General features: G+C 66.5%; 436 protein-coding genes, 9 tRNA genes, 1 other RNA gene, 8 pseudogenes and 1 riboswitch (2 of these 455 cut by a window edge). Of the genes and pseudogenes, 245 read left to right on the top strand and 209 right to left on the bottom strand.

From position 1 onward, the window contains the following. The 4 genes in view from yidC to rpmH are tightly spaced (at most 32 nt apart) and all read right to left on the bottom strand, a layout consistent with a single transcriptional unit that may run on beyond the window. Positions 1–353: the 5' portion of a membrane protein insertase YidC gene (gene yidC / locus G6N36_RS21125; RefSeq protein ID WP_163688798.1), read on the bottom strand. The gene continues 760 nt to the left of window position 1, outside the view; the window shows 353 of its 1113 coding nt (coding positions 1–353); it begins with the start codon at positions 351–353; its stop codon lies off the left edge, out of view. Next, a complete protein-coding gene (yidD, locus tag G6N36_RS21120) occupies positions 346–687 on the bottom strand; it encodes a membrane protein insertion efficiency factor YidD (protein ID WP_163688797.1) in 342 nt (113 codons plus the stop codon). Before yidD ends, yidC begins: the two co-directional genes overlap by 8 nt. After that, on the bottom strand, positions 684–1040 hold the full coding sequence (rnpA, locus tag G6N36_RS21115; protein WP_163690792.1) for a ribonuclease P protein component: 357 nt from the start codon (positions 1038–1040) through the stop codon (positions 684–686). The genes yidD and rnpA overlap by 4 nt, the downstream gene beginning before the upstream one ends. Before the next feature lie 32 nt (positions 1041–1072). Next, positions 1073–1216, bottom strand: a complete 144-nt coding sequence (rpmH, locus tag G6N36_RS21110; RefSeq protein ID WP_083129102.1) for a 50S ribosomal protein L34 — start codon at positions 1214–1216, stop codon at positions 1073–1075. A gap of 567 nt (positions 1217–1783) precedes the next feature. On the opposite strand from rpmH, the gene dnaA reads away from it, so the two are divergent. The 10 genes from dnaA (at position 1784) to G6N36_RS21060 (ending at position 14400) form a co-directional block, all read left to right on the top strand. Next, on the top strand, positions 1784–3280 hold the full coding sequence (gene dnaA, locus G6N36_RS21105; protein ID WP_163688796.1) for a chromosomal replication initiator protein DnaA: 1497 nt from the start codon (positions 1784–1786) through the stop codon (positions 3278–3280). Positions 3281–3843: 563 nt separating this feature from the next. Continuing rightward, the gene (dnaN, locus tag G6N36_RS21100; RefSeq protein ID WP_179964828.1) at positions 3844–5037 is read left to right on the top strand and encodes a DNA polymerase III subunit beta; all 1194 of its coding nucleotides are present in this window, start codon (positions 3844–3846) and stop codon (positions 5035–5037) included. A gap of 28 nt (positions 5038–5065) precedes the next feature. Continuing rightward, positions 5066–5959, top strand: coding sequence for a phosphogluconate dehydrogenase (NAD(+)-dependent, decarboxylating) (gnd, locus tag G6N36_RS21095; protein WP_163688794.1), 894 nt, complete (start codon positions 5066–5068; stop codon positions 5957–5959). Beyond that, positions 5960–7141 (top strand): DNA replication/repair protein RecF, encoded by a 1182-nt coding sequence (gene recF / locus G6N36_RS21090; protein ID WP_163688793.1) that lies wholly within the window; start codon positions 5960–5962, stop codon positions 7139–7141. After that, on the top strand, positions 7138–7686 hold the full coding sequence (locus G6N36_RS21085; protein ID WP_163688792.1) for a DUF721 family protein: 549 nt from the start codon (positions 7138–7140) through the stop codon (positions 7684–7686). The genes recF and G6N36_RS21085 overlap by 4 nt, the downstream gene beginning before the upstream one ends. A gap of 219 nt (positions 7687–7905) precedes the next feature. Then, the gene (gene gyrB / locus G6N36_RS21080) at positions 7906–9933 is read left to right on the top strand and encodes a DNA topoisomerase (ATP-hydrolyzing) subunit B (RefSeq protein ID WP_163688791.1); all 2028 of its coding nucleotides are present in this window, start codon (positions 7906–7908) and stop codon (positions 9931–9933) included. A 34-nt stretch (positions 9934–9967) separates the two neighbouring features. Beyond that, positions 9968–12970: an intein-containing DNA gyrase subunit A gene (gene gyrA / locus G6N36_RS21075; RefSeq protein ID WP_163688790.1), complete on the top strand. Its 3003-nt coding sequence runs from the start codon at positions 9968–9970 to the stop codon at positions 12968–12970. A gap of 41 nt (positions 12971–13011) precedes the next feature. Beyond that, positions 13012–14034: a DUF3566 domain-containing protein gene (locus G6N36_RS21070; protein WP_163688789.1), complete on the top strand. Its 1023-nt coding sequence runs from the start codon at positions 13012–13014 to the stop codon at positions 14032–14034. A gap of 77 nt (positions 14035–14111) precedes the next feature. After that, positions 14112–14185, top strand: a tRNA-Ile gene (locus G6N36_RS21065). Between the two features lie 142 nt (positions 14186–14327). Beyond that, positions 14328–14400, top strand: a tRNA-Ala gene (locus G6N36_RS21060). Positions 14401–14433: 33 nt separating this feature from the next. Here G6N36_RS21060 and cwsA read toward each other — a convergent pair. Then, the gene (cwsA, locus tag G6N36_RS21055) at positions 14434–14865 is read right to left on the bottom strand and encodes a cell wall synthesis protein CwsA (protein ID WP_163688788.1); all 432 of its coding nucleotides are present in this window, start codon (positions 14863–14865) and stop codon (positions 14434–14436) included. 107 nt (positions 14866–14972) lie between these two features. Between cwsA and G6N36_RS21050 the strand changes: the two genes are divergently transcribed. After that, positions 14973–15500 (top strand): peptidylprolyl isomerase, encoded by a 528-nt coding sequence (locus G6N36_RS21050; protein ID WP_163688787.1) that lies wholly within the window; start codon positions 14973–14975, stop codon positions 15498–15500. A 3-nt stretch (positions 15501–15503) separates the two neighbouring features. Here G6N36_RS21050 and G6N36_RS21045 read toward each other — a convergent pair whose 3' ends face one another. After that, positions 15504–15920: a PH domain-containing protein gene (locus G6N36_RS21045; RefSeq protein WP_163688786.1), complete on the bottom strand. Its 417-nt coding sequence runs from the start codon at positions 15918–15920 to the stop codon at positions 15504–15506. A 155-nt stretch (positions 15921–16075) separates the two neighbouring features. Then, positions 16076–16339, bottom strand: coding sequence for a cell division protein CrgA (gene crgA, locus G6N36_RS21040; protein WP_163688785.1), 264 nt, complete (start codon positions 16337–16339; stop codon positions 16076–16078). Positions 16340–16421: 82 nt separating this feature from the next. Here crgA and G6N36_RS21035 point away from each other — a divergent pair, with 82 nt between their 5' ends. Both G6N36_RS21035 and G6N36_RS21030 read left to right on the top strand, forming a co-directional pair. Next, positions 16422–17171 carry a DUF881 domain-containing protein gene (locus tag G6N36_RS21035; protein ID WP_163688784.1) on the top strand — a complete coding sequence of 250 codons (750 nt, stop codon included), beginning with the start codon at positions 16422–16424 and terminating at the stop codon, positions 17169–17171. 71 nt (positions 17172–17242) lie between these two features. Then, the gene (locus tag G6N36_RS21030; protein WP_163688783.1) at positions 17243–17917 is read left to right on the top strand and encodes an aminodeoxychorismate/anthranilate synthase component II; all 675 of its coding nucleotides are present in this window, start codon (positions 17243–17245) and stop codon (positions 17915–17917) included. Here G6N36_RS21030 and pknB read toward each other — a convergent pair. From pknB to G6N36_RS20995, 7 genes are all read right to left on the bottom strand, one after another. Then, positions 17895–19769, bottom strand: a complete 1875-nt coding sequence (pknB, locus tag G6N36_RS21025) for a Stk1 family PASTA domain-containing Ser/Thr kinase (RefSeq protein ID WP_163688782.1) — start codon at positions 19767–19769, stop codon at positions 17895–17897. The two genes, G6N36_RS21030 and pknB, sit on opposite strands and share 23 nt — an antisense overlap. Next, positions 19766–21115: a serine/threonine-protein kinase gene (locus G6N36_RS21020; protein WP_163688781.1), complete on the bottom strand. Its 1350-nt coding sequence runs from the start codon at positions 21113–21115 to the stop codon at positions 19766–19768. The genes pknB and G6N36_RS21020 overlap by 4 nt, the downstream gene beginning before the upstream one ends. Beyond that, positions 21112–22587 carry a D,D-transpeptidase PbpA gene (gene pbpA, locus G6N36_RS21015; protein ID WP_163688780.1) on the bottom strand — a complete coding sequence of 492 codons (1476 nt, stop codon included), beginning with the start codon at positions 22585–22587 and terminating at the stop codon, positions 21112–21114. Before pbpA ends, G6N36_RS21020 begins: the two co-directional genes overlap by 4 nt. Next, positions 22584–23996, bottom strand: a complete 1413-nt coding sequence (locus G6N36_RS21010; protein WP_163688779.1) for a peptidoglycan glycosyltransferase RodA — start codon at positions 23994–23996, stop codon at positions 22584–22586. The genes pbpA and G6N36_RS21010 overlap by 4 nt, the downstream gene beginning before the upstream one ends. Next, a complete protein-coding gene (locus tag G6N36_RS21005; RefSeq protein ID WP_163688778.1) occupies positions 23993–25576 on the bottom strand; it encodes a PP2C family protein-serine/threonine phosphatase in 1584 nt (527 codons plus the stop codon). The genes G6N36_RS21010 and G6N36_RS21005 overlap by 4 nt, the downstream gene beginning before the upstream one ends. Beyond that, the gene (locus tag G6N36_RS21000) at positions 25573–26040 is read right to left on the bottom strand and encodes an FHA domain-containing protein FhaB/FipA (RefSeq protein ID WP_083129340.1); all 468 of its coding nucleotides are present in this window, start codon (positions 26038–26040) and stop codon (positions 25573–25575) included. Before G6N36_RS21000 ends, G6N36_RS21005 begins: the two co-directional genes overlap by 4 nt. A gap of 154 nt (positions 26041–26194) precedes the next feature. Beyond that, entirely contained in the window at positions 26195–27631 is a 1437-nt protein-coding gene (locus G6N36_RS20995; protein WP_163688777.1) for an FHA domain-containing protein, read from the bottom strand. Positions 27632–27890: 259 nt separating this feature from the next. Between G6N36_RS20995 and G6N36_RS20990 the strand changes: the two genes are divergently transcribed. After that, a tRNA-Leu gene (locus G6N36_RS20990) sits at positions 27891–27973 on the top strand. Between the two features lie 16 nt (positions 27974–27989). Here the strand turns inward: G6N36_RS20990 and G6N36_RS20985 are convergent. After that, positions 27990–28580: a TetR/AcrR family transcriptional regulator gene (locus G6N36_RS20985; RefSeq protein ID WP_163690791.1), complete on the bottom strand. Its 591-nt coding sequence runs from the start codon at positions 28578–28580 to the stop codon at positions 27990–27992. A gap of 150 nt (positions 28581–28730) precedes the next feature. Here G6N36_RS20985 and G6N36_RS20980 point away from each other — a divergent pair, with 150 nt between their 5' ends. From G6N36_RS20980 to G6N36_RS20960, 5 genes and pseudogenes are all read left to right on the top strand, one after another. Continuing rightward, on the top strand, positions 28731–30983 hold the full coding sequence (locus G6N36_RS20980) for a molybdopterin-dependent oxidoreductase (protein WP_163688776.1): 2253 nt from the start codon (positions 28731–28733) through the stop codon (positions 30981–30983). Between the two features lie 12 nt (positions 30984–30995). Continuing rightward, positions 30996–31490 (top strand): annotated as a pseudogene (locus G6N36_RS20975) (pyridoxamine 5'-phosphate oxidase family protein); the annotation flags it as partial. A gap of 10 nt (positions 31491–31500) precedes the next feature. After that, the gene (locus tag G6N36_RS20970) at positions 31501–31986 is read left to right on the top strand and encodes a nitroreductase family deazaflavin-dependent oxidoreductase (RefSeq protein WP_163688775.1); all 486 of its coding nucleotides are present in this window, start codon (positions 31501–31503) and stop codon (positions 31984–31986) included. A 111-nt stretch (positions 31987–32097) separates the two neighbouring features. Further along, entirely contained in the window at positions 32098–33072 is a 975-nt protein-coding gene (locus G6N36_RS20965) for a ferritin-like domain-containing protein (RefSeq protein WP_163688774.1), read from the top strand. Between the two features lie 106 nt (positions 33073–33178). Continuing rightward, positions 33179–34987, top strand: a complete 1809-nt coding sequence (locus tag G6N36_RS20960) for a serine/threonine-protein kinase PknH/PknJ (protein WP_163688773.1) — start codon at positions 33179–33181, stop codon at positions 34985–34987. A 3-nt stretch (positions 34988–34990) separates the two neighbouring features. Here G6N36_RS20960 and G6N36_RS20955 read toward each other — a convergent pair whose 3' ends face one another. Continuing rightward, positions 34991–35842: an acyl-CoA thioesterase domain-containing protein gene (locus G6N36_RS20955; RefSeq protein ID WP_163688772.1), complete on the bottom strand. Its 852-nt coding sequence runs from the start codon at positions 35840–35842 to the stop codon at positions 34991–34993. A 28-nt stretch (positions 35843–35870) separates the two neighbouring features. After that, a complete protein-coding gene (locus G6N36_RS20950; protein WP_163688771.1) occupies positions 35871–36167 on the bottom strand; it encodes a GNAT family N-acetyltransferase in 297 nt (98 codons plus the stop codon). 35 nt (positions 36168–36202) lie between these two features. Here G6N36_RS20950 and G6N36_RS20945 point away from each other — a divergent pair, with 35 nt between their 5' ends. Continuing rightward, entirely contained in the window at positions 36203–37258 is a 1056-nt protein-coding gene (locus G6N36_RS20945) for an MBL fold metallo-hydrolase (protein ID WP_163688770.1), read from the top strand. Here G6N36_RS20945 and G6N36_RS20940 read toward each other — a convergent pair. The 4 genes from G6N36_RS20940 to G6N36_RS20925 form a co-directional block, all read right to left on the bottom strand. Further along, positions 37255–38238 (bottom strand): pirin family protein, encoded by a 984-nt coding sequence (locus G6N36_RS20940; protein ID WP_163688769.1) that lies wholly within the window; start codon positions 38236–38238, stop codon positions 37255–37257. The two genes, G6N36_RS20945 and G6N36_RS20940, sit on opposite strands and share 4 nt — an antisense overlap. Before the next feature lie 351 nt (positions 38239–38589). Continuing rightward, complete coding sequence (locus tag G6N36_RS20935; RefSeq protein ID WP_163688768.1) at positions 38590–39018, bottom strand: EVE domain-containing protein; 429 nt, start codon at positions 39016–39018, stop codon at positions 38590–38592. A gap of 126 nt (positions 39019–39144) precedes the next feature. Further along, a complete protein-coding gene (locus tag G6N36_RS20930; RefSeq protein WP_163688767.1) occupies positions 39145–39555 on the bottom strand; it encodes a DUF5313 domain-containing protein in 411 nt (136 codons plus the stop codon). Beyond that, positions 39552–40049, bottom strand: coding sequence for a MarR family winged helix-turn-helix transcriptional regulator (locus G6N36_RS20925; protein WP_163688766.1), 498 nt, complete (start codon positions 40047–40049; stop codon positions 39552–39554). The genes G6N36_RS20930 and G6N36_RS20925 overlap by 4 nt, the downstream gene beginning before the upstream one ends. 78 nt (positions 40050–40127) lie before the next feature. Here G6N36_RS20925 and G6N36_RS20920 point away from each other — a divergent pair, with 78 nt between their 5' ends. Further along, on the top strand, positions 40128–41696 hold the full coding sequence (locus G6N36_RS20920) for an acyl-CoA carboxylase subunit beta (protein ID WP_163688765.1): 1569 nt from the start codon (positions 40128–40130) through the stop codon (positions 41694–41696). 43 nt (positions 41697–41739) lie between these two features. Here the strand turns inward: G6N36_RS20920 and G6N36_RS20915 are convergent, their stop codons facing one another. Beyond that, positions 41740–42033: a WhiB family transcriptional regulator gene (locus G6N36_RS20915; protein WP_083127783.1), complete on the bottom strand. Its 294-nt coding sequence runs from the start codon at positions 42031–42033 to the stop codon at positions 41740–41742. A 358-nt stretch (positions 42034–42391) separates the two neighbouring features. On the opposite strand from G6N36_RS20915, the gene G6N36_RS20910 reads away from it, so the two are divergent. Then, the gene (locus G6N36_RS20910) at positions 42392–43111 is read left to right on the top strand and encodes a transcriptional regulator (protein WP_163688764.1); all 720 of its coding nucleotides are present in this window, start codon (positions 42392–42394) and stop codon (positions 43109–43111) included. A 7-nt stretch (positions 43112–43118) separates the two neighbouring features. On the opposite strand, the gene G6N36_RS20905 is transcribed toward G6N36_RS20910, so the two are convergent. Continuing rightward, positions 43119–44594: a MinD/ParA family ATP-binding protein gene (locus tag G6N36_RS20905; RefSeq protein WP_163688763.1), complete on the bottom strand. Its 1476-nt coding sequence runs from the start codon at positions 44592–44594 to the stop codon at positions 43119–43121. A gap of 476 nt (positions 44595–45070) precedes the next feature. On the opposite strand from G6N36_RS20905, the gene G6N36_RS20900 reads away from it, so the two are divergent. The 15 genes from G6N36_RS20900 (at position 45071) to G6N36_RS20830 (ending at position 60289) form a co-directional block, all read left to right on the top strand. Next, positions 45071–45694, top strand: a complete 624-nt coding sequence (locus G6N36_RS20900) for an EspA/EspE family type VII secretion system effector (protein ID WP_163688762.1) — start codon at positions 45071–45073, stop codon at positions 45692–45694. Beyond that, entirely contained in the window at positions 45681–46001 is a 321-nt protein-coding gene (locus tag G6N36_RS20895; protein ID WP_163688761.1) for a type VII secretion target, read from the top strand. Before G6N36_RS20900 ends, G6N36_RS20895 begins: the two co-directional genes overlap by 14 nt. Then, positions 45998–46858 carry an ESX secretion-associated protein EspG gene (locus G6N36_RS20890; protein ID WP_163688760.1) on the top strand — a complete coding sequence of 287 codons (861 nt, stop codon included), beginning with the start codon at positions 45998–46000 and terminating at the stop codon, positions 46856–46858. Before G6N36_RS20895 ends, G6N36_RS20890 begins: the two co-directional genes overlap by 4 nt. Before the next feature lie 12 nt (positions 46859–46870). After that, complete coding sequence (locus tag G6N36_RS20885) at positions 46871–47302, top strand: YbaB/EbfC family DNA-binding protein (RefSeq protein ID WP_163688759.1); 432 nt, start codon at positions 46871–46873, stop codon at positions 47300–47302. Then, a complete protein-coding gene (eccA, locus tag G6N36_RS20880; RefSeq protein WP_163688758.1) occupies positions 47295–49016 on the top strand; it encodes a type VII secretion AAA-ATPase EccA in 1722 nt (573 codons plus the stop codon). The genes G6N36_RS20885 and eccA overlap by 8 nt, the downstream gene beginning before the upstream one ends. A 2-nt stretch (positions 49017–49018) precedes the next feature. After that, positions 49019–50500 (top strand): type VII secretion protein EccB, encoded by a 1482-nt coding sequence (gene eccB / locus G6N36_RS20875; protein WP_163688757.1) that lies wholly within the window; start codon positions 49019–49021, stop codon positions 50498–50500. Beyond that, entirely contained in the window at positions 50497–52728 is a 2232-nt protein-coding gene (gene eccCa / locus G6N36_RS20870; protein ID WP_163688756.1) for a type VII secretion protein EccCa, read from the top strand. The genes eccB and eccCa overlap by 4 nt, the downstream gene beginning before the upstream one ends. Next, entirely contained in the window at positions 52725–54485 is a 1761-nt protein-coding gene (gene eccCb, locus G6N36_RS20865) for a type VII secretion protein EccCb (RefSeq protein WP_163688755.1), read from the top strand. Before eccCa ends, eccCb begins: the two co-directional genes overlap by 4 nt. Positions 54486–54651: 166 nt before the next feature. After that, positions 54652–54945 carry a PE family protein gene (locus tag G6N36_RS20860; protein WP_163688754.1) on the top strand — a complete coding sequence of 98 codons (294 nt, stop codon included), beginning with the start codon at positions 54652–54654 and terminating at the stop codon, positions 54943–54945. A 35-nt stretch (positions 54946–54980) separates the two neighbouring features. Further along, on the top strand, positions 54981–56252 hold the full coding sequence (locus G6N36_RS20855; protein ID WP_163688753.1) for a PPE family protein: 1272 nt from the start codon (positions 54981–54983) through the stop codon (positions 56250–56252). Between the two features lie 79 nt (positions 56253–56331). Continuing rightward, a complete protein-coding gene (locus G6N36_RS20850; RefSeq protein WP_163688752.1) occupies positions 56332–56643 on the top strand; it encodes a WXG100 family type VII secretion target in 312 nt (103 codons plus the stop codon). A gap of 30 nt (positions 56644–56673) precedes the next feature. Next, positions 56674–56970, top strand: coding sequence for a WXG100 family type VII secretion target (locus G6N36_RS20845; protein WP_163688751.1), 297 nt, complete (start codon positions 56674–56676; stop codon positions 56968–56970). An 89-nt stretch (positions 56971–57059) separates the two neighbouring features. After that, on the top strand, positions 57060–58442 hold the full coding sequence (locus tag G6N36_RS20840; RefSeq protein ID WP_163688750.1) for a MinD/ParA family ATP-binding protein: 1383 nt from the start codon (positions 57060–57062) through the stop codon (positions 58440–58442). Further along, positions 58439–59962: a type VII secretion integral membrane protein EccD gene (gene eccD / locus G6N36_RS20835; RefSeq protein WP_163688749.1), complete on the top strand. Its 1524-nt coding sequence runs from the start codon at positions 58439–58441 to the stop codon at positions 59960–59962. The genes G6N36_RS20840 and eccD overlap by 4 nt, the downstream gene beginning before the upstream one ends. Positions 59963–59980: 18 nt before the next feature. Beyond that, positions 59981–60289, top strand: coding sequence for a type VII secretion target (locus G6N36_RS20830; protein WP_163688748.1), 309 nt, complete (start codon positions 59981–59983; stop codon positions 60287–60289). A 1-nt stretch (position 60290) separates the two neighbouring features. Here the strand turns inward: G6N36_RS20830 and G6N36_RS20825 are convergent, their stop codons facing one another. Together G6N36_RS20825 and G6N36_RS20820 are read right to left on the bottom strand one after the other, a co-directional pair. Further along, positions 60291–61178: a hypothetical protein gene (locus G6N36_RS20825; protein ID WP_220096928.1), complete on the bottom strand. Its 888-nt coding sequence runs from the start codon at positions 61176–61178 to the stop codon at positions 60291–60293. A gap of 38 nt (positions 61179–61216) precedes the next feature. Next, the gene (locus G6N36_RS20820) at positions 61217–61702 is read right to left on the bottom strand and encodes a WXG100 family type VII secretion target (RefSeq protein ID WP_163688746.1); all 486 of its coding nucleotides are present in this window, start codon (positions 61700–61702) and stop codon (positions 61217–61219) included. Between the two features lie 101 nt (positions 61703–61803). On the opposite strand from G6N36_RS20820, the gene G6N36_RS20815 reads away from it, so the two are divergent. Further along, entirely contained in the window at positions 61804–62037 is a 234-nt protein-coding gene (locus tag G6N36_RS20815; RefSeq protein ID WP_163688745.1) for a hypothetical protein, read from the top strand. Here the strand turns inward: G6N36_RS20815 and G6N36_RS20810 are convergent. Next, complete coding sequence (locus G6N36_RS20810; protein ID WP_170311135.1) at positions 62034–62855, bottom strand: EspK C-terminal domain-containing protein; 822 nt, start codon at positions 62853–62855, stop codon at positions 62034–62036. The two genes, G6N36_RS20815 and G6N36_RS20810, sit on opposite strands and share 4 nt — an antisense overlap. A gap of 59 nt (positions 62856–62914) precedes the next feature. On the opposite strand from G6N36_RS20810, the gene G6N36_RS20805 reads away from it, so the two are divergent. Together G6N36_RS20805 and G6N36_RS20800 are read left to right on the top strand one after the other, a co-directional pair. Continuing rightward, positions 62915–63124, top strand: coding sequence for a hypothetical protein (locus tag G6N36_RS20805; protein WP_163688744.1), 210 nt, complete (start codon positions 62915–62917; stop codon positions 63122–63124). A gap of 123 nt (positions 63125–63247) precedes the next feature. Continuing rightward, a complete protein-coding gene (locus G6N36_RS20800) occupies positions 63248–63472 on the top strand; it encodes a hypothetical protein (RefSeq protein ID WP_163688743.1) in 225 nt (74 codons plus the stop codon). A gap of 460 nt (positions 63473–63932) precedes the next feature. Here G6N36_RS20800 and G6N36_RS30450 read toward each other — a convergent pair. The 3 genes and pseudogenes from G6N36_RS30450 to G6N36_RS20790 all read right to left on the bottom strand — a co-directional run. Further along, positions 63933–64223 (bottom strand): annotated as a pseudogene (locus G6N36_RS30450) (WXG100-like domain-containing protein); the annotation flags it as partial. A gap of 36 nt (positions 64224–64259) precedes the next feature. After that, the gene (locus G6N36_RS20795; RefSeq protein ID WP_235690126.1) at positions 64260–65207 is read right to left on the bottom strand and encodes an ESX-1 system-associated protein; all 948 of its coding nucleotides are present in this window, start codon (positions 65205–65207) and stop codon (positions 64260–64262) included. Positions 65208–65389: 182 nt separating this feature from the next. Beyond that, positions 65390–66160, bottom strand: a complete 771-nt coding sequence (locus G6N36_RS20790) for a PE domain-containing protein (protein ID WP_163688742.1) — start codon at positions 66158–66160, stop codon at positions 65390–65392. 421 nt (positions 66161–66581) lie between these two features. On the opposite strand from G6N36_RS20790, the gene treS reads away from it, so the two are divergent. From treS to G6N36_RS20760, 6 genes are all read left to right on the top strand, one after another. After that, on the top strand, positions 66582–68360 hold the full coding sequence (treS, locus tag G6N36_RS20785; protein ID WP_179964827.1) for a maltose alpha-D-glucosyltransferase: 1779 nt from the start codon (positions 66582–66584) through the stop codon (positions 68358–68360). Further along, positions 68357–69700: a maltokinase N-terminal cap-like domain-containing protein gene (locus G6N36_RS20780; protein WP_163688740.1), complete on the top strand. Its 1344-nt coding sequence runs from the start codon at positions 68357–68359 to the stop codon at positions 69698–69700. The genes treS and G6N36_RS20780 overlap by 4 nt, the downstream gene beginning before the upstream one ends. A gap of 52 nt (positions 69701–69752) precedes the next feature. Further along, on the top strand, positions 69753–70133 hold the full coding sequence (locus G6N36_RS20775; RefSeq protein WP_163688739.1) for a hypothetical protein: 381 nt from the start codon (positions 69753–69755) through the stop codon (positions 70131–70133). Between the two features lie 274 nt (positions 70134–70407). Then, a complete protein-coding gene (locus G6N36_RS20770) occupies positions 70408–71136 on the top strand; it encodes a sensor domain-containing protein (protein WP_163688738.1) in 729 nt (242 codons plus the stop codon). Further along, the gene (locus G6N36_RS20765; protein ID WP_456264910.1) at positions 71072–72454 is read left to right on the top strand and encodes a DUF7373 family lipoprotein; all 1383 of its coding nucleotides are present in this window, start codon (positions 71072–71074) and stop codon (positions 72452–72454) included. The genes G6N36_RS20770 and G6N36_RS20765 overlap by 65 nt, the downstream gene beginning before the upstream one ends. Before the next feature lie 94 nt (positions 72455–72548). Next, on the top strand, positions 72549–74540 hold the full coding sequence (locus G6N36_RS20760; protein WP_163688736.1) for a serine/threonine-protein kinase: 1992 nt from the start codon (positions 72549–72551) through the stop codon (positions 74538–74540). 5 nt (positions 74541–74545) lie between these two features. On the opposite strand, the gene G6N36_RS20755 is transcribed toward G6N36_RS20760, so the two are convergent. Then, positions 74546–75487: a sensor domain-containing protein gene (locus tag G6N36_RS20755; RefSeq protein WP_235690125.1), complete on the bottom strand. Its 942-nt coding sequence runs from the start codon at positions 75485–75487 to the stop codon at positions 74546–74548. Positions 75488–75684: 197 nt separating this feature from the next. On the opposite strand from G6N36_RS20755, the gene G6N36_RS20750 reads away from it, so the two are divergent. Next, positions 75685–76032, top strand: coding sequence for a hypothetical protein (locus G6N36_RS20750; RefSeq protein WP_179964958.1), 348 nt, complete (start codon positions 75685–75687; stop codon positions 76030–76032). Here G6N36_RS20750 and glgX read toward each other — a convergent pair whose 3' ends face one another. Next, positions 76033–78192, bottom strand: a complete 2160-nt coding sequence (gene glgX, locus G6N36_RS20745; protein ID WP_163688734.1) for a glycogen debranching protein GlgX — start codon at positions 78190–78192, stop codon at positions 76033–76035. A gap of 49 nt (positions 78193–78241) precedes the next feature. On the opposite strand from glgX, the gene G6N36_RS20740 reads away from it, so the two are divergent. Next, complete coding sequence (locus tag G6N36_RS20740; protein WP_163688733.1) at positions 78242–79075, top strand: enoyl-CoA hydratase/isomerase family protein; 834 nt, start codon at positions 78242–78244, stop codon at positions 79073–79075. On the opposite strand, the gene G6N36_RS20735 is transcribed toward G6N36_RS20740, so the two are convergent. From G6N36_RS20735 to G6N36_RS20700, 8 genes are all read right to left on the bottom strand, one after another. After that, a complete protein-coding gene (locus tag G6N36_RS20735; protein ID WP_163688732.1) occupies positions 79068–79619 on the bottom strand; it encodes a nicotinamidase in 552 nt (183 codons plus the stop codon). The two genes, G6N36_RS20740 and G6N36_RS20735, sit on opposite strands and share 8 nt — an antisense overlap. 9 nt (positions 79620–79628) lie before the next feature. Continuing rightward, positions 79629–80921 carry a hypothetical protein gene (locus G6N36_RS20730; RefSeq protein ID WP_163688731.1) on the bottom strand — a complete coding sequence of 431 codons (1293 nt, stop codon included), beginning with the start codon at positions 80919–80921 and terminating at the stop codon, positions 79629–79631. Beyond that, complete coding sequence (locus G6N36_RS20725) at positions 80918–81334, bottom strand: hypothetical protein (RefSeq protein ID WP_163688730.1); 417 nt, start codon at positions 81332–81334, stop codon at positions 80918–80920. Before G6N36_RS20725 ends, G6N36_RS20730 begins: the two co-directional genes overlap by 4 nt. Beyond that, on the bottom strand, positions 81331–81510 hold the full coding sequence (locus tag G6N36_RS20720) for a hypothetical protein (protein ID WP_163688729.1): 180 nt from the start codon (positions 81508–81510) through the stop codon (positions 81331–81333). The genes G6N36_RS20725 and G6N36_RS20720 overlap by 4 nt, the downstream gene beginning before the upstream one ends. Continuing rightward, complete coding sequence (locus G6N36_RS20715; RefSeq protein ID WP_163688728.1) at positions 81507–83354, bottom strand: hypothetical protein; 1848 nt, start codon at positions 83352–83354, stop codon at positions 81507–81509. Before G6N36_RS20715 ends, G6N36_RS20720 begins: the two co-directional genes overlap by 4 nt. 105 nt (positions 83355–83459) lie before the next feature. Next, positions 83460–84638: a zinc-dependent alcohol dehydrogenase gene (locus G6N36_RS20710; RefSeq protein ID WP_163688727.1), complete on the bottom strand. Its 1179-nt coding sequence runs from the start codon at positions 84636–84638 to the stop codon at positions 83460–83462. 60 nt (positions 84639–84698) lie between these two features. Further along, positions 84699–86093 (bottom strand): acyl-CoA dehydrogenase family protein, encoded by a 1395-nt coding sequence (locus G6N36_RS20705; RefSeq protein WP_163688726.1) that lies wholly within the window; start codon positions 86091–86093, stop codon positions 84699–84701. 121 nt (positions 86094–86214) lie between these two features. Next, positions 86215–86514: a hypothetical protein gene (locus tag G6N36_RS20700; RefSeq protein ID WP_163688725.1), complete on the bottom strand. Its 300-nt coding sequence runs from the start codon at positions 86512–86514 to the stop codon at positions 86215–86217. Between the two features lie 220 nt (positions 86515–86734). Here G6N36_RS20700 and G6N36_RS20695 point away from each other — a divergent pair, with 220 nt between their 5' ends. Then, positions 86735–87265 carry a hypothetical protein gene (locus tag G6N36_RS20695; RefSeq protein WP_163688724.1) on the top strand — a complete coding sequence of 177 codons (531 nt, stop codon included), beginning with the start codon at positions 86735–86737 and terminating at the stop codon, positions 87263–87265. Between the two features lie 7 nt (positions 87266–87272). Continuing rightward, positions 87273–87581, top strand: a complete 309-nt coding sequence (locus G6N36_RS20690; RefSeq protein ID WP_083127788.1) for a hypothetical protein — start codon at positions 87273–87275, stop codon at positions 87579–87581. A gap of 112 nt (positions 87582–87693) precedes the next feature. Here G6N36_RS20690 and G6N36_RS20685 read toward each other — a convergent pair whose 3' ends face one another. Both G6N36_RS20685 and G6N36_RS20680 read right to left on the bottom strand, forming a co-directional pair. Continuing rightward, a complete protein-coding gene (locus G6N36_RS20685) occupies positions 87694–87903 on the bottom strand; it encodes a hypothetical protein (RefSeq protein WP_163688723.1) in 210 nt (69 codons plus the stop codon). Between the two features lie 53 nt (positions 87904–87956). After that, complete coding sequence (locus G6N36_RS20680; RefSeq protein WP_163688722.1) at positions 87957–88439, bottom strand: flavin reductase family protein; 483 nt, start codon at positions 88437–88439, stop codon at positions 87957–87959. Between the two features lie 26 nt (positions 88440–88465). Between G6N36_RS20680 and G6N36_RS20675 the strand changes: the two genes are divergently transcribed. Beyond that, a complete protein-coding gene (locus G6N36_RS20675; protein ID WP_163688721.1) occupies positions 88466–88930 on the top strand; it encodes a PPOX class F420-dependent oxidoreductase in 465 nt (154 codons plus the stop codon). Positions 88931–88933: 3 nt separating this feature from the next. Here the strand turns inward: G6N36_RS20675 and G6N36_RS30140 are convergent, their stop codons facing one another. Then, a complete protein-coding gene (locus G6N36_RS30140; RefSeq protein ID WP_264001492.1) occupies positions 88934–89065 on the bottom strand; it encodes a hypothetical protein in 132 nt (43 codons plus the stop codon). Between the two features lie 223 nt (positions 89066–89288). Between G6N36_RS30140 and G6N36_RS20665 the strand changes: the two genes are divergently transcribed. The 4 genes from G6N36_RS20665 (at position 89289) to G6N36_RS20650 (ending at position 93608) form a co-directional block, all read left to right on the top strand. Further along, positions 89289–90524, top strand: a complete 1236-nt coding sequence (locus tag G6N36_RS20665) for an MMP alpha-(1->4)-mannosyltransferase (protein WP_163688720.1) — start codon at positions 89289–89291, stop codon at positions 90522–90524. Further along, complete coding sequence (locus G6N36_RS20660) at positions 90518–91234, top strand: class I SAM-dependent methyltransferase (RefSeq protein ID WP_163688719.1); 717 nt, start codon at positions 90518–90520, stop codon at positions 91232–91234. The genes G6N36_RS20665 and G6N36_RS20660 overlap by 7 nt, the downstream gene beginning before the upstream one ends. A 2-nt stretch (positions 91235–91236) precedes the next feature. After that, positions 91237–92304 carry an MMP endo-(1,4)-3-O-methyl-alpha-D-mannosidase gene (locus tag G6N36_RS20655; protein ID WP_163688718.1) on the top strand — a complete coding sequence of 356 codons (1068 nt, stop codon included), beginning with the start codon at positions 91237–91239 and terminating at the stop codon, positions 92302–92304. Positions 92305–92441: 137 nt separating this feature from the next. Then, entirely contained in the window at positions 92442–93608 is a 1167-nt protein-coding gene (locus G6N36_RS20650; protein WP_163688717.1) for an NAD(P)/FAD-dependent oxidoreductase, read from the top strand. Here G6N36_RS20650 and G6N36_RS20645 read toward each other — a convergent pair. Beyond that, positions 93605–94300 (bottom strand): class I SAM-dependent methyltransferase, encoded by a 696-nt coding sequence (locus G6N36_RS20645; protein WP_163688716.1) that lies wholly within the window; start codon positions 94298–94300, stop codon positions 93605–93607. The two genes, G6N36_RS20650 and G6N36_RS20645, sit on opposite strands and share 4 nt — an antisense overlap. 53 nt (positions 94301–94353) lie before the next feature. Here G6N36_RS20645 and G6N36_RS20640 point away from each other — a divergent pair, with 53 nt between their 5' ends. Further along, positions 94354–94923, top strand: coding sequence for a TetR/AcrR family transcriptional regulator (locus tag G6N36_RS20640; protein ID WP_163688715.1), 570 nt, complete (start codon positions 94354–94356; stop codon positions 94921–94923). Here the strand turns inward: G6N36_RS20640 and G6N36_RS20635 are convergent. After that, entirely contained in the window at positions 94920–95534 is a 615-nt protein-coding gene (locus G6N36_RS20635; protein WP_372512292.1) for a TetR/AcrR family transcriptional regulator, read from the bottom strand. The genes G6N36_RS20640 and G6N36_RS20635 overlap by 4 nt on opposite strands. A 197-nt stretch (positions 95535–95731) precedes the next feature. On the opposite strand from G6N36_RS20635, the gene G6N36_RS20630 reads away from it, so the two are divergent. From G6N36_RS20630 to G6N36_RS20620, 3 genes are read left to right on the top strand one after another with little or no spacing between them, the layout of a single operon-like run. After that, complete coding sequence (locus G6N36_RS20630; RefSeq protein ID WP_372512298.1) at positions 95732–97027, top strand: cytochrome P450; 1296 nt, start codon at positions 95732–95734, stop codon at positions 97025–97027. A gap of 9 nt (positions 97028–97036) precedes the next feature. Then, entirely contained in the window at positions 97037–98395 is a 1359-nt protein-coding gene (locus G6N36_RS20625; protein WP_163688712.1) for a cytochrome P450, read from the top strand. Positions 98396–98418: 23 nt separating this feature from the next. Next, positions 98419–98865: a YiiD C-terminal domain-containing protein gene (locus G6N36_RS20620; RefSeq protein ID WP_163688711.1), complete on the top strand. Its 447-nt coding sequence runs from the start codon at positions 98419–98421 to the stop codon at positions 98863–98865. Positions 98866–98874: 9 nt separating this feature from the next. Here the strand turns inward: G6N36_RS20620 and msrA are convergent, their stop codons facing one another. After that, positions 98875–99384 (bottom strand): peptide-methionine (S)-S-oxide reductase MsrA, encoded by a 510-nt coding sequence (msrA, locus tag G6N36_RS20615; protein WP_163688710.1) that lies wholly within the window; start codon positions 99382–99384, stop codon positions 98875–98877. Then, positions 99381–99842 (bottom strand): peptide-methionine (R)-S-oxide reductase MsrB, encoded by a 462-nt coding sequence (gene msrB / locus G6N36_RS20610; RefSeq protein ID WP_163688709.1) that lies wholly within the window; start codon positions 99840–99842, stop codon positions 99381–99383. Before msrB ends, msrA begins: the two co-directional genes overlap by 4 nt. Positions 99843–99892: 50 nt before the next feature. On the opposite strand from msrB, the gene G6N36_RS20605 reads away from it, so the two are divergent. From G6N36_RS20605 to G6N36_RS20580, 6 genes are all read left to right on the top strand, one after another. Then, entirely contained in the window at positions 99893–100291 is a 399-nt protein-coding gene (locus tag G6N36_RS20605) for a hypothetical protein (RefSeq protein ID WP_163688708.1), read from the top strand. Between the two features lie 40 nt (positions 100292–100331). Next, a complete protein-coding gene (locus G6N36_RS20600; RefSeq protein WP_163688707.1) occupies positions 100332–100850 on the top strand; it encodes a nuclear transport factor 2 family protein in 519 nt (172 codons plus the stop codon). Beyond that, positions 100847–101869 (top strand): NAD-dependent epimerase/dehydratase family protein, encoded by a 1023-nt coding sequence (locus tag G6N36_RS20595; protein WP_179964826.1) that lies wholly within the window; start codon positions 100847–100849, stop codon positions 101867–101869. Before G6N36_RS20600 ends, G6N36_RS20595 begins: the two co-directional genes overlap by 4 nt. A gap of 37 nt (positions 101870–101906) precedes the next feature. Then, positions 101907–104684 (top strand): AAA family ATPase, encoded by a 2778-nt coding sequence (locus G6N36_RS20590; protein ID WP_163688705.1) that lies wholly within the window; start codon positions 101907–101909, stop codon positions 104682–104684. A gap of 67 nt (positions 104685–104751) precedes the next feature. Further along, on the top strand, positions 104752–105474 hold the full coding sequence (locus G6N36_RS20585) for an SDR family NAD(P)-dependent oxidoreductase (protein WP_163688704.1): 723 nt from the start codon (positions 104752–104754) through the stop codon (positions 105472–105474). Between the two features lie 28 nt (positions 105475–105502). Then, complete coding sequence (locus G6N36_RS20580; protein WP_235690124.1) at positions 105503–106120, top strand: sigma-70 family RNA polymerase sigma factor; 618 nt, start codon at positions 105503–105505, stop codon at positions 106118–106120. Here the strand turns inward: G6N36_RS20580 and G6N36_RS20575 are convergent. Next, on the bottom strand, positions 106117–107055 hold the full coding sequence (locus G6N36_RS20575; protein ID WP_163688702.1) for an amidohydrolase family protein: 939 nt from the start codon (positions 107053–107055) through the stop codon (positions 106117–106119). The two genes, G6N36_RS20580 and G6N36_RS20575, sit on opposite strands and share 4 nt — an antisense overlap. Before the next feature lie 131 nt (positions 107056–107186). Here G6N36_RS20575 and G6N36_RS20570 point away from each other — a divergent pair, with 131 nt between their 5' ends. Further along, positions 107187–107960 (top strand): class I SAM-dependent methyltransferase, encoded by a 774-nt coding sequence (locus G6N36_RS20570; RefSeq protein WP_235690312.1) that lies wholly within the window; start codon positions 107187–107189, stop codon positions 107958–107960. Positions 107961–107966: 6 nt separating this feature from the next. On the opposite strand, the gene G6N36_RS20565 is transcribed toward G6N36_RS20570, so the two are convergent. Continuing rightward, positions 107967–108179, bottom strand: coding sequence for a hypothetical protein (locus tag G6N36_RS20565; protein WP_163688700.1), 213 nt, complete (start codon positions 108177–108179; stop codon positions 107967–107969). 118 nt (positions 108180–108297) lie between these two features. Beyond that, positions 108298–108954 carry an enoyl-CoA hydratase-related protein gene (locus tag G6N36_RS20560; protein ID WP_163688699.1) on the bottom strand — a complete coding sequence of 219 codons (657 nt, stop codon included), beginning with the start codon at positions 108952–108954 and terminating at the stop codon, positions 108298–108300. 74 nt (positions 108955–109028) lie between these two features. On the opposite strand from G6N36_RS20560, the gene G6N36_RS20555 reads away from it, so the two are divergent. The 4 genes from G6N36_RS20555 to G6N36_RS20540 all read left to right on the top strand — a co-directional run bounded on the left by G6N36_RS20555 (position 109029) and on the right by G6N36_RS20540 (position 113762). Further along, complete coding sequence (locus tag G6N36_RS20555; protein WP_163688698.1) at positions 109029–110159, top strand: FHA domain-containing protein; 1131 nt, start codon at positions 109029–109031, stop codon at positions 110157–110159. Between the two features lie 145 nt (positions 110160–110304). Further along, positions 110305–112032: a serine/threonine-protein kinase PknH/PknJ gene (locus G6N36_RS20550; protein ID WP_170311174.1), complete on the top strand. Its 1728-nt coding sequence runs from the start codon at positions 110305–110307 to the stop codon at positions 112030–112032. A 48-nt stretch (positions 112033–112080) separates the two neighbouring features. Next, positions 112081–112551 carry an Rv0361 family membrane protein gene (locus G6N36_RS20545; protein ID WP_163688696.1) on the top strand — a complete coding sequence of 157 codons (471 nt, stop codon included), beginning with the start codon at positions 112081–112083 and terminating at the stop codon, positions 112549–112551. After that, positions 112551–113762 (top strand): DUF7373 family lipoprotein, encoded by a 1212-nt coding sequence (locus tag G6N36_RS20540; RefSeq protein WP_163688695.1) that lies wholly within the window; start codon positions 112551–112553, stop codon positions 113760–113762. Before G6N36_RS20545 ends, G6N36_RS20540 begins: the two co-directional genes overlap by 1 nt. 7 nt (positions 113763–113769) lie before the next feature. On the opposite strand, the gene G6N36_RS20535 is transcribed toward G6N36_RS20540, so the two are convergent. Beyond that, positions 113770–114552, bottom strand: a complete 783-nt coding sequence (locus G6N36_RS20535; protein ID WP_163688694.1) for a sensor domain-containing protein — start codon at positions 114550–114552, stop codon at positions 113770–113772. 122 nt (positions 114553–114674) lie between these two features. On the opposite strand from G6N36_RS20535, the gene G6N36_RS20530 reads away from it, so the two are divergent. Beyond that, positions 114675–116048, top strand: coding sequence for an NAD(P)/FAD-dependent oxidoreductase (locus G6N36_RS20530; RefSeq protein WP_163688693.1), 1374 nt, complete (start codon positions 114675–114677; stop codon positions 116046–116048). Between the two features lie 25 nt (positions 116049–116073). Here the strand turns inward: G6N36_RS20530 and G6N36_RS20525 are convergent, their stop codons facing one another. Further along, positions 116074–116544, bottom strand: coding sequence for an SRPBCC family protein (locus G6N36_RS20525; RefSeq protein ID WP_163688692.1), 471 nt, complete (start codon positions 116542–116544; stop codon positions 116074–116076). Between the two features lie 60 nt (positions 116545–116604). Here G6N36_RS20525 and G6N36_RS20520 point away from each other — a divergent pair, with 60 nt between their 5' ends. The 3 genes from G6N36_RS20520 (at position 116605) to G6N36_RS20510 (ending at position 118539) form a co-directional block, all read left to right on the top strand. Beyond that, complete coding sequence (locus G6N36_RS20520; RefSeq protein WP_163688691.1) at positions 116605–116979, top strand: DUF427 domain-containing protein; 375 nt, start codon at positions 116605–116607, stop codon at positions 116977–116979. 9 nt (positions 116980–116988) lie between these two features. After that, a complete protein-coding gene (locus G6N36_RS20515; RefSeq protein WP_163688690.1) occupies positions 116989–117903 on the top strand; it encodes a DNA-3-methyladenine glycosylase family protein in 915 nt (304 codons plus the stop codon). 78 nt (positions 117904–117981) lie between these two features. Further along, positions 117982–118539, top strand: a complete 558-nt coding sequence (locus tag G6N36_RS20510) for a Dps family protein (protein ID WP_163688689.1) — start codon at positions 117982–117984, stop codon at positions 118537–118539. 41 nt (positions 118540–118580) lie between these two features. On the opposite strand, the gene G6N36_RS20505 is transcribed toward G6N36_RS20510, so the two are convergent. The 4 genes from G6N36_RS20505 to G6N36_RS20490 form a co-directional block, all read right to left on the bottom strand. Continuing rightward, positions 118581–119195 (bottom strand): CDP-alcohol phosphatidyltransferase family protein, encoded by a 615-nt coding sequence (locus tag G6N36_RS20505; protein WP_163688688.1) that lies wholly within the window; start codon positions 119193–119195, stop codon positions 118581–118583. Between the two features lie 2 nt (positions 119196–119197). Continuing rightward, positions 119198–120088, bottom strand: a complete 891-nt coding sequence (locus G6N36_RS20500; protein WP_235690123.1) for a lysophospholipid acyltransferase family protein — start codon at positions 120086–120088, stop codon at positions 119198–119200. 141 nt (positions 120089–120229) lie between these two features. Then, positions 120230–121279 carry a cupin domain-containing protein gene (locus G6N36_RS20495; protein WP_163688687.1) on the bottom strand — a complete coding sequence of 350 codons (1050 nt, stop codon included), beginning with the start codon at positions 121277–121279 and terminating at the stop codon, positions 120230–120232. Between the two features lie 76 nt (positions 121280–121355). Beyond that, on the bottom strand, positions 121356–122171 hold the full coding sequence (locus G6N36_RS20490) for a PaaI family thioesterase (protein ID WP_163688686.1): 816 nt from the start codon (positions 122169–122171) through the stop codon (positions 121356–121358). 63 nt (positions 122172–122234) lie between these two features. On the opposite strand from G6N36_RS20490, the gene G6N36_RS20485 reads away from it, so the two are divergent. The 3 genes from G6N36_RS20485 to G6N36_RS20475 all read left to right on the top strand — a co-directional run bounded on the left by G6N36_RS20485 (position 122235) and on the right by G6N36_RS20475 (position 130780). After that, complete coding sequence (locus G6N36_RS20485; protein ID WP_163688685.1) at positions 122235–124310, top strand: heavy metal translocating P-type ATPase; 2076 nt, start codon at positions 122235–122237, stop codon at positions 124308–124310. Positions 124311–124725: 415 nt separating this feature from the next. After that, positions 124726–129321 (top strand): glutamate synthase large subunit, encoded by a 4596-nt coding sequence (gltB, locus tag G6N36_RS20480; protein WP_163688684.1) that lies wholly within the window; start codon positions 124726–124728, stop codon positions 129319–129321. Beyond that, positions 129314–130780 (top strand): glutamate synthase subunit beta, encoded by a 1467-nt coding sequence (locus tag G6N36_RS20475; RefSeq protein ID WP_163688683.1) that lies wholly within the window; start codon positions 129314–129316, stop codon positions 130778–130780. Before gltB ends, G6N36_RS20475 begins: the two co-directional genes overlap by 8 nt. A 398-nt stretch (positions 130781–131178) precedes the next feature. On the opposite strand, the gene G6N36_RS20470 is transcribed toward G6N36_RS20475, so the two are convergent. Both G6N36_RS20470 and G6N36_RS20465 read right to left on the bottom strand, forming a co-directional pair. Continuing rightward, entirely contained in the window at positions 131179–132036 is an 858-nt protein-coding gene (locus tag G6N36_RS20470; RefSeq protein WP_163688682.1) for an LLM class F420-dependent oxidoreductase, read from the bottom strand. Positions 132037–132101: 65 nt separating this feature from the next. Next, the gene (locus tag G6N36_RS20465; protein WP_163688681.1) at positions 132102–133598 is read right to left on the bottom strand and encodes a potassium/proton antiporter; all 1497 of its coding nucleotides are present in this window, start codon (positions 133596–133598) and stop codon (positions 132102–132104) included. A gap of 155 nt (positions 133599–133753) precedes the next feature. Between G6N36_RS20465 and G6N36_RS20460 the strand changes: the two genes are divergently transcribed. Then, positions 133754–134431, top strand: a complete 678-nt coding sequence (locus tag G6N36_RS20460; protein ID WP_163690786.1) for a potassium channel family protein — start codon at positions 133754–133756, stop codon at positions 134429–134431. Positions 134432–134461: 30 nt separating this feature from the next. Beyond that, positions 134462–135034 carry a TIGR03086 family metal-binding protein gene (locus G6N36_RS20455; protein ID WP_163688680.1) on the top strand — a complete coding sequence of 191 codons (573 nt, stop codon included), beginning with the start codon at positions 134462–134464 and terminating at the stop codon, positions 135032–135034. 12 nt (positions 135035–135046) lie between these two features. On the opposite strand, the gene G6N36_RS20450 is transcribed toward G6N36_RS20455, so the two are convergent. Together G6N36_RS20450 and G6N36_RS20445 are read right to left on the bottom strand one after the other, a co-directional pair. Beyond that, the gene (locus G6N36_RS20450; RefSeq protein ID WP_372512293.1) at positions 135047–136690 is read right to left on the bottom strand and encodes a SulP family inorganic anion transporter; all 1644 of its coding nucleotides are present in this window, start codon (positions 136688–136690) and stop codon (positions 135047–135049) included. Beyond that, positions 136687–137064 (bottom strand): ArsR/SmtB family transcription factor, encoded by a 378-nt coding sequence (locus G6N36_RS20445; protein ID WP_163688679.1) that lies wholly within the window; start codon positions 137062–137064, stop codon positions 136687–136689. The genes G6N36_RS20450 and G6N36_RS20445 overlap by 4 nt, the downstream gene beginning before the upstream one ends. Positions 137065–137179: 115 nt before the next feature. Between G6N36_RS20445 and G6N36_RS20440 the strand changes: the two genes are divergently transcribed. Further along, positions 137180–138184, top strand: coding sequence for a PHP domain-containing protein (locus G6N36_RS20440; protein WP_163688678.1), 1005 nt, complete (start codon positions 137180–137182; stop codon positions 138182–138184). Positions 138185–138469: 285 nt separating this feature from the next. After that, the gene (locus tag G6N36_RS20435; RefSeq protein WP_163688677.1) at positions 138470–140986 is read left to right on the top strand and encodes an Ig-like domain-containing protein; all 2517 of its coding nucleotides are present in this window, start codon (positions 138470–138472) and stop codon (positions 140984–140986) included. A gap of 12 nt (positions 140987–140998) precedes the next feature. Here G6N36_RS20435 and G6N36_RS20430 read toward each other — a convergent pair whose 3' ends face one another. Genes G6N36_RS20430 through G6N36_RS20420 form a run of 3 tightly spaced genes read right to left on the bottom strand, consistent with a single transcriptional unit; the run spans position 140999 to position 143240 of the window. Further along, a complete protein-coding gene (locus G6N36_RS20430; RefSeq protein WP_163688676.1) occupies positions 140999–141289 on the bottom strand; it encodes a YiaA/YiaB family inner membrane protein in 291 nt (96 codons plus the stop codon). 56 nt (positions 141290–141345) lie between these two features. Further along, positions 141346–142575 (bottom strand): DNA polymerase IV, encoded by a 1230-nt coding sequence (dinB, locus tag G6N36_RS20425; protein WP_163688675.1) that lies wholly within the window; start codon positions 142573–142575, stop codon positions 141346–141348. Between the two features lie 20 nt (positions 142576–142595). Continuing rightward, positions 142596–143240: a TetR/AcrR family transcriptional regulator gene (locus tag G6N36_RS20420; RefSeq protein WP_163688674.1), complete on the bottom strand. Its 645-nt coding sequence runs from the start codon at positions 143238–143240 to the stop codon at positions 142596–142598. Between the two features lie 79 nt (positions 143241–143319). Between G6N36_RS20420 and G6N36_RS20415 the strand changes: the two genes are divergently transcribed. Then, entirely contained in the window at positions 143320–144795 is a 1476-nt protein-coding gene (locus tag G6N36_RS20415; RefSeq protein WP_163688673.1) for a flavin-containing monooxygenase, read from the top strand. Between the two features lie 4 nt (positions 144796–144799). Here G6N36_RS20415 and rraA read toward each other — a convergent pair whose 3' ends face one another. The 6 genes from rraA to G6N36_RS20385 form a co-directional block, all read right to left on the bottom strand. Beyond that, the gene (gene rraA / locus G6N36_RS20410; protein WP_163688672.1) at positions 144800–145282 is read right to left on the bottom strand and encodes a ribonuclease E activity regulator RraA; all 483 of its coding nucleotides are present in this window, start codon (positions 145280–145282) and stop codon (positions 144800–144802) included. Then, a complete protein-coding gene (locus G6N36_RS20405) occupies positions 145279–146034 on the bottom strand; it encodes a MerR family transcriptional regulator (protein WP_163688671.1) in 756 nt (251 codons plus the stop codon). Before G6N36_RS20405 ends, rraA begins: the two co-directional genes overlap by 4 nt. Before the next feature lie 48 nt (positions 146035–146082). Then, a complete protein-coding gene (locus G6N36_RS29440; RefSeq protein WP_170311133.1) occupies positions 146083–146544 on the bottom strand; it encodes a hypothetical protein in 462 nt (153 codons plus the stop codon). 91 nt (positions 146545–146635) lie between these two features. Then, positions 146636–147580 (bottom strand): CopD family protein, encoded by a 945-nt coding sequence (locus tag G6N36_RS20395; protein ID WP_163688670.1) that lies wholly within the window; start codon positions 147578–147580, stop codon positions 146636–146638. Then, positions 147556–148098, bottom strand: coding sequence for a copper resistance CopC family protein (locus G6N36_RS20390; RefSeq protein ID WP_163688669.1), 543 nt, complete (start codon positions 148096–148098; stop codon positions 147556–147558). Before G6N36_RS20390 ends, G6N36_RS20395 begins: the two co-directional genes overlap by 25 nt. 15 nt (positions 148099–148113) lie before the next feature. Then, a complete protein-coding gene (locus tag G6N36_RS20385) occupies positions 148114–148767 on the bottom strand; it encodes a DUF6474 family protein (protein ID WP_163688668.1) in 654 nt (217 codons plus the stop codon). A gap of 54 nt (positions 148768–148821) precedes the next feature. Between G6N36_RS20385 and G6N36_RS20380 the strand changes: the two genes are divergently transcribed. The 3 genes from G6N36_RS20380 (at position 148822) to G6N36_RS20370 (ending at position 151626) form a co-directional block, all read left to right on the top strand. Further along, positions 148822–149898, top strand: a complete 1077-nt coding sequence (locus tag G6N36_RS20380; protein ID WP_220096927.1) for a hypothetical protein — start codon at positions 148822–148824, stop codon at positions 149896–149898. Between the two features lie 67 nt (positions 149899–149965). Continuing rightward, a complete protein-coding gene (locus tag G6N36_RS20375; RefSeq protein WP_163688666.1) occupies positions 149966–150457 on the top strand; it encodes an ImmA/IrrE family metallo-endopeptidase in 492 nt (163 codons plus the stop codon). Next, the gene (locus tag G6N36_RS20370) at positions 150454–151626 is read left to right on the top strand and encodes a hypothetical protein (protein ID WP_163688665.1); all 1173 of its coding nucleotides are present in this window, start codon (positions 150454–150456) and stop codon (positions 151624–151626) included. The genes G6N36_RS20375 and G6N36_RS20370 overlap by 4 nt, the downstream gene beginning before the upstream one ends. Before the next feature lie 37 nt (positions 151627–151663). On the opposite strand, the gene G6N36_RS20365 is transcribed toward G6N36_RS20370, so the two are convergent. The 4 genes from G6N36_RS20365 to G6N36_RS20350 all read right to left on the bottom strand — a co-directional run bounded on the left by G6N36_RS20365 (position 151664) and on the right by G6N36_RS20350 (position 154337). Further along, complete coding sequence (locus tag G6N36_RS20365) at positions 151664–152062, bottom strand: transcriptional regulator (protein WP_083127744.1); 399 nt, start codon at positions 152060–152062, stop codon at positions 151664–151666. A 379-nt stretch (positions 152063–152441) separates the two neighbouring features. Beyond that, complete coding sequence (locus tag G6N36_RS20360; protein ID WP_163688664.1) at positions 152442–153149, bottom strand: TMEM165/GDT1 family protein; 708 nt, start codon at positions 153147–153149, stop codon at positions 152442–152444. A 239-nt stretch (positions 153150–153388) separates the two neighbouring features. Beyond that, the gene (locus G6N36_RS20355) at positions 153389–153922 is read right to left on the bottom strand and encodes a peptidase (protein ID WP_163688663.1); all 534 of its coding nucleotides are present in this window, start codon (positions 153920–153922) and stop codon (positions 153389–153391) included. A gap of 100 nt (positions 153923–154022) precedes the next feature. Then, positions 154023–154337, bottom strand: coding sequence for a S24/S26 family peptidase (locus G6N36_RS20350; RefSeq protein ID WP_163688662.1), 315 nt, complete (start codon positions 154335–154337; stop codon positions 154023–154025). 55 nt (positions 154338–154392) lie between these two features. Between G6N36_RS20350 and sodN the strand changes: the two genes are divergently transcribed. After that, positions 154393–154815: a superoxide dismutase, Ni gene (sodN, locus tag G6N36_RS20345; RefSeq protein WP_083127747.1), complete on the top strand. Its 423-nt coding sequence runs from the start codon at positions 154393–154395 to the stop codon at positions 154813–154815. An 80-nt stretch (positions 154816–154895) separates the two neighbouring features. On the opposite strand, the gene G6N36_RS20340 is transcribed toward sodN, so the two are convergent. Beyond that, positions 154896–155108 (bottom strand): hypothetical protein, encoded by a 213-nt coding sequence (locus G6N36_RS20340; protein WP_163683906.1) that lies wholly within the window; start codon positions 155106–155108, stop codon positions 154896–154898. A gap of 341 nt (positions 155109–155449) precedes the next feature. On the opposite strand from G6N36_RS20340, the gene G6N36_RS20335 reads away from it, so the two are divergent. Genes G6N36_RS20335 through G6N36_RS20325 form a run of 3 tightly spaced genes read left to right on the top strand, consistent with a single transcriptional unit; the run spans position 155450 to position 157670 of the window. Beyond that, a complete protein-coding gene (locus G6N36_RS20335; RefSeq protein ID WP_163688661.1) occupies positions 155450–155791 on the top strand; it encodes a rhodanese-like domain-containing protein in 342 nt (113 codons plus the stop codon). A 34-nt stretch (positions 155792–155825) separates the two neighbouring features. Then, positions 155826–156839, top strand: coding sequence for a DUF4328 domain-containing protein (locus tag G6N36_RS20330; RefSeq protein WP_163688660.1), 1014 nt, complete (start codon positions 155826–155828; stop codon positions 156837–156839). A 6-nt stretch (positions 156840–156845) separates the two neighbouring features. Continuing rightward, positions 156846–157670, top strand: a complete 825-nt coding sequence (locus tag G6N36_RS20325; protein WP_163688659.1) for a glycerophosphodiester phosphodiesterase — start codon at positions 156846–156848, stop codon at positions 157668–157670. A gap of 86 nt (positions 157671–157756) precedes the next feature. Here G6N36_RS20325 and G6N36_RS20320 read toward each other — a convergent pair whose 3' ends face one another. From G6N36_RS20320 to G6N36_RS20310, 3 genes are read right to left on the bottom strand one after another with little or no spacing between them, the layout of a single operon-like run. Continuing rightward, entirely contained in the window at positions 157757–158974 is a 1218-nt protein-coding gene (locus tag G6N36_RS20320) for an LCP family protein (protein WP_235690121.1), read from the bottom strand. 25 nt (positions 158975–158999) lie between these two features. Then, on the bottom strand, positions 159000–159767 hold the full coding sequence (locus tag G6N36_RS20315) for a CPBP family intramembrane glutamic endopeptidase (RefSeq protein ID WP_163688658.1): 768 nt from the start codon (positions 159765–159767) through the stop codon (positions 159000–159002). Positions 159768–159795: 28 nt separating this feature from the next. Next, a complete protein-coding gene (locus tag G6N36_RS20310) occupies positions 159796–160593 on the bottom strand; it encodes a DUF2470 domain-containing protein (RefSeq protein ID WP_163688657.1) in 798 nt (265 codons plus the stop codon). Between the two features lie 111 nt (positions 160594–160704). Between G6N36_RS20310 and pheA the strand changes: the two genes are divergently transcribed. Further along, positions 160705–161589, top strand: a complete 885-nt coding sequence (pheA, locus tag G6N36_RS20305) for a prephenate dehydratase (protein ID WP_163688656.1) — start codon at positions 160705–160707, stop codon at positions 161587–161589. Then, positions 161586–162272 carry a histidine phosphatase family protein gene (locus tag G6N36_RS20300; protein ID WP_163688655.1) on the top strand — a complete coding sequence of 229 codons (687 nt, stop codon included), beginning with the start codon at positions 161586–161588 and terminating at the stop codon, positions 162270–162272. Before pheA ends, G6N36_RS20300 begins: the two co-directional genes overlap by 4 nt. Here the strand turns inward: G6N36_RS20300 and G6N36_RS29935 are convergent. The 3 genes from G6N36_RS29935 to G6N36_RS20285 are packed head-to-tail and all read right to left on the bottom strand — an operon-like array spanning position 162236 to position 164272. Continuing rightward, positions 162236–162445, bottom strand: a complete 210-nt coding sequence (locus G6N36_RS29935) for a hypothetical protein (protein WP_163688654.1) — start codon at positions 162443–162445, stop codon at positions 162236–162238. The genes G6N36_RS20300 and G6N36_RS29935 overlap by 37 nt on opposite strands. 59 nt (positions 162446–162504) lie before the next feature. After that, positions 162505–162846 carry a metallopeptidase family protein gene (locus G6N36_RS20290; protein WP_179964956.1) on the bottom strand — a complete coding sequence of 114 codons (342 nt, stop codon included), beginning with the start codon at positions 162844–162846 and terminating at the stop codon, positions 162505–162507. Between the two features lie 16 nt (positions 162847–162862). Further along, a complete protein-coding gene (locus G6N36_RS20285) occupies positions 162863–164272 on the bottom strand; it encodes a septum formation family protein (protein WP_163688652.1) in 1410 nt (469 codons plus the stop codon). A 115-nt stretch (positions 164273–164387) separates the two neighbouring features. Between G6N36_RS20285 and serS the strand changes: the two genes are divergently transcribed. Continuing rightward, entirely contained in the window at positions 164388–165647 is a 1260-nt protein-coding gene (serS, locus tag G6N36_RS20280) for a serine--tRNA ligase (RefSeq protein WP_163688651.1), read from the top strand. Between the two features lie 4 nt (positions 165648–165651). Here the strand turns inward: serS and G6N36_RS20275 are convergent, their stop codons facing one another. From G6N36_RS20275 to G6N36_RS20265, 3 genes are read right to left on the bottom strand one after another with little or no spacing between them, the layout of a single operon-like run. Continuing rightward, on the bottom strand, positions 165652–166284 hold the full coding sequence (locus G6N36_RS20275) for a TetR/AcrR family transcriptional regulator (RefSeq protein ID WP_163688650.1): 633 nt from the start codon (positions 166282–166284) through the stop codon (positions 165652–165654). 9 nt (positions 166285–166293) lie between these two features. Then, positions 166294–167367: an NAD(P)H-dependent amine dehydrogenase family protein gene (locus G6N36_RS20270; RefSeq protein WP_163688649.1), complete on the bottom strand. Its 1074-nt coding sequence runs from the start codon at positions 167365–167367 to the stop codon at positions 166294–166296. A gap of 19 nt (positions 167368–167386) precedes the next feature. After that, entirely contained in the window at positions 167387–168250 is an 864-nt protein-coding gene (locus G6N36_RS20265; protein ID WP_163688648.1) for an SDR family NAD(P)-dependent oxidoreductase, read from the bottom strand. Positions 168251–168334: 84 nt separating this feature from the next. On the opposite strand from G6N36_RS20265, the gene G6N36_RS20260 reads away from it, so the two are divergent. Next, a complete protein-coding gene (locus G6N36_RS20260; RefSeq protein WP_163688647.1) occupies positions 168335–169456 on the top strand; it encodes an NAD(P)H-dependent amine dehydrogenase family protein in 1122 nt (373 codons plus the stop codon). Here the strand turns inward: G6N36_RS20260 and G6N36_RS20255 are convergent. Together G6N36_RS20255 and G6N36_RS20250 are read right to left on the bottom strand one after the other, a co-directional pair. Next, positions 169453–169788 carry a hypothetical protein gene (locus tag G6N36_RS20255; RefSeq protein ID WP_163688646.1) on the bottom strand — a complete coding sequence of 112 codons (336 nt, stop codon included), beginning with the start codon at positions 169786–169788 and terminating at the stop codon, positions 169453–169455. The genes G6N36_RS20260 and G6N36_RS20255 overlap by 4 nt on opposite strands. After that, entirely contained in the window at positions 169785–171359 is a 1575-nt protein-coding gene (locus G6N36_RS20250) for an MBL fold metallo-hydrolase (protein ID WP_163688645.1), read from the bottom strand. Before G6N36_RS20250 ends, G6N36_RS20255 begins: the two co-directional genes overlap by 4 nt. 110 nt (positions 171360–171469) lie before the next feature. Here G6N36_RS20250 and G6N36_RS20245 point away from each other — a divergent pair, with 110 nt between their 5' ends. From G6N36_RS20245 to G6N36_RS20235, 3 genes are read left to right on the top strand one after another with little or no spacing between them, the layout of a single operon-like run. Then, positions 171470–172255, top strand: coding sequence for a lysophospholipid acyltransferase family protein (locus G6N36_RS20245; protein ID WP_163688644.1), 786 nt, complete (start codon positions 171470–171472; stop codon positions 172253–172255). A 4-nt stretch (positions 172256–172259) separates the two neighbouring features. After that, positions 172260–173012, top strand: coding sequence for a lysophospholipid acyltransferase family protein (locus tag G6N36_RS20240; protein ID WP_163688643.1), 753 nt, complete (start codon positions 172260–172262; stop codon positions 173010–173012). Further along, positions 173009–173833 carry an HAD family hydrolase gene (locus G6N36_RS20235; RefSeq protein ID WP_163688642.1) on the top strand — a complete coding sequence of 275 codons (825 nt, stop codon included), beginning with the start codon at positions 173009–173011 and terminating at the stop codon, positions 173831–173833. Before G6N36_RS20240 ends, G6N36_RS20235 begins: the two co-directional genes overlap by 4 nt. 1 nt (position 173834) lies before the next feature. On the opposite strand, the gene G6N36_RS20230 is transcribed toward G6N36_RS20235, so the two are convergent. Further along, the gene (locus G6N36_RS20230; RefSeq protein ID WP_276067656.1) at positions 173835–175436 is read right to left on the bottom strand and encodes an N-acetylmuramoyl-L-alanine amidase; all 1602 of its coding nucleotides are present in this window, start codon (positions 175434–175436) and stop codon (positions 173835–173837) included. Positions 175437–175601: 165 nt separating this feature from the next. Continuing rightward, positions 175602–176543: a hypothetical protein gene (locus tag G6N36_RS20225; RefSeq protein ID WP_163688640.1), complete on the bottom strand. Its 942-nt coding sequence runs from the start codon at positions 176541–176543 to the stop codon at positions 175602–175604. Between the two features lie 170 nt (positions 176544–176713). On the opposite strand from G6N36_RS20225, the gene glf reads away from it, so the two are divergent. From glf to G6N36_RS20150, 15 genes are all read left to right on the top strand, one after another. Further along, positions 176714–177961, top strand: coding sequence for a UDP-galactopyranose mutase (gene glf / locus G6N36_RS20220; RefSeq protein WP_163688639.1), 1248 nt, complete (start codon positions 176714–176716; stop codon positions 177959–177961). Further along, complete coding sequence (locus G6N36_RS20215) at positions 177958–179919, top strand: glycosyltransferase (RefSeq protein ID WP_163688638.1); 1962 nt, start codon at positions 177958–177960, stop codon at positions 179917–179919. The genes glf and G6N36_RS20215 overlap by 4 nt, the downstream gene beginning before the upstream one ends. Further along, the gene (locus tag G6N36_RS20210) at positions 179912–180433 is read left to right on the top strand and encodes a phosphatase PAP2 family protein (RefSeq protein ID WP_163688637.1); all 522 of its coding nucleotides are present in this window, start codon (positions 179912–179914) and stop codon (positions 180431–180433) included. The genes G6N36_RS20215 and G6N36_RS20210 overlap by 8 nt, the downstream gene beginning before the upstream one ends. Further along, on the top strand, positions 180433–181395 hold the full coding sequence (locus G6N36_RS20205; RefSeq protein WP_235690120.1) for a decaprenyl-phosphate phosphoribosyltransferase: 963 nt from the start codon (positions 180433–180435) through the stop codon (positions 181393–181395). Before G6N36_RS20210 ends, G6N36_RS20205 begins: the two co-directional genes overlap by 1 nt. Continuing rightward, positions 181373–183469, top strand: a complete 2097-nt coding sequence (zomB, locus tag G6N36_RS20200; protein ID WP_372512294.1) for a terminal beta-(1->2)-arabinofuranosyltransferase — start codon at positions 181373–181375, stop codon at positions 183467–183469. The genes G6N36_RS20205 and zomB overlap by 23 nt, the downstream gene beginning before the upstream one ends. Positions 183470–183539: 70 nt before the next feature. Next, positions 183540–184535, top strand: coding sequence for an alpha/beta hydrolase (locus G6N36_RS20195; protein ID WP_170311132.1), 996 nt, complete (start codon positions 183540–183542; stop codon positions 184533–184535). A gap of 129 nt (positions 184536–184664) precedes the next feature. Beyond that, positions 184665–185750, top strand: coding sequence for an esterase family protein (locus tag G6N36_RS20190; protein WP_163688636.1), 1086 nt, complete (start codon positions 184665–184667; stop codon positions 185748–185750). Positions 185751–185895: 145 nt separating this feature from the next. Further along, complete coding sequence (locus G6N36_RS20185) at positions 185896–186780, top strand: alpha/beta hydrolase-fold protein (protein ID WP_083127802.1); 885 nt, start codon at positions 185896–185898, stop codon at positions 186778–186780. A gap of 82 nt (positions 186781–186862) precedes the next feature. After that, positions 186863–187354 (top strand): DUF732 domain-containing protein, encoded by a 492-nt coding sequence (locus G6N36_RS20180; RefSeq protein WP_163688635.1) that lies wholly within the window; start codon positions 186863–186865, stop codon positions 187352–187354. A 54-nt stretch (positions 187355–187408) separates the two neighbouring features. Then, the gene (culp6, locus tag G6N36_RS20175; protein WP_163688634.1) at positions 187409–188419 is read left to right on the top strand and encodes a carboxylesterase Culp6; all 1011 of its coding nucleotides are present in this window, start codon (positions 187409–187411) and stop codon (positions 188417–188419) included. A gap of 174 nt (positions 188420–188593) precedes the next feature. After that, entirely contained in the window at positions 188594–190483 is a 1890-nt protein-coding gene (gene fadD32 / locus G6N36_RS20170; RefSeq protein ID WP_163688633.1) for a long-chain-fatty-acid--AMP ligase FadD32, read from the top strand. Between the two features lie 17 nt (positions 190484–190500). After that, positions 190501–195894 carry a polyketide synthase Pks13 gene (pks13, locus tag G6N36_RS20165; RefSeq protein WP_163688632.1) on the top strand — a complete coding sequence of 1798 codons (5394 nt, stop codon included), beginning with the start codon at positions 190501–190503 and terminating at the stop codon, positions 195892–195894. A gap of 4 nt (positions 195895–195898) precedes the next feature. Beyond that, positions 195899–197449: an acyl-CoA carboxylase subunit beta gene (locus tag G6N36_RS20160; protein ID WP_163688631.1), complete on the top strand. Its 1551-nt coding sequence runs from the start codon at positions 195899–195901 to the stop codon at positions 197447–197449. 16 nt (positions 197450–197465) lie between these two features. Beyond that, positions 197466–198476, top strand: a complete 1011-nt coding sequence (locus tag G6N36_RS20155; RefSeq protein ID WP_163688630.1) for a DUF4331 family protein — start codon at positions 197466–197468, stop codon at positions 198474–198476. Positions 198477–198504: 28 nt separating this feature from the next. Continuing rightward, a complete protein-coding gene (locus G6N36_RS20150; RefSeq protein ID WP_163688629.1) occupies positions 198505–199941 on the top strand; it encodes a serine/threonine-protein kinase in 1437 nt (478 codons plus the stop codon). 6 nt (positions 199942–199947) lie between these two features. On the opposite strand, the gene G6N36_RS20145 is transcribed toward G6N36_RS20150, so the two are convergent. The 10 genes from G6N36_RS20145 to pdxR (G6N36_RS20100) form a co-directional block, all read right to left on the bottom strand. After that, positions 199948–201237, bottom strand: coding sequence for an HNH endonuclease signature motif containing protein (locus tag G6N36_RS20145; protein WP_163688628.1), 1290 nt, complete (start codon positions 201235–201237; stop codon positions 199948–199950). Positions 201238–201289: 52 nt separating this feature from the next. After that, positions 201290–202201 (bottom strand): MBL fold metallo-hydrolase, encoded by a 912-nt coding sequence (locus G6N36_RS20140; RefSeq protein WP_163688627.1) that lies wholly within the window; start codon positions 202199–202201, stop codon positions 201290–201292. Then, the gene (locus tag G6N36_RS20135) at positions 202198–205395 is read right to left on the bottom strand and encodes an arabinosyltransferase domain-containing protein (protein ID WP_163688626.1); all 3198 of its coding nucleotides are present in this window, start codon (positions 205393–205395) and stop codon (positions 202198–202200) included. The genes G6N36_RS20140 and G6N36_RS20135 overlap by 4 nt, the downstream gene beginning before the upstream one ends. A gap of 8 nt (positions 205396–205403) precedes the next feature. After that, the gene (locus tag G6N36_RS20130) at positions 205404–208679 is read right to left on the bottom strand and encodes an arabinosyltransferase domain-containing protein (RefSeq protein WP_163688625.1); all 3276 of its coding nucleotides are present in this window, start codon (positions 208677–208679) and stop codon (positions 205404–205406) included. A gap of 88 nt (positions 208680–208767) precedes the next feature. Then, entirely contained in the window at positions 208768–211986 is a 3219-nt protein-coding gene (locus tag G6N36_RS20125) for an arabinosyltransferase domain-containing protein (RefSeq protein WP_163688624.1), read from the bottom strand. Between the two features lie 11 nt (positions 211987–211997). Further along, entirely contained in the window at positions 211998–213854 is a 1857-nt protein-coding gene (locus G6N36_RS20120; RefSeq protein ID WP_163688623.1) for a galactan 5-O-arabinofuranosyltransferase, read from the bottom strand. 2 nt (positions 213855–213856) lie between these two features. Next, on the bottom strand, positions 213857–214639 hold the full coding sequence (locus tag G6N36_RS20115) for a decaprenylphospho-beta-D-erythro-pentofuranosid-2-ulose 2-reductase (protein ID WP_163688622.1): 783 nt from the start codon (positions 214637–214639) through the stop codon (positions 213857–213859). Further along, positions 214640–216040, bottom strand: a complete 1401-nt coding sequence (locus G6N36_RS20110) for a decaprenylphosphoryl-beta-D-ribose oxidase (protein ID WP_163688621.1) — start codon at positions 216038–216040, stop codon at positions 214640–214642. 47 nt (positions 216041–216087) lie between these two features. Continuing rightward, on the bottom strand, positions 216088–216486 hold the full coding sequence (locus G6N36_RS20105) for a GtrA family protein (RefSeq protein WP_163690780.1): 399 nt from the start codon (positions 216484–216486) through the stop codon (positions 216088–216090). A 24-nt stretch (positions 216487–216510) separates the two neighbouring features. Next, entirely contained in the window at positions 216511–217929 is a 1419-nt protein-coding gene (pdxR, locus tag G6N36_RS20100; protein ID WP_163688620.1) for a MocR-like pyridoxine biosynthesis transcription factor PdxR, read from the bottom strand. A gap of 49 nt (positions 217930–217978) precedes the next feature. On the opposite strand from pdxR (G6N36_RS20100), the gene G6N36_RS20095 reads away from it, so the two are divergent. Continuing rightward, positions 217979–218449 (top strand): carboxymuconolactone decarboxylase family protein, encoded by a 471-nt coding sequence (locus G6N36_RS20095; RefSeq protein WP_163688619.1) that lies wholly within the window; start codon positions 217979–217981, stop codon positions 218447–218449. Positions 218450–218461: 12 nt separating this feature from the next. After that, positions 218462–219220: a phosphotransferase family protein gene (locus tag G6N36_RS20090; RefSeq protein WP_163688618.1), complete on the top strand. Its 759-nt coding sequence runs from the start codon at positions 218462–218464 to the stop codon at positions 219218–219220. Here the strand turns inward: G6N36_RS20090 and G6N36_RS20085 are convergent. The 6 genes from G6N36_RS20085 to G6N36_RS20060 all read right to left on the bottom strand — a co-directional run bounded on the left by G6N36_RS20085 (position 219217) and on the right by G6N36_RS20060 (position 224446). Further along, entirely contained in the window at positions 219217–219567 is a 351-nt protein-coding gene (locus G6N36_RS20085) for a TFIIB-type zinc ribbon-containing protein (protein ID WP_083129332.1), read from the bottom strand. The two genes, G6N36_RS20090 and G6N36_RS20085, sit on opposite strands and share 4 nt — an antisense overlap. Before the next feature lie 97 nt (positions 219568–219664). After that, complete coding sequence (locus tag G6N36_RS20080; RefSeq protein ID WP_163688617.1) at positions 219665–221287, bottom strand: HNH endonuclease signature motif containing protein; 1623 nt, start codon at positions 221285–221287, stop codon at positions 219665–219667. Between the two features lie 109 nt (positions 221288–221396). Beyond that, positions 221397–222227, bottom strand: a complete 831-nt coding sequence (gene wzm / locus G6N36_RS20075; RefSeq protein WP_163688616.1) for a galactan export ABC transporter permease subunit Wzm/RfbD — start codon at positions 222225–222227, stop codon at positions 221397–221399. Beyond that, complete coding sequence (glfT1, locus tag G6N36_RS20070; protein WP_163688615.1) at positions 222224–223126, bottom strand: galactofuranosyltransferase GlfT1; 903 nt, start codon at positions 223124–223126, stop codon at positions 222224–222226. Before glfT1 ends, wzm begins: the two co-directional genes overlap by 4 nt. Continuing rightward, positions 223119–223934, bottom strand: a complete 816-nt coding sequence (wzt, locus tag G6N36_RS20065; RefSeq protein ID WP_163688614.1) for a galactan export ABC transporter ATP-binding subunit Wzt/RfbE — start codon at positions 223932–223934, stop codon at positions 223119–223121. Before wzt ends, glfT1 begins: the two co-directional genes overlap by 8 nt. Positions 223935–223945: 11 nt before the next feature. Beyond that, positions 223946–224446 carry a bacterial proteasome activator family protein gene (locus G6N36_RS20060; RefSeq protein WP_163688613.1) on the bottom strand — a complete coding sequence of 167 codons (501 nt, stop codon included), beginning with the start codon at positions 224444–224446 and terminating at the stop codon, positions 223946–223948. Positions 224447–224760: 314 nt separating this feature from the next. Between G6N36_RS20060 and G6N36_RS20055 the strand changes: the two genes are divergently transcribed. Further along, positions 224761–225957: a cysteine desulfurase-like protein gene (locus G6N36_RS20055; protein ID WP_163688612.1), complete on the top strand. Its 1197-nt coding sequence runs from the start codon at positions 224761–224763 to the stop codon at positions 225955–225957. Between the two features lie 12 nt (positions 225958–225969). Here G6N36_RS20055 and G6N36_RS20050 read toward each other — a convergent pair whose 3' ends face one another. Next, entirely contained in the window at positions 225970–226953 is a 984-nt protein-coding gene (locus G6N36_RS20050; RefSeq protein WP_163688611.1) for an NAD(P)H-quinone oxidoreductase, read from the bottom strand. A gap of 79 nt (positions 226954–227032) precedes the next feature. Here G6N36_RS20050 and G6N36_RS20045 point away from each other — a divergent pair, with 79 nt between their 5' ends. The 4 genes from G6N36_RS20045 (at position 227033) to G6N36_RS20030 (ending at position 228649) form a co-directional block, all read left to right on the top strand. Next, entirely contained in the window at positions 227033–227545 is a 513-nt protein-coding gene (locus tag G6N36_RS20045) for a MarR family winged helix-turn-helix transcriptional regulator (RefSeq protein ID WP_083126391.1), read from the top strand. A gap of 31 nt (positions 227546–227576) precedes the next feature. Continuing rightward, positions 227577–227666, top strand: a tRNA-Ser gene (locus tag G6N36_RS20040). Between the two features lie 44 nt (positions 227667–227710). Continuing rightward, positions 227711–228259, top strand: coding sequence for a dihydrofolate reductase family protein (locus G6N36_RS20035; protein ID WP_163690779.1), 549 nt, complete (start codon positions 227711–227713; stop codon positions 228257–228259). A 57-nt stretch (positions 228260–228316) separates the two neighbouring features. Further along, a complete protein-coding gene (locus tag G6N36_RS20030) occupies positions 228317–228649 on the top strand; it encodes a hypothetical protein (RefSeq protein ID WP_163683904.1) in 333 nt (110 codons plus the stop codon). On the opposite strand, the gene pdxR (G6N36_RS20025) is transcribed toward G6N36_RS20030, so the two are convergent. Further along, on the bottom strand, positions 228646–230028 hold the full coding sequence (gene pdxR, locus G6N36_RS20025; RefSeq protein WP_163688610.1) for a MocR-like pyridoxine biosynthesis transcription factor PdxR: 1383 nt from the start codon (positions 230026–230028) through the stop codon (positions 228646–228648). The genes G6N36_RS20030 and pdxR (G6N36_RS20025) overlap by 4 nt on opposite strands. Before the next feature lie 46 nt (positions 230029–230074). On the opposite strand from pdxR (G6N36_RS20025), the gene G6N36_RS20020 reads away from it, so the two are divergent. Further along, positions 230075–230488 carry a hypothetical protein gene (locus tag G6N36_RS20020; RefSeq protein WP_163688609.1) on the top strand — a complete coding sequence of 138 codons (414 nt, stop codon included), beginning with the start codon at positions 230075–230077 and terminating at the stop codon, positions 230486–230488. Then, positions 230488–231396: an NAD-dependent epimerase/dehydratase family protein gene (locus G6N36_RS20015; protein ID WP_163688608.1), complete on the top strand. Its 909-nt coding sequence runs from the start codon at positions 230488–230490 to the stop codon at positions 231394–231396. The genes G6N36_RS20020 and G6N36_RS20015 overlap by 1 nt, the downstream gene beginning before the upstream one ends. Here the strand turns inward: G6N36_RS20015 and G6N36_RS20010 are convergent. After that, positions 231383–232207 (bottom strand): crotonase/enoyl-CoA hydratase family protein, encoded by an 825-nt coding sequence (locus G6N36_RS20010; RefSeq protein ID WP_163688607.1) that lies wholly within the window; start codon positions 232205–232207, stop codon positions 231383–231385. The genes G6N36_RS20015 and G6N36_RS20010 overlap by 14 nt on opposite strands. Positions 232208–232227: 20 nt before the next feature. Further along, positions 232228–232662 carry a hypothetical protein gene (locus G6N36_RS20005; RefSeq protein WP_163688606.1) on the bottom strand — a complete coding sequence of 145 codons (435 nt, stop codon included), beginning with the start codon at positions 232660–232662 and terminating at the stop codon, positions 232228–232230. Between the two features lie 41 nt (positions 232663–232703). On the opposite strand from G6N36_RS20005, the gene G6N36_RS20000 reads away from it, so the two are divergent. Next, complete coding sequence (locus G6N36_RS20000; protein ID WP_163688605.1) at positions 232704–233285, top strand: TIGR03086 family metal-binding protein; 582 nt, start codon at positions 232704–232706, stop codon at positions 233283–233285. Here the strand turns inward: G6N36_RS20000 and G6N36_RS19995 are convergent. Genes G6N36_RS19995 through hisC form a run of 3 tightly spaced genes read right to left on the bottom strand, consistent with a single transcriptional unit; the run spans position 233282 to position 235258 of the window. Continuing rightward, on the bottom strand, positions 233282–233782 hold the full coding sequence (locus tag G6N36_RS19995; RefSeq protein WP_163688604.1) for a DUF4334 domain-containing protein: 501 nt from the start codon (positions 233780–233782) through the stop codon (positions 233282–233284). The genes G6N36_RS20000 and G6N36_RS19995 overlap by 4 nt on opposite strands. After that, positions 233742–234206 (bottom strand): DUF4334 domain-containing protein, encoded by a 465-nt coding sequence (locus G6N36_RS19990; RefSeq protein WP_163688603.1) that lies wholly within the window; start codon positions 234204–234206, stop codon positions 233742–233744. Before G6N36_RS19990 ends, G6N36_RS19995 begins: the two co-directional genes overlap by 41 nt. Next, complete coding sequence (gene hisC / locus G6N36_RS19985; RefSeq protein ID WP_163688602.1) at positions 234203–235258, bottom strand: histidinol-phosphate transaminase; 1056 nt, start codon at positions 235256–235258, stop codon at positions 234203–234205. Before hisC ends, G6N36_RS19990 begins: the two co-directional genes overlap by 4 nt. A 94-nt stretch (positions 235259–235352) precedes the next feature. Between hisC and G6N36_RS19980 the strand changes: the two genes are divergently transcribed. From G6N36_RS19980 to G6N36_RS19965, 4 genes are all read left to right on the top strand, one after another. Beyond that, a tRNA-Ser gene (locus tag G6N36_RS19980) sits at positions 235353–235444 on the top strand. A 16-nt stretch (positions 235445–235460) separates the two neighbouring features. Beyond that, positions 235461–235533: transfer RNA gene (locus G6N36_RS19975), tRNA-Arg, on the top strand. Between the two features lie 93 nt (positions 235534–235626). Next, on the top strand, positions 235627–236715 hold the full coding sequence (gene tnpB, locus G6N36_RS30380) for an IS607 family element RNA-guided endonuclease TnpB (protein ID WP_372512397.1): 1089 nt from the start codon (positions 235627–235629) through the stop codon (positions 236713–236715). Between the two features lie 61 nt (positions 236716–236776). Next, positions 236777–237915 (top strand): IS3 family transposase gene (locus tag G6N36_RS19965; RefSeq protein WP_163688600.1). Its coding sequence is split into 2 segments (ribosomal slippage): positions 236777–237047 and positions 237047–237915, totalling 1140 coding nucleotides; the frame shifts between segments, so codons are not numbered across the junction. Positions 237916–237964: 49 nt separating this feature from the next. Here G6N36_RS19965 and G6N36_RS29930 read toward each other — a convergent pair. Then, positions 237965–238075: pseudogene (locus G6N36_RS29930) on the bottom strand (recombinase family protein); the annotation flags it as partial. Positions 238076–238414: 339 nt separating this feature from the next. Then, positions 238415–238834 carry a YHS domain-containing (seleno)protein gene (locus tag G6N36_RS19960; protein WP_163688599.1) on the bottom strand — a complete coding sequence of 140 codons (420 nt, stop codon included), beginning with the start codon at positions 238832–238834 and terminating at the stop codon, positions 238415–238417. A gap of 391 nt (positions 238835–239225) precedes the next feature. Between G6N36_RS19960 and G6N36_RS19955 the strand changes: the two genes are divergently transcribed. Further along, positions 239226–240164 (top strand): class I SAM-dependent DNA methyltransferase, encoded by a 939-nt coding sequence (locus tag G6N36_RS19955; RefSeq protein ID WP_163688598.1) that lies wholly within the window; start codon positions 239226–239228, stop codon positions 240162–240164. 305 nt (positions 240165–240469) lie between these two features. Here the strand turns inward: G6N36_RS19955 and G6N36_RS19950 are convergent, their stop codons facing one another. The 3 genes from G6N36_RS19950 to G6N36_RS19940 all read right to left on the bottom strand — a co-directional run bounded on the left by G6N36_RS19950 (position 240470) and on the right by G6N36_RS19940 (position 241915). Then, positions 240470–240883: a DUF4383 domain-containing protein gene (locus tag G6N36_RS19950; protein ID WP_163688597.1), complete on the bottom strand. Its 414-nt coding sequence runs from the start codon at positions 240881–240883 to the stop codon at positions 240470–240472. A gap of 83 nt (positions 240884–240966) precedes the next feature. Next, on the bottom strand, positions 240967–241239 hold the full coding sequence (locus tag G6N36_RS19945) for an anti-sigma factor family protein (protein WP_163688596.1): 273 nt from the start codon (positions 241237–241239) through the stop codon (positions 240967–240969). After that, entirely contained in the window at positions 241232–241915 is a 684-nt protein-coding gene (locus G6N36_RS19940) for an RNA polymerase sigma factor (RefSeq protein ID WP_235690118.1), read from the bottom strand. Before G6N36_RS19940 ends, G6N36_RS19945 begins: the two co-directional genes overlap by 8 nt. Before the next feature lie 112 nt (positions 241916–242027). On the opposite strand from G6N36_RS19940, the gene G6N36_RS19935 reads away from it, so the two are divergent. From G6N36_RS19935 to G6N36_RS19915, 5 genes are all read left to right on the top strand, one after another. Next, the gene (locus tag G6N36_RS19935) at positions 242028–242564 is read left to right on the top strand and encodes a carboxymuconolactone decarboxylase family protein (RefSeq protein WP_163688594.1); all 537 of its coding nucleotides are present in this window, start codon (positions 242028–242030) and stop codon (positions 242562–242564) included. 491 nt (positions 242565–243055) lie between these two features. After that, complete coding sequence (locus G6N36_RS19930) at positions 243056–243451, top strand: zinc ribbon domain-containing protein (RefSeq protein ID WP_163688593.1); 396 nt, start codon at positions 243056–243058, stop codon at positions 243449–243451. A 102-nt stretch (positions 243452–243553) separates the two neighbouring features. Further along, complete coding sequence (locus G6N36_RS19925) at positions 243554–244114, top strand: mycothiol transferase (protein ID WP_163688592.1); 561 nt, start codon at positions 243554–243556, stop codon at positions 244112–244114. A 9-nt stretch (positions 244115–244123) separates the two neighbouring features. Next, entirely contained in the window at positions 244124–244627 is a 504-nt protein-coding gene (locus G6N36_RS19920; RefSeq protein WP_163688591.1) for a metallophosphoesterase family protein, read from the top strand. Continuing rightward, positions 244620–245033, top strand: coding sequence for an MmcQ/YjbR family DNA-binding protein (locus tag G6N36_RS19915; RefSeq protein WP_163688590.1), 414 nt, complete (start codon positions 244620–244622; stop codon positions 245031–245033). Before G6N36_RS19920 ends, G6N36_RS19915 begins: the two co-directional genes overlap by 8 nt. Position 245034: 1 nt before the next feature. On the opposite strand, the gene G6N36_RS19910 is transcribed toward G6N36_RS19915, so the two are convergent. After that, positions 245035–245373: a winged helix-turn-helix transcriptional regulator gene (locus tag G6N36_RS19910; protein WP_083126376.1), complete on the bottom strand. Its 339-nt coding sequence runs from the start codon at positions 245371–245373 to the stop codon at positions 245035–245037. Between the two features lie 89 nt (positions 245374–245462). Here G6N36_RS19910 and G6N36_RS19905 point away from each other — a divergent pair, with 89 nt between their 5' ends. From G6N36_RS19905 to G6N36_RS19890, 4 genes are read left to right on the top strand one after another with little or no spacing between them, the layout of a single operon-like run. Then, positions 245463–246329: an NAD(P)-dependent oxidoreductase gene (locus G6N36_RS19905; RefSeq protein WP_163688589.1), complete on the top strand. Its 867-nt coding sequence runs from the start codon at positions 245463–245465 to the stop codon at positions 246327–246329. After that, positions 246326–247183 (top strand): NAD(P)-dependent oxidoreductase, encoded by an 858-nt coding sequence (locus G6N36_RS19900; RefSeq protein WP_163688588.1) that lies wholly within the window; start codon positions 246326–246328, stop codon positions 247181–247183. Before G6N36_RS19905 ends, G6N36_RS19900 begins: the two co-directional genes overlap by 4 nt. A gap of 37 nt (positions 247184–247220) precedes the next feature. Further along, positions 247221–248054 (top strand): SDR family oxidoreductase, encoded by an 834-nt coding sequence (locus G6N36_RS19895; protein ID WP_163688587.1) that lies wholly within the window; start codon positions 247221–247223, stop codon positions 248052–248054. Positions 248055–248074: 20 nt separating this feature from the next. Continuing rightward, a complete protein-coding gene (locus G6N36_RS19890) occupies positions 248075–249952 on the top strand; it encodes an alkyl/aryl-sulfatase (RefSeq protein WP_163688586.1) in 1878 nt (625 codons plus the stop codon). A gap of 25 nt (positions 249953–249977) precedes the next feature. Here G6N36_RS19890 and G6N36_RS19885 read toward each other — a convergent pair whose 3' ends face one another. Further along, positions 249978–250751 carry an SDR family NAD(P)-dependent oxidoreductase gene (locus G6N36_RS19885; RefSeq protein WP_163688585.1) on the bottom strand — a complete coding sequence of 258 codons (774 nt, stop codon included), beginning with the start codon at positions 250749–250751 and terminating at the stop codon, positions 249978–249980. 17 nt (positions 250752–250768) lie between these two features. On the opposite strand from G6N36_RS19885, the gene G6N36_RS19880 reads away from it, so the two are divergent. Beyond that, positions 250769–251371 (top strand): histidine phosphatase family protein, encoded by a 603-nt coding sequence (locus tag G6N36_RS19880; RefSeq protein WP_163688584.1) that lies wholly within the window; start codon positions 250769–250771, stop codon positions 251369–251371. A 9-nt stretch (positions 251372–251380) separates the two neighbouring features. Beyond that, positions 251381–252409, top strand: coding sequence for a phosphotransferase family protein (locus G6N36_RS19875; RefSeq protein WP_163688583.1), 1029 nt, complete (start codon positions 251381–251383; stop codon positions 252407–252409). A gap of 1 nt (position 252410) precedes the next feature. Here G6N36_RS19875 and G6N36_RS19870 read toward each other — a convergent pair whose 3' ends face one another. After that, complete coding sequence (locus tag G6N36_RS19870; protein WP_163688582.1) at positions 252411–252788, bottom strand: LapA family protein; 378 nt, start codon at positions 252786–252788, stop codon at positions 252411–252413. 100 nt (positions 252789–252888) lie between these two features. Here G6N36_RS19870 and G6N36_RS19865 point away from each other — a divergent pair, with 100 nt between their 5' ends. Genes G6N36_RS19865 through G6N36_RS19845 form a run of 5 tightly spaced genes read left to right on the top strand, consistent with a single transcriptional unit; the run spans position 252889 to position 257031 of the window. Beyond that, the gene (locus tag G6N36_RS19865) at positions 252889–253881 is read left to right on the top strand and encodes an ABC transporter substrate-binding protein (protein WP_235690117.1); all 993 of its coding nucleotides are present in this window, start codon (positions 252889–252891) and stop codon (positions 253879–253881) included. After that, positions 253878–254984, top strand: a complete 1107-nt coding sequence (locus G6N36_RS19860) for an ABC transporter ATP-binding protein (RefSeq protein WP_163688581.1) — start codon at positions 253878–253880, stop codon at positions 254982–254984. The genes G6N36_RS19865 and G6N36_RS19860 overlap by 4 nt, the downstream gene beginning before the upstream one ends. Then, entirely contained in the window at positions 254985–255650 is a 666-nt protein-coding gene (locus tag G6N36_RS19855; protein WP_163688580.1) for an ABC transporter permease, read from the top strand. Positions 255651–255655: 5 nt separating this feature from the next. Continuing rightward, positions 255656–256408, top strand: coding sequence for an ABC transporter permease (locus G6N36_RS19850; protein WP_163690777.1), 753 nt, complete (start codon positions 255656–255658; stop codon positions 256406–256408). A gap of 23 nt (positions 256409–256431) precedes the next feature. Beyond that, on the top strand, positions 256432–257031 hold the full coding sequence (locus tag G6N36_RS19845; protein ID WP_163688579.1) for a putative glycolipid-binding domain-containing protein: 600 nt from the start codon (positions 256432–256434) through the stop codon (positions 257029–257031). Here G6N36_RS19845 and G6N36_RS19840 read toward each other — a convergent pair. Further along, positions 256994–257953: a prephenate dehydrogenase gene (locus tag G6N36_RS19840; protein ID WP_163688578.1), complete on the bottom strand. Its 960-nt coding sequence runs from the start codon at positions 257951–257953 to the stop codon at positions 256994–256996. The genes G6N36_RS19845 and G6N36_RS19840 overlap by 38 nt on opposite strands. A gap of 93 nt (positions 257954–258046) precedes the next feature. Between G6N36_RS19840 and G6N36_RS19835 the strand changes: the two genes are divergently transcribed. Both G6N36_RS19835 and G6N36_RS19830 read left to right on the top strand, forming a co-directional pair. Continuing rightward, positions 258047–258568: a tRNA adenosine deaminase-associated protein gene (locus G6N36_RS19835; protein WP_163688577.1), complete on the top strand. Its 522-nt coding sequence runs from the start codon at positions 258047–258049 to the stop codon at positions 258566–258568. 48 nt (positions 258569–258616) lie between these two features. After that, the gene (locus tag G6N36_RS19830) at positions 258617–259066 is read left to right on the top strand and encodes a nucleoside deaminase (RefSeq protein ID WP_163688576.1); all 450 of its coding nucleotides are present in this window, start codon (positions 258617–258619) and stop codon (positions 259064–259066) included. 1 nt (position 259067) lies between these two features. On the opposite strand, the gene G6N36_RS29925 is transcribed toward G6N36_RS19830, so the two are convergent. Continuing rightward, entirely contained in the window at positions 259068–259232 is a 165-nt protein-coding gene (locus G6N36_RS29925) for a DUF732 domain-containing protein (RefSeq protein ID WP_235690116.1), read from the bottom strand. A 261-nt stretch (positions 259233–259493) separates the two neighbouring features. Between G6N36_RS29925 and G6N36_RS19820 the strand changes: the two genes are divergently transcribed. After that, positions 259494–259584 (top strand) — tRNA-Ser (locus G6N36_RS19820). A 99-nt stretch (positions 259585–259683) separates the two neighbouring features. Here G6N36_RS19820 and G6N36_RS19815 read toward each other — a convergent pair. Further along, positions 259684–259932, bottom strand: a complete 249-nt coding sequence (locus G6N36_RS19815) for a DUF732 domain-containing protein (RefSeq protein ID WP_163688575.1) — start codon at positions 259930–259932, stop codon at positions 259684–259686. 274 nt (positions 259933–260206) lie between these two features. On the opposite strand from G6N36_RS19815, the gene G6N36_RS19810 reads away from it, so the two are divergent. The 6 genes from G6N36_RS19810 to G6N36_RS19785 all read left to right on the top strand — a co-directional run bounded on the left by G6N36_RS19810 (position 260207) and on the right by G6N36_RS19785 (position 269627). Beyond that, on the top strand, positions 260207–262828 hold the full coding sequence (locus G6N36_RS19810; RefSeq protein WP_163688574.1) for a hypothetical protein: 2622 nt from the start codon (positions 260207–260209) through the stop codon (positions 262826–262828). A gap of 147 nt (positions 262829–262975) precedes the next feature. Further along, positions 262976–265240 carry a SpoIIE family protein phosphatase gene (locus tag G6N36_RS19805; protein ID WP_163688573.1) on the top strand — a complete coding sequence of 755 codons (2265 nt, stop codon included), beginning with the start codon at positions 262976–262978 and terminating at the stop codon, positions 265238–265240. Positions 265241–265257: 17 nt separating this feature from the next. Continuing rightward, entirely contained in the window at positions 265258–266334 is a 1077-nt protein-coding gene (locus G6N36_RS19800; RefSeq protein ID WP_163688572.1) for an NAD(P)H-dependent amine dehydrogenase family protein, read from the top strand. Between the two features lie 100 nt (positions 266335–266434). Continuing rightward, on the top strand, positions 266435–267622 hold the full coding sequence (locus tag G6N36_RS19795; protein WP_170311131.1) for a PP2C family protein-serine/threonine phosphatase: 1188 nt from the start codon (positions 266435–266437) through the stop codon (positions 267620–267622). Beyond that, the gene (locus G6N36_RS19790; RefSeq protein WP_163688571.1) at positions 267619–269190 is read left to right on the top strand and encodes a sensor histidine kinase; all 1572 of its coding nucleotides are present in this window, start codon (positions 267619–267621) and stop codon (positions 269188–269190) included. The genes G6N36_RS19795 and G6N36_RS19790 overlap by 4 nt, the downstream gene beginning before the upstream one ends. After that, positions 269187–269627 (top strand): response regulator, encoded by a 441-nt coding sequence (locus tag G6N36_RS19785; protein ID WP_163688570.1) that lies wholly within the window; start codon positions 269187–269189, stop codon positions 269625–269627. Before G6N36_RS19790 ends, G6N36_RS19785 begins: the two co-directional genes overlap by 4 nt. A 6-nt stretch (positions 269628–269633) precedes the next feature. Here the strand turns inward: G6N36_RS19785 and G6N36_RS19780 are convergent, their stop codons facing one another. Together G6N36_RS19780 and G6N36_RS19775 are read right to left on the bottom strand one after the other, a co-directional pair. Then, positions 269634–270044: an ATP-binding protein gene (locus G6N36_RS19780; protein WP_235690115.1), complete on the bottom strand. Its 411-nt coding sequence runs from the start codon at positions 270042–270044 to the stop codon at positions 269634–269636. A 69-nt stretch (positions 270045–270113) separates the two neighbouring features. Continuing rightward, on the bottom strand, positions 270114–270485 hold the full coding sequence (locus tag G6N36_RS19775; RefSeq protein ID WP_179964823.1) for a hypothetical protein: 372 nt from the start codon (positions 270483–270485) through the stop codon (positions 270114–270116). A gap of 48 nt (positions 270486–270533) precedes the next feature. Here G6N36_RS19775 and G6N36_RS19770 point away from each other — a divergent pair, with 48 nt between their 5' ends. Continuing rightward, the gene (locus tag G6N36_RS19770; RefSeq protein WP_163688569.1) at positions 270534–270884 is read left to right on the top strand and encodes a DUF732 domain-containing protein; all 351 of its coding nucleotides are present in this window, start codon (positions 270534–270536) and stop codon (positions 270882–270884) included. Positions 270885–270953: 69 nt separating this feature from the next. On the opposite strand, the gene G6N36_RS19765 is transcribed toward G6N36_RS19770, so the two are convergent. Both G6N36_RS19765 and G6N36_RS19760 read right to left on the bottom strand, forming a co-directional pair. Next, positions 270954–271418, bottom strand: a complete 465-nt coding sequence (locus tag G6N36_RS19765) for a lipoprotein LpqH (RefSeq protein ID WP_163688568.1) — start codon at positions 271416–271418, stop codon at positions 270954–270956. 121 nt (positions 271419–271539) lie between these two features. Then, entirely contained in the window at positions 271540–271977 is a 438-nt protein-coding gene (locus G6N36_RS19760) for a lipoprotein LpqH (protein ID WP_163688567.1), read from the bottom strand. Between the two features lie 17 nt (positions 271978–271994). Here G6N36_RS19760 and tgt point away from each other — a divergent pair, with 17 nt between their 5' ends. Continuing rightward, entirely contained in the window at positions 271995–273248 is a 1254-nt protein-coding gene (gene tgt / locus G6N36_RS19755; RefSeq protein WP_163688566.1) for a tRNA guanosine(34) transglycosylase Tgt, read from the top strand. Positions 273249–273304: 56 nt separating this feature from the next. Here tgt and G6N36_RS19750 read toward each other — a convergent pair whose 3' ends face one another. Next, on the bottom strand, positions 273305–274675 hold the full coding sequence (locus tag G6N36_RS19750) for a flavin monoamine oxidase family protein (RefSeq protein WP_163688565.1): 1371 nt from the start codon (positions 274673–274675) through the stop codon (positions 273305–273307). Between the two features lie 318 nt (positions 274676–274993). Between G6N36_RS19750 and G6N36_RS19745 the strand changes: the two genes are divergently transcribed. Continuing rightward, entirely contained in the window at positions 274994–275173 is a 180-nt protein-coding gene (locus tag G6N36_RS19745) for a hypothetical protein (protein WP_163683902.1), read from the top strand. Here the strand turns inward: G6N36_RS19745 and G6N36_RS19740 are convergent. Then, entirely contained in the window at positions 275170–275925 is a 756-nt protein-coding gene (locus tag G6N36_RS19740) for an amino acid ABC transporter ATP-binding protein (protein WP_163688564.1), read from the bottom strand. The two genes, G6N36_RS19745 and G6N36_RS19740, sit on opposite strands and share 4 nt — an antisense overlap. Then, entirely contained in the window at positions 275922–277376 is a 1455-nt protein-coding gene (locus tag G6N36_RS19735) for an ABC transporter permease subunit (protein ID WP_163688563.1), read from the bottom strand. Before G6N36_RS19735 ends, G6N36_RS19740 begins: the two co-directional genes overlap by 4 nt. Before the next feature lie 76 nt (positions 277377–277452). Between G6N36_RS19735 and G6N36_RS19730 the strand changes: the two genes are divergently transcribed. Next, the gene (locus tag G6N36_RS19730) at positions 277453–278775 is read left to right on the top strand and encodes an acetyl-CoA hydrolase/transferase family protein (RefSeq protein ID WP_163688562.1); all 1323 of its coding nucleotides are present in this window, start codon (positions 277453–277455) and stop codon (positions 278773–278775) included. Between the two features lie 33 nt (positions 278776–278808). Here the strand turns inward: G6N36_RS19730 and gluQRS are convergent, their stop codons facing one another. From gluQRS to G6N36_RS19715, 3 genes are read right to left on the bottom strand one after another with little or no spacing between them, the layout of a single operon-like run. Further along, the gene (gene gluQRS, locus G6N36_RS19725) at positions 278809–279678 is read right to left on the bottom strand and encodes a tRNA glutamyl-Q(34) synthetase GluQRS (protein WP_163688561.1); all 870 of its coding nucleotides are present in this window, start codon (positions 279676–279678) and stop codon (positions 278809–278811) included. 13 nt (positions 279679–279691) lie between these two features. Then, entirely contained in the window at positions 279692–280060 is a 369-nt protein-coding gene (locus G6N36_RS19720) for a hypothetical protein (RefSeq protein ID WP_163688560.1), read from the bottom strand. Further along, the gene (locus tag G6N36_RS19715; RefSeq protein ID WP_163688559.1) at positions 280051–281226 is read right to left on the bottom strand and encodes an MFS transporter; all 1176 of its coding nucleotides are present in this window, start codon (positions 281224–281226) and stop codon (positions 280051–280053) included. Before G6N36_RS19715 ends, G6N36_RS19720 begins: the two co-directional genes overlap by 10 nt. An 80-nt stretch (positions 281227–281306) precedes the next feature. Here G6N36_RS19715 and G6N36_RS19710 point away from each other — a divergent pair, with 80 nt between their 5' ends. Continuing rightward, the gene (locus G6N36_RS19710) at positions 281307–282032 is read left to right on the top strand and encodes a DUF899 family protein (RefSeq protein WP_163688558.1); all 726 of its coding nucleotides are present in this window, start codon (positions 281307–281309) and stop codon (positions 282030–282032) included. Here G6N36_RS19710 and G6N36_RS19705 read toward each other — a convergent pair. From G6N36_RS19705 to G6N36_RS19685, 5 genes are read right to left on the bottom strand one after another with little or no spacing between them, the layout of a single operon-like run. Further along, positions 282013–282423: a hypothetical protein gene (locus tag G6N36_RS19705; protein ID WP_235690114.1), complete on the bottom strand. Its 411-nt coding sequence runs from the start codon at positions 282421–282423 to the stop codon at positions 282013–282015. The genes G6N36_RS19710 and G6N36_RS19705 overlap by 20 nt on opposite strands. Positions 282424–282467: 44 nt before the next feature. Next, positions 282468–283682, bottom strand: a complete 1215-nt coding sequence (locus tag G6N36_RS19700) for an FAD-dependent monooxygenase (protein ID WP_163688557.1) — start codon at positions 283680–283682, stop codon at positions 282468–282470. A gap of 12 nt (positions 283683–283694) precedes the next feature. Next, on the bottom strand, positions 283695–284759 hold the full coding sequence (locus G6N36_RS19695) for an ATP-dependent DNA ligase (RefSeq protein WP_163688556.1): 1065 nt from the start codon (positions 284757–284759) through the stop codon (positions 283695–283697). A 27-nt stretch (positions 284760–284786) separates the two neighbouring features. Then, positions 284787–286901, bottom strand: a complete 2115-nt coding sequence (locus tag G6N36_RS19690; RefSeq protein ID WP_163688555.1) for a beta-glucosidase — start codon at positions 286899–286901, stop codon at positions 284787–284789. Beyond that, complete coding sequence (locus tag G6N36_RS19685) at positions 286898–287965, bottom strand: threonine aldolase family protein (protein ID WP_163688554.1); 1068 nt, start codon at positions 287963–287965, stop codon at positions 286898–286900. Before G6N36_RS19685 ends, G6N36_RS19690 begins: the two co-directional genes overlap by 4 nt. 52 nt (positions 287966–288017) lie before the next feature. On the opposite strand from G6N36_RS19685, the gene G6N36_RS19680 reads away from it, so the two are divergent. Both G6N36_RS19680 and G6N36_RS29920 read left to right on the top strand, forming a co-directional pair. Continuing rightward, a complete protein-coding gene (locus G6N36_RS19680) occupies positions 288018–288770 on the top strand; it encodes a DUF899 domain-containing protein (RefSeq protein WP_235690113.1) in 753 nt (250 codons plus the stop codon). A gap of 30 nt (positions 288771–288800) precedes the next feature. Beyond that, positions 288801–288917: pseudogene (locus G6N36_RS29920) on the top strand (ATP-dependent DNA ligase); the annotation flags it as partial. 66 nt (positions 288918–288983) lie between these two features. Here G6N36_RS29920 and G6N36_RS19670 read toward each other — a convergent pair. The 8 genes from G6N36_RS19670 to G6N36_RS19635 form a co-directional block, all read right to left on the bottom strand. Then, positions 288984–289580, bottom strand: coding sequence for a hypothetical protein (locus G6N36_RS19670; RefSeq protein ID WP_014210455.1), 597 nt, complete (start codon positions 289578–289580; stop codon positions 288984–288986). Positions 289581–289753: 173 nt separating this feature from the next. Then, complete coding sequence (locus tag G6N36_RS19665) at positions 289754–290137, bottom strand: hypothetical protein (protein WP_014210456.1); 384 nt, start codon at positions 290135–290137, stop codon at positions 289754–289756. A 63-nt stretch (positions 290138–290200) separates the two neighbouring features. Further along, positions 290201–290482 carry an SHOCT domain-containing protein gene (locus G6N36_RS19660; RefSeq protein ID WP_014210457.1) on the bottom strand — a complete coding sequence of 94 codons (282 nt, stop codon included), beginning with the start codon at positions 290480–290482 and terminating at the stop codon, positions 290201–290203. Positions 290483–290907: 425 nt separating this feature from the next. After that, positions 290908–292866: a heavy metal translocating P-type ATPase gene (locus tag G6N36_RS19655; RefSeq protein ID WP_014210458.1), complete on the bottom strand. Its 1959-nt coding sequence runs from the start codon at positions 292864–292866 to the stop codon at positions 290908–290910. Continuing rightward, positions 292863–293246, bottom strand: a complete 384-nt coding sequence (locus G6N36_RS19650) for an ArsR/SmtB family transcription factor (protein ID WP_014210459.1) — start codon at positions 293244–293246, stop codon at positions 292863–292865. The genes G6N36_RS19655 and G6N36_RS19650 overlap by 4 nt, the downstream gene beginning before the upstream one ends. A 111-nt stretch (positions 293247–293357) precedes the next feature. Beyond that, positions 293358–294431, bottom strand: coding sequence for an ATP-dependent DNA ligase (locus G6N36_RS19645; protein WP_014210460.1), 1074 nt, complete (start codon positions 294429–294431; stop codon positions 293358–293360). A gap of 4 nt (positions 294432–294435) precedes the next feature. Next, entirely contained in the window at positions 294436–296949 is a 2514-nt protein-coding gene (locus G6N36_RS19640) for a tyrosine-type recombinase/integrase (protein WP_235690112.1), read from the bottom strand. Further along, positions 296946–298112: a tyrosine-type recombinase/integrase gene (locus G6N36_RS19635; protein ID WP_014210462.1), complete on the bottom strand. Its 1167-nt coding sequence runs from the start codon at positions 298110–298112 to the stop codon at positions 296946–296948. The genes G6N36_RS19640 and G6N36_RS19635 overlap by 4 nt, the downstream gene beginning before the upstream one ends. Here G6N36_RS19635 and G6N36_RS19630 point away from each other — a divergent pair. The 3 genes and pseudogenes from G6N36_RS19630 to G6N36_RS19620 all read left to right on the top strand — a co-directional run bounded on the left by G6N36_RS19630 (position 298057) and on the right by G6N36_RS19620 (position 300981). Continuing rightward, positions 298057–299108, top strand: a pseudogene (locus G6N36_RS19630) (ATP-dependent DNA ligase). The gene G6N36_RS19635 and the pseudogene G6N36_RS19630 overlap by 56 nt on opposite strands. Continuing rightward, positions 299108–300166: a non-homologous end-joining DNA ligase gene (gene ligD, locus G6N36_RS19625; RefSeq protein ID WP_163688553.1), complete on the top strand. Its 1059-nt coding sequence runs from the start codon at positions 299108–299110 to the stop codon at positions 300164–300166. The pseudogene G6N36_RS19630 and the gene ligD overlap by 1 nt, the downstream one beginning before the upstream one ends. 86 nt (positions 300167–300252) lie before the next feature. Continuing rightward, positions 300253–300981, top strand: a complete 729-nt coding sequence (locus G6N36_RS19620) for a cutinase family protein (protein WP_163688552.1) — start codon at positions 300253–300255, stop codon at positions 300979–300981. Here the strand turns inward: G6N36_RS19620 and G6N36_RS19615 are convergent. Further along, entirely contained in the window at positions 300978–303194 is a 2217-nt protein-coding gene (locus G6N36_RS19615; RefSeq protein WP_163688551.1) for a serine/threonine-protein kinase, read from the bottom strand. The two genes, G6N36_RS19620 and G6N36_RS19615, sit on opposite strands and share 4 nt — an antisense overlap. A 527-nt stretch (positions 303195–303721) precedes the next feature. Between G6N36_RS19615 and G6N36_RS29915 the strand changes: the two genes are divergently transcribed. Genes G6N36_RS29915 through lipL form a run of 3 tightly spaced genes read left to right on the top strand, consistent with a single transcriptional unit; the run spans position 303722 to position 307457 of the window. Then, positions 303722–305611 (top strand): hypothetical protein, encoded by a 1890-nt coding sequence (locus tag G6N36_RS29915; RefSeq protein WP_235690111.1) that lies wholly within the window; start codon positions 303722–303724, stop codon positions 305609–305611. Positions 305612–305669: 58 nt separating this feature from the next. Then, positions 305670–306125: a hypothetical protein gene (locus tag G6N36_RS19605; protein ID WP_163688550.1), complete on the top strand. Its 456-nt coding sequence runs from the start codon at positions 305670–305672 to the stop codon at positions 306123–306125. Positions 306126–306176: 51 nt separating this feature from the next. Beyond that, a complete protein-coding gene (gene lipL / locus G6N36_RS19600; RefSeq protein ID WP_163688549.1) occupies positions 306177–307457 on the top strand; it encodes an esterase/beta-lactamase LipL in 1281 nt (426 codons plus the stop codon). Here lipL and G6N36_RS19595 read toward each other — a convergent pair. Beyond that, on the bottom strand, positions 307454–308521 hold the full coding sequence (locus G6N36_RS19595) for an NAD(P)H-dependent amine dehydrogenase family protein (protein ID WP_163688548.1): 1068 nt from the start codon (positions 308519–308521) through the stop codon (positions 307454–307456). The two genes, lipL and G6N36_RS19595, sit on opposite strands and share 4 nt — an antisense overlap. 78 nt (positions 308522–308599) lie before the next feature. Between G6N36_RS19595 and G6N36_RS19590 the strand changes: the two genes are divergently transcribed. Beyond that, a complete protein-coding gene (locus G6N36_RS19590; RefSeq protein WP_163688547.1) occupies positions 308600–309268 on the top strand; it encodes a TetR/AcrR family transcriptional regulator in 669 nt (222 codons plus the stop codon). A gap of 9 nt (positions 309269–309277) precedes the next feature. On the opposite strand, the gene G6N36_RS19585 is transcribed toward G6N36_RS19590, so the two are convergent. The 3 genes from G6N36_RS19585 to G6N36_RS19575 form a co-directional block, all read right to left on the bottom strand. Further along, on the bottom strand, positions 309278–310303 hold the full coding sequence (locus tag G6N36_RS19585) for a S1C family serine protease (RefSeq protein ID WP_163688546.1): 1026 nt from the start codon (positions 310301–310303) through the stop codon (positions 309278–309280). Between the two features lie 28 nt (positions 310304–310331). Beyond that, entirely contained in the window at positions 310332–311126 is a 795-nt protein-coding gene (locus tag G6N36_RS19580) for a lipid uptake coordinator LucA (protein WP_163688545.1), read from the bottom strand. A gap of 73 nt (positions 311127–311199) precedes the next feature. Continuing rightward, positions 311200–311285, bottom strand: a tRNA-Ser gene (locus tag G6N36_RS19575). Between the two features lie 68 nt (positions 311286–311353). Between G6N36_RS19575 and ffs the strand changes: the two genes are divergently transcribed. The 3 genes from ffs to G6N36_RS19560 all read left to right on the top strand — a co-directional run bounded on the left by ffs (position 311354) and on the right by G6N36_RS19560 (position 314724). Further along, positions 311354–311450, top strand: an RNA gene (gene ffs, locus G6N36_RS19570) — signal recognition particle sRNA small type. A gap of 37 nt (positions 311451–311487) precedes the next feature. Beyond that, positions 311488–312765, top strand: a complete 1278-nt coding sequence (locus G6N36_RS19565) for an aspartate aminotransferase type Ic (protein ID WP_163688544.1) — start codon at positions 311488–311490, stop codon at positions 312763–312765. A gap of 51 nt (positions 312766–312816) precedes the next feature. Further along, positions 312817–314724: a DNA polymerase III subunits gamma/tau gene (locus G6N36_RS19560; protein WP_163688543.1), complete on the top strand. Its 1908-nt coding sequence runs from the start codon at positions 312817–312819 to the stop codon at positions 314722–314724. 3 nt (positions 314725–314727) lie between these two features. Here G6N36_RS19560 and G6N36_RS19555 read toward each other — a convergent pair whose 3' ends face one another. Together G6N36_RS19555 and G6N36_RS19550 are read right to left on the bottom strand one after the other, a co-directional pair. After that, positions 314728–316041, bottom strand: a complete 1314-nt coding sequence (locus tag G6N36_RS19555) for a class I SAM-dependent methyltransferase (RefSeq protein ID WP_163688542.1) — start codon at positions 316039–316041, stop codon at positions 314728–314730. Continuing rightward, positions 316038–317429 (bottom strand): FAD-binding oxidoreductase, encoded by a 1392-nt coding sequence (locus tag G6N36_RS19550; protein WP_163688541.1) that lies wholly within the window; start codon positions 317427–317429, stop codon positions 316038–316040. Before G6N36_RS19550 ends, G6N36_RS19555 begins: the two co-directional genes overlap by 4 nt. A gap of 75 nt (positions 317430–317504) precedes the next feature. On the opposite strand from G6N36_RS19550, the gene G6N36_RS19545 reads away from it, so the two are divergent. Continuing rightward, on the top strand, positions 317505–317942 hold the full coding sequence (locus G6N36_RS19545) for an SRPBCC family protein (RefSeq protein ID WP_163688540.1): 438 nt from the start codon (positions 317505–317507) through the stop codon (positions 317940–317942). Positions 317943–317947: 5 nt separating this feature from the next. On the opposite strand, the gene G6N36_RS19540 is transcribed toward G6N36_RS19545, so the two are convergent. After that, complete coding sequence (locus G6N36_RS19540; protein WP_179964822.1) at positions 317948–318712, bottom strand: Rv3717 family N-acetylmuramoyl-L-alanine amidase; 765 nt, start codon at positions 318710–318712, stop codon at positions 317948–317950. A gap of 88 nt (positions 318713–318800) precedes the next feature. Here G6N36_RS19540 and G6N36_RS19535 point away from each other — a divergent pair, with 88 nt between their 5' ends. The 3 genes from G6N36_RS19535 to G6N36_RS19525 all read left to right on the top strand — a co-directional run bounded on the left by G6N36_RS19535 (position 318801) and on the right by G6N36_RS19525 (position 320731). Next, positions 318801–319139: a YbaB/EbfC family nucleoid-associated protein gene (locus tag G6N36_RS19535; protein WP_083126326.1), complete on the top strand. Its 339-nt coding sequence runs from the start codon at positions 318801–318803 to the stop codon at positions 319137–319139. Between the two features lies 1 nt (position 319140). Continuing rightward, a complete protein-coding gene (gene recR, locus G6N36_RS19530; RefSeq protein WP_163688539.1) occupies positions 319141–319752 on the top strand; it encodes a recombination mediator RecR in 612 nt (203 codons plus the stop codon). A gap of 112 nt (positions 319753–319864) precedes the next feature. Beyond that, complete coding sequence (locus G6N36_RS19525) at positions 319865–320731, top strand: type IV toxin-antitoxin system AbiEi family antitoxin (protein ID WP_163688538.1); 867 nt, start codon at positions 319865–319867, stop codon at positions 320729–320731. Here G6N36_RS19525 and G6N36_RS19520 read toward each other — a convergent pair. Together G6N36_RS19520 and G6N36_RS19515 are read right to left on the bottom strand one after the other, a co-directional pair. Further along, positions 320728–321444, bottom strand: a complete 717-nt coding sequence (locus tag G6N36_RS19520) for a type 1 glutamine amidotransferase (protein ID WP_163688537.1) — start codon at positions 321442–321444, stop codon at positions 320728–320730. The two genes, G6N36_RS19525 and G6N36_RS19520, sit on opposite strands and share 4 nt — an antisense overlap. Beyond that, positions 321437–322666 carry a Mur ligase family protein gene (locus tag G6N36_RS19515; protein ID WP_163688536.1) on the bottom strand — a complete coding sequence of 410 codons (1230 nt, stop codon included), beginning with the start codon at positions 322664–322666 and terminating at the stop codon, positions 321437–321439. Before G6N36_RS19515 ends, G6N36_RS19520 begins: the two co-directional genes overlap by 8 nt. Positions 322667–322710: 44 nt before the next feature. Here G6N36_RS19515 and G6N36_RS19510 point away from each other — a divergent pair, with 44 nt between their 5' ends. Then, positions 322711–323730 carry a DEDDh family exonuclease gene (locus G6N36_RS19510; protein WP_163690770.1) on the top strand — a complete coding sequence of 340 codons (1020 nt, stop codon included), beginning with the start codon at positions 322711–322713 and terminating at the stop codon, positions 323728–323730. Positions 323731–323733: 3 nt separating this feature from the next. Here the strand turns inward: G6N36_RS19510 and leuA are convergent, their stop codons facing one another. The 8 genes from leuA to G6N36_RS19470 all read right to left on the bottom strand — a co-directional run bounded on the left by leuA (position 323734) and on the right by G6N36_RS19470 (position 333143). Further along, positions 323734–325575 (bottom strand): 2-isopropylmalate synthase, encoded by a 1842-nt coding sequence (gene leuA / locus G6N36_RS19505; RefSeq protein WP_163688535.1) that lies wholly within the window; start codon positions 325573–325575, stop codon positions 323734–323736. 169 nt (positions 325576–325744) lie between these two features. Continuing rightward, positions 325745–326392, bottom strand: a complete 648-nt coding sequence (locus tag G6N36_RS19500; RefSeq protein ID WP_083126319.1) for a helix-turn-helix domain-containing protein — start codon at positions 326390–326392, stop codon at positions 325745–325747. A 14-nt stretch (positions 326393–326406) separates the two neighbouring features. Beyond that, positions 326407–327591 carry an NAD(P)/FAD-dependent oxidoreductase gene (locus G6N36_RS19495; RefSeq protein WP_163688534.1) on the bottom strand — a complete coding sequence of 395 codons (1185 nt, stop codon included), beginning with the start codon at positions 327589–327591 and terminating at the stop codon, positions 326407–326409. Then, positions 327588–328916: an FMN-binding glutamate synthase family protein gene (locus tag G6N36_RS19490; RefSeq protein ID WP_163688533.1), complete on the bottom strand. Its 1329-nt coding sequence runs from the start codon at positions 328914–328916 to the stop codon at positions 327588–327590. Before G6N36_RS19490 ends, G6N36_RS19495 begins: the two co-directional genes overlap by 4 nt. Then, the gene (locus G6N36_RS19485; protein ID WP_163688532.1) at positions 328916–329599 is read right to left on the bottom strand and encodes a GltB/FmdC/FwdC-like GXGXG domain-containing protein; all 684 of its coding nucleotides are present in this window, start codon (positions 329597–329599) and stop codon (positions 328916–328918) included. The genes G6N36_RS19490 and G6N36_RS19485 overlap by 1 nt, the downstream gene beginning before the upstream one ends. Next, positions 329587–330465, bottom strand: a complete 879-nt coding sequence (locus G6N36_RS19480; protein ID WP_163688531.1) for a class II glutamine amidotransferase domain-containing protein — start codon at positions 330463–330465, stop codon at positions 329587–329589. Before G6N36_RS19480 ends, G6N36_RS19485 begins: the two co-directional genes overlap by 13 nt. A gap of 15 nt (positions 330466–330480) precedes the next feature. Beyond that, positions 330481–331794 (bottom strand): type III glutamate--ammonia ligase, encoded by a 1314-nt coding sequence (glnT, locus tag G6N36_RS19475; protein ID WP_163688530.1) that lies wholly within the window; start codon positions 331792–331794, stop codon positions 330481–330483. Between the two features lie 89 nt (positions 331795–331883). Continuing rightward, the gene (locus G6N36_RS19470) at positions 331884–333143 is read right to left on the bottom strand and encodes an ammonium transporter (RefSeq protein ID WP_163688529.1); all 1260 of its coding nucleotides are present in this window, start codon (positions 333141–333143) and stop codon (positions 331884–331886) included. A 128-nt stretch (positions 333144–333271) separates the two neighbouring features. On the opposite strand from G6N36_RS19470, the gene G6N36_RS19465 reads away from it, so the two are divergent. The 4 genes from G6N36_RS19465 (at position 333272) to G6N36_RS19450 (ending at position 337256) form a co-directional block, all read left to right on the top strand. After that, positions 333272–333727 carry a hypothetical protein gene (locus tag G6N36_RS19465; protein WP_163688528.1) on the top strand — a complete coding sequence of 152 codons (456 nt, stop codon included), beginning with the start codon at positions 333272–333274 and terminating at the stop codon, positions 333725–333727. 74 nt (positions 333728–333801) lie between these two features. Next, positions 333802–335067: an aspartate kinase gene (locus G6N36_RS19460; protein ID WP_163688527.1), complete on the top strand. Its 1266-nt coding sequence runs from the start codon at positions 333802–333804 to the stop codon at positions 335065–335067. Next, entirely contained in the window at positions 335068–336126 is a 1059-nt protein-coding gene (locus tag G6N36_RS19455; protein WP_163688526.1) for an aspartate-semialdehyde dehydrogenase, read from the top strand. Positions 336127–336143: 17 nt separating this feature from the next. Then, positions 336144–337256, top strand: coding sequence for a DUF4185 domain-containing protein (locus G6N36_RS19450; RefSeq protein ID WP_179964955.1), 1113 nt, complete (start codon positions 336144–336146; stop codon positions 337254–337256). Here the strand turns inward: G6N36_RS19450 and G6N36_RS19445 are convergent. Continuing rightward, entirely contained in the window at positions 337253–337954 is a 702-nt protein-coding gene (locus tag G6N36_RS19445; protein ID WP_163688525.1) for a GAF and ANTAR domain-containing protein, read from the bottom strand. The two genes, G6N36_RS19450 and G6N36_RS19445, sit on opposite strands and share 4 nt — an antisense overlap. Positions 337955–338019: 65 nt before the next feature. Continuing rightward, positions 338020–339528, bottom strand: a complete 1509-nt coding sequence (locus tag G6N36_RS19440; RefSeq protein ID WP_163688524.1) for an FAD-dependent oxidoreductase — start codon at positions 339526–339528, stop codon at positions 338020–338022. Positions 339529–339707: 179 nt separating this feature from the next. On the opposite strand from G6N36_RS19440, the gene G6N36_RS19435 reads away from it, so the two are divergent. The 10 genes from G6N36_RS19435 (at position 339708) to egtE (ending at position 348810) form a co-directional block, all read left to right on the top strand. Continuing rightward, positions 339708–340088 (top strand): hypothetical protein, encoded by a 381-nt coding sequence (locus tag G6N36_RS19435; protein ID WP_163688523.1) that lies wholly within the window; start codon positions 339708–339710, stop codon positions 340086–340088. A 124-nt stretch (positions 340089–340212) separates the two neighbouring features. Further along, the gene (locus G6N36_RS19430) at positions 340213–340611 is read left to right on the top strand and encodes a hypothetical protein (protein ID WP_235690110.1); all 399 of its coding nucleotides are present in this window, start codon (positions 340213–340215) and stop codon (positions 340609–340611) included. Between the two features lie 99 nt (positions 340612–340710). Then, positions 340711–342171 carry a catalase gene (locus G6N36_RS19425; RefSeq protein WP_163688521.1) on the top strand — a complete coding sequence of 487 codons (1461 nt, stop codon included), beginning with the start codon at positions 340711–340713 and terminating at the stop codon, positions 342169–342171. Between the two features lie 51 nt (positions 342172–342222). Beyond that, the gene (locus G6N36_RS19420) at positions 342223–342651 is read left to right on the top strand and encodes an organic hydroperoxide resistance protein (protein ID WP_235690109.1); all 429 of its coding nucleotides are present in this window, start codon (positions 342223–342225) and stop codon (positions 342649–342651) included. Between the two features lie 6 nt (positions 342652–342657). After that, complete coding sequence (locus tag G6N36_RS19415; RefSeq protein WP_163690768.1) at positions 342658–343314, top strand: sensor domain-containing protein; 657 nt, start codon at positions 342658–342660, stop codon at positions 343312–343314. 124 nt (positions 343315–343438) lie between these two features. Beyond that, positions 343439–344725, top strand: coding sequence for an ergothioneine biosynthesis glutamate--cysteine ligase EgtA (gene egtA / locus G6N36_RS19410; protein ID WP_163688519.1), 1287 nt, complete (start codon positions 343439–343441; stop codon positions 344723–344725). Further along, positions 344722–346035: an ergothioneine biosynthesis protein EgtB gene (egtB, locus tag G6N36_RS19405; RefSeq protein WP_163688518.1), complete on the top strand. Its 1314-nt coding sequence runs from the start codon at positions 344722–344724 to the stop codon at positions 346033–346035. Before egtA ends, egtB begins: the two co-directional genes overlap by 4 nt. Then, entirely contained in the window at positions 346035–346724 is a 690-nt protein-coding gene (egtC, locus tag G6N36_RS19400) for an ergothioneine biosynthesis protein EgtC (RefSeq protein WP_163688517.1), read from the top strand. The genes egtB and egtC overlap by 1 nt, the downstream gene beginning before the upstream one ends. Then, positions 346724–347689 carry an L-histidine N(alpha)-methyltransferase gene (egtD, locus tag G6N36_RS19395; protein WP_163688516.1) on the top strand — a complete coding sequence of 322 codons (966 nt, stop codon included), beginning with the start codon at positions 346724–346726 and terminating at the stop codon, positions 347687–347689. The genes egtC and egtD overlap by 1 nt, the downstream gene beginning before the upstream one ends. Continuing rightward, complete coding sequence (gene egtE, locus G6N36_RS19390; protein ID WP_163690767.1) at positions 347689–348810, top strand: ergothioneine biosynthesis PLP-dependent enzyme EgtE; 1122 nt, start codon at positions 347689–347691, stop codon at positions 348808–348810. Before egtD ends, egtE begins: the two co-directional genes overlap by 1 nt. Here the strand turns inward: egtE and G6N36_RS19385 are convergent. From G6N36_RS19385 to G6N36_RS19375, 3 genes and pseudogenes are all read right to left on the bottom strand, one after another. Then, positions 348807–349492: pseudogene (locus G6N36_RS19385) on the bottom strand (class I SAM-dependent methyltransferase). The gene egtE and the pseudogene G6N36_RS19385 overlap by 4 nt on opposite strands. Before the next feature lie 59 nt (positions 349493–349551). Beyond that, positions 349552–351027 carry a glutamate-cysteine ligase family protein gene (locus tag G6N36_RS19380; protein ID WP_163688515.1) on the bottom strand — a complete coding sequence of 492 codons (1476 nt, stop codon included), beginning with the start codon at positions 351025–351027 and terminating at the stop codon, positions 349552–349554. Between the two features lie 9 nt (positions 351028–351036). Further along, positions 351037–351798: a class I SAM-dependent methyltransferase gene (locus G6N36_RS19375; RefSeq protein WP_179964821.1), complete on the bottom strand. Its 762-nt coding sequence runs from the start codon at positions 351796–351798 to the stop codon at positions 351037–351039. A gap of 39 nt (positions 351799–351837) precedes the next feature. Here G6N36_RS19375 and glpK point away from each other — a divergent pair, with 39 nt between their 5' ends. Further along, positions 351838–353355: a glycerol kinase GlpK gene (gene glpK, locus G6N36_RS19370; protein WP_163688514.1), complete on the top strand. Its 1518-nt coding sequence runs from the start codon at positions 351838–351840 to the stop codon at positions 353353–353355. Positions 353356–353409: 54 nt separating this feature from the next. Here the strand turns inward: glpK and G6N36_RS19365 are convergent, their stop codons facing one another. The 4 genes from G6N36_RS19365 to G6N36_RS19350 form a co-directional block, all read right to left on the bottom strand. Continuing rightward, a complete protein-coding gene (locus tag G6N36_RS19365) occupies positions 353410–354282 on the bottom strand; it encodes an oxidoreductase (RefSeq protein ID WP_163688513.1) in 873 nt (290 codons plus the stop codon). A gap of 70 nt (positions 354283–354352) precedes the next feature. Beyond that, positions 354353–355063 carry a PadR family transcriptional regulator gene (locus tag G6N36_RS19360; RefSeq protein WP_163688512.1) on the bottom strand — a complete coding sequence of 237 codons (711 nt, stop codon included), beginning with the start codon at positions 355061–355063 and terminating at the stop codon, positions 354353–354355. A gap of 92 nt (positions 355064–355155) precedes the next feature. Then, complete coding sequence (locus tag G6N36_RS19355; RefSeq protein ID WP_163688511.1) at positions 355156–355374, bottom strand: Rv2628 protein family; 219 nt, start codon at positions 355372–355374, stop codon at positions 355156–355158. Positions 355375–355447: 73 nt separating this feature from the next. After that, positions 355448–356083: a TetR/AcrR family transcriptional regulator gene (locus G6N36_RS19350; RefSeq protein WP_163688510.1), complete on the bottom strand. Its 636-nt coding sequence runs from the start codon at positions 356081–356083 to the stop codon at positions 355448–355450. Between the two features lie 85 nt (positions 356084–356168). Between G6N36_RS19350 and G6N36_RS19345 the strand changes: the two genes are divergently transcribed. Then, positions 356169–356828, top strand: coding sequence for a DUF998 domain-containing protein (locus G6N36_RS19345; protein WP_163688509.1), 660 nt, complete (start codon positions 356169–356171; stop codon positions 356826–356828). A gap of 124 nt (positions 356829–356952) precedes the next feature. On the opposite strand, the gene G6N36_RS19340 is transcribed toward G6N36_RS19345, so the two are convergent. After that, a complete protein-coding gene (locus G6N36_RS19340) occupies positions 356953–357840 on the bottom strand; it encodes an RDD family protein (RefSeq protein WP_163688508.1) in 888 nt (295 codons plus the stop codon). Positions 357841–357867: 27 nt separating this feature from the next. Here G6N36_RS19340 and G6N36_RS19335 point away from each other — a divergent pair, with 27 nt between their 5' ends. After that, positions 357868–358860 carry a stage II sporulation protein M gene (locus G6N36_RS19335; protein WP_163688507.1) on the top strand — a complete coding sequence of 331 codons (993 nt, stop codon included), beginning with the start codon at positions 357868–357870 and terminating at the stop codon, positions 358858–358860. Here G6N36_RS19335 and G6N36_RS19330 read toward each other — a convergent pair. The 5 genes from G6N36_RS19330 to G6N36_RS19310 are packed head-to-tail and all read right to left on the bottom strand — an operon-like array spanning position 358857 to position 364107. Continuing rightward, positions 358857–360179 (bottom strand): DUF58 domain-containing protein, encoded by a 1323-nt coding sequence (locus G6N36_RS19330; protein WP_163688506.1) that lies wholly within the window; start codon positions 360177–360179, stop codon positions 358857–358859. The two genes, G6N36_RS19335 and G6N36_RS19330, sit on opposite strands and share 4 nt — an antisense overlap. Then, positions 360179–361165 (bottom strand): AAA family ATPase, encoded by a 987-nt coding sequence (locus G6N36_RS19325; RefSeq protein ID WP_163690765.1) that lies wholly within the window; start codon positions 361163–361165, stop codon positions 360179–360181. Before G6N36_RS19325 ends, G6N36_RS19330 begins: the two co-directional genes overlap by 1 nt. Further along, complete coding sequence (locus G6N36_RS19320) at positions 361159–362298, bottom strand: DUF4350 domain-containing protein (RefSeq protein ID WP_163688505.1); 1140 nt, start codon at positions 362296–362298, stop codon at positions 361159–361161. The genes G6N36_RS19325 and G6N36_RS19320 overlap by 7 nt, the downstream gene beginning before the upstream one ends. Continuing rightward, positions 362295–362948, bottom strand: coding sequence for a DUF4129 domain-containing protein (locus G6N36_RS19315; protein WP_163688504.1), 654 nt, complete (start codon positions 362946–362948; stop codon positions 362295–362297). Before G6N36_RS19315 ends, G6N36_RS19320 begins: the two co-directional genes overlap by 4 nt. 1 nt (position 362949) lies before the next feature. Next, on the bottom strand, positions 362950–364107 hold the full coding sequence (locus G6N36_RS19310; protein WP_179964819.1) for a DUF7847 domain-containing protein: 1158 nt from the start codon (positions 364105–364107) through the stop codon (positions 362950–362952). Between the two features lie 60 nt (positions 364108–364167). Between G6N36_RS19310 and G6N36_RS19305 the strand changes: the two genes are divergently transcribed. The 3 genes from G6N36_RS19305 to G6N36_RS29430 are packed head-to-tail and all read left to right on the top strand — an operon-like array spanning position 364168 to position 365823. Continuing rightward, positions 364168–364632: a GatB/YqeY domain-containing protein gene (locus G6N36_RS19305; RefSeq protein WP_163688502.1), complete on the top strand. Its 465-nt coding sequence runs from the start codon at positions 364168–364170 to the stop codon at positions 364630–364632. A 36-nt stretch (positions 364633–364668) separates the two neighbouring features. Further along, entirely contained in the window at positions 364669–365655 is a 987-nt protein-coding gene (locus G6N36_RS19300) for an LLM class F420-dependent oxidoreductase (RefSeq protein WP_163688501.1), read from the top strand. Positions 365656–365664: 9 nt separating this feature from the next. Next, complete coding sequence (locus tag G6N36_RS29430; protein WP_170311130.1) at positions 365665–365823, top strand: hypothetical protein; 159 nt, start codon at positions 365665–365667, stop codon at positions 365821–365823. Positions 365824–365826: 3 nt separating this feature from the next. On the opposite strand, the gene G6N36_RS19295 is transcribed toward G6N36_RS29430, so the two are convergent. Then, a complete protein-coding gene (locus tag G6N36_RS19295; RefSeq protein ID WP_163688500.1) occupies positions 365827–366498 on the bottom strand; it encodes a phosphodiesterase in 672 nt (223 codons plus the stop codon). A gap of 126 nt (positions 366499–366624) precedes the next feature. Here G6N36_RS19295 and G6N36_RS19290 point away from each other — a divergent pair, with 126 nt between their 5' ends. Together G6N36_RS19290 and G6N36_RS19285 are read left to right on the top strand one after the other, a co-directional pair. Then, positions 366625–367320, top strand: coding sequence for a HemK2/MTQ2 family protein methyltransferase (locus G6N36_RS19290; protein WP_163688499.1), 696 nt, complete (start codon positions 366625–366627; stop codon positions 367318–367320). Beyond that, positions 367317–367532: a CDGSH iron-sulfur domain-containing protein gene (locus G6N36_RS19285; protein ID WP_179964818.1), complete on the top strand. Its 216-nt coding sequence runs from the start codon at positions 367317–367319 to the stop codon at positions 367530–367532. Before G6N36_RS19290 ends, G6N36_RS19285 begins: the two co-directional genes overlap by 4 nt. On the opposite strand, the gene G6N36_RS19280 is transcribed toward G6N36_RS19285, so the two are convergent. Then, on the bottom strand, positions 367512–368531 hold the full coding sequence (locus G6N36_RS19280; RefSeq protein ID WP_179964817.1) for an iron-containing redox enzyme family protein: 1020 nt from the start codon (positions 368529–368531) through the stop codon (positions 367512–367514). The two genes, G6N36_RS19285 and G6N36_RS19280, sit on opposite strands and share 21 nt — an antisense overlap. A 124-nt stretch (positions 368532–368655) precedes the next feature. Between G6N36_RS19280 and G6N36_RS19275 the strand changes: the two genes are divergently transcribed. After that, the gene (locus G6N36_RS19275; RefSeq protein WP_163688498.1) at positions 368656–369042 is read left to right on the top strand and encodes a nitroreductase family deazaflavin-dependent oxidoreductase; all 387 of its coding nucleotides are present in this window, start codon (positions 368656–368658) and stop codon (positions 369040–369042) included. A 58-nt stretch (positions 369043–369100) separates the two neighbouring features. Here the strand turns inward: G6N36_RS19275 and G6N36_RS19270 are convergent. From G6N36_RS19270 to ponA2, 4 genes are all read right to left on the bottom strand, one after another. Next, positions 369101–369174 (bottom strand) — tRNA-Pro (locus G6N36_RS19270). A 255-nt stretch (positions 369175–369429) separates the two neighbouring features. Continuing rightward, positions 369430–370533: an L-cysteine desulfhydrase Cds1 gene (cds1, locus tag G6N36_RS19260; protein WP_163688496.1), complete on the bottom strand. Its 1104-nt coding sequence runs from the start codon at positions 370531–370533 to the stop codon at positions 369430–369432. A 5-nt stretch (positions 370534–370538) separates the two neighbouring features. Then, positions 370539–371495 carry a metallophosphoesterase gene (locus tag G6N36_RS19255; RefSeq protein ID WP_163688495.1) on the bottom strand — a complete coding sequence of 319 codons (957 nt, stop codon included), beginning with the start codon at positions 371493–371495 and terminating at the stop codon, positions 370539–370541. Positions 371496–371569: 74 nt separating this feature from the next. Further along, positions 371570–374044 (bottom strand): transglycosylase/D,D-transpeptidase PonA2, encoded by a 2475-nt coding sequence (ponA2, locus tag G6N36_RS19250; protein WP_163688494.1) that lies wholly within the window; start codon positions 374042–374044, stop codon positions 371570–371572. A gap of 298 nt (positions 374045–374342) precedes the next feature. On the opposite strand from ponA2, the gene G6N36_RS19245 reads away from it, so the two are divergent. After that, on the top strand, positions 374343–374699 hold the full coding sequence (locus tag G6N36_RS19245; RefSeq protein WP_163688493.1) for a WhiB family transcriptional regulator: 357 nt from the start codon (positions 374343–374345) through the stop codon (positions 374697–374699). Here G6N36_RS19245 and G6N36_RS19240 read toward each other — a convergent pair. Continuing rightward, entirely contained in the window at positions 374696–375826 is a 1131-nt protein-coding gene (locus G6N36_RS19240; RefSeq protein ID WP_163688492.1) for an ArsA family ATPase, read from the bottom strand. The genes G6N36_RS19245 and G6N36_RS19240 overlap by 4 nt on opposite strands. Next, a complete protein-coding gene (locus tag G6N36_RS19235; protein ID WP_163688491.1) occupies positions 375823–376842 on the bottom strand; it encodes an ATPase BagA in 1020 nt (339 codons plus the stop codon). Before G6N36_RS19235 ends, G6N36_RS19240 begins: the two co-directional genes overlap by 4 nt. Positions 376843–376890: 48 nt before the next feature. On the opposite strand from G6N36_RS19235, the gene G6N36_RS19230 reads away from it, so the two are divergent. From G6N36_RS19230 to G6N36_RS19220, 3 genes are read left to right on the top strand one after another with little or no spacing between them, the layout of a single operon-like run. After that, a complete protein-coding gene (locus G6N36_RS19230; protein ID WP_006243873.1) occupies positions 376891–377052 on the top strand; it encodes a Sp36 family protein in 162 nt (53 codons plus the stop codon). Then, positions 377049–377504 carry a RidA family protein gene (locus G6N36_RS19225; protein ID WP_163688490.1) on the top strand — a complete coding sequence of 152 codons (456 nt, stop codon included), beginning with the start codon at positions 377049–377051 and terminating at the stop codon, positions 377502–377504. Before G6N36_RS19230 ends, G6N36_RS19225 begins: the two co-directional genes overlap by 4 nt. A 4-nt stretch (positions 377505–377508) precedes the next feature. Continuing rightward, complete coding sequence (locus G6N36_RS19220; RefSeq protein WP_163688489.1) at positions 377509–378285, top strand: MBL fold metallo-hydrolase; 777 nt, start codon at positions 377509–377511, stop codon at positions 378283–378285. Between the two features lie 57 nt (positions 378286–378342). Here the strand turns inward: G6N36_RS19220 and crp are convergent, their stop codons facing one another. Further along, a complete protein-coding gene (gene crp, locus G6N36_RS19215; RefSeq protein ID WP_014210546.1) occupies positions 378343–379017 on the bottom strand; it encodes a cAMP-activated global transcriptional regulator CRP in 675 nt (224 codons plus the stop codon). 125 nt (positions 379018–379142) lie between these two features. Continuing rightward, positions 379143–379436: a hypothetical protein gene (locus G6N36_RS19210; protein ID WP_235690310.1), complete on the bottom strand. Its 294-nt coding sequence runs from the start codon at positions 379434–379436 to the stop codon at positions 379143–379145. Positions 379437–379580: 144 nt separating this feature from the next. On the opposite strand from G6N36_RS19210, the gene nth reads away from it, so the two are divergent. The 4 genes from nth to marP are packed head-to-tail and all read left to right on the top strand — an operon-like array spanning position 379581 to position 382963. After that, positions 379581–380333: an endonuclease III gene (gene nth / locus G6N36_RS19205; RefSeq protein WP_083126262.1), complete on the top strand. Its 753-nt coding sequence runs from the start codon at positions 379581–379583 to the stop codon at positions 380331–380333. Positions 380334–380352: 19 nt separating this feature from the next. After that, complete coding sequence (locus tag G6N36_RS19200; protein ID WP_163688487.1) at positions 380353–381000, top strand: TlpA disulfide reductase family protein; 648 nt, start codon at positions 380353–380355, stop codon at positions 380998–381000. After that, positions 380997–381779, top strand: coding sequence for an NUDIX hydrolase (locus tag G6N36_RS19195; protein ID WP_163688486.1), 783 nt, complete (start codon positions 380997–380999; stop codon positions 381777–381779). The genes G6N36_RS19200 and G6N36_RS19195 overlap by 4 nt, the downstream gene beginning before the upstream one ends. Further along, complete coding sequence (gene marP, locus G6N36_RS19190) at positions 381776–382963, top strand: acid resistance serine protease MarP (protein WP_163688485.1); 1188 nt, start codon at positions 381776–381778, stop codon at positions 382961–382963. The genes G6N36_RS19195 and marP overlap by 4 nt, the downstream gene beginning before the upstream one ends. Here the strand turns inward: marP and G6N36_RS19185 are convergent, their stop codons facing one another. Together G6N36_RS19185 and G6N36_RS19180 are read right to left on the bottom strand one after the other, a co-directional pair. Then, a complete protein-coding gene (locus tag G6N36_RS19185) occupies positions 382964–383914 on the bottom strand; it encodes an alpha/beta fold hydrolase (RefSeq protein ID WP_163688484.1) in 951 nt (316 codons plus the stop codon). Beyond that, positions 383914–384441 (bottom strand): phage holin family protein, encoded by a 528-nt coding sequence (locus tag G6N36_RS19180; protein WP_163688483.1) that lies wholly within the window; start codon positions 384439–384441, stop codon positions 383914–383916. Before G6N36_RS19180 ends, G6N36_RS19185 begins: the two co-directional genes overlap by 1 nt. A gap of 94 nt (positions 384442–384535) precedes the next feature. On the opposite strand from G6N36_RS19180, the gene G6N36_RS19175 reads away from it, so the two are divergent. After that, positions 384536–385288, top strand: coding sequence for a S1 family peptidase (locus G6N36_RS19175; protein ID WP_235690108.1), 753 nt, complete (start codon positions 384536–384538; stop codon positions 385286–385288). 22 nt (positions 385289–385310) lie between these two features. Here G6N36_RS19175 and adhP read toward each other — a convergent pair whose 3' ends face one another. The 4 genes from adhP to acs all read right to left on the bottom strand — a co-directional run bounded on the left by adhP (position 385311) and on the right by acs (position 391381). Then, positions 385311–386375 (bottom strand): alcohol dehydrogenase AdhP, encoded by a 1065-nt coding sequence (gene adhP, locus G6N36_RS19170; protein WP_235690107.1) that lies wholly within the window; start codon positions 386373–386375, stop codon positions 385311–385313. Between the two features lie 48 nt (positions 386376–386423). Beyond that, positions 386424–387947 carry an aldehyde dehydrogenase gene (gene adh / locus G6N36_RS19165; protein ID WP_163688482.1) on the bottom strand — a complete coding sequence of 508 codons (1524 nt, stop codon included), beginning with the start codon at positions 387945–387947 and terminating at the stop codon, positions 386424–386426. 115 nt (positions 387948–388062) lie between these two features. Further along, the gene (locus G6N36_RS19160; RefSeq protein ID WP_179964815.1) at positions 388063–389373 is read right to left on the bottom strand and encodes a helix-turn-helix domain-containing protein; all 1311 of its coding nucleotides are present in this window, start codon (positions 389371–389373) and stop codon (positions 388063–388065) included. Between the two features lie 19 nt (positions 389374–389392). Beyond that, complete coding sequence (gene acs / locus G6N36_RS19155) at positions 389393–391381, bottom strand: acetate--CoA ligase (RefSeq protein WP_163688481.1); 1989 nt, start codon at positions 391379–391381, stop codon at positions 389393–389395. A gap of 126 nt (positions 391382–391507) precedes the next feature. On the opposite strand from acs, the gene G6N36_RS19150 reads away from it, so the two are divergent. Further along, positions 391508–392290 carry a Fic family protein gene (locus tag G6N36_RS19150; RefSeq protein WP_163688480.1) on the top strand — a complete coding sequence of 261 codons (783 nt, stop codon included), beginning with the start codon at positions 391508–391510 and terminating at the stop codon, positions 392288–392290. Positions 392291–392670: 380 nt separating this feature from the next. On the opposite strand, the gene G6N36_RS19145 is transcribed toward G6N36_RS19150, so the two are convergent. After that, the gene (locus G6N36_RS19145) at positions 392671–393480 is read right to left on the bottom strand and encodes an HAD-IB family hydrolase (protein WP_163690760.1); all 810 of its coding nucleotides are present in this window, start codon (positions 393478–393480) and stop codon (positions 392671–392673) included. 520 nt (positions 393481–394000) lie between these two features. Between G6N36_RS19145 and ssd the strand changes: the two genes are divergently transcribed. From ssd to G6N36_RS29905, 7 genes are all read left to right on the top strand, one after another. After that, positions 394001–395074, top strand: a complete 1074-nt coding sequence (gene ssd / locus G6N36_RS19140; protein WP_163688479.1) for a septum site-determining protein Ssd — start codon at positions 394001–394003, stop codon at positions 395072–395074. Further along, positions 395071–396237, top strand: coding sequence for a TadA family conjugal transfer-associated ATPase (locus G6N36_RS19135; RefSeq protein ID WP_163688478.1), 1167 nt, complete (start codon positions 395071–395073; stop codon positions 396235–396237). The genes ssd and G6N36_RS19135 overlap by 4 nt, the downstream gene beginning before the upstream one ends. Then, positions 396234–397028, top strand: a complete 795-nt coding sequence (locus G6N36_RS19130; protein ID WP_163688477.1) for a type II secretion system F family protein — start codon at positions 396234–396236, stop codon at positions 397026–397028. Before G6N36_RS19135 ends, G6N36_RS19130 begins: the two co-directional genes overlap by 4 nt. Further along, a complete protein-coding gene (locus G6N36_RS19125) occupies positions 397025–397600 on the top strand; it encodes a type II secretion system F family protein (protein WP_163688476.1) in 576 nt (191 codons plus the stop codon). The genes G6N36_RS19130 and G6N36_RS19125 overlap by 4 nt, the downstream gene beginning before the upstream one ends. A gap of 65 nt (positions 397601–397665) precedes the next feature. Beyond that, positions 397666–397833, top strand: a complete 168-nt coding sequence (locus G6N36_RS19120; RefSeq protein ID WP_163688475.1) for a DUF4244 domain-containing protein — start codon at positions 397666–397668, stop codon at positions 397831–397833. 59 nt (positions 397834–397892) lie between these two features. Further along, positions 397893–398156, top strand: a complete 264-nt coding sequence (locus tag G6N36_RS29910) for a TadE family type IV pilus minor pilin (protein WP_308205920.1) — start codon at positions 397893–397895, stop codon at positions 398154–398156. Positions 398157–398187: 31 nt separating this feature from the next. After that, positions 398188–398502 (top strand): Rv3654c family TadE-like protein, encoded by a 315-nt coding sequence (locus G6N36_RS29905; RefSeq protein ID WP_235690308.1) that lies wholly within the window; start codon positions 398188–398190, stop codon positions 398500–398502. Here the strand turns inward: G6N36_RS29905 and G6N36_RS19110 are convergent. Beyond that, positions 398488–399471, bottom strand: coding sequence for a PAS domain-containing protein (locus tag G6N36_RS19110; protein ID WP_163688473.1), 984 nt, complete (start codon positions 399469–399471; stop codon positions 398488–398490). The two genes, G6N36_RS29905 and G6N36_RS19110, sit on opposite strands and share 15 nt — an antisense overlap. 307 nt (positions 399472–399778) lie before the next feature. Continuing rightward, positions 399779–402109 (bottom strand): DNA 3'-5' helicase SftH, encoded by a 2331-nt coding sequence (locus G6N36_RS19105; RefSeq protein WP_163688472.1) that lies wholly within the window; start codon positions 402107–402109, stop codon positions 399779–399781. A 273-nt stretch (positions 402110–402382) separates the two neighbouring features. On the opposite strand from G6N36_RS19105, the gene G6N36_RS19100 reads away from it, so the two are divergent. From G6N36_RS19100 to topA, 3 genes are all read left to right on the top strand, one after another. After that, complete coding sequence (locus tag G6N36_RS19100) at positions 402383–402586, top strand: cold-shock protein (protein WP_006243848.1); 204 nt, start codon at positions 402383–402385, stop codon at positions 402584–402586. A gap of 124 nt (positions 402587–402710) precedes the next feature. Continuing rightward, a complete protein-coding gene (locus G6N36_RS19095; RefSeq protein WP_163688471.1) occupies positions 402711–403289 on the top strand; it encodes a hypothetical protein in 579 nt (192 codons plus the stop codon). 135 nt (positions 403290–403424) lie between these two features. Continuing rightward, on the top strand, positions 403425–406232 hold the full coding sequence (gene topA, locus G6N36_RS19090) for a type I DNA topoisomerase (RefSeq protein ID WP_163688470.1): 2808 nt from the start codon (positions 403425–403427) through the stop codon (positions 406230–406232). On the opposite strand, the gene G6N36_RS19085 is transcribed toward topA, so the two are convergent. After that, positions 406229–407842: an adenylate/guanylate cyclase domain-containing protein gene (locus tag G6N36_RS19085; RefSeq protein ID WP_163688469.1), complete on the bottom strand. Its 1614-nt coding sequence runs from the start codon at positions 407840–407842 to the stop codon at positions 406229–406231. The genes topA and G6N36_RS19085 overlap by 4 nt on opposite strands. A 92-nt stretch (positions 407843–407934) precedes the next feature. Here G6N36_RS19085 and G6N36_RS19080 point away from each other — a divergent pair. Next, a pseudogene (locus tag G6N36_RS19080) lies at positions 407935–408726 on the top strand (DNA polymerase III subunit delta'); the annotation flags it as partial. A 541-nt stretch (positions 408727–409267) separates the two neighbouring features. On the opposite strand, the pseudogene G6N36_RS19075 reads toward G6N36_RS19080, so the two are convergent. Next, positions 409268–410760: pseudogene (locus tag G6N36_RS19075) on the bottom strand (hypothetical protein); the annotation flags it as partial. Continuing rightward, positions 410757–411734 carry a UDP-glucose 4-epimerase GalE gene (gene galE / locus G6N36_RS19070; protein WP_163688468.1) on the bottom strand — a complete coding sequence of 326 codons (978 nt, stop codon included), beginning with the start codon at positions 411732–411734 and terminating at the stop codon, positions 410757–410759. The pseudogene G6N36_RS19075 and the gene galE, both read right to left, overlap by 4 nt. Before the next feature lie 66 nt (positions 411735–411800). On the opposite strand from galE, the gene G6N36_RS19065 reads away from it, so the two are divergent. Beyond that, on the top strand, positions 411801–413582 hold the full coding sequence (locus tag G6N36_RS19065; RefSeq protein ID WP_163688467.1) for an N-acyl-D-amino-acid deacylase family protein: 1782 nt from the start codon (positions 411801–411803) through the stop codon (positions 413580–413582). A 1-nt stretch (position 413583) separates the two neighbouring features. Continuing rightward, positions 413584–414180: a TetR/AcrR family transcriptional regulator gene (locus G6N36_RS19060; protein WP_163688466.1), complete on the top strand. Its 597-nt coding sequence runs from the start codon at positions 413584–413586 to the stop codon at positions 414178–414180. Here the strand turns inward: G6N36_RS19060 and G6N36_RS19055 are convergent. Genes G6N36_RS19055 through G6N36_RS19045 form a run of 3 tightly spaced genes read right to left on the bottom strand, consistent with a single transcriptional unit; the run spans position 414166 to position 420673 of the window. Next, positions 414166–415416, bottom strand: coding sequence for a polysaccharide biosynthesis protein (locus G6N36_RS19055; RefSeq protein ID WP_163688465.1), 1251 nt, complete (start codon positions 415414–415416; stop codon positions 414166–414168). The two genes, G6N36_RS19060 and G6N36_RS19055, sit on opposite strands and share 15 nt — an antisense overlap. Next, positions 415413–416750, bottom strand: coding sequence for a M1 family metallopeptidase (locus G6N36_RS19050; protein WP_163688464.1), 1338 nt, complete (start codon positions 416748–416750; stop codon positions 415413–415415). Before G6N36_RS19050 ends, G6N36_RS19055 begins: the two co-directional genes overlap by 4 nt. Next, on the bottom strand, positions 416747–420673 hold the full coding sequence (locus G6N36_RS19045; protein ID WP_163688463.1) for a Pls/PosA family non-ribosomal peptide synthetase: 3927 nt from the start codon (positions 420671–420673) through the stop codon (positions 416747–416749). Before G6N36_RS19045 ends, G6N36_RS19050 begins: the two co-directional genes overlap by 4 nt. 254 nt (positions 420674–420927) lie before the next feature. On the opposite strand from G6N36_RS19045, the gene G6N36_RS19040 reads away from it, so the two are divergent. Next, the gene (locus G6N36_RS19040; RefSeq protein WP_163690759.1) at positions 420928–421980 is read left to right on the top strand and encodes a TerC family protein; all 1053 of its coding nucleotides are present in this window, start codon (positions 420928–420930) and stop codon (positions 421978–421980) included. 31 nt (positions 421981–422011) lie between these two features. On the opposite strand, the gene G6N36_RS19035 is transcribed toward G6N36_RS19040, so the two are convergent. Further along, complete coding sequence (locus tag G6N36_RS19035) at positions 422012–423163, bottom strand: serine hydrolase domain-containing protein (RefSeq protein WP_163688462.1); 1152 nt, start codon at positions 423161–423163, stop codon at positions 422012–422014. Between the two features lie 111 nt (positions 423164–423274). Here G6N36_RS19035 and G6N36_RS19030 point away from each other — a divergent pair, with 111 nt between their 5' ends. Beyond that, on the top strand, positions 423275–423514 hold the full coding sequence (locus G6N36_RS19030) for a hypothetical protein (RefSeq protein WP_163688461.1): 240 nt from the start codon (positions 423275–423277) through the stop codon (positions 423512–423514). After that, positions 423508–424047: a hypothetical protein gene (locus G6N36_RS19025; RefSeq protein WP_235690106.1), complete on the top strand. Its 540-nt coding sequence runs from the start codon at positions 423508–423510 to the stop codon at positions 424045–424047. The genes G6N36_RS19030 and G6N36_RS19025 overlap by 7 nt, the downstream gene beginning before the upstream one ends. 52 nt (positions 424048–424099) lie before the next feature. Here the strand turns inward: G6N36_RS19025 and G6N36_RS19020 are convergent, their stop codons facing one another. Together G6N36_RS19020 and G6N36_RS19015 are read right to left on the bottom strand one after the other, a co-directional pair. Then, a complete protein-coding gene (locus tag G6N36_RS19020) occupies positions 424100–424615 on the bottom strand; it encodes a 2-oxo-4-hydroxy-4-carboxy-5-ureidoimidazoline decarboxylase (protein ID WP_163688459.1) in 516 nt (171 codons plus the stop codon). 68 nt (positions 424616–424683) lie between these two features. Next, positions 424684–425172, bottom strand: coding sequence for an inorganic diphosphatase (locus G6N36_RS19015; RefSeq protein ID WP_163688458.1), 489 nt, complete (start codon positions 425170–425172; stop codon positions 424684–424686). A 145-nt stretch (positions 425173–425317) separates the two neighbouring features. Between G6N36_RS19015 and dacB the strand changes: the two genes are divergently transcribed. Genes dacB through G6N36_RS18990 form a run of 5 tightly spaced genes read left to right on the top strand, consistent with a single transcriptional unit; the run spans position 425318 to position 431530 of the window. Beyond that, positions 425318–426697 (top strand): D-alanyl-D-alanine carboxypeptidase/D-alanyl-D-alanine endopeptidase, encoded by a 1380-nt coding sequence (dacB, locus tag G6N36_RS19010; protein ID WP_163688457.1) that lies wholly within the window; start codon positions 425318–425320, stop codon positions 426695–426697. Further along, positions 426694–427749 carry an Rv3626c family coenzyme F420 biosynthesis-associated protein gene (locus G6N36_RS19005; protein ID WP_163688456.1) on the top strand — a complete coding sequence of 352 codons (1056 nt, stop codon included), beginning with the start codon at positions 426694–426696 and terminating at the stop codon, positions 427747–427749. The genes dacB and G6N36_RS19005 overlap by 4 nt, the downstream gene beginning before the upstream one ends. Further along, complete coding sequence (tilS, locus tag G6N36_RS19000) at positions 427728–428690, top strand: tRNA lysidine(34) synthetase TilS (protein WP_163688455.1); 963 nt, start codon at positions 427728–427730, stop codon at positions 428688–428690. The genes G6N36_RS19005 and tilS overlap by 22 nt, the downstream gene beginning before the upstream one ends. Positions 428691–428703: 13 nt before the next feature. Beyond that, the gene (hpt, locus tag G6N36_RS18995) at positions 428704–429291 is read left to right on the top strand and encodes a hypoxanthine phosphoribosyltransferase (RefSeq protein ID WP_163688454.1); all 588 of its coding nucleotides are present in this window, start codon (positions 428704–428706) and stop codon (positions 429289–429291) included. 19 nt (positions 429292–429310) lie between these two features. Continuing rightward, the gene (locus G6N36_RS18990; protein ID WP_163688453.1) at positions 429311–431530 is read left to right on the top strand and encodes a molybdopterin-dependent oxidoreductase; all 2220 of its coding nucleotides are present in this window, start codon (positions 429311–429313) and stop codon (positions 431528–431530) included. Here the strand turns inward: G6N36_RS18990 and G6N36_RS18985 are convergent. Together G6N36_RS18985 and G6N36_RS18980 are read right to left on the bottom strand one after the other, a co-directional pair. Further along, positions 431527–432276 (bottom strand): SIMPL domain-containing protein, encoded by a 750-nt coding sequence (locus tag G6N36_RS18985; protein ID WP_163688452.1) that lies wholly within the window; start codon positions 432274–432276, stop codon positions 431527–431529. The genes G6N36_RS18990 and G6N36_RS18985 overlap by 4 nt on opposite strands. Before the next feature lie 31 nt (positions 432277–432307). Next, positions 432308–433207, bottom strand: coding sequence for an alpha/beta fold hydrolase (locus tag G6N36_RS18980; protein ID WP_170311129.1), 900 nt, complete (start codon positions 433205–433207; stop codon positions 432308–432310). Positions 433208–433398: 191 nt separating this feature from the next. Between G6N36_RS18980 and ftsH the strand changes: the two genes are divergently transcribed. From ftsH to G6N36_RS18925, 11 genes are all read left to right on the top strand, one after another. Further along, positions 433399–435714: an ATP-dependent zinc metalloprotease FtsH gene (gene ftsH / locus G6N36_RS18975; protein ID WP_163688451.1), complete on the top strand. Its 2316-nt coding sequence runs from the start codon at positions 433399–433401 to the stop codon at positions 435712–435714. A gap of 34 nt (positions 435715–435748) precedes the next feature. Further along, positions 435749–436357 carry a GTP cyclohydrolase I FolE gene (folE, locus tag G6N36_RS18970; protein WP_163688450.1) on the top strand — a complete coding sequence of 203 codons (609 nt, stop codon included), beginning with the start codon at positions 435749–435751 and terminating at the stop codon, positions 436355–436357. A 17-nt stretch (positions 436358–436374) separates the two neighbouring features. Further along, positions 436375–437169 carry a dihydropteroate synthase gene (folP, locus tag G6N36_RS18965; RefSeq protein WP_163690757.1) on the top strand — a complete coding sequence of 265 codons (795 nt, stop codon included), beginning with the start codon at positions 436375–436377 and terminating at the stop codon, positions 437167–437169. Continuing rightward, positions 437162–437542: a dihydroneopterin aldolase gene (folB, locus tag G6N36_RS18960; RefSeq protein WP_163688449.1), complete on the top strand. Its 381-nt coding sequence runs from the start codon at positions 437162–437164 to the stop codon at positions 437540–437542. Before folP ends, folB begins: the two co-directional genes overlap by 8 nt. Next, the gene (folK, locus tag G6N36_RS18955) at positions 437539–438051 is read left to right on the top strand and encodes a 2-amino-4-hydroxy-6-hydroxymethyldihydropteridine diphosphokinase (protein ID WP_163688448.1); all 513 of its coding nucleotides are present in this window, start codon (positions 437539–437541) and stop codon (positions 438049–438051) included. The genes folB and folK overlap by 4 nt, the downstream gene beginning before the upstream one ends. Next, positions 438051–438527 (top strand): DUF3180 domain-containing protein, encoded by a 477-nt coding sequence (locus G6N36_RS18950; RefSeq protein WP_163688447.1) that lies wholly within the window; start codon positions 438051–438053, stop codon positions 438525–438527. The genes folK and G6N36_RS18950 overlap by 1 nt, the downstream gene beginning before the upstream one ends. 75 nt (positions 438528–438602) lie before the next feature. After that, a complete protein-coding gene (locus tag G6N36_RS18945; protein WP_163688446.1) occupies positions 438603–439889 on the top strand; it encodes a DUF6779 domain-containing protein in 1287 nt (428 codons plus the stop codon). 88 nt (positions 439890–439977) lie between these two features. After that, positions 439978–440898: a Rossmann-like and DUF2520 domain-containing protein gene (locus G6N36_RS18940; RefSeq protein WP_163690756.1), complete on the top strand. Its 921-nt coding sequence runs from the start codon at positions 439978–439980 to the stop codon at positions 440896–440898. After that, positions 440895–441827: a pantoate--beta-alanine ligase gene (gene panC / locus G6N36_RS18935; RefSeq protein WP_163688445.1), complete on the top strand. Its 933-nt coding sequence runs from the start codon at positions 440895–440897 to the stop codon at positions 441825–441827. The genes G6N36_RS18940 and panC overlap by 4 nt, the downstream gene beginning before the upstream one ends. Continuing rightward, the gene (gene panD / locus G6N36_RS18930) at positions 441827–442234 is read left to right on the top strand and encodes an aspartate 1-decarboxylase (protein WP_163690755.1); all 408 of its coding nucleotides are present in this window, start codon (positions 441827–441829) and stop codon (positions 442232–442234) included. The genes panC and panD overlap by 1 nt, the downstream gene beginning before the upstream one ends. Before the next feature lie 3 nt (positions 442235–442237). Beyond that, a complete protein-coding gene (locus tag G6N36_RS18925; protein ID WP_163688444.1) occupies positions 442238–443053 on the top strand; it encodes a type III pantothenate kinase in 816 nt (271 codons plus the stop codon). Positions 443054–443062: 9 nt separating this feature from the next. On the opposite strand, the gene G6N36_RS18920 is transcribed toward G6N36_RS18925, so the two are convergent. Then, on the bottom strand, positions 443063–444298 hold the full coding sequence (locus G6N36_RS18920; protein ID WP_163688443.1) for an alanine racemase: 1236 nt from the start codon (positions 444296–444298) through the stop codon (positions 443063–443065). A 23-nt stretch (positions 444299–444321) separates the two neighbouring features. Between G6N36_RS18920 and lysS the strand changes: the two genes are divergently transcribed. The 6 genes from lysS (at position 444322) to G6N36_RS18890 (ending at position 451004) form a co-directional block, all read left to right on the top strand. Next, a complete protein-coding gene (gene lysS, locus G6N36_RS18915; protein WP_163688442.1) occupies positions 444322–445830 on the top strand; it encodes a lysine--tRNA ligase in 1509 nt (502 codons plus the stop codon). A 124-nt stretch (positions 445831–445954) separates the two neighbouring features. Further along, positions 445955–446296 (top strand): histone-like nucleoid-structuring protein Lsr2, encoded by a 342-nt coding sequence (gene lsr2 / locus G6N36_RS18910; RefSeq protein ID WP_083126208.1) that lies wholly within the window; start codon positions 445955–445957, stop codon positions 446294–446296. A 269-nt stretch (positions 446297–446565) separates the two neighbouring features. After that, positions 446566–449106: an ATP-dependent protease ATP-binding subunit ClpC gene (gene clpC1, locus G6N36_RS18905; protein ID WP_083126207.1), complete on the top strand. Its 2541-nt coding sequence runs from the start codon at positions 446566–446568 to the stop codon at positions 449104–449106. A 96-nt stretch (positions 449107–449202) separates the two neighbouring features. Further along, positions 449203–449326, top strand: a riboswitch (adenosylcobalamin (AdoCbl) riboswitch). Positions 449327–449331: 5 nt separating this feature from the next. Then, positions 449332–449547: a CbtB domain-containing protein gene (locus tag G6N36_RS18900; RefSeq protein WP_083126206.1), complete on the top strand. Its 216-nt coding sequence runs from the start codon at positions 449332–449334 to the stop codon at positions 449545–449547. A 25-nt stretch (positions 449548–449572) separates the two neighbouring features. Beyond that, entirely contained in the window at positions 449573–450379 is an 807-nt protein-coding gene (locus G6N36_RS18895) for a CbtA family protein (RefSeq protein ID WP_163688441.1), read from the top strand. A gap of 73 nt (positions 450380–450452) precedes the next feature. After that, a complete protein-coding gene (locus G6N36_RS18890) occupies positions 450453–451004 on the top strand; it encodes a histidine phosphatase family protein (RefSeq protein WP_163688440.1) in 552 nt (183 codons plus the stop codon). Between the two features lie 144 nt (positions 451005–451148). Here the strand turns inward: G6N36_RS18890 and G6N36_RS18885 are convergent, their stop codons facing one another. Together G6N36_RS18885 and mhuD are read right to left on the bottom strand one after the other, a co-directional pair. Further along, positions 451149–452498: a serine hydrolase gene (locus tag G6N36_RS18885; protein WP_235690105.1), complete on the bottom strand. Its 1350-nt coding sequence runs from the start codon at positions 452496–452498 to the stop codon at positions 451149–451151. Further along, a complete protein-coding gene (gene mhuD, locus G6N36_RS18880; protein WP_083126508.1) occupies positions 452482–452802 on the bottom strand; it encodes a mycobilin-forming heme oxygenase MhuD in 321 nt (106 codons plus the stop codon). The genes G6N36_RS18885 and mhuD overlap by 17 nt, the downstream gene beginning before the upstream one ends. Positions 452803–452827: 25 nt before the next feature. Between mhuD and G6N36_RS18875 the strand changes: the two genes are divergently transcribed. After that, positions 452828–452850, top strand: partial view of an alpha/beta fold hydrolase gene (locus G6N36_RS18875; protein WP_163688438.1) — the 5' end (the start) only. 748 nt of this gene lie beyond the right edge of the window; only the first 23 of its 771 coding nucleotides appear in the window; it begins with the start codon at positions 452828–452830; its stop codon lies off the right edge, out of view.

Here is a 452850-nt window from a genome sequence, read left to right as displayed (position 1 = left end):
CCAATGAACACCGGGATCTGCGCCAACATCGGCAGGCAACCCAGTATCGGGTTGAATCCGTGTTCCTTCTGCAGCTTCTGCATCTCCAGGGCCATCCGCTGACGGTCCTTGCCGTACTTCTTCTGCAGCGCCTTGATCTGCGGCTGCAGTTCCTGCATCTGCCGCGTGGTCCGGATTTGCTTGACGAAAGGCTTGTAGAGGATCACCCGCAGGGTGAACACCAGGAACATCACCGACAGTCCCCAGGCGAAGAAATTCTCCGGGCCGAGGATGAAGGCGAATGCCTTGTACCAAACCCACATGATCGCCGACACCGGGTAGTAGATGATGTCGAGGCTGAACCAGTTAAACACGCGTCTCGCTCTCTGCTCGCGATGTCTGGGTTCCCCCCACATCGTCGGCTGCGTCCGGATCCATCCGGAGCTCGTCTGCGCCGTCGCACGAGTCATGCGCGTCGCCGCCACGTTCCGGTATCGGGTCCCATCCTCCCTTATGCCACGGCCCGCATTTCAGCAACCGCACCACCGCCAGCCATCCGCCCTTGACGACGCCGTACTCCGTGAGCGCGTCGACGGCGTACTGACTACAGGTGGGCAAGAAGCGGCAGGATGCCGGTCGCAGCGGAGACACCATGTGCCGATACAGCTGGATCACGTAGATGAGAGCCCGCGCAATCGATCGCATCATCGCGGCGCTCCGCTCTTCGGGAGCGCGCGACCCAGCGCGGTCCGCAATTCCTGTTCGAGTCGTGCCGAGACGGCCGACCGGCTGCCGGGTAGTGCCCGGATCACCACCCGGTCGGTCGGCTGAAGGTCGTCGATCACGGTGCGAGCCACGTGACGTAGCCGTCGAGCCACTCGGTGCCGTTCCACGGCGTTGCCCACCGATTTGGAGACGACGAGTCCGATGCGGGGCCCGTCATCGTCGCCGTCGTGGCGCATGGTGTGCACGACAAGGTCGGGCTGCACCGCCCGCACCCCTTGATTGACCGTGGCACCGAACTCGGACGACCGCGTCATCCGGTACCGCGCCGGAAGCACAGCGCTAGACCCCACCCGGAACCACTAGAGCGTCACGCAGTCAGCTTGCGGCGACCCTTGGAACGCCGGCCCGACACGATGGCCCGGCCTGCCCGGGTACGCATCCGCAGGCGGAATCCGTGCACACGTGCCCGGCGCCGGTTGTTCGGCTGAAAAGTCCGCTTGCCCTTGGCCACGGCTGTCTCTCCTCGTTTCCGTCGGCATCAACGCCCACACCGATACTCAGGTCATGCCGGTGGAACGCGGTTGCCCGTTGGTAAGCTCGTCCGTCTCGCTTTAGCCGGCGCGGTCCCCACAACATCTGGGTCGCAGCCGTGCCGCCACGTGCGGGCGACTGTTCGAGGGTACTGACGAGATTTCCCTAGGTCAAACCACCCTATCCCCCGCCATGACCGGTCCGAAAATCTTTACAAACGCCTCAGCCGTCACGGCGCCGCAGCGCCGCGAAAGTAACCCACACGCAATGTGGCAGAACGGTTGGCACCCGCGAAGAAAACTGTTAGCTTCTGCCAGTGTCGTTTCGATAACGAAGCGACGACAGACAACGAAGCGGGGATGCCCACCAAGTCGCGAGCCCACAGACCGCACCACTGCTGTGACGAGCCCCGGCCAGCGGCGTTCCAGCCCGTAGACAACAGAACGAAGACGACTATCCTGTTTCCACAACCTGTGGATAACCATGTGGACAGTTCGTCATCGTTCCTTTGGCCTTCCCTGAAACGGCCGCGAGGGGGTACGCGTCATTGACTGCTGACCCCGATCCCCCATTCGTGGCGGTATGGAACACCGTCGTTGCCGAGCTCAACGGCGACATCGAAGCGGTCGGAGTGGCGAACGGTGATGCGGGCCCGGTCCTGACCCCCCAGCAAAGGGCGTGGCTGAAGCTGGTCAAGCCGCTTGTCATCACCGAGGGATTTGCCCTCCTGTCGGTTCCGACACCTTTCGTTCAGAACGAGATCGAACGTCATCTCCGCGAGCCGATCATCACCGCGCTGAGCCGACAGCTCGGTCAACGAGTGGAACTCGGTGTCCGCATCGCCGCTCCGGAAAGCGACGATCCCGACGAGTCCCACAACGGCCTGGCCGCCGCGGTCGTCGACCTCGACGAGGACATCGACGAAGACGAAGAGGCACTGGCGAGCGCCGAGGAAAGCTGGCCCAGCTATTTCTCCAGCCGAGTGCAGAATTCCGCGGACGACGATGCCACCGCAGTCAACCTGAACCGCCGCTACACCTTCGACACCTTCGTCATCGGTGCCTCCAACCGGTTTGCTCACGCCGCCTCGCTTGCCATCGCCGAGGCACCGGCCCGCGCCTATAACCCGCTCTTCATCTGGGGTGAGTCCGGCCTCGGCAAGACCCATCTCCTGCACGCCGCGGGAAACTACGCCCAGCGGCTCTTCCCCGGGATGCGAGTCAAGTACGTCTCGACCGAGGAATTCACCAACGACTTCATCAACTCGTTGCGCGACGATCGCAAGGCTTCGTTCAAGCGCAGTTACCGCGACATAGACGTGCTGCTGGTGGATGACATCCAGTTCATCGAGGGCAAGGAAGGTATCCAGGAGGAGTTCTTCCACACCTTCAACACCCTGCACAACGCGAACAAGCAGATCGTCATCTCCTCGGACCGGCCGCCCAAACAGCTGGCCACCCTCGAAGACCGTCTGCGCACCCGCTTCGAGTGGGGGCTGATCACCGACGTACAGCCTCCTGAACTCGAAACCCGCATCGCGATTCTGCGCAAGAAGGCACAGATGGATCGCCTCGATGTTCCCGGTGATGTCCTCGAGCTGATCGCCAGCAGCATCGAACGCAATATCCGCGAGCTCGAGGGTGCGCTCATTCGGGTCACCGCGTTCGCGTCGCTGAACAAGACCACCATCGACAAGTCGCTGGCCGAGATCGTGTTGCGCGATCTGATCTCCGACGCGAGCACGATGCAGATCAGCACCGCCGCGATCATGGCTGCGACCGCCGAGTACTTCGAGACCACCGTCGAGGAACTCCGTGGTCCCGGTAAGACGCGTGCGCTCGCGCAGTCCCGACAGATCGCGATGTATTTGTGTCGCGAGCTCACCGACCTGTCTCTGCCGAAGATCGGCCAGGCGTTCGGACGTGACCACACGACCGTGATGTACGCCGAGAAGAAGATCCGCGGCGAGATGGCCGAACGGCGCGAGGTCTTCGATCACGTCAAAGAACTCACGACCCGGATTCGTCAACGCTCCAAGCGCTGAATCCGCCTCGACTCCCCCTCACGCGCCACCAACCCGGTTGATTCCGACGAATCACCCATGCGCGCCCAACATTTCTCCAAAAAACTTCCGCACCGTCGGCATCACTTGTCACAGGCCGACACTGTGCACACCGATGTGGACAACTTGGGATCAACCGTCGAATGACCGGCCGCTTGTTTCACAACCGCGGCCGTTTCCACAGCTGCCGAACATTCACCTGACAACGATCCACAGGTACCCCACAGCGGTCCACCGCCGGCACGCAGCACCGACGCCCGTTCATCCCCAACGTGCACAGGCCCTAATACTGTTGCTTGTATATCTACCTAGAAAGTTCTCAGAAGAAGCCTGCTGGGGAACACCTGAAATCCAGTTCTCCGAGCCGGTTCACCGAAGCCCATGTCGGCGCGATCGATTAGCTTTCAAGTTGGGGCCGAAAGCTCTACGGTGGTTCAGCGACAGCCGTTACGGTCGTCCCTACCCGTCGTTTCGAGGCGTGTTGAGACACCAGGAAATCGCTGCTTAGCGCTTGTTGTGTTTTTGATCGAAGGGACTGTATGGACGTGGCGACAACAACCGTTGGTGTCACCGATTTGAAGTTCCGTCTGGTGCGTGAAGACTTCGCCGACGCCGTGGCTTGGGTAGCCCGTAATCTGCCGAACCGGCCGACGGTCCCGGTCCTGGCGGGTGTGCTGCTCACCGGTTCTGAAGACGGTTTGACGATCTCGGGATTCGACTACGAGGTATCGGCAGAAGTACAGGTGGCGGCTGAAATCGCTTCGCCTGGAAGCGTTTTGGTGTCGGGGCGGCTGTTGTCTGACATCACCCGGGCGTTGCCGGCTAAGCCGGTGGATGTCAGCGTGGAGGGCACTCGGGTGTCATTGACCTGCGGAAGCGCGCGGTTCTCGCTGCCGACGATGGCGGTCGAGGATTACCCCACGCTGCCGACCCTGCCGGACGAGACCGGTGTCGTTTCGGCCGACCTGTTCGCCGAGGCGATCGGTCAGGTGGCTGTGGCGGCAGGACGTGACGACACCTTGCCGATGCTCACCGGCATTCGCGTCGAGATTTCGGGCGAGAACGTCATTTTGGCGGCGACCGACCGGTTCCGGCTCGCGGTTCGGGAGCTGACGTGGTCGACGGCATCGGCCGACATGGAGGCCGCGGTGTTGGTTCCGGCCAAAACGTTGGCCGAAGCGGCCAAGGCCGGGGCCGACGGCTCGGATGTGCACCTGTCGTTGGGTTCGGGTGCCGAGGTCGGCAAGGAAGGCTTGTTGGGTATCCGCAGCAACGGCAAGCGCAGCACCACGCGCCTGCTCGACGCGGAGTTCCCGAAGTTCCGTCAGCTGCTCCCGACGGAGCACACCGCGATCGCGACCATCGCTGTCGCCGAGCTCACCGAAGCCATCAAACGTGTGGCCCTGGTCGCCGATCGCGGTGCGCAGGTGCGGATGGAATTCGCCGACGACGTGCTGCGGTTGTCCGCCGGCGCCGACGACGTCGGGCGCGCGGAAGAGGATCTGCCCGTCACCTTCGCGGGTGAGCCATTGACCATCGCGTTCAACCCGACGTATCTCACCGACGGGTTGAGTTCGTTGCATTCCGAACGCGTGACATTTGGTTTCACGACACCCAGCCGCCCCGCAGTGTTGCGTCCGGCAGGTGAAGATGACGGCAGCGTCGGCGACACGGGGCCGTTCCCCGCGGCGCAGACCGATTATGTCTACCTTCTGATGCCGGTTCGGCTTCCTGGCTGACCGGCCCGACGCCACGACGGGGGCGCACATGCAATTGGGTCTGGTCGGCCTGGGCAAAATGGGCTTCAACATGCGCGAACGCCTGCGCGAGGGCGGGCACGTGGTCATCGGTTTCGATCCGCGTCCGGAGGTCACCGACGTGCCGACGTTGGCGGCGCTCGCGGAAGCCCTCGATGCGCCGCGTGTGGTCTGGGTGATGGTGCCGTCGGGGCACATCACCGACGAGACCATCGTGTCGCTCGCCGACGTGTTGAGCCCCGGCGATCTGGTGATCGACGGCGGCAACTCCCGCTACACCGAAGACGGACCGCATGCGAAGCTGTTGGACGACAAGGGAATTGCGTTCATCGACGCCGGCGTGTCCGGCGGCATCTGGGGTTTGACCGAGGGCTACGGCCTCATGGTGGGCGGCAGCAAGGAAGACGTCGAGCGGGCTATGCCGATCTTCGAGACTCTGCGTCCGCCCGGAGAACGGGCCGACGGATTCGTCCACGCCGGGCCCGTCGGTGCAGGTCACTACGCCAAGATGGTCCACAACGGCATCGAATACGGGCTGATGATGGCCTACGCCGAAGGCTACGAACTGTTGGCCGCCGAGGAGCTGATCGAAGACACCCAGGCGGTGATTCAGGCCTGGACCAACGGCACGGTGGTGCGGTCATGGCTGCAGCAGTTGCTGGCCAAGGCGCTGAAAGAAGATCCGAAATTCACGGATATCACCGGATACACCGAGGACTCCGGCGAAGGTCGCTGGACGGTGGAGGAAGCGATCAGCCACCGAGTGCCGATGCCGGTGATCGCGGCGTCGCTGTTCGCCAGGTTCGCTTCGCGGCAAGAGGACTCCCCCACCATGAAGGCAGTGTCGGCGCTGCGCAACCAGTTCGGCGGCCATGCCGTGCAGAGGATCAGCGAGTCTGGATAGTTGTACGTCAGAAACCTTGCGCTTACCGATTTCCGGTCCTGGGCACGGATCGAGATCGACCTCGATCCCGGCCGAACCGTCTTCGTGGGGTCCAACGGTTTTGGCAAAACGAATCTGATTGAGGCGCTGTGGTATTCGTCGACCCTGGGTTCACATCGGGTGGGTACCGACGCGCCGCTGATCCGGGCGGGCGCCCAACGCGCGGTGGTCTCGACGATCGTGGTGAACGATGGGCGCGAACTCGCAGTCGACCTGGAGATCAACCCTGGCCGCGCGAACAAGGCACGGCTGAACCGTTCCCCCGTCCGTAGCGCACGCGAAATTCTGGGTGCCCTGCGGGCGGTGTTGTTCGCTCCGGAGGACCTTGCGTTGGTGCGCGGCGATCCGGGAGAACGGCGGAGGTACCTCGACGAGCTGGCTACCACCCGGCGTCCCCGAGTCGCCGGGATCCGTGCCGATTACGACAAGGTGCTCAAACAGCGGACGGCGCTGTTGAAATCGGCGGCCGGGGCGAGGTACCGGGGAGATCGCAGCATGCTCGACACCCTGGACGTGTGGGACGGACACCTCGCCGCCCACGGTGCGCAACTCATCGCGGCGCGGGTCGATCTGGTGAACCAACTGGCGCCCGAGGTGGAGAAGGCCTATCAACTGTTGGCGCCCGCGTCGCGGCCGGCGGCCATCCGGTACCGCAGCGGCGTGGAGGTCATCCAAAGCGAAGCCGACGCCGGAACCGGAGGCGCCGAATTGTTCGAGGCCGCCCTGCTCGACGAGCTGGCCCGGCGCCGCGACGCCGAACTGGAACGCGGCGTTTGCCTCGTGGGTCCGCACCGCGACGATCTGGAGTTGCGCCTCGGTGACCAACTCGCGAAAGGCTTTGCAAGCCATGGCGAATCGTGGTCAATGGCGTTGGCGCTGCGGCTGGCGGCGTACGAACTGTTGCGTGCGGAAGGCAGCGACCCGGTCTTGCTCCTCGATGACGTCTTCGCCGAACTCGACACCGCGCGCAGGCAGGCGCTCGCCAACGTCGCGGCTTCCGCGGAACAGGTGTTGGTCACCGCGGCCGTCCACGAGGACATCCCGCAGGACTGGGATGCGACCAGGATCGAAATCGTCATGACCGACGACGACGCCGGCCGGATTTCAGAAGTACGTGACAGAACTGGTGGGGACGGGAAATGACCGACGGCGTGGAACCGCCTGCGCACCTGGCACATCTAAAAGGTATGGATCTGGTCAGGCGGACCCTGGAGGAAGCTCGCGGCGCCGCCCGCAGTCAAGGGAAAGATGTCGGCCGCGGCCGCAGCACGCAGCCGCGCAAGAAGGTCGCGGGCACCAGTCGGAGACGGTGGTCGGGCCCTGGCCCGGATTCTCGCGACCCGCAGTTGCTCGGATCCCTCACGCGTGACCTCGCCCGCAACCGCGGTTGGTCGGATCGGGTGGCCGAAGGTGCGGTGTTCGGTCGTTGGTCGGCGGTCGTCGGTGAGCAGATCGCGGCCCACGCGACGCCAACGTCTCTACAGGAGGGTGTGCTCACGGTTTCGGCGGAGTCGACGGCATGGGCCACCCAGCTGAGAATGGTGCAGGCGCAACTTCTCGCGAAGATCGCGGCAGCGGTCGGCGACGGCGTGGTGAAATCGATGAAAATCGTCGGTCCGGTCGCTCCCTCCTGGCGCAAGGGGCGATATCACATCGCCGGCCGTGGACCCCGCGACACGTACGGATAGAAGCGAGATTTCTGTTGCCTGAGAGCCGCCAGAACACAGAAAGCGACGTTCTCAAGCGTCATGAGGCACCTCGGCGCGAGAAATTCAGCAGACGGCGCAAATAGGTATGTGAAAACGCCGCCTCAGAGTCGGTCCCGACGGTAGTTGACGGTAGACTGATCGAGGATCCGCGAGAGTCGTCATCTCTCGCTATGCAAACCCCAAGGAGACGCGTCCAACGTGGCTGCCCAGAAGAAGAGTGCACCGAAAGAATACGGTGCCGATTCGATCAAGGTTCTCGAAGGCTTGGAGGCGGTCCGCAAACGCCCCGGCATGTACATCGGTTCCACGGGTGAGCGCGGTTTGCACCACCTGGTCTGGGAGGTGGTGGACAACGCCGTCGACGAGGCGATGGCCGGCTTCGCGACCAAGGTCGATGTGCGGCTCCTCGAGAACGGCGGTGTTCAGGTCACCGACGACGGTCGAGGCATCCCCGTCGCCATGCACTCGACGGGCATCCCCACCGTCGACGTCGTCATGACGGTTCTGCACGCGGGCGGAAAGTTCGAAGAGGGCGCCTACCAGGTCTCGGGCGGTCTGCACGGGGTGGGCGTCTCGGTGGTGAACGCGCTGTCCACCCGGCTCGAGGCCGACATCTCGAAGGACGGCTACGAGTGGTCCCAGACCTACGACCGTTCGGTTCCGGGCAGCCTCAAGCAGGGTGAGAAGACGAAGAAAACGGGTACGACCATCCGGTTCTGGGCCGACCCCGACATTTTCGAAACCACCAGCTATGACTTCGAGACGATCGCGCGGCGGCTGCAGGAAATGGCATTCCTGAATAAGGGACTGACCATCGAGTTGACCGATGAGCGGGTGACGGCCGAGGAGGTCGTCGACGAGGTCGTCAGCGACCAGGCCGAAGCGCCGAAGTCGGCGGAGGAAAAGGCCGCCGAGGCCGCCGCTCCCCACAAGGTCAAGCACCGCACCTTCCACTACCCCGGCGGTCTGGTCGATTTCGTCAAGCACATCAACCGGACGAAGTCCCCGATCCAGCAGAGCGTGATCGACTTCGAGGGCAAGGGTGTCGGCCACGAGGTCGAAATCGCGATGCAGTGGAACGCCGGCTACTCCGAGTCGGTTCACACCTTCGCCAACACCATCAACACCCACGAGGGCGGCACCCACGAAGAGGGTTTCCGTGCCGCGCTGACCTCCGTGGTCAACAAGTACGCCAAAGACAAGAAGCTGCTCAAGGACAAGGACCCCAACCTGACCGGCGATGACATCCGCGAAGGTCTCGCGGCGGTCATTTCGGTGAAGGTCGGCCAGCCGCAGTTCGAGGGTCAGACGAAGACCAAGCTCGGCAACACCGAAGTGAAGTCGTTCGTACAGAAAATCTGCAATGAGGAACTGCAGCATTGGTTCGACGCCAACCCGGCCGAAGCGAAAACCGTCGTGAACAAGGCGGTCTCATCGGCACAGGCACGGATTGCCGCGCGTAAAGCGCGTGAGTTGGTTCGCCGCAAGAGCGCCACCGACATCGGCGGGCTGCCGGGCAAGCTGGCCGACTGCCGGTCCACCGACCCAAAGAAGTCGGAACTGTATGTGGTGGAGGGTGATTCGGCTGGCGGTTCGGCCAAGAGCGGCCGCGACTCGATGTTCCAGGCGATCCTTCCGTTGCGCGGCAAGATCATCAACGTCGAGAAGGCGCGCATCGACCGCGTGCTGAAGAACACCGAAGTCCAGGCCATCATCACCGCGCTGGGCACCGGTATCCACGACGAGTTCGACATCGCCAAACTGCGGTATCACAAGATCGTGTTGATGGCCGACGCCGATGTCGACGGCCAGCACATCTCCACGTTGCTGCTGACGCTGCTGTTCCGGTTCATGAAGCCGCTGGTCGAAAACGGCCACATCTTCCTGGCGCAGCCCCCGCTGTACAAGCTGAAATGGCAACGCAGCGAGCCCGAATTCGCGTACTCCGACCGTGAGCGCGACGGACTGCTCGACGCCGGCAAGAAGGCGGGCAAGAAGATCAACGTCGATGACGGTATCCAGCGTTACAAGGGTCTGGGCGAGATGGACGCCAAGGAGCTGTGGGAAACCACCATGGATCCGTCGGTGCGGGTGCTGCGTCAGGTGACGCTGGACGACGCGGCCGCCGCCGACGAACTGTTCTCGATTCTGATGGGCGAAGACGTCGAAGCCCGCCGCAGCTTCATCACGCGCAACGCCAAAGACGTCCGCTTCCTTGATGTTTAGCGAAGTCAAAACCACGGTTTAGGGCTGAAAACACATGACTGATACCACCTTGCCACCAAGCGGCGGAGCAGGCGACCGCATCGAGCCGGTTGACATCCAGCACGAGATGCAGCGCAGCTACATCGACTACGCCATGAGCGTCATCGTCGGGCGTGCGCTGCCCGAGGTGCGCGACGGCCTCAAGCCGGTGCACCGCCGCGTGCTGTACGCCATGTTCGACTCCGGCTTCCGGCCGGACCGCGGCCACGCGAAATCCGCACGCTCCGTTGCTGAGACGATGGGCAACTATCATCCGCACGGCGACTCGTCGATCTACGACACCCTGGTCCGGATGGCCCAGCCGTGGTCGCTGCGTTACCCGCTGGTGGACGGTCAGGGCAACTTCGGCTCGCCGGGCAACGACCCACCGGCCGCGATGCGCTACTGCGTCACCGGCGATGCTCTGGTGCGATTGCCCGAGGGACGGTCAGTTCGCATTGACGAGATCGTGCCCGGCGCAAAGGCGAACTCGGACAGTGTCATTGACCTGAAGGTCCTCGGACGCTACGGCGAAACGGTAATCGCGGATCGGCTCTTCCACTCGGGTGAACACCAGACGTTCACCGTTGCCACCGTCGACGGCGACACCGTCACCGGCACCGCCAACCACCCACTGCTCTGCTTGGTGTTGGTAGCGGGCTCACCAGAACTGACGTGGAAGCTAGTCGAGGACATTCACCCTGGTGATCGGGTCGCCATGCTTCCCGGCTGTGAATCTGCCGACGCAAAACAGGCGAAATCTGTCGCTGAATTCACACTAGGCGATTACCGGTATGCGCGAGTCGCCTCGGTGACGGACGCGGGTGTGCAGCCGGTTTACAGCCTGCGAATAGACACGGATGACCACGCCTTCATCACCAACGGCTTTGTCAGTCACAACACCGAGGCGCGCCTGACGCCGCTGGCGATGGAGATGCTCCGCGAAATCGACGAGGAGACAGTCGATTTCGTCCCGAACTACGACGGCCGTGTACAGGAACCGACGGTTCTGCCGAGCCGTTTCCCCAACCTGCTGGCCAACGGCTCGGGCGGCATCGCGGTCGGCATGGCCACCAACATGCCGCCGCACAACCTGCGCGAGCTGGGCGATGCCGTGTTCTGGTGCCTGGAGAACTTCGAAGCCGACGAAGAAGCCACCCTCGAGGCGGTATGTGAACGCGTCAAGGGTCCCGACTTCCCCACCTACGGCCTCATCGTCGGATCGCAGGGCATCTCCGACACGTACCGGACCGGTCGGGGGTCGGTTCGCATGCGCGGAGTCTGCGAGATCGAAGAAGACAGCAGGGGCCGCACCGGGATCGTCATCACCGAGCTGCCGTATCAGGTCAACCACGACAACTTCATCACCTCGATCGCCGAACAGGTGCGCGACGGCAAGCTCGCCGGCATCTCGAACATCGAGGATCAGTCCAGCGACCGCGTCGGACTGCGAATTGTGGTGGAGCTCAAGCGAGATGCTGTCGCGAAGGTGGTCCTGAACAACCTCTACAAGCACACCCAGCTGCAGACCAGCTTTGGTGCCAACATGCTGTCCATCGTCGACGGCGTGCCGCGCACACTGCGGCTCGATCAGTTGATCCGGCACTACGTCAACCACCAACTCGACGTCATCGTGCGGCGCACCACCTACCGGCTGCGCAAGGCCAACGAGCGGGCCCACATCTTGCGCGGCCTGGTCAAGGCCCTCGATGCGCTCGACGAGGTCATTGCGTTGATCCGGGCGTCGGAGACCGTGGACGTCGCCCGGCAGGGCTTGATCGAGTTGCTCGACATCGACGAGATCCAGGCCCAGGCCATCCTCGATATGCAGCTGCGTCGGCTTGCCGCCCTCGAGCGCCAGCGCATCGTCGACGATCTGGCGAAGATCGAGGCCGAGATCGCCGACCTCGAGGACATCCTGGCCAAGCCGGAACGGCAGCGCGCCATCGTGCGCGACGAGCTCAAGGAGCTCGTCGAGAAGTACGGCGACGATCGCCGGACGAGAATCATCGCCGCGGACGGCGACGTCGCCGACGAGGACCTGATCGCGCGCGAAGAGGTCGTCGTCACGATCACCGAAACCGGCTATGCCAAGCGGACCAAGTCCGACCTCTACCGCAGCCAGAAGCGCGGCGGCAAGGGTGTGCAGGGCGCGGGGCTGAAGCAGGACGACATCGTCAACCACTTCTTCGTCTGCTCCACACACGACTGGATCCTGTTCTTCACCACACAGGGCCGGGTCTATCGCGCGAAGGCGTACGACCTGCCCGAGGCGTCGCGTACGGCGCGGGGCCAGCACGTCGCCAACCTGCTGGCATTCCAGCCGGAGGAGCGCATCGCGCAGGTCATCCAGATCAAGACGTACGAGGATGCGCCGTATCTGGTGCTGGCCACGCGCAACGGTTTGGTGAAGAAGTCCAAGCTCACCGACTTTGACTCCAACCGCACCGGCGGCATCGTCGCGGTCAACCTGCGTGACGGTGACGAGTTGGTCGGCGCGGTGCTGTGCTCGGCGGAAGAGGACCTGCTGCTGGTCTCCGCCAAGGGGCAGTCGATCCGCTTCTCAGCAACCGACGAGGCACTGCGTCCGATGGGCCGCGCCACCTCCGGTGTGCAGGGCATGCGGTTCAACACCGACGACGAGCTGCTGTCGCTGAACGTCGTGCGCGACGACACGTATCTGCTGGTCGCGACCGCCGGCGGATACGCCAAGCGCACCGCCATCGAGGAGTACCCGGTCCAGGGCCGCGGTGGCAAAGGGGTGTTGACGATTCAGTTCGACAAGCGACGTGGCAGTCTGGTCGGAGCGTTGATCGTCGATGACGACACAGAGTTGTACGCCATCACTTCGGGCGGGGGTGTCATCCGGACGGCGGCTCGCCAGGTGCGCAAGGCCGGGCGGCAGACCAAGGGCGTTCGGTTGATGAACCTGGGTGAGGGCACGACACTGATAGCCATCGCGCGCAACGCGGAGGAAGGCGACAGTACCGACGAGGTCAACACCGACGTCGGTGAGTAGCTCATCAGGCGTGACCTGTAGTGGCCAGTTAGGAGCCGTAGGTGACTTCACCGAACGAGCCCGGGTATCCCCGCGCGACTGACGGGGGTGGGAACGGCTCCGGCACGGGTCCCGACGGCGGCTCGGTGAGCGGACCGCCGCGGGGTCCGGTGACCAGCGGATCCGGACCGGAACGTAACTCCGACGCGACGGACGTCCCGCCCTGGCAGCGCGGACGGTCGGCCGGCCCGACGAACCGCGGTCCCGATACCCCGGGACGGCCGGATTCGCCGGCCCGTCCCGAGGCACCGCGTCGGGGCAATGGCGGCGCGACGGGCCAGACCGCCGGGATCGACGCGCGGCTGAACCGGTTCCTGGCCGGCGGCTCGTCGACAGCGCCCCAGGAGGCCGACGCGTCGGGCTGGGCAGACCCACCCGAGCCGACCTCGCGACCCGAGCCGACCTCGCGACCCGAGCCGACGCCCCGGCCGGAACCTGCGCCCCGGCCGGAATCGGCGTCACGGCCGGAACCTCCGCGCCCTGAGCAGCCGCGTCCCGAGCAGTACGCCAGTGAGATTCCCGATCTGTCGGGCGCGGCGCCGCGGTCGGGACCGCGCAAGCCGGGCAGTCCGGAACGTGCCGAGCGGCCGGGGCAGGAGCCGGCGGGCCGTCCCGCTCGCCCGGGCGGGCGGCTTCAGGCGGCGGCCAGTCGCCATCAGGGGCCGGTGCGCGCCAGCATGCAGATCCGCCGGGTGGACCCCTGGAGTGTGCTGAAGGTCTCCGCGGTGTTATCGGTCGCGTTGTTCTTCGTGTGGATGATCGCGGTCGCGTTCCTGTACCTGGTACTCGGCGGCATGGGTGTGTGGAGCAAGCTGAACAGCAACGTCGGCGACCTGCTGACCAGTGCGAGCGGTAGCTCCGGCGGCGAGCTCGTCTCCAGCGGAACGATATTCGGCGGCGCGGCATTGATCGGGTTGGTCAACATCGTGCTGCTGACGGCGATGGCGACCATCGGTGCGTTCATCTACAACCTGACCACCGACATCGTCGGCGGTGTGGAAGTCACGCTCGCCGACAGGGACTGAACGGCTCACAGCGTTCGCGGTTTGGGCGGGAGCTTACGATTGCGGTAGTCTCGTCGCTCGGCCGTACCGGCACAAACGGGGCTATAGCTCAGGCGGTTAGAGCGCTTCGCTGATAACGAAGAGGTCGGAGGTTCGAGTCCTCCTAGCCCCACGGAAAGGTTCACACCATGAGGGTTGTGGTGCTGCTCGCCACGGCGGTCGCCGCCGTTGTCGCCATGGCGATCTGGCGGTCACGGTACGGCGTGGAGGTGTGGCACGCGGCGGCCGACGTGCCGGCCTGAAGTTTTTCCCGAGGGGCCTTAGCTCAGTTGGTAGAGCGCTGCCTTTGCAAGGCAGATGTCAGGAGTTCGAATCTCCTAGGCTCCACTCAGATGCCCGATACTCCACGCGCACAACCGGTTAAGGCCTGGGCGTGACTGGGACACTTGGCTGCAGCGTCGGCGGCTCCTCCGTTGGTGGACGCCGCAGGATCGAGAACGCCACCGCTCCCCCGGCCAGCACCCCCACCCCGAGCACGGCCAACAGCAGGGGGCGCCGACGACGACGGCCGCGCGCCTTTTGCAGTGCCTCCGGCAGGTTGGCCACCACCTCCTGGGCGGCGGCGAGTTCGGACGCGATGGTGTCTTGCGCGGCCGCCAGCTCCTGGCGGAGCTGATCCTTGAGCCGGCCGCGACGATAGAGGTCGCCGATCCACGCGGCCGAGTGCTGTGCCCCGTCTACGCCGAGACCCAACGCTCCCCTGGTGACGTCGACCGGACCCACTGCCGAATATCTGAGCCCGCGGGACAACCGCTGCCCGGGGGTCAGGCGGATCTCGGTCTTCGCGCGCATAGTGCACCTCTCTGGCGGCCTGAACGGGAGTCGCTACCAGACTGCCACGCAGCGCTACCCAGCGGTGCCCGTTGAGCGTTCATGGCGGCGTGGCACACTGGCATCCCGTGACGAGCCCCATACAGACAGCGACCGCGACGCTGCACACCAACCGTGGTGACATCAAAATCGCGCTGTTCGGAAATCACGCGCCCAAGACCGTCGCCAACTTCGTGGGACTGGCGCAGGGCACCAAGGACTACAGCACCGGTAACGCCTCAGGCGGATCGTCGGGTCCGTTTTACGACGGCATGGTCTTCCACCGGGTCATCGACGGGTTCATGATCCAGGGCGGCGATCCGGAGGGCAGCGGCCGCGGCGGCCCGGGTTACGAGTTCGCCGACGAGTTTCACCCCGAGTTGCAGTTCGACAAGCCGTACTTGCTCGCCATGGCGAACCGGGGTCCGGGAACCAACGGCTCGCAGTTCTTCATCACGGTCGGCAAGACGCCGCACCTGAACCGCAAGCACACCATCTTTGGTGAGGTCGTGGATCCGGAGTCGCAGAAGGTGGTCGACGCGATCGCGACGACAGCCACGGATCAGCGCGACCGACCGACCGATCCTGTGGTCGTCGAGTCGATCACCATCGCCTGAGCTTCAGGAGCCGGCGAAGCCGGCGGCGGTCAGCGCGTCGAGCACGTGCAGCGGGTCTGTGCCCAGATCCCACCGGGTGAACACGAGTAGCCGGTCGTCGACCGTGTCGATCTCCAGCAGCCGAGTTTTACGCCCGATGCGGCGGAACTCCGTGATCCGGATGAGCTTGATATCGGCCTGCCGCAGCTCGGTTTCACCCATCAGACCGCGGGTAACGAGGGCGTCATTTTTGATTGCCAGCTTGGGCCGCGCCCGCCACGACAAGCTTGCAAACACAATCAACCCGACCGCGGCAATGCCAACTAGGACACGTCCCGGAGGGTCTGTGATCAGCGTCACAGCGCCCACAGCCAAGATAAGGCCGCCTACGCCAAGGGCCGCGATGCCGAGCGTGGGCGGACTCCACTCAGTTTGCTGCACGGCGCACTCACACCCTTTTACCGTGGCTAATGAAGTTATCCACAAGTGCTATCCCCAATGGGGATGAATAACAACCGTGTGATCTGGTGGCCGGAAGGTTGCTAAACGGGTAACGCGCGGACGCGTGGATGAATTCATACCGCTCGTTGTATTGCTCAGCGCCAGCGCATTGTGAGCAACAGCCCACTGATCATGAAGGCAAACGCGATCGCGTAGTTCCACGGGCCGAGGTCCGCCAGGAAGGGGATCGCGGAGGACGCCAGCTGGAACACCAGCAGCCACGCCAGCCCGATCAGCATCAGGCCGACGAAAAACACGACGAACCAGGTGCTCGACGGTCCGGCCTTGACCTTGACCGGGGTCCGGCTCACCGGGCTGATCGTGAAGTCGTTCTTCTTGCGAACCTTGGACTTGGGCATGCGTACCTTCGGGACAGATGGCGTCACACGGTGCGACGATGTACCTAGCCTATCGCAGGCACCACCTCCAGGAGACACGCCAATGGCGCCCAGGTCGAAGTCCGTATGGCGGTTCGGCGTGCCCGTGGTCTGCCTGTTGGCCGGGCTTCTGCTGGCGACGACGCACAATGTGTCCGACGGCGGCGAGATCAGACGCAGCGACGCGCCCCGGTTGGTCGACCTGGTGCGCGAAGCCCAACAGTCGGTGGATCGGCTGACCGTAGAACGCGACTCGCTGGCTAACACCCTGGACAGCCATCACGGCGGCTCGCCGGGGGCAGACGCAGCATTGGCCGCCATCACCAAGCGGTCTGCCCAGCTGGCCGTCGAGGCCGGCCTGGAACCGATGCGCGGACCCGGCCTGGTGGTAACGCTGAACGACGCGCAGCGCGACGCTGAGGGGCGGTTTCCCCGCGACGCATCCCCCGACGACCTCGTCGTGCACCAACAGGACATCGACGCCGTGCTCAATGCGCTGTGGAGCGCAGGGGCCGAGGGCATCCAGATGCAGGACCAGCGGATCATCGGCACCTCGGCGCCGCGCTGTGTGGGCAACACGCTGCTCCTCAACGGACGGACCTACAGCCCGCCGTACGTCATCACCGCGATCGGCGACGCGGAAGTCATGCAGGCCGCGCTGGCGGGCGCACCGTTGGTCACGCTGTACCGGCAGTACGTGGTCCGGTTTGGGCTCGGCTATACCGAGGAGCCCCGGACGCAGGTCGAGCTGGTGGGTTACCGCGAGCCGCTGCGGATGAAGTTCGCCAGGCCCGCGGGACCCGTCGGCTACTGAGCGATTTGTGCACGAAAAGCGGCGTTCACCGCCGGTAATCGTGCACAATTCGCTACCGGTAACCTGGCCTTATGCGTGTCCTCGTCGTCGACAACTACGACAGCTTCGTGTTCAACCTCGTCCAGTATCTGGGCCAGCTCGGGGTGAACGCCGAAGTCTGGCGTAACGACGACGACCGCCTGGGCACCGAGGACGACATCGCCAACGTGGCGGCGACGTTCGACGGAGTGCTCCTCTCCCCCGGCCCCGGTACCCCCGAACGTGCCGGCGCATCGATTTCGCTCGTGACGGCCTGCGCGGCGGCCGCGACGCCGCTGCTCGGCGTGTGCCTGGGACACCAGGCCATCGGCGTGGCGTTCGGAGGTACCGTCGACCGTGCCCCCGAACTGCTGCACGGCAAGACCAGCACGGTGCACCACTCGAATAGCGGTGTGCTGCAAGGCCTTCCGGATCCGTTCACCGCCACGCGCTATCACTCGCTGACCATTCTCCCCGAGACGATGCCGGCCGAACTCGAAGTGATCGCCCGCACCGAGGGTGGTGTCGTCATGGGCGTGCGACACGTCGAATTGCCCATTCACGGTGTGCAATTCCATCCCGAGTCGATCCTGACCGAGGGCGGGCACCGCATGCTGGCCAACTGGTTGGGTTACTGCGGCGCACCGCCGGCCGAGACCCTCGTCAGTCGGCTGGAGGACGAAGTCGCGACCGCGGTCGCCGCGGCTACGACGCGAAGCTCAGCGTGATCCGACTGTCGTAGTTGACACCGGTTCCGGCTGACGGACTCTGCGTCACCACGGCGTTGGTGCGCTGACCGCTGTTCTGCACGTCGGCGCCACGGTCCAGCACGCCCGTCCAGCCGAGGGCACGCAGTCGCGGCTCGGCGTCGGTCCAGAACTGACCCCGCAGGTCCGGCATGATGAACTGGTTGCCCCTCGAGACCTGCAGCTGGATCACCGTATCGACCGGAACGGTCTGTCCCGCAGGTGGATTGGTGCCGATCAATTGGCCGGCCGGAAGCGTGCTGTCCACCTGGACCGGGACGGTGGTGGTGAAGCCCGACGCGGTGAGGATTTGTACAGCGCTCTCCTGCGATTGGTCCTTGACGTCTGGGACGGGACGCGTCTCGGGGCCCGCGCCCAGCACGATCGTGATCTCGTTGGTGATCGCCGACGTCTGGTTGACCGGCGGATTGGTGCCGAGCACCTTGTCCTTCATCTCCGGTGTCGACGGCGAGGAAGACGGCCGGAAGTTCTCGAAGCCGGCGTCCGCGAGCTTCTCGACGGCGTCGTCGTAGCTGAGGCTCCTGACGTCGGGGATCTCACGCTGCTCGGGGCCGGTGGACACGTTGATGGTGATCTCGTCACCGGCGTCGACCGACGCGTTGGCGGCCGGGTCGGTGCCGATGACGTGGTCGGGAGGCACATTGGAATCGGGCTTCTGCAGCGTGCGAGTTCTGAACCCGCGGTTCTGCAGCTCGGCGATCGCGTCGGCCGACACCTTGCCGCTCACGTCGGGCACTTGGACGGCGCGCGTGCTGCCGCCGAAGGTGTTGATCGCCAGCGTCACCAGCACGGTCAGCACGGCGAGCACCGCCACCGCGACCAGCCAGCGGCCGACCGAGCCGCGCCGCTCCCGCTCGATGTACTGGGGCTGCGCTCGCCCGACGGGGTCGATCGGCTCGGTCTGGTGGTCGCCCGGCGCGGCCGACATGAGCGAGCTGCGCTCGGCGTCGGTGAACACCTTGGGTGCGTCGGGTTGCTCGCCGCTGTGCACTTTCACCAGATCGGTGCGCATCTCCGCCGCCGTCTGATATCGATTGTCAGGGTTTTTCGCGAGGGCCTTGAGGACGACGGCGTCCAGCTCGGGGGAGATGCCTTCGTGGCGCTGCGAGGGGGGCACCGGGTCCTCGCGGACGTGTTGATAGGCCACGGCAACCGGTGAATCACCGACGAAAGGTGGTTCGCCAGTGAGGATTTCGTACAGGACGCAGCCCAGCGAGTAGACGTCGGAACGGGCGTCGACCTTCTCGCCGCGCGCCTGCTCGGGCGACAGGTACTGCGCGGTGCCGATCACGGCGGCGGTCTGGGTGACATTGTTGGCGTCGGCGAGCGCGCGTGCGATGCCGAAGTCCATCACCTTCACCGCGCCGGTGTTGCTGATCATGATGTTCGCGGGTTTGACGTCGCGGTGGATGATCCCGTGCTGGTGGCTGAAGTTCAGGGCCTGGCACGCATCGGCGATCACCTCGATGGCCCGGCGCGGCTCCATCGGCCCCTCGGTGTGGACGATGTCGCGCAGCGTGACGCCCTCGACGTACTCCATCACGATGTAGGGCAGCGGGCCGTTGGGTGTCTCCGCCTCACCGGTGTCATAGACCGCGACGATGGCGGGATGGTTCAGCGCGGCGGCGTTCTGCGCCTCCCGTCGGAACCGGAGGTAGAAGCTCGGATCGCGGGCGAGATCTGCGCGCAGCACCTTGACGGCGACGTCGCGGTGCAACCGCTGATCGCGCGCCAAGTGGACTTCGGACATGCCGCCGAAGCCCAGGATGTCGCCGAGTTCGTACCGGTCGGACAGGTGTTGCGGGGTTGTCATTGCAATGTCTGTTCTGGCGTCGAGGAGGACCGTGTGCCCTGCGGCTCGGTGGGCGGACCCATCACCTGCATCGTTGCCGGGGACGCGATCGCATTGAGTCGGGTTACCCCGAATTCTGCCCCACCATCGCCGACACCTGCCTGCCCGGGCCGTTCCGGCATCGCTGTCGGCGAGAACGGCGTGGTCTCGGTGATCGTGTCGGTGATCGTCGGCGGCGGTGTCTGTTCCTGGTCCTTGCGGTCCTGGGCGTTGAGCACGATCAGAATCGCGATGACGATGGCCAGGGCACCGAGCACACCGGCCGCCCATAGCAGCGCTCGCTGGCCCGAGGAGAACGTGCCGCGAGACGGCGCCGGGGGAGGGCGATGGCTTCCGGTGGACGGACGGGGCCGGGCGGCGGTGACGGGGGAACGCGTGCTCAGATCCGCGGCGGCGCGAGCCTGGGCTGCCGAGGGCACGGCCGCGGGGGTGGCCCGGCCGAGTGTCGGCGCCTGGTTCGGACGCGGGGGACGTCGGCCCGAGCGGACGGCGGCGACGGCGTCGGCGAACAGCCCGCCGGAGCGATACCGCATACCCGGATTCTTGACCAGGGTGATCTCGATCAGCTCGCGCACGTTGGGCGGCAGATCGGCGGGCAGTGGCGGGGGCGTCTCCTTGATGTGCTTCATCGCGACGGTCAGCGCACCGTCTCCGGTGAAGGGCCGCTTGCCCGAAACAGACTCGTAGCCAACGACTCCCAGTGAGTACACATCGCTGGCCGCGGTGGCGTCATGGCCGAGCGCCTGCTCGGGGGCGATGTACTGGGCGGTGCCCATCACCATGCCGGTCTGGGTGACCGGGGCGGCGTCGACGGCCTTGGCGATGCCGAAGTCGGTGAGTTTGACCTGACCGGTCGGCGTGATCAGGATGTTGCCCGGTTTGACGTCACGATGTACCAACCCCGCCGTGTGGGCGACCTGCAGCGCCCGGCCGGTCTGCTCGAGCATGTCCAGCGCATGGCGCAGCGAGAGCCGGCCGGTGCGCTTGAGCACCGAGTTCAGTGGTTCGCCGTTGACGAGTTCCATCACCAGATAGGCGGTGCGGCCCTCACCGTCCATGTCGGTTTCGCCGTAGTCGTACACGCTGGCGATACCGGGGTGGTTGAGCATCGCCACGGTGCGTGCCTCGGCTCGGAACCGTTCGACGAACTCCGCGTCCTCGGAGTACTCGGCCTTGAGCACCTTGACCGCGACGCGGCGGCCCAGCCGGGAGTCGATACCTTCCCAGACCTGGCCCATGCCGCCGGTGGCGATGAGCCGCTGCAGCCGGTAGCGGCCGGACAGCGTCACTCCTACGCGGGGACTCATGTTCCCTCCCGCAGCGCTGCGGCGATGGTGGCCCGCCCGATCGGCGCGGCCAGCGTCCCTCCGGTGGCGGACAAGCGGTCGCCCCCGTCCTCGACCAGCACGGCGACGGCGACCTTGGGTGCCTGCGCCGGGGCGAATGCGATGTACCAGGCATGCGGTGGGGTGTTGCGCGGGTCGGTACCGTGCTCCGCCGTGCCGGTCTTCGAAGCGATCTGCACGCCGGCGATGGCTCCCTTCTGCTGCGTGCCCTGCTCAGCGGCGACCATCAGATCCGTCAGTGTATCGGCGACCTCCTGCGACACCGCTCGCCGCTCTTCCTGCGGCGCCGCCGACCCGATATTGGCAAGGTCGGGTCCCTTAAGGCTATCGACCAGGTACGGACGCATCGTCACCCCGTCGTTCGCGATGGTCGCGGCCACCAATGCGTTCTGCAATGGCGTCACCGCGACGTCCTTCTGCCCGATGCTCGACATGCCCAGCGCGGCCTCGTCGGGAATCGGTCCCACGGTCGACTCGACGACCTGCAGCGGGATCATCGGGGGAGGGGTATCCAATCCAAAGGACTGCGCCGCCGATCGCACGGCATCCCTTCCCGCGTCCAAGCCGAGCTCGACGAATGCCGTGTTGCAAGACTTCGCGAATGCCTGACGCAGCGTGGTCGTCGGGCCAGGACCACAAGTGGAGCCGTCGAAGTTCTCCAGGGTTGCGGTGCTGTCTGGCAACGGGATTCGCGCCGCGGTCGTCACCTGGGTGTTCTCGTTCGCACCGCTTTCGAGCGCGGCCGCGGTGGTGATGACCTTGAATGTCGAGCCGGGCGGGTAGGTTTCGGAGATCGCACGGTTCAGCAGCGGTGCATCGGGATCGTCGCGCAGCCGCTGCCAGGCGGCCGACTGCTCCTCCAGATTGTGGGTGGCCAGCAGATTGGGATCGTAGGACGGCGACGACACCATTGCGAGGATCTTGCCGGTGGACGGCTCGAGTGCCACCACCGAGCCCTTGCACGGGCCGCCGCAGCCGTCCTTTATCGCGTCCCAGGCCGCTTGTTGCACCTGGGGTTTGATGGTCGTGTCGACATTCCCGCCGCGCGGGTCACGCCCGGTGAAGAAGTCGGCGAGCCGCCGCCCGAACAGGCGTTGATCCGACCCGTTGAGGACGGTGTCCTCGGCGCGCTCGAGTCCGGTGCTCGAGTACTGCAGTGAGTAGAACCCGGTGACGGGCGCATACGCGTACGGATTGGGATACACGCGAAGGAAGCGGAACCGGCCGTTGGTCGACACCGAATACGCCAGCAGCTGACCGCCCGCCGAGATCTGGCCGCGCTGACGCGAGTACTCGTCGAGCAGCACCCGCTGATTGCGCGGATCCGACCGCAGGCCGTCCGCGGTGAACACCTGGGTGAGCGTGGCATTGGCCAGCAGGAGCACGACGAGGACCATGACCGAGACGGCGATACGGCGCAGTGAGGTGTTCATACCTTCTCGATCACCTCGGTGCTCACCGCCGCGATCGGGGTCGCGGACTGCGGGCTGGTGACGATGGGGCGTCGCGCGGAGTGGGATATCCGGACCAGGATCGCCAGCAGCAGGTAGTTGGCCAGCAGCGACGAGCCGCCGTAGGACATCCACGGTGTGGTGAGACCGGTCAATGGGATCAGCTTCGTGACGCCGCCCACGACGATGAACAGCTGGATCGCCAGCGTCGACGCCAGCCCGGCGGCCAACAGCTTGCCGAAGCTGTCGCGCACCGCGATCGCCGTGCGAAGGCCGCGGATGATCACGATCGTGTACAGCATCAGGACGGCCGCCAGGCCCACCAGCCCGAGTTCCTCACCGATGGCTGCGATGATGAAATCGGTCGACGCGGCTGGCACCGTGCCAGGCTGCCCGTTGCCCAGGCCGGTACCGAAGATCCCGCCCGTCGCGAAGCTGAACATCGACTGCACCATCTGGTAGCCGGCACCCTCGGGGTCGGCGAACGGATCCAGCCAGGTCTGTACGCGAACCTGGACGTGACCGAAAAGGTGATATGCCGCAACGCTTCCCGCAGCGAACAGTCCCAGGCCGATAACCACCCAGCTGAGCCGGTCGGTTGCGATGTAAACCATCACCAGGAACGACGCGTACAGCAGCAGCGAGGTGCCGAGGTCCTTCTCGAAGATCATCACGCCGATCGACGCGATCCACGCCGCCAGCAGCGGAGCGAGGTCACGGGGCCGGGGCAGGTCCATGCCGAGGAAGTGCTTGCCCGCGCTGGTGAACACGCTGCGCTTGGACACCAGGACCGAGGCGAAGAAGACGAGCAGCAGGATCTTCGAGAACTCGGCCGGCTGAATGGAGAAGCCCGGCAACCGAATCCAGATCTTCGCGCCATTCTGCTCGGACATCGACCTGGGCAGGACCGCCGGGATGATCAGCAGGACCAGGCCAGTGAGACCACACACGTAGCCGTAGCGCGCGAGCATGCGGTGATCCCGCAGGAAGATCACGACGAGTGAGAAGCCGATGACTCCCACGAGGGTCCACAGCATCTGCTGGTCGGCGGTGCCGCCGAGGCCCTGCTCGATGAGCACGCCCTCGGCGAGGTCCAGACGGTGAATCATCACCAGACCCAACCCATTCAGCAGCGCGACAACCGGAAGCAGCAGCGGGTCGGCGTACGGCGCGAACCGTCGCACCGCGAGATGCGCACCGGCGAAGAGCGCCAGATACGCGACGACGTACTGGGCCAGATCCCAACGCAGGCCCTGTTCCTGATTGGCCTCGACGAGCAGCAGTGCGACCGCGGTGATGACCGCGGCGAAGCCGAGCAGGAACAGCTCGGCGTTGCGCCTGTTCGGAAGCGGGGGAGTGACGGCCACCGGTGACTGCGGCTGGGTGGTCATGACAATTCCCGGCAGTCCGTCCCGGGTACCTGCGGCGGCGGGGGGAGTGCGGTGACGGTCGGAGACGGTGTGGGTGGCGGGGTGGTCGGCGCCGGCGGGGCGGGGGACGCGGGCGACTGGGGAGTGTCCGACCCGGGAGGGGGAGGCGGCTTCGTGAGCGTCCGCGGGGTTTCCGGCGCCGGTGTCGACGTGCGTTCGGTCGGCTCGCCCGCGGTCGTGCTGGCCGGTGGATTGTTAGGCAGCCCTGGAGAATTCGACGGATCCGGCGAATGCGGGACGGCCGTGGTGCGCGGCGACGGCGACGGCGTGGCGGCCGGCGGCGGGCAGACCGGCAGCACCGAACCCTGGGCGAGCTTGTTGATCTGGCCGATGGCGTCGTCTTCGGAACCGGTCGGCAGTCCCGCTTCCACCTGAGCCCGGTCGGCCTGCTTCAGATCTGTGACACGGAAAAGCTGGCAGCCGGACGCCGATTGGCCCGGTGCGATGAGGTTGAGGTCGTTGCGGGCCGTCAGGCAACCGTGCCGGTAGGTCTCCTGCATCGCGACGCCGAGGATCGATCCGGGTATGCCGCGCATGATCGATACGGTGCCGTTGTGCGCGGCGACGTAATAGTTGCTGCGCACGACCTCGCGGCCGATGACCAGACCGGCGACGACCACCAAAATCAAAAGCGCGGCGGCGATGAACATTCGCCGCCGCGATCTCGGTGCACGAACCGGCTCCTCGGGAGGGGGTTCCACCCGCTTGGCCACATTGCGGCGTGGGTTGAAAGCCGACGCGCGGCCCGCTGCCGTGTTGGGGGGCGCGGTCTGATCGTCGTCACCGGATACCGCACCGGCGAGAATCGGCTGGGTCTGGCCGTAGTCGTAGTCGACGACGTCGGCCACCACGACCGTCACGTTGTCGGGTCCGCCGCCGCGCAGAGCCAATTCGATTAGGCGGTCCGCACTTTCAGCCGTGTCGGGGATCTGCAGCGCTTCGAGGATGGTGTCGTGGCTGACCGGATCGGACAGCCCGTCGGAGCACAGCAGGTAACGGTCCCCGGCCCTGGCCTCACGCATGATCAGGGTGGGCTCGACCTCGTGACCGGTGAGCGCGCGCATGATCAGCGACCGCTGCGGGTGGCTGTGCGCCTCCTCGAGCGTGATGCGGCCCTCATCGACCAGTGTCTGGACGAAGGTGTCGTCCTTGGTGATCTGGGTCAGTTCACCGTCGCGCAGCAGATAGCCGCGGGAGTCGCCGATGTGAACAAGGCCAAGACGATTGCCCGCGAACAGGATCGCGGTCAACGTGGTGCCCATGCCTTCGAGCTCGGGGTCCGCCTCGACCTGAGCGGCGATGGCGGAGTTGCCCTCCCGGACCGCGGTGTCGAGCTTGCTCAGCAGGTCGCCGCCGGGCTCGTCGTCGTCGAGGTGAGCCAGCGCCGCGATCACCAGCTGCGAGGCGACCTCGCCGGCCGCGTGACCGCCCATGCCGTCGGCCAGCGCGAGCAGGCGCGCACCGGCGTAGACGGAGTCCTCGTTGTTGGCGCGGACCAGGCCGCGGTCGCTGCGCGCGGCATATCGAAGCACCAGTGTCACGGGCGCAGCTCAATTACCGTCTTGCCGATTCGAACCGGCGTCCCCATCGAAACGCGTACCGCAGTCGTCACCTTGGCCCTGTCGAGGTATGTGCCGTTGGTCGATCCTAGGTCTTCTACGTACCATTCCGAACCTCGAGGGGACAGCCTTGCGTGCCGTGTCGAGGCGTAGTCGTCGGTGAGAACCAGAGTGGAGTCGTCGGCGCGGCCGATCAGCACCGGCTGGGTGCCTAATGTGATGCGCGTTCCCGCGAGCGCTCCCTCGGTGACGACCAGCTGCCGCGCCACGTTCCTGCGGCCGCGATTGGGCAGCAGCGAACCCCGCAACGGCAGTCCCCGTCGCACCATGACTGCTCCGGTCGGTGCATAGATGTCGGTCCTCAGGATCCGCAGCACCGACCAGATGAACAACCACAGAAGCAACAGAAAGCCGACGCGTGTCAGTTGCAGTACCAACCCCTGCATCTGACGTCCTCTCCGTCCCCATTCGTTTCCGTCGCATCGACAGCCAAATCGATGTCGCCACATTCGGCAACGTCACGATACTTGGACGGCCAGCTGCATGGGGAGAAGCCGGCAGCTTCTCCCGGTTGAGGGCCGGCCGCAGATCGGCCGAGCCTCAGTGCACGCGGACGACGATCTCCGAATGGCCCAGCCGGATGACGTCGCCGTCGGCGAGCTGCCACTCCTGGACCGGTGCGTTGTTGACCGTCGTCCCGTTGGTCGAGTTGAGGTCGGCGAGCAGGGCGACCTGGCCGTCCCAGCGGATTTCCAGGTGCCGGCGGGAGACGCCGGTGTCGGGCAGGCGGAACTGGGCGTCCTGTCCGCGACCGATCACGTTCGCGCCTTCACGCAGCTGGTAAGTCCGGCCGCTGCCGTCGTCGAGCTGCAGCGTGACGGTGGCTCCGGCAGCGGGGTAGTCACTCTGCCCGTAGCCATAGCCGCCGCCCGCGGGCTGGCCGTAGTCGTAGCCGCCCTGGGGTTCGCCATAGCCGGGCTCGGCGTATCCGGCACCGCCCTGGTCGTAGCGGCCGTAGTCGGGTTGGCCTCCGTAGCCCTGGTCCTGGCGGCCGTAGGCCTGTCCGCCGTACCCGCCCTGATCGGGATAGCCGCCTTGGTCGGGGTAACCGCCCTGATCGGGATAGGACGGGCGGCCGTAGCCACCGTCGTCGGGCCGCGATGGCGCAGGCGGACGGCCGTAGTCGTAGTCACTCGCCGGCGGCTGGTAGCCCTGCTGCTGGCCACCTGGGGGCGGGCCGTAGCCGCCGGGTGCCTGACGGTAGCCCTGATCCGGGTATCCGCCGCCGCCCTGGGGTGGGCCGTAGCCGGCAGGCGGGCGCTGCTCGTATGACGGCGGTGGGTAGCCCCCCTGGTCCGGATAGCCGCCCTGGTCCGGGTAGCCGCCCTGGTCGGGATAGCCGCCTTGGTCGGGATAGCCGCCCTGGCGCGGTGGGTAGCCCGCGTCGCGCTGGGGCGGGTAGCCGCCCTGCTCCTGCGGCGGGTAGGGGCCGCGGGGATCCTGTCCGCGGTCGTCTGGCCGGCCGTATCGGTCGTCGTAATACTCGTCGCCGGGCCGCCCCTGAGCCTGGCCGCCATATTGCGTCGGGTTGTCGCTCATCGGTACTCCTGATTCTGCGTTGGACGAAAGGTCTCGGGGTGGTGAGGCGGGATCGCCACTGGTGGAGTCGGGATTGACCGCCCCCCGCGCGCGAAATTGTCCGGTGTGCAGGCTGGATGATTGTTCGAACCTGACGACCACATCACCATACGTTTGCCATCCCTGCTCATGGATGTATCCCTCCAAGTGCTTGGCAAAAGTCGTTGGTGTGAGGTCCGGGTCGGCACTCACCTCCTGATAGTCAGGCACACTGAGGGTAATGACGTAGTCGTTTGGCGCCAAAACTCGCCCGGCGGCCAATTCGCGCGCACCGGTCTCTGCCTCGCGCCGAAGCATCGCCTCGACCTCTTGCGGAACGATCGATCCGCCGAACACCCGTGCGAAAGCATCGCCGACGGTCGACTCGAGCTTTCGCTCAAAACGGTCGACCAGACCCATATCACCGCCTGCCTCATTTGTTGTCGGCCGCCTTGCCGGCGGCCGGGGGCGCACCCTTGCTGTTCACCCGCGTGTCGCCTGGCCACCGCCCTTGCCTGCATGGTATCGGCCCGGCACGTCGACGCGTGACCAATGGAATTCTGAGAATTGAAACCCAGCAGGTCAGCGGCGTTTGTCTGGAAGACGTCGCGGCCCGCAGCGCCGCATCGGCACGGTTGGGGAGCACGGTGTTGTGCGTGATAGTCTTCCCCGGTTGTTGGGGCGAGTGGCGGAATGGCAGACGCGCTGGCTTCAGGTGCCAGTGTCCTTCGGGACGTGGGGGTTCAAGTCCCCCTTCGCCCACAATTCTTGAACCGACTCAGACGAGCACTCCGCGCAGGACCAGCTCGCTGAGTGCTGCCGCTGCGGCGTCGATGTCGTTGACGTGACGTACGCAGACCGCGTACCACGCGCCGCCGGCTATGACGTCCATGACGGTGTCGGCGTCGATCCCGGGGCGGGCCGTTCCCTCGGCGACCGCGGCGTCGATCCGGCAGGCCAGCTGGTTGCGGGCGGCCGCTTCCAGGCGGTCGCTGATCACGCGGCGCATCCTGCGGTCGGACCGTAAGTCGCTGAGCAGACCGGGAAGTGCCTCGCGTACGGCCGGATCCTCGTACATGGCCAGTGCCCCGCGGCACAGCCGGGTGATCTCGCTGACGAAGTCGTCCGCGGGAGGCTCGGGCCCGAGGTCGGGAAACAGCGCCTCGTGCACCAGCTGCGCCTTGGAACTCCAGCGGCGGTATACCGCCGGACGGCTCACCTGCGCCGTGGAGGCGATCAGGTCGATGGTCGTCGCCGAGTAGCCACGGTCGACGAGCAGGCGCCGGGTCGCGGCGAGCACCGCCGCGTCGATCGACGGGTCGCGGCGCGAACCCTGACGCCGGTGACGCCGTTCGACGGTCTCCAAGATTCGCGCCCTGCCTTCGCCCGTTTGTCGTTACAGTGTGTCACAACTATTTGTCGCCGAACGTGGGTTACCCGCACGCAAATCGACCGCTTGAAACCGCCACCCTGAAGCGTGCCGGTAACCCACGTTCGCCGAACCGTCGAGGAGGCAGTCATGACGATCGCGCAGACGAACCTGTTGGCCGGCGTCGGCGAGGACGGCCGCCATTTGTACACCTGTCCGCTGTGTGAAGCCATGTGCGGCTTGGAGATTCAGGTCGAAGACAGACAGGTGACCGGCATCCGCGGCAACCGTGACGACGTCTGGAGTCGCGGCCACATCTGCCCCAAGGGCGCCAGCCTGGGCGCCGTCCACCATGACCCCGACCGGATCCGCCGGCCGATGATCAAAGTCGACGGCCAGTGGCAGGAGGTCGGCTGGGACGCCGCCTTCCGCCGCTGTACCGAGCTGCTTGCACCGTTGATCGAGAAGCACGGCATCGGCGCCGTGACCTGCTACACCGGAAACCCGCTCGCGCACTCGTTCTCCCTCGGCCGCTACACCGGCGTGCTGCTCGGCATGTCGGGCATCCCGCTGTCTTACTCGCCCGGGACCGTCGATCAGTGGCCGAAGAACCTCTCGTCGCACCTGATGTACGGCGGATGGTGGACGTTCCCGGTACCTGACATCGAGCGCACCGACCTGCTGGTGGTGATGGGCGCCAACCCCTCCGCCTCCCAGGGCTCCCTGCTGGCCGCGCCCGACGTCATGGGCATCGTCGACGGAATTCGCAAGCGCGGCAAGGTGATTGTCATCGACCCCGTCCGCACCCAGACCGCGGCGCGGGCCAGCGAATGGCTGCCGATCACACCCGGTACCGACGCCGCGTTGCTGATGGGTGTCACCCACACCCTGTTCGACGAAGACCTGGTCGTCCTTGGGGACCTCGCTCCTCACATCGACGGGCTCGACCAGTTGCGGGAGGTCGCCGCGGACTGGTCCCCGGAGCGGGTCGCCGATGTCACCGGAATCGAAGCGCAGCGCATCAGGGAGCTCGCGCGCGAGCTCGTCAGCACCGAGCGCGCCGTCGTGTACGGCCGAATCGGTACGTGCAACCAGGAATTCGGCAGCCTGGCCAGCTGGCTCGTCGACGTCGTCAACATCCTCACCGGACATTTCGACAAGCCGGGCGGCTCGATGTTCCCGCGTGCCGCCGCGTGGTCGGTGACCGTTCAGCCGATCCCCGGCCTCGAAGACGGCGCCGCTGAATTCGGCCGTTTTCGCACCCGGGTGCGCGGCGCCAAGGAGGTACTGGGGCAGGTACCGGTGTCGTGCCTGGCCGAGGAGATCGCGACGCCGGGGGAGGGGCAGATCAAGGCCCTCATCACAGTTGCGGGGAATCCGGTGCTGTCCACTCCGGCCGGCCACCAACTGGATGAGGTGCTGCCGCAACTGGACGCGATGATCGCCGTCGACCTGTGGATGAACGAAACGACGCGGCACGCCGACGTCATCCTGCCCGGCCTGTCGCCGCTGGAGCAGCCGCACCATGACGATCTGATCCTCAACTTCGCGGTCAACAGCATCGCCAACTACTCGGCGCCGGTCTTCGAGCCCGACGAACCAGACCGCCCCCACGAGTGGGAGATCCTTGTCAGGCTCACCGGGCTGTGCACCGGCGTGCCCGCCGAGGACGTCGACGTTGCCGCGATCGACGACGGCTTCTTCGACTACATGGCGTTCACTCAGGGCCTGGACGGCGCGGAGATCCGCAAGCACTACACACATGGCGGCCCCGAACGCATCCTGGACCTCACCCTGCGTACCGGTCCGTTCGGTGACAGGTACGGCGAGAACCCCGACGGCCTGACGCTGGAAAGGTTGAAGGCGCAACCCAACGGGATCAACTTCGGGCCGATGGTGCCGCAGGTCCCAGATATCCTGGGGACCGCCGACAAGAAGATCCGGCTGGCACCGCAATATCTGCTCGACGACCTGCCACGTCTGGCCCAGCGTCTCGACCGCGCGCCCGACGAGCTGGTCCTCGTCAGCCGACGTCATCTGCGATCCAACAACTCCTGGCTGCACAACGTCGGTCCGCTGATGAAGGGCAAGGACCGGTGCACGCTGCTGATGCACACCGATGATGCCGTCAAGCACGGTGTGGTGACCGGCGACGTGGTCAGGGTGACGTCGGAGGGAGGCAGCATCGAGGTGCCAGTCGAGGTGACCGCCGCGATCATGCCGGGCGTGGTCTCGATGCCGCATGGCTGGGGCCACGGCAAGCCGGGCACCCGGATGTCGATCGCCAACGAATCCCCGGGCGTGAACACCAATGTCCTGTCCCCGCCGAACTTCATCGACGAGCCGTCGGGCAACGGGGCGCTGAACGGTATCCCGGTGACGGTGACAGCGACGTCGACCTGAAAGTATCGACGCGTGGGCAAGAACGAACGTTCAAAAATCGTCATGAGCGACGACGAGATCGCCGAGTTCATCGAACGCAGCCGCACCGCGACGATGGCGACCGTGCTCCCCAACGGACGGCCGCACCTGGTGGCGATGTGGTACGCGGTGCTCGACGGTGAGATCTGGTTCGAGACGAAGGCCAAGTCGCAGAAGGCGGTCAACCTGCGCCGGGATCCCACGATCACCGTCATGATCGAGGACGGACAGAGTTACACCACGCTGCGCGGAGTGTCGATCGACGGCACCGCCGAGATCATCGACGATCCGGAAACCAATCTGCGCGTTGGCATCAGCGTGTGGGAGCGCTATACCGGCCCGTACACCGACGAGATGCGTCCGTTCGTCGACCAGATGATGAACAACCGGATCTGCGTGCGAGTGGTACCCGGCCGGATGCGCAGTTGGGATCATCGCAAGCTCGGCATGGGCGACATGCCGGTCGGTGGCAGCACCGCCCAGTACCTGCAGGGGAGAGATGGACCCGAACAAGAAACCGGCACAACTGAATTCGCCGCTTGTCGACACGATCATGAAGTACGCCGGCAAGGCGCACGTGTGGGTGTATCGGAAGTCCGGCGGGAAGATCGGCGCCAACTGGCGCATCGGTGCGGGACTGAAGAAACCGGTGCCGACGTTGCTGCTCGAGCACACCGGCCGCAAATCCGGTAAGACGTTCGTCTCGCCGCTGGTGTTCATCGAAGACGGTCAGGACGTGATCGTGGTGGCTTCGAAGGGTGGTAGCGACACCCATCCGCAGTGGTACCGCAATCTGGTGGCGATCCCGGACGTCCACATCGAGATCGGCACCGATCGCCGCGCCGTGCGCGCCGAGACCGCGTCGCCGGAGGAAATAGCGAGGCTCTGGCCGAAGCTGGTCGAGGCCTACGCCGACTTCGACACGTACCAGAGCTGGGCCGACCGCGACATACCCGTGATCGTGCTCAAGCCACGGCGAGCCTGATGCGATCTATCTCACAGTCCTGAATGTTGGCCGGCCCGGTGTGTCGGGTAGCCAATCGTCAGGTGCACCCCAGCGCCGACCCAATCCGTCAACGCTTAAGGGGCGATTCACATGACTGACACCACCACCAAGACCGCTGAACTCACGTTGATCAATCAACTGCGCACCGTGCTCGACCTGACGCACACCGAGATTCAGGTCGCCGAGACCCGCATCGCGCAGGCACGAACCGACGCGGTCCGTGACGAGCTGACCAAAAACGCAGACAACGGCCGTATCCGCGCGGAGGCCATCGAGAAGGCCATTCGTGACCTCGGCGGATTCCCCGACACCATCGGCCCGTTCCTCGGCCGCGCCGCCGCCGCGGTGAAGGCGCTGACCGAGCAGGCCCAGCCGTTCGACGAGGCACTACTCGGCGATCTCGCGCTCGAGGACCAGCTGCTCGATCGGTCGCGCTACATCAAGGCGCTCGCGGTCGCGGCGAAGAACACCGACGTCCAAGCGCTCGCCGATCGTCTGATCACCGCGCATTCGGCCACGGTCAACTGGCTGACCACCGTGCTGGCCGAGGACGCGCTGGGCGGACCGGCTGCGCTGCGTCGCACTCCGCTGCAGGCGGCGGCTGGTACCGCAGTGAAAATCGTCGGCATGCCCGGGCAGTGGTCGGCGCAATCGGCCGAGCGGGTCGCCGAACTTCTGCGCTCCGCCGGCCCAGCCGTCGACGACCTGGTGCGTCGCGCACAGCATGCCGGTGAGATCGCGCTCAAGGCGATCGGTGCATCGCGTGACGCGGCGCTGCAGAGTGCGGAGGACGTCGCTCGCCGCGAGGGTGCAGACGACGCTGCCGACGCGATTCACAGCGCCCGCGCAGCCACCGGCGTTCTCGACGCCGGTGAGCTGCCGATCGCCGAGTACGACGAGCTGAACCTCAACGACGCCGTCGCCGCGGTCAAGGAACTCGAGGATCCGGCCGACATCCGGGCGATCATCGCCTACGAGGAGGCGCATAAGAACCGGCAGCGGCTGGTTTCGGCCGCGCAGACCCGCGTAGCCGAGATCGCCCAGGAGGTTGTCGGCCTGAGCTGACCTCCACGCCGTACCACCGGACACCCCGCAACCTCTCGAGGCTGCGGGGTGTTCGCGCTGTGCAACACGGCATGCTAGGACGGACGGGATCCAGTGAGGGGGCAGCGTGGCGTTGAGCCCGGGCATGACGGTGGCCGGTTACACCATCGAGGCGGTACTGGGTGCGGGCGGAATGGGCACGGTCTACAAGGCCCGCAACCCCGCCCTGCCGCGCAGCGACGCGTTGAAGGTCCTCTCGGAGGGTCTGTCGCAAGACGACCATTTCCGCGCCCGATTCCTGCGCGAGGCCGACCTGGCAGCGACGTTGGATCACCCCAACATCGTCACGGTCTACAACCGGGGTGAGACCGAGGACGGCCAACTCTGGATCGCGATGCAATATGTCGACGGCAGCGACGCGGAGAAGGAGACCCGCGCACGCCGGATGACTCCGCTGCGCGCCGTGCACATCGTGGGCGAGGTCGCCAAGGCGCTTGATTACGCCCACCGGCGTCAGCTGCTGCACCGCGACGTCAAGCCGGCCAACTTCCTGCTCTCCGCCGACGACGAACGAGTTTTCTTGGCGGACTTCGGAATTGCCCGTGCACTCGACGACGCGACCAACCTGACGGCGACGGGAATGGTGGTGGCCACCATTGCTTACGCCGCACCGGAAAGTCTGTCCGGCTACACGGTCGACGGCCGCGCCGACATCTACTCGCTCGGCTGCTCGCTATTCGACCTGCTGACCCAGCGGTCACCGTTCGGCAGTTCCGGAGGTATGGCGGCGACGATGGCCGCGCACCTCAACGATCCGCCACCGCGCGCCACCGATCTGGTGCCCGACTTGCCCGCAGCGATCGATCACGTGATCGCCCGGGCCATGGCCAAGAATCCCAGCGACCGCTATCAGACAGCAGGTGACTTCGCCGCCGCCGCGGCACGAGCGATCGACGAGCCCACCGTCGCGCTGCGTCCCGCGCAGAGGATGCAGGCACCTCGGTGGCCGGACCCGCCACGGCCGGCCCCGCCGACGGGTCCACGGCCCTACACCCGCCCCAGTGTGCCGCCCAATGCCCAGCTCACCGGCCCGAGCTTCCCCGGCCCTCAGCCGGCGTACCGCCCCCAGTCGAGTGCCCCGCCGACGGTCGTGCCGCAGGGCAGACGCCCCGACAGGTTCGGCGGCAAGGCCCGCATGCTGGGTATCGGCGCCGCCGCCGCGGCGGCGGCCATCGCGGTGATCGTGATACTCGTCGTCACCCTCTCCGGCGGTGACGATTCCGGGTCGGCGGCTGCGACAACGGAGACGACGGCTTCGTCGACGCGGGCCCGGGTTCCGACATCGGAGCCCGCCCCGGCGCCGACCGCTCCCGGCAACATTCCCGACGATGCGCTGCCCGGACTCCTGCTGTCTGCCAACGACATCAGCGGACGGATGAACAAGCCCGGGATGACCGCCATGCCGACCGAGAACGCGCCGCTCGCCGGGTCGGTCACGCCACCCAACTGCACCGGGGCGTGGGGCCCGGCCTACCAAGCCACCTACGACGGGTCCGGTTTCACGGCGATGGTGATCCAGGGCGTGTTCTCGGATCCGACCCACAAGCTGGTCCAGGCCGTCACGGCCTTCCCGGATGCGGACGCGGCCAAGGCTTTCTACGACCGGCAGGTCGCCGACTGGAACGCTTGCAAGTCCACCCACATCAGGTTCGAGTACCAGGGGGCCTCGACGGAGGCCGATCTCGGCGTGCCGTCGACCACCGCGGGCGTCATGACGATGAAGCTCACTCCGACGACATCGGCGACGGCGGGGCAGCAGTGCGAACGCGATATGGCGTTGCGCGCCAACGTGATTGTCGACGTGCGCGCGTGTTCACCCACGGTCGGAAGCTCAGGGTTGGCGATTGCCAGCGCCATCGCCGACAAGATCAAGTAGGGGCTACGGATGCGGCGGATCGAAGCCGGGGTTGGAGAGCGCCGTCGCCGTAGCGCTGCCGATCGGACCGGATTCGTCGACGAGGGTGGCGACACCCGTCGCGACGCCGGCGTGGCTGTAGTGGGTCAGCGCGGCCAGCCCGAGGTAGGGACCTTCGGGTAACCGGCTCAGCGTCAACGTGTAGTCGGCGTTGATGAACTGCAGACCCATGGGGCCGTAATGGGTCAGCGAGCTGGCCATGTCGCCTGCCATCGCGGCGCGGGTGAACGCGGTGAGCGGTTCGCCCGTGACGAGTGGGCGGATGTCGCGTACCCAGATGTACTTCGGGCCGGCGTGTTCCCACGCGGACAGACCGAAGCCGGGCCCGGGAGTGTGGTCCTCCTTGCCGTAGGTCCACACCAGCGTGGTCAGGCCGCGCGGGATCGGGTCGGGTGTCGGCGGGATCGGCGGCATGGTTACCGGCGAGGTCCAGATCTCGTCGGCCGGTTGTTCGCCGCGGCGCAGGAACAATCCGGTGGCGCGGGCGACGACGGTCTCGTCCTGGGTGGCGACGGCGTCGACCAACTTCAAGCGCCGTCCCTGCCGCGCCACGCTGGTGTCGACGCGCACCGGTGCGAGCGCCGCGGGTCGGAACAGGTCGACGGTCAGGCGTGCCGGCTGGAGATCGGGTTCGCCCGCGTTGCGTTCGAGCACGTGGCCGAGTAGTCCGCCGAGGTAATTGCCGCTGATTGTCTGTCCCCACGGTCCGCGCGCGATCGCCGTGGGGACGAACCGGTCACCGTCGGCGGTGAAGAACGCCGTGGGGGCGCCGCCGCCGCGCTGCGCGATGTCGGCGGCACTGTCCTGAGTCGTCATCGGATCTGACGATATCGGCCCTGTTGGGTTAGCTGTCGACCCCGTCGTCGAACTCGGGGTGCTTCTCGACGTACGACCGAACCATCGAGCACACCGGCACGATCCGCAGTCCTTCATCCTTGGTCTGCTGCAGTGCCTCGCCGATCAGGATCGACGCCAGGCCGCGGCCCTGGAATGCGTCGTCCATCTCGGTGTGCGGGAACGTCCGCTGGCCGTCGGTGTCGGAGATCTGGGTGAAACCGGCCACGGTGCCGTCCACCGAAATGGTGAAGCGGTCGGCCTCCCTGGTGACGGTGGTGGTCGCGCCGGTCTTGTCGGTTGCCATCTCTCTTCCATACCCAGCGGGCGCAAGATGGAGTCATGTGTGACGACGGCGGCACGACCGCAGAGGCGTTGGCATCCATCCCGCGGTTGGCGGAAGGGGCGGCGGTCGATCCGATTGCGCTCACGCCGGTCGACGAGATCACCATCACGACGCTGGTGGACAACAGCTACGACGCGTTGATGGGCGATGTCGGTCCGGCCCGTCGCAGGGGGATGGGAACCGTGCCCCCGGCCGCCGCACCGCAGTTCGAGGGCGGGCTGGCCTCGCCCGGGCTGATCGCCGAGCACGGCTTTTCCGCGCTGGTGTCGACACGTCGCGACAATCGGTTGCACACGGTTCTCTTCGACACCGGAATATCGCCGGACGGAATGGCGATCAACTTCGAGCGCATGGGTCTGGACGCGTCGGCGATCGAGGCCGTTGTGCTCAGCCACGGTCATGTCGATCACGACGGCGGCTTCCCCGGGTTGGCCCGGCTGCGCGGCCGCCGCGGGCTGCCGCTGGCGGTGCACCCGCTGGTGTTCAGCAGGCGCCGGTTTGCCCTGCCGAACGCCCCGGCGATGGAACTGCCGACGCTGAGCCGGTCGGCGCTGGAGGCCGAGGGCTTCGAGGTGATCGAGCGGCGTCAGCCGTCGCTGCTGTTGGACGGCTCGGTGCTGATCACAGGTGAGGTCGACCGCACGACGGAGTTCGAGCGTGGCCTGCCCAACCACGAGGCGTGGCGCGACGGCCGATGGGAGCCCGACCCGCTGCTGCTCGACGAGCAGGCGCTCGTGGTCAACGTCCGCGGCAAGGGTCTCGTCGTGCTCACCGGCTGCGGGCACGCCGGCGCGGTGAACATCGCGCGGCATGCCATGCGGTTGACGGGAGTGGATCGGTTGCATGCGCTGCTCGGCGGCTTCCACCTCACGGGGCAGGTCTTCGAGCCGATCATCGAGCCGACGGTCAACGCGTTTCTCGAGCTGCGGCCCGACACGCTGGTGCCCGCGCACTGTACTGGGTGGAAGGCTCAGCACCGGTTTGCGGCAGCACTGCCCGACGCGTTCGTGCCCAACGCCGTGGGCACCGCAGTCACGTTCGTCGCGGCTTAGGGCGCCGGGTTCGCGCGCGGGCGAAGCCTGCCATTGGGTAGGGGAGGAGCCGGCAGTCGGGTGGTGGAGCCGGTGTAGCCCACGACGGAACCGAAGCGGTCGTCGTGGTCCTGCCACTGCCGGCGGTAGGTCGCGATGTCGTCGTGACTGCGACCGACGAAGTTCCACCACATGATCAGCTGCTCGGGAAACGGTGTGCCACCGAGCAATAGGACGCGGGCAGGCCCGTCGCCCCGGTTGACGATGCTCAGCTGGTCGCAGCCCGCTTGTTGGAACGCGAGGTCGGCGATGTCGAGCGTGGTTCCCGCGACGTCGACGCTGCCCTGGTCGAGCAGCACGCCGTGTTCGAAGGTGCGGTCGATGTCCAACGAGAGGTCGGCACCGGGGTCGAGATCGAGTTGGGCGCCCAGTAGCGGCGTGAACGTGTGGACCGGTGAGCGGGCGTCGGCGAGCTCGCCGAGGAAGACCCGCAGCGTGGCGTCGTCGAGGGACTGCGGCGGCGGGGCGAAGTGCGCGAAGTCGCGGCCGGTATCGCGATCGGCGTCTGGCAGTGCGACCCACAGTTGTACGCCGTGCAGGACGGTGGCCGCCGGCCCGGAAATCACCGAGACCTCGGAGTGGCAGATGCCTGCACCTGCGGTCATCAGGTTCAGCTCACCGGGCCGTACCATCGCGTGCACGCCCGCGCTGTCGCGGTGCTCGATCTCGCCGCTGAACAGCCAGCTGACAGTCTGCAGCCCGGTGTGCGGATGTGGAGGAACGTCCATGCCGGTTCCCCCGGGACTGCTTCGCAGGTCGTGGGGACCGTAATGGTCGGCGAAGCACCACGCACCGATGAGCGAGCGTTCGCGCTGCGGGAGGGTGCGCCGGACGCGGATCGCGCGCAGTCCGCCGAGCGGAACCTCGCGCGGATGCAGCACGCCGGTGAATGGCGATGGTGCACAGGCGACTTCGGCGGGCACCGGGTCGGTGTTGCTCACCAGACCAACGTAGGCCGGACCTGAGTCATTGCCCAGTTGGGAATGCGGGGTCAGGCAGCTGGATTGGCTTGCGTCACAACAGGAACAGTGCGGTGCAGACCGATCTGGACGGCCGAACCTATCTGGCTGCACGGGGCGCACAGGCCGGCGCTTGGGTATCCGCATGCCGGACAAATGGTGAAACGTCTACTACTTATGTCGGCACTGGTGCTCATGTCGTCCTTCTCCCGGTACTGCGGAGCTCCGTTGCGCGCACGACCTGCGAAAACAGTCGTCCGAACAGCGTCCCCCAATTGCTACCTGTCTGTACCCGGCAGCGACGTGATCAAACCGAGATTTTTGTCGAGGGCGTCAGCCGCGGTCAATCGGGCTGGTCATCGCCGATCGGAGCACCTCGAAGTCGTGATCGTCGATGGTGAACACCCCTGCGCGGAACTTGTAGCCCCACCGCGAGGTGTCCTCGATGAAGTTGAGCTTCTCGAGCAGGGGCCGGATCGGGATCTCGGTACATTCGAGGAAGTCGACGTTGCGGCGCCACGGTTGGAGGTCAGGCGCCACTTCGGTTTGATACGGCTCGTCGTCGACGACTTGCCCGATCGCGGTGAAGGCCTGCAGTGGATCGCCCTCCGGATAGTCGGTCTTCGGCGAGTAGAAGATGATCCAGTCGCCGCGTGCCATCTTGCGCAACATGTGCGGTCTGCCGTGATTGGCCTGCGTGAAGCGCCCGCGTACCCCGCGCTCGACGTGGCCACGGCTGACCGTGTTTATCCAGTTCGTCATGACTGGCACGCTAAGTGCGGGTGCTGACAGATCGGTGCTTGGTTTGCGCTGCCTGTGGATAACTGCGATGACACACTGGCACCTTTACGAGCAGACCGCTACCCGCGCTGTCGAGGCGCTGTACGCCTAGAACGGGCTGCTGTTGGACTGCCAGCGTGCCTCTTCCGGACGCGGCCCGTACTTGCGGGCGTAGGCCTCGTGCATGGCGGCGTCCCGCTTGCGCTTGATCTGGTCGACGAGGTTGGGGTCCAAATTGTGCTGCGCCAGCCGGTGCCTGCGCCACACCTTGTTCAGCGCCAGCGACATCAGGACCGCCCAAATGTAGATCGGCGCGGTCATCTCCATGTGCACGTACAGCGACGCGGGCAGCAGCCAGAACGGCGCGAGCACCAGTAGCGGCGGGATCGCCATGCGGATTATGTGGCGGCGGACCGCGCCATGGTCGGCAAGATCGTGAGCCACCCACTCGCGCATGGAGTCCGGTAGCCGCTTTCCGTAGCAGTATGCGATGTACTGCAGAGGGCCAGGCTTGTTCATCGGGTGTCCTTCCCTTCGTCGAGTGCGCCCGCCGCCAGCGCCGCGGCGTTGACCCGGGTGAGAACGTCATGCAGCCGCTCGAGCTCGTCGAGCCCGACGCCGAGCCGCTCCACGACCGCCTGCGGAATCTTCAGGGCTCGCCGGCGCAGCTGAATCCCCGCCTTCGTCAGGCCGACGTCGGTCGCGCGTTCATCGACCGCGCTGCGCGTGCGGGTGATCAACCCCAGCGCCTCCAGCCGCTTCAGCATCGGTGAGAGGGTCGCCGAATCCAGTTGCAGCGCAGTGGCAATCGCCTTGACCGACATCGGTCGATCGGTATTGGACTTGTGGTTGTCCCACAGCGCGAGCATCACGAGATACTGCGGATGGGTGAGGCCCAGCGGTTCGAGCAGCGGGCGGTACACCGCCAGCACCGCACGGTTGGTCACCGCCAGGGCGAAGCACACCTGCCGTTCGAGGGCCAGGGGGTCGATGTCTGCGTCGACGACCGTCATGCCACCACCGTACGCTCATTAGATAGGGCACTAACTAATAGGGTGCTATATATCACAGCTTGTTAGCATCACCACGCCATGTCTGACGAGCCGATACGCGCTGACCATGCGGAGTTGTTGCAGCGCCGTGCCCTGACCGAGGACGCCGCACGCCCAGACGCCATCGAGCGCAGGCGCGCCCGCAACGGTCGCACCGCCAGGGAAAACATCGCCGACCTCGTGGACGCGGACTCGTTCGTCGAATACGGCCGCTTCGCGATCGCCGCCCAGCGCCACCGTCGCGACCTCGCTGACCTGATCGCCCGCACCCCCGGCGACGGGCTCGTGGCGGGCACGGCCCGCGTCAACGGCGACCTGTTCGGCGCTGAGCGCGCCGCCTGCGCCGTGCTGTCGTACGACTACACGGTTCTCGCGGGTACCCAGGGCGCGCTGGGCCACCGCAAGAAGGACCGCCTCTTCGAACTCATCGCACGCATGCGGCTACCGACCGTCTTCTTCGCAGAGGGCGGCGGCGGAAGGCCCGGGGACACCGACTACCCCGCCGTCTCCGCGCTCGACGCCCGCGCATTCAAGTTGTGGGCGGCGCTGTCGGGTCTGGTGCCGCGGATCGCGGTCGTCAAGGGCCGCTGCTTCGCAGGCAACGCCGTCATCGCGGGCAGCTCGGACCTGATCGTCGCCACCGAGGACACCTCGCTCGGAATGGGCGGCCCGGCAATGATCGCGGGCGGCGGACTCGGTGACGTCCATCCCGACGAGGTCGGTCCGATCAGCATGCAGGAGCCCAACGGCGTGGTCGACGTCGTCGTCGCCGATGAGGCCGAAGCCGTGGCCGTGACCAAACGCCTGCTCTCCTACTTCCAGGGCGCGACGACGCCGGGTGCCGCGAGCGACCAAACAGCCTTGCGCACAATGGTTCCCGAGCGGGCCCGTCGCGCATTTCCGGTGGCGCCGGTCATCGAGACGCTCGCCGACGAAGGATCGGTGACGTTCCTACGGCCGCGCTTCGCCGCCGAGATGGTGACGGCGCTGGCCCGCATCGACGGCCGCGCGGTCGGCATCCTCGCGAACAACAGCATGGTGATGGCCGGCGCGATCACGGCGGCCGCATCTGACAAGGCGGCGCGCTTCCTGCAACTGTGTGACGCGTTCGGACTGCCCGTCGTCTCGCTGATCGACTGCCCGGGCTACATGGTTGGCCTGGCGGCCGAGGCCGAAGCGCTGGTGCGCCGTGCGTCGCGCATGCTGGTCGCCGGGGCCGCGCTGAGCGTGCCTCTCGTGGCCGTCGTGTTGCGTCGCGGTTATGGACTCGGCGCTCAGGCGATGCTGGGCGGCAGCCTGCACGAACCGGTACTCACAATGGCTTGGGCCGGAGCACATCTCGGGCCGATGGGCCTCGAAGGTGCGGTCCGGCTGGGGCTCCGCAAGGAACTCGAGGCGATCGCCGACGATGAGGAACGAGAAGAACGGGTGCGCCAGGCCACCGCGGCGGCCCAGGAGAATGCCAAGGCGCTCAACGCCGCTCAGCTATTCGAGATCGACGATGTCATCGACCCGGCTGACACCCGCAGGCTCATCATCGACACGCTGAACGCCGCCACCATGAATGAACCGCGCCGGACGAATCGACGTTTCGTCGACACCTGGTGATCGCCCCTGCCAACCCCACGACGCGGCAGCGGGAGATCAGCGGTCAGGCGATTTCCGCGTAGTAATAGCGACGGGGCCGCACCACTTCTCCGTTGCGCTCGGCGAGCGACTTCAGCTGGCGCAGGGCAAACGACCGCCCGCGCCCGCTCTCGGGAATGACGATGCCCGCCCACAGCCCTTCCGCCCGCGGCAGCTCGCACGCTTCCCGGGCGCAGAGCCAGCGCCTGGGGCATGCCCTGCAGATCGCCTTGGCCTCTTCGTCGGCTGACGTCGTCCACCGCTCAGGGTCGCGCGTGCAGGCGCCGACGGGCGTCTCGTCCCAGTGTGTTGAGTTCATCCGAACCCCTCCTTGTCCGCTCTGCGGCTGCTGCACCGCGTTGTCGCCAAGCTAGCGCACAAACCGTAGCGATGCAACAGTTATCGCTACGACTAGGCCGGCTGCGGCACCAGGGAAGTCTCGGCGCGATGGCCACTTTCAATCAGAGAATGTGAGCTGAGCTGGTCAGAAGCAGGCTAGGATCGCTGGACCGGGCCATCCCGAAACCGTAGCGCTGACGCGGTGCCGGTAGTCATGAAGACATAGCTTCGCCACAGATCCAGGCGCACCACGCGGCCCCAAGTCGTAGCGGTGGATCCGGCGGCCGATAGGATTGCGTCGCCGCTCCACCCCGTGAGTTCTCGAGGAATGCCCGTTGATGACCGACCCGGAGTCGATCGAGGTGCTCGACGAGGGGATGCGGCGTGCCGGTGCGGCCGCGGCGGCCCGTCGTCGCGAACTCGACATCAGCCAGCGCAGCCTGGCGACCGGCGGGATCATCAACGCCGGTGCGCTCATCGCGTTCGAGAAGGGTCGCAGCTGGCCGCGTGAACGTACGCGAGCAAAGCTCGAAGAGGTACTGCAATGGCCGCCGGGAACGATCGCGCGCCTGCGGCGGGGCGAGCCCGTCGCCGCCGAGCCGCGCGTCGAAACACGCGCCGATTCCGGCGATGACGTTCCCTTGATCGCGCAGGCGCTCGTCACCGCGGTCAACACCTTCGCCACCGCGGTCGAGGCACTGCCACCCGTCGACGATCCGGAGTTCACGCCCCGCGCGACGAAGATCCTTGCGGACTTGCGTCAACTGGAGGCCGTCGCGGCCCGGGCGGCCCGCATCAGCAAGGTGTCACCGGCATTGATCAAGGCGTTGAGCGCGGTGCGCACCCGCTACGACGAACTCATGCTCCGGGCCGCCCGCGCGCCGCGGGCCACCGTCGGCCAGCGGCTGTACGCCGCGAGGCGCGGCGCGAACCTGACCATCCTCGAAACTGCCCAAGCGGCAGGGGTTTCCGAAGAAGACGTGATAGCCGCCGAGGCGGAAGAACCGGTGTCTGCGGCGGCCGTCCAGGAAATCGAATCGTTGATCGAGCAGCTGTGAGGCAGCGTCAGTAGCGTTCGCGGTTGCGGTCGTCATGGGTGGGGTAGAAGTCGGCCAATGCCGCGGCGATCTCGATGAAGCGCCGCCGCGTCGCCGGTGACATCTCGCGCGTGCGGTCGATCACGCCGCCCGGCCGCAGATGCCCGTCGAAGGGCACCTCGACAACCCGCTGTCCCTGACTCGAGAACTGTTGCGCCAGAATCGAACGCGTCCGCTTGTCGGCGTGCCCGTCGGAGTCGTTGAGCACGATCACCGTGCGCTGCAGCAGACTGTTGAGTCCGCGGGCAGCCAGCCAGTCCAGTGTCTGGCCGGCCGCCGCCGCACCGTCGACCCACGGCGATGAGACCACGACCAACGCGTCGAGGTCCCGCAGCACCTCCTGGGTGACGGGGGTGTCCATGGTGGAGCTGCAGTCGACGATCGAGATCGTGAAGTACCGGTCGAGCCGTGAGGTCGCCTCTCGGTAGATCGCCGGATCCAGGACACGTCGACGCGCGGGCGTTCCCTCCCCGGCGAGGACGAACAGCCCAGCCGAGTTGTTGCCGACACGGCTCCGGACGTCGGCGAAGGTCTCCAGGTGTTGGTCGGCCGCCAGCTCCCAATAGGAGCCCTGCGCCCGCGGGTCGACGCGGCTGCCGAGCTTCCCGAACGCGGTGTCGGCGTCGATGGCCACCACGCGGTCGTCTTGCCGCAGTTCGGCGAAGACCGATCCGATGCTGGCCGACACGGTCGTCTTACCGACGCCGCCCTTGCCCATCACGCCGACCTTGAAGTGGCCGCGCAATCCCGACCTGACCTTGTCCTCGAGTTGGGCTTGGCGGATCTCGTCGGGGCTCTGGCCGAGGTTCACCAGACCGAACGTCGCCTTGAACAGCGCCAGACGCCAGCCGCCGCCAGGCGGGGTGCGCCGCTGCGGTACGAGCTCGTCGGCGCGTATCCGGTCCGCGTACGAACCGCTCGGCGCCTGCGCTCCTGGCGTTGCGTGCCCGTAGCCGGGAGTCCACTGCGGCCCGGGCGGACCGCCAGGGGCCGGCGGCCGTGGCCCGTGCGGCGGCTGACGATCCGGCTGCGGGGGTTGCGTGGTCCACGGCGCGGTGTCGCCGCGCGTGGGCGGCAGAGGTCCGGTCTCGCGCGGCGTCCCCGGCGGCGGGCCGTACCGGGGATTGGGTTGACGGAAATTGCCGCCCGGCCGCTCGGGCTCTCTGAAAGGTGGGGGAGCGCTCGCCTCTGCCGTCGGCGCGACCGATGCCCGGCTGACTTCCGTCGTCGTCCAGAGGTTCTCTTCGTCGGTGTCCCTGGTGTCGGATGGCGACGACGGAGGGATGTAGTCGACGGGTGGGCGCGGCGGCGCCGCTCCCCACGCGGGAGGGGCGGCCGGCCGCGACGGTGGTGTCGGTTCCGGGTCGGCTGACGGTTCGAAATCGGTGTCTTCGGGACCGGTCCATCCGAGCTTTCTCCGCAATTCGTCATCGCGGTCGGTCACTGAGTGTCTCCTCGGAATGTCGTGTCATGCGTGTGGCGGCCCCTTCCAAGTATCAACCAATCCGCGGCGTGCAGCGCAAACGCCTCCGTCCTCGGACCTGTCGATGCAGCTAGCAAATATCGCTATCCGCGCAGCGATCCGTATCCGGCGGTGTCGGAAGGCCCCGCGGGGTCCGCACCGTGGTGGTGTCGATGAGGAGCTTCCGTTCCCGGACACCGACCGGGTTTGGACTCCGGTGCGAGCGCTTGGCCGGTTCGCCAGGCCGCGTCAGAAATGTCTGGAAATGGCGATATCCACTGTTAGCCCATTGCTGAGCCGGTCGGAAAGCGCGCCGGCGCGGGGGGTGGTCAGGCCGGAAATTGGTGACATCGGCGCCCCTGGACCGCTGGTACGCTTTCACCCAGCGCAGGGGTCTACCAGAAGGGGTCGAATGGCATGCGTGTGGTTCGTGGCAAAGCATCGATGGTCGGTGACCAGTGACGCCCCGCACGAAGGCGTCCGATGACTCGCTCGACGCGGGCCTGCCCCACGCAGTCGGCTCGGACCTGTTGGATTTCGGCCAGCTGATCATCGCGGGCATGAGGTCGACGACCGGCGAAGGTGAGCCCGACGAGGGCGCGCAGTTCGATAGGGGAAGCAGAGAATTCAGCATGGCCGGCCAGACGCTACGTGCGGCGGCCGCCGACGACCGGTGGGACGGCGCCGCAGCGCGCGCCTACGCCGACCAGAACACCCGGCAACAAGTACGTACCGAAACGATGGCCGACGCCGATCAGGCCGTCTTCTCAGTCCTCGTTCGCGAGGCCTTTCAAATCAAGCTGCGCCGGGACACTCTTGACGACCAGTCAGACATTCTCGCCAGGGCGAGCTACGCGACCGTCCCCCTGCAGTTCATCCCGCGGTACGGCCAGGCCGCCATGCTGGCGATCGAGTCCACTACGCTCTCGGGCGCGCTTCTCGCCAGCGCCCAGGCGCTGCAGGAGTTGCACTCCGACGTGTCGGCCAACGCCGCCGAGCTTTCACAGGCGGTCGGTCGGTATGCCGGAGTGGCCGACGGTGCCGGGCCGGAGTTGGGAGCAGGGGTCGATGTCGGGGGATGACGTGCGCGTGACAACGGCGCACCTTGACGAACTGACCGTCCATCAGGTGCGGGCCGCCGCAGAAGCCAGATCCGCGACCCTTCTCGCCGACGGCGTCGACGCCGCGGTGCGATCCACCCACGGCGTCATCGCGTCGGCGACGGCCGGCGCCGTCAGCGACATCATCGCGGCGCGTCGCGCCGCGGGCATGAATATCGCCGCGATCTCCGACGACCTCGGGCAGAAATTGCACGAAGCCGCGCGGCGCTACGACCACGCCGACGATGCGATGGGCCGCGTCATGGATGGACAGGTGAAGCCACGATGAGCAGCAATGCGCAAGCGGCGCATCCAGATGCCACGCATGTCGACGACGTCGTGGGCGTCGAGGTCACGATCGACGGGATGCTCGTCATCGCCGATCGCCTTGGGCACTCGGAGTTTCCGACGGCGCTGGGCATCCGGCTCAACATCCCTCAGCCCGAACTGCGCCAAATCGTCTGGGAGCAGGTCGCGCGTGACCTGACTGCGCAGGGTGTACTGGATGTGTTCGGCCGACCCCACCCCGAGGTGGCGGCCATGGTCGACACACTCAGTCGGTCCGATCGCACCCTGGAGGGACGCTGGTGGCGTCGCGACGTCGGCGGCAAGATGATCCGTTTCGTGGTGTGTCGCAACGGAGATCGACACGTCATCGCGGCACGCGACGGCGACATGATCGTCTTGCAGCGCGTCGCGCCGCAGGTCGGTCTGGCAGGCATGGTGACCACGGTCCTCGGGACAGCCGACCCCGCCGACGTCGAACCGTTGACCGGTGTCGCGAGTCAGCTGGGGGAATGCCGCGACGCGAATCAGTTGATGAAGTACGGCATCGCACCCACGTCGGCGCGTGCTTACGCTGACATCATCGCGAACCCGGAGAGCTGGGTCGAGATCACCGCGGTCGAACGCCATCCCGGTGGCACGTTCACTCAGGCCGATGTCGCTGCCGGAGTGCTCGATTCCCGGCACGGCCGAATCGTGTCGATACCGCGTCGCGTGAACGGCGAGCTTTACGGCAGCTTTCTGCCGGGCACGACGGAGAACCTTGCGCGCGCGCTCGACGGTCTGATCGGATTCCTGCCCTCCGGTAAGTGGTTCGTCCAGGACTCGACCGACCGAGCCGGTGGAGCCGAGGCGCAGTGAGGAAAGCACCACATGGCGGCTGAGCATCAGCCATACGATTCCGACGAGCGCGACGATCTGGCCGCGCTCGATTTCTCACGTCCCGACCACGGCGACGACGACGCCGCACGGGTGCCGATGTTCACCGTGACCAATCCAGCGGGCTCCGTGACCGTCACGACGTTCATGGATGGCCGCGTCCAGCAGATCGAATTGTCTTCGAGGACCACCGATATGACCGAACCCGAGCTCGCCGACGAAATCGTCGTCATCGCGGGCCTTGCCACGCAGGAAGCGAAGTCAGCCCAGTACTCGTTGATGCTCGAGGGCATGCGCGACCAGGGCCACGACGACGCGGCGACCCGCGACTTTCTCACCCGCGACCTGGATCTGCCATCGCCCGAGGAAGCCAGGGCGGCACGAGCGCAGATCTTCGCGACGCGCTACGGGGGCGACGATGACTGAGCACCTCACCAATCTCTTCGGCAGCGCGGTCGGGATGCTACCCAGCTCGCCGGCGCGGTCGTTCGAAATCTTCTCCGAGATCACCGCGATGGACGAAACCGCTTGCGACGCATGGGTGGGGCGGATCCGCTGCGGTGACGCCGACCGGGTGACGCTGTTCCGCGCCTGGTATTCCCGGGCGAACTTCGGGCAGCTGGCCGGATCCGCCGAGATCTCGATGAACAGCATCAACGCCCGGGTGCCGATCGGCGGCCAGTTCGGCGACATCACCTATCCGATCAACTCGCCGCTGGCCATCACGATGGGCTTCGCCGTCCACGAGGCTGCGGTCGGCAACTACGCCGATGCCATGGAGGCGCTGGAAGACGTTCCGTCAAACGGCGCAGAGCATTTGGTGTCGTGGGTGAAGGCGGTGATCTACGGCGCGGCCGGGCGCTGGACCGACGTCATCGACGAGGTCAAGGGTGCCGGTGCGTGGCCGGACAAGTTCCTCGCGGCCGCCGCCGGTGTCGTCCACGGCGTGGCCGCCGCCAACCTGGGTCTGTTCACCGAGGCCGAACGACGTCTGACCGAGTCGAACTCGTCTCCTGCCGGTGAGGCATGTGCGCCCGCCATTGCGTGGTACCTCGCGATGACGCGACGGGGGCAGGGCAACGAAGAGTCGGCAATGGGACTGCTCGAGTGGCTGCAGGCAACGCACCCAGAGCCGAAAGTCGCCGCGGCGCTCAAGGATCCGAACTTTCGGCTGGAGGTCACTACCGCCGAGAAGATCGCGGCACGCAAGGATCCGTGGGACGCGGCCAGCGTCGAGGCGGACAACTCGGGCCGTGAGAAGCTGCTCGCCGAAGCAGAGGCCGAGCTGGACCGGCAGATCGGGCTCACCCGCGTCAAGGAGCAGATCGAGGCGTATCGCGCGGCGACGCAGATGGCCAAGATCCGGGCAGCGCGCGGCATGAAGGTCGCGCAGGCGTCCAAGCACATGATCTTCGCGGGCCCGCCCGGTACCGGTAAGACGACCATCGCCCGCGTGGTGGCCAACATCCTGGCCGGGCTCGGCGTCATCGGCGAACCCAAGTTGGTCGAGTCCTCCCGCAAGGATTTCGTCGCCGAATACGAGGGTCAGTCCGCGGTGAAGACCAGCCGCACCATCGACCGCGCGATCGGCGGCGTGCTGTTCATCGACGAGGCGTACACGCTCGTGCAGGAGCGGGACGGCCGGGCGGACCCGTTCGGCACCGAAGCGCTGGACACGCTGCTGGCCCGTATGGAGAACGACCGCGATCGGCTGGTCGTGATCATCGCCGGATACAGCAACGACATCGATCGGCTGCTCGAATCCAACGACGGTCTACGCTCGCGCTTCGCGACACGCATCGAGTTCGACTCCTACCTGCCGAGCGAAATCGTGGATATCGCGAAAGTGATTGCCCAGAACAACGATTCGAGTCTCGACGACGAGGCAGCCAAGCGTGTGCTCGAAGCCGCGACGCTACTGAGCCAGCGGGCGCTCAACGGTAAGCCGGCGCTGGACATCGCGGGCAACGGGCGCTACGCCCGCCAGCTGGTCGAGGCCGGTGAGCAGAACCGCGACATGCGCCTGGCCCGGTCGTTGGACTTCGAGAGCCTCGGGGTCGACGAGCTGAGCCAGATCAACGGCGATGACATGGCGGCCGCCATCGCCGGTGTACATGCACGATTGAGTATCGGCGAGTAACCATGGCGAGTTTCCGGCTTACCACCAAGGTGCAGGTCAGCGGCTGGCGTTTCCTGCTGCGCAGGGTCGAGCACGCGATTGTGCGACGGGACACCCGCATGTTCGACGACCCGCTGCAGTTCTACAGCCGCGCGGTTTCGGCAGGCATCGTGATCGCCGTCCTGATCTGCCTGGGCGCGGCGCTGCTGGCTTACTTCAAGCCGCTTGGAAAGCGGGGCAGTGACACACTTCTCGTCGACCGCACCACCAACCAGCTCTACGTCGTCATCCCCGGCTCCGATCAGTTGCGGCCCGTCTACAACCTGACGTCGGCGCGACTGGTGCTGGGCAACGCCGGGACCCCGGTCGCGGTGAAGTCAGACGAGCTGGACCGGATGCACAAGGGGCAGCCGATCGGCATTCCCGGTGCGCCCTATGCCACGCCGGTCGGCGGCGCCAGTTCGACCTGGACGTTGTGCGATACCGTGACCAAGCCCGAAAGCGTCGCACCGAACATCGAGACATCGGTTGTCGTGCAACCGCTTTACCTCGACTCTTCGGTCGGCCCGATGCGCCCCGACGAGGGCCTGCTGGTGTCCTACGAGAACGACAACTGGCTGGTGACCGAGACTGGGCGGCACGCCATCGACCTGTCCGACCGCGCGGTGACGTCGGCGGTGGGCATCCCCGTCACCTCCAAGGCGACGCCGATCTCGGAGGGCGTCTTCAACGCGCTGCCCAACGCCGGGCCATTGCGGCTGCCTGCGATCGCGCGCTTTGGCGAACCCAATACCGTTGGCCTGCCGCCGAATCTGGTGATCGGATCGGTGTTCATGGCGCTCACCGAAGACGGAGAACAACATTTCGTGGTTCTGCCCGACGGCGTGGCTCGGATCAACGGCACCACTGCGGCGGCATTGCGCGCCACCAATTCGTTCGGCCTGGTGACACCGCCGTCCGTCGAGGCCAGCACGGTCGCCAAGATCGCCGAGCAGATATACGGCTCACCGCTTCCGGACGAGCCGCTGGAGATCTTGTTGCGCGAGGATGCGCCGACGCTGTGCTGGTCGTGGCAGCGCGAGCCAGGGGATCAGGCGCCGAAAACGACCATCATCGCGGGGCGTCACCTGCCGATCGCGTCGTCGGCGATGAACACCGGTATCGACCAGATCGGCGGCGACGCAAAGGTTTATTTGGACGGGGGCAAGTACCTCCGGCTGCAATCGCCGGACCCACGCTACGGAGAGAGCCTCTATTACATCGATCCGCAGGGTGTGCGTTATGGCCTGCCCGACGAGCAGACGGGCGGCACCATCGGCCTCAGCGCACCGGTGACCGCGCCGTGGCAGGTGGTCAGCCTGCTGGTCGACGGCCCGGTGCTGTCCAAGCAGGCGGCGCTGATCGAGCACGACACCCTGCCGCCGAACCCCAACCCGCGCAAGGTCCCAGACGGCACCAGCGCCGGGGCGCAACCCGTGAACGCGAACACCGGAGGTGGCCGGTGACCACGAAGAAGTTCACGCCGATCATCAAGCGCGGGCCGCGGCTGACGCCGGGTGAGATCAACGTGACTCCCCCCGACGACCTCGGGGTCGAGATTCCGCCGTCGGGCATCCAGAAGGCGCTGCCGTGGGTCATGGGCGGCGGCATGCTCGGGATGATCGCGATCATGATCTTCACCGGTATCCGGCAGCTGTCGCCCTACATGCTGATGATGCCGCTGATGATGGTGATGGCCACCGTCGGCTTCATGGCCGGTGGCGGTCCAGGCGGCAAGAAGGTGCCCGAGATCAACGCCGACCGTAAGGAGTATCTGCGCTACCTCGCGGGTCTCCGCACGCGGGTGACGTCGTCGGCGGCCGCCCAGGTGACGTTTTTCAATTACCACGCACCGCATCCCGACGATCTGCTGTCGATCATCGGGACCAACCGGCAGTGGTCGCGTCCCACGAACGCCGACTTCTTCTCGGCGGTGCGCATCGGCTTGGGGACCGAGCCCGCGGTCGACCGATTGCTGAAACCCACCGTCGGCGGCGAGCTGGCCGGACCGCAGGGCGCCCCGGCACCGCATCTGGAACCGGTCAGTCACATGTGGGTCACCAAGTTCCTGCGCACCCATGGGTTGATCCACGATTGCCCGAAACTGGTGCAGCTGCGCACCTTTCCGACCATTGCGGTCGGCGGCGATCCGGACCGAGCCGCGGGTCTGCTCACGGCGATGATCTGCCATCTCGCGGTGTTCCATCCGCCGGACCTGATGCAGATCCGGGTGCTCACCGACAATCCGGAAGACCCGAATTGGGTCTGGCTCAAATGGCTTCCGCACGTGCAGCACCAGACGGACACCGACGCCGCGGGTCCGACGCGGCTGGTGTTCACGCGACCCGACGGGTTGAGCGACTTGACGGCCCGCGGCCCGCACACGCCCGACGCCACCCCCAGCGGACCGTACGTCGTCGTCGTCGACCTTTCGGGCGGCAGGGCCGGCTTCCCGATTGACGGCCGGGCCGGCGTCACCGTTCTCACGCTCGGCAACCACCGCGGCTCGGCCTACCGAATTCGCGTCGACGCCGACGGCACGGCCGACGACCGGCTCCCCAACCAGACGTTCCGGTTACTCACCTCGGCGACCGACAGAATGACTCCGGAGCATGCGAACCGCATCGCGCGCAAGCTCGCCGGATGGTCCATCACGGGCACCATCATCGACAAGAGCGTGCGTGTGCAGAAGAAGGTCGCCACCGAATGGCACCAGCTCGTCGGCGCGCACACGATCGAAGAGGTGACGCCCAACCGGTGGCGAATGTTCACCGACACCGACCGGGACCGGCTGCGTATCCCGTTTGGGCACGAACTGAAGACCGGCGACATCATGTATCTCGACATCAAGGAAGGCGCGGAGTTCGGCGCTGGGCCGCACGGGATGCTGATCGGCACAACGGGTTCCGGTAAGTCGGAGTTTCTGCGCACGCTGATCCTGTCGTTGGCCGCCACCCATCACCCCGACCAGGTCAACCTGCTGCTCACCGACTTCAAGGGCGGATCGACGTTCCTCGGTATGGAGCGGCTGCCGCACACCGCCGCCGTCGTCACCAACATGGAGGAAGAGGCCGAACTCGTCAGCCGTATGGGTGAGGTGCTCACCGGTGAGCTGGACCGCAGGCAGTCGATCCTGCGGCAAGCCGGCATCCAGGTCGGCGCAGCGGGCGCGTTGTCGGGTGTCGCCGAGTACGAGAAGCACCGGGAACGCGGCGCTGACTTGCCACCGCTGCCAACCCTTTTCGTGGTCGTCGACGAGTTCGCCGAACTGTTGCAGAACCACCCCGACTTCATCGGATTGTTCGACCGGATCTGTCGTGTCGGTCGGTCGCTGCGGGTGCATCTGCTGCTCGCGACGCAGTCGCTCAACACAGGCGGCGTGCGTATCGACAAGCTCGAACCCAACCTCACGTACCGCATCGCGCTGCGCACCACGAGTTCGGCCGAATCCAAGGCCGTGATCGGAACGCCTGAGGCGCAATACATCACGAACAAGGAGAGCGGCGTCGGGTTCCTACGGGTCGGCATGGAAGACCCCGTCAAATTCCACAGTGTGTACACCGGCGTCAACTACGTGCCGACCACAACCGTGCAGGACAACGGAGAAGTCAAGCCGCGTGTTCAGAGCGCAGACCGGATTCGCATCCGCCAGTTCACCGCGGCGCCGATCTTCGATACGGCGGTGAGCACATGAGCGTCGAATCGGAACAGCGCGTATTGCGCGAAGTCATCATCGACCAGCTGGACATCGGCGAGACCCGTGCCTACCGGATGTGGTTGCCGCCGTTGTCTGATCCGACTCCGGTGAACGAGCTCATCGAACGCGATCATCAGTGGCGGCCGCTGCGATTCGGCCTGGGAATCATGGACGAGCCGCGACGGCACCGCCAGGAGGTTTGGGGCGTCGACGTCTCGGCGGCCGGCGGCAACATCGCCGTCGGAGGCGCACCGCAGACCGGCAAGTCCACGTTCCTGCAGACACTCGTGCTCTCCGCGGCGGCCACGCATACTCCGCGCCAGGTGCAGTTCTATTGCATCGACCTCGGCGGCGGCGGTCTGATGTACCTCGAAGACCTGCCGCACGTCGGCGGTGTGGCGACGCGTTCGGAACCAGACAAAGTGAACCGCGTCGTCGCCGAAATGAAAGCCGTTCTGCGCCAACGAGAGGCGCTGTTCAAGCAGCTGCGCGTGGGGTCCATGGCGGCCTACCGGCAGATGCGTGAAGATCCCAACCACCCCGCCGCCGTCGACCCGTTCGGCGACGTGTTCATGGTCATCGACGGTTGGCCTGCATTCGTCGCAGAGTTCCCCGACCTGGAGCCCACGGTTCAGGATCTCGCGGGGCAGGGCTTGCAGTTCGGGGTGCACACAGTGATTTCCACGCCGCGGTGGACCGAGCTGAAATCACGTATTCGTGATTACCTCGGCACCAAGATCGAATTCCGCCTCGGCGATGTGAACGAAACCCAGATCGACCGCATCACCCGCGAGATCCCGCAGAACCGGCCGGGTCGCGCGATCTCGGAGGAGAAGCATCACTTGATGATGGGCGTCCCCCGGCTCGACGGTGTGCACAGTGCCGACGAACTCGTCACCGCGATGTCGAACGCGGTGGAGGTGATCAGCGGGCAGAACACCGAGCAGGCGCCGAAGGTCCGCGTGCTGCCGGAGCGCATCTACCTGAACGAGCTGGACCCGAACCCACCCGGACCCGAAAGCGACTACCGCACGCGGTGGACGGTGCCGCTGGGTGTGCGCGAGGCGGACCTCACGGTGGCGTACAACTCCATGCACCTGACACCGCACCTGCTGATCTTTGGGGCGCCCAAGTCGGGCAAGACCCGGATCGCGCATGCGGTGGCGCAGGCCATCTGCAAGCGCAACGACCCCTCTCAGGTGCGATTCATGTTGGCCGACTATCGCTCGGGGCTGCTCGACGCGGTGCCGGATAGCCATCTGCTCAATGTCGGGGCGGTGAACCGCAACCAGGCAGCGCTGGAAGTATCGATCCAGGCACTCGCGGGCAACCTGCAGAAGCGAATGCCCCCACCGGACCTGACCACTTCCCAGTTACGGTCGCGGTCTTGGTGGGAGGGCCCGGACGTGGTGCTGCTGGTTGACGACTGGCACATGATCGTCGCGGCCAGCGGGATGGTTTCCCCGATGGCACCATTGTCTCCGTTGCTGCCCGCAGCCGCGGACATCGGCCTGCATATCATCGTGACCTGCCAGATGAGTCAGGCGCATCGGGCCACGATGGACAAGTTCGTGGGTGCCGCCTACGGCGCCGGTACCCCTACGTTGTTTCTGTCCGGGGAGAAGGTGGACTTCCCCTCACGCGAGATCAAGGTGCAGCGGCGGCCTCCTGGCCAGGCGTTTCTGGTCTCACCGGATGCCAAGGAGGTCATCCAGGCCGCATATGTGGATCCACCGGAAGAAGAAGTGTTCTGAGCACCCCTCAGACGCAGTTAGTATGGATCGGAGACGTCCTAGCAAACATGAATCTAACTGCCAGCGACGGGGTCGGGGGAAGATTCCAGACTCACTGGCTATGCGGGCTAGGCCCTTCATAAATGAATAACCAGGCAATTCATCTATGTATGAGGAGATGGCGCAAATGCAACCTTTGGAGCACAACCCGGCAGCGGTCGGGATCGGCGCACAGGTAGTCGCAAACGGCGTTCGCGGCTTGGCCGCCGGCACCGTCGCCTCCGCTGCTGTGACCGCGCTGGTGCCCGCCGGTGCCGACGAGGTTTCTGCCCAGGCGGCCGCGGTATTCGCCAAGGAGGGCGTCGAGGCCCTGGCGTTGAATACGTTTGCTCAGGAAGAGCTGTCCCGCGCCGGCGCGGCATACGTGGAGATCGCAGGGACCTACGCGGCGGTCGACGCCGCCAACGCCGCGACCTTCTGATAGCTCGCTGACCATACGCGAGGAATCGACGAGCGATGGAGTGGCATGGAATGCCGCCGGAGGTGAACACTGCGCGGTTGATGCTGGGTGCCGGACCGGCGCCCATGCTGCAGGCTGCCGCGGGGTGGGAAGCTCTGGCGATATCCCTCGAGACTCAGGCCGATGAACTGGCCACGAGTCTGGCTGCCCTGACATCGGTGTGGAGTGGTTCAGCGAGTGAGCGGGCGGTTGCCTCGACCATGCCGATGGTCACCTGGCTGCGTACGGTGTCCGCTCAGGCGATGAAACGGGCGATGCAGGCCATTGCGCAGGCCAACGCGTATACCGCCGCAATGGCGACCACGCCTCCGCTGGCGGAGATCGAGCAGAACCACGTCACACACGCGGTGCTGGAGGCGACCAACTTTTTCTGGGTCAACACCATCCCGATCGCATTGAACGAGATCGATTACTTCGTGCGGATGTGGAATCAGGCTGCCGGGGCGATGGACGTCTACCAGGCCGAAACGCTGCTGAACTTGATGTTCGAGATCATCGCGCCGCCGAAGCCGATCGTGATGCCCGGCGTCGGCGAGAGTGGGGCGGCCGCAGCGCTTGCGTCGGCGGCGGCCATGGCGCCCGCGGCGGCGGTTCGCAACGCGGCTATCGCACAGGTCAGCGCGCAGGGCAAGGCGGAGTCGGTACGGCAAAACGCGGGGAATGCGGCCGCCCTGGGCAACATGGCCGCCCAGCGTGCCCAAGGCCAGGTGCAGAAGGCCGACACTGCCGCACCCCAGGCCCAGCAGATGCAGCAGGGCATGCAGATGGGCATGCAGATGGCGTCGCAAATCGGATCGGCTGTCGGTCAGATTCCGCAGCAGGCCAGCCAGATGGTCATGCAACCGATGCAGCAGCTGACGCAGCCGCTGCAGCAGGTGACTTCGATGTTCAGCAGCATGGGCGGCGCTGACAAGGCCCAGATCGGCCTGATCGGTGCCAGTCCGCTGTCCAACCATCCATTGGCCGGCGGCTCCGGCGCCGGGTCGGGAGCCGGGCTGGTGCGCGCGGCGTCGTTGCCGGGTGCAGGAGGCTCCGCGCCCCGAACCCCCTTGTTGGCCAACCTGATCGGCGAGACCAAGCCCCTGGTGGCGGCCGGTGCCGCCGCGGGTGCGGGTGGTATGGGTCTGGCGCCCGTCGGCGCGGGCGGTGGCGTGGGACCGATGCACGGCATGGGCCAACGCGGTAAGAGCGGCGGGTCCAAGCAGGGGTTGACGGCACCCTCCGTGCTGCCCCAAGACCTCAACGAAGACGAAGAAGACGACTGGTAACCACAGACTTCCCGGTCCCAGTGACCGGAAAGACTCGCCATCGAGTGGTGAGGACACAGGAAAAGGAAAAGGAAACACAATGGCAGGAATGGAAACCGATGCTGCTGTCCTCGCCAAAGAGGCCAGCAACTTCGAACGAATCTCGGGTGAGCTTCAGGCCATCATGGGTGCGGTCGACGCCACCGCGGCCGGCCTCAAGCCGGCGTGGCAGGGCGATTCAGGTGGTGCCGCCCAGTTGGCGATCGCCCGCTACCAGGAGGCGGCCCAGACCCAGCGCACGTTGCTGGACGAAATCAGCATGAATATCCACGGTTCGGGCACGGACTACACGGCCACTGACACCGATCAAGCCTCGGCGGTGCAGGCCGCAATGAAAGACATGGGCATCTGACCCCGATCAATCCCTAGGAAAGGACAGAGCATGAATTCTGGTGGAGCGCAGGTATGGCAATTCGGCGCAATTGAGGGCGGGGCCGGTGAGATCGGCGGCGTCGTCAATCGAGTGGAGGGGCTACTCAAAGAGGGTGCGGCGTCGCTGGCGACGCTCCAGTCGGTCTGGGGCGGCAGCGGCTCCGAGGCATACCTTGCCGTGCAGACGCGCTGGGACAACGCTTCTACTGAGTTGAACCTGGCACTTCAACAGCTGGGCCACACCATCAGTGAGGCTGGCATCAACATGGCCCAAACCGAAGCGGCCGTTACCGGAAGGTTCGCCTAGCACGACGGCGCGCGCGGGTGGGCGAGTGTGCCACCCAAAGGGGGCCCGCCCACCGCGTGCGTCTCGGCTTCTAACAATGAGAGGTACTCATGTCGGCAGACTATGACCGGCTTTTCCACTCTTCAGGGTCCTCGGTGGACGCTATGCCGACAGCCGACGATGCGGATCGTGATGTCGCCGCCACAGGTCCGGCGCCGACCACCGGTCCCGGCCGTAGCGAGGTGACGCCGCCCGCGATGCCCGTTGATCCGAACAAGACTCAGGCCGCCTCCGCGCCGGCCCCGCGCCAGACCGAGGTCACGACGCAGATGCCCGCCGCACGTCCGGCCGCGCCGCCGCGCCCGCAGCCGAACGGCATGATGCGGACACCGAAGGCCACCGGCCCGGCAGGTGCCCGCTTCGAACAACAGCGGCCGGCACCTATGCCCGCGCCACGGCCGGCGCCTGCGCCGTCGCAGCACTTCACTGAAAGCCAGTCCGAGATGGATTTGGTGCGTCGAGTCGGCCAGCCCGCGCAGACGTCGGCGGCGACGATCGGCAACCATCGCGCCATCGATGCGCTGTCGCACGTCGGCGTGAAGTCCGCGGTGAAAATGCCATCGCAGCGCGGCTGGCGGCATCTGCTGTACGTGCTGACGCGTATCAATCTCGGGTTGTCGCCCGACGAGCTCTACGAGATGGATCTGCATACCCGGATCCGCCGAAATGCGCGTGACTCGTACCAGATCGGCGTCTTCGGGCTGAAGGGCGGTGTGGGCAAGACCGCCATCACCGTCTCGCTGGGTTCTGCGCTGAGCAAGGTGCGCGGCGACCGCATCCTGGCCATCGACGCGGACCCGGACGGCGGCAACCTCGCCGATCGGGCCGGACGGCAGTCGGCGGCGACGATTGCAGATCTGTTGTCGGACAAGGAACTCGCGCGGTACAACGACATCCGCGCGTACACGAGCATGAACGGCTCGAACCTCGAGGTCCTGTCGTCCGACGATTACAGCGCAGCGCGTCGCGAGTTCAACGACGAGGACTGGAAGGACGCGACGACCATCGTGTCGCGTTACTACAACCTGGTGTTGGCTGACTGCGGGGCCGGGCTGTTCCAGCCCGCCGCTCGCGGCGTGCTGTCGACGGTTTCCGGCCTGGTGATCGTGGCGAGCGCGTCGATCGACGGTGCACGCCAGGCCGCGATCACCATGGACTGGTTGCGGCAGAACGGGTATCAGGATCTGCTGGGCCGCTCGTGCGTGGTGATCAACCACGTCGTGCCGGGCAGACCGAACATCGATATCGAGGATCTGGTGCAGCAGTTCGAGCGCCATGTCCCGCCGGGCCGAGTCATTGTGCTGCCGTATGACAAGCACATCGCGGCCGGCACCGAGATCCAGCTCGACCTGCTCGGCAAGGACTTCCGGCGCCGGGTCATCGAGTTGGCCGCGGCCTTGTCCGACGACTTCGACAGGCTCGAACGGCGTTGACCTCCACCGCCGCCGCAGCACCGGCGTCGGGTGTGACGCCTGGCCGGCCGTCGACCACACGCGTGACGATCCTGACCGGTCGGCGGATGACCGACCTGGTGCTGCCGGCGTCGGCACCGATCGAAACGTATATCGATGAGACGGTGTCGGTGCTGGCAGAGCTACTCGAGGACACACCGAAGGATGTCCTCGCCGGGTTCGACTTCTCGGTGCAGGGGGTGTGGGCGTTCGCACGCCCCGGCGCGCCGCCGCTGAGATTCAATGAGTCGTTGGATGACGCGGGTGTGGTCGACGGGTCCCTGCTGACCCTGGTTTCCGTCAGCCGGACCGAGCGCTATCGACCGCTGGTCGAGGACGTGATCGACGCGATCGCGGTGCTCGACGAGTCCCCGGAGTTCGACCGTTCCGCATTGAATCGGTTTGTTGGCCTGGCGATTCCGTTCACCGCGCTCGCAGTATCGGTGATGTCGTTGGCGGCATGGAGCCGCAGTGGGCACGCCTGGTGGTGGGCAGTGGCGCTGGCCGTCCTCGGCCTGGGCCTCCTGGGCGGCAGCATGCTGGCGACCAACCGCTACCAGAAAATCGACATGTCGGAGTGTCTGCTGGTCGCGTCGATACCGGCACTGGCGGCGGCGGCGGCGCTCGCCGTTCCCTTGCCGAACGGCTACGGCGGACTCGGCGCGCCGCAAGCCGCAGGTGCGGCCGCGGTGGTGTTGTTGTTGACACTGGCGACCCGAGGTGGACCGCGCAAAAGGGCCGAGCTGGCTTCGTTTTTGGCGGTCGCGTCCATCGCGGGGACAGCTGCGGCTGTCGCATTCGGCTACGGATGGCAATACTGGGTGCCCGCAGGCGCAATTGCGTTCGGCCTGATCGTCGTGACCAATGCGGCCAAGCTGACCGTTGCGGTGGCTCGGATCGCGCTGCCGCCGATCCCCGCGCCCGGCGAAACCGTCGGCAGCGAGGAACTTCTCGACCCGGTCGCGGCACCCATGGGCGACGAGTCACCGACCTGGCAGGCGATCATCGAGTCCGTGCCGGACTCCGCCGCGCGGCTACACGAGCGCAGCCAGTTGGCGACGCGGCTGCTGATCGGATTCGTCACCGCGGGCGCGCTGATCCTGGCGATCGGCGCGATCACCGTTGTGGTGCAAGGACATTTCTTCGTCCACAGCATGATCGTTGCGGGTCTGGTCACGTCGATCTGCGGCTTCAGGTCTCGGCTGTACGCCGAACGCTGGTGTGCGTGGGCGTTGTTGGCGGCGGTTGTCGTGATCCCGACGGGCTTGATGGTGAAGCTGTTGTTGTGGGATCCCGACCGAGCGTGGTTGGTGCTGGCCCTGTACGTGGCTTTGGGAATCGTCACTCTGATCGTCATCGGTGCGGCCAGCAGCGTGCAGCGGGTGTCGCCGGTGACCAAGCGAATCCTCGAATTGGTCGACGGTGCGGCGATTGCGGCGATCATCCCTCTGCTGTTGTGGATCGCCAGCGTGTACGACCTGCTGCGAAATTTGAGGTTCTGATCGCGAGGGGAGTGGGCGATGAGCGGTGAGCTACCCGGGTTCGATCCGGAAGTGCTGCGCACTGCGACAGCGGCTTTCGGTGATGCGGCGGACGGTCTGAGCCGTATGCGGGCCGACGAGGTCGTCGGCAATGCGGGTGCGTCGCTGGGGCAGTTGCTCACAGCCGAGTCATGCCGCAGGGCGCAGGAGGGCATCACCGCGGCGGTTACCGCGGCGGTTGAGAGCGTTCGGGAATACAGCGACCTCCTGGACGACGCTGTGCGTGCCTATTCTCGTCAGGATCAAGCGGTCGCCGGCGACATCGCCAACGTCGACATCCCGAGCTGAGTCATGACAGGGGCACGCCAGAACTGTCCTTGAATGCTGCAACAAACGTGTTGTTGCCGTCTTCGAATCCCTTTGTGCCGATGTAGTTCTGCACATCGAGGTAGTACGTCCGCATGGCGGTGTCGGAGAACTTGTTCTGGACCGCGGCGGGTGACATCAGCCGGCCGTCCTCGACGTATTTGCTGAGGATCGCGGCGTTGGGATCCGCCGGCACCAGGATGGTCGCGATCCGCACCGCCATTTCGCTGGTTGCCGGGCCACTGGATGGTGTCGGGATGTCGCTGTCCGCCATTTCGACCGCGCCATACGCGGCGCCCAACAGCGCACCCGCTGCCCTGAGGGCGGCAACAGACTCGCGGCTGTCCGGCGGGGCCGCGGCCGCGGCCTCCTCGTACTGCTCGGCAGCAGCGTGCGTCGCCTCGACGGCAGTGCGCCCGGGTTCGGGGTCGGCGACGAAGACCGACAGCAGGTTTCGCAATGCCAACGGGTTGTCTGCTATCTGGACGCGGAGGGACTCGAATTCACGACGGTGGCCGCCGACAAACTCGCCGACGTGGGGAGCAAGCGAAGTAGCGTAGGCACGAGTCAGCTGGGGATTCATTTGTGCCGCCGAAACTTTCGTCAGGCCGAGGAAGCCGGAGCCGATAGCCGTCAACTTGCCATGGTCGGCGATCAGGTACTCGGCAAGCCTTGCGGCGCCTTGGTTCGCAGCCTCGTCGTCCTCGCCGATCCAGGTGAAGCGCGCCCCGGCAGCCGTGCCGTCGTCATCCCATTCGTACGTCGTCACGTTGTCGAGGACGTCGTCTCCCCGGTCGCCGGTGAGCACGCTGAGCATCTCGGGCGGGGAATCTGGTGGCAGCTCCGGAGTCGAAGCACCGCAGGCAGTCACAGTGACGAGAGCTGCTGCGAGGACCCCGAGGAGCCTGATCATCCGCCTGGCTCGAATATGGGAAAGCCACCGGCCGTCTCGTCGTCGATGACGTCGTACGTCTCGAGCAGTCGCTGGATCATCAGCGTGTATGCCTGCGGGACACTGCGGAAAGCTTCCGAGAGATTGGGCGGGGGCGTCGTGACCCCGTCGTCGGAGATCTCCCATCCCTGGCCGCGCAACTCGCCGACCATGTCCAGCAGCGCCGTGCGTGCCGAGTTGAGCTGCCCTCCGCCGGATGCCAGCACGCCCTGCAAGGTTTGCAACTTGTCGCGCAGCGCTTCCTGAGTTGCGAGGTTCTGTTCTCCGCGGGCGACCGCCGCGTCGGCCGCTTCCCCTGTCCAACCGTCACGCAGTTCGGCGATCGAGTCGCGCTGCATCGTGATCAGGTGGTCGAGCTGTGAGGCCATGTGGCCCACGTCGGCGGCCGCCGACGCCAGACGCTCCGGCTGTGACGCCTCGACGGCTGAGATGGAAGTGGCCACGAACTGATTATCCCGGGTCTGTAGATGCACTTTTTGCAGTTCTTGGAATGCGACTGCAAACGGTGCAGAGAAGGGCCGGCAGATCTGCGTACAGTGAGCGAGTGTTGCTGCTGATTCTCCAGGTGGCGGTGCTGGTGTTCATCGCAGCCGGCGTGCTCGCGATCGCGACTGTGTACGTCGTTCGCAGGCGCAAGGTGAGCTATCGACACAAGATCGATCCGACCCTGGGCACGCTGGGGGAGATGGGCATGGTGCCGCCGACGCCGCTACCGGAGTGGGCGCACTGGGACGAATCGCAACACGGCGGTCCCGACGATAGGTCTGCCTCGCGCTAGACGGTCGCTTCCGTAGCGATCGAGTCGGACATCAGCACGCTCAGGTGTTGCCAGTAGATCCAGTCGGCAATTGCGGCGCGCTGGTCAGCTGGGTCGGCGGCGGTGTGGGCGTGGTACAGGGCCAACTCCTGCGCATGCTCGGCATAGGTCACGAACGCCTCGATCTGCACGACAGCGCGCTCGGGTGCATTGCTCAGGAGCGGACGGAAGACCTCGAACCACAACTGCGATCGTTTGTCCTCGGGTGCATTGGTATCGGCCTGAGCTGGCGGCAGGAGATCGGACAGTCCGGTGCTGCTGACCGCGGTGAGCTTGACCGCGGCGTCGGGAGCAATCACCTGTAGGCGGTGCCGGCCTTCCATGGTTCCGTTCTCGGGGATGTCGTCGGGGCGCAAAACGATCTTGGGTGCACCGGGGTCGAATCCCTTGAACTGGTCCTCGGTGGCGATGACGGCGCGCAGGTCGGTGTTGTGGTGTTGGGCCCAACCATGAAGGGCAAGAATCGGATACGTCGTCCACGTGCCGCGGACAGTAGCCGGGATGCTCTCGTCGGCGGTGGCCATGGTGACCTGTTCGGGCAGGTTCACACCCTCGGGGATATAGCCGAGGCCGTAGTTGTTGGCGACGACGATGGAGCCGTCCTTGGCGAGGCCGGTGAGCCAGACGAAGCCGACGTCTGTGATGCCGACGTTGAGGGCGGCGGCGATGCGTTGGGCGAACACGACGGGATCGTTGCCGGGCGAACGACGGCGCAGGGCTCCGGCGGTGGCCGCTGCGGCGACGGCCTCGCGGTGGGCGCGGGCAGCCGAAACCGGCACGGGCGCAGGGGCTCCCACAGTGCTGGCGCCTGCGGCCGCGGCGGCGGGCGGGACGGCTGGTGCGACAGGACCAGCGGGTGCGACGGGTGCGGCGGGTGGCGGTGTCGCCGGTTGACCGAGGGGCATGGGCGGTGCGGCCGGAGCGCCGGGGCCCGGGGCAGGCGCGACGGGCGCTGCAGTTCCACCGGTCGGACCCGAGGCTGCTGGCGGCGGGGTGGCTGCCGTGGGTGCGTCGGGAATGGCCGGGGGAGCGAGAGGCTGTGGTGTAGGCGCTGAACCCATCGGAACGGGTGGTTGTGTCGGCTGGATGGGTGGCGCTTGGGCTGCGGCGCGGGCCGCCGATTCGGCCATGGCGCGGTTGAATTCGGTCAGCTGCTGTGCAGGAGTCGTAGGTGCGGCGCTGGCGGCCGGGGCGCTGGGTGTGGATGTCGCGGGGGCAGAGGGGCTCGACGGGCTCGACACCGGGCTGGATGGCGACCCGATACTGGGCGCCGACGGTGCACTGGGAGCACTTGGGGCACCGGGCATTCCGGGAAGACTGGGCATGCCGGGAGCGGGTCCTGCTGCTGGCGGGGCTTCGGGGGCGGCGGGTGGAGGTGCTGTGGGAGCTGGGTTAGGCGCTTGAAATGGTTCGTCCCCACCGGAGCCGACAACCGGCTGGACAGATCGCGGATCCTCTGCGGCGGGTGGCTCCGAGGGCGCCTCGGGTGCGCTGTCGTCGCCCACCCCCGGCATGTTCTCCGCAGCTGGCGGTGCGTTCGGTGCAGCCGGAGCCTCCGGCGCTGGAGCCAGGCTTGCGTCGCCTCCCTTCAAATTGCTTACGAGGAGAACGCGATCATCCCTGTTGCTTTCGGCCGCGATAGGTTCGGTGGCATCGGTTCCGGGAGTTTGGTTGGCAGCCTCCTCGACCGGCGGTGGTTTCCCTGACACCTGCGACCCCGCCAAGTTGACGACTTCCAGATTCTCGCTTCGAGTTGCGTCTATGATTGCGAGAATCGCGGACTGCTTTTCTGAGTCCGACCCCTCTGCATCGTTGATCAAGTCGATGAGATCGTTGGCTTTATCGACGTTCTCGATGATCGTGTTCTTGGCATTGACGATCGTGGTCACGCTGTCACGGAACATCTTTGCTGAGGCGTCAAGTTGGGTCTTGACCCCTTCAAGATCTGTGATCCGTTTGTCTAGGGCACCGCTGGCAGCCGTCGCGCTACCACCCGACCAGATTCCAACGCCACTAAACATTTGGAGCCGCTGCTCTTTTGCGGCGTCAAGTTGCGAGCCAACCGTGGTCGAAGTCGTTTCGAAGGCTTCTGCGCAAGAGCGCAGTCTGTCCTCATCAACCTCGGGCCACGCCGGAGGCGCAGTCATTCCATGTGGATCCGACGGCCTGCCGATACCCATTGGCTAGCTCCCCGACGCCCTGCAGGCGTCAGCAATAGCGGAGGTAATTCCGGCCGATGCCGCGCCCAAATACGAATCAGCGGTCGTGTACGAGGGCAGTGCGGTTGCGTACGCTCTGCGGTATTGGGCTGCAAATATCGCAAAATCCTGCAGCGTAGGATTGCTGCTCTGCAAACCGAGTCGCTCAATGTCGTCGGCCAATGTGTTCATGAGCGGAATGACGCGATCTATTACGCTGCGCTGCTCAGGATTCCACTCGCTGGCAGGGATCTCCGAGTCGAGGGCCTGCCAGTCCGCTGACTCAGCATCGAATGTCTCGAGCAGTCCGATCAACTTGACACACGATGGGTCGGAGTCCGCCATAAACATCTGCGGATTTCGGGGATCAATGAGCGGCGCGAGTGCAGTCGGCGCTGGCGCGTTGCTCACAAGTGGGCCGCGTGCCTGTGCTGACTTGTAGGTAATGGTTGTACAGATCCGTGTCACGGCATTAGAGGTGCCTCCCGCCACACCAGCCAACAGATTGTCATCCTTGGTATAGGTGGGGATCGCATCCGCGTACGCGCGCGCGTAAACAATGAATTGCTCATACAACTCTCGCATGACTCGATGCGGAGTCACCTTCGCTACCTGGACAGTCTGGTCGGCCGCGCGGCGCATAGCATCGGCAACTTTTTCGTATTGCCGTCGTTGCTCGGGTGTCCACTCCGTGGCCGGTATTGAACGGTCCCGTCTTTCCCAACCGTTCTTCTGCTCTTCCGAAAGCGTTCTGATTATCGGCGTCCACGCCGCGCAGCTCGGATCTTCGGTGATGATGTTCGCGGGGCCCTTGTCGTCGGCGCTCGCCAACCCAAATGTCTCACCGCTCGGCGATGGCTCGCCGTCCCCATCATTCTTCGTAACCGAAATCGTCACTGCGGCAGTCAGTCCGATGACAACCAGCAATGCCACCGCGCCGAGCCCCCACTTCCAGCCATTGCCGCGCTTCTTCGGCGGCGGCCCTGCGGCCCACGGCTGCTGCTGCGGCCACGGCTGCTGTGGACCCGGATAGCCTTGTGGCGGATAGGGATTCCCAGGCGGCGGCGGACCGCCAGGCGGAGGCGGGGGTGGCGGGCCCCCAGACGGCGGGAAACTCACAGCGCGATCTCCGGGCGGGACTCAGCAGGACGCGTGGGCGCGGGCTTCCGCGCCGGCGGTGTGGGCTCTTGCGGACCAGCGTCCGGTACCCGCTCACCAACCGAAGTGCCGGATGCAGCTTCGGATGGTGGCTCCGGCTTTTCCTCGTCGTCCCGCTCCTCGCGCGCCTCCTCCGGCGTCAGCGTCTCGTCCTCGGGAACCTTCTCGTCACCCTCGCCGGACTGCGCCATCTGAGTCGCCTGCTGCACAGCGGTCTGAACGCCTTGCATCATCGCCTGTGGGATCGCCGCGGCCATGCCCGCCAGTTGCATCGGGATCTGCGCGGCCTGCTGAGCCAGCTGCATCGGCATCTGCATCAACTGGCCCATCTGATCGGACTGTGCTGCGCCCGACGCCGGGGCGCCCACGGCGCCCGAACCAGCCGACGACGGCGCACCCGATCCCGCTGCACCACCGCCAGCCGCCTCGTCGAGGATCCCCAACTGCTTGAGGATCTCCTCGGCGATGCGCCGATCGGCAGCGTCATAGCTATCCGCGGCCGCCATGACGTTCTGGGCAAAGCGGGTGAGCTCGTCCTTGGCGATCGGCATCTGAGCGAGCACCGGATCAACCACCTCGGATACTCGGCCCGCAATCGCCGTCGAGAGGGCATCGGCTCCCGACGGGCTGAACGAGGCAGGCGGCTCCGGAAGTAATCCCGCGATGGTCTCTAACTTGCCGCCGGACTGACGGACCAGCGCGGCATCGACCCGCAAATCCTCAGTCACGCTCACTCCCCATGGCAATCGGCTCCGCGCTGAGTGCTTGGCAAGCCCCCTCAGCCATCACGACGAAAATGCTACCGGAACTGCGATATCGCCATATGCACCAATTTGACCGACCCGACGTCGGCGAATAGACGTAGCGGGACCACCATCTACCTGCGGCGCCGTCAGCAGAAGAGCTTCCGCCGACTTCGCAAATGCAAGCGACCGTGATTGCCAAAACGATCACCCCGATAGCGACGAGCAAATGTGCGGCCACCCACGAGTGAGGGGTTTTGTCACGCGAACGGCGCCCACAGCGTGCGGGTAACCCACGTTCGGTGGAGATCTGTACAACCGCTAGGAAACCAGCAAACAGCAAGCCGACAGACACCCGATTCTGGGCGGTTCAATTCCGTCGGACATGGGTAGGTTTGAACCTTGTATGGACTTGAGCAACCACGACCCAGCCGAAGGTAGCCACGTCGAGAACGGCGTGGTGGAGCATCCGACCGCGGAGGACTTCGAACACGCCCGCGCGCTGCCCGAGGACCGCACCTGGTTCAAGCACGCCGTCTTCTACGAAGTCCTCGTCCGCGCCTTCCACGACTCCAACGCCGACGGCAGCGGCGACCTACGCGGGCTGACCGAACGGCTGGACTACCTGAAATGGCTTGGCGTCGACTGCCTTTGGCTGCCGCCCTTCTACGACTCCCCGTTGCGCGACGGTGGCTACGACATCCGGGACTTCTACAAGGTGCTGCCCGAGTTCGGCACCGTCGATGACTTCGTCGAGCTGCTCGACGCGGCACACCGCCGCGGCATTCGCGTCATCACCGACCTGGTCATGAACCACACATCCGATTCACACGAGTGGTTCCAGGAGTCTCGACGCAACCCCGACGGCCCCTACGGCGACTTCTACGTCTGGAGCGACACCAGCGAGAAGTACCAGGACGCGCGCATCATCTTCGTCGACACCGAGGAGTCCAACTGGACTTACGACCCGGTGCGACGCCAGTTCTACTGGCACCGCTTTTTCTCGCACCAGCCCGACCTGAACTATGACAACCCGGCCGTGCAGGAAGCCATGATCGACGTCCTGCGCTTCTGGCTGGATCTCGGCATCGACGGCTTCCGCCTGGACGCCGTTCCCTACCTCTTCGAGCGTGAGGGCACCAACTGCGAGAACCTGCCCGAGACGCACGGCTTCCTGCGCCACTGTCGCAAAGTCATCGACGACGAGTTCCCCGGCCGCGTCCTGCTGGCCGAGGCCAACCAATGGCCGGCCGACGTGGTCGAGTACTTCGGTGATCCGAAAACCGGCGGCGACGAATGTCACATGGCATTCCACTTCCCGCTGATGCCAAGGATTTTCATGGCGGTGCGGCGCGAGTCGCGCTTCCCGATCTCCGAGATCATGGCGCAGACGCCCGATATTCCGGAGATGGCGCAGTGGGGCATCTTCCTGCGTAACCACGACGAGCTGACGCTCGAGATGGTCACCGACGAAGAACGCGACTACATGTACTCCGAATACGCCAAAGATCCTCGGATGAAGGCCAACGTCGGCATCCGGCGAAGGCTCGCGCCGCTGCTCGAGAACGACCGCAACCAGATGCAGCTGTTCACCGCGCTGTTGCTGTCACTGCCCGGTTCGCCGGTGCTCTACTACGGCGACGAGATCGGGATGGGCGACATCATCTGGCTCGGCGACCGCGACGGCGTCCGCACGCCGATGCAGTGGACACCCGACCGCAACGCGGGGTTCTCCACGGCCAATCCGGGCCGGCTCTATCTGCCGCCGAACCAAGACCCGATCTACGGCTACCAATCGGTGAATGTCGAAGCGCAGCGAGACAGTTCGACGTCGCTGCTCAACTGGACCCGCACCATGCTGGCCGTGCGGCGACGCCACGACGCATTCGCGATCGGTGCATTCCGCGAGCTTGGCGGCTCGAATCCATCAGTGCTGACGTACGTTCGGGAGATGGAAGACGAGGAACAGGGCGGCACCGTGCTGTGCGTCAACAATCTGTCGCGCTTCCCGCAGCCCATCGAGCTGAATCTTCAGCACTGGAACGGGTACACCCCCATTGAAATGACTGGGCACGTCGAGTTCCCGCGCATCGGCCAGCTGCCGTACCTGCTCACCCTGCCCGGCCATGGGTTCTACTGGTTCGCACTGCGCGAGCCCGAACCGGAACCTGGAGTTGCGCCGTGAACCTGCCCTTCGCCGAATGGCTGCCGCACCAGCGCTGGTACGCCGGCCGCAGCCGCGAACTCGCGTCCGCCGAGCCCACCGTCCGCGTCTCGTTGCGCGACGACCTGGAACTCATGCTGCTCGACGTGTCGTACACCGACGGCAGCTCGGAGCGCTATCAGGTCATCGTGCAGTGGAACCACGAGCCCATCGAGGAGTTCGCGGATGCGGCCACCATTGGGACCGACGGCGACCGCACCGCATATGACGCCCTTTACGACCCGGAGGCCGGCCAGTACCTGTTGTCGCTGATCGACGCGTCCGCGACCGTCGGAGAGGCGGACGCGGCGGTGCGCTTCGAGAAGGAGCCCGACGTCACTCTGCCGCTCGACATCGCGCCGAGACTGATGGGTGCCGAGCAGAGCAACACCAGCGTGGTGTTCGAGCAGGAAGCCGTCCTGAAGATCTTCCGGCGCATCACGCCCGGCACCAACCCGGATATCGAACTCAACCGGGTCCTGGCCCGCGCGGGCAATCATCATGTGGCACAGCTGCTGGGGTCCTTCGAGACGATGTGCGACGGCGAGCCATGCGCGCTGGGCATGGTCACCGCGTTCGCCGCCAACTCCGCCGAGGGTTGGGACATGGCGCTGGCCAGCACCCGCGATCTGTTCGCCGAGGGCGACCTGTACGCCGACGAGGTCGGCGGCGACTTCGCCGGTGAGTCCTTCCGCCTTGGTGAAGCCGTCGCCGCGGTACACGCGACGCTCGCCGAGAAACTCGACACCGAATCGACTCTCTTTCCCGCCGAGACCATGCTGCAGCGCCTCGCGGCGGTGGCCCGCGCGGTGCCGGAACTCCAGGAATATGTGGAGCTGATCGAGGAGCGCTACCGCAAGCTCGCCGAGGAGGAGATCGTCGTGCAGCGCATCCACGGCGACCTCCACCTCGGCCAGGTGCTGCGGACTCCGGAGAGCTGGTTGGTGATCGACTTCGAAGGCGAGCCGGGGCAACCGCTGGACGAGCGCCGGCGGCCCGATTCGCCACTGCGCGACGTGGCCGGAATGCTGCGGTCATACGAGTACGCCGCGTACCAGCGGCTGATGGACCATTCCAGCGACTCCCGGGACGAGGACCTGGACCGACAGCTGGCCGCGCGGGCCCGCGAGTGGGTGGACCGCAACGCCGGCTCGTTCTGCGAGGGCTACGCCGAGGTGTCAGGTGCCGATCCCCGCGACAGCGGACCGCTGCTGCTGGCCTACGAACTCGACAAGGCGGTGTACGAGGCGGGTTACGAAGCGCGACACCGGCCAAGCTGGCTGCCGATCCCGCTGAAATCGATCGCCCGGCTCGTCGGATGACGAAAGATATTGCGCTGCTGCCCGATATCTGACTATCGAGGGGAGTGCCACCATGGCGAAGTACTCACTCAACGACGACGCCGTGGCCAAGGCGCGAGAGCTGATCGACGCGCGCCAGTACGTCCTCGACAGCGACTGGGGCGACGCACAACCCCGCGCCGACGACCAGAACTCCTACCTCGAATCCCATTCCTGGGAGGACTACGCCCGGTGGCACCTCGGGCTCACCGAGGGCGCAACCGACGGCACCAAGGCGCGGTACGCGTTCGCCTACGGTGACCTGCGCAGACTGCACCGCACGGGCTTGATCGCGTGCGTCTACCGGGCGTCGGAATGGCGACACAAGGACATCGAGATCGCCGCACACCAGCTGTTGCAATATCTGGACGCCAAGACCGGGCTGAAGCCGACCCGAGCTATCGACGGAGCGTGAGATTCGCGAAGACGAGTCGGCAACCGCGGCCGCCGCGAGGTACCGCCGCCGTCCCGGCCCCAACTCCGGCCCCCCAGCCGGCGGCGGACGAGAAATCTCTCTGCCTTCGCGGCGACCGCGGTTGCTATAGTTCGCGACCGTACCATACAAGTTAGTACGGTCGAGGGCATTACCGCGCAAGATTGCTGGCGCACAACACTTCTGCGAGTCGGCGAGTTCGCTGGTTACGCGGTGCAACGTCCGCAAGGCCTGAATATCCGAGGAGACGAACACGATGCGGTCTATCCAGGCAGGCCTGGCGATGTGTGCGGTGCTGATTCTGGCCGGATGCGGATCGACTGCCGAGGAGGGGGCCGGCACGTCCGCAGACGTCGGGACGACGACGTCATCCGCGCCGCCACCGGTCACCACAACGGCCGCGTCTGCGACTCCGACACTGGTGCCCGCGGCCGCCGGCGCGGACTTATTACTCAAACGCAGCGAACTCGGCGAAATCATCGGTGACACCGATCTCGTCGAACTGGAGGCCTACACCGGGCGGCAGAGCGCGAACGTGAGGATCGAGCCCTTCGCGTGCCGATCGCGCGCATTGGCGGCCGAGACCGGATTATTGAACAACCCAGCCGTGGTGGGCAATGCCAACCGGGGCGCCCGCGGGCAGTCGGTCGACCAGATGGTTGCCATCTTCGAAAAGCCTGCCGACATCACCGCTCGCAACGGGGTGATGTGGCTAATCGACTCCGAATGGCGCCTCTGTCCCGACGGCGACATATTCTTCATCGAAGTCGAAGGCAAAGACCAGCGTTGGGTGCCCTATCCGATCAGCACCGGACCTGACCGCATCGGTACGACCTTCCAGCGCGACGGGCTGCCCCGCAACTGTCACCACGTCGTCGCACACCGGCGCAACGTGCTGGCAGAAGTCATCGTTTGCGGCGATGGCGACAACACCGCGCCGGCCAACACAGTCGCCGACCGCATTCTGGCCAAAGTGCCCACATAGCCGTCGCTGCGGGCGGCTAATGTACCGGCATATGGGTTTCTTCCCGCAGAGCATCGTGCACGGCGCACCTCGCCCCCGCCGGACAGCGGGACCAACCTGTTCGTCCCGTCTCGCGGGCTCTGGTGCGGTTGCCGTGGCGACGGTGCTGATCGCCACGGCATGCACCACCGTGACTGACGGTGCCGCGCACCGGTCGCCAGGCGGGCCGCCACCCGGCGCTGTCGATGTGAGCCTGCTTGACACAGGCAATTACCCCACGCGGCCGGCGCCACCTCTCGGAGCTGCCGGCACCCCGGAAAAGGGTCGGTTGGTAGAAGGCGTGCGGATGGCCGAGCATGTCGTGGGGCCGTGGGAAGTCGACACCGCACTCACCGAAGGGGTGATGCCGACCACCGTGTTGGCGGACCCAACCGTGCTCCGACAGCTTCTGCCAAGGAAAATGGCTGCCGCCGCGAGCAAACACAACTTTGTCACCGGATTCTCGTCGGCCCGACGAACCGAGCCGGATCGCGTCAGTCTGGTCAATGCCGTGCTGCGGTTCGCCGACCCCGAATCTGCCGCGGCCGCGGCCACCGAACTCGCCGACCTGTCGCTGCAGCCCGACCTCGACGACAACCTGCCCCTGGCGCAGCCCGTAGCCATGCCGAATAATCCCGGCACCCGCGCTTCCACCCTTGAGACCACCCCGCCAGGTTCGACGACGCCGAAAACCAGCGTCAGCGCCTACACCGCGCACGGCCCCTTCGTGCTGCACCAGTTCGCCGACACCCTTGACGGGGTCGGTCCCGCCGCCGACATGGTCGCGAAGACACTGGACCAGCAAATCTCGGCCATCGACAGGTTCGTGCCCACCCCGGTATCTGAGCTTGGCGGTCTCCCCGTGGACGAGGGTGGTTTGCTGGCGCGCACCGTCCCACAGACCGGCGATCAGATCCCGGTCGGTAAGAACCTGGTTTACGGGCCGCACGCGGCGTTACATTTTCAGATATCGCCGCAGGCCTCGACGCAGCTGTTCACCGACTTGGGCATGGGTCTATGGGCCAGGGGAAAAGCCTCGGTCTATCAGTTTCGCGACGCCGAATCAGCCGAGGAAATGCTCGAGCAGTTCGTCCGCGAGTTGCAAGACTCGGGAAGCAAACCGGTCGCGTCGGTGCCGAACATGCCAGCATCGCGCTGTATCCACGTTGATGATCCGTTGGGCTCCGGTGACGTCTGCTACGCAGTCGCCGACCGGTATGTCATCGAAGGGTCCTCGGCCCAGTTGACCGATGCGCACCAGCAGACCGCCGCGCAATACGCCATGCTGATGGCCTCATGAGGCGGCCCGCACACCGCCATTCCGCCACAACCGTTGCGCAGCAGCCGATCTGCCCGCTCGCACACACCGGACCGTAAGACGAGGGAACAATCAGATGGCACTGGACGTGGGATCGGTGGTGGCCGGCTACCGCATCGAAGCGGTTCTCGGCAGGGGAGGCATGGGGACAGTGTTCCGTGCCGCCCATCCCACGCTGCCACGCTCCGATGCCCTCAAGGTCTTGTCGTCAGACTTGACGCTTGACAGTCATTTTCGTGAACGATTCCTTCGCGAGGCCGATCTGGCTGCGACGCTTGATCACCCGCACATCGTGTCGGTGTACAACCGAGGGGAAACCGAGGATGGACATCTTTGGATCGCGATGCAGTACGTCAACGGCAGCGACGCATATCACGAACTGAAAGCAGGCCGCATGACTCCGGCGCGCGCGCTGCGCATCACCGCCGCGGTCGCCGACGCTCTGGACTACGCGCATCAGCACGGTTTGTTGCACCGCGACGTGAAACCTGCGAACTTCCTGCTCGCCGCCGAAGATCAACGAATCTTTCTGGCCGACTTCGGGATTGCCAAGAGAAACGATGACGCCGCCGGTCTGACGCAAACCGGAATGGTGCTGGCCTCCATCGCCTATGCCGCGCCGGAAACGCTGATCGGCGAAGCCGCTGACCACCGTGCCGACATCTACGCCCTAGGCTGCAGTCTGTACACAATGCTCACCGGACAAACTCCGTTCGCGCGCCCCGGCGCTAACATGGGGGCTACCGTCACCGGCCATTTGACGGCGTCGCCGCCCAGGGTCACCGAACGGGTACCGGAACTGCCGCCGGCCATCGATGCCGTCATCGCCAAGGCAATGGCCAAGGACCCCACACAGCGCTACCAAACCGGCGGAGAACTTGCTCAAGCCGCCGCCGCGGCGCTCGACGACAGCACGGTGCAACTGAGGGCTACGCCGGCGCCGCCGCCGGCCCCCGCCGAGTGGGCTCCGCCACCACCGACCGGTGCGCAGCCCGCCGGCCCGCCGGGGTACTTCAATCCCACCGGACCGCCCAACGCTGCCATCACGTACCCGAGTGGGTGGCAGATCGCCGAGAACCAACCTGGACAGGCCGGCGGGCCGAAACGCCGACGTACCGGCACTCTCATCGCTGCCGGTCTGGCTGCCGTGGTCCTCGTCGCCGGCGTGATCGGCGTGGCGCTGTGGAATCGAGGGCCTGACGAACCCGCCTACCAGGCCCAGACTTTCACCCACCAACACGGGTCCACCGAGCTCACCTCTCGGCCGCAGAAGGTGGCGGCGATCGGGCCGGGCGACGGCGACGCCGTGCTGTCGCTGGGAGTCCAACCTGTCGTAATCGGTGCATCCTCCAGCGCGCTGCCCAGCTGGGAACAGTCCGCGATCACTGCGTCACCAACCGTGCTGACGGGCTTCACGAACACCGCAGCCGTCGCCGACGCCCGTCCCGACGTGATCATTGCCACCGGCGACCTCGACGACGCCACCTACGAAAAGCTCGCCGCCATCGCGCCGACGCTGACCAGACCCGAGGATCAGACCGCCGAATCGTGGACGTGGCAGAGCCAATTGCTCTGGATCGGCGACATTCTCGGCTATGAGGACAAGGCCAAGGAACTCATCGGCGACATCCGTGCCCAACAGGATGATCTCAAGAACCAGAATCCAGCGTGGAACGGGAAATCCGTTGTGGCTCTGGTCAATTCAGACGCATCCGTATTGGAGGTGCTCGTTCCCTCGACCGCGGCCAACTATCTTGAAGCGCTTGGGCTGCGCTACAGCCAAGATTTCACCCATCGGTCCACCGATACCGGCGACACCCGGCCCATGCCCGATCCCTCCGCGGTCTACAACCTCGAAACCGACGTACTGGTGGTCATCCGCACCGACAGCAAGGCCGGCGGAGGCGGATTCGACGGCCTGCCAAGGCCCTTCGCCGGGTACCAGGGAACGATGATCGTGGTGGACGATCCGAACACCATTGCTGCGCTGACCGGCCCTGGAGGCTACCTCGCGAGCCAATATCTCGACGCGAATTTTGCGCCGTCACTGGCCCGCGAACTGAAATAGTCGCTCTACGCGGCGGGTGCGATTTTCTCGGCGATTTCGTTCGCGATCGAAAATCCCGCGCTACCGACCGTCGGTGAGCAGGCCCGCACATCGACGATCACGTTGGAGCGCAGGGCCATATCACGTTCGCACTGCTGACCTGCGGTCTTCGCCGTGGTCGGAACCAGCAACAGTGTCATGATGCCCGCAGCCATCGACGGCACACCAAGATCAGCTTCGGTCACCCCGCCGCCCTCGTACCTGATGTGGGTGGATTTGCATTCGTTCCAGTCGGCGACCTGCCGGTCGTAAAACGCCTTCGCCGCGCCCGCGTCGGGAAACGAGACGACAGCCTGCACCATCTGAATCGGGGGCTGGAAAAAGCCCTGGATGGCAAGCCCGGTGTAACCAGAGCCTTGATACGTCGCCTCGTATGCCGGACCCCACGCGCCGGTGCAATGCGCCGGAGTGACCGAACCGGGCAACAGTTTGGCGAAGGGGGGATCGGCAGTCATACCGGTCGTGTTCATGCGCTGATTGACCAGGTCGGCGGGGAGAAGAAGTCCTGGCAGCCCAGCAGCATCGACAACGGGAGGTGGTGGTGGCGGAGCGGGCGCCGAAGTGGAGCGGGGCGTCGCGGCCGCGGTGGTGCTCGGACCCGCGGGCACCCGCGTCGAGGTCGTCGCGGTGGCATCAGTCGACGAGCCGTCGTCACCGCCGGTGAACACCACCAGGCCCACGATCACCGCCGAGACCGCGGCCACCGCGCCGCCGATCACCCACCAGCGCCGCCGACCGGCAACCAACCCACCGCTGTGCGGCGGGGGTTGCTGTCCATGACCGGCACCGGGTGGCGGCTGTTGCGGGGAGGTGAACAGCCCGGCGTACAAGGTGTCTTCCTCGTGGATGGCGCGCGGTGCAAACGGGGTGGTCTCATCACCGTCGTGCGGCGGGTCGTATCTGCTCACAATTACTGCCCTTCGTCCCTGTGACCTGGGTGTTCAGTGCGCCAGGCGCGAACGGCCTCGCAATGAAAGGGGCCTGTTGGTGATGCTAAGTCATCGCCGCAGCACCACCTGACACCAAAAATGAACGCTTGACCGCCGTGTCTGCCCTGAGCCGAGTGGAAGCCCGCACTGTTTGGCCGGGCGGCGCGTCGGGCAACATGGCAGTCATGGCACGCGACGTATCCGACGACAATCCACTCACGCCAGAAGAAGCGCTCGACTCCGACGAGGTGCGAAACGACGACGGCGACGAGGTCGTTGACCCGCCGGAGCGGTGGATCGAGGCCAAAGAGGACGAGACGCTGGACGAGCGCTTGGCCGACGAGGTGCCCGATGTCGCGCCCGGTGACGTAGACCCACGCGACGCCGATGACACCGAACCGGAAACCGTGTCGATGCCCGACGATGAACTCGACCGGCTCGACCCCGAAGAGCACGGCATTGACCGGGGTCAGATCGACGGCACTCCCGAGGACGGCGACTCGTTCTTCGACGTCGAGCGGTGACTACGTCTCGCTGACCGTCGCCGACCTCAGCACCAACACCGACCTCGCGTCTACCGTGACCTTGGCTCCCGCATCGTGGGTCTTCGGTTCCTCGCCATTGGTGGCCGCGGTGTCGATGACCGGCTCCCACGAGGCACCGAACCGTTCTTCCGGCAGGACGAACTCGAGCGCCTCGTAGTGGGCGTTGAAGAACAGCACGAACGAGTCATCCGTCACCCGCTGACCCCGCGGATCGAGGTCGGGGATGCCCTGCCCGTTGAGGTACACCGCGATCGATTTGGCGAACCCGGAATCCCAGTCCTCGTCGCTCATCTCTGATCCGTCCGGTGCGAACCAAGCGATGTCAGGTAATCCGTCGCCGCCGCGCTGGCGCACGGGACGACCGGAGAAGAACCGCCGACGCCGGAACACGGGGTGCGCGGCGCGTATCGCCGAAACGCTGCGGGTGAACTCGATCAGCTCGGTATCGGCGTTCTCCCAGTCGATCCAGGACAGTTCGTTGTCCTGGCAGTAGACGTTGTTGTTGCCGTCCTGCGTGCGGCCGAGCTCATCGCCGTGCGCGATCATCGGAACGCCCTGCGACAGCAGCAGCGTGGTCAGAAAGTTGCGCTGCTGCCGCGACCGGAGCGCGTTGATCTCGGGATCATCGGTCGGTCCCTCGACACCGCAGTTCCACGATCGGTTGTGACTCTCGCCGTCGTTGTTGTCCTCGCCGTTGGCTTCGTTGTGTTTCTCGTTGTAGGACACCAGGTCCCGCAGCGTGAACCCGTCGTGGGCGATGACGAAGTTGATCGATGCCACCGGTCGACGGGCGGTGTCCTCGTACAGGTCGGCGGATCCGGTCAACCGGGAGGCGAATTCGTCGAGGGTGGCCGGCTCTCCGCGCCAATAGTCGCGCACGGTGTCGCGGTATTTGCCGTTCCATTCCGTCCACTGCGGCGGGAAATTGCCGACCTGGTATCCGCCGGGTCCCACGTCCCACGGCTCGGCGATCAGCTTGACCTGGCTGACGATCGGATCCTGTTGTACGAGTTCGAAGAACGTCGACAGTCGGTCCACGTCGTAGAACTCGCGGGCCAGTGTCGACGCCAGGTCGAAGCGGAAGCCGTCGACGTGCATCTCGGTCACCCAGTACCGCAGCGAGTCCATGATCAGCTGCAGCGAATGCGGATGGCCGACGTTGAGGCTGTTGCCCGTGCCGGTGTAGTCCATGTAGTAGCGCTTGTCGTCGTCGACGAGGCGGTAGTACGCGGCATTGTCGATGCCCCGCATGGACAGTGTCGGCCCCATGTGGTTGCCCTCGGCGGTGTGGTTGTAGACGACGTCGAGGATCACCTCGATGCCCTCCTCGTGCAGGGCGCGCACCATCGCCTTGAACTCCTGCACCTGCCCACCGGGGTTGGGGCTCGAGCTGTACTTCGGGTCAGGCGCCAGGAAGCCGATGGTGTTGTAGCCCCAGTAGTTGGAAAGACCCTTGTCGATCAGCGTGGAGTCGTTGGCGAAGTGATGGACGGGCATCAGCTCGATCGCGTTGACGCCCAACGCTTTCAGGTGATCGATGATCATCGGGTGCGCCACCGCGGCGTACGTCCCGCGAAGCTGTTCCGGGATGTCTGGATGGGTCTGCGTGAGGCCCTTGACATGCGCCTCGTAGATGACGGTGTCGGCGTATTCGTGGCTGGGCGGGCGGTCTACACCCCAGTCGAAATACGGGTTGATGACGACGCACTTGGGCATACTGGCCGCCGAGTCGTCATCGTTACGGCTGTCCGGGTCGCCGAAGTTGTAGCTGAACAACGACTGATTCCAGTCGAACGCACCCTCGATGGCCTTGGCGTAGGGATCCAGCAGCAGCTTGTTGGGATTGCAGCGGTGGCCGGCGGCCGGGTCGTAGGGTCCGTGTACGCGGTAGCCGTAGCGCTGGCCGGGCTCGATGGTCGGGACGAATCCGTGCCAGACGAAGCCGTCCACCTCGGGCAGTGTGATGCAGGCAGTCTGTTCGCCGTCAGCGTCGAACAGGCACAGTTCGACGCGCTCGGCGGCCTCGCTGAACAGCGCGAAGTTCGTGCCCGTGCCGTCGTAGGTCGCCCCGAGTGGATAGGCCTTGCCCGGCCAGACCTCAAGAGGGGTGTTGACCTGCGCATTGGCGGGTTGACTCAAGTTGCAGCTCCAAAATCAGTACGGATACGAACGAAGGCGACGTTAGGGGATGCCCAATGCGAAAGCATTGCAACCAATGACTCCGTCACACGAATACCGCACATTGCTGCTGGCCGTTGACAGTGGTGTGGCAACTATCACGCTCAACCGCCCCGAGCGGCGCAATGCCGTCGGCGACGGAATGCGTGAGGAGCTCGCCGACGCCTACCGGACCTGCGAACGCGACGACGGAGTCCGCGCCGTCGTGCTGACGGGCGCACCCCCGGCGTTCTGCGCGGGTGCCGACTTGGCCGCCGGTGAGGACACCTTCGCCAACCCGGGATCCGGATTCAGCGCGGCCGGTATCGACGTGCCCGCCTTCACGCTGTCCAAGCCGGTGATCGCGGCGGTCAATGGCCACGCGATCGGATTGGGTCTGACTCTGGCGTTGCAGTGCGACATACGGTTCTTCGCCGCCGATGCGCGGTACGGCATCGTCCAGGTGCGGCGCGGGGTCGTCGGCGACGCCTACTCGCACTGGGTGCTGCCGAGGCTCATTGGGATCGCCAACGCGGCCGAAATCCTTTTGACCGGTGCGACATTCGACGGGCGCCGAGCTGTCGAACTCGGGCTGGGCAGCCGGGTGCTCGATGCAGATGGCGTGCTCCCTGCCGCCCTGGAGGTGGCGCGCGACATCGCGACGAACACCGCGCCGATGTCGGTGGCAGCCAGCAAGCGTCTGCTGTGGGATTCCTTCGACCTCGACCGTGCCGCCGTCGGTCGCCGCGAAACCGAGATCCACGTCGCGGTGATGGGCCACGACGACGCCAGGGAAGGTGTGCGAGCCCATCTGGAAAACCGGGCGCCCGAATGGACGGGACGTCCGGTCGATCCGACTAACTGATCTCGACCCCGGCGGCGCGCATGTCCTCGATGGCCTTGGTTGTCGACTCGGGCGCGACGCCGGCCGTCAGGTCCAGCAGGACGCGGGTGGCGAACCCCGACTCCACGGCATCCGCGGCCGTCGCTCGCACGCAGTAGTCCGTCGCTATACCGACGATGTCGACCTCGTCGACACCGCGCTGCCGTAGCCAGTCGGCCAGCAGGGTGCCGTCGTCGTCGGCGCCCTCGAAGCCGCTGTAGGCGGCGGCGTACTGACCCTTGCGGAAGACGGCCTCGACCTCGCCGGTATCCAGATGGGGGTGGAAGTCGGCGCCTGAGGTCGACACCACGCAGTGTCGCGGCCACGAGTGCGCGTAGTCCGGATTGTCGGAGAAGTGTTCACCGGGATCAATGTGAAAGTCCTTGGTCGCCACCACATGTGCGTAGCCGTGGTCACCGGCCAGCAGCTCGCTGATGGCGCCGGCGACTTCGGCGCCGCGTGTCACCTCCAGCGAACCGCCTTCGCAGAAGTCGTTCTGAACGTCGGTGATGATCAGCGCCCGCATACCCAGAATTTACCCGCCGAACAACAGGTACAGCCCGGTGAAGGTGTAGCCCACCATCACCAGCATCATCGCGAGCTGACCGGTCAACTGGTGCGTCTTGGGCAGCAGGTGCAGCGCCCGGTCATGGGCGGCGACGACGCCCGCCACGTGGCCTGCGACGACGAAGCCGACCTTCAGCGTCGCCAGCAGCGAAGGATGAAGCGACAGAATGTAATTCACGTCGGCGTCCATACCCAGCAGCAGGTAGACGGTCTGCTGTCCCCGTTCGACGAGATAGGTCAGGTAGTGCGCGAACACGTACCCGACGACTATCGGGATGAGCGAATGCGCCATCTGCCCGGGCAGCAGCCTGCGCTGCTCGCGATCGACCCCACCTGTCGCCCTGGCCGCCAGCCAGAACGTCGCCGCGACCACGGCGGCGAAGACGAACAGCGCCGCGGTGTTGATCAGCGTGGCGGCCGTCACGGATCCCGCCGTCTCGTCGATGAACGTGCGCCACTGCGGCCGTGCGGAGAAGCTGTCGAACGCCGTCGAGCCCAGCAGCACCGACAGCACCGCGACAACGCCCGGCCGTATCGGCAGCGACGGCAGATGATCAAAAGGGTTGCCGATCGCGATGCGGCCGTCGCGGTTGCGCCGCAACGCGGACAACCGCGACACCACGATGCCGTAGACCTCGAACGGGTCTGCACGTGCGCACCACCGCGCGCCACATACGAAGGCTCCGGCGAGCGTGACGACGAGATAGATCAGCAACCAATTCCGGATCGCTGCAAGCGACCCCGGATCGGGACTCGCCAGTTCGAGCCACACGAACGCGAACAGCCCGAATGCCGCAGGCCAGTAGCCCAGCGCCGCCGGATAGTCACGCAGCGACTTTCCGCCGAGCAACCGGTGCAACGTACGTACCGGTGACAGCGCCCGCCACACCGGACCGAGCAGCACCGACACCGCCACCAGCCCGACCCACATCAACACGTAGAACACGCCGGGCAGCGGGCTCTCGGCGTTCTGCGGACCGATGAACGCGACGAGCCCCACCCACACCGTGAGGGCCAGGCCGGCGATGCCGACCACCCAACGGGTCACCGGCGCGTCTACCGCCGCGGTCACCCACGGCGGCAGTGCGCGGCCGGGTTTGGCGGGGTCGAATCGTGGCTTGCGCCATGCCAATGCGACGACGGCGAAGGTGAACGTCAGTGCCCACGCCGCGCCGATCAGCGCATACGTGAAGGGGATCGGAAGGTCGGCGGACCCGCCCAGACCATGGGCGAGTACGGATACGGACCCGTCCGCGTTCACTGCACGGTGATGGTGGCGACGGTCTTCTTCAGTTCGTGCAGCTCGACGTCGACCTGTCCGGGTACGGCGACGGTGAACTGGAACGACTGACCGGGCTTGGCCTCGATCTTGTACGAGTGCTCGGGGTTGGAGTGCACGTGCAGTTCGTCGGCGGCGTCGCTGTCGACTTCGAAGATGATCGGTTCGTTCACCGACGCCTCCAGCTGGGCGTTCGTGGGGGTCACGTTCCCGCCCTGGATCTTGACGTCGACGACGAGGCGGTCGGGCGGCGCCTGTTGATCCTGCATGTCCGACGGGTTGACCGTCGTCGCCGACGGAGTGGCCTGACTATCGCCTTGGCCTTGTTCACTTCCGCAGCCGGCGACGAGCAGGGCGGCGGCCAACGCAACAGTCGTTGCGGAACGCAGTGTCACGGTTTCCCTTCGGTATTCGGTGAGCCGGCCCCCCCGTCACCCTTGCGCCGATTGCGCACCGCGATGAACACCACCACGCCGGCCACCACGATGGCCGGAGCGAACGCCGGAACGGCGAGCCAGATGGGGTGGTCGGCCAGGTAGACGACGCTTGTTGCGTTCGATGCGACGGTCATGCCTGTGCGGTCGGTTCGAGCTCGGCTTCGGTGTCGTGCGGCTCACTGTTGTTGATCCGGCCCCCGCCCCACGCGAGTCCGGCGATCATCGCCAGCGTGCAGACCAGCACGACCAAACATCCGATCAACCACAAGGATTGAGGGATGTCCGGGCTGCGTTCGCGCTGAAGGATGGTGATCTCGCCGACGAACGGCCGCGTCATCGTCGCCTCGGCGGGAACTTCCTCGGCACCGATGCCGGGGTCGCCGGCCAGGTAGATCGGCACTGCGGCAAGGGTTTTCCCATCGTGCACCCGCAGCAGTGTCTTCCAGGTACCCGATACCGGCATGGGCTCGGTGGACCGGAAGTGACCCGGGCCGACTTGCTCGAGATGGTCGATGAAGATGCCGCGCTGGTTGGCCAGTCCACCCTGCCAGCCCAACACCGACACCCAGTTGGGGTCGTCGCCGATCAGGTTCGCCGGGGTGAGCCGCACGTCGGCGGTTGCGTAACGCTCACCGTCACTCGTGGGCACGTCGGTGAGAGTGATCGTGGCCGCCGCGCTTTCGGGCACGTCGTAACGCAGCCCGTTGGCTGCTGCGCCGCCGATCGCCAGGACCGTGAGTACGACCAGGCCGACACCGATGGCGCGACTGGGTAGCCGTTGGCCCGTCAGCACCATGCCGACCATCGCTCCGCATCCGCCGGTGAGGATCGCGACCGGAACGGCCATCATGAGCGCTTCCGGCCAAATGCTGGTCGGCCACGGCAGGTGGTAGACGGCGTTGATCCACAGCGACTCGAGCCAAAGTCCGATGGTTCCGATGCCGAGGCCGCTGACCAGACCGAACACGACAGGACGTTTCAGGAGCGGCGTCAGCGCCAGCAATTCGACGACCAGCGCGGCCCCGAGATAGAGGGGGAACCAGCTGACCGGCGCGTCGAGTACGGGCGCCACCAGTAACGCGACGATGCCGCGCAGACCGATGGCGATGAGCGCGGCGATGAGAGCAGCACCCTTACCCATGAAGATCCGGGCGGCGACAAGGGCCAGCGCGGCAGCGGCGGCGATCAGCATCGGCTCGAACACCTGGCGGAACTGCGGCACACCGAAGTCGAACTCGATCTGATAAACCGAGGCGCCGATGAGTACACCGGCGAACGCCAGGTACTGGACGAACTTGAGGCCGATGCCGTCCGGCGGGGTGTCATCGGTTCTGTCCTTGCGACCCTCGTGTTCGAGGTACAGCGCGGCCAGGGTGGAGAAACCGGCACCGCCGATCATCATCAGGTGGGTAGGACCCCAGAGCGTGACGTCTTGGCCGAAGATTCGGTGCCAGATGTCGTCGAGGGGGAAGCCCATGAGCGCGTACAGACCGCACCCGGCCATCACGATGCCGCCGACCGGCGCATACCAATCGTCGGTGATCCGGACCGCCGCCGGGCCCGGGCGGTCGTCGGCTCCCCGGGGCAGCACCATCGCCGTGCACCCGGCCACGAAGATGCCGAACAATCCGATGAGGATGAAGTAGTGCGCGGGGTTGGCCAGCGCGCCGTCGTCCCGGCCGTTGCCGATGTGCAGGCTGACGTCCCAGATGAAGCCGAACAGCGCGCAGATGATGGACGCGATGAACATTGCCACCGGCAAAGCCACCCACGGTGGACGTTTGAACCGGCGTCCCGACCAGTCTGCGAGGTTGGCGAGCCAGTCGATCTTGTGGCTGCGGTGCAGCCAGCCGATCCACAGCAAAATCGCCGCGACGATGCCGCCGGCGACCGTCAATCCGACTATTTCGCCGATCGCGGCCCCGCCGCCCTCGTCGCCCTGAGCAAGTAACTCCATCGCACGTAACTCCATTGTCATCCCACCCTCATGAGTACCGCCCGAACTTACCCGTCGGTAATATTGCCAGAAGTACACGATCTGAAACCAGGGGTATCACCTAACCGGCGACGCGGAATGTGTCCATCAGGGCGTGAGAACCACCTTCACCATGCCGTCCTCTTTCTTCTGGAACGTCTCGTACGCGTCGGGCGCCGCCGACAGCGGCAGTCGGTGAGTGGCGAACTGCTCGACGCCCAGCGGGTCCTCGTCGGTGAGCAGCGGCATGATGTCCGGGATCCACTTCTTGACGTTGGCCTGACCCATCCGCAGCTGAATCTGCTTGTCGAACAACGTCATCAGGTTGACCGGGTCCGCAGCGCCGCCGTACACGCCGGACAGCGAGATCGTGCCACCGCGACGCACCAGCTCGATCGCCATGTTGAAGGCCGCGAGGCGGTCAACGCCGGCATGCTTCATTACGACGCGGCCGACCGGAGGCGGCAGGAACCCGCTCGCGGTCTGTGCCGCCGTCGCCAACGGCGACCCGTGCGCCTCCATGCCGACCGCGTCGATGACGGCGTCCGCACCCCGGCCCGCTGTGTGGCTCTGCACCAACTCTTTGGCATCGGCGCTGCGGAGGTCGACGACCTCCGAGCAGTACGGTCGTGCGCGGTCCAGCCGTTCGGTGACCAGATCGATGCCGATCACGGTGGCGCTCTTGCGGTGTGACGCGATCCGACACGCCATCGATCCGATGGGGCCGAGTCCCAGCACGACGAGTGTGCCGCCGTCGGGCACATCGGCGTACTCGACCGCCTGCCACGCGGTGGGCAGGACGTCGGAGAGATAGACGTAGCGCTCATCGGGCCCCTCGTGGGGCACCTTGATGTGGGTGTACTGGGCTTGCGGCACGCGCAGGTATTCGGCCTGCCCGCCGGCGACCTCGCCGTAGAGTTTCGAATAGCCGAACAGCGCCGCGCCGGTGCCCTGGTCGCGGTTCTGTGTCGTCTCACACTGGCTCTGCAGACCGTGGTCGCACATGAAGCAGGTCCCGCAGCTGATGTTGAACGGGATCACCACGCGGTCGCCGACGCTGAGGGTGTCGACTTCGCGGCCGACCTCCTCGACCACGCCCATCGCCTCATGCCCGAGGATGTCGCCCGGGCTCATGAAAGCGCCGAGCACTTCGTACAGATGCAGATCGGATCCGCAGATGTTGGTGCTCGTCACGCGGATGATCGCGTCGTTGGGTTCCTTCATCGTCGGGTCGGGCACATTGTCGACGGACACCTTCCGTCGTCCCTGCCACGTCACAGCTCGCATCGGATCCTCCCTGCATTGATGGCTACGTGTCACGTGCCCGACAGCGGGCCGCCCAAACCTCTACTTGCGGGGTGGGCGGAGGACCTTCATCGCCAGGCGCATTACCGGCGCCGGAATCTGATCTCTGGCATCGAGCGCCGCGCTGGCCACGCGGGTCCGCACCGGGGTGCCGCGACCGAACACGCGGTTGAGCGGTCCGCCGGAGGGTTCGAGGTCAAAGTGCAGCGGGGGCTTACCGTCCGCGGCGCCGAGCGCATTGGAGATGACGATGCGCTGAATCTCGCTGGTGCCCTCGAAGATGGTGTACAGCTTGGCATCCCGATACCACTTCTCGACGGGATGGTCCTTGATGTAGCCCCAGCCACCCATGGTCTGGATGGCGCGTTCGGTGGTCTTGACGGCCACCTCGCTGGCGGCGAGCTTCGCCATGGACCCCTCGCCGCGTTCGAACGGGACGCCGCTGCCGGCCATCCAGGAGGCGCGCCAGGTGAGCAGCCGAGCGGCGTCGATCGCTGTCGCGAGGTCGGCGAGCGGGAACGCGATGCCTTGGTGATCGATGATCGGCGCCCCGAACGCTTCCCGGCGGTTGGCGTACTCGGTGGCGTATTCCATTGCTGCCCTGGCGATCCCGAGAGCCTGCGCGGCGACCATCGGCCGCGTCTGCTCGAACGTGCCGAGGGTGGCCGAGCCGGACTTCTTGCCGCCGGCCACGACTTCCCGGGCCTTGGCGAGCTTGTATTCGAGTTTGTCGTTTCCGCCGAGCAGGTTGGCGGCAGGCACGCGGACGTCGGTGAACTTGAGCTCGGCGGTGTGCGAGGCGCGGCACCCCAGCTTGTCCAGCTTGCGGACCATCTCCAGACCGGGGGTGCCGCCGGGCACGATGAACAACGCCTGCCCTTTGTGGCCGAGCTCTTCGTCGACGACGGCGTTGACGACATGGACGTTGGCGATGCCGCCGTTGCCGATCCACATTTTGTGGCCGTTGATGATCCAGTCGGCGTCCGGTCCCGAACCGTCGCGGTGTGCCGTGGTGCGCAGGTTGCGAACGTCGCTGCCGCCTTCGGGTTCGGAGATCGCCAGCGCGGCGAGCTTCAGATCGCCTGGCGTTCCGAAGCATTCGGGCGCCCACTCCAGCATCTGTTCCGGTGACGCCGCCTGGCCGATGGCCGAGAGCGCGAGCGCGGGCATCACGACCGCCAAGCCGATCCCGGCGCAGCCCCAAAACAGCTCTTCCATGAACATCGGCAGGGAGAGCCCAGTGGGATCACCGATGAGATCGCGATAGAACAACGGACTGTAGAAGCCGCGGGCCGCCGCCTCTTCCAGGACGGGCCAGGGAAACTCCTGGCGCTGGTCGTACTCCGTTGCCACCGGGCGCACGACGTCTTCGGCGAACTCGTGGGTGCGGCGAGCCAGGTCGTGCTGCGCCGCGGTCGGGGTGAGGTCGAATGTCACAGGCCTTCGGTTAGCCGCCCGTCGCCAATTCGAAACACTTGTTCACTCAACAGGGACAAGCCCCCGGATGCCTGGGGGAGACATCGCGGGGGCTCGTCGGGGTGAGGGCCAAGATCGCCGTCTACCTCACGTCGACGTAGACCGTCTTGCTGAGCAACTTCGTGCTCAGATCGTCACCTGGACCACTGTGGTCGGTGCGGCTGTACGTCTGCCCTGGACGCACCGCGACAACGCTGGCGTTTTCGAGCGGCGCGTTACCGAGACGGTTGACGACGACCTGGTAGCCCTGTGCCTCCAGCTTGCTGATGGTGTCCTGCGCGTTCCCGGGTCCCGTCGGCGCAGCCATGGCCGGCGCGGCCAGTCCGAGAAATGCGGCAGTGAGTGCACTCGCAGCGACTGTGGCGAATCCAAACTTCTTCATCTTCCGAGCCCTCTTCCTTCTTGCTTTTCGTATTCCGAGCCGTGGCGAATGTCGCGGTTCGAGCTGCAGCTGATCTGGTAAACCTGGTGGTCAGGGATTTAATTCCGGTGGCAGCAATTGGTTGTCGAATGGCAGGAATTGCGCTGCGGAAACGTCAAGTGGCCCACGACCGGCGGATGGGATTGGACCAGCAGGTGCCACGCCAGCACACTGGTAGCCGATGAAGATCGCCGGTCTGCGGCTGCGCCAACGCGACGGGGTGACGTGCGGCCCGTCGGTCGCGGTGATGGCCGGCGCGCTGCTCGATCCCGCCCGTCATGCGGCGTTGGCCGAACCGCATTCCGGAGCCGCGCTGTTCGCGGCCGAACAGCTTCGCGTGCACGCCGACGTGAATCGAATCTGGCCGCGGCGGCTCGGTACGACGCCGTGGGGGATGGCCCGGGCGATCACGGCGGTGGGTGCGACGGCGGGTGTCTGTTACCGGTGGCGGTTGTTCCGGGGCCGGCGCGACAAGCTCGTGGATGTGCTGGCGGCCGTCGGCCGTGATCGGCCGGTGGCGATGCTCGTCGGAGGCGGGATTCCGAGGCACTGGGTGCTGGTCGTGGCGGTGGGTGCAGACGCCCTGACCTGCTACGAGCCCTCGTCGGGCGAGTTGCGGACGGTCGACGTCGCCGCAGTGCGGGAGTCGCGCCTCACGGGCCTGGGCTTCCCGCGCCCGTTCGCGTTCGTGCTACCGCGTTCGAACGTATGATCGAATCGTGGGTGAGCTCCAATCGATCGGCTACAACGGGCAGCCCGTGCAGCAGGCGTTCCGCCGGGTCGATCCGCCGGTCGCGGTACTTGTCGACCTCGCCACCGTGTTCCCGCGCGAGCCGCACCGGACGGGCGGCTACAACCCGGCCGGACTGCAGATGCACTCGATCGTCGAGGGCAGGCTGTCGTGCTGGGCCATCTGCGAACAGGGCTTCTGGTGGGGCCTGGTCACCTACGAGATCGCCTACGGCGCGCGCCGTAAAGCGGTGACCCACTGGATCCCCGCCTGGACACTGAAGCGCAAGGCGAACTAGCTGCGGACCCGACGTTTTGGGTCGCCGGGCCCTACGGGCCCTCGTCCTCCTCGGGCAGCAGGTACTTCTCCGGGTGGTGGTAGCGACAGCGGCCTGCGCCGCGGCCATGTCCCTAGGCCGACATCCGGGTCGTGAGGAGCTGGCCGCGCAAGCTCCGCTGCAGGGCGACCAGCTTCTGGTCGAGCTTGTCCAGCCGGGCCAGCAGTGCCTGGCCGTCGGTCCGGGACAACGTCTCCACGGGAAACACCCCGACCGCCTGGCAGCCCGCTTCTATTGCATCGAGCGCTTCGATGAGCGCTTCTCTATTTCTCTCCGAACGCATGTTCGAATGATAGCGCCGGGTTGTGACACGTGACGAAAGTTGTCCACTGGCGTTCAGGCCTCGTGTCCCGGCTCCAGATCACGCACATCGGCGAAGGTCACCAGCTGCTGGAACTCGTCGGGGGCATCGCCGGCAACCGGCTCCAACAGATGCCCGACGTGATCCCCGAGGGCGTGACGTCCGAGCACCTCGCCCACGAACCAGCCCGCCGCGTCGTCGAGAATCGGCAGCCCGTGCGGACCCTCGTGCCACGGCGTCTGCGCGAACTTGTCCGTACGGTCGCCGGTCTCACTGCCGAACAGCCGCGCCATTCCCCGGTGCGTCCGAGGCAGCAGATGCACGGCCAGATGCGACGCGTCCTGCGCCACCCGGTACGTATGGTTCTTGTCGGACAGGCCGACCAAGAATCGAGGCGGCCCGATGCTGACCTGGCTGGTGAATCCCACCAGACAGCCGGCCCGCTGGTCGCCCGCGCGGGTGGTGACCACGTACATCGGATAGTCGAGCTTTGAGACCAACTTCTCGAAGGCTTCCATCGCTATCCCATCGCTAGGGTTGGGCTATGGCTAGAACGTACGCAACCGCCGACGCCGTCGATCTGCCGCAGCTGCTGAATTTCGTCAGGCCACGACATCGCATGGTGCTCACCACATTTCGATCGGACGGGTCGTTGCAGAGTTCGCCGGTGACCGGCGGCGTCGACGATCACGGTCGTATCGTCATCGCGACCTACCCGCAACGCGCCAAGTCGGCCAACCTGAAGCGCACCCCGAGGGCCAGCGTCACCGTGTTGTCCGACGAGTTCAACGGCGCCTACGTGCAAGTCGACGGCGACGCCGAGGTCATCGACCTGCCCGATGCCGTCGAGCCGCTGGTCGACTACTTCCGCGCCGTCGCCGGCGAACATCCCGACTGGGACGAATACCGCAAGGCGATGGTCGATCAGGGCAAGTGCTTGATCCGCGTCACGCCAACGCGGTGGGGTCCAGTGGCGACCGGCGGTTTCCCACCGGAGCAAGCGCAGTAACACTCAGCCGTCGACATCCCCGGAGTAGCGCGTCCCGACCAACGCCTCGGTGAGCTTGGTCTCCTCGTCGCCGTCCTGGAACGACGTCTCGTCCCAGCCGAAGATCTCGGATTCAGCCTTGATTTGTGTGGTCATCGTGGGGGAATACCCCCCGATAACGCATCGGAATCGAAAGGCCGGAGAGCGCGCATCTCAGCGTATGTGGTAGTCAGAGCAGTGTGGACGCGTTGCGTCCGATAGCTAGTCAAACTATAGTCTGGACACATGTCCAGAGAGGTTCGGAGTATTTGAGTGACACGATTTGTCCTGCTCACCGGACCTGGACCTGTCCGCCCGCGCACCTCGTCGTGAGCTGAATATGCGCATCGCACTGCTGTCCTATCGGAGTAAGACCCACTGCGGCGGGCAAGGGGTCTATGTCCGGCACCTGTCCCGCGGCCTCGTCGAGCTGGGCCACGACGTCGAGGTGTTCTCGGGCCAGCCGTACCCCGGCGGCCTCGATCCACGGGTACGCCTGACCAAGGTGCCGAGCCTGGACCTCTACCGCGAACCGGACCCGTTCCGCATCCCGTGGCCCAACGAGATCAAGACGACCATCGACCTGCGCGAGCTGCTGACGACCTGGACCGCCGGGTTCCCCGAGCCCAAGACCTTCAGCCTGCGCGCCGCCCGTGCGCTCGCCGAGCGCCTCGACGACTTCGACGTCGTCCACGACAACCAGTGCCTTGGCTCCGGTCTGCTGAAGATCGCCGACCTCGGCCTGCCGGTGGTGGCGACCGTGCACCACCCGATCACGCGGGACCGCGTGCTGGATGTGTCCGCGGCACCCTGGTGGCGCAAGCCGCTGGTGCGCCGTTGGTACGGCTTCGCCGAGATGCAGAAGGACGTCGCGAGACGCATCCCCGAGCTGCTGACCGTCTCGTCGACGTCGGCCGCCGATATCGCCGAGGACTTCGGGGTGTCGCCGGATCAGCTGCACGTCGTACCGCTCGGCGTGGACACCGAACTGTTCAAGCCGTCGCAGCGGAGGGTGCGCAACCGCATCATCGCGATCGCCAGCGCCGACGTGCCCCTCAAGGGCGTCGCACACTTGCTGAACGCCGTCGCGAGGCTGCGAGTGGAACGTGACCTCGAACTGCAGCTCGTCGCCAAGCTCGAGCCCAACGGGCCGACCGAGAAGCTGATCGCCGAACTCGGCATCTCCGACATCGTGCACAGCTCGAGCGGGGTGACCGACAGCGAGCTCGCCAACCTGCTCGCGTCCGCTGAAGTCGCCTGCATCCCTTCGCTTTACGAGGGCTTCTCGCTGCCGGCGGTGGAGGCGATGGCCAGCGGCACACCGATCGTCGCCAGCCGCGCAGGGGCGCTGCCCGAGGTCGTCGGCGCCGACGGTGATTGCGCCAGGTTGGTCACTCCGGCCGATGTCGACGAGTTGACCAGCGTGCTGGCCGAACTCCTCGACTCGCCGCTGGAACTACGCCGCCTCGGGGCCAATGGCCGCCGGCGCGCGCTGGATGTCTTCAGTTGGGAATCCGTTGCCGCGCAGACGGTGGCGGTATACGAACAAGCACGTGAGCGAGTCGCCGAATGCTGACCGTTGATTACGACCGACTGGGCGTCGGCGCGGGCACGAAGGTGATCGACGTCGGGTGCGGCGCAGGCAGGCACACCTTCGAGGCCTACCGCCGTGGCGCTGACGTCATCGGCTTCGATCAGAGTGTCGAGGACCTCAACGACGTCGACGAGATCCTGCAGGCGATGAAGGACAAGGGCGAGGCCCCGGCTTCGGCGACAGCCCAGGCTGTCAAGGGCGATGCGCTCGATCTTCCTTATGGAGACGGCACTTTCGACTGCGTCATCGCCTCGGAGATCCTCGAGCACGTGCCCGAAGACGACCGGGCGATCTCGGAACTGGTCCGCGTGCTCAAACCGGGTGGTTCGCTGGCGATCACGGTGCCGCGCTGGCTGCCCGAGAAGGTGTGCTGGATCCTCTCCGACGAATATCACGCCAACGAGGGCGGGCACATCCGGATCTACAAGGCCGACGTGTTGCGCGACAAGGTGCTCGCCCATGGCCTGCGGCTCACTGGCACCCACCATGCACATGCGCTGCACGCACCGTACTGGTGGCTGAAATGTGCTGTTGGAACGGAGAAGTCGGATCATCCCGCGGTGACCGCGTACCACAGGCTGCTGGTGTGGGACATGATGAGCCGTCCCTGGCTCACGCGCACCGCGGAGTCGGTGCTCAACCCGCTGATCGGTAAGAGCGTCGCGATGTACTTCGAGAAGCCGGTGGTTTGACGTTGAGTCGTGACATCCCAGGAGTAGCCGGCGTCCTGACGCCTGCGCAGTGCCGCCAAACCGCCCAGTCGATCGCAGATACCCAAGAGTCCTCGGGAGCGATCCCGTGGTTCGAGGGCGGGCACACGGACCCGTGGGATCACGTGGAAAACGCGATGGCACTGACGGTGGCCGGACTCCTGGAACCCGCCCGCGGCGCGTTCGAATGGTGCCGCAGGACGCAGCGCCCGGATGGCTCATGGCCCATCCAATTCCGCAACGGCATCGTGGAGGACTCCAACAGCGACAGCAACTTCTGTGCGTACATCGCGACCGGGGTGTGGCACCACGTGCTGATAACCGGTGATCGCCGATTCGCCGAGAAGATGTGGCCGGTGGTGACCAAGGCCGTCGACTTCGTGCTCGACATGCAGCTCAGCGGTGGCGAAATCTCCTGGGCCAGAAGCCCGAACGGGCTCGAGCCAGAAGCGCTGCTCACCGGATGCTCGAGTATCTATCACAGCCTTCGTTGCGCGCTGGCGCTCGCGGACTACTTCGGGGATCCGCAGCCGGAGTGGGAGCTCGCGGTGGGTCGTCTCGGCCACGTGATCGCCGAGCATCCGGACGCCTTCGTGACCAAGGACCGCTGGTCGATGGAGTGGTACTACCCGGTGCTGGGTGGCGCGATGCGCGGTGCCGCCGCGCGGGCACGCATCGACGAACGGTGGGACAACTTCGTGGTGGCCGGTCTCGGCATCCGCTGCGTCGACGACAGGCCGTGGGTCACCGGGGCCGAAACCTGCGAGCTGGTAATGGCTTTGGACGGGATCGGCGATACGGCCCGCGCACACGAGCAATTCGCGGCCATGCACCACCTGCGCGAGGAGGATGGCTCCTACTGGACCGGCCTCGTCTACGCGGATGGAAAACGGTGGCCGGTGGAACGCACCACGTGGACGGGCGCGGCGATGATTCTCGCCGCGGACGCGCTGTCACGCACGACGCCGGCCAACGGCATCTTCCGCGGCGCCGATCTCCCGCGCGGCCTCGTGGGCGAGTACGACTGCGAGTGCGCGACCAGCGACCGCTGACACCGTCGTACCGGCGCCAGCGCTCGCCGCGGGTCGTGGCGATTGATTACGCGATTGTGACCGACCGACGGTTCGAGACAGCCAGGTCAGGGGTGCGACGTAGCGTTGCCAGCACTGAGCAATCGAGGCAGGAGCGCGTGGCGCAGCGATACGACATAGCCGTAGCGGGTGGGGGACCCGCAGGGTCCGCAGCGGCCTGGCACGCCGCCAGGGCCGGTGCCCGCGTGGTCGTGTTCGACAAGGCCGAGTTCCCTCGCGACAAGCCCTGCGGTGACGGCCTCACGCCGCGCGCGGTGAGTTTCATCCAGAAGATGGGACTCGCTGCCGAGGTCGACAAGTTCCACCGCGTCAACGGTGCGAGGATCTTCAGCCCGAGTGAGTGGGCCCTGTCGTTCCCGCGCCGCCCGGGCATGCCCGACCACGGTTACGTTGCCCGACGAACCGAGATCGACAGCGTGTTGCTCAAGCAGGCCGAGTCCGCTGGCGTCGAGGTGCGCCAAGGCGCCGAGGTCGTCGGCGCGATCGTGGACGACGACGGCCGCGTCACCGGCGTCGAACTCAAGACAGGTGAGCGCGTACTCGCCGGTGCGGTGATCGCCGCGGACGGCGCATATTCACCGGTCAAACGATCGTTGCGGTTGGCGTCGCAGTACAACGGTTATTCGGCGATTGCGATTCGTGCCGAGATGTCGATCGCCGGACCTGAAACCGATTCGCTGGACATCTATTTGAAGCTAGCGTTCCAGGGCGACCAGTTGCCCGGTTACGGGTGGGTGTTTCCGCTCGGCGGGGGCCGGGCCAATATCGGACTCGGGTACTGCAACAGCTACAAGAAGTGGCACCAGATCAATGCGACGCAACTCTTCGGCGAGTTCCTTTCGTCGCTGCCGCGTGAGTTGGACGTGCCGCGGATCGATGAGTTGCGGGAGTCCCGAGCGCTGCAGGCGTGGCGACTGCCGATGGGGTTCACCGCGTGGCCGCCGTGGCGACCGGGGGTGCTGTTCGCAGGCGACGCGCTAGGTGCGGCACGTCCGGTGTCGGGCGCCGGCATCTCCAAGGCATTGCAGTCGGGTACGGCCGCAGGCGAATGCGCCGTCGCGGCCTTGACCAACGGCGGGCCCGACGACTTCACCAACTATGCGCAACGTGTGCGGTCGGATTGGGGAGCCGAGTACCGTCGCGGCCGGTTCTTCCACCGCCTCGTGGGCATCCCGGCGATTGCGAACACCGGCATCAAAGTCCTTGACGCCGTGAACCATCCGGGCTTCCGGTCGCGCGCTCTGTTCTGGGAGGGGTGGCGCTAGATCGCCTCGCCGGGCACGCCGGACACCCGCTCCAGCACCCGCATCGACCCGGTCGCCGAGACCTCGCGGAAATCGCCGGTGTCCAGCGCGCGGCGGTAGACGTGGTACGGCGCCTGTCCGCCGTCGTCCGGGTTCGGGAACACGTCGTGAATGATCAGCGCGCCGCCGACCAGCACCCACCGCACCCAGCCGTCGAAGTCGCGCTGGGCGGCCTCCTCGGTGTGACCTCCGTCGATGAACAACAGCCGCAACGGAGTTCGCCACCCGCGGGCCACCGTCGTCGATCGGCCGACCACCGCGACGACGTGGTCGTCCACCCCGGCGGCATCGAGCGTGTGACGCAGCGTCGGCAGCGTGTCGAACAAGCCGGTGACCGGGTCGACCATCGACTCGTCGTGGTACTCCCAGCCCGGCTGGTGCTCTTCGGAACCGTGGTGGTGGTCGATCGTGAAGACCACGCCGCCGCTCTGCTGCGCCGCGGCCCCGAGCAGAACCGTCGATCTACCGCAGTAAGTCCCGATCTCCACGCCGACACCGTCGCCCAGGTAGCGGACGGCAGTGTCGTACAGCGTGCGTCCTTCGTCGGCGGGCATGAAGCCGGTCACCTCGTCGGCGAGCGCGAACAGGCGGGCAGCGGCCTCGGGCAGCGCGTTGTCGGCGCCCTCGGAAAGGGCAGTGTGGGTAGTGCTCATGGGGCCCAACCTACCGTTGCTGGTCAAGGGCAGTTGTAGTAGCGTCCGGACATGTGTCCGACACGACCCTGGAGTCGACTCGGCGCCGTCTGACCGCCAAGCAGGCCGACACCGTCGATCGCCTGGGAAGGGCCGCGGTCGAGCTCCTCAACAGGGATGGTTTCACCGGCTTGACCGTGCGCCGCGTGGCTGCCGAGGCCGGAGTCGGAGCGGCCACCGCCTATACGTATTTCTCGTCCAAAGAGCATCTGGTCGCCGAGGTCTTCTGGCGCCGTCTCGCCGCCTCGCCGCCGGCGAGCCACGGTTCCGATGACCCGGCGGCGCGGGTCACCGAGGTGCTCCGGCACATCGCCCTGCTGGTCGCCGACGAACCCGAATTCGCTTGTGCGGTAACCAATGCGCTGCTCGGCCGGGATCCCGACGTCGAGGTGCTGCGGCTGCGCATCGGGCGCGACATCCGTGACCGGTTGACCGCTGCGCTCGGACCCGCCGTCGATCCCGACGTCGTCGACTCGCTGGAAATGCTGTACTCCGGTGCGCTGGTGCGCGCCGGGATGGGTTACGCGTCGTACGCCGAGATCGCGCAGCGGTTGGAGACGTCCGCGCGGCTGATGCTCGGCTAGCGAGGGCCGAGGATCGCCGTCGATGCGACGATGGCCGGTTCGACGATGCCCTGTATATCGTGGCCCGCCTCGACGAACAGGGCGGTCAGCTCGCGCAGGCCACCGAGCACGATCAGCGCCAGGGGCCGGGAGATCGGTGCGATCTGTGCGCGACGGAATCCGGGACTGTCGCTGAGATCGACCAGCATGTCGGTGAGGTGCTCCATCGCCACGCGGTGCAGCGGCTGAGCCACCGCGCCCAGCGCGGGAAGCTCGCGGATCCAGGCGAGGGTGATCTCCGGCCGCGCCGCGATGTGGCCGACGTACGCGTCGACGGCCTGGCGGATCTGCTCCCGCCAGTCCGCCTCCGGGTCGACGGCGTTGCGAATGTTGGTGATCAGGGTCTCGTTGTTCCGGCGCAGCAGCTCGATCAGGCAGTCTTCCTTGCTGGCGAACTGCGCGTAGAAGGTGCGCTTCGAGGTGCGGGCGTGCCGGACGATGTCCGCGACGGTAGTGTCGCGGAAACCGCGCTCGATGATCGACGCCGCCATGCCGTCGAGCAGGCGGTCGCGAAACGGATCGGTCCCCTGCGCTTCGGATTGCGAATCACGCTGGCCGAGCGCTGCCGTCACGTCGCCTCCCTCCGGACTCTTGCACATTGCTGGTACTAACCGGTACCGTACTACACGAACCCGCGGTACACCGTAGTACCAGGACAGTGTCGTCCTGGCGAGATGACTGGGAGTGCACCATGAGCAATGGGCCCACGCGCGATGGGGTGGGGACCGAGATCCTCGACAGGCCCGCCGTAACGTCCAGCGCCGTCAGAATGCCGCCAGGGCCGCGGTTGCCGAAGTGGGTACAGGGCGCCGGCTACATCGTCTCGCGAAACTGGGTGTACGAGCGGATCGCTCGCCGCCACGGCGAGGTCTTCACCATGAACCTGCCCATGTTCGGCGAGACCGTCATCGTCGCCGACCCGCAGCTGGCCAAGCAGTTGTTCACGGCCAGCACCGACGATGTCGGCAACGTCCAGCCAAATCTGTCGAGGGTGCTCGGCAGCGGATCGGTGTTCGCGCTCGACGGTGCCGACCACCGCAGGCGCCGCAAGCTGCTGACCCCACCGTTTCACGGTAAGAGCATCAAGAACTACGAGAGGATCTTCGAAGAGGAGACGCTGCGCGAGTCGGCGAATTGGCCGGAGGACCAAGCATTCCCGACGCTCGAGCCGATGATGCGGATCACGCTCAACGCGATCCTGCGAGCGGTGTTCGGTGCCGACGGGCAACAGCTCGACGAGCTGCGGCGCATCATTCCACCGTGGGTCACGCTCGGTTCGCGACTGGCCGTGGTGCCGATGCCGACGCGTGAATACGGCCGGTTCAGCCCCTGGGGCAGGCTCGCCGAATACCGGCGTCGGTACGACGACGTCATCGGCAGGCTGATCGACCACGTCAAAGCCGACCCGAACTTCGACAGCCGCGACGACGTGCTCGCACTGCTGCTGCGCAGCACGTACGAGGACGGGTCGGAGATGTCACGCAGCGACATCGGCGACGAGTTGTTGACGCTGCTGGCCGCCGGGCACGAAACGACGGCGTCCACCCTCGGATGGGCGTTCGAGCGCATCACGCGACATCCGGAGGTGCTGACCGCCCTGGTCGACGAGGCCGCGACCGACGACAACGAGTATCGGCAGGCCACCATCCTGGAGGTGCAGCGCGCCCGCACCGTCATCGACTTCGCGGGCCGACACGTCTACGCGCCGACATTCCAGCTCGGCGACTGGGTGATTCCGCGGGGCACGTCGATCGTGGTCGCGATAGCGCAACTGCACAACCGTGCCGAAGACTTCGCCGAGCCGGATCGCTTCGACCCGCAGCGCTACATCGGGCCCAGGCCGCCGACGTTCGCGTTCGTCCCGTTCGGTGGCGGGACCCGGCGCTGCGTCGGTGCGGCGTTCGCCAACGTCGAGATGGACGTCGTGCTGCGTACGGTATTGCGGCACTTCGTGATCGACGCGACGACGGCACCCGACGAGAAGGTGCACTCGCGCGGTGTGGCCTTCACCCCAAAGCATGGCGGGCGCATCATCGTGCACCGCCGCGAGACCCCGCTGGGCTAGGAGAGAGCAATGACGGACGCGGCGATCAGCGACATCGAAGACACCAAAGCCACCGACGACACCGAAGGGGCAGCGGCGCCGTCGGCCAAGATGCCACCGGCGGTGCGGCTGCCGAAGGTGGTGCAAGGGGTGCTGCTCGCAGGCTTTCGGCGCTCCTTCCTGCGCAACACGCTGAAGCGGCACGGCCCCGTCTTCGCGATCAACGTCCCGTTCTTCGGCCGTAGCGTGGTGGTCTCCGACCCGGCGCTGGTGCGGCAGGTGTTCCTGGCGAGCACCGACGAGCTGATCAATGTGAAGCCGAACCTCAGCAGGATATTCGGGCCCGGGTCGGTTTTCGCACTCGACAACAAGGAGCACCGGGCGCGCCGCAAGCTGCTGGCGCCGCCGTTCCACGGGCAGAGCATCAAGAACTACGAAAAGGTCATCGAAGAGGAGACCCTGCGCGAGACCGCGACCTGGCCCGAGGGGCGCGAGTTCGCGACGCTCGAGCCGATGAACAGGATCACACTGAATGTCATCCTGCGCACGGTGTTCGGCGCCGACGGAGCCCAACTGGACTACCTGCGCGAGATCATCCCGCCGTGGGCCAAGCTGGCGTCGCGAATGGCCACGCTGCCCGAGCCCCCGTTCAGCACCGGGCGGTACAGCCCGTGGGGCCGGCTGGCGGAGTTCCGCCGAAACTTCGATTGCACCGTGTTCGCGCTGATCGAAAAGGCCGAGACCGATCCGCGGCTCGAGGACCGCACCGACATCCTGGCGCTGCTGCTGCGCAGCCGATACGAGGACGGAACCCCGATGTCGCACCAGGACATCTCCGACGAACTCCTGACCCTGTTGGGTGCCGGCCACGAGACGACCGCGTCGACCCTGGGCTGGGCGTTCGAGCGGTTGCGCCGTCATCCCGAAGTCCTCGCCAAGCTGGTCGAGGAGAACGACGAGGGGGGTAACGAGTACCGCCAGGCCACAATCGTTGAGCTGCAACGGAACCGGACCGTCATCGACTTCTCCGGTCGCCACGTCGTCGCGCCGCACTTCGATCTCGGCGAATGGCGGATTCCGCACGGCTACACGGTGATCGTCTCGATCGGCAACGTCCACGCCAACCCAGAGGCCTTCCCGAACCCCGAGCGCTTCGACCCCAACCGGTTCCTGGGCACCAGGACCCCGACGGCGTGGATACCGTTCGGCGGCGGCACCCGCCGCTGCATCGGGGCGGCGTTCGCCAACGTCGAGATGGACGTCGTGCTGCGAACCATTCTGCGGCACTTCGTCATTGAGACCGACGATGTCCCGGATGAGAAGATCCACTTCCGCGGCATCGCCTTCACTCCGAAAGACGGCGGGCTCGTCACCGTGCGCCGGCGGTGACGCACATGGGCTAGTTTCGTCCCATGAGTCTGGTCGAGATGATCAACGGCGGCATGGAGGCCACCATCCCCGCTGCGCACAAGCTGGGGATCAAGGCCGTCGAGGCGCGCCGCGGTTATGCCGCGGCCACCGTGCCGTTGGAGGGCAACGGCAATCACTTCGGCGTCGTGTACGCCGGAGTCGAGTTCACCGTCGCCGAAATCCTGGGCGGCATCATCGCGATCGCGAGCTTCGATGCCGCCAAGTACTACCCGCTGGTGAAGAAACTCGACATCGAGTTCACCGCGGCCGCGCGCAGTGACCTACGCGCCGAAGCGACCTTGGACGAGGACGAATTACGACGCGTGGAAACCGAAGCCGCGGAGAACGGAAAGGCCGACTTCATGCTGGACGCCGTCGTCCGTGATGAAGCCGGCCAGACCGTGGCGCTCACCCGTGGGCTCTATCAGCTCCGAGCCCACGGGAAGTAGCCGCGCGTCCTAGACGGTGCTCCTTTTCGGCAGTTTCCAGCCGGCCCGGGGAAAGTGGCAGGTGTACCCGTTCGGGTAGCGCTCCAGGTAGTCCTGGTGCTCCGGCTCGGCCTCCCAGAACTCGCTTGCCGGAGTCACTTCCGTGACGACCTTGCCCGGCCACAGGCCCGATGCGTCGACGTCGGCGATGGTGTCCAGCGCGACGGCCTTCTGCTCGTCGTCGAGGTAGAAGATCGCCGACCGGTAGCTCGTGCCGACGTCATTGCCCTGACGGTTTTTGGTCGTCGGATCGTGGATCTGGAAGAAGAACTCCAGCAGCGCGCGGTAGTCGGTCTGCGCCGGGTCGTAAATGATCTCGATGGCCTCGGCGTGACCCGGGTGATTGCGGTAGGTCGCGTTGGCGTTCTCGCCGCCGGTGTAGCCGACGCGGGTGTCGACGACGCCGGGCTGCTTGCGGATCAGATCCTCCATGCCCCAGAAGCAGCCGCCGGCCAGGATCGCCTTCCTGTACTCACTCATGCCTGTGCCTCCTTCTTCTCGAAGAGCCTCTTGTAGTCGCCATAACCCTCGGCGTCCAGATCATTGAGGTGGATGAACCTCAGCGAAGCCGAGTTGATGCAGTAGCGCAACCCGCCCTCGGATCGCGGGCCGTCGTTGAAGACGTGGCCGAGATGGCTGTCGCCGTGTGCCGAGCGCACCTCGGTGCGCTTCATGAACAGGGTGCGGTCAACTTTCTCGACCACGTTCGCGTCCTCGATCGGCCGGGTGAAGCTCGGCCAGCCGGTGCCGCTCTCGAACTTGTCGACCGAGGCGAACAACGGCTCACCGGACACCACGTCGACGTAGATGCCGGGTTCGTGGTTGTCCCAGTACTCACCGGTGAACGGCCGCTCGGTGCCGTTCTCCTGGGTGACGTGGTACTGCTCCGGTGACAACGCACTGACCGCGGCGGGGTTCTTGTTGTATTGCACGCTCATATAACGGCCCGGGTAACGGCGCTGTTCCGTTCGGAGATTACGGAAGTGTGATGCGTACCAGCCTTGCCCTCGCCGCTGTCGTCGGCGCCGTTTGGTTCGCACCTGCGGCTGCTGCCGAGACCGTGGTTCTGCCGGAACGGCAGGGACCCGCAGGAGTCGTCTTCGTCGACAATCCGGCGATCGTGGACCCCCATCCGATGCCCGCCGACTCGTTCAGCCGCGTAGCCGCCGATGACGCCGTCGCCGTGCACTTCACGACCGGAACACCAGAGTGCTACGGCGTTCATGCCACCGTCACCGAGACCGCCGAGACCGTCAGCGTCGAGTTGCTTTCCGGCACGCGGCCCGAGTCCGTCGGCCGTGCCTGCATCATGATCGCGGTATCCGGCACCGTCGAGGTGCCGCTGGCCGGCCCGCTCGGTGACCGGCAGGTTCTCAGCGTGTCCTGACTGCTCGACAAACCTCAGTAGAACGTGTTCTAGTTCTGGTGTGACTGGCAGCACTTTCAGCCGCGACGAGTTGGTCGCGGCGTTCGAGAAGTTCGAAGCGACGGTCGATCGCGCCGCGCAGACCCGCGACTGGGATCCCTGGGTTGAGCAGTACACACCCGACGTCCTCTACGTCGAGCACGCGGCGGGCACCATGCGCGGCCGAGACGAGGTGCGCCCCTGGATCTGGCAGACGATGGAAAGCTTCCCCGGCAGCTACATGACGTCGTTTCCGTCGCTGTGGTCGGTGTTCGACGAGGCGACCGGACGGGTCATCTGCGAGCTCGACAATCCGATGCGTGACCCAGGCGACGGCACGATCATCACGGCCACCAACATCTCGATCATCACGTACGCGGGCGACGGGCTGTGGCGCCGCCAGGAGGACATCTACAACCCGTTGCGGTTCGTGAGGGCCGCGGTGAAGTGGTGCCGTAAGGCAGAGGAACTCGGCACGCTGCCAGACGAAGCGGCCGAATGGATGAAGCAGTTCGGCGGGCAGTTGGGCGGGCAGAAGTGACCGCACTGGTCATCGGCGCCAACGGTTATCTGGGCTCGCACGTCACCCGCCAGCTCGTCGAAAAGGGCGACGATGTGCGTGTCATGGTGCGCGACGGGGCCAACACGATCGGCATCGACGACCTCGATGTCACGCGGTTCGTCGGCGACATCTGGGACAACCAGACCCTGAGCGAGGCGATGGCCGGCGTCGAGGACGTCTACTACTGCGTTGTCGACACCCGCGGCTGGCTGCGCGATTCCGCGCCGCTGTTCCACACCAACGTCGACGGCACCCGCAACGTGCTGGAGATCGCGAAAGATGCTGGGCTGCATCGGTTCGTCTTCACCAGCAGCTACGTCACCGTCGGCCGAAAGCGCGGGCGCATCGCCACCGAGGATGACGTCGTCGTCGAGAGGGGCCTGACCCCGTACGTTCGTTCCCGGGTCCAGGCGGAAAAATTGGTGCTGCAGTACGCGCGTGACTATGGCTTGCCCGCCGTCGCGATGTGTGTGTCGACGACGTACGGCGCGGGCGACTGGGGCATGACCCCCCACGGCGCGCTCATCGCCGGTACCGCGTTCGGAAAGCTGCCGTTCGTGATGGACAAGATCGAGCTCGAAGCGGTCGGTATCGACGACGCGGCGCGGGCACTGCTGCTGGCCGCCGAGAAAGGCCGGATCGGCGAGCGTTATCTGATCTCGGACAAGATGATCAGCAACGCCGAGGTGGTGCGCATCGCGGCCGAAGCGGCCGGGGTGCCCGCACCGACCAAGTCGATTCCGCTGCCGATGTCGTATGCGATGGCCGCACTCGGCAGCGCGAAGGCGAAGCTGCGCGGCACCGACGAACAACTGTCGATGGGTTCGCTGCGTCTCATGCGAGCCGAGGCTCCCGTGGCGTGTGACAAGGCCAAACGGGAGCTGGGATGGCAGCCCCGCCCCGTCGAGGAGTCGATCCGGGAAGCGGCCCGCTTCTGGGTCGGGCTGCGGGAGGCGCGACGCAAGACCAAAACGCCGTCGGATGGCAGCGCGGGCTAATCTGAAGGCCGCCCTTTCACGATCAACGGCGGTGTACATGGCAGGCGGTGCGGAACATCCCCTGCGCGGGCGACATGACGAGTGCGAGGCGCTGAACCGTCTGGTCGAGGCCGCCGGCAGGGGCGAGAGCCAGGTCGTCGTGCTGCGCGGGGAAGCCGGCGTCGGCAAGACCGCACTGCTGGACTACGTCGCCGAGCGCGCCGGCGGGTTCCATGTCGCGCGCGCAGCCGGTGCCGAGGCCGAAGTCGAACTCGCCTTCGCGGGTCTGCACCAGCTGTGCGCCCCGATGCTGGACCGTCTGGATGCCCTGCCCGCGCCGCAACGCGACGCGCTCGCCACGGCGTTCGGCCGGAGCGCGGGACCGCCGCCGGACCGCTTCCTGGTGGGCCTCGCGGTGCTGAGCCTGCTCGCCTTGGTCACCGCGGACCGACCGCTGGTCTGCATCGTCGACGACGCCCAATGGCTGGACCGGGTCTCTGCGCAGACGCTCGCGTTCGTCGCGCGCCGGCTGCTGGCCGAGCCCGTGGCGCTGGTGTTCGCGGTGCGCAGCACCGTTGCCGACGAGTTGATCGGGTTGCCGGAGATGGAGATCCGCGGTCTGTCCGACGGGGACTCACGGGCCTTGTTGGACACCGTTATTCGTGGCCGCCTCGACGAGCGGGTGCGGGAACGGATCATCGCCGAGGCGCGCGGCAATCCGCTGGCGCTGCTGGAGTTGCCCCGCGATCCCGCCGCAGCCGAGGGCGGCTACGGTCGCCCGGACGCTCGCGCCCCGTCGAGTCACCTCGAGCAGAGCTTCGTGCGGCGGGTCAAGTCGCTGCCTGCGCCGACGCAGAAGCTGTTGCTGGCCGCTGCGGCAGAGCCCGTCGGCGACAAGGCCCTGTTGATCCGGGCCGCGCACCGGATGGGAATCACCCCCGACGACGCCGCGCATGCAGAGGCCGAGGGACTCATCGAGATCGGCACCAGGGTCCGCTTCCGCCATCCGCTGATGCGCTCGGCCGCCTACTTCGCCGCCGACGTCGACGATCGCCGCGCGGCCCACCGCGCGCTCGCCGACGAGACCGATCCGAACTCCGACCCGGATCGCCGGGCCTGGCACGGCGCCAACGCCGCGTTCGGCACCGATGACGATGTCGCCGACGAACTCGAGAAATCCGCCGACCGCGCGGCCGCCAGAGGAGGTGTCGCCGCCGCGGCCGCGTTCCTGGAGCGGGCGACCGAACTGACATCGGACCCGGCGCGCCGAGGAACCAGGGCGCTGGCCGCCGCCGAGGCGAAGTTCGCGGCCACGTCGTCCGACGCAGCGTACGGGCTGCTGGCAATCGCCGAGATGAGCCCGCTGGACGCCCTGCATCGGGCCCGGGCCCAGCGGCTGCGCGCGCGGATCGCCTTCGTCGAGAGTCGCGGTGGCGTGGAGGGTGCTGCGCCGGTCGCCGACACCGCGCTGGAATTGCTCGATGCCGCCAGGGGTCTGGAAGGACTCGACGACGCGTTGGCTCGCGAGACCTACCTCGACGCGCTGGGTGCCGCGATGTACGCAGGTCGGCTGTGTCCGCACGGCGGCCCCGTCGTCGTCGCCGAACCGGCGCGCCACGCGCCGGTAGGCCCGCAACCGGCACGCCCGCACGATCTACTGCTGGACGGCTTGGCGATGCGGTTCACAGCCGGCCACGCCGCGAGCCTGCCGACGTTGCGCACCGCCATGACCAAGGTGCTCGAGGCGGCACAGCACACCGACGACGACGTGATGCGATCGTTCTGGCAGGGCTTTCCCATCGCGCTGGAATGCGCCGCTGGGGAATTGTGGGACGACGCCATGTGGCACGACGTCGGCACCACCGCGGTTCGCCTGGCGCGCGAATCGGGTGCGCTCGCGATGCTCCCGCTGGCGCTGGCGACACGTGCGGGCAGCCACGTGTTCGCGGGCGAGTTCGACGCGGCCGCGGCGCTGATCGAGGAGGCCAACACGATCTCCGCCGCAACGGGATTGGCGCCGGTGCGCTACCACGCCATCTCACTCACCGTCTGGCGCGGCGCGGAGGACGAGGCAGTGCGGATGATCGAAGCGACGGCGCAACTCGCGGCGTCCCGAGGCGAGGGCAGGGTCATCGGCCTGCTCGGGTGCTTCACCGCGATCCTCAACAACGGGCTCGGCCACTATCAGGAAGCGCTCACCGCGGCGAAGCGGGCGTGTGAGCACGAGGACCTGGGCCCGTACCGGTTGGTGCTCGCCGAACTCGTCGAGGCGGGTGCCCGGTGCGGCGACCGGGAAGCGGCTGCCCGCGGAGCCGCGCTGATGGAGACGGAGGCCGTCGCCGAAACGGATTGGGTGCTGGGCACATTGGCCCGTTGCCGGGCTCTCGTCGCCGACGACCATACCGCTGAGACGCTCTACCGCGAGGCAATCGAACGGCTCGGCCGCACCGGGATGAAGGTCTATCTCGCGCGTTCGCACCTCGTGTTCGGGGAGTGGCTGCGTCGCATGAATCGGCGGGTCGACGCCCGCCAGCATCTGGGCACCGCGCACGACATGTTCGTCCGTATGGGGTCCGAGAGCTTCGCCGAGCGGGCCCGCCGCGAGCTGCTTGTCACCGGCGAGAAGACCCAGAAGCGCGCGATCGGCACGGGCGACGGGCTGACGGCGCAGGAGGGCCAGATCGCGCAGCTGGCCGGCGCCGGCCTAACCAATCAGGAGATCGGTGCGCAGCTGTTCATCAGCGCCCACACCGTCGAATGGCACCTGCGCAAGGTGTTCGCCAAGCTCGGCATCAAATCCCGTCGGCAGCTGCGGGGGCGACCCGCGGTCACCTAGCCGGACCATGGAATGACTACGGACTTTCAAGGGTCCCGTGGTCCACCTCGGTCGACAGACTGAGTTGATGGAACTTGCGAATCATAAAGTCCTGGTCACAGGTGGTACGGCCGGTATCGGGTGGGAGGCCGCCCGCCTGATGGCGGCCGAGGGCGCCGAGGTCGTCATCTCCGGACGCGACCGCGCCCGTGGTGGTGCGGCGGCGGCGCGGATCGGTGACAACGCGCGCTTCGTGCCTGCCGACCTGTCCGACATCGACTCGGTGCGCGCATTGATCGACCAGGTGGGCAACGTCGACATCGTCGTGAACAACGCCGCGAACTTCGCCGGCGCCGCCACCGTCGACCAGGAACTCGCTGCGTTCGAATCGATTTTCGACACCAACGTGCGCGGTGCCTACTTCCTGGTCGCGGGCCTGGTCCCGGCGATGCTCGAACGCGGCCGCGGCAGCATCGTGAACGTCACTTCCATGGTCGCGTCCAAGGGTGTTCCCGGGGCGTCTGTGTACAGCGCCTCCAAGGCGGCGCTCGAATCATTGACCCGCACCTGGGCCGCCGAATTCGGCAAGCACGGGGTGCGCGTCAACAGCGTCGCGCCCGGGCCGACACGCACCGAAGGGGTGGCCGCCGAATGGGGCGAGACCAACGAGGAACTCGGCCGGGCGCTACCGCTGGGCCGTACCGCGCATGCCGCCGAGATCGCCGAGGCAGTGCTGTTTCTGGCCTCGCCGCGGGCCAGCTTCATCACCGGTTCGACGCTGTACGCCGACGGCGGCGGCGCGGCGGTCTGACGGCCCTGATCCAGCGGAAGGAATGAGCATGTCGCACCAAAGCCTCGAGGACGCCGCGGTGACGTTCTCATTGTGCCGGGAACGCCTGTTCGGCATCGCTTTTCGGATCCTGAACGACAGCGCCGCAGCGGAAGACATCGTGCAGGACGCGTGGGTGCGGTGGCAGACCTGCGATCGCGACGTCGTTCTCGACCCGCCGGCGTTCCTGACCACCACCACGAAGCGGCTCTGCATCAACGCACTGCAGTCGGCGCGTGCGCGTCACGAAACCCACGCGAGCCCGTGGCTGCCCGATCCGGTGGATCCCCACGCGGACCCGCAGCGTCGTATCGAACAGTGTGAGGCACTGGAACTCGCCGCGCTCACCCTGCTCGAACGGCTGTCTCCGCCCGAGCGCGCGGCCTATGTGCTGCGCGAGGCGTTCGACTATTCGTACGCCGAGATCGCCGGGATCGTGGAGGTGACGCAGGCGAACGCACGCCAACTCGTCAGCCGTGCGCGCAAACGCCTCGTCGCAGAACGCCGTGAGGAGCCCACGGGCGCCGAGCAGAAGCGGATGGTGGTGGCGCTGACGGTGGCCGCGCACTCGGGTGACCTGGCGACATTGGAGACGGTGTTCACCGAGGACATCGCGATGGCTGCCTAAGCGAGGTGGAACAACGCCATGGCGTTGGCGTCCAGGATTGCGTGCGCTTCACCGGGATCGGCGACATCCATGACGTACTCGACCGCGCGCACGAACGTATCGCCGTCCTCGTACGGGAAGTCGGTGCCCAGCAGTATCCGGTCGGCACCAAAAGTGTCTATGGCACAACGCAATGCAGGCTCGTGGCAGTGGCTCACCGTGTCGAACCACAGCCGGTGTACCGCCTGGCTGGGTGGCTCCGGCGTGTCGGGCGCCTCCCACGCGAGGTGATCGTCGGCCCTGCGGGTGAGCATCGGCAGCGCGCCGCCCAGATGCGAGCAGATGATCTTCACGCCGGGATAGCGTTGCAGGTGACCGGAAGTGATCAGCTGCAGCGCGGCGATGGTGTCCTCGAACGGCGCCCCCGCCATCCACGTGATGTGGTGTTCGGTCACCAGCGGGGAGCAGGCGCCGTTGCCCGCCGGATGCAGGTACAGCACCGCGCCGCGGGTATCGAGTTCGGCGAAAATCGGTTCGAAGTCCGGATCGGTGATCGCGCGGTCCAGCACGCTGGTGTTCATCGTGACACCGACCATGCCCAATTCATCTGTGGCACGTGTTATTTCGGCGATGGCGGCATCGACGTCCGGCATAGGTATGGCAGCAAAGGCACGGAAGCGGTCGGGATGTGCGGTGACGACCGCGGCATACTCGTCGTTGACGTAGTGAGCCGCCGCGACGGCCCGCTCGGTGTCGAGGCCGTAGGGCAGCTGCGGGGCGGCCGACAACACCTGAATGTCGATGCCCGCGCGGTCCATCAACCGCAGCCGCGCATCGAGCTCGGCGCCGCCGCCTGCACCGATACCTCGCTGGGTTGCGGTGTCGGTCTTGCCGAGAGCGGCGAGCCGGTCGAGATATCGGTCGGTCCAGTAGTGGGCGTGAACGTCGATCCGCATGTATGTCAACGCTATTCGCTGGACGCCGCGCCGTACAGTGTTCAACGGCTGGCGAGTTGGATCGCGCCGCGATTAGCCTCGGACACGTGAGCGAGAAACTGCACGTCGACCTTTCGGGTGCACCGCAGACCATGCTGGCCACCTTGTATGCCAAAGCACTGGACGCCGACCTGCCCAAGCCGATACTCGGCGATCGGTTGGCCAGGGAGATCGTCAACCGCATCGACTACGACTGGTCGAAGACCTCGATCACCAAAGCCAATTCGCCGTCGGTCACCACCCGCAGCGCCCATTTCGATATCTGGGCCAGGCAATTTCTCGCGGTCCACCCCGAAGCCACCGTCGTACACCTCGGCTGCGGATTGGACGCGCGCGCGTTCCGACTCGATCCGGGTCCCGGCGTGCAGTGGTACGACGTCGACTATCCCGAGGTCGCCGATCTGCGTCGCCGACTCTTCCCGGGTCGCGACGACTATCACGTCATCGCCGCCTCGGTGACAGATCCGGCGTGGCTCACCGACGTGCGCTCGGACCGACCGACGCTGATGATCGCCGAGGGACTGACCATGTATCTCACCGAGTCCGACGGTGTCGCATTGTTGCGGCGCGTCGTCGACACCTTCGCGGGCGGGGAATTGCAGTTCGACGCGTTCAACCGGTTGGGCATCAAATCGCAGTGGATTAACGCGGTGGTTCGCCGGTCCGGGTCGACGCTGTCCTGGGGGATCAACCGGCCCGACGACATTCTCGACGCCGTGCCGGGGGTACGGCTGCTGGCGTGGGAGTCACCTTTCGATTCGGCGACGTTCCAGGACGTCGCCTGGTACTACCGCGCCATGGCCCGCGCGATGTCGGTGGCGCCGTCGTTGCGCTACCTGGCGCAGTATCACCGCTACGCGTTCTGAGCGGGCTCAGTACCCGAGCATGTGACGGCGGGTGCTGTGGCTGGTGCCCGGACCGGCAGCGGTCGGTGCCTTGACGGTCGGGGTGGCCACGATGCTCGGTTGCCAGTTGTCGTGCACCGGTGCGGCGTCGGCATTCGCCGCCGTTCCCAGTGCGAACGCGCCGATCAGTCCGGCGGGGACGACGATGTAGGTGGCGATGTATCGCGTGAAGACGTGCATGTGGATTCTCCCGGTGTCCTTGACCTGTTGCGCATGACGATGCCGCGCAACGGTCCACGCGTCTGTCCGGTGATCGGACCGCCTGCCGGATGAATCCGCTGTCCCCCGATCGGCGGAGTCAGACCGCCCTGAGTTCGGCGATGACCTCGCCGTAGAGCCGGGCCTTGATCGCCCCGAATACCGCGCCGGCTTTCGGGGCCAGCGCATCGGCCCGCGCGATCGCGACATCGAGCACCTCACCTTCACCCGCGGTGGCGGCGACGATGCCTGCCGACAGGGCGTCCTCACCGCCATAGCGCCGCGCGGTCGTCATCGCTTCGTGAGCGGTCGCGACTGGTAGTCGCGACCGGATCAGCGCGTTCATGCCGGGGGTGAACGGAATGCCGAGGTCAACCTCTGGAAGGCAGAAGAACCCCCGGTCGGCCCGCATGACGATCTGGTCGTGCGCCAAGGCAAGCATCGCGCCGCCGGCAAACGCGTGGCCCTGCACGGCGGCGACGATCGGTGCCGGAAAGGCCAGGACACGGGCGAACAACAGATGAACGTCCAACAGGTTCGCTTCGGACGCGTCCGGGTTGCTCGCCATGAAATCCAGATCCAGCCCGTTGGAGTAGAACTTGCCGAGGCCGGTCGTGACGACGGCTTTGGCGCCCTCGGCGGCTTCGACCTCGTCGAGCGAGGCGTTGATCGCGGCGAGTCGATTGGGGTGAAAGCGGTTCTCGTCGTCGCCAAGCGTGAGCACGAAAACCGCACCGTTGCGGTCGAGGCCGGTCATCTGCCGATTACACCACCCGTGCCTGCTGTCAGAATCGGACGGTGGCCCACCCGACGCCTGGAAGGAAGTAGACGATGCCTGCGCCGCAGTCCCCCCGCGATGAGCCGGGCCTGCCCATCGTGATCGTCCGGTTCGGGAGGGTGGACGAGGTGCTGCGCCCCGGAGAGGGCCCGGTGTTCATCGGCAGGGAGCTGCCCGCGCAGCTGCGCATCGACGACACGCGCATCTCCCGAACGCACGCGCGGATCGAGTCGACGGGAGCGCAGTGGGTGGTCATCGACGAAGCCAGCACCAACGGCGTGTTCCTCAACGGCGAACGGGTTTCCAACGTGGCCGTGACGGACGGCATGACGTTGCACCTGGGTCACCCCGAGGGCATCGCGGTGCGGTTCTCGTTCATCGACCCCGACGCGGGCACGATGATGGCCACCGGTGTGATGCCGGCACGCACCACCGACGACACCATCGCGCAGCCGGAGAAGGCCGCCGGGCCCCCGGCCGGAGCGCAGGACGGCCCAGACGTCACCCGGGCCGGCGCGGCGGTTATCGCGCGCCGCGAAGAGCTCGGCTACTCGGCGCGCCGCCTCAGCGACGAGAGCGGCGTCAGCGTGGGCGAGCTGGAGGATTTCGAGTGCGGGCGCACCTGGCCTCCCCAGGGCACCCGCGACAAGATCGAACGGGCCCTGCGCTGGCCGTCGGGCACGATCCCTCTGGTGGCCCGCGGGGGCGAGATCCCCGACGACGACGACACCGGAACGCTGTCGGACTCCGTGCAGCTGGAGGTGATGCTCGACTACGCCAAGATCGCCCTCGACGGGATGAGCGCGCGGATCGCGGCCCTGCCACCGGTCGACGACCGGGACTTCGGCGTTCAGGTCGCCGAGCTGCTGGCGCAGCTACGCCGGCTGCACGCCACCACCGCCAACGCCGCGCGCAGCGCGCCGGCGCTCGAGATCCTGTTGGCGCTGTCCGACGTGCGCCGGACCTACAGCGACCTGATGTGCCACGCCGCGACCGCCCCCGCCGCCACGCTGGGGCAGCGCCTGTACGCCGCGCGGCACCGAGCCCTGCTCAGCGTCGAGGAAACCGCAGCGGCATGCGCCGTCGACGTCGATGCCGTCAACGCCGTCGAAGCAGAGCGGGAGGTATCCGCCGCGGAGTCCGCGGCGCTGGAAAGCGTCCTCGTCCGCATCGGCGACCGCTGAGCGGACGGACCCAGATGCCACTGCATGCCCACCGGCTGCGACGACGCCGCCCGCGCCCGTACGTGATACTGCTGAGCATGAATGCGGCGGGGTGCATCCATGTAAATGAGCATCGGGGGACCCGCCAGTGCTGACCAACGGCTCTATGGTGGGCGGCTACCGCATCGAGCGGGAACTGGGTGCCGGCGGAATGGGCTCGGTGTATCTGGCCGCACATCCCACCCTGCCCCGCCGCGATGCGCTCAAAGTGCTCTCCCGGGAACTCTCGCGTGACCCCGACTTCCGGACGCGCTTCACGCGCGAAGCCGACGTGGCCGCATCACTGGATCACCCACAGATCGTGTCGGTCTACGACCGGGGCCAGACCGACGACGGGCAGTTGTGGATCGCGATGCAGTTCGTCGACGGTACCGACGCCGACGCTGCTCTGCGTGATGGCAAGATGACCCCGCCTCGTGCTGTGCACATCGTCTCCGAAGTCGCCAAGGCACTCGATTTCGCCCACAGCCGCAACGTCGTGCACCGCGACATCAAGCCGGCCAACTTTCTGCTGTCGGGACCTGCCGACGCCAACGAGCGGGTGCTACTCGGCGATTTCGGTATCGCCCGCGCGCTGGACGACGTCGGGCTGACCGCCACCGGGTCGGTCATGGCCACCATCGCCTACGCCGCCCCAGAGGTGTTGTCGGGCATGCAGTTCGACGGCCGCGCCGACATCTACTCTCTTGGCTGCACCCTGTACCGGCTGCTGACCGGCAAGACACCGTATTCGGGAGCCAACGGGCCGGCGGCCACGATGATGGCCCACTTGCAGCAACCGCCACCGCGGGTCACCGACGTGGTGCCCTCGCTGCCGCCGGCGCTCGACCAGGTGATCGCCGCCGCGATGGCCAAGGATCCGAGGCAGCGGTTCGGTTCAGCCAGCGCGTTGGCGGCCGCCGCCGCGGCGGCGCTGTATGACCCACGTGCACAACAGAACCCGACGTTACTGGCGCCGGTATCCGGCGCGGAGGTCAGCTCGTACCCGCGTGCGGACTCCGGCACGCCCTGGATGCCCGGCGGACCGCCACCGGGTCAGTCGGGACCGGGTTTCGGGCCGTCCACCCCGGTGCCTGTCGCACCGCGGCGCCGTCGGCGCGCGGTGGTCATCGGCGCGGCGGCCGCGGTGGCGGTGCTGGTCGCCGCCACCGTGACGGTGGTGGCGTGGCCGTCCGACGATCCGGCGTCACCCACCTCGCAGAGTGGACCGACATCCGGAGTCCCGACCACGGTGGCCGGGCCACCGGCCACCGACGTGCCCGTTTCGGTCCTACGCTCGATCTTGTTGACTGGCAACGAGATTCCCGGCAACACCGGCGAGACCGCGGTGGTCCTCGAATCGGACGGCACCGAACTCCTCAACGACTCGGCAACCATCGACAATCAGCAGTGCCTGGGTGCATGGGCGCCGGCACAACAGCCGGTCTACAGCCAGACGCGCATCGCCGGGGTCGCGGTGCAGACGCTACGTGCGCTGTACCGAAAGATCACCCAGGATAGCGTCATCCAGGCGGTGGTGTCGTTCCCCGATCCGAGCGGCGCCGGCATCTCGCTGCAGCTGCAGCGTCAGGACTGGGAGGCCTGCGCGGGCAACACGGTCACCATCACCGGAGCGGGCGAGCCACCGCTGCAGTGGACGTTCGGGCAACCCACCAACAACGCCGGCGCATTCGTGTTGGACGCGACCTCCGGTGCCGGCGACGCGGTCTGCCAGCACGGCATATCCACCCGCGGCAACGTGCTGATCGACATCCGTCAATGCCGACCGCCAGGCACCGGCGACGTCGGGGCCTTGATCACCGCGACCGCCAACAAGGTGCCCCGGCAACAGTGACCACCGAAACCTATCGAAAACTCTTGTCAGCCAGGAGGTTTGCCGTCAATGGCAGCACGTAGAGTATCCGCCCTCATCGGAGCGATGCTTGTCACGGTTCTCATGGGCGCGGCGTGCTCAAGCGGCGGAACTCCTGTCGCCCAGGAGAGCACCGCGGAGTCGACACAGTCCTCGGTGGCGGCCACCACCACGACCACCGCACCGTCCGACGACGACCAGGTGCGCGAGACGGTGATGGCGTTTCAACAGGCGTACAACACGCAGAACTGGGACGCCTATCTGGAGCTGATGTGCCCGTCGTGGCGGGCCCAGTACACCGGCCCGGTCATGGAGATGACGAAGAAAACCCGTATTGATCAAGGGTTGACGACGATGACCGTGAACAGTGTGCAGATCCTCGGGGACGAAGCGACGGCGACCGTCGATGCCCAGAACGAACTGCTGGGACGCAAGACCCTCGACTTGAAGCTGGTCCGCGAGGACGGATGGCGCGTCTGCATGCCCAGTGGTGTGCGGTAGTGCGAATCGCGTTGGCGGCCTTGACGGTCGCGCTGCTGCTGGCCGCGTGTGGTAGCACTGTCGACGGCACCGCGGTGCAGGGGACGGCACCAACGGTCGATCCGTCGGCGCTCGACCCCGGCTCCTACCCGACGACGCCGCGGCCGCCCCTGGGACAGGCGGGCACCGATGAGGCGGGGCAGCTTGTCGAGGGCAGGCGGATGGCGGGCTTCGTGGTCGGGCCGTGGCAGGTCGACCCCGCGCTGACCCAGATCGGGGCGGCACCCGCAAAGGTCCTGCAGCGCCGCAATGAGGTCGTGCAGGTGGTCTGGCCGGCGATGCTGGCCAGGTTCCCCTCGCTGCCGCTCGTCGCCGGCTTCGTCAGTGAACGGACGTCGGCCAACCCGGGCGACGCGACGCTGCTGCGCAATGCGGTCCTGCAGTATCCGTTTCCGCAGACCGCAACGGAGGCGGCCGAGGGCTTGGCCTCGGGGGCGTTGAACATCGTCGACGGTGGCGCCAGCGCGGCGATGACGGAACCGATCCGGGCGGTGCCGATTCCGGGTCACCCCGAGGCGACCGGAGCGCTGATGAAACGTCTCGAGGGCACCGCGAGCGTGGAAGAGCTGACTGTCGTCAGTTCCCGTGGGCCGTATGTCCTGATCCAGGTGGTCCAGTTCGCCACGCCGGATCGGGCCGCCGAACTGGCGGGCCGCGTCCTCGATCTGCAGGGCCCACTGATCGACACGTTCGTGCGCACCGAGCCGGCGCCGCTGGCGGCGCTGCCGCGGGACCCGTCGGGTCTGCTGGCCCGGACTGTGCCGATCAAACCCGGGCAGGGGGACACGATGTCGGACGCCGACTACGACCCGGCAGCGGCACTGCAGTTGGAGGACAACCCGATTCAGGTGGGCACCGCGATGCAGGACGCCGGGGTCGACGCCGTGGCGGTCAGCCAGACGACGCTCTATCAGGCCCGTGACGGGGCGGCCGCGCAACAGCTTGCGCAGACACTCGGCGACGACGTCGTAGCGCGCCAGGCGGGCCAAGCCGCCGCCGCGGTGCCGGGCCTCGCGGGCACCCGGTGCGTGCGCACGGAAGACGCGGATTCACTGATAGCGCGGCACTGGTGCGTCGGCACCAAGGACCGGTACACGTTCAAAGCGGTTGCCCGCGATCTGAACAACGCCCATCAGCAGATCGCGGCCCAATACCTGATGCTGGGCGGGTAGCCAGCGCTCAGTTCGGGATCTTCTCCAGGATCCGGTTGGCGATCGTCACGTTCTGCTCGGCGAGGTTGCTGCCCATGATCTGCACATCGACCAGCACGTTGTTCTTCGCCGCGATGGCTCGGGTGACGGCGACCGGCGAATTGTCGTTGACGTTGCGCAACGACGTGACGCCGCCGCCGGCGTCGACCGGCTCGCCCAGCGTGAACGCCGCCTGCTGGCCCTGCACAATCATCTTCCACACGAACTGCTTGTTCGCGCAGCGCCGCCACTGCTCGACGTAGTTGGCCAGGGCGCGCTGCGCGGCCGCCGCGCTGTCGAAGGTGACCACCGACTCGCCGAGCATGAGCGAAGGCGTCGGCGACTGGACTTGGCTGGCGCCGTGGAACTTCCGGTAGCCGGTGCCTTCATAGGCGGGCGGTGCGCCGCCGCTGAAGGAGCTGGCGCAGTTCTCCGGCTCGTACACCTGCTGGCTGGGATCCGGCACAGCCACACCCGTTGAGTTCGGCCCCTCGATCAACTGCGGGTTGTCCATGATGGTCTTGAGCTCCTCGAGGCTCGGCAGCAACTCCGGGAGCTTGGCGGCGGCGACGGGCGCCGGAGTCGGCGGTGGCGGCGGGGCGCTCGACGTCGACGTGGCCGACGCCTCGGCAGTGGAATCCTCGGTGGGGGCCGCTGACTCACCGCCGCAGGCCGTACCGACTGCGAGGACAGCTGCCGAGGACAGCGCGAGCGCGACTCGCATCCGTCCGCGCAGACTCCCCGAATTCGCCCACCGCTGGTGCTGACGCATCAAGTCGCCCTTTCTGTTCCATGACCGGTCTTCCAGCATCGCATGGCGAAGCACGTGGTGCGGACACCAATTTCGCAGCCGCGACGCTGAACGCCGCTGGCGCGTCCTGCCAGAATCAGGAGGTGACCCGAACGATCAACGGCCGGATTTCCAATTGGTACCCGCAACTTCCGGCCGTGCGTGCCGCGCTGCCGGGAAATCGCGACGCCGATGTGTGCATCGTCGGTGCCGGCTACACCGGGCTGTGGACGGCGTACTACCTGAAGCGGGCCGATCCGTCGCTGCGCGTCGTGGTGCTCGAGGCGCGGTTCGCCGGGTTCGGCGCGTCGGGCCGCAACGGCGGTTGGCTGTCCGGCCTGGTGCCCGGCGACCGAAACCGGATGGCGAAGCTCTACGGACGCGACCGTGTGCTGGCCTGGCAGCAGGCCCTCAACGAGTCGGTCGACGAAGTCATCGACGTGGCGGGACGCGAGAGTATCGAAGCCGGCATCGTCAAGGGTGGCACGCTGCACGTCGCGCGCAACCGCGCGCAGGCGTCGAGGTTGGCGGCCGAAGTCTCCGAGGAACTCAGCTGGAATGTCGATGGCATTACCGCATTGACGAAAGATGAATCAGCACAGCGTATTCAGATCGACGGCGTTGTGTCGGCCTACCACAACCCGCACTGCGCGCGGGTGCAGCCGGCTCAGCTGGTGCGAGGACTTGCCGACACCGTCGAGCGGCTCGGGGTCGATCTCTACGAGCGGTCACCGGTCAACGAGCTGCGCGCGGGACGGGTGGGGACCGTGCTGGGCAAGGTGAGTGCACCTGTCGTGCTGCGCGCGACCGAAGGCTTCACCGCGTCGCTGCCGGGGCTGAAGCGACGCTGGTTGCCGATGAACAGTTCGATGATCGCGACCGAGCCGCTCCCGCAGGACATTTGGGAGACCATCGGCTGGGAGGGCCGCGAGACGCTCGGCGACACCGCGCACGGCTTCTTCTACGCTCAGCGCACGGTCGACGACCGCATCGCCATCGGCGGCCGCAGCGTGCCGTATCGCTTCGGTTCGCGCACCGACATCGACGGTAGGGTGCCCGAGCGCACCATCGACCATCTCACCTCGGTACTGCATTCGGCGCTACCGCAGACCCGCGGTGTCCCCGTCGCACATGCCTGGTGCGGTGTGCTTGCTGTCCCGCGGGACTGGGAGGCATCCGTAACATTCGACAAAGCCACGGGATTGGGCTCGGCTGGCGGCTATGTCGGACACGGCGTCACGGCCACCAACCTGGCCGGACGCACCCTGGCCGACCTGGTGCTCGGACGGCAGACCCCGCTCACAGACCTGCCGTGGGTCGGGCACCGATCGCGTGACTGGGAACCCGAGCCGTTTCGATGGCTGGGCGTGCGAGGGATGTACACGGCTTACAAGGCCGCCGACTGGCACGAATCGCGCGGGCGAAAGACGACGTCACCGATCGCCGTCGTGGCCGACAAGATCGCCGGCAGGCCCTAGCGGGATGTCGCCGCCGGAGCGGCTCCTAGTGGGACTCGGCGCGCTCCTTCAGCCGCTGCAGGGTCAGCTTGATGTGCTTGGCGTTGGCCGTGTCGCGGTCACGTACGCCCGTCGCGATGCCCGCCGGTGTGCGAAACCAACCGGGCCGCTTGTCCCAGGTGCGCTCGGTGACGGTGCAGCCGCCGTCGGTCGCGGTGATGTCGTAGCGCCAGTGCGCGACCGGGATGACAAGACTCTTCACGTCGAACGCGAACGCGCGCCCCGGCTCGGCGTCGGTCACGGTGCAGGTCGTCGTCCACTTCTTGCTGCCCTGCTGGTTGCGGCCCTTGAAGACGGCCCCCGGTGCGACGCGGTCGCCCCGGTGCCAAACCATCTCGGTGGCCTCCTCAGCCAGCGCCGACAGCGTGGGAAGGTCGGTGATCAGCGCGTATACCGTCGACGGCTCTGCCGCGATGTCTGTCGAGGCCTCAGCGGAGGCGGGACCGTGTGCACTCATGTCGCGAATCGTAGCCAGCGGTGCAGGAATCCTGAGCGCTACTGCCACGTTGGTCAACACATGAGCGATCGCCCCGTACTCCAGCCTTCTGAGACACATCCGATCACCGTCGAACCGACGGGCAAGCACGTCACCGTTCGTATCAACGGCGAGGTCGTCGCCGACACCGACAATGCGCTGACCCTGCAGGAGTCGACGTATCCCGCCGTGCAGTACATCCCGAAGGGCGACGTCGTGCAGTCCGCGCTGCGTGACAGCGACACCGAGACGTACTGCCCGTTCAAGGGTGTGGCGAGCTATCACCACGTCGTCACGGGATCCGGCGACACCGTCGAGGACGCGATCTGGACGTACCTCGAGCCGTACCCGGCGGTGGCCGCGATCGCCGGTCATGTGGCGTTCTACCCGGACAAGGCTGTCGTCACCGTCACCTAGTCTGAGGCGGTGCGAAGCGTCGAGTGCAGTGTCGTTTTCGCGGGTCCGGCAAGCCCGGGATTGACGCTGTCACCGCTGCGCCGCGGCCGCGCTGACCCGTGCTATCACGACGCCCGCGACGGTGCGATCTGGCGCACCAGCCTCATGCCCAGCGGACCGGTCACCGCGCGCCTCACCAAATCGGCTGGCGACACCGTTGACTGCGAGGCATGGGGCGGCGGCGCACGGGAGTTCGCCGAATCACTACCTGCCCAACTCGGACGCGACGACGACTCGTCGGGCTTCCAACCGGTCGAGCCGACCATCGCCGCCGCGCATCGGCGGGTTCCGCATCTGCGGCTGGGTCGCACCGACCGCGTGCTGGAGGCGCTCATCCCGGCGGTGCTCGAACAACGGGTCTACGGCAAGGACGCCCGTGCGGCGTGGAGAAAACTCGTCACGAAATACGGCGCCCCCGCGCCCGGGCCCGCCCCCGCACACATGCGGGTGTCACCACCGGGTGAGGTGTGGCGACGCATCCCCTCCTGGGAGTTTCATCTCGCCAACGTCGACCCCGGCCGCGCCCGCACGATCGTCGGCTGCGCGCAGCGGGCCGACTCGCTGGAACGCCTCGCCGCCCGCCCGACGGAGCAGGCCCGCATCGCGCTCATGTCGCTACCCGGCGTCGGCGAATGGACCGCGGCCGAGACTGCGCAGCGCGCCTTCGGCGATGCCGACGCGTTGTCGGTCGGCGACTACCACCTGGCCAAGATGGTCGGCTGGAGTCTGCTCGGCCATCCCATCGACGACCCTTCGATGGTCGAACTGCTCGAGCCGCTGCGGCCGCACCGCCACCGTGCGGTTCGCCTGCTGGAAGTCAGTGGTCTGGCGTCCAATCCGCGGTTCGGTCCGAGGATGCCGATTCCAAACCTTGCCGATATGTGACGTGTCTTTCCCCCCGGTTTTGTCCGGTAGTCGGCGGGTACACGTCGCGAGACGGTCAATCATGCGAAGGAGCTACTGATGACTACGTTCACGATTCCCGGCCTCTCCGACAAGCAGGGCGCCGAAGTGGCCGAAATTCTGCAGAAGTCGCTGAGCGCGTACAACGATCTGCATCTGACCTTGAAGCACATTCATTGGAACGTCGTTGGCCCGAACTTCATCGGCGTGCACGAGATGATCGACCCGCAGGTCGAACTCGTTCGTGGATACGCCGACGACGTCGCCGAGCGCATTGCCGCACTCGGCAAGTCGCCACAAGGTACGCCGGGCGCCATCATCAAGGACCGCACGTGGGACGACTACTCGGTGGGCCGCGACACGGTGCAGGCGCACCTGGCAGCCTTGGACCTCGTCTACACCGGTGTGATCGAGGATCTGCGTAAGGGCATCGACCGTCTCGACGACCTCGACCTGGTGTCCCAGGACCTGTTCATCAGCCAGGCGGGCGAGCTGGAGAAGTTCCAGTGGTTCGTCAGGGCGCATCTGGAGAACTCCGGCGGCCAGCTGTCCAACGCGGGCGCCAAGACCGAGAAGGCGGCCGCCAGCCGCGCGAAGAAGAAGACCGCGACCAAGTAGCGGCCTGATCCGAACTCGCGTTTACGGGCGTGTAGGTGGGTCTACGCCGCGGCTGTTGCCAGTTCGCGGTGTGCTGCGGCCAGCCGTAGGGCGGCGGTGAGCACCGACCCGACGATTATCATCGCGCCGACCACCGGGATGGCGGCCGGTGCCGCGGCGGCCACGATGACGGCGAGGCAGCGTTCGGTCTTGCCGAAGGGCCCGCCGTTGCGCCGGGTTGCGCCCGCCCCTGCGGCGGCCAGTGAGGCGAATGTCGGCAGGGTCGCCGCCAGCGCGGCGGCGAGGACCCAGATCACCGGCCAGGACAGCCAGTTCATGCCGGGGCCGCCCTGAGATGCCGCCCAGACCGCGAGTCCGGCGAACATCAGCAGATCCGAGGCACGGTCGCCGATTTCGTTCAGTGCGAAACCCCAGGGTCGGCAGACCTTCCTGGCCCGCGCGACCGCACCGTCGAGGTTCGCCCCGGCGAGTCGGACACCGAGCCACAACACCGCCAGTGGCCACCAGCCGGCCGCGATGCTGACTCCCGCCGCTGCGGCGCCGAAGATGCCGACCGCGGTGAAGAAATCCGGTGAGGTGCCCTGATTCTCGGCGCGCTCCAGGAAGATCCGAAGCCGTTGTGTATACCAGGGTTTCAGTGCGTAGAGTCCGTCCATCGCTACGCCGCTCCCGCCATGGATGCCCGCTGCGGTTCCCGCTGAGTGACGACGAGGTGGTCCTGTACCAGTCGAAGGGTGCCCGTATTGGTCCGCGTGCGACGGCCGTTGCGCAATGCCGAGACCTCACGCCGCAGATCCTGCGCGGCGATTGCGGCCGAGTCCATCGGCTCACCGATCCGAACCTCCATCGGGCTGGGCGTCAGGCGGCCACCCTTGGGCAGCACGTCGGCGGTTCCCAGCAGCGCAACCGGGATGACCGGCACGCCGCATTCCTTCGCCAAATGCACTGCACCGGAGCGGAATTCGCCGATGTTGCCGTCGGTGCTACGGGTGCCCTCCGGATAGATCACGACAGTCCGGCCCGCCGCGAGTGCGGGTTTGACGGCCGCGACCAGCGCGGCATACGACGAGCCGCCCGAACGCCGCACCGGAAGACCACCTGCGAGGCTGGTCAGTACGAACCGGCGCACCGGCACGTCGAACCAGTAGTCGGCGGCCGCAACGAACACCGGCTTCGTCTTGGGCGGCAGCGCGGCGAGGAGCACCGCCGTGTCGGCGTGAGAGCTGTGGTTGGCGACGAGGATGCAGCCACCTTCGTGACGCCAGCGCCCGATCACCGTCAGTCCGCCGGAGCAGCCGACCACGGTACGCCACAGGTAATGCCGGAACGCAGCGGCGAATCGGCCCGCGCGAATCCACCGATGGATGGCGACGAGGAGCAGCCCGACGACGCACGCGGCCTCGATCCAGGGAACGGTGGCCGGCGCGGCGTTCACCAAGATGGCGAGGTTGTTGAACAGCTCCGGGGTGTGGCCGTGCATCGCCGAACGGTGCAGGTAATCGCCCACGCCGGGCATGTACCACGGGTTGAGTGCGCGAAGCGCGTTCATCGGGTATCTCCTCTCCTTCTCGTCGGTTGGCAGGGTGATCTGCCGGGCCGTTGTTGAGGAGAGTTAACGAATGCGCGCTTGGAAATTTCTAAAGGCTTCCAAAAGCCCCTGATCGGCTCGGAAGGCCGTGATCTGCCTCGGTTACGCGTCCACGGGGTTGCAGCGGTTGACGATCAGTGGGTCGGTCTTGGTGAACGGGAATGCCGGGAGATCGTCGATGTGCATGTTGAACGTCGCGGCCAGCACTTCCCGCGAGTACGCGCTCGCCGATGCGCGATACCCGATGTCGCCGGGCATGGGCTGGTCGAAGAAGATCGCGAAGTGAATGTCGGGGGCGTCCACGACCTCGATGTGGTGCGGATAGGCGCGCGGGATGAAGTAGACGTCGCCCTCCTTGAGGTAGTAGGTGTCGACCGAACCATCGGGGTCCATCACGGTCATCCGGCCGTTTCCCTTGTGCACGTAGCCCATTTCGGCAGTGATGGGATGCCAGTGCGGTTCCCGCATACCGTCCTCGCGAATTCGCAGCGAGTACATCGACAAATCCTTCAGCGCGGGCCAGTACTGAGCCCGCGCCAGCCGAGCCGAGCCGACCGCGACGCCGATTGCCGGACTCTGCGCCTCGACGGCGAACTTGTGTGGATCGTCGAACCGGGCAGTTGACGGAACGTCCGGACTTCCGGCGCGAGCGGCGAACTTTCGGTCCGTGGTGTCGCGCCGCATCTTGGCGAAGTCAGCGGCGGGCAGGTCATAGGTGTTGCCGAGCACGGCGTCCGTCATGGCGCCGAAAGACGCTGCCAGACCGAAGTCTTCGGGCCGCTCGCTGCGGAACGCGAGAATGAACTCGGCGGGATCGTCTCCGATGTTCTCGATGTGATGCAGTGACCCGGAGTCGATGTGAAACATCTCGCCCGGCCCGACGGTGAAGCTGGAGAACTTGCTGTAGCTGTCGAGCACCGACACCAGCGAGATACCGGATATGCAGTAAGTGAGCTCGTTGCAGTTGGCATGCCAGTGTGGTGTACGCATTGCACCGGGGTTGACCACGATCCGTTTGATCGACATGCCGAACAGGATCGGGAACGTGTCGGCGGTGACTCGCGTGATGGACCCGAGGTCGTTCTGCTCGACGACTTCGCCGTCGGTCAACGAGGTGGCGTGCAGGCTTGGGGTCTGGGGTGTGGAGGGCATATCCACATGCTCGCCTCGAAAGCTGAGTTTTGTAGAAGTCTTCTCGAACTTTTGCGACAAAACTCGGATTTCGACGCTAAGCGTAGGCGGTGAGGCGCGCGACGATCGCCACCTCGCCGTCGGGGCCGATGGCTTGCGCCTCGCCGATACCGCTCCGGCGGCCCACTCGTAAAGCCGTTCCAACATAACGAGATTCAGGGCGGTCTTCCCGAGTGCTGAAGAACTGTCGGATGAAATTCACCCGCAGCGATGCGGTACGCAGCACCCGATCGTCTCGGCTTGCGTTGACTGCCGCCGACGCCACCAGTTCGAGTGCCATCGCCGACACCCCGCCGTGCACAATGCCGAGGCTGTTGTTCAGTACCGGATCCGGCAACTGCTGCAGGGTTTTGGCCGAACCGCCACTCTCGGCGACTCGAACCGCCATTCGGTCGGCCAGCGTGCCGGGCGGCAGGGGACCCGTGGGTCCGTCGGGGAATTCGCCGATGTGCTCCGGCGCGCTGATGAAGAAGGACCGCACCGTGGCCATGGCCAGCGTGGTGCCGCGATGGGACAACTCGCACAGGCCCAGCGCGACGTCGCTCTTGGCGGCGAACGGCTTCGACATCGCCGTGACCGGCTCGGCGGGGTCTTCGGCGATGACGTCGACCGCGTCGGGGCGGACTTCGAATGACAGCTCGCTGGACACCGTCCACTCGCCGGGGCCCCGGCGGCGGTGGTTGACCAGTCCGCCGACGTGGTCGACCAGCATGGCCAGCGGCGCGATCGTGAGCGTGCCGGTGATCGGATTGACCATCTCGCCTGCGGGTATCGACGCCACGCAGCCGTCGGGACCGTCTTCGGAGGTGACGATGCCGAAGCGGCCCAACGGGGTGTTCAACGGGTGAGACATCGCGATCCAGCGTGACGACACCACGGCTAGCCATATACCCCATGGGGGTATATACTCGCCATCATGACCGAGGTGGACCACACCCAACAGCAGGCGCACGCGGGTCACGAAGGCCATGAGGCCCATGGCGGGCACGGCGGGCACGGTGACCACGTCGCGGCGTTCCGGCGGCTGTTCTGGGTGATGCTCGTGCTGGCCGTCCCGACGGTCGCGCTGTCATCGATGTTCGCGATGATCCTGGGCTACACCGTGCCGGCGTTCCCCGGCGCGCAGTGGGTGTCGCCGGTGCTGGGCACGGTGATGTACGCGTGGGGCGGTAGGCCGTTTCTGACGGGTGCTGTGAGCGAGATCCGTTCGCGCGCACCGGGAATGATGCTGTTGATCGGCCTGGCCATCACGGTGGCGTTCGTGTCGTCGTGGGGTGCCAGCCTCGGTGTGTTGCATCACCAGCTCGACTTCTGGTGGGAGCTGGCGCTGCTGATCGTGATCATGCTGCTGGGCCATTGGATCGAGATGCGGTCGCTGGCGCAGACCACTTCGGCGTTGGACTCACTGGCGGCATTGCTGCCGGACGAGGCGGAACGTGTGGTGGGTGGGACAACAGAGACGGTCGCGCCGTCCGAGCTACACGTGGGTGATGTCGTGCTGGTCCGGCCCGGTGGCAGTGTTCCGGCCGACGGCGACATCGTCGACGGATCGGCGGACGTCGACGAGTCGATGGTGACCGGCGAATCGCGTCCGGTGCGGCGCGGCGTCGGCGACCACGTGATCGCGGGGACGGTCGCCACCGATTCCGGACTGCGCGTCACGGTGAGTGCGGTCGGCGACGACACGGCGCTGGCCGGAATCCAGCGCCTGGTCACCGAGGCGCAGAACTCGTCGTCGCGCGCGCAGCGGCTGGCGGACAAGGCGGCCGGCTGGCTGTTCTGGTTCGCGCTGGGCGCCGCCGTCGTCACCGCGGTCGTCTGGAGCCTGATCGGCCTACCGGACGAGGCGGTGGTGCGCACCATCACGGTGCTGGTGATCGCCTGCCCGCACGCGCTGGGTCTGGCGATCCCGCTGGTGGTGTCGATCGCGACCGAGCGCGCGGCCCGTGGCGGCGTCCTGATCAAGGACCGGTTGGCGCTGGAAAGCATGCGCACCGTTGGCGCAGTGCTGTTCGACAAGACCGGGACGCTGACCAAGGGGGAGCCGACCGTCACCGGCATTGCGACGACGGGACGGCCCGAAAACGAGGTGCTGGCATGGGCCGCGGCAGCGGAGGCCGACTCCGAGCACCCGCTGGCGCGCGCGATCGTCGAGGCGGCCCGTAGGCGCGGGTTGACGGTTCCGCGATCGTCGGAATTCAGCTCGTCGCCCGCCGTGGGGGTCGCGGCCCTGGTGGACGGTCGGCGGGTGCGGGTGGGCGGCCCTCGGCTGCTGGCGGAGGTGGGTTCCGACCAACTGTCCGCGGTGGTGCCGTGGCGCGACGAAGGTGCGATCGTGCTGCACGTGCTGGTCGACGACGACGTCGTCGGGGCGCTCAAGCTCGCCGACGAGGTGCGGCCGGAATCCCGTCAGACTGTCGACGCATTGCATCGGCTGGGCATCGAGGTGGTGATGATCACAGGCGACGCCGAGTCCGTGGCCCGTGCGGTGGCCGACGACCTGGGCATAGATCGGGTGTTCGCGGGTGTCCGACCAGGGGATAAGGCCGCAAAGGTCGCCGAGCTGCAGGACGAGGGGCTCGGCGGAAGGCGGGGCGAGCGGCAGGGAGTGGCCTTCGTCGGGGACGGCGTCAACGACGCGCCCGCGCTGGCGCAGGCGGATGTGGGCATCGCGATCGGCGCAGGCACCGACGTGGCGATCGCCTCGGCTGGGGTGATCCTCGCCAGTTCTGACCCGCGATCGGTGCTCTCCGTGATCGCCTTGTCGAAGGCGACCTATCGCAAGATGAAGCAGAACCTTTGGTGGGCAGCGGGATACAACCTGATCTCGGTGCCGCTCGCCGCGGGCGTGCTGGCGCCCGTCGGGTTCGTGCTGCCGATGTCGGTGGGTGCGATCTTGATGTCGGCGTCCACCGTGGTGGTGGCCGCCAACGCCCAACTCCTGCGCAGACTCGACCTCCGGCCCGAGTCGAGCGTGCGGGCCGTTCTCTAAGAATCTGGCTAGGCTTTGTGCAAACCCTGCGTGATGCAATAAAAGCTGGGTAAGCGGATGCCCTGAAGATTCAGCAAACAGATGAAGGGAGGCGCTCCGTGGCGACACATGTTTCGTATTCTGACCCCCGGGCCGACGCGCTCCCGAAATATCAATGGCTGCACCGTGTTTCGACGAATCGCCCAGCTGGATTCGCTGGGACCGCGGGCTGGCCCGAAATGCGTTGTTAGGTCCGCCTAAGTTGGCATGTCAACCCGAGTTTGTCATATCGTTTTGTCCACTTGTGGCGAGTGGGAATTGGGCCGTCGTTCAGTGCTGCACGAAGGAACCGCCCTCGCTGAAACGGCCAGCGGCCGTCCTCGAATTGGTTGGCCGGCGGAATCCTCGTTCGGCGTTCGGAAAAGGGTAGGTGGGAATGGCGCCCAGCAGTCAAGGGCTGTACAACCCCGCGTTCGAGCATGACGCGTGTGGCGTAGCCATGGTCGCGGACATGCACGGCCGCCGCAGCCGAACCATCGTCGACGCCGCGATCACCGCCCTGGTGAACCTCGAACACCGCGGCGCCCAGGGCGCCGAACCCCACACCGGTGACGGTGCGGGCATCCTGCTGCAGGTTCCCGACGAATTTCTGCGGGAGGTCTTGAAGGACCAGGGAGCCTCCTTCGAGCTGCCCGAGTACGGCAGCTATGCCACCGGCATCGCATTCCTGCCTCAGTCGTCCAAGGACGCCGCCACCGCCTGTGAAGCCGTGGAGAAGATCGCCGAGGCCGAAGGGCTCGAGGTATTGGGCTGGCGCGACCTGCCCACCGACGACTCGTCTCTGGGTGCCCTGGCCCGCGACGCCATGCCGACCTTCCGGCAGGTCTTCATGGCCGGCGCCTCGGGCATGGACCTGGAGCGCCGCGCCTACGTCGTGCGCAAGCGCGCCGAGCACGAACTCGGCACCAAAGGCCCGGGACAGGACGGCCCGGGACGCGAAACCGTTTATTTCCCAAGCCTTTCCGGTCAGACCTTCGTCTACAAGGGCATGCTGACGACGCCACAGCTCAAGGCGTTCTACCTGGATCTGCAGGACGACCGGCTCACCAGCGCGCTCGGCATCGTGCACTCGCGGTTCTCGACCAACACGTTCCCCTCGTGGCCGCTGGCCCACCCGTTCCGGCGGATCGCCCACAACGGCGAGATCAACACCGTCACCGGCAACGAGAACTGGATGCGGGCCCGCGAGGCCCTGATCAACACCGACGTGTTCGGCGAAAACGGGCTCGACAAGATCGTCCCGGTCTGTACGCCGGGAGCATCGGACACCGCGCGCTTCGATGAGGTTCTCGAGCTGCTGCATCTCGGCGGCCGCAGCCTGCCGCACGCGGTGCTGATGATGATTCCCGAGGCGTGGGAGCGCAACGAGTCGATGGACCCGGCCCGGCGGGCGTTTTACGAGTACCACGCCTCGCTGATGGAGCCGTGGGACGGCCCCGCGTCGATGACGTTCACCGACGGCACCGTGATCGGCGCCGTGCTGGACCGCAACGGCCTGCGGCCGTCGCGCATCGAGGTCACCGAGGACGGCCTCGTGGTGATGGCGTCGGAGGCCGGCGTGCTGAACCTCGACCCGTCGACCGTCGTGAAGAAGATGCGCTTGCAGCCCGGCCGCATGTTCCTGGTGGACACGGCACAGGGCCGCATAGTCGACGACGAGGAGATCAAGGCCGAGCTCGCCGCCGAGCACCCGTACCAGGAATGGCTGGATGCCGGCCTCTTCAAGATCGAGGACCTGCCCGCCGGTGACTACGTGCGGATGCCGCACCACCGGGTCGTATTGCGGCAGCAGGCCTTCGGCTACACGTACGAAGAGCTGAACCTGCTGGTCGCCCCGATGGCACGCACCGGAGCCGAGCCCCTGGGCTCGATGGGCACCGATACGCCCGTCGCCGTGTTGTCCCAGCGACCCCGGATGCTCTACGACTACTTCCAGCAGCTGTTCGCCCAGGTCACGAACCCACCGCTGGACGCCATCCGCGAGGAGGTGGTGACCAGCCTGCAGGGCACGGTCGGCCCCGAGGGCGACGTGCTCAACCCCAATGCCGACTCCTGCCGCCAGATCGTGTTGACGCAGCCGATCCTGCGCAACGCCGAACTGTCCAAGCTGATGTGCGTCGACCCCGACCACGAAATCCGCGGCCACAAGCACGGCATGCGCGCGGCCGTCATTCGATGTCTGTATCCGGTGAACCGTGGCGGGCAGGGCCTCAAGGAGGCGCTCGACAACGTCCGGGCCAAGGTGTCGGCGGCCATCCGTGACGGCGCACGGATCATCGTGCTGTCCGACCGCGAGTCCAACGAGCAGATGGCGCCCATCCCGTCACTGCTCAGCGTGTCCGCCGTGCACCACCACCTCGTCCGCGACCGCACCCGCACCCAGGTCGGGCTGGTCGTCGAGGCGGGTGACGCCCGCGAGGTGCACCACATGGCCTGCCTGGTCGGCTTCGGCGCGGCGGCGATCAACCCGTACATGGCGTTCGAGTCGATCGAAGACATGGTCGACCGCGGGGTGATCGCCGGCATCTCCAGCGACCAGGCCAAGGCCAACTACGTCAAGGCGGCGGGCAAGGGCGTGCTGAAGGTGATGTCGAAGATGGGCATTTCCACACTGGCGTCCTACACCGGTGCGCAGCTGTTCCAGGCCATCGGCATCAGCCAGCAGCTGCTCGACGAGTACTTCACCGGCCTGACGTGCCCCGTCGGCGGTATCGATCTCGACGACATCGCCGACGACGTCGCCACCCGGCATGCGCTCGCGTACCTGGACCGTCCCGACGAGTGGGCGCACCGCGAGCTCGAGGTCGGCGGCGAGTACCAGTGGCGCCGCGAGGGCGAGTACCACCTGTTCAACCCGGACACGGTGTTCAAGCTGCAGCACTCCACCCGCACCGGCCAGTACTCAATCTTCAAGGAGTACACCGCCCTGGTCGATGATCAGAGCGAGCGGATGGCGTCGCTGCGTGGCCTGCTGAAGTTCAAGGACGGGCAGCGTCCGGCCGTGCCGCTCGACGAGGTCGAGCCGGCCAGCGAGATCGTCAAGCGGTTCTCCACCGGTGCGATGAGCTACGGGTCGATTTCCGCCGAGGCCCACGAGACGCTGGCGATCGCGATGAACCGCCTTGGCGGACGGTCGAATTCGGGCGAGGGTGGCGAGGCCGTGCAGCGCTTCGACCGCGACGAGAACGGTGACTGGCGCCGCAGCGCCATCAAGCAGGTGGCATCGGGCCGCTTCGGGGTGACCAGCCACTACCTGAGTAACTGCACGGACATCCAGATCAAGATGGCCCAAGGGGCGAAACCCGGTGAGGGTGGCCAGCTTCCGGGCAACAAGGTCTATCCGTGGGTGGCCGAGGTGCGGCACTCGACGCCGGGCGTCGGGCTGATCTCGCCGCCCCCGCACCACGACATCTACTCGATCGAGGATCTGGCGCAGCTGATCCACGACCTGAAGAACTCCAATCCGCAGGCGCGCGTGCACGTGAAGCTGGTGAGCGAGAACGGTGTCGGCACCGTGGCGGCGGGTGTGTCGAAGGCGCACGCCGACGTCGTGTTGATCTCGGGCCACGACGGCGGCACCGGTGCGACGCCGCTGACGTCCATGAAGCATGCGGGTGCGCCATGGGAGCTCGGCCTGGCCGAGACCCAGCAGACGTTGCTGCTCAACGGACTTCGTGACCGCATCGTCGTGCAGGTCGACGGCCAGCTGAAGACCGGCCGCGACGTCGTCATCGCCGCGCTGCTAGGCGCTGAGGAATTCGGTTTCGCCACCGCACCTCTGGTGGTGTCGGGCTGCATCATGATGCGCGTCTGTCACCTCGATACCTGCCCTGTCGGTGTGGCGACGCAGAATCCGGTGCTGCGCCAACGGTTCAACGGTAAGCCCGAGTTCGTCGAGAACTTCTTCATGTTCATCGCCGAAGAGGTGCGGGAGATGATGGCCCAGTTGGGCTTCCGCACCGTCAACGAGATGGTCGGCCAGGTAGGCGCCTTGGACACCACGAAGGCCGCCGAGCACTGGAAGGCCTACAAGCTGGACCTGACGCCGGTGTTGCACGAGCCCGAGTCGGCCTTCATGAACCAGGATTTCTACTGCAGCTCGCGTCAGGACCACGGTCTAGACAAGGCGCTGGATCAGCAGCTCATCGTGATGTGCCGCGAAGCGCTCGATTCGGCTTCACCGGTCCGTTTTTCGACAACGATCGCGAACGTCAACCGGACCGTCGGTACGATGCTGGGTCACGAGGTGACGAAAGCCTATGGCGGCCAGGGGCTTCCGGACGGCACCATCGACATCACATTCGAGGGCTCGGCGGGCAACAGCTTTGGTGCCTTCGTGCCCCACGGCATCACGCTGCGTGTGTACGGCCAGGCCAACGATTACGTCGGCAAGGGCTTGTCGGGTGGACGGATCGTGGTGCGTCCGTCCGACAAGGCGCCCGCCGACTACGTCGCCGAGGACAACATCATCGCCGGCAACGTGATCCTGTTCGGCGCCACCAGCGGTCAGGCATTCATCCGCGGACAGGTGGGCGAGCGGTTCGCAGTGCGCAACTCCGGCGCGCACGCGGTCGTGGAAGGTGTCGGCGACCACGGATGCGAGTACATGACCGGTGGCAAGATCGCCATTCTCGGACCGACCGGCCGCAACTTCGCGGCGGGTATGTCTGGCGGAATCACTTATGTCTACGACCCGGACGGCAACCTGCCGGACAACCTGAACTCCGAGATGGTGGAACTGGAAAGCCTCGACGACGAGGACCTCGAGTGGCTGCACGACATGCTCCGAGCGCATGTCGATGCCACTGATTCCGCTGTCGGACAGCGTATTTTGAGCGACTGGGACAACACCGTGAAGCACTTCACCAAGGTCATGCCCCGCGACTTCAAGCGGGTGCTGGAGGCGATTGCCGAGGCCGAGCGAACCGGCGAGAACGTCGACGAAGCGATCATGGCGGCCGCCGGTGCCTGATCCACGTGGTTTTCTGAAGTACACGACGCGCGAGACCCCGCAGCGGCGGCCGGTCCCGTTGCGGCTTCGCGACTGGAAAGAGGTCTACGAGGACTTCTCCCACGACACCCTGCGCGAGCAGGCGACCCGCTGCATGGATTGCGGTATCCCTTTCTGCCACAACGGATGCCCCCTGGGAAACCTGATCCCGGAATGGAACGACCTGGTGCGCAACGACCGGTGGCGTGACGCGCTCGAACGGCTGCACGCGACCAACAACTTCCCCGAGTTCACCGGGCGGCTGTGCCCGGCGCCGTGCGAAGGCTCCTGCGTGCTCGGCATCAACCAGGATCCGGTGACGATCAAACAGGTCGAGGTCGAGATCATCGACAACGCCTTCGACAGGGGCTGGGTCGTTCCGCTGCCGCCGGACAAGCTCACCGGCAAGAAGGTGGCGGTCGTCGGCTCGGGCCCGGCCGGGCTGGCCGCCGCCCAGCAGCTCACGCGCGCGGGCCATTCGGTGACGGTGTTCGAGCGCGAGGACCGTATCGGTGGACTGCTGCGCTACGGCATCCCCGAGTTCAAGATGGAGAAACGCCACATCGATCGGCGCCTCGAACAGATGAAGGCCGAGGGCACGCATTTCCGGCCCGGGGTCAACGTCGGCGTCGACGTCACCGTTGCGCAGCTGCGGCTGAACTACGACGCCGTGGTGCTGGCCGGTGGTGCGACCGCGTGGCGTGACCTGCCGATCCCGGGACGTGACCTGGACGGCATCCATCAGGCGATGGAGTTCCTGCCGTGGGCCAACCGCGTCCAGCAGGGCGATGACGTGCTCGGCGAGGATGGCGAGCCGCCGATCACCGCCAAGGGCAAGAAGGTGATCATCATCGGCGGCGGCGACACCGGTGCCGACTGCTTGGGCACCTCGCACCGCCAGGGTGCGGAAAGCGTGCACCAGTTCGAGATCATGCCGCGCCCGCCGGAGGAGCGTGCCGACAGCACGCCGTGGCCGGTCTACCCGCTGATGTTCCGGGTCAGCTCGGCCCACGAAGAAGGCGGCGAGCGTGTCTACTCGGTCAACACCGAGGAGTTCCTCGGCACCGACGGCCGGGTCACGCATCTGCGCGGCCACGAGGTCGAGATGAAGGCAGGCAAGTTCGAGAAGGTCGACGGCAGCGACTTCGAGCTCGAGGCCGATCTGGTGTTGCTGGCCATGGGCTTCGTGGGTCCCGAGCGTGAGGGGCTGCTGACCGAGCTCGGTGTCGAGTTCACCGACCGCGGCAACGTCGCGCGTGACAATGAGTTCGCGACAACGGTGCCCGGCGTCTTCGTGGCCGGCGACATGGGTCGCGGCCAGTCGCTGATCGTGTGGGCGATCGCCGAGGGTCGCGCCGCGGCCGCCGGTGTGGACCGCTACCTGATGGGCACCACCGCGCTGCCCGCGCCGATCAAGCCGACGGCGGTTCCGCAGCGCTAGTCCGACGGCTTTCTGCCGAGTCCCAAAAACAACACCAGTCACACCAGAAACATCAGATGATTTTTCGGCGCGCCTCGCCCCGTTTGCCAACTCACCGGTATCTAATGACTTGATGAGGGCATTGCGCTAGGGTAAGGCCCCGAGCAGCTATCGGTATCGACGCAGGAGTCATCACTGTGTACCTCAACCCGCTATCTCGGTCACGGGTGAATCGAATCGCCTGGTCACTGTTCCGACATCCCCTGAAGAGCCGCGAATTCCCGGCCAAGGCCGAGCGCCTGATCACCGCCGACGAACTGGTCCGCTTCGGCGTCTAGCGAATTCCGTTACCGCCCGGCGGTCTCGCCGCGGCGCCGTGATTCACCCTTTGCCGAATCGTTATCTTTCCGTTACCGCCGCTAATCTTTGCTACTCAGCAGTCCCGACGCCCTGATCTCGTTGGCGAGCGGCTCGAGAACGGCGGGGTCATACGGCGGCGGCAGGTAGATGATCGCCAAGTCCAACCCCTCGGTGCCGAGCGCGGCGGCTTCCTCGACGACCCTGCCGTAATCACGGTCCTCGCCCAACCGGACATGAGCCGACAGCATGATCTCCTTGGGATTCCGGCCGATGTCCGCGCAGTGCCCGGCGAGCACATCGCGCTTGCGGGCGAATTCCTCCGGCGGACCGCCGACGAAGTTCCAGTGCTGGGCGTAGCGGGCGGTGATCTTCAGGGTGCGCTTCTCGCCGCTGCCGCCGATGCAGATCGGCGGGTGCGGTTGCTGTGGGCCCTTGGGCTCGTTGCGAGCCTCCTTGAGCTGATAGAACTGTCCGTCGAACGTCGTCGTCTCCTTGGAGAGCAGGCTCGTCAGCACCTCACACGCCTCCTCGAACCGATCGAAGCGCTCCTTGATCGAGCCGAGTTCGATCCCGTAGGCGCCGGACTCCTCCTCGTTCCACCCGGCGCCAATGCCGAGTTCCAGGCGGCCGTCGGAGACGATGTCCAGTGCCGCAGCCATATTCGCGAGCACGGCGGGGTGACGGTAGTGGATGCCGGTGACGAGCACACCCACCCGTAGCCGCTGTGTCGCCTGTGCCAGCGCGGTCAACGTGACCCACCCCTCCAGGCACGGCCCCGTCGAGTCGGAGAAGATCGGATAGAAGTGGTCGAAGGTCCAGCCCGACTCGTAGACCTCGATATCGTCGGCGGTCTTCCAGACGGCGAGCATGTCGGACCACGTGGTGTTCTGCGGGGAAGTCTTGAATGCGAATCTCACGTAGATCGAGCGTAGTCCGGATTCCTGGGGATAACCCGTCAGTCGGTTTCACCGGCTCCGGCGTTCTATTCGGTTTCACCGAATTCGCCGAACCAGTGCGCCAGCTTGCCGCGTCGGCTCACCGCCCGCAGGCGGCGTTCTGCCGCCGCCCTGGTCTTGGTGGTGGTGACGATCAGCAGTTCGTCACCGATCTCGATACGGGTATCGGGCTGCGGGACGAACGTATGGCCGTCGCGGATGATCAACGTGATCACGCTCGGGTCGGGCAATCGCAGCTCCAGGACCGTCACGTTGTGCAGCCGGGACGGATCCTGCACCGTCATCGTCAGCAGCTCCGCGTCGAGCACGTCCAGTGGTGCCGCCTCGACCTGGAGCTCCCGGGTGGCTTCCTTCGGGATGAGTCCCAGGCGGTGCGCGAGGAAGTGCAGGCTCGGCCCCTGCACCAGCGTGTAGACCACCACCAGGATGAACACGATGTTGAGGATGCGCATACTGTCCGGCACGCCTCCGACGATCGGGAACGTCGCCAAAACGATCGGCACCGCGCCCCGCAGACCGGCCCAGGAGATGAAGATCTGCTCGCGCCACGGCACCCGGAACCAGACCAGCGAGGCGAACACCGACACCGGCCGGGCAATCAGGAGCAGGACGAGACCGATCACGATCCCCGCCGCCAACTCGGCGCCCAGATCGCTGGGATCGACGAGCAGACCGAGCAGGACGAACAGGCCGATCTGCGCCAGCCAGCCGAGCCCCTCCGCAAACGACCGCGTGGCCGCGCGGTGGGGCAGCCCGGTGTTGGCAAGCACGACGGCCGCCAGATACGCGGCGAGGAAGCCGCTGGCGTGAGCGCTGCCGGCGGCGGCGAACGCCACCATGCCAAAGCCAAAAGTGGCCAGCGGATACAGCCCGGATGCGGGAAGTGCGATGCGGCGCAGCGCTATTGAGCCCAGGAATCCGCAGCCCAACCCAATCGCCGCACCCGCAACCAGCTCGTAGACGACTTGTGCGATCGCATGCCCTGCAGACAATTCGAGCGGCGTCACGCTGAACATCAGCACGAGGATGACGGTCGGCGCGTCGTTGAAACCGGACTCGGCCTCGAGCAGACCCGCAACCCGGCGAGGTAGCGGCACGACGCGCAGCACCGAGAACACCGCGGCCGCGTCGGTGATGGAGACGACGGCGCCGAGCAGCACCGCCAGCTGCCAGTCGATGCCGAGCAGCAGATGGGCACCCGCCGCGGTGACCGCCGTACTGACCGCCACGCCGATGGTGGCCAACGCGCCCGCGGGAGCCAATACCTTGCGAATGTCCGAGAACCGCGTCGTCAACCCGCCTTCGACGAGGATGACAGCCAGCGCGACGGTGCCGAGGTGGTCGGCAAGCAGGTAGTTGTCGAACTGCAGACCGAGCCCGTCCTCGCCGACGATCACGCCGACGCCGAGGAACAACAGCAGGCTGGGTAGACCCACCCGGCTCGCCGCCCGGGTGGCGACGATGCTGGCCAACAGCACGAGCCCACCGGCGAGCAGCATCAGATACAGCTGCTCCAAGGTCATTCGAATCGCTTTCGGGAAGGTGCCAGTGAGCCTTGACGTGCAGTAAACACCTACCACGGCCGGGAAGCGCCGTGGTCAGGTGCGACGATGAACCGATGTTCCGATTGACGCGGCGAAAAACCGAGGAATCGGGTCGTGTCGACGAACGACGGAAGATGCGCATCGGCATCGCAGGCGCCGGAGCGATCGGCCGCTCCGTCGCGCAGGAACTGCTCGGCTACGGGCACAAGGTGTTGCTGATCGAGCACAACGTCCGCCACTACGAACCGCACACCGTGCCGGACGCGGACTGGCTGCTGGCCGACGCGTGCGAGCTGACCTCACTCGAGGACGCGGGGATCCAGACCTGCGACGTGGTGATCGCCGCGACCGGCGACGACAAGGTGAACCTGGCGGCGTCGCTGCTGGCCAAGACCGAGTTCGGCGTCGACCGAGTGGTGGCGCGCGTCAACGACATGCGCAACGCATGGCTGTTCACCGAGTCATGGGGTGTCGACGTCGCCGTTTCGGCACCGGCCGCCATGGTCGCGGCGATCGAGGGAGCCATCGACATCGGCCATGTCGTGCGGCTGATGGAACTGCGCCAGGGACAGGTGAGCTTGGCGAAACTTACGCTGCCCGAGGGCGATCCACTGGTCGGTCGGCGGATGCGGGATCTGCCCCTGCCGGACAACACCGCATTGGCGATCGTGATCCGCGAGAGCGGAATCGTGTTTCCGAAGCCGGACGATGTGCTCGAGGCCGGCGACGAGATGCTGTTCTTCGCGGGCGGCGCCCGGAGCCAGGTGGCCGCCTTTGTCGAGGAGGCGACACGAGCGCTCGGCGAGCGATGAGTTCCGGCCGCGGCGCCGGTCTGTACGGACATGATCGATTTGACTGCAGCCTGCCAACGCACGGCCCAGGTGTTGGCGAACGTGACCGACGAGCAGCTGAGCGCATCCACCCCGTGCGAGAAGCTGCTCGTCGATGAACTGGTGGCGCACGTCGGTGGCCTCGCTCTGGCGTTCACCGCGGCCGCGCGCAAGGACTTCGGACCGCTGACCGACACACCGCCGACCTTCGACGGAGCTCTCGAGGACGACTGGCGCACCGTCTACCCGCAGCGCCTGTCGGAGCTGGCCACGGCATTCGGTGAACCCGATGCCTGGCAGGGCATGAGCCGGGCCGGTGGAGTCGACTTTCCCAGCGAGGTGGCGGGGATGGTCGCGTTGACCGAGGTGGTGGTGCACGGTTGGGATCTGGCCAAGGCCACCGGTCAGCCGTATGACATCGACGATGCCACCGCCGACGCGGTCGTGCCGCACGTCGCCCAGTTCGCTGCGGAAGAGCCGGTCGAGGGGCTGTTCGACCGTGCGGTGCCCGTTCCCGACGATGCTTCGGTGCTGGACCGGATCGTCGGGCTGACGGGTCGGGACCCGGCGTGGAGTGGGCGCTGAGCGCGCTCGGTGTCAGTGCGGCTGACGGGCCACATGGGTGCGCGCATGGCAGATCGCCTCATCGAGTGAGTCCAGCAGATGGTTCTCGTGACGTAGCGTCTCGAAGACGCCGACGTTGGTCAGCAAGTTCATGTGCTCGTCCCGGACGCCCTTGATGATCACTGTGATGCCGCGAGCTTCCAGCTCGGTGCAGATCTGCGCGAGCGTGTGCGCGCCGGTGGCGTCCAGCATGCCCAGCTGCGACATTCGGATGATCACCACGGATGTATGGGGATGATCGGCGTCGACGATCGCGCTCGAGATTCGTTCGGCCACGCCGAAGAACATTGCGCCATCGAGTCGGAGAAGAGCGATCTGTTCATCGCCGGGGCGGTAGGTATCCGGAAGGTCCTCGCGTACGACGCTGCTGCGCCGCGCCACGGCGCGTAGCGCGAAAAATGCCGCGACGACGATGCCGATCTCAACGGCCTCCACCAGATCGAAGCACACCGTGATCGCGGCGGTGAGGATGAACGTCAAGGCATCCGACCGGGTGGATCGCAGGATCTTGCGGACGGTGCCCGCCGAGATCATCCGGAACGAGGTCACCATGAGCACACCTGCCAAGGCGGACAACGGGATTGCCGACACCGGTCCCGTCGCGAGGTATACGACAGCGAGCAACACGAGCGAATGCACGATCGCCGAGACGCGCGTGCGCGCGCCGGAGCGGACGTTGACGGCGGTGCGCGCGATTGCGCCGGTCGCGGGCATACCGCCGAACGCACCCGAGGCCATGGAAGCCAGGCCCTGGCCGACCAACTCGCGGTCGGGATCGTAGGGACCCGTCGGTGCCATCGTCGCGGCGACCCGTGCGGACAACAGCGATTCGATTGCCGCCAGCGCTGCGATCGCCAACGCGGCACCCACCAGAGTGCGCATGGCGGCCCCGTCAGCATGTGGCAGCACCGGTGTGGGCAGGCGCGATGGCAGTTCGCCGATGCTGGCCACCGAGATACCGAGCGCCGCGACGGCCAACGTCACGACAACCACGGCTGTGAGCGATTCCGGGATACCGCGGTGCAGGCGGGGCAGGATCGCCATCGAGATGGCGATAAACACAACAACACCAAGGGTTTTCGCAGCGGATGCCCATTCGACGTGACTGACGGCGGACCACGCGGCGCTTAGGGTGCGGCTACCGGCCGGGACGCCTTGCCCGAGCGCGGCGGGTATCTGCTGCAGGAAGATGATCGCCGCGATGCCGAGCGTGAATCCCTCGATGACGGGCCATGGGATGAAGGTGACCGCCCGGCCGAGGCCGGTCAGGCCGGCGGCGAGCACGAGGATGCCGGCGAGCACCGTCACAAGCGCGACGCTGGCCAGACCGAACTGGGCGACAACAGGTGCCAAGACGACGGCCATCGCACCCGTTGGCCCGGAAACCTGCACGTGCGAACCACCGAAGACTGCGGCAACCAGGCCGGCCACCACCGCCGTGATCAACCCGGCCGCCGCGCCGACACCCGAGCTGATGCCGAAGGCCAACGCCAGCGGCAGCGCGACGACACCGACGGTGACGCCGGCCAGGACGTCCCGCCGCCACGACGACCGCAGTTCGGCATAGTCGCGTCGGTTCGGCAACAAGCGGGCGAGATCGCCGACCGCGGCGATCACACGTCACGCCCAAGGGGCGGCAGGCGCTGGAGTGCTTCCCATTGGTCGCGGTGGCCACCGAGGACGTCGGTGAGAAAGGTCCTGGCAATGACGAGCAATTCGGAGATCTTCGGGTGCGCGAGCTCGTAGTACACCGCGTTGCCGACGCGCTGCGCGGTGACAACGTGGTGCCGTTTGAGTACCGCCAGGTGCTGGGACAACAGGGTCGGTTCCAGCTCGGTGTCGGTGAGGATCTCGGCGACCGACGTGGCTCGGCCGTTGGCCGACAAGATCTCGAGCACACGAATGCGCGCCGGATGGGCGAGCGCCTTGAACAAGTTGGCCTTGATTTCGTATAGGGGTAGCTCGGGACTACTTGGAAAGCGATGCGGCATCCTACGACCTAGCCAATTGATGGATTGAACGAATTCGCAATCGATGCTATCGAGGCTCACGCCGCCCACGCAAACCGTGGGTTCGGCGTCGGCCCTGACCGGGCACACTTGAACCATGGATCCGGTCATCGCCCTTCGCCAGATTGCCTACTTCAAGGACCGGGCGCGGGAAGATCCCCGCCGGGTGATGGCCTACCGGAACGCCGCCGACGTCGTCGAGGCGTTGACGGACGCCGAGCGTGATCGTCACGGCGCGGCCAACAGCTGGCAGTCGCTGTCGGGAATCGGACCCAAGACCGCGAAGGTCATCGCGCAGGCCTGGGCCGGCCGCGAACCCGAGGTGCTTGTCGAATTACGCTCGAACGCAGCCGATCTCGGGGGTGGTGATATCCGCGCGGCCCTGCGCGGCGATCTGCATGTGCACTCGAACTGGTCTGACGGTTCTGCACCGATCGAGGAGATGATGCTGGCGGCAATGGAATTGGGCCACGAGTACTGTGCGCTGACCGACCACTCGCCGCGGCTGCGGGTGGCCAACGGGCTTTCACCGGAGCGGCTACGCGAACAACTGGACGTGATCGACGAGATCCGTGACATGGTCGCGCCGATGCGCATCCTGACCGGCATCGAGGTCGACATCCTCGACGACGGATCGCTCGACCAGGAGGACGACCTGCTCGAGCGCCTCGACGTCGTGGTGGCCAGCGTGCATTCGAAGCTGTCCATGGATTCGACCGCGATGACCCGGCGCATGCTCAAGGCCGTGGCCAATCCGCACACCGATGTGCTGGGCCACTGCACCGGACGGTTGGTGACCGGCGGTCGAGGGGTGCGGCCCGAATCGAAGTTCGACGCCGAGAAGGTGTTCACCGCGTGCCGCGACAACGGCACCGCCGTCGAGATCAACTCGCGGCCCGAGCGCCGGGATCCGCCGACCCGTCTGCTGAACCTTGCGCTCGAGATCGGCTGCGTGTTCTCCATCGACACCGACTCGCACGCGCCGGGTCAGCTCGAGTTTCTGGGCTACGGTGCGCAGCGTGCGCTGGACGCCGGAGTGCCGGCCGAGCGGATCGTCAATACGTGGCCGGTCGAGCGGTTGACGGACTGGACCACTGCTTAAATTGACGTTAACGTCATATAGCCGCGATTGATCGGGTATTCCGGATAGCGCGCTCGCCCTCGTGGCTAATATTGAGCTGCGCGAAAATCTTGGTAGTCGCCCGCCTGGCGTCCGTTGGTTGCGCCGCTTCGAGTAGATGCGACGGATAGCCAACATCCTTGTCGAGACAATTACTCAAAAACCATTAACCCAGCTCAATGCCAGTGTTAACGTCTCAAATTATTGGATTCATATTGGCGTCAGCCACTTTTTCGGCGGCGCCGGGAGCCTGATAGAGGACAGAACATGGCCGTGGAGCCGTACAGGAGAATTCCTGTCAGCAACTATTTCGTAGCCGCTTCGGCGGTATCAACCGCGGGTCGGCATGTGGGTCGCGTCGGCGCCCTGGCCGTGGCGTTGGGCATCGGTGTAGCAGTCGCGACCGGAGGCATCGGGCCGGCGTGGGCGGGCAACGGCCCTACTGACAACTCCCAAAACAGCGGAACCCCTCAGGCCGGCGACGCGGATGCGTCGTCGCAGCCGGGAACGAAATCGGAGAGCAGCCCGCCGAGTTCAACCGAACAACTGACCGCCGATGACAGCGGCGTCGTTGACAACAACGGCAGCGGCCAGGGCACGGCGAGCGGCCACGCCACGGGTTCAGCGCCCGCCATGAACTATGGCAATTCAGGATCGGTGGATACCTCCGTGAACGACATAGGGCAGTCGACCGACTCGATCGTCGGCGATGACGAGCTCAGCGACGACCAGGACGACGTCGAGGACGACGTCGAGGGCGATGACCTCGAGCTGGCTGTCGGCGAAGGCAGCGCCACCGAACCGGAAACAGCTGGCAATCAACAAGACTCAGCCTTGGACACGATGTCTGAGATCGAGCCGCCCACAGCGGGCTCAGACTCGTCGTGGACGCCCGATACTTTCGCGTCGAAGCTGGTGGTCGACTATACGGTGCCGGATGAGCCGGATTTCGATGGTGACGGCGACGTCGAAGAGACGCCTGCTTCGCCGTTGGCCAGCCGGGTCAACCTGGTGCTCGACGACATTGGTCGGGGCGGTGCACTGGTGCAGTCGAGGATGTCGGCTGACGATCAAGCCATCGCGGCGCAGTCGTCGATGGGGATTCCGACCACGTTCACCGGTGTGGCGGGCGCAGTGGTGGCCGCGATGCTGGCACCGTTCCTGGCGCCCGGGCCAGTGGCCCCCGCGGAACCGCCGTTGCTGTGGGCGCTGCTCGCATGGACGCGCCGGGAGATTCAGCGCACCTTCTTCAACCAAACCCCCGAGGCGGTCGTCGACACCGCCACCACCTCGGAGGACGCCGGCGTCACAATTGACGTGGTCAGTGGCACCGACCCCGATGCCGATGCCGGCGATGTGGTCACAGTGACTTCGGTGACCCAGCCGCAAAACGGTGTGGTCACCGTCGACGGCGGCACGCTGACCTACGCCCCAAAAACCGATTTCCACGGCACCGACACCTTCACCTACACAATCTCCGATGCGGGCAGTGGGTGGCACCTACACGGGTGGCGCGGCTTGCTGGCCGCGGTGTTCGGCGGCGACGCCCTGCACACCGACACCGTGACCGTCACGGTGACGGTCGGGGCGGTCAACGATGGCCCGGTGGCCGTCGACGACACCGTGACGGTGGAAGCGGGGTCCGGACCCACGGTGATCGATGTTTTGGACAACGACACCGATCCCGATGGCGATGTCCTGACGATCCTCGGTGTCCAGGCAGCCGAAAATGGCGTAGTGGCATTGGAGAATGGTGTCCTCACCTATGCTCCGAACGCCGGTTTCACCGGCACCGATTCGTTCAGCTACACCGTCGCCGATGCAAACGACGCCACCGCCACCGCCACGGTGACCGTCATGGTCGAGGCGAATTTCAACGTGATCACCTTCGAGGACGGCGGGATACCGACGGAGGTCATCACGACCGACGACCCGACCCGCATTTTCGTGCGGACGGGAAGTCAACTGCGGATTGTGGACCCCACAACCGGGGAGTGGCTCGACACCGTCGGACTCGGCGCCATCCCGTTCAGCTTCGCGATGAGTCCGGACCGGCGATACGCCTACGTCGGAACCTATTCGTCTGGAACAGATTTCGTTCCTGTCGGAAGAATCGATGTCGAGACTGGCACCTCCACACCGATCGGAGGGGTGCGACAGCCGACGGCCATGGCGATCAGCGCCGACGGCGGCACGCTGTACGTCACCAACAACCAGGACGGCACCGTGTCGGTGATCGACACCGACACAGGCGACTTCACGATCATCAACACCGGGCTGCAGAGCAGTGCGATCGCTCTCAGCGAGGACGGCACCACCCTGTACGTCGGCAGCATCATCAACGACGTGCGGGTCGTCAACATCGCCACGGGGAACTACACGGTTCTGCCCACAGGCACGTACGACGGCATGAACGTTGCCGACCAAAGCATCACTGTCGTCGGCAACCGGGCGTACGTCACCGACGGGTTGAACAACAAATTGGCGGTCATCGACACCGACACCAACACGATCATCGGCACCTACGACGTGGGGGCCCGCCCAGCCAGCGCCGCTGCACTGCCCGGAGGCGAGTTGGTTTTCGTCGCCAACCGCGTTGGCGACAGCATCACGGTGATCGCTCCGGAGTCGGGCGGGGTGATCGGGGAGCTCGAGGTCGGCAACAACCCCACCGACATCGACGTGGCAGACGGGTTTGTCTACGTGACTACCAGCGGCGGCATCGCGGTCATCCCGGTCGAACAGATCGGCGAACTCTTGGAGGTGTCGGAGGTCGAGGCCTAGGCGTGCTGGAGGTCAGCTTGATGTCGTGAATGGATTGTGTTCTGCCAGTAGCTTTTCCATTCGCGCCTCGTCCAACCGCACCCGGATGGTGGCGGCTTCTTCCTGATCCCGAATGACCTTCGCCAGGGTGAACGCGCTAGTGACCAGGAACAGGACGGTCATGGCGAGGAACATCCGTTGCCACATGTCCAGGGGCAGGAAGACGATCCCGCCGAGCACGCCCAGGAGGCTGACGCCGAACGCGATGGCGGCCTGCAGAAAGAACGCGGCGGTGTTCTTCGACGGAGCATTCAAAGTGTTCATGGGTTTCAGCGTGGCGTGAGCGCAGCGCCGACGGCTGAGTGAGATTACTCAATTCGTCAGTCCGGCAGGTGCGGCATCTCGAGCCCCGGATCGCGCCCGAGCAGGACGCCGCGCATCACGGCGGCGTTGCCATAGCGCTTCCGCACCCGGTCGACGGCGTCGTCCAACGCGATGACGTCGTGGGCGGGCGCAGGCGGGAACGGCAGCTCCAGTTGCTGCGCGCCGTCGCGGTCGATGTTGGACACGGCGAAACCGACGAGCGTCAGGCCGCGTTCGGCGATCAGCGGGGCGGCCGACGCGACGAGGGTGCGTGCGGCGTCGAGGATCATGTCGGTCGACGCGGTTGCCCGTGGCATGGTGTGGGACCGCGTCGCGCGGCCGAAGTCGTCGAAACGAAGGCGCAGCACGACAGTTCGTCCGGTGCGGCCCGCCTTGCGCATGCGGCGGGTGATCCGGTCGACGAGGTTGACGACGACGGCGTCGACCTCCGCGTCCGACATCGTGTTTCCACGCCTGCCCAGGGCGCGCTGCGCGCCGACCGAACGGCGCCGCACACCCGTCACCACCCGCCGGCGGTCGATGTTTCGGGACAACGCGAACAGCCGGTAACCCATCGCCCCGCCCAACAACGACGACAGCGTCGACTCCGACAACTCGGCGACGTCGGCGACGGTCTCGATGCCGTGTGCTTGCAATTTTTCGGCGGTCTTGGCGCCGACGCCCCAGAGCCGTCGCACCGGCAGCGGATGCAGGAAGGCGAGCTCGCGGTCCGGCGGAACGAGTAGCAGGCCATCGGGCTTGGCCTCCTGGCTGGCGACCTTGGCCAGGAACTTGGTGCGGGCGATGCCGACGGTGATCGGCAGCCCCACCCGCTCGCGCACCGCCGTGCGTAGTTGCGCGCCGATCTCCACCGGGGTGCCGGAGACCCGCAGGAGCCCGGCGACGTCGAGGAACGCCTCGTCCACGCTGAGCGGCTCGACGATGGGCGAGGTGTCGTGGAACACCTCGAACACCGCGCGGCTGGCTTCGGAGTACGCCGACATCCTCGGCGGCACGACGATCGCGTGCGGGCACAGGCCGCGCGCCTGTCGCCCGCCCATCGCGGTGCGAACCCCGTAGGCCTTGGCCTCGTAGCTGGCGGCGAGCACGACGCCGCCGCCGACGATCACCGGCCTGCCGCGCAGCGCGGGGTCGTCGCGCTGCTCGACCGATGCGTAGAAGGAGTCGAGATCAGCGTGCAGGATCGTCGCCGACGGCCGAGCCGTCGATCCAGATGACACGAACACATGTTCGCATCGCGGTATGACTAATGGGGGGTCTTGCCGTAGATGCTGGCGATCCACACGTGCACAACGGTGTCGAGCGCCGAGTCCTCGGCGATCGACGGACGTTGGCCCGTGTAGGAGGCGAACATGGCCCGCTCGTTCATCAGGTTGAGGGCCGCGGCGAGGTCCTGGGCAGGCACGGTGTCCGGCGCCGCGCCGCGGGCGCGTTCGGCGTTGATGACGGCAGCGGTGCGGTCGACCCACTTCTGCATGAACGTCGACCAGAGTTCGCGCAATTCTGCGTTGGTCGCGGTGGCACCGACGCCCGCGAGCACGACGGCCACGTGAGTGCGCAGGGGTTCGAAGAAGGCGTAAATGCTGTCGTGCCACGCGCGCGCCGGGTCGGTGGAGTAGTCGTCGGCCCGACCCTCGAAGGTGGCGTCGGCCTCGGCGAGAACCTTTTCGAACAGCGTCAGCAGTACTGCGTCCTTGGACGGGAAGTAGAAGTAGAAGGTCGGCCGCGACAGACCCGCTCCCTTGGCGAGGTCATCCACCGATATCTCCGCCAGCGGCCGCTGCTCGAGCAGGCGTTCCAGGGTCGTGAGGATCGCCTGTTCACGATCGTCACCCGAGGGGCGGGTCGATCGGCGGGCACGGGAGACAGAGGCCCGGTTGGCGGTGGTCACAGGGTCCGAGTCTACACAGTGTCGAGTTTCTCAACACACCGTTGACTATATCGACACACCGTTGATACGCTCCGGTACCATGAGCGAACACCTCGACGTCGTCATCGTGGGAGCCGGGATCTCCGGCATCAGCGCCGCCTGGCACCTGCAGGACCGCTGCCCGACCAGGAGTTATGCGATCCTGGAGCGCCGCGACAATCTCGGCGGCACCTGGGACCTGTTCAAATACCCCGGGATCCGCTCCGACTCCGACATGTTCACGCTCGGCTTCCGGTTCAAGCCGTGGACGTCGGAAAAGGCCATCGCCGACGGGCCGTCGATCATGTCCTATCTGAAGGACACGGTTGCCGAGTACGGCATCGACAAGCACATCCGTTATGGCCACCGCGTTCTCGGTGCGGACTGGTCCGACGCCGACAATCGCTGGACCGTCCGCATCGAAGCGGACGGCGAGGTGCGTGAGATCACCGCGTCCTTCCTGTTCGCCGCCAGTGGCTACTACAACTACGACGAGGGCTACTGCCCGGAGTTTGCGGGACGCGACGACTTCGAGGGCACGATCATCCACCCGCAGCACTGGCCGGAGGACCTGGACTACGCAGGCAAGAAGATCGTCGTGATCGGCAGTGGCGCGACCGCGGTGACTTTGATTCCCGCCCTTGCCAATTCAGGCGCCGGGCATGTCACGATGCTGCAGCGCTCGCCGACCTATATCGGTGCGCTGCCTGACGTGGACCCGTTCACCGTCCAGACGAACAAGATGCTGCCAACGAAGGTGGCGTACGTCCTGAATCGGTGGAAGAGCATCCTCTTCCAGTCCGCGCAGTACCGAATCAGCAGGCGATTCCCGAACTTCATGCGCAAGCAGCTGATGACGATGGCGCAACGGCGACTGCCCGAGGGCTATGACGTCGACAAGCATTTTGGCCCGAGGTACAACCCGTGGGACGAGCGGTTGTGCCTGGCGCCGAACGGTGACCTGTTCAAGACCATCAAGAAGGGCAAGGCCGACGTCGTCACCGACACGATCGAGCGGTTCACCAAGACCGGTATCAAGCTGACCTCGGGCGAGGAGCTGGAAGCCGACATCATCGTCACCGCAACGGGTTTGAACCTGCAGCTCTTCGGAGGGGCGAAGATCTCACGCAATGGTGTGCCGATCGAACTGAACGAGACGATGGCCTACAAGGGCACGATGTTGACCCACATGCCCAACATGGCGTTCACCATCGGCTACACAAACGCGTCGTGGACGCTGAAGGCCGACCTGGTGTCCGAGTTCTTCTGCCGGGTGATCAACTACATGGACGCCAAGGGCTTCGACACCGTCGAACCGCAGCATCCCGGAGACAGTGTCGACGAGGCTCCGCTGATGGACTTCACTCCCGGCTACGTGTTGCGCGCGTTGGATTACCTGCCGAAGTCCGGACACATCGCGCCGTGGCGGCTCAAGCAGAACTACCTGCTGGACCTGCGCTTGATCCGGCGCGGCAAGGTCACCGATGAGGCCCTGCACTTCAGCAAGCACCGTGCGCCGGTGACGGCTTCGGCCTAGAGTCTCAGTCTGCAGCGACGACGACAATGCCGTCGTCGTCGCTGTAGGCGATCTCGCCCGGGGCGAACGCCACGCCACCGAACTCGACGGCCACATCACCTTGACCGTCACCGGTTTTCGTGCTCTTGCGGGGGTTGGTGCCCAGTGCCTTGACGCCGATGTCGAGGGTGCGCAGCGTCGACGAGTCCCGTACCGCACCGTTGATGATGATGCCGACCCAGCCGTGGTCGACGGCCAGGCCGGCGATGACGTCACCGACGAGCGCGGCGTGCAGCGAACCCCCGCCGTCGATGACGAGCACACCGCCGTTACCCGGTTGGGACAGTACGGATTTCAACAAGGCATTGTCCTCGAAGCACTGCACCGTGGTGATCGGCCCGGCGAACTCGGATCGTCCGCCGAACTGGCGGAACTGCAGATCACAGCTGCGGACATCCGGGCCGATATCGTCGACGAGGTCTGCGGTGGGACGGAAATCGATGCTCACCCGTCGATGTTAGCGATCACGATGTCACGGACGAACTGCGCCAAACCCGGCTCGACGTCGTCGTAGTAGCGGGTGAATCGTTCGTCGGCCACATACATCTCGACAAGGTTGCGGTGCATCTCGCCGCCGAAGTCGTAGAACCTCTCGATCGCGGCACGATGCCGGGCGACCAGCTCGTCGGCCACCCGGGAACCCGGTTGGACGCCCTCGCGCTTGGCCTCGGCCAGCGCCTGCAGCAACGCGTCACCCTCTGCCTTGATGTCGATCCAGTCCTGCTTGGTGAGCGCCGCGGCCCGCTGCTGTGACTGTTTCCACGCGTCGGTCTGCCCCCAACGCTGTTCGGCCTCGACGGCGTAATCCTCCCCGAACGCGGTGGTGCCGAAGATCTCGACCTGTTCCTCCGCGGTCAGCTGAATACCGCTGCGGTGTGCGCTCATCAGTTCCTCCACTGCCTTGATCGTGTGTTGCAGCCGGTCGGCCTGGTCCAGCAACAGCCGGTGCTGCCGCCGGAGGTGTTCGAGCACATCGGCGTCGCCGTCGTCCAGCAGTGCACGGATGTCCTCGAGTTGCAGCCCGACGGAGCGATAGACCAGCACCAAGTGCAGCCGTTCGATATCGGCGTCGGTGTAACCGCGGTACCCCGCCGGGGTGCGGACGCTCGGCACCACCAGACCGATGTGGTCGTAATGGTGCAGGGTGCGTACCGAGACGGCGGTGAGTGCGGCTACCGCTCCAACGGTCCTGACGTCCATAACGCCACTATCGACCCTGACGTCGCGTGAGGGTCAAGTGAATTCGGTTCAGCCCTCGTCAGAGCCGCGACGCATGATCAACACTACGAGGATTGCCAGCACACCGGCGGCGATCGCCGCTGCGATCGGCAGCCGGGATGGCTCGGGCCCGATGAACGGCACTGGCTCGGGGCCGGCGACCGGGTTGCTCGCGGTGGCGACGGTGGCCTTGGCCTTGGCCGCGGCTTCACGCGCGGCCGCGGTGAGATCGCCGTTGGTATCCGCCAGCTTCGGCGGTGTCGTCTTGGCGGGAGCCTCCTTGGCCGGGGCCTTCTTCGCGGCTTTCTTGGCCGGGGCGGCCTTCTTCGCGGGGGCGGCTTTCTTCGCAGCCTTCGCCGAGGCCTTCTTGGCAGGAGCCTTCTTCGCGCCCTTGGCGGGAGCCTTCTTGGCCGGTGGCGTGGCCGCAGGCGGCGTGGACCCAGGCGGCGTGGACTGGGCACCTTCGTCTGGTCGGTCCTGCTCGTCTGCCATCGGCTGCTCCTTTGCAGTGTCTTGTCTGCGCACGTCCGGCGTCAGCGCGGGTACCGGCAGTGGCCCCCATCATGCCAGGTCGGCTATAGCGCTAACCGGTGGCGGCCAGACCGGCCGCCAGAGCGAGCGCCACGGCCATCACCGCCAATTCGGCCAGTGACCGGGATCGCGACAGCACGGCGGTGCTTCGGTGCGTCCGTGCCGCGGGCACCCAGATCGTGCGGTTGCGCCAGCCCATCGTCATCAGCACCGCCGCCGCCGCCACCTTGGCCGTCAGCAGCCGGCCGTAGCCGGTGGAGTACAACTCGGCAGGCGACCCGAGCCGGTCGACCGCGGCCACCGCGCCGCCGAGCAGCAGCGCCAGCACACACCACAGGGACAACTGGGAGAATCGCGGCAACACACGCGCCCACTGACCGCGATGGTCGACCGTCAGCACCAGGCCCGCCAGCACACCGCACCAGAGCGCGGCCGCCAGCGTGTGAACGGCCAGCGCCAGACCGCCGAGCGCGCTTTCGAAGAAGTGACCGGTGATCAGGCGGCTCGTCAGTCCGACCGCGGAAAGACCGGCCACCACGACATTGACCGCCGCGGTCCGCGGCGCCGCGACCGTTGCCACACACAGCGCTGCGGTCGCCGCAATGGCCAGGATCCCTGCGCGCCCCGCCGCGGTGTCCATCGCGAAATCGATCGTCGTCGATGCGCTCAGTCGCCAGACCGGGACCGCGCCTGCCTGGGCGGCGACGGCGATCAGCCGCCCGAGTTCGGCCGCCAGCCACACCGCGCCCGCGGCGGACAACGGCACGGTGGCGCGACCGACGAGTTCGCGGCGGTGGCGCTCGTCGTCGAGCATCGGCACGACCGCCAGCCCGAGACAGACGACCGCCGCGCAGTCGGCGACCGCACGCACGAGCGTCACCGGCAGTGAGGTCTGCGGGTACGCCAGCGCCCACGCCACCACCGACGCGGCGACCACCACCAGCGTCCCGCCGGCCAGCGCCGCGGAACGTCTCACGTCCGGCGCCGCGCCGCCCACAGCACACCGGCACCCACGATCAGTACGGCGCCGACGTAGAAGGGCCACACCGGAACTCCGCCGTCGTCCTCGGATGTACCGGACGAATCACCGGCCGGTGGAGCGGCACCGACAGGCGGTCCGGCGACACCGCTACCCGCCGCGGTCAGCTGAAACGACCACGAGCCCGAGACGACATGGCCATCGGCCGATGTGGCGCGATAGTTGACCGTGTATCTGCCCGAGGGGCCGAGCGGACGGACCCCGACGCTGATGACGGTGCCGTCGACCGCCGGCTCACCGGTGGACCACAGGTTGCCGTCGGGACCGACCACCGTCATCGCCGCGAACTGGGGTTGCATCTCTTCGTTGAACGTCGCGCTGACCCGGTCCGGTGCCTGCGGCAGTGAGGCATTCTCGACGGGGTCGGACGCGATCAGGGCGGCGTGCGCGGCAGCGACACCGGCATTGCCCAGCGTTCCCACCGCCAGGCCGAATATCAGAACCGCAACGGCGGCAAGGTGCTTAGCAGATCTCATTCGACTGTGCGCACGTCAGACCAGGCCGAGCCGGGCCATCAAGTCGGCGTCGATGCCGTCGAGTTGCTTGGCGATGGCGGCATGGGCCGAACGACGCTGCGCGAGTGGCATGTTCTCCGCCGCGGCGACGGCGGCCGACAGATCACCGAGGCGATCGGTGATCGCCGCGACGAACTGTTTCGTTTCGGCGTCCTTGGGCTTCTTCTCGGCGACCATCCGCAGCGACTGCTCGGCGCCGGCGATCCGCGCCGAGAGTTCCCCGCCGTGGCCGGAGAACTGACCGAGCTGGCTCAGCGGAACACCGAGGCGGGCAGCGCGGCGCTCGTCGGCGTAACCACGCGCTGCGATAGAGGCCCGGTACACCAGTGGCACCGCCACCGGTGCGAGCAGCCGCGTGATCGTGAGGAAGCGGCGAATCCTGGTGGGCGAGAACAACTTACCTTCACGCGCGGCCTTGAGCTGCAGGTCTGCGACCTTGAGCGCGGCGCGGTCGGTTTCGCGTTGGGCCCTGAGTTGAGCCTTCAGGGCGCGCGTTTCCGTCCGGTGCTCGGCCTTGATGCGGCGAGCTTCGTTCTTGGCCGCCAGTCTGGCCTCGAGTTTCGCCTTCGCCTTGATGGCGCGGGCCTCGGCCTTTCGGGTGGCGCGGGTTTTGCGCTTGAACAGGCTCATCCCAGCAGTCTCCCGGTCGCGTTGTCGATGCCGCACAACACTATCTCCCGGTGCGTGTCGCCCGTGGCCCTGGCCCGACGCGATGCCGATTCGGTCGTGGGCAAAACGGCCAACGCACCTGTGCGACAATCGCTTGACGGCAAATCCGCAGCGGCGATGCGTGTGATGGGTGGTGCAGAAGTGGGTTCGCGTGTGGGCATCGCCGCGGCCGGCTTCCTCGTCGCTTACGGGCTGTTGGTCGGCGGTGCCGGCAATATTCCTGCGAATGCGACCCCGGCGCCCGGCTCGGTCGGGGCCAACGACGCAGATGACGGCAGGACCGAATCCCGGCGAAACGAGGGAACGCCGTCGGCGGCCCGGCCGGGCGGCCGTGACCAAGCGTCGCCGGGCACCGGATCTCGACGGGACGAGCCAGCCGGTCGTAAGCCGCGGGAACGCAAATTCGGAAGCGGACGCGTTCCCCATCAGCGGCCGCAGACCGAGGACGGCGGTCGCGCCGAAACTCCGCCCAAAGAGCCACCGCGGGAAGAACCGCCGGGCAAGGAAGAGCCAGACGACTGCTGGCAATGGCCACCCGGTCCGCGGCCCGACCCGTCGCCCCCGGGTAACGGTGGAGGTGTGGGCCCACCTATCCGTCCGCCGGCGGGTCGGCCGCATGCGCCGCCGATGCAACTGCCGCCACATCTGCTGCCCGAGCACACGCCGTCGCAGCCGGGCGTGGTCGACGCCGAACCCGGCATCGGCATCGCCGCGCCGCAACTTCCGGTCGCGCCGTTCGCCCTACCGATCGTCGTGGCGCCCCCGGTGGCACTCCCTGGTGGCGCAGCTCCGAGCGGGCTACCCACCGAGCCGGTCCCGGCGTCGCCGCGCGTACCCGCGGCCGAAACGCCCGCCGGGCGGCAGGCGCCGCCTGCCGAGACGGCCAGCAACGTCGCGGCCCCGCCCGCGTCTTACCGCGCCGGGTACACCGAATACCTGCGCAACGCAGGGATTTCACAGGTTGCCCTCGTGGCGGCACCTGGCCTCGCCGGCATGGTGCTTCTCACCGGTGTCGGTGGCCTCGTTGGTTACCGACAGGCAAAGGCGGGGCACGCGGTACGCGCCGGAGCCGCCGCAAGATTTATGGACTGAACTGTTGGGGAACCGCTGCTTCGACGGCCCGAACAGCGCATAGTGGATTGGTCGAAAGGGGGAATCTATGCCTGCCAGCCGCAACGTCACCCGCGCAGTGAGTGCGGTTCTGGATCTCGCTCCGCGCCACGGGGAGGTGTCGCTCACCCGGCTAGTCGATGCGGTCAGTAAGGACAGGGGGCGTCCGATCGAGCTGAAGACAGCCGATCTGCCGCCCGGTGTATGCGGGCAATGGCGTCAATACGCCGATCGCGACGTGTTTCTGATTCAAAAGGGTCTGCCGGCATGGGACCGCACCCTCGCACATGAGCTCGGCCACTTGGTCCTCGGACACGACGGCATGCCGGTCGTCGAGGCCGCCATGGAGAACACCGAGATGGCCAGCTCCGAGTTGATCGGCTACATGCTGAACCAGCGCACCGGATGTATGGGACCCAATGGTGAGGACGCGGAGCAGGAAGCCGAGGACTTCGCGGCGCTGCTGCTGTATCGGTTGGGGCGGTTACCCTCCGATCGCGCTTCCATCGTTCAGGTCCGGCTCGGAGAGGCGTTTGGTTGATCATCTGGGTGATCGCCGGTCTGCTCGGATTGGCCACCGGTTTACGTATCGGATGGGCGCTGGTCAACAAGCAATCACTGGTGAGCACCGCGATGATCTTCGCGCTGGGAAGCCTCGGGCTGGTCGCCGCACTGAACTGGCAGCCCCTGACGCTCCTCGTCGACACCGTCCTGCGGTGGCCGAACATCTCGATGGGTCTGTCGCAGGTTGCGCTGGTGATGTGCGCGGCGGGCAGCTGCGTGATGATCACCACCGTCGCGTCCGGGCGTAAACCGGCCACCATCCGAAGGATCGCGATCGCGCAGTACACCGTGGCGGTTGTCATCGCGGCGGTGAGCCTGGTGACGTTCTTCTCGGCGGAGCAGCAGCCAGAGATGGCGCCCGAGGAGTATCTGCAGCGGACCCTGGCCGCGGACGGCAACTCGCTGCCCTGGCTGTTGCCGCTGCTGTACGTACTGCTGGCGCTGACGCTGGTGTCGTGGGCCGGACTCCGGTACTCGAACCGCAGCCGTCGCGGCAGGGCGTTGTTCGTGTTCACGGTCGGCATCGTGCTGATCGTCTTCGCGTCAGGATTCTTTTTCTTCCGGGCCGTGGGCCGGACCGGACCCGTGGGGGTGGGCGCCGCGGCCACCCTGCTCGGATGCGCGATGCTGGTGGTCGCCGCGGGCTCGCTGCTGCCGAGCATCGAGGACTGGTTCGGTGCGCGCCGCGAGCTCAGGGTGATCCAGCCGCTGCTGGGCGAACTGGGGCGCCGGCAGCCGGATGTCGGAATCGGCGTGCGCCCGCGCGGTCCGCTCGCGTTCCGGGTGGCTGAACGGATGTCGTTGATCTCGGATGCGTTGTTTCTGGAGGCGACCGCTGCGGATGTCACGCGAAAGCGGGTCGGGCCGACCGGTGCGCTCGCCGATCGTGACGCCGAGGAGGACGACGGCGACATCGATGGGGAGGACGCCGAGATGGAGCCGCCGCCGGTGTCACCCGAGGAGCAGGCGCACGCCGTCGCGCTGTGGATCTACGCCGGCCGCGAGGGTGCACGGAAGAACGGGGACCCGAAGTTCCCCGGTTTGAGATGGTTGCGGCAGCCCAGCGTCTACTCGGACCGCGAATGGATCCTCGAGATTGCCACGCAGTACCGCACGCTCGTGAGGTCAGAGAAGACTTCTACGTAACGACTTCGCCGGCGACCGTAATGCCGGCGACCGCGGGCTAATCGTCCAGATGCTCCTGGCGACGCAGCTCATCGACCTTCTGGACGATGTCCTGCTGGGCCTCAACAGACAGGCCGACAGTGCGCGCCGCAATGCGACGGACGCCTTCGTCCCGCATGTTCGCGAGCCAGGTGAGCTCCTTGTCGAGCTTCTCGTAGTACTCGTCGTCGGTGAAGTACGCCGGCTTGATACGGAAGAAGTTGGCAAGGGCAGCCATGGTCGCTGCGGAGGGGTTGGTTCGGTTGCCAGAGCGCAGCTGCGACAGGTACGGAGCGGACATTGTCACGCCCTCGGACTTGAGTGCGGCGATCACCTCGGCGGAAGTATGCGGACCGCGACCGGGCGGGTAGACCGTGTCGAAAAGTCTGTTTAGACGGGCGGCGAACGTCTTGCTCATCGGTATTGACCTCCACATGCGTAGACGAGCGGACTATTTGGCGGCGTATTTGCTGATCATCGTAGCGAGTGTTGTGCCCAAACCCAAGTGCAAACTAGGAAAGTTAACCCACCTTCCGCGATCTCAGGGCTCCCCCACCAGTGGCGACATTGTCAGAGTACGCAAGAACGGCGGTCGCATGGTGCGGTCGGGCAAATAAGTTCGACATCGTCAAAATTGCCGTACTCGGGGTGTTGTCCCGATTGCCACAGTAATCCCGATTTTCACCACTGGCAACGTCTATAGCCACTGGCAATGGCGGATCGAACATTTGCTGTTTGGATGCAAATGGCGGGATCACATCCGCACGAGCAATAGTTGCCGGCGGCGCGAATCCACGTCAGGGCGAATCGCACGAGGACGGCGCCGTCGATGCGGCCGCCGGCGCCGAATCCGGCCGCCGCGCGAAGCGAATCAGCGCCACGGTGCCGACGAGGACGACCACCGAGCCCGTGACCGCGAGCGCGACCCAGCGCAACCCGAGCGCGCCGTCGAAGAGCAGCCAGAGGCCGAACACCAGAAACAGCACGCTGGCGAGCCGGTGCAAGAAGCCCTCGGGCAGTCGCTTGTGCAGCAGGACGCCCGCAGCGATCGCGACGCCGTCGGCGAGCACCATTCCGACGGTGGCCCCGATCCAGACGCCCAGCCAGTTGTGATCGCTGGCGAGGGTGACGGTGGCAAGCATCGTCTTGTCGCCGAGCTCGGCGAGGACGAACGAGGAGACGATCGCGAAGATGACGAAACGTGGCTCGGCGACGCGGACCTCATCGGCGCCGTCATCGGCGCGGCCCTCGCGCCATGTCCAGATCGCGAACAACAGGAAGGCGATGGCACCGGCGAAGGCGATCGGTCGTTCGGGAAGTGTCAAGCCGAGAAAATGGCCGATCGCCACGGACAGTCCGTGCACCAGCGTGGCGGCGATCGCGACACCTGACAACACCACCCACCATCGATGGCGCAGTGCGTAGGTCATGGTGATCAGCTGCGACTTGTCGCCGAGTTCGGCCACGAACACGACCGCGAGGCTGATGAGAATTGCGGTAACCATGGGTTGGGCACGACCTTTCGACCAAACAACGGTCGAAGGTCTCGCCCACCACCCTCGTGCTGAGGTGCGGTTCGTCGGCCGGGCTTGCGCCAGTATGTCGACACGACGATTGGGGGCTACTCCCCTTCGCTGATAACTCGACTCTACCGGCGGTCATGGCGACACGCCAGTCAGCACAACAATTTCGGGTAGCCGAATCGACCGTTCAGGTTTGCGGGTTCGGCCGCCTTCGAAAACCCTTACGCGGCAAGGAGCATGGCAAGGATCGCGGTGTCGGGGTGGCTGATCGGGTCGACGCCGACCCGGCTCACCATCGACGTGACGGTGCCGTCGGCCTCTGCCTCGACCCACGCCGCGCGATGTTCGAGACCCAGGTGGGGGAGACCGGGCAGCAGTACGCAACCCGAGGCCGCACCCGAGCACTCAGGCAGCGACGGCATGGTTTCGGACGGCGGGTGCAGCATCAATAGGGCTGGTGGCTGATGCTGCGCGAAATACCCTGGCGGAACCGCCGATTCGCCGACGACCGTACCCTCAGCGACAACGAGGCCGACCGTGTTGGGCTCGGGTTCATCGGGTAGCTCTTCGCGCGCACCGAAAATCGTTGTGGTGGAGAGTAATCCAGGAAGCGATGCCACGCGGACGGCGACCATGAGTAGCTGTGCCCACTCTTTGGTGGAATCCGGCCAGCGACCCGAGATCACGAAGCCCTTGAGTGATCCGCGCGAATGAAAGGGGGCGATCTCGATCGCCCGACCAGACTCCATTTCCATCTCGCCTCCGCACCATCGTTGTTCGGTGAAGCCCGACACGACTGTGGGTCGATCAGACCAGAATGCGCAGGTTCTCACCGGCGCGCAAGCGGACACGCAATCATCGGCCGCGGCCGCCTGGTGCCCGGACCGTATAGACGACGCGATAGGTGCCTGCGGCGGACACCCATCCCAGTTCGTGGGAGTCGACGGCACCCGGTGCTGTGGGATTGTCCGACCGAGCTTCGAATATCGCGTTCGGGCCGGTGCCGTACACCTCGCCGACTCGTTTGACGAGCCAACGGGTGGACCGGCGCGGGTCGCGGAACAACCGCAGCTGGCCGGTGCGGAGTACGCCGTCGCGCCATGCCACCAAGCCGTCGCCTGGTCGCAGCGCCGGGCGCATCGAGTCCTCGACAACCCTGAACAAACGCAATGGCCAACGGGGTGGAGGATGGTTTCGCGGCACCCTCGAAGGGTAGGTTAGGGCCATGCTGCATCGACTCATGAACAACGCCACCCCTGCCCACGCCCACTGCGACCTGTACTGCGGTGTTTACGATCCGGCCCAGGCCAAGATCGAGGCGCTCTCGTGTCTGAAGACGATCCAGAAGTACCACGACTCGGACGATGACCATTTCAAGGCCCGCGCGATCATCATCAAGGAGCGCCAGGCCGAAGAGGTCAAGCACCACCTCATGGTGTTGTGGGCCGACTTCTTCACCAAGGACCACTTCGAGCAGTTCCCCAACCTGCACCAGTTGTTCTGGGACGGCGTGCACGGCGCGGGTGACGTCAAGAAGTCCCTCGACGCCGCCGTCGCCGAGAAGCTGCTCAAGACGATCGACGAGATCGCCGACATCTTCTGGCAGACCGACAAGGGCAAGCAGATGGGCGTCTACCCGCCCGCATAGCGACTGACATGAAGACGGGCCTGCTCACCGCGAGCAGGCCCGTTTTTTCGTGCTGGTGAGTTTTCCCGGAGCGACGTCGATCAGTACAGGACGATCAAGGCGAGCACGCCCAACAGGACGAGCGCGATCACACCGGCCCGCATACAGGCCATCAACTGGCCCCGGGTGTAGATGTTGGCGGAGGAATGCCACTCAGACGGCGGTACCGCGGACCCCGGCCCAATCGGATGCGACGACGTCATTAACAGCTCCTGACCTGCACGATCGATACCCTCCCCGGTGAGATCGGTCACAATGCCCACGTAGTGACCGCGATCATAACCCCTGCCGCTGGTCGGAAGAAATCGGCGCGAAGAAGTGTTTAGAACCGCAGGTGGGGGGTACAAAACCCGCGACAGCCGTCAAGAGGCGGATGGTTAGCCTGGCGAGGTATTTCGCTCAGGCTCGCTCCGGCTGTTGATTGTCGGCTTGATCACATCCCAGTTATCCACAGTGATCTTGAGTAACCGCACAGATTCACCGGCTCAGACTCCTTTTGTCCTGATCTTGGGCCTGTGGATGAACCTGTGGAAACTGTGGATAGCCGGGAATTGCTGGCCTGGGCGGACCCGCCGCCATATGCGAGCATTGGCCCATGGACTCCGACGCGGTCCCGCAGGCCGACATCGCGACCGTTCCGGCGAACTTCGACGAATCGGTGATCTTGCTCGACGTTCGCGAAGACGACGAGTGGCAGCGCGGCCACGCGCCAGGCGCCCGGCACATCCCAATGGGCCAGATTCCGGCCCGTATGGCCGAGATCGACACCTCGGCCACGTTGTACGTCGTATGTGGGGTCGGGGGCCGCTCGCAGCGGGTCGCCCAATACCTGGCGCAGAACGGGTACGCGCCCATCAATGTCAGCGGTGGCATGCACGCGTGGGCGGACGCCGGACGACCGGTGGTCACCGACGACGGTGGTGCGGGCGTCGTCTGAGCAATCGCTGCCAATTGCTGGTTAGGCTGGTCGGATGATCCAGGTCTGTTCCACGTGCGGAACGCGCTGGAACGTGCGTGACCGCCGACGGGACTGGTGCCCGCGCTGCAACGGCGCGCTGCTCGCGCCGACGGGTCCAGCCTCCGCTGCACCGGGGGCCCCACCGTCAGGTAGGAGACTGCCGCCGGGGTATCGCTGGATCGCGGTGCGTCCGGGATCGGCGCCACCACCGCGCCCGACTCGTCGCCCCCTCGGTCCGACCCCGCGCTACGCATTCATCCCGCGCTGGGGCCTCGTCGACCGTTTCGACTCGATCGATCGGCAGCAGCAGGCGCCGCAGCGCCCTGGCCCGTCCGCCGGGATCGTGCGAACCACCCTGGTCGCGACCATGGCCGTGCTCGGCGCAGCGGCGCTCGCGCATCTGGTGCGCTACGCACTGCTCATCGTCAATCGCAGCACGTTGCTCAACCCATGGGTGGCGGGTGGCGTGACGTGGATCGGCGTCGTGCTCAGTGTCATCGCGATGTTCACGGTGGTCGCCAGCGCGGTGGTGCTGACGAATTGGCTCATCGGCCGCAGGGCCGCCGCCTACGCCTATCGGGGGCAGCCGGACCCGCGGTCGCTGTGGTCGCTTCGTGCGGGTTGCCTTGTGCCCGTCGTCAACCTGGCCTGGGCGCCGGTGTTCGTCATCGAACTGGCTGGCGTCGAGGAGCGGTTCACCTGGCTCCGCAGATCCATCGCGGTGTGGTGGCTGGTGTGGGTCGCCAGCACCGCGGTGTCGGTGTTCTCCATTGCGACGAGCTTCGCCACCGAGGCCCAGGCCATCGCCGACAACACGGTGACGACCACCGTGGCGTATCTACTGGCGTTGGCCGCCGTTCTGCTCGCCATGAAAGTGTTCGACGGGTTCGAGCGCCAACCCGTCGAGAAACCGTCCAAGCGCTGGGTGATCGTGCCCGACGCCGCCGTGAACACCGAGACGCGACGCGACACCGAACCCGAGAATGCCGCTGCGGTTGAGTCCGAAGGCCAAAACCCGGCAGCATAGGTACCTATGAACTCGGGCGACGGCACGCTCGCCGGCCATCCGTTCGTCGTGGCGCACCGCGGTGCGTCCGGTGAACGCCCCGAGCACACCCTGGCTGCCTACGAGTTGGCACTGAAGGAAGGTGCCGACGGCGTCGAATGCGATGTGCGGCTGACCCGCGACGGTCACCTGGTCTGCGTGCACGACCGCAGGGTGGACCGGACGTCCAACGGAAGCGGACTGGTGAGCGAGATGACGCTGGCTCAGCTGCGCGAATTGGATTACGGCGCTTGGCATCCCAGCCGGGAAGTCGGCGGTGCGACCGGTGACACGGGACTGCTGACGCTCGACGACCTCGTCAAGCTGGTGCTGGACTGGAACCGCCCGGTGAAACTCTTCATCGAGACCAAACATCCCGTTCGCTACGGCGCGCTGGTCGAAAGCAAGGTCCTCGCACTGCTGCATCGGTACGGCGTCGCAGCACCGGCTTCGGCCGATCTGTCGCGCGCCGTGGTGATGTCGTTCTCGGCCGCGGCGGTGTGGCGCATCCGGCGCGCGGCGCCGATGCTGCCGACCGTGCTACTAGGAGAGACGTCGCGTTTTCTCGGCGGCAGCGCCGCGACGACCGTCGGCGCGACCGCGGTGGGCCCGTCGATATCGACGCTGCGCGAGCATCCCGAACTGGTGGATCGCGCCGCCGCCCAAGGCCGGGCGTTGTACTGCTGGACCGTCGACCACTACGAGGACGTGCACTACTGCCGAGACGTCGGCGTCGCCTGGGTGGCGACCAACCACCCGGGCCGCACCAAGGACTGGCTGCAGAACGGGCTGACCGGGGTGCAGAGCGACTAGAGCGCGCCGCCGTGGGCGTTTGTCGCGCGTAACCGCACGTCGAGAAATCAGCCTGAATCGCGCCATGACGCCGCCAAGGCCGCCTGTCAGGGCTGTGCGTCGATGACGTCCTGTGGTACCGGCGCGTCGGTTTTCAGTGCGGCGAACAATTGGTCGGCGACCTCGCTGTCCCACACCACGATCGATCCCGAGTCGCCCTCGGCGAACTCGCCGATCGGCACCGTCGTCGTCGTGACGTCCCCCCGCAGCGCCCAACCGAGCCGCGCCAGGTCCCAGATGTGGTCCTCCTGGCCGACGGTGACCGCCCCCGACGCGGCGTGCGCCATCGGATACCAGCGCAGCGGGTTCAGCCACACCGCGGGACTGGCCGCGCGGTGCAGCAGGGCGGACATGAACTCGCGCTGATTCACCATCCGGTCCAGATCTGCCCGCGGCGTGGCCCGCGTGCGGACATAGCCGAGCGCGGTGCGGCCGTCGAGCTTCTGACAGCCCGCGGGCAGGTTGATACCCGCCAGCGGATCGTCGATCGGCTCGGCGGGACACATGGTCACGCCGCCCACCGCGTCGACCATGACGGCGAACCCGTCGAATCCGATCTCGGCGTAGTGGTCCAAGCGAAGCCCGGTGGCCTGTTCTACGGTCTGAGCCAACAGCGGCGCCCCGCCTTCCAGGAATGCCGCGTTGATCTTGTCGCTGCCGTAGCCGGGGATGTCCACGTACGAGTCGCGCGGGATAGACACCATCGTCGTCGGGGTGCTGGAACCGAGACCGGGGATGTGGACCAGCAGAATCGTGTCGGTGCGGCCGCTACCGAGGTCGCCGCCGGTGGCCAACTCCGCCTGTTGTTCGGGTGTCAGCGCCTGTCGGCTGTCCGACCCCACGAGTAACCATGTCGTACCTGAGCCCGCCGTGGGTCGGTCCGGGTAGTCGGCCAGTGCCGGGATGCGGTGCAGCGACGAGTCGATCCAGACTCCACCGCCCACGATGGCGACGACGAACAGGAGCAGCAGCACAAGCAGTGTTCGGCCCCAATGACGTTTGCGCCGCGGCTTTTTCGGTGCCGGCGGCGCTGGTGGGCGGGCCTGAGGTGCCGGCGGCCGCACCCGTGGCGGTGGCGGTGGTGGCCGGTGCGGCGGTGGCGGCCTCCGCTGCGGTGGCGGTGGCGGTGGCGGGAGTCGATGCCGAGGGTTGGGTGGCTTCGGTAGCGCCGAAGGCCGGTAGTTGGGATCGCGCCGGATCACCTGCGACGGCTCCCGGCGTTGATACGGGTCGAAACCCGGGTGCTGCTGCCGGTTGTCGTCCACAGCAAGAATGTACGTCGGCCGGACCCTACTGCAGCCAGTTCAGCTGGCCCGCCGCCAATGCGTATCCGACGAATGCGACCGCGTCGATCAGCGCGTGCGCGACGATCAGCGGCCACAACCGCCCGGTGCGCAGGTACACGTAGCCGAAGACCAGGCCCATCGCCACGTTGCCGAGGCCGGCGCCGAAACCCTGATACAGGTGGTACAGACCGCGCAACAGGCTCGTGATGATCACCGCGGTCAGCGGGCTGATCCGCAGTTGGCGCAGGCGGGTGAGCAGGAACCCGACGACGATCACCTCCTCGGCCCAGCCGTTCGCGAACGCGACGAGCAGCAGCACGGGAATGCGCCACCAGGTGTCGTACAGCTCCGCGGGTTCCACCGAGGCGTTCATGCCCAGCACTCGTGAGAGCAGATAGAACGCCAGGCCGGGCAGCCCGATCAGCAGTGCCAGGCCGACGCCGCCGAGGAGGTCGGGACGCCACTGGATTCTGCCCAGCCCAATTTGGGCGGGACCGAACCCGCTGCGCCACAACAGGTATAGACCGAGAGCACCCCACGCCAGCAGCTGGAAAACCCACGAGAGGTTCAACCCGAGGTCGATCAGGTCGAATGGTGACCGTCGCGGGTTGAGCGCCACGACCTGTCCGGACAGCCCGAGCAGGACTGCTTCGATGAGGTTGAGCAGGGCGGTGTAGGCCGACAGTCCGAAGGTGACCGCCAATACGACGACGATCTCGATGCGCAGCCCACGGCGCTGCGCGTCTGTCAGGTCGTCGGGGGCGCCGGTCACCGGGCCAGGCTAGCGGCCTGGCGGCGGCTCAGAGCCGACGCGCGCGCAAGCCGTTGAGGAACGGGCAGCCCATCAGCACCCGGAGCGCCTGGGACAGACCGCTGACGTCGTCGACCGGCTTTGCGAAGGGCAGCCGAACGTCGTGGTCGCCGTCATCGCCCTCGATACGCAGCTGGACACCGTAGCGATCCAGGCCGAGGGGACGGACGCGTCCGCGGCGCAGCGAGCCGGGAAGTCGGCTGGCCAACCGGTCGACCACCTCGCGGTGCGCGGACTCCATGTGCTGCAGCCAGCACGACTCCATCGCGCAGAAGGGGTCGGGTCGCGCACCCAGCAGCGCGCTCAAGCCGACGGATTCGGCCCCGGTGGAATCGGCGACGACAACGGAGTCGATCTCGAGCCTCATCAACGAGTAGCGGGTGTCCTTCTCGGAGTCGGGTCCCGAGTTCACCTGGAGCAAGGCGGGATTCGGATCCTCGGCCGCGATGAGGTCGAGCAGCGCACGGACCTCGCCGGAGGGGACGTCGTGCAAGCGGCCGCGGATCCACACCAGTGACCGCACCGGTTCACGCAGTGGCAGCGGGGCGTAGTCGGTCATTTCCAGCACCGCCTGGACACCGGCCGCACCCGCCGAAACCACCATGTGAGCGACGGCGCCGTCGATCGGAACGGTGATCGCGAACGAACCGTCGTCGAGCAGGTGGTGCACCGGAGATTCGGCGGGTTCCAGCCCTTCGACCGCGAGCATCGCCCCGCCGGCCCGTGCGAATGCGCTGCGGATGCGCTCGGCCGTCGTCGGTGTGGCTTTGGTCTCCAGCTCTGTCATGGCCAACCTCCCGTAGATAAGGTGAGCCTAACTTAACTATGGAGCCTGCGGTCGCGCAAGGCTTACGCGCAGCGGAACGGGATTACCCAGGTGAACCGATAGGGTTGGACCGTGACCCGTATCGCATATCTCGGACCCGAGGGGACCTTCACCGAGGCGGCCTTGCGGGGCATGGTCGAGGCTCGACTCGTTCCCGTGACCGAGTTCGAATGGTTTCCGACGAGCAGCCCAGCCGCCGCGCTGGAAATGGTGCGATCCGCAGACGCCGCCTTAGCGTGCGTGCCGATCGAGAACTCGATCGACGGTTCCGTGCTCCCGACACTGGACAACCTGGCGACCGGTTCGCCACTACAGATCTTCGCCGAATACACCCTCGACATCGCCTTCACGATCGCGGCGCGCAGCGGCGTGGCCGATCCCGCCACGATCGCCGCGTTTCCGGTGGCGCGCGCCCAGGTCGCGAAGTGGGTCGCGAAGAACTATCCAGACGCTGAATTCCAGGCGGCGAACTCCAACGCCGCGGCGGCCGTCGACGTCGCCGAAGGCCGCGCCGATGCCGCCGTCACCACCGCGCTTGCCGCGCAACGCCACGGGCTGGAGGTGCTCGCCGCCGGCGTTGTCGACGAACCCAACGCACGCACCCGGTTCGTGCTGGCGGGACCGGTCGGCCCACCACCGCGGCGGACCCACGCCGACCGCACATCGGTGGTGCTGCGGCTCGCCAACGTTCCCGGGGCGCTCGCATCGGCGCTCGGGGAGTTCGCCGCCCGCGACATCGACCTGACCCGCATCGAATCGCGGCCAACCCGCACCGAATTGGGTACCTACATCTTCTTCCTCGACTGCGTCGGTCACGTCGACGATGCGCCCGTCGCCGAGGCACTCAAGGCTTTGGTCGAACGTTGTGTGGATGTGCGATATCTCGGTTCATGGCCAATGGGCTCGGCCACACGGACGCAGGTGTGGGAAGACCAGGTGCGGGAGGAAGAAGGGTGACTGGACGGCTGGTGCTGGTCCGGCACGGACAGTCACACGCCAACGTCGAGCGTCGGCTCGACACCAGGCCGCCGGGGGCGGAACTGACCGACCTCGGTCGCGACCAGGCCCGGTCCTTCGCGCGCGGACTCACCGACAAGCCCGGCCTCATCGCGCATTCGATCGCGGTACGCGCCTCGCAGACCGCGCGTGAGATCGCCGACGAACTCGGCGTGGACACCCACGAGCTGGAGGGGATCCACGAGGTTCAAGTGGGTCACCTCGAAGATCGTCACGACGACGCGGCCATCGAGGAGTTCAACAGCATCTACCAGCGATGGCACGAGGGCCATGTCGACCTGTCGCTGCCCGCCGGGGAGACGGCCAGCCAGGTGCTGGAGCGCTACCTGCCGGTCGTCACCCAGTTGCGCATCCGCTACCTCGACGACGACTCGTTCTCCGGCGACATCGTCGTGGTCAGCCACGGCGCCGCAATCCGGCTGGCCTCGGCCGTGCTGGCCGGCGTCGAGAGCAGCTTTGCCCTCGACCACCACCTGGGCAATACGGAGGCGGTGGTGCTGGCGCCGATCACCGATGGACGCTGGAGCTGTGTGCAGTGGGGGACGATACTGCCGCCGTTCTATCCCGAGCCCGACGTGGATCCCGTTCAGGACGCTCTCGAGTCGGCCGACCCGATGGGCTGAGCCGCCTCAGCGCACGTGCAGCCGACCGCTTCGCAGTCGATCGCGAAACCGTGCACCACTTCAGGAGTTCGGCAATCCGGCTCGGTGCATTCGGTACGGGCCAGTGCGTGGTGGATGACGGTGCCATGGCAGTGCTCGACCCCGGCCACACAGGCACGGCATCGGCTGCTCATCTGCCCAGTTTCTCGCGCGACGGCACGCATGTGCTCCAACAGCGCGGCGTGTCGGCGGGCTAACCCCAGCCGAGTTCGTGCAGACGGTCGTCGTCGATGCCGAAGTGGTGCGCGATTTCGTGGATGACGGTGATGGCCACCTCGTCGACGACCTCCGCCTCGGTGTCGCAGTAGTCCAGCAGGGCGCCGCGGTAGATCGTGATGGTGTCCGGTAGCGATCCCGCGGCATACCAACTGTCCCGCTCGGTCAGCGCGACCCCCTCGTAGAGCCCCAACAGGTCGGGTTCGTCGGCGTTGCGGTCCTCGACGAGGACGACGACGTTGTCGAGCGCCTTCGTCAGCTCTTGGGGGATCAGGTCGAGCGCGTCGGATACCAGTTCGTCAAACCGTTGCGGGCTCATCCGCACGGTCACGCGGCTACGGCACCGGTGCAGGCGGCGGAGGCACCGCCGGTGGCGGTGGTGCCGGCGCGGGTGCCGGCGGTGGTGGCGGCGGGGGCAGTTCCGGTGGCGGCGGTGGTGGCGGAGCCCCCGGGGGTGGGGGCGGTGGTGGTGGCGCACCGGGCGGTGGGGGAGGCCCGTTGAGGAAGGTGTTGCCGGGCGCGGCGGGGTCCGTCGTCGGCGCGGGCGTTTCGGTGGCCTGCGCGGAGCCCGGCATGTGCTGGGTCTGGTTGCCGTAGTCGGAGTCGTCCGTCGAGGACGATGAGGACGACGACGACGACGACGACGACGAGGATGACTCTTCGGGCTCGTCGGGCATGGGGATCGGCGGGAAGTTCAGCCGCTCCTCGGGGATGTCCGGCGGCGGCACGGGCGGCTGACCGTTGATCATCAACGGGCCTTTGGCGCTGTTGAGAAGCGTTGACCAGCCGCCGTTTCCGAGGGTCGCCCCGATGCTGCACGAGACCTGGCGGCTGCCCGCCGACCACGTCGGCAGCGAGATCGTGCTGTAGATGAGGGTCAGGGTGGTGCTTCGAAGTTGGATGGGCGCCAGGTAGGCGTCCGTCATCCGGGTGCACGCGTCCTTGATGAAGCTGTCCTGCTCGGACTCGGGGGGCAGGCCGGCGGGGAACTTCTCGGCCAGGTTGACCGCGCCGGTGACCTCCATCGCGTGCGGTGCTGCGCAATCGATCGGAATGTCGGTGGGCTGATTGGTCGACGGGTCGATACCCAGGCACGTCCCCGCGGGCCACACCTTCGACTGGTCGATGTCGGCGACCTTGCCCTTGAACGCCAACTGTTGGTTGTTGGGGCCGGGCAGCTGCATCCCGCAGAGCATCCGCCGCTCGCCGGACTGCTTCCACGCCTTGTCGCCGGACCACAGCATGCTGATGGTGAAGCGGCTATTCGGGTCGAAGTCGGTGCCCAGGTAGCGCTTGACCGCGGCCGAACACTGCTCCTGGCTGATCTGCTGGATCCGGGCGGTCGACGGCGGCGCCGCGTCGGGACCGTACTCGCTGCCGGGGAACGTCCGCATGTCCACCGACTCGGCGACCTCGAAGCGGTGCTCGTCCTTGCAGTCGACGATCTCCGCGGCATCGGGCGTGCGGTCGGGCCAGTTGAGGCAGTCGCCGGCCTTCGCGTGCTTGAAGGTGTCGTTGCCGCGGGGGCCCAGGGAGATTGTGCTCGCCGTCAGGCCCGAGCTTTCGGTCTGTGGAATCGCGGTGATCAATCCGGCGATGAGCAGGCCGCCGAGCGCGGTCAGCAGCAGTGCGCGGCGGGTCGAGGCCGCCTGCAGGCTGCGCCACCAAGGCGCCCGCGACGAGGGCCGGCCTGCCTCGTCGTCGTGCGGATATTCCAGGGTGGGTGCTTCAGACATCTGCTCCATTGTGACAGGCGTGTCGGGCCCTGTGACAAGTGTTGCAGTTGTAACGTTACGAGGTTGTGGCTGGGGCAGCGACCTCGGCTGTTCCCCACCGGCCGCCAAAAGTAGTGTTGCGCCCGTGATCGACCTCAAACTGCTGCGCGACAACCCGGACGTGGTGCGCGCATCGCAACGCGCCCGCGGAGAAGATCCTGGTCTCGTCGATGCCCTCCTCGACGCCGATGCCGCGCGACGGTCCGCGGTGTCGTCCGGCGACAATCTGCGCGCCGAGCAGAAGACGGCCAGTAAGAAGGTCGGCAAGGCGTCCGCGGACGAGCGGCCCGCGCTGCTGGCTGCGGCCAAGGAACTGGCCGACAAAGTCAAGGCCGCCGAAGCCGAGCAGAGCCAGGCCGAAGCGGCGTTCACCGCTGCGCACATGGCCATCGCGAACGTGATCATCGACGGTGTCCCCGCCGGTGGTGAGGACGACTTCGTGGTGCTGGACACCGTCGGCGAACCCCGCGCCATCGAGAACCCGAAGGACCATGTCGAACTCGGCGAGTCGCTGGGGCTCATCGATCTCGAGCGCGGCGCCAAGGTGTCCGGCGCGCGGTTCTATTTCCTGACCGGCGCGGGAGCGCTGCTCCAGCTCGGACTGCTGCAGCTGGCCGCGCGGCTGGCCCAGGACAACGGTTTCACGCTGATGGTGCCTCCGGTGCTGGTGCGCCCAGAAGTCATGGCGGGCACCGGCTTTCTCGGTGCGCACGCCGAGGAGGTCTACCGCCTGGAGGCAGACGATCTGTACCTCGTCGGTACGTCGGAGGTGGCCTTGGCCGGTTATCACGCCGACGAGATTCTCGATCTGTCCGACGGCCCGCTGCGCTACGCGGGGTGGTCGACGTGCTTTCGACGCGAGGCGGGCAGCCACGGTAAGGACACCCGCGGCATCATCCGGGTGCACCAGTTCGACAAGGTCGAGGGATTCATCTACTGCAAGCCGGACGAGGCCGAGGCCGAACACCAGCGGCTGCTCGGCTGGGAGCGCGAGATGCTGGCGAAGATCGACGTCCCGTATCGCGTGATCGACATCGCTGCAGGGGATCTGGGCTCGTCGGCCGCACGCAAGTTCGACTGCGAAGCGTGGGTCCCGACGCAGCAGACGTACCGGGAGCTGACCTCCACCTCGAACTGCACCACGTTTCAGGCGCGCCGTCTTTCGGTGCGCTACCGCGACGAGAACGGCAAGCCCCAGACCGCGGCCACCCTCAACGGCACGCTGGCCACGACGCGCTGGCTGGTGGCGATCCTGGAGAATCACCAGCAGCCCGACGGCAGCGTGCGGGTGCCAGAAGCCCTGGTGCCCTTCGTCGGAACCGAAGTGCTGGAGCCCAAATCGTAGGGTCTCAGCGCCGCTCGGCGCTGTGCGTCTGCACGTAGGCTGTCAGTACGTCGACCAATGCGCGCCGGTCCCTGGACGTATCCAGCGGCTGTGACGAAATGATCTGTGCCACAACAATTCCCCGAAGACATGCCCAGATGTGGTTCCCGATCTCCTTGGCGTGCCTGGGGTCCAGGCCCGCACCGAGGTGTCGGCCGAGCTCGGTGAGCTGACGCATGGTGTCCGCCAGCCGCTTGTTGACCGCATCGTCACGGCCCGAACGTGTGGCGATCAGTATCTCGATGGCCGCCATCGACGTCGGGCTCGAGAACGCCGACCACGCCGCATCGACGACCACCTGCGTGCGTTGTTCGATAGCCAGGTCGGCGGTGGTGTCGGGTACCGCGGCGAGAATCTCGGTGAGCTGGCGGAAACCTTCGTCGACGACCGCGATGAGGAGTCCGTTCAGATCGCCGAAGTGGTACTGCACCACGCCCCAGGTCACCCCGGCCCGCTCGGTGATGCGACGCACGCTGGGCGCGGCGAAGCCCTCGTCGAGGATGTAGCGGACGGTCTCGTCGATCACCATCTGCCGGGTCCGCTCGGCGCGCAGCTGGTTACCCCCTGGGGGACGCCGCGGTTGGACTGCACCTGCCATGGACAGACTTCACCACATGACACCGCGGATGTGATCCAGCGGTCGGAGGTCGTGAGCGGCGAGAATTCCGGCGGGTGCCCGGCACACCGCTTCGATGGCGTTGATCGGTCGTGCTGCGGTGGCGATCACGCCGCCCTGGTTGTGGTCCGTCCCGCCGAGGCCGACATGGGTGTTGATCTCGACACCGGGGTCGCCTTCCACGACAACGCGATGCACTCCCGGGCGGCCGTCCGGCGGGACGGCCCAGTGCGGAGCGGCGGCGTCGGTCAACCGGTTCACGTGTTCCATGGTGATGACGACTTCGCCGTTGCGGATGCCTTCGACACCGAAGCGCACGGCCGCGACCTTGCCCACCTCGACATCCATCATCGTGCACGAGATCGGTTCGGGCGTAGTCCATTTCTCGTGGCGCTCGCGTATTTCGTCGAGTTCCACTCCCAGGTCCGCGGCGAGGCTGCGCACCTGGATTCCCCACATCGACTCCAGCACGCCCGGCATGAAGAGGATCGGTTGCTGATCCGGTTCGGTGCCGAAACCAAAGGTGACGCCGGTGAATTCGGCGTCGTCATAGGTGGCGTAGTCGCAGATCTCCTGAACGGTGATCGAGTCGGCGCGACCGGCCAGGCTCAGCGCCGTGTACACGAGCGTATCGCCGGAGTAACCGGGATCGATCCCGTTGATGTACAGCGTCGAATTGCCCTGCCGACAAGCCTCTTCGAGAGGTCTCCGCAGCCATTCGGCGGTGAACTCGGGCGCGACCAGCCAGACGAACGATGATCCGACGACGTTGGTTCCGGCGCGCAGGAAGCGCGCGATGTCTTCGGCCGCCTCCGCCGCGCGGGTCTCGGCCTGCGAGGTGTAGACCACGCAATCGGCGCCGAGCGCCAAGAGCGCGTCGATGTCGTCGGTGGCGATCACTCCGGTCGATTCGGCGCTCCCGCACAGCTCCGCCGCGTCCCGACCGATCTTGTCGGCGCTGGCCGCGTGCAGGCCCACCAACTCGAGATCCGGACGTTCGATGATCGTACGCAGTGCGTGTACGCCAACGTTGCCGGTGGAGAACTGGATGATGCGCCGTGTCATTCTCGGTGTCCTCGCGTCCTTACAACAGATCGGTGATGGTCTTGAGTCCAGCGTCGTACAGCACCCCGGGCAGCATCCCGCCGTCGATCTCGATCGTGGTTCCGTTGACGAAATCGGCTGTGCCGGAAGCGAGGAAGACGCAGGTGCGTCCGACTTCGGCCGGCTCTCCGCCGCGGCGCATCGGGACGTTGACGAAATATTCGGCCCCGGTGGGATCGTCCTTGGGCAGGACGAACGACCGGAAGTTCTCGGTGATCGTCGGTCCGAGGGCGACGCAGTTGACCCGGACCGCCGGACCCCATTCCTGAGCAAGTGAGCGGGTCATCTGGTTCAGCCCCGCCTTCGCGGCCCCGTAGGACACCAGGGTCGGCGATCCGGCGGGATGGCCGGCGCCGCTGGAGACGTTGATGATGCAGCCGGTTCCGTCCTGGGTCTTCATCTGCCGGTATGCCCGAATCGCGAACCAGAGCGGGCTGATGAGATTCATCTGAACGGCGAACGCGTGAAACAGAGCGCTGCGCTCGTAGTCGTCGTCGCTCGCCGGTGCGCCCTGGATACGCGACACCAGCGCCGGAACCTCGTCGACCGACGGCGACGGCACGGTGCCACCTGCGTTGTTGACCAGGATGTCCAGTCGGCCGAAGCGATCGACGACGCGCTGAACGAATGCGTCGATGGCCGTGTAATCGGCTTGGTCACAGACCATTTGGTCAGATCGCCGCGCCCAGTCGGAATTTTCCTGCGTACCCGGCATCGCGTCGAGTGCCGACCGTGAGCAGCCGATCACCGTGGCGCCGGCCCGCAGCAGCTCATGCGCGATACCTACCCCGACGCCGCGGCTGGTCCCGGTGACAATGGCCACCTTGCCATCGAGTTCGCCCACCTTCGTCTCCGTTCCTGACTTCGACCACGAAAAGACATTACAGATGTAATGTTTCTGCGCAAGAGCGAGTCGAGGGAGAAATCAATGGCGCAGCCATCGGACAAGAGGTACCGCGTCGCGGTATGGGCCACCGGCGGGGTCGGGCGCTACGCCATCCGGACGATCATGGACCGGCCCAACCTTGAACTCGCCGGTGCGTGGGTGCATTCGGAGGCCAAGGACGGCCAGGATGTCGGGGTGTTGGCCGGCCTCGATCCGGTCGGCGTCACTGCCACCCGCGACGTCGATGCGCTGCTGGCCTCGGGTGTGGATTGCGTGATGTACGCCGCGCCCGCCGGCCCCCGTCCGGCGGAGGCGCTCGCCGATTTCTGCCGCATCCTGTCGTCGGGTACCAACGTCGTCACCACATCGTTGCCCGGCCTCGTCTACGAAAAGGGTTCGCTCTCCCAGCGCTTTCTCGATCCGATCCGCGAAGCGACGACCGCCGGCCGCAGCTCGATCTTCTCGTCCGGCATCGAACCCGGCTTCGGCTGCGACCTCTTCCCGATTGCGCTGATGACGATGTCGCACAAGGTGTATGCGGTACGCGGTATCGAGATCACGAACTACTCGGAGTATCCCGTCGAGTGGGACGTCCGCGAGTTGTTCGGGTTCGGTCAGCCGCTCGACTATCAGGGCGGTTTGAAGCAGCCGGGGGTCCTGAGGTGGGGTTGGGGCGCGGCGATCACGATGGTCGCCGACGCACTCGGTGTCGAGTTCGACGCGATCCGTGAGACGTGTGAATTCCTTCCGACCCCGCGCGATCTGCATACCGCGTGCGGTCTCATCCCGGCAGGAACCGTCGGCGCCACGTACGCAAAGTGCATCGGGGTCGTCGATGGTGAGGAGGTCGTCAGCCTCGAGCATGTCGACCGGATGGCCGACGATCTGGCACCGGACTGGCCGACGGGTCGAACCGGAGCCACCGACGGTATCTGGCGGGTGCTCATCGACGGTGAGCCGTCGTTCGACGGGGAGTTCGAAGTGGGTCACCGCGACGGCGAAAGCGCAAGCGACCATGGACTACTCGCCACCGGCATGCGCGCGGTCAACGCGATTCCCTGGGTGTGCGAGGCCGCGCCGGGCATCGTTGACGCGCTGCACCTGCCCCTTACCTCGGCGATCGGCGCATTGCATCCACACCGCGACGGCGTGCCTGCGTTCTAGCGCTCCAGCAGTTCGTCGAGCTTGGCCAGGAATTCCGTCGGCCGCTGCGGTGTGAACGCCGGGTTGGTGCGCGCACCGGCCACGTCGAGGGTGACCAGCGTGGACTTGATCGGCCGCCAGACGTCCAGCGGCAGCCACCGGCTCAGGCTCGAGCTGCCCCAGAGTCGGAACCGCTCGTTGAGGAAGCTCAGCGATTCGGCCTTGTACCCGCGGACATTGCGCAGCGGGATGATCTTCGAGGTGCCCGACGGGAAGTGGTAGCGCCGCAGGGTGATTGCCTCGCGGTCCAGCAGGATGAGGCCGTCGTCGTAGTACTGGCGCGGTCCTGTCACGATTGCGCTCCCTGGCGGGCCGAGCGCAGCTCGTGGCCCTTGGTCGTCAGGCACCGGCCGTTCTCCAGATTCCACTGCCATCCGTGCAGGTTGCACGTCATTGTGGAGCCCTCGACCACGCCGAACTTCGACAGGTCGGCCTTCAGATGCGGACAACGTCGTTGAATCTCCCATCCGTCCAACGTGATCGACGCGGTGTCGTCGTGCGACTCGGCGAACCAGCCGTCGGCATAGGCGATGCGTTCGTCGGTCAGGCACTTGAAGAACGTGTAGAGGTACTCGTTGTAGCCACCCACACGCCACGCCGTGAACCTGGTGGACAGGAAGATGGTGTTGACCCAGTCGGGCTCGTCGTCCCGCAGCACCGTGCGTACGAGTTCCGGGGCGATGGCGAAGCCGTAGCGGAACTTCTCATCCGGAATCGGTTCGCGGACAGCCCGTTTCGGGAAGTCCAGCACCACGCATTCGTCGTGGCCGCCACCGCGAAGGCGCAGTTCCACCGGATAGCCGATGCCGTCGCAGATCTGGTCGCTCTGCAGCATGATCGGCTCGAAGAGCGCGCGCAGCGGCTCCAGCAACGGTTCGCCGGCCGCGGGGGCCCAGGTGGCCTTCTCCGCGGCCAGCACCGGTGCCATCCGTTCGGCGAAGTCGGCGATATAGGCAGCCTTGCCGGTGGTGAAGATGGCCTGCACCTCGTCGTCGGGTAGCGGGTGGGTAAGCGAATTCATCTGTGCGCCAGTGAAATCAGCTACCGTCCCGGGCATCATCAGCAGACCGCCGTGGTGGCCGTTGGCTCGCATCTGGTCCAGGAACACCACCTGGTCGGGAAAGATGTTGGCGGGATCGCCGTGATCGTCGTTGAGGTCGCGCAGCGCGGGGTCGAGGAAGCACGGCGGACCTGCAGACGGGATCACCCACGTCGCCCCGACCTGTGCGATGTATTGGCGGCTCCGGTCCATCTGCCGCTGCCGCTTCTGGGTGCCGAACGCCTCCTTGGCGCGGGCGGGCATGTCGTAGACCATCGGGTACCAGATGGCCCCGGAGTACTGCAGCATGTGGACGTCGACGGCGCCGAAGTCGGCGTGCACCACGTCGAGGTCCACCGGTCGGGCGTCGTTCATGTTGAAGCAGACCGTCTCGCCGTCGTCGAGCACCAGGCCGGAGTCTCCGATGGGGCCGTCGGCCGGGGCGCGCAGCGAGATGATCATCACATCGAGGTCGCCCCTGGGGCCGCTGACCCGGTGCTTGACCGAATCCGTCGTCTCGAAGAACCGGTGGAATCCGATCCTTTCGAGTTCGCGACGCAGGTCCGGCACCGGGAAGTCGGGCAGCAGTACCACCGCGTCCTTGTTGACGTGGGCACTCAGGTTCTTCGCGTCGAAGTGGTCGGCGTGCAGATGCGAGACGTACAGGTAGTCGCAGTCGCCGAGGGCATCCCAGTCCAGCTGGCTGTTGTCCGGGAACGGGAACCACGACGCGAAGTACGCCGGGTTGACCCACGGATCACACAAGACGCTTCCGGCGTTCGTATCTATCCGGAAGCCTGCGTGTCCGACGCTGGTGACCTGCACTGATGCCCTTTCCCGCTACCGCGTGTGCGGCATCAAGACTAGCCGGACGCAAACGGGCGCCGCAGATACACGGGTTCGGTGAGACGCGTCACGCGACTAGGCTGCCGTATGTGGAGCCGGTTTACGGAACAGTCATCCAATTCGCCAGGCTGCTCTGGCGCTTTCAGGGTCTGACGTTCACCGTCACCGGCGTCGAGCACCTGCCGGCCGAAGGCGGCGCGGTCATCGCCATCAACCACACCGGCTACCTGGACTTCACGTTCGCCGGCCTGCCCGCCTACCGGCAGAAGCGCGGCCGCAAGGTGCGATTCATGGCGAAGAAGGAAGTCTTCGACAACAAGATCACGGGCCCGATCATGCGCAGCCTGCGCCACATCGAGGTGGACCGCGACAGCGGTGCCGCGTCCTTCGACGAGGCCTGCCGCAAGCTCAAGGAAGGCGAGCTGGTGGGCGTCTACCCCGAGGCCACGATCAGCCGCAGCTTCGAGATCAAGGACTTCAAGTCCGGTGCGGCGCGCATGGCGATTGCCGCCGACGTGCCGATCATCCCGCACATCGTGTGGGGCGCCCAGCGCGTCTGGACCAAGGGGCACCCCAAGAACATGCGGCGGCCCAAGGTGCCGATCGCTGTGGCGGTGGGGGAGCCGATCTATCCGACGCTGCCGCCTGCCGAACTGACCGCGCTGCTGCATTCGCGGATGCAACATCTGCTCGAACGGGTCCAGGACGACTACGGGCCATACCCACCGGGTGAGTTCTGGGTTCCGCACCGCCTCGGTGGTGGAGCGCCGACGCTGGCCGAGGCCAACCGGATGGACGCCGAGGAGGCTGTCCAGAAAGCCCAGGCGAAGGCCGCCCGTCGCGCACAGGGGGACCCCACGGGAGCGCCGGAGTAGCGCGATGGAGCCGGTTTTCCGCATGCTCGAGATCGCCTGCACAGCGGGCGTCGCGGTTTCCGGGAGCCGCATCACCTTCCGCGGACTCGAGAACTACCCCAAACACGGTGGTGCGGTTGTCGCCATCAACCACACCAGCTATGTCGACTGGATGCCCGCGGCGCTGTCCGCCTACCAGGTGCGGCGCCGGCTGCGCTTCATGATCAAGTCGGAGATGCAGGAGGTGAGGGTCGTCAACTTCCTGATCAAGCACTCCGGCACCATCCCCGTCGACCGCAAGGCCGGTGCCGGTGCTTACGCGATCGCCGTCGAGCAGTTGCGGGCCGGCGAGCTCATCGCGGTCTACCCGGAGGCCACCATCAGCCGCAGCTTCGAGCTGAAGGACTTCAAGAGCGGGGCGGCGCGCATGGCGGTGGAGGCTCAGGTACCGATCATCCCGCTCATCGTCTGGGGTGCGCAGCGACGCTGGACGAAGGGCCATCCGCGCAAGCTGGGCCGCGCCAAGATTCCGATGACCGTCGAGGTCGGTACGCCGATACCACCGGCGGAGACCGTCGAGCAGACCGACACGGCGATGCGCAACGCGATGACCGACCTCCTCCACCAGGTGCAGGAATCCTACGAACACCCTCCCGGGGCGTACTGGGTGCCGCGGCGGCTGGGTGGCTCGGCTCCCACGATGGAGGAAGCGAAAGCGTTGGACGAGGCCGAATTGGCCGAGCGCGCCCGTAAGCAGGCTGAGCGGCAGTCTCGGTGACCCTGCCCCGCCTGGTTGCCTCCGATGTGGACGGCACGCTACTCACCGATGACGACGACGTCGACGCCATCTCCGACCGCACTCGCGCCGCGGTCCTGGCGGCCGTGGACTCCGGAACCCAGTTCGTGCTCGCGACGGGACGTCCGCCGCGCTGGATCTCACCGGTCGTCGATGCCCTGGGCTTCGCGCCAATGGCGGTGTGCGCCAACGGCGCTGTGATCTACGACCCGTCAACGGATCGCATCGTATCGGCGCGCACGCTGTCCGCCGACCTGCTCGGTGAGCTCGCCGAGATCGCGACCCGAGTCATTCCCGGCGCCGGCCTGGCCGTCGAGCGGGTGGGCCGCAGTGCCCACGACGCCGCCACGCCGCAGTTCGTCAGCTCGCCGGGTTACGAGCACGCGTGGCTGAACCCCGACAACACCGAGGTGTCGATCGACGACCTGCTGAGTGCGCCCGCGATCAAGCTGCTCATCCGCAAGGTGGGGGCACCCAGTGCGGACATGGCCGAGGTGTTGGCGAAACATGTTGGTCTGCAAGGCGATATCACCTATTCGACCAACAACGGTCTGATCGAGATCATGCCGCTTGGTATCAGCAAGGCGACCGGAATCGCCGAGGTGGCAGAACCATTGGGTATCACAGCCGAAGAGGTGGTCACTTTCGGCGATATGCCCAATGATGTGCCGATGCTGGCGTGGGCCGGGCTCGGGGTCGCGATGGGCAACGCGCATCCGGAAGCGCTCGCCGCGGCCGACGAGGTCACCGCGACGAACGCCGACGACGGGGTGGCGCGGGTGCTCGAGCGCTGGTGGTGGTGACTCAGGCGGGGCTGATGGGCGGCGTGAACCGCTCCAGCTGAATCGGAGTCTTGGCGGTATCGGCCTTGGGCAGTTCGGTGGGAACGCCGTCGATGACGCGGGTGACGGTGCCGTTCTGGCGGTCGAAGTTCAGCGTGCCGTGCTGGAAGTTCTGCACGATCCACTGCGGCTCCTGGATTTCGCCGCTCGTCGGCAGGCCCAGTGCGCCGCGCTCGAAGCCGAGTGCGCCCCACGCCTTGTAGATCTCGCCGGTGACCGGCTCGGCCCCGCTGGTCGGCGACCAGTAGATCGCGCCGCGCTCGAAGTTCGCGTATCGAGTCGGGCCCTCACCCGACGCCTCCGGCGACCGCGGTGCGCCGAGAGCACCGTTCGGGCCGCCCATCGACTCCCAGCGCATGAAGATCGCACCGCCGCGCAGCGTGTCCGCGAGATCGGCCGGACCCGGGGGCCTGTTGAATCGTGCTGCGATGTCCCGGATCTGGCCCATCGCGGCATACGCAGCACCGCCCGGGCATTCGGTGATGCCGACATCGCGGTGGGTGAAGATGGTCGGCAGCGTCGGGGTGGCGCCGAACGCGAACTTGGAGAACGAGCCGCCGGCAGAGGCGAGTATCACCGTGCCCTTGGGGTTGATGTGATCGAGGCCGAGGCGCCATCCGAGCAGTCGGCCCGTGTTCTCCAACTGAATCGGTGTCGGCGCCGCCTGGTCGAAGTTGCCCAGCATCGCCACACCCCAGGTGTCACGGTTGAAACCACCGGTGTGGGCGCCCTCCACGGGCTTGTCGATGCCGCCCGCGCGACCTTCAAAGACCTGGCCGTACTTGTCGACCATCGCGTTGTAGGCGATGTCGCACCAGCCCAACGTGCGAGTGTGGTACTCGTAAATCGACTGGATGATGCCGGCCGAATCCGCTGGCGCGTAGTCGTTACTGCCTGCGGTGTGGTGGACGATTCCGGCTCGGATCCCCTTGTCGTACACGGGGTTTCCGCATCGCATTCCCTCGTCGGCGCCCCACCCCGCGCGGTTGATGATCTGTGGCGGCGATCCCGGCGCCGTGACCGCCGAGGGCCGGGGCAACGTATCCACCGGCGCCTCCGGCGGGCTGATCAGCACCGCGTTGATGTTCTGGGGCAACGGTTGCTCGACGTTGGCAGGCACGTAGCCCAACTGAGGCCGATCGTCGGCGGGCTTGGGCGGCTTCGGCGCTTGCGGCGGCCGGGTGACCGCGATCTGCACCGTCGTCGTGCGGCCGACGAAGACCGGTTCTGTGCCGTCGGGGGCGCCGGGCGTCGGGGTGTCGGGTCCGAGGCCGTCCATGGCTTCCGCCTCGTACCAGGGGCCCCAGCTGCCGTCGGGTTTCTTGGCGCGGATCCGGGCCGAAGTGCCGGCGAGGTCACCTCCCTTCTCCGAGGTCAGCGCGACCAGTGAGAAGGGGGTGGCCTGGTGGATCTCCCGAATCGTCTCCCCGCCGCCGAGACCGGTCAGCGGCTGCTGGGCAAGCTGTGGAGCACGAGCTTGCGGGTCGTCATCGCCGACACCGGGGATTCCGTAGATCGCCATCGGAAGGACGACTGCCGTCGCCGCAACGGCGGTGAACAGCATCGACGGCAGCGGGCGGCGATACAGCACGGACTGATGTTACGTATGTGCCAGTTGTTACCAATGATTCGACACGCGCCGGCGCGTACCAATCTGGTGGCGAATCCACACGCAACGGCACCGCAGAGCCCGGGGGAAGGCTTCTGCGGTGCCGTTCGGTGACAGGTCTTAAGCGCCGGCGCCCGTCGAGGCTCCTGCCGCTGCGGCCGGGGCCGCCTCAGCCGCGGCCGCGGGGGCCGCACCTGCGACTGCCGGGGCACCCGCAGGCTTGACCGCCGACATGATCGCGGGCATCACCATGCCCTTGAGTAGGTCGATCGCCTGACCCGCGCCGAGCTGGTTGGCCATGCTCGACAGGTCGCCGATGATGCCGGTGCTGCCGCCGCCGGTGCTCGCCGGCATGGTCGCCAGCGACGGGTCACCCAGGATCGGGTACATGCCCGCGCCGGGATCCAGCCCGATCGGCGCCGAGATCGGTACCTCGCCGGGGGCGGGCAGGGCGCTGGTGGCGAGCGGTGCCAGCGCCGGATCGGTGAGCGACGCAGCGGGCGTGGTCAGGCCGCCCGCGTCAGCCGTCGGGCTGGTCAGACCCGGGCTGGACAGCGACGGACTCGTCAGTGCGGGGTTGGCCAGCGCCGGATCGGTCAACGACGGACCGGTCGCGGTGAGACCGGGGACGGTCGCACTCGGGACGTCAAGACCGGGTGTCGTCAGTCCCGGTGTGGTCAGTCCCGGTGTCGTCAGGCCCGGTGTGGTCAGACCCGGTGTCGTCAGCCCGGGCGTGGTGAGACCGGGCGTGGTGAGCGCAGGCGAGGTCAGGCCGGGTGAGGTCAGCGTCGTCGGCGTGCTCGCGCCGGTACCCGTCAGCACACCCGTGGGCATGGGCGGCAGGTTGATGCCGAACTGCGAGAGGCCCTGTGACAGCGCTGACATCAGTTCGTTGGGCAGGTCGGTGATCGTCGCGGCCTGGACGAACTCGCGCTTCTGGGGCTGCGGATCGATGCTCGCGGACAATTCGGATACGGCGACTACAGCGGCTGGACTCGCGACGGCCAGGGCGGCGACTGCGCTCATGGCTGTCGAGAGCCTGCGTCGACGTCGGTTCGGCACGGAAGTCTCCTCAATACATGGACTACGTCTGGCTAGGTATTCGTACGCGTTCGACGGTACTGGTGTGACTGGTGAGACTGAAGTGACGATACGGAATTGTGAGCCAATCTTGACCTGAGGGCTCTGTCGCAATTCGGGCGCACGGCGGCCGTCGGATACCCTTGCTGCCGATGACCAAGTCTTTTCCCCCGGTCGCTCCGCTCCTGCCCTCCGGAACCCGTTTCGACCTGATCGTTGTCGGTTCCGGATTCTTCGGCCTGACGGTCGCCGAGCGCGTGGCATCGCAGCTGAACAAGCGTGTGTTGGTGGTCGACCGCCGACCGCACATCGGCGGCAATGCCTACTCGGAAGCCGAACCGCAGACCGGCATCGAGATCCACAAGTACGGCGCGCACCTCTTCCACACCTCCAACAAGCGGGTGTGGGACTACGTGCGCCAGTTCACCGACTTCACCGGCTACCAGCACCGCGTCTTCGCCATGCACAACGGGCAGGCCTACCAGTTCCCCATGGGGTTGGGCCTGGTGTCGCAGTTCTTCGGCAAGTACTTCACGCCGGATCAGGCCCGCCAGCTGATCGCCGAGCAGGCCGCCGAGATCGAGACCGACGACGCGCAGAACCTCGAAGAGAAGGCCGTCTCGCTGATCGGCCGCCCGCTCTATGAGGCGTTCGTCAAGGGCTACACCGCCAAGCAGTGGCAGACCGACCCCCGGGAACTGCCCGCGGCCAACATCACCCGGCTGCCGGTGCGCTACACGTTCGACAACCGCTACTTCAACGACACCTACGAGGGCCTTCCTGTCGAGGGCTACACCGCGTGGCTGGAGAACATGGCGGCCGACGACCGCATCGAGGTGCGGCTGAACACCGACTGGTTCGACGTGCGCGACGAGCTTCGTAAAGAGTCCCCGTCGGCTCCGGTTGTCTATACCGGTCCGCTGGACCGGTACTTCGACTATGTAGAAGGCCGGCTGGGTTGGCGCACACTCGATTTCGAACTCGAGGTACTGAGCGACTGCGGGGATTACCAAGGCACCCCCGTCATGAACTACAACGACCTCGACGTGCCCTACACCCGGATCCACGAGTTCCGGCACTTCCATCCCGAGCGGAAGTATCCGGACGACAAGACCGTGATCATGCGGGAGTTCTCGCGCTTCGCCGATGACGACGACGAGCCGTACTACCCGATCAACACCGAGACCGATCGCTCCCTGCTCGCGGCCTACCGGGCGCGGGCCAAGGCCGAGACGGCCTCGGCGAAGGTGCTGTTCGGCGGACGCCTGGGCACCTATCAGTACCTCGACATGCACATGGCGATCGCCAGCGCATTGAATATGTACGACAACACGCTCGCGCCGCACCTGCGTGACGGCGCGCCCCTTGCCGAACCTGGCACAGAAAGCAGTAGCGCATGAGTGACATCCCGTCCGGCGCGCTCGACGCCGGAGACACCAAGGCGGTCAGCCTGTTGGCGCGCGTCATCCTGCCGCGCCCCGGCGAACCGCTCGACGTCCGCAAGCTCTACCTCGACGAGTCGGACACCAACGCCCGTCGCGCCCATGCGCAGACGCGCACCACTCTGGAGATCGGCGCGGAATCCGAGGTGTCCTTCGCGACGTACTTCAACGCCTTCCCGGCCAGCTATTGGCGGCGCTGGTCGACGCTGAAGTCGGTGGTGTTGCGCGTCGAGCTCACCGGCAGCGCGCGCGTCGACGTCTACCGCTCCAAGGCGACCGGCGCCAGGATCACGGTCGGCGGTGAACCGATCAGCAGCGGCGACTCCGGCGGTCCGGCCGCGGAATCCGATGTCGGCGCTCCCGCCTCCGTCGAGTTCGAGATCGATCTGTCGCCGTTCGAGGACGGCGGGTGGATCTGGTTCGACATCACCACCAATACCAACTCCACGCTGCACGGTGCGGGCTGGTACGCACCGGACGTCGCGCCGGGACGCGCCAACGTCGCCGTCGGAATCCCGACCTTCAACCGTCCGTCGGATTGCGTCAACGCACTGACCGCGCTGACGTCGGATCCGTTGGTGGACAAGGTGATCAGCGCGGTGATCGTGTCCGACCAGGGCACCAGTAAGGTCAAGGACCATCCGGGGTTCGACGCGGCCGCCGCCGCCCTGGGCAACCGGCTCTCGGTGCACAATCAGCCCAACCTCGGCGGATCCGGCGGATACAGCCGGGTGATGTACGAGGCGCTGAAGAACACCGACTGCGAACAGATCCTGTTCATGGACGACGACATCCGCGTCGAGCCCGACTCGATCCTGCGGGCGCTCGCGCTGAACCGGTTCGCGAAAGTCCCGACACTGGTCGGCGGCCAGATGCTCAACCTGCAGGAGCCCAGTCACCTGCATGTGATGGGCGAGATGGTCGACGCTGAGAACTTCATGTGGACCAACGCGGTCAACACCGAGTACGACCACAACTTCGCGAAGTACTCCCTCAGCGACGAAGAGGAACCCCGCAGCAGGCTGCTGCACCGTCGCATCGACGTCGACTACAACGGCTGGTGGATGTGCATGATCCCGCGCCAGGTCGCCGAGGAGCTAGGCCAGCCGTTACCGTTGTTCATCAAGTGGGACGACGCCGACTACGGCTTGCGGGCCGGCGAGCACGGCTATCCGACCGTCACGCTGCCCGGCGCCGCTATCTGGCACATGGCGTGGAGCGACAAGGACGACGCCATCGACTGGCAGGCGTACTTCCATCTGCGCAACCGGCTCGTGGTCGCGGCCATGCACTGGGACGGCAATGTCAGCGGGCTGATCGCCAGCCACTTCAAGGCGACGATCAAACATCTGATGTGCCTTGAGTATTCGACCGTGGCTATCCAGAACAAGGCCATGGACGACTTCCTCGCCGGGCCCGAGCACATCTTCTCGATCCTCGAATCCGCGCTGCCCGACGTGCGTGCGATGCGTCAGGAGTATCCCGACGCGGTGGTGCTGCCCAGCGCGACGGCTTTGCCGACGCCCTCGGACAAGAAGTGGCGCAAGAAGGTGACGATCCCGACCAACCCGCTGTCGATTTCGTACCGGCTGGCCCGCGGGGTGCTGCACCAACTCAAGCCGCACGACCCCGAGCACCATCGTCGTCCGCAGATCAACGTCGCCACCCAGGATGCCCGGTGGTTCTCGCTGAGCAGGGTCGACGGCGTCACCGTCACCACCGCCGACGGTCGCGGTGTCGTGTACCGGCAACGCGACCGCGCGAAGGCCGCTGAGCTGCTTCGCGAATCGCTGAAACGGCAGGCACAGCTCTCGCGCAAGTTCAATCGCATGCGCAGGGTGTACCGCGACGCGCTGCCGGTGCTCACGAGTAAGCAGAAGTGGGAGACCGTCCTGCTCCCGTCGGCCGATGGCTGAAAGTCCCCATGGCGAGGACGCCGTGCTGGTCGCCGTCCAGTCTGCGCTCGCCGATCGTCCCGGCGTGCTGCCTGCCGCGCGCGCCCTTTCGCACTTCGGCGAGCACAGCATCGGGTGGCTCGCGGTCGCCGCGCTCGGTGCGCTGCTGCGACCGGCACGGCGAAAAGCATTTCTTGCCGCTGGGGTGGGCGCGTTCGGAGCCCACGCGGCCGCCGTGGTGATCAAGCGCGTCGTGCGGCGCGAACGGCCCGACCACCCGGCGATCGCCGTTAACGTGGGCACTCCGAGCCGGCTGAGTTTCCCTTCGGCGCACGCGACGTCGACCACCGCGGCGTCGATCCTGTTGGGTCGGGCCACCGGCCTGCCGTTGCCTGCGATCCTGGTGCCACCAATGGCGTTGTCGCGGTTGGTGCTCGGTGTGCACTACCCGAGTGACGTGCTGACCGGCGTGGCGGTTGGGGCGGCCGTCGCGAAGGCGGTCACCATGGTCACAGAGCGGGCCGAAGGAGTCTGATGAGCATCTCGAGCGAGAGCAGTGCAGAGAGCACCCCGCAGGTGAATCACGAGCCGGTGCCCGAGAAGGGCCCACCGCGCAACCTCGTCACCGGAATCATCAAGGCACTCCGGCCGCGGCAGTGGGTCAAGAACGTCCTGGTGTTCGCCGCACCGGTGGCCGCACTCGGCGACGCGCGATACGCCTACGACTACCGCGAAGTCCTCGTTCAGGTGTTGTTGGCGTTCGTGGTCTTCAGTCTCGCCGCCTCGTGCGTGTACCTCGTCAACGACGCGAGGGACGTCGAGGCCGACCGGGCGCACCCGACCAAGCGGTTCCGCCCCATCGCCGCAGGCGTCGTTCCGGAGTGGTTGGCCTACACCCTGGCGGTGGCGCTCGGTGTGGCGTCGCTGGTGATCTCCTGGCTGGTGACGCCGAACCTGGCGCTGGTGATCGGGATCTACATCGTGATCCAGCTGGCGTACTGCTTCGGCCTCAAGCACCAGCCCGTGATCGACATCTGCATCGTCTCGTCGGGCTTTCTGATCCGCGCGATCGCCGGTGGCGTCGCCGCGGATGTGCCGCTGTCGCAATGGTTCCTGCTGATGATGGCCTTCGGCTCGCTGTTCATGGCGGCGGGTAAGCGCTACGCCGAACTCCAGCTCGCCGAGCGTACCGGGGCCAAGATTCGCAAGTCGCTGGAGAGCTACACCAGCTCTTACCTGCGCTTCGTGTGGACGTTGTCGGCGACGGCGCTGGTGCTGTGTTACGGCCTGTGGGCGTTCGAGCGCGACGACACCGGCGGCACCTCCTGGTTCGTGGTGTCGATGATCCCGTTCGTCATCGCGATCCTGCGGTACGCGGTCGACGTCGACGGGGGCATGGCCGGTGAGCCCGAGGAAATCGCGTTGAAGGACCGGGTTCTGCAGCTGCTGGCCCTGGCGTGGATCGGAACCATCGGTGCCGCCATCTTCCTCAGTTGACAAGTTGAGTTCCCCGGTTGCCGGCCGGAGCCGTTTCATGGACGGCCTCGGCGACCGCTTGTCGCGCGCGCCCGCCTTTCCCTACGACGTCACCGTGCGAATCAGCCTGTGGGTGAGCGTGATCGTCGTCGCGGGCCTGTTCGGTTGGGGCGCGTGGCAGCGGCGCTGGATCGCCGACGACGGCCTCATCGTCCTGCGGACCGTGCGAAACCTCTTGGCGGGCAACGGTCCGGTATTCAACGCCGGCGAGCGTGTCGAGGCGAACACGTCGACGGTGTGGACCTATCTGATTTATTTGGGCGCATGGGTCGGCGGACCTGTACAGCTGGAGTACGTGGCGCTGTACCTGGCGCTGACGCTCAGCGTGTTGGGTGTCGTGTTCATCATGCTGGGCACCGCGCGGCTGTACGCGCCGAGCCTGCGAGGTCGACGCGCGTTGATGCTCCCCGCGGGTGCGCTGGTCTACATCGCGGTTCCACCGGCCCGTGACTTCGCCACCTCCGGGCTGGAAAACGGTTTGGTGCTGGCATATCTCGGCTTGCTGTGGTGGATGATGGTGTGCTGGGCGCAGGCGCTGCGCGCACCCGGTCCTGCGAACGCGGCGCCGGTGTTCCGTGGCGGCCCACCGACCATTCGCAGGCAGCCGGTCGGACCGGCGGCGGACGCACGCACGGTCAGCGGGTTGTTCGACGGCGCACTCGCTTTCGTCGCAGGCATGAGTGTGCTGGTTCGGCCCGAGTTGGCGTTGATCGGCGGGCTGGCTCTGGTGATGATGCTGATCGCCGCGCGTGATTGGCGCCGCCGCGGGCTGATCGTGCTCGCGGGCGGTCTGGTACCCGTCGCCTACGAGATCTTCCGAATGGGCTACTACGGCTTGATTGTTCCCGGCACCGCACTGGCCAAGGACGCCTCCGGTTCCAAGTGGTCTCAGGGCTTCGTGTACCTGTCCAACTTCAACAATCCCTACCTGCTGTGGGCGCCCGCCGTCTTGCTGATCGGCTTGGCAGCCGTGGTGATGGTGACGCGCGGCCGCCCGTGGGGTATCCGTCATACGACGGCGCCCGGCCAGGGATGGCTGGCGCGGACGGTTCAGAGCCCGCAGGCCGTGGTGGCTTTCATGCTCGTGAGCGGATTGTTGCAGGCGCTCTACTGGATCCGCCAGGGCGGCGATTTCATGCACGGCCGAGTCCTGTTGACCCCGTTGTTCTGTCTGCTCGCGCCAATCTCGGTGATTCCGTTGGTGCTGCCCGATGGGCGCCGAATGGCCCGTGGCGCAGGCTATTTGTTCGTCGGGGCCACGAGCCTGCTGTGGGTGTCGATCGTCGGATGGTCGCTGTGGGTGGCCAATTCGAGCGGCATGGGACCTGACGCGACCCGCGTGACCTACAGCGGCATCGTCGACGAACGTCGGTTCTATGCCCAGGCCACGGGCAACGCGCATCCGCTGACCGCGGCCGACTACCTGGATTATCCCCGCATGCGTGCGGTGATGACCGCGATCGAGAACACACCCGACGGCGCCCTGCTGCTGCCGTCCGGCAACTACGACCAGTGGGACGTCGTGCCCGCCATCCCGCCACCTCCGGACGCACCACCGGACGTCAAGGGTCGAACCGGCCCGCACACAGTGTTTTTCACGAATCTCGGCATGCTCGGAATGAACGTCGGACTGGATGTCCGGGTGATCGACCAGATCGGATTGGCCAACCCGCTTGCCGCGCACACCGCTCGTCTGGAAGACGGCCGCATCGGTCACGACAAGAATCTGTTCCCTGACTGGGCGGTGGCCGAGGGTCCGTTCCTCAAGACCCGCCCCTTCATTCCGTCCTATATCGACGAGGACTGGATCGCGCAGGCCGAGGCCGCGCTGGAGTGCCCGGCGACCGACGCGATGCTCAACGCCATCAGGGGCGAGATGGGGCCTCGCCGGTTCCTGTCGAATCTGATGCACGCGTATTCGTTGACTCAGTATCGGATTGATCGGGTGCCGCTCTACGAGCTGCAGCGCTGCGGGCTGGAGGTACCGGAGCCGACGCGCGAGCCGTACACCGGGATGCCGGCTACCGGGCCCTAACCGCGGGTAACGCGACGAGCGACTCGGGCGATACACAAGCGCATTGGAACTGGCGCTTGATTCACGAAGGATGGTACGACCTGTGCGAACCTGGCTTCGCCGTGCGATCGCGGTGGTCGCCGCGGTCCTGACGATGCCGATGATCGCGGTTGTGTCCAATGTCACACCGCCCGCGGGCGCGTTCTCTCGCGAGGGGCTGCCCGTCGAATACCTCGACGTGTACTCGACGGCGATGGGCCGCAACATCCGGGTGCAATTCCAGCCCGCGACGGGGGCGCCGATGACCGGTCCCTCGAAGGCCGTCTATCTGCTCGACGGCATGCGTGCGCGCGACGACTACAACGGCTGGGACATCGAAACCCCGGCTTTTGAATGGTTTTTGGACTCCGGTGTCGCGACAGTGATGCCGGTAGGCGGGCAGTCCAGTTTTTACACCGACTGGTATTCGCCGTCGAGCTTCAACAATCAGGCCTTCACCTATAAGTGGGAGACCTTTCTCACCAGTGAGCTCCCGTCGTGGCTGGCGGCCAACAAACAGATCTCCCCGACCGGCAACGGCGTCGTCGGGCTGTCGATGTCGGGTGGTCCCGCCCTGATCCTGTCCGCGTACCACCCGGCGCAATTCCGTTATGCCGCATCACTTTCTGCCTTTCTGAACCCGTCGGCCCTGTTCATGCAGCAGGCGATCCGTGTCGCGATGCTCGATGCGGGCGGTTTCAACGTCGACAACATGTGGGGCGCGCCGTGGGACAGCGCTTGGAAGCGCAACGACCCGATCAAACAGGTCTCTCGCATCGTCGCCAACGGCACGCGGCTGTGGGTTTACTGTGCACCCGGCGGCACGACCCCGCTCGACGTGAACGCGGATCCGAATCAGGCGTTCAACGCGAATAGCCTTGAAACGATGGCTCTCAAGAGCAATTTGGACTTCCAAAAGGCCTACGTAGCGGCCGGGGGAGCCAACGCCACTTTCCAGTTTCCGCCGGCGGGAAATCACGCGTGGCCGTACTGGGGAGCGCAGCTGCAAGCGCTGCGACCAGACCTGATCGCAACCCTCAAAGGCTGAGGAGCGACCAGGGACGATACACGCCGAATAGAGGTACCACAGCAAGTTGTGGTTGACTGCACGAGCAACGCGGCGGGGTCCGTCGGACAAGTTCCGCGTGCGGCATACGACAGATGGGATAGATGAAGCATGAAGTTCGTTGGCAAGATCCGTGGCGCGTGGGTGCGCCGGCTCGCGGCTGTGGCGATGGCCGCAGCAGTGTTGCCCGCCCTCGTCAGCGCCGTCGGAGGCTCGGCGACTGCGGGCGCTTTCTCTCGTCCGGGTCTGCCGGTCGAGTACCTTATGGTTCCGTCCGCAGGGATGGGCCGTGACATCAAAGTTCAGTTCCAAAACGGTGGGCCGAACGCGCCTGGCGTCTACTTGCTAGACGGCCTTCGCGCCCGCGACGACTTCAACGGCTGGGACATCGAGACCGCTGCCTTCGAGTGGTACGTCGATTCCGGCCTCGCGGTGATCATGCCGGTCGGCGGACAGTCCAGCTTCTACAGCGACTGGTACAGCCCGGCCTGCGGTAAGGCTGGCTGCTCCACCTACAAGTGGGAGACGTTCCTCACGCAGGAGCTGCCGTCCTACCTGGCCGCGAACAAGGGTGTGAACCCGAACCGCAATGCGGCAGTCGGTCTGTCGATGGCCGGTTCGGCCGCGCTGACGCTGGCGATCTACTACCCGCAGCAGTTCCAGTACGCGGCCTCGCTGTCTGGCTTCCTGAACCTTTCCGAAGGTTGGTGGCCGATGCTGGTCAACATGTCGATGGGCGACGCGGGCGGTTACGACGCCGACGACATGTGGGGCAAGACCGAAGATCCGGGCAATGCGTGGGAGCGCAACGACCCGATGGTCAACATCGACCGGCTGGTCGCCAATGGCACCCGCATCTGGGTGTTCTGCGGTAACGGCAAGCCCGCCGATATCAATGGCACCGGCATGCCGGCCGGCGACAACTTCAACGCGGAGTTCCTCGAGAAGTTCACCCTGCGGACGAACAAGACGTTCCAGGAGAACTACATCGCCGCCGGTGGTAAGAACGGCGTGTTCAACTTCCCGGAGTCCGGTACTCACAGCTGGGAGTACTGGGGTCAGCAGCTCAACCAGATGAAGCCCGACATCCAGCGCGTGCTGGGCGCCGTGCCGCAGCCGAGCACTCCCGTCGGGGACGCTGCCCCGGCCGAGGGCGCGACTGAGGCTCAGCCGGCGTCGGCTCAATCCGGCGGATAATTGACCGCTTCGTCGGAAACGACATGACTGGCGGCGGCGATCCTTCGGGGTCGCCGCCGTCGGCCATTTCCGGGGCATCGCGTCGTGCAGGTGTGGTTGACTGCTCGCGCGGGGACTGCGAGACGAACGTGGAATGGGGCTGTTGATGCATGTCGTGATTCGGACGTTGTTGACCGTGGTGCTGGCTGCCGGCCTTTGGGGTGCCGGCACGACAATGGCACCGTCTGCCAAGGCCGACGTCGAAATGCTGATGGTCCCGTCGGCGGCAATGGGCCGCGATATCCCCGTCGCATTCTCCGGCGGCGGACCGCACGCCGTCGTCCTGCTCGACGCCTTCAACGCGGCCCCCGACGTCAGCAACTGGGTGACGGCGGGTAACGCGATGGCCACCCTCGGCGGGCAGGGCATCTCGGTCGCCGCACCCGCCAGCGGCGCCTGGAGCATGTACACCAACTGGGAGCAGGACGGCAGCAAGCAGTGGGAGACATTCCTGGCGACCGAGCTGCCGAACTGGCTGGCGGCCAACAAGGGCCTCGCACCCGGCGGGCACGGCATCGTCGGGGCGTCCCAGGGTGGCTACGGCGCGATGGCGATGGCGACCTTCCACCCGGACCGGTACCGCTTCGCGGGATCGCTGTCCGGTTTCCTGGCTCCTGAGCGCACCGGCGTCGACGGCGCCATCACCGCCGGCCTGCAGCAGTTCGGCGGTGTCGACATCCGCAACATGTGGGGCTTGCCACAGCTGGGCCGGTGGAAATGGCATTCACCGAACGTCCACGTGCAACTGCTTTCGGACAACAACACCCGGCTGTGGGTGTACAGCCCGACCACCGGTGGCTGCGACGTGCCCGCGATGATCGGCTACTGCGATATCGCGGCGGGCACCAACAAGGAGTTCTACCAGCACTATCGTTCGGTCGGCGGCAAGAACGGCCACTTCGACTTCCCGGCCAGCGGCGGCAATGACTGGGGCGCCTGGAGCGGGCAGCTGGCCGCGATGTCCGGCGACCTGGTCGCCACCATCAGGTAGCGCGTATCCGCTAGGCAGCAACCGAGTGCGGCACACCCTGAGCTCTCAGTTTCCTCTGTGTTTCAGCCGGTACCTTGGAAACGTGCAGCTTTCGGTACGGCGGCGGGTCGCTTCGACCGGATGGTTGGCAACTTCAGCGACAACGCTGCTGGTGGCGTCGGTCCCCGCGTTGATGACCGGGTGCTCGGGCAACGACGTGATGGCCACCATCGGCATGCCGACCTCCGAAACGGAAACCGCGCACGGTGACGCCGGCGTGGCGCCGCCGGGACCCCTCCAGGCGGGCGGACAGTCCAGCGCTGTGGTCGTGACGGCGAAGCAACGCGAATACCTCGACGCGCTCACCGCCGCAGGCGTGCAGCCGTCGAGCAATCTGGCCGCCCTGTCGATCGGGTCGTATGTCTGTCAGGCCAGGGCCGCAAAACAGAACGACCACGCGGTGTGGGACTTCGTGCGGCCGGTGGTGCGCGGCGAGGTCGACGGCGACGGCCTGTCGTCTGCTGCGCCGTCGGCGGCCGACATCGACACCGCGACCGCCGAGTACATTCGCATCGCGACCGAGCGACTCTGCTAGTAGTCGCCAACGGCGCACACCAATCCACAGCACGCTAGGAGTAACAGGGAACCCATGTCCAAGACCACTCGGCGCAAACGTCACCGCATTCTGGGGCTCGTCGCGGCGGTGGCGGTCTCGCTCGTGGTGGTACTGGTCGTGGTGCTGGTCTGGGTGTGGCAGCGATCGCCGGAGTCCCCAGTCCCGGGCGCACAGCCGCCGACATCGGTTCCCGGTGGCATTCCGCCGACGGGCAGGAAGCCGCGGCCCGAATTCCAGGACGCCAGCTGCCCCGACGTGCAGATGATCTCGGTCCCCGGTACCTGGGAGTCGTCGCCTCAGCTCGACCCGTTCAACCCGACGCAGTTCCCCATCGCGCTGCTCCTCAACGTCACCAACCCGCTGCGTCAGCAGTTCGACGCGAGCCGGCTGGAGATCTACACGGTTCCCTACACCGCGCAGTTCCACAATCCGTTCGCCGCGGACAACCAGATGTCCTACGACCAGAGCCGCGCCGAGGGCTTCGACGCGGCGGTGCGGGCCATGACGGATATGAACAATCGCTGCCCGTTGACCAGTTACGTGCTGGTCGGCTTCTCGCAGGGTGCGGTGATCGCCGGTGACATCGCCAGTGATGTCGGCAACGGCCGCGGCCCGGTCGACGAGGATCTGGTGCTCGGGGTGGCACTGATCGCCGACGGTCGTCGTCAGCCCGGCGTCGGTCAGGACGTCGGCCCCAACGCGCCGGGCCAGGGTGCGGAGATCACCCTGGACGAGGTCCCGATGCTGGGTGAGCTGGGTCTGGACATGACCGGTCCCCGTTCCGGCGGTTTCGGGATGCTCAACAACCGCGTCTATGAGATCTGCGCCGCGGGCGACCTGATTTGTTCGGCGCCCGAGTCGGCCTTCAACATCACCCAGTTGCCGCGGACGCTCGAGGTGCTCAGCGGCGGCGCCGGCCAGCCGATCCACGCGATGTACAACACGCCGCAATTCTGGAATCTCGATGGTGCCTCTGCCCCGCAGTGGACACTGGGTTGGGCGCAGAGTGTGATCGATAACGCCCCGCGCCCAAAACATGGCTGACCTGTAACCGCGGAGATTTGGACTGCGTCCACCGGTCGCCTAACATTAAGAGAAAACTAAGAGCGGTGAGGGACGCGAAGCCGAAACGCGCAGGGTAGGGACCCACGCAGCGGCGCGCCCGTCCATATTGAGTGCTAGCGGCTTCAAAAACGAGGCTTCGACAGGAGAGTGAGAATGGGGTTTCACAACCCGTTCCTGAAAGACGGACTGATCAAGTTCCCCGACAACGGCAGCTTGGTCAAGCACGTCGAGAAGTGGGCGAAGGTTCGCGGTGACAAGCTCGCCTACCGGTTCCTCGACTACTCGGTCGAACGCGACGGTGTGGCGCGGGAGCTGAACTGGGCCGACTTCGGCGCCCGAAATCGGGCCGTGGCCGCGCGCCTGCAGCAGGTGACCGAGCCCGGCGACCGGGTCGCGATCCTCAGTCCGCAGAACCTCGACTACGTCGTCGCGATGTTCGGCGCGCTTTATTCGGGCCGCATCGCCGTACCGCTGTTCGATCCTTCCGAACCGGGCCATGTCGGCCGACTTCACGCCGTGCTCGACGACTGCCAGCCCTCGGCGATCCTCACCACGACCGAGGCCGCCGAAGGGGTGCGCAAGTTCTTCCGCACCCGGCCGGCCAACCAGCGTCCCCGCGTCATCGCGGTCGACGCGGTGCCCGCCGAGGTCGGCGCCACCTGGCAGCCTGTCGACGTCGAAGCCGACACCATCGCGTACCTGCAATACACCTCGGGGTCGACACGAATCCCCACCGGCGTGCAGATCACCCACCTGAACCTGGCCACCAACGTCGTGCAGGTCATCGAGGCACTCGACGGCGAGGAGGGTGACCGCGGCCTGTCCTGGTTGCCGTTCTTCCACGACATGGGGTTGATCACGGCGTTGTTGGCGCCGATGATCGGGCACTACTTCACCTTCATGACCCCGGCTGCGTTCGTCCGCAGGCCCGGTCGCTGGATCCGCGAGATGTCGCGCAAGCCCGACGACACCGGCGGTGTCATCTCGGTGGCTCCGAACTTCGCGTTCGATCACGCCGCCGCGCGCGGGTTGCCCAAGGACGACGAACCACCGCTGGATCTGTCCGTCGTCAAGTGCATCCTCAACGGCAGCGAGCCGATCTCGGCGGCCACCGTGCGCAGGTTCAACGAAGCGTTCGCGCCGCACGGGTTCAAGCCGCAGGCCATCAAGCCGTCCTACGGGCTGGCCGAAGCCACGCTGTTCGTGTCGACCACCCCGATGGGCGATCATCCGAAGATCATCTCCGTCGACCGGGACGCCTTGAACACCGGCACGTTCGTCGAGGTCCCCGACGATGCGCCCAGCGCCGTCGCGCAGGCGGGCGCGGGCAAGGTCGGTATCGCCGAGTGGGCCGTCATCGTCGATGCGGATTCGGCCACCGAGCTGCCCGACGGCCAGATCGGTGAGGTCTGGATCAGCGGCCAGAACATGGGCACCGGTTACTGGGGTAAGCCCGAGGAGACCATCGCCACCTTCCAGAACATCCTCAAGTCGCGCACCAACCCGTCACATGCCGAGGGCGCGACGGACGACGCTACCTGGGTGCGTACGGGCGACCTCGGTGCCTACCACGACGGCGAGCTCTACATCACCGGCCGCACCAAGGATCTGGTGATCGTCGATGGCCGTAACCACTATCCGCAGGACCTCGAGTACTCCGCGCAGGAGGCCACCAAGGCGCTGCGGGTCGGGTATGTGGCGGCGTTCTCGGTGCCCGCCAACCAGCTGCCCGACGAGGTGTTCCAGAACGCCCACGCCGGTATCAAGCGTGATCCCGAGGACACCTCAGAGCAGCTGGTCATCGTGGGCGAGCGCGCCCCAGGTGCGCACAAGCTCGACATGGGCCCGATCGTCGACGACATCCGCGCCGCCATCGCGGTCCGCCATGGCGTCACGGTGCGCGACGTCCTGCTCACCGCGGCGGGCGCGATTCCGCGTACCTCGAGCGGCAAGATCGGCCGGCGGGCCTGCCGCGCGGCGTACCTGGACGGAAGTCTGCGGTCGGGCAAGATCGCCAACGATTTCCCCGACGAAAAAGACTGAAGACTGATCTCCTGAACATGGCTGAGACACAAGACGATTCGCAGCAGCAACCCGAGACCCCAGCCGAGGCACCGGTCAAGCGTACCGATGTCTCGGTGCCCGAATTGCGCGAGTGGATGCGCAACTGGGTCGCCAACGCGACGAACACGTCGCCGGACTCCGTCAACGAGTCGGCACCGCTGATCGAGCTGGGCATGGCGTCCCGTGACGCGGTCGCGATGGCCAGCGACATCGAGGACTACACCGGCGTCGTCGTCACGGCGACCATGGCGTTCCGGCATCCCACCATCGAGTCGCTCGCGACCGTCATCGTCGAGGGCGAGCCCGAGCCGGAGTTCACCGGCGATGAGGACTGGTCGCGGACCGTCGACGAGGGCCGCACCAACATCGCGATCATCGGCATCGGCACGCGCTTCGCCGGTGACCTCAACACACCGGACGAGATGTGGCAGGCGCTGCTCGAGGGCCGCGACGCCATCACCGACCTGCCCGAGGGCCGGTGGTCGGAATTCACCAGCGAGCCCCGCATCGCCGAGCGGGTGAAGAAGGCACGCACCCGCGGCGGTTACATCTCCGACATCAAGGGCTTCGACGCCGAGTTCTTCGCGTTGTCGAAGATGGAGGCCGACAACATCGATCCGCAGCAGCGGATGGCCCTCGAATTGACGTGGGAGGCGTTGGAGCACGCCAGGATTCCCGCGTCCAGCCTGCGCGGCGAGAATGTCGGTGTCTTCATCGGTAGCTCGGTCAACGACTACATGTTCATGTCCGTGGCCGACCCGTCGGTGGCGCACCCGTACGCCATCACCGGTAACTCGAGCGCGGTCATCGCGAACCGGGTGTCCTACTTCTACGATTTCCGCGGGCCGTCGATGGCCATCGACACTGCGTGCTCGTCGTCGCTCGTCGCCGTGAACGAGGGAATCAAGGCTCTGCGTGCCGGGGACGCCGACGTGGTGCTCGCCGGCGGTGTCAATGCACTGATCACCCCGTTGGTGACGCTGGGCTTCGACGAGGTCGGCGGCGTGCTGGCGCCGGACGGCCGGATCAAGTCCTTCTCGCAGGACGCCGACGGCTACGCCCGCTCCGAGGGCGGCGGCATGGTCGTGCTCAAGCGTCTCGAGGACGCCCGCCGCGACGGTGACGACATCCTCGCGGTCATCGCGGGCGGCGCCGTCAACCACGACGGCCGTTCGAACGGCATGCTCGCCCCGAATCCCGATGCGCAGGAAGCGGTTCTGCGCAAGGCCTACAAGGACGCCGGTATCGATCCGAGGACCGTCGACTACGTCGAGGCTCACGGCACCGGCACCATCCTCGGCGACCCGATCGAGGCCGACGCGCTGGGCCGCGTCATCGGCCGCGGCAGGCCGGTGGACAAGCCCGCGCTGCTCGGTGCGGTGAAATCCAATGTGGGCCATCTGGAGTCGGCCGCCGGTGCGGCGAGTCTGGCCAAGATGGCGCTGGCGCTGAAATACGACAAACTGCCGCCGTCGATCAACTACACCGGACCCAACCCCTACATCGACTTCGAGCGCGAACGTCTCAAGGTCAACGACGTCGTTTCCGACTGGCCGCGCTACAGCGGCATCGCCATCGCCGGTGTCTCCGGCTTCGGCTTCGGCGGCGCCAACGCGCACCTGGTGCTGCGCCAGGTGCTGCCGACCGATCTCATCGAGCCCGAGCCCGAGAAGGCGCCGGTCCTCGAAGCCGCGGCGCCGGAGAAGCCCGCGGTGTACGTCGGCGGGGTGCTGGTCGAGGACGACGACGAAGACGACGATTACGGCGATGTCGAGCGCGATCCCGAATTCTACGGTGCGACAACCGAAGCCGAGCATGAGCTGCCCGGCCTGACCGACGAGGCGCAGCGCCTGTTGGCGATCGCCCGCGAGGAACTGGAAGCCGAACAAGCCGAGAACCCCGTCAAACCAATCGTGCCACTGGCGGTTTCGGGGTTCCTGACGTCGCGTAAGAAGGCGACTGCCGCCGAGCTTGCGGACTGGATCGAGAGCCCCGTCGGCCAGGGCACGTCGCTGGAGGCCATTGGCCGTTCGCTGTCGCGGCGCAACCACGGGCGTTCGCGCGCCGTGATTCTCGCGCACGACCACGAGGAGGCGGTCAAGGGTCTGCGCGCCATCGCCGACGGAAAGCCGAACCCGCTGGTGGTCAGCGCCGACGGACCCGTGACCAATGGCCCGGTCTGGGTGCTCGCCGGTTTCGGCGCGCAGCACCGCAAGATGGGCAAGAGCCTGTACCTGCGCAACGAGACGTTCGCCGAGTGGATCAACAAGGTCGACGCCCATGTGCAGGACGAGCGCGGCTACTCGGTGGTCGAGCTGATCCTCGACGACTCGAAGGATTACGGCATCGAGACCACCCAGACCGTGATCTTCGCGATCCAGGTGGCGCTCGGTGAGCTGCTGAAGTCGCACGGCGCGAAACCCGGTGCGGTGGTGGGCCAGTCACTGGGCGAGGCCGCCGCGGCGTACTTCTCCGGCGGGCTCTCGCTGGAGGACGCGACGCGCACCATCTGCTCGCGCGCGCATTTGATGGGCGAGGGCGAGGCCATGCTGTTCGGCGAGTACATCCGCCTGATGGCGCTTGTCGAGTACTCGACCGACGAGATCAAGACCGTCTTCTCGGACTTCCCCGATCTCGAAGTCTGTGTGTACGCCGCGCCGACCCAGACCGTCATCGGCGGACCGCCGGAGCAGGTCGACGCGATCATCGCGCGCGCCGAGTCCGAGGGCCGGTTCGCGCGCAAGTTCCAGACCAAGGGCGCCAGCCACACCCAGCAGATGGATCCGCTGCTCGGAGAACTCGCCGCCGAGATCCAGGGCATCGAGGCGCACCCACTGCAGACCGCCTACTTCTCGACTGTGCACGAGGGCCAGCTGATCCGCGCCGGTGCCGACCCGATCCACGACGTGGATTACTGGAAGAAAGGCCTGCGGCACAGCGTGTACTTCACGCATGGCATCCGCAACGCCGTCGACAACGGGCACACCACGTTCCTGGAGCTGGCCCCGAACCCGGTGGCGCTCATGCAGGTTGGGCTTACGACGGCGAGCGCCGGTCTGCACGACGCCCAACTGATCGCGACGCTGGCCCGCAAGCAGGACGAGGTCGACTCGATGACCACGGCCATGGCGCACCTGTTCGTGTACGGCCACGATCTGGACTTCCGCACTTTGTTTCCTCGGACGTCCGGAACGCGGCCTGACTACGCCGCAATCCCGCCCACCCGCTTCAAGCGCAAGCCGCACTGGCTCGACGTGCACTTCGCCGGTGACAGCGCCGCAGTGATACCCGGTGGCCACGTTGCGACACCGGACGGCAGGCACGTCTGGGAATACGCGCCTCGCGGTGCCACCGACCTGGCGAATCTAGTGAAAACCGCTGCGACACAGGTGCTTCCGGATGCCAAGATCACGGCGTTCGAGCAGCGCGCGGTTCCCGCCGACGATGCGCGGCTGGTCACCACGCTGACCCGCCACCCCGGCGGCGCGACGGTGCAGGTGCATGCGCGCATCGATGAGTCCTTCACGCTCGTATACGACGCCGTCGTCACCCGTGGGGGCCAGACGGCCGCACTGCCCGTCGCAAGCGGCGCAGCTACCGTCGCGGAGCAGGACCTGGCGGAGGATGACGCTCAGCCCGATGTCGTCGCTGACGCGACTCCAGAAATCCTGCAGGACAACCTCACCGCAGGCGCGGGCCTGGCCGCGAGCTTCGCGAAGTGGTCACCGGACACCGGTGAGACCATCGGTCAGCGGCTCGGCGCGATCGTCGGAGGCGCAATGGGTTACGAACCCGAGGACCTTCCGTGGGAGGTGCCGCTGATCGAGCTCGGCCTGGACTCGTTGATGGCCGTGCGGATCAAGAACCGCGTCGAGTACGACTTCGACCTGCCGCCGATCCAGTTGACCGCGGTGCGTGACGCCAACCTGTACGCGGTGGAGAAGCTGATCCAGTACGCGATCGAGCATCGCGACGAGGTCGACCAGCTCGCCGAGTCGCAGAAGGGACAGACCGCCGAGGAGATCGCCGCCGCGCAGGCGGAGCTGATGGGTGGCGCGACGACGGTCGCCGAACTGGAGGCCAAGCTGGCCGAGGCCGGGCATCCCATCGCCACCGAAGCCGCCGACGCCGAAGCCACGGAGGTCACGGCCGCGGAGGCCATCGCCACGGATGCCGTGGAATCGCAGGTGGCACCGGCCATCCCGCCGCCGCCGACCGACCCTCGCGGCCCGTCCGCGTCCGGACCATCGCAGTCGACGGTCGCCGCCGCGTCCAAAGTGCTGACCCAAGAGGCGGTGACCGAGGCGCTCGGCTCGGACGTGCCGCCGCGCGACGCCGCCGAGCGAGTGACGTTCGCGACGTGGGCGATCGTGACCGGTAAGTCCCCGGGCGGCATTTTCAACGAGCTGCCGACCATCGACGACGACACCGCGGCCAAGATCGCCGAACGCCTCACCGAGCGCGTCGACGAGGGCACCGTCACCGCCGACCACGTGCGTGGCGCCAAGACCATCGAAGAGCTGTCCACCACCATCAGGGATTACCTGGAGGGCGGCAAGGTCGATGGCTTCGTGCGGACCTTGCGCGCGCCGCAGGAGGGGTCCAACGACATCCCGGTGTTCGTGTTCCACGCCGCCGGCGGATCGACCGTGGTGTACGAACCGCTGCTGAAGCGGCTGCCCGCGACCACCCCGATGTACGGCATCGAGCGCGTGGAGGGCTCGATCGAGGAGCGCGCCAGCGAGTATGTGCCCAAGCTGATGGAGATCAACGGCGACCGGCCGTTCGTGCTGGCCGGCTGGTCGCTGGGCGGTGTGCTGGCCTACGCGTGCGCGATCGGGCTGAAGAAGGCGGGCGCCGACGTGCGCTTCGTCGGCCTCATCGACGCGGTGCGGCCCGGGGAACCGATCCTGCAGACCAAAGAGGAGACCCGCAAGCGCTGGGACCGCTACGCACGGTTCGCCGAGCGCACCTTCAACGTCGAGGTGCCCGAGATCCCGTACGAGGAGCTCGAGGCGCTCGACGACGAGGGTCAAGTGAGGTTCGTGCTGGACGTCGTGAGCCAGAGCGGGGTGCAGATCCCCGGCGGCATCATCGAGCACCAGCGCACGTCGTACCTGGACCAGCGGGCCATCGACCTCGCCGAGATCCAGCCCTACGACGGCCACGTGACGCTGTACATGGCCGACCGCTACCACGACGACGCGATCTACTTCGAGCCCGCGTACGCGACCCGCAAACCGGACGGCGGCTGGGGCGAGTTCGTGTCGGAGCTGGAGGTGGTGCCCATCGGGGGCGAGCACATCCAGGCCATCGACGAGCCGTACATTGCCAAGGTCGGCGCACACATGAGCGAGGCGCTGAACCGAATCGAGTCTCAGGAGAAGTAGGCGAGTGACCAACAAGACCACCGCGGAGCTGCTGGCCGATCTTCACGAGAAGCTGGAGTTGGCGAAGGAACCCGGTGGAGAGAAGGCCATCGCCAAGCGTGAGCGCAAGGGCATCCCGAGCGCCCGCGCCCGCATCCACTCGCTGGTGGATCCGGGCAGCTTCCTCGAGATCGGCGCACTGTGCAAGACACCCGGGGACCCCGATGCGCTGTACGGCGACGGCGTCGTCACCGGCCACGCCACCATCAACGGCAGGCCGGTGGGTGTGTTCAGCCACGACCAGACGGTGTTCCAGGGTTCGGTCGGTGAGATGTTCGGCCGCAAAGTCGCCAAGCTGATGGAGTGGGTGGCGATGGTCGGCTGCCCGATCATCGGCATCAACGACTCCGCGGGTGCGCGCATCCAGGACGCGGTGACGTCGCTGGCGTGGTACGCCGAGCTCGGTCGTAGGCACGAGATGCTGCGCGGCCTGGTGCCCGAGATCTCGCTGATCTTCGGTGCGTGCGCGGGCGGCGCGGTGTACTCGCCGATCCAGACCGACCTCGTGGTGGCGGTGCGCGATCAGGGCTACATGTTCATCACCGGTCCCGACGTGATCAAGGACGTCACCGGCGAGGACGTCACACTCGACGAACTCGGCGGCGCCGACAATCAGGCGCGCTACGGCAACATCCACCAGGTGGTGGAGTCGGAGGAGGCGGCGTTCCAGTACGTCCGCGATTACCTGAGTTTCTTGCCCTCCAACACTTTTGACGATCCGCCGATCGTCAACCCGGGTATGGAACCCGACCTCACCCCGCACGACTACGAGCTCGATTCGATCGTGCCGGACGCGGACAACCAGGCCTACGACATGATGGAGATCCTGCTGCGGATCTTCGACGACGGCGACGTGTTCGAGGTCGGCGCGCAACGCGGGCAGGCGATGATCACGGCCTTCGCGCGGGTGGACGGTCGCCCGGTCGGCGTCATCGCCAACCAGCCCATGTACCTTTCGGGCTCGATCGACACCGAAGCCTCGGACAAGGCGACGGCGTTCATTCGGTTCTGCGATTCCTACAACACCCCTTTGGTTTTCGTGGTCGACACCCCTGGCGCGCTGCCCGGTGTGGAACAGGAGAAGGGCGGCATCATCAAGCGCGGCGGCCGGTTCTTCAACGCGCTCGTGGAGGCCGACGTGCCGAAGATGACGGTCATCGTCCGCAAGGCCTACGGCGGCGGGTACGCGGTGATGGGTTCCAAGCAGCTGGCGGCGGACCTCAACTTCGCCTGGCCGACCGCGCGCATCGCGGTGATCGGCGCCGAGGGCGCGGCACAGTTGTTGGTCAAACGCTTTCCGGATCCCACTGCCCCCGAGGTGCAAAAGATCCGCGCCGATTTCATCGAGGGCTACAACCTCAACATGGCAACGCCATGGATCGCCGCCGAGCGTGGCTACATCGACGCGGTGATTCAGCCGCACGAAACCCGGTTGCTACTGCGTAAGTCGCTGCGCCTGCTGCGGCAGAAGCAGATCACGCGGGTGCAGCGAAAGCACGGCCTGACGCCGATCTAGCCGCGATAATCTTCCTGTGTCCAACCACTTCACGGGGCTGAGCCTCGGCCCGCCCCTCGGTGATCAGCGTCTCGATCTGTGCGATCTGTACGCGTTCCAGTCGCCTGCCGACCCGGCGCGCACCGTGCTGATCCTGAACGCGAATCCGAATGCCGACGCACTGCACCCCGAGGCCATCTACCGGCTCGCCGTCGACAACGACGGCGACCTGCAGAACGACATCGCCTTCAGCTACGTCTTCTCCCCACCGCAGGAGGGACGTCAGAGCGTCGACGTGTACCTCGCACACGGTGACGACGCAAAGGAACCAGAAGCCGTCGGCGAGAAGATCTTCGACGCGGTGGAGGTGTCGTTCGGCAAGAACCCCGACATTCACCAGTCGGGTGGATTCACATTCTTCGCGGGTGCGCGCAGCGATGCGTTCTTCTTCGACTTCGACGGCATCAAGAACCTGTTCGACACGTCGGGAACGCGCAACTTCACCTCGCCCCACCTTGCCGAGCTCGGCGGAAAGTCGCCGTGGACCGGCCAGGACTCCAACACAACCGCCAACGTGTTCTCCACCGTGCTCGAATTGCCCACCGAATACCTCGGGGCCGATCCCGACATCCGTATCTGGGGCCGCTGCAGCCTCCGGGAGAACGGAACGCTCAATCACGTCGACCGGGCCGGCCATCCTTCGGTCAGCAGCTTCTTCAACACCGACGACACCAAGCTGGAGTACAACGCCAGCGAACCGGTCCGCGACCGCGAACGCTGGATCGAGCAGTTCATCCACCTGATGGGCCATACCGGCGGCTACTCGCGCGAGCAGGCCATCGCGGCGATCGACCGGGAGGGCACGCTGCCCGACATGTTGACGTTCAATCCGGCGAAACCTGCAAAGTACCCGAACGGCCGCACGTTCACCGACGACGTCATCGACTACCGCCTGGCCTTCCTGACCAAGGGTGAGTGCCCGCCCAGCGGGTTGAGCCCGCATACGGACACCCTGTCGGAGTTCCCTTACCTCGGCACACCTCACTGACGGTTCCGCAGGGAACTACTATTCGGCCATGCCGCTCGCGGAGGGACAGGAGCTCGCCGGGTACACCATCGTGCGCTCACTCGGCGCCGGCGGCATGGGCGAGGTGTACCTGGCCCAGCATCCCCGGCTGCCGCGCTATGACGCGCTGAAGGTGCTCTCGGCAACCGTCTGCGCCGACAGTGAGTACCGGGAGCGGTTCAACCGGGAGGCCGACATCGCGGCCACGCTCTGGCACCAGCACATCGTGGAGGTGCATGACCGCGGCGATGTCGACGGCCAGTTGTGGATCTCGATGGACTACGTCGACGGCACCGATGCGCACCGACTGTTGTCGGAGAGCTACCCGGACGGTATGCCTCCCGACGACGTCGTGCGCATCATCACCGCCGTCGCGGACGCCCTCGACTACGCGCATGACCGCGGGCTGCTGCACCGCGACGTCAAGCCCGCCAACATCCTGCTGGCCAACTACGGGACCAACAACGAGCGGATCATGCTGGCCGATTTCGGGATCGCCAGACGGATCGGGGACGGGGCGACCACGAATCTGACGGCCACCAACATGACCGTTGGCACCGTCGCGTACGCCGCTCCGGAGCAGCTCATGGGCGAGGGCATCGACGGCCGGGCCGACCAATATGCACTGTCGGCAACCGCCTTTCAGCTGCTGACCGGGACGCCACCGTTTCAGCATGAGAACCCCGCCGTCGTCATCAGCCAGCACCTGACCGGTGACATACCCGCGATCGGTGCCCGCAGGCCCGAATTGTCCAATCTCGGACCGGCTTTCGAGAAGGCGCTCGCGAAGTCGCCGAAGGACCGGTTCGCCAAGTGTGTCGATTTCGCCCGTGCGCTCGCTCATCGGACGGACGCCACCATCTCCGGTTCCGGCCCGGCGTGGCACTCCGGTCCGGCAGCCATGGCCGCCCATTCGGAGCCGACGATGTCCGCGCATTCCGCTGCGGCCGCATCCAAACCCAGACATGCCAGGGCCGAGACCCCGTCTGGCCGCCGATGGGTGCTGCCCGCGGCCGTCGCGGTGCTCGTGATCGCCGTCGCCGCAGGCGCTTTCGTGCTGTTCGATCGTGGCCGCGATCGGTCGGCGGAGGCCAAGGCGCCGCCGACGACCGCGTCGGCACCGGCGCCCGCGTCGCCGGGGGGCGTGGCCCTGCCGGTGGTGGTCGTGGGGGCGGAGTGCGGCACGCTCGGTGAGGCCGGGCTCACCGAGACCGGCGCTCCGGCGTACTGTGCGCACCTGCCGACCACCGGCGCGACGATCTGGTCGATGTATCCCGGTCAGATCTCCAGTCCCACAGTCACTCCCGGGCCCGACGCTGTTGCACTCCCCTCGGAGAGCCAGCAGCCGGTGCTCGTGTGCATGGAGCAGACCGGACAATCACACGTCGACTGCCACAACGACATCCTCGAGGTCGACGACTCCGCGACGCCGACTTCGTCCCCGTAGCGCCGTCTAATTGTCGGTGGGTCGTGTGGGTCGTGTGGGTTGGAAGGGTGTGTACCACTTCCATTGGGCGCGTTCGCCGATCGGTCCGCGGTAGGGCGGGACGTCGGGTGGGGGCCGATTCGGCGGCCGGGCAAGGGATCCGGAACCCAGTCTCTGCCCGGTGCTGTCGGTGACGGTGATGTTGGGGGCGGGTCCGGTGATGGTGATGGCGCCGCGGTGATGGGCCCGGTGATGGTAGGGACACAGCAGTACGAGGTTGTCCAGGTCGGTGGGGCCGCCGTCTTCCCAGTGGATGATGTGATGGGCGTGCAGACCACGGGTGGCGTGGCAGCCCGGCACTGCGCAGGTCCGGTGGCGGTATTCCAGGGCTCGGCGTAGCCGGCGGCTGATGGTGCGGGTGGTGCGCCCGGCGCCGATGGGTTGGCCGTCGCGTTCGAACCACACCTCACAAGTCGCGTCACAGCTCAGGTATTGGCGATCGGCGTCGGACAGCAATGGACCCAGATGCAGCTGGGCGATCTGGTCTTTGACGTCGAGGTGGGCCACGATCGTCGTGTGCTGGCCGTGTGGGCGGCGGGCGGCCTCGGCGTCTAGGCCGGAGTGGACCAGGCTCATGAACGCCTGGCCGTGGGTGGGAAACGGTGGCCGGTGTTCGGCGGGCAGGTCGTCGTTGTCGTGGTCGCGTTTCCACTGCGCGATCGCGGCATCCAGATGTGACTGTAGGGCGGCGTCGAAGGTGGCGGCATCCAGGTGCGACAGGCCTATTTTCCAGTAGGTGTACTGGTCATCGCTGTGGGTTTTGGTGATCACCGGCGGATGTTCCGGTTCAGGTTGGGGTTCGGGTTCGGTGTCGCGCCAGGGGTCGGGTTCTGGTGGCAGGGGTGGTTCTTGTTTGAGCGCGGTGTTGAGCTGGCTGACCGTGGCGGATTCGGCCAGGCTCACGTAGTGCGCATCCGATCCCTCACCGGCCTTCTCGGCGATGATGCCGACCTGGTCCAGCGACAACCGACCTTCTCGCAGGCCCGCCATGCACAGCGAAAACTCCTTGGCACGGTGCGCGATAGCGGTGATCTTCTCGGCATTTCTCGTCGAGCTGCCGGTCTTCCAGGCCACCAACGCCGAGATCGAGCGACAGCCGGTGATACCCCACAGCCTGTCGTGATCCATCTCCGCCACGATCTCCACGATGCGCCCGTCGATGGCGTTGCGCTGGCCCATCAACTCGCCCAGCTCCTCGAACAGCACCTCAAGACGGTCTTTGGGCCGCAAGACCGGGGCGTCGAGCGTCGTGGACATGACCCCATCACAGCACGAGGGTCCGACAAGTATTGGGCTACAAGTCGGTTCGTCAGATCGGCGGGAATTCCAGCCAGTCGTCGACCATGAACGCGTCGCCGCGCGCAACCACCGTCGCGCCGCCATGTCCCGGATAGTGCGCGGGGATCACCGTCGCGCGCCGCCGCGCCGCCTCGGTCAGCACGCGTTTCCGGGTCACCGCCGCGGCGTCGAAGTCCTCGTCCCACGCACACGGATCGTTGGGCCGGTGCAACTGCATCGGGCAATGGGTCAGGTCGCCGACGAACACGGCGGGCTTACCCGCGTCCAGCCACACCACCGAAGCGCCCGGCGTGTGTCCCGGGGCGGGACGCAGCCACAGCGAATCGCTGAGCTGGTGGTCGCCGGACCACATCTCGACCTGGCCGTCCACCGGAGACACGCTGTCCGCGAACACCGTTCGGACATGCTGCTGCGTCGCTTCCGCTTCGGGAGACTCGGGCTTCGACGTCTGCGCCGGACCATCGGGGCAGAAATGCCGGTAGTCGGCTTCCGGTACCAGGTAGCGCGCGTTGGGGAACGTCGGCACCCAGGCCTCACCCTCGCGCCTGGTGTTCCAGCCGACGTGGTCGAAGTGCAGATGGGTGTTCACGACGACGTCGATGTCGGCGGGGTCGAAGCCCGCACGTCCCAGCACACCCAGGAAATCGGTCTGCAGATGATCCAGCACCGACATCAGTGGTCGGGCCTTGTCGTTGCCCGCGCCGGTATCGATGAGCACGGTCTGCCCGTCGACCTGAATGACCCAGATCTGCATGGCGATTCGCCAGCCGTCCTCATCCCAGTAGGTCGGCTGGAACTCCGTGTCCTCGCGCCAGACCTCCGACGGCGTAAAAGGGAACACCTCGGTCGGCAGATTGTCGACCTGGGTCTCGATGACACGCGTGAGCGTGGCGCCGCCGAGACGAACCCGGTCCGATGTCATGCCTTGATCCTGATGTGTCCGGGTGAGTAAAGCCCGCTGTGGGTGGCGGTGCCGAAATCGAGGGTGGCGGGTTCGGCCTCGACGATGGTGTCGAACTTGCGCAGTGACCCCCAATCGCGGCCCCAGTCCTGCGACAGGTAGGTCGCCATCACCTGGGCCCGCAACAGCAGGTCGGTGATGCCGAGTAGGCCGCCGTTGCGCCCGTCCTGCCAGGTGTCGGCGCTCTCCATCTTGGCGTCGTGGTCGGACGTGATCCGGAACTTGGGAATGTCGGTGACGCCATTGGCGTGCAGCATCGGCTGCTGGCACGGGAATGCGAGCCCGACCTCCCAGTCCATCAGCACCGGCTGCTCGGAGCCGACGAATTCCTGCACCGAGCGCAGTTCGGGTACCCGCGGTGGCGTCACGGCGACCCAGTCGCCGGGTGTCAGCGACAGGTCCTCGGCGACCACTCGCACCGCGATGGCGTCCGCGGGGATATCCGAGCGGGCGAACCGCAGATTGCGCCAGGACGGGATGGGGCCGAGGTCGTAGGGTACGAGCCTGCCCGCCGGTACCGGCGCACCGTCGGGCCCCGGGAGCGCGTACTCCAATTCGACCGTCTGCCCTTCGGTACGGGCGTTGAAGACGCTGTCGCCGGTGATCGTTCCCGCCGCGGTGACGACAACCAGAGGATGCGCATCGTCGGGTGCGGGCAGCTCATACCAGGCTGAGGTCAGTCGGCTCTGTTGTTGGGGGCCTTCGACGTAGGTACCCGCTACCGGAACCAGGGCTGGGTCAAGGTCGTACGGCAGCGGCACCGTCGACCCGTTGACCCCGGGGGTGTCGAGTTCGATCGGTGCGTCCCAGTCGTAGTCGGTGCCCGGCTGGGGCAGTGTCCTCCGAAGCGCCTCGGCCACAGTGCGTTCGGGCACCCCATTGGATGTGAACCCGACCGGGTCCGTGCCCCCCAGCGGGCCGAGCGGACCCCAGGAGCCAGCGGCCAGTGGTGACATGAAGCCTTGATTCGGATCGGGTTCGACGAGCACGTCGTCGGCCAGCGCGCAGCCCCCGGTGAATGCCCGCAGATTCGACCACGCGTTGGAGAACGTCGGGTACTGGCGGGCGACCCCAGCGAGCATCGACGCGATGAACACCACCACCATGAAGCCCGCGGCGATCGGAATCGGCGCCGCGGTCAGCGCTCGCGTGAGGCGGCCCTCGGGTCGTGTGGGGGACGTGAAATGCAGCCACGCCGCCCACACCACGGCGATCGCGAACAACGCGAAAAATATTGTGCTGAGCGTGATTCCGCCGATCTTCGGCATCGCATTGTTGAACGGGACGCCGTAGCTCGACACGTACCACCAGCCGTTGTGGGTGGCGAAGCCCAATGCAAGCACGAACAGCACCGCCGCCACGAACGCCATCCGGTTTCGTGACCACCGCAGTACCGCCGGCGACACCAGCACGGTCGCCAGCGCCGCCATGGCCGCCCCCACGGCTGCGAACAAACCGAGGTGGTGGGTCCACTTGGTGGGCGCGAACATCAGCAAGAAGATGGTGCCGAGGATGATGCCCATCAACCGCCACGCCGGACCACGCGCTACACCGGGAACACGCTTGCGCCGCAACATGATGAACATCGACACGAACAGCGACAGCGCGGTGATCAGGAAGCCGAAGCGGCGCGCCAACGAGCCGTCGACGGTCGGCAGCATCAGGTAGTAGTACCGAAGGTTCTCGGTGTACCACTCCTGGTTCGGGCCGATGTCGGTGCGAATTCTGGTGGCTTCCAGCACCGTTGCGAACGTCTGATCGGCGAACACCACGGTGAGGATCACTGTGCCGGCGGCCAGCAGCGGCGCCACCAGCGGCCATGTGCCGACGACGCGATGGCGGCGCACCAGGATCCGCAGGATCGGGCGTCCGCCGGCCAGCAGCGCCGCCACGGCGATCAGCCCAGTCGGTTGGACGCCGAGCGTGAATGCCGCCGTGACGATCGCCAGCGCAGCGGGTGTCATCCGGCTCGAGATAATGGCCCGCTCGATCAGCACGTAGGTGATCAACGCGCCGACGGCGATGATCGGTTCGGGTCGCAGTCCGTTGTTGAACGGCATCCACGCCGCCAGCAGGACGAGTCCGGCCGCCCACGTCGCCGCCCTGCTCGACGCCACTGCCGGGCCCAGCCGGGGCAGCACTTCGCGCGACAGCAGCAACCAACTGACCAGGGCGGCCACCAGCGACGGCAACCGAATCCAGATGCTGGCGTCGCTGACCGACGTCATCAATGCCAGCAGGTTGTAGTACCAGCCGAACGGGTCCTCGGGGCTGCCGAACCAGCGGAAGTAGTTCGACATGTAACCGGCGTGGCCTGCGATGCGGGCCATGCCCAGGATGTAGCCGTCGTCGGAGGAGTTGGCGCCGATCACGTACCACGTCAAGAAGCCACCGACGACGGCCACGTCGGTGGCGCTGAAGGTGCGCCACCGTGCGGGGATGGCACGCTGCATGCGCCGGCCGTCGAGCCGGTCCAGCCGCCACAGCGCCCCGACGGCGATCACCGTCGCGACGATCGCCAACAGCATCGCGGTGAGCTTCAACACCGTTGGTTGCGTGGTGAACCGGGTGTCGATGACCGCCGACGCCGAAAGTCCCGGCGGCGCAGGCCCGGTCAGGTCGGTGAACATCCCCACGATCTGGGGGCGCAGGTTGGGGTCGGGGAAGCCGCTCGTGAGGTCCTCGCCGGTGTCGGGGTCGGTCAGCCCGGCGAATGTCGCGAAAGTGCCGGCCTCCGAGGAGGTGATCTCGATACGCTGACAGGCCGCCGACTGTACCCGGGCGCGCGACACGCTGGCGATCACGACGTTGCGGTCGGTGATGTCGACGCGGTCACGGCCGACGTTGACGAACAGGGCCTGCAGCGCCGCCTGCTTGCCATCCTTGGGTGCGGTGCCCAGGATCATCCCGCCTGCCGGCGGCACCGCACGGATGACCTCGCAGGGCACCGTCGCCGTCATCGACACCGGGGTCAGCGAGATCAGCGGCGTCGTAACGTTGTTGAGTTGCCCCTCCTGAGGCCAGTTCAACGTCGCCGTGGTCTGCACCACCGGCAGCAGCGGCGTCGCGACCGACAGGACGAAGCCGATGAGCCCGGCGATCATCGCCACCCAGCGGGCGATCTTCACGTCCCGCCGGTCCCGAAGCTCAGTCATGGTCCCGTTCATGGCAGCGCCCTGATCGGTCCACTGCGACTCCACCCGAATATCCGCGCGGTGCCCTGCTCGATGACGGCATCGGGTGCCTGGCTGGCAGGCACCACCCGCTGGTAGCGCTCGATGGAACCCCAGTCGCGGTACCAGTCATCACGCAGGTAGCTCGGAATCGTGGACGTGCGTAGCAGCGCCTGAATGAACAAAAACGGGCCACCGTCCTGCGCGGACATCCACTGATTAGACGACACCGCAACCTGTTTGAGGTCTGGAAGGATCCGGTATTCCGGAAGTTCGGCGACCCCGAGGCGCTCTGCGAATGGCCGCTGACACGGGAAGTTGGCGGCGGTGGCGATGTCCATCAGCACAGGCGACTGCCCGAGGAACTGTCCGGCGGTCTGTAGCACCGGCACCCGCGGTGGGGTGAACGCGAACCACTGATCTTCACTGAGGTTCGGGTCGTCGGCCACGATGCGCGCCACGTTCGCCTCTGGCGGTGCCCACGCCAGTGGGAAGCGCAAGTTGCGCCAAGCCTTCTGGATATCCGGGCCGACGTCGATCGGTTGCACCGCGGCGAGCGCCTCGTACGTGCCGTCGGGCCTGTGCACGCCCCACTGCAGCTTCAATGACTGCCCATAGTTGAACGAGCCGTCCTCCTCGTAGTACCAAATGGCGCCCGCGGCGGCTACCGTGACGAGGGGCCGGGCGGGGTCGCGGGGGGGCAATTGGTACCACACCGAGGTGGCCTCGGCGGCGACGGTGTTCTCGTCGTAGCTGCCCATCACGGGTGTGGTGGCGGCGTCGAGGCCGAACGGCAAGAACACTCGCGACCCGTTCACGCCCTCGGGCCCGTATCCGCCGCCGGTGCCCGCCGCGTAGCCGATCGCGATGTTGGGTTCGTTGGGTGACCCGTCGGAGTTCACCGTCCCCGGGTTGGCCGTGATCGGCTCGGGGGGTTCGAGGGTGTCGCTGACGCCGTTGGGGGTGAAGCCCACCGGATCCTCGCCGCCGAGCGGTCCGTACTCACCGAACCGTTGACCCGGAACCGGTTGCAACATACCGGCATTGGTGTCCGGTTCGACGAGCACGTCGTCGGCCATGGCGCAGCTGGTGGAGGAGAGGCCGGACATCAGGGCTGCGACGTTGGCCTTAGCGGTGGTGTAGACGGGATATCGCTGGGCGGCGCCCTTGGCCAGTGAGCCGACTTCGAGCACCACCATGATGACGGCGACGACCAGCAGCGGCGTCGACGCCAGCGCCCGGTTGCGGCCGGTGCTGGCGACCTCGGTGTGGCCTGCGTAGTCCATGCGGAAGTGCAGCCAGCCGGCGAGCAGGCCCGTCAGGATCGCCAGCGCCAGGAAGATGGTCAGCACGGGGAACCCGGCGATCACCGGCTGCTTGTCGAACCACGGCACTCCGTAGTTACCGACGTAGAACCAGCCGTTGATACCCGAAGTCGCCCAGGCCAATACGAAAAGCAGCGCGGTCACGTACAGCGCGAGGTTGCGTCGGCTGTGCAGCCCGACCCTGGCGACCGAGAACGCGGTGACGGCGCCGAGTGCACCGGCCAACGCGGCGAACGCTCCGAACTGCACCGCCCACTTCGTCGGCGTGAACGTTAGTAGTAGCAGGCCGATGGCCGTCGTCCCGATCAGCCGCCACACCGGCCCGCGCGCCATGCCGGGCACCGCACTCCTGCGCAGCAGGACCGTGATCATGCCGAACAGGCACAGCAGCAGCACCAGGACCGCGAAGCGACGTGTCAGCGACGAATCGACGCTGTCCTCGACAGTGAGGAAGTAGTAGCGCAGGAACTCTTGATACCAGGCGATCGTGGGTCCGACGACGTACTTGATGCGTGCCGACTCGGCGACGGCGGCCAGGGTCTGGTCGCGGAACACGATCACGAAGATCAGCGCTGCCGACGAGAAAAGGGTGGCCAGCGGAGCCACTAGACCGTCAACGCTGCGACGGCTACGGATGATGCGGGCCACAGCGCGGGCGCCGACGAGCAGCGGCGCGAGCGCGATCAGGCCCTGCGGCGCCAGCGTCACCGAGAACGCGGCCACCACGATGGCGACCGCGAAGGGCAGCAGCCGTCGGGCGCCGATCGCGTACTCGACCAGTGCCCAGGCGGCGATGACACCGAACGCGATCAACGGCTCGGGACGCAGACCGTTGTTGAACGGCAGCCAGGCCGCCAGGAACACGGCTCCGGCGGTCCACACAGTGACGCGGTTCGCCGCCAGGCGCGCACCCAGCCGGGGTAGCACCCAGCGGCTCAGGATCAGCCAGGCGCCGATGCCGGCCAGCGTCGCGGGGATGCGCATCCACACGCTCGCGGTGCTGATCGCCGCGAGCTGCGCGAGCACCGACTGATACCAGTCGAAGGGCGCTTCGGCGGCGCCGAAGAAGCGGTAGTAGTTCGCGGTGTAGCCGGCCTCGGCGGACACCCTGGCGATGGTCAGGTTGTAGCCGTCGTCTGAGGACAGCACCCCGATGAGGTGCCAGAGCAGCAGCGTCCCGACGACTCCGATGTCGGCGAGCCAGGCGGTCCAGCCCACCCGCCAGAACCGCCGCCATGCGTGTGCGACCCGGCGAGAGCTCCGGCGGTCCAACACGGCCATCGACACCATCGACGCGATCACACAGACCACCCCGAGCACCATCACGGCCAGCTTGAGCGTTGTCGGCGAGGTGATGAACCGGGTGTCGATGTCGATGCGGCCCGACAGCCCCGCCTGCGCCGCCACCTCGAGATCGGTGAACACGCCGGCGACCTGAGGCTTCTTCTCCGCCGACAGGGTGCCCGCCGCGCCGGGGATGCCGATGAAGTCGGCGCCGACTTCGCCGGGGTTGGCCCAGAGGTGCAGCGTGCTGCACGCGCCGGATTCCACGGCGGGTCGGGGTGCCACCGCGGCGACGGAATCGCGCACCGCGACGACCACGACATCTTCGGTGGCGCGAACGAACAGGCCGTTTCGGCTGGCGTCGATACCGGCGGGCGGCACCGTCGACACGACCAGGCCGCCCTCCTCGGGCAGGGTGGCGACGGCCTGGCAGGGAATCGAGATGTCGAGAGCCAGGGGTGCGCCGGACACCAGCGGCGCGGTGATGTCGGTGATCAGCCCGTCGGGGCTCGACGTCTGGGGCCACAGGATGGTGGCGGTGGTCTGTTTGACCGGCAGCAGCGGGACCAGCCCGCACAGCAGCAGCCCGGCGATGCCCGCGACGACCGCGATCAGGCGCGCGAACCGGTAGGTCCGATCTTGTTCGTCGCGTGGCACGAGGGTCGATGGTAGGCGACGGGACTGTGCGAACCGACCATGCGGGGCCGTGCGCAGCCGCCCGAGTGGCCGCTCGACGCCGTTGTCGTCAGGACAGTCGCAGCGGCGCCGGGCTCCACAGCCCGCTACGCGTGGCCCTTCCGAGTTCCAGCCGCGCGGGTTCGGCGTTCGGGTACCACGGCGTGAGCTGCTGCAGCGCACCCCAGTCGCGGAACCAGTCGTCCTTCAGGTAGCTGGGCACCGTGGTGGCCCGCACCAGCAGTTCCGTGATGCCCAGCGGACCGCCGCCGAGGTAATCCATCACCGGTGAGTTGGCCTCGGCGCCGAACCGGTCGGGCAGGATGCGCCACTTGGGCACCTCGGTGAGGCCGTATTGATGGGCGAAGGGGCGCTGGCACGGGAACGCGAGGCCCACCAGCCAGTCCAGCAGTACCGGATCCTGGGTGCCGACGACATCCTGCAGTGTGCGCAGCTGTGGTATTCGCGGCGGGGTGACGGCGATCCAGTGCTGCGGGTTGAGGTCGTCGTCGTTGGCGACCAGCCGAACTTGGGTGGCGTCGGTGGGAATCGCGGCCATCGGCGCGCGCAGGTTGCGCCAGGCCGGCACCGCGCCGACGTCGGCGAACCCGACGCCGCCGCCCGGTTCGTCCGCCGCCGCCTGTTCGTCGGTCGCCCACTGCAGGGTGACCTCGCCCGGGTCGAAGCGTCCGGCGGCGGCGAGCACCAGCAGCGGGCCCGCGTCATCGCGGTTCGCGGGCAGCCGGTACCACGCGGAGCGAAGCTCGGCCGGCTGCTGGGTGCCGCTGCGCCAGCTGCCCAGCACCGGTGTGGTGGCCGGGTCGAGGCCGTAGGGCAGGCGGGCCCGGGATCCGTTGACGCCTGCCGCCGCGGTGGTGCCGCCCTCGGTGCCGGCCTCCCCCGCGGTCTCCTCCGCTTCGGGAGTGTCGGCGAAGTTGGTCGCGGTGCCGGGTCCGGACATCACTTCGTCGGCCGACACGTCCGATGGAATTCCGTTGGGCCTGAATCCTTCTGCGGCCACCGCGCCCAACGCGACGCCCACGGGGGTGTCGACCGGTTGCAGCATGGCGGCGTTCGGGTCCTGCTCGACGAGCACGTCCTCGGCCATCCCGCAGGTCTTACCCGCCACGGCCTCGAGGTTGGACCGACCGACGCTCCAGGCCGGATACTGGTCGACCATCGCCAGTGTCAGCGAGGACACCTCGAAGACGACCAGCAACCACGTCGCAATGGCCAACGGCGACTGGACAATTCGTTGCCAGCGGCTCGGCGGACCCGGCGGCGACATATCGCGGCCGGAGAAGTGGAACCACGCCGCGAGCAGCAGCGCGACGATCGAGAGCCCGAGCAACATGGTGGTGAAGCCGAACTTCCACTCAGGGAACTGGTTGGACCACGGCACCCCGAAGTTGGAGACGTACCACCAGCCGTTGACGGTCGCGAACGACAGCGCCATCACGAACAGCACCGCCGCAGCGAACACCGCGCGGTTGCGGCGCGAGCGCATCGCGACCGCGGTGACGGCGACCGCGGCCAGCGCACCGAGCGAGCCGGCCAGACCGGCGAACACGCCGAAGTGATGAGTCCACTTGGTCGGGGTGAACATCAGCGCCAGGAAAGAGATGACGGTGATGCCGATGATGCGTCGGCTCGGGCCCAGCGCGGTTCCCGGAATCCGGTACTTGCGCAGCGACATCGCCACCGACACCGCAAGGGTCAGCAGCAGGGTGAGCACCGCGAACCGGCGGGCCACCGAGCCGTCCGGGCTGGTGGTGAACAGCCGCTCGTAACGGATGTGCTCGTCGAACCAGCTCAGGCTCGGGCCGACCGCCGACTTGAATGTGTTGGCCTGCAGTTCGCCGGCCAATGTCTGGTCGCGGAAGATCAGGAAGATCGTCACCGTGCACGCCGCCAGGATCGGGGCGAGCAGCGCCAGATATCCAAAGCGCGAAGTATGCGCGGCCACAATGGTTTTCAAAGGCCCCACGGCGACCAGCAGCGCGCCGACAGCGGCGATGCCGGTCGGTCCGGAGAACAGCGTCAGCGCGCCGATGATGATGGCGATCGCGACCGGAAGCAACCTGCTGGTGGCCACCCCGCGTTCCACCGAGCACCAGGTGAGCAGGATGCCGAGCGCGATGATCGGCTCGGGACGCAGGCCGTTGTTCAGCGGCAGCCAGAACGCGAGGAACAGGCCCGCCGCCGTCCACGCCGCGGCCTGGCTGGTCTTGACGGCCTGGCCCAGGCGGGGCAGCACCTCGCGGCTGATCACCCACCAGCACGCCAGTGCCATCGCGAGCGTGGGCAGGCGCATCCACACGCTGTTGGTGCTGACGTGCGCCCACAGGGCCAGCAGGTCGTAGTACCACCCGAACGGCGCCTCGGGGGTACCGAACCATCGGTAGTAGTTGGCCATGTAACCGGCGTGTTCGGACACCCGCGCCATCGTCAGGATGTAGCCGTCGTCCGCGGTGTTGGCGCCGACGAAGTGCCACCACACCAACACCGCGGTGACCACGCCGTCCAACGGTTTGACCGACCACCAGCGCGGCGGCAGGAAGCGTTTGACCTTTCTGCCGTCGGCGGTGTCCAGAAGATGAAGCGCGGCCAGCGACACCACGGTCAACGCCACCCCGACGATCATCGCCAGGGTCTTCAGCAGTGTCGGTGAACTCGTGTACCGGGTATCCAGCGTCGCGGAGAACTCCAGGCCGGGCGGCGCCGGGCCGGACAGGTCGGTGAAGACACCGACGATCTGCGGGCGGAAGTCGTAGCCGCCGCGCTCACCGCGCAGGGGCGCGCCGGGGTCATCGGAGTCGGCCGACTTTTCCAGTCCGACGAATTCGCCGGTCACCTTGTCGGCCTGGGCGGTGAAGGTGAGTCGCTGGCACGCCGGGCTGAGCACTTGGCTCAGCGGTGCGCTGACCACCGGGGTGTTGCGGACGATGACGAGCAGGTCGCTGTTGACCCGTTCGATGAGCAGACCGCGGTCGATCGCCTTGGGCGCCTGCTTGGGCACCGTGGACAACAGCACGGTCCGGCCGCGGTTCTCCTGACCGGCGAGGCCGGCCGCCGCGCTGCACGGCACCGAGATCGTCAGATCGGTGGCTACGTAGCCGATCAGCGGCGCATCGACGCTTTGCAGCACCCCGTTCTGCGGCCAGTTGAGTTGCGCGGTGGTCTGCGTCACCGGCAGCAGCGGGGTGGCGATCGCCAGCGCCGCTCCGACCAATCCGGCGACGATGGCGATGAGCCGTGCAGTCCGGTGGTTACTCCCGGCGGCGATCACGGGGGTTGATCCTAGTTGGGCAGCCGAATGGCCAGCACGAACGGCCCGATCTCGGACACATCGAAGCGCGGATCGTCGAACAGTGCCTCGTCGAGTGCGACGTGGTAGCGCCGCACGTTGGGCTGGTTGGGGTAGACGTCCGACGCCAGTCGCAGCGTGTAGGTGTCGTCGGCGCCCCGGCGCATCAGGAAGACGTCGGGCGCCTTCCACGGCAGTGAGTCGAGGCGGTCGATGAACTGGTCGGCGTCGGTCAGGGTGGCCCAGCCCTCGATGGTGTCCGCGCGCTTCTCGAATTGGGCGAGCGGGTTGGCGTAGTGCGACGTCAGCCCCTGGAAGCCGTAATAGGGGTAGTACGACAGGAAGCTGTAGTCCGCCGTGAGTACGACGGTCTCGTTGCGTGGCCGACCCGTCACCTCGCCGATCCTGGCGTCGATCTCGCGGTAGTAGCGCTCGGCTCCCGGGGGCCGACGGTCGGCGCGCTGGCCGTAGCCGTCGGTGTCGGTGTAGGCGACGACGATGTCGGGGCGCAGCACGTCGGGGATGTCCTGTGCGAAGGTCACCGCGCCGAGGGTGCCGAGCGTCGCCGCCGCGGCGACGACCCGCTTGGCGGTTTCGGGCTGATACCTGTGCGCGATCGCCAGGCTGACTTCGATGAAGCCGAAGGCGCCCGCCGCGGTCAGCAGCACCGTCAGCGTCGGCTGCAACCGGAACGACAACAGGGTGGTGCCGGCCAGTGTGGTGACCATCGACAGCAGCGACCACGCGTAGACGGTGAGTACCGCGACGGCCAGCGCGCCCGCCCTGGTCGACGAACGGGCCCGCCACACCAGCCACAGCGTGCCGACCATGCAGAGCGCACCGAGCAGGGTGAAGCGCAGCATCGGGAATTCGAGATTCGCGCCCGCTGACGGCAGGTAGTGCATCGCCGTACCGGACTCGGCGGGCGTGTCCTTGGCGGCGGCCAGCAGCCACGGGCCAAGTCCGATCAGCCACATGGCTGCCGAGATCGCCGCGATGACAAGCAATCTCAGCAGCGGCTCGATAGAGCGTCGGACCGCGGCGAGGGTGAACGCCATGATCGCCAGCGTGAACGCGGCATAGCCGAGCAGCAGCGAGTAGAACAGCGCCGCGACACCGAGGAACACGCCCGTCGCGATGACGGCCGCCCAACCGCCCTTACGATCACCGCCCCGCAGGCCCGACCACGCGAGCACGAAGACCGGCGGCAGCAACACGGTGATGACGGCGGCGTACGGCTCGGCGGGCGAATACGCGAGCGTGGCCGCGGCGGTCGCGGTCGTCACGATGAGCGCGTATTCGAATCGAATCATCTTGGCCCACAACACGAATGCCAGCACGATCGCGATGGTGATCGAGATGATGGACCACGGCTTGAACATCTCCCACGCAGGGGTGCCGCTCAGCGCCGCCATCCGGCCACCGATCCAGAACCAGCCCGGCGGATAGAACGGTGGCAGGCCGTAGTAGGTCATGTCGTGCAGGGCGGGGCTGTCGGCGAGGCGCGTCAGGTATTCGGTGCGGAACTGCTGGTCGACGGAGATGCCGAACAGGTACAGCTTCGTCGCACCCAACGGCATCGCCAGAGTCACGACCGAGAACGCCGACAGGAACGCCCATGTCCCGAGCTGGGCCAGCGCTCGTCGACCTCGCCGCCACAGCAGACCGGACGCGAACAGACCGGCCAGACAGACGAATTGGCCGACGGTGGTCAGGGCGTGCAGCTGGTTCGATGAGTTGTAGGCTGGCCATTCCACGCGCGCGATCGCGACGAGGGACACCGCGGCCACGGTCACCGCGATGATGACCGCCATGGCCATCTGGCCCAGCGTGGCCAGCGCGCTCCGCATGACTAGATCGGCAGCTTGCGCATGATCGCGCGCGGAATGTGCCGGATCACCATCATCACGTACCGAAACGCGCCCGGCGCCCACACCAGATCCTTGCCCTTGGCCGAGGCAGTGACCGCCAGTTCGGCGACGTCTTCCTTGTCGACTGTGAACGGCGCCTCCTTGGCGCCGGTGGCTTTCCAGTACGCGATCGTCGTGCCGGTGCGCACCTGGCCGGGCCTGATCACCAGGACTCGAACACCGAACTCGCGCAGCGCTTCTCCCAGTCCGAGATAGAAACCGTCCAGGCCGGCCTTGGTCGATCCGTAGACGAAGTTCGAACGCCGCACCCGCTCACCGGCGGCCGAACTCATCGCGATGATGCGGCCGAAGCCCTGTGCGCGCATCTTCTCGGCGAGGAGCACACCGACCGAAACCGCAGCGGTGTAGTTGATCTCGGCGATCTGCACGGCCTTGCGCTGGTTCTGCCACAATTCCTCGGCGTCACCGAGCAAGCCGAACGCGACGATCGCCACGTCGACGTCGCCTGCGGCGAACGCCGCGTCGATGACCTGGGGGTGACTCTCGGTGTCGACACCGTCGAAGTCGAGCCATTCCACGGACTTCGCACCCGCCGCCTCCATCTGGGCGATGGCGTCGTCACGCTTGGGGTGGCCCGGTAGGTCGGCGAGCACGATGCGGGCTTTGGCGTTGCGAAGGTAGCGCTCGCAGATCGCCAGCCCGATCTCGGAGGTCCCGCCGAGCAGCAGGATGGTCTGGGGATTACCGGTGGCATCAAGAACCATTTACAGAAGCTCCAAGCGTCGGGCCATATCGGATGCGAAGACGCCGTTCGGATCGGCCTTGCGGCGCACGGCGATCCATTCGTCGATGAGGGGGTACATCTGGTGGAATCTCTCCGCGCTGACGCGGGAGTCCTTCGCGGTGTAGACCCGCCCGCCGAATTCCATGACACGGTCGTCGAGTTCGTTGAGGAACTCGTTGACCCCGGCCTTGTTGGGAAAGTCCATCGCGACGTTCCAGCCGGCCATCGGGAAGCTCAGGGGCGCACGGTTTCCCGGGCCGAACAGTTTGAACACGTTCAGCGCCGAGTAGTGGCCGCGCGTCTGGATCCAGCGGATGATCGCCTTGAACTCGTCGAGCGCATCGGGCGGTACCAGGAATTGATGTTGGGCGAAACCTGCTGGGCCGTAGGCGTTGTTCCATCCGCTGACCAGGTCGAGCATGTGGTAGAACTGCGACAAGTTCATGATCTTGCCGGAGTACGTGCCACCGAGTCGGTAGTAGACCTCGCCGATCGCCATGAACGACAGCTTGTTCATCGCACTGATCGGGAAGATGTCGGGCACCGTCAGCAGTTGTGGCGCATCGAATTTCAGCGGGTTCTTGGCCAGCTTGGGGGGCAGTTGGTCCAGGGTTGCCAGGCTCCCCCGGCTGACGGCGGCACGACCGAGCTTGGGCGGCGGGCTGATGAGGTCGAACCAGGCGCTGGAGTAGGTGTAGCGGTCCTCGCTGCCGTCGAGGTGCACGGCGATGGTCTCGTCGAGGTCCTTGGTCGCGACACCGTCGGCGATGAAGTACGCGGTTTCGGTGCGCGTCATCACGATGCCGGCACGCACGACGATGCCTGTCAGGCCGTTGCCGCCGACGGTCGCCCAGAACAGCTCGCTCTCCGGCCCGTCGGGCGTGAGCGTGCGTACTTCGCCGTCGGCCATCAGCAGGTCCATCCACAGCACGTGGTTGCCGAAGCTGCCCGCGCTGTGGTGGTTCTTGCCGTGGATGTCGGAGGCGATGGCGCCGCCGACGGTGACCTGTCGGGTGCCGGGCAGCACCGGAACCCACAGCCCGAAGGGCAGTGCCGCCTTCATCAGCTGATCCAGGCTCACGCCGGCGTCGACGTCCGCCAGCGCCGTGTCGGCGCTGATCGAATGAATGCGGTTCAGCGCGGTCATGTCGACGACGAGGCCGCCGCCGTTGCACGCCTGATCGCCGTAGGACCGGCCGAGGCCGCGCGCGAGGACGCCGCGACGCAGGAATGCCGGGCTCGAGGCACCGGGATCGTTGGCCTCACGGACCGCCGCCGCGATGAGTTCGACGTCGGGTGTAGCCAGCACCTGCGCGACCGACGGTGCGGTGCGCCCGAACCCGGTCAGGGCGCGCGAGGTCGTCGGAAGGTTGTCGAACATCGTGACGAGGGTACCGTGCGGGCCGTTTCGGCCCGGCGCGCGCGAGCTCAGCGCAGCCGGAAGATCACGGCGCGCTGGACGACGAAGTTGATGACCGTCGCCGTGCCCTGCGCGATGACGAACGCGACCACCACCGCGGTCGGTGTGTAGTCCATTAGGTCCAGGAACAGGTGGTTCAGTCCGACCTGGACGACGAACGTCGTGATGTACAGCGCCCACACCGCGACCAGTCGCGCCCTGCTGGGCGGAGCCTGGAACGTCCAGCGCCGATTCAACAGGTATGCCGTCGTGGTGCCCGCGATCCAGCCGATGACTTTGGCCAGATCGGGTTGCAGGCCCGCCCCCTTGTAGAGCAGGACGTAAAGGCCGAAGTCGACGATGGCGCTGAATCCGCCGGTGACGATGAAGCGCCAGATCTGGGTCGCGAGACTCAGGTCTGGGCGCATCGGGGGCTCGGTCACCCGGGCAGCTTAGCCACCGACTCCGCTGGCGTTGAGCACGGCGCGCAATGCGTCGATGGCGGCGGGGAAGGCGTGGTCGGCCGGGGTGCCGAAGCCGATGACGAGGCCGTCGGGGCGCGGGATCTCGGGCCCGGCGTGTGGATGGCGCATGATGGACAGCCCCTGGAGTCCGATGCCGGCCTCGCCGGCTCGTTGCAGCACTTCGTGTTCGGCTCCGTTGGGCAGCGTCAGGGTCAGGTTCAGCCCGGCGTCGAGTCCACGGGTTTCGATGTCGGCGTGCGCCAGCGCCTGAACGATGACGTCGCGGCGTCGCCGGTAGCGCATGCGCATGCGGCGGATGTGTTTGTCGTAGCCGCCGCTGGTGATGAACTCGGCCATCGTCAGTTGGGCGATGCCGTTGACGTAGAACTGGGAGCCTCCTTCGGCCTCGATGACGGGGTCGACGAGGTCGGTGGGCAGCACCATCCAGCCGAGCCGGAGTACCGGTGACAGGCTCTTGCTCGCGGACCCGAGATACACGACGCGTTCGGGGCCTAGCGCCTGCAGAGCACCGACGGGCTGGCGGTCGTAGCGGAACTCGCCGTCGTAGTCGTCGTCCAGGACGTAGCCGTCGGTGCGGTGGGCCCACTCGACGACCGCGGTGCGCCGCGAGGGATGCAGCGGCATCCCGTAGGGATTGTGGTGGGCGGGGGTGAGGAGGACAGCGGGCACGTCGAGCTTGTCGAGCTCGGCCACCATCGCGCCGTGGTCGTCGAGACCGATTGGGACAGTGGAGATTCCCATCGCGGCGAGCGCGTCGCGGAATACGAAAAGGCCGTACGCCTCGACGGCGATCGGGCGCTGGGTCCCGAAGACTCGGCCCATGAGTTCCACGGCGTGCCGCACGCCGGCACAAATGACGATCGATTCCGGTGAGGTTCGGACTCCGCGCACCCGCGCGAGGTAGTCGGCGAGCGCGTCGCGCAGTTCGGGCCGGCCGCGCGGGTCGCCCCTGCGCAGCGCCTCGGTCGGGGCGTTGGTGAGCGCGCGTCGGGTGGCTGCAGCCCACTCGCTGCGCGGGAACTCCGCGACGTCCGGATTGCCGGGCATCAGGTTGTGCGCCGGCGTCACGTTCATGCCGCGGGGGCGGGCGGGACGTTGGGCGCCGCCGGTGTTGACCACCCAGGTACCCGCACCCTGCCGCGACGCCAGCCATCCTTCGGCGACGAGCTCGGCGTACGCCTCGGCGACCGTGTTGCGGGCCAATCCGAGGTCGACGGCCAGGGATCGGGACGGCGGAAGCATGGTTCCCGCGGCGAGGCGGCCGGAACGCACGGCGTCGCGTAGCGCGGTGAGCAGGAGTTCCCTGGCCCCGCGGACGCGCGGTGTGATGGTCTCGCGGAGATCCAGGTGCAGGTCACGGGTACCCGGATTGGCCCACGAAGTCATGGCGAAAGTTAACCATGCAGCTGGTATTTTGCCCATTAGCGTTGGGGTCATGACAACCACATTGGAAACTTCAGAGTCCCTGGATCGAATCAAGATCTACAAGACGTCGCCGGAGTTGTACGAGGCGATGATGGCGTTGAGCAATGCGGCGGCCAAGGATGTCGACGTCGAGCTCGGCGAGCTCATCAAGATCCGGGCGTCGCAGATCAACCACTGCGCCTTCTGTCTCGACATGCACACGCGGGATGCGCGCAAGCATGGCGTCAGTACGCAGAAGCTCGACGTGCTTGCGGCGTGGGAAGAGGCGGGGCCGCTGTTCTCCAAACGCGAGCGGGCCGCGCTGGCGCTGACCGAGGCGATCACCGAGCTCGGCGACGGCCATGTGGCCGACGAGGTGTACCAGCGTGCGGCGCGGGTGTTCTCCGACCGCGAGCTGGGTCAGGTGATCGCGATGGCGGTGACCATCAACGCGTGGAACCGCATCAACGTCGCCGCCCGCGTTCAGCCGCCCACGCGGTAATACGGTCGAGGGGTGCAGACCCGGTCCGGTGCAGAGATCCGCGTCGATGGTGACGTGGTCTACAAGCTGCACCGGCCGGGCACCGACCCGCGTCAGTTGTCCACGCGGTTGCGGGTCGCCGCGGCGTCGAAGGCCCTGCTGTCACCGTCGGAGGTGGAACCCGAGGCCGTCGGTGATCGGTGGCGCACCAAGTGGCCGTACGTGGAAACTGTTGTGCCGCAACCTGAACATCTGCCGTGGGTCGAGGCGGGTGCGCTGCTGGCCCGCTTGCACCGTGAGGAGCCGGTGGGGCGGATCCCGCCGCACGGTTGGCCGCAGCGGCTGCGCCGCGCGATGGATGAGTTGCGGGAAGATCGAGACTCGACGGTGCTTCGCGCGGCGGCCGTTCTACCGGACGCGGTGTGGCGTGCGGGGTCAGCGGCACGGCCGTTGTCGGTAGTGCATGGTGATTTCCACCTCGGCCAGCTCGGTAGACGGGATGCCGGGTCGTCGTGGTTGTTGATCGATGTCGACGATCTCGGGATCGGCGACCCGGCATGGGATCTGGCTCGGCCCGCGGGTTTCTGGGCGGCGGGCCTGATCCCGGATGACGATTGGGGCGCGTTCATCGACGCGTATCGCGATGCCGAGGGGCCGGCACTGCCGGACGGCGACCCGTGGCCCGTTCTTGAGCCATTCGCGAGGGCCGCGGTGGTGCAGGCCGCCGCCCACCATCGCCATGACGAGTTGCTGATGGCGGCCTGCACGCGGATGGCTAGCTCGGATGGCTAGCTGGAGAAGAACAGCCGACCGAAGCCCTGCTTGCGGTAGTGCTTGTTGCCGCGATGACCCCAGCCGGGGCCGTAGTCGTAGCCGCCGTATCCCTGCTGTCCGCCGTACCCCTGGTGCGGAGCGGGTGGTGGCGGCGGCGCCGACTGGACGAACCGGTTCTCCATTTGCGTCAGCGACTCGAGCTCACCGAAGTCGAGGAAGATGCCGCGGCAGGTGTCGCATTGCTCCAGGTGGATGCCGTTGCGTTCGTAGGTCTTCATGATGCCGGCGCACTTGGGGCACAGCAGCGTGGTACCTGCACCAGGTGACGGCGGAGGCTTCGGGGGTTCATATGGCGGGATGCTCATATCGCGATAACGCTAGAGCAACCTGGGAAGTGCCTGGGAGCCTGTCGGCGGTGTGTCTGCGCGAAGTCGCGACTGGCGACAGTTGATAGCGCTGCGCTCAGAATGGTGCTGGGTCGTGGTCGCTTGGGGGTCGTGGTCGGGTGGGGAAGTAGGTGTTGTCGCAGTCGTTTTCGGGACTGTCGCCTGGGTTGTGCTGATTGCGGGCGCGTTGTTCGGCTTCGGTGTGGATCAGTGTTTGGTTGTGTCGGCGTTCGTCGTTGATGGCTTGGGTGCGGTTCTGGGCTCGGGTGGTGGTGCGTCGGGGCATGGCCAGCCCGCGCGCTGGGTCGGTGGTGGGCGGGGTGGAGCGGTGACCCCGGACGGGCGCGGTGGGGCGGCACAGGGTGGGGAACAGCAGTCGGCTGCCGGGATAGGTGGTGTAGGTCTGGCCCTGCGGGCAGGTCCAGATGACGGTGCCGTCGGGGTGCTGTTGGTCGTGCCAGCCCCAGAAGGTTTTGAGTAAGTGGTGTTTTCGGCACAGAACTTTGAGGTTCGACGCCTGGGTCGGACCGTGCGGGTAGGCGATGGTGTGGTCGACATCGCAGCGGTGGGCGGGCTCATCGCAGCCCGGGAACCGGCACGTCATATCGCGGCACCGCACAAACGTCGCCAACACCGCCGAGGGGATATAGCGCGGCTCAGGTGGGTTGTTGCCCGGATGCACGACCGGCACTAGCTTGGCGCTGCCGGCGATTTTGGCGGCCAACAGCGGGGCGGGCAGCATCCCGCGACCCACGACCAGCGCCGGCGGGGTGGCCGCGATGACCGGTGTCCACGGTGTCGGGGCGAGGGCTTCGCGCCAGGTCATCTCCTGCCACGGTTTGCGATCGGGATCCACCGGTGCTTCGCCGTCCAACTGGGCCGGGGTGTCATCGGTCAGCGACTCCTCGTGGGCGATCACATGGACCACCACCGCACTGGATTGAGCGTCTTTTGCCGGGCAGTCGGGGTCCTCACATAAGCAGGCCAGCCGGTCGGCTTTGTGCCCGAGCGCGCCGAGTGCGGCGGCGCGGCGCTGATCCAGGGTGCGCGGATCGGCATCGCACACCGTGCGCGCCATGGCGTCCAACCGTTGGTCCAGCGCCTCGGCGTCGGTGATGATGAGCCGGCCTTCGATGAACACCACACCTGATCCGTCGTCGGGGTCGTGGATGTCGACATGGCAGTTGCGGGCGGAGGATTCGGTGCGCCGTACCGCGGCGGGGTCATAGCGATTGACCCAGTAGTCGATCTGGGTTTCGGTCTTGTGCGCCGACAGCGATCCCCAGTCTTGGACCGCGGCGGCGATCTCGGTGTCGACTTTGGCCATCGTGTCGGGATCGCTGATCAGCCGGGTGCGGGCCACGATCGCGGACACCAGCCGGTAGGTGATGGCCCCGGCGGCGAACACCTCACCCACCCGCGGGAGCCGTTCGCGCAACCCGATGGCGATCAGCAGTTGATGCGAGGCCACCCCCAAAGAGACGTTCTGCGCGGCGGCCACCGACGCCGCCACGGCACCCCAGTTGTCCAGACACCACTGCTCCCGCTCCTCAGAGCCGTCGACGGCCCACATCCGTTCGAGCTCCTCGGCCGTCGCCAACAGCCGTCGCGCGCAGGCGGCGTTCTCCACCCGCGCCCACGCCCCCACCGATGCCGCACCCCGGCTGTGGGTGGCCGCCTCAACGAGTCCATCGAACATAGGTTCGACAATATTCGGCCACCGCCATCAAACCAGCAGCAAAACCCAACCTGTGGACAAAACCGCCATTGGGGATAAACCCAACGCGGGGGTTGGGGATAAACGTCGGCTAGACCCAGTACGCGACGCGCGACCGGTATTGCCGCATCGCAAACGCGGCGAGCGTCCATCCGATGACGGTCAGCACAATGACCACCACCCAGTGGTGCACCTCTTGATCCGCGCCGAGCAGAGGCGCCCGCACGATGTCCAGATAGTGCAGCAGCGGATTCAATTCGACGATCCGGGCGTAGTCACCCGCCCCCTGCTGCCGCAGCGTCGACTCGTTCCAGATGATCGGCGTCATGAAGAACAACAACTGGACCAGGCTGACCAGTAGCGGGCTGATGTCGCGGTACCGGGTCGCCAGAATGCCGAAGCACAGCGATACCCATACGCAGTTCAAGACGATCAGGAACAACGCCGGGATGACCGCCAGGTCGGGCCAAGTCCACGGTTTGGGATAGATGAACGCGATGATCACGAAGATGATCATGTTGTGGCCGAAAAGGATGATCTGCCGCCACACCAATCGGTACACGTGAACGGACAGCGGCGTCGGAAGCTGTTTGATGAGACCCTCGTTCGCGATGAAGACCTCCGCCCCCTCGAGAATCGACGCGTTGATGAGGTTCCAGACGATGAGGCCAAGTGTCACGTAGGGCAGATGCTCTTCGAGCGGAAGCTTGAACAACTTGGAGTACAACAGACCCATAGCGACCGCCGTAGCGCCGGTGGCAATCGTGATCCAGAACGGTCCGAGAACCGACCTGCGGTAGCGCTGCTTGATGTCCTGCCAGCCCAGGTGAAACCACAGCTCGCGTTTGCCGAAGCCCGCCACCAGGTCGCCCCAGGCGCGGCCAAACGTCTTCGACTGTGCGGCAGCGTCGGTGAACGTCACTGTGCGGGCCTCCCGAACCTTTCCTTACGGCCCATGCGCCGCAACCGAATCCATTCCATCAGACCTGCGGGGTCGCGCCGCGACACCAGGAAGTACCAGCCGAACCGAACCCACTCCTGGAACACCAGCTTCCGAAGGCCCGGCTGCGACTGCAGGTATCCACGATTGCGATAGGTGAAGAATCGCTTGGTTTCATCCTCGGGGTACTGCGTGTGCATCCGTCCGCCCAGGATCGGCTTGAACTCGTCGCCGCCCTGCGGGTGCAGATAGACCGCGTCCAGACAGGTGCCGAAGGGTAGCCCCGTCCGCACCAGGCGACGGTGCAGTTCTGTCTCGTCGCCGCGCACGAACAACCGCAGATCCGGTACGCCGGTGGCCTCCAGCGTGGACGCGCGGAATAGTGCGCCGTTGAACAACGAGGCGATGCCTGCAAGCAGGTCGGTGGACGTCTCGGTACGCAACTCAGCGACCCGGCGTCGCCACGCCAACCCGCGACGCAATGGAAACGCTAGGCGCCCAGGGTCATTCATATCGCACACCATTGGCGAGACGGCTGCCAGCCGATGCTTCTCGGCGCACGCGAGGAGAGTACCGAGCACTTCGGAGTCGGCGGGCCGCCCGTCGTCGTCGGCCAGCCACACCCAGTCGCTACCGAGCGTCAGGGCGTGCAGCATCCCCAGCGCGAATCCTCCAGCGCCGCCTAGGTTCCGCCTGGAGCCAAGGTAAGTAGTCGGAAGCGGTTGTCCGGCAACGAGTTCAGCGACGCCCGGATCGTTGTCGTTGTCGATGACGACCAAGTGGTCCGGCGTGCGGGTCTGGGCCGCCACCGCTTCCAGCGACTTGGCTAGTTCGTCGGGACGCCGGTGCGTGACCACGACGGCGCACACCGTGTCACTCATCGGGGACCGTAGCCGGCCAATCCGAGCGGTGTTCGTCGAGGACTTCGCGGACATGACGGGCGGCGTCGTCGCCTTCGTACGCGCGCACGACCTCCTCGATCCCGCCGGTCATCTTGATGGTGCCGTGGTCGATCCACATCGCGGTCTTGCACAGCCGGGCCAGGAATTCGTTGGAGTGGCTGGCGAATACCAGGATGCCGGAGCGCTCGACAAGGCTCTGCAGCCGCGACTGCGCCTTTTTCAAAAAGTCGGCGTCCACCGCTCCGATGCCCTCGTCGAGCAAGAGGATCTCGGGGTCGATGCTTGTCACCACACCCATCGCCAGGCGTACCCGCATACCGGTCGAGTACGTCCGCAACGGCATGGAAAGGTAGTCGCCCAGCTCGGTGAACTCCGCGATCTCGTCGACCTTGGCCAACATCTGCTTACGCGTCTGCCCGAGGAACAGTCCGCGGATGATGATGTTCTCGAAGCCGGTGATCTCGGGATCCATCCCGACCCCGAGATCGAACACGGGCGCCACGCGGCCGGTCACCGTTGCGACGCCGCGGGTGGGTTCATAGATGCCGGACAGCAGCCGCAGCAGCGTCGACTTCCCCGCGCCGTTGTGTCCGACGAGCCCGACGCGATCGCCGAGTTCCAGCGACATCGTGATGTCGCGCAGTGCCTCGATGACGACGACGTTGGATTCGTTGCGGCCGATCGCGCCTCCGGCCTTCCCGAGGAACGCCTTCTTCAACGAGCGCGACTTGGCGTCGAAGATCGGGAACTCCACCCAGGCGTTGCGCGTCGAGATGTGTGGGGCCACGTGCCGGGCTCCTAGAGGTACTGGCCGGTCCCGGCGCCGCCGCGCGGTCCGGCCATCCCCGGTGGCAGCGCACCCTGGCCCCGCATCTGCTCCAGCTGCTGGCGCGCCGCCATCTGCTGGGCGAACAGCGCCGTCTGGATACCGTGGAACAGCCCTTCCAGCCAGCCCACCAACTGTGCCTGCGCGATGCGCAGCTCGGCGTCGGACGGGACCCCGTCCTCGGTGAACGGGAGCGTCAGGCGCTCGAGCTCATCCCGCAGCTCGGGCGCCAGGCCTTCCTCGAGCTCGGCGATGCTGGTCCGGTGGATCTCGCGCAGCCGGTTGCGGCTCGCGTCGTCCAGCGGTGCCGCACGCACCTCCTCCAGCAGCTGCTTGATCATCGTGCCGATCCGCATCACCTTCGCGGGCTGCTCGACCAGGTCGGTCAGCGACTTTCCGTCATCGTCCTGCGCGCCTTCGCGCGGCTCCCCGCCGATGATCTCGATGCCGTCGTCGTCGTTGTTGGCTGTCATGTTCCTCTCGTCCATCTGTCCCGTGCCCTTCGGGCGGGGGCCCACTTCGCGCTGCGATATGACGTACGTAGCGACACTAGCCCGTCAGTCTTGGCGAACCCGCAGTCTGGGCCCTGTGAATGGATTCATTCCGTGCTTCCGCGCCCTCAGTCACGAAAGTGCTATGAGCACTCCGAACCCGGAGGCCGCTGCACTAGTATGGCTCGCCAGGTGACCCGTTTCGGGCCCGGCTGGGTAGCAACGGGTGGTTAAGCCGGGCATCGTGCGAGATCGTGTCCGGTAGTGCAATTCAAGGACGCTTAAGGTGGGCTGGCATGGCATACGACGTCGCCCGGGTGCGTGGACTGCACCCGTCTCTGGGCGACGGTTGGGTGCACTTCGACGCGCAGCACGGCATGCTGCTTCCCGATGCCGTCGCAAGGGCTGTATCCACCGCCTTCCGGGGTTCGATGCCGACGTCGACCGGACCACATCCGTCGGCGCAACGCAGTGCCGCGGTGCTCACAGCGGCCCGCCAGGCGGTGGCCGATCTCGTCGGCGCGAAGCCCGAGGGTGTGGTGCTCGGCTCGGACCGTGCCGTGCTGCTCACCAATCTGGCTGACGCCTCCGCCGCTCGCGTCGGTCTCGGTTACGAGATGGTGGTCACCCGGCTGGATGACGAAGCCAACATCGCCCCGTGGCTGCGAGCCGCCAATCGCTATGGCGCCAAGGTCAAGTGGGGCGAGGTCGACATCGAGACCGGCGAACTGCCGAGCTGGCAATGGGAGGGCCTCATCACGGCGCCCACCCGGCTGGTCGCCATCACGTCGGCCTCGTCGACGTTGGGCACCGTCACCGACTTGCGGCCGGTCACCAAACTGGTGCACGACAACGGCGGCCTGGTGGTGGTTGACCACTCCGCCGCCGCGCCCTACCGCCTGATCGACATCGACGAGATCGATGCGGACGTGGTCGCCGTGAACGCCCTCGCCTGGGGTGGCCCCCCGATCGGGGCGCTGGTGTTCCGCGACCCGTCGATCATCGATTCGTTCGCCTCGGTCTCGCTGAACCCGTATGCCCGTGGCCCGGCCCGGCTGGAGGTCGGGTCGCATCAGTTCGGCCTGCTCGCCGGCGTCGTCGCCAGCGTCGAATACCTGGCGTCCCTCGACGAGTCGGCGCAGGGCACCCGTCGTGAAAGACTAGCTACGTCAATGCAATCGGCGTCGTCCTACATGAGCCGGCTGTTCGACTACCTGCAAATGTCGTTGCGGTCGCTGTCCGCGGTCATGGTGATCGGGCGGCCCGAAATGCGGATCCCTGTCCTCAGTTTCGCGGTCAGCGACGTGCCGGCAGAGCGGGTGGTGCAGCGGCTGGCCGACAACGGCATCCTGGCCATCGCGAACGCGGGCTCGCGGGTGCTCGACGTGATCGGCGTCAACGACATCGGCGGTGCCGTCACCATCGGCCTGGCCCATTACACGACGACCGCCGAAGTGGACCAGCTCGTTCGCGCTCTGGCATCGCTGGGCTGACCCTAGCCAACGTCAATCTGCTACGCGCAGAAGGATTTTCCCCGACACATCGCCGGACTCGAGCAACTCGTGCGCTTCACCGGCCTGCTCGATTCCGAACTCGGCGCCGATGATCGGACGGACCTCACCGGCGGCGATCATCGGCCATACGTTGGCGACGACCTCGGCGACGATCTCGCCCTTACTGGCGGGACCGCTCACCGGACGCGACCGTAGCGCGGTCGCGATCACCCCGGCACGCTTGCCGAGGAGTTTCGCGATGTTCAGTTCGCCTTTGACTCCGCCCTGCATACCGATGATCACCAAGCGGCCGTCGGGGGCGAGCGCGTCGACATTGCGGTCGAGATAGGAGGCCCCCATGATGTCGAGAATCACGTCGGCGCCGGCGCCGCCGGTCTCCGCGCGCACACGTTCGACGAAATCCTCGTCGCGGTATCCGATGACGATCTCGGCGCCGAGCTCGGCGCACAGATCCTGCTTGTTCTGCGCTCCGGCCGTCACCGCAACCCGGCATCCGAGGGCAATGCCGACCTGAATCGCGTGGGTGCCGATACCGCTGGCGCCGCCATGGACGAGGACGACCTGACCCGCCGACAGGCCCGCGGTCATCACGAGGTTCGACCACACCGTGCACGCGACCTCTGGCAGGGCGGCGGCGTGCGGCAATGGCACCGACTCCGGCACGGGCATTACCTGCGGCGCGGGGACGGCGACGTACTCGGCGTAGCCTCCGCCCGCCAGCAGGGCACAAACCGGCTGTCCGACGTCCCAGCCGGTTACCCCTTCGCCCAGCGCGGCGATGGTCCCCGACACCTCCAGCCCGAGGGTCTCGCTGGCTCCCGGTGGCGGCGGATACTTGCCCGCGGCCTGCAACAGGTCGGCTCGGTTGACCCCCGCGGCGCTGATCTTGATCAATATCTCGTCTTCGCCGGGGGCAATGTCAGTAACTTCTTGCCAGGTCAACTGACCTTTGCTGGCTACCACGATGGAATGCATTCAAATAAGCCTACTAGCCTGCGAGAACGCGTCTGTATGTTCCTGCCCCAGCAACGCATTGGGGATTTACCATTGCCGGATGGAGAGGATCATAGGGGGGCGTACAGCCAGTGATATGCCTGGGCTGGACATCGCCGAACAGAGGTCGTGGCAACACTTCCTCGACTCGGCGCTACGGATGTACGCGACCCTCAACAGGTCGCTTTTGGACGAGCATCAACTGACCCTCAACGATGTGCGGTTGCTCGACATCTTGGACAAGTCGACAACAGGGTCATCGCGGATGGGAGATCTGGCAGACGCTCTCATGTCGTTGCCCAGTCGCGTCACGCGGCAGATCCGCCGCCTGGAATTGCAGGGTCTGGTGCGGCGCGGTGCGAGTCCCGAGGACGGTCGCGGCGTGCTCGCCACCATCACCGACGAGGGCAGGACCGCGGTACGCGAGGCCATGGCGACCTACGGCGAGGGCGTGCGGGTGCACTTCCTCGGCCGATTGTCGCGTCCGCAGATCGCGGCGATGGGGGAGAACTGCAGGCGCATCAGCGTCGCGCTCAAGACCGCGGCGCCGCCGGCGAAGCTTGGCCGCGTCTGAGCCGTAACCACCCACCAGTACGCTTGTCGACGGTGGCGTGGCAGAGCGGCCTAATGCACTCGCCTTGAAAGCGAGAGACGGCTAAAACCGTCCGGGGGTTCAAATCCCTCCGCCACCGCCATCTGGCCGCGATGACTTTCGGCCCGCATGCTGGTCAGAATCCGTATGGCGACCTTCATGTATTCGGCGGCAATGTCGCTCGACGGTTTCATCGCCGGTCCCGGCGGCGACATGTCGTGGATGGCGGCCTATGTCGGCCCCAACCCCGTTGTCGAGGAATTGATCACGCAGACCGGTGCACTCCTGGTCGGCAATCGAACGTTCTCCGGCGACGACCCGATGAAGGGCACCGAGGGCGAGGGTGAGGCGTTCGGCGGCGGATGGGACGGTCCGCAGTATGTGGTGACGCACCGTCCACCGGCCGTGTCTCCACCGGGCGTGACGTTCGTCGCCGACATAGGTACGGCCATCAAAGAATCCGGCTCCGCGGCGGGAGACAAATACGTCAACATTCTGGGAGCTGACGTGGCTGCCCAATGCCTGGTGGCCGGTGTGCTGGACGAGGTCGTGGTGAGCGTGCTGCCCGTATTCATCGGCGATGGCACCCGCCTCTTCGACCATCCGGGCGGCCACCTGGTGCGCCTAGCTCAGCTAAGCGTTGCGCACACGTCGCGAGTTACGAATCTGCGCTACCGAGTCGAGTCGAAACCTTAACAACCCCACAGCGATTCCACACTGGGCGAGCGCCGACCACGGCAGTAATCTTCGTCCATGAGCGCAACGGTGGGGGCCGTGATCGGAATCTCGTTGCTGGCCTTGTCATGTGTGGTGGTGGTGGGTTGGCTGATGTGGAGTAGCCGCATCAGCCAGCGCGGTTCGGCCGAGGAAAAATATCGCCGAAGTTATATGGAACTGCACAGCCCGCGTAACCGTAAGGCGATGAAAGCCAGGCAGCGCCGCAATATGTGGGCGGCTGGGTCGGCCGGCGCCGCCGGAATCGGCTATGTCGGCACCGGTGGCTCCGACAACGGCGGTTGTGGCGGTGCCGGATGTGGCGGAGGCGGCTGCGGCGGTGGCGGGGGATGTGGCGGTGGCGGCAGCTAACGAAGCGCCCGAGCCAATTCCCGCACGCCCCGTTCGATTTGCGACTCTGTGAGATTGGCGTAGCCGAGCAGCAATCCCGGTGGCGCCGTGTCGGGTTCGGCGTAACACCGGGCCACCGGCTCGACCCTGACGCGGACCTTCTTGGCGTGCGCGACCAGGGTGTCGAGGGGAAATGTGTCGGGAAACCGTACGGTGAGATGGACGCCGGCCGCGGCACCCAGCACCGTAGCGTCGGGCAGGTGCCGTGCTAGCGCGTCCAGCAGCGCTGCCCGGCGGGTCTGATACCGCTTGCGCATCTGCCGCAGATGACGGTCGTACTCACCCGATGTCAGGAACTGGGCGAAGGCCACCTGATCCATCACCGAACCTCCGGTGTCGGCAAGCCATTTCGACGAGATGACCGCCTTGGCGAGGTGCGGGGGCAACACCATCCACCCGATGCGCAGGCCGGGAGCCAGCGTCTTACTCGTCGAACCCACGTACACCACGCGATCGGGCGCCATGCCCTGTAATGACCCGACAGGCGCACGGTCGTAACGGTATTCGGCGTCGTAGTCGTCCTCGATGACCAGGTGACCGGCGCGGGCCCACTCCATCAGCGCGGTGCGCCGCGGTGCCGATAGCACGACGCCGGTCGGTGACTGGTGCGCCGGGGTGGTCAGCACCGCTTCCGCACCGCTGCTCGCGAGGGCATCGACATCGATCCCCTCGTCATCGACGGGTACAGGAATAGGCTCCACACCGTTGTGCTGCAGTATCTTTCGGTGTTGCCAGAATCCGGGATCCTCCATCGCCAGCGGCGTGGTCCGCAACGTTTGGCCCAGTAGCGCGATGGCCTGTGTCACGCCGGAGGAGATGACGATGTGTTGCGGATCGGCCAGCACCCCGCGGGTGCGACGCAGATAGTCCGCGATCGCGACGCGTGTCTCGAGCAGACCCTGGGGTGTGACGTAGCCGAAAGCGTCGGACTCGAGACCGGCCAGCCCTTGCCTCAGCGCCCGCAGCCACGCCTGCCGTGGAAAGCTGGACAGGTCAGGCGATCCGGGAAAGAAGTCGACGTCGAAGCGCGGCGGTTCCGCGGATCTGTACGTTGGGGCGGTCGCCACATCGACCGTGGCGACGCGTGTTCCCGAACCGCGCGTGCTGAGCAGGAAGCCCTCCGCGACCAGTTGGCTGTAGGCATCCACGACTAGCCGACGCGACACGTTGAGGTCGGCAGCGAGCACGCGGCTCGACGGCAGCCGGGTGTGCGGTGCCAGGCGGCCCGTACGGATCGCGTCGCGCAGTCCGTTGGCGAGCTGGTGATGCAGTGACGCCGGCGCCGTCCTGTCGAGTTCGACCAGCAGCTCCGGACCGGAAGTGGTACCCGAAGTAGTCATCAAAGTGGCACCCATCTTGAGGCCAGTCTCGTATTAGCGTGACGGTATGACGACGACTCCCACCCGCACAAGAGGCGGCTTCGTCGAGGTGACGCTGATCGTCTTCGGTACCTATGCCCTGGGTATCGGGCTGTTCATGCTGTTCTTCCCGGGTACGTTCTTCGACACCCTCGGCAACTTCGGCGTGCGCAACGATCACTTCATCTTCGACAACGCGACGTTCGAGATCCCGCAGGGCCTGCTGCTGCTCGCCGCGGTGCGACGGGTGTCGTGGCGGGTACCGGCCCTGGCCTTCGCGACGCTGCACTGGGCGCTGCACTCACTGAGCCACATCATCGACCCCCACCACGGCGCCGGTGACCTGATCGGCTGGCTGGAAGCGGGGGGCCTGGTGTTCACGACGGTGATACTCGCCATTGCGTTGCGCGCCGCCATCGCCACGGAGAAGGGCGTGCGCTGATGCGGGTACTGGTTGCCGGTGCGACGAGCGTGCCCGGCCTTCCGTTGTTGCGGGAGTTGAACTCTCGCGGGTTCGAGGTGATCGGTGTGACCCGGACGTCGTCGAAGACGTCACAGATCGCAGCGACGGGCGCCAAGCCAGTGGTGGCCGACGTGCTCGATGCCGACGAAATCGACAAAGTCGTCGCCGACGTCGGGCCCGAGGTGGTGATCTCGCTGCTGACCACCCTGCCGAAGTGGGGTCCCAAGCGCCCCAAGGATTTCGAACCCGCACGGGAACTCTGGGGTGTCGGCGCGCCGAACCTCGTGCGAGCCGCGCAGCGGGCAGGCGTACGTCGCGTCGTCGCGGAGTCGGTGGTTTTCGCGTACGGCTATCCGCGTTCCGGACCTCCCGCGGTGGACGAAACCGACCTCTATCCGGGTCCGCCACCGCCGGGTGGCGACGCCATGCTGGCCGCGCTGCGCGGTATGGAGCAGGCGGTGCTGACCTCCGGCGAGCACAGCGACACCGAGGGAATTGTGTTGCGCTACGGCATCTTTTACGGGCCAGATGTGCCGCACGACGAGCTATTCGTCAAGCTGGCCAAGTGGTGGGTGATGCCGGCGATGACGGGTGATGGCGTCGTCTCGTGGATACACATCGATGATGTCGCGAAGATCACGGCAGACGCCGTGACGAAGGGCCGCGGCGGTGAGGTCTACAACATCGTCGACGACCGGCCGCAGTCGTTCGGTGATTACGTGCGGGAGTTGTCAGCGAAACTGGGCCGACCGCGGCCGCTGCCGATCTCGCACAAACTGGTGGGTCTCGTCGCGTCGTATCCGGCAACGGCATTCGGCACGACGTGGCTGCCGCTGTCGAATGCAAAGGCGAAGGCCGAGTTCGGCTGGACCCCTATTCCCCGGTGAAGTTGGGCGGCCGCTTCTCGAACGTCGCCGTGATCCCTTCGCCCAAATCCTTCGACGGCAGAAACGCCGAATTCCACACCGCGACATAGCGCAGGCTTTCCGACACCCTGGCGATGCGCTGCTGATCGAGCACGTCCTTGACACCACTGACGACCAGCGGCGGATTCGCGGCGATCTCGGCGGCGGTCGCATGCGCGGCGGCCAGCGAGGCCTCGGCGTCCTCATAGACGTCGTTGACGAGTCCGATCTTCTCGGCACGCGCGGCGTCGATGTCCTTGCCCGTGAGCGCCAGCTCGCGCAGGTGCCCGTCGGACAGGATCAGCGGAAGGCGAGCCAGGCTGCCCACGTCGGCGACGATCGCGATCTTGACCTCGCGCACCGAGAACTTGGCGTCGGCGCTCGCATAGCGCATGTCGACGGCCGAGATCAGGTCGACGCCCCCGCCGATGCACCAGCCGTGCACCGATGCGATGGTCGGGGTGCGGCAGTCGGCGACGGCGTTGATGGCGCCCTGCATACGCAGGATCGTGGCGTGCAGTTCCGCGCGCGGACGAGCCGTCGCCCCGTCGGACATGACGCCGGACAGCGTGCCGCCCATCGCCATCAGGTCGAGCCCGTAGCTGAAGTTCTTGCCTGAACCCGTCAGCACGATCGCGCGCACATCGCGGTCAGCGTCGAGCTCGGCGAACACCTCGGGCATCTCGGCCCAGAAGGCCGGCCCCATGGCGTTGCCCTTGCCGGGACCGACCAGCGTCACCTGTGCGACGTGGTCCTTGATGTCGACGGTGACGGATTCGTAAGTGTCGCCCATGGGTGCAGGCTAGTCACCACTCACGGTGGGCCCGACACCACCTCGCTGACCTTCATGTCCGGCATGAACTGGCACATGGCGCCGGCCATGAGCATTGCCGTCAGCTCCGCCATTTCCTCGGTCACACCATCCTCGTTGAGGATCGCCTTGACGACGGCCTTCTGGGTGGCCTCGTCGAGGCCGGTGTACTCCTCGCATGTCATCGTCTGCGCGTTCGCCGGCGCGGGGACGTCGGGCACATCGTTACCCGGGAATCCGGGGAGGCCCGGTATGTCGGGAAGCTCGATGTTCGGCAGGCCTGGAATCGTCGGCTGACTCGTCTCGTTGTCCCCTGACGAGATCGGGGGCCCAGGCTCGGTCGTCATGGCGACGGTGCCCTCGGTGGTGCGTGAGCACCCGGCGGCCAGGCCCACCACGATCAGGGCCGATGCGCCCACCCGCACGTACGTCTTCATCTGGGCAACGATAGGCGCAAGCGGGACGTAGCGTGGCACCCATGACGGACGATTTGCGCGCCGGACCGGATTCCCCGCCGGCGGACGAACTGGAGAGTGCAGAAGCGACGTTCGCCGTGTTGCAGCACGTGCTGCACGGCATCGCCGACGACGACCTCGAAAAGCAGACGCCGTGCCGCGAGTTCGACGTGGCCGGCCTCACCGATCACCTGATGAACTCGATCACGGTGCTCGGCGGTGCGGCGGGGGCGGAGTTCCCCGAGCGGGACCGGACGGACTCGGTGGAGCGGCAGGTGGTCCTCGCCGGCCGGCCCGCGCTGGACGCGTGGAAACGGCGCGGTCTCGACGGCACGGTGCCCTTCGGGAACGGCGAGGCGCCCGCGACGATGATGGCGGGCATCCTGTCGCTCGAATTTCTGGTCCACGCCTGGGATTACGCCCTGGCGGTCGGCCGCGAGCTGAATGCGCCCGATTCGCTGACCGACTACGTCATGGGGCTGGCGACCAAGGTCATCACCCCGCAGGGTCGCGCCCGCGCGGGCTTCGACGATCCGGTCGACATCCCCGCCGACGCCGCGTCGTTGGACAGGCTGCTGGCGTTCACCGGCCGCCGGCCGGGCTAGACACGCTCCAGGTAGAAGTACAGGAACCTGTCTCCGTCGAGCGCGCCCTTGCCGTTCATGATGCCCACGACGGCGTTGTCGTCGACGACCTTGAAGTGGTCGTGCACCGGCCTGCCGTCGTAGACCATCGAGGCGACGATTTCGCCCCGGAACTCCTCCATCCAGAGGCTGGCTTCGCCGTTCATCGCCTCGGTGTTGGAGAACTTGTGTCCGTCGGCGTCCAGGCACACCAGCGGCTTGGCGTCGGTGGCCGACACGAACGTCTTGCCGAACCAGTTCAGGCGCTTCATGAAGCCGTTGGCGCGGTGACCGGTGTCGAACTCCCCGCCCGCCCACTCGCCGATCATGAAGTCGATGCTCGCCGGTGCCAGCGTGGCCCAGAACTCGTCGAGTTCGGCATCGGAGATCCGATCCGTGCGTTCCTTCAGCGCTGCAAACGTCTTCCGAGCGTCGGTGTCAGACGCGCTCGAGGTAGAAGAAGAAATACCGGCCGCCATCGCGCGCACCCTTTCCGTTCGTGACTGCGATGACGACGTTGTCATCCACCTTTTTGAAGTGATCGTGAATCGGCATGGCGTCGTACACCATCGTCGCGGTCACTTCGCCGCGAAACTCTTCCATCCACAGGCTGGCTGAGCCGTTCATGACCTCGGTATCCGAGTACTTGTTGCCGTCCTCGTCGACGCACACCACCGGATCCACGTCGGTGGCCGAGCGGAACGTCGTGCCGAACCAGCGGTCACCCAGGAAACCGTCACCGCGATGGCCGGAGGGCAGTTCGCCGCCCCGCCATTCGCCGATCATGAAGTCGATGTCGACCGGTTCGAGCGTGGACCAGAACTGCTCCAGGTCCTCGTACGCGATCAGCCCCGTTTTCGAGGTGAGTTCACCGAACCGCTGACGGCTGGCCGGCTCGCTCATGCGTCTCGGATCCAGTTGCGGGCGAATTCCAGGAACATGTCGTTCTCGTGCGGTGCGGCGACGGTGACGCGCACCCCGTCCTCGCCGTAGGGCCGCACGATGATTCGGCTATCGGCGGCGGCGCGGGCGTACTCCTGCGCCCGGCCGGGCAGCGGCAGCCAGACGAAGTTGGCCTGCGACGGCGGCACCGTGTAACCCGCGTCGAGCAGCGCTGCCGTCACGCGGGCGCGTTCGGCGACGACAGCGTCGGTGCGGGCCAGCAGCTCGTCGGCGGCGTCCAGGCATGCGATGGCCGCGGCCTGCGAGACGCTGGTCGCGGTGAACGGGACGTATACCTTGCCGAGCGCGGTGATGATGTCCGGGTCGGCCACGGCGTAGCCGATGCGTAGCCCGGCCAGCCCGTATGCCTTCGAGAACGTGCGCAGCACAACGACATTGGCGTGGTTGTGCGCCAGCCCCAAGCTGTCCGGCAGCAGGCCGTCGCGGATGTACTCGACGTATGCCTCGTCGATGGCGATGAGAATGTCCGACGGCACGGCCTCGACGAACCTGGCCAGTTGCTCGGGGTCGACGACGGTGCTGGTGGGGTTGTTCGGGTTGCACACGAAGATCAGCCGGGTGCGGTCGGTGATCGCGGCCAGCATCGCGTCGAGGTCGTAGGTGTGGTCGGTCAGCGGCACCTGCACGGGGGTGGCGCCCGCTGTGCGGACCTGCAGCGGGTAGATCTCGAAGCTGCGCCAGCCGAACAGCACTTCGTCGCCGACCGTGGAGGTGATCTGGATCAACTGCTGGCACAAGCTGACGGACCCGCAGCCGACGGAGATGTGTTCCGGCGAGAAGTTGACGTGCTTGGCCAGGTGCTCGCGGAGCTCGACGTAGCCGTTGTCGGGGTACCTGTTGATGTTGTCGGTGGCCTTCTCGATCGCGGCCCGCACGCTGGGCAGGGGCCCGTGCACCGTCTCGTTGCTCGCGATCTTGATCGCGCCCGGCACGGTCTTGCCGGGGGTATACGCCGGTAGATCGGCAAGTTCGGGTCGCAGACGGGCGGTCACGCGATCAGTTTATGGGGACGCTCGGTGCGCCCCTGATCTGCTTTGCTTGGTGCCGTCGGGCCTGTGTACTCTGTCGGATCGGCGGTAAACGTCGGGAGGCGTGCCAGAGCGGCCGAATGGGACTCACTGCTAATGAGTTGCCCGGCTTAAACCGGGCCGGAGGTTCAAATCCTCTCGCCTCCGCCAACAACTGAATATGCATGCGCCCGTAGCTCAACGGATAGAGCATCTGACTACGGATCAGAAGGTTGGGAGTTCGAATCTCTTCGGGCGCGCTTTGAGGGTATGACGTCGGGTGATGCTTGACGTTTTGGCTTCGCTGATGGTTTGCACCTACTTCGGCTGATCCTTGACACTCCCTAGAGCCCGTGTCGCGGGGACGTCGACTTGTCGGACTCGTCTGGAACAGTTCCTGGTGTGGAAAATCCGGGAGCGAAGTCTTGACCACTAGCGGACCGCCGGGCGCCCGAGCCCCTAGTTTGGTCAGGGGTTATCGGTTCGCGCTTGACCCGACACCTTCGCAAGAACAAGCTCTTCGGTCGCACTGCGGCGCGCAGCGGTACGCGTACAACTGGGGACTGCGCAGAGTCATCGCGAATCTTGAACAGCGAGCGGCCGAGCAAACATATGGCATCAGCGATCGGGATCTCACGCCGTCGTTGGACTGGTCGGCGTATGCCTTGCGCAGATTATGGAACGACGCCAAGGATGACGTCGCTCCGTGGTGGGAGGACAATTCGAAGGAGGCGTACTCGTCAGGGCTCGCCAACTTGGCTGTCGGCCTCCGCTGTTGGGTCAAGTCGCAATCGGGCGACCGCAGAGGGCCGCGAATGCGGTTTCCACAGTTCAAGTCCAAAAAGTGCCAGATGTCATGCCGCTTTACTACTGGTGCGTTTGGCCTCTCCGATGCCGACCGGCGTCACATAAAGCTTCCTCGCATCGGCCTGGTGCGAACTCACGAGTCGACTCGCAAATTGGCGCGACGCGTCGCGGAGGGAACTGCGCGAATTAAGTCCGCCACAATTTCGTATGCGCGAGGGCGATGGTTCGTTTCCTTCTCGGTCGAGGTTCGGATGGCCCCTTCGGTACTTGGGCTGCCGCGAGAGGTAGTTGGGGTGGATCTTGGGATCCAACACCTGGCCATCTTGTCTGAGCCAGTGCGGGGTATCTCCGACGCCGCAGGAATGGTTGCCAACCCCGCTCATCTCGAGCAGGTCAACAAGACGCTCCGTCGGTTGCAACGCAAGGCGACGCGAAGAGAGGGGCCCGACAGGCGCACCGGAAAGCCTCCGTCGCGCCGTTGGTATCGCGCCCAAGACAAAGTGAATCGACTTCACACTCGGGTCGCCAACGCCCGAATCAATGCACTCCACAGATTGACGACCTCATTGTCCGAACGATTCGACCAAATTGTGATCGAGGATCTCAATATTGCGGGTGAGGTGAGCCCGCCGTAGTGGTCCAGCCGTTGTGCGACTCTGTTGCCCGGTGTTCGGGCAAGGAAGAATCGACAACGACATGGCATCGAACAAGCGCTGGCGGCATACGCCGGATCAGATCATCCGCAAGCTGGCCGAGGGCAACAAACTCCTCGGGACCGGCCAGGAACTGGGCGAGGTGTGCCGACACCTCGAGATCGCGGAGTCGACGTGGCATCGCTGGATTGCCCAGTACGGCGGCATGAAGGCCAACGAGGCCAAAAGACTCAAGGAACTCGAAGCGGAGAACACCCGGCTCAAGAAGCTGGTTGCCAACCAGGCCCTCGACATCGACATGCTCAAGGAGATCTCGGCGGGAAACTTCTGACCCCGAACCGCAAGCGCAGCGCCGTCACGGCGCTGCGCGACCGGTTCGGGGTGTCCGAACGCCGCGCCTGCACGGTGGTGGGCATCCACCGTTCCACGATGCGCCACAGGCCGCCGCCGATCACCGCCGAGGAAAACGAGCTACGTGCCTGGCTGCGCCGGTTCTCGGTGGACCGGCCTCGCTGGGGATGGCGACGGGCAGCCAAACTGGCCCGCCGAGCCGGCTGGAAAGTCAACGACAAACGCATCCGCCGTCTATGGCGTGAGGAAGGCCTGCAGGTCCCGAAGCGCCGCAAGAAGAAGCGGTTGACCGGTATCGGTGTCGCCGTGGGGGCGATGTCACCGATACGTCCGAACGTGATCTGGGCGATGGACTTCCAGTTCGATACCACCGCCGATGGCCGCACCCTGAAGATGTTGAACGTGATCGACGAGTTCACCCGCGAAGCCCTCGCGATCGACGTCGATCGCGCCGTCGACGCCGACCGCGTTGTCGATGTCTTGGATCGCCTGGCACTGCACCACGGGGCGCCGGTCTACGTGCGCTTCGACAACGGTCCCGAGTTCGTGGCGCACGCCGTCAGTGATTGGTGCAGATTCAACGGCGCCGGTTCACTTTTCATCGATCCCGGCTCGCCGTGGCAGAACGCCTGGATCGAGTCGTTCAACGGCAGGCTACGCGATGAACTGCTCAACTCATGGCGCTTTGACTCGCTGCTGGAAGCCCGCGTGATCATCGAAGACTGGCGCTGCGACTACAACATCAACAGACCCCACTCCGCCCACGGCGAACTCACCCCGGCCGAGTTCGCCCTACAGTGGACCACGACCCATCAACCCCGCGCCGCATAACGACTGCACCACCAAACCCGGAGCCGCCCCAGTCCCCCCAGTCTTGGGCCGATCCGGAGAGCTTGTCCGTAAAGACGCGTTCCGCGTCGACACCGATGGCGGTGAGTGCGGCGAGCTGGCCGTCGAGGTCTTGGACGGTGGTAGCGACCCGTGCATAACCCCAATACGGTCGTCGCCGTCATGGGCCAACCGTATTGCCCACCGACACTGGAGATTCGAGACATCCCGTGTGAGACAGGATACGAGACACCGCGACCTGGACCGACGGACCGGGGAGTGGTCCTGTGGATGTGCCTCTTTCTACATTTGCGACGGGCTCCCGCCCGGCCGACTGGGACCGGGCGGGTACCGAACAGCCCATGCAGCACTTAGGAGGGCGGGCACCCAGCAGTTGCCGGCAATAGCGCAAGATGTTCGCCCGGCTCTGGGCGGTCGGTTTCCGCCGTATCCGGCGTTGACACACGCGGATGACGGACTGGTTCGCCCTGCGGTCCTGTAGTTACTTGCCGTGCTCGCTGACCAGGCCTGGCCAGTTGTTGTCCGCCTTGGCCACGTTTTGCTCATGGTCCTTGTCGAACTCTTTGCGAAGCTCCGCGTTCAAGATCACTGTCAGTTTGCCGTCATGAACCTGCCAGGTGTTGATGATGTCCACCGGGAACAACGCGCCCACCGAGACACCGAAAGCGCAAAACCCTCCATATTGCGGTGCATATTTTCCGGGGTCCGCCTCGAACGTCTGCTGGTGCTCCTTGGTGGCGAACATATACACGGCACCCTGATACGTCGCCGTGATGGCGGGATCACCGTTCACCGGCTGCTGATCGGCGAAGAAAGCGACCGGATCAAAGCCGTCGAGGGCGAAGCCACTCGCGCCGGCGATGTTGACGAGGGTGGGTGAAGTGATAGATGGAGTGCTCATGGGTTTTCCTTCTGTCGGTTGATCTGAACGGACCTCGCCACCGAAAGCGTGGCGAGTAATGTTCAGACGCCCCGATACCCTGCAGCGTTACACCGCGCGGGCAACTTTATCGCCCGCGGAGCGGAGGATTGGAAATATGGTCTGCACCGAGGTGCTCCGTCGATGCCACTGCCGAAAAGCTGGCAACGGCGATCGCGGACGGAGGCAACAAGTGGACCGGCAAGGCTCCTCGCACGCATCTCGCGCTATTCCGCGGACTGATTCTCCCGGTTCGCGAGTTCGCTGGTGGCCCTGCGGCACTCGGCTAGAAACCCACCACGAACCTGGGGTGCCGGCGCGTCCGCATCGCCTACCCACGCCGCCGTCAGCGAGACAAACGAACCCATACCCGATGCGCGCATCGTCCGACATCGGCGTGCGCGACCTGGTGCTCGCCAGCGGGCCGCGAAATCGCCTGGGCTGCCTCGTGCACACCGCCCACCACGCGCGTAAGCGCAGCGCCGCCGCGGTGCGACGTCGCATCGTCGCCGATCGGCATCCACTCAGCGGACTTCGACGCATGAGCGCGAAGTCCGCCGCCGACCACGACCCGGCCCTGTTCTACTCGGGGCTGGTGGCCGAACTCTACGAGCCGCTGGCGAGCGAGCACGCCAAGGCAGACGATTACGTGTGCTTCCTGGACGCCGCAGGCGCCCCCGCCCTCGAGCTCTGTTGCGGCTCGGGCCTGCCCCTGCTCGAGCTGCTCGCGCGGGGCTACGACGTGCACGGGGTCGATGCCTCGTCCGAGATGCTCGCGCGTTGCCATGCCGAGGCCACACGCCGAGGTCTCGACGTCACGCTGTTCGAGCAGCGTATGCAGGACCTCGACCTGCCTCACCGCTACCGCGCGATCTTCCTGGCCGGCGCGAGCTTCACGTTGCTCACCAGCGACGAGGACGCCCGACGCACCCTCGACGCCATGGCGGCGCACCTCGAGCCGGGCGGGCGCGTGCTGATCCCGCTCGAGGTGCCAGACCCGGACCTTCGGTCACCGATCACGCGCGAGACGCTGGGCCCGGACGGCGCGACCCTGCGCGTGCGCGTGATGGCGATGGCCATCGACCCCGAGGCCCGCAGCCATCGCAGCACCCTGCGTCTCGAGCGGGTCGCCGCCGACGGCACCACCGAGACGCTCGAGCGGGACTGGGTGCGCCACTGGTGGACTCAGGCGCAGTTCGCGGCGATGCTCGATGAGGCCGGCTTCGCGGACGTTCACGCAGTTGGAGCGGACGGCCACACGGCGGCGCCCGACGCCCACTTTTTCGTCTTTGTGGCACACCGGCCGAGCTGAGCGCGCGCGGGCGCCGGGCTCGGGCCTCGGCTTCGCGGCTCACCCCCGGCTGCACCCAGTGCAAAATGGGGCTGGTCGCACCCAAGCGCCCAAGCCCGTCCTGGTCTTAGCTGCCAACGCAGTTCAACAAGCTGCCCGTACACGTTTGGCGACCTGGCGCCCACGGCACCACACCCACTGGGGAGGCTCACGGGCCGGGCACCCGCCCACTCCCTTGGCTTAGCTGCCCGGCCCCGGCCGACACTGGGCGGAAGGCCCCCGAGCTGGGTCACACAGACATCAGCGCAGCAGGGTCCATCGTCGGTTCACCGAACTATGGCCTGGTTCACGCGCGGGGTACGACCGCGGCTAGCGGTGTCGGTGAGTTTCCAGCCCACGAGGATGCTCAGGGCGCCGTACACGAGGTGCAGGTAGTTGTCGGGTTCGCCGATCGAATGAATGTTGAGAAAGCCCAACACACCCGAGACCCCGAGCACGAATGCGGCCAGCAGGCCGATGCCGAGAACCACGTTGGCGGTGCGGGTGATCGAGGGCATCAGTGCAGCGCCCAGCCACGCCGCCCCCAATACCAGGTGCACGATGTTGTGCATCGGGTTCACTGCGAGGACCAGGACCTTCGTGTGGTGTTCGCTGGTGAAGCCGGTCACCGCGAAGCCGATGATTCCGGCGGCGAAATAGATGGCCGCGGACGCGTAGGCAAAAATTTGGTTGCGGGTCATGACGATTTCCTTCCGGGCGGGCCGCTAGTTTGCGGCCGTCGCAGGTATCGACTCGCGAGCCGGGCCAGGCGTTACAACGAGTCTCAGTTCCGGTTGAGTCGTTCAAATTCCGCCATGAGCGCGTCGAGGTTCGCCGGCCGTACCTCCACCGATTCATCGCGCGCCGCCGCGGCGATCCACACGGTTCGACGGATCTGGTCGACGTACACCCGACATGCCTGACATCCACCGAGGTGCTGCTCGAATCGACGCAGATCCGCATCTTCGAGCGCGTCCTCCAGATACTCGGTGACCAGCGCCACCGCGTCCGAACAGGTGATCCGCAATTCGTTGCTGACGAAGTCGTCCTCAGTCATTGAGATAGTCCTCCAATACGGCGCGCAGGCTGGCACGGCCCCGATGCAGTAGTACCCGCTGGTTCACCGCTGAGATGCCAAGTGCGTCGCAGGTTTCCCCGCTTGACCACCCTTCGATATCACGCATGGTCAGCACCTCACGCTGGGCGCTCGGAACTTTCTGCAGGGCGTCAGCGATCACCGAGCGCACCTCGGCCGACATCAGCCGCTGCTCGGGCAGCAGATCCCAGCGGGCTGGCACGCCGACCCAGTGGTGCGCGCCGAGGTCGGGATGAACGAGCCGCCGTGGATCGACCGAAGGACGCGAGTCAGACTCGAACCCCGCAGTGGCGAACGGCACAGTTGTTGATTCCCTGCGGGCCAGTGTGCGCACCCGGTTCAGCATCACCCGAAACACCCAGGTCTTGAGGCTCGCACGGCCCTCAAAGGAGCCGATGGAACGTACCACCGACACCCAGGTGTCTTGCACGGCGTCCTCCGCGGTGGCGGTGGATACATACATCCGTGCCAGCCGCACTAGCGGCGCGTGCAGCGTGTCGACGAGGGCTCGGAACGCGTCCTTGTCACCCGCCCGAAGAGCCGCGATCAGGTCCTCGTCGGTGGCCCATCGATCGTCGATAACCGTGCGCAAGCGTGCAGCGCGTGCCGCCACGGGTGTCTCGAATACTCGCTCCACGAAGTTGGTTACCTCCGGTTGTAACACGGCACGGCATTGCGGTGTCTGAACACTAGCCCCGCCGATGTGAACAGCGGCGAGGTCCAGACGATTCCGGATACTGGAGGAAATTATGAGCACCATGCCCCTCGTCACCAACGCGAACGCGACGACCGATCAGGCGGAGGCGCTGTCGGCGGCGAAACGAACACTTGGCGCTGTTCCCAATCTGACTCGGGCGATGGCCAACAGCCCGGCGCTGCTTCGGGGGTACCTGGGCTTGGTTGCCAGCCTGGAAAGCGGTGTGCTTCCTGTTGCTACCCGAGAACGTCTGGCCATCGCTGTCGCGCAATCCAATGGTTGCTCCTACTGCCTGTCGGCGCACAGCTACACCGGCCAGCGGATTGCCGGGCTGAGCTCCGAACAGGTCGACGCCGCCCGCAAGGCCGATGCCGACGACCGGAAAACCGCTGCGATACTTGCCTTCGCCGTGGCGGTCAACGAACAGCGCGGCCAGATCGGTGATGCTGATCGCGAGGCCGTGCGCCGAGCAGGCGCCAGCGACGCCGAGATCGCTGAGGTGATAGGCCATGTCGCACTCAACGTGCTGACCAACTACTTCAACAACGTGGCGCACACCGAGATTGACTTCCCACTCGTAGAACCGTGATCGATCGGGCACGGCGGACTGACCCGTCCCATCCGCCGTGCCCCCGGTCCATCAAGCCAGCCTGCAACGGCGATGGCGCTCGGCGCTGGCAGCGAATCTGACTGCGGTGCAGCAAGATGATCTCCGCGCTCGCGGGCTCGCCGCACCACTGTGTACCAGGCCCCACACCGCGCCGGACCCCCATCAGCGCGGGCCCAACGTGGGTGAGCAACCTACTTCGGCAGGGACCAGATTCGCTGCGCTACTCAGGAGACCTCGGCGGATCAACCTGAGCGTGGAAACCACGCCGCCGGTTTCGAGACAGGGAGGAATAGTCAAGACCTGTGGATCAGGTCTTGACTATTCCTCGTGTTGCCGGAGGATCGAGTCGACCAGACCCCACTCCGGCCGCGGCGAACTCACCCCTAGTCAATTCGCCCTACAATAAACCACGACCCACCAACCCCAAGCCGCATAGCGACTGGACCACCAAACGGGTCCCCCTCACGGGCATGCTGCACAACCGCAGGTTGGCGCGCCGGATTGCCGGGGCTGGCTGGGGCGAATTACGGCGACAACTTTCGTATAAGTCCCAGTGGCGCGGGGGCGAGCTCATCGTCGCCGACCGGTTCTACGCCAGCTCAAAATTGTGTTCGGGATGTGGCGCAACGAAAGCCAAACTGCGCCTCTCCGAACGTGTCTATCACTGCGAGACGTGCGGGGTCACGCTGGATCGCGACCTAAATGCTGCTCGCAACTTGGCTGCACTTGCCAGCCAAGCTGCAGGTGGCACGTCCTCCCCGAGTTGCGGGGCGACGCTAAACGAGCCCGCTGGAAACCCGCAGAAGGCCGGTCAAGTCGGCAGTGGGTACCGCCACGGGAAGCCCCGCGTGGGCAACGCTGCGTGAGTAATCACGCTGCTGCTGTGGAGCGCATCGCTTCAGATGGACTCCACGGTAACGGTTCGAATCCCTTCGGGCGCGCGCGCTCAAGGTGCCTACGGTGGCTGTATGACCGAAACCCCGTGGGAACCGCCGCTGGCCGGCACCGAGGTCGAGCATCTGGTCGGTGCGCTCGAGCGGCAGCGGGCGACGTTTCGCTGGAAGACCGACGACCTCGACGCGGCCGGACTGCAGACACGCATCGGGGCCTCTGCGATGACGCTCGGCGGTCTGCTCAAGCACATGGCGATCAACGAGGACTACATCTTCACCCAGAAGCTCACCGGCGAGCCGGTCGGTGAGCCGTGGCAGACGCTGTGGGACGGCACCGACGACTGGGAGTTCACGTCGGCGGCCGCCGACCCGCCGGAGGCGCTGTACGCGCTGTGGGAGGACGCGGTGGCGCGGTCCCGCACCCGCCTCGACGTCGCGTTGGCTCGGGGCGGACTCGACCAGCTGGTCCACGTCTCCGACGGTGACGGCAACCATGCGAGCCTGCGCCGCCTGCTGTGCGACTTCATCGAGGAATACAGCAGGCACACCGGCCACGCCGACCTGATCCGCGAGGCCGTCGACGGCCGGGTGGGTGAAGATCCGCCGCCGGGATGGCAACCGCGGTCGGGCCGCTAGATTGGGGCGGTGCGGCTTCTGCTCATCGCCGATACCCACGTTCCCAAGCGCGCCCGCGACCTACCCGCGCGGGTGTGGGACGAAGTCGCGCAAGCCGACGTGGTGATGCACGCCGGCGACTGGGTGGAGCCGTCCCTGCTCGACACCCTCGAAGCTCGCGCCCAGCGGTTGATCGCCTGTTGGGGCAACAATGACGGCGCCGAGTTGCGGATCCGGCTTCCCGAACGTGCGGACGTCACACTCGAAGGTGTGCGCTTCACCGTCACACATGAGACCGGGGCGGCGGGCGGCCGCGACGCGAGGATGGCCAAGCTGTATCCCGACACCGATGTGCTGGTCTTCGGGCACAGCCACATCCCGTGGGACACGACTGCGAAAACCGGCCTGCGACTGCTCAATCCGGGCTCACCGACCGATCGCAGGCGCCAGGAATTCTGCACGTACATGACCGCGACCGTGCACGACGGCACCCTCTCCGATGTCGTGCTGCACCGGTTGGGGCGCTATGCGTGACCGCCCCGCGCGCGTCGCCGACGTGCACGAGATCGCCGCCTCGATGCCGCACACGAATCGGATCGAAGGCCCCAAAGGCAACCCGATCTACCAGGTGGGCGGCAAGTCGTTCGTGTTCTTCCGCACGCCTCAGCCCGACGCAGAAGATCCCGACACCGGTGAGCGGTATACCGACGTCATCATGATCTGGGTCGAGTCGGAAGCCGACAAGCTGGCGCTCATCCAGGACCCGGACTCGCCGTTTTTCACTACGGACCGTTTCGACGGCCATCTTTCGGTTCTCGTGCGCGCCAGCAGGTTATCGTCGATCGGCAGGGCCGAACTCACCGAGCTGATCCAGGACGCCTGGTTGTCGCGGGCATCGAAACGCCGCGCCGAACGGTGGCTGGCCGAACAGGACAGCTGACTCAGCCCGCCTCGGCGGCGCAGATCAGCTTGATGTGCTTGGTGGCCCAATCGCCAAGCGGTCCAAGTGCTTCCAGCAATTCCTCGCCGGCCGGGGTCATCGAGTACTCCACTCGGGGCGGCACTTCGTGATAGCTCTCGCGGTGCACGACGCCGTGACGCTGCAACTCCTTGAGGTGTTGGGTCAGCATCTTCTGAGAGATGCCGGGCAGGCTTCGATGCAGTGCATTGAACCGCTTGGGTCCTTCCTGGAGTTCCCACAGGATCAGCGGCTTCCACTTTCCGTCGACCACCGCCATCGCGGCGTCCAGGCCGCACGTGAATTTGCCTAGCGAAGCCACAGCTCACCCCCATTAGTTTCAATAAGGTAAGTATCCCACTTTTTAGTGGGTACTTGTCGGAAAGTGTGCGTCACGTCGACGATGATGCCATGACAACCGTGAGCTTTCTGGGTCTCGGCGAGATGGGCTCGGCACTGGCCGGTGGCGTCCTTCGCACGGACCATCCGACGATCGTGTGGAACCGCACCGCCACAAGGACCGCACCACTCGTCGACGCCGGCGCCGTCGCCGCGAACACGCCGGCTGCCGCCACAGACGCCGACCTGATCGTGGTGTGCCTGTTCGACCACGCGTCGGTGCACGACGTGCTCGATCCGCTTGCCGATCGCCTCACCGGAAAATCCATCCTCAACCTGACCACCACGTCCCCCGACGGCGCCCGCGAACTCGCCCGATGGTCCGCCGCGATCGGCGCCGATTACCTCGACGGCGGCGTCATGGCCACCCCCGAGATGATCGGCACACCCGCGGCCGGAGTCCTCTACAGCGGCTCGCGACGGCTTTACGACGACCACCGCATGATCTTCGAATCCTGGGGAAACACAGAATATTTCGGTGACGCCGCGGGGATGGCGTCGCTGTACGACCTGGCCCTGCTGTCATCGATGTACGTCATGTTCGCGGGGTTCTTTCACGGCGCGGCGATGGTCGGCGCAGCGGGTGTGCCGACCAAGGAGTTCGCGGCCCGGGCCGTGGACTGGCTGCACGCGGTGGTGCCTGCGATCGCCGAGTACGCCGACGTCATCGATGGCGGGGACTATTCGGTGCCCGGCCAGCAGAGCCTCGAGTTCTCGGATATCAGCGACATCGTGGAAGCCAGTCGTGCGCAGGGCATCAGCACCGAATTGGTGGACGTGGTGCAGCGCCTCATTCACCGGCAGATCGATGCGGGTCACGGCAGCGACGGCTTCGCGCGTGTCGTCGAGAGCATCAAGGATCCGGAGGCGGCGGCATGACGTCGGTGACCGTGTTGGGGCTCGGCCCGATGGGACAGGCGCTTTCGGGTGCCCTGCTTGACGCGAAGCACCGCACCACGGTGTGGAACCGCACCGAGGGCAAGGCCGACGCTCTGCGTGCCCGGGGTGTGGTGTGGGCGGCGACGCCCGCGGAGGCCGTGGCCGCCGGCGACGTCACGTTGATCAACGTCGTCGACCATGACGTGGTGGACGACCTGGTGGCGCAGGCGGGCGACACGGTCAATGGACGCGTGATCGTCGGCCTGAGCTCGGACACGCCGGAACGGGCGCGCCACACCGCCAAACTCGTCGCCGACCTCGGCGGCCGTTACCTCGACGGCGCCATCATGACGCCAACCCCGACGATCGGAACGCCCACCGGCAGCATACTTTTGGCCGGGCCGCAGCAGATATTCGCCGAGTTTCGGGAGGTTATCGACGCGCTGGGCACGCCGACGTGGCTGGGGGAGGACTACGGTCGCGCAGCGGCGTTCGACATGTCGCTGCTGGACGTGTTCTGGACGTCGGTCAGCGGGTTCCTGCACGCGTTGACGGTGGCGAGGGCCAACGGAATCGCGCCCGGCGAGTTTCTTCCGCACGCACTGGGCATCGTCGACATCCTCGGCCCTATCTTCGACGAGCTCGCCGAACGCATCGCCGACGATCGTCACGGCGACAGCAGCGCATCGGTGTCATCGGTGGCGGCATCGCTGCGCCATCTCGTCGGAGCCTCGCACGACGCCGGTGTCGATGCCGGTGTGCTCGAGGTGTTTCGGCGCTACGTGGACGCCGCCGTCGTCGACGGTCATGGCGCGGATGAGGTCAGCAGAGTGGCCTCGGCGATGACGCGGTGAGGGTTAGTCTGCGCTTCTCGGCGCGAGAGGGGCAGCCATGGCGAAAGCATCCGCACTCAACGGGAAAGTCGTCGTCGTCACCGGCGGAGCGCGCGGTATCGGACTGGCCACCGCGAAGATGCTGCATCGGCTCGGCGCCAAAGTGGCGATCGGTGACGTCGACGAGGCGGCGGTCAAGGAGAGCGGAGCCGATTTCGACCTCGGGTTCTACGCCCGGCTCGATGTCACGGATCGGCAGTCATTCACCACGTTCCTCGACGACGTCGAACGGGAGCTGGGTCCCGTCGACGTCCTGGTGAACAACGCGGGAATCTGTCCGGCGGGCGGCTTCCTCGACGAACCCGATCACGTCACGCAGCGCACGATCGACATCAACCTCTTTGGCGTCATCCTCGGCACCAAGCTCGCCGCCGAACGAATGGTGAGGCGGGGCAAAGGGCACATCATCAACATCGCCTCCGTCGGCGCGGTGAATCCGGTGCCCGGCATCGCGACCTACTGCGCCACCAAATTCGCGGTACTCGGCTATACCGACACGGCGCGGCTCGAACTGCGCGGAACCGGCGTGACCGCATCCGTCGTGATGCCGACGCTGACCAACACCGAGATGATCGACGGCGTCGCCAGCGCGACCGGACTCAAGAACGCCGAACCCGAGGACATCGCGAAGGGCATCGTGTCGCTGATCGCCAAACCGAAGCCTCACTTGACGGTGACCCGCGCGGCGGCGGTGTTGATCGGTCTGACACGGCGCTTGCCGCTACGCGTGTACGAAGCCTTGAACCGCGCAATGAACGCCGACCAAATCTTTACCCAAGCTGCGGGCACCGCGGCGCGGCGCGGCTACGAAGATCGCGCCCGCCATTCCTGACGGATGCATATCGTGGCGGCATGGACCTCAAGCCCCCCACCGCCGTCATCGAGTCCGCGCATCGCGAGCATCTGAGCACGCTGCCATTCGAGGACACCGCCGACTTCGACGCCGCCGACCGCGGATTCATCGCCGCGCTGGAGCCATGTGTCATCAAGGCCGCCGACGGCCGCGTCGTCTGGGACAACGACGTCTACGCGTTCCTGGACGGCGACGCACCGACTTCGGTGCATCCCAGCCTCTGGCGGCAGAGCCAGCTGGTGGCCAAGCAGGGCCTGTACGAGGTCGTCGAGGGCATCTATCAGGTGCGAGGGCTGGACCTGTCCAACATCAGCTTCGTCGAGGGCGACACCGGAATCATCGTCATCGACCCATTGGTGTCCACCGAGACCGCAGCGGCGGCGCTCGCCCTGTACAAAACCCATCGCGGCGACCGGCCGGTGGTCGCGGTCATCTACACGCACAGCCACGTCGACCACTTCGGCGGCGTGCTGGGCGTGACGTCACAGGCCGACGTGGACGCAGGCAGGGTCGCGGTGCTCGCGCCGGAGGGCTTCACCGAACACGCCGTGCAGGAGAACGTCTACGCGGGCACCGCGATGGCACGCCGCGCCGGGTACATGTACGGGGCGGCGCTCGACCGGGGTCCACAGGGGCAGGTGGGCTGCGGTCTGGGGCAGACGCCGTCGACCGGCGAGGTGGCAATCATCGTGCCGACGGTCGACATCACCACCACCGGTGAGAAGCACACGATCGACGGTGTCGAGATCGAATTCCAGATGGCGCCCGGTACCGAGGCGCCGGCCGAAATGCATTTCTATTTCCCGAAATTCCGCGCGCTCTGCATGGCCGAGAACGCCACCCACAACCTGCACAACCTGCTGACGCTGCGTGGTGCGCTGGTGCGTGACCCGCACGGCTGGGCGGGGTATCTGACCGAGGCGATCGACTCGTTCGCCGAACGTAGCGACGTGGTGTTCGCGTCGCATCACTGGCCCACGTGGGGTCACGACGAGATCGTCGAATTCCTTTCCGTACAAAGAGATTTGTTTGCGTATCTGCACGACCAGACATTGCGTCAGCTCAATCAGGGTTTCACCGGTATCGAGATCGCAGAGGGCTTCGAGATGCCGCCCGCCCTGCAGAAGGCGTGGAATACCCATGGCTACTACGGTTCGGTCAGTCACAACGTCAAGGCCGTCTACCAGCGGTACATGGGGTGGTTCGACGGCAACCCCGGCCGGCTTTGGGCGCATCCGCCGGAGGCCATCGGTCCGCGTTACGTCGAAGCGATGGGCGGTTTGGACAATGTGGTGAAGATTGCGCAGCAGGCCTTCGATGATGGCGATTTCCGTTGGTCTGCAACGTTGTTGGACCATGCAATGTTCACCGACGAGAACCACTCTGCGGCGCGGCAGCTCTACGTCGCCACCTTGCAGCAGTTGGCCTACGGCTCTGAGAACGGCCCGTGGCGGAACTTCTTCCTGGCCGGCGCCACCGAGTTGGCGGACGGCAATTTCGGTACCCCTACCCAGGTCGCACCGGCCACACTGATGGCGCAGTTGACGCCTGAGCAGATCTTCGATGCGCTGGCGATCAGCGTCAACGGACCCAGAGCGTGGGACCTCGACCTCGCACTGGATGTGACCTTCCTGGATTCGGACACCAACTACCGGCTGACGCTGCGCAACGGAGTGCTGGTGTACCGCAAGGTGAATGCCGACGAGGCGACTGCGGGTGCCACCGTCAAGGTGGCGAGTAAGGTCCGGTTGCTCGCGCTTGCCGCAGGTGACCTGACCTCACCGGGTTTCGAGCTCGTCGGCGACGCTCAGGTGCTACAGCAGCTCACCGAATCACTGGACCGACCCGATCCGGGGTTCAACATCGTCACGCCGTAGCCCACGTTCGGCGCACTGAAACGGCTCATGGGATTCCGCCGTCGACCCGGACGATCGAGCCGCTCGTGTAGCTCGACGCGTCGGACGCCAGAAACAGTGCAGCGCCGATGATCTCGGCGGGCTGACCGAGACGCTTGAGCGCGAACCGTTGCGCGCCGGCAGTCGTGGCCTCGATGTCCCACGCCTTGCTGACATCGGTGAGGAACGGGCCAGGCATCAGCGTGTTGACCCGCACTGTCGGGCCGTAGGCGAGGGCCAGGCCCTCGGTTAGTGCGTTGAGTCCGGCCTTGGCCGCAGCGTAGGGGAGTTCGTGCGGCCCGGGACGCAGTGAGCCCGTCGAGCTCACGTTGATGATCGAACCACCGCCGGCGGCCACCATCCGTTCGCCGACCAACGCCGACAGCCGGAACGGGCCCTTCAGGTTGAGGTTGACGACCGAGTCGAACAGCTTCTCGGTCACCGAACTCAGCGACTCGTACAGCGGCGACATACCGGCGTTGTTGATGAGCACGTCGACCTTGCCGAAGCGGTCGTATGCCGCATGGACCAGGCCGTCGAGCTCATCCCAGCGCCCGACGTGCACTTGATACGCCATTGCGGCGCGACCCGTGACGGCGGTGATCTCCTCCGCCGTGGCTGCGCACGCGTCGAACTTGCGGCTCGCGATGATCACGTCCGCGCCGCACCGGGCGGCGGCGAACGCCATCTCCCGGCCCAGCCCGCGGCTGCCGCCGGTGACCAATACCACCCGGTCAGTGAGGTCGAATAGTTCGGCTACATAGTTGCTGTCGGAGCCCATGCACTTATGGTGACACGGTGCAGTTGCTACTCATCCGGCACGCGTTGCCGCACCGCAGCGAGCCGGGACAAGGCTCCGACCCTGAACTGTCCGAAGAGGGCATCGAGCAGGCCAAGCGGCTACCTGATGCACTCGGGCGCTTCCCGATCAGCCGCATCGTCAGCAGCCCGCAGATCCGGGCCAGGCAGACCGCACAGCCCGTCGCTGACGCGCTGGGGTTGACCATCGAACTCGACGACCGGCTCGCCGAATACGACCGCGACCTTTCGCACTACACCCCCGTCGAGCAGATCTCCGAAGCCGACATGAAGCGCCTGGCCAGCGGCAACCTGCCCAGCGGGGTGGACCAGCCTGCGTTCATCGAGCGGGTGCGAGCCGGCGTCGGCGACATCGTCGCGGCCGCCGATCACGGGGACACGGTTGCGGTCTTCACCCACGGCGGCGTCATCAACGCAGTGGCCCACACCGTGATGGAGACCGAGCGACTGCTGTGCGTGCAGGTCGACTACGCGGGCGTCACGCGGCTGCTGTGGTCGTCGAAGCAGCAGTCGTTCTTCGTGGCGGGTCTCAACTCGACCGAGCACGTATGGGACCTGCTGCCCCGAAACCAGCAGTGGTAGACAAGTCCGGTGACCATCTCGCTGGAGGGCCTTGACCTCGACGCGTTGGACCGTCACCTGCGCTCGGAGAACATCCCCCGCGAAGGCCTGCTGCGCGGCGAGTTCATCTCGGGCGGACGGTCCAACCTGACCTTCCTGGTGTACGACGACGCGTCGAAGTGGGTGCTGCGGCGCCCGCCGCTGCACGGACTCACGCCGTCAGCGCACGACATGGCCCGCGAATACCGGGTGGTGGCCGCGTTGGCCGACACCCCGGTCCCGGTGGCCCGCGCCGTCACGATGCGTAACGACGACTCGGTGCTGGGTGCGCCGTTCCAGATGGTCGAGTACGTGGACGGCCGCGTCGTTCGGCACACCAAACAACTCGAGGCGCTCGGCGACGAGAACACCATCAACGGTTGTGTCGATGCGCTGATCAAGGTGCTTGCCGATCTACATTCGGTCGACCCTGAGGCCGTCGGCCTCGGCGACTTCGGCAGGGCAGGCGGCTATCTCGAACGTCAGGTGCGACGCTGGGGCGGGCAGTGGGATCTCGTGCGGACCGAAGACGATCCGTGCGACGCCGACGTCAAGCGCTTGCATTCTGCTCTGGCAGAAGCGATTCCGTCGCAGAGCCGCAGCGCGATCGTGCACGGTGACTACCGCATCGACAACACGATGCTCGACGCGCATGACGCCACCAAAGTGCTCGCCGTGCTCGACTGGGAGATGTCGACGCTCGGCGATCCGATCAGCGATGCCGCACTGATGTGCGTGTACCGCCACCCGATGTTCAATCTGGTGCACGCCGACGCGGCATGGTCGTCGCCGCTGATCCCGTCGGCCGACGAACTCGCGCAGCGCTACTCCGTGGCGGCCGGGGTCGACCTGGACCACTGGGAGTTCTACATGGCGCTGGCGTACTTCAAGCTGGCGATCATCTCAGCAGGCATCGCGTATCGCGGCCGGGAAGGTGGCGGCGTCGCCGACGATACCGACCAGGTAGCAGAGGCCGTCGGCCCGCTGATCAGCGCGGGTCTGGAGACGCTGACGCGCTGAGCTAGAAGGGCTGCACCTTCAGGTTTTTCTTGGCGGCGCGGCGCAACTGAACGATCCTGGCGGTGCCGACGGCGACAGTCAGCAGGCCGCCGCACACCGCGGCCAGCAGAATCGCCACGCCCACAGGCAGATTCCATTCCCAGGCGAAGAAGTTGATGGTCGTGGAGTCCGTGTTCTGCATGATGAACACCAGCAGCACGATCAGAATCACGAACCCGGTGATCAGCGCGGACCACAGCGCGGCGGCGCGGGTGAACTTCACCGCTGATTCGGCTTTGACCACGTCATGGCCGGGGGTGCCGGCCGGATCCGGCGGTGTGTCCTTTCCAGACGCCGTCGGCGGCGGCAGGTCAGGCGGAACGGACGGATCGGTGGTCATGCTTCCATCTTGCCCTTTCCCGAGTCGAATGAAACCAGAATGGGTACCCACGCTGAGCTAAAGAGCGGCGTTGCCGCTCGCATGTCGATAGTGTCCGAAGATGGCTCAAGGCCGAGAGGGCTGGGAAATGTCGGTGTCGAGCCCACGGAGGTGGAATCTCGCAATTCTGGCGGCGTTACTTGCGCTACTCGGATTCACGTTCACGGCGTGTGGCAGCTCCAATCCGTTGGGCGGCGGGGAGATATCCGGAGACCTGAAATCGATCGCCGTCGGATCGGCCGACTTCACCGAGAGCAAGATCATCGCGGAGATCTACGCCCAGGCGTTGGAAGCCAACGGCTTCACCATCCGCCGCCAATTCGGCATCGGCAGCCGTGAAACCTATATCCCTGCGGTGCAGGACCATTCCATCGATCTGATTCCCGAGTACACCGGCAATCTCTTGCAATATTTCGATCCGGAGGCGACGGCGACGACACCCGATGCGGTGCTGCTGGCTCTTCTCAAGGCGTTACCCGGCGAGCTGTCGATCCTCTATCCGTCACCCGCCGAGGACAAGGACACCCTCGCGGTCACCGAGGCGACCGCGCAGAGGTGGGACCTCAAGACCATCGCCGACCTCGCGAAGCACTCACCGGAGGTGAAAGTCGGCGCACCGTCGGAGTTTCAGACCCGCGTCACCGGGCTGGTGGGCTTGAAGGACAAATACGGTTTGGACATCGCGCCCGCTAACTTCGTCTCGATCAGCGACGGCGGCGGTCCGGCGACGGTGAAGGCCCTGACCGGCGGCACGATCACCGCGGCCAACATCTTCAGCACCTCGCCGTCGATCGAGCAGAACAACCTGGTGGTGCTCGAAGATCCGGAAAACGTGTTCCTGGCGGCGAACGTCGTTCCGCTGGTCGCGTCGCAGAAGATGTCGAACGAACTCAAGACCGTGCTGGACGCGGTGAGCGCCAAACTGACCACCGAAGCGCTGATCGAGCTCAACACCTCAGTGGAGGGCAACCAGGGCGTCGACCCCGACGAGGCGGCCGAGAAGTGGATCAAGGACAACGGCTTCGACCAGCCGCTCCCCGAGCAGGCCAAATGATCACCTTCACCAACGTCACCAAGAAATATCCCGATGGCACCGTCGCAGTCGACGACCTGACGCTCGATGTGCCCGAGGGGACGCTCACGGTATTCGTCGGACCCTCAGGCTGCGGCAAGACGACCTCGATGCGGATGATCAACCGGATGATCGACCCGACGTCGGGAACGCTGACCGTTGACGGCAAGGACGTCACCAAGGTCGATCCGGTCCACCTTCGGCTCGGCATCGGCTACGTCATCCAGAGCGCCGGCCTGATGCCGCATCTGCGGGTGGTCGACAACGTCGCCACGGTTCCCGTGCTGAGGGGTGAATCCCGCCGCGGTGCACGGAAATCCGCGTTGGAAGTCATGGAGCGCGTCGGACTCGATCCCAGGCTCGCCAACCGGTATCCGGCGCAGCTGTCGGGTGGTCAGCAGCAGCGCGTCGGGGTGGCGCGGGCGCTGGCCGCCGATCCACCGATCCTGTTGATGGACGAGCCGTTCAGCGCCGTCGACCCGGTGGTTCGCGACGATCTACAGACCGAAATCCTGCGGCTGCAAAGCGAATTGCACAAGACGATCGTGTTCGTCACCCACGACATCGACGAGGCGGTCAAGCTCGGGGACAAGGTCGCGGTGTTCGGCCGGGGCGGTGTGCTGCTGCAGTACGCCGACCCCGCGTTCGTGTTGTCCAACCCCGCCAATGAAGATGTCTCGGCATTCGTCGGAGCCGATCGCGGATACCGGGCGCTGCAGTTCTTCCACGCCACAGGGCTGCCGCTGCACGAGATCACGCACGTCGCCGAAACCGACATCGACAGCACGTCGCTGGGGCAGGGCGAGTGGGCCCTGGTGATCAAGGACGGCAAGCCCTACGCGTGGATCAACGCAGAGGGTGTCGAGTTGCACCGCAACGGCAAAGAGCTCTACGACAGCACCGTCGGCGGCGGCTCGTTCTTCCGGCCGGACCACACTTTGCGACAGGCGCTGGACGCCGCACTGTCGTCGCCGAGCGGGCTGGGTGTCGCGGTCGACGAGAAGGGCAAGCTGATCGGCGGTGTGCGCGCCGACGACGTGCTCGAGGCGCTCTCCGAGCAGCGCCGCGTTCCGGAGTTGGGCTAGATGCGCTATCTCCTAACCCACCTCGACGACCTATGGGCCTTGACGCTGATCCACCTGCGGTTGTCCTTGGTCCCGATTCTGTTGGGATTGATCATCGCCGTGCCGCTCGGCGCATTCGTGCAACGGACCACCGCGTTGAGACGGATCACCACGCTGACCGCCAGCATCATCTTCACCATCCCGTCGCTGGCGTTGTTCGTCGTGCTCCCGCTGATCATCCCGACGCGCATCCTCGACGAGGCGAACGTCATCGTCGCGCTGACGCTCTACACCGTCGCGCTGTTGGTGCGTGCAGTACCGGAGGCGTTGGACGCGGTGTCACCGGCGGTGCTCGACGCCGCCACCGCCGTCGGCTACAAGCCGCTGGTGCGGATGCTGAAAGTTGAGCTGCCACTGGCTGTTCCAGTGCTCATCGCCAGCCTGCGCGTCGTCGCCGTCACCAATATCTCGATGGTGTCGGTCGGTTCGGTGATCGGCATCGGCGGCCTCGGCACCTGGTTCACGGAGGGGTACCAGGCCAACAAGAGCGACCAGATCGTCGCGGGCATCATCGCGATCTTCGTGTTGGCGGTCGTCGTCGACACGCTGATCATGCTGGCCGGGAAGGCGTTGACGCCCTGGACACGTGCTGGGCGCCCAAGCCGGGTCAAGGCGGTGACCGGATGAGCCCGATGACGTTCCTGCAGGAGGCGTTGGCCTTCATCTTCACCGCGGCCAACTGGGGCGGACCGGCCGGGCTGACCGCGCGCATCCTCGAGCATCTGCAGTACACGTTCGTCGCGGTCTTCTTCTCGGCGATCATCGCCGTCCCGCTCGGCATGCTCATCGGGCACACCGGACGCGGCACCTTCCTCGTCGTCACGGGGGTCAATGCGCTGCGCGCGCTGCCCACGCTCGGCGTGCTCCTGTTGGGAGTTCTGCTCTGGGGCCTCGGTCTGATTCCGCCGACCGTCGCGCTCATGCTGCTGGGAATCCCGCCCCTGCTCGCCGGAACCTACTCGGGCATTGCCAACGTCGACCCCCAGGTGGTCGACGCCGCGCGGTCGATGGGCATGACCGAGAAACGAATCCTGCTGCGCGTCGAAACACCGAACGCGTTGCCGCTCATCCTCGGCGGTCTACGGACGGCGACGTTGCAGATCGTCGCGACCGCGACGGTGGCGGCCTACGCCAGCCTGGGCGGCCTCGGACGGTATCTGATCGACGGGATCAAGGTGCGCGAGTTCTACCTGGCGCTGGTGGGCGCGTTGCTGGTGACGGCGCTCGCGCTGATTCTCGATGCCCTGCTGGCGTTCTCGGTATGGGTCTCGGTGCCCGGCTCGGGCCGCCTGCGCCGCATGCCGCAGCCGTTGCTCGGCGACGAGGTGGCGCTGGAGGCGCGGCCGCCGTCGAAACGTGACCCCCGGTTCGTCTCGAACGGGTGAGTGCCGTCAATTACGGTAGATGAGTGAGTGATGCAGTCCGCTCGGAGCAGCAAGGGGCTTGGCCGACAATTCTGACCTGGCGGGCGCACGACGTTCCGCGGATGGAGTCGGTCCGTGTGCAGCTCGCCGGGAACCGCATCAAGGCGTACGGCCGGATCGTCGCCGCCGCCACCGGCTCGCACCCGGCGTTCTCCGCCTCCTATGACTTGGTGACCGATGAAATGGGCGCCACGAAGCGGCTCTCAATGACCGTCACCCTCGCCGAGCGAGAGCGGCAGCTGTCCATCGCGCGGGACGAGGAGAACATGTGGCTCGTCCAGCATCACACCGGTGAGACGAACCGGTCCTCGTACGACGGTGCGCTGGACGTCGACCTGATCTTCAGCCCGTTCTTCAACGCGCTGCCCATCCGGCGCACGGGGCTGTACGAACGCAGCGAGTCGGTCGCATTGCCGGTCGTGTACGTGCGGCTGCCGGAATTGTCGGTCGAGGCCGCGACCATCAGCTACAGCAGCGCGGCAGAAGACGGCATCAAGCTGCACTCGCCGGTCGCCGAGACCACGGTCACCGTCGACTCAACCGGGTTCATCCTCGACTATCCGGGCCTGGCAGAGCGGATCTGATCACCCCGCCGGCGCGCCCCTCGGCGGCGAGTTCCTCGCGCCAGCGGTCCTCGCCGATGACGACGGTGACGATCTCGGGCCGGCCGAAGCTGTCGTAGCGCACGCGCGCCGCGTGACCCGCCTCGACGAGTTCGGTCAGGGGTTTCTTCGCGGCTAGCACGCCGCGGGCCTGGTTGAGCAGGTCGAGAGTCCGGTCGAGGGCCGGCAGCAGCTGGTCGGCATTGGCCTCGCACATGGCCCGGACGAGATCTGGCGCCGTCGCCGCCACCCGCGTCCCGTCGCGGAAGGAGCCTGCAGCCAGCGCGAAGGCCAGCGGCACTTCGCCCGCCGTCGTCGCGAGCGCCTCGGCAAGCAGGTGCGGCAGGTGCGAGATCGTCGCGGCGGCGGCGTCGTGCTCGTCGGACCGGGCAGGCACGACGACAGCGCCGCAATCCAGGGCCAGGTTCGTCACCATGGCCCAGATGGTGGGGTCGACGTGATCGTCGACGCCGACGACCCAGGGCGCACCGGCGAACAGCATGGCATCGCCCGCGGCCCAACCGGACTGCGCGGTGCCCGTCATCGGATGTCCGCCGACGAAACGGTCGAGCAGACCGACGTTGCGGACCTCATCGAGGACGCACGACTTGACGCTCGTGACGTCGGTGAGGGGGCAACCCGGCGCCAGATCGCGGATGCGGCTCAGCATCTGCGACAGTGCCGGCACCGGCACGGCGAGCACGACGAGGGCGTTGCGGTCGGCGGCGCGGGTCAGTGCCTCGTCAAGGTTCTCGGTGGCGTCGAAGCCGTCGGCGGTAGCGGCCGAGACGGCCTCGATCGAGCGGTTGTAGCCGAAAACCTCGCGCCCGGCGGCCGCGGCGGCACGCATCACGGATCCGCCGATCAGGCCGAGACCAACCACGCAAACCGGCGTTTTAGTCACCCCGTCAGCCTAGGCATCCTCCGGTGGCCGCAGGCGTCGGCCCGGCTGCCGGTTCCTGGTCAAGTCCCTGGTCGGGGACTAGCGTATGGCCCCATGGGAGCACAGCGCGCCGCGTCGCCGAAGCAGGCCGCCGATAAACCGGACGGCTTCGGTGTGGCTGTGGTCCGCGAGGACGGTAAGTGGCGCTGCGCCGCAATGCGTTCGGCGGCGTTGAACAGCTTGTCGGCGGCGGAAACCGAGCTCCGCGAAATCCGCAGCGCAGGGGCTGTTTTCGGGCTGATCGACGTCGACGATGAATTCTTCGTGATCGTGCGGCCGGCGCCGGCGGGGACGCGGTTGCTGCTGTCGGATGCGACGGCCGCGCTGGACTACGACATCGCCGCAGAGGTCCTCGAGAAATTGGACAACGACATCAGCGAGGACGATCTTGACCCCGAGGAGCCGTTCGAGGAGGGCGATTTGGGGCTGCTCGCCGACGTTGGTCTGCCCGAGGCCGTTCTGGGTGTGATTCTCGACGAGTCCGACCTATACGCCGACGAGCAACTGGGGCGGATCGCGCGGGAGATGGGCTTCGCGGACGAACTCTCGGCGGTGCTCGAGCGCTTGGGCCGGTGAACCGGTCATCGGGCAGGAGCCGGTGAGCCGGCCATCGGGCAGAAGCCGGTGATTGACGAGGACCTCGTCCGGGCGGCTCTGGAGGCGGCGACTGCGGCCGGACCCCGCGATGTCCCGATCGGTGCGGTCGTTTTCGCGGCCGACGGTACGGAGCTTGCCCGGGCGGCCAATGCGCGCGAGGAAACCGGTGATCCCACCGCGCACGCGGAAATCCTGGCGCTACGCGCTGCCGCGGCGGTGGTGGGCGACGGCTGGCGGCTGGAGGGGACGACGCTGGCGGTGACCGTCGAGCCGTGCACGATGTGCGCGGGGGCGCTGGTGATGGCGCGGGTGGCGCGGCTGGTGTTCGGGGCGTGGGAGCCGAAGACGGGGGCGGTCGGTTCGCTGTGGGACGTGGTGCGCGATCGTCGGCTGACGCACCGGCCCGACGTTCGCGGCGGCGTGCTGGCCGTCGAGTGTGCGGCGCCGCTGGAGGCCTTCTTCGCCCGTCAGCGGTGACTCAGCTATTGCTGGCGTACTTCGGGCAGAAGTACAGCGGAGCGCCGGCCATGATGTAGTTCGACAAACCTTCGTTCTTGGTCGTGGCGTCCAGGCGCTCCACGATGGTGTCCAGATCAAGGCCGCGATCGTATTGTGCGCAGACATTCTTCGCGAGGCTGGTCAAGGTCGCGCAATCGCCCGGGTAGCCCGCACGGGCGAGGCTTTGGCAGTAGTCGGACTCAGGGCGCGATCGCGCTCGGCGCGTGCACGAGCGACGCGATTGCCCCGGAAATCGCCACGGCTGCGAATGCAACGGTCTTCATCTCCACCTTTCTAGCGCGTGCATACCCGGTTGGGCGCCGACCACGCGTCGCCGCCACGCGTCGATTCGGTCTCGAAAGCTCGCGATTTCAGTGACGCGGCAGGCCCCGGTAAGCTGCCACACGGTGGCGTGTCCGAGCGGCCTAAGGAGCACGCCTCGAAAGCGTGTGACGGGTAACCCCCGTCCGAGGGTTCAAATCCCTCCGCCACCGCCATAAGATTCCCGGCTGTTGTCGCAGCTCGTGTCGAACGCGAACACATACGAGAGGCAGAGCTGGCCGTACGTGTCTCGCCTGAGGCGTTGAGCAATCGCCTCAGGGGCACAGATGCGCGGTAGCGGCGTCAACGATGATCGGCGCGCTGTACGACGACGGCATCAACCCCTCGCCATGGGACAGCCAATCCACCAGCGAGGTTCGCGACCTTCCCTGAAACTGAACCTGGTCACACACCCACCGCCCCGTCTGCACGGCTGCGGCACTGTCGGGGAACTGGCCGTGACATAACCCGTCGACCATGTTGCACGGGTCACCGTCGTGGTCGATCAACCCGGCCGAATCCAACGCCCGGATGTAGCCCCCTCCGTGTCAGCGGAGGCCGGTGCGGCGAAGGCGAGCGCTGCTCCCAGCGCAGCAATGGCTGACAGAGCTACCCCGATGTTCCTCCCCATGCAGAACGATGTTAGCTCGCAGTGGAGCAACCAAAGCCGCGACGGCAATCCTCGCCCGGCGGTACGTGCGCCGCCGGAAAACCACTACTCGTATGACGCGCTCGCCGGGAGCGCTGGGAGACCGCGAATGAACTGCGGTGCAACCCAACCCCGGATACGCTGCGGCCGTGACGGCTGCGTTGGAACATGTTCAGCTCGAAACTCCTAGCGACCCGATCTACCTTCGCTCGTGGGCACGGATACCGGTGCGGATGCCCGCATCCATGTCCGCTGGGGGGACCGCATTCGACGATCTGCTGTTCTCGGTCGAGCCACCCGACGTCGGATGCGGCGTATCCCACTCCCGAGACGGAACGTTCGATTCCGCCGAACCGCACGTCGTGCTGTATACCGGGAGCCTTGCCGGCGAGTTCACCATGCGGGCGATTGACAAGCGGTCCGGTGGCGAGGTGGCGTCGGCGAACTTCCGGGTGGACTATGGCTGGACCCACGTCGACGGCCCGCCCGTGCGGATCATCGGCACCACCGAAGACGCACCACCGGTGTTCGACGTGCTGGGCACGCGCAAGGTGGCCATCGTCTTGCTCGAGACCACCGACGTCGACCCCTGGCTGCAGATGGAGGCCGACGCGGTTCTCAGGAGATACCGCGACCAGGTGTTCGACGGGGTGACGGTCGACGGACGAGTCGAGAGCGCAGCGGCGTACCTCGAGGAAGTCTCGTGGCAGAAGTTCCGCATCGAGAATGCGGGCGTCGTCGGGCCGCTGCGGTTGACGATGAGTTGGGATCAGGTGGGCCCTGTCTGGGACCACGACAGGAAACTGTGGAGAGGGGTCCTGCCGTTCTCGGACGCGGGAGTGGCTGAAATATTAAGGCGCAACAGGGAACTCGCCGAGCAAGGCGAAGGACCACTGGTCGACCTCAACACGGTGGAGTCGATCATCTTCGTGGTCCGGGCCTTCGACGGGCCGGACCCGGAGAAGCGGCGGGCCATCTGGCCGTGGGCGACCGGCGGCGCGGCACTCGACTCCCGCTACGACGTCGACGGTGATCCGACCACTCCAGACCGGCTGATCGAGACCATCGTGATGCCCGACGACTGGCCCAGCGCCGGAGCCGACCAGGGTGGCCGCATCAGGTACACCGCAGCGCATGAACTGTGCCACAACATCGGGCTCTTCGATCAGTACACCGGCAACGACACCGACGCGGACTTTCGACCACGCGATGTGACCGAATGGACGCTGATGGCCATTGAGCAGAAGTTCCCGAATCTGACTGTGCCGGAACGTCGCAAGCTGGGTTGGCTTGAATCGAGGATGGTCAAGAAGGTGGCGGCGCGCCCCGGCGGAGCCATCACCGACGAGACCGTCAACCTGTGCCTGGCCTCTCAGCGTCCCCGCCCCCGAGAGTTCACCGCGATTGAGATCGAACTGTCGGATACCACCAGCTACTTTCTGGAGCTACGCGGCAAGTCCCCAGGGACCATCGCAGACCGCAACCACACGCCGCAGATCGTCGGCACCGACTGGACGGAGTCGCCGGCCAAGCGCCCGCAGTTGTTGAGGATGCGCAACGACGAGGACAACGACCGCGGGACATACAAGGCCGGCGAGGACTACGACGAGTCCACCACCGTCAAGCCACAATTCCCCGTCGATCTCAAGGTGTCAGTCATCAGCTTGACCGACGACACCGCCCAAGTCCGCGTCCAGTTCGGCGACCGCAAGCCAGATCCTGCGTTGACGCCGTTCTCGGCTGCAATGCATTGGCAGAGTCCCGATATCGAGGTGAGAAACGAGCGCAACACGGCGTCGCCCGAACTGTTCAACCTGCCGTGGGCCGGCCACCCGAACACTCTGATCGCCAAGGTCCGAAACGAAGGCAACTTTGCAGCCAAGCGAGTCAGAGTGGAGTTTTGGGAGGCGGACTTCACCCTGAGCTCCAACCCGGAGTTCACGTTCCTCACCGCCAACCAACAGGATGTTGCTGCCGGGGCGACCGTGGAGTTCGTCGGCGACACGCAATGGACCCCGGAAGCAGCGCCTTTGTTGTTCGGCACCAAGCATTACTGCATCAAGGCCGAGGTCGTGCCCTACGTTCATCCAGACGACAGTTCCAAGGTCGAGATCAACCCGACCAACAACGTCGCTCAGAGCAACTATTCAAGGTTCATTTCCATCTGGGCCAGTCCGGCGAGCAGGGAGTTCACCCAGGTTGCGCTGTGGGGTGATGCCCGCGGCACGCGCCAGCACGTGAAGGCGCGCCAAACCAGCCCGTTCGCAAGGACATTCGTCGATCACCGATGGCTCGATGTCCGGCACGGAAACCGACGCGACGTCAAAGTCTTCACCGAGTTCATGGTCGGCGATGAATCCGTCGAGGAGTACGTCGAGTCGCTCGGCGGCATCGAGGAGGCCTTCCGCACGCCGAACCAGCTGGACTTGTCAGCCGTGCTGGAGAACCGCTGCTCAGGTTCGGTATTGGGTGGCGCGTCGATCACCGTGCCGGTCGCGCAGCGCACGCGGTTCACCCGCTTCGGCGTCGAGCCGGGTGGCAGCTTCGCGTTCGGTTCGGTGGCGGGCGCGTCCGACGGCCCGCTGCTTGTCAGCGTCCGTCCTGAGGATTCGCCCGCCGAAGAAGTCGTGTTTGCCACGACACTGCAGGGCGGCGATTTTGGTGTCGACACAGGTCATGGCTTGTCCGGACGGGTCGCATTTCGCGCGCATTACCTCGGCGAAATGGGTTCGGCCCCAAGTGACAGCCGGGTGCTGGTCGAGGACGTGTGACAGTTTTGTGGCTTTTCCGTTTGCAGCTCAGATCTGCCGCACGGGGGGCGAGGACCACCACACTTTCCGGCCGCGAGAAGCGGGCAGTGCATACTTGGGTGGTCCAGCAGCGGGCCTGTCCGATTCGACCATTTGGGAGCCCGCGCGTTGTCTGTCGCTGATTCGAACGGCGCTGCGCCTGATGCCTTCGTGCCGGTCGGCACGCCCGTCGATCTCGACAATTGCGCGCGGGAACCGATCCACATCCCCGGCAGCGTGCAGCCGCGCGGCGTCCTGGCCATCGTGCGCGAATCCGACCTCGAGGTATGCCAGGTCAGTGCCAACGTCGCGGAATTGCTCGGTCGCGACGTGGACGACGTCCTGGGTCGGCACCTCTCATCGCTGATCGGTACCGACCAGGCCGCCCGGGTCGAACAGGCGGTGTCGGCCCCGGGCGATCTGCAGCAACGTAACCCGATCGAGTGTGTGGCCGACGTCGCCGGTGACCAACTCGCGTTCGACGTGATCTTGCGCCGTGAGCCCGGTGGTGTGCTGCTGGTAGAAGTCGAGACCGCTTACGGCGAACGGCCTTTCGCGTTCCCCAACACCTATCAGGCAGTCCGCGGCTCGGTCGACGAGCTCAACCGGGCCGCCACCCTGTCCGAGCTCTATGACGCCACCGCGCGCGCGGTCCGCGAGCTCACCGGCTTCGACCGCGTCATGGTGTACCGCTACGACGAGGACTACAACGGCGAGGTCGTCGCCGAAGCCAAACTCGACGACCTGAACTCCTTCCTCGGACTGCACTACCCATCCACCGACATTCCCGCACAGGCGCGCGCACTCTACGAGAAGAACTGGCTGCGGCTCATCGACGACGTTGGCTACACCCCGGCACCGTTGGTGCCGACGGTCGATCCGGAACGCGGCGTTCCCACCGACCTGACGCATGCGACGCTGCGTAGCGTCTCGCCGATCCACATCGAGTACCTGCAGAACATGGGTGTGCGGGCGTCGATGTCGATCTCACTGCTGAGGCACGGGCGGTTGTGGGGGCTGATCGCCTGCCACCACTACGCCGGTCCGCATCTACCGCCGTTCGGCACTCGGGCCGCTGCTGAATTTCTCGGCGCCACCCTCTCGCTGCGACTAGTCGACCAATTCGAAGACGAGCAGTTGCACCGGCGTCTGGCCGCGCAGGCCGTCCTGGGAAAGCTCACGGCTGCCACCCTGGACGACGGGGAATCGCTGTCCGAGGTGCTGCTCGGAGCGCCGAACCTGCTCGATCTCGTGCCTGCCGACGGCGCCGTCGTCAACATCGGAGGCGAGTATCGGATGCTGGGATCGGTGCCGTCGCCGCAAGCCGTGGCCGCCGTGGCGGCCTGGGCACTCGACGCGGGCGACAACGTCGCGAGCAGCGATTCCTTTTCCCGAGAGCTGCCGGATCTCGATGTCGATTCCGACGTCACCTCGGGCGCGCTGGCCATCAACCTGCCCGACGGGCAGTACGCCATCTGGTTCCGCGGTGAGGTCGTGCGATCGGTGGATTGGGGCGGCGATCCCCACAACAAAGCGATCGCAGTGGGCGAAGGTGACGACATTCGTCTCAGCCCGCGCAAGTCGTTCGACCGCTGGCGCGAAACCGTGAACGGATGCTGCGAACCGTGGCAGTCCACCGAGGTGGACTCGGCCGAGTCGCTGCGAAGACACCTCGTCGAAGCGCTCTACCGTCGGACCCGGGGCGCACTGCGCGTCGCAGAAACCCTGCAGCGCAGCCTGTTGCCCACGTCGATCCCGACGGTCGAAGGCTGGCAGCTGTCGGCGCACTACGAACCCGCCGTCGGAGGGCGCGTCGGCGGGGACTGGTACGACGCCTTCGAACTCCGCGACGGCCGCTTGCTCGTGCTGATCGGGGATGTCGCAGGTCACGGAATGGCCGCGGCGGGGACCATGGCGCAGGTACGAAACACCTTGCGCGCGTATCTGTTCACCGGTGCCGCACCCGCCGAGGCGCTCAACCTGCTCAACGAGTTTTGCGTGCACATGGTGCCCCGCGCGTTCGTCACCGTGATCGTCGCGCGAGTCGACCTGGATTCCGGGGATGTCGAAGCCGCGTGCGCCGGCCACCTGATTCCGTTCCTGACGCAGCGCGACGGCGTTGCCGATCCGGCGCCAGTGTTGCTTTCGCCGCCGATCGGCGCGGTCGGCATGACGTACGAACCCAGCGCGTTCAGCATCGAAGCCGGGCAGGGATTGGTGATGTTCTCCGACGGGCTCGTCGAACGGCGCAACGAGCCGATCGATGACGGTATCGCACGGCTCGCCGAAATAGTCAGCCGCACAGATGATTCGACGGCAACCGATATCGCAACGGCAATGGCGACGGCCGAAACCGACGACGATGTCACGATCGTCACCCTCCGCCGACCCTAGGCTGCTACGGTCCGACCGTGCATCGGGTAATTCAATGGGGAACCGGCACGGTGGGCAGCGAGATGATCACCGCGATCCTCGACCACCGAGACGATCTTTGCCTCGTCGGGGCGTTGGTCTACTCCGGTGAGAAGAACGGCGTGGACATCGGCACTCTCGTCGGCCGTGAACCGATCGGCGTGACCGCGACGACCGACGTCGAACAGATTCTCAGGCTGGATGCCGACTGCGTGCTCTATACGCCGCGCACCGCGCACCTCGACGACGTGTGCCGACTCCTGGAAACCGGGAAAAACGTTGCGACCACGGCATTTCTGTTTCATCCTGCGCGGATCGACGCTACCGATCGCGACCGCGTCCGGGCTGCCTGCGAGAAGGGCGGCACATCCATGCACGGCAGCGGCATCAACCCGGGCAACCTCTCCGGTGTCCTGCCGCTGGCGCTTTCGGGTATGAGCCGAACGATCGACAGGATCACCCTGCAGGAGCGCGCCGACTGGTCGGTGTACGAAAGCACCGGAATCACGTTCGACAACATGGCATTTGGGCAGCCGGTCGAGTCGATAAGCCCGACCGCGACCGACTTCCTGGCCTTCAACAGCTCGATCTTCACCGAGCAGGTCTGGTTTCTGGCCGACGCGCTGAACGCCGACGTCGACGATGTCTCGGCCACCGTGGAGGCCATTCCCGCTGCCGAGGATCATCAGATCTTCGACCACCTGCTGGCCGCGGGGACGACGGCCGGCCAGCGCTGGAATTGGTCCGGTCACCGCGACGGCGAAACGCTCATCGAGATCGAAACGCTGTGGACAGTGGGTGGCGAGTATCCCTCGCACTGGCCCAAACCACAGCACGGCTGGACGCTGACCATCGAGGGCGACCCGTCGATGCGCACCCACTTCATGTCGCTGGCGAGCTTCACCCGCAACGCCACCATCGAAGAGCATGTACGGTCGGCCAGCGTCGCCACCGGCATGCAGGTCCTCAACGCGGTCACCGCCGTCTGCCAGGCGCCGCCCGGATTCGCCACCTCTGCCACGCTGCCGTTGATTCGCAGCGAAACGGGGTTCAGGCGGGGACCCCGGACTGGGTAGCGTCTATCCTTTCCGATGTCACTAAAGAAGCGGTCACAGCGGCCACGGTGACGCACGTGGGGAAACGTGGTTGCCAGTGAGTTCGATATATAACCCTGTGATGGGCACGTCCGCTGATCAGGCCGCCGATGAGCGGCCGTTCTCGGTGCTGCTCGTCGAGGACGATCGGGGTGACGCCATCCTGGTCGAGGAGCTCATCGCCGATGCGGGCGCCGATATCCAGGTGGTGTGGGCGCCCTCGATCGAGGACGCCGAGCGGCAACTGGCCGCATCCCGCCCGGACTGCGTACTGCTGGACCTCAACCTCCCCGATGCGAACGGAATCAAGGCGCTGGATCAGGTCGCCAAACAAGACGCCACGATGCCCATCGTCGTGCTCACCGGCCTGAACGACCAACACTTCGGCGTCTCCGCTGTTGCCGCGGGAGCTCAGGACTACCTGGTCAAGGGTCGGGTTGAGCCTGAAACGCTACACCGCGCGCTGCTCTACGCGGTCGAACGTAAGCGCGCCGAGCTGACCGCGCACGAATTGCACGCCAGCGAGCTGCGCGCGACGGAGAACGCGCGCCTCGAACGCGGGCTGTTGCCGTCGCCGCTGTTGCTCGACGATCCGGGTGTGGACATCGTCGCGCGATACCGGCCGAGTAGGCAGTTCGCGCTTCTAGGTGGTGACTTCTACGACTTTGTCCAAACCCCCGACCGCACCGTGCACGTCATGGTCGGCGATGTGGCCGGGCACGGTCCGAACGAGGCCGCGCTCGGGGTTGCGCTGCGTATCGGCTGGCGCGCACTGACATTCGCGGGCCTACGCGGCAACGAGCGAATGCGTCAGCTGGAGCGGATCCTGAGCGCCGAGCGCCCCGGCACCAGTATTTTCGCAACGGTTCTCTCGGTGGCCCTCTCCCCTGACGATCTGAGCTTCAACGCGGTGTCCGCCGGCCACCCCGCGATGTTGTTGCACGGCCCCGATTCGGTGGAGTGGCTGGAGCCTTCGGTGGGCCCTGCGCTGGGCCTCAACGGATACGAGTGGCCGCTGAACATCATGGAACTGCCGCCGGGACATGGCCTCGTACTCCTCACTGACGGCTTGATCGAGGGCCGATCCGGACGGGGTTCCGAACGCCTTATGGAATCGGGTCTGCTGGACGTGGCGCGGTCGTATGCGCATCTGCCCGGCGCCCGATTCGTCGAAGCGTTGATCGACGATGTCGAGCGTCGCGCGCAGTCCGTCGGCGGTATCAGCGACGACATCGCCGTCGTGCGCGTCGAGCGGACGGCGACCGGATGAAGTGGCAGCCCACGGTCCAGGGCTGGCAGAACCTGGTGCTGGCCGTCATGGGCGCGGTCGTACTCGCCGGCGCCGTCGCGGGTGCGATGCTGGTGAATCGGACGGACGCCGTGTCGCAGGAGATCACCGGAGACATCGGACCGATGCGGCTCGGCGCCTACAAGCTGCAGGCCGCACTACGTGACCAGGAGACCTCGTTGCGCGGGTATGCGATCTCCGCCAACCCCCAGTTCCTCGAGCCCTACGTTGCCGGGCAGAAGGCTGAGTCGGCTGCGGCGGAACAGATCCGGGCTGAAGCCGGGGATCGCAAGAAGGTGCTCGACGACCTGGATGCCATCGAGACGGCAGCTGCGGCATGGCGTACCACCTATGCCGAACCGCTCATCGCCGAAGTCAAACCCGGTGTGCCGTCGGTGGTCGACGGCCCGACGGTCGCGCTCGGCAAGACCTCGTTCGACACCCTGCGCCAGCTCTTCGACACCCAGCTGCAACACCTGCAGCAAGAGCGTGACGCCACCGATGCCGAGCTTGCGAATGTGAAAAGCTGGCGCAACGCCGTGCTGATCTCGGTCGTCGGGGCGACCGTCGTCGCCGCCATCCTGTCCGCGCTGGTGATCCGGACGGCGGTCACCCGGCCTCTTGAAGCTTTGGCCGCTGCCTGCCGAAGGATCACCCAGGGCGACTTCAGCAGTCGGATCGTGCCCGAAGGCCCCAGGGACATTCGCGCCATCGCCGCCGACGTCGAGGACATGCGCCAGCGGATCGTCGACGAGCTCGAAGATGCCACCGAGGCACGAACCATGCTGGCCGACCAGGCGGTCGAGCTGCAGCGGTCCAACGCCGAACTCGAGCAGTTCGCCTATGTCGCCTCGCACGACCTCCAGGAACCGCTGCGCAAGGTGGCTTCGTTCTGCCAGCTCATCGAGAAGCGCTACGGCGACAAGCTCGACGAACGCGGCACGGAATACATCGCGTTCGCCGTCGACGGCGCCAAGCGGATGCAGATCCTGATCAACGACTTGCTCACGTTCTCCCGGGTGGGCCGGCTCAACGCGACGAGCGACGACGTCGACCTCGGTGCCACGCTCGATGACGCGATCGCCAACCTCGACACCGCGATCGCCGAGTCCGGGGCCCAGGTCATCCGCGAGGGGCAGCCACTGCCCCGGATCGTCGGCGATCCTACGCTGCTGACGATGGTGTGGCAGAACCTGATCGGCAACGCGGTGAAGTTCCGGCGCGACGGCGTCGCGCCACGCATCGTCGTCAATTGTGAGCGCAGCGCCGACGACCCCGACGCCCCGTGGATGCTGACCGTGACCGACAACGGCATCGGCATCCCCGAAGAGTTCTCCGACAAGGTCTTCGTGATCTTCCAGCGCCTACACGGACGCGACGTCTACACCGGCACCGGTATCGGCCTGGCGCTGTGCAAGAAGATCATCGAGCATCACGGCGGCACCATCTGGATCGACAACTCCTTCGCCGGAGGAACCCGATTCCGCTTCACCATTCCCGTCACCGTTGACAACCAGGTGGCAGCCGATCTGGAAGGATCACCCTCATGACACCGGCCGAGCGCGCTATCGATGTCCTGCTCATCGAGGACGATCCCGGAGACGAGCTGATCACTCGGGAAGCCTTCGAGCACAACAAGATCAAAAACAATCTTCACGTCGCGCACGACGGCGAGGAAGGGCTGGACTTCTTGTATCGGCGTGGTGCCTACAAAGACGCACCGCGACCCGACCTGGTGCTGCTCGACCTGAACCTGCCCAAGTACGACGGCCGCCAACTGCTCGAGCAGATCAAGAGCGATCCCGACCTCAGCCACATCCCGGTGGTGGTATTGACGACGTCCTCGGCCGAGGAGGACATCCTGCGCAGCTACAAGCTGCACGCCAATGCCTATGTCACCAAGCCGGTCGACCTCGATCAGTTCATGAACGCGGTGCGCCAGATCGACGAGTTCTTCGTTCAGGTGGTCCGGCTGCCGCAGTTCTAGCTAGTTCTACGCGGCGGGATCGAAACTCAGACGTACCGTCGTGCCGTCTGACGATGATTTGACGTCCATGCCTGCGCTCATCGCGCGCATGATCGGCAGCCCGTGCCCGCGGGTGCTCGGCTGGGTGGGGGGATTCTTCCAGGCTCCGTGATCGATGACGTCGATGACGATCTGGCCGTACTCGTGACTCGCATCGACGAGGATCGCCCCGGGGTCGACGTCGCGGTACGCGTGTTCGATGCAGTTCGTACAGGCCTCGTTCACCACGAGCACGATGTCCGCGATGCCGGCGGCGGAGATCCCGATCGGCTCGAGCCAGTCGGCCAGCCGACGACGGATCTCGGCCAGTTGCTCCGCGACTGCCGGCACTTCGATGCGGAGCGAACCAACCGGTCGCGAACACGCATCGATTGCCACGCGAGTCGTTGTACCCCGAAAGGGCTCAGATCTCACGCATGCAACCGGTGCGTTATCGGGAAGTGACCTTTACTTGTAGAAGGTCCAGCTGTAGTCGGCGCTCCAGGCGCCGCCCATACAGCTCAGCGGCACCCCGTCGGGTGACTGCGCGACGCCCGTCTGGTCGCCGCAGGGCAGCCGCAATGTGCGGACTCCCACCAATGGCGGCGCCTCGATCCAGACGCGGCGCGAACTGCAGGCCAACGTGTTGCCCGAGGCGTCGAGGCCCCAGTTGTAGCGGGTGTTCTGGTTGCAATGCTCGCCGGCGACCGCGCTACGGGTGAGGTACGGCACGCAGTCCGCGCCATCGCAGTATCCGGGGGAGGCCGATGTGGTCGGTGCGATCACCATGGGAGCCGCCGCGAACCCGCACGCCAGTGCAACTGCAGCCACGATCTTCATGGGTCTCAGCGTAGGTTTTCCTGCGCGCCACGCGTAGGGTTTCCGTCTATGAAGCTGGTCATCGCCACTATGGCTGCGTCACTGGCAACCGCGGCAGCCACCGTCGCGCTCGCGCCGCCGGCTGGCGCAGACACCGTCGCGTACCTCGTCAACGTGCATGTGCGGCCCGGCTACAACTTCCCCAACGCCGACGCCGCCATCGGCTACGGAAACACGATCTGCGATCGGGTCGCGGGAAAGATGAGCTACGCGCAGCTCGTCGACCAGGTGAAGGCCGACTTCCGCACGACCGACTACTACCAGGGCGCTTACCTGATCAACCAGGCGGTCAACGAGCTCTGCCCCGCGCAGATCTGGCAGCTGCGCCAGTCCGCGGCGGGCTATACCGTTCCGGCCTAGTCGTCCCGGCATGACAACGGCGGCGCCCCTTTCGGGACGCCGCCGCTGAACGCTCTTGGTATGCCTCGACTACGGGCAGCTGACCTCGATCTCGAATGGCTTGTTCACCGGCTGCAACGGGTTGGCCATGTCGACACCGGTGGCGGTGCCGGAAATCTTGTAGGTGTTCCCGTCCTTCTCGGCCTTGGCCTCACCCTGGCCCGATCCACTCTGGTAGCCCAGGGTCACGCCGTTGACGTTGCCCAGACCGACCGACTGCACCGTGGGCTCATCGCCCTCGCTGACGACCGCGGCAATTCCGGTGGCGGCGTCGCCGATGGCGATGTTCATGTTGCCGCCCATGCTGGTGCAAACGACCGTGCCCTGGACGGCCTGGTCATTTCCATCGATCGTGACGGTGGACTTACCCTCCGCGGAAGCGGCAGACGAGGTCTCGCCGGACGTCTCGGACTTCTTGTCTTCCGATGAACACCCGGATAGACCGGCGACGAGGATGGCCATGCTGCCTACGGCGACCACGAACCCACGCTTCACCACTGTTCTCCTTCTTGTCGGCGTGACCCGTCAAGATCGGCGGATCATCTCGGCCAGTATGGTGCGCGGCACCCGCGCGGTCATCGGATTGGACGAAAACGTGAGCTGACCGCGATCGTGCTCAGCACGACACTTTGATCGCGAAAGTCCCCGAGTTTCGGAAACTGGGACTGTCGGTGTCGAAGCCCTCTGCTGTTCCGTTGATGTCGTACGTGCGGCCGGTCATTCCGACCTTCGCGGTGTCGTCACCGAGTCCGGCGTTGTAGCTCCCGGTGAAGCCGCCGAGGTCTCGGATAGCCACCGACTCGGCCCTGAGCTGGTCTTTGTTGGAGATCATCGCGGTGACACCGCCGGTGTCATCGCCGGTCTTGATGATGGTGAGCGGTCCAATCGTCATACATTGCACGGCGTCGGTGGCCCCGGCGTCCTGGCCGTTCACGGTCGCCTGGGCGGTGCCGGCGACGAGCGCGCCGGGTGCCGGGCGGTACTGCGGCGGCTCCGATGAGCAGCCCGCCAACACTGAGACGATGGCGGCGGCGACGAGCAGGTGAGTCCTCACAGTGCAGAATCTACGGCGTGACCGCGCCGAATACTCCGCGTCCGAGAGACTCGTCGGTGCCGTTTTTCAGCGTCGATGCCGAACTGCCCGGCCGGGCAGGCCGCGCGGGTGTGATCCGAACTCCGCACGGAGACATTCACACTCCGGCCTTCATCCCCGTCGGAACCCAGGCGACCGTCAAGGCGGTGCTACCGGAGACCATGAGAAGTCTTGGCGCACAAGCAATTCTCGCCAACGCCTACCATCTTTACCTGCAACCGGGGTCCGATATCGTCGCGGCGGCGGGCGGTCTCGGCGAATTCATGAACTGGCCGGGCCCCACATTCACCGACAGCGGTGGATTCCAGGTGCTGTCGCTGGGGGCGGGTTTCCGCAAGGTGCTGGCGATGGACACCGAGCGCGTCCAAGCCGACGACATCATCGCCGAAGGCAAGGAACGACTGGCCAACGTCGACGACGACGGGGTGACGTTCCGATCGCATCTGGACGGGTCCACCCACCGCTTCACCCCCGAGGTGTCGATCCAGATCCAGCACCAGCTCGGGGCGGACATCATCTTCGCGTTCGACGAGCTGACGACGCTGGTGAACACCCGCGGCTACCAGGAACGGTCGGTGCAGCGCACCCACGAGTGGGCGATCCGGTGCGTGGTCGAACACCGTCGGCTCACCAATGCACATCCAGGTCGGCCACCACAGGCGTTGTTCGGCGTCGTACAGGGCGCTCAATATGAGGACCTGCGACGCCAGGCGACGCGCGGGCTGACTCAGATCGTCGGGGAGGATGGCGTCGGGTTCGACGGCTACGGCATCGGCGGGGCGCTGGAGAAGCAGAACCTGGCCACCATCGTCGGCTGGGTCACCAGCGAGCTGCCTGACGACAAACCGCGTCACCTGCTGGGCATCAGCGAGCCCGACGACTTGTTCGACGCCGTCGCCGCGGGCGCGGATACCTTCGACTGCGTGTCGCCGTCGCGGGTCGCGCGCAACGCCGCGGTGTATACGAGTGGCGGCCGGTTCAACGTCACCAATGCGCGCTACCGCCGCGACTTCACGCCGATCGACGCCGAATGCGACTGCTACACCTGCGCGAACTACACCCGGGCCTACCTGCATCACCTGTTCAAGGCCAAGGAGATCCTGTCCGCGACGCTGTGCACGATCCACAACGAGCGGTTCGTCGTCCGGATGGTCGACCAGATTCGCGCGGCGATCAGGACGGGCGAGTTCGACGAGCTGCGCGCCGACGTGCTGGGCCGGTATTACTCCTAGGTTGCGATTTCGGTGCGCAAACAGTCGCTCAGCGATCGTTCGCGCACCGAAACCGTCTAGGAGAGTTCGGCGATGACGGCCGCCGCCGCGCGTTCACCGGCGTCGACCGCGCCCTCCATGTAGGCGCTCCAATACGTCGCGGTATCGGTTGACGCCCAATGGATGACGCCGATCGGCGTCGTGAGTGCCGGGCCGTAGGTGGTCCACACGTGCGGTCCGTGGTTGGCGTTGTAACAGCCGCGGGTCCACTGTCGCTCCGACCATTCACCGTCGACGTAGAACTCGGGTTTGGCTGCCCTGCCGCCGTAGTGACGCACGAGTTCGGCCGTCAGCGCTTCACGACGTTCACTCTCTGGCAGCCGACCGCAGGTGCGGGCTTGATCGCCCTCGAGGAACAGCAGGATCACGCCGTGATCGTCGCCGGGCAGGCACGTGTCGTTGGACATGCGGGCCGGACCGATATCGGAGATGAGCTGACCGTTGAAACCGTCCTTGCGCCAGAACGGTTCGTCATAGACGAAGAATGCCTTCATCGCCGAGCCGTTCGGCAGCCGTTGCGTCAGCTGGTCCCGGATGCCGGGCAGCGGCGGGTCGTACATGATGCGTCCGGCCAGCGTCGGCGAGATCGCGACGATCGCGCGCCGGCCGCGGGCGATGACCCCGCCGCGACAGTGCACGGTGACGCTGTCGGCGGTGTGCTCGATCAGCTGGACGGGCATGTCGAGCACGATGTGATCGGCGATCAGCGCCGCCAGCCGATTCGGGATCTCACTGGTGCCGCCGATGAAGCGAGTCGTCTGCGCGCCGCCCTCGGATTCGGCGAACAACTCCGACGTCACACCACAGGTCTTGATCGTGAACAGCAGATGCAGGAAGGACACCTCGGCGGTGGGGACCGCAAGGATGCCGACGGTGCAGATCTCCAGCAGATTGCGGGCCACCGGTGAAAGGCCCTGCGCGTCATACCAAGCGCCTGCGGTGAAGGCGTCCCACTCCAGCGCCCGCGGCGCCGTCCACGGCGCTTCGACGGGAACGTCCGCGGCCAGCACGTCGAGCCGTTTCAGTACCAAGGCGAGCTCCTGCAGCTCCGACTCGAAGCGCGAGTGAAACTCGTTCTCGCGCAACACCCCGGAGTCGACGAGTTCGTAGGACGTCTCGCCCTGGTCGTACTGGGGGTAGGTCTCGACCCCGAGTTCGGCCGCCAGCCGGAACATCCGTTCGTGCGTGTCGCCGATCCACTGGGCGCCGAGTTCGACCGGCACCCCGGGCATCACCTCTTGAGTGAGGATCCGCCCACCGACCCGTTCGTCGGCCTCCAGGACGAGCGGCACGAGTCCCGCCCCGAGCAGCTTTCGTGCCGCGGTCATGCCGGAGAGTCCCGCTCCGACGACGATGACGTCCGCCTCCATGGTCGATGGCTGCACCATCGGCCAACCTTCTCACAGTGCTTCGCTTTGAGTTGAGATAGACGAAATCTGCTGCGGAATCCTTGCCTGTACGGTCTAGCGCATGCGGTTCTCCTGGCAGGTGCCGGCGGTGTCGGGGCGGCGTTCTGCGCCATCGCGGTGTCGCCCGTCGTAGGCGAGGCCGATCAGGTTAACTGCATCAGCGGCTCGGCACCCCGGCCACGCACTCCGGTGGGCACCAGTAACGCACGCCGTTCAGCTCCCACCACCACGCCTCCCCGCCCGGGTTCTGAGTGCTGGCACGATTCGGCTGACAGGTCACCTCAAAGGTGAGGCCGTGTGTCTGCCTTCCTTGGTATCGGCACCCTCGACGCGCATCAGATTCTTCTCGAAGCACCAACCCAGGTGATGCACGGGAAGACAGACGTGCGCGACCCTGAGGCGTTCGATGCCGTGCCGTTCCTCGATCTGCTGACGGCCTACGGCTCACCCTGGGGCTCACAGGAACTGGAGAACTAGAGCGGGTTGAGGATCCGGTCCAGGAACTGGCGGGTGCGTTCTTCCTTCGGATTGCCGATCACCTCCGACGGCGGTCCCTTTTCGAGGATCACGCCGCGATCGGTGAACAGCACTTGGTCGGAAACCTGCCTGGCGAACTGGATTTCGTGGGTGACGATCACCAACGTCCAGCCTTCGACGGCCAGATCCTTGATCACCGAAAGCACCTCGCCGACCAGCTCGGGGTCGAGCGCCGACGTCGGCTCGTCGAACAACACGACCTTCGGCTTGAGCGCCAGGGCACGCGCGATCCCGACCCGCTGCTGCTGGCCGCCGGACAACTGGAACGGGTACTGGTCTTTCTTCTCGGCGAGCCCCACCTGATCGAGCAGCGCGGCGGCCTCGGCCTCCGCCTCGTTCTTCGGCCGCTTCTGCACGACGATCGGGCCCTCGGTAACGTTCTGCAGCACCGTCTTGTGAGGAAAAAGGTTGTGGGACTGGAACACAAAGCCGCTCTGGGCCCGGTAGCGGCGCAGTTGATCCTTGGCCACCGGCTTGGAGAAGTCGATCTCGATCTCGCCGATACGGACCACACCGGCATCGGGGACGTCCAGCGCGTTGAGTGCCCGTAGCAGCGTCGTCTTCCCTGAGCCGGACGGGCCGATGATGGCCGTGACCGAGCCCTGGGCCACATCGAACGACACATCGGTGAGAACCTTGTTGTCTCCGAAGGCTTTCTGTACGCCTTCCGCCTTCACGCGGTATTCGGTCATCGTGCGACATACCTTTCCAGCCGGCGCTCGTATCGGTTCTGGGCAAACGACAGCACCAGGCAGATGATCCAGTAGTACAACGCCGCGGTGCCGTACAGCGCGAAGAACTCGAAGGTTGGTGCGGCGACGTTCTGCGCGGTCCTGAACAGTTCGGTCACCAGGATCGTCGAGGCCAACGACGTGTCCTTGACCAGTGAGATCAGGGTGTTCGACAGCGGCGGCACCGCAACCCGGGTGGCCTGGGGCAGGATGATCCGCCGAAGCGCGCCAACGTAATCGAGACCGATGGTCTCGGCAGCCTCCCACTGTCCTTTCGGAATGCTCAGGATCGCCGAGCGGATGATCTCGGCGGCATACCCACCGACGTTCAGCGAGAACGCGATGACCGCCGCCAGGAACGGGTCGATCTTCACGCCGATCTGCGGCAGCGCATAGAACACGATGAACAGCTGCACCAGCAGAGGCGTGCCGCGGATGATCGAGATGTAGAACCGCGCCAGCCCCGAGACGGCGACGTTCGACGACAGTCTGGCCAGCGCGACGACGAGCGCGATCGCCAGGCCGACCACAAAGCTGATGATCGTCAGCGGAATCGTCTTCTCGATCGCGGCCCGCGCCAGCGGCCAGAGGTTGTCTCCGATGAGCTGCCAGGTGCTCGTCGGCCCCGCCTTGGACAGATCGACGTCGAGGTACTCCTCCGAGATCTTGGTCAAGGTGCCGTCGGCGCGCAGCTCGTCGAGTGCGGTGTTCAGCTCCGGCAGCAGCCCACTGTCCTTGCGGGCCGCGAACGCCTGCTCGCCGCGTTCGTCGGGAATGGTGGTCACCTTGAGCGGCGCGTCGGGATGTTCGGCCTGATAGGCGAGCACCGTGATGCTGTCGTTGATCACGGCGTCCACCCGACCGTCGTTGAGCACGGTGATGGCTTCGGAGAATCCGTTGACGGACACGACCTCCGCGCCGGCGTTGCGCGCGATCTCAGCCCAGTTGCTGGTGGGGTTCTGCGCGGACCGCTTGCCCTTCAGGTCTGTCACCGAGTTGATCGAATTGTCATCCTTGCGGGTGACGATCACGCCCTGGGAGATCGAGTACGGCTCGGAGAGGTCGTACTTCTGTTTACGTTCCTCGCTGATCGTGACCTCGTTGGCGACGATGTCGAAGCGATCGGCCTCCAGGGCCGCGAACATGGCGTCCCATGGCGTTTCGACGAATTCGACTTCTACGACCAACTTTTCGGCGACTGCCCGCGCGACGTCGACGTCATAGCCGGCGAGCTGTCCGCCTTGTTTCGGGTCGTGGAACGAATACGGGGGATAGACACCTTCGGTGCCCACGCGCAGTACGCCTGCCGATTTGATGGGGTCGCTACTCTCGCTACCCGACGAGCCGCATGCCGTCAGCAGCAGCGCCGTCAGTAGGAGTACCGCGAGGAACGATCTTGATAGACGGTGCACTTCCGGACGTTAGCAACCGCGCGCCGGTCGACCAATAGTTCGGCTCAGGCTGAGGTAGGTGTGGTTGGCTGGCGCCATGCCCATCGAGCTCAGCGCCGAGCAGGCCGCCGCGCGTATTCAGACCGCCGACACGTTGGGGATCCCACTGGGGCCCGGTCAGCCGCCCGCTTTCCTGCGAGCTCTCGGTGAACGTGACGACTGGACCGACCTGCGCGTCTACGGGGCGTTGATCGCGGTACTCACCGAACTGTTCTCGCGCAAGGGCGTTCGTTATCTGTCGGGATTCTTCGGCCCGCTCGAGCGCGCGCTGCGCGACGGTGGCGCCGACATCGCCTTCACACCCGCGGACTTTCGGCGGTTCGGGCCACTGCTCGAACGCCAGTGCCCGCGCGTGATGACCACGGTGGCGGCGCCACCCGATGCCGACGGCTGGTGCTCGCTGTCACTGCACGCCGGCGGCACGATCGGCGAATTACAGCGCGCCGGAGCCGATTCGGGTCGGCTACTCGTCGTCGAGGTGTCGGATGCGTACCCGCGCACGTTCGGGCTGGGAGACGAGCATCGGCACGCGCTGCACGTCGACGAGATCGACATCCTTGTGCACTCGACCGACGCGCCGCTCGCGCTGCCCGGCGGTGACGTGCCGCCCACCGAGGCGGACAAGGCGATCGCCCGGCACGCCGTCGAGTTCGTCCCGTCCGGCTCGACGCTGCAGACGGGCATCGGCTCGATTCCCAACCAGATCGCCACGCTGCTGGCCGAGGGTGACGGCGGCGACTACGGACTGCACAGCGAGATGTTCACCGACGGCTGTATGCATCTGCACCAGGCGGGAAAGATCTCCAATGCGCACAAAGGTGTGTACAAGGGGGTGAGCGTGACGACGTTCGCGTTCGGCTCGGCGGAGCTCTACACCTGGCTGGACGGCAACTCCGACGTCGCGTTCCTTCCCGTCGAGATCGTCAACTCGCCGGAGGTGATCTCCGCCAACACCCACATGATCTCGGTCAATGGGGGGCTCGCCATCGACATTCACGGTCAGGTCGTCGCGGACACGATCAACGGCGACCAGTTCAGCGGGATCGGCGGCGCTGAGGATTTCGTCGCGGGTGCGGGGCTCGAGCTGTCGGACCGGTCGCTGATATGCCTGCCGTCGACGTACGAGAAGGACGGAAACCTGCAGTCGCGGATCGTGCCGTGGTTCGGTCCCGGAGCGGTGATCACCACGCCGCGCCATCATGTCGACGTGATCATCACCGAGTTCGGGGCGGCCGAGTTGGAAGGCAGGACGGTCGCGGAGCGCGGCGAGGCACTGGCCTCGATCGCACATCCACAGTTCCGCGACGAGCTGCTGGCCGCCGCGAAGCGGGCGTCGAACGGCCGCTCACCCGTCGAGTGACTAGCGCGAACGTGGGTAACCCACGTTCGGCGGTTAGGGGCGGTAGATCCAGGGCTGGCGGGGCAGCTTCGACGGGTCGAACTGCGGCAGCATGTCTTCGACGGTGCTCGCTTGGTAGCCAAGGGAATCGGCGATCTGGGCGATCGCCCGTTCGACGCCGATCTCGGCGAGGGTGATGGCGCCGTCGCGTTTGGCCAGCCGCGCGCCGTCGGAGTTCAGGACCAGAGCCACGTGCGCGTACGTCGGCTCCGGATACCCGAGCAGTGCGGCAAGATACGCCTGACGGGGTGACGACGGCAGCAGGTCGTCGCCTCGCACCACCTGGTCGATGCCCTGCGCCGCATCGTCGACCACGACGGCCAGGTTGTATGCCGCGACACCGTCGCCGCGGCGCACCACGAAGTCGTCGACGATTCCGGTGTAGTCGCCGTGCAGCAGGTCGTGCACGGTGTGCGAGAGGGTGTCGGTGCGAAGTCGCAGCGCGGGCGGCCGTCCCAGTCGCCCGCGTCTCTCGGAGCGTTCGGCGTCGGTGAGGCCGCGACAGGTTCCCGGATATGCGCCCTGCGGCGCGTGCGGCGCGCGCGGCGCCTGAGCGATGTCCTTTCGGCTGCAATAGCATTCGTAGAGCAATCCGCGGTCGAACAGCACGTCTATAGCGCCGTCGTAGCGATCGGAGTGCTGGGTCTGCCACTCCGCGGGCTCATCCCAGGTGAGACCGATGGCGGTCAGGTCGTCGAGTTGGCGGTTGGCGACATCGGTGAACGTGCGGTCGTCGAGATCATCGACGCGCATGAGGAATCGGCGCCCGGTCGACCGGGCGAACAACCACGCGAGCACCGCAGTGCGCAGGTTGCCGATGTGCAGATCGGCAGATGGGCTCGGGGCGAACCTGCCTGCGCTCACCCTCGCAATCTAGCTAGCCGCGCTCCCATGGCGGGTCTTCGCCCATCTTCTTGTAGTACTTGGCGAGGTGGCTCTTGACGCGGTCGACGTCGTCATTGGGCAGGTCGACGCCGCCGCGGGCACCGTTCATGATGCCGCCGGCGGCCATCACACCGCGCGGCACGGCCAGCAGCTTGCCGCCCACGACGTCAGCGATCAGCAGCTTGTAGGCGGTGAAATTCTCCTTGTTGTCGCTGTCGTACCAGACGTGGGCGTCGCGGTATTTCTGGTTCGGCTCGTCTTCGGCGTCCGCCCACTTGCGCACGCGTTTCTCGGCCGCCGAACCATCCCACTCACGATCGCGGTCCGCCAGCGGGAGATCCTGAAAACTCGTTACAGACATGGGTTATGCGTGCCCTGGTCGCGTCGCTTCAAACCGTCCGACCGCAACCAGAAGGCAATTGTCAGGTACGGAAGCATCAGCAGCGCGAAAGCGCCGGGGTGGCCGCTGAGCTCTACCAACGCGGCGTAGCTGCTATAGACGGCGAGCGTCGCGACGTCCGTCGACATGCCTGCCAGCGAGGTGACGGTCGCTCTGGCAGGTCCGGTGATGCTGTCCTGCAGGCGGGTATCGGCGACGATGGTGGCGCATTGAAACACTCCGAACGCGGCCGCGAGGGCGAGCACGCCGGCGGGATGTCTCGACAGCGCACCCGCGGCCATCAGTACCGCGCCCCCAGCGACGAGCGCCGCGAACCCCGTCGATCCCCAGCGCGCGACGCGTCCCGCGGCCAGACCGCCCGCCGATGCGCCCGCCCAAACGACGACCATCAGCAGCGCGACGTCTGCTGCCGTGACGCCGCCGCTTTCGATCAGCAACGGGGTGTACTCATCGAGCGCACCCCACACCGATCCGACGGCCGCGACGAGGATCACCGCGGCGCGGACCGAGGCTGACCTCCTGGCTTCTCGCGTCCCAGCCGCCAACGTGTCCGCCCAGCCGAGCTCGGGCCCGTCGGCTCCGCGAATCCGATGCTCCGGGAACAACATTGCAACGAAAGACGCAATCACGGACGCGGCGACACTGGCCGCGCCGACCGCCGCGAACCCGCCGGCCGAGATGATCGGTGCCGCGACTGCACCCGAACACGTCGCGGCCAGGACGCCGGCGACCTGGCCGCGTCCCATCACCGTGGCGTATCTGTTCGTCGCCCGCAGTCGCTGCAGTTCTTCGTAGACGAGTGCCTCCAACGCGCCGGACGTCAGCGCCGACTTGAGGCCCCAGAGCACGAAACCGAGCGCGAACACCCAGTAGCCGGGAGCCGCGACCCACAACGTGAACGCGACGGCCGTCAGCAGTGGACCCGCGATCAACAGTTTGCGGCGCGAGGTCGCGTCCGCCCACGCACCCGAAGGCACTTCGAGCAGCAGGCTGGACACCGACCAGATGACGAACAGCGACGAAATCTGCCATACCGACAGTCCGGTGTCGCTGAACAGCAGCGTGTACACCGGGTACAGCAGCACGAAATCGTCGAGAAACAGGTACGCGTACAAAACGCCGGCCAAGCGGCGATGACTTTCGTGGCCCGTTAGCGGTCTAAATCAACATCGCCAATTCATGGAAGAAGACTAAGGGAGTGATTGCGATGGCAACACCGAATATCGTCGACCGCGCCGTCTGGCAGGCCGAACTCGACGATCTGCTCGTGCGGGAGAAGGCACACACCTGTGAGGGCGACGCGATTGCCGCCGCGCGACGGCGGCTGTCGATGGTCGAGGTGGATGCGGAGGCGCGGCTCGTGGGAGCGACGGGCACCGTGCCGCTGATCGACGTGTTCGAAGGACGCACGCAGCTGCTCACGTACTTCCACATGTGGCACGACGGCAAGCCCGCGCCGGAGCAGTGCGAGGGGTGCACGTTCTTCACCGGACATGCGCTGGAGCTGTCGTATCTGCACAGCCGCGACGTCACGTACGCCACGTTCTGTCAGGGCACGTACGACGAGAGCGTGCGGTACCGGGACTTCATGGGGTGGGAGATGCCGTGGTATTCGGCACGTGACTCTGATGCGCTACTGCAGGGCCGCCACTTCGGCATGTATGTCTGCTACCTGCGCGACGGAGACCGGGTCTTCGAGACGTACTGGAACACCGGCCGCGGCACGGATGCCGGCGCCAACAGCTACCACCTGCTGGATCTGACGGTGTTCGGACGCCAAGAGCAGTGGGAGGACTCGCCGAAAGGTTGGCCACAGCCCTTCGACCCCTCGGCAGGGGCACAGTTCCGCACCGGCGAACGGCCGACGTCACAATGGTCGCGGATCGAGGCGGGCCGGTCGGACGACCTCTCGACTACACCTTCACGAGGCTGATCGGGTTCTGGCCGCTGGTCCAGTCCGGGTCGCCGCACACACCGGGCTTGGAGCGGAAGCTGATGGCGCCCACAAGGGTTGCGGGGTCGAACGAATACATCAGATCCGCCGGACCGGTGCTGCCGTTGGGGCAGATCCGGCCGTTCGGGACGTCAGTGCGTTCGATCATCCACGGACCGCCGGCGACCCGGGTGATCTGTTCGAGCAGTCCGGTGGACGTCGAGATCGTCCCGCCGCAGGTCACCTCGGCGTTGCATTGCGTGGTGATGCTCCACGTGTTCGAGGTCGGACCGCTGATGAATGTGTACTCGCCATCGAGCCGATCGTCGGCCGAGGCCGGGCTGGCCATCCCGACGGCCGCAGCGATCAGGGCGGCCGTCGCGGCCGTCATGCGGATCATCACCGTGCGAGCATCACATGATTTGGGCGTCCGGATCACCGTTTCCAAGGCACAGGCAGCGGGGCGGGCGGATATTCGGGCAGTTGCGCGGTGTCCCCACCGATGTTGGCCACGGCGGTCAACCGGGAAAGTGCCCTGCCGACCGGGCTTGCGGCCAGACCCGCGCAGGCATGCAGTATGCGAATGCCGTTGCGCGTGCGGGGATTGGCCAGGCGAAGCGCGCTCTCCCGCACCTTCGGGGCGGTGGCGACGAATGGTCGCATCAGCGCCTGATACCGACCGAGCGCCGAGGTGATGTCGTCGGTGGCGGCGAGCTCACCGGCGAGGATGTAGGCGCCGATGAGAGCCAAGCTGGTTCCCGCGCCGCCGAACGTGGCGTTGCAGAACGCGGCGTCTCCCAGCAGCGTGACCCTGCCATTGCTCCACCTGGATGGCTGCACCCGGCCGACGGTCGAGAAGTACATCGGCGCACCGTCGTCAAGGGCAGCGAGCACCCGCGGAGCGGCACCTCCGACGTCGTCGAAGGTGCGTCGCAGGATCGTGAGCTGTCCGGCCCGGTCGAGGTCGTCGAAACCGCGAACGTCGGACATGAAGGACAGGATCGCGCGCGTGGTGCCGAGGTTGTCGGGCCGCAGGTGCACCGCGCGGTGACCGGTCGCGTGCTGCCAATTCCACCAGCGGTCGTCGTCGTCGGTGCGCGGGATGGTGGCGTACGCCAAGTACATCCCGAGGTTGGTCACACCGGCGGACGTGACGAAGCGGCGGGATCGCGAGTGCAACCCCTCGGCGACGACGAGGACGTCGGCCTGCAGCGAGCCGCCGCCATCGAGCGTGACCACGACGTGGTCACCGCGGTCGCCGACATCGGCGATACGGGAATCGAAGAGGTACTCGGTCCGATCGTGGGTGTGCTCGATGAATATGCGCGACAACTCTCCGCGCAGTATCTCCAATTCGGCTGTGGGGCCATCATTTCCATTGGGAGACAGCGGGAATGACGCGGCTGCCGAACCGTCCGGCCTGACGAAGCGCGTGCCCACCTCGGTCGTGTTGGCTGCCCGGATCTCGGCGTCGAGGCCCATGCGGCGCACGACCTCGCGGGCAGCGCCGTTGATGTCGACGTTCTGCCCCTCGTCGCGCCGCTGCGGGAAGCGTTCGATGACGGTGGTCCGCCAGCCGCGGGCGCTCAGTTGATGGGCCAGAGCGGGTCCGGCGATGCCCGCGCCGGAGATGACCGCGTGCGGAGTCATGAGGAAACCATGTCAGACGAGTCCAGGGACGATATCGCCGAGGCTGAAGGTGACCGGCTGTTCGAGCTGTTCGTAGGTGCACGATCGCGGGTCGCGGTCGGGTCGCCAGCGGTTGAACTGCGCGGTGTGTCGGAACCGCTCGCCCTCCATGTGGTCGTAGCGCACCTCGACGACCCGCTCTGGCCGCAGCGGTACGAACGAAAGGTCCTTGCCCGCGTTCCACCGCGATCCCTCGTTGCGGCGCGGGGTGCGTTCCCCAGAGATGTGGGCGGCCCAGTTCCACGGATGCTCATCGAATGTTGTTACCAGCGATTGCAATTCGGTGAACAGTTCGCGTCGCCTGGCCATCGGGAATGCGCCGATCACGCCTACCGAGGCCAGCGTGTCGTCGTCCTTGTACAGGCCGAGCAGCAGCGAGCCGATCGCTGCGTCGCTCGACTTGTGCACCCGGTAGCCGGCGACGACGCAGTCCGCGGTGCGCTCGGGCTTGATCTTGAACATGACCCGTTTGTCGGGCTGATAGGTGACGGTCAGCGGCTTGGCGATCAGCCCGTCGAGACCCGCACCCTCGAACTCGGTGAACCAGCGGCGCGCGGTCGGCAGGTCGGTGGTTGCGGGGGTGACGTGGATGGACGGGCCCGTGCCCGCCAACGCGTCGACCAGTGCGGCGCGGCGCTCGCTGAACGGACTCGACGTGTAGTCCTCGTCGTCGAGAGCCAGCAGGTCGAAGGCGATGAACGACGCGGGGGTCTTCTTGGCCAGCATCTGTACCCGCGACTCGGCTGGGTGGATGCGCTGCTGCAGCGCCTCGAAATCCAAGCCATCGTCGGTGGCGATCACGATCTCACCGTCGATGACACAGCGTGTCGGGAGTTCCGCGCGGACAGCGGCGACCAGCTCGGGGAAATACCTGGTCAGTGGGCGCTCGTTGCGGCTGCCGAGCTCGACGTCGAAGTCGTCGCGAAAGCAGATCGACCGGAATCCGTCCCACTTCGGCTCGTAAGACGCGCCGGGCGGAATCGACTTGACCGCCTTCGCCAGCATCGGTGACACCGGCGGCATCACGGGCAGTCGCATCGCTCCATTGTGCCGCGACAACAGGGTTCAGTGCGGCAGGGCTTGTCGACACGACTGCGGATCTCCGGAGTAGGCGCCGGTTTCGACGGTGATGTCGCCGTCGTCGAGCACGAAGCCGTCGGCCGTCCAGCGCTGCAAGGGCCGCGTCGAGCAGTCGACCGTGACGGACCTACTCGCACCGGCTGACACCGCGATCGAGCTGAAGCCGACGAGATGGCGCACCGGCTGCCCGTCAACCGGGCGCACCGCATACACCTGGACCACATGACGACCGTCGCGATCACCGGTGTTGGTCACCGTCACGGTGGCTTCGAAGCGCTCGTCATGGACGGTCCCGAGCGCCAGATCCGTTGTGGTGAACCTCGCGTAACCCAGGCCGAAGCCCAGCGGGTACGCCGCCTGCACGCCGTCGTGGTCGAGCTTGCGCTGACCCCACCAACGGTCATAGGTCACCGCGCGCGCCCGCCAATCCACTTGCGGCAATTGCGATTGCTGTCTTGGGATGGTGACAGGCATCCGCCCTGTGGGCTCGGCATCTCCGAGGAGGACGTCGGCAAGCGCGCGACCACCCTCCATGCCGGGGTACCACGCCATGAGGAGTGCGGCGACGTCGCGGTCCCACGGATCGACGACGACGGTGCCTCCCCCGATGACGATCACCACGGTCCGCGGATTGGCCGCGGCGACGGCGCGGATCAGCGCGACGTCCTCGTCGTGCAGACGCAGATCGGACCGATCGCCACCGAAGGTCCACCAGCGTTGCGAGAAGTTGAAGACCGCGCTGACGACTTTGGCAACCCGTGGCCGACGCATGATCCCGCCGAACAACTGCATCGTGTCGGGCCCGAGAGCGATCAACGCCTCGCCTTCGTCTTTCGGTGTCAGGCCGACGACGACCACCGCGACATCCGCATCGCCCGGATCTGTCGTGACGACGCGGTGACTGCCGAGCCGTTCGCGCAGTCCCTGCAGTACCGAAACGGTGTTGCGGGGCCTCACATTCGACGATCCGGTGTCGCCCAGGTTGGGTTGGTCGGCGAGCCGGCCCAGCACCGCGACGCGCCGAAGATTCTGTTCGTCGAGCGGTAAGAGCGTTGTGCCATCAACACTTTCGTTGCGCAGCAGCACCGTCGCACGGTGGGCGACCTCACGGGCCAGCGCGCGATGTGCGGCGCCGGCCACCACGGAGCGCGGGGGAGCCGGGCGGGCTCGCGCGGCGAACTCGATCTGGGTGCGCAGGATTCGGGCGCAGGCCCGCAGCACGTCGTCGCGCTTCAACTCGCCGGACCGCAACGCCGCCGGCAGCGCATGGGCGCGCTGCTGTCGAAACGGCATTTCGACGTCTTGGCCGGCAGCGACCGATTCGACCGGATGCCGCAGGCCCCAGACCCAGTCGGTGTGCACGAAACCGGTGAAACCCCATTGATCGCGCAGGATTTCGGTCAGCAGGTGACGATTCTCGCCGGTCCACTGTCCGTTGACCGAGTTGTAGGCAGACATCACGGAGTCGATACCGGCCTCGATGGTGCGCCGAAAGTGCGGCAGGTATCTTTCGTGGAGGACGTCGTCGGGCACACGGACGTCGACCTGAAACCGCGCTTCCTCCATGGAGTTGAGCGCGAAGTGCTTCACGCTGGTGATCACCCATGGCCGGGCGCCTTCGGTTGCCGCCGAACCCATTTCGCCGAGCAGGAACGGATCCTCGCCGTAGGACTCCTGCGCACGACCCCAGCCGGGAAAGGGCGCGACGTTGATGCAGAGACCACCCCAGAAGTTCGCGCCGAGCACACGCGCCTCGGTGCCGATCGCGGCCGCGACCCGCCGTTCGATGTCAACGTCCCAGGTGGCCGCACGTGCGATGGCGACCGGAAAGCTGGTGGACGGAGCGATGCCGACACCGCGCGGGCCGTCGGTGAATCGAAGGCCTGGGATTCCGATGCGGTCGATGCGTCCCGCCGTCACCGCGAGGAAGTTCGTCCGCGTCCGCGCACCGTCGACAACGGACTCCAGCAGCGCCTTGTCGCCGTCGAGCAGCCAAAGCAGCTCCTTGTCGGTGAGCATGCGCAGCAGTTCGGCGGCCACGTTGTCGGAGGTCTTGTCGCCGCGACGGACCGCGTCCACCGCCTCCTCGAAAGCGGTCATCGGCGCGCGAACTCTTCGGCAACGATCGAGACGAAGCGGTCGACGTCCTCGCGTGTGGTGTCCCACGCGGTCATCCAGCGGACCTCGCCTCGCGCGCGGTCCCAGTCGTAGAAGCGTGCCCGCTCGCGGATCCGGTCGGCGACGTCGTTGGGCACGATCGCAAAGACGGCGTTCGCCTGGGTGTCCTGTGTGAAAGCCAGCTCACCCAATGTGCGGTCGGCCTCGAGCGCGGTGCGCAACCGCTGCGCCATCGCGTTCGCGTGGGCGGCGCTGCGCAGACCCAGATCGTCATCGAAGAGTGCGAGCAGCTGTGCGGAGGCGAACCGCATCTTGCTCGACAGCTGCATGGTGAGCTTGCGGAGGTAGATGAGCCCCGAGGCGCGGTCCGGGTCGAGCACGATGATCGCCTCCGCGCCGAGGAGTCCGTTCTTGGTGCCGCCGAGGCTGAGCATGTCTACCCCGGCGTCGGTGGTGAACTCGCGGAATCCGACACCGAGCGCGGCGGCTGCGTTCCACAGTCGGGCGCCGTCCATATGGACCGCCATGCCGTGCTGGTGTGCGTAGTCGGAGATCGCCCGCACCTCGTCGGGTGTGTAGAGGGTGCCCAGTTCGGTGGTCTGCGTGATGCTGACGGCCAGGGGCTGCGCGCGGTGTTCGTCGCCCCAGCCCCACGCCTCGCGCGCAACCAGCTCGGGTGTGAGCTTGCCGTCCGGTGTGGGAACGGTCAGCAGTTTGAGCCCGGTCATCCGCTCTGGGGCGCCGGCCTCGTCGGTGTGGATGTGCGCAGTTGTCGCCGTCACGACCGCGCCCCAGCGCGGCAACATGCTGGTGAGTGCGACGACGTTGGCGCCGGTGCCGTTGAAGACCGGGAACGTCTCGGCACGCTCACCGAAATGGGTGCGAATCACCTCGGCCAGCCTGGCGGTGTATTGGTCTTCGCCGTAGGCGACCTGGTGACCGCCGTTGGCCGCGGCGATCGCGGCGAGAACCTCGGGATGCGCGCCTGCGTAGTTGTCGCTGGCAAAGGCGCGCCAGTCGGGATCGTGGAGCGGGGAGATCGACACACGTCGATCCTGCACCCGATGACTATGACGCGGCTGGGAGGTCTACCCATGTATGACCGACAACGGGAAGCAGGAAGGTCCCGGTATCCCGCCACCCTCGATGCTGCAGGAGTCGATCACGCTGCCTGAGGTCGTCTCGCGCGACGAATGGCAGGCGGCCCGCGACGACCTGTTGGACGAAGAGAAGGCATTGATGAAGGGGCGCGATGCCCTCGCGGCCAAGCGCCGTCGATTGCCGATGACCCCGGTGCGCAGCCAATACCGCTTTGTCGGCCCCGACGGTGAGGTGGACCTGCTGGACCTATTCGGCGGGCGGCGCCAGCTGATTGTCTACCGCTTCTTCTATGCGCCTGATGTCGAGAGCTGGCCGGATGGATCCTGCTCTGGCTGCGCGTTTTTCGCCGACACGGTGACCCATCCGGCGCATCTGGCGGCTCGCGACACGACTCTGGTGTTCGTCACGGCCGCTCCCCAGGAGAATGTCGCGAAGTTCAAGAAGCGGATGGGGTGGGAGCACCTGTCCTTCTTCACCCTGGTCGGTGACGACTTTTCCCAGGATTTCGGCGTCGAAGAGATGTTCGGTGTCGTCGTCTTCATTCGCGACGGCGATCGCGTCTACCAGACCTATTTCCTCAACGGGCGCGGTATCGAGGAGGTCGGCCCGGCGTGGTCGTTCCTGGACATGACGCCCTTGGGCAGGCAGGAGGAGTGGCAGGACGTACCCGAAGGGCGACCGCAAGGCGCGTCGTATGAATGGTGGCGCCTGCACGACAACTACGGCGATGTCGTGGCGCGCGGGCGATGACATTGCCGCGTGTCGGCGGTCTACGTGAGTATGGACATTGTGGACTTACCCGTGCGGCCGCCGCTGGAGCCGATGCTCGCGAAGTCTCAGGCCAAGGTGCCGACCGACGCGGGGGTGTGGTCCTACGAACCTAAGTGGGACGGCTTCCTTCACTGGACTTGTCAAAGGTTGTTAAGGGGAGCCGCAGTCCATCTGGCGGGTGGTTTGCTTCCGTCAGCGGCTTGGCCCCATCACTCCGTGACCCATACCGGGACCCATCATTCCGTGACCCATGCCAGGTCCCATCATCCCGCCGCCCATCATTCCGCTCATCATCGCCGGCATCCCTTCGACGACGAATCCGGTGACTTCGCGGGCGTGTTCGCGAATGGCGTTGGTCAGTTCTGGGTCGCTGGAGGTTTCGACCACCACCACGCCGCTGGGTGTGAGCGTGATCTGACGTTGATAATCGGCAGCGCGGCGGAACAGGGTGGGCAGGCTTGAGCTCATGCAGGTGACTTCACTGCCCTGATCGAGGTGGGTGTACATCGATGAGACGTGGGCCTGCAGTTCGGTGACGAGGTCGGCGGAGTCGGATTCGGTGGTGGTGCGCACGCCTCCGGGAATCTCTTCCACGCTGCGTCGAAGCTCCTGATGCCGCATGAACATGTTCATGTAGGCGCGCATGTCCATGCCGGTCGCGCCACCCATCCCGGGTTGGGCACGGCTGATTGGTATGTCGATAATGTTGCGCAAGACATACCCCAGGCCGAAGAGGGCCCCACCGGTGGCGAGCATTCTCAGCGCCGCTCGCCTGCTCATTCCGGTCATTTCCGATGATCCCTTCGCGTGCTCGACGTGTGCCGTGACAATCGCGTTGTGGGCGAACGCGCGGTGCGAGTTGCGTCCGTCTTGGGGCTATGGCGGCTTCGTGGCCGACGATGGCCGACTCGACGAGACAACGTGAAATTGCTGCCGTCGCAGCGTGAACCTGTGCTTGTGCGCTACGGCCGAGGTGTGGTTGGAGTGGTTGTCGGCGGCTGCGACTGGCCGGGCCCCAAGGGGCCAGAGGGCCCCATGTTCCCCGGTGGCCACGAGCCCTGCGGTCCCATCATGCCGGGTCCCATCATGCCGGGTCCCATCATGCCGGGTCCCATCATGCCGGGCGTTCCTTGACAGTGCCCCCGATTGCCGCCGAAACCGTCGGTGGCCCTGCCGATGAAGAACCCGGAAAAGAACACCACCGCAACGATGAACACCGCAGCGGCGGCAATACCACTCCACGCCAAGGCGTGGTTCACCCCTCTGCGCTGTCCGGCCGCGGCGATTCGTTCGCTCGTTGATTCAGGTGTATCGGTCATTCTTTCAATCTCCTTCGCTGCATCCATTTTTGAGGTCCTCGGTCGACTGGCACCGCGCTATCGGCCGACGCTGAGCTGTCGGCACGTGAGTCATCGCGGTTCCTGGTGTTCGCGCAGCAGCGTCATCCGCCGCAGATACTCATCCTCATCGATGTCGCCGCGCGCAAACCGTTGGGCTAGAGCATTTTCCGGCCGCGACCAGGTCCCTGAATCCGTGCGGTTGCGCTGTGCATCGCTACCGGCGAGATGCCGAACGGCCAGCACGACCGCGGTGATCAGGGCGGCCGACAACAGCACCATCACCACGCCCATGAGGATCCAGCCGCCCCATCCCCAACCGCCCCACATGCAGTCGTCTGTGCCGTACATCATGGTGGTGAACCCCTTTCATCTGACTGGCCGGGAAATGTCTCACCTGACACCACGATGGACTGGCAGGGCGCTCGGGCGGTAGGGCCGATGTGCCTCAACATGCCCGCAAGCCGTGCCGAAACCAGAAAGTGCCTGTCTCCGTAGTTCGGCGGCATTGGCTCGAGGATCATTTTCCTGCTACCTCTCAGCGTGAACCCTATTCTCCAATACCCCTGCGGGTATAGCAAGGGCGGTTTTCGGGGCGGATCCAACACGGCGTGGCGATCCGTGCCGCTCCGGCGACCCGACCGCCCGCGGATATGCCCTTGACCGGCCCTGTGTGCGCGGTGTGGTGGTGTGTGGGTTGGCATGCGGCCTCAGCCCGGTTCGCTTTCCCTGCCACGGGGCGTGTGCGCTGATGGAGATTGTCGGACAACTCCCGCCGATCATGAAGGCGCCGCTGCTGTGTGGGCTGTTGCTGGTTGGTCGGCCGGTGCAAGGGGCAGGGGCTTGGCGCGGCCGGCGCGCACACCGTTGGCGATGACGACGACCTCGGCCAGCTCGTGGACCAGCACGACGGCGGCCAGACCGAGCACACCGAGCAGCGCCAGCGGTATCAACACGATGATCAGCGCAAGTGACAGGCCGACGTTTTGCAGCATGATCCGTCGGGCGCGGCGGGCGTGGCTGAATGCCTGCGGCAGGTGGCGCAGGTCTTCACCCATCAATGCCACGTCGGCGGTCTCGATGGCTACGTCGGTGCCCATCGCCCCCATCGCGATACCGAGGTCGGCGGTGGCCAGGGCGGGGGCGTCGTTGATCCCGTCGCCGACCATGGCTGTGTTGCGCTGGGCACGCAGCTCTTCGATGAGCCGCGCCTTGTCCTCGGGACGTAGCTCGGCGTGCACATCGTCGATACCGACATCTTTGGCGAGCGCGGCGGCGGTGGTGTGATTGTCGCCGGTGAGCATCGCGATGTGGTAGCCGTCGCGGCGCAGCTGGGCGACGACCTCGGCCGCCTCGGGACGGAGTTCGTCGCGCACGGCGATCGCGCCGACTGTTTGGCCGTTGTCTTCGACGAGCACGGCGGTGGCGCCGGCCTGCTGCATCCGTACCACGGCATCCGCCAACGCGCCCGCATCGAGCCACCCGGGGCGGCCCAGGCGAATCGTGTTGCCGTCGCGGCGGCCGGTGAGCCCGGCGCCGGTCACCGCCTGCACGTCAGTAGCCGGGGTGACCTCGTTGACGGCGGCCAGGATCGCCGCGGCCAGCGGGTGTTCACTGCGCGCTTCCAGCGCTGCGGCCAGATCGAGCACCTGCTCGCGAGTGGCGCCGTGGGTGGTGGCCACCTCGATGACAGCGGGCCGATTGGCGGTCAGGGTGCCGGTCTTGTCCAGGGCGACGCCGCGCACCGCGCCGAGCGCCTCCAGCGCGGCCCCACCCTTGACCAGCGCACCGAGCTTGCTGGCCGCACCGATCGCGGCGACCACGGTCACGGGCACCGAGATCGCCAACGCGCACGGCGAGGCCGCGACCAGTACCACCAGAGCACGTTCGATCCACACGGCCGGATCGCCGAGCAGGCTGCCGATCACTGCAATCAGGGCCGCGGCGATCATCACCCCGGGCACCAGCGGTTTGGCGATGCGGTCGGCCAATCGCTGAGAGGCGCCCTTGCGAGACTGTTCGGCCTCCACAATCTTCACGATGCGGGCCAGCGAGTTGTCCTCGGAGGTGGTGGTGACCTCGACCTCCAGCACGCCGGTGCCGTTGATCGAGCCGGCGAACACCTCGTGGCCCGGTTCGGCTTCCACGGGCACCGACTCACCAGTGATGGCCGAGACATCCAGCGCGGTGCGGCCGTTCCGGATGATGCCGTCGGTGGCGATCCGCTCGCCGGGCTTGACTAGCATTCGGTCGCCGACACGCAATTCACTTGAGGACACGACCATCTCGGTGTCGTCTCGCAGAACGGTGGCCTGGTCAGGCACCAGCGACAGCAGGGCGCGCAGTCCGCGACGGGTGCGGGCCAGCGAATACTCTTCCAAACCCTCGCTGATCGAGAACAGGAACGCCAGCATCGCGGCTTCGCCGACTTCGCCGAGGAGCACCGCGCCCACAGCGGCGATGGTCATCAACGTGCCCACCCCGATTCTGCCTTTGGCCAGACGCTTGAGCGTGGACGGCACAAAGGTATAGGCGCCGACAACCAAGGCGAGCGCTTCCAACGTGAGCACGACCGTCGGCGGCGCACCTGCCCCGCCGGCGATCAACTCGGCCAGCAGGAACACGCCCGCGACGGCCGCGAACTGCAGTTCCCGAACCTGCCACAGGGATTCGGCCTGCTCCTCGGACTGCTCGCTGACGTCGGCCTCGTCTCCGCCGCAACCGCAGGTGTTACTCATTTCTTGGTCACCGTCGCTTTCTTCGTCGCATCGGCTCCGTAGATAGAGCACAGCACCACCTGGTTGCCGGTCGCGGCCAGCAGCGATTCCGCCGACGCGAGCAGATCCATCAGCTCGGGGCGAGTCAGGGAGTAGAACATCTGCCGGCCTTCCGGGCGCCCGGTGACCAGGCCGCACTCGCGTAGGCAGGCCAGATGCGCCGACACAGTCGACTGCGCAGTGCCCAACACCCTGGTCAGATCCACCACCCGGGCCTCCCCTTCGGTGAGGCGCTGCAGGATCGCCAACCGGGTGGGATCCGATAGGCCGCGAAACAGCGCTGCCGCCGGCGCCAGATCCGCGGCCGATGGGGAAGTAGCCCGTCCTTTTGTCATCGCCATTCAACGATGATAGCCGCAAACGCCTATCAATCGCCAGGGGTCGCTGGGCTCACTCGTCCGATGTCAAAACAAAGTCGCTGCAGAGTCCCATGCCGACGGCGCGACGGCGTCTTAGGCCCTTGAGCCGAGGCCGGGGATGATGTCGTCGAGCCGGAAGACAACTGGTTGTTCGAGTTGGGCGTAGGTGCACGAGCGTGGGTCGCGGTCGGGCCGCCAGCGGTTGAATTGCGCAGTGTGGCGGAACCGGTCGCCTTCCGTGTGGTCGTAGCGGACCTCGACGACCCTCTCGGGTCGCAGCGGGACGAACGAGAGATCCTTGCCGGCGTTCCAGCGGGAGCTTTCGTTCTTGCGGGGTGTGCGGTCACCGGCTTCGTGGGCGGCCCAGTTCCACGGATGGTCATCGAATGCGGTTATCAGCGGCTGCATTTCGGTGAACAGCTGGCGGCGCTTGGTCATCGGGAACGCGCCGATCACGCCGACGGAGGCGAGGGTGCCGTCGTCGGTGTAGAGCCCGAGCAGCAGGGAGCCGATCGCGTCCTGGCTGGCCTTGTGCACCCGGTAACCGGCGATGACGCAGTCGGCGGTCCGCTGGTGCTTGATCTTGAACATGACCCGCTTGTCGGGTTGATAGGTGGCCGTCAGGGGCTTGGCGACGACGCCATCGAGACCCGCCCCCTCGAACTCTTCGAACCACCGATGCGCCGTCGTGAGATCCGTCGTCGCAGGAGTTAGGTGAACCGAGGGCCCGGAGTCGGCCAAGGCCGTGACGAGTGCGGCGCGCCGCTCGGTGAACGGTTTCCCGGTGTAGTCATCGTCGCCCAAGGCGAGTAGATCGAACGCTACGAAGGACGCAGGGGTCTGCTTGGCGAGCATCCGTACTCGCGAATCGGCGGGGTGGATGCGTTGTTGCAGTGCTTCGAAATCCAGCTCGTGGTTGGTGGCGATGATGATCTCGCCGTCGATCACGCAACGCTCGGGCAGTTCGGCGGTGACGGCGGCGACCAGTTCGGGGAAGTACCGTGTCAGGGGCCGCTCGTTGCGGCTACCCAGTTCGACTTCGTCGCCGTCGCGGAAGCAGATCGATCGGAAGCCGTCCCACTTCGGTTCATAGGAGGCACCAGAGGGGATTGTCGGCACCGACTTGGCCAGCATTGGCGAGACCGGCGGCATGACGGGAAGCTTCATCGTCTCATTGTGGTCTCTGCTCGGCGAACGGGTTGCCGCCGTGTGAAAGTCGTTGCTGGGCCTCGGATTGGCGGACGCGCAGATGCTTGATGCTTTCTTCGAGGGCGGCGACCTCGCCGAGCCATGCTCGGTCCTTTGCTTCGACGAGGCGCTGCTCGGCGTTCTCGGTCATCTCGTTGATGCGGCCCAACTGGGCGGGGTCGACGCGCAGGAACCGGCATCGGGTACACGCGTGTTCGTGGACGCAGGGTGTGCCGTAGGGGCGGTGGCACTCGCCGAGGGCAACGCGGCGCAGTAGGAAGTGCTCTTCGAAATCGGCCCATTCGTCGTCGTCGGCGACTGTCGCCTCCTCGAATGGGCGCAGTTGGCGGCGACGTTCGATGAACGCCTGATGGGCGGTGACGATCTGCTCGGGGAACACGGCGGTGTAGCCGCGGGTGGTGTCGAGGTTGAGATGTCCGAGTAGCGCTGCGGCGATGTGCAGCGGCAGACCGTTGTTGACGGCATCGGTGGCGAACAGTCGGCGGAAGTCGTGCGGGGTGAAGTGCACCGGTCGACCGGCATCGGTGAGCCCGGCGATCGTGGCGAGGTGGACCAGAATCTGGCGCACGTAGTGCCGTCCCAGCACTTCGTGACGGGTACCCAGAGGGCGTGCGAACAGGTGCGGGAACGGTTCGCTGTGGACCTTGTCGTTGGTGTCGTAGGCGATCGACAGCGGCACGTGATCCTTGCCGGCCTTGGCGCGGCGCAAAACCTCCAACAGCACTCCGACCAGTTCCGGAGTCATCGGGATCAGCCGCTCGCAATCGGTCTTGGACGGCACGATGTGGAGCAAGGGCACCAGCGTGGCCGTTGTGGAGGCGGTGTAGTGCCGCAGCGATAATTGGGTCAGTTCAAGAAGTTCCTCGATGCGAATGCCGGTGTGACGCAGTGTCTCCACGAGCGCCCAACCCCAGAAGCCCTCCTCTTCGAGCGCGGTTACGTCGATGCGCTCGGCACTGCCTCGGATCCATCCCGGCCGCTGCTGTCCGGGTGCCAGGTGCGCCCAAATCCGGGCGCGGGCGTCGCCGTCGCGCCGCAAGGGTGGGCAGTGCCGAAGGAAGGTGAAGCCGTCGATGACGAATTCCTGGTCGTGCGTGCAGGTCAAGGCACGCTGCAGAAGCGTTGCGGTGCGGTCCTTATGCGCTGTAGCCGCAGCCAGGAGTGCCGGCAGCAGCGGGGTAAGCATGCGGGTGCGATCCTGCATGGAGGCCTTCTGGCGGCGTTTCTGCTTGGCCGCCGCGCGACTGAGCGCCCGCGGTACTGGGCACGGCGCGACCCAGACACCCCAGCGGACGGGGTCGTCGTGCGACCACTCGGCCAGGTCGCGGTACATGCCGCGGATGGCGAACAGGATCGAGTGCACTTCGCGTCGCGGGCGGCCGTCGAGGGTCATCGCCAACCGTTCCCGCCACGCCGTCACCACCTCGGCCGAGATCGCCAGGTCCTTTTGGTCCGGATTGATCTGCAGGATCTCCCACCAGAACAATCGGGCCAGGCGGTAGGCAAGTCCCTCCAGCGAGCTGTAGTCCATGTTGGGCTGTAGCTCCTCGAGGTAGCCCACGAGGAGGTCGCGCACTCCTGAGGCGGGGATGCCGTATCGATCGACTAGCGTCGCAGCGCTGTGTTGGCGTGTGTTGCCTCGCGCCGACCACGTCGCCCGCAGCGTAGGCGCCTCCTCGGCCAAGGGGCCCAGGGCGACCAACAGCTCCCAGATGAGGTGTTCGCGGCGCTGTCGCCCCGAGGTGCGCACCACGTCGGCGTAGAACAGCAGATCGTCGCCGCACAGTTGTCCGATGTTCTTCCCGGTGCGGATCATCACCCGCGCCAATGCCTTTTCGGCGTCGTCCTGGTATTTGGGCACCGCGTCCCGGTAGGCGGGCAGCGTACGCAACCGTTCCAAGTCCGGCCCGCCATTGCTGTCGAGGAACCTGCCGAGGGCTACCCGCTGCTTGGAATCCAACAGCCAACTGTAGGACGGCCGCAGTGCGCGTACGCGCAGTAGCGCATTGAGGGCCTTGAGCGTGGGTGACCAATGGTCGTAGTGCGGCAACGCATCATGCTCGATCCAGGTGCGCGGAGCGGCGTCGTAACCGCTGGCCAGCCACCGCTCCTCCCACGTCTGCCCTGAATATTGAGCCAGGACACCCAGCAGGGCCTGCGTTCCCCGAACCATCGGCTGAAGCTGCTGGGGTGGCAGCGTCCGGTGGCGCTCGGTTACGACGTCGCACAACTCAGTGATGGTGAGATGCTGCATCGTCACACCGCGGGCGCCCTCTGGCGGTGATGGGGGCGCGTGGTTGGCGTCGTAGCCCCACAGGGGCCGGGCCAGGCCGGCGGGGCCGAACCGGCTGTCTGCTGGGATCGCTTGCAGATGCGGTGAATCAGGCCGTGACAGCAGCTGGACCTGTGGGCTCATCGCCCGCCGCGTCGCGGCGGCCTGCCGGCGTTGCGGTGATCGGATGTCCTCAGCGCTCAATTCGGCAGCCCCAACAGTTCTCGGACCGCTGCGGGGTCGTAGGCAGGTTCGATCGTCGATGCTTCGATCTTCGGTCGGGCGTGATGCTCAAGGACCTTGCCGATCAAATCTTCCAGGCGAGGCTGGGTGTAGATCTGAGTGGTCGTCACGCTGGCATGCCGCAGGACGGTTTGCACGTCGACCAGCGTGAACGCGGGGTCGGCCAGCATCCGCGCGGCGGCGGTGTGGCGGAAGTCGTGCAACGACCAGTTCGCGCCCAAGCTGGCGTTGGCGCGGCGCAGCACCGCGCGCATTGCGTGGTAGTTCAGCGGTGCAGGCTGAGAGCGTCGGGTCCACCACACCGGACCACCCGGCTCGATCGGCGGGCGTCCAGCCAAATACAGCGCCAGCCATACGAATGAGTCCACTGAGGCCGGAACGGTCTCCCGCATGCGGCTGCCCTTGCTGGTGACCGTGATTGTGTAGCGGCCGGCATCCAGATCACCGTGACGCAAACCGAGCAGCTCCGATGCCCGCACACCCGAGGACAGATAGAAACTCACTAACGCTCGATCGCGGTGGCTGCGCAACGCGTTAAACAGCGCTGCGGCGGCGTCATCGGGGATCGCCCGCCACACCGGCCGTGGGGTCTTCTGCCGGTAGTTGGCGCGCCGAAAGATAGCGAAGTCTTCCATCGGGTTGTGGTGCGCATGCGGTCGGCCACCTTGCCTAGCACGTTGTGCAGGAACGGGATTCACCAGCGGACCCAGATCGACGGCACAGGCGTGGTCATAAAACCCGAATAAGACTGACAGCTGATGGTTGATGGTGCGGGGGGCGTACTTGCCGGACAACTCCGCCTTGCCGGTCACTGCGTTCACCGACCCCGGTGGCGGCCCATCCGGTCGTCGGCGAAGACGTTGCGGATTGGGCGCCGCCCGCAAGTGCTCGACGAACGCGCGGACATCTACGCGCTCGGCTCGCTCCCAACTGATCAGGCGGTCATGCAGGAAACGGAACCACCGCAGAAGGTCGAACGCGTAACTTCGAACTGTGAGTGGACTGCAATCAGACGCCGCCAGTTCGCGAAGGTATGACGTCGCCCCGGGATGCTCGGCATCGGGGAAGATCACCCGCCACGGCAACCCGCTCGGCGCCGACTCCACCCGACCCACCTCGCCCATAGCCGGATCCTCCGCCCGCCGCAGCCACTCCATCGGAAGGCTCGCCGAAGTTCAGTCAACTAGACGGGCGCTGGTGTTCCGCGATGGCGACGAGGTGATTCTGCTGTCGCGCAGCGGCAAGGACCTGGGGCGGTACTTCCCGGAAATGGTGGCTGCACTGCGCGACGAACTGGCGCCGCGCTGTGTGCTCGACGGCGAGGTCGTCGTCCCCCGGGAGATCGACGGCCGAATGCGGCTGGACTGGGAATCGCTGTCTCAGCGCATCCATCCGGCCGCATCAAAATGCTGTCCGAACAGACACCCGCGCACTTCATCGGCTTCGACGCACTCGCCACCGGTGACGCATCGCTGCTCAAGGAGCCCTTCCGGGTGCGCCGCAAGGCGCTGGTCGATGCGGTGACGGAAAAGCGATGGTGCCACGTCACGCGAACCACCGAGGAGCCGGAGCAGGGGGCGCAGTGGCTCGAGACCTTCGAGGGTGCAGGTCTCGACGGAATCATCGCCAAACGGCTCGACGGCCCGTATATGCCAGGGAAACGTGAGATGGTGAAGGTCAAGCACGCCCGTGACGCCGACTGCGTGGCCATCGGATACCGGATCCACAAGAGCGGTGAGGGTCTCGGGTCGATCCTGCTCGGTCTCTACCGTGACGACGGTGACCTGCAGATGGTCGGTGGCGCAGCGTCGTTCAGTGTCAAGGACCGGATCAAGCTGCTCGCCGATCTCGAGCCGCTACGCGAAGGCGACGAGGTGCGCGAAGGTGACCCCAGCCGCTGGAATTCCGCGGCGGACAAGCGCTGGATCCCGGTGCGGCCGGAGAAGGTCTGTGAGGTTGCCTACGACCAGATGGAGGGAAACACATTACACGGCAAGAGGTTTCGGCATGCCGTCAAGTTCGTCCGCTGGCGGCCTGACCGCGAGCCGTCGAGCTGCACCTTCGACCAGCTCGACGTGCCTCTGAACTACGATCTCTACGACGTGCTGGAGTCGACGTAATGGCAACGCCTGCAGAAGAAATCGACGTCGACGGCGTCAAGGTCCGGTTGACAAACCGGGACAAGCCGTACTTCCCGAAGTTGGGTAAGAACGGCACCAAGGGCAAGCTCTTCGACTACTACCTGGCCGTCGCCTCGGGTCCGATGCTGGCGGCACTGCGAGACCGGCCCACGCATCTGCAGCGCTTTCCCGACGGCATCGACGGCGAGGAGATCTATCAGAAGCGGGTGCCGCAGAAGCACCCCGATTATCTGGAAACGTGCACCGTGACGTTCCCGTCGGGGCGAACGGCCGACGCGCTCAAGGTGACTCACCCGTCGGCGATTGCGTGGGCCGCGCAGATGGGCACCGTCACGTTGCATCCGTGGCAGGTGCGCTGCCCCGACACCGAACATCCGGACGAGCTGCGCATCGATCTCGATCCGCAGCCCGGCACCGCGTTCAAGGAGGCCCGTGAGGTCGCCGTGGACGTGTTGAAGCCGCTGCTCGACGAACTCGGGCTGGTGGGCTATCCGAAGACCTCGGGCGGTCGCGGCGTGCACATCTTCCTGCGGATCAAACCGGACTGGGACTTCATCGCGGTGCGACGCGCGGGCATCGCGTTGGCCAGGGAGGTGGAGCGGCGGGCACCGAAAGCGGTGACGACGTCGTGGTGGAAAGAGGAACGCGGGAAACGGATCTTCATCGACTACAACCAGAACGCCCGCGACCGCACCTTCGCGTCGGCGTACTCGGCGCGCAAGACTCCGATCGCGACGGTGTCGACGCCGCTGACGTGGGACGAACTACGCGGCGCTGACCCCGACGACTACACCATCTCGACGGTGCCCGGTTTCGTTGCGGGACGGCCTGATCCGTGGGCGGACATTGACAAGACGGCACAGTCACTCGAGCCGCTGCTCGAGATGGTCAAGGCTGACGAGGAGGAGCGGGGGCTCGGCGATATGCCTTACCCGCCGAGCTACCCGAAGATGCCGGGCGAGCCGCCCCGGGTGCAGCCGAGCAAGAAGGTGGCCGCCAACTGGGATGAGGACGGCAATCCGGTGAAGAGCGACTGATCCGGTTCCTTGCTGTAGATGGCGTGGCAAGCGGTCGCTAGGCCGATTCGTCCGCACGTGTTGAATTGCCTGGCTACCATCGATAAATGGCAAACGACGCGGCACAACCGCGCAACATCTCTGTCCGGCTACTCGTCGCAATGTTAGCTGTCGTCGCTATGTCGTTCGCGCCCAATGGAATTCACACTGCAGCAGCCCAGGGCTGTCCCGACATCGAGGTGATCTTCGCCCGCGGCACCAACGATCCGCCCGGCATCGGCCTCGTCGGCCAGGGATTCGTCGACGCCCTGCGCGCCAAGGTCGTCCCCAGAACCGTCGGCGTGTACGCGGTGAACTACGCCGCCACCTTCAACTTCCTCCGCGCCGCCGATGGCGCCACCGACGCGAACAATCACGCCCAGTTCATGGCCAACACCTGCCCGGACACCAAGCTCGTCCTGGGCGGATTTTCTCAAGGCGCGGCGGTCATCGACCTGATGCTGGGCGTCGCCCCGAACGTCTCGGCCATCTCCGGCATGAGTGCAATTCCAGGGCTGAATGCCATCCCCGGTCTGGACCTCAACGCTCTCGCCAGGCCGATGCCGCCCGACGTGGCGAACCGCGTCGCCGCTGTCGCGGTGTTCGGCAATCCACTCGGCAGGGTGATGGGCCCGCTGAACGTCCTCAGTCCCGCGTTCGGCGCCAGGACCATCGACCTGTGCAACCCCCAGGATCCGATCTGCGACACCGGCGACCTGAGCAACCGGGCCCCGCACCACCAGTACGTCCCCGGAATGACCGATCAGGCAGCGAGCTTCGTCGCCGGACTGGTCTAATCCCCGGTGCGCTCGACCCGGGAGTCGAAGTCGCTGTCGAACGGGCACGCGCCGGTGACCGTGTAATGACCATTTCCGGTGAGCAAGGTGATCGGATTCTGCGCGGGCGTTGGCAGGGGGTACTGCAGGGTGATCTCGCGGCGGGCGGCGCCACCCTTCTCACACGTCGAGTCCGAGATCCTGTTCGCCAAGACGAACTGATTCTTGGCGAAGGTGAGGATCTTGGCGCTGTCCGGGTTGGCCCAGTAGCTCAGGCAGCGGTCGCCGGTTCGAAGGCAGTACGTCGTGATGTCGAAGCTCACGTCGGCGCTGCGGTTGCCGTCCTTGTAGGTGTCGATCTCCTGATAGCGCCCGTACAGCGCCTCTGCGGGCGAGGCCACCCGGGCGGGCAGGGTTGCGGGGTCGACGACCGAGACACCGCTCTGCAAATCTCCCGTCCGCGTGAACGTCACCGGTCGGTTGCTGGCGCAGTTGGGGTCCGTCGACCGGACGATGAACTCGCCCTCGAGCGACCCGTCGGGCTGTGACTGCAGCGACATCGTCTCCCAGACCTCCGTCGACGCGGCACTCCCGCACTTGCCCTCTTTCGTGTTCACCGCCTCCCAGCGACCGTCCACCTCGTCGAGCACCAATGCCGTTGCGGCCGTGACAGATCCATCCACCTTGGTCGCGCTCGCCAAGCACGTCTCATTGCCGTCTTCGCACGCCGACTTGATCACCCACGTCTCATTGCCGCCCGAAGCATTCTGAAACGGCTGTCCGTTGGGCTGGGTTGGCGCGCCGAACGTGGCTGCGAACGTGCCGTTGGGTCCCGCGCCCGGTGGTGGTGCACCGCTGCCGGGCGCGGATTCCTCATCACCGCCGAGCACCACGAGGATCGTGCCGACGGCGGCGAAGATCATCACGAGGGCGATGGGAACGACAATCGCCGTGCGCTTGTACCAGGGCCACGGCGCATCGTCGTCGGCCCGCTGCCGGCCGGCATCGGACTGCGCCGGGGGAGCCTGCGCCGGTTGAGCCTGGGTGGGAGCGGCGGCACTTTCGTCCAGCGGCGCCGGTGCGCCGAGGTGCGTGGGTGCCCACGCCTGGGCGACATGGTCGGGCGTCCCGGCCTGGGTCGGCGCCCAACCGGGTTGGGCGGGTTGCGCTGTCGTCGGCGCCCACGCCTTCTCGCCCTGCTCGGCCGGGCGTGCCTGGGTCGCATCCGCGGCAGGCGTCGGATCGGCCGCCGGTCGGGCCTGTGTCGCATCGGCGGCTGGTTCCAGTTGTTCAGTCCGCCGGGGATTCTCCTTGTGCCAGTGCTTCTCGGTGTCTTCGTCTTGGAAGCCCTTGGTCGGCGCTAGTGGTGCTGTCCCGGGTGTCGTCTGACGCGAACCCGGTTTCGTCCGCTGGGTCCGGCCGCCGTTGGCGATCGCCGCCTGTGCCGCGCGGGCCATCTCCGTCGTCGTGGGGTAGCGGTCCTCGGGATCCTTGGCCATTCCGGCGGCGATCACCGCGTCCAGTTCGGGTGACACGTCCTTCCGCTTGATCGACGGACGCGGTGGCGGGGAGGTGAGGTGGCCGGCGATCTGCTGCTCCACGCTCTCGCCCGGGAACGGCCGACTAGACGTCAGGCATTCGTAAAGCACACAGGTCAACGCGTAGATGTCGGAACGTGTATCGCTTTGCCCGGTGGTGAACCGTTCGGGCGCCATGTACGGCCACGTGCCGACCACGTTGCCGGTGGCCGTCAGCTTTGTCTCGCCGGCCGCGCGCGCGATGCCGAAATCGATCAGATAGGAGAAATCGTCCTCGGCGACGAGGATGTTGGACGGCTTCACGTCACGGTGCACGAGCCCGATTTTGTGGGCGGCGTTGAGCGCCGACGCAATCTGCTCGATGATCTTCACCGCCCGCACGGGCTCCATCGGTCCAGCGGCGAGGACGTGCTCCAGGTCCTGGCCCTCGATCAGCCGCATGTCCACATAAAGCCGACCCTCGATCTCACCGAAGTTGTGAATGGGGACGACGTGCGGGTTGTTCAGACCGGCCGCGGCGAAGGCCTCGTGCCGGAACCGCTCCTCGAAGACGGGGTCGGCAGCAAGCTGCGCCGGCAGCACCTTCACGGCCACGACGCGGCGGGTCGCGGTGTCAAACGCCTTCCACACCTCACCCATGCCGCCGCGGCCGATCAACTCAACGAGCCGGTACCTGCCGAAGGGCGTGCCCTCCACTACGCCTCCTGGAAACTGCGGAAAACCAGCACGTTCACACTCTTCACGATCGGGCTGTCACCCGGTCCCGTATTAGAGATTGAAGCGGCAGCGGGTATACCGCAACCCACTGGATGTGATCGGTTCCGCAAGTGTCTTTCCTCCGCCGCTGCGCGGGCCTGGTGCGTAGATGAACTATCCGTTGGGAAGGCAAATCAACCCACCTGTGTGGGCGGTTGTTCCGGGTAAGGATGCCATCCGCTTTCGAAATTTGCTGTTTTCGGTGAATGTGTGGCGTTGCGGGCCGCTGACTGCGAGAATTCTCCGATCTGGCGCTTTCGGGGGAAACGCCAGCTTGAAGGGGGTGCTCGATGATGAGGATTCGCCGGTCCAGCGCAGGGCTGTCGATGGTCGTCGCACTGCCCGCCTTTGTTGCCGATACCGCTGTCTGGCACGCTCCGCCGGCCATCTGATTGAGGAACGACCATGCAAGATCCGACTGGACTCACAGGTGTCCAAGAAAGATCCAAGAACAACGACCGAGGCTCATGCCATTCAGCAAGCCACCTGAGCAGGAGCACATCGTCATGAGCATCAAGAACTTCGCTACCAAACCCAGAGCGGTCCGCGGCCTGGCTGTCACCCTGGCGTCGGTCGTAACCGTCTCGTCGGCGGCGTTGAGCATCGGTGCGGTCCCCGCGCTCGCCCAGCCGACTGACGAGACAACGGTGGTGGACACTCCGTTCTACGCGCCGCCCGTTGTCGAAGCGCCGCCGGTTGTGGAGGCCCCCCCGGTTGTCGAGGCGCCGGTTGTGGATGCCCCCCCGGTTGTGGAGGCACCGCCGGTTGTTGAGGCTCCCCCGGTTGTGGAGGCTCCCCCGGTTGTGACCGAGGAGGAGCCGCCGGCGGTCACGGAGGACACACCCCCGGTGACCAACCCGGATGCAGGGACCGGAGGATCGACCGGCACCGAGGGGACCGGTGGCACGACCGGCACCGAAGGGACCGGTGGCACGACGGGTACCGAGGGGACCGGTGGCACGACGGGTACCGAGGGGACCGGTGGCACGACGGGTACCGAGGGGACCGGTGGCACGACGGGCACCGAGGGGACCGGTGGCACGACGGGCACCGAGGGGACCGGTGGCACGACGGGCACCGAGGGGACCGGTGGCACGACGGGCACCGAGGGAACCGGTGGCACGACGGGCACCGAGGGAACCGGTGGCACGACGGGCACCGAGGGAACCGGTGGCACGACGGGCACCGAGGGCACAGGTGGTACGACGGGCACCGAGGGCACAGGTGGCACGACGGGCACCGAGGGGACCGGTGGCACGACGGGCACCGAGGGGGCCGGTGGCACTGAAGGAACCGAGGGGACCGAGGGGACCGGTGGCACTGAAGGAACCGAGGGGACCGAGGGAACCGGTGGCACTGAAGGAACCGGTGGCACTGAGGGCACGGAGGGAACGACCGGAGACCCGGTCAATAATCCCGCCGGTGGGACGGTCGTAACGGACGGCGAGGCGGCGGAACCAAACACGCCTGCCGAGCCGGTTCAGACGCAAGCCTCCCCGCAGGACATCGAAGCCGCGAAGACCGCGCCTCCCGTCGACGTGAATCCTCCGCCCGCTCCTGAGGCCGAGGTCGAGGAGTTGCATGACCTCGTGCTGACCGGTGAAGTCAAGACCGGTGGCCCGCTTACGCCCGAGGCGTCCATCAAGGTCGAGGCCAAGGTTGCGCAATGGCAACCCGACTGGGTGCAGTACGACAAGTACTACCGGCCGTTGATCTTCAATCCCTATCCCGAGCCCATGAAGGTGGTCTACGACGTCGGCGGCCAGCCGCGGATCGTGATCATCGAACCGTTCGGCCGGGTGGTCACCGAGGTGCGGGAAGCGGGTTCGTACAACTTCTCGGCAATACGCCTGAACGCGTTCGGAATCCCCATCGAACTCGCCGTCGGCAACTTCTTCGGCGGCGGTTACGTCCCCGGACCGGGACAGCCACCGCCACCGCCGCCGCCGCCGGTGCGGACCCTCACCGACGTCCCGGTTCAGGTCCAGTACACCAACGCGACCTATGCACCGATGGTGGTCAAGCGGGTCGTCGACGTGGGTCCCGATCCGACCAACAACAACCTCCACAAGGTCCTTCTCGACGGCGTGACGCCTGCGTGGGGTGAGTGGAAGAACAACGAGGCTGGTGTGCCGCAGTTCGTGGTCAACGAGACGCAGAGCTTCCCCGGCATGGAAGCCCCTGGGGAAGGACCGCTGCCCGGAAACTACGACCTGAAACTGGTGAGCGACGAGAAGCCCACCGGGTTGGGCGGCACCGACTTCCTGCTCATCGCAGGGGCTGCCCTGGTTGCGGTCGTCGCGATCGGTGCGATCGTCATGACGGTCTTCGGCAAGCGACGACGGGCGGGGCTCTGACGCGGCGCCGGCGCGCGGCAGAAATGCCGCGCGCACACGCGCCAGGTTGAGTAGGCGCATGCAGGTTTCATCGACAGTGCGGAAGTGGTCCGCGGGGCTGGCGTTGTTCGCGATCGTCGCGAGCGGCGTCGGCCTCGCGGTCGTTTTGATCGTCGGCAGTATGTCCGCGCCCAAGCCGTCGGAGCGGGCGGTGGCACCGCGCACGACGCTTGCACCACCGCAGCCGAAGGTGCCGACTCCCGTCGAGTTCGCCCTCAGGGTGATCGTCACCGATCAGACCTGTGTGCCCGACGCCGCGTGCAGTTACAAGTACACGATCGAGCCGAAATACATTGGCCTGCATCCGTTGCCGGAAACCCCGTTCACGGTGTTCTACGAGGTTCTCGGAGGGAACGCGCCGCAGCAGGGCGAGTTCACCGTGCACAACGACCAGGCACAGATCCGCAAGGACGTCATCCTCGAGGGGCCACCGGGCGCGCAGCTGAAGGCACACGTCATGAGCGTGGCCGGCTGAATATTGCGGTTCTGCGCCCACGGCGACGGCTACCGACGCATTGTTAGCGCTATGACAAAGGCGTCAACGCTGCGGGCCGGGGAGGGCTTGCCGCGCAGCGTCCAGGGCGCCGCAGATCCGCGCTTCGCAAACGTCATGCGGATCTTCGCCGGACTGTTCCCGGGTCGCCGCTTCGGCGGCGGTGCGCTGGCGGTCTACATCGACGGCAAGCCGGTTGTCGACGTGTGGACAGGTTGGGCGGACAGAGTAGGTCAGGTGGCCTGGACGGCCGATACGGGGGCGATGGTGTTCTCGGCGACCAAAGGGGTCGCGGCGATGGTCATCCACCGCCTCGTCGATCGTGGGCTGCTGTCCTACGACGAGCCCGTTGCGACTTACTGGCCCGAATTCGGTGCCAGCGGAAAAGAAGACATCACCGTGCGCGACGTTCTACGCCACCGCGCCGGGCTGGCACACCTCAAGGGCGTGACCAAGGACGAAGTGCTCGATCACCTGCTGATGGAAGAGCGGCTCGCCGCGGCACCGTCCGATCGACAGCGGGGCTGGCCCGCCTACCACGCGCTCACGTACGGCTGGATTCTCTCGGGTCTGGCCCGGGCAGTGACGGGTAAGGGCATGCGTGAGCTCATCCGTATGGAAGTCGCGCAACCACTCAACACCGACGGGTTGCATCTCGGACGCCCGCCGGCGGGCTCGCCCACCAAGGTGGCGCAGATCCTGGCGCCGCAGGGCAGCCGCGCTAATCCGCTGCTCGATTTCGTCGCGCCGAAGGTGGCCGGACTGCCGCTGTCGGGCGCGCTGGGCGCGATGTACTTTCCAGGTATCAAATCCCTTGTGCAGGGCGATATCCCGTTCCTGGACAGCGAGGTTCCTGCGGCCAACGGCGTGGTGACGGCACGTGGCCTAGCCAGGATGTATGCCGCGGTCGCCAACGGCGGCAGCATCGACGGCGTCGAACTCCTGTCACCCGAGCTGACGCAGGGACTCATCGGAAACCCGAAGCCGTGGCCGGATCTGAACGTCGGCGTGCCGATGCCGTTCCATCTCGGCTATCACGAATCGCCGGTCCCCGGTCTGCTCAAGGGTTTCGGCCACTTCGGTCTCGGTGGGACGCTCGGCTGGGCCGATCCGGGGTCCGGCAGCGCGTTCGCGTTCGTCCACGATCGGCTGCTTACCCCGATGCTCTTCGATATGGGAGCGTTCGCGGGACTGGCCCGGCCCTTGCGCAACGCCATCACCGCCGCCCGGCACAACGGTCCCATAGTCGTGCCCAAATACGGTGCGCGCTATAGGGAGTCGGCTGCGCAAAAGAAAGTTGCGGGCCGCAGCTAAGGCGTCGGAACGACGCCGTGTGCCTGCGGCAGCGGTAGATCGTTGTAGGTGGCGATGCCCGGTGCTGCCGCGACGACTGCGCCGATGGCGTGGATCGGCGGCATCGCCGTCATGATGTGTCCGAGCACGAAGAAGTCCTCCAGAGTCTTCGCGTTCTCGATCATGTCGGGCGGTGGAAGGAAACCGACCTGCATATTGACCGTCGGCCGCCCGTCGATGTTGATCTTCCACCCATCGCCGTCGAGCTGCCAGTCCGGATCCAGCGTCTGCCCCTTTTTCCACCGAACGTTGATGTCGATCACGGTCTTGCCGTTGGCGATTCCCTGCCAGCTGGCGTATACACCGGCGACGTGCCCGGCTTTGATGGTCCACGAGGCCATCGGGAGATCCTCTGTGGTCTGGGCGTATTCGGATACACATTTGATCTCGTCCAACTCGATGCCGACGGCATCGGCGACCAACTGCACGGCTTCGGCGAACACCGCCGTGCCCTTCTCGGCCATCGGCAGTAGATCGGGATCGTCGATCTTCTTGTCGAAGCCGACGGGCCGCTCGGTGTCGGGCGAGTCGTAGAGGGTGGTGTCGGCGGACTCGGCGATGGTGATCTTGTCGACCCGGTCGCATGCGGTGGTGGCCACGATGGCGAGCAACTCGGCGAACCCGGGGCTGACGCCCGACCCGAACAGCGTGGATCCGCCTCGCTGGCAGGCATCTTCGAGTCTGGCGCGGCCGTCGCCGAGGTTTTGGCCGGTGATGAAGGACGCGGAGGCGACGACATTCACCCCGGCCTCGAGGATGCGGACCAGTTCGTCGACGTCGATCCACATCGGGTTGTACACCACGACGTCGGGCTTCAGAGCCAGCAACTCGTCCACGTCATTGGTGGCCTTGACCCCCAACGGTTCGATGCCGGCCAATTCGCCCGCGTCGCGTCCCGCCTTGTCCTTCGACCACGCGTAAAGTCCGACGAGTTCGTAGTTCGGGTTCTTTGCGATCGCCTCGACCGAGCTCTTTCCGACATTTCCCGTCGTCCACTGAACGACCCGGTATGGAGTGTTTGGCACCCGCTCAGCATAGGGCCGGCCGGCGCGGCGGAAAAGGCTTTTTTACCGACCGGCGAAAAATAATCTAGGGTGACCGCCATGAGCGGGCGAACCAGGGGGCGTCCACCGCGGATCAGCCGGGATCAGATCGTCGCCGCGGCCCGAAGCGTCGCGGCCGGGGATCTGACCATGCAGGCGGTCGCCAATGCGCTCGGAGTGAGCCGCAAGGCGCTGCACTACTACGTCGGCGACCGTGCAGGCCTGCTGACCCTGATGGTGCTCGACCAGTTCGAGCGGGAACTCGCGCCCGTCGAGCTGCCCACAGACGACGACTGGCCGGTCACGCTGCGGGCATACGCCATGGCCTTCCGCGACGGGCTCATCCGGGTGGGCATCCAGGATTCCGTGACCGACTTCTCGCAGCTCGGCGGCCTCAGCACGGTGGCGGCGTTGGCGTTGGCCGACCGCGTCCTCGACGCGCTGCTGTCGGCGGGACTGGATCCCGACAGCGCGCGGCACGGTCTCACCGCCGCGTCGAACATCGCGCAATCGGCCGCGCAGACCGTGCTCGCACAGACCGGCTCCGGCGTCCACCGTCACCGTGCGGAAACGACGGCGGCGCTGCTGCGTGAACCGCAGGACACCTACCCAGCGCTGCGCCGAGTACTCGAATCGGCGCCAGCCACCGAACACGACGCGCAAACCCAGTTCGATTTCGAACTCGGCTTGGTGATCGCCGGTCTGGAGCGGATTCTGAAACGGTTGTGAGGCAACGCTTTAATTCGGAGTGAGCGCGACCTTCCCCGTGCGCAGCTGGCCGCTTCCGTCAATCCACGTGAGATCGATGACGTCGCCGGGGTAGTGGCGATCGAGCACATACGTCAGATCGGTGGCCGAACCCAGCGCCGTGCCGTCCAGATTCGTGAGGATGTCGCCGGGGACCAACCCGGCCTGGTCGGCGGGGCCGCCCCTCAGGACGTCGGCGACGAGCACCCCCGGGGCGTCCGATGGAGTAGTGCGCACACCGACGCCGAGCAGCACCGGCGGGCCGATATGCACCGAGGCGGATGCCGCGCCCGCGCGGATCTGATTGGCGATCGCCATGGCGTCGTTGATGGGGATGGCGAAGCCCTTGCCGCCCGGACCCATCCGGAAGTTCACCGATGCTGCCGTCGTGACCCCGACGACCTGGCCTGCTCCGTTCACGACGGGGCCGCCGGAATCCCCGGCGACCACCGGTGCCGCGAACTCGATCAGCCCGGTCAATTCGTCCTTGCTGCCGGTGAGTGTGTCTTCAGCGTTGACCGTGCGGCCGAAGCCGGTGACGGTGCCCACTTCCTGGGTCAGTGGCGCGTTGCTGCCTTGCGCGTTGCCGAGGGCGACGACAGGCTCCCCCTCTACCAGCAAACCGGAGTCGCCGATCGGTGCGACTGGCAACCCACTGGCACCCAGTAGCTGGAGAACCGCGATGTCGCGACGACGGTCGTAGCCGACCAGTTCGGCGGGAAACGCGCGGCCGGCGACGCCGACGGTGATGCGGTCGGCCCCGCCGACCACATGGAAATTGGTCAGCACCTGACCGTTCGGATCGAGCACGATGCCCGCACCGTTTCCGATCGCGCTCTGGTAGTAGATCTCGGTGTCGATTCGTGCCACCGCCGGCTCGACGACGCGGGCCGCGGCGACCGGATCCCCGGGCGCGGCCCCTGACTTAGCCGGGTGCACTGGTGCCACCAGCGCCAAGACCGCGATGAGTGCGGTCAACAGGGTCGCGCAGGAGCGACGCGTACGGATTATGCGCATCAGCACATTCTGCCCGAAAACGAAATCTTTAATCTTCGACCGCGACGCCGCCACGCAGGCGCCGACGTCGACGCCGCGTGGGCTCCGCCTTCTCGGACGTGCCGTTAGCAGGGGATTTGCCGTTCGCCTTCCCGGTATCCGGCGCGTTTTCGTCGGCCTTGTCTGCTTCGTCGGCCGGAGGCTCGGGCTCGGTTGCGGTCGATTCGGGCGCTTCGGCCTCAGCGGTGACCTCAGCAGGCTTGTCGTCGGAGTCCTCTTCGGACGTCTCCGCTTCGGACGTCTCGTCTGCTGTCGTGTCGTCTGCTGTCGTCTCGTCCGCGGACTCCGTGTCCTCAGCGTCCTTCTTGCGGCTGCGGCGCGGCCTCGGCGTCTTGGGCTTCAGCGGTTTCGGCGGCGGTGGTGGCAGCTCGGCGACATCGGCCAGGTAGAACGAGAAAATTCCCAGCAGCGCGATCGCGGCGGCGGCACCGTAGATCCCGAACAGCCACTGACCCGCGTCGTCCAGCGAGAGCCAGATCTCGCTGATCGCCGCGCCGAGGACCAACACACCGGCGAGGATGTGCAGCACGATCGACGCCGTCCGCAGCCGCAGGGCCAGCAGCGGCGTGCGGAGCTCCGGCCGTCGCGTGCGTAGCAGCGTGAAGACCACCGGCAGCGCGGCCAAGCCGATCAGCACGCCGGTGACGATGCGCATCACGGTGCCGAGGGTGTGCGACGTCGTGCCCATCAGTTCCCACCAGCGCGGCAGGACGAAGGCGAAAAAAAGGGCCGCGGCAACACACGAGAACGAGGCGTGCCACAAGACCGCGACCCAGCGCCGCATACTCCTCCTCGAGGTTGGTTGGCCCGGGGTGCGACCAGGTCAATTCCTATGTGGTCGCACCCCGGCCAAAGCGCGGAGGATAGGGGATTTGAACCCCTGAGGGCTATTAACCCAACCCGCGTTCCAGGCGAGCGCCATAGGCCACTAGGCGAATCCTCCGCCGGTCATGGTAGCCGACCGCGCTGATGCGCCCGTCGAGTCACATGTGCGCCGGGTATTAGACTCCGTGCTGGACCCCGCGCGGCGTCCATCCTGTGAACTCCCCCAGGGCCGGAAGGCAGCAAGGGTCAATGGGCTCTGGCGGGTGCGCGGGGTCCCCCTCTTTTCCCGGGGTCCACCCGCTCCCAGTGAAAGGCGCCTCGTGTCGTTTCAGTCGCTCGGCCCTGCGGAACTTCGCGCACAGCACGAGTTGCAGACGCGCAATTACGCCGACCTCAAGGCCAAGGGTCTCAAGTTGGATCTGACCAGGGGTAAGCCCTCGGCCGCCCAGCTCGACCTGTCCAACGGCCTGCTGAACCTTCCCGGCCAGGCCGACTTCAAGGACGGCGACGGCACCGACACACGCAACTACGGCGGCCTGCACGGGCTGCCGGAGCTGCGGGCCATCTTCGGCGAGATACTCGGGATCGGGGTGCCGAACCTGATCGCCGGCAACAACGCGAGCCTCGAGTTCATGCACGACGTCGTGACGTTCTCGATGCTGCACGGCGGCGTCGATTCGCCGCGGCCCTGGAAGGATGAGCCGCACGTCAAATTCCTCTGCCCGGCGCCCGGCTACGACCGGCACTTCGCGATCACCGAGACCCTGGGCATCGAGATGATCACCGTGCCCATGCACGAGGACGGCCCCGACGTCGACCTGATCGAGGAGCTGGTCGCTGTCGACCCGGGCATCAAGGGCATGTGGTGTGTTCCGGTGTACTCGAACCCGACCGGCGTGACCTTTTCGTGGGAGAAGGTGCGGCGGCTGGTTCAAATGCGCACCGCTGCCAACGATTTCCGGCTGATGTGGGACAACGCGTACGCGGTGCACACGTTGACCCACGATTTCGCGCAGAACATCGACGTCCTGGGACTGGCCGAGGCGGCGGGGAATCCGAACCGGCCGCTGGTCTTCGCGTCGACGTCGAAGATCACGTTCGCCGGTGCCGGGGTGAGCTTCTTTGGGGGCTCGCTGGGAAACATCGCGTGGTATCTGCAGTACGCGGGCAAGAAGTCGATCGGGCCGGACAAGGTGAACCAGCTGCGGCATCTGCGGTTCTTCGGCGACGCCGACGGCGTGCGGCTGCAGATGCGGCGTCATCAGGAACTGCTGGCGCCCAAGTTCGCCACGGTGCTGGAGATCCTGGCCGACCGGCTCGGCGAGTCCAAGATCGCGTCGTGGACCGAGCCGAAGGGCGGCTACTTCGTGAGCCTGGATGTGCTGCCGGGCACCGCGCGCCGCACCATCGCGCTTGCCAAGGATGCAGGTATAGCGGTCACGGAGGCCGGCGCCACCTTTCCGTACCGAAAAGATCCGGAGGACAAGAACATTCGGATCGCGCCGTCATTCCCGCCGCTGCCCGAGTTGCGCGAGGCGATGGACGGCCTGGCGACCTGCGCGCTGCTCTCGGCCACCGAAGCGTTGCTGAAGGACTGAAGTGTTCATCCGGCCCGGTTTTCGTCACAGTCGCTCGGTAGCCTGCTGAGCGTGGCGCTCTACCGCAAGTACAGACCCGCGACCTTCGCCGACGTGGTCGGCCAGGAGCACGTCACCGAACCGCTGTCCACGGCGCTGACAGCGGGGCGCATCAACCACGCCTATCTGTTCTCCGGGCCGCGCGGGTGCGGCAAGACGTCGTCGGCGCGAATCCTGGCCCGGTCGTTGAACTGTGAGCAGGGGCCGACGGCCACACCGTGTGGGGTTTGCGCGTCCTGCGTGGCGCTCGCGCCCAACGGCGGTGGCAGCGTCGACGTCACCGAACTGGACGCGGCCAGCCACGGCGGGGTGGACGACACCCGGGAGCTACGCGATCGCGCGTTCTACGCTCCGGCGCAGTCGAGGTACCGCATCTTCATCATCGACGAAGCGCACATGGTCACCACGGCGGGTTTCAACGCGCTGCTGAAGATCGTCGAGGAGCCGCCGGAACATCTGATCTTCGTGTTCGCCACGACAGAGCCGGAGAAGGTGCTGCCGACCATTCGCTCGCGGACCCATCACTACCCGTTCCGGTTGTTGGCACCGCGGACCATGCGGTCGCTGCTGGAGCGCATCTGCGCGCAGGAGACGGTGACGGTGGACGACGCGGTGTACCCGCTCGTCATCCGTGCCGGCGCCGGATCGCCCCGTGACACGCTCTCGGTGCTCGACCAACTGTTGGCGGGTGCGGACGGTAACCAGGTCAGTTATCCACGGGCCCTGGCGCTGCTGGGTGCCACCGATGTGGCGCTGATCGACGATGCGATCGATGCGCTCGCGGCCGGCGACGCCGCCGCGCTGTTCGGGGCGGTCGAGGGCGTGATCGACGCCGGCCACGACCCGCGGAGGTTCGCCACCGATCTGCTCGAACGTTTCCGCGATTTGATCGTGCTGCAGGCGGTTCCCGACGCGGTCGCCCGCGGTGTGGTCGACGGACCCGAGGACGTGCTGGAGCGGATGCGCGATCAGGCGACCCGGGTCGGCACCGCCACGCTGACCCGCTACGCGGAGGTGGTGCACGCCGGGCTGGGCGAGATGCGCGGTGCGACGGTGCCCCGGCTGTTGCTCGAGGTCGTGTGCGCGCGGCTGCTGTTGCCGTCGGCCAGCGATACCGAGTCGGCGTTGTTGCAGCGCGTCGAGCGCATCGAGACCCGGCTGGACATGTCGATCCCGGTGGGGGAGCTGCCCGGTGGCGCGCCGAAGTACAGCCGCAAGAGCCAGGCCGCACCGGAACCCGTCGCCGAAGCAGCCGGCGAGCCCGAACACGTCGACCCCAGGCCCGCACCGGAGCTGAAGCCGGCGCTCGAGCCGACGGTCGTCGTCGAGCCCAAGCCGATGCCGGAGCCGACCCCCCCGCCCGAGCCGGTTTCCGCTCCGAAACCGGAGCCGGCATCGCCTCCGCCGGTGCGCCAGCCCGCCGACCCCGTCGTAGCGGCGCCGCCACCCGCGGCCGTCACCGGTGAACCGAACGCCGCTGCGGTGCGCAGCATGTGGACGACGGTGCGCGAGAAGGTCCGTCAACGCAGCCGCACCACCGAAGTGATGCTGGCCGGCGCGATCGTCCGCTCCGTCGAGGGCGACACCCTGGTGCTCAGCCACGAGTCCGCACCCCTGGCCAAACGGCTGACCGAACAGCGCAACTCCGATGTCATCCGCGAGGCGCTGAAGGACGCACTGGGTGTCGACTGGAAGATCCGATGCGAGGTAGGCCCGCCGGGTCCGCCGCCCGCCGCCGAGCCGGAGAAGAAGCCTGCTGCCGCGCCTGGGCCGCCGCCACCGATCGATGTCGACGACGAGGAGAGCATGCTCGCCGAGGCGGGCAACGACACATCCGACACACCGCGGCGCGACCCGGAAGAGGTGGCGCTGGAGCTTCTTCAGAACGAACTCGGCGCCCGCCGCATCGACGGCGGCTAGGCCCTAGGGCGTCCACCACGGGCGCAACGGCAGCCCGCCGTCGTTCCCGCGCGCGTCCAGCTTGACTGCCAGAACCTGGTGCAGCTGAATGATATTCGTCTCGAAGCCCACTCGGGAACCGGCCATGTACAGGCCCCACACCTTCGCGGTGGGGAGTCCGACCTCTTCGACGGCCTCGTCCCAGTGCTCTTCGAGGTTGCGGCACCAATCCCGCAGCGTCAGCGCGTAGTGGTGGCGCAGGTTCTCCTCGTGCACCACCTCGAGGCCGACGTCCTGCGCCTCGGTGATGATGCGGCCCGAACCGGTGAGCTCCCCGTCGGGAAAGACGTAGCGGTCGATGAAACCGCCTGCGTTGGCGCCGGTTCGGTTGTCATGGCGGGTGATGCAGTGGTTGAGCAGCAGCGCGCCGACACGCATCTTCGACTGGAGGAACCGGAAGTACGCCGGATAGTTCTGCACGCCGATGTGCTCGGTGAGCCCGATCGACGAGACCGCGTCGAACCCTGATTCCCGGATATCGCGGTAGTCGCCGTGGCGCACCTCGGCGAGATCCGACAGACCCTGCTCGTCAATCGCGTTCCGTGCCCACTCCGCCTGCTCCTTGGAGAGCGTGACGCCGATCGCCTTCACCCCGTGCCGCGCGGCGTACCGGACCATGCCGCCCCATCCGCAGCCCACGTCGAGCAGTCGATCACCGGGCTGCAGCCGCAGCTTCTCGAACACCAGCCGGTACTTGTTCTCCTGTGCCTCCTCCAAAGTGGCGTCGGCATCCGGATAGCAGGCGCAGGTGTAGGTCATCGACGGACCGAGCACCCACTCGTAGAACTTGTTCGAGACGTCGTAGTGGTGATGAATGGCCTCGGCGTCGCGAGTCTTGCTGTGCCGCAACCCTTCCATGACACGACGCCAGCGCGGCAGTGCTTCCTGGGGCGGCGGGGCGATCGGTTTCAGATGCTCGATGCCGATGGTGCGCACGATGTTGGCAAGCACCCGCGGCGGCGGAAGCCTGAAATCGAGCTTGTCGGCCAGCGCCATGAGCAGGTCGTAGGGATCCGCCGGATGGACGCCGAGCGGTCTGAGGTCGCCCGCCACGTATGCGCGCGCGAGCCCGAGCTCACCGGGAGCGGTCGCGAGATACGTCGTGCCGCGCGGCGTCAACAGGTCGAGGCCCAGCGTGGCGTCCTCGGGTCCGGCCGAACTGCCGTCGTAGGCGGTGAACTTCAGCGGAATCTGACCCGAGGCGAAGATCTCCAGGATCTCTGCCAGCGTGAGTCTTCCGGCTGGCGCTTGTGTCGAATGTTCTTTGAACGTGGTCATCGTCGTTGCACCGCCTTTGCATACAGGTCGAGGAGTCTCGAGTCGGGGTCGTAGGTCTTTTTGACGGTCTTGTAGGTTTCTCCACCATAGAGTTCGTCGAACTCTTCCGGGCTGTAGTACGCATCGGAATACAGCGATTTGTGACCATCCAGCTCGCTGACCTTGCGTTCGATCAATCTATTCGTATGTCCTTCGGTCGGACCCACCGGTACCGACGACCAGAACCCGACGTTGACGTAGGTGCTGTGGGCGCGGATCGGGTACAGCGGCCAGGTGGTGTCGCCACGGAGCCGCAACGGGCACAACCAGATCGGCTCGATCGGCACGTTGGTCAGGAACCAGTCGACGAACTCTTCTGCGCGGGACAAAGGGACCTCGATGTCCTGCACGACGCGTTCCAATGGTGGTCGGCCGTTGCGCTTTTCGATCCTGTCGGCGATGTTGAAACGCTGGTCGTAGCCGATCAGCTTCCAGTAGACGCTGCTGCGCCGGTAGCGCCGCGGCCAGAACCGGCGGATGAGCGGATCCTGGGCGCCGAATGCCCTTGAGCACCAGAACCAGTCGGTATCCCAGCGCCACAGGTAGTCGTGGATCGTCAGGCGGTCGTGCTTTTCGCCCTCGGGGTGTTGGATGGACCGGTAGTAGATCTGCTGGCCGGTGTAGTCGCTCACGGGACCCGGAGTGCCGGTCTGGTATCCGAGTACCAGGTAGCTCTCGTCGGCCGAGAACACGACACCGTCGAGGTAGTCGACGGGCTTGCCGACCGCGATGTCTGGGTGGCCTCCGGTTTCGACGATGCGGTCCATTGCCGCAAACAGGTCTGTCAACGCGTTGAACCGCAGATGACGCAGCTCGACGAACGGCTTCACCGGCTCCAGCTCGATCTTGATGCGGACCGAATATCCCAGCGTGCCATAGGAATTCGGGAATGTCCGGAAAAGATCCTGATTCTCGGTGGCGGAGGCGGTCACGAGGTCGCCAGTGCCGGTGAGGATGTCCATCTCCAGCACCGATTCGTGTGGCAGGCCGTTGCGGAACGATGTCGACTCGATACCGAGGCCGGTGACCGCCCCGCCGAGCGTGATCGTCTTGAGCTGCGGCACCACGAGCGGCGCCAGCCCGTAGGGCAGCGTTGCCGCCACCAGGTCCTCGTACGTGCACATGCCCGCGACGTCCGCGGTCCGGTTCTCGGGATCGACCGCGATGACCCCGCCGAGGCCCGAGACGTCCAGACCCTTGGTCGACGTCTTGGCCCGGGCCCGGAAGAGGTTCGACGTGGGTTTGGCCAGTCGGACCGTCGCGTTCGGGGGAATCGCCCGGTAGCTGGCCAGTAGCCGCTCTACCCCTGCGGAGTGAGCAGAACGTGCGTCGGTATCCACCACTGACACAGATATACGCTAGTCCGCGGTCGCAGGTGATGCGACCGCACCGACTGTGATCACCCCTACCTAGGAGTTGCACCGATGGGACAGGTCAGCGCGTCCAGCACCGTCGAGATCGCCGCCGCGCCGGAGGCGGTACTGGCGGCCGTCGCCGACTATGCGACCGTGCGCCCCCGGATTCTCTCGCCGCACTACAGCGAATACCGGGTGCTCGAGGGCGGGCAGGGCGCGGGCACCGTGGCGTCGTGGAAGCTGCAGGCCACGAAATCACGAGTGCGTGACGTGAAGGCCAGCATCGACGTCGCAGGTCACACGGTGATCGAGAAAGACGCCAACTCGACGATGATCACGAACTGGACGGTTTCCCCGGCAGGGGAGGGCTCGTCGGTGACCGTCAAGACCTCATGGAAGGGCGCCGGTGGCATCGGCGGCTTCTTCGAGAAGACGTTCGCGCCGCTGGGCCTGCGCAAAATCCAGGCCCAGGTGCTGGAGAACCTCAAGAAGCAGGTGGAGGGCTAGGGCCGCTAGCTGGAGCCGAGGAAGCCGGCGATCCCGCGCACCACGGCGTCGGCGTACTTCTGCCGCCCCTCGGGTGTCTTCATCAGCGCCGAATCGGCCGGGTTCTTCATGTTGCCGAGCTCGACCAGGACCGACGGGAACTGCGCCAGATTGAGCCCCGCGATGTCCGACCGCGGATTCAGGCCGCCGGTACCGATGTAGGTGGACGGCACCAGGCCTGATGCCTGCAACTGGTCCTTCATGATCGTGGCCAGTCGCACCGAAGGCCCGGCCTGCACGTCGTTGAGCGGTGGGGACGAGTAAAGGACGTGGAAGCCGCGACCGCTGGCGGGCCCGCCGTCGGCGTGGATGCTGATGACCGCGTCGGGGCGCAGGGAGTTGGCCATCGCCGCGCGTTCGTCGACGCAGGGACCCGCACTGGCATCGTCGCCGCGTGACATCGCGGTGCGCACTCCGAGCGCGGTCAGTGCCTGGCGGATGCGCAGTGTGGTCTCCCAAGCGAAGGCATGCTCGGCATAGCCGTCGTCGGTCGACGTACCGCTGGCCTGGCAATCCTTGGTACCGCCGCGGCCGGTGGGCACCTGGCGGCTGATGGACGAGTCGTTGACGGCGTTGTGACCGGGGTCGAGGAAGACGATCTTGCCGGCGATGTTGGCCGGCGCTGCGGATGCGGGGCTGACAAGCGTCGATGCGGCGATGAGGAGTCCGGTCGCCACCGCGGCGCAGGAGCGCAGAGTTCTGGTGGCACCGACACGCAGGCGGGGATGCACGGGCGCCACCGTAGCGCTGACCCCGACTAGGCTGAAACCCCAACGCGACGACGCAACCGAGTCGAGACCAATACGCAAGGGGATCGTCATGCAACCCGGCAGTGGTGGCCAGCCCGATATGTCCGCTCTTCTGGCTCAGGCGCAGCAGGTGCAGCAGCAGTTGATGGAGGCGCAGGCGGCGCTGGCCGCAGCCGAGGTCAACGGTCAAGCGGGTGGCGGCCTGGTGCAGGTCACCATGAAGGGCAGCGGCGAGGTGATCGCGGTCCGGATCGACCCCAAGGTCGTGGACCCGCAGGACATCGAGACGCTGCAGGACCTCGTCGTCGGCGCGATCGCCGATGCGTCCAAACAGGTGACGATTCTCGCCCACGATCGCCTGGGCCCTCTCGCCGGCGGCATGGGCGACATGGGACTGCCAGGACTCTGACTTGTTCGAGGGACCGGTCCAGGATCTGATCGACGAGCTCGGCAAGCTGCCGGGCATCGGGCCGAAGAGCGCGCAACGGATCGCATTCCATCTGCTGTCCGTCGAGCCGCCGCAGATCGACCGGATGACCGCGGTCTTGAACCGTATCCGCGACGGGGTCACCTTCTGCGCGGTGTGCGGCAATGTGTCCGACGACGAGCGGTGCCGGATATGTTCTGACTCGCGACGCGACGGCTCGATAGTGTGCGTCGTCGAGGAACCCAAGGATGTGCAGGCCGTCGAACGCACCCGTGAGTTCCGCGGCCGCTATCACGTGCTCGGCGGTGCGCTTGACCCGTTGTCCGGAATCGGGCCGGAACAGCTGCGAATTCGCGAGCTGCTGAACAGGATTGGCGAACGGGTCGACGGCGTGGACATCACCGAGGTGATCATCGCGACCGATCCGAACACCGAGGGCGAGGCCACAGCGACGTATCTCGTCCGGATGTTGCGCGACATCCCGGGTCTCACGGTGACGCGTATCGCCTCCGGGCTCCCGATGGGTGGTGACCTGGAGTTCGCGGATGAGCTGACGCTGGGCCGCGCGCTCGCCGGTCGACGCGCAATGGCCTGAGTTCGCCGCGCCTTCTGACGCCCAAATCCGAGTTTTGTAGACGTGCACTCGCACTTTTCCTACAAAAGTCGACTTTCGTGACGGTGTCAGTGGGGCAGAGCAACATGAAGCCATGGCTGAAATTCTGCTTGGCGGGGAAGCATTGGCGGCGGGCGTGGTCACCCGCCACGGGCTTCGGCGTTGGTACACAACGCTGTACCGAGGCGTGTATATCGAGAAGGGCGTCGAGCCATCGCTGCGTGACCGGGCGATAGGCGCATGGCTGGCGACGCGCCGTAAGGGTGTCGTCGCTGGTGTGGCGGCCTCAGCGTTACACGGGGCACCGTGGGTCGACCTCGCCGAGCCGATCGAGGTGCTGGGCGTCAAGAGTCAGCCGCAGGAAGGCCTGATCCCGAGGTCCGAACGCATTTCCGCCGACGAAATCACGAGGGTATCGGGCCTGCCCGTGACTACGCGCGTCCGAACGGCTTTCGACCTCGGCAGGCACCTGGAACGTGGCGACGCGCTCGCGCGGCTCGACGCGTTGATGTGGAATCAGCGCTTTCAGATCGATGACGTGCTGGCGCTGAGTGAAAGGTACCCGCACAGCCGTGGGACGCGGCAGCTACGCGAGTTGCTTCCGCTCGTCGACGGCGGCGCGGCCTCGCCGAGGGAATCACGGATCCGACTGTTGTTGTTGGACGCGGGGTTTCCCCGACCGGAGACGCAGATACCCGTCGTGCGTGGCGTCACTCCGGTGGCGTGGCTCGACATGGGCTGGCCCGAACTCCAGGTCGCGGTCGAGTACGACGGGGATCACCATCGAAAGGATCGTCGCCAATACGTGAAGGACATCGCGAGGCTACGCATGCTCGAGGCGCTCGGCTGGATCGTCATCCGCGTGATCGCCGAGGACAAGCCGCAGGATGTGATCGCACGGGTCGAGGCGGCGCTCGCCGCGCGCGGCTGCTTCGTGGACACCGACCGCGTCGCCGCCTAGACCCGGCGGGGGGCCGCCAGTCGCTCCTTACGCAACTGCGCGACCTCGCCGATCTCCAGCGGCGGCAGCTCGCCGACCACGCGCGACAGCAGATGGTCCGCGAGCTGAGGATTGCGGGCCAGGCACGGCCCGTGCAGATACGTCGCGACGACGCTGCCCTGCACCGCGCCGTCGATGCCATCGCCGGCACGGTTGCCCGCCCCGCTGACCACCCGAGCCAACGGGCGCGCTGCGGACCCCAAAACCGTTCCGCCGCGGTGATTCTCGAACCCCGTCAACCGCTCCGTCAGTTCCGGCAGCAGGGGCTGCGACACCACCTCGCCGATCGTCCGGCTGTCCTGCGGCGACGTCGTGACATCGAGCATCCCCACCCCGTCGACGCGCTCGCCCGACGACGTCTCATACCAGTGGCCCAGCACCTGGATCGCCGCGCAGATCGCCAGCACCGGTGCGCCCCGCTCCGCGGCCTGCTGCAAACCGGGGTAACGGATCAAGTGCTTAGTAGCCAGCCGCTGCGCGTAATCCTCGGCTCCGCCGAGGGTGTACAGATCCAGCTCGGCAGGCACCGGGTCTGCGAGGGTGATCTCGACGATCTCCGCATCGAAGCCCCGTAAGCGCAGGCGTTGGCGCAACACCACCGAATTGCCGCCGTCACCATACGTTCCCATCACATCGGGCAGCACCAACCCGATTCGCACCGTCGACTCACCCATGACGCGCCAGGACCCGTTGCAACTGTAGGAACGCGGTGTAGTTGGCGACCACTTCGACATGCCCCGGTGGACACGACGTGATCGCCTCAACAGCGTTGTGCACCAACGTGTGTTCGACACCCGCATAACCGAGGCGCACCGCCAGATCGGTACCGCGCTCTCCTGCGGCCACCACCGGGTGGTTCACGAAATGCTCGAAGTTGACGTCCCACAGCCATGACAGGTCCTCCCCGTCGGGCACCTGACCGTTCACCGAGATCACCACTGAGCCGGCGTCGGTGTCGACCATCGACAACGCCTCCTGCCAGCCCGCCGGATTCTTCGCCAGCAGCATGCGCACCGAATGCTGACCCAGCTGCACCGTGCTGTACCGCCCGGCGACCTCGTCGACACGCGATACCGCCGCAACGGCGGCCGCTGGATCCGCGCCCACCGTCACCGCGGCGGCGACCGCCTGAGTGGCGTTGCCGCGGTTGATGTTCCCCGGGAGCGCCAGCTGCATGGGCAGCGACAGTCCGTCGGGCCCGTGAATGTGCGTGTCATCGTAAGACCACTGCGGCTCTGGCCGTTTGAAATCAGTTCCCGTCGAATACCAGTGGGCGCCGTCGCGCACGATGATCTCACCCGAGCGCGGGCAGCTCACCGAATCGTTGGCCCACCCACCGCCTGCCGCGACCCACACCACATTTCCGCTGTCGTATGCGGCCGACGTCATCAACACGTCGTCGCAATTCGCGACGACGACCGTCGACGGATGACGCGCCAGACCGGCCCGCAGCGTGCGTTCGATGTGATTGATCTCACCGACGCGATCGAGCTGATCTCGCGACAAATTCAGCAGCACGATCACCGCGGGATCCAGGGCGTCGGCCACATGCGGGACGTGCATCTCGTCGACTTCGAGGGCGGCCAGCGACGCGTCCCGCGTGCCGGCGAGTGCTGCGACCAAGCCAGCGTCCATGTTCGCGCCCTCGGCGTTGGTCGCGACCGGTCCCAGCGTTCCCAGCGCCGCGGCGGTCATTCGCGTGGTCGTGGACTTGCCATTGGTGCCGGTGACGATCGTGGTGCGACGGCCCTCGCCGAGCTGACGCAGGAGCGATCTGTCCAGCGTCATCGCGACCAGGCCGCCGATCATCGCGCCTGCACCACGGCCGGTGACGCGCGACGCCCAGCGCGCGCCGGCGCCCGCCGTCAGCGCTGCACGTCCGCGAATCGTGACCATCCCCGGCAGTCTAGGAGCCGACACGCTGAGTGAGCGCACCGGCGATGTCACCCGTCCGTGCCATCCTCGAATTTGTGAGTCAGTGCTGGGGTCGCCCCGCGACCGACGATGGCGCAGGCTGGGCCGTCGTCGACGTGGAGACCTCGGGTTTCCATCCGGGACACGCTCGTGTCATCAGCATCGCGGCGCTGGCTCTCGGTGACGACGGCAACGTCGAACAGAGCCTCTACACGCTTCTCAATCCGCGGGTCGATCCCGGCCCAACCCATGTCCACGGTTTGACCGCCGAGATGCTCGAAGGCCAGCCGTGCTTCGGCGACATCGTCGGCGATCTGGTCGAGCTGCTGCGTGGCCGCACCCTGGTGGCGCACAACGTGGGGTTCGACTACTCGTTCCTGACCGCTGAGGCCGAGATGGTCGACGCGGTACTGCCCATCGACACCGCGATGTGCACCGTCGAACTCACCCGCCGCCTCGAGTTGGGCACCGAGAACCTGCGGCTGGAGACCCTTGCCGCGCACTGGGGTATCACGCAGCTGAAGCCCCACGACGCGCTCGACGACGCGATGGTGCTCGCGCAGATTCTCAAGCCGGTCCTGGTGCGTGCGCGGGAACGCAAGGTGTGGCTGCCCGTTCGCCCGCTGTCGCGGCGCGAGTGGCCCAACGGCCAGGTGACACACGAGGAGCTGCGGCCGCTGAAGATGATGGCCGCACGGCTGCCATGCCCGTACGTCAACCCGGGCCGGTTCGTCGAGGGCAGGCCGCTGGTTCAGGGGATGCGGGTGGCACTGGCGGCCGAGGTCGAGCGCACTCACGAGGAGCTCGTCGAGCGGATTGTGCATGCCGGGCTGTCCTATACGGACAACGTGGACTCCGAGACCTCCCTCATCATCTGTAACGAGACCCGACCCGAGCAGGGTAAGGGCTTCCAGGCCCGTGAGCTGGGCGTTCCGTTCATCACCGACACTGATTTCCTGAGCCGGCTCGACGCCGTGGTCGGCGGCAGCACCATCGAGGAATTCACCGATGTCACGCTGGCCGGCGACCAGTTCGCGCTCTTCTAGGGCCTAGCGAGTCGCACGGTTGACCGCCGACACCACTGCGCGCAGCGATGCGGTCGTGATGGACGTCGCGATGCCGACACCCCACACGGTCTTGCCGCCGATCGAAGCCTCAACATAGGCCGCGGCCTGGGCTTCCTCACCCGCCGAGAGAGCGTGCTCGGAATAGTCCAGCACGGATACGTCGAACCCGATGGCGCCCAACGCATCCACGAACGCGGCGAGCGGACCGTTGCCCGCGCCGACGATCTCGCGCTCCACGCCGTCGACCTTCACCACCGCCTCGATGGTGTCGGTGCCACCGTCGACCTCGGAGGCGATGACCTTCTGCCGGATGCGTTCGAGCGGCTTGCGCGGGCTCAGGTACTCCTCGGCGAAGACGTCCCACATCTCCTTCGGCGAGACCTCGCCGCCCTCCCCGTCGGTGATCTTCTGAATCGCCTGGGAGAACTCGATCTGCAGTCGCCGGGGCAGGGCCAGACCGTGGTCGGCCTTCATGATGTAGGCGACGCCGCCCTTGCCTGACTGCGAATTCACCCGGATGACAGCCTCATAGGTGCGGCCGACATCGCGCGGATCGATCGGCAGATAGGGAACCTGCCACAGGATGTCATCGACATCGGCGTCCTGCTCGTCGGCCGACACCTTCATGGCATCCAGACCCTTGTTGATCGCGTCCTGATGGCTGCCGGAGAAGGCGGTGTACACGAGATCGCCGCCATAGGGGTGGCGTTCGTGCACCGGCAGCTGGTTGCAGTACTCGACCGTGCGACGGATCTCGTCGATGTTCGAGAAGTCGATCTGCGGGTCGATGCCTCGGGAGAACAGGTTCAGGCCCAGTGTGACGAGGCAGACGTTGCCGGTGCGCTCACCGTTGCCGAACAGGCAGCCCTCGATCCGGTCGGCGCCGGCTTGGTAACCCAATTCGGCTGCGGCGACGGCGGTTCCGCGGTCGTTGTGCGGGTGCAGGCTCAGGATGATGGAGTCGCGCGGGGACAGGTGCCTGTTCATCCACTCGATCGAGTCGGCGTACACGTTCGGGGTGGCCATCTCGACGGTCGCGGGCAGGTTCACGATCAGCGGCACGTCGGGGGTGGGCTTGATGATCTCGGCGACGGCGTTGCACACGTCGACGGCGTACTCCAGCTCGGTACCGGTGTAGGACTCCGGGCTGTACTCGTAACGCCAGAGTGTGCCGGGGTACTTCTTGGCCTCCTCGACGCACAGTCTTGCGCCGTCGGTCGCGATCGACTTGACCGCTTCCCGGTCGGCGCGGAACACGACGCGTCGCTGCAGGATCGACGTCGAGTTGTAGAAGTGCACGATCGCCCTTGGCGCACCCTCGCACGCCTCGAAGGTCCGCGTGATCAGCTCGGGCCGGCACTGGGTGAGGACCTGGATGGTGACGTCGTCGGGGATCGCGCCCTCAGCGATGATCTCGCGGACGAAGTCGAAGTCGGTCTGGCTGGCCGACGGGAATCCGACCTCGATCTCCTTGTAGCCCATCCGCACCAGCAGGTCGAACATCCGGCGCTTGCGCTGCGGGCTCATCGGATCGATCAGGGCCTGGTTGCCGTCCCGCAGATCGACGGCACACCACATCGGCGCACGGTCGACGATCTTGTCGGGCCAGGTGCGATCGAACGGAACCGACGCTGTCCCCCCGGTCGGAACTCCGCCGGGCACTTCCTCAGCGAAGGGGCGGTACCGGCCGACGGGCATCGACGAGCCGCGCTGGGTGTTCCAGGCGGGCTGGCCGGGGTTCGGTGGGCCCGACGGCGTGGTCAGGGCACGTACGGACGCGAAGGCGTCAGGAGAATCTGGTGCGGGTCTTGAGAAGGTGGTCACGATATGGCTCCGGGTTGTCTGATGGACTCACGACCGGCGCATCGCAAACACCCGCGACGGGAAGCCGGTCTGATCAGACCCCGTCGCGGCTGCCGAGAAGGAGCACCCGCTGCACGTTGGTCACCATACTCCCCACCCGGCCACGCCACAAAATGCAGGTCGCTGGGACCTAAACCTGGGAATCGGGGAACGCGATCACCGAGAGGAAGCGGATCGGCAGCTCGACCAGATCCACCGGCCCGTGCGCACCTTCGCCGTCGAACTGCAGCGAGTCGCCCGGGTTCAGCCGGTACACCGTGCGGCTGTGGCTGTAATCCATCACCCCTTCGAGCACGAAGATGAACTCGGTACCCGGATGCTGGAACAGGGGATAGGTCTGGCTTTTCGCCGACAGGGTGACGTGCAGACACTCGAGGCGCTTGTGTTCACCGCGTAGCGAGCCCAACAGCTGGTACTCGTGGCCTTCCTTGGTGCCGTTGCGGACGATGCGTGCTCCCGTGCCCGCGCTGACGAATGAGGCAGGACGCTCGACGTCCGCACCCCGGAACAGGCTGGTGACGGGTATGTCGAAACCATTGGCCAACAGCGCCAGCGTGCTCAGGCTGCACGACGTCTGGGCATTCTCGATCTTCGACATCATCGCCTTCGAAATGCCGACCTGAGTGGCCATTTCGGCCACCGTGAGGCCCTGCTGCAGGCGCAGTTGGCGGACGTTGCGCCCGATGGCGGCCTCTAGCTCGAGCTCTGCTACCGGCGCGTGCGGGTCGCGGTCGCGAGCCGTGCCGGACCTGTTGCGGAGCAGCGGGATGTCAGACATGAGTCAGCCGGGAGTCAACGCATCTGTCCGGCACCGGAATACGGATACGGGCTCGTGAGTAGGTCGCCCTCGCTGAACCGGGACAGCCGGAAGTCGCTGTCGGGGATGCGGGGATCGGCGCTGCGGCCGTCAACGACGAGATCGGCGATCAACCGTCCCACCGCTGGTGCGATCTTGAACCCGTGACCGCTGAAGCCGGCGGCGACGACGAGCCCGTCCACCCCCGTCTTGCTGATGACCGGGTTCCAGTCCGGGGTCACGTCGTAGCAGCCGGCGTAGCTGCCGGTGATCGCCGCATCGGTGAAGCGCGGGAATCTCGTTTGAACGCGCTCGACGGTGTCCTCGACGAAGGCCTCGGTGGCGCGGTTGAGGTAGTCGTCGGGATTCGCGTCCTCGACGTCGGACAGATCGCTGTTGCCGAACAGCAGCTCACCGCCGGGTTCCGGGCGAATGTACTGCAGTGACACCAGATCGGAGAACACCGGCACGCTGCCGATCTCGACACCGGGCGCGATGGTCACGAGCTGTTCGCGGATGACGCGAATGGGCACGTCGATGCCGTGCGGCGACAGAAGGGCCGGCGTCCAGACGCCGGTGGCCACCACGACGGTGTCCGCGGAGATCTCCGATCCGTCGGCCAACCGAACACCGGCGACTCTGTCGCCGCCGGTCAGCAATGCGGTGACGTTGGCGCCCTGGAGAATCCGCACCCCGGTCGCGCGCGCCGACGTCGCGAACGCCTGCGCTGTCCGGTACGCGTCGCCGTAGCCGCCGCGTGCCTCCCACGCGAATGCCCCGAACGGCGTGAGGTCCGCGTGCGGCCACAGCCGGGCGACATCGGCGGCGTCGATCTCCTCGGTCTGAACGCCCACTGCTCGCTGCGCGGCAAGGCTCTTACGCAGCGAGTCGGTGTCTGGATCGCCGACTCCGACGACGTAGCCGGTCTGCCGGAATCCGATGTCGGTGCCGAAGATCTCGTCCGACTTCTCGAAGACCTCCAGCCCGACGGTGGCCATCGCCGCCAGCGAGCTGACGCCGTAGTGGCAGCGCACAATGCCGCTGGACTTGCCGGTCATCCCGGCGCCGACGGTACTGCGTTCGGCCACAACGACATTGGTGATGCCCCGTTGTGACAGCGACCAGGCCGCCGCAGCACCCTCGATGCCGCCGCCGACGATCACCACATCCGCGGTGCTCATTTACCCGGAATCCAGTCGGTACCCGCCAACGGGACGCGCGCCATCGCCGCCGCCTCGATCGTGACCGCCACCAGATCCTCCGGTTCCAGATGGCACACGTGGGACTTGCCGCATGCACGCGCAATGGTCTGGGCCTCCATGGTGAGCACCCGCAGGTAGTTGGCCAGGCGCCGACCACCCTCGACGGGGTCGAACCGCGATGCAAGCTCCGGATCCTGGGTGCTGATCCCCGCCGGGTCGGTGCCGTCCTGGAAGTCGTCAAAGAACCCCGCGGCGCTGCCGAGCTTTTCGTAGTCGGCGGAGTAGCGAGGGTGGTTGTCGCCCAACGCGATCAACGCGGCGGTGCCGATCGCGACCGCGTCGGCTCCCAGGGCAAGTGCTTTGGCCACGTCGGCGCCGGTGCGGATGCCGCCCGATACGATCAACTGCACTCTTCGATGAACCCCGAGCTCCTGCAGCGCCTGCACCGCTTGCGGGACCGCCGCCAGCGTCGGGACTCCGACGTGCTCGATGAAGACTTCCTGAGTCGCCGCCGTACCACCCTGCATGCCGTCCACCACGACGACGTCCGCTCCCGCGTGCACCGCGAGTTTCACGTCGTAATAGGTGCGGGTGGCACCGACCTTCACATAAATCGGCTTCTCCCAGTCGGTGATCTCCCGCAGCTCGTTGATTTTGATCGTCAGATCATCGGGACCGGTCCAATCGGGATGGCGGCACGCCGAGCGTTGGTCGACGCCCTCGGGCAGGGTGCGCATGGCCGCGACGCGCGGCGAGATCTTCTGTCCGAGCAACATGCCACCGCCGCCGGGCTTGGCGCCCTGCCCGAGAACGACCTCGATCGCATCCGCCTTGCGAAGGTCGTCGGGATTCATGCCGTATCGGGACGGAAGATATTGGTAGACGAGGAATTTGCTCTGCGTTCGCTCCTCGGGAGTCATCCCGCCGTCGCCGGTCGTGGTGGAGGTGCCGACCTTGCTGGCGCCGCGCCCGAGTGCCTCCTTCGCCGGACCGGACAGTGCTCCGAAGGACATGCCCGCGATGGTGATCGGAATGTCGAGGTGCAGTGGGAACTTGGCGCAGCGGTCACCGAGCACCACGTCGGTGTCACACCGTTCGCGGTAGCCCTCCAGCGGGTAGCGGGACATCGACGCCCCGAGGAACAGCAGGTCGTCGAAATGCGGCAGCGAACGTTTGGCGCCCCAACCGCGGATGTCGTAGATACCGGTCTCGGCGGCACGGTGGATGGCGGCGATCGTCGACCGGTCGAAGGTCGCGGATTCGCGCAGGCCCAGCCGGGCGCGGTCATCGGGGGTGTGGCTCATCAGTAGGCCGTGGCGTTGTCGACGTGGAAGTGGTACAGCGACCGCGCCGAACCGTAGCGCGTGTAGGCGGCGGTATCGTCTGTGAAACCTGCCGCTGACAAGAGCGATTCAAGCTCTGAATGGTGTTCAGGACCCATCTCTTTGACGACGCAGTCCGCGCCCAGCGATGCGACGTCGCCGCGGACGTAGATGCGTGCCTCATAGATCGAGTCCCCGAGCGCCTCACCGGCGTCGCCGCGCACCACGAGCCTGCCCGCCTGCGCCATGAAGGCGCTCATGTGCCCGACGTCGCCACCAACCACAATGTCAACACCTTTCATCGAAATGCCGCACCGGGCGGCTGCTTTTCCCTCGATGACCAGGAGTCCGCCGTGCGCGGTGGCACCGGCGGACTGGGATGCACTGCCCTTGACCCAGACGGTGCCGCTCATCATGTTCTCGGCGACGCCGGTGCCGGCGTTGCCGTCGATCGTCACGTGGGCCTGCTGGTTCATGCCCGCGGCGTAATAGCCGACGTGACCCGCGATGGTCACCCGTATCGGCGCGTTCAAGCCGACCGCGACGTTGTGTGCGCCGTCGGGATGGGCGATGACGTAGTCACCCGACAAGCCGGGGGCGTGCAGCGCGGCGTTGACCTCGCGCAGACCGGTGGTGGCCAGGTCATACGCGATCATCGTCTCCATGCGTAGACCACTTCCGGCTCGGGCTCCCAAATTTTGGCCGTCTCCACACCGGGAAGGCCTGCCAGAGCACGGTATTCGCTGCCCATGGCGACCCAGTCGTCGGTCTCGGCGATGACGGCGGGCTTACAGGCGATGGCGTCGCGAACGACGGCGAACGAGTCCCTGTTGGATACCAACAGTGTGTAGAAGCCGTCGAATACCGCGCAGAGCTCCTTCAACGCCCCCTCGACGTCGCGACCGTTGGCCAGCTGATCGGCGATGAAGCGCGCACCCACTTCGGTGTCGTTGTCGCTGTCGAATGACACTCCGGCTGCCCGTAACTCGCGGCGGATGGTGGCGTGGTTGGCGAACGATCCGTTGTGCACCATGCACTGTTCGGGGCCCACCGCGTACGGATGGCACCCTGCGGGTGTCACCGCCGACTCGGTCGCCATTCTGGTGTGCCCGACGCCCTGCCAGCCCTGCGCCTTCGCGAGTCCCCAGCGTTCGGTCAGTACCCGCGGATGGCCGACGCCTTTGAGCACCGCGAGGTCGGCGCCGAATCCGGCGACGAGAGCGTCGGGATACGCCGACTCGGCGGCGGCCAGAATGTCCTCCGACGGGGTCTGTGCGGTAAGGAGATACGTCTCGTCGAGCTGTGTGACCGAAACGCCGAGCGTCTCGGCGACCTCGTCCGGGCTCGCGTCGACCTCGAGCAGCGACACGCAGCCGTGACCGGGCGGCGACCACGTCGGATCTCCGTAGACCGCGACGCCGGCCGAGTCGCTACCGCGATCGCCCATCTCGCACAACATGCCGGTCACCAGTTCGCCGAGTTGGGGATGCAGGTCGGGGTTGCGTAAGTGCAGGCCCACAATGCCGCACATCGGAAATCCTTTCGCTCAGAACGCGGTGAGGTAATGGTCGATTTCCCACGGTGTCACGGCGCTGTGGTAGGCGAAGAACTCGTCGCGCTTGATGCTCGCGAAGTAGGAGGCGACCCCGTCACCGGCAGCATCGAGCACACCGGTGATCACCGGATCACCCTCGAGTTCGTCGACAGCGTGCAACAGGGTCGGCGGCAGCGCCGAACGACTTAGGGAGCCAACGCCGCCGGGATCGGTACTGCGCTTGATGCCGTCGATGCCCGCACCGAGGGCGGCCGCGATGGCCAGGTAGGGATTCGCCGACCCGTCGCCACCGCGCAGCTCGACGCGCTGGTCGTCGGGCACGCGGATGTAATGCGTCCGGTCGTTGCCGCCGTAGCTGGGGGTGTTGGGTGACCACGCGGCCCCGGATGCCGTCGAGGTCGCCCGGGTCCGCTTGTAAGAGTTGACTGTTGGCGCGACGACGGCCTGCAGCGCGCACGCGTGTTCGAGGATGCCGCCGATGAACGAATAGGCGGTATCCGACAGGCCGAGCCCTCGCTCGTCGGGCATGCCCGCACCGGCGGGGAATACGGGGGTGCCGCCGGTGGTCAGCGAAAGATGAAGGTGTAGACCACTTCCCGTGCGGTCGGCGAACGGTTTGGGCATGAAGGTGGCCACCATGCCCCGCTCGGCGGCGATCATCGACAGCAGATAGCGCAGCGTGACGACACGGTCAGCGGTGGTCAGCGCGTCGGCGAACTGGAAGTTCTGCTCGAACTGGCCGTTGCCGTCCTCGTGGTCGTTGGCGTAGTTGCACCAGCCGAGGCTGTTCATCGCGGTCGAGATCGCGGTGAGGTGGTCGTACATCCGGGTGACGCCGCGCGCGTCGTAGCAGGGTTGTGCGGCGGTGTCGTCGGTGTCGGCGGTGGACAGTGCGCCGTCGGCGCCGCGACGCAACAGGAAGTATTCGACTTCGGCGCCGACCCGCGGTTCGAAGCCCGCGTCGGATGCCTGGGCGATCATCGCCTTGAGAATGACGCGCGGCGCGAAGGGCCACGGTTCGCCGTTGACATGTGGGTCGCAGTGCACGATCGCCAGTCCCTCCTTGAGGAACGGGATCGGGGTGAACGAGTCTGGATCTGGAATGGCCATCAGGTCAGGGTCTTTGGGCTCTTGGCCGATGGCGCCGACGGCATATCCGGCGAATCCGACACCCTCGGTGGCGAGCAGGTCGACGGCCTCGACCGGCACCAGCTTGGCGCACGGCTTGCCGCGCAAGTCGATGAACAGGGCGAGAATGAATTTCGTCCCGGATGCCTCGGCGAGGGACGCGAGATCGTTGGACATTGTGCGGAAACCCTGTCTCTTGTAAGGAAACACGACACCTATGTGTCGACCGGCGCGGCCGGAAGCCGTCCGCGCCGGTCGACTACGCGTCAGGCAGGTTGCAGTTCGTACGACGCTTCGCGGTGGAAGGTCGCGTCGATGCCCTTTTCCTCTTCGTCGGGCGAGATACGGATGCCCATTGTCATCTTGATGGCGAGGGCGATGATGCCGGCGACGACGAACGAGTAGATCATCACCGCGCCCGCCGCGACGGCCTGTCGCCACAGCTGGTCGAACCCGCCTCCGTAGAACAGGCCGTTGATGCCGTTGGGCATCGACTCGCTGGCCAGGAATCCGATCAGCAGGGTGCCGACGACGCCGCCGACCAGGTGGACACCGACCACGTCGAGCGAGTCGTCGTAGCCGAAGCGCTCCTTGAGACCCACCGCGTACACGCAGACGGCACCCGCAATGGCGCCCAGGATGATCGCGCCGACCGGTGTGACCGAGCCGCAGGCGGGGGTGATCGCGACGAGACCGGTGATGGCGCCGGACGCCGCGCCGACGCCCGTCACGTGGCCGTCCTTGATCTTCTCCACGGCGATCCAGGCCAGCACCGCCGCGCAGGTGGCCACGAAGGTGGTCACCATGACGATCGAGGCGGAGTTGCCCGCCGCGAGTGCCGACCCGCCGTTGAATGCGTACCAACCGGCCCACAGCAGACCGGCGCCGAGCAGTGTCAGCGGAACGTTGTGTGGCTTGCGCAGCTGGCCCCAGCCCGCCGACTTGCCCAGCACGATCGCGACGGCCAGCGCTGCCGCGCCGGCGTTGATGTGCACCGCGGTGCCGCCCGCGAAGTCGATGGCGGCGAGCTTGTTGGCGATCCAGCCGCCGACGGAGTCCTCGGTCACCACGCCGTCGAACGCGAACACCCAGTGCGCGACGGGGAAGTACACCAGCACCGCCCACACAGCGGCGAAGACCATCCAGGCGCCGAACTTCATCCGGTCGGCCACGGCGCCGGAGATCAAGGCGACGGTGATCGCCGCGAACAGCGCCTGGAACAACGCGAACAGCGTTATCGGGAGCCCGGCGATGGTGGTGTTGGATTCGAGCAGGTCCTTCATTCCGGCGAATTCGGTGATGCTGCCGAGGAATCCACCGTAGGACGTCCCGAATGTCAGGGAGAAGCCGAACAGCACCCACAGCACACCGACGATCGCGCACGCGCCGAAGGTCATCATCATCATGTTGGTCGAGCTCTTGACGGACACCATGCCGCCGTAGAAGAGAGCGAGCCCGGGAATCATCAGCGTGAGGCCGATGATGCAACACAGCATGAATGCTGTGGTCCCTGTATCTACATCCATTTATGTCTCCTGAAGTGATGCGGCCCGCCGTGGACCGTTCACTGTCAGTAACCGTTGTTTCTGTTACGTGGATCAGCTCGCGATGTTGCCTGCGCGTTAATAGTCGGCGGGTCGCTAGAGTTCCAGCAATGAGACTTGATCGACGGTGGTGGCTTGCCATAGCCGTCGTCGTGTTCGTCGTGATCGCGCTGGTGCTGTCCAATACCTTCTTCAACCGGCCGTCCGAGGAGTGCAAGCCCGTGCAGGCCTTCCTCGACTACAACAAGTCGCAGAGCGATCTGATCGCCTCCAAGGAAAGCGACAGCGACCCGGCGGTACCGACGGTGGCCGAGGACGCCGCGTACCAACAGTGGGCCGACGGCCTGGCTCAGCGCGCGCAGGACATCAGCGACCCCAACCTCGCGACCACGGCCGTGCAGGTCGCCGATGCGGCCTCCAAATTCGTCGCCATGCTGCCGCGGGTGCGGGCCGAGGTGGATACTCGCGCTCCCGGTGCACCCCCGCCGCCCTCGTTCTTAGAGATGACGCTTCTGAACAAGCGCATCGGGGACGGACTCGGCGAGCTGGCGGACGCCTGCAGCTGACCGGCGGACAAAATGGGGTGCGCCAAACCCTTATCCTTGTTGGGATCTTCCCCAGCACCTGAAAGGCATACCCAGTGGCGCTCGTCGTGCAGAAGTACGGCGGATCCTCGGTATCGGACGCCGAGCGGATCCGCCGCGTCGCCGAGCGCATCGTCGAGACCAAGAAGGCAGGTCACGATGTTGTCGTCGTGGTGTCGGCGATGGGCGACACCACCGACGACCTGCTCGATCTGGCCCGTCAGGTCTCACCTGCCCCGCCGGCGCGCGAGATGGACATGTTGCTGACCTCGGGTGAGCGGATCTCGAACGCGCTGGTCGCGATGGCCATCGACTCGCTAGGTGCGCAGGCGCGGTCGTTCACCGGATCGCAGGCCGGCGTGATCACCACCGGCACCCACGGCAACGCCAAGATCATCGACGTCACCCCCGGCCGTCTCCAGGAAGCGCTTGACCAGGGCCTGATCGTCCTGGTCGCCGGGTTCCAGGGGGTCAGCCAGGACAGCAAGGACGTCACCACGCTCGGCCGCGGTGGATCGGACACCACCGCCGTCGCGCTCGCCGCGGCGCTGAACGCCGATGTGTGCGAGATCTACACCGACGTCGACGGCATCTTCACCGCGGACCCCCGCATCGTGCCCAACGCCAGACATCTTGACACCGTGAGCTTCGAGGAGATGCTCGAGATGGCCGCCTGCGGCGCCAAGGTGCTGATGTTGCGATGCGTGGAATACGCGCGTCGCTACGACGTTCCGATTCACGTCCGCTCGTCGTACACGGACAAGCCGGGCACTCTCGTCAAAGGATCGATGGAGGACATCCCGATGGAAGACGCCATCCTGACCGGAGTCGCGCATGACCGCAGCGAGGCCAAGGTCACCGTCGTGGCCCTGCCCGACGTTCCCGGCTACGCCGCCAAGGTGTTCCGCGCGGTCGCCGACGCCGACGTCAACATCGACATGGTGCTGCAGAACATCTCCAAGGTGGAGGACGGTAAGACCGACATCACGTTCACCTGCTCGCGTGAGAGTGGGCCGGGCGCGGTGGAAAAGCTGACGGCTTTGCAGGACGAGATCGGCTTCTCCAAGGTGCTCTACGACGACCACATCGGCAAGGTGTCGCTCGTCGGCGCGGGCATGCGCAGTCACCCGGGCGTCACGGCGAAGTTCTGCGAGGCGCTCGCCGAGGTCGGGGTGAACATCGACCTCATCTCCACCTCCGAGATCCGAATCTCGGTGCTGGTCAAGGACACTGAGCTGGACAAGGCGGTCCTCGCGCTGCACGAGGCCTTCGGGCTCGGTGGCGACACCGAAGCCGTCGTCTACGCGGGAACGGGGCGTTAGATGGGCACCGCCGGTTTGTCGGTAGGAGTGGTTGGCGCGACCGGGCAGGTCGGCCAGGTCATGCGCACGCTGCTGGAGGAGCGCGACTTTCCCGCCTCCAGCGTGCGGTTCTTCGCGTCGTCGCGTTCGCAAGGCAAGAAGCTGCCGTTCCGCGGCCAGGAGATCGAGGTCGAGGACGCCGAGACCGCCGATCCCGCCGGGCTGGACATCGCGCTGTTCTCGGCGGGCGCGACGATGTCGCGAGTGCAGGCCCCGCGATTCGCGGAGGCGGGCGCCGTCGTCATCGACAACTCCTCGGCCTGGCGTAAGGACCCCGACGTCCCGCTGGTCGTCAGCGAGGTCAACTTCGCGCGAGATGTCGGAAATCGCGCGCGGTCGCTTCCAAAGGGCATCATCGCCAACCCGAACTGCACGACGATGGCCGCGATGCCGGTGCTGAAGGTGCTGCACGACGAGGCTTCTCTGGTGCGCTTGATCGCGTCGACCTACCAGGCGGTGTCGGGCAGCGGAATCGCGGGTGTGGACGAACTGCACGCGCAGGCGAGCGCGGTCGTCGCCAACAGCAGGGAGCTGGTGGCCGACGGCGGCGCGCTCGACTTCCCGGCGCCGGCGAAGTATGTCGCGCCCATCGCGTTCAACGTGGTGCCGCTGGCCGGTTCCTACGTCGACGACGGCTCCGGTGAGACCGACGAGGATCAGAAGCTGCGCAACGAGAGTCGCAAGATCCTCGGCATCCCGGACCTGCTGGTGAGCGGTACGTGTGTGCGGGTTCCGGTGTACACGGGACATTCGCTGTCGATCAACGCCGAGTTCGCCGAGCCGCTTTCCGTCGCGCGCGCCACCGAACTGCTGGCCTCCGCCCCGGGTGTGAAGCTGGTGGATGTGCCCACCCCACTGGCGGCCGCCGGCATCGACGAGACGCTGGTCGGCCGTATCCGCCAGGATCCCGGTGTCGAAGAGGGCCGCGGGTTGGCATTGTTCCTGTCGGGTGACAACCTGCGAAAAGGTGCGGCGCTGAACACCATTCAGATCGCCGAGTTGCTGGCCGCCGAGCTCTGACGCTCTTGCGAAACTGCATTCCAGCAGGCCTCTTCTCGATCTTTCTCTGCTGGAATGCCATTTCGGCGGGCAGCGCGCACGCCGATCCGCCGTCGCCTGTGCCTGATCCGATCCTGCACCCGCTGGCGCCCGGCCAGGTGATCCGGATCGCCCCGACGGCGGGAACCGGCACGCCGACAAGGGATTACGGTATCGGCGCCACCGACCTCTGCGAGTTCATGGAGTTTCCCAGCGGCATCCTCCAGGTCTGCGGTGACAGTTTCGCCGGCCAGGCGGTCGGCTTCGGCGGGTGGTATTCGCCGATCGCACTGCACGTCGAATCCGATTCCATCGACGACCCCAACGGCGTGCGCTACGACGCGGTGAGGGGTATCGACAAGCCGCTGCTGGGCGATCCCACCGAGCCGGGGACCTCGCAGCTACCCGCCGGGGTGGTGCAGATCAACCGCGAGAACTACTTGTTGGTGACCACCGTGCGCGACCTCGACCCGCTGACCTCGCGGCTGGTGAAAGCGGATGCCGCACAGAGTAACTGGCAGACAGTTCCGGGTTCGGTTCGCGAGGCCACCTATGAGAATTCGTGGCAGTCGCAGATCAGCGGGTATTACGACCCGATCCCTCGGCCGGACTCCGAGAGCGGCTGGGTGTACATCGTCGCCAACAACTTCGACCGCACCGGACCGTTGGTGTTGTATCGCGCGCAACCCAAGACCTTCACCGATCGCTCCAGCTGGCAGGGCTGGTCGGCGGAACGGGGCTGGGGGAATCCGCCGACACCGTTGTGGCCGGACATGATCGGCGAGATGAGCATCCGCCAGATCGACGGCAAGACGGTGCTGTCGTACTTCAACGCGTCCACTGGGAACATGGAGGTGCGCGTCGCCCATGACCCGACCGGTCTGGGGACGGCCCCGGTGACGACGGTCGTCGTGGCCGCCGAATGGCCCGATCCGGTGGAACACCTTGGGCCGCCGGAGAACAACCGGTTGGCCCAACCCTACGGCGGATACATTTCACCCGGTTCCACCCTGGACGAACTGAGGGTGTTCGTCAGCCAGTGGAACACCACCGCCCGCGGCGGGACGCCATACCGGGTCATCCAATTCGCGGTGAACCCGTTCAAGCCCTAGTCGGACCGCGACAAGCCCTCCTCGTGCTCGGAGACCAGCCAGCGGGCCACGTCTGCGAGCTTCATGTTGGTCTCCTGTGAGGCGCGGGTGAGCATCGCGAAGGCCTGCACCCCGGTGAGGTTGTCGCGCTGCATGAGCAGCCCCTTGGCCTGCCCGATGACGTCGCGGCTGGCAAGTCCCGTCTGGAATTGGACCGCGGCCGCCGAGCCCGCCATCGCGACGGCGGCGTGCTGAGCCAGGATCGCTCCGGTCTCCACCGAATCGTCGCCGAACACACCGGCCTCAGTGCCGTACACGTTGAGGGCGCCGAGGTTGCCCTGCTGCACGGACAGCTGAAATGACAGCACGCTTCGCACGCCCAGTTCAGCTGCCTGATCCGCGAATTGAGGCCATCTGGTGTCGGACTTTGTATCTTCGATGCGCACGGTTCGCTGATCTCTCAGGGCCGTGAGGCAGGGGCCGTCGCCCAACTCCACTTGCAGATCTTCCAGCTTGGCGACGATCGGATCGGTCGGCACTTTGACGACCACGCGCTCGCCGTCGAGCAGGGAGATGCCCGCCCACCGCGCGCCCGGAACGATGTCCGCGGCCGCGTTGACAATGGTCTGCAGAGTGTCTTGGCTGTCCGCCTTGGCCTGCATCTCGACGGCCAGGTCTCCCAGCGTCTGCGCCAAGACGTGGCTGGATTCTCGGTGCATGGACGTGGATTACCCCGCCTCGAGGCTGTCCATTCAACGAACTTTGTCACACCTGGTTAGGGGAGTCAGGCTGTCAAGGACCTGGTCGCGGGGCCCTCGAGCAGGCTGCCGTCGGGAGCGAAACGTGAGCCGTGCAGCGGGCACTCCCAGGTGCAATCCGCGTCGTTCCAGCTCACGATGCCGCCGAGGTGCGGGCATACCGGGGAAACAACGTGCGTCTCACCGTCGACCTTGCTCTGTGCGCGCAGGTGCCACGGAGGTCCGGTCACCACGCCGTCACCCTCGCTCGGCTCGGCGGTCGAGGCGACGATCGGCGTCACCCAGCCCTTGGCCAAGTTGAATCCCACCTCGAGGTTCGCCATCAGCGCGGTGGCGAGGCCGGCGGCTTCGTGTGGGCTCCAACTCGCGAACGCGCGGCGCCAGTCCATCCGGCCGCCGAGCATCTGCGATGACAGCGCCAGTGCCGCCGCGACGCCGTTGGACATCCCCCACTTGTCGAAACCTGTAGCGACGAAGATTCTCTCGAACTTCGGCAGCAGCGGCCCGACATACGGGAGTTCGTCGATCGGCGTGTAGTCCTGGGCGGACCAGAAGTGGGTTCGAACGGCGCCCGGATAGTGCAGGACGGCCCATTTCGTCAGCTCTTCGATACCGGCCGCGGCTGAATCGGCGCGGCCGACGGTATGCCCAGCGCCTCCGACGACGAGCTTTTCTTCCCCGCCCGTCGGCGCGTAGCGCACCGACCGAGTGGGCGAGTCCACGGAGATGAACATGGACCGGGTGATGTCGCCGGGTACGTCGAACGCCAGGCAGTAGGAGCGCTGGGGCTTCACCCTGGCGAAGAATCCGCCGCGGTCCAAGATCGGGATGCCGGTCGCAAGCACGACCTGCTGTGCCGTCAGAGAGACCTGTTGCTGCTCTGAGGTTTCCGGTAGCTGCACGGAAACCCGCAGCGGACCCGTACCGGAGATCGAAGTGACCCGAACACCCTGCAGCAAGGTGCCGCCATGCGTTTCGAGCTCGGCCACCAGGGCGTTGAGGAACGGTATGGGATCGATCTGCGCCTGGTCCGGCAGTCGAACGCCGCCGCGGAACGGGAACGGAACATCCGCCTGCTCGACCCACTCGGCGCTGTCGAGCCGGGCCGTCCTGGCGGCGGACAGCACTGACCGTGCGGTGTCGACGCCGTCGGCCGCCTGGGCGTAGGCGTAGTCGTCTTCGCGCTGGACATCGACACCGTGTTCCTCGCAATAGCGAAGTAGCCAGTCGCGGCCCTCGGTGTTTCCGGTGACGTAGTCCCGCAGCACCTCTCGCCCGTGCTTCTTGGCGATGCGCGAGAGCTTGGTGCCCTGCAGCAGGCTCACCTTCCCGGTGGTGTTACCGGTCGCCCCGGCCCCGACGTACTGGGCTTCGACGACGGTGACGCGTTTACCAGCCCGGGCCAGCAGCACAGCTGTGGTGAGACCGGTGATCCCGGCGCCGACGACCACCACGTCGGTTGCATCCCGGAGAATCTCGTTGTCGCGCGGCGTACCGGCGGATTCGGCCCTGTCGGCCAGCCATAGCGAGGTCATGGCGCCAGAACTACCCGGCCCGGGGGCCATCAAACGTCGAGAACCTTGCCTGACGGATGGCAAAACCTTCCCTTCCACAAGCGAACTCTGGCCTGTGGGCGATTACGTGAGCGCGGCCTTCTCGGGACTATTTCTTCAGCGATGACGCACCCCTGACCGAATACCTGAGAGGAAATCCAATGATCAAGTCCAAGAACAACTTCAAGTACGCCGCAACTCTGCTTGGCGCCCTTGCCATCCTGTCCATTGCTCCGGCGACAGCCTTCGCCGAGGACAATGACCCGTCCGGCCCCGGCGGGTGCAACTACACGGACGCCGACGGTTACACCATCCCCATCCACAATGGTGAGGATGTCTACGTCGACGGAAAGATCGTCTCGTGCCGCAACGGTTCGGTCGTCGTCACCACGCCTCCCGCGCGTGGAAACGACGTTCGGGGCCCCCTCGCCGGCGGCGGCAACGCGCCGGTGCTGACCGAGGTGACCTCCGCACCGCAGCCGACGAAGAATCCGAAGTTTCCGGTTCTCAACCTGCCCGGCTTGACCACCGACGCTCGCTAGAACCACCCCGACCGATCGGCCCGCCACGTACTCCCCTCGGTGGCGGGCCGATCCCTGTCCGCGCACAGCTGATTCATAGCTGATACATGACGGGCACATCAGTACGGTGTGCATGATCGTGCCCATGAGCGAAACATCGGCGTCCCCAGAACCCGCGACCGGCCCGGTCGTCACCCCGCCCCCCGCAGAGCCCGTTGTGCGCGAGGAACCTCGGCGGTCCAAGGCGACCCTCGCCGCCGCCTGGGTCGGCGTCGTCGCGGGCGTGGTGTTCATCGTCGCGGTCATCTTCTTCTCCGGGTACATCCTCGGAACACAGAGCGCAGGCCACCGCGGCGGCCACGACGGCCCACGGGGTGACGGCGGTATGGCGTTCATCCACCGCGGACCGCCTCCGCCAGGCATGTTCCCGATGATCCCGCGCGGTGAGTTCGGCCCCGGTCAGGGTTTCGGCCCCGGTGGTCCCCGTTCCGAGCCGCCGCAGCCTCCCCAGTCACCAGGCGCGACGCCGCCGTCGCGCCCCTAGTTCTCAACGAAATGTCCCGCGATGTTTGGAATCGATCCATTCAGGGGGAATCAACGCGACGAGGCACAGCCCACGGCCTCCTCGAGGAGATGACACCTGATGACCGAGAAGTTCACGACCACAGATTCCGGGGCCCCTGCCCCCAGCGTCGAGCATTCACTGACCGTCGGCCCCGACGGCCCGATCCTGCTCCAGGACCACTACCTGATCGAGCAGATGGCCAACTTCAACCGGGAACGCATCCCGGAGCGGCAGCCCCATGCCAAGGGCGGCGGTGCGTTCGGTCAGTTCGAGGTAACCCACGACGTCAGCAAGTGGACCAAGGCCGCGTTTCTGCAGCCCGGCGCCAAGACCGAGATGGTCGCCAGGTTCTCCACCGTCGCCGGGGAGCGCGGGAGCCCGGACACCTGGCGTGACCCGCGCGGGTTCGCGCTGAAGTTCTACACCTCCGACGGCAACTTCGACATGGTCGGCAACAACACCCCGGTGTTCTTCGTGCGTGACCCGATGAAGTTCCAGAACTTCATCCGCTCGCAGAAGCGGATGGCCGCCAACAATCTTCGCGACCACCACATGCAGTGGGACTTCTGGACGCTATCCCCGGAGTCTGCGCACCAGGTCACCTGGCTGATGGGTGATCGCGGCATCCCCAAGACGTGGCGGCACATGAACGGCTACTCCAGCCACACCTACAGCTGGGTCAACGCCAACGACGAGCTGTTCTGGGTGAAGTACCACTTCAAGACCGACCAGGGCATCGACTTCCTGACCCAGGAGGACGCCGATCGGCTGGCCGGCGAGGACGGCGACTACCACCAGCGCGACCTGTTCACCTCCATCGAGGACGGCAACCATCCGTCGTGGACCTTGCACGTGCAGATCATGCCGTTCGAGGACGCCAAGACCTACCGGTTCAATCCCTTCGACCTCACCAAGGTGTGGCCGCACGGCGACTACCCGCTGCACGAGGTCGGGAAGATGACCCTGAACCGCAACGTCGAGGACTACCACGCGCAGATAGAGCAGGCCGCCTTCGAGCCGAACAACATCGTTCCGGGCACCGGATTGAGCCCGGACAAGATGCTGTTGGCCCGCGGGTTCTCCTACTCCGATGCCCACCGCGCCCGGCTCGGCGTCAACTACAAGCAGATTCCGGTCAACGAGCCGCACACCGAGGTGCGCGCGTATTCCAAGGACGGCGCGATGCGTATCCGCAATGCGACCGATCCCGTCTACACGCCGAACTCGATGGGCGGCCCGGAGGTCGACCCGAAGCGCGCTGCCGAGGTGCACTGGGCGTCCGATGGGGACATGGTCCGCACGGCCTACGCGCTGCGCGCCGAGGACGACGATTGGGGCCAGGCGGGCACGATGGTCCGCGAAGTCCTCGACGACGCTGCACGGGATCGATTGGCGCACAACATCATCGGGCACGTCCTTGATGGTGTGCGCGAGCCGGTGCTGTCGCGGGTGTTCCAGTACTGGACGAACGTGGACCCCGATCTCGGTAAGAAGGTCGAGGAAGGCGTGCGCGCCAAACAGAGCGGCGCCGGCGGCTAGCTTGCAGACGGGCACCTTGCCGTCTGCAACAGGGCTGGCATGATCAGGAACATGAGCATCGAAGTTCTTTTCACGTCAGAATCCACCGCAACCGGAGGCGGCCGCGAAGGCCATGTGAAGTCCTCGACCGGCCGTATCGACCTGGACACCAACCATCCGAAGGAGATGGGTGGCAGTGGCGTGGGCACCAACCCCGAGGAGTTGTTCTCGGCCGGTTACGCCGCGTGCTTCCTCGGCGCGCTTCGGGCGGTCGCCGGCAAGGAGAAGATCGACGTCGACGATGCCAGCGCAATCACGGCGCAGGTCGGATTCGGTAAGGACCCCGACGGCGGGTTCGCCATCAACGCCCACCTGATCGGCTACCTGCCCGGCTTCGAGCAGGCCGCCGCGGAGGAGCTGATGGAGAAGGCGCACCAGTTCTGCCCGTACTCCAAAGCCACTCGCGGCAACATCGACGTCAAGCTGTCGGCGAAGGTCTAGTTCGTGATGCCTCGGCGGCTCGCCGTCCTCGCCGGTGTCGGTGTTGCCGCCGGCCTGTCGTTGGCGGCGCCACCGGGGGAGGCTTCGGCGCGACCGTCGGATCCGGGCGTCGTGAACTACGCGGTGATGGCCAAGGGTTCGGTGGGCAACATCGTCGGGGCGCCGATGCGATTCGAGTGGACGTTCACCGCGCCGTTCCAGTCGTTCTACGTCGACTACCCCGCGTGCAACAACTGGGCCGACGTCGGCCTGCCCGACGTGTACGCGGATCCGGACCTGGCGTCCTTCAACGGGGCGGTGACGCAGACCGGGCCGAACGACCAGACCCATTTCGTCAAACAGGCGGTCGGCGTCTTCGCCACCAGCGACGCCGCCGACCGGGCTTTCCGCCGCGTTGTCGACCGCACTCTGGGCTGCAACGGCCAGACCACCGCAATGCACCTGGACAACATGACCACCCAGGTGTGGACCTTCACCGGCGGGCCGGCCGGCGCGACCGACGCGGACTGGGTCAAGCAGGAGGCGGGCACCGATCGGCGGTGCTTCAACACGACCCGCAAGCGCGAGAACGTTCTGCTACAGGCGAAAGTCTGTCAGTCCGGTAACGGAGGCCCGGCGGTGAACGTGCTGGCCGGCGCCATGCAGAACACGTTGGGTCAGTAACCGCGCGACCATCTGGGTACCCCCACCAACGACGTCACAGAAAATTTCGTGGGACTTTGTCGGTGCGGTCTGGAAGATGTACTGAAGGACACGATCGTTCCCTACCCGGAAGGGGCCGGAAGACATGACCTTCGCCATGACGTCCGAGGTGGACGACGCACATCAGATCGAACCCCCGAATGGCGAACTGACCAGCGCCAACGATGCGCACCGCTACGTCAGTGACCACTGTCTGAACGACGGCCCCGTCGGCCAGGTGGGCCTGGAGGTCGAGGCGCACTGCTTCGACCTGGCCGACCCCATGCGCCGGCCTTGCTGGGACGAACTCACCGAGATCATCAGTGGCCTTTCGGCGTTGCCCGGGGGTAGCGCGGTGACGGTCGAACCCGGTGGAGCCGTCGAGTTGTCGGGTCCGCCGATGGTCGGTCCGCTGTCGGCCATCGCCTCGATGCAGGCCGACCGCGCCGCGCTGCGTGCGGCATTCGCACAGGCGGGTCTGGGGCTGGTACTGCTCGGCGCCGATCCGCTGCGGCCGGCCAAACGCGTCAACCCCGGGCCTCGCTACCAAGCGATGGAGACGTTCTTCAAGGCCAGCGACACCGGAGCCGCCGGCGCTGCCATGATGACGTCGACGGCCTCGATTCAGATCAACCTCGACGCGGGTCCACGCGCAGGCTGGGCCCAGCGGGTGCGGCTCGCGCATGCACTCGGGCCGACCATGATCGCGATCGCCGCCAACTCCCCCCTGCTGGGCGGCAAGTTCGCGGGATGGCGGTCGGCACGCCAACATGTATGGAGTCAGTTGGACTCGGCGCGCTGCGGACCCGTGCTCGGTGCCAGCGGTGACGACCCGGCCCGCGACTGGGCCCGGTACGCGCTGAAGGCGCCGGTCATGCTCGTGAAGAGTCCCGAAGTGATCCCGCTGACCACGTGGGTGCCGTTCGCCGACTGGGCTGACGGCCGCGTGCGACTCGGCGACCGTAGGCCGACGCACAGCGATTTGGACTACCACCTGACCACGCTGTTCCCGCCCGTCCGGCCGCGGCGATGGCTGGAGATCCGCTACCTCGACAGCGTTCCGGACGCGGTGTGGCCCGCCGTGGTGTTCACGCTCGTCACGCTGCTCGACGACCCGGCGGCGGCCGATATCGCCGCGGAGGCCACCGAATCCGTCGCGACGGCGTGGGACCGTGCCGCGCAGATCGGCCTCGGTGACCGCAGGCTCGCCGATGCCGCCGCGATATGTGTGCAGGCGGCCGCCGAACGTGCGCCCGCCGAACTCGAGGAATCGATGCAGCAGTTGGTGCGTTCGGTGGAACAGGGACGGTGCCCGGCCGACGATTTCTCCGACCGGGTCGTGAAGTACGGGATCGCACCGGCGGTCACTCATCTGGCGCAAGGGGAGTTGTGACGGTACGCGAGAGACTCGCCCGCGAACTCACGACGGCCCGTGACCGGACTCTGCGGTTGGTCGACTTCGACGACGCCGAACTTCACCGCCAGTACGACCCGCTGATGAGCCCGCTGGTGTGGGATCTCGCCCACATCGGCTGGCAGGAAGAATTGTGGCTGCTGCGGGGCAACGACCCCGGCCGGCCCGGACTTCTCGATCCTGCGGTGGAGCGGTGCTACGACGCGTTCCTCAACTCTCGTGCAAGCCGCGTTGAGCTGCCGTTGCTGTCGCCGGCCGAAGCCAGGTCCTACTGCTCGACCGTGCGCAACAAGGCGCTCGACCACCTCGACGCGTTGCCCGAAGGCCCCGCGGATTCCGAGGCCGAGTTCAATTTCGGTCTGGTGATCAGCCATGAGAACCAGCACGACGAAACCATGCTGCAGGCGCTGAACCTGCGGACGGGGCCCGCGCTGCTGGACCGGGGAGCGCCGCTGCCGCCAGGCCGGGCCGGTGTTGCGGGTACGTCGGTGCTCGTCCCCGCCGGTGAGTTCGTCCTGGGAGTGGACGCGGTCACCGAACCGCACTCGCTGGACAACGAGCGTTGTGCGCACGTGGTCGACCTGCCCGCCTTCCGCATCGGCACGGTGCCCGTCACAAACGGCGAGTGGCGCGACTTCGTCGACGACGGTGGTTACGACCAACGGCGATGGTGGTCCGCACGCGGCTGGGCGCACCAGCAGGAGGCCGATCTGCGGGCACCGCAGTTCTGGAACCTCTCAGGCGATCTGGCGGGCACCCGCACCCGCTTCGGACATGTCGAGGCCATCCCCGCCGACGAACCCGTCCAGCACGTCACCTTCTTCGAAGCCGAGGCATACGCCGAATGGGCGGGTGCGCGGCTACCCACCGAGGAGGAGTGGGAGAAGGCCTGCGCATGGGATCCCGCGGTGCAGGCCCGGCGCCGCTATCCGTGGGGTTCGTCGGAACCGACCGCGCACCTGGCGAACCTCGGCGGCGACGCGCTGAGGCCCGCGCCGGTGGGCGCTTATCCGGCGGGTGCGTCGGCCTGTGGCGCCGAACAGATGCTGGGCGATGTGTGGGAGTGGACCACGTCGCCGCTGCGGCCGTGGCCGGGCTTCACCCCGATGCTCTACGAGCAGTACTCCGCTCCGTTCTTCGAGGGTTCTGGGGCCGGCGACTACAAGGTGCTGCGCGGCGGGTCGTGGGCGGTCGCGCCGAGCATCCTGCGGCCCAGCTTCCGCAACTGGGACCATCCGATTCGCAGGCAGATCTTCGCCGGTGTGCGTCTGGCGTGGGATGCCGACTGATGTGCCGTCACCTTGGCTGGCTCGGCAGGTCGGTGTCCGTCGCGTCGCTGCTGCTGGAGCCTGCGAATGGCCTTCTGGTGCAGTCGTATTCACCGCGGCGACAGAAGCACGGGCTGATGAACGCCGACGGCTGGGGGGTCGGGTTCTTCGACGGACGCACACCGCGTCGCTGGCGCAGCGCCGCGCCGCTGTGGGGAGACGCATCGTTCGCGTCGGTGGCACCCGCGTTGGGAAGCGGGTGCATCGTCGCGGCCGTACGGTCTGCGAGCGTAGGCATGCCTATCGAGCCGTCGGCGTCCGCGCCTTTCACCGACGGTCACTGGCTGCTGTCGCACAACGGACTCGTCGACCGCGCGGTGCTGCCATTGTCGGAGAAGGCCGAATCGACCTGCGATAGCGCGGTGTTGGCTGCGTTGATCTTCGAGCGCGGGCTGGACGCGCTCGGAGACACCATCGTCGAGGTCGCCGACGCGGACCCCAACGCGCGCCTGAACATACTGGCGGGCAACGGTTCCCGCTTGCTGGCCACCACCTGGGGTGACACCCTTTCGACGCTGCGGCGCGACGACGGAGTGGTGTTGGCCAGCGAACCTTACGATGACAACCCCGACTGGCAGGAAGTTCCCGATCGCCACCTGGTCTCGGTTCTCGGCCGGGACATCGAACTGATCCCGCTGAAAGGATCGTGATGACCTTCGCCCTCTCGAATTACTTGTCAGCCGACTCGGCAGGACAGGCGCTGCGCCGCGATGTGCGCGACGGTTTGACGCAGACCCCGAAATCGTTGCCGCCCAAGTGGTTCTATGACTCCGCGGGTAGCGATCTGTTCGACCAGATCACCCGTTTGCCCGAGTACTATCCCACGCGAACCGAGGCGCAGATCCTGCGCGAGCGGTCGGCCGAAATCGTGGCCGCCTCCGGGGCGGACACGCTTGTCGAGCTGGGCAGCGGCACCTCGGAGAAGACCCGGATGCTGCTGGATGCCCTGCGCGACAACGGATCCCTGCGGCGGTTCATACCCTTCGACGTCGACGCGTCGGTGCTCAAGGCCGCCGGATCCGCCATCGAGAAGGAATACCCGGGAATCGAGATCGACGCGGTGTGCGGAGACTTCGAGGAGCATCTCGGCAAGATCCCCCGGGTTGGCCGCCGGTTGGTCGTCTTCCTCGGATCGACGATCGGAAACCTCACGCCGGGCCCGCGCGCCGAGTTCCTCACCGCGTTGGCGGAGACGTTGCAGTCCGGCGACAGCCTGCTGCTGGGTACCGACCTGGTTAAGGACACCGATCGACTGGTGCGCGCGTATGACGACAGCGCAGGCGTCACTGCACAGTTCAACCGCAACGTGCTGGCCGTGGTCAACCGTGAGCTGGACGCGGATTTCGACCTCGACGCGTTCGAGCACGTCGCGAAATGGAACACCGACGAGGAGCGCATCGAGATGTGGCTGCGCGCCGGCCGCGCCCAGCGGGTGCAGGTGAAGGCTCTCGACCTCGCGATCGACTTCACCGACGGTGAGGAGATGCTCACCGAGGTGTCCTGCAAGTTCCGCCCCGACGGCGTCGCCGCAGAGTTGGCCGACTCAGGTCTGCGCCGGACACACTGGTGGACCGACAGCGCGGGTGACTTCGGCCTGTCACTGTCGGAGCGGTGATGTCAGAGAGCCTTGCCGAGCAGTGGCGCGCGGCCCGGCCGCCCGTTGCCGGTGTGCATCTGGACAGTGCGGCGTGCTCGCGGCAGACGTTCGCGGTCATCGACGCCGCGGCGCAGCATGCCCGTCACGAAGCGGAGGTCGGCGGATATGTCGCCGCCGCGGCCGCCGTCCCGGTGCTGGACGCCGGTCGTGCCGCCCTGGGCGCGTTGACCGGTCTCGACGGCGCCGACATCGCCTACACCACCGGCGCCAACAGCGCGCTCGATATCCTGCTGTCCAGCTGGCCAGGTGTCCGCACCCTGGCGTGTCTGCCCGGTGAGTACGGACCGAACCTGGCGATCATGGCGGCCAACGGTTTTGACGTACGCCCGCTGCCTGTGGATGGTGACGGCCGGCTCGACGTCGAGGCCGCCGCCGACACACTGAGGGCCGAACGGCCGCCGCTGGTGCACCTGACGGCATTGGCCAGCCACCGCGGCACCGCCCAGCCGATGGCGGCGCTGGCGGACGTGTGCCGAGACCTGGATGTTCCGCTGGTTATCGACGCGGCGCAGGCGCTGGGTCATCTCGACTGCGCCGTCACGCCTTCGGCGATCTACAGTTCGTCGCGCAAGTGGGTGGCCGGTCCGCGCGGTGTCGGCTTTTTGGGGGTGCGCGCGGATCTGGCGCAGCGACTCAAGCCTCGGCTGCCCCCGCCGGAGTGGGGTATGTCGCTCACCGTCATGGAGCGTCTCGAACACGGTGAAGCCAATGTGGCTGCCCGCGTTGGTTATTCGGTGGCGCTGGGTGAGTACCTGGCGGCCGGACCCCAACGGGTCGGTGAACGGCTGGCCGAGGTGGGCGCGATGACGCGCGAGGTGCTCGCCGATGTCGAGGGCTGGCGGGTGGTCGAGGCGGTGGACGAACCGACGGCGATCACGACACTGGAACCCGTCGATGGGGCCGACCCGCAGCAGGTGCGGGCGCAGCTGATCGCCGAGCACGGCATCGTCACCACCTACGCCGAAACGCTGCGGGCCCCATTCGAGATGGCGGCGTCCGTGCTGCGGGCGTCACCGCACGTCGACGTCACCGCTGAAGAACTCGAGCAGTTCGCAAAGGCGCTGGCGTCTGCGACCTAGTCCTTGTGCGCGGTGAGCAGAAACGCGGGCATCTTCTGCCTACCCTTGTCGTCGTTCTCGAACGGCGGCAACGTGAACGCTCCGTCGGGGGGCATGGCTGAGGACATGTTGGCGTGGATGAACGCGGGCCGGATCTCGTCGACGGTCCAGTACTTCGAGACGGCTGCGCGCAGTTCCTCCTCGCTGACGGTGTTCGGGCCGAACTCCGCTCCCGGCGGGAACGCGCCGTTGGCGAACACCAGGATGTAGAACACCGCCCCCGGTGCTGCCACCCGGTGCGCCGAATGCAGGTACCCGTCGCGGCCGTCTACCGGCAGCGAATGAAACAGGGTGCTGTCCACAATGGTGTTGAACCGCCCGTCGTACCCGGTGAACGACGTGATGTCGCCCTGGACGAACGTCGCACTGGTCAAACCGCGCTCCTCGGCGGCTTTGGTGGCGGCGGCGACGGCCGTCCGCGTCAGGTCGATCCCGACGACCGTGTGGCCCTCGGCGGCCAGCGCCAGTGACAACTCCGCGACCCCACACCCGGCGTCGAGCACGTCGCCGCGGATCTTCCCGCTCTTGATCAACGCAGCGAGCTCCGGCTGCGGCTCACCGATGTTCCACGGCGGCGCTGCCCCTGGAAGTGGCCATTTTCCTGGTAGGCGTCGTCCCATTCCATTACGTCGTCTGATGCCATGGCATCCAACGTAGTTCACGCGATCTTTCGTACCACCAGCGTCGCGATCGACCTCTTGTTCACGGGCCATCCCAGGTATGTACGGGCTCGTTGCTGTGCATGTGTTCGCAGTAGAGCCGCAGCATCTCGGCCAGCGCGTCCGGCCGCGACATCCCGCCCTTCTGCAGCGCATGCACCGTCGCGATCTGCCAGACGGACCCGTTGACACCGGTCTTCGCGCGGCCCTCGATCACGCTGAGGTAGCGGTTGCGGACGTCGGCGGACACCTCCCAGCGTTGCAGCCCCTCGTCGGCCATTGGCAGCAGCTGCCGCAGCACGAGCTCGTCGGGTGTCACCTCACCTAGCCCGGGCCAATACAGCCGCGCGTTCATGCCGTTTTGTGCGGATTCGACGAAATTATGTTGGGCCGCAGCGAAACTCATCTTCGTCCAGATGGGCCTGTCGTCCTCGGCCATCGTCCGGAGCACGCCGTAGTAGAACGCGGCGTTGGCCATCATGTCGACCACCGTGGGCCCGGCCGGCAGCACCCGGTTCTCCACCCGCAGGTGGGGCCTACCGTCAACGACGTCGTACACCGGCCGGTTCCACCGGTAGATCGTGCCGTTGTGCAGCCGCAGTTCGGCCAGCTTGGGGGTGCGGCCCTCGGCCAGCTCATGGGTCGGGTCCTCGTCCGACATCTCGGGCAGCAGCGACGGGAAGTAGCGGACGTTTTCCTCGAACAGGTCGAAGATCGAGGTGATCCAGCGTTCGCCGAACCACACGCGGGGCCGAACCCCCTGGGTCTTGAGCTCGTCGGGCCGGGTGTCGGTGGCCTGCGCGAACAGCTCGATACGCGTCTCGGCCCACAGCTGGTGCCCGTAGAAGAACGGCGAGTTGGCGCCCAGCGCCAGCTGCGGGCCGGCCAGCACCTGCGCCGCGTTCCAGTTGTGCGCGAAGTCGGCCGGGGAGACCTGCAGGTGCAGTTGCATGCTGGTGCACGCGGATTCCGGCGCGATCGACTCGGTTTGCAGGCTCAGCCGTTCCGGCCCGTGGATGTCGATCAGGATGTCCTCACCGCGCGCGGTGAAGATCGAGTCGTTGAGCGCCTGGTAGCGCACCGACTCGCTCATCCACCGCCCCGTGAGGTGCTCGGGCATCAGGGTCGGCAGGATGCCGACCATGACGATGTGTGCGTCATGCTCATTGGCCTTGGCTTCGGCAGCGTTGAGGCTGGCCCGCACATCGGCTTCGAGCTCGAGTGCGGCGCGGCCGGGCAGCCGGCGCGGTGGAACATTGAATTCGATGTTGTAGGCACCCAATTCGGTCTGATACGCCGGATCGGCGATCGCCTGCAGCACTTCGTGATTCGTCATGGCGGGCTGGTATGCGGAGTCGACGAGGTTGCACTCGATCTCCATGCCGGTCAGCGGCCGTTCGAACTCGAAACTGGACTCCTTGAGCATGGTTTCGAAGACGTCCAGGCACTGCTGCACCTTGCGCCGGTACTCGCGGCGGTGCGCGAGGGAGTACTCGGTGTCCTGAACTTCTTCGCCCACGATCCGAGCCTATCGGCGGGTGGCCACCACAACCTGCGGATTCATCAGCCCGCCGCGCAGTTCCACGTCGATCGTCGGATCGGCATGTTCGGCCAGCGTCCGCAGCGCCGACGGACTGTAGGTGCGCAGCGAGCTGATGAAGCCGTCGTGCAGAAAGGGAACGAACGGCGTGAACGGCAACATCGTCGCCAGCCGCAGGAGGTGCAGCGGGGCCGGCGGCCGGGGCAGATCGATGATCACCAGCTTGTCGGCGGCGCGCGTGCCCTCGGCGAAAACCCGGGAAGCAGCCGAGGGCGACAGGTGGTGGAACGACAGCGCGAACACCGCGAGGTCGAAGTTTCCGTCGGGCGCGTCGATGGCGGTGGCGTTCATTTCGCGAACCGTCGCGCGAGGGTTGTCGCCGAGGTCGCTCGCCGCCATTTTCGCGACGGACGCCGGCTCGACGTCGGTGACGGTGAGTTCGGCGGTGGGATGCCAATCCAGCAGCTTTCGCGACAGCCCGCCGTGGCCAGCGCCGAGCTCGAGGATCTTGGGATCGGCAACGTCAGCGACCTCGTCCAGCGCGATGCGCGCGAAGTTCTCGGTGTTCCCGAAGCGTTCCCCGGTCCATTCGAGGGCGCGGATCACGCTGCGTTTGACGTCCTCGTCCACGTCATCGCGGTCGAGGTACTCCTGGCGATCGGTCTCGAGCAGCCGGTCCAGGCACGACGCGTCGGGCCCGCCGCGGGGCATGCGGTCAATGTCGGCGATCGGGCTGGCCACGTAGACCATGATGGTCGATTGGAGTCGCCGTTACGAGGGGAGAATGAGTTGGCCGATTTCGTCGCCGCCATCGACCAGGGCACCACCAGTACCCGGTGCATGATCTTCGACCACGACGGCGCCGAGGTGGGCCGCCATCAACTCGAGCACGAGCAGATCCTGCCCAAGGCGGGCTGGGTCGAGCACAACCCCGTTGAGATCACCGAGCGCACCGCGGCGGTCATCCAGTCGGCGCTCAACAAAACCAAATTGTCGGCCACCGACCTGGCGGCGCTCGGTATCACCAACCAACGGGAGACCTCGCTGGTGTGGAACCGCAAAACTGGACGGCCGTACTACAACGCGATCGTGTGGCAGGACACCCGTACCGACCGCATCGCCACCGCGTTGGACCGCGACGGGCGCGGCGACGTGATCCGGCGCAAGGCGGGACTGCCGCCGGCGACCTACTTCTCCGCCGGCAAGCTGCAGTGGATCCTGGAGAATGTCGACGGGGTGCGCCGCGACGCCGAGAGCGGCGACGCGATCTTCGGAACCACGGACTCGTGGGTGCTGTGGAACCTCACCGGCGGTGCCCGCGGCGGTGTGCACGCCATCGACGTGACCAATGCCAGTCGCACGATGCTGATGAACCTCGAAACGCTTGACTGGGACGACGAACTGTTGTCGTTCTTCGACATTCCGCGTCAGATGCTGCCCGAGATCAAGCCGTCGTCGTACCCGGACTCCTACGGCAGCACCCTGGAGGGTGGGCCGGTCGGCGGCGCAGTGTCGATCACCGGCATCCTGGGTGACCAGCAGGCCGCCATGGTCGGTCAGGTCTGCCTCGACGCGGGTGAAGCCAAAAACACCTACGGCACGGGCAATTTCCTGCTGCTCAACACCGGCGAGAAGATCGTCCGCTCGGAGAACGGGTTGCTCACCACGGTGTGCTACCAGTTCGGGGGCGCGAAACCCGTCTACGCACTGGAGGGTTCGATCGCCGTCACCGGCTCTGCGGTGCAGTGGCTACGCGATCAACTCGGCATCATCAGCGGCGCATCGGAGAGTGAGTCGCTGGCCCGTCAGGTGGAGGACAACGGCGGCGTCTACTTCGTGCCCGCGTTCTCGGGACTCTTTGCGCCGTACTGGCGTTCGGATGCCCGCGGCGCGATCGTCGGCCTGTCGCGATTCAACACCAACGCACATCTGGCGCGCGCGACGCTCGAGGCGATCTGCTACCAGAGCCGCGACGTCGTCGACGCGATGGAGGCCGACTCCGGGGTGCACATGGAGGTACTCAAGGTCGACGGTGGTATCACCGCCAACGATCTGTGCATGCAGATCCAGGCCGACGTCCTCGGCGTCGAGGTGGTCAAGCCCGTCGTCGCCGAGACGACCGCGCTGGGTGCCGCCTACGCGGCCGGTCTCGCCGTCGGATTCTGGGAGAATCCCGATGACCTGCGGGCCAATTGGCAGGAAGGCAGCCGCTGGTCCCCGGCGTGGAGTGACGAGCAGCGCGCCGACGGGTACGCCGGCTGGCGCAAAGCCGTGCAGCGCACGCTCGATTGGGTCGACGTCGAGTAGTGATTTCGGTGCGCAAACGTTCGCCCAGCGACTGTCCGCGCGCCGAAACCGCAATTAGGCGGCGGCGTCGAGCTGTCGTTTGGTCTCGTCGTCGAGCGTGATGTCGCGCACGGCGGTGTTCTCCTCGAGATGCGCCACCGACGATGTGCCCGGTATCAGCAGTACGTTCGGCGCCACGGACAGCGTCCACGCAAGCGCGATCTGCGCGGGTGTGCGACCCAGTTTCTCCGCCTCACTCTTGACGGCGGGATGGCCGAGCACCGGATTGTCGGCGCTGAACGCCGACCCGAGCGGGAAGAACGGCACGAACGAGATGCCGTTCTCGATACACGCCTCGAGCACCGGCTGCGAGGTGCGATCGACGAGGTTGTAGGCGTTCTGCACGGTGACAATCTCGGTGCGGTCCAACGCGATTCGCAGATGCTCGGGACCGATGCTGGACAGGCCGATGCCTCCGATGAGCCCTTCGTCACGGGCCTTGATCATGGCCGTGAGCTGACGGTCGAACAACTCGCGATCGACAGGACCAACCGAACTCGGATCGCCGGCGTGAATGCGAAGGTTGACCGCAGCCAGGCGATCGGTCCCCAGTGTCTGCAGATTCTCCTCGATATCGGCGCGCAGTTGGTCGGGTTCCTGCGCCGCCAGCCACGCCCCGGTGCCGTCGCGCCGGGCGCCGACCTTGCTCACCAGCGCGAGATCGGCGGGGTAGGGGTGCAGCGCTTCGCGGATCAGCTGATTGGACACGTTCGGTCCGTAGAACTGCGACGTGTCGATGTGGTTGATACCCAACTCGACTACGCGTCGCAGGACCGCGATCGCCTCGTCATGGTCTCGCGGCGGACCGAAGACTCCCGGCCCGGGTAGTTGCATCGCGCCGTAGCCGACGCGCCCGACATTGAAAGAGCCCAGCGGGAAGGTGTCCATGGCGCCACGCTATACGCGAGTTGTGCACGTTTAGGAGCGGTGGGCGCTCCCAAACGTGCACAGATCGCTACTATTCGGCTTCGCCCAAGATGCCGTAGATCTCGCGGCGGGCATTGTTGACGATGTCGACAATGCGCTGCTGCTGTTCGGCCGATGCAGCGTGCGCCGACTGCGCGACCGCTCCCATCAGCTGGCCAACGGCGGCCCGCAGGCTGACAGCGCCCGGATCGGCACCTTCGGTGATCTCGTCCCACGGAGCCGTCTCGATCTTCTCTGCGGCGGCCCGGCCTTGACCAGTCAACTCGAAGAGTTTCTTGCTGCCCTCAGTCTCCGTCGCGACGAGCAGGCCCTCGTCGACCAGCAGTTGCAGCGTCGGGTACACCGACCCGGGGCTGGGCTTCCATAGCTGCTGGCTGCGTTCATTGATCTCCTGGATCATCTCGTAGCCGTGCATCGGGCGATCGGTGAGCAGCTTCAGGATTGCGGCGCGCACGTCACCGCGTCTGCCGCGGCCGCCGCCACGGGGTCCGCCGCGCCGACCGCCACGACCGGGGCCGAAGCCGAAGCCGGGACCGAAGCTGCCGGGGCCGAAGCCGCCGAAACCGGGACCGAACCCTGCGTCGCCGCGGTGTTCACGGACGTGCTCGCGGAACCCGCGACGAGCTTGCCGACGCTGTTCGTGCAGCGTACGGCGGTCTTCAGGACTGACGGCGGGGCCGAAGCCGAAGCCGAGTCCGCGACCCGCGAAGGGGCCTTGAGGGGGTGTGAATGGGGTGTTCATTGCTTGTGTCGTTTCTTTCGGACGGGAAGCACGGTCTGCGCTTCCGATACGTTGACGATATATCGGAAACTATCGCGATGCAACGTCTGAGTTCAGGGGGACATCGACACATCGACCGCCAGGTACTCACCGATGGCACGTGCCGTCGGCCAGTCACCTTCGTTCACGGCCTTTTGCAGATCGCCGGCCAACGGACTGTCAGCACCGAGTTCGGCCAGCCAGCCCGAAACCGTCGTGGCAATCGCGTCCGCCGGTACCTCGACGCTGAGCCCACCATGCAAGCGTTGAGTGATGCGATAGCGGCGCTGCATACTCGTGATTCGGAGACAACGGACCCACGGATGGCCTATAGCGCCGAGGAGCCCAGTTCGTCCACCGTGGAGCCTATCGCTGGCGAGGCAGGTAACCGGCGAGAAACAGCGCGACCCCGGCGCGGACGTGACGGTCGACATCCATGCCGGCGAGAACCTGCGGCCCGCCGCAGAAGAGCGCCTGGTCTATGCACCGACCCACGACGAGGAACGCGAAATGCTCTGCGGCAACGGCGGGTTCAGGCACCGACAGGAGACCTCGATCGTCTAGACGTTCCATGCAGTCGGCGAACGCGGCCAGCGCCCGTGAGGGGGCCTGCTCGTAGTAGAGCTGCGCCAGGGCGGGCACCCGGTTGGCTTCGCCGACCACGAGTCTGCGCAACTGCACCACCGGTTCCGTGAGCACCGCACGCAGGTACTCGCGCGCCAGCGCGGTGAGGTCGATCTCCAGATCGTCGGTCTCGGCCAGCCTCGCGATGCGGTCCAGAAACGGCGTCACTGTGCTGTCCAGTGCCTCGTTCACGATCGCCAACAGCAATTCTTGTTTGTCGCCGAAGTGCGTGTAGACCGTCTGTTTGGACACCTCGGCCGACGCGGCGATCTGGTCGACGCTGGTGCCCTGATAGCCGTGCCGCAGGAAGAGCTCGCGCCCTGCCGCCAGAATGGTCGCGCGTTTGCGCGCCGAGCGCCCCGTCACTGACCCGGTCATACCGCCTCCCCCTTCAGTACTGGACAGTCTAGTTCGGCAGTGATAGTACTAGACGGTCTAGTTTGATTAGACTGCAAGGAGCCCCATGAGCAGCACTGATTGCCCACCGTTGCCGGTGCGGATAACCAAATCGTTGCTCGGTTACGGCGTCATCGCAGGCCCCATCTACGTCGTCGTCGCGGCTGCGCAGATGTTCACCCGCGAAGGCTACGACCCCACCAGACACGCGGTGAGCCAGTTGTCCAACGGCGACCTGGGCTGGATCCAGATCGTCAACTTCCTGGTGACGGGGGCGATGACAATCGCGGCCGCCGTCGGCGTGCGACGCGCTCTCGGGCCCGGCCGGCAGTCGGGCTGGGCGGCCGGACTGCTAGGGACATACGGGCTCGGCGTCTTCTGCGCAGGCATCTTCCGGGCCGACCCGTCGGACGGCTTTCCTCCCGGTACGCCGCCCGGGATGGGCGAGGTCAGCTGGCACGGACTGACCCACTTCGCTGTCGCGGGTCTTGGTTTCGTCTGCCTGGTGGCGGCCTGCATGGTGATGGGCGCGTGGTTCGTCCGGACCAATGAGACCGGCTGGGCCTGGTATTCGCGGATCACCGGAGGTGTGTTCGCGCTGAGCTTCATTGCGTTGTCCTCCGGATCAGGAGCGCCCACAACGGTTTTGGTGTTCACCGCCGCAGTCGTCGCCGCGTGGGCATGGTTGGCCGCGGTGTCGGTCAAGCTCTACCGGACCGTCGAATAGGCGCACACGCCCGCGCATGCGGTCGGACGTCTGACGATTGACCGGGAACTTCGGCCGCACCCGGGCCGGTCGAGGCGATCACCGCCAGGCGTGGCATCACGCCGTCGCGAAACCCGAGTCGTCGCTAGCTCGGCGGCGCGAAACCGCCGGGGTCGGACGACGGTGGCGGAACCTGTCGCGGTGAAACCTGCTGCGGCGGCGCCGGATACCCGACGACGGGGGGTGGACCCGGCGGCCATTGGGGCGGAGGCCCAAGAGGCGCGGGCTGCAGCCGGGCGAGTTCGCGGCGGTGACGCTCGGCCAGCACCGCGGCCAGCACGTACTGCGGTGGTGTGCCGGGCGGTGGTGGCGGCGAGATCTGGGCGACGACGTCACTGGTGATGCGGTAGGCCATCTGGTCACGCAGCTGTGGATCCAATTGCGATACGCGGGAGAGAAACTGGCGTGCCAGTTCGGCCTGCTCGGGATGCAGCCCGGACAACTGCAACGTGGACGCCCACCACGCGAGCTGCGGCGGCATCAGCGGAGGCGGCGACATTCTTGGTGCACGTTCGCTGATGACCACGGTTCCGGCGAAGATGTCGCCGATCCGCTTGCCCTTCGACGACGCCAGGCTGCAGATCACCGCAGGCCCGCCGGTGAGCATCCAGATTTCGATCGCGCCTGCCAGCGCACGAAACAAGGCCTGCCGAAAACGTTCCGGGCTGCCATCGTCGGACACCACCCGCAGTCCCATCGCGAGCTTGCCCAACGAACGGCCACGGGTTGTCGTCTCGAATATCGTCGGGTACCCCACTATCGCCAAGACGGTGAAAATGATCAGCACCGCAGCCGAGAACGCCGGATCGAATTGGGTGAGTGTGTTGGCCCACAACACGACGCCGGTGATGTAGAGGATGAACACCACGGTGACGTCGATGATCGCCGACAGCGCGCGGACCGGTAGCTGGGCGATCTGAACATCCAGAACCACCGCGTCCCCGGTCACCACGGGTTCTTGCTGGCCGACCATGTCAGCAACGCTACTAGGATCCGTGGGGTGGATGTCGACGCGTTCGTGGTGGCGCATCGTCCGACGTGGGAGCGGCTGGAGCAGCTGACCAGGCGTCGGCGGAAGCTCACGGGCGCCGAAGTGGACGAACTGGTCGATCTTTACCAGCGGGTGTCCACCCACCTGTCGATCGTGCGCAGCGCGTCCACCGACTCGGTCCTCATCGGGCGGTTGTCGGGATTGGTGGCCCGCGCACGGTCGGTGGTGACAGGTGCGCATGCGCCGCTGTGGCGCGAGTTCGCGAGGTTCTGGACGGTGTCGTTCCCGGTGGTCGCCTATCGCTCATGGCGATGGTGGCTCGCAACGGCCGTCGCGTTCTGCTTCGTCACCGCGCTCATCGCGCTGTGGGTGTCGGGCAACCAGGAGGTACAGTCGGCCCTCAAAACACCAAGCGAGATCGAACAATTGGTGAACGAGGATTTCGCCAACTACTACAGCGAGAACCCCGCCGCATCGTTCGGCCTGCAGGTGTGGATCAACAACTCGTGGGTTGCCGCGCAGTGCATCGGGTTCGCGATCCTGCTCGGCATCCCCATCCCGTACATCCTGTTCCAGAACGCTCTCAACCTCGGAGTGATCGCCGGCTTCATGTTCGACGCCGACAAGGGCGACGTCTTCCTCGGCCTGCTGACCCCGCATGGGCTCATCGAACTGACAGCGGTGTTCCTCGCCGGGGCCGTTGGCATGCGACTCGGCTGGTCGGTCGTGTCGCCGGGCCATCGGCCGCGAACGCAGGTGCTGGCCGAGCAGGGCCGGGCGGTGGTTGCGGTCGCCGGCGGCCTGATCGTTGTCCTGCTCGTGGCCGGGCTGATCGAGTCGTTGGTGACGCCGTCGCCGCTGCCGACGTTCGTTCGTATCGCCATCGGGGTGGCAGCCGAAGTCGCTTTCCTCTGCTACGTAATCTATTTCGGCCGCCGGGGTGTCGCTGCGGGGGAGAGCGGCGACATCTCCGATGCACCGGATGTGGTGCCGACGCGCTAAAGCCTGCCGGTGGCCTTCATGGCGAGGTAGTGGTCCGCGAGTGCGGGTGCCAGTTCGTCAGGTGGTGCGTCCACGACATCGACCCCGGCCGCCCGCAGTCGCGAGGCCATCGAACGCCGGTCGTTGCGCGAACGTTCGGCCGCCGCAGCGTCGTACACCGCTGCGGCGTCCGCCCGTCCCGCGGCCATCGCGTCCACCCGCGGGTCGGCGACAGCGGCCAACAGAACCTGATGTTTGGCGGACAACTGCGGCAGCACCCCCATCAGACCCTCGTCGAGTGCGTAGGCGTTCAGATCGGTGAGCAACACGACCAGCGCCCGGCGCCGAACGCGTCGCTGTATCGCGGCCACCATCGCCCTGGCATCGGACTCGATCAGTGCGGGTTCCAGCGGCGCCATCGCGCCGACCAGTTGCGCGAGGAGTTCCGTGCGGGAGGCGTTGAACAGGCCCGCCCGGGTGACCCGGTCGTGAGCGAGGAAGTCCACGTGATCGCCTGCGCGCGCTGCGAGCGCGGCCAACAGCAGTGCGGCATCCATGGACCAGTCCAGTCGCGGCCAGCCACTCGGGTCGTCGGCGGTGGGGTCGACGCCGACACGGCCCGCCGATGTGCGTCCGGTGTCCAGCACGATCACCACCCGCCGATCACGCTCGGGTCGCCACGTCCGCACCACGACGTCGGCTCGCCGGGCGGTGGCACGCCAGTCGATTGATCTGACATCGTCACCGATGACGTACTCACGCAGCGAATCGAACTCGGTGCCCTGACCGCGGATCAGGACGGCGGTGTTCCCTTCCAGCTCGCGGAGTCTGGCCAGCCGCGAGGGCAGGTGCTTGCGGGACAGGAACGGTGGCAGGATCCGGATCTGCCAGGGCACCCGATGCGAGTGCTGCCTTCCGGCCAGCCCCAACGGCCCGATCGACCTAGCCGTCACCAAAGCTGATCTTTGGTCGCCCCTACGAACCGGCCGTAGCGTCGTGACAAGTTGAACCCGTTGTCCTGGAGCAATATTCACGTCATGCGTCCGGTGCTCGGCCCTGGCGCTGGGCGACCACGCATCGCGGACCTGTCCGCGCAAGCGTCGTGGGCCCGGGTTCTCCACTTCGAGAACCGCGTCGACGGGTTGCCCCAGTCTCGCCGTGGTGTCACCGGATCGCGCGAAGACCAGCCGGCGGGTGCTGGCGGCCAGAAGGATGTCGAGGACGATCGCTGCCGCAAGCGCACCGGCTAGAACGGCGAACGCCGTTGCCGGCCATGGTGACAACGCGACCGGAAGCACGCAGACCAGTGCCACCAAGCCGGCGCGACCGGTCAGAATCACTACCGTGGCACCGGTACGGCTGCGAGAATCCCGTCCAGCACGCCGTCGGGATGAGCGCCTTCGAGCTCGGCCTCCGGACGCAACTGGATACGATGCCGCAACGTCGGCCGCGCCATCGCCTTGACGTCATCGGGGGTGACGTAGTTGCGGCCCGACAGCCATGCCCAGGAGCGCGCCGTGCCCAGCAGGGCGGTCGCCCCGCGCGGCGACACCCCTAGCTGCAGTGACGGGGAATGCCGGGTAGCGCCGGCGATATCGACGATGTAGCCCAGCACCTCGTCGGCGACGAGCACCTGTTGCACGGCGGCGCGGCCGGCCGCCAGTTCGGTGGGCCCCGCGACGGGTCGCACGGCGGACAGGTCGCGAGGGTCGAAGCCGCGCGCATGCCGATCGAGGACGGTGATCTCCTGGTCCCGCGGCGGCAGGGGAACGTTGAGCTTCAAGAGGAACCGGTCCAGCTGTGCTTCGGGCAGCTGATAGGTGCCCTCGTACTCGATGGGGTTCTGCGTCGCCGCAACGATGAACGGGTCGGGCAACCGGCGCGGTTCACCGTCGACGCTGACCTGGCGCTCCTCCATGGCCTCCAGCAGCGCGGCCTGAGTCTTGGGCGGAGTCCTGTTGATCTCGTCGGCCAGCAGCAAATTGGTGAAAACCGGACCGGCGCGGAACTCGAATTCGGCAGTGCGGGCGTCATATACGAGTGATCCGGTGACGTCACCGGGCATCAGGTCGGGCGTGAACTGCACCCGTTTGAACTCGAGTTGCAGCGCGGCCGCCAGCGTGCGGACCAGCAGGGTCTTGGCAACGCCCGGCACGCCCTCCAGCAGCACATGACCGCGGCACAGTAGTGCGATCACCAAGCCGCTGACCACAGCCTCCTGGCCGACGACTGCCTTGGCGATCTCAGTGCGCAGTGTCAGCAGCGCATTTCGCGCCGCCTCACCTGCGGCGGCGGGATCCGGACCTGAAGGTGGCTGAGTCACGATTGTGCGACCTGCCTTTCGATGTTGTCGAGTTCACGGGCGAGCTGGACCAAGTCGTCGTCGGTCTGCGGTGGCGAGCCGAACAGCGTGTGCGCCACCGACTGTGCGTGGTGGCCGGACCGCTGCGCCACTGCCTGGACGACGGCGGGCGGCTCGGCGTTGATGGACAGGCCGAGGCGCGGCAGCATCCGTTGCAAGGTGGCGGTGCGCAGGGCCGTCGCTGCGCGGTCGCGAGCGCGACGGGACCGATACAGCCTGCCGCGGCCCTCGACCGTCTCGGATGCGCGCACGACGACCGGCATACGTTCTGCGACAAGCGGACCGAGGCGTCGGCCCCGCCACAACGCGACGAGCACGATCGCGAGGCACAGCTGGATCACGATCCATCCGACCGCGGGAGGAACGAGGTCGGAGATTTCCGCGCCCACATCGGATTCGCCTTGGCGCTTCTGCGGCGCATACCAGATCACCCGCGGGTTCGTGCCGGCAAGGTTCATCGCGAGGGCGGCGTTCCCGTCGGTCAGCAGACCACCGTTCATCATGAAATCCCCGCTGCCGACGACAGTGACGGTGCGTCCGTCCTCGGTGTAGCGGACCAGCGCACCGTCGTAGCAGCGGGTGATCGGAAAGTCTTCCACCGCTTCGTATTCGTCGCTCACGCCGAGCTGAACCGCGCCGGCTCGGGCCGCCTCGCGCAGGTCGCAACCGAGTTCGGAACCGCCGAAGGGCACCGACCCGGCAAGGGTGATGTGGGGAGCCAGCGCTTCACGGGTGCGCGAAGACGGTGCCACCAGGAGCCGGTCGCCCGGCAGGTTGCTCAGTCGCCGCAGGACGTCGTCGTGGAGATGCTGCAGTGTCTGCAACACGACGATGAGAGTGCCGGGCCGCGCGGCACTTTCGACGGCCGTGACATCCGGTGCCTCGACGACATCGACACCCTGCTCGCGCAGCAGGGTCACCAGTGCATGGGTGCCGTCGGGGGACGTGGACGCCGGATCCATCGGGCCGCCGAGCCGGGGCGCGGTCAGATAGGTGATCAGAGTGGCGACTGCGATGACGACGACAAGCGACAGCAGCATCCACCGGGAGGCACTCCAGCGCTGCCTCAGCGTGCGCCCGACAGCCGTGTTCGTCATCGCACCTCCGCCCAGCCGGTGGACGGCGTCGCGGCGGGAGCGGCACCGGAACTCGTCGCGGTGTTGAACCGCACGTGATCGTCGAGTTGGGCGACCATCCGGTATGCCGCTTCGGTGCCCGGTCGCTCCCCGTAGGTGACATCGTTGAAGGAGGTTGCAGCCATGGTCAATTCAGCGGCAAACGCCGGCAACGCCTTACCCGCGTCGCGCGCGAGCTCGGTGGCCGTCCGGCCGGGGATGGCATCCAGCACCCTGGCGTCCTCGAGCTCACGGGCCACTGCTCTCAGGCGGTGACGGATGGCCGCCGCCCAGTCGCCCGCGGCGGCACACTGCTCGGCGGTGGCGCGGTGCTCGGCAGCGCTGAGTTCGTGTTCGCCGAACAGCGCGTAGCGGCCGCCACGGTCGGTCCGCATGGTGCGCCGTGCGATCCGTATCGCGACGATGATCCCGGCGACGAGCAGGATCAGCAGAACAGATAGCGTGAACCAGCCGCCGGGCAGGCGCGATCCAGACTCGGCCAATCGGTAGAGCAGCTCGTTGATCCACTCGAGGAGACGTTCGGTCAGCCCTGGCTTAGGGTAGATCGGTTTTTGCAGTTCGCGTTGCGCGGCGTCGTGGGCGGCGTCGCCGTCGATGTCTATCGTTGGCACGTCAGGCTTGGCGGGTCAGCCACAGATGGTCAGTGGAATCCGACGGCGAGGACGGCCCGTAGGCCGCGCCGGTCCGCAATACGAGGTCGAACGCTTCGGCGCGGATCCGGCGATCGGTGTAGAGCAGCACGACGACGCCTGCCAGGAACGGGGCGGTGATGATCTGGGCGATGACGCCGCCCACCGACAGCAGGAGGAATGACAGCATCATCATCGCTGTCGACTCCGCCGCCATCAGAAGGAGCTGACCGCCCACGCTGAACGGGATCGTGACCGCGCCTGCGATGAACTGCACCGCGATCGTGGCGAGCAACCGGATACCGAACACCCGCCAGAAGTCGTTCTTCACCAACCTGAACGACCGCTCGATGGCGGCGAAGATGCCGAGGCGTTCCAGCACGATGAGCGGCGGCGCGAAGCTGAGAACCACCCAGATATAGACCAGCGCAACGATCAAGAGCAGACCCAGAGGCAGGCCGACGATGATCGCGGCGGTGACGCTGGACGCTATCCCGATCCAGAAGATCAGGCCGAAGACGATGGCGACCAGTATTCCGACGCCCAACCCTTCGATGAGCGTGAACGCGATCAGTGTCCACAGTCGACCCTTGAGCCGTTGCCACGCTTCACCAATCGTGATGCCGGCGCCGAAGACCGCACGGCCGACGACGACGGTGAGCAGCCCACTCAACAGGATCGCCGTCAACCAGGTCGCAACGGCGCCGGCGAGGCTGGACAGTGTCGAGCCCAGCAATGCGCCGGTGGACACCTCTTCACCGGTGAGCGTTTGCGTCAGCTCGCCGGTGACGGCCAGCGGTCCCACCGAGAGCACGAGTGCCATCAATTGGCTGGCGACCACGACAATGGTGGTGAATCCCAGCGTCGCCTTCGGATTGGCGCGAATGTAGGCGACCGCGCCGTTGAAGATGTCGGACAGGCTCAGCGGTCGTAGCGGGATGACGCCCGGTTTGAGGACGGGCTGCATCGGCGGCCCGTAGCCGGGTGGTGGCCCGTAGCCGGGTGGTGGCCCGTAGCCCGGAGGCGGTGGCCCGTAGCCGGGTGGCGGTGCGTAGCCCGGTGGTAGCCCGTAGCCCGGAGGCGGTGCGTAGCCCGGTGGCGGCTGTCCGGCGATCCCCGAATTGCCGGCCTCGGTGCTCATGGCAACCATCCTGTCGATCATGATGCGAATTGACAAACGTCTGCGGCGTAAGTTTGCGGCATGGCAGAACTCAAAGAGCAACTGCGTGCAGACCTCACCGCGGCGATGAAGTCGCAGGACAAACTGCGGACCGCGACGCTGCGGATGCTGCTCGCGGCGATCCAGACCGAGGAAGTGGCGGGCAAGGATGCGCGCGAGCTGTCCGACGCGGACCTACTGAAGGTGCTGTCCAAGGAATCCAAGAAGCGCGCGGAGGCCGCCGAGATCTACACCCAGAACGGCCGCGGTGAGCTGGCCGCCAACGAGCATGCCGAAGCACGCGTCATCGACGAATACCTGCCCACTCCGCTGACCGAGGCTGAAGTGGCCGATGTCGTCGACACCGCGATCGCGCAGGTCGCCGAGGAGATCGGTGAGCGGCCGGGCACGAAGCAGATGGGCCAGGTGATGAAGGCCGCTACCGCGATCGCCGCGGGTAAGGCCGACGGCGCACGACTCTCGGCCGCCGTGAAGGCCAGACTGTAGTCGTTTCGTCGTCTTTCGCGGGGGTACCCGAAGGCCATGACGCGTTTCGGCTACACCCTCATGACCGAACAGAGCGGACCTAAAGATCTTGTCCGTTATGCCGTTTCGGCAGAACGGGTCGGGTTCGACTTCGAGGTCTCCTCGGACCACTATTTTCCGTGGCTCTCATCACAGGGGCACGCGCCCTATGCGTGGTCGGTGCTGGGCGCCGTCGCGCATGTCACCGACCAGGTCGAGTTGTTCACCTACGTCACGTGCCCAACGATGCGCTACCACCCCGCGGTCGTCGCACAAAAAGCCGCCACGTTGCAGATCCTCGCCGACGGCCGGTTCACCCTCGGGCTGGGCAGCGGCGAGAACCTCAACGAGCACGTCGTCGGCAAGCGTTGGCCGACCGTGACCCGACGCCAGGAGATGCTGCGCGAGGCGATTCAAATCATCCGCGAGTTGTTCACCGGCGAGCTCGTCGATTGGAAAGGCGAGCATTTCGAGGTGGATTCCGCGCGACTCTGGGACCTTCCAGAGACACCGGTCGCCATCGCGACTGCGGTGTCCGGTGAACGGTCGGTGGAAACCTTCGCGCCGCTGTCCGACCATCTGATCGCTGTCGAACCGAACAAGGATTTCGTGGACGCTTGGCATGACGCCAGGCGCGCCACCGGGCTGCCCGGAGACGTGCGGGTCATCGGACAGATTCCGATCTGCTGGGATCCCGACCGCGACAAGGCAATTCGCCGAGCGCACGACCAATTCCGCTGGTTTGGGGGCGGTTGGGCGGTCAACGCCGACCTGCCGACCACGGCCGGTTTCGACGGCGCCACCCAGTACGTGCGGCCGGAGGACGTCGCCGAATCCATCCCGTGCGGGCCGGATCTCGACGCGATCGTCGATGCGGTGAGCGAGTACTGGGAGGCGGGTTTCACCGATGTCGCCCTCGTGCAAATCGGTGATGAGGGCCAGGATCTGTTCCTCAAGGAAGCGGCAGGATCTCTGCTGGAAAAACTCAGAAGCGCATCGGACTGAAAGGCAAATATGCCCAAGGGCAAGGGAATTTACGAGGACCACACGGTCGACGAGTCGGAGAAGAAGGGCGGACGCCCGGGGCCGACCGACGAGGGTGGCGAAGGAGGGATGGCCACCCGGGAGGAAGCGCCCGATGTCGCCGATACGCGTGGTGAGCCCACCGCCTGACAGCTACTGCGGGTCACGTCCCTGGCGGCTGCGGCGATAGGCTGCGCGCCGGAATCTGGTCAACCAGCGGGGCAGCAGTTCGACGTCGCAGTCGCTGTGCAACGCGGGATCGAAGGCGATGTCGTCACAACTCGGGTCGACGTTGCGCAGGGTGAGCCGGGCCAACGGGCTGAATTCACCCTTTGTCGGAGCCTGTTCGATGTCGAACTCGACGCCGCCCGAAGTGATCTGGGACTCGATCGTGTCGAGGGCAAGACCTCGGTCGCTGAGCTCGGTGGCCAGCCGTGCCCGTAACCACCACACGCGGTCGCGGTAGCGCAACGGCATCAGGCTGGAGAAGGTGGCACCGGACCATGAGGTGACCGGCGCCAGACCCAAACGGCTGCCGGCCGCGGTCGATGCCAGTAGCACATCCCAGGGACCGCAGGAACGCAGATCCTGCGGCGGCGGAATCCGGAACGCCAACCCCGCGATATCCGGTGCCGCTCCTGGCAGTCCGACACCCTTGGATACGCGACCGATGACGTCGCAGGACCGCATGGGTAGTCCCTCACTGCCGGGTGCCGTCCGCTCCAACATGCCTTCCGCGAGCACACCGACGGGATGGAACAGGCGGCGGCCGCGAGCGGCCGCACCGAACTTGATGGGCAACGAGGCGAGATCGGAGATTTGCACGCTTGAGGGGTGCCCGTACTGCCGGACCGCAAAACCGGGCGACCCGGTTTAACAGCCCGGATACCGGGCATTAATCCAGCGCACTGCTGCGACGGCCGCAGCGAAAACTGTTCGAAAGGCCCTTGCGTGACAACCGCTTACTTTGACTCGCCGGACACTCTATTCGCGCCGGCGGGCGTCTACGCCCCGCAGGAAGACTCGCAATTTCTCATCGACGTGATGGAGAAGTCCGACGTCGCGCAGGGTCGCCGGGTAGCCGACCTGTGCACCGGCAGCGGCGTGGTGGGGATTGCCGCAGCCGAGCAGGGGGCGTCGCAGGTCATGGCGTTCGATGTGTGCTCGCGTGCCGTTCGGTATGCGCGGGGCAATGTGTTGAGCGCGGGCGTTGATGTCGATGTCCATCTGGGATCGTGGGCGCGCGCCGCGGAGTTCGGCCCGTTCGACGTGGTGGTCTGTAATCCGCCGTATGTGCCACATGATCCCGACGTCGAGTACGCGCCGATAGCGCCGGATACCGGCCCGGCGCGCGCGTGGGATGCCGGCCCCGACGGGCGCCTCGTCCTGGATCCGCTGTGTGAAGCGGTGCCGGATCTGCTCGCCCCGGGCGGCACTTTCCTCCTGGTGCAGTCCGAGTTCGCGGTCCCGCGTCAGACGCTGGCGGCGCTGGCGGCGGCCGGACTTGACGCGGAAGTCGTTGCCTATCAGTGGATTCCGTTCGGACCCGTGCTGACGTCGCGTGCCGCGTGGCTGGAGGACACCGGCAGGCTCGAACCGGGCCGACGCGAGGAAGAACTCGTCGTGATCAGGGCCGAGAAGCCGTGACCGACAGCCGCACGGTGCGCGTCGTTCCCTCCGGCCCGGTGATGGTCGAGGGACCGGTGCGAATCGAGCTGCCCGACGGCAGCGTCGTGGAGTCCGATCGCTTCATGGTCGCGATCTGCACATGCCGTCGCAGCAAAGACTATCCGATGTGCGACACCAGCCATCGGTGCCGTCCGCGAGCCGGCAAGCGGTCAGCTCAGCGGACGTCGTAGCGACGAACGACCCGACTTCCAGCACTCCATCACGTGATCGGCCAGGCGGTTTTCGACAAGGTCGCGCGCCCTGATCCCGAACACCACGTCAGCCTCCAGATGCGGCTCGCGCGCAAGCAGGCCACCGACGACGTCGGTTCGCACCACTTGCTCGTGAACCGCGTCGGCCACCACATGTTCGGAATAGAACGTCACGCATGGTTGGGGTGCGTTCATCCGCCGGAGCGCGTCGACCAGCCGCCGTGACCCGGGCGACGAGGTGATCTCGGTGGACGCGAAGTGCCCCACCGTTGCGCCGCGCAATTCGCGGTGCAGCCCGAACAGCGACATCAGGTTGATCGATGCCAGCGCCTCGGCGGGCACATTGTTGAGATAGGCGAGGTAGGTGGCATCGAGGCCGGCGGCGTCCATCAACTCGGCGTACAGATGCTGGTGGACATTCTCTTCGCGGCCAGCGCCGTACTCATCGAATTCGACTGCGACGAAAGCCGCTTTCGCGCGGCCGGTGAGGCGTGGGATCACCCACGCGTGGGGGTCACCCTCCTTGAGGTGATAGATAGAGCGGTGCACGAAGTACTCCTGCATCTGCTCCCAGGTGCCCTCGTCACGTAGGTAATACGACGGGCCATGGCCCTCGACGGGTTCGTGCGAGATCGCATCCATCTCCGCTTCGACGGTGTCGTCGGACGTGATGTCCCCGACATCGCGCCGAACGGCCTCCAGGAACGCCTCCTCGAGGCGGCCGCGCAAGTGGAGCAGAGCGGGGTTCCACTCCCAGCGCGGATTGACCGAACGAAAGCCGCGGTAGTGCAACTCGTAGCAGACGCACAGCGCGAGTTGCAGGTCGAGTCCATACGGATCCGCCTCGTAGACGGGAACCTCGAGCGGGCGCACGGGCAGGGCCGGGCGCTGACGCGCAAGCATGTCGACGATCGCCGCCGAGACGGGCCCGGCAGCGCGGGGGAGAGCAGGTTCGACCAGAGTTGATGGCAACGTCACAGCGGTGTGATTCCCGGCTGGTCACCGGTCAAACCTCGGCAGCCTGGTCCCCTGGAGAAGACAGCGCTACTATCCGACAGTCGGGTGCCAGTTCTGTGGCCAGTCTTTCCGGTGAGGGGGTCTCATGCGGATGCCTCGCGCGGTCGCAAACTTCAATCGTCGGGTCACCAATCCCGCCGCTCGCGCGATAACTCCGTGGCTGCCCGGTCAAGGCACGCTCGAGCACGTCGGACGAAAGTCGGGTAAGCGGTACCGCACACCGCTGTTGGTTTTTCCGACCGCGGACGGGTTCGTCGTCCTCATCGGGTACGGGCCCGAAACGGACTGGGTGAAAAACGTGTTGGCCGGTGGACCGGCCGTCCTGCACAAGCGCGGCGAGGATGTTGCGCTGACAAAACCGCGGCTGATGAGCAAGGCCGAGGCGGCACCCCTCGTCATCGGGCCGGGCCGCACTTTCTATCGCCTGTTCCCCTACAACGAGGCGGCGCTGGTCCTGACCAGAAGCACCTAGCGACGGAAACGCCCCGACCGGCTGAGCCGAGTCAGGGCGTCTACCTGAAATCACAGAGTCGGGGTGGCGGGATTTGAACCCACGACCTCTTCGTCCCGAACGAAGCACGCTACCAAGCTGCGCCACACCCCGAGTGAAGCCACGACAGCGTATCGCACCCCGACGGTGTGACACCAAACGCGCCCGGCCGCATTGAGGTGCACGTCACGACACGCCGGTGGATGCATTTGGGTTGTCGGTGGCGTTATGCAAACTGACGGTGGAAAACGACTAAGTGAGGCGAGAAATGACCGGGCTGGGTGCTTCGATCTATCTGGGATTCTTCGTCCTGGCCGCCTTGTGGCTGTTCCTGACGTCTGACGGTCCCCTCATGGGCCGGTCCGAGGATCAGGCCCAGCGGCCCGAGCGTTCGAATTCGACCAGGACCTCGGCCCACGCCGAGGGGTCCAGTCCGTGGCTGGTAAGCCACTCGTCGCAGAAGTAGGTGTCCGCGTAGCGGTCGCCGCTGTCGGCGAGCAGGGTCACCACTGACCCGCTGCGTCCGTTGGCGACCATTTCCGCGAGTAGCCCGAAGGCGCCCCACAAGTTCGTGCCGGTGGACGGACCCACGCGTCGCCCCAACACGGCGCTCGCATGCCCCGCGGCAGCGACCGACGCCGCATCGGGCACGACGACCATCCGATCCACCACGTCGGGCAGAAACGACGGCTCCACCCGTGGACGGCCGATGCCCTCGATCCGCGACGACATGCCCGTCACGATGTCGCCGCGCCCCTGCGCATAGGAGGGGAAGAACGCCGAGTTCTCCGGGTCGACCACACACAAGCGCGTCGCGTAGCGGCGATACCGGATGAACCGGCCGATCGTCGCGCTGGTGCCGCCGGTGCCCGCGCCCACCACGATCCAGTCGGGCACAGGGTGAGCCTCGTCGCGCATCTGATCGAAGATCGACTCGGCGATGTTGTTGTTGCCGCGCCAGTCGGTGGCGCGTTCGGCGTTGGTGAACTGGTCGAGATAATGGCCACCGGTCTCCGCGGCCAGCCGCTCGGCCTCGGAATACACCTGCGACGACTCGGCGACGAAATGGCAACGGCCGCCTTGTGATTCGATCAAGGCGATCTTGCTGGCGCTCGTCGAGCTCGGCATCACCGCGATGAACGGCAAACCCAGCAGCGCCGCGAAATACGCCTCCGACACCGCCGTCGACCCTGACGACGCCTCGATGACGGTGGTGTTCTCGTCGATCCAGCCGTTGCACAGCGCATACAGGAACAACGACCGCGCCAGCCGGTGCTTGAGGCTGCCGGTGATGTGGGTGGTCTCGTCCTTGAGGTAGAGCGCGACATCAACCGTGTCGCACCACGCGGCCGGCAGCGGATAGCGCAGCAGGTGGGTGTCGGCGCTGCGGCGCGCGTCGGCCTCGATCAACCGAACCGCGTTGTCGACCCACGTGCGTGGCCGGCCCCGGCTGGCGCTCGCTGCCGCGCTCAAGGCGCTCAGCGCACCGAGACGCTCGGGTGGGACTGGCCCTCTTGGATGCCGGTGAAGGACCCGCCGATCGGTGCGGCGACCAGCGTCAGCAGCGTGGCCTCGGGACGGCAGCAGAACCGCAGCGGCGCATACGGCGAGGTGCCGATGCCCGCGGACACGTGCAGCTGCGCGTGGGCGCCCCACTGGGAGGCACCCTTGGCCCGCGACCTGTCGAGATCGCAGTTGGTGACGATCGCGCCGTAGAACGGTAGGCACAGCTGTCCGCCGTGGGTGTGGCCGGCCATGATCAGCTGATAGCCGTCGGCGGCGAAACGGTCGAGCACCCGCGGTTCCGGCGAATGGGTCAGGCCCAGCCGCAGGTTCACCGCCGGGTTGGCGGGTCCGGCGATCGTCTCGTAGCGGTCACGCTTGAGGTGCGGATCGTCGACGCCCGCGGCCGCCACCAGCAGGCCGCTCACCTCGAACTCGCGCCGGGTGTGCGTCATGTCCAGCCAGCCGCGCTCGGTGAACGCCGCGCGAAGGTCCTGCCAGGGCAGCGGCTCGCCGTGTAGGCGACGCGTCGGATTGGTCAGGTAGTTCAGCGGGTTCTTCGGCTTCGGACCGAAGTAGTCGTTGCTGCCGAACACGAAAACCCCAGGCACGGCGAGCAGGTCGCCGAGTGCCTGCACGACGGCGGGCACGGCCTTCGGGTGGGCGAGGTTGTCGCCGGTGTTGACGACGAGGTCCGGCTTTAGCCGCGCCAACTCCCGCAACCAGTCTTGCTTGCGGCGCTGCTGCGGACGCATGTGGATGTCGCTGATGTGCAGCACCTTCAGCGGTGACGATCCGGGAGAGAGCACCGGCATAGTCACTTCACGCACGGCGAATGCATTGCGCTCGATGAGCGACGCATAGCCGATCCCCGCAGCCAGCGAACCGGCGGCGGCGACTGCGGAATTCTTCAAAATCGAAGACGCGGGCATGCAGCAGAGCTTACTGCCAGCCCGCCGTTCACTGCGATTTCACCGCGGTCAGCGTGGGCCAGACCACAAGGCCATCACGGCGGTGGTGGTGGCGGCGGGGCCCCCGGTGGTGGCGGCGGTGGTGGCGGACCCAGCACCGGCACCGTGATCGGCGGCAGTCCAGGAATTTGGACCACCGTCTGCCCGACTGGCGGTGGCAGACCCGGTATCGCTCCCGGCGGCGGGGGAGGCGGTGCGGGCGGGATGCCGTTGGAGATCTGGATCGTGATGATCGATCCGGGCACCGTCTGACCGGCCGGCGACGTACCCACCACAGCTCCGTACGATGCGGTGCTGTTCACCGGCGTCGACTCGTTGGCGACCTGGAATCCCGCGTCGCGCAGCCGCTGCCGCGCGGTGCTCTCGCTCATCCCGGAGACACTGGGCACCCGCGAGCCCGGCGCGCCATCGACGTAGCGGGGGTCGGTCGGGGGCAGCGTGACGGGACCGAAGTTGTTGGCGATCGGCATCATTGCGGTGAACCACGTCCGCGCGGGCTCATTGCCGCCGAACAGGTTGCCGTCGCCGCCACACTGGCGCAGCGGGTAGGAGCACAACGCGCCCGGCGCCGGCGAGTCGTCGTAGATGTAGTTGGCGGCCGCGTACTGGTTCGTGAAACCGAGGAAGCCCGCCGAGCGGCTGGCCTCGGTCGTGCCGGTCTTGCCCGACATCGGAAGATTCCAGCCGACCGAGCCGGCGGCACCGGCGGCGGTGCCCGCGCCCGTGTCGTCCTTGCTCATCGCATTGGCGAGAGTGTTGGCCAGGCCCTCGGGGACGACCTGTTCACATGTCTCGGTCGTCACCGACACCTGCTTGCCGTCGCGGTCGATCACCTCGGCGATCGGATTGGGCGGGCACCACATGCCACCGGACGCCAGCGTGGCCGCGACGTTCGACAACTCCAAGGCGTTGACCTCGATGGGGCCCAGCGTGAACGAGCCGAGATTCTGCCGTTTGACGAAGTCGGCCAGGCTTTCGTTGCTCTCCGGGTCGTAATCACGGGCGGTACCGGGCAACGCGTAGGACCGCAGACCGAGCTTGACCGCCATGTCGACGGTGCGCTGCACACCCACCTGCGAGATCAGCTTGGCGAAGGCCGTGTTCGGCGACGTGGCCAGCGCATCGGTGACGCTCATGGTGCCGCGGTAGTTGCCGCCGTTCTGCACACACCACGTCGCGGGTGGGCAGCCCCGAGCACCGCCGCTGCCCAAACCCTTGGCCTGGAACCGAGCCGGCGCGTCGAGCTGAGCGTTGATGCCCATACCCATGTCCATCGCGGCGGCGGTGGTGAAGATCTTGAAGACCGACCCTGCGCCGTCGCCTACCAGCGAGAAGGGCTGGGGCTGCATGGTCTCCCCGGCCTCGAGGTTCAGGCCGTAGGTGCGGTTGCTCGCCATCGCGAGCACCGGATGGGATTCCTTGCCCGGCTTGATCACGCTCATGACGCTGGCGACACCGTCGAGGTCGGGGCTGGCGATCTCGTTGATCGCCGTCTTCACCGGGATCTGCACATCGGGATCGAGGGTGGTCTTGATCAGGTAGCCACCCCTGGCGACCTGATCCTTGCTTATGCCCGCGCGCGCGAGATATTCGAGGACGTAATCGCAGAAGAACGCGCGATCGCCCGCGGCGATACACCCGCGCGGCAACTCCTTGGGCACCGGCAGGACGCCCAGCGGCTTCTCCTTCGCCGCCCGCAGCGCCGCGGCTTCCTCGGGGATGTTCTCGATCATGGTGTCCAGCACCACGTTGCGACGGGCCAGGGCACCCTCGGGATTCGTGTACGGATTGAGGGTGCTGGTCGACTGCACCATGCCGGCCAGCAGTGCGGCCTGTTCCCAGTTCAGCTCGGAGGCGTTGACGCCGAAGTACGTCTGCGCGGCGTCCTGCACGCCGAACGCGCCGTTGCCGAACGAGACGAGATTCAGATAGCGGGTCAGGATCTCGGGCTTGGTGAAGGTCTTGTCCAGCGTCAGGGCCATCCGGATCTCACGCAGCTTGCGGGCCGGAGTGGTCTCGATGGCCGCCCGCTTTTCTGCGTCGGTCTGCGCGATGACCAACAACTGATAGTTCTTCACATACTGCTGCTCGATCGTGGAGCCGCCGCGGGTGTCGAGGTTTCCGGACAGATAACCGGAAAGACCGGTGAGCGTGCCCTGCACGTCCACGCCGTTGTGCTCGGCGAACCGCTTGTCCTCGATGGACACGATCGCCAGTTTCATGGTGTTGGCGATCTGGTCGCTTTGCACCTCGAACCGACGCTGGCTGTAGAGCCATGCGATGACGTTGCCCTTGGCGTCGACCATCGTCGACACCTGCGGCACCTCACCCTCCACCAGTTGCGCCGAACCGTTGGCCACTACGTCCGAGGCCCGGTTCGAGACCAGTCCGAACCCTCCGACCACGGGGAACATCAGCGCCGCGAGGACGACGCTGGCCAACACACAGCACCACGCGAGCTTGATCACCGTGACCGCGGTCGGCGGCTGGGACGGTGGGGTCTCGGGCATGGGTACAGAGTAGCTAGCGGATTCCGCAGGCAAAATTCGCAGATTCCCCCGGGGTTACGCCGCCCTTTGTTAGCTCTCCGACCTGCGCGCGCGTCAATTTTCGTCAAGGACTGCACGGTTGTCCCAAAAAAGTGGCCTTCTACGTATTGCGCAGAAGCGTCCTGACCACTTAAGTTGTGCTGACAGTGCGATGCAGGTCACACTAGACCGTCGCAATGTGACGTGGAACGCACCAAAGCGCTCTGCACCAGGAGAGTAAGCCGTCGTCGGGGGGCGGCCGGAACGAAGGGGAACGCTGGTGTCCGGTACGAGGCCCGCAGTGCGGAGGACAAGCATGACAATTACTGCCCCCAGTGTCGTCCAAGGCGCCGAGGCTGAGGCACGCATCGCCTGGGTTTCACAGGCACGCTGCCGTCAGGCCGACCCCGATGAGCTTTTCGTCCGCGGAGCCGCGCAGCGTAAAGCAGCCGTGATCTGCAGGCATTGCCCGGTGATCCTGGAATGTGGCGCCGATGCGCTCGACAACCGGGTGGAGTTCGGTGTGTGGGGAGGCATGACCGAACGCCAGCGCCGTGCCCTGCTCAAGCAGCACCCCGAGGTGGTTTCCTGGGCCGAGTTCTTCGCTGCCCAGCGCAAGCACCGCAGCGCTGTCTAAGCCGCGGAAGTCTCGCCGGTGATCTGATCGGCGATCGCCCGCAACGCCTCCAGGTCGGAGACGTCGAACGGCAACGACGGCACACCCACTATCGCCACATGTGGATTGGCGCCCGTGAAGCGCGACAGCAGCCTGATCTCCCGCTTGGACCGTCCCGCACGGTCGGAGTGGATCCGCAGGGCCGCCGCGGTCACCGAGTCGGGGTCGACGGCTGCGATGGCATCCGCGGCCTCGTCGGCCTTGTCGGCATGCAACGACGACAACATCGGGTGGGTGCGGTTGAGGATGAGTCCCGACAGCGGCATGTGCTCCTGTGAGAGCCGGTCGATGAAGAACGACGCCTCACGCAGCGCGTCGGGTTCGGCGGCGGAGACCACGACGAACTGGGTGCCGCGGCGCTTCAACAACTCGTAGGTGCGGTCGGCCTTCTCCCGGAACCCGCCGAACGTGGCGTCCAGCGACTGAACGAAAGCCGCTGCATCGCCGAGCATCTGAGAGCCGAGCACGGTCGAGAGTGCTCGCATTGCCAGCCCCATCGCGCCCGTCACCAACTTGCCGATACCGCGGCCCGGCCCCAGCAGCAGCTTCCACAGCCGACTATCCATGAAGCCGCCCAACCGTTTTGGCGCATCAAGGAAGTCGAGCGCGTTACGCGATGGGGGAGTGTCGACGACGACGAGGTCCCAGCGGTCCTCGGAGAGCAGCTGGCCCAACTTCTCCATCGCCATGTATTCCTGCGTGCCCGCCAGCGACGTCGCGACGGTTTGATAAAACTGGTTGTCCAGAATCTCTTGTGCGCGTTCTTTTCCGGAGTACTGGATCACCATTTCGTCGAACGTGCGGCGCATGTCGAGCATCATCGCGTAAAGCTCTCCCGACACCTCGGGGGCCAACGGCACCCGCTGCGGCGTATTGCCCAGATCCTTGATTCCCAGCGCCTGCGCCAGCCGCTTGGCCGGGTCGATGGTCAGCACCACGACCGTGCGCCCGTATTCAGCGGCACGCAACGCCATCGCGGCAGCGGTGGTGGTCTTGCCGACACCGCCTGCACCGCAACACACCACGACGCGGTTGGACGTGTCGGCCAGGATCGAGGCCATGTCGAGTGCGGGCGGTGTCGTACTCATCTGACCCCCTGGTGAGCGAGCGCTTCGGCGAGTTCGTAGAGGCTACCGAGATCTACGCCATCGGCGATCTGCGGCAACTCCAGACGGGCCACGTCGAGCGCGTCGAGTTGCTCGGCACTCTCGGCACGCGCCTGGATCCGGGTGGCGTGCTGGATGGTCTCCGTCAACAGTCCCGCGAAGTCGTTGTCGGACAACGTGATTCCCGCGTCGCTGAGTCCTGCGCGTATGGCGTCGGCGTCGATCACACCCTCGGCGGCCTTGGCCAGGTCATCCGGAGACAGGTAGGAGGGGATGTTGCGGTTGACGATGACACTGCCGATCGGCAGGCCCAACTCCTTGAGCTCGTCGATGGCCTCCAGCGTCTCCTGTATCGGTAACGCTTCGAGCAGCGTCACGAGATGGATCGCGGTGAGGTCGGAGTGCAGCACCTTCACGACGCTCTCGGCCTGCGAGTGCACGGGGCCGCCCTTGGCCAGTTGCGAGACGGCCTTGGTGACGTCGAGGAAGCGGGAGATACGGCCCGTCGGCGGCGAGTCGACGACGACGGCGTCGTACACCGGCTGTTTTCCCTTCTCGGCACGGGTGACGATCTCGCGGATCTTGCCGGTGAGCAGCACGTCACGCAGGCCCGGTGCGATGGTCGTGGCGAACTCGACCGCCCCGATCCGCCGCATCGCGCGGCCGGCGATGCCCAGGTTGTAGAACATCTCGAGGTACTCGAGGAACGCCGCCTCGGTGTCGATTGCCAGCGCGTTGACGGTGCCGCCACCGTCCGCCGTGGCGATCTTGACCTCCTCGTAGGGCAGCGGCGGCACGTCGAACAGCTGCGCAATGCCTTGTCGCCCTTCGACTTCCACCAGCAGCACCTTGCGCCCGCCCGCGGCGAGCGCCAGCGCTAGTGCGGCGGCGACGGTCGACTTACCGGTTCCGCCCTTACCGGTGACGAAGTGCAGCCGCGCCTTGGTCAGGCGCGACGGCCATCCGACCCCGCTTCGATCTTCAGAGGTGGTGCCCACCCGTGCATGCTAACCAAGTGCACTTGGCTGCCCGATAAGCTCAGCAACATGAGCGAACCGACCCGCTGGGAGTACGCCACCGTTCCGCTGCTCACGCACGCGACCAAACAGATCCTCGATCAGTGGGGAGAAGACGGCTGGGAGCTGGTGTCGGTGCTCCAAGGACCGACCGGTGAGCAGCACGTCGCCTATCTCAAGCGACCAAAATGAGCCCGTCGGCCAAGCTCGCCGAGCTGGGCATAACGCTGCCCGACGTGGTGCCGCCGCTGGCTGCATATGTGCCCGCGGCGCGGACGGGGAACCTGGTCTACACCGCCGGTCAGCTGCCCATGGAGGCGGGAAGCCTGCTCCAGGCCGGCAAGGTGGGCGCCCAGGTCACACCGGAGGACGGCAAGGCGCTGGCGCGGGTGTGCGCACTCAATGCGATGGCCGCGGTGCACTCGCTGGTCGGCATCGATTCGGTGACCCGCGTGGTCAAGGTGGTGGGCTTCGTCGCCTCCGCGCCCGGCTTCAACGGCCAGCCCGCCGTCATCAATGGGGCGTCGCAGCTGTTCGGTGAGGTTTTCGGCGACGCCGGGGCACATGCCCGGTCGGCCGTCGGCGTCTCGGAGCTGCCGCTGGACGCCCCGGTCGAGGTCGAAGTGATCTTCGAGGTCGCGTGAGCGCGTGACCCTCGAGCACCCCGCGTACAAGAAACTCCGGCCGGTGACGGAAACCGCGTCGGTGCTGCTGTGCGACAACCCCGGCCTGTTGACCCTCGAGGGCACCAACACGTGGGTGCTGCAGGGGCCGGGCAGCGACGAGATGGTCATCGTCGACCCCGGGCCCGAGGACGACGAGCACATCGACCTGATCGTGGGCCTGGGCAAGATCCCATTGGTGCTCATCAGCCACAAGCACGAGGACCACACCGGGGCTATCGACAAGATCGTCGACCGTACCGGCGCAGTGGTGCGCTCCGTCGGCAGCGGCTTCCTGCGGGGCCTCGGTGGACCGTTGACCGACGGTGAGGTCATCGACGCGGCCGGCCTGCGCATCACGGTGGTGGCCACGCCGGGGCACACCGCGGATTCAGTGTCATTTCTGCTCGACGACGCGGTACTGACCGCCGATACCGTGCTGGGCCGCGGCACGACCGTCATCGACAAGGAAGACGGCAGCCTGCGGGACTACCTGGAATCGCTTCGGCGGCTGCGTGGCATCGGCCACCGGACGGTCCTGCCGGGCCACGGCCCTGAGCTCGCCGACCTGGAAGCGGTCAGCGATACGTACCTGGCGCATCGCGAGGAGCGACTCGACCAGGTGCGGGTGGCGCTTCGCGAGCTCGGCGACGACGCCACCGCGCGACAGATCGTCGAGCATGTGTACACCGACGTCGACGAAAAACTGTGGGACGCAGCGGAATGGAGCGTCCAAGCCCAGGTCGACTATCTGCGTTCCTAGGCGATTTCGGTGTAGCTGGTCGCGCTGACCGCGACCGACTACACCGAAATCGCAGAGCTAGCGGGCCCTGCGAGCCAGGCGCTCGCTGTCGGAGATCAGAACGCTCTTACCTTCCAGACGAATCCAGCCGCGATGAGCGAAGTCGGCGAGCGCTTTGTTGACGGTCTCGCGCGATGCGCCGACGAGCTGAGCGATCTCTTCCTGCGTCAGGTCGTGGGTGACGCGCAGCGCGCCGCCCTCCTGGGTGCCGAAGCGCTGGGCCAGCTGCAGCAGCTGCTTGGCCACGCGGCCGGGCACGTCGGTGAAGATCAGGTCGGCGAGGTTGTTATTGGTGCGGCGCAGCCGGCGGGCCAGCACGCGCAACAGCTGCTCGGCGATCTCCGGGCGGTCGGCGATCCACGCGCGCAGGGCGTCGCGGTCCATCGAGACGGCGCGCACGTCGGTGATCGTCGTGGCGCTGGACGTCCGCGGACCGGGGTCGAAGATCGACAGCTCGCCGAACATGTCCGACGGGCCCATGATCGTGAGCAGATTCTCACGGCCATCGGGCGAGCGGCGACCGATCTTCACCTTGCCGGAAACGATGATGTACAGCCGGTCGCCGGGTTCCCCCTCTGCGAACACGGTGTGCCCACGTGGGAAGTCGACGGGCTGCAGTTGTTTGGTCAGCGCTGAAACGGCGCTGGGTTCGACTCCCTGGAAGATTCCGGCCCTCGCCAGGATCTCGTCCACGTTGCCCCTCTTAAGCTGTTGGCTGATATGACATGCGCGAGCCGACCTCAAATTGGTTAGCGAGATCAGTCTAGAGGTGGGCCCCGCCGACGTTGTCGGCATTGCGCCTCCAGCGTGAGCCCACGCTACACACGATTGGGTTGCCGAGTCCGCTGAAATTCAGGATTCATCCCGCTGTGGACATACACCCGCGTCGGCAAACCACCGTCGTCCGCGGCCGGTATTCGGTCATTTTGTTTCGAGGCTTCCCCGTGCAATCGCCGATGCTGGCGGTCGATGGCGCGGCTCATGCCGTCTCGCGCAAGTGTGTTGACGTCGTCAGCCTCGGCTTGTTCGAGAAACGCTGCCACGTCGCTGGACGACACCGTGTCGCGGGACAGGCTCGTCTCGAGCCGTTCCAGCGCGAAAGTTGCCATCATCAGCAGCCCCGGAATTAGGGCCACGAGCAACCAAGACACAACGCAGAAGTAAACACGCCCAAGGTCTCAGCGGGATTACGAATTGTCACCGGTCCGCGCAGTGTTCGGGCACGGCCTGTCGGTCCCGATCAGTAGGCTGTTTCCGTGACTGTGCCCAAGCGCGCCCGCAAAAGAGACGGTGAGACCCGCCTTGGTCTCGTCCGTCGGGCGCGGCGAATGAATCGTGAGCTGGCACAGGCATTTCCACATGTGTATTGCGAATTGGACTTCACCAATCCGCTCGAGTTGGCCGTCGCCACAATTCTGTCGGCACAAAGCACCGACAAGGGCGTCAACCTCGCGACCCCCGCGCTGTTCAAGAAGTACCGGACCGCGCTCGACTATGCGCAGGCCGACCGCACCGAGCTAGAGGAACTGATCCGGCGCACCGGCTTCTACCGCAACAAAGCCAACTCGTTGATGCGGTTGGGCCAAGAACTCGTCGAGCGGTTCGACGGACAGGTGCCCGCGACTCTCGAAGAGCTCGTCACGCTGCCCGGTATCGGTCGCAAGACCGCCAACGTCATCCTCGGAAACGCCTTCGGCATTCCGGGCATCACCGTCGACACCCATTTCGGCAGGCTCGTCCGGCGCTGGGGGTGGACCACGGAAGAGGATCCGGTGAAGGTCGAGCATGCGGTCGGTGAGCTCATCGAGCGCAGTGAGTGGACCGACCTGAGCCACCGCGTGATCTTCCACGGCCGCCGCGTCTGCCACGCCCGCAAGCCCGCCTGCGGCGTATGTGTCCTCGCCAAGGACTGCCCGTCCTTCGGCGCAGGCCCCACCGACCCGCTGATCGCCGCGCCTCTGGTCAAGGGCCCCGAAACCGAGCACCTGCTGGCACTGGCCGGTCTCTAGCCGCCGCCCCGACGCACCGATGACCACCTCGACCCGCTGGACCGTGGCCGTGATGGCCGTGGTGGTCGCCCTCGGTGCCGCGCTGTGGACCCAGCTCGGCGGCGACGAATCCCAGCCGGGCTCGACGGGTCTGGGCACCTCCCGCGACCGGCGCGACGCCGACACCGCGGAGGCGCTGGCCGAACCCCGCGCCAGCGCCGACCTGATGCCATGTCCGACGACGGGTGTCGGGGAAGGTCCGCAGGCGTTGCGCGGCATCATCCTGGAATGCGCCGGTGACGGGTCCAGCGTCGATGTCGCGAAGGCGGTGGCGGGCCGCACGGTCGTGCTCAACCTGTGGGCCTACTGGTGCGCGCCGTGCGCCCAGGAACTGCCCGCAATGGCCGAGTACCAGCGCCGGGTCGGTTCGGAGGTGACGGTGCTGACGGTGCATCAGGACGAGAACGAGACAGCTGCCCTGCTGCGACTGGCTGAGCTGGGCGTACACCTGCCGACGCTGCAGGACGGGCGTAGGCGCATCGCGGCCGCGCTGAAGGTTCCGAACGTCATGCCCGCGACGGTTGTGCTGCGTGCGAACGGTAGCGTTGCCGCAATCCTGCCGCGGTCCTTCGCCGACGCCGACGAGATCGCGGCCGCCATCGACCCAGAGTTAGGAGAGCCGGGGTGAGTTGGGCCAGCGAAGGGAGCCGACTCGTTCCCGATGCGGCCCCATCGTGGCTAAAACCGCTGGTCGACAACGCCAAAGACATCAAGCACGCCTACCGCAGGCGGGTGCCTCCCGAGGTGCTGGCGATGGTCACCGCCGCGAACACGAAGGCAGCGGTCACTGGGGCCCGACGTGACGCCGCGGTGCTGGTGCTGTTCTCCGGCCCGACCGATTCACCGTCCGGTGGCCTTCCCGACGACGCCGATCTGCTGGTGACCGTGCGTGCGTCCACCCTGCGTCACCACGCCGGACAAGCCGCCTTCCCGGGTGGGGCCGCCGATCCAGGCGACACCGGACCGGTGTTCACCGCGCTGCGCGAGGCCACCGAGGAAACCGGCATCGACCAGACCCGGTTGCAGCCGCTGGCCACCCTCGAGCGGATGTTCATCCCGCCGTCGGGCTTTCACGTGGTGCCGGTGCTCGCCTACTCGCCCGATCCAGGGCCGGTGGCGGTGATCGACGAGTCCGAAACGGCGGTCGTGGCGCGGGTCCCGGTCCGGGCGTTCGTCAATCCCGAGAACCGAATCATGGTCTACCGCAAGGAGAACACGCGCCGCACCGCCGGCCCGGCGTTCCTGCTGAACGAGATGCTGGTGTGGGGATTCACCGGGCAGGTGGTCTCGGCGATGCTCGACGTCGCAGGCTGGGCGCGGTCGTGGAACACCGACGACATCCGCGAACTAGAGGACGCAATGGCGCAAGTCGGATGGGACGACGACTACGGTAAGGCGCAACCATGACATCGTCGCAATGGCTCGACCTCGCCGTCCTCGCGGTGGCGTTCATCGCCGCCGTCTCGGGATGGCGCTCCGGCGCGCTCGGATCGCTGCTGTCCTTCGTGGGCGTGGTGCTCGGCGCGGTGGCCGGTGTCCTGCTGGCCCCGCACGTCGTCGCCAACCTCGAAGGTCCGCGCACCAAGCTCTTCGTCACGCTCTTCCTGATCCTCGCGCTGGTGGTCGTCGGTGAGATCGCGGGCGTGGTGCTCGGCCGGGCCGTGCGGGGCGCCATTCGCAACCCCGGGGTGCGGACGCTGGACTCCACCATCGGGGTGGCGCTGCAAATCGTCGCCGTGCTTGTCGCCGCGTGGATGCTCACCTACCCGCTGCAAACCTCCGACCAGCCGAACCTGGCCGCCGCCGTACGCGGATCGGTGGTGCTCAAGGAAGTGGATGACGTTGCGCCGAGCTGGCTGAGGTCCGTGCCGACGCGGCTGTCGGCGCTGCTGGACACCTCCGGCCTACCCGACGTATTGCAGCCGTTCGGGCGCACCCCGATCGTCGCCGTCGACGCTCCTGACGCCGCGCTTGCGGGCGACCCCGCCGTTACGGCGACGCGGCCCAGCGTGGTCAAGATCCGCGGTGTCGCGCCCGGATGTCAGAAGGTGCTCGAGGGCACCGGATTCGTCGTGGCGCCGAATCGGGTGATGTCCAACGCGCACGTCGTCGCCGGTGCGGAAAGTGCCACCGTCGAGGTCGACGGCCGGACATACGACGCGTATGTCGTCTCCTACGATCCGCAGGCCGACATCTCGATCCTCGACGTTCCCGACCTGACCGCCACACCGCTGGAATTCACCCAGGGCGAGGCCGCCACTGGGACGGACGCCGTTGTGATGGGTTATCCGGGTGGTGGCGACTTCGTCGCGACGCCTGCCCGTATCCGCGAGACCATCGAGCTCAACGGTCCCGACATCTACCGCAACACCACCGTCACGCGTCAGGTGTACACCGTCAGAGGCAGTGTGCGACAAGGTAATTCAGGTGGACCAATGATCGACCGCACCGGTAAGGTACTCGGTGTGGTCTTCGGTGCGGCAGTAGACGACGCCGACACCGGCTTCGTGCTGACAGCCGAGGAGGTCGGGCGCCAGTTCGACAAGATCAACAACACCCAGCGCGTCGCCACGGGATCCTGTGTCACCTAGTCAGGCGCCGTACACCTGCGCCACGTAGCGCGACAGCTGGTCGTTGACCGCTTCTGGCGCTTCCTCGTGTGCGAAATGCCCTGCGCCGGCGATCGATACGTAGCGGCCATGCGGTGCGTAGTGCTGGGTTCGATACACCGGGTCGGCGAGGACGTACGGGTCGGCGTCGCCGCGCAGGTGCAGCACCGGCACATGGATGGGCCGCCGCATCGAGCGCATGAACCGCCGCCCTTCACCGCGGAACTGGCTACGCACCGCCCAGCGCTGGTATTCCAACGCCGAATGCGCGGCCGAGGGAATCTGGATCGCACACCGCATGTAGGAGATCGTCTCGGAAAAGTCTTCGGAGGCAAGCCATTTCCCGCCTGCGCGGCTGCGGACCAGCCGCTCGAGTTCCTCGCCGTTGTGGCGTGTCAAGGAGTGCTCGGGCCATGCCGGAATCTGGTAGCGCAGCATCCACGGCAGCAGCGCCCGCCCCTGGTCTCGTCGTGTCAGCGCCGAAGCGCGCAGTGCGACCGGATGTGGCGAGCTGACAACCGCGATCGACCGGACCATGCGCGGATGCAGCACCGCGGTCGCCCAGCAGACCAGGCCGCCGTCTGCATGGCCGACCAGCGTCGCGGCCTTGTGGCCGAGCGCGCGGACCAGCCCGGCGGTGTCGCCGGCCAGCGTCCAACCGTCGTAACCGCGTGGTGGTTTGTCACTGCCGCCGTAGCCGCGCAGGTCGACGGCCACCACCCGCGCACCCGTCAACCCGCGGAGTTGGTGACGCCATGACCACCAGAATGATCCGAACCCATGCAGCAGGATGACCAGCGGGCGCTCCGTGACCGGTATGGACGATGAGTCCCGGGATTGCGCCTCGACCACATGGAAACGAATTCCATTCGCGTGCACCTGGAGATGGTTCCAGGGACCGTCGATCCGAACGACCGACGGATCGGGTGGCATTACCAGCCTGACGGGTCAGAGGTCGACGCCGGCTTGCCGGACTTTCCGTCGCCGTTCGACTCGATCGCCACGGCGCCGGCCCGATCGTGGCCCGGTGTCAGCGCCTCGGGCAGTTCCTTGACCGATTCGATCGTCTTCTGCGGTCCCCTGATGCGACGGACCTTGAGATAGCCGAGGAGCGCGAAGATCGCGGTGACCAGGACCATCACCCCGAACACGATCAGGAATGCCGCCCATCGCCACAGCCAGGTGTCGAGCAGCTCGGCGGCGAAGAAGAAGAAAAAGAAGGTGGAGTAGAACAGCACCACGAGCGCGAGGATGAAGAAGACGCTGCCCGTGAGGCCCTTCTTGACGTCGCGGGTGATCTCGGCCTTGGCGAGTTCCACCTCGGCGCGTACCAGCGTGGACACCTGCGCGGTGGCGTCTTTGACGAGGTCGCCGATCGACGGGTCGGGCTTGGGAGCATGCGGGTCGACCAGTGGTATCGAGGTCACGGTGGTCGGCACGCCATTCCTGCGATCGCTCACGACAATTCCTCCCGCATTCATGTCGGTCTGCGGTTCATGTTGCCATGCGGCGCGCGGCCAAACGATTCCGGCCGACGTTAGACTTGAGCGACGAATGGGATCGCAGGTCGGGCGAGTCGAGGAGGTTCTTCAGTTGAGGAGCAGCGGCCGCTGCCTGCGGATCCCAGTGGTTGTCGCCACCCTGATCGCGTCGTTCGTGCCGACCGCCGCGATCGCGCATGCCCAGGATCCCGTCACGCTGGGCGGTGGCTCGGGGCTGGTGGTCAACGGCGAGACGTTCTGCACGCTCACTGCGATCGGCAACGACAACCGGGGCAGCCTGATCGGATTCACTTCCGCGCACTGCGGTGGTCCCGGCGCGCAGGTCGCCGCGGAGGGCCACGAGGATGCCGGCGTGCTCGGCACGATGGTGGCGGGCAACGACCTTCTCGACTACGCGGTCATCGAGTTCGACCCGCAGAAGGTGCGTCCGGTCAACAACATCGACGGTTTCCAGATCGACGGCCTCGGCCCCGACCCCGTCGTCGGCGACATCGCCTGCAAGCTCGGCCGCACCACCGGGTACTCGTGCGGCGTCACCTGGGGGCCGGGCGACGAGCCGGGCACCTTCATCAACCAGGTGTGCGGTCAGCCGGGCGACTCCGGCGCACCAGTGACCGTCAACAACCGGCTGGTCGGCATGATCCACGGCGCGTTCTCCGAAGAGCTTCCGACGTGCATCATCAAATACATCCCACTACACACGCCCGCAGTGAACATGTCGTTCAATACCCAGTTGGCCGACATCGTCGCCAAGAACCGGCCCGGCTCCGGCTTCGTTCCCGTCGGTGCAGCACCGGCCGCCTGAGTCCTGGCCTTGCCGGGATCGCCTACCGGTAGTCGATGACGACGCGACCATCGATCTGGCCGCGCTCCATCCGCTCGAACACCTCATTGACGTCGTCGAGGGCCGCGCTCGTGACGGTGGGGTGGATGAGCCCGCGGGTGTAGAAGTCGAGCGCCTCGGCCATGTCCTGGCGGGTGCCGACGATCGAGCCGCGAATGGTGAGCCCCTTGAGGACGATGTCGAATATGGGTGCCGGAAAGTCGCCTGGCGGAAGACCGTTGAAGACGATGGTGCCGCCTCGTCGCGTCAGGCCGATCGCCTGCCCGAACGCCTGCGGATGCACCGCGGTGACGAGCACGCCATGCACTCCACCGGTCGCCTTCTGCACTTCGGCAATCGCCTCCTGGGTCTTGGCGTTCACAGTGACCTCGGCACCGAGTTGTTCGGCAAGTGCCAGCTTCGCGTCGTCGATGTCCACGGCCACCACGCGAAGCCCCATGGCTCGCGCATATTGCACCGCGATATGACCCAGACCGCCGATGCCCGAGATCGCGACCCACTGACCGGGTCGGGTGTCGGTGACCTTGAGCCCCTTGTACACGGTCACACCGGCACACAGGATCGGAGCAACCTCCAGCGGATCGGCGCCCTCTGGGATGCGCGCCGCATAGGCGGCGTTCACCACCATGTAGGTGCCGAAGCTGCCGTCCACTGAATAGCCGCCGTTACGTTGGCTCTCGCACAGCGTCTCCCAGCCGGTGCGGCAGAATTCGCAGCTGCCGCACGCCGACCACAGCCACGCGTTGCCGACCTTGTCGCCGACGGCGAGATCCTGCACTCCCTCGCCGAGTGCCACCACGGTGCCGTATCCCTCGTGCCCGGGCACGAAAGGCGGAGCCGGCTTGACCGGCCAGTCACCGTGCGCCGCATGCAAATCGGTGTGGCAAATGCCCGAGGTCTCCAGCTTGACGAGGGCTTCGCCGTATCCGGGCACAGGTAGTTCCACATCGGTGATGTCCAGTGGCGCACCGAATTCTGTGACCACCGCGGCGCGCATCGTGGCGACGGAGGGGTCGCCGGTGACGTTGTTGTCGAGTGTCTGTGTCATGTTCGTACTCCTTGTTGGTTGGCGGGATGGTCGTTGTTTCGTTGGGAATCAGAAGAATCCTTGGGCTTTGTTGGAGTAGGACACCAGCAGGTTCTTGGTCTGCTGGTAGTGGTCGAGCATCATCTTGTGGTTCTCGCGGCCGATGCCCGACTGCTTGTAGCCGCCGAAGGCCGCATGCGCGGGGTACTGGTGGTAGCAGTTGGTCCATACTCGGCCGGCCTTGATGTCGCGTCCGGCCCGGTACGCGGTGTTCCCGTCCCGGCTCCACACGCCCGCGCCGAGTCCGTACAGGGTGTCGTTGGCGATGCCGATCGCGTCGTCGTAGTCCTTGAACGACGTGACCGCGACGACGGGTCCGAAGATCTCTTCCTGGAAGATGCGCATCTTGTTGTTGCCCTCGAAGATCGTCGGCTGCACGTAGTAGCCGCCGTTGAGATCGCCGCCGAGGTCAGCACGCTCGCCACCCGTAAGGACATGCGCGCCTTCGCTTTTGCCGATCTCGATGTAGGACAGGATCTTTTCCAGCTGATCGTTGGATGCCTGTGCCCCGATCATCGTCTCGGTGTCCAGCGGATCACCCTGCCGGACCGCCTTGGTGCGAATGGCCGCCATCGCGAGGAAGTCGTCGTAGATGTCGGCCTGGATCAGGCTGCGCGACGGGCAGGTGCACACCTCGCCCTGGTTGAGGGCGAACATCGTGAAACCCTCCAGCGCCTTGTCCTGATAGTCGTCGTTGGCGGCCATCACATCGCTGAAGAAGATGTTGGGGCTTTTGCCGCCCAGCTCCAACGTCACCGGAATCAGGTTCTGCGATGCGTACTGCATGATCAGCCGGCCGGTGGTGGTCTCGCCGGTGAACGCGATCTTCGCGATGCGATTCGACGACGCGAGCGGCTTGCCCGCCTCGACGCCGAAGCCGTTGACCACGTTCAAGACGCCGGCGGGCAGCAGGTCACCGATCAGGCTCATCAGGTAGAGGATCGACGCGGGGGTCTGCTCGGCAGGCTTGAGTACCACCGCGTTTCCCGCCGCCAGCGCGGGAGCCAGCTTCCACACCGCCATCAGGATCGGAAAGTTCCAGGGAATGATCTGGCCGACGACGCCGAGCGGTTCATGGAAGTGATACGCCACGGTGTCTACGTCGATCTCCGACAGCGAGCCTTCTTGTGCGCGGATGGCGCCCGCGTAGTACCGGAAGTGATCGACCGCCAACGGCAGGTCGGCGTTCAGCGTCTCGCGCACCGGCTTGCCGTTGTCCCACGATTCGGCGACTGCGATTGATTCGAGGTTCTCCTCGATGCGGTCGGCGATCCGGTTGAGAATGATGGCGCGTTCAGTCGCCGAGGTCTTGCCCCAACCGGGTGCCGCACCGTGCGCGGCGTCGAGCGCCTTCTCGATGTCGGATTCGTCCGAGCGCGGGATCTCGCAGAACACTTCTCCCGTCACGGGGGAACGGTTCTCGAAATATCGGCCGGCGACGGGCGGCACCCACTGCCCGCCGATGAAGTTGTCGTACCGCGACTCGAATGACATCACGGCGTCCGTGCTTCCCGGTCGTGAATAGACGGTCATGGATTTCCTTCCCTGTCCGGTGTCGCCGACACCAGCTGTGGCGCACGTCACTGAAGGTAGGAAAGAAAGGGTTGCAGCACGGTTGCACGCTTTCGCAGCGGTTGGGCGGCGGCGACTAACCCAATTCGAGGTCAAGGCCGGCCAGGTGCCCGCTGGCCCGTGCACGCGCCGCTGGTCCCGTTCCAGCGACATCGTGAAGCATCTGCCATCCGTCTCGGTCATCGCGGCCTTCCGGCGTCTCCAGCCAGCGGCGCAGCAGGGCGGGTCGTCCAGCGGTCAGCACCGCGCCGCGAACACTCATGGAAAGTTCGGTGCGTACGCGCGCGATCGCCGGTGACACCGATTGCGGCAGAAGCGGACCCGCATAGCAGCGGAGCGCTTCCTCGACATCGTCGGCGGCCAGTGCGTCGAACACCTCGCTGACGTCGCTGCTGACCAACCCGGTCAATCGGTAGGGACGCGAATCCAGGTGGTGTGGACCGATTACACGGCGCAGTCGCGACATCTCCGCGCGCACGGTGACGACGTCGAGATCCTTCTCGTCGAGCAGCAATGCGAGGTGGTCGGCGGAAAGCCCCTCGGGGTGGCGGGTCAGCAGAACGAGGATGTCGGCGTGACGGCCGGTCAACGACAGCGATTGGACTCGGCCGTCGTTGTCGGGCGCGATCCAGCGGGGACGATCACCGCCCAGCACGGCCAGTCGCGGCTGTGCCGTTGCCGGCGTCGTCTTCGAGGCCGTCAGATGCATCAGCGCCAACTGGCCTTCGACCGCCGCCACCGTTGCGCGAACCAGACCGAGTGCCTGAGGCGAGGCGACCTGGCCGTCGCCGGTCAGGTCGACGGCGCCGATGAGGGCCCCGGTTACCGGGTCATGGACGGGGACCGCGGTGCAAGTCCAGGGTTGGACGATTCGAGAGAAGTGCTCGGATTCGCGGATCTGGATTTCGCGGTCGAGCGCCAGCGCGGTCCCTGGAGCGTTGGTCCCCGCACCGCGTTCACTCCAGTCGGCACCGGGAACGAAGTTCATCGATTCGGCCCGGCGGCATGCTGCGGCGTCACCCTCGACCCACAGCAGAGTGCCGTTAGCCGCCGAGACCGCTACAACCACTCCGGAATCGGCAGCGTCGTTGACGAGCAACCGACGGATTATCGGCAACGTCGCTGCCAACGGGTGGCAGGCACGCATCTCGGCGAGGGTGGTCTCGTTGCGGCACAACGCCTCCGCCGCTGGTGAACCGCTCAGGTCAGGGTCCACACCGGTGGCGATGCTGCGCTGCCAGCTCTCGACCACCACGCGGCGAATGGCCGCGGCGGCCAGGTAGGACGCGTCGACTTGACCTGCGACGAACAACTCATGCGCCCGGCGCAGTGCGGCAGGGAGCGACGGGGCGATCGTCCTGTCGACTGCGGATCCGGTTGTGTCCATCGCCCTCCTCGTGCACTGCCTAGGTCTCGGCCTTACTGGCCCGGATCGCCTCGAACACGTTGGGATCCACCAGAGTCGAGGTGTCGCCGAGCTCACGTCCTTCGGCGACATCGCGCAGCAGTCGGCGCATGATCTTGCCGCTGCGGGTCTTCGGCAGCTCGGGTACGACGTGGATCTCCCGAGGCCTCGCAATCTTGCCGATGTCTTTGGCGACATGCTCACGAAGTTCGTGGACCATGTCGTCGTCGTCGCGGTGCTTGGCATGCGACTCGAGGATGACGAACGCGCAGATGCCCTGACCGGTGGTCTCGTCGTTGGCACCGACCACGGCCGCCTCGGCCACCCCCGAGTGGCCGACCAGTGCCGACTCCACCTCGGTGGTCGAAATCCGGTGTCCCGAAACGTTCATCACGTCATCGATGCGGCCCAGCAGCCAGATCGAACCGTCGGAGTCGACCCGCGCGCCGTCGCCCGCGAAGTACCAGCCCTGCTTGCCGTAGCGGGACCAGTAGGTCTCCTTGTACCTGTCCGGGTCGCCCCAGATGCCGCGCAGCATCGCCGGCCACGGCTTGTCCAGGACGAGGTAACCCGTGACGTGCTCGGCCTCGTCGGCCCCGGGCACCAACTCCCGGCCCTCCTCGTCGACGATGAGCGCCGAGATGCCGGGCAGCGGCTTCATCGCCGAGCCGGGTTTGGTTTCGGTGATGCCGGGCAACGGCGAGATCATGATCGCGCCGGTCTCGGTCTGCCACCAGGTGTCGACGATCGGAGTCTTGTTGCCGCCGAACGCATCCCGATACCACCGCCACGCCTCCGGGTTGATCGGCTCACCCACCGATCCCAGCAACCGAAGACTCGACAGGTCGTGGGCATCCGGGAATTCGCGACCCCACTTCATGAACATGCGGACCAGCGTGGGCGCCGTGTAATAGATGGTGACGCCGTACTTCTCGATGATCTCGAAGTGGCGGTGTTCGTTCGGTGAGTTCGGTGTGCCCTCGTAGACCACCTGCGTTGCGCCGTTCGACAAGGGCCCGTAGACGATGTAGCTGTGGCCGGTGACCCAGCCGATGTCCGCGGTGCACCAGTACACATCCGTCTCGGGCTTGATGTCGAAGACGTAGTGGTGTGTGTACGAGGTCTGGGTCAGATAGCCGCCCGTCGTGTGCATGATGCCCTTGGGCTTGCCGGTGGTTCCCGAGGTGTAAAGCAGGAACAGCGGGTGTTCGGAGTCGAACGCCTCGGGGGTGTGCTCCGGTGATGCCGGCTCGACGGTGTCGTGCCACCAGACGTCGCGGCCCTCGCTCCACGGCGTGTCGATTCCGGTGCGGCGCACCACAAGTACGTGCTCGACTGGGCCATTCTCCGCGCCGCCCGCCGCTTCCAACGCCTCGTCGACGGACTCCTTCAGCGACACCGCCTGACCGCGTCGGAACTGCCCGTCGCTGGTGATGACGAGCTTGGCTTCGGCGTCCTCGATGCGGGCCGCGAGCGCGGTCGACGAGAAGCCCGCGAAGACGACGGAGTGCATGACGCCAAGGCGCGCGCACGCCAGCATGGAGACGATGGCCTCCGGAATCATCGGCATGTAGATGGCGACCCGGTCGCCTGAGACGAGGCCCAGCTCGGTGAGCGCATTGGCGGCCTTGCACACCTCGGACTGCAACTGCGCGTAGGTGATCGTGCGGGTGTCATCGGCCGGTTCGCCCTGCCAGTGGATCGCCACGCGGTCGCCGTTGCCCGCCTCGACGTGGCGGTCCACGCAGTTGTAGGCGACATTGAGCTTGCCGCCGACGAACCACTTCGCGAACGGCGCCTCCGACCAGTCCAGTACCTCGGTGAACGGGGTCACCCACGCCAGTCGCTCGGCCTGTTTGGCCCAGAACGCGAGACGGTCGGCGTCGGCTTCGCGGTACATCTCCTCGGACGCGTTGGCTTGCGCGGCGAATTCGTCGGAGGGGGCATAGGAGGACGGAACGTCGGTGTGCTTCGTCGAGGTGCCTGTCATATGTGTGAGCGTAGTCACCCACGCCGATGATCAGGACTGCAAGTCACAGCTCGCTCCGCGGGCGGCACGTGGCGAGCGCCGAACGTCGCGACAGACGGGCCCAGCGGTCGGCTAGCGTGTGCTGCCGTGAGCACCGCCGACCCATTGGCCCCCCTGGCAGAGCTGCCAGGGGTGGCGCAAGCGTGTGCCGAAGCCAGCGACGCACTGGGGCGGGCGCACCGGCACCGCGCCAACCTTCGCGGGTGGCCGACGAACGCCGCCGAGGCGGGGCTGCGGGCGGCGCGGGCGTCGTCGGTTCTGGACGGCGGCGCGCTGCAGTTGTCGGAGGAGGGCCCAGACCCGATACTCGCCGGCGCCCTGCGCGTATCCGAATCGCTGGAGGGCGGAGCGACCTCCTTGGTCGGGGTGTGGCAGCGCGCCCCGATGCAGGCCATCGCGAAACTGCATGCACTGGCGGCCGCCGATATCGCCGACGACGACCACCTGGGCCGCCCGCGTGCGGACACCGACGTCGGCCGTCGTCTGGAGCTGCTGGCCGCCATCGTGACCGGCGGGACCAAAGTGCCCGCGCCGGTGCTCGCCGCCGTCGTGCACGGTGAACTGCTGACGCTGGCCCCCTTCGGTAGCGCAGACGGAGTGGTGGCGCGGGCAGTTTCCCGGTTGGTGACGATCTCCAGCGGGCTGGACCCGCATGGCCTGGGCGTGCCCGAGGTGTATTGGATGCGCCAGTCCGGCGACTATCGCGCTGCCGCGCGTGGGTTCGCGTCCGGCACCCCTGACGGTCTCACCGCCTGGGTGCTGATGAGTTGTCGGGCGCTGCACGCCGGTGCGCGCGAGGCGTTGTCGATCGCGCAGGGCAGCGCGGGCGAGGGCCCTCAGCAAAGTAAAGCGGGCGGCGTTCCGAACTGATTCGGCTCGCCGCCCGCTAGCACGGACTCCGGTTACCATGCGTGCTCTTTTGGGTTGCGTGGGTGGCCTCGGCGTCTTGTCGGTGCGCTCCGGCTGCAACCCCACCCAAGGGGCCGTCGTGGCCGTCCGCTATCGCAATTACGCAGGCCCGCAACACTTTTGCCTATTCCGCGGCATGTGCTCCGCGTGGGTGCCGGGATCCGTGCTGGGGAGCCTGGTTCGGGAGATCCGAGCCTTCTCTTCCGGCTCGGCCTTGGCCTCACCAAGCTTCCGTGATTCCTTTGTACTCCGTGACCGCGGTCACATCAAGGGGCAAATGGCCGCGTCTCCAGATCGTTACGCGGTGCTGCGCGGAAACGCAGGGCAACCGTGCGGCCCGATCAGAAGGCGAAACGGCGCAACAACGAGTACGTCAGCGCGCCGGCGGCCAGTGCGCTGACGCCGACCGCGGCGGTGGTTGCCATGGCCGCTCCCGACGGTGCTGGGATGCGGTCCCGCAACGACACCGGCTTGGAGAACGTCAGCACCGGCCAGCCACGCGCCGATGCTTCTTTGCGCAATGTGCGATCCGGGTTTACCACGGTGGGGTGGCCGACCGTCTCGAGCATCGGCACATCGGTGACCGAGTCGGAGTAGGCGTAGCAATGTTCGAGCGCGTATCCCTCGCGGGCCGCGAGCTCGCGGATCGCCTCCACCTTGCCTTCGCCAAAGCAGTAGAAGGCAATGTCGCCGGTGTACTTCCCGTCCTCGACGACCATGCGGGTCGCCATAGCATGGGTGGCCCCGAGCGCGCGGGCGATCGGAGCAACAATCTCCTCGCCAGAGGCGGAAACGACCACCACATCCCGACCGCACAGTTTGTGGTCGGCAATGAGTTCGGCGGCCTCGGCGAACACCAGAGGGTTGACGATCTCGTGCAGTGTCTCCCCGACGATCGACTTCACCTGCTCGACATCCCACCCGGTGCACATGTTCGTCAGATAGGAGCGCATCCGGTCCATCTGATCGTGGTCGGCGCCCGACATCAGGAAGAGGAACTGGGCGTACGCGGACTTCAAAACTGTCCGCCGATTGATTAGCCCCTGATCGAAGAAAGGTTTGCTGAACGCTAGCGTGCTCGACTTAGCGATGACCGTCTTGTCAAGATCGAAGAAGGCTGCGGTGCGGACCGGTTCGGTAGCCTGGTGCATCGTTTGCGCCTCATTTGGCCCTTCTAAGATGGGGCGGGATGCGGCCACATCACCAGCATAGGGCGGTGCGCCGGACCGGACGAAAGAGAGTCTGTGAAATGACAGTCCCCGACAGGTGTCGGTGACTGCATTTTTCCTGCTACACCCATGCTTTCTTAACAGGCGCGACACTTGCGCCCATCCATGTTGCCGTGTGTATAGTGAGTGTTACTCGGCTTATGCCGGGTGTGCATCAGCCCGACCCCCCGGGGCTGATACACGACGACCTCCGCCTCCTCCCCCCCTGGCGGGGGTCGTCCCTTTTTCCGGGGTGCCCGCTTTCCGTCGCCCAGCCGCTCCGTTTGCGGGCCGGGTCCTCATTGTCGCAAGGTTCGTCTTTCGGACAGATGGTCCGACGCTCCGAAGTTGCGGAATATGGTTTTCGCCGTCAATTTTTGCCGGTTGTCCCCAATTTGCGGTTCATCCACAGAGTCCGGGTTGACCGTGGCGCGGGGTTAGCGACAGCCCGCATGGTGGGCTCATGGGAACCACCGCCGGGATTCTCGCTCTGACGGGCGACGCTGAGCTGCGCGACGACGTTGATCGCATCGCCGCCGCGGCCGGTGTCCCCGTCGTTCACGCCAGCGAACCGTCCGGTCGCAAGGTCTGGACGGCCGCGGTGGCCGTCCTGCTCGACCGCGGGGCGGCCGAGCACTGCGCGCAGCGGCTGTTACCGAGGCGCGGTGCCGTCATCCTGATCACGCGGTCGGAGCCCGGCCCTGCCGATTTCCAGGCCGCCATTGCAGTCGGGGCGCAGCGCGTCGTGGCCCTGCCCGCCCAGGACGGCGAGCTGATGGCCGAGCTGTCCGAAGCTGCCGAAGCCGCAGTGGCCGCCGTCGCGCGCGGGGCGGTGGCCGCAGTCATCGCGGGACGGGGTGGAGCGGGCGCATCGGTGTTCGCGGCCGCGCTGGCGCAGACCGCGGGTCAGGTGAACGAGGCGCTGCTGATCGACACCGATCCGTGGAGCGGCGGCATCGACCTCCTGCTGGGGATCGAGGCGGACGGCGGACTGCGCTGGCCGGATCTGACACTGCAGGGCGGACGGCTGAACTATGCCGCCCTACGCGATGCGCTGCCAAGGCAACACGGCGTTTGTGTGCTCTCGGGCGGTCGTGGAGGCGGTGACGTCGACGCCCTGCCCCTCGGCGCCGTCGTGGATGCGGGCAGCCGGGGCGGTGCGACGGTGATCTGCGACGTGCCGCGGCGATCGACCGCGGCCGCCGAGACCGCGCTCGAATCCGCGGATCTCGCCATTCTCGTCACCCCGGCCGATGTGCGGTCCTGCGCTGCGGCCGAACGCGTCGCACGCTGGGTTTCCACGGTGAACCCGAACGTGGGCCTGGTCGTGCGGGGGCCCGCGCCGGGTGGGCTGCGATCCTCCGACGTCGCCGCGATCGTCGGTCTTCCACTCCTCGCCGCGATGCGACCGCAAGCCGGCATCGCCGAGACCCTGGAACACGGTGGTCTTCGGCTGCGCCGCCGGTCCCCGCTCGCAGGTGCCGCGCGCCGGGTGATGGCGGTATTGCAGCAGCATCCGGTGGTGAGCGCGGCATGAGCGCCTCGCTGGTCGAGCGCGTCCGCGAGCGGCTGGCCGCGGAGTCCGGACCCCTGCGGCCGACCGCGGTCGCGGCCGCCATCCGAGCGGAGTCCGGCGGGCTGCTCGGGGACGCCGAGGTGCTCAGCAGCCTGCGCGTATTGCAGACCGAACTCACCGGAGCGGGTGTGCTCGACCCGCTGCTGCGTGCGGAGGGCACCACCGATGTTCTGGTCACCGCGCCCGACGCGGTGTGGGTCGACGACGGTGACGGCCTGCGGCGCACGTCGATTCGGTTCGCCGACGACGATGCCGTGCGGCGATTGGCGCAACGCCTTGCGTTGTCGGCCGGACGTCGGCTCGACGAGGCGCAACCCTGGGTGGACGGCCAGCTGACCGGACTGGGCAGCGGGCAGTGCACCGTGCGTCTGCACGCGGTGCTGTCGCCGATCGCCCCCGCGGGAACGTGTCTGTCCCTGCGGGTGCTCCGACCCGCTACGCAGGATCTCGCCGCCCTGATGCGGACGGGAGCCATCGAGCCGTCGGCCGCTGCGCTGCTGAACGAGGTCATCGCCGCACGCCTTGCCCTGCTGGTGTCAGGGGGCACTGGCGCGGGAAAGACCACGATGCTGGCCGCCATCCTCGGCGCGGTTCCCGCGCACGAGCGCGTCGTCTGTGTCGAGGACGCCGCCGAACTGGAGCCGGCACATCCGCATGTGGTGAAACTCGTTGCGCGACCGGCAAACGTCGAGGGGGTCGGCGAAGTGACCGTGCGCGACCTGGTCAAGCAGGCTCTGCGGATGCGACCTGACCGAATCGTCGTCGGCGAGGTTCGCGGCGCCGAGGTGGTCGACTTGCTCGCCGCCCTCAACACCGGTCACGACGGCGGAGCGGGGACCGTACATGCCAACAGTCCGGCCGAGGTGCCGGCGCGACTCGAAGCGCTTGCTGCGGTCGGCGGACTGGACCGGGGTGCGCTGCACAGTCAGCTCGCGGCGGCCGTGCAGGTGCTCGTCCACGTCAGCCGTGATCGCGACGGTCGACGCCGGCTCAGCGAGGTCGCGGTGCTCACCGCCGCCGCCGACGGCCGCGTCCGTGCAGTGACCGCCTGGCGTACGGGCATCGGATTCGATCGCGGCGCCGAGCAACTGCGAACGCTCGTGCATGAGCGGCGGCAGGCATGAGCGGTGCAGCCCTGGCGCTGGCACTCGCGCTGCTGACGGCGCCTGGACCAGCGCAGCACCGACTCCGTTCGCGGGTCCCCGCCGGCTCGTCCTCACCGAGAATCGCGATGTGGCTTCTCGTTCCCTGCGGTGTGGCGTTGACACTCGCATTGGGTGCGGTCATCTCGACCGGAGCTGTTGTCGCCGCGGCCATTGTTGGCGCGACCGTCGAGATGCGGCGGCGAAGCCGGCGGCGGCGCCGGACTCGCGACGCCGAAGCCGCCGCGCTCAGGGGTGCGCTGGACGTCCTCGTCGGAGAATTGCGGGTCGGCGCCCACCCCGTCACCGCCTTCGATGTCGCCGCCGATGACACCGACGGCGGCGTCGCGTCAGCGCTGCGGACGATCGCGGCGCGCGCACGGTTGGGCGCCGATGTCGTCGCGGGCATGCTCAGCGTCGCGCGGCGGTCGTCGCTGCCCGCGCACTGGGAGCGGCTCGCGGTGTGTTGGCAGCTGGCTCAGACGCACGGCCTGGCGATCGGCACGCTCATGCAGACCGCGCAGCGGGATCTGGTTGAGCGGCAAAGGTTCTCCTCCCGTGTCGACGCCGGTATGGCCGGAGCGCGCACCACCGCCACCGTGCTTGCGGGCCTGCCCGCCGTCGGCATCGCACTCGGACAGCTGATCGGAGCCGACCCGCTGGGCTTCCTCCTCGCCGGGGGATTCGGCGAATGGCTGTTGATTCTGGGAGTGCTGCTGGCCTGCGCCGGTCTGCTGTGGTGCGACCGGATCACCTGTGCGGTGGTGAAATGACCTACGCTGCAATGCTATTGGCCGTCGCGATACTGCTCAGCGCCGAGAGCTCGCGGACTCGCATCCAGGTGCGAGGTCTCGGGGTGGAGAGGCCGGGGCGCCGCACCACCGCCCCCGCGGACGATCCGCTGGCCACGGCGTCGGCCCTGGAGGTGCTGGCCGCGTGTCTGCGGTCGGGAATGGCGGTGTCGGCAGCCGCAGCTGCGACAGCGCCGTCCGCGCCGCCCCCTCTCGGCCAAATCCTGAATCGCGCTGCAGACCTGCTCGCGCTCGGGGCCGATCCAGCGACGGCGTGGTCGGACCCTGCGAACACCGACGGCCAGACCGACGCGTTCGTGCGCCTGGCCCGTCGGTCCGCCTCCTCGGGCGCCGCGTTGGCGCAGGGCGTCGCCGAGTTGGCCTCGCAGTCGCGCGACGATGCCGCCGACGCCGCCCGCGCCGCGGCCGAACGGGCGTCGGTGCTGATCGCGGGGCCGCTGGGCCTGTGCTATCTGCCGGCGTTCCTATGTCTGGGCATCGTGCCCGTCGTGGCGGGGCTGGCGGGGGATGTGTTGCGTTCCGGTGTGTTGTAAGGGGTTTCGAGTGATGGGGAGGAAATCAATTGATACGCAGATGGGTTCGCTCGGTGCAGGCGCGAATGACCGTGATGATCGTGGACGACAGTGGCATGTCCACGGTCGAGTACGCGATCGGCACCATCGCGGCGGCGGCGTTCGGCGCGATTCTGTACACCGTCGTGACGGGAGACTCGATCGTCAGCGCGTTGACCAACATCATCAACCGCGCGCTGAACACCAACGTCTAGGCGGCGAGGTCGGCGGTGCCACGGTCGAAGCGGCGCTCGGGATTGCGGGCCTGGTCGCGGTGCTGCTGCTGTGCGCAGCGGGTCTCACCGCAGTTGCTATGCACGTCCGGTGCGTCGACGCGGCCCGGGAGGCCGCACGCCTGGCAGCGCGTGGCGACGACGGCTCGAATGCCGCCCGAGCCATCGCGCCCGAGGGCGCTTCGGTGCGCCTTCGTCGAGACGGTGCCCACGTCGTCGCGACCGTCTCGGCGCAATCGGTTCTCCTTCCGGGGATCGTCATCGCCGGCCGCGCCGTCGCCGCGGTGGAACCTGGTCAGCGCTGAGTCGGGGTCGGTCACGTTGGTCGCCGTCGCGATGATGGCGGTGCTGCTGGCGATCAGCATCGCCTGCGTGTACCTCGGGTCGGCCGTCGTCGCGCGCCATCGTGCCCAGGCAGCGGCCGATCTCGCAGCGCTCGCGGCCGCGGGTGGACTCGTACACGGGGCCCAGACCGCGTGCGGACATGCGGTCGCAGTGGCCGAGGCGATGGGCTCGTCGGTCGCGGACTGCTCGATGCGCGGTCTCAACGTCGTGGTCGCCGTCGAAGTGCCTACCGTGCTGGGCCGGTTTGGTGTCGGCACCGCACGTGCGATCGCCCGGGCTGGTCCCGTCGACTCAGGCCTGACGTAGCGTCGCCAGTCCGGCGAACACGTCGTCCTCGAGCTCGACACGGTTGATCGTCACGTGCACAGCCGCCCACCCGCCGTCGTTGGCCGCCAGTCGCAGCGTGGCCGACGTACTTCCGCTAACGAATTCCTCTGTCATTCTTGCGATCTGGGTGCGATCGTCGGGATGCACGAGGTGATCACCGCCCAGGCTCGCGCGCCAGATGAAGAAGGGCGCGGGATCGTCGAGCCACTTCAGCAGCGTCCAGTTCGTCAGGTCGACGAGCGCACGGTGAGCGCCGGGCTGCGCGAGCCCCTTGAGGATGCGCTGCGCCAGGTAGTCGGGTGAATCCCCGTCGGTGTCGCGTTCGCCCCGCCAGTTCATCGCCCGGAGGATCAGTCGGGTGCTCCCGTCGTCCTCCTCCTCGGCGAGCACACGCGCGACGAAGCCAATGGTGATCGGTTCGCCGCGATAGTCCGTGACGTCCCAGGAGTTGCAGATCGTTTGGCCCGGTTCACGCGTGATCGTCATCGAGAGGACCTTTGCCTCGCTCGGATTGAGGTCACGCTTCGGCAGGTCTTCGGCGAACGCCCTGCCGTGCAACACCTGACTATCCGGCGCCCATCCGCTGTTGTGCAGCGACTCCGTGGTGTCGGTCGCGGTGCCGCTGGTGAGGTCCCAGACCAGCGGGCCGGGGACCGGGCGCGCGGGCGGTTCCATGTCGGGCGGGCCAATCCATACGTGCACACCGTGGATCCGCCCGTCGGTCATCTGGACGACCTCGGTGCGGATTACGCGGTCGTTTTTGGGCGTGATGCTGCTCAAGCCCTGTCTCGCCCGCACGGTCTCACCGATAGCGGTCTGGATCGCCATCAAATGCGGATTGCGCCGCAGGAACGCGCTGACCGGGACCAGGTTCTTGGTCCGGCGACCCTGGGCAACCACGGCGGGTTCGCTGCCCAGAGTTTCCACGAGCAGCCAGTCGTGGTTCATTAGGGCAGTTTAGGGCCGAGCGCCAGATCTCCAGCAGCCAGCAGTCGCCTACGAAATCCGTGGCAACGTGACGGTTCTGCATGGCAATTCGTTGGTTTTTGGGGTGCTATTTCTCGCAAACAGAGTTGCAACACCCGCTCCGACAAGGTAATTTGCGATTGCACCCGGTCTATCCGGACTTGGGAACGGATCGCGTTGTCCGACTGTTCTCCGCAAATGAAATGCCAGGCGTTTCCACGCGTAAGGCGCTCCATCCGCGTTACCGCGGGGGCGACTGTTCGAGGGGTCAGTCGCCCCTGTGGCGGTATCACCGGCCCGCGCCCCCGAGTTCGGCCAGTACCAGCCGCAGCACGGTGATCGCCCCGTGTTTGTCGAGTGGATCGTTCCCGTTTCCGCATTTCGGTGATTGCACGCACGATGGGCACCCCGTTGCGCACTCGCAGGCCTCGATCGCCGCCGCGGTCGCCGCCCACCAGGTACCCATCTTCTCGAAACCGCGGTCGGCGAATCCCGCGCCGCCGGGGTAGCCGTCGTAGACGAATATCGTCGGCAATCCGTCGACCGGGCCGATCGCGGTCGACACCCCGCCGATGTCGCCGCGATCGCAGCTGGCGACCAACGGCAGCAATCCGATTGCCGCGTGTTCGGCCGCGTGCAACGAGCCGGGAACCCGCAGCGCCTCGATCCCGTTGCGCTGCAACGTCTCAGGCGTGATGGTGCACATCACCGCCATGGTCTCCAGAGTACGCGTCGGCATATCGAGTTCGACGAAGTCGATGACTTCACCGGTCAGCCGGCGACGGAGGTACCCGATGACGGTGTTCGTCACCGACACCGGGACCAGCCCGACCGTGACGGGCCCGTACGCCTTCCGCTCGCCCTCGCCGGTGACGGCGATGTCGGTCAGTTCGCGCGCGAACGTGGTGTAGCCGGGATCCTCGGCGTGGACGAACGCGACACCGTCCTCGAAATCGAGCGAGTCGACGACGTAGCTCTCACCCTGATGCAGGTAGACGGCCCCCGGATGAACCGACGCCGGCGCCTGGCCGGCCCCCGCACTACCCAGCATCCGGCCCGTGCCGGCTTCCAGTATCGCGATCTGGCCGCCCGACGAGCCGCGGATGTCGACGGCCGGGTGTGGATCGACACCGGGAGTGGCGAAGTAGCCTGCGGGCCGCTTGCGCAGCAGACCGTCGTCGACGAGCGCGGCCACGACCGCCTCGGCGTTCCACATCCGCACCTCGGCTTCGGTCAGCGGTAGTTCGGTCGCGGCGCAGAGGAGTTGCGGCCCAAGCACATACGGGTTGGACGGGTCGATGACCACCCGCTCGATCGGTTTGTCCAACAGCGCCGCCGGATGATGAACGAGGTACGTGTCGAGTGGATCGTCGCGGGCGATCAACACGATCAGGGCACTTTGACCCCGGCGACCGGCGCGACCGGCCTGCTGCCAGAAGGACGTCACCGTGCCGGGGAATCCGGCCAGCACGACGGCATCGAGGCCTGCGATGTCGACGCCGAGCTCCAGGGCGTTGGTGGTCGCCAACCCCCGCAATTCGCCATCGGCGAGTGCGCGTTCCAGCGCGCGACGGTCTTCGGCCAGATAGCCCGCCCGGTATGACGCCACCCGGTCGGCGAGGTCGGGTGCGAGTTCTTCCAGCCGTGCACGTGCACCGAGTGCGGTGAGTTCGGCGCCGCGCCGCGAGCGCACGAACGTCAAGGTGCGGGCACCCTCGGCAATCAGATTCCCCATCACCTGGGCCGCGTCGGCACCTGCCGAACGTCGCACCGGCGCACCGTTTTCACCGACGATGTCGTCGAGCAGCGCCGGCTCCCAGAGCGCGACGGTGCGCGCGCCCTGTGGAGAACCGTCCTGGGTGACCTCTGCGACCGTCTCGCCGATCAGCTCCGACGCGGTGATGGCTGGGGAGGCGGTGGTGGCGCTGGCGAAGATCACCGTGGGCCCCGACCCGGTCGCCGAATAGCGCGTGCACAAACGCAGTAGTCGCCTTAGGACCATGGCTACGTTGGAGCCGAAAACACCACGGTAGTAATGGCATTCGTCGACAACGACGTAGCGCAGGTTCCGCAGGAAGACCGCCCAACGGGCATGGTTGCGTAGCAGCGAAAGGTGGATCATGTCGGGATTGGAGAAGATCCACCGCGACCGTTCGCGCGCGAACCGTCGCACATCGGTCGGGCTGTCACCGTCGTATGAGCTCGGGGCGACATCGTGCAGCGCGGGTATCGCCTCGGTGAGTGCCACCGCGGCGCGCAACTGATCGTGGCCGAGCGCCTTGGTCGGCGACAGATACAGAACCCGGGAGCGCGAATCACTTTTCAGCGCCGTCAATATGGGTAGTTGGTAGGCCAGCGACTTGCCCGAGGCCGTACCCGTGCTGAGCACGACGTGGCGGCCGGTGTGGGCGAGGTCGGCAGCGGTGAGCTGATGCGACCACGGCGCCTTGATACCGCGATCAACAAACGCCTGCACCACATCTGGGTCGGCCCACTGGGGCCAGCTGTGTTGGTGTCCCTGTCGCGGGGGCAGATCGGCGACATGACGCAACGGGTTGTGCCCGCCCTCAGTGGCCCCGTCGACCGCGCAAGCGAGCAGCTCGCGGCCGAAATCTGCCATTACATGCCCTCCTGAGACGGTCCGTACGTGAATTGTTCCCCAATCGATCGCTTCTCCACTGTCGCCGCAGCCCAGAACGTGATTGACTGATCGCGGTCGCAGCTTCTGTGTTCGTTATTTCGCTCGCAGGATCGACGTTGCGATCGCGGTTCCTGCGAGGGTTGTAGGTCGGGTCGAGTTCCGAGCACTCCACGAAGGTATGGCGGTCGGAACGGGCCCGGTGCACCGGAATGGTGAACCGCACCCGGTAAGAAGAGAAGGAAAGTACGAGAGATGCCACAGGGAACTGTGAAGTGGTTCAACGCGGAAAAGGGCTTCGGGTTCATCGCTCCCGAGGACGGTTCTGCTGACGTGTTCGTCCACTACACGGAAATTCAAGGAAGCGGCTTCCGCACCCTTGAGGAGAACCAGAAGGTCGAGTTCGAGGTTGGCCAGAGCCCCAAGGGCCCGCAGGCCACAGGCGTTCGCGCCGTCTAACCGACACACTTGAAGGAAACCCCCCGCACGGCTCCGACAACGAGCACCGCGGGGGTGTTTTCGTTTGTGGGGCGCCCGGCCCGGCGATCCGCCGGTGCGGCGGTCCCTGGCTTAGTGTCGAACCGTGAGCCAGCTGTCCTTCTTCTCTGCCGAGTCGGTGCCGCCCGCCGTGGCCGACTTGACCGGGATACTCGCCGCACCGGGTCAGGTGGTGCTGGTGGGTGCGGGCGCGCGCCTGTCGGTTGTGGTCGACCAGGTGTGGCGTGCCCAGGCGCTGGCCGAGATGATGATCGAGGCCGGCCTGGAGCCCGAGATCGCCCGCACCGACGAGAACAACCCGCTGGTGCGCACCGCCGTCGATGCTCGCCTGGTCGATATTGCGGCGGATTGGACACGTGGCGCCGTCAAGACCGTGCCGCCGCAGTGGTTACCCGGGCCGAGGGAGTTGCGGGCCTGGACGCTCGCCGCAGGCACCACAGAGGCCGACCGCTATCTCCTCGGACTGGACCCGCACGCGCCTGACACGCATTCACCACTCGCGTCGGCGATGATGCGAATCGGGATAGCCCCGACTCTGATCGGAACCAGAGGGTCCCGTCCAGCGCTGCGAATCAGCGGCCGCCGCCGACTATCGCGCCTGGTAGAGAACGTGGGGGAACCACCTGGGAACGTCGACGCGTTTGCCCAGTGGCCCAGGATCTGAGGCTGCGCAACCGGGGGGTCAGTTTGCGTCGGCCCTCGCAGAATGCGAAATTGTCAGTTGCCGACGAGGCCGTGGCGCATATTGAGCGCGTAACCGGGCGTTGTAGGCAATAGAAAGAGTGGAGCGAAGGCACTGGTGGCAGACGGGGACGGCAGTAGCGGCCGCAACGGTAATGTGCGGCGACTCGTCATAGTCGAGTCGCCCACCAAGGCTCGTAAAATAGCCGGTTACCTGGGTTCCAATTACATCGTCGAGTCGTCGCGGGGGCACATCCGCGACCTGCCGAGGGCGGCCGCCGATGTACCCGCGAAGTACAAGTCGGAGTCGTGGGCCCGCCTCGGAGTCAACGTCGATGCCGACTTCGAGCCGCTGTACATCATCAGCCCGGAGAAGAAGAGCACTGTCGCGGAGCTGAAAGACCTGCTCAAGGACGTCGACGAGCTATATCTGGCCACTGACGGCGACCGCGAGGGCGAGGCCATCGCGTGGCACCTGCTGGAAACGCTGAAACCGCGCATCCCGGTCAAGCGGATGGTGTTCCACGAGATCACCGAACCGGCCATCCGCGCCGCCGCCGAGGACCCCCGCGACCTGGACAACGACCTGGTCGACGCGCAGGAGACCCGGCGCATTCTGGACCGGCTGTACGGCTACGAGGTCAGCCCGGTGCTGTGGAAGAAGGTCGCGCCCAAGCTGTCGGCCGGCCGCGTGCAATCGGTCGCGACCCGCATCATCGTCTCGCGGGAGCGGGAACGGATGGCGTTCCGCAGTGCGGGCTATTGGGATGTGACCGCCGAACTCGACGCCAGCGTGTCGAACGCGGAGGCCTCACCGCCCACGTTCACGGCCAAGCTGAACTCCGTCGACGGTCGTCGCATCGCCACCGGCCGCGACTTCGACTCCCTTGGCGGGCTAAAGAAGCCCGACGAGGTGCTGGTGCTCGACGAGTCCGCGGCCGGCGCGCTGGCCACCGGACTGCGTGGCGCCCAACTCGAGGTGTCGTCCGTCGAGCAGAAGCCTTACACCCGTAAGCCTTACGCGCCGTTCATGACGTCGACGCTGCAGCAGGAGGCCGGCCGCAAGCTGCGGTTCTCCTCGGAGCGCACGATGAGCATCGCGCAGCGGCTCTACGAGAACGGCTACATCACCTATATGCGTACCGACTCGACGACCCTGTCGCAGTCGGCAATCAACGCCGCACGGAATCAGGCCACCCAGCTGTATGGCCAGGAGTACGTGCACCCGTCGCCGCGGCAGTACACCCGCAAGGTCAAGAACGCCCAGGAGGCGCACGAGGCCATCCGTCCCGCGGGTGACGTGTTCCAGACCCCCGGACAGTTGCACGCACAACTGGACACCGATGAGTTCCGGCTCTACGAGCTCATCTGGCAGCGCACCGTCGCGTCGCAGATGGCCGACGCCAGAGGCACGACGCTTTCGCTGCGCATTTCCGGACAGTCCAGGGACGGCCTGCAGGTCGTGTTCAGCGCCAGCGGCCGCACCATCACGTTCGCGGGCTTCCTGAAGGCCTACGTCGAAAGCATCGACGATCAGGCCGGCGGCGAGGCCGACGACGCCGAGAGTCGGCTGCCGAATCTGGAGCAGGGCCAGCGCGTCGACGCCAAGGAGCTCACCGCCGACGGCCACACCACGTCGCCGCCCGCTCGCTACACCGAGGCGTCGCTGATCAAGGCGCTGGAAGACCTCGGCATCGGTAGGCCGTCGACGTATTCCTCGATCATCAAGACGATCCAGGACCGCGGCTACGTGCACAAGAAGGGCAGCGCCCTGGTGCCGTCGTGGGTGGCGTTCGCCGTCACCGGCCTGCTCGAACAGCACTTCGGACGGCTGGTCGACTACGGCTTCACCGCGGCCATGGAAGATGAGCTCGACGAGATCGCCGCGGGCCACGAGCAGCGGACCAACTGGCTGACGAACTTCTACTTCGGCGGCGAGCATGGAGTGGCCGACTCGATCGCGCGCTCGGGCGGTCTCAAGAAACTGGTGGGCGTGAATCTCGAGGGTATCGATGCCCGAGAAGTCAACTCCATCAAGCTATTTGACGACGACCAGGGCCGCCCGATCTATGTCCGGGTCGGCAAGAACGGGCCGTATCTCGAGCGCATGGTGGCTGACGATGAGGGCGAGGCTGGGGAGCTCAAGCCACAGCGCGCCAATCTCAAGGACGAGCTGACGCCCGACGAGCTGACGCTCGAACTCGCCGAGAAGCTCTTCTCCACACCGCAAGAGGGCCGTTCGCTGGGTGTCGACCCGGCGACCGGACACGAGATCGTCGCGAAGGACGGTCGCTACGGCCCGTACGTCACCGAGGTGCTGCCCGCGCCTCCGGAGCCTCCCGACGACGGCGCGGGGTCGGGCGCGAAGAAGACCAAGAAGCCGACGGGTCCGAAGCCGCGCACCGGCTCGCTGTTGCGCACGATGGATCTCGAGACGGTGACGTTGGAAGACGCGCTGCGGCTGCTGTCGTTGCCGCGGGTGGTCGGTGTGGACCCGAACACGAACGAGGAGATCACGGCGCAGAACGGCCGCTATGGGCCGTATCTCAAGCGCGGCACCGACTCTCGGTCGCTGACCACCGAAGAGCAGATGTTCGACATCACACTCGACGAGGCCCTGAAGATCTACTCAGAGCCGAAACGCCGTGGCGGACAACGGGCTTCAGCGCCGCCGCTGCGCGAGCTCGGCAATGACCCCGCCAGCGGCAGCCCAATGGTGATCAAGGATGGTCGATTTGGGCCCTACGTCACCGACGGTGAGACCAACGCCAGCCTGCGCAAGGGTGACGACGTGATGTCGCTGACCGACGAGCGGGCCGCGGAGTTGCTTGCCGACCGCAGGGCCAGGGGACCGGTCAAGAAGAAAGCGACCAAGAAGGCCGCGAAGAAAAAAGCTCCCGCCAAGAAGGCGGCCAAGAAGGCCTAACGGGGCCGGGATTCCTCGACGACGTGCTCGCGTTCGGCGGCGGCCTCCTCCGGCGTCACCAGGTTCAGCGGCCGGGCCAACTGAGTCGGGGCGACCCGCCCGCGCAGTTCGACGATTTCGCCGACGTCCCAGCACAGGGCTTCGGCGTCGAGTGCACCGCTGACCGCGATGGCCGACGCGAGCACATGACCCGCCTCGAGCTTGGCCAATTCGGTCAGCCGCGCCGCCTCGTTGACCGGGTCGCCGATCACGGTGTATTCGAAACGCGCTTGCGCCCCGATGTGCCCGGCGATGGCGCGGCCGGCCGACACCCCGATTCCGAACTCGGTCTGGCCCAGCACCTTGATGACTTCGTCGTGTAGCTCGCGCGACGCCGCCAGCGCTGCTCCACACGCATCCGGATGCTCGATCGGGGCGCCGAAGATGGCCAGTGCCGCGTCGCCCTGGAACTTGTTGACGAACCCGCCGTGACGGTTGACGGTGTCGACGACCACCCGGAAGAAGTCGTTGAGGAGGTTCACCACCTCGCCGGCCGGGATGGTCGCCGCCAGCTGCGTCGAGCCGACGAGGTCGACGAACAGCACAGCGACGTCGCGCTCCTGGCCGCCGAGTTCGGTTCCGCGCTCCAGCGCCCGCCGGGCGACGTCCTCGCCGACGTAGCGGCCGAACAGGTCGCGCAGCCGCTGCCGCTCGGCGAGGTCACGGACCATGTCGTTGAAGCCCGCCTGCAGCAGGCCCAGCTCGCTGGCGTCGTAGATCTGCATGTGGGCGTTGTAGTTGCCGCGCTGCACCTCGCCCAGTGCCCAGCGCAGCTGGCGCAGCGGGTCGGCGATCGACATGGCCACCAGCACGGTGCCGAACAGGCCGATGATCAGCGCGGCGATGGCCAGCAGCAGGATCGGCGTGGTCAGCTTGTCGGCGGGTGCGGTGAGCACCTCGAACTTGCTGGCCACCAGAGCCAACACGATCGCGAGGATGGGCACTCCGGTCGACAGCACCCACGTCATGACCTGGCGCTGGATCACGCCGGGCGCGCGAAAGTTCTCGGGGACGCCGCCGCGCAGGGCGGCCACGGCGACCGGCCGCAACACCCGCTCCGACTGCAGATAGCCGATGATCGCCGTCGCGGTGGCGCCGAGGCCGCTGGCGACGGCCACGACCGGCGCCGACTTGCTGGCCACCGGCCAGCTGGCGACGATGAACACCACCGACCCGAGCATCCAGTTCGCGACGTTGATCATCGTGCGGTAGTAGGGCATCTTCAGCGCACGAACGCGCGCCAGCTCGGTGACGGCCGGGTCGCTGTCGGTCAGCAGCGTGTCCCGGCGTTGCCAGCGGATCACCGGGATGAGCAGCCGCAGGCTCAGGTACGACGCGGTCGTGAACGACACGAAGAGGAAGCCCAGGAACACCGCCAGGTTGAACGCCGGCAGGTCCTGCAGCTGGATGCGGTCCTCGGGCGGCAGGCCGAACCGCAGGAAGCTCAGGACCAGCAGGGCGCCGATGATGTCGGCCTGCAGCATCCCGAGGGTGAACACCGGCCACGGTGTGCGCGCGACCCAGCGGACGAATGCGCCGATTCGCCTGACGGGTATGGCCCCAGTGGTCACCGATCAACCGTATCGGTCAATGGGGACGGGAAAAGGCGCAAACGAGCCCTGTGGGGCGGACGTGTCGCTTCGCAGCACTACTGTTATCTGCGATGACGGGTGTCTTTTCGCGTCTGGTGGGCCAGCACGCCGTGGAAGCGGAGTTGATCGCCGCCGCGCAGGCCGCGCGCGGTGATTCGGCTCACAGCGCAGCCGCGACGGGGACGATGACACACGCGTGGTTGATCACCGGGCCGCCCGGGTCGGGCCGATCGATCGCCGCGCTGTGCTTTGCCGCCGCCCTGCAATGCACCGGCGACGGCGTTCCGGGCTGCGGGCAGTGCCGCGCCTGTTCGACGGCGATGGCCGGCACCCACGCCGATGTGCGCCGGATCGTGCCCGAGGGTCTGTCGATCGGCGTGGACGAGATGCGCGCCATCGTGCAGATCGCGTCGCGTCGGCCGGGAACGGGACGCTGGCAGGTGGTGCTGATCGAGGATGCCGACCGGCTGACCGAGGGTGCGGCGAACGCGCTGCTCAAGGTCGTCGAGGAACCGCCGCCGTCGACGGTGTTCCTGCTGTGCGCACCGTCGGTGGACCCCGAGGACATCGCGATCACGCTGAGGTCCCGGTGCAGACATGTGGCACTGGTGACGCCGCCGGTCGAAGCCATCGCGCAGGTGTTGATCTCCAACGATGGTCTGGCCGAGGATGACGCCCGGTGGGCGGCGTCGGTCAGCGGGGGACACGTCGGCAGGGCGCGGCGGCTGGCCGTCGACCAGGAGGCGCGTGACCGCCGTCAGCGGGCGCTGGGATTGGCGCGCGACGCTGCGACGCCGTCGCGGGCCTATGCCGCCGCGGAGGAACTGGTCGCCGCGGCCGAGGCGGAAGCGGTGTCGTTGACCGTGACCGCCGAACCGAGGCCAGGAGCTCGACCGCGGGGCCGGTCACCGCCGAGGGCACCGCGGGACGGTGCGCACGACCGGTGCGCTCGATCTTGGCGGGCAGAAGCGCGAGCGTGCGGTGCTCGACGACGCGGCCGGCGCGCTGGCCACCTACGCGTGCGAACCGAGGTGTCCCGCGAGCGCCCAACCGTAAGCCACGCGCGCATGGTCGAGGCCGCCCGCCGCGGCGCGACGAAGCACGCGCAGCGGCCGGCACCACCTGCGCGCTCGAGGACCCTGTCGGTCGTCGCCGCGGTCAGGCGAGCCAGCTGTATGGCCAGGTAGTGACGTCAGCGGCCCGGGTCGGAGGCGCAGACCAGCGGGGACGTCCAGACCGGCATGCGACAACTGGCAAATCCGGCTGGACTAGGCGCGCACCGTCGCCGCGATGGCACGCCCACGACGCTGTTGCTGCGCGGCCCGGGACGCCTGAACACCGGTTCAGCGCCGCGTGCACACTTGGCTTCCGACCTGTCAGCATCGCGTCAGGCGCCGGAGTCGCCAGCGGGCCATCTGGGGGGCAGCGGACAGGGCAGCGGGCAACCACCCGCTGACCGAGGTCGACCCGCGCCCTCGCATCGATGCTGCGCACCCACGTGACCTTCGCGTCGACCAGCCGGCCCGAGCTGTCCAGCATGCGCAGGTCGGTTCGGCGAATTCGGGCCGTCCCGGCAGCGCGAAGCATGTGGCTGGCCCTGGTCGCACGCCAGCACCAGTGACCTCCTGATCGAGCATCGCCGCGCTGGACCTTTGTGCGGCGCGGCTGCTGGCCATGAATGCGGTTGTGGCAACGACTGGTCGATCACGTCGCCGTTCGCTGCTGGCATGAATGGGTGTGGCAACCATCACGGCCGTTCGAGCGCGGGAGGCGTCCAGCCACTCGGTTCCCTCCCGGTTGGGGGCACACAGCCCGACGGCCGCCAGCAGGGCCAGCACGACGACGAGATCAGGCAGGTATCGCAGCGTCTGTGCCAACTCCAGCGCGGTGAACTGTGACGAGCGCATCAGATAGATCGGTATCTGGCAGGCCACCGCGTACCCGACCGCGACCAGCCACACCGCGCCGATACGACGCTTGCGCACGACGGTCAGTGTGATCACGGCCGCCAGCACCATCCAGCCCAGCACCATCAGGGTCACCGGCGGCGTGCCCCACGGCGATGCGGGCGCCCACCGCTGCCAATCCCATGGTCCACCAACGAGTCCGGGCACGATGCCGTGCGTCACCGACCGGGTCAGCAGATCCCACGTCATCGACCAGTCGAGGGTCCACCGCTTCTGGTCGACGACGGCGAGGTACACCGCGATCCATGCGGCCGTCACCGCCAGCGAGGAGACCCAGAGCCGAATACCTCGACGCCACACCGTCATCGGCGACCCCGTGCCGGTGACATAGGCCAGCAGCGCCGCCACCGCGAACGCGACGAACGGGACGACCGCGGCCTTCTCGAAGAACAGCAGACCGCCGACGAACACCAGCAGACCCGTCACGGCATAGCGCTGATTGCCGGTGCGCACCAGCAGCACGGCGTCGCCGCACACCCACGCCAGCGCCGCCAGCATGGGAAGGGAGTTCAACGCCGACGCCCACCACGCGAAGCCGGGCACGGCCATCGGGGTGAACAGTGCGAACGTCAACGGCACCAACAGGACCGGGCGCCAGCCGAGAATCACGTGCAGTGCCCGTAGCAGCGCCAGCGACGCCAGCAGCTGCAGCACGATCAGGCTCAGCGCGGGCAGGAACCATTGCAGCGGTGCCAGGCGCGTGATCCCACCGGCGACCAAGAATGCCGCGGGCATGACATGGCCGTCGTGGTCGTCGAACAGGTAGCCCGGCGAGAGCAGGTTCTGGGTGCCCGCGCGGCCGATGAGGATCAGGTCGTCCCAGTAGAAGTAGCCGCTGAACGCGAGCACCGCGCGAATGACAAGTTGCACCGCGACCAGCGCGACAGCGGCGCGGGCGACCCAGTTGCCTTGCTCGGTAATCCTTTTCACGCCGGATATGTGTCGCCGGCTTGGCTGCGCGCCGCCCACGCGGACGCCACCATCTCACCGAGCGAATGCCGCATCTTCCAGTCCAGGTCCCGGGCGGCCAGATCGCCTGCCGCGACGATGCGGGCCGGATCGCCGGGGCGACGGGGTTTGATGATTGGTTCGAACTCGATTCCGGTCGCTTCCCGAATCGCCGTCATGATCTCGCGCACGGATGTCCCGTCGCCGCTGCCGAGGTTGTAGACGGGTTCGACCGGCTGGCCGGCCGTCAGTCGTTTCGCGGCGGCAACGTGAGCCAGCGCGAGATCGGAGACGTGGATGTAGTCGCGCACACACGTGCCGTCCGGCGTCGGATAGTCGTCGCCGTTGATCTGTGGGGTCTCGCCCCGGTAGAGCATGTCGAAGACCAACGGGAACAGGTTGTGCGGACTCACGTCGAACAGTTCCGTCGAACCCGAGCCCACCACGTTGAAATATCGCAGGCTGGTGTGCTCGAGACCGGAGGCCCGCCCGGCGTCGCGCAGCAGCCATTCGCCGATCAGCTTGGTCTCGCCGTAGGGCGACTCCGGCCTGGTCGGGGTGTCCTCGGTGACGATGTCGACGTCCGGCGTGCCGAAGGTGGCCGCACTCGACGAGAACACCATCTTGTTGACGCCCTCGGCGTCCATCGCCTTGAGCAGCGTCACCATCGCCGACACGTTCTGCTCGTAGGTGTGCAGTGGTCGGCGGACGGAAACGCCGGCGTACTTGTAGCCGGCGATGTGGATGACGCCCTCGACGCCGTGGTCTCGCAGCGTCTGCGTGACGAGGTCACCGTCCAGCAGGGTGCCGCGCACGAACGGCACGGATTCGGGTACGAACTGCTCCAGCCCGGTCGAAAGGTCGTCGAGCACCACCACCGGAATCTCGGCGTCTTGGAGGGCGCGGACCACGTGTGACCCGATGTAGCCCGCCCCGCCCGTCACCATCCACGTCATGTTGGAGCCGAGTCTAGAGCCGAAAAAAGATTGTGAGTACTTACTTTCTGTTGTACGCTCGCCGGCATGACCTTCGACGTGATCGTTCGCAACGGCCTCTGGTTCGACGGGACCGGCGCGGCCCCGCAGGTGCGATCGCTGGGCATCCGCGACGGGATCGTCGCGAAGGTGTCCGCCGCACCCCTGGACGAGACGGGCTGCCCCGACGTCATCGACGCCGCGGGCAAGTGGATCGTCCCCGGCTTCATCGACGTGCACACGCACTACGACGCCGAGGTACTGCTCGATCCGGGCCTGCGCGAGTCGGTACGCCACGGCGTCACCACGGTGCTGCTCGGCAACTGCTCGCTGTCGACGGTCTACGCCGACACCGACGACGCCGCCGATCTGTTCAGCCGCGTCGAGGCGGTGCCCCGCCGCTTCGTCCACGGCGCGCTCGAAGCCAAGAAGACGTGGTCCGACCCGGCCTCCTACGTCCGTGCCATCGACGATCTGCCCCTCGGCCCGAACATCGCTTCGATGCTCGGACATTCGGACCTGCGCACCAGTGTGCTGGGCCTCGACCGCGCGACGACCGAGGGCGTGAAGCCGACTCCTGCCGAACTCGACCGCATGATGGTGAAGCTCGAAAAGGCGCTCGACGCAGGCCTTCTCGGACTGTCCGGGATGGACGCCCCCATCGACAAACTCGACGGCGACCGGTTCCGTTCGCGGGCGCTGCCCTCGACCTTCGCCACCTGGCACGAGCGCCGCAAACTGATCTCGGTCCTGCGCAAGCGCAACCGTATCCTTCAGAGCGCGCCCAACACCAAGAGCCCGGTCTCGGCGCTGATGTTCTTTTTGACGAGCAGCAAGGGGTTCGGCCGTCGGCCCGGCGTGCGGATGAGCCTGTTGGTTTCGGCGGACGCGAAGTCCGCCACCGGCGCAGTGCACGTATTCGGGCCCGGCGTCCGGCTGCTCAACAAGGTGCTCGACTCACTGGTGCGGTTCCAGCATCTGCCGGTGCCGTTCGAGTTGTACTCCGACGGCATCGACCTGCCGGTCTTCGAAGAGTTCGGTGCGGGCACCGCGGCGCTGCATCTGCGGGACCAGATCGAACGCAACGAGCTGCTGGCCGACACCGACTACCGCCGCCGGTTCCGCAAGTCGTTCGACCGCAAGAAGCTCGGACCGTCGTTGTGGCACCGCGACTTCCACGACGCCACGATCGTCGAGTGCCCCGATGAGACGCTGATCGGCAAGAGCTTCGGCCAGATCGCCGACGAGCGCGGGCTGCATCCGCTCGACGCCTTCCTCGACGTGCTCGTCGAGAACGGCGAGCGCAACGTGCGGTGGACGACGATCGTCGCGAATCACCGGCCCAGGTACCTCGACAAGCTCGCCGCCGAACCGGCCATCCACATGGGGTTCTCCGATGCCGGCGCCCATCTGCGCAACATGGCGTTCTACAACTTCTCGCTGCGGTTACTCAAGCGGGTCCGCGACGCCGAGCGGGCGGGTAGCCCCTTCCTGTCCACACAGCGGGCGGTGCACCGGCTCACCGCCGAGGTCGCCGAATGGTTCGGCCTCGACGCGGGCACCCTGCGCGAAGGTGAGCGTGCCGACTTCGTCGTCATCGATCCTGAGCACCTCGACGAATCGGTGAATGCGTACCACGAGGCCACGGTCCCGTTCTACGGCGGACTGAGCCGCATGGTGAACCGCAACGACGCCACGGTGGTTGCGACGGCGGTCAACGGGACCGTCGTGTTCCGTGACGGTGAGTTCTGTGAGGGCTACGGAACGACGGTCAAGTCCGGGCACTTCCTGCGGGCCGGTGCGGCCGAGCCCGCGAAAGCGCTTGTCTGATATGGCAAGGACGCAACAGCAGCGTCGTGAGGAAACCATCGCCCGACTGCTCGACGCCAGCATCGACACCATCGTCGAGGTGGGGTACGCGCGGGCTTCGGCGGCCGTGATCGCCAGGCGCGCCGGTGTTTCCGACGGCGCGCTGTTCCGGCACTTTCCCACCGTGGGCGACTTCATGGCGGCCACCGCGCAGGAGGTGATGCGGCGCCAACTCGGCCTCTTCTCGAAGCGCGTCGCCGAGATACCGTCGACCGAGCCGGCTCTCGAGGCCGCGCTGACGGTCCTGCGCGATGTCACAGGCAACGCCACCAACACCGTGATGTACGAGCTGCTCGTTGCCGCGCGTACTGACGAAAAGCTCAGGGAGACATTGCAAGGCGTGCTGACCGAGTATGCCGCGAACATCTACGAGGCCGCGCGGGCACTGCCCGGTGCCGATCAGTTTCCCGAGGATACTTTTGCTGCGCTGACGGCGATTCTGACCAACACTTTCGACGGTGCGGCGATCGTGCGTGCGGTGCTGCCGCAGCCCGAGCTCGAGGACAAGCGGATCGAGCTGCTCACGACACTGCTGACCGGTGCATCACGGCAGGACTGACGTGCGAGCACGCGCCAGCGCACTCAGGTGCACCGCGATGCCCACGAGCGGCCCACACATCAGCGCGACCACGGTGCGGGTCTCGATGTCCGACGGCAGCGTCAGCAACGCCGTCGATGTGACCGTCGCCGAGACCCATCCCAGTGAATACGCTCTGTGCAACGCCGCCGCCACCGTCGCGGCACCGGTCAGGGTGAGCAACGCGATCGTGATCGCCGCCGCGGTCAGCCACGCCAGCAGCGCGCCGTCGGCGCGGTACTCGGCGCCGAATGCGTTGCGCAGCAGCCATGGTCCGAAGAATCCGGCAGCCACCACACCGAGCAGGCCCAGCCCGATCACCGCGGCCACCGGTTTCATCAGCGCCTGCATGCGCTCGGTGCGCTGGTCGACGAAATGCGCGATCAGATTGCCCTGCATTGCGGTCAGGGGTACCAACAACGGTGCGCGGGTGAGCGTCACGGCCAGAATGACAACGCCACCCGTCGCACCCAGGTCACCTGACGTCGCCTTGAGCAGGACCGGAAAGCCCATCACCAGAACCGCACTCGCCCCCGCGGCAGCGATCGAATGTGACGCGCCGCGCAGGAACGTGACCGTGCCGCCTGGCGTCAACAGCCGGGCCGCATCGCGCGTGGCGGGGGAGACGATCAACATGATCAGCCAGGCGATCGCCCCGGCCACCGTGGCCCACAGATATCCGACCAGGCCCCAACCCACCAGAAACGTTGCGACGGCCACGATCACCCGCAGCACCGCGTCGGTCACCATCAACGACCCGTATGCCGTCCAGCGGTTCAGCCCCGCCAGCATGCCGAGCAGCGTGGCATGTAGACAGAAACCCGCGAGGCCGACGGCTAGCAGCGCGATCGACAGCATTCGCGCATCGGCGAACACATGCGCCGACCACAGCGGCGAACTGACCGCGATCAACGCGGCCGCCGCCACGCCGACCATCGCTGCCACCCTCATCGCGTGGGTCCGCGGTCCATCGGCGATATCGATGTAACCGGCCGAGCGCACCTCCCTCGTCGTCTCCTGCAACAGGCCGAACGCTGCGCCGGTCACCAGTCCGAAGGCTCCCCAGAAGACTCCGAACACCGCAAACCCGCTCGGCTCGAGGTCACGGGCGGCCAGATACAGCACCGTGTAGCCGCACAGCGCGGACAGCGCCGTCGCCACGCCGACCCGTGCGACGCTCGCGCGCGCGACGGGACCCGGTGTGCCCGCATCCGTCACGGGGAGAAGTCCAGGGAAGGCAGTTCCGTGGAGTAGAGCCACGCAGCCCACAGGGGCCGCAGGGAGTCGTTGGTGTAATTCGAGGCGAGCCCGGTGAAGTCGTCGGTGACGGCTGTGCCGTGCCGGTGGCGTTCCGTCCAATCACGAAGCAGTGCAAAGAAATTGTCGTCACCGATGCGCCGGCGCAGCACATGAAGCGTGATGGCGCCGCGCTTGTACACGCGATCGTCGAACATGTCGCGCGGGCCGGGGTCGGCCAGCAGCAGGTCCTGGGGCGAATCCGCCAACCGCTGGTAGTAGTGGTGTGCCCACTCGTCAGCGGTGCGGCCGCCCGAGTGTTCCGACCACAACCACTCCGCGTAGCAGGCGAAGCCCTCGTGCAGCCAGATGTGCCGCCACCGTTGGGCGGTGACCGAATTGCCGAACCACTGATGGGCCAGTTCATGTGCAATCAGCCGCTCGGAGCTGCCCCGGCCATCGCAGTGATTGGCACCGAAGATCGAGATACCTTGCGCCTCCAGCGGTATCTCGAGGTCATCATCGGTGATGACCACGGTGTATCCGGTCGCCAGCGGGTATGGGCCGAACAGCTTGACGAACAGTTTCATCATCTTCGGCTGGTCGGCGAAGTCCTGATCGAAGTTGCGCCGCAACCGGTCCGGCAGGAGGGCGTGCATCGGGACACCGTTCTTGGCCATTCGGTGTCTGCTGTACACGCCGATCTGCAGCGTCATGAGATACGTCGACGTCGGCTCCGCCTGCTCATAGGTCCAGGTCGTCATTCCGGCCCGCGCCCGCTTGGACACCAGCTCGCCGTTGGCCAGCGCGTAGTACGGACTCTCGGTGCTGATCCGGATCGAGAAGCTCGCCTTCGCGCTGGGGTGGTCGTCGCAGGGAAACCAGGAAGCCGCGCCGTTCGGTTGACCGGCCACCAGCACGCCTTCGGTGAGTTCCTCGAAACCCACCTCGCCCCAATGGGAGCGAATCGGCCGCGGAGAACCGCCGTACCGCACGACGATCGACATCGCCGCCCCGGCGGGCACGGCCTCCGCCAACCCGATGTGCAGCTTGTTCTGAGACGACCGGAACTGTGCGGGCCGCCGACCGTTCACGGTCACCTTCGTCACCGAAAGCGCATGGGACAGGTCGAGGGTGAAACTGCGCAAGGCGGCGAGCGTCGCGGCGGTGATGATGGCCGTGCCCGTCAACCGATTGATCGCCACCTTGTATTCCAGATCGAGTTCGTATCGCGATACCCGGTAACCGAAATTGCCGTTGGCCGGAATGTATGGATCGATGACGGGGAGGGTTCCCTTCTTCTTGCTCCGTGTCACGCTGCGGCGTCTTCTGGCTTCTTGGGCGCCGGGTCAGGGCTGCCACCGCCCTTCTTACGGAACAGGTTCCACGGTGCAATCGGATTGCCCAGCCAGCGGGTCGACGGCGGCACCTCGTCGCCGCGCATCACCAGCGAGGCCGGGCCGACCGTCGCGCCCGCGCCGATCCGCGCGGCCGGTAGCGCCACACAGTGCGGACCAAGCGTCGCACCCTCCTCCAGCACAACGGTGTCCATCCGCATGATGCGGTCGTGGAACAGGTGCGTCTGGACCACGCAGCCGCGGTTGACCGTCGAACCCCTGCCGAGGGTGACCAGATCGGCCTCGGGCAGCCAGTACGTCTCGCACCACACGCCGCGTCCGATCGACGCGCCGAGCGCCCGCAGCCACAGGTTCATCACGGGGGTCCCGGTGGCGGCGCGCGCGAACCAGGGCGCCGCCACGGTCTCGACGAAGGTGTCCGATACCTCGTTGCGCCACACGAATGCGGACCACAACGGATGCTCGATGGCCCGGATACGGCCTACCACAACCCATTTCGCGACCACGGCGATACCGCCCGCGATTGCACCCGCGGTCAGCATGACGACGCCGCCTGCCAGCGCCGCCCACGACCAACCGAAAGTGACCGCCAGCCACTGCAGCGTCAGCAGCACGGCGACGCCGATTGCGAACGTCACGATCAGCGGAACGATCCGGCACGTCTCCACCAGGGAGCGCAGGATCTTGAGTCGCACCGACGGGTGAAATGTGCGCAGCGTGTCCGCCGCTGTCGGCTTGCGCCGCAACCGTACCGGCGGACTGCCCAGCCACGACGATCCGGCCTTGGCCTTATGCGGTGCAGCGGACAGCACCGCGACCAACCCGTCGTCGGGCACCTTGCGGCCGGGCTGGGTGATTCCGGAGTTGCCGAGGAACGCCCGCTTGCCGATGGTCGCCTTCGCGACGTGTATCCAGCCGCCACCGAGTTCGTACGACGCGACCATGGTGTCGTCGGCCAGGAACGCACCGTCTTCGACCACGGTGAACTTCGGCGTCAGCAGCGCGGTCGAGATCTCGGTGCCACGCCCCACTTTCGCGCCGAGTATCCGCAGCCACCACGGCGTCAGCAGGCTGGCATACAAGGGGAAGAGGTAGTTGCGCGCCGCATCCATCAGCCGTTCGGTGGCCCATATCTGCCACCCGACGCGACTGCGCACCGGGTGATAACCCTCGCTGAGCCACAGGGAGAGCAGTCGCACCCCGACGATCGTCAGCAGCGCATAGGTCAGCACCGCGGCCAGGGTCGCGGCAGGAGTCCACATTGCGGCGGGGGCGATGGCGGCCGTCACAGTGTCGGTGCCGCGGACACCGTGGCCGATCACGGCGAGACCGACAGCGAGCGCCAGCAGCGGAACCGCGCCGAGCAGCACCGACGTCGCCCCGTAGACCGCCACCCACAGCGGTGCCCGGTGTGGCCGATGATCCGGCCACGGATGGCGGGCCTTCCCGGACTTCACCGCGGGTGAGCCCTTCCAATACTGACCGTTCTTGACTTTGCCGACGACACCTGAGCCCGGTGCGACATCGGCGTTCTTGCCGACGACCGCGCCCGGGTGCAGCGTCGTGCGGGCGCCGATCGTGGCGTCGTTGCCGATGCTGATCCGGCCGACGTGGAACTGGTCGCCATCGATCCAGTGACCCGTCAGGTCGACTTCGGGTTCTACCGAACTGCGGTGACCGAGCTTGAGCATGCCGGTCACCGGTGGAGCCGAGTGCAGGTCGACCCCCTTGCCGACCTTGTTTCCGAGCGCGCGCGCGTAGTACACCAGCCACGGCGCGCCCGCCAGGTTCTCCGCACCGCTCGCCTCCGCGAGACGCTCGGCGAACCACACCCGCAGATGCTCCGGCCCACCTCGACGGTAGGTGCCGGGTTCCAGCCCCGACAGCAGCATCCGGGCGAACAGCACGGCGATGCCCATCCGGCCCAGCGGTGTGACGAAAAGCAGGAAGCCCGCGAGGATCCACCACCAGCCGATGGGCGCCGTCCACGGCACCAGGTTCAACTCCGCGGCGATGTTGTTGGCCAATGCCAGCCAGACCACCCACTGCAGCGCCGTAAGCGTGGCCAGCGGGAGGGTCAGCGCAACCTGAACTGCTTGGGATAGCCACGGCGTCGGTTCGACCACACGGGTCTCTACCCGCGGTGGCGATTTCAACTCATCGAGGTACCCGGTCAGCGATCCGAGGCGCGGATGGTCGTAGAGGTCGCCCACGGTCACCTGCGGATAGCGCTGGCGTAGGGCGGTCACCAGCTGGGCGGCCGACAAAGATCCGCCGCCGAGCGCGAAGAAGTCCGCCTCGGGCCCCTCAATGGGGGCGGCCAGGACATCGCGCCACAGACCCGCCACCCAGCCCATCGTGCCGCCGAGGTCGGGTGCGTCCGCATCCTCGGGGTCACCGGGTGGCGGCCACGGCAGCGCATCGCGGTCGACCTTGCCGGAGGTCCGCGTCGGCAGTTCGTCGACGAGCACCAGCCGCGGTACCAGCGCGGCAGGCAACGCCCCGGCGAGCGTGGCCCGCGCGGCAGCGAGATCGAAGGTGGGCTCGGCGCTCGCGATGTAGCCGACCAGTAACGGGGTCCCGCTGGCGGTGCGGCGCACCGCGGCCGCGCCGCCGCTGACGCCGGGGAGGTGGACCAGCGCGGAGTCGACCTCGCCAAGCTCGATCCGCCGGCCGCCCACCTTGACCTGATCGTCGGCGCGCCCCTGGAAGTAGAGGCCGTCGTCTTCGAGGCGCACCAGGTCGCCGCTGCGGTACGCGCGGCTCCATCCAAGGGTGGGCATCGGCGCGTACTTCTCGGCGTCCTTCTCCGGGTCCAGGTACCGGGCCAGCCCGACGCCACCGATCACGAGTTCGCCGACCTCGCCGAGAGCCACCGGAATACCCGACTTGTCGACCACCGCCAGGTCCCAACCCGGGAGCGGCCGCCCGATGCTCACCGGAGCCCAACCGCGCAGCCGCGCGGCACATGCGACGACGGTCGCCTCGGTGGGTCCGTAGGTGTTCCACACCTCGCGCCCCTCGACGGCGAGCCGCTCGGCCAGCTCCGGCGGGCAGGCCTCGCCACCGAAGATCAACAGGCGCACCGCCTCGAGCGCCTCGGCGGGCCACAGCGCCGCCAGCGTCGGCACCGTGGAGACGACGGTGATGTCTCGCGACACCAGCCACGGGCCCAGGTCCATGCCGCTGCGCACCAGCGAACGCGGCGCAGGCACCAGGCATGCGCCGTGCCGCCAGGCCAACCACATCTCCTCACACGAAGCATCGAAGGCCACCGACAACCCGGCGAGCACCCGATCTTTCGGCCCGATTGGGCTGTCCTGCAGGAACATTCGTGCTTCCGCGTCGACGAACGCCGCCGCACTTCGGTGTGTGACGGCTACGCCCTTGGGGGTGCCGGTGGAGCCGGACGTGAAGATGATCCAGGCGTCGTCGCGGCCGAGCGGCGCCGCTGCGCGCCACCCCCGCGACGAACCCTGCGCGCGGATCAGCCCGGCCTCGGTGATGATCGCGACGACGTTGGCCTCGGTGAACACCAGGTCCGCCCGTTCGTCGGGATCGTCGGCGTCGACCGGAACGTAGGCGGCACCGCTGGCCAGCGTCGCGAGTATCGCCACATACAGCGCGTAGCTGCCCGACGGCATCCGGATACCGACGCGGTCGCCGCGCCCGATCCCGCGGGCGGCGAGCCACTCGACGCTGTCTTCGATGTCGGAGATCAGCTCGGCATACGTGAGCTGCACTTCGCCGTCGTCGATGGCGGGCGAATCGGGATGACGGCCGGCAGTCTCATAGAGAATGTCGATGAGCGTTCTGGGCTCGGGAGCATGCCGCGACAGCAAATACTGCCGAGGTACCTCGGGCCCAACATCCCCAGTCACGGCTATAAAACTACTAACCGGTGCGGCCGGCGCACGCGCGCCGCACGCGGTGGGTTTGATTCCCTCGATTTCGGTCAATGGCGGTTACCTGGCAGAATCACGTGCGGAGGGGAGTATTCCTTCGCCGCAGCGTCGTCATCACGTTGACCCGCATGGGACGACCGGTGCTGCGGACCGCGTACGACATGCGGTGGAAGAGACCTCCGGCGTTATTCGGGCTGCATCCGCTGTCCGCCGCGGCGACCGGAGGTTTTGTGAACGTTTCTCAACTCGAGTGGATCATCACGCTGGGCGTGACGGTCGCGATTCTGCTGTTCGACGTCATCATCATCGGGCGCCGGCCGCACGAACCGTCGAGGCGCGAAACCGCGACTTACCTCACCATCTACATCACGCTGGCGGTGGGCTTCGGTATCTGGGTGTGGTTCTTCCACGGCAGCCAGTTCGGCCTGGAGTTCTTCACGGGCTGGCTCACCGAGTACAGCCTGTCGGTGGACAACCTGTTCATCTTCTTGATCATCATGGCGAGCTTCAACGTGCCGAGGAAGTACCAGCAGCAGGCACTGCTGGTCGGCATCATTCTGGCGCTGATCTTCCGCGGCATCTTCATCGCGCTCGGCGCGGTGGCCATCAACCAGTTCTCGTGGATCTTCTACGCATTCGGCGCTTTCCTGGTCTACACCGCGATCACGCTCGTCCGCGACACCGACCACGACGACGACGCCGAGAACTTCGTGGTGCGCTTCGCACGTAAGCATCTGAGCCTGACCGACGAGTGGCACGGCCTGAAGATGTGGATCAAGGACAACGGCAAGCGACTGATGACGCCGATGTTCCTGGTGATCGTTGCTCTCGGCACCACCGACCTGCTCTTCGCGCTGGACTCGATCCCCGCGATCTACGGCCTGACGCGCGAGCCGTACCTGGTGTTCACGGCGAACGTGTTCGCGCTGATGGGTCTGCGTCAGCTGTACTTCCTACTCGGCGACCTGTTGAAGCGGCTGGTCTACCTGTCGCAGGGCCTGGCCATCATCCTCGCGTTCATCGGTGTGAAGCTGATCCTGCATGCGCTGCACGAGAACGAGCTGCCGTTCATCAACGGTGGTGAGCATGTGCCGGTGCCCGAGATCCCGACGTTGGCGAGCCTCGGCGTGATCGTCGTGACGCTGCTCATCACGACCGTCGCCAGCCTGTACAAGACGCGCGTGCACGACGTGAAGAACGGCAGCGACGGCGTGGCCGAGACCGGCGATACCGGAAAGGGCACCGCGCCGGAGGCAACCGAGAAATCGGTGGATTCGCACTGATCGCCAGGCCCGACCGGCCGGCGATTCGAGGTCAGGCCAACGCCTCGTAGAAGAGGCGCGCGTACCGGTTCGTTCGGTCGGTACCGACCGTGCCGGGACCCATCTTGTTCATCACATAAGCGAACGTGGCCCGATGTTCGGGGTTCATCACGATCGCCGAACCGCCCCACCCTCCCCACCAACAGATCTTGCCCTCGGGAACGGCGGGAACGCTGTCCGGAGTGGGCAGTCCGAAGCCGATACCGAACCGTAGTGGCGTGAAGAGCACCTGGTCGACGCCGTTGGATTGCTCCTCGAAGATCAAGTCGATGGTTGCCGGGCTGAGTAGCTGAACGCCGTTTGCCTTACCGCCCAACGAGATCGGCGACAACGCGCGGGCCAGTGCCCGGGCGTTGCCATGCCCGTTCGCGCCCCCGATGTCCGCCCGGCGCCACGCAGTGGTCTCGGCTATCGCTGCGAAGTCCGGGGCAGCCCGAAACGCCGCGAATGTCTTCAGCATCGGGTGGTCCGCGGGCAACGCGTCGTACGGCAGATCGAGAGGCGGCGGCGGAATCAGCTCGGCGATGCGCGGGTCGTCCTCGGCGCGGGCGCCGATCTGGACGTCCGCGTCGAGTGGACCGGCGATCTCCTCGCGAACGAAAGCCTTGAGAGTCTTGCCGCTGATTCGCCGGATCACCTCACCGATCAGATGCCCATAGTTGATCGCGTGGTAGCCCGAAGCCGTACCCGGTTCCCACCACGGCGCCTGCCCAGCGAGGAGGCTGGTCGACTTCTCCCAGTCGTAGACGTCGTCGACGTCGAAGGGCATATCCCATCCAGACACCCCCGACGTGTGGGCCAAGAGGTGACGTATCTCGATGTCCTGCTTGCCGTTCTGGGCGAACTCCGGCCAGTACTCGGCGACGGGAGCGTAGGGATCGAGCAGGCGCCGGTCGATGAGCATCAACGCCGCAAGTGCTGTGATTGTCTTCGTGCACGACCAGAAGTTGACGATGGTGTTCTCGGACCACGGCACGGTCTTGGCGCGGTCCGCATGGCCGCCCCAAATGTCGACGACGTACTCGCCGTCGATGTCAACGGCGATCGATGCGCCGAGTTCCTCACCCCGGGTGATTTCGTCGGCGAGCGCCTCGGCGACCTTGTCGAAGCGCGGATCACAGTAGCCCTGCAGTACTTCATGCATCGGAACATCATGCGGTGTCAGCCTCTGATTTGTTCCGGCAATTGCGAAGTGGCCATTGCGTCGGAGAGGTACCTTCGGCTTACCCGAGTGTCAACGTCGAGGGGAGCGGAGATGCACAGACTCACGATGGCGGTCGCCGTGGCCGCGCTCGCTTCAGCGCCGGTGCTGACGGCAACACCAGTAGCCGGAGCGGCATCGGTCAACACCACCACCACCCACACTCAGCCTTCGGTGCCCGCGGGCCCTCGCGTCCAGGCGCTGGACTGCTACGGCACCACCGGCAGCATGGGTTGCGGGCCCGGCTGGTTCTGGCGCGACGGATGGCGCGGATGGGCGTGCTACCCATGCTGAGGCGGAACGTGTGTGCGACGGTCGGGGGCGTTTTCGCTGCTGTGGCGGTGGCGGCCGCCATCGGCGGATTGGGTTCTGCCGCAGCGCAACCCAACGACTACAGCCAGCTGCCGGTCGATCCGAACCTCATCACGGATTCGCAGGCGTACAGTGCTGACCCCTTCGACATCGATCCGAACGGACAGCGCGGCGTCTCGGCCAGGTACGTCCACCGCGAAGGCGGCACCCGGCAGATCACGACCACCATCCTGATCTTCCCCAGCGCTCAGGAAGCGACGGGATCGCTCGCCGGGGCCGCAGCCGACGTCGCCAATCCGACGTCGGCGCCCGCGCAGGTGGGCACCGGCGGCACGATGGTCTCCGGCACGTCGATGGGCGGGCCAGATTCGGTGACGGTGCTGTCGTTCACCGAGGGCAACGTGGCCACCACCATCGAGTTCGACGGTCCGCCAAACGATCCTGCGCCGCCGGACTTCGTGACCGAGCTCGGGCAGAAGCAGGACACGGCGATCAAGGACTGGCAGGGGGTCTAGCACCCCCGCGTCAATTGGCCTGCCCGGCAACTCGTTTCGGCGCGCTCGAGCGTCACCAGTTGTCGTAGCCGCCCTCGGGGCCCAGCATGCGCTCGAGACGTGTGCGGTTGATGCGGGCGAGTTCGTTGCGCACGACCTTGCGTTCGGTCTCGATGTCGTTGTGCAGCCGGTCCGACATCGTCGACAGCACGTCCTGCGCGGTGTATCCGTTGACGAACATGATGAAGCCGAAGCCGAAGTGCGCCAGGTAGCGTTCCGAGGCCTCTCCGAGCTGGGCCATCACCTCGGGCTGATCGCACCAGATGGCGCACTGCTCGGCCGCTGACTTCTCGCTGCCCGGCCTGCGTCCGATGTCGGGGTAGGCCTGCAGGATCGTGTCGATCGACTCCTCGGAGAGCCCGAACAGCAGCGCGTCGGCCGACCGGAAGAGTTCGTCGTGGTTGGCAAATGGCCGACCACGGCACAAATCCGCTGCCAGCGGCACGCTGTAGCAGCACTCGTAGATGGCATGCACCGCGCGCCGCATCGGCATGGCGTTGAACGCCTCCAGGCCGATCCCCTGATGCATCAACACAGCGTCATCATCGGAGGCGCAGGGTACGCCCGGGTTACCGCGTGTTACGGCGGTGAAAAATATCAGTGACCGGCGGTCTTGAACCGCTCGACCGAGGCCTTCAGTTCGGCCTCGGCCTTTTCGCGTCCCACCCAGTCGGCGGCCTTGACGAACTTGCCCGGCTCGAGGTCCTTGTAGTGCACGAAGAAGTGCTTGATCGCGTCGAGTTCGTATGCGGGCACGTCTTCGAGATCCTGGATGTGGTCCCAGCGGCCGTCGCCGGCGGGCACACACAGCAGCTTGTCGTCGCCGCCGGCCTCGTCGGTCATCTGGAACATCGCGACCGGCCGCGCCTCGACGATGCAGCCCGGAAACACCGACTCCGGCAGCAACACCAGCGCGTCCAGCGGATCGCCGTCCTCGCCGAGCGTGTTCTCGAAGAAGCCGTAATCGGCCGGGTAGGCCATCGAGGTGTACAGGTAGCGATCGAGCTTCACCCGCCCGGAGTCGTGGTCCACTTCGTACTTGTTGCGCGAACCCTTCGGGATCTCGATGACTACGTCGAACTCCACGGCGGCGCCTTCCTGCCCTGTGCTGCGGTATTGGGGACGGCATCACCCTAAACCGCCCAGGATTCTCGCCACCTACTCGGGGAGGCACGACGCACGCCGTCACGCCGCCGGCGGGCTTGATCGGGGCCAGCGGATACCCTGAGCTATGCGGCCAACCACGTGGAGGCGGTCCACCCACGCGCTGATCGCCGCGGCGGTGCTGGTACTTGTCGCCGTCGTCGTTGCGGTGTCGGCCCTGCTGAGCGGCGGGGGTTCACCCGACGCGGCGGCTGTCAGGCCGACGCCGGCGGCGGCGACCGCGAACCCGGGCATCGTGCCCGTCGCCGATTCGGCCCCCAAGCCGACCCCCGACCGGCTGGCCGCTGTGCTCGCGCCCGCGCTGGCCGATCCGAACCTGGGCAAGTTCACCGGCCGCATCAGCGATGCGATCACCGGCGCCGAATTGTGGGCACAGGGCGCCGACGTGCCGATGCAGCCCGCGTCGACCAACAAGACGCTGACGGCCGCTGCGGCGCTGCTCGCTCTCGACCGCGACGACCGGCTGATCACCCGCGTCTTCAGTACCGACAAGGTCGGCGTCGTCGTTTTGAAAGGCGGCGGTGACCAGACGCTGTCCGCCGCCGCCCCGGACGAGGAGACCTGGTATCGCGATGCCGCGCGCATCAGCGATCTGGCCGAACAGGTGGAGGACGCAGGAATCGAGCCCACCTCGGTGCAGGTGGACGTGAGCGCCTACACCGGCCCGACGATGGCGCCCGGCTGGGATCCGTTGGACATCGACGGCGGAGACATCGCGCCGATGGAATCGGTGATGCTCGACGGTGGCCGCACCCAACCGGTGAGCGTCGATTCCACCCGCTCCAAGACGCCGGCGCTGGATGCCGGTCGCGCGTTGGCGGCGGCGCTGGACGTCGACCCCAGGAAGGTGACGGTGGTGCCGGGCGCCGCGCGCGGCGGCCAGGAGATCGGGTCGGTACAGTCGCCCCCGCTCATCGATCGCCTGCGCGACATGATGAACGCATCGGACAACGTGATGGCCGAGTCGATCGGCCGGGAGATCGCCGCCGAGGTCGGGCTTCCGCAGAGTTTCGCCGGTGCGGTGCAGGCGGTGCTCGGTGAACTCGACGACGCCAAGATCGACACCACCAACGCCAGGCTCTTCGACTCCAGCGGGCTGTCCGTCGACGACCGGCTGACCGCGGAGACGCTCGACGAGGTCGTGAACGCGGCCGCGGGCAGCGCCGAACCCAGGCTGCGGCCGCTGGTCGAAACGCTGCCGATCGCGGGAGGCAGCGGCACACTGTCCAACCGCTATCTCGACACCGATGCGGGCCGGTCGGCCGCCGGTTTCCTACGGGCCAAGACCGGATCGCTGACGGGCACCAACTCGTTGGCGGGCATCATCACCGACGCCAGTGGACGGGTGCTCACCTTCGCCTTCATCTCCAACGACGCCGGGCCGACGGGCCGCGTCGCCCTGGACACGCTGGCCGCGGCCATGCGGAAGTGCGGGTGCAGCGCATGAGTACCTCCACATCGCTCAGCGTCGGCCACGCCGTCGACTGGAAGTTCGCCGCCGACGTCGGCCAGAAGCTGGTGCGGCCGGGTCCGGACGCCTCGGACTACACCCGACGCCAGGTGATCGACCAACTCACGGAGTCATCCCGCAACGCCGAGGTGCCGGTGCGTGAGGTAACCGGGCTCATCGAGGGCGGCGCGATCCCCGAAGCTCGCATCGTCGACCGTCCTCAGTGGATCAAGGCGGCAACGAACTCGATGCGGGTGATGACCGGCGGTACCGAGGAACCCAAGAGTTTCATCGGCGGCCGGATCACCGGTGTGCAGACCGGGGCGGTGCTCGCCTACGTGTCGCAGGGCATCCTCGGTCAGTACGACCCGTTCGGTGGCGACGGTGGTGAGCTCCTGCTGGTGTATCCCAACGTCATCGGTGTCGAACGCCAATTGCGGGTTGACCCAAGCGATTTCAGGTTGTGGGTGTGTCTGCACGAAGTCACCCACCGGGTGCAGTTCCGGGCCAATCCGTGGCTGGCCGACCATATGTCGCAGTCGCTGGCGGTACTCACCCAGGACGCCGGCGACGACATCGGACAGATGGTGGGCAGGCTGGCCGGCTATCTGCGCAGCCGGCGCGACTATGTGGTTGACGCTGAAACGGAACCGAATTCGTCCGGCATGATCGGCCTGATGCGGGCCGTGCAGGCCGAACCGCAGCGCAAAGCGCTGGACCAACTGCTCGTGCTCGGCACGCTGCTGGAGGGCCACGCCGATCACGTGATGGACGCGGTCGGGCCCAAAGTGGTGCCGTCCGTGGCGACGATCCGGCGGCGCTTCGACGAACGGCGCCAACGCAAACAGCCGCCGCTGCAGCGAATCATGCGGGCGCTGCTCGGATTCGACGCCAAGCTCAGCCAGTACACCCGCGGTAAGGCGTTCGTCGACCACGTGGTGTCCCGGGTCGGGATGACGCGGTTCAACGCGGTCTGGTCCAGTCCTGAAACCTTGCCGCTGCCTCTGGAAATCGACAAGCCACAACGGTGGATCGACAGAGTCCTGTAGCCGCGCTGCATGCGGCCGTCACGGCGTTCTCCCGCGCTTACGCGACCGCCGATCCGCGGTGGTGTGTGGCGCTGTCCGGGGGTGCCGATTCCCTGGCGTTGACGGCTGCCGCGGCGAAGGTCAAACCGACGACGGCGCTGATCGTCGATCATCGACTGCAAGCCGGCTCCGACGAGGTGGCGAAAACGGCGCGGGAACGAGCGCTGTCGCTGGGATGTGTTGACGCTCAAGTTCTTTGCGTCGAGGTGGGGACGGCCGGTGGGCCCGAGGCCGCCGCGCGCACCGCACGTTATGAGGCGTTGGACGCCGCGCGGGGCGACGCGCCCGTACTGCTCGCGCACACGCTCGACGATCAAGCCGAGACCGTGCTGCTCGGCCTCGGCCGCGGATCGGGTGCCCGTTCCATCGCCGGCATGCGTCCGCACGACCCACCGTGGTACCGCCCGCTGCTCGGCGTCCGGCGCGAGGTGACACACGCGGCGTGCGACGAGCTGAACCTGACGCCGTGGCAGGACCCGCACAACACCGATCGGCGGTACACCCGGGTGCGGTTGCGTGCCGAGGTGCTCCCCTTGCTGGAGGACGTGCTCGGCGGTGGCGTCGCCCAGGCGCTGGCCCGCACCGCGGCGGCACTGCGCGAGGACAGCGACACGCTCGACGCGCTCGCCGACCGCGAGCTGTCCGGGTTGTCGACCGAAGGCGGCCTCGACACCGCTCGTCTGGTGAACCTGCCGGAGGCCGTTCGGCGCAGGGTGATTCGGGGCTGGTTGCTGGCCGGCGGCGCCAGCGGTCTGACCGACAAGCAGATTCGCGGGGTCGACACCCTGGTCACGGCATGGCGCGGACAGGGCGGCGTGGCGGTGGGGTCACCGTTACGCAGCAGGCGGCTGATCGCGGGCCGCCGCGATGGGATGCTGACCCTGCACACCGAGCCCGTGTGAAACATGGCACGCTGTGCACGTGGCGGAAACCACCGAGTCATACCCGGGCGACATCAAGTCGGTGCTGCTCTCGTCGGAGGAGATCCAGGCGAAGGTCGCTGAGCTCGGAGGGCAACTCGGCGATGACTACCGCGACACCCTCGCCGAGAACGGTCAGGATCTTCTGCTCATCACCGTGCTCAAAGGCGCCGTCTTCTTCGTCACGGACCTGGCCAGGGCGATCCCGCTGCCAACTCAGCTCGAGTTCATGGCCGTCAGCTCCTACGGGTCGTCGACGTCCTCGTCGGGTGTGGTGCGGATCCTCAAGGACCTCGACCGCGACATCAACGACCGCGACGTGCTGATCGTCGAGGACATCGTCGACTCCGGTCTGACGCTGTCCTGGCTGCTGCGCAACCTCGCGACCCGCCATCCGCGTTCGCTGCGGGTGTGCACGCTGATGCGTAAGCCCGACGCCGTGCGCGCCGACGTCGACATCGCCTACGTCGGCTTCGACATCCCCAACGAATTCGTCGTGGGGTACGGCCTCGACTACGCCGAGCGCTACCGCGACCTGCCCTACATCGGCACGCTGGACCCCAAGGTGTACGAAGACCTGTAGTCGGCGCAAGATGTTGGGCATGACCGAAACAGCCCTTCGGGTCTGCCCCTTGTGTGAGGCCACCTGCGGCCTGACCCTCACGATCGACGACGGCAAGCTCGTCGGCGCCCGCGGCGACCGTGAGGACGTCTTCAGCCACGGCTTCATCTGCCCCAAAGGGGCGAGCTTCGCCGAACTCGACAACGACCCCGACCGCTTGGCGCGGCCACTGGTCCGGCGCGACGGGGTGCTGACGGAAGCCACCTGGGACGAGGCGTTCGCCGCGGTCGCCGACGGACTCGGCGCGGTCATCCGTGAGCACGGCGGCACGTCGGTCGGGGTGTACCTCGGTAACCCCAGCGCGCACACGATCGCGGGCTCGTTGTACCCGCCGGTGATCATCCGCGCGCTCGGCACCCGCCAGGTGTTTTCCGCCAGCACGCTGGACCAGATGCCCAAGCACGTCGCGCTCGGTCTGATGTTCGGCAGCCCTGTCGCGTTCACCGTTCCCGATCTCGACCGCACCGACTACCTCGTCGTCATCGGCGCGAATCCCCTTGTGTCCAACGGCAGTCTGGCCACCGCCGCCGACTTCCCCGGCAAACTGCGCGCGCTGCGTAAGCGCGGCGGCAGACTCGTCGTCATCGATCCCGCCCGCACCCGCACCGCCGAACTCGCCGACCGCCACATCGCGCCCCGCCCCGGTACCGACCCCGCACTGATGCTCGCGGTCGTGCACGTGTTGTTCGACGAGGGCCTGGTCGATCTCGGCACGGTGGCCGACCATGTCAACGGCGTCGACGATGTCCGCACCGTCGCAGTCGATTTCGCGCCGGACACCGTCGCCGAATACTGCGGTGTCACCGCGGACGAGATCCGCGCGCTGGCCCGCGAACTCGCAGCCGCCCCGACCGCCGCCGTCTACGGCCGCATCGGCACGTCCACGGTCGAATTCGGAACGCTCGGCAGCTGGCTGGTCGATGTCATCAACGTGCTGACGGGCAACCTGGACCGTCCCGGCGGAGCGATGTTCCCGCTGGGTCCGACCGCGCAGGCGCCGCGCCCGCCGAAGGCCGGCCGCGGCTTCGCGATCGGCCGCTGGCACAGCCGGGTGTCGGGCTATCCCGAGGCGCTGTCCGAATTCCCGGCCGCTGCGCTCGCCGAGGAGATCGACACCCCCGGCGACGGACAGATCAAGGCGATGATCACGATCGCGGGCAACCCGGTGCTGTCGGCCCCCGACGGCGATCGCCTCGACCGCGCGCTGGAGCGCGTCGGCTTCATGGTGAGCATCGATCCGTACCTCAACGAGACGACGCGCCACGCCGACGTCATCCTGCCGCCACCGCCGCCGTCGCAGACCGCTCATTTCGACTTCGCGCTCAACAACCTCGCGGTTCGCAACAATGCGCGCTACTCGCCGCCCGTGCTGGCCGCCGACGGTCGGCCCGACGAGCCCGAGATCCTGTCGCGCATCGCGCTCGCGCTGTTCGGCGCAGGCGTCGACGCCGATCCCGGCGCCGTCGACGATCAGGTGATCGCAACGACATTGGCCAAGGAGACCGCCGACCCGACCTCACCGGTCGCCGGTCGCGATGTGGCTGAACTGACCGCGATGCTCGCGCCAGGACCGGGATACGAGCGCCGCCTCGACATGATGCTGCGGCTCGGGCCCTACGGCGACGCGTTCGGCACCAACCCGGACGGTCTGACGCTTCAGCGGCTGAGGGCGAACCCGCACGGTGTCGACCTGGGGCCGCTGCAGCCGCGCCTGACCCAGGTACTGCGAACGCCAACGGGGAGAATCGAACTCGCGCCACCGCTGCTCGTCGAGGAGGCGGCGCGGCTGCGGGAGGCACTCGACCGCCGCGCCGACCGGTTCGTGCTCATCGGACGACGGCATCTGCGATCTAACAACAGCTGGATGCACAACGTGCCCGCACTCGCGGGCGGCAGCAATCGGTGCACGCTGCGGATCCACCCCGACGACGCCGCCGAACTCGGCCTCACCGACACCGCGGTGGTGAAGGGCCCCGGTGGGGAACTGCTGGCCCCGATCGAGCTCACCGACGGTATGCGGCGCGGTGTGGTGTCGTTACCGCACGGGTGGGGTCACGACCGCGGCGGCACCGGCCTCCAAGTCGCGTCCCGCGACCCCGGCGTCAACGTCAATCAGCTCAACGCGGGCAACCGGCTCGACCCGCTGTCGGGCACCGCGGTGTTGAACGGGATCCCGGTCGACATCGCTCCCGCGGGTTAGGTGAGCTCCCAGATCACCGTCACGCTGAAACCTACGGTCTGCTGACCCGGCTCGACCGGAACGGGAGCGGCCATCGCCATCTCGGAGTCACGCTGCATCGGCACGGGCGGCGAAGTTCCCGCCACCTCCGAAATCGAGATCACGTTGCCCAGGGTGAGACCCGACAGCTGTGCGTACTGCTCGGCCCGGTCCTTGGCGTCATTGAAAGCTCGGCTGCGGGCGTCGCGGATCAGCTGGGAGTCGTCGTCGATCGAGTAGTTCACCGAGTTGATCCTGGTGGCGTTGCCGCCGGTGCTGACGATCAGCGCCAGCGCCTGCGATGCGGCGTCGAGCTGGCGGATCTTGACGTCGATGGTGTTGCTCGCCCGGTAACCGGAGATGGTGGTGCTGTCGGTGGTCGGTGCGAACTGCGGCTGCAGGCTCACCTGGCTGGTGCTGATGTCGTTGCGGTCGACCCCCGCGTCGACCAGTGCGTTGATCACCGCCTGCTGACGATCGCTGGTCTGGTTCATCGCTCCGGTGACGTCGGGTGCAATGGCCTCGATCGACGCGTTGACGTTCAAGGTGTCCGGCGTGCCCTTGACTTCGCCGGACCCCGCGACGGTGACCTGCCGGACGTCGGAGTCCGCAGTCGGCGCAGCCGTCGGGCCCGACGTCGCATCGCAACCCGACAGCGTCACAACCAGTCCCGCCGCGGCGAGGACGAGCAATCGGAGGGGCAACTTCGCGCTCGCGGCGATCGGCATGACGAGCACCCTACCGTCAGGCTCGACGCACCTATGGCTGCTCCACGTCACGCAAGAACGCCAACAGGATTCGGTTGATGTCGTCGGGCCGCTCCTGCTGAACCCAATGGCCGGCCCCCTCGATCCACTCCTCGGTGTACGGCCCCGCGACGACCTCACGGGCGCGCGCGGGGTTCATCGTCGGGCCGACCGGATCGGCCGTACCGCCGACGAACAACGCGGGCGCGGTGGTCTGCGCGCCGGCCAGCTGCGGCGTCGTCTCCCAGTTGCGGTCGTAATTGCGGTACCAGTTCAGCGCCCCGGTGAACCCGGTCCTGCCGAACTCCGTCACGTAGTGCTCGAATTCGTCGGCGCTGATCCAGTCGGGCAGCGCAGCGTCGTCCCCGGAGATCAGTCCGGCGAACATTCCCCGCATGGTGGCGGCCACATCGGCCTCCATCTCGGCGTCGGCGACGCCCGGCTCCTGGAAGCGCAGCATGTAGAAGTCCTCGCCGAACTTCTCGCGCCAGCGTTGCGTCGGGCGGGCGCGGGCGCGGGGGATGGGTGGCACGCTGAGCCCGGCCACCGCGGCGACGCGGTCGGGGTGCAGCAGCGCGGTGTGCCAGACGACCATGGCGCCCCAGTCGTGGCCGATGAACACCGCCCGCTCGACGCCCACGTCGTCGAGCAGGGCGACCAGGTCGCCGGTCAGCGCGTGGATGTCGTAGTCCTCGACGGCGTCGGGCCTGGTCGAACCTCCATAACCCCGCTGGTCGGGTGCCAGCACGTGATATCCGGCCTGCGCGAGGACTGGGATCTGATGCCGCCACGAATACGCGAGCTCAGGGAACCCGTGGGCGAGTACGACCAGCGGCGCACCGCGCTCGCCGGCTTCGAGAACGCGAAGCGTCACACCGTTGGTGTCGACGAATCTCTGCGTCGCGGTCGGCACGTGATCACCCAAGCACAGGTCTGTGTTGCGACGAATGTGGGGTTGATGCACGCCTCGAGCGAAGGAAGTGTGCGGGTAACCCACGTTCGCCGGAAACGAATATGAGGACCGGCGGGAACCTTGGTTCGTTGGTGTAGCGGTAGCCTTGAAATTTCTGACTGCGCTTAGAGGAAGTCGACGACGGACATTCGATGAACCGGAAAAATGTGATCCGCACGCTCACCGTGATTGCGGTGGTGTTGTTGCTGGGTTGGTCTTTCTACTACTTCAGTGACGACACTCGCGGCTACAAGCCCGTCGACACCTCGGTGGCGATTTCCCAGATCAGCAGTGACAACGTCAAGAGCGCACAGATCGACGACCGTGAGCAGCAGCTTCGGCTGGAGCTGAAGAGCGGGAACAACGACACCGAGAACAGCGACAAGATCATCACGAAGTACCCCACCGGTTACGGGGTGCAGTTGTTCGACGCGTTGAGCGCCAAGAACGCCAAGATCAACACGGTCGTGAACCAGGGCAGCATGCTCGGCTCACTACTGATCTACCTGCTGCCGCTGCTGCTGCTCGTCGGCCTGTTCGTGATGTTCTCCCGCATGCAGAGCGGCGGCCGGATGGGGTTCGGCTTCGGCAAGTCGAAGGCCAAGCAGCTGTCCAAGGACATGCCCAAGACCACCTTCGCCGACGTGGCGGGTGTCGACGAGGCCGTCGAGGAGCTCTACGAGATCAAGGACTTCCTGCAGAATCCGACCCGGTATCAGGCCCTTGGCGCCAAGATCCCCAAGGGCGTGCTGCTCTACGGCCCGCCAGGCACCGGTAAGACGCTGCTCGCGCGCGCGGTCGCGGGTGAGGCGGGGGTGCCGTTCTTCACCATTTCCGGCTCGGACTTCGTCGAGATGTTCGTCGGTGTCGGCGCCTCCCGGGTGCGTGACATGTTCGAACAGGCCAAGCAGAACAGCCCGTGCATCATCTTCGTCGACGAGATCGACGCCGTCGGGCGCCAGCGTGGCGCAGGCATGGGCGGCGGACACGACGAGCGTGAACAGACGCTGAACCAGTTGCTGGTCGAGATGGACGGGTTCGGCGAACGCCAGGGCGTCATCCTGATCGCGGCGACCAACCGGCCCGACATCCTGGACCCGGCGCTGCTGCGGCCTGGTCGCTTCGACCGCCAGATCCCGGTCTCCAGTCCTGATCTGGCTGGTCGGCGCGCAGTGCTCAAGGTGCACTCGCAGGGCAAGCCGATCGCCGAGGACGCCGACCTGGACGGGCTGGCCAAGCGCACCGTCGGCATGTCGGGCGCTGACCTGGCCAATGTCATCAACGAGGCCGCGCTGCTCACCGCCCGTGAGAACGGCTCGATCATCACCGCCCCCGCGCTCGAGGAGGCTGTCGACCGCGTCGTCGGCGGGCCTCGCCGCAAGAGCCGCATCATCAGCGAGCACGAGAAGAAGATCACCGCCTACCACGAGGGCGGTCACACTCTGGCGGCGTGGGCGATGCCCGACATCGACCCGATCTACAAGGTGACCATCTTGGCGCGCGGCCGCACCGGCGGGCACGCGATGTCCGTGCCCGAGGACGACAAGGGCCTGATGACCCGCTCCGAGATGATCGCCCGACTGGTGTTCGCGATGGGCGGACGCGCCGCGGAGGAGCTGGTGTTCCGCGAGCCGACCACCGGCGCGGTGTCCGACATCGAGCAGGCCACGAAGATCGCCCGCGCGATGGTCACCGAGTACGGAATGAGCTCCAAACTCGGCGCCGTCCGCTACGGCACCGAACATGGCGACCCGTTCCTCGGTCGCACCATGGGCACGCAGGCCGACTACAGCCACGAGGTCGCGCAGATCATCGACGACGAGGTGCGCAAGCTGATCGAGGCCGCGCACACCGAAGCGTGGGAGATCCTCACCGAGTACCGGGACGTGCTCGACATCCTCGCCGGCGAGTTGCTCGAGAAGGAGACATTGCACCGCGCCGAGCTGCAGGCCATCTTCGAGGACGTCAAGAAGCGGCCGCGCCTGACCATGTTCGACGACTTCGGTGGCCGTGTCCCCTCCGACAAGCCGCCCATCAAGACCCCGGGCGAGCTGGCGATCGAACGCGGCGAGCCGTGGCCGAAGCCGGTGCCCGAGCCCGCGTTCAAGACCGCGATCGCGCAGGCGAGCCAGGCTGCCGAAGCCACCAAACTTGCCGAAGCGGGCAACAACGGCGCGAATGGCAATGGTGCCAACGGAACCGGCGCGCCGACGCAACCCGATTACGGCGCTCCCGCGGGCTGGCACGCTCCGGGCTGGCCCCCGCCGCCGAACCAGCAGCCGCCGAACCAGCAACCGCACCAGCAGCCGCATGGTTACTGGTATCCGCCGCCACCCAATCCGTCCGGCTGGCACAACCCCTATCCGCCGTATCAGCAGCCCTACCCGCAGCCCGGCTACCCCCCGCAGGGCGGCCAACCGAACCCCAACGACGAGTCGGGGCAGGAGAACGGCAGGCACAACCCGTAGGGCTGAGCGCCCCACGGGTTCATAGGAGGCTTCAATGACGCAGTCCCAGAACAACTCTGTCAAATTCAAACCAGTTGAATTCGACCAACCGCGCGCCGAGGCGGCCGTCCGGGAGTTGCTGATCGCGGTGGGCGAGGATCCTGACCGCCACGGTCTCGAAGACACCCCGGCCCGGGTGGCGCGCGCCTACAAGGAGTTGTTCGCCGGTCTGTACACCGACCCGGACACGGTGCTGGACACCACCTTTGACGAACAGCACGACGAAATGGTGCTCGTCAAACAGATACCGATGTACTCGACGTGCGAGCACCATCTGGTGTCGTTTCACGGCGTGGCCCACGTGGGATACATTCCCGGTGAGGACGGCCGGGTCACCGGGCTGTCGAAAATCGCACGGCTGGTTGACCTTTACGCCAAGCGGCCGCAGGTGCAGGAACGGTTGACCGCGCAGATCGCCGACGCGCTGATGCGCAAGCTGAACCCGCGCGGAGCCATTGTCGTCGTCGAGGCCGAACACCTCTGCATGGCGATGCGCGGCGTCCGTAAGCCCGGCGCCATCACCACCACGTCGGCGGTGCGCGGACAGTTCAAGACCGACAGCGCATCCAGGTCCGAAGCACTGGATCTCATCCTGCGGAAGTGAATCCACCGGTGCGGGTCATGGGGGTCGTGAACGTCACCGACGACTCCTTCTCCGATGGCGGGTTGTTCCTCGACCGGGACCGGGCCGTCGCCCACGGTCTGGCGCTGGCGGCCGACGGTGCAGCGATCGTCGACGTCGGTGGTGAGTCGACGCGCCCGGGGGCTACCCGCATCGATTCGGAGGTCGAAACGGCACGCGTGGTGCCAGTAATCAAAGAGCTTGCCGGACAAGGCCTTACCGTCAGTATCGACACCATGCACGCAGCGGTGGCGCAGGCCGCGCTGGAGAACGGCGCGCAGATCGTCAACGACGTGTCCGGCGGCCGGGCCGACCCGGGCATGGCCCCGCTGCTGGCCGACGCGAAAGTTCCGTGGGTGCTGATGCATTGGCGCTCGGTCGGATCTGCCCGACCGCATGACGTGCCCGCCTACGGCGATGTCGTCGCCGAGGTTCGTGACGAACTGATGGCCAGTGTCGACGCCGCGGTGGCCGCGGGGGTGGATCCCGGGAACGTGATCATCGATCCCGGACTCGGCTTCGCCAAGACCGCAGAACACAATTGGGCGCTGCTTCGAGCGCTGCCCGAGTTCGTCGGAACCGGGGTGCCCGTGCTGGTCGGCGCATCCCGCAAGCGCTTCCTCGGCTCGTTGCTCGCCGGTTCCGACGGTGCGCCGCGCCCACCCGACGGCAGGGAAACGGCGACGGCTGTCATCTCCGCGCTCGCCGGCCTGTACGGCGCATGGGGGGTACGGGTGCACGACGTGCGGGCGTCCGTCGACGCGGTCAAGGTGCTGGAGGCCTGGCGTGGCTGATCGAATCGAGCTGCGCGGGTTGACCGTTCGTGGTCACCACGGAGTGTTCGAGCACGAGCGCCGCGACGGCCAGGACTTCGTCGTCGACGTCACCGTTTGGGTGGACCTCGCCGCCGCGGCGGCGAGCGACGATCTTGCCGACACCCTCGACTACGGGGAGCTGGCGCGGCGCGCCGCCGACATCGTCGCCGGGCCGCCGCGCAACCTGATCGAGACGGTTGCCGGGGAGATCGCCGATGGCGTGATGTCCGACGAACGGGTGCATGCCGTCGAGGTGGTCGTGCACAAGCCGGCCGCACCGATCCCGCTGAACTTCGCCGATGTGGCGGTGGTGGCGCGGCGGTCGCGGCGCAGCGGACGGGGCAACCCATGACCTCAATCGTGTTGTCCATCGGGTCGAACCTGGGTGACAGGCTCGCGCGACTGCAGTCGGTGGTCGACGGCCTCGGCGGCGCGGTGCGCGCGGTGTCACCGGTGTACGAGACCGATCCGTGGGGCGGCGTCGAGCAGGGCGCGTTCCTCAACGCGGTGGTGATCGCGGACGACCCCGGCTTGGATGCCCGCGGGTGGCTGCGTCGCGCGCAGGAATTCGAACGCGCCGCCGACCGCGTCCGCGACGAACGTTGGGGCCCCCGCACTCTCGACGTCGACCTTGTCATGTGCAGCGACGGCGGTCGCGAGATCACGTCGGCGGATGACGAGCTGACGTTGCCGCACCCGCTGGCGCACGAGCGAGCGTTTGTGCTCGTACCGTGGCTCGCCGTCGATCCCGCAGCCGTCCTGACCGTTGCGGGTGAGCGGCGGTCGGTCGAGAAACTGATCACCGAACTCGACCCGGCCGACCGCGACGGGGTGCGGTTGACCGACTCGACGCTGAGCTGATGGGTCCCACCCGCAAGCGCGACCTCACCGCCGCGACTGTGATTGCTGCGGTGGCGGCCTATCTGCTCGTGCTCCTGCTGTACCGGTTCTTTCCGCCCATCACCTTGCTGTCCGGGGTGTCGTTGCTGCTGGTTGCGGTCGCGGAGGCGGGCTGGGCCTGGCATGTGAGGGCCAAGATCAACGAGGGGCACATCGGAGACGGTCCCGGCTGGTTGCATCCCCTTGCGGTCGCCCGAACCGTGTCCATCGCCAAGGCCTCGGCTTGGGTTGGCGCGGTGGTGCTCGGCTGGTGGCTGGGCGTGCTCGCGTACCTGTTGCCGAGGCGCTCGACTTTGCGAGTCGCGGGCGAGGACACCGCGGGCGCGGTGGTCGCCGCTGTGTGTGCCCTCGCGCTGGTGGCTGCCGCGCTGTGGTTGCAGCATTGCTGCAAGTCTCCGCCGGAACCGCCCGACAACCCTGACGGCGCAACGGAGTAACCGGTTTCGAGGCGTACCAGCCGAATCGCCGGAGAGGTCGACACGCTGAGTGACCTGTGGCGGTACAGTCGCCCCATGACCGAACCGGCACGCAGCGCCAGGCCTCGGCGCAGCGCGCGCCGACCGGGTTGGGTGCTGCTGACGGTGTTGCTGGTGCTCGCCATCGGGTCCAGTTCGGCCCTCGTCTTCACCGATCGGGTGGAGTTGCTGAAACTCGCGGTCATTCTGGCGCTCTGGGCCGCGGTGGTGGCGGCCTTCGTATCGGTCATCTACCGCAGACAGAGCGATATCGACCAGGCAAAGGTCCGTGACCTCAAGCTCGTCTACGACTTGCAACTCGATCGTGAGATCTCCGCACGCCGGGAGTACGAGCTGTCGGTGGAGACGCAACTGCGCCGTGAGCTGGTCTCCGAAATTCGCGCGCAGGCCGCCGACGAGGTGGCGGGCCTCCGGGCCGAGCTGGCCGCGCTGCGCGCCAACCTCGAGATCCTGTTCGACGCCGACCTGTCGCATCGGCCCGCGCTCGAACACGACCGATCCACCGCCGGGTCCTTCGAGTGGTCGCCAACCCCCGAGACCGCGGGCCGGGTCACAGCCAGCCGCATCGACACCGAGGATCGCGACGACGCCGACTACCACACCGATGAGAGCCCGATCATCGACGTGCCGGAGGAACCGCATCCGCCCCAGGACGAGTGGATGCCGCCCGCGAGTTCGGGCGGAGCGCACCGCAGGCACGCGCCGGCGTCGCCGGTACCGCCGCCCACGGACAACGAACGCACCACCCAATTCACGTGGCCGACAGCCCAGGAGCCCCCGAAGCCGCCAGAGCCTGCGCAGGCACCGCCACCACCGCCGCCGGTCCCCGAACCCGCGCCCGTATCCGAATGGCGGCCCGCGCCTGCCGAGGGACGGTGGAGTCCGCCAGGGACGCCGGGCAGCAACTGGGTGTCGCCGATACCGCCACAAGCGCCCCCGCCGCCGACCGCGCCGCCGCCCCCGACCGAGCAGGGGCCCGCCGATAGCGCCGCCCCCGGCGAGTACGTCGGCCGACGGCGCGCACCCGCAGCCGACGCTGCGCATCCGCAGCCCGCAATGTCGACGCCGCCGCCCGAGCCGCCGCGGCGCGGCAAGCATTCGGCTCCCCCGGAGTCCGTCGACCCCGGCAGGCCCGCGCCGTCGCCGGCCCTGGCCACCGAATCCTCTGAGCCGCCGCCGCAGGCCGAGCCCGAACCACCCACCTCGCGGCGTCATCGCAGTTCCGACGATGAAGCGACCGGCGGCCAGTCGGTGGCCGACCTGCTCGCGCGGTTGCAAGCGACCCCGTCCGGGGGCGGCCGTCGCCGGCGCCGCGACGAGTGAGTTAGGCTTTCTTGACCGTCCGGTACCCGCATGGCAGGACCGGAACGAAGAACTCTCGACATTCAGCGAGGTCGACTTCATGGACTTCATGGGGACCCCCTCTGACGGATTCCGCCCTGCGCGGCTCACGATCGGCGTCATTTCCGCTGGTCGAGTGGGTACCGCGCTCGGCGTCGCCTTGGAACGGGCCGAGCATGTCGTCGTCGCGTGCAGCGCCATATCGCACGCGTCACGCGAGCGCGCGCAGCGTCGCCTGCCCGACACCGCAGTGCTGCCTGTCGATGAGGTCGCCGGCCGAGCCGAGCTTCTGCTGCTGGCGGTGCCCGACGCGGCACTGCCGGGACTGATCTCCGGGCTCGCCGCGACGGGAGCGGTACGTCCGGGCACGATCGTCGCGCACACGTCGGGGGCCAACGGCATCGGCGTGCTGGCGCCGCTGACCGCACAGGACTGCATCCCGCTGGCCATTCACCCGGCCATGACGTTCACCGGAGGCGACGAGGACATCGCACGCCTGTCCGAGGCCTGCTTCGGGGTCACCGCCGCCGACGAGATCGGCTACGCGATCGCCCAGTCGCTGGTGCTGGAGATCGGCGGCGAACCGTTCCGCATCCGTGAAGACGCCCGGACGCTGTACCACGCAGCGCTGGCGCATGTGAGCAACCACCTCGTCACCGTGGCGCTCGACGCGGTCGAGGCGCTGCGCTCCGCGCTGTGGGGCCAGGAACTTCTCGGGCAGGAGATCGTCGGCGAGGCACCCGGCGGCATCGCCGAGCGGGTCGTCGGTCCGCTGGCGCGGGCCTCGCTCGAGAACGCGTTGGTGCGCGGCCAGGGCGCCCTGACCGGTCCGGTGGCGCGCGGTGACGCCCAAGCGGTCGCCCGTCATCTGGAGGCGCTGACAGAAGTGGATCCTCAACTCGCACAGGCATATCGGGCCAACTCCCTGCGTACCGCGCAGCGTGCTCATGCCCCCGACGAGGTGTTCGCAGTGCTTGGAGATGTCCGATGATCACCACCGGAAAGCCCCAATTCAGCACGGGCGAACTCAACATCTACTCATCGCCGCGGGACGTCTCCGACGTCACCAGGGCGCTTCGGGCGACCGGCCGCCGGATCATGCTGGTTCCGACGATGGGCGCGCTGCACGAGGGCCACCTCACGCTGATCCGTTCGGCGAAACGAGTCCAGGGTGCGGTCGTGGTGGTGTCGATCTTCGTGAACCCGTTGCAGTTCGGCGCGAATGAGGACCTCGACGCGTACCCGCGCACAGTCGAAACCGACCTCGCCGCGCTGCGCGACGAACGCGTCGACATCGTCTTCACGCCGACGGCGACGGACATGTATCCCGACGGCATGCGCACCACCGTTCACCCCGGCCCGCTCGGCGCCGAACTCGAAGGTGCAGCGCGCCCAACACATTTCGCCGGCGTGCTAACCGTCGTACTCAAGCTTCTCAACATCGTCCACCCGGACCGCGCCTTCTTCGGCGAGAAGGACTACCAACAGCTGACGCTGATCCGGCAGATGGTGCTGGACCTGGACGTCGGCACACAAATCGTCGGTGTACCGATCGTTCGCGAACCCGACGGTCTGGCGATGTCGTCACGCAACCGCTACCTCGACGACGTCGAACGCGAACAGGCGGGGGCACTTTCGGCAGCGCTGCTCGCGGGCATGTATGCGGCAGGCGAGGGGGCGACGACCGCACTGGACGCGGCCCGCGCCGTCCTCGACGAGGTGCCGGCCATCGACCTGGACTACCTGGAGGTGCGCGACCCGATGCTGGGACCCGCACCCTCGGTGGGTATGGCACGCATGCTGGTCGCCGGCCGGCTCGGACGAACCCGACTTCTGGACAACATCGCCATCGACATCGGACTGCCGTCCGGCCCCGGTGATGTCGAGTACGACGAGCACGAATTACCCTGGAGGAATTGATGTTACGGACAATGCTGAAATCCAAGATCCACCGGGCGACGGTTACTCAAGCCGATCTGCACTACGTCGGCTCGGTCACCATCGACGCCGACCTGATGGATGCCGCCGACCTGCTCGAAGGCGAGCAGGTGACGATCGTGGACATCGACAACGGAGCGCGCCTGGTGACCTATGCGATCACCGGTGAGCGCGGCAGCGGAGTGATCGGGATCAACGGCGCAGCAGCACATCTGGTGCATCCGGGCGATCTGGTGATCCTGATCGCATACGGCACGATGGAGGACGCCGAAGCTCGCAGTTATCAGCCGCGGGTGGTCTTCGTCGACGCCGACAACAAGCAGATCGATCTCGGTCACGACGCCGCCTACGTGCCGGCCGACGCGGCCGAGCTGATGTCGCCGCGGTAACTCGTGCTGCTCGCTATCGACGTTCGCAACACCCACACCGTCGTCGGGCTGGTGTCGGGTTCTGGCGATCACGCAAAAGTGGTGCACCATTGGCGGATACGCACCGAATCCGAGGTGACCGCCGACGAATTGGCGCTGACAATCGACGGACTGATCGGCGATGACGCCGAGCAGCTAACCGGCGCTGCCGGGTTGTCCACGGTGCCCTCGGTCCTGCACGAGGTGCGCCTGATGCTCGAGCAGTACTGGCCCTCGGTGCCGCACGTGCTCATCGAGCCCGGTGTGCGCACTGGCGTCCCGCTGCTGGTGGACAACCCGAAGGAGGTCGGCGCCGACCGTATCGTCAACTGCCTGTCCGCCTTCCACAAGTACGGCACCGCGGCGATCGTCGTCGACTTCGGCTCCTCGATCTGCGTGGACGTCGTTTCGGCCAAGGGCGAGTTCCTCGGCGGCGCCATCGCGCCCGGCGTGCAGGTGTCATCAGACGCGGCGGCGGAACGTTCGGCGGCGCTCCGGCGCGTCGAGCTGACCCGGCCACGGTCGGTCGTCGGCAAGAACACGGTCGAGTGCATGCAGGCCGGCGCGGTGTTCGGATTCGCGGGCCTGGTGGACGGACTGGTCAACCGCATCCGCGCCGACGTCGACGGGTTCGGCGGCGACGACGTCACCGTGGTGGCCACCGGGCACGGAGCACCCCTGGTGCTGCCGGATCTGCACACCGTCGAGCATTACGACCAGTACCTGACCCTCGACGGACTGCGGCTGGTGTTCGAGCGCAACCGCGACAGTCAGCGGGGCCGGCTCAAGCAGGCGCGGTAGCGGCACGCTTTAGAAAAACGTACGGATCAGGTCGACGACGCGACCGCCCTCGTCGAGCACCGGGATCATCGGCCATTTGTCGAAAACCGTGCACGGATGGCTGATTCCGAAATCCACCCAGTCGCCGACCTCCACGTCGTCGTCGCCGAGGCGCAGGTACGCGTGCTGGTCGTTGAGTTTGACCACGCGTGCCGTCGTCAAACCGTAGGGCACGGGTAGATCCTGGTCGAAGGACACGTCGCGGCGACCCATCGTCAGCACCGCCAGGTCCGGTTCTGGCCGCGACATCACCTGAGACCACACTCGCAACGCCGGTCGCAGCCCGTCCCGCAGCGGCGACGTGCGGCGGTACAGGCCGTCGTCGTGCGTCAGATAGCACCCGCTGCGCAGGACAGTGCGCACGCTCATATCCACGGGCCATTCGGTGAGCGCGTCGGCGACCGCGTCGAAGTACGTGCTGCCGCCCGCCGTCGCGACGATTCGATCGGTTTCGAAGATCGGCGCCAGCCGCAGCACCGCCGCACGGACGTCGGCCAGATACGAACGGACCGCCGCCACGGACTCGGGTGCCACGTCATGTCCGAGCGCCGCCTCGTAGCCGGCCACGCCGATCAGCCGCAGCCGGGGCGATGCGGCGACGGCGCGCGCCACCGCGTCGACGCCGTCCGCGTCTCGGCACCCGGTGCGTCCGCCCGGCATGCCCACCTCGACGCAGACATCCACCGGCCGAACCGCGCCCGCCGTCGTCAGCGCCGAGGTCATCAGCTCGACGCCGCGCACCGAGTCGACCCAGCACACCAGGCCGAAGTCGGCATCGGCGTCGAGTTCGGCGGCCAGCCACCGCAGCGCAGCCGCGTCGACCAACTCATTGGCGAGCACGACATCGCGCACCCCGAACGCACGGAAGATCCGGACCTGGCTGACGGTGGCGGCCGTGACCGCGCACGCACCCGCCTCGAACTGGCGTGCCAACAGCTGAGGTGACATATGCGTCTTCCCGTGCGGCGCCAGCTCGACCCCCCGCTCCCGGCACCACTGCGCCATCGTGGCGAGGTTCTCCGAAAGCGCGTCCGCGAGCAGCACGCAGACCGGGCCGACGGCGTTGTCGTCAAACAGACGAGGTGACGCTGCGCACACATCGGCGGGGGTGCGACCCCACCACGACGCAGGCAGGCCCTTGAACCGCCAGTCCAGTGGTTCCAGGGCCAAAGCCGCGACGGCCGCTGCGTTGATGGGCGCGCTCATGAGTTGATTTAAGCTGGCCAGTCGTGACCTCACCTGATCCGCCCGAAGCCGACATCCCTGAGCAGTACCGGATCCGCCAGGGCAAGCGGGAACGTCTGCTGGCCGAAGGGCGCGAGCCGTACCCGGTCGAGGTCGACCGCACCCACACGCTCGCCGAGATCCGCGAGACCTACCCCGACCTGGAGGCCAACGCCGAGACCGGCCTCATCGTCGGCGTCGCGGGCCGGGTCATGTTCGCCCGCAATTCCGGGAAGCTGTGTTTCGCCTCGTTGCAGGAGGGTGACGGCACGCAACTGCAGGTCATGATCAGCCTCGACAAGGTCGGGCAGGAGTTGCTGGATGCGTGGAAGTCCGACGTCGACCTCGGCGACATTGTTTTCGTTCACGGCGAGGTGATCAGCTCGCGGCGCGGAGAACTATCCGTGCTCGCTGATTCTTGGCAAATTGTCTCCAAGGCATTGCGTCCGCTTCCTGTCGCGCACAAAGAGATGAGCGAAGAGTCCCGAGTGCGGCAGCGGTATGTGGATTTGATCGTGCGCCCGGAGGCCCGCACCATCGCGCGTCAGCGGGTCGCCGTAGTCCGAGCGGTGCGATCGGCGCTGGAACGACGCGGTTTTCTCGAGGTCGAGACCCCGATGCTGCAGACGCTGGCAGGCGGCGCGGCGGCCCGGCCGTTCGTGACCCACTCCAATGCACTCGATACGGATCTCTACCTTCGTATCGCACCGGAGCTTTTCCTGAAGCGCTGCCTCGTCGGCGGATTCGAGCGGGTCTTCGAGTTGAATCGGGTGTTCCGAAACGAAGGCGCGGATTGGACGCATTCACCGGAATTCGCAATGCTCGAGACATATCAGGCGTACGGCACGTACGACGATTCCGCAGTCGTTACCAGGGAGATAATTCAGGAGGTCGCCGACGAGGCGATCGGGACCAGAAAGGTCCCATTGCCTGATGGCAGTGTCTACGATCTCGACGGCGAATGGCAGTCAATACAAATGTATCCGTCGCTCTCGGAAGCACTTGGTGAAGAGATCACTCCGGATACACCTGCCGAACACTTATGGGCCATCGCTGACCGACTCGATGTCGAGATTCCACGGGACCGCGGTTACGGCCACGGAAAATTGGTCGAGGAGTTGTGGGAGCACACCGTGGGAAACACCCTGTGGGCGCCCACTTTCGTCAGGGATTTTCCCGTCGAGACGACGCCGCTGACGCGCGCGCACCGCAGCATTGACGGAGTCACCGAGAAATGGGACCTGTACGTGCGTCGCATCGAGCTGGCGACCGGCTACTCCGAACTCATCGACCCGGTTATCCAACGCGAAAGGTTCGAAGCGCAAGCGCGTGCCGCCGCCGCCGGCGACGACGAGGCAATGGTGCTGGACGAGGATTTCCTCGCGGCCCTGGAGTACGCGATGCCACCCTCGACTGGCACTGGAATGGGTATCGATAGATTGTTGATGGCTTTGACGGGACTGTCGATTCGGGAGACAGTTCTGTTCCCCATAGTTCGACGTCAAGGCAGCTGATCTTAGCCGAACTTGCCGGATTTCCGACCATGTTGAATGGGGTGTCTTAATATGGCACATTGGGTCGGGGGATCAAGACTTATCAATTCATGAAGGTTGCTCCCGAGAAGGGCGGAGTGGGCTAATGGCGAAAAAAGTGACCGTCACGCTGGTCGATGATTTCGACGGCGAAGGCGGAGCTGATGAGACAGTTGAATTCGGGCTCGACGGCGTCAGCTACGAGATCGACCTTTCTTCGAAGAATGCCACCAAGTTGCGCAATGACCTCAAGCAATGGGTCGAGGCCGGACGCCGGGTCGGCGGCCGTCGCCGCGGACGTTCGGCAGGGTCGGGCCGCGGACGGGCGGCGATCGACCGGGAGCAGAGCGCCGCGATCCGGGACTGGGCCCGCCGGAACGGACACAATGTGTCCACTCGTGGGCGAATACCGGCAGACGTCATCGACGCATTCCATGCGGCAACGTAAAATAATTCGCGCCTTCGCAATATCTCGCGCGTTCGCTGGCCGCGAACCCCGAAGGAGGGGCTCTGCGGAAACAATCACGCGGCCCGGACGTTGACACCAATGGCACCACAGACCAGCCGCCTCGCCCAATGACGGCGCCCCTGTTCCGCTAAGAGCAGACCGGGAGGCGGGGCGGGCTGGTCCGCCGCCCATTAGAGTGGACGGCAGGTGCGGTGCACTTCTTCAAGTGCAGGGCGCCGAGTCTATTGATGGAGAGCAGGTAACCACCGATGTTCGAGAGATTCACCGACCGCGCCCGCAGGGTCGTCGTCCTGGCTCAAGAAGAGGCCCGGATGCTCAACCACAACTACATCGGAACCGAGCACATCCTCCTTGGGCTCATTCATGAGGGGGAAGGCGTAGCCGCCAAGTCGCTGGAGTCGCTGGGGATTTCACTCGAGGGCGTGCGCAGCCAGGTCGAGGAGATCATCGGCCAGGGCCAGCAGGCGCCGTCCGGCCACATTCCGTTCACCCCCCGCGCCAAGAAGGTGCTGGAACTGTCGCTGCGCGAGGCGCTGCAGCTCGGCCACAACTACATCGGCACCGAGCACATCCTGCTCGGCCTGATTCGTGAGGGCGAGGGCGTCGCCGCCCAGGTGCTCGTGAAGCTCGGCGCCGAGCTGACCAGGGTGCGCCAGCAGGTGATCCAGTTGCTGAGCGGATACCAGGGCAAGGAGACTGCCGAAGCCGGTACCGGCGGCCGTGGCGGCGAGGCGGGCAATCCGTCGACGTCGCTGGTGCTCGACCAGTTCGGCCGCAACCTCACCGCTGCCGCGATGGAAGGCAAGCTCGATCCGGTCATCGGCCGTGAGAAGGAAATCGAGCGGGTCATGCAGGTGCTGAGCCGCCGTACCAAGAACAACCCGGTGCTGATCGGCGAGCCCGGCGTCGGCAAGACCGCCGTCGTCGAGGGGCTGGCGCAGGCGATCGTGCACGGTGAGGTTCCCGAGACGCTGAAGGACAAGCAGCTGTACACGCTTGACCTGGGCTCGCTGGTCGCAGGCAGCCGCTACCGCGGTGATTTTGAAGAACGCCTCAAGAAGGTGCTCAAGGAGATCAACACCCGCGGCGACATCATCCTGTTCATCGACGAGCTGCACACGCTCGTGGGTGCGGGTGCCGCCGAGGGCGCCATCGACGCAGCATCGATTCTGAAGCCGAAACTGGCCCGCGGCGAGCTGCAGACCATCGGCGCGACCACCCTCGACGAGTACCGCAAGTACATCGAGAAGGACGCCGCCCTGGAGCGCCGCTTCCAGCCGGTCCAGGTGGGCGAGCCGACGGTCGAGCACACCATCGAGATCCTCAAGGGACTGCGCGATCGCTACGAGGCGCACCACCGGGTTTCGATCACCGATCCCGCGATCGTGGCCGCGGCCACCCTGGCCGACCGCTACATCAACGACCGGTTCCTGCCGGACAAGGCGATCGACCTGATCGACGAGGCAGGCGCGCGCATGCGCATTCGCCGGATGACCGCTCCGCCGGACCTTCGCGAGTTCGACGAGAAGATCGCCGAGGCGCGCCGCGAGAAGGAGTCCGCGATCGACGCGCAGGACTTCGAGAAGGCCGCCAGCCTGCGCGACAAAGAGAAGCAACTCGTCGCACAGCGTGCCGAGCGTGAAAAGCAGTGGCGCTCAGGTGATCTCGATGTCGTCGCCGAGGTCGACGACGAGCAGATCGCCGAGGTGCTCGGCAACTGGACCGGCATCCCCGTGTTCAAGCTGACCGAGGAGGAGACCACTCGGCTGCTGCGCATGGAAGAGGAGATCCACAAGCGGATCATCGGCCAGGAGGACGCCGTCAAGGCGGTCTCCAAGGCGATCCGGCGTACCCGCGCGGGTCTCAAGGATCCCAAGCGTCCGTCGGGCTCGTTCATCTTCGCCGGCCCGTCCGGTGTCGGTAAGACCGAGCTGTCCAAGGCGCTGGCCAACTTCCTGTTCGGCGACGACGACGCGCTCATCCAGATCGACATGGGTGAGTTCCACGACCGCTTCACCGCCTCGCGGCTGTTCGGCGCCCCTCCGGGATACGTCGGCTACGAGGAGGGCGGCCAGCTCACCGAGAAGGTGCGCCGCAAACCGTTCAGCGTCGTGCTGTTCGACGAGATCGAGAAGGCCCACCAGGAGATCTACAACAGCCTCCTGCAGGTCCTCGAGGACGGCCGTCTCACCGACGGTCAGGGTCGCACGGTGGACTTCAAGAACACCGTGTTGATCTTCACCTCGAACCTCGGCACGTCGGACATCAGCAAGGCCGTCGGGCTGGGCTTCACTCAGGGTGGCGGTGAGAACAACTACGAGCGGATGAAGCAGAAGGTCAACGACGAGCTGAAGAAGCACTTCCGCCCGGAGTTCCTCAACCGCATCGACGACATCATCGTCTTCCATCAGTTGACTCGCGACGAGATCATCCAGATGGTCGACCTGATGATCGGCCGGGTCGAGAAGCAGCTCAAGGGCAAGGACATGGCCATGGAGCTGACGGACAAGGCCAAGTCTTTGCTGGCCAAGCGCGGCTTCGACCCCGTGCTCGGGGCCAGGCCGCTGCGCCGGACCATCCAGCGCGAGATCGAGGACCAGCTGTCCGAGAAGATCCTCTTCGAGGAGGTCGGTCCCGGCCAGCTCGTCAAGGTCGATGTCGACAACTGGGACGGCGAAGGCGCGGGCGAGGATGCGGTCTTCACCTTCGTCGGCACCAAGAAGCCGGCCAAGGTGGAGGAGCCGGACCTGGCTCAGGCCGGCGCCGCGGGCGCGACGAGCGTCGAGTAACCGGAACGACACGAAGGCCCCGAAACCATGCGGTTTCGGGGCCTTTGTGTTGCGAATGGATGACCGGACGCCCGAACGCTGGACCGTTTGCTTAGGATGCTGATGTAATCGACGGGCGAAGGAATCTGGTGAGAATCCAGAACGGTCGCGCCACTGTGAAGTCAGACCCGACGTCCGTCGTCAACACCTGAAGCTGGGACGCGAAATCCCGGGAAGGACCTGACAATGACATCTCCTGAGGCCCGCAAGAGTATTGCGACGCCCCTCGACTTCTCCGCCACCAAGGCGGCAGTCTGGCTGACCCTCACGGCATTCTTCGCGCTGCTGGTCATCTATTTCATCGGGATGGACCAGGGCGCCACGTCGGTGTTCGGAAACAACACCATGGTTCACGAGTTCGTGCACGACGCGCGACATCTGCTCGGCTTCCCCTGCCACTGATCGCGCAGAGGAAACCACACAGACAATGGAAAAGCAGATCATTTGGCGTGGCCTGCTGGCCGGTGCCGCCGCGGGAGTGCTGTCGTTCATCTTCTCCCGGATTTTCATCGAGCCGGTGATCGACCAGGCCATCGGATACGAGGACGGCATCAGCGCCGCCCACGAGGCGCTCAGTGGTGCCGCGGGCGGACATGACCATGGCGGCAGCGGCGACGGATTCGAAGGCTTCACCCGCGCCGTGCAGATGAACATCGGTATGGGGCTGGGAGTGCTGCTCTACAGCATCGCCATCGGTGCCTTGTTCGCCGTCGTGTTCGCGGTCGCCTACGGCCGGGTCGGCAACATCTCGGCGCGGCTGCTGTCGCTGTACGTGGCGGGCGGCATGTTGCTGAGCGTCTTCATCGTGCCCGCGCTGAAGTACCCGCCGAGCCCGCCCGCGCTCAGCCTCGACGAGACGCTCCGTCAGCGCACGCTGCTGTACCTGCTGATGGTGGCGCTGTCCGCGGCGCTGCTGGTCGCGGCGGTATACCTCGGCCGACGGCTCAACGAGAAGCTCGGCGCCTGGAACGCGACGCTGGCGGCCACCGGTGCGTATGTCGCGGCGTCCGCGATCGTGATGCTCGTGCTGCCGACCATCGACGAGACCCCGGGTCCGCTGCTCGATGACGCGGGCAACATCGTCTACGAAGGCTTCCCCGCCGACCTGCTCTACGACTTCCGGTTGTTCTCGTTCGGGAACCAGCTGGTCATCTACTTGACGATCGGTCTGGTCTTCGGTGCGATGGCGGCGAAGATGCTCGGCGATAAGCGACGGGACACTGTTTCGGTGTGAGGGCCCGAAGGCAAGCGCGAGTGAGGATCGCAGCGAGGAACGAGCGAGGACCGGAGCGAGCGAGCGCCGAGGCATGAGTGAGGTCGTCCGGCTGGCCCTCGTATCGCACGCCATGACCGATGCGATGGCTGCCGGACGGTTCCCCACCGACGAGCCACTGAACGCTGTCGGTCATCGCCAGGTCGACTCCTCGATCGAACTCGGCGCCTCCGATCGGGCCTACTGCGGACCCGAGAAGCGGACGCGGCAAACCGCGGAATTGCTTGGCCTGCAGGCCGGTATCGACACCCGGCTGGCGGATCTGGACTGCGGCCGCTGGCGTGGTGACGTCCTCGGCAGGGTCGATTCGGCGGATCTCGCGATCTGGCTGACGGACCCGACACGCGCACCGCACGGTGGCGAGTCCGTCGTCGACCTGATCGACCGCGTCAAGGGCTGGATGGACTCACTGACGGCCGATCGGGCCCGGTTGGTCGCCGTCACGCATCCATCCGTGATCCGCGCAGCCATCGTGATCGCTCTAGACGCGCCGCCGAAGTCGTTCTGGCGCATCGACATTGCACCGGCAAGCCGGACGGTCCTGCATTTCCGCGGACACGCGTGGAACCTGCGGTCGAACAACTAGGTGTCGTGCGTCATTGCCATCGGATCACAATGTCAGCCTGAGAGCGTGGCCGTGCATATATAGCTGCGGCGGCGCTGTCAGCACGACATTGCGTCGGCGTCTGGGGCGCGCCCACACCCGTAAACCAAATTTAGACGCGCGACACTAATTCATCGGGACCAGGTCGAAAGTCTTGTGCGCGACCGACAACAGCCAGCCCGCGGCGGTCTGACTGCGAAAGCGGGGCCAGTTCATCTGGAAGCTGACCACCCACGGCTGGCCCGCGCGGTCGACGGCGTACCAGCTGAATGTCAGATCCCCAGGCAGGTTTCCGCCTTTGGCGCCGATATAGGGAAACTTCGACTCGTCCAGCGAAATCCCGGGAACTGCGGAGAGGATCTCTCGTACCGGGGCCGCTTCACCGACCGCGGCGGCCTGAAGAGCGGCATGTACGCGGCAGATGTCGGACGCGCTGCCGTACCACTCGGCGCCGTATTCGGATGCCGGAGTGCCGGTACGGACTGGGTCTGGTTGGAACGGGCGGGAATTCGTCTGCTCGAGCAGCTGCGCGCGAACCTGGGGAGAGGCCTGCTTCCATTGCTCGCGAAGGTCGGGCTGACCCCAGCCGATCGAGAACAGTTCGTGCATGGTGGGAAACGGTGTCATGCTCGCCGGGTCGTGATGGCCCGCGGTGACGAGCGCACGCTCGACGGCACCCGGGCCTAGGCGCGCGATCAGCAGGTCGGTCGCCATGTTGTCGCTCGCCGAGATCATCTCCTGCGCGGCCTTGCGTACCGACACCTGCGCACCGGGCGCGAGCTCCTGAAGCCCTGCGGATCCGACGGCCTTGGCCTCTTTGGTGATCGTGAGCGGGTCCGTCCATTCGAGCGTGCCCGCCTTGACAGCTTCGGCAACCGCAAGCAGCACATACAGTTTGAAGATCGACGCCAGCGGCAGCGAGAGATCAACGTTCGTGCCCGCGACGGTCGTGCATCTCCCGTCGTTGACCTTCGAGACCTGGTAGGAATACCGCGCGCCCGTCTTCGACAGTTCGGTGTCGATGTCCTGCCACGTGTTGATCTGAGGTTCTTCGAGTGACACCTCGAACCGGTCGACGAGTCCTGCGTCGTTGGTGCGTAGCGAAATGTCTTGTGCAACACCGTATGACGTCAGCACGTGCAGGGTCGCCTGCCCGGCTCCGATGTCGATCCCCGCGACCGTGATGGGGCGGTCCAACCACAGGTTGCCCATGGCGGATGTCACCCCGTTGACCTGCTCAGGGGCAGCCAATGTGCGCACCCCGACCGTGCCGATGGGCCACTCGGAGTTGAGCATGTCGATGGTCTGTTTGGCGCGCAGACCCTGCGGGGTGTTGATCTCGATGGGCACGCCATAGGTCGTGTCGGCGCCGGGGACCGGCGCCGCGGTGTTGGTACAGCCGCATGCCAGCGCGACGATCAGCGCGACGACCGACAGCGGACCGGGCGCGCGGCGCGCCCTACTTACTGCCAGCAACGTCCAGGACAACCTCGAACTCCAGCAGCGAAGCGCCGGTGGCCACGGGGTTGGCGGCCTGTCCCTTGTGTGCCTCGATGGCCGGGCCCGTCGCCCATGCCTGAAACGCCTCTTCGGACTCCCACTGCGTCACCACGAAATAGCGGTCCTCGCCCTTGATCGGGCGCAGCAGCTGAAACCCGAGGAAGCCGGGCTGGTTGTCGACGGCGTGCGCGCGGTGCGCGAATCGCTTCTCCAGCTCGGGACCGGCGTCGGGCGGTACCTCGATTGCGTTGATCTTCACCACGGTGTTTGGGGCGGACATGCAGATCAGGTTACCGTGCGCTCCCATGGCCCCCGACCTGCTGACGCC

This window comes from Mycolicibacterium gadium (assembly GCF_010728925.1).
GTDB classification, from domain to species: domain Bacteria; phylum Actinomycetota; class Actinomycetes; order Mycobacteriales; family Mycobacteriaceae; genus Mycobacterium; species Mycobacterium gadium.
Note: the sequence above shows the minus strand (reverse complement) of the source record. Positions and strands in the feature narration are given on the sequence as shown.

What these genes read in the sequence shown, in the direction of transcription:
- mhuD (WP_083126508.1), bottom strand. Translation starts at nt 452,802, where the DNA reads ATGTCCGCCCCAAACACCGTGGTGAAGATCAACGCAATCGAGGTACCG.
- G6N36_RS19275 (WP_163688498.1), top strand. Translation starts at nt 368,656, where the DNA reads ATGCGGATGCCTCGCGCGGTCGCAAACTTCAATCGTCGGGTCACCAAT.
- G6N36_RS18890 (WP_163688440.1), top strand. Translation starts at nt 450,453, where the DNA reads ATGAGTGAGGTCGTCCGGCTGGCCCTCGTATCGCACGCCATGACCGAT.
- G6N36_RS20495 (WP_163688687.1), bottom strand. Translation starts at nt 121,279, where the DNA reads ATGCCCTCCACACCCCAGACCCCAAGCCTGCACGCCACCTCGTTGACC.
- G6N36_RS19710 (WP_163688558.1), top strand. Translation starts at nt 281,307, where the DNA reads ATGGCAACACCGAATATCGTCGACCGCGCCGTCTGGCAGGCCGAACTC.
- G6N36_RS19890 (WP_163688586.1), top strand. Translation starts at nt 248,075, where the DNA reads ATGGACCTCAAGCCCCCCACCGCCGTCATCGAGTCCGCGCATCGCGAG.
- G6N36_RS20620 (WP_163688711.1), top strand. Translation starts at nt 98,419, where the DNA reads ATGAGTCTGGTCGAGATGATCAACGGCGGCATGGAGGCCACCATCCCC.
- G6N36_RS20735 (WP_163688732.1), bottom strand. Translation starts at nt 79,619, where the DNA reads ATGCGGGCGCTGATCATCACCGACGTTCAGAACGACTTCTGCGAAGGC.
- G6N36_RS19900 (WP_163688588.1), top strand. Translation starts at nt 246,326, where the DNA reads ATGACGTCGGTGACCGTGTTGGGGCTCGGCCCGATGGGACAGGCGCTT.
- G6N36_RS19720 (WP_163688560.1), bottom strand. Translation starts at nt 280,060, where the DNA reads ATGTCTGTAACGAGTTTTCAGGATCTCCCGCTGGCGGACCGCGATCGT.
- G6N36_RS20015 (WP_163688608.1), top strand. Translation starts at nt 230,488, where the DNA reads ATGCGGGTACTGGTTGCCGGTGCGACGAGCGTGCCCGGCCTTCCGTTG.
- G6N36_RS20210 (WP_163688637.1), top strand. Translation starts at nt 179,912, where the DNA reads ATGGCTGAAAGTCCCCATGGCGAGGACGCCGTGCTGGTCGCCGTCCAG.
- egtD (WP_163688516.1), top strand. Translation starts at nt 346,724, where the DNA reads ATGACCTTCGCCCTCTCGAATTACTTGTCAGCCGACTCGGCAGGACAG.
- G6N36_RS20890 (WP_163688760.1), top strand. Translation starts at nt 45,998, where the DNA reads ATGAGCAGCAATGCGCAAGCGGCGCATCCAGATGCCACGCATGTCGAC.
- G6N36_RS19590 (WP_163688547.1), top strand. Translation starts at nt 308,600, where the DNA reads ATGAGCGGGCGAACCAGGGGGCGTCCACCGCGGATCAGCCGGGATCAG.
- G6N36_RS19060 (WP_163688466.1), top strand. Translation starts at nt 413,584, where the DNA reads ATGGCAAGGACGCAACAGCAGCGTCGTGAGGAAACCATCGCCCGACTG.
- G6N36_RS19490 (WP_163688533.1), bottom strand. Translation starts at nt 328,916, where the DNA reads ATGAGCCACACCCCCGATGACCGCGCCCGGCTGGGCCTGCGCGAATCC.
- G6N36_RS20555 (WP_163688698.1), top strand. Translation starts at nt 109,029, where the DNA reads ATGCCTGCGCCGCAGTCCCCCCGCGATGAGCCGGGCCTGCCCATCGTG.
- G6N36_RS20830 (WP_163688748.1), top strand. Translation starts at nt 59,981, where the DNA reads ATGAGCGGTGAGCTACCCGGGTTCGATCCGGAAGTGCTGCGCACTGCG.
- G6N36_RS19375 (WP_179964821.1), bottom strand. Translation starts at nt 351,798, where the DNA reads ATGGTCTACGTGGCCAGCCCGATCGCCGACATTGACCGCATGCCCCGC.
- G6N36_RS20570 (WP_235690312.1), top strand. Translation starts at nt 107,187, where the DNA reads ATGCTGGCCACCTTGTATGCCAAAGCACTGGACGCCGACCTGCCCAAG.
- G6N36_RS19210 (WP_235690310.1), bottom strand. Translation starts at nt 379,436, where the DNA reads ATGATGGCAACTTTCGCGCTGGAACGGCTCGAGACGAGCCTGTCCCGC.
- G6N36_RS20955 (WP_163688772.1), bottom strand. Translation starts at nt 35,842, where the DNA reads ATGACGACTCAGGACAGTGCCGCCGACATCGCGCAGCGCGGCGGCGGC.
- G6N36_RS20035 (WP_163690779.1), top strand. Translation starts at nt 227,711, where the DNA reads ATGGCGACCTTCATGTATTCGGCGGCAATGTCGCTCGACGGTTTCATC.
- G6N36_RS20375 (WP_163688666.1), top strand. Translation starts at nt 149,966, where the DNA reads ATGCCTGCCAGCCGCAACGTCACCCGCGCAGTGAGTGCGGTTCTGGAT.
- G6N36_RS20455 (WP_163688680.1), top strand. Translation starts at nt 134,462, where the DNA reads ATGATCGATTTGACTGCAGCCTGCCAACGCACGGCCCAGGTGTTGGCG.
- G6N36_RS20310 (WP_163688657.1), bottom strand. Translation starts at nt 160,593, where the DNA reads ATGACAGAGCTGGAGACCAAAGCCACACCGACGACGGCCGAGCGCATC.
- G6N36_RS20930 (WP_163688767.1), bottom strand. Translation starts at nt 39,555, where the DNA reads ATGAACAAGCCTGGCCCTCTGCAGTACATCGCATACTGCTACGGAAAG.
- G6N36_RS20775 (WP_163688739.1), top strand. Translation starts at nt 69,753, where the DNA reads ATGGCGAAGTACTCACTCAACGACGACGCCGTGGCCAAGGCGCGAGAG.
- G6N36_RS19515 (WP_163688536.1), bottom strand. Translation starts at nt 322,666, where the DNA reads ATGGTCACGATTCGCGGACGTGCAGCGCTGACGGCGGGCGCCGGCGCG.
- G6N36_RS19860 (WP_163688581.1), top strand. Translation starts at nt 253,878, where the DNA reads ATGATCACCTTCACCAACGTCACCAAGAAATATCCCGATGGCACCGTC.
- G6N36_RS20925 (WP_163688766.1), bottom strand. Translation starts at nt 40,049, where the DNA reads ATGACGGTCGTCGACGCAGACATCGACCCCCTGGCCCTCGAACGGCAG.
- G6N36_RS20390 (WP_163688669.1), bottom strand. Translation starts at nt 148,098, where the DNA reads ATGAGATCTGCTAAGCACCTTGCCGCCGTTGCGGTTCTGATATTCGGC.
- G6N36_RS19895 (WP_163688587.1), top strand. Translation starts at nt 247,221, where the DNA reads ATGGCGAAAGCATCCGCACTCAACGGGAAAGTCGTCGTCGTCACCGGC.
- G6N36_RS19030 (WP_163688461.1), top strand. Translation starts at nt 423,275, where the DNA reads ATGCACAGACTCACGATGGCGGTCGCCGTGGCCGCGCTCGCTTCAGCG.
- G6N36_RS20000 (WP_163688605.1), top strand. Translation starts at nt 232,704, where the DNA reads ATGACGGACGATTTGCGCGCCGGACCGGATTCCCCGCCGGCGGACGAA.
- G6N36_RS20405 (WP_163688671.1), bottom strand. Translation starts at nt 146,034, where the DNA reads ATGGACGTCAGGACCGTTGGAGCGGTAGCCGCACTCACCGCCGTCTCG.
- G6N36_RS20485 (WP_163688685.1), top strand. Translation starts at nt 122,235, where the DNA reads ATGACCGAGGTGGACCACACCCAACAGCAGGCGCACGCGGGTCACGAA.
- clpC1 (WP_083126207.1), top strand. Translation starts at nt 446,566, where the DNA reads ATGTTCGAGAGATTCACCGACCGCGCCCGCAGGGTCGTCGTCCTGGCT.
- G6N36_RS20770 (WP_163688738.1), top strand. Translation starts at nt 70,408, where the DNA reads ATGCGGTCTATCCAGGCAGGCCTGGCGATGTGTGCGGTGCTGATTCTG.
- G6N36_RS19525 (WP_163688538.1), top strand. Translation starts at nt 319,865, where the DNA reads ATGGCTGAAATTCTGCTTGGCGGGGAAGCATTGGCGGCGGGCGTGGTC.
- G6N36_RS19470 (WP_163688529.1), bottom strand. Translation starts at nt 333,143, where the DNA reads ATGGATGTAGATACAGGGACCACAGCATTCATGCTGTGTTGCATCATC.
- G6N36_RS20105 (WP_163690780.1), bottom strand. Translation starts at nt 216,486, where the DNA reads ATGCGCCCAGACCTGAGTCTCGCGACCCAGATCTGGCGCTTCATCGTC.
- G6N36_RS20695 (WP_163688724.1), top strand. Translation starts at nt 86,735, where the DNA reads ATGAAGATCGCCGGTCTGCGGCTGCGCCAACGCGACGGGGTGACGTGC.
- sodN (WP_083127747.1), top strand. Translation starts at nt 154,393, where the DNA reads ATGCTGCATCGACTCATGAACAACGCCACCCCTGCCCACGCCCACTGC.
- G6N36_RS20080 (WP_163688617.1), bottom strand. Translation starts at nt 221,287, where the DNA reads ATGTTCGATGGACTCGTTGAGGCGGCCACCCACAGCCGGGGTGCGGCA.
- G6N36_RS19065 (WP_163688467.1), top strand. Translation starts at nt 411,801, where the DNA reads ATGACCTTCGACGTGATCGTTCGCAACGGCCTCTGGTTCGACGGGACC.
- G6N36_RS19670 (WP_014210455.1), bottom strand. Translation starts at nt 289,580, where the DNA reads ATGACCGGAATGAGCAGGCGAGCGGCGCTGAGAATGCTCGCCACCGGT.
- G6N36_RS19130 (WP_163688477.1), top strand. Translation starts at nt 396,234, where the DNA reads ATGAGCGGTGCAGCCCTGGCGCTGGCACTCGCGCTGCTGACGGCGCCT.
- G6N36_RS19645 (WP_014210460.1), bottom strand. Translation starts at nt 294,431, where the DNA reads ATGAAGCTTCCCGTCATGCCGCCGGTCTCGCCAATGCTGGCCAAGTCG.
- G6N36_RS19885 (WP_163688585.1), bottom strand. Translation starts at nt 250,751, where the DNA reads ATGGGCTCCGACAGCAACTATGTAGCCGAACTATTCGACCTCACTGAC.
- G6N36_RS20920 (WP_163688765.1), top strand. Translation starts at nt 40,128, where the DNA reads ATGTCTGACGAGCCGATACGCGCTGACCATGCGGAGTTGTTGCAGCGC.
- G6N36_RS19585 (WP_163688546.1), bottom strand. Translation starts at nt 310,303, where the DNA reads ATGCGCATAATCCGTACGCGTCGCTCCTGCGCGACCCTGTTGACCGCA.
- G6N36_RS20945 (WP_163688770.1), top strand. Translation starts at nt 36,203, where the DNA reads ATGTGTGACGACGGCGGCACGACCGCAGAGGCGTTGGCATCCATCCCG.
- G6N36_RS20575 (WP_163688702.1), bottom strand. Translation starts at nt 107,055, where the DNA reads ATGCGGATCGACGTTCACGCCCACTACTGGACCGACCGATATCTCGAC.
- cwsA (WP_163688788.1), bottom strand. Translation starts at nt 14,865, where the DNA reads ATGCGCGCGAAGACCGAGATCCGCCTGACCCCCGGGCAGCGGTTGTCC.
- G6N36_RS20185 (WP_083127802.1), top strand. Translation starts at nt 185,896, where the DNA reads ATGCATGTCGTGATTCGGACGTTGTTGACCGTGGTGCTGGCTGCCGGC.
- G6N36_RS20910 (WP_163688764.1), top strand. Translation starts at nt 42,392, where the DNA reads ATGACCGACCCGGAGTCGATCGAGGTGCTCGACGAGGGGATGCGGCGT.
- G6N36_RS20750 (WP_179964958.1), top strand. Translation starts at nt 75,685, where the DNA reads ATGGCAGTCATGGCACGCGACGTATCCGACGACAATCCACTCACGCCA.
- G6N36_RS20095 (WP_163688619.1), top strand. Translation starts at nt 217,979, where the DNA reads ATGACAACCACATTGGAAACTTCAGAGTCCCTGGATCGAATCAAGATC.
- glnT (WP_163688530.1), bottom strand. Translation starts at nt 331,794, where the DNA reads ATGTCCAACGATCTCGCGTCCCTCGCCGAGGCATCCGGGACGAAATTC.
- G6N36_RS20045 (WP_083126391.1), top strand. Translation starts at nt 227,033, where the DNA reads ATGGAGAGGATCATAGGGGGGCGTACAGCCAGTGATATGCCTGGGCTG.
- G6N36_RS19105 (WP_163688472.1), bottom strand. Translation starts at nt 402,109, where the DNA reads ATGGCAGATTTCGGCCGCGAGCTGCTCGCTTGCGCGGTCGACGGGGCC.
- eccA (WP_163688758.1), top strand. Translation starts at nt 47,295, where the DNA reads ATGACTGAGCACCTCACCAATCTCTTCGGCAGCGCGGTCGGGATGCTA.
- G6N36_RS19580 (WP_163688545.1), bottom strand. Translation starts at nt 311,126, where the DNA reads ATGCGGCGCTGGGTCGCGGTCTTGTGGCACGCCTCGTTCTCGTGTGTT.
- G6N36_RS19680 (WP_235690113.1), top strand. Translation starts at nt 288,018, where the DNA reads ATGACCGACAACGGGAAGCAGGAAGGTCCCGGTATCCCGCCACCCTCG.
- G6N36_RS19665 (WP_014210456.1), bottom strand. Translation starts at nt 290,137, where the DNA reads ATGGATGCAGCGAAGGAGATTGAAAGAATGACCGATACACCTGAATCA.
- G6N36_RS20565 (WP_163688700.1), bottom strand. Translation starts at nt 108,179, where the DNA reads ATGCACGTCTTCACGCGATACATCGCCACCTACATCGTCGTCCCCGCC.
- G6N36_RS20535 (WP_163688694.1), bottom strand. Translation starts at nt 114,552, where the DNA reads ATGCGTCAGCACCAGCGGTGGGCGAATTCGGGGAGTCTGCGCGGACGG.
- folP (WP_163690757.1), top strand. Translation starts at nt 436,375, where the DNA reads ATGGGGGTCGTGAACGTCACCGACGACTCCTTCTCCGATGGCGGGTTG.
- G6N36_RS19775 (WP_179964823.1), bottom strand. Translation starts at nt 270,485, where the DNA reads ATGAAGATCGTGGCTGCAGTTGCACTGGCGTGCGGGTTCGCGGCGGCT.
- G6N36_RS20145 (WP_163688628.1), bottom strand. Translation starts at nt 201,237, where the DNA reads ATGTCCACGACGCTCGACGCCCCGGTCTTGCGGCCCAAAGACCGTCTT.
- egtC (WP_163688517.1), top strand. Translation starts at nt 346,035, where the DNA reads ATGTGCCGTCACCTTGGCTGGCTCGGCAGGTCGGTGTCCGTCGCGTCG.
- G6N36_RS21035 (WP_163688784.1), top strand. Translation starts at nt 16,422, where the DNA reads ATGGCGCCCAGGTCGAAGTCCGTATGGCGGTTCGGCGTGCCCGTGGTC.
- lipL (WP_163688549.1), top strand. Translation starts at nt 306,177, where the DNA reads ATGACAAAGGCGTCAACGCTGCGGGCCGGGGAGGGCTTGCCGCGCAGC.
- G6N36_RS19415 (WP_163690768.1), top strand. Translation starts at nt 342,658, where the DNA reads ATGCCTCGGCGGCTCGCCGTCCTCGCCGGTGTCGGTGTTGCCGCCGGC.
- adhP (WP_235690107.1), bottom strand. Translation starts at nt 386,375, where the DNA reads ATGACACAGACACTCGACAACAACGTCACCGGCGACCCCTCCGTCGCC.
- G6N36_RS19435 (WP_163688523.1), top strand. Translation starts at nt 339,708, where the DNA reads ATGATCAAGTCCAAGAACAACTTCAAGTACGCCGCAACTCTGCTTGGC.
- G6N36_RS29440 (WP_170311133.1), bottom strand. Translation starts at nt 146,544, where the DNA reads ATGGCAGACGAGCAGGACCGACCAGACGAAGGTGCCCAGTCCACGCCG.
- ssd (WP_163688479.1), top strand. Translation starts at nt 394,001, where the DNA reads ATGGGAACCACCGCCGGGATTCTCGCTCTGACGGGCGACGCTGAGCTG.
- G6N36_RS20085 (WP_083129332.1), bottom strand. Translation starts at nt 219,567, where the DNA reads ATGAGCATCCCGCCATATGAACCCCCGAAGCCTCCGCCGTCACCTGGT.
- G6N36_RS20135 (WP_163688626.1), bottom strand. Translation starts at nt 205,395, where the DNA reads ATGACTGAGCTTCGGGACCGGCGGGACGTGAAGATCGCCCGCTGGGTG.
- G6N36_RS18940 (WP_163690756.1), top strand. Translation starts at nt 439,978, where the DNA reads ATGGGGACCCCCTCTGACGGATTCCGCCCTGCGCGGCTCACGATCGGC.
- G6N36_RS20675 (WP_163688721.1), top strand. Translation starts at nt 88,466, where the DNA reads ATGGCTAGAACGTACGCAACCGCCGACGCCGTCGATCTGCCGCAGCTG.
- gyrA (WP_163688790.1), top strand. Translation starts at nt 9,968, where the DNA reads ATGACTGATACCACCTTGCCACCAAGCGGCGGAGCAGGCGACCGCATC.
- G6N36_RS21030 (WP_163688783.1), top strand. Translation starts at nt 17,243, where the DNA reads ATGCGTGTCCTCGTCGTCGACAACTACGACAGCTTCGTGTTCAACCTC.
- G6N36_RS19790 (WP_163688571.1), top strand. Translation starts at nt 267,619, where the DNA reads ATGAAGTGGCAGCCCACGGTCCAGGGCTGGCAGAACCTGGTGCTGGCC.
- G6N36_RS19445 (WP_163688525.1), bottom strand. Translation starts at nt 337,954, where the DNA reads ATGCACCGAGAATCCAGCCACGTCTTGGCGCAGACGCTGGGAGACCTG.
- G6N36_RS20240 (WP_163688643.1), top strand. Translation starts at nt 172,260, where the DNA reads ATGGAGCCGGTTTTCCGCATGCTCGAGATCGCCTGCACAGCGGGCGTC.
- G6N36_RS20860 (WP_163688754.1), top strand. Translation starts at nt 54,652, where the DNA reads ATGCAACCTTTGGAGCACAACCCGGCAGCGGTCGGGATCGGCGCACAG.
- G6N36_RS19855 (WP_163688580.1), top strand. Translation starts at nt 254,985, where the DNA reads ATGCGCTATCTCCTAACCCACCTCGACGACCTATGGGCCTTGACGCTG.
- gnd (WP_163688794.1), top strand. Translation starts at nt 5,066, where the DNA reads ATGCAATTGGGTCTGGTCGGCCTGGGCAAAATGGGCTTCAACATGCGC.
- G6N36_RS20510 (WP_163688689.1), top strand. Translation starts at nt 117,982, where the DNA reads ATGACTACGTTCACGATTCCCGGCCTCTCCGACAAGCAGGGCGCCGAA.
- G6N36_RS18990 (WP_163688453.1), top strand. Translation starts at nt 429,311, where the DNA reads ATGACCGAAACAGCCCTTCGGGTCTGCCCCTTGTGTGAGGCCACCTGC.
- G6N36_RS19930 (WP_163688593.1), top strand. Translation starts at nt 243,056, where the DNA reads ATGCTGCACAACCGCAGGTTGGCGCGCCGGATTGCCGGGGCTGGCTGG.
- G6N36_RS19225 (WP_163688490.1), top strand. Translation starts at nt 377,049, where the DNA reads ATGAGCCCGTCGGCCAAGCTCGCCGAGCTGGGCATAACGCTGCCCGAC.
- crgA (WP_163688785.1), bottom strand. Translation starts at nt 16,339, where the DNA reads ATGCCCAAGTCCAAGGTTCGCAAGAAGAACGACTTCACGATCAGCCCG.
- G6N36_RS20625 (WP_163688712.1), top strand. Translation starts at nt 97,037, where the DNA reads ATGACGGACGCGGCGATCAGCGACATCGAAGACACCAAAGCCACCGAC.
- dacB (WP_163688457.1), top strand. Translation starts at nt 425,318, where the DNA reads ATGCGGCCAACCACGTGGAGGCGGTCCACCCACGCGCTGATCGCCGCG.
- G6N36_RS19185 (WP_163688484.1), bottom strand. Translation starts at nt 383,914, where the DNA reads ATGCCACCCGATCCGTCGGTCGTTCGGATCGACGGTCCCTGGAACCAT.
- G6N36_RS19945 (WP_163688596.1), bottom strand. Translation starts at nt 241,239, where the DNA reads ATGACTGAGGACGACTTCGTCAGCAACGAATTGCGGATCACCTGTTCG.
- G6N36_RS20435 (WP_163688677.1), top strand. Translation starts at nt 138,470, where the DNA reads ATGGCCGTGGAGCCGTACAGGAGAATTCCTGTCAGCAACTATTTCGTA.
- G6N36_RS19545 (WP_163688540.1), top strand. Translation starts at nt 317,505, where the DNA reads ATGGGACAGGTCAGCGCGTCCAGCACCGTCGAGATCGCCGCCGCGCCG.
- G6N36_RS20840 (WP_163688750.1), top strand. Translation starts at nt 57,060, where the DNA reads ATGTCGGCAGACTATGACCGGCTTTTCCACTCTTCAGGGTCCTCGGTG.
- G6N36_RS20885 (WP_163688759.1), top strand. Translation starts at nt 46,871, where the DNA reads ATGGCGGCTGAGCATCAGCCATACGATTCCGACGAGCGCGACGATCTG.
- G6N36_RS19345 (WP_163688509.1), top strand. Translation starts at nt 356,169, where the DNA reads ATGAGCAGCACTGATTGCCCACCGTTGCCGGTGCGGATAACCAAATCG.
- G6N36_RS19320 (WP_163688505.1), bottom strand. Translation starts at nt 362,298, where the DNA reads ATGACGAACACGGCTGTCGGGCGCACGCTGAGGCAGCGCTGGAGTGCC.
- G6N36_RS20720 (WP_163688729.1), bottom strand. Translation starts at nt 81,510, where the DNA reads ATGACCGTCGCATCGAACGCAACAAGCGTCGTCTACCTGGCCGACCAC.
- G6N36_RS19535 (WP_083126326.1), top strand. Translation starts at nt 318,801, where the DNA reads ATGCAACCCGGCAGTGGTGGCCAGCCCGATATGTCCGCTCTTCTGGCT.
- G6N36_RS20005 (WP_163688606.1), bottom strand. Translation starts at nt 232,662, where the DNA reads ATGAAGACGTACGTGCGGGTGGGCGCATCGGCCCTGATCGTGGTGGGC.
- G6N36_RS18945 (WP_163688446.1), top strand. Translation starts at nt 438,603, where the DNA reads ATGACCGAACCGGCACGCAGCGCCAGGCCTCGGCGCAGCGCGCGCCGA.
- G6N36_RS19500 (WP_083126319.1), bottom strand. Translation starts at nt 326,392, where the DNA reads ATGTCTGACATCCCGCTGCTCCGCAACAGGTCCGGCACGGCTCGCGAC.
- lsr2 (WP_083126208.1), top strand. Translation starts at nt 445,955, where the DNA reads ATGGCGAAAAAAGTGACCGTCACGCTGGTCGATGATTTCGACGGCGAA.
- G6N36_RS30140 (WP_264001492.1), bottom strand. Translation starts at nt 89,065, where the DNA reads ATGACCACACAAATCAAGGCTGAATCCGAGATCTTCGGCTGGGACGAG.
- fadD32 (WP_163688633.1), top strand. Translation starts at nt 188,594, where the DNA reads ATGGGGTTTCACAACCCGTTCCTGAAAGACGGACTGATCAAGTTCCCC.
- G6N36_RS20970 (WP_163688775.1), top strand. Translation starts at nt 31,501, where the DNA reads ATGGACCCGAACAAGAAACCGGCACAACTGAATTCGCCGCTTGTCGAC.
- G6N36_RS20965 (WP_163688774.1), top strand. Translation starts at nt 32,098, where the DNA reads ATGACTGACACCACCACCAAGACCGCTGAACTCACGTTGATCAATCAA.
- G6N36_RS19420 (WP_235690109.1), top strand. Translation starts at nt 342,223, where the DNA reads ATGAGCATCGAAGTTCTTTTCACGTCAGAATCCACCGCAACCGGAGGC.
- G6N36_RS20760 (WP_163688736.1), top strand. Translation starts at nt 72,549, where the DNA reads ATGGCACTGGACGTGGGATCGGTGGTGGCCGGCTACCGCATCGAAGCG.
- G6N36_RS20365 (WP_083127744.1), bottom strand. Translation starts at nt 152,062, where the DNA reads ATGAGCAAGACGTTCGCCGCCCGTCTAAACAGACTTTTCGACACGGTC.
- G6N36_RS19730 (WP_163688562.1), top strand. Translation starts at nt 277,453, where the DNA reads ATGCCCATCGAGCTCAGCGCCGAGCAGGCCGCCGCGCGTATTCAGACC.
- folE (WP_163688450.1), top strand. Translation starts at nt 435,749, where the DNA reads ATGACGCAGTCCCAGAACAACTCTGTCAAATTCAAACCAGTTGAATTC.
- G6N36_RS19650 (WP_014210459.1), bottom strand. Translation starts at nt 293,246, where the DNA reads ATGGCGATGACAAAAGGACGGGCTACTTCCCCATCGGCCGCGGATCTG.
- G6N36_RS20115 (WP_163688622.1), bottom strand. Translation starts at nt 214,639, where the DNA reads ATGGTTCTTGATGCCACCGGTAATCCCCAGACCATCCTGCTGCTCGGC.
- G6N36_RS20465 (WP_163688681.1), bottom strand. Translation starts at nt 133,598, where the DNA reads ATGACCTTGGAGCAGCTGTATCTGATGCTGCTCGCCGGTGGGCTCGTG.
- G6N36_RS29935 (WP_163688654.1), bottom strand. Translation starts at nt 162,445, where the DNA reads ATGAGCAGCCGATGCCGTGCCTGTGTGGCCGGGGTCGAGCACTGCCAT.
- G6N36_RS20630 (WP_372512298.1), top strand. Translation starts at nt 95,732, where the DNA reads ATGCCGCCAGGGCCGCGGTTGCCGAAGTGGGTACAGGGCGCCGGCTAC.
- G6N36_RS20660 (WP_163688719.1), top strand. Translation starts at nt 90,518, where the DNA reads ATGCTGACCGTTGATTACGACCGACTGGGCGTCGGCGCGGGCACGAAG.
- G6N36_RS20020 (WP_163688609.1), top strand. Translation starts at nt 230,075, where the DNA reads ATGACGACGACTCCCACCCGCACAAGAGGCGGCTTCGTCGAGGTGACG.
- G6N36_RS20190 (WP_163688636.1), top strand. Translation starts at nt 184,665, where the DNA reads ATGAAGTTCGTTGGCAAGATCCGTGGCGCGTGGGTGCGCCGGCTCGCG.
- G6N36_RS19350 (WP_163688510.1), bottom strand. Translation starts at nt 356,083, where the DNA reads ATGACCGGGTCAGTGACGGGGCGCTCGGCGCGCAAACGCGCGACCATT.
- G6N36_RS20700 (WP_163688725.1), bottom strand. Translation starts at nt 86,514, where the DNA reads ATGAAGAAGTTTGGATTCGCCACAGTCGCTGCGAGTGCACTCACTGCC.
- G6N36_RS19300 (WP_163688501.1), top strand. Translation starts at nt 364,669, where the DNA reads ATGACGCGTTTCGGCTACACCCTCATGACCGAACAGAGCGGACCTAAA.
- G6N36_RS20895 (WP_163688761.1), top strand. Translation starts at nt 45,681, where the DNA reads ATGTCGGGGGATGACGTGCGCGTGACAACGGCGCACCTTGACGAACTG.
- G6N36_RS19850 (WP_163690777.1), top strand. Translation starts at nt 255,656, where the DNA reads ATGACGTTCCTGCAGGAGGCGTTGGCCTTCATCTTCACCGCGGCCAAC.
- G6N36_RS20500 (WP_235690123.1), bottom strand. Translation starts at nt 120,088, where the DNA reads ATGAACGCGCTTCGCGCACTCAACCCGTGGTACATGCCCGGCGTGGGC.
- acs (WP_163688481.1), bottom strand. Translation starts at nt 391,381, where the DNA reads ATGACAGGCACCTCGACGAAGCACACCGACGTTCCGTCCTCCTATGCC.
- G6N36_RS20545 (WP_163688696.1), top strand. Translation starts at nt 112,081, where the DNA reads ATGGCAGCACGTAGAGTATCCGCCCTCATCGGAGCGATGCTTGTCACG.
- G6N36_RS19750 (WP_163688565.1), bottom strand. Translation starts at nt 274,675, where the DNA reads ATGGTGCAGCCATCGACCATGGAGGCGGACGTCATCGTCGTCGGAGCG.
- adh (WP_163688482.1), bottom strand. Translation starts at nt 387,947, where the DNA reads ATGACCGTCTATTCACGACCGGGAAGCACGGACGCCGTGATGTCATTC.
- G6N36_RS20585 (WP_163688704.1), top strand. Translation starts at nt 104,752, where the DNA reads ATGGAACTTGCGAATCATAAAGTCCTGGTCACAGGTGGTACGGCCGGT.
- G6N36_RS19510 (WP_163690770.1), top strand. Translation starts at nt 322,711, where the DNA reads ATGTCACCCGTCCGTGCCATCCTCGAATTTGTGAGTCAGTGCTGGGGT.
- G6N36_RS21010 (WP_163688779.1), bottom strand. Translation starts at nt 23,996, where the DNA reads ATGACCACCCAGCCGCAGTCACCGGTGGCCGTCACTCCCCCGCTTCCG.
- glf (WP_163688639.1), top strand. Translation starts at nt 176,714, where the DNA reads ATGACCAAGTCTTTTCCCCCGGTCGCTCCGCTCCTGCCCTCCGGAACC.
- G6N36_RS19990 (WP_163688603.1), bottom strand. Translation starts at nt 234,206, where the DNA reads ATGAGCGAGCCGGCCAGCCGTCAGCGGTTCGGTGAACTCACCTCGAAA.
- G6N36_RS19770 (WP_163688569.1), top strand. Translation starts at nt 270,534, where the DNA reads ATGAAGCTGGTCATCGCCACTATGGCTGCGTCACTGGCAACCGCGGCA.
- G6N36_RS20150 (WP_163688629.1), top strand. Translation starts at nt 198,505, where the DNA reads ATGCCGCTCGCGGAGGGACAGGAGCTCGCCGGGTACACCATCGTGCGC.
- G6N36_RS19365 (WP_163688513.1), bottom strand. Translation starts at nt 354,282, where the DNA reads ATGGACACCTTCCCGCTGGGCTCTTTCAATGTCGGGCGCGTCGGCTAC.
- marP (WP_163688485.1), top strand. Translation starts at nt 381,776, where the DNA reads ATGACATCGTCGCAATGGCTCGACCTCGCCGTCCTCGCGGTGGCGTTC.
- G6N36_RS21000 (WP_083129340.1), bottom strand. Translation starts at nt 26,040, where the DNA reads ATGCAGGGGTTGGTACTGCAACTGACACGCGTCGGCTTTCTGTTGCTT.
- G6N36_RS19995 (WP_163688604.1), bottom strand. Translation starts at nt 233,782, where the DNA reads ATGGCGGCCGGTATTTCTTCTTCTACCTCGAGCGCGTCTGACACCGAC.
- G6N36_RS20110 (WP_163688621.1), bottom strand. Translation starts at nt 216,040, where the DNA reads ATGTTCGACAACCTTCCGACGACCTCGCGCGCCCTGACCGGGTTCGGG.
- egtA (WP_163688519.1), top strand. Translation starts at nt 343,439, where the DNA reads ATGACCTTCGCCATGACGTCCGAGGTGGACGACGCACATCAGATCGAA.
- panD (WP_163690755.1), top strand. Translation starts at nt 441,827, where the DNA reads ATGTTACGGACAATGCTGAAATCCAAGATCCACCGGGCGACGGTTACT.
- G6N36_RS19175 (WP_235690108.1), top strand. Translation starts at nt 384,536, where the DNA reads ATGGGATCGCAGGTCGGGCGAGTCGAGGAGGTTCTTCAGTTGAGGAGC.
- G6N36_RS19950 (WP_163688597.1), bottom strand. Translation starts at nt 240,883, where the DNA reads ATGACCCGCAACCAAATTTTTGCCTACGCGTCCGCGGCCATCTATTTC.
- G6N36_RS20055 (WP_163688612.1), top strand. Translation starts at nt 224,761, where the DNA reads ATGGCATACGACGTCGCCCGGGTGCGTGGACTGCACCCGTCTCTGGGC.
- G6N36_RS19120 (WP_163688475.1), top strand. Translation starts at nt 397,666, where the DNA reads ATGACCGTGATGATCGTGGACGACAGTGGCATGTCCACGGTCGAGTAC.
- culp6 (WP_163688634.1), top strand. Translation starts at nt 187,409, where the DNA reads ATGTCCAAGACCACTCGGCGCAAACGTCACCGCATTCTGGGGCTCGTC.
- G6N36_RS20845 (WP_163688751.1), top strand. Translation starts at nt 56,674, where the DNA reads ATGAATTCTGGTGGAGCGCAGGTATGGCAATTCGGCGCAATTGAGGGC.
- pknB (WP_163688782.1), bottom strand. Translation starts at nt 19,769, where the DNA reads ATGACAACCCCGCAACACCTGTCCGACCGGTACGAACTCGGCGACATC.
- G6N36_RS20355 (WP_163688663.1), bottom strand. Translation starts at nt 153,922, where the DNA reads ATGGAAATGGAGTCTGGTCGGGCGATCGAGATCGCCCCCTTTCATTCG.
- ftsH (WP_163688451.1), top strand. Translation starts at nt 433,399, where the DNA reads ATGAACCGGAAAAATGTGATCCGCACGCTCACCGTGATTGCGGTGGTG.
- G6N36_RS19495 (WP_163688534.1), bottom strand. Translation starts at nt 327,591, where the DNA reads ATGAGCACCGCGGATGTGGTGATCGTCGGCGGCGGCATCGAGGGTGCT.
- G6N36_RS20505 (WP_163688688.1), bottom strand. Translation starts at nt 119,195, where the DNA reads ATGGACGGACTCTACGCACTGAAACCCTGGTATACACAACGGCTTCGG.
- G6N36_RS20010 (WP_163688607.1), bottom strand. Translation starts at nt 232,207, where the DNA reads ATGGGCGACACTTACGAATCCGTCACCGTCGACATCAAGGACCACGTC.
- G6N36_RS19110 (WP_163688473.1), bottom strand. Translation starts at nt 399,471, where the DNA reads ATGAACCACGACTGGCTGCTCGTGGAAACTCTGGGCAGCGAACCCGCC.
- G6N36_RS19915 (WP_163688590.1), top strand. Translation starts at nt 244,620, where the DNA reads ATGCGTGACCGCCCCGCGCGCGTCGCCGACGTGCACGAGATCGCCGCC.
- G6N36_RS18985 (WP_163688452.1), bottom strand. Translation starts at nt 432,276, where the DNA reads ATGCCGATCGCCGCGAGCGCGAAGTTGCCCCTCCGATTGCTCGTCCTC.
- G6N36_RS18920 (WP_163688443.1), bottom strand. Translation starts at nt 444,298, where the DNA reads ATGAGCGCGCCCATCAACGCAGCGGCCGTCGCGGCTTTGGCCCTGGAA.
- G6N36_RS19605 (WP_163688550.1), top strand. Translation starts at nt 305,670, where the DNA reads ATGCAGGTTTCATCGACAGTGCGGAAGTGGTCCGCGGGGCTGGCGTTG.
- G6N36_RS19620 (WP_163688552.1), top strand. Translation starts at nt 300,253, where the DNA reads ATGGCAAACGACGCGGCACAACCGCGCAACATCTCTGTCCGGCTACTC.
- G6N36_RS19425 (WP_163688521.1), top strand. Translation starts at nt 340,711, where the DNA reads ATGACCGAGAAGTTCACGACCACAGATTCCGGGGCCCCTGCCCCCAGC.
- G6N36_RS20915 (WP_083127783.1), bottom strand. Translation starts at nt 42,033, where the DNA reads ATGAACTCAACACACTGGGACGAGACGCCCGTCGGCGCCTGCACGCGC.
- G6N36_RS19255 (WP_163688495.1), bottom strand. Translation starts at nt 371,495, where the DNA reads ATGCCCGCGTCTTCGATTTTGAAGAATTCCGCAGTCGCCGCCGCCGGT.
- G6N36_RS19740 (WP_163688564.1), bottom strand. Translation starts at nt 275,925, where the DNA reads ATGACCGAATACCGCGTGAAGGCGGAAGGCGTACAGAAAGCCTTCGGA.
- G6N36_RS20460 (WP_163690786.1), top strand. Translation starts at nt 133,754, where the DNA reads ATGCGCATCGGCATCGCAGGCGCCGGAGCGATCGGCCGCTCCGTCGCG.
- ponA2 (WP_163688494.1), bottom strand. Translation starts at nt 374,044, where the DNA reads ATGCCCGAGACCCCACCGTCCCAGCCGCCGACCGCGGTCACGGTGATC.
- G6N36_RS20325 (WP_163688659.1), top strand. Translation starts at nt 156,846, where the DNA reads ATGAACTCGGGCGACGGCACGCTCGCCGGCCATCCGTTCGTCGTGGCG.
- G6N36_RS20445 (WP_163688679.1), bottom strand. Translation starts at nt 137,064, where the DNA reads ATGCCGCATCGCTTTCCAAGTAGTCCCGAGCTACCCCTATACGAAATC.
- G6N36_RS20030 (WP_163683904.1), top strand. Translation starts at nt 228,317, where the DNA reads ATGAGCGCAACGGTGGGGGCCGTGATCGGAATCTCGTTGCTGGCCTTG.
- G6N36_RS20855 (WP_163688753.1), top strand. Translation starts at nt 54,981, where the DNA reads ATGGAGTGGCATGGAATGCCGCCGGAGGTGAACACTGCGCGGTTGATG.
- G6N36_RS19160 (WP_179964815.1), bottom strand. Translation starts at nt 389,373, where the DNA reads ATGGACACAACCGGATCCGCAGTCGACAGGACGATCGCCCCGTCGCTC.
- G6N36_RS21085 (WP_163688792.1), top strand. Translation starts at nt 7,138, where the DNA reads ATGACCGACGGCGTGGAACCGCCTGCGCACCTGGCACATCTAAAAGGT.
- G6N36_RS20995 (WP_163688777.1), bottom strand. Translation starts at nt 27,631, where the DNA reads ATGGGTCTGGTCGACCGTTTTGAGCGAAAGCTCGAGTCGACCGTCGGC.
- G6N36_RS20520 (WP_163688691.1), top strand. Translation starts at nt 116,605, where the DNA reads ATGAGCGATCGCCCCGTACTCCAGCCTTCTGAGACACATCCGATCACC.
- G6N36_RS19355 (WP_163688511.1), bottom strand. Translation starts at nt 355,374, where the DNA reads ATGCAGCGCCGCTATCGCATCACTCAACGCTTGCATGGTGGGCTCAGC.
- G6N36_RS20765 (WP_456264910.1), top strand. Translation starts at nt 71,072, where the DNA reads ATGGCGACAACACCGCGCCGGCCAACACAGTCGCCGACCGCATTCTGG.
- G6N36_RS20685 (WP_163688723.1), bottom strand. Translation starts at nt 87,903, where the DNA reads ATGCGTTCGGAGAGAAATAGAGAAGCGCTCATCGAAGCGCTCGATGCA.
- G6N36_RS20490 (WP_163688686.1), bottom strand. Translation starts at nt 122,171, where the DNA reads ATGTCTCACCCGTTGAACACCCCGTTGGGCCGCTTCGGCATCGTCACC.
- G6N36_RS20385 (WP_163688668.1), bottom strand. Translation starts at nt 148,767, where the DNA reads ATGAGCCTGTTCAAGCGCAAAACCCGCGCCACCCGAAAGGCCGAGGCC.
- galE (WP_163688468.1), bottom strand. Translation starts at nt 411,734, where the DNA reads ATGACGTGGATGGTGACGGGCGGGGCGGGCTACATCGGGTCACACGTG.
- msrB (WP_163688709.1), bottom strand. Translation starts at nt 99,842, where the DNA reads ATGAGCGTGCAATACAACAAGAACCCCGCCGCGGTCAGTGCGTTGTCA.
- G6N36_RS19480 (WP_163688531.1), bottom strand. Translation starts at nt 330,465, where the DNA reads ATGTGCGGCATTGTGGGCCTGCACTTACGCAACCCCGACCTGCATCCC.
- folK (WP_163688448.1), top strand. Translation starts at nt 437,539, where the DNA reads ATGACCTCAATCGTGTTGTCCATCGGGTCGAACCTGGGTGACAGGCTC.
- G6N36_RS20680 (WP_163688722.1), bottom strand. Translation starts at nt 88,439, where the DNA reads ATGGAAGCCTTCGAGAAGTTGGTCTCAAAGCTCGACTATCCGATGTAC.
- G6N36_RS20935 (WP_163688768.1), bottom strand. Translation starts at nt 39,018, where the DNA reads ATGACGAACTGGATAAACACGGTCAGCCGTGGCCACGTCGAGCGCGGG.
- G6N36_RS20415 (WP_163688673.1), top strand. Translation starts at nt 143,320, where the DNA reads ATGAGCGAACACCTCGACGTCGTCATCGTGGGAGCCGGGATCTCCGGC.
- G6N36_RS20560 (WP_163688699.1), bottom strand. Translation starts at nt 108,954, where the DNA reads ATGACCGGCCTCGACCGCAACGGTGCGGTTTTCGTGCTCACGCTTGGC.
- G6N36_RS19240 (WP_163688492.1), bottom strand. Translation starts at nt 375,826, where the DNA reads ATGAGTACGACACCGCCCGCACTCGACATGGCCTCGATCCTGGCCGAC.
- glfT1 (WP_163688615.1), bottom strand. Translation starts at nt 223,126, where the DNA reads ATGAGTGACACGGTGTGCGCCGTCGTGGTCACGCACCGGCGTCCCGAC.
- G6N36_RS20260 (WP_163688647.1), top strand. Translation starts at nt 168,335, where the DNA reads ATGGCGCAGCCATCGGACAAGAGGTACCGCGTCGCGGTATGGGCCACC.
- G6N36_RS19955 (WP_163688598.1), top strand. Translation starts at nt 239,226, where the DNA reads ATGCGCGCATCGTCCGACATCGGCGTGCGCGACCTGGTGCTCGCCAGC.
- G6N36_RS20275 (WP_163688650.1), bottom strand. Translation starts at nt 166,284, where the DNA reads ATGGCAGGTGCAGTCCAACCGCGGCGTCCCCCAGGGGGTAACCAGCTG.
- G6N36_RS19700 (WP_163688557.1), bottom strand. Translation starts at nt 283,682, where the DNA reads ATGACTCCGCACGCGGTCATCTCCGGCGCGGGCATCGCCGGACCCGCT.
- G6N36_RS19465 (WP_163688528.1), top strand. Translation starts at nt 333,272, where the DNA reads ATGAGACTTGATCGACGGTGGTGGCTTGCCATAGCCGTCGTCGTGTTC.
- G6N36_RS20215 (WP_163688638.1), top strand. Translation starts at nt 177,958, where the DNA reads ATGAGTGACATCCCGTCCGGCGCGCTCGACGCCGGAGACACCAAGGCG.
- G6N36_RS20060 (WP_163688613.1), bottom strand. Translation starts at nt 224,446, where the DNA reads ATGACAGCCAACAACGACGACGACGGCATCGAGATCATCGGCGGGGAG.
- G6N36_RS19340 (WP_163688508.1), bottom strand. Translation starts at nt 357,840, where the DNA reads ATGGTCGGCCAGCAAGAACCCGTGGTGACCGGGGACGCGGTGGTTCTG.
- G6N36_RS19145 (WP_163690760.1), bottom strand. Translation starts at nt 393,480, where the DNA reads ATGCACCAGGCTACCGAACCGGTCCGCACCGCAGCCTTCTTCGATCTT.
- G6N36_RS20230 (WP_276067656.1), bottom strand. Translation starts at nt 175,436, where the DNA reads ATGCTGTTCACCGCCGTTGCGGCGACGGCAGTCGTCCTTCCGATGGCG.
- G6N36_RS19655 (WP_014210458.1), bottom strand. Translation starts at nt 292,866, where the DNA reads ATGAGTAACACCTGCGGTTGCGGCGGAGACGAGGCCGACGTCAGCGAG.
- G6N36_RS19835 (WP_163688577.1), top strand. Translation starts at nt 258,047, where the DNA reads ATGGGAGCACAGCGCGCCGCGTCGCCGAAGCAGGCCGCCGATAAACCG.
- gltB (WP_163688684.1), top strand. Translation starts at nt 124,726, where the DNA reads ATGGCGCCCAGCAGTCAAGGGCTGTACAACCCCGCGTTCGAGCATGAC.
- G6N36_RS20050 (WP_163688611.1), bottom strand. Translation starts at nt 226,953, where the DNA reads ATGCATTCCATCGTGGTAGCCAGCAAAGGTCAGTTGACCTGGCAAGAA.
- G6N36_RS18895 (WP_163688441.1), top strand. Translation starts at nt 449,573, where the DNA reads ATGGAAAAGCAGATCATTTGGCGTGGCCTGCTGGCCGGTGCCGCCGCG.
- G6N36_RS20740 (WP_163688733.1), top strand. Translation starts at nt 78,242, where the DNA reads ATGCCCAATGCGAAAGCATTGCAACCAATGACTCCGTCACACGAATAC.
- G6N36_RS20330 (WP_163688660.1), top strand. Translation starts at nt 155,826, where the DNA reads ATGATCCAGGTCTGTTCCACGTGCGGAACGCGCTGGAACGTGCGTGAC.
- G6N36_RS20270 (WP_163688649.1), bottom strand. Translation starts at nt 167,367, where the DNA reads ATGACACGGCGCATCATCCAGTTCTCCACCGGCAACGTTGGCGTACAC.
- G6N36_RS19440 (WP_163688524.1), bottom strand. Translation starts at nt 339,528, where the DNA reads ATGACCTCGCTATGGCTGGCCGACAGGGCCGAATCCGCCGGTACGCCG.
- G6N36_RS21020 (WP_163688781.1), bottom strand. Translation starts at nt 21,115, where the DNA reads ATGAGTCCCCGCGTAGGAGTGACGCTGTCCGGCCGCTACCGGCTGCAG.
- pks13 (WP_163688632.1), top strand. Translation starts at nt 190,501, where the DNA reads ATGGCTGAGACACAAGACGATTCGCAGCAGCAACCCGAGACCCCAGCC.
- treS (WP_179964827.1), top strand. Translation starts at nt 66,582, where the DNA reads ATGGACTTGAGCAACCACGACCCAGCCGAAGGTAGCCACGTCGAGAAC.
- G6N36_RS19785 (WP_163688570.1), top strand. Translation starts at nt 269,187, where the DNA reads ATGACACCGGCCGAGCGCGCTATCGATGTCCTGCTCATCGAGGACGAT.
- G6N36_RS18950 (WP_163688447.1), top strand. Translation starts at nt 438,051, where the DNA reads ATGGGTCCCACCCGCAAGCGCGACCTCACCGCCGCGACTGTGATTGCT.
- G6N36_RS19690 (WP_163688555.1), bottom strand. Translation starts at nt 286,901, where the DNA reads ATGACCGCTTTCGAGGAGGCGGTGGACGCGGTCCGTCGCGGCGACAAG.
- G6N36_RS20605 (WP_163688708.1), top strand. Translation starts at nt 99,893, where the DNA reads ATGCGTACCAGCCTTGCCCTCGCCGCTGTCGTCGGCGCCGTTTGGTTC.
- G6N36_RS19025 (WP_235690106.1), top strand. Translation starts at nt 423,508, where the DNA reads ATGCTGAGGCGGAACGTGTGTGCGACGGTCGGGGGCGTTTTCGCTGCT.
- G6N36_RS29430 (WP_170311130.1), top strand. Translation starts at nt 365,665, where the DNA reads ATGCCCAAGGGCAAGGGAATTTACGAGGACCACACGGTCGACGAGTCG.
- G6N36_RS20285 (WP_163688652.1), bottom strand. Translation starts at nt 164,272, where the DNA reads ATGGAGCAGATGTCTGAAGCACCCACCCTGGAATATCCGCACGACGAC.
- G6N36_RS19485 (WP_163688532.1), bottom strand. Translation starts at nt 329,599, where the DNA reads ATGGAGACGATGATCGCGTATGACCTGGCCACCACCGGTCTGCGCGAG.
- panC (WP_163688445.1), top strand. Translation starts at nt 440,895, where the DNA reads ATGATCACCACCGGAAAGCCCCAATTCAGCACGGGCGAACTCAACATC.
- G6N36_RS29905 (WP_235690308.1), top strand. Translation starts at nt 398,188, where the DNA reads ATGATGGCGGTGCTGCTGGCGATCAGCATCGCCTGCGTGTACCTCGGG.
- G6N36_RS20360 (WP_163688664.1), bottom strand. Translation starts at nt 153,149, where the DNA reads ATGGTTACCGCAATTCTCATCAGCCTCGCGGTCGTGTTCGTGGCCGAA.
- G6N36_RS19430 (WP_235690110.1), top strand. Translation starts at nt 340,213, where the DNA reads ATGAGCGAAACATCGGCGTCCCCAGAACCCGCGACCGGCCCGGTCGTC.
- G6N36_RS19960 (WP_163688599.1), bottom strand. Translation starts at nt 238,834, where the DNA reads ATGAGCACTCCATCTATCACTTCACCCACCCTCGTCAACATCGCCGGC.
- pdxR (WP_163688620.1), bottom strand. Translation starts at nt 217,929, where the DNA reads ATGACTTCGTGGGCCAATCCGGGTACCCGTGACCTGCACCTGGATCTC.
- G6N36_RS19555 (WP_163688542.1), bottom strand. Translation starts at nt 316,041, where the DNA reads ATGACCACGTTCAAAGAACATTCGACACAAGCGCCAGCCGGAAGACTC.
- G6N36_RS19660 (WP_014210457.1), bottom strand. Translation starts at nt 290,482, where the DNA reads ATGATGTACGGCACAGACGACTGCATGTGGGGCGGTTGGGGATGGGGC.
- G6N36_RS19100 (WP_006243848.1), top strand. Translation starts at nt 402,383, where the DNA reads ATGCCACAGGGAACTGTGAAGTGGTTCAACGCGGAAAAGGGCTTCGGG.
- G6N36_RS19125 (WP_163688476.1), top strand. Translation starts at nt 397,025, where the DNA reads ATGACCTACGCTGCAATGCTATTGGCCGTCGCGATACTGCTCAGCGCC.
- G6N36_RS20205 (WP_235690120.1), top strand. Translation starts at nt 180,433, where the DNA reads ATGAGCATCTCGAGCGAGAGCAGTGCAGAGAGCACCCCGCAGGTGAAT.
- G6N36_RS18900 (WP_083126206.1), top strand. Translation starts at nt 449,332, where the DNA reads ATGACATCTCCTGAGGCCCGCAAGAGTATTGCGACGCCCCTCGACTTC.
- G6N36_RS20440 (WP_163688678.1), top strand. Translation starts at nt 137,180, where the DNA reads ATGGATCCGGTCATCGCCCTTCGCCAGATTGCCTACTTCAAGGACCGG.
- eccCb (WP_163688755.1), top strand. Translation starts at nt 52,725, where the DNA reads ATGAGCGTCGAATCGGAACAGCGCGTATTGCGCGAAGTCATCATCGAC.
- G6N36_RS19035 (WP_163688462.1), bottom strand. Translation starts at nt 423,163, where the DNA reads ATGCATGAAGTACTGCAGGGCTACTGTGATCCGCGCTTCGACAAGGTC.
- G6N36_RS20665 (WP_163688720.1), top strand. Translation starts at nt 89,289, where the DNA reads ATGCGCATCGCACTGCTGTCCTATCGGAGTAAGACCCACTGCGGCGGG.
- G6N36_RS20950 (WP_163688771.1), bottom strand. Translation starts at nt 36,167, where the DNA reads ATGGCAACCGACAAGACCGGCGCGACCACCACCGTCACCAGGGAGGCC.
- G6N36_RS20710 (WP_163688727.1), bottom strand. Translation starts at nt 84,638, where the DNA reads ATGCGAGCTGTGACGTGGCAGGGACGACGGAAGGTGTCCGTCGACAAT.
- G6N36_RS19695 (WP_163688556.1), bottom strand. Translation starts at nt 284,759, where the DNA reads ATGCGACTGCCCGTGATGCCGCCGGTGTCACCGATGCTGGCGAAGGCG.
- G6N36_RS19905 (WP_163688589.1), top strand. Translation starts at nt 245,463, where the DNA reads ATGACAACCGTGAGCTTTCTGGGTCTCGGCGAGATGGGCTCGGCACTG.
- G6N36_RS19305 (WP_163688502.1), top strand. Translation starts at nt 364,168, where the DNA reads ATGGCAGAACTCAAAGAGCAACTGCGTGCAGACCTCACCGCGGCGATG.
- G6N36_RS19200 (WP_163688487.1), top strand. Translation starts at nt 380,353, where the DNA reads ATGACCACCTCGACCCGCTGGACCGTGGCCGTGATGGCCGTGGTGGTC.
- pdxR (WP_163688610.1), bottom strand. Translation starts at nt 230,028, where the DNA reads ATGACTACTTCGGGTACCACTTCCGGTCCGGAGCTGCTGGTCGAACTC.
- G6N36_RS19005 (WP_163688456.1), top strand. Translation starts at nt 426,694, where the DNA reads ATGAGTACCTCCACATCGCTCAGCGTCGGCCACGCCGTCGACTGGAAG.
- G6N36_RS19020 (WP_163688459.1), bottom strand. Translation starts at nt 424,615, where the DNA reads ATGCATCAGGGGATCGGCCTGGAGGCGTTCAACGCCATGCCGATGCGG.
- G6N36_RS19135 (WP_163688478.1), top strand. Translation starts at nt 395,071, where the DNA reads ATGAGCGCCTCGCTGGTCGAGCGCGTCCGCGAGCGGCTGGCCGCGGAG.
- G6N36_RS20525 (WP_163688692.1), bottom strand. Translation starts at nt 116,544, where the DNA reads ATGAGTGCACACGGTCCCGCCTCCGCTGAGGCCTCGACAGACATCGCG.
- G6N36_RS20580 (WP_235690124.1), top strand. Translation starts at nt 105,503, where the DNA reads ATGTCGCACCAAAGCCTCGAGGACGCCGCGGTGACGTTCTCATTGTGC.
- egtE (WP_163690767.1), top strand. Translation starts at nt 347,689, where the DNA reads ATGTCAGAGAGCCTTGCCGAGCAGTGGCGCGCGGCCCGGCCGCCCGTT.
- G6N36_RS19310 (WP_179964819.1), bottom strand. Translation starts at nt 364,107, where the DNA reads ATGAGCACCGAGGCCGGCAATTCGGGGATCGCCGGACAGCCGCCACCG.
- G6N36_RS20980 (WP_163688776.1), top strand. Translation starts at nt 28,731, where the DNA reads ATGACGATCGCGCAGACGAACCTGTTGGCCGGCGTCGGCGAGGACGGC.
- G6N36_RS20335 (WP_163688661.1), top strand. Translation starts at nt 155,450, where the DNA reads ATGGACTCCGACGCGGTCCCGCAGGCCGACATCGCGACCGTTCCGGCG.
- G6N36_RS20550 (WP_170311174.1), top strand. Translation starts at nt 110,305, where the DNA reads ATGGTGGGCGGCTACCGCATCGAGCGGGAACTGGGTGCCGGCGGAATG.
- G6N36_RS19360 (WP_163688512.1), bottom strand. Translation starts at nt 355,063, where the DNA reads ATGAACACCCCATTCACACCCCCTCAAGGCCCCTTCGCGGGTCGCGGA.
- G6N36_RS20430 (WP_163688676.1), bottom strand. Translation starts at nt 141,289, where the DNA reads ATGAACACTTTGAATGCTCCGTCGAAGAACACCGCCGCGTTCTTTCTG.
- G6N36_RS20120 (WP_163688623.1), bottom strand. Translation starts at nt 213,854, where the DNA reads ATGCGGAGCGCGCTGGCCACGCTGGGCCAGATGGCCATGGCGGTCATC.
- G6N36_RS19795 (WP_170311131.1), top strand. Translation starts at nt 266,435, where the DNA reads ATGGGCACGTCCGCTGATCAGGCCGCCGATGAGCGGCCGTTCTCGGTG.
- ligD (WP_163688553.1), top strand. Translation starts at nt 299,108, where the DNA reads ATGGCAACGCCTGCAGAAGAAATCGACGTCGACGGCGTCAAGGTCCGG.
- G6N36_RS19925 (WP_163688592.1), top strand. Translation starts at nt 243,554, where the DNA reads ATGACCGAAACCCCGTGGGAACCGCCGCTGGCCGGCACCGAGGTCGAG.
- yidD (WP_163688797.1), bottom strand. Translation starts at nt 687, where the DNA reads ATGATGCGATCGATTGCGCGGGCTCTCATCTACGTGATCCAGCTGTAT.
- G6N36_RS20195 (WP_170311132.1), top strand. Translation starts at nt 183,540, where the DNA reads ATGGTACGACCTGTGCGAACCTGGCTTCGCCGTGCGATCGCGGTGGTC.
- G6N36_RS20590 (WP_163688705.1), top strand. Translation starts at nt 101,907, where the DNA reads ATGGCAGGCGGTGCGGAACATCCCCTGCGCGGGCGACATGACGAGTGC.
- G6N36_RS19635 (WP_014210462.1), bottom strand. Translation starts at nt 298,112, where the DNA reads ATGGGCGAGGTGGGTCGGGTGGAGTCGGCGCCGAGCGGGTTGCCGTGG.
- eccB (WP_163688757.1), top strand. Translation starts at nt 49,019, where the DNA reads ATGGCGAGTTTCCGGCTTACCACCAAGGTGCAGGTCAGCGGCTGGCGT.
- G6N36_RS20715 (WP_163688728.1), bottom strand. Translation starts at nt 83,354, where the DNA reads ATGACAATGGAGTTACGTGCGATGGAGTTACTTGCTCAGGGCGACGAG.
- G6N36_RS19935 (WP_163688594.1), top strand. Translation starts at nt 242,028, where the DNA reads ATGAGCACCATGCCCCTCGTCACCAACGCGAACGCGACGACCGATCAG.
- G6N36_RS19865 (WP_235690117.1), top strand. Translation starts at nt 252,889, where the DNA reads ATGGCTCAAGGCCGAGAGGGCTGGGAAATGTCGGTGTCGAGCCCACGG.
- G6N36_RS20645 (WP_163688716.1), bottom strand. Translation starts at nt 94,300, where the DNA reads ATGAGCACTACCCACACTGCCCTTTCCGAGGGCGCCGACAACGCGCTG.
- G6N36_RS19455 (WP_163688526.1), top strand. Translation starts at nt 335,068, where the DNA reads ATGGGCACCGCCGGTTTGTCGGTAGGAGTGGTTGGCGCGACCGGGCAG.
- G6N36_RS20290 (WP_179964956.1), bottom strand. Translation starts at nt 162,846, where the DNA reads ATGAGCCCGCAACGGTTTGACGAACTGGTATCCGACGCGCTCGACCTG.
- G6N36_RS29915 (WP_235690111.1), top strand. Translation starts at nt 303,722, where the DNA reads ATGCCATTCAGCAAGCCACCTGAGCAGGAGCACATCGTCATGAGCATC.
- G6N36_RS19230 (WP_006243873.1), top strand. Translation starts at nt 376,891, where the DNA reads ATGAGCGAACCGACCCGCTGGGAGTACGCCACCGTTCCGCTGCTCACG.
- pbpA (WP_163688780.1), bottom strand. Translation starts at nt 22,587, where the DNA reads ATGAACACCTCACTGCGCCGTATCGCCGTCTCGGTCATGGTCCTCGTC.
- G6N36_RS19870 (WP_163688582.1), bottom strand. Translation starts at nt 252,788, where the DNA reads ATGACCACCGATCCGTCCGTTCCGCCTGACCTGCCGCCGCCGACGGCG.
- msrA (WP_163688710.1), bottom strand. Translation starts at nt 99,384, where the DNA reads ATGAGTGAGTACAGGAAGGCGATCCTGGCCGGCGGCTGCTTCTGGGGC.
- G6N36_RS19520 (WP_163688537.1), bottom strand. Translation starts at nt 321,444, where the DNA reads ATGGGTGAGTCGACGGTGCGAATCGGGTTGGTGCTGCCCGATGTGATG.
- G6N36_RS20140 (WP_163688627.1), bottom strand. Translation starts at nt 202,201, where the DNA reads ATGACATCGGACCGGGTTCGTCTCGGCGGCGCCACGCTCACGCGTGTC.
- G6N36_RS20850 (WP_163688752.1), top strand. Translation starts at nt 56,332, where the DNA reads ATGGCAGGAATGGAAACCGATGCTGCTGTCCTCGCCAAAGAGGCCAGC.
- G6N36_RS19705 (WP_235690114.1), bottom strand. Translation starts at nt 282,423, where the DNA reads ATGACGGCCGCGACGGCCGCCCTGATCGCTGCGGCCGTCGGGATGGCC.